A 381,048-nucleotide genomic window follows, 5' to 3' on the forward strand; every position below is an offset into this window, starting at 1 on the left:
GCTGGGCCGGAGCGCGGCTGCCGACCGAGGAGGAGTGGGAAAGCGGCGCGCTCAACGTCGCGCCTACCAGCGGCAATCAGCTGGACGGCCCGGCCTGCCCGCGGCCACAGGCGACTGACGGAGGTTCGGCGCTCACGCGCATGTTCGGCGACGTGTGGGAATGGACCGGCAGCAGCTATCGGCCCTATCCCGGCTTCCATGCCGCCGAAGGCGCGGTCGGCGAATATAATGGCAAGTTCATGTCCGGCCAGTTCGTGCTGAAGGGCGGCAGCTGCGCCACGCCGCGCGGACATGTCAGGGCAAGCTACCGCAACTTCTTCTACCCGCATCAACGCTGGCAGTTCACCGGGCTGCGGCTGGCCAAGGATCTTTGACAGATGCTGCTGACCCGAGAGACGCCGCTTCCCCCTTTTGCAGCCGATCCGGCCTTTTGCCGCGACATAGTGGACGGGCTGTCCCGCTTCCCCAAGGCGACGCCGCCACTCTGGTTCTATGACCAGCGAGGGTCGGAACTGTTCGACGCCATCTGCGATCTGCCTGAATATTATCCCACCCGCACGGAAACGGCGCTGCTTCAGACGCACGGCCCGGATTTCGCCGAAGCCATCGGCCCCGGCCGCGCCGTCATCGAATTTGGTGCGGGCAGCGCGCGCAAGACGCCGCACCTGCTGCGCGCCATTGATCCCGCTGCCTATGTGCCGATCGATATCAGCGGCGATTTCCTGCATGCGAGCAGCGCCGCGCTGGCATCCGCCTTTCCCGGTTTGCCGGTGCTGCCATTGGTGGGGGATTTTAACGCCGACCTCTCGCTCCCGACGACGATTGAGGGCCTGCCGCGCCTCGGCTTCTTCCCCGGATCGACCATCGGCAATCTGGAACCTGCCACCGCCGTCGATCTGTTGCGGGCCATGCGCCGCCTGCTGGGGGATGACGCGCGTCTGCTCATCGGCGTGGACCGGATCAAGGACCCGGCGCGGCTGGTTGCCGCCTATGATGACGCCGCTGGGGTGACGGCCGCCTTCAACCTCAACCTTCTCACCCGCATCAATCGCGAGTTGCAAGGCGACCTGCCGCTGGACGGCTTTGCGCACCGCGCGGTCTGGAACGACGACAAGGCGCGGATCGAAATGCATCTGGAGGCGCTTCGGCCGCTCCATTTCCATGTCGCGGGCTGCTGCTTCGACATGGAGACGGGGGAGACGATCCACACCGAAAGCAGCCACAAATATGGACCGCGCGACGAAAGGCTGCTGCTGCGTGCGGGCGGGTGGGAGCCGACGCGCCAATGGTCGGACGAGGAGGGGCTCTTCTCGCTGATACTTGCCTCAGCTGCTTAGCGAGCTTGCGCCATTAAGACCCGTTCGGACGATCCCTCACGCGATCCGTTCAATTCACGACCTTGGCCGACCAGGTGGTGATCCAATGCCATGCTCCTCGACATTCTCCCATGGCGCTCGCCTCCAACAGCCGGAAGCGCACGCCATCCCAGACATAGGATTCGCTGCTACCGCAATCGCCGATGCCCCTGCCCTTGGCGTAGCTCTCGAGCGAGGAGCTTTCCGGCGACCATGACGCGTTGACCAGCACCGGATGCCCGGCATCCTGGCTCCACCCGGGCTGATAGTCGAAGGTGGCGAAGCGGAAGCTGCGCCGTCCAGGAATACCGGTCGCGATCACCGGCACGGCGGAGAAATTATAGGCCCCAGCCCCGCACGGCACGAGCACCAGCGTCTCGCTTTTCGACAGGCGATGAAGTTCAGGCGGCGAAGCATCGCGCATCTCGTCGGTGCAGGCGGTGAACTTGCCTAGCGCCGCCAGTTCCTCACGCCACAGCGTAACCGGCGCAGCTCCCGCAGGAACAGGGGCGCGGCGGATCGACGGAAAGGCGGGCGCGGGGCGCACCGCGCTTGCGCCGAGCGGCCCCGTCGCGACCAGCGCCGCCATCGTCCCCGCACGCCCCTGCCGCGCATCCATATAGCGCATTGCGGCTGCTGCCCCGGCCAGCGACGGCCGCGCGATCACCGCGCCCGCGGAACGCACCTCCAGCTTGGTGCCCCGCGCCATCGCGACGGCGAGCGCACCCGCCTGCGGCCCCTGAAACGCCACCTCCCCATCCTGGCTTGCGGCGCTGGCGATCTTGCGGCCATCGACGAAGAAGGTCAGTTCCTCCGTCCCCTTGGCATCTCGGCTCAGCCATATTTCCGGTTCGGCAGCTCCGCCCGGGTCACGCTGGATACCCAGCATGACCGGCTTGTCCGGCCACTCCCCCTCCGGCAACAGCGACACGGCCTCGCACCGGGCGCGATTGTCGCAGCCGATGGTCCAGTCCTTGTAGGTTTCCAATGCGCCAGGCCGAGGCGCCTGAGCAAGCGCCGGAGCCAGACCGGTGACAGCCGACAGCAAGGCCGCCAGCGCGAATATATGTTTCTCCCCCATAGGGTTAAGTATAACTTAATTTATAAACCTATGGTAGAGTCTCAGTTGTGGAGAAACCGCCTATTCCACCATCAGGCTGAAGCGGTTTCAGCACCTACTTCTCCCCAGCCGCTACGGTGGACATCGGCCCCGGAGATGCTGAACCAAGTTCAGAATGACGCGTGAAAAGGTGGCCACGCTACCCAAAGAAAAAGGCCGGCGTCTCTCGACACCGGCCTCATGCATCAGGCAGCAGCCTTGGCGCGCGACATGCGCTTGCGCTCGTTCGGGTCCAGATAGCGCTTGCGCAGACGGATCGTCTTGGGCGTCACCTCGACCATTTCATCATCGTCGATGTAAGCGATCGCCTGTTCCAGCGTCATCTTCCACGGCGGGGTCAGGCGGATGCTGTCATCCTTGCCCGATGCACGGAAGTTGGTCAGCGCCTTCGACTTCATCGGGTTGACCTCAAGGTCTTCCGGCTTCGCGTTCTGGCCGATGATCATGCCTTCGTAGAGCGTCTCGCCGACGCCGACCATCAGGACGCCGCGCTCTTCCAGCGGGCCGAGGGCGTAGGCGACCGCCTCACCCGCGCCGTTGGAGATCAGCACGCCATTCTTGCGGCCTTCGATATTGCCCTTGTGGGGACCATATTTCTCGAACAGCCGGTTCATGATGCCCGTGCCGCGCGTGTCGGACAGGAATTCGCCGTGATAGCCGATCAGGCCGCGCGAAGGCGCCGAGAAGGTGATGCGGGTCTTGCCGCCACCCGACGGACGCATGTCGGTCAGTTCCGCCTTCCGCTGGTTCATCTTGTCGACGACCGTGCTAGAAAATTCATCGTCCACGTCGATGACGACCGTTTCATAAGGCTCGGTCTTGTTGCCATTCTCGTCTTCGCCGAACAGCACGCGCGGACGCGAGATACCAAGCTCGAAGCCTTCGCGGCGCATCGTCTCGATCAGCACGCCGAGCTGCAATTCGCCACGGCCGGCGACTTCAAAGCTGTCCTTGTCGGCCGATTCCGTCACCTTGATCGCGACGTTGCTCTCCGCTTCGCGCATCAGGCGGTCGCGGATCATGCGGCTCGTCACCTTGCTGCCTTCGCGACCCGCCATCGGCGAGTCATTGACGGCAAAGCGCATCGACAGCGTCGGCGGATCGATCGGCTGCGCCTTGATCGCGGTGGTGATCGACGGGTCGGCGATGGTATTGGCGACGGTTGCAACGGTCAGGCCAGCCAGCGAGATGATGTCGCCCGCCTTCGCCTCTTCCACCGGAACGCGGTCCAGGCCGCGGAAGGACAGGATCTTCGACGCGCGGCCGGTTTCCAGCACAGTGCCGTCGACATCGATGGCGTGGATCGCCTGGTTAACCTTCAGCGTGCCCGAATTGACGCGGCCGGTGAGGATGCGGCCAAGGAAATTGTCGCGATCGAGCAGCGTCACCAGGAAGCTGAACGGCGCGTCCACATCCAGCGCCGGCGGCGGCACATGATCGACGATCTTCTGGAACAGCGGCTCCAGCGTGCCCGAACGCAGCGACGGGTCTTCATTGGCATAGCCGTTGCGGCCCGATGCGTAGAGGACGGGGAAGTCGAGCTGCTCGTCGGTCGCATCGAGCGTCACGAACAGGTCGAACACTTCGTCCAGCACTTCCTGGATACGCTCGTCCGGGCGATCGATCTTGTTGACGACGACGATCGGACGCAGGCCCAGCGCCAGCGCCTTGCCCGTCACGAACTTAGTCTGCGGCATCGCGCCTTCCGACGAGTCCACCAGCAGGATCACGCCATCGACCATCGACAGGATGCGCTCCACTTCGCCACCGAAGTCGGCGTGGCCGGGCGTATCGACGATGTTGATGCGCGTGCCGTTCCATTCGACCGAAGTGGGCTTCGCCAGAATGGTGATGCCGCGCTCCTTTTCGAGGTCGTTCGAATCCATCGCGCGCTCTTCGACGCGCTGATTGTCGCGGAAGGTGCCGGATTGGCGGAACAGCTGATCGACCAGAGTCGTCTTGCCATGGTCAACGTGCGCGATGATCGCGATATTACGCAGGGACATGTTTTGCCTTTAGAATCGAGTTTCCCGGCTGGCGCCGCGCCTGACCAGAGTATCGCGCGCGCCCCTACAGGAAATGACGCGCTGCGGCAAGGCGGCACGGCGGCGGCGCATTTGCATCGAGGGGAACGCAGCGCCATATTCCCGATTGAAGCGCAACTGTTATAGTCACATATAACAGCTTGAAGGAGACGTTATGGCCAGCACCGCGCCCAGCACGACGACCACCGCCGATCCGCTCAACCTGACACCGCCCGATCCGGTGCCGCCCGTCGCGCCGGACAAGGCGGCTGGCCTGGTGCCGCTCGACGAGGAGAAGCGCTCCAAGCTGGACGAAAAGGTTGATGCCTTCATCGACGATCTGGTCGCGCAGGACGCCAATTCTCCCGAATTCGGTCAGCGCGTCGATCAGCTCACTAATATGGGCCGCAAGGAGATTGCCGAGGCGGCCGGGCACAGCAACCGCTTCCTCGACCGCCCGGTCCGTGCGATGGACAGCGACAATAAGGTCGGCGCCGACCTTGCCGAGTTGCGCCGCACGGTCGAGGATCTGGATCCCGGCAAGCGCGGCAGCCTGCTCGCGCCCAAGAAGCTGTTCGGCATAATCCCCTTCGGCAACCGGATGCGCGACTATTTCGACAGCTACAAGAGCGCGCAGGGTCACATCAATTCGATCCTCGGCTCCCTCGCCAGCGGCAAGGATGTCCTCATCAAGGACAATGCCGCCATCGACGTCGAACGGCAGAATATGTGGGCGGCGATGGGCCGCCTCGAACAGATGATCCACATTTCCAAGACGCTCGACGCCCGATTGGAGGCCAAGGCGCTGGAGCTGGATTCGACCGATCCCGCCAAGGCGAAGGCGATCCGGGAAAGCGCCCTCTTCTACATCCGCCAGCGTACGCAGGACCTGCTGACGCAGATGGCGGTGACGGTGCAGGGCTATCTCGCCCTCGACCTCGTCAAGAAGAATAATGTCGAGTTGGTGAAGGGCGTCGATCGGGCCAGCACCACGACCGTTTCCGCGCTGCGCACCGCCGTTACCGTGGCGCAGGCGCTCGTCGGGCAAAAGCTGGTGCTCGAACAGATCACCGCGCTCAACACGACCACTGCCAACATGATCGATTCCACTGGCGAGATGCTGAAGAACCAGACCGCGCAAATCCATGAGCAGGCCGCGTCCAGCACCATCCCAATCGAAACGCTCCAGCGCGCCTTCCAGAACATCTATGACACGATGGACAGCATCGACAGCTTCAAGGCGAAGGCGCTGGAGAATATGAAGACGACGGTGAACACGCTGACGAACGAGGTGGAAAAGTCGAAAGGCTATATCGCCCGCGCGGAAGGCCAGGCGCAGGCGGCCAGCCAGGCGCGGGCCGACAATCCGCTGCTGAGTGCGGTCGAGGGGTGAGGATGACGAACTCCCGTCCCCCATTCGTTTCGAGCGAAGTCAAAAAAAGGATGCGTGAGGCCAGATGACACGCTCCGACCGCGTCCTTGCTGATGCCGAAGCCGTCCTCCGCCGGCACAGCGATCGCGGACGGAGCCTGTCGGCCCGCGCCCGGCAAAGGCGCAACGCGGCGCTGATGCGGAAGCTCAAATATGCTTTCGGGGCCGTGCTGACGATCCTCATCGCCAGCGCCATCGCGGGTTTCGTGACGCCGCTCGGCACCACCGGCGTCATGATCGCGCTCGGCGTCATGATCGCAGCGCTGCTGCTGATCGCCGCCCTTCCTGCAGAGCCGCGCGTCAGGACGGCTGCGCTGGCCGACACGCCCCTGCCCGCCCTGCCGCTGCAGACCGAGATCTGGCTCGACAATCAGCGCAAGGCCCTGCCGCCGCCCGCGCTGACCCTCGCCGACAGCATCGGCGTCAAGCTGGAAATGCTCGGCCCGCAACTGGAGCGGCTCAGCGATCAGGAACCGGCGGCTCAGGAAATCCGCCAGCTGCTGTCCGATCATCTGCCCGAACTTGTCACTGGCTATGAATCCATTCCCGCCCCGCTCCGCCGCGAAGAGCGCAACGGCCGCGTCCCCGAACAGCAGTTGGTTGAGGGGCTGACGGTCATCGACACGGAACTCTCCCGGATCAGCGAAACTCTCGCCAGCGGCGATATCGACAAGCTGGCGGTGCAGAACCGTTTCCTGGAACTCAAATATCAGGAAGCGAAGGAACTGGGCCGATAGCCCAGCCGTCCTCCCCTCATGATCCATCTCACGCTGATCATTGTCGATTTCCTGACCGGACTGCTCGCGGCAGGGGCCTGGGCGCTTGCTTCGGCCGGTGGCGCGATTGCAGCGCTGGTCGGCGGCGGTATCGTCAGCGCATCGCTGTTCAGGAAATGGCGCCGCCGCGGCTGATCGTCACGCGCCGCGGATCAGCTTCTCTATCGCCTCATCCGTCAGCGGCTGGCTGAACTGGATGCCGAAGCGTTTGTCCCGCACCCACATCACCCGGCCGCTCGCCTCCAGCCCCAGCGCGGACACGGAGATATAGGTCCCCGCAGCAGGCGGCGTTTCGCAATGGGCCAGCGCTCCGGAGGAGGACAGGTCGAGGAAATGGCCCCGCGTCTCAGCCCGGCCGAAACGCAAAGTCACCGGCCCGAACATCTTGTGCCGGGCAGTATGCCGCCGCTGCTCCGCATTGGCCGCAGGGGTTCTGCTTTGGTCGATCATATCGAGCCTCTCCCACGGGGCCATTCAATCACGAAAAGGTCAAAGCGATCCACAGAATCATGGTTAACGGCCCATTAGCCGCCTTTTCCCCTAAGGAAACCTGCTAATTTACGTTAGTTTCCGTTTTTCAGCGTGCAGGGAACGATGCTCTCCGGCGTCGGCCGCGCGGTGATCCGGCGAAAGCGCGCGAAATATCCCCCCGCCGTCGGCTTGGGGATCAGCTCCTCCAGACGAAAGCCCACCGCCGCCAGTTCGCAGGCCAGCAGGCGCGGCGGGGTGCCATGCTTCGCGGTCGGGCGATTGGCATCCACGACGATCAATTCGCCATCAGCCTTCAGCGCCGGGCTCAAATGCCACAGGAACGCATAAGGCTCGGCGATCTCATGATACATATGGACCATCAGTATGCGGTCGAAGCTGTTTTCGGGCAGGCGCGGGTCCTCCGGCGCGCCCAGCCTCACGCTGACATTGCGCCAATCCTCGCGGGTGATGCGGCGGGACAGCGCCTCGATCACTTCGGGCATGATATCCTCGGCCAGCACCCGGCCTTTCGGCCCGACCCGGTTAGCGAGGCGAACGGTATAATAGCCCTCGCCCGCGCCGATATCCGCCACGGTCATGCCGGGCCGGATGCCCGCGCGGTCCATGATGTCGTCGGCTTCATTGACGCGGTCGCGCGCTTCCTCGCTAGACCATCGGGTAGATACGATGGGAGCCACCGGGCGGTCGGCGCGGGGAAAATCGCGCGCACCCGCTGGCCGGTCATCCTCCTTGGCCGGTGATAACAGGCTACAGCCCGCCAGCAGGAGCAATGATCCCGCCAGCGCCGCCCGCATCATCAATCGACATCCTCCACATCGACCTTCTCGCCCGTCACCTTCTGGCTGAGCGCGGCCGCCATGAAGGGGTCGAGCGCCCCGTCCAGCACATCGTCCGGGGCGGTGGAGGTAACGCCGGTGCGCAGGTCCTTCACCAACTGATAGGGCTGAAGAACGTAAGAGCGGATCTGGTGGCCCCAGCCAATCTCGGTCTTGGCCTGATATTCGCCCGACGCGGCCGCTTCCCGCTTCTGCAGTTCGGCTTCGTAGAGGCGCGCCTTCAGCATGTTCATGGCCGTCGCGCGGTTCTTGTGCTGCGACCGGTCATTCTGCGACGCGACGATGATGCCCGAGGGAATGTGGGTGATGCGGACCGCCGAGTCCGTCGTGTTGACGTGCTGCCCGCCTGCGCCCGAAGCGCGGTAGGTGTCGATCTTCAGATCGCCTTCGTTGACCTCGATCTCGATATTGTCGTCGATCACTGGATAGACCCACACCGACGAGAAGCTGGTGTGCCGCCGCGCGGAGCTGTCATAGGGGCTGATGCGCACCAGCCGGTGCACGCCGCTTTCGGTCTTGGCATAGCCATAGGCATTTTCGCCCTTGAACAGGAAGGTCGCGGACTTGATGCCAGCCTGATCCCCCGCCTGATAATCGACCAGTTCCACCTTGTAACCGCGCCGTTCGGCCCAGCGCCGGTACATGCGGCTCAGCATTTCCGCCCAGTCCTGGCTTTCCGTGCCGCCAGCGCCCGCATGGATTTCCAGATAGGTGTCGCTGGCGTCGGCCTCACCGGCCAGCAGCGCCTTGATCTTGTCCTCATCGGCCCGGTCCGCCAGCGCCTTGAGCGACGCGATGGCTTCATTGACCATATCCTCATCGCCCTCGGCCTCGGCCATCTCGATGAGTTCAGCGGTGTCGGTCTTTTCGCTGTCGATCGCGCGCGTCGCGCCGATGGCAGCTTCCAGCCGCGTGCGTTCGCGCATGACTTCCTGCGCCATCTTCTGATTGTCCCAGAGCGTGGGATCCTCGACGCGCGCGTTCAATTCATCTAGCCGCCGAAGCGCGCGATCCCAGTCGAGAAAACGGCGCAGCAGGTCCAGCGCGGCGTCTATACGGTCGATATATTGCTGCGCTTCGGCGCGCATGGGAACTCTCCAGAATGTCGGGGCGCGCCATAAACGCACTAAACGCCAGCCCCTATCCGAGGGACTCGATTTTGGGAAGGTTCAATCCTTCAGCGGCCCTCCTCAACCCTCGTTCGTCCTGAGCCTGTCGAAGGACGCTCAACTGCCTTTGCAGTTGCGCGCCAATATTCTGATCCTTTCCCAGTCACCATCAATCAACGCGAGCTTCTTGGCCCGGCTCCAGCCCTTGATCCTGCGTTCGGCGGCAAGAGCTTCGTCCCTCGTACCAAAGCATTCCGACCAGACCAGGGCGAGGGGCCGACGCGCCGCAGTATATCCGGGGATGACGCCCGCCTGATGGCTCGCGATCCGGCCCTCCAGATCGTCAGTATGACCCGCGTAAAAGGACCCGTCGCTGCAACGGAGAAGATATGCATAAAAAGCCATGACATGGCACTAAGTGAAGCGAGCGTCCTTCGACAAGCTCAGGACGAACGGACTCTGTATTGCGGGTCCAAGTTGACGGCCCTCCTCAAACCTCCGTTCGTCCTGAGCCTGTCGAAGGACGCGCGCCAACTCACCTCGCGATCAAACGCAATGCCTCAATAAATACCGCCCTGGTCCTGCAGGAAGTCGCTATCCGTACGCTGCCGCACCTGCGCCCGCGCCTCGCGCCGCTGCGCGGCCTGTTCCTGCGCCGCAACCTCTTCCTTGCGGATCGACCGGCGCGGTTCCGTCTCGGGCTTGAACGCTTCCCAGATCACGGCGGGCTTGGGTTCATCCGTCGGCCACACGCCATAGACGCGCTTGCCCGACCGGCGATCGATCGTGACCATGCGAATGCCCGCCGGAGCGACGAAGGGCGCCTTGGGCATCGCCTCAAGATAGGGTGACATCGCCGCTTTCCAGATCGGCGCGGCGACACGGCCGCCCTGCGCCCAACCACCCAGGCTGCGCGGCTGGTCATAGCCGATATACACACCGGCCACCACATCCGGCGATCCGCCGACGAACCAGACGTTGGTCGGCCCGTTCGTCGTGCCGGTCTTGCCGAACAACGGACGCTTCAGGTCTGAAAGGATGGTGGCCGTGCCGCGCTGGATCACGCCTTCGGCAATGTGCACCACCTGATAAGCGGTCATCGGGTTCATCACCTGCCGCCCTTCAAAACCAAAGCGCGGCATCGGCTTGCCGTCCCAATTGGCCATGTTGCACCCGTCGCAGGCGCGCCAACGCAGCGGCCAGATCACCTTGCCGCGGCGATCCTGCACATAGTCCATGACCTTGGGGGCCAGCTGATGCCCCTGATTGGCGAGCATCGCATAGGCGTTTACCATCCGCTCGACGGTGGTTTCGCCCGCGCCCAGCGCAAAGGACAGATAGGGCTGATAATCGCCGATCCCCATCGCCTTGATCGTGCGCACCACGCGGTCCATCCCGGTCTGGCTGGCCGCGCGCACGGTCATCAGGTTGCGCGACTGCTCAACGCCCCAGCGCATGGTCTGCGGCCCGGCGCTGCCGCCAGTAAAGTTGCGGAAGCATTTCTGTCCCAGCCCTGCGCCCTGATAAACGCACAGCGGGCCGTCGACGATGATCGACGCGGGGGTCATGCCATTGTCCAGTGCAGCGGCATAGACGAACGGCTTGATGGTGGACCCCGGCTGACGCATCGCCTGGGTCGCGCGGTTGTAGGATGACAAGCGGCTGTCGAACCCGCCCTGCATCGCCAGCACGCGGCCCGAGTGGGTCTGCTCCGCCATCATACCGCCAGAGACTTCGGGGACATTGCGCAGCGCCCAACTGGACCCGTTGCGCGCCACCACGATCAGGTCGCCGGGCTTCATGCTGTTGAACGCAGGCCCGCCCGCACGGCGGTAGGGCATTCGCGCCGCACTGGCGGGCAGCGTTGCGGTCGATCCATCCGCAAAGCCGATCTCGGCTCCCGCACTGTTGCGATCGATCACCGCCGCGACGCGCCAGCCCGCATAGTCGATGCCGACATAGCTCGCCGCCAGCTCGCGCTTCCATCCGCGCGCCATGTCGATCTTGCCGACCGGACCCGACCAGCCCTTGCCCGCGTCGAAACGAAGCAGCCCGTTGCGCAGGGCGGTGGCGACGCCTTCCTGCAGCTTGGGATCATAGGGGCTGCGCACCCACAGGCCGCCCGCATAGACGCTGTTAGGGCCGTCTTCCGCCTTTTCTCCGAACTGCTGGATCAGGCGGCGGCGCACCTCTTCCATATAATAGCCGCCCGCCCGCGCATCGAAGCCGGAGCCGTGCGGCGGCACGGTGCCGAGCGGCTGCGCCTGCGCCTCGTCTCGTTGCGCCTGGGTGATCCAGCCATTTTTGAACATTTCGCCAAGCGCCCAGTTGCGGCGCTCCAGCGCGCGCTCATGGCCGGTCGGGCTTTCGGGCCGGTAGTTGGCGGGGCCCTTGGGCAGAATGGCGAGATAGGCCATTTCGTGCAATTTCAGGTCCGCGACGTCCTTGTCGAAATAGGCGCGCGCGGCAGCCTGAACGCCATAGGCGTTACGGCCAAGGAATATCTGGTTTAGGTAGAGTTCCAGTATCTGCTGCTTCGTCAGCACGCCTTCCATGCGATAGGCGAGGATCATTTCCTTCACCTTGCGCGTGGGCGAATATTCGTCGCCGATCAGCAGATTCTTCGCCACCTGCTGCGTGATGGTGGAGCCGCCTTTGGCGCGCTGGCCGGAACCGATCTTGGTCACATAATCGAACACCGCGCCGAAGAAGCCGGGAATATCGACGCCATGATGTTCGAAGAAGGTCTTGTCCTCCGCCGCCAGATAGGCGCGGATCAGCAGCGGCGGATAATCGCTATATTGCAACTGAACGCGACGCTCGCGCGCATAGCTGTGCACCGGCTGGCCGTTGATGTCGCGCACGATGGTGGGCAGCGGCGGCTCATATTCCAGCAGCGTCCCGGCGTCGGGCAAGCCCCGCGCGAAGATCAGCCAGAACAGCAATATCGCAAGGAACAGGCCGCCAACCGCGATCGCCGCCCAGCGGAACCAGCGCCGGTCCCAGTGCGGCGCCAGCCGCTCCCGGAACGCGCCGCCATGGCCGCGCAGGCGGTCGGCTAGGGACGATCGGGCGGTATCGGGGCGGGCCTCTTCCATGACGACAGGAGGCTCTAAGGTCAAAATGCAGCCAGCGCCAGTGCGGATCGACGGAGCGGCTCCATCAGCCGCCGCTCAAGACCCGCCTGCGGGCGAAATAGACCTCGATCGCGCGCGCCGCGCCCTTGGCGATGCTGGCTTGCCCGGCGCGGGACACCAGGAAAGCGGCGTCCTCATCATTGCTGAGATAGCCCGTCTCGAACAGCACGGACGGCGTATCGGGCGCCTTCAAAACCATGAGTGAAGCATAGCGATGAAAGGCGTTGCGAAAGCCCATGAAGGGGGACGCCTCCCGCTTCAGCAATGCCGCGAAATTCGCCGATTCCTTCATGGTTTCGCGCTGAGTGAGATCAATGAGGATAGAAGAGACATCGTCCCTCTGCCCGCCCAGATTGACCCCGTTCAGCACGTCCGCCCTGTTCTCCCGCGCCGCCAGCCGCGCCGCTTCCCGGTCGGACGCCACTTCGGACAGGGTATAAACCGTCGCTCCGCGCGCCTCTTCATTATCCGCCGAATCGGCATGAACCGAAATGAACAGGTCCGCATTCAGCTTGCGCGCCACGCCATAACGTTCCTGCAGCACCAGAAAGCGATCATCGTCCCGCGTCAGCGCGACACGCACCCGCCCTGACTTCAGCAGTTCGTCCCGCATCGCCTCCGCGATGGCCAGCGTCAGATCCTTCTCCCGCTGACCCGTGCGCGCATTGATCGCGCCGGGATCATGCCCACCATGGCCCGCGTCGATGACCACCAGTGGCCGCGATGCGTCAGGGGGCCCTTCGACACGCGGCAATGACAGGCCGCGCGCGACCGGCGGGATCGGCACGGTGATGCTGTGCCACCGCTTGACCGGCCGAGGCGCCATGGCAGCGGGCGCATCAAAGGCGATGCGCGCCGTCGCTGCGGGGTTGGTAAAGAGAGCGCCTGCCAGGGCAAGAGCGTGGAGCATGGCCGCGCTTGTGCATCGGCCTGCCCCCGGCCGTCCAGCCCCATTCTCGCGCGCCACAACCGTAAGGGGCTTAACCTTTGCTTCACCATGTTCGGCGATTTATCTACCCCACGGCTGCATTCATCGTGGACGAAACAATTTTGTGCGGGCCGTTGCTAGGCTGGCCTTTGACTGCTACCCATTCACATTCCTGAAAGAAACGCCCATATCAGGCGCGGCTCTTTTCAGGAGCTTTCACGACAGCATCGGCGGGCGCAAGCCGCCCGGGTCCGATGCGACGAACAGGTTGACGCTGCATGAGGCATGAATTCCATTCCACGCTGAGCCCGGTACCGGGCGATGCGGCGTGGATGGAGCGGACCGGCGGTTTGCCCGGCCCTGCCGATGCAGCAGAAGCGCAGTTTTTCCTGTCAAACCGGACGATAGCACCACCCGCGCCGCTGGCGGCGCGACTGCATTCGTCCCTTCACTATCGCGTGACAGCCCGGCCGAGCGCCGCTGGCCGTCATCGCCGGAGACTCATAAATGACAATGCGTATGCTGATCGATGCGCGCCACCGGGAAGAGACCCGGGTCGCGGTCGTCAAGGGAAATCGGATCGAGGAATTTGATTTCGAGTCCGCCGAGCACAAGCAGCTCAAGGGCAATATCTATCTCGCCAAGGTTACCCGTGTAGAACCCTCGCTGCAGGCGGCCTTCGTCGATTATGGCGGCAACCGCCACGGCTTCCTCGCCTTCAGCGAAATCCACCCCGACTATTACCAGATCCCGCGCGAAGACCGCGAAGCGCTGCTGCGCGAAGAACGCGCGCATGCCGAAGAAGAAGCCGCTCTGCGCGCCGACTATGATGACGAGGATGATCATCATGGTGAGGACGGCGTCGAAGTCGTCGAAGCCACTCATCATGAGGATGAGGAAGGCGAAGCGGCCGAAAGCACCGAAGGCGGCGACAAGCCCGGCCGCCGCAAGCGCGGTGGCGATGACGCGGCCGACGAGCTGCGCCGCAAGCGCATGGCGCTGCGCCGCCGCTACAAGATCCAGGACGTCATCAAGCGCCGCCAGGTGCTGCTGGTGCAGGTCGTCAAGGAAGAGCGCGGCAACAAGGGCGCGGCGCTGACCACCTATCTTTCGCTCGCCGGCCGGTATTGCGTGCTGATGCCGAACACCAGCCATGGTGGCGGCATTTCGCGCAAGATTTCCAACGCCGCCGACCGCAAGCGGCTGAAGTCGATCATCGCGGAGATGGCGCTGCCCTCATCCATGGGCTGCATCGTGCGCACCGCCGGGCTGCAGCGCACCAAGCCGGAGATCAAGCGCGACTTCGACTATCTCGCCCGCCTGTGGGACGAGATCCGCGAAAAGACGCTGAAGTCGGCCGCCCCAGCGCTGATCCACAATGACAGCGACCTCATCAAGCGTGCGATCCGCGATATCTACAACAAGGATATCGACGAAGTCATTGTCGAGGGTGAGGAAGGCTATCGCGCCGCCAAGGACTTCATGAAGCTGTTGATGCCCAGCCATGCGCGGCGGGTGCAGCAATATGCCGACGCGGTCTCGCTGTTCCAGCGCGCAGGCGTCGAGGATCAGCTGGCGGCCATGTATAATCCGGTCGTGCAGCTCAAATCGGGTGGCTATCTGGTCATCAACCCGACCGAAGCGCTGGTGTCGATCGACATCAACTCCGGCCGTTCAACGCGCGAACATGGCATCGAGCAGACCGCCGTCGCCACCAACCTGGAAGCCGCGCGCGAAATCGCCCGCCAGCTGCGCCTGCGCGACATGGCGGGTTTGGTCGTCATCGACTTCATCGACATGGAGATGAACTCCAACATCCGTAAGGTCGAGAAGGCGATGAAGGAGGCGCTGAAGGACGATCGCGCCCGCATCCAGGTCGGCCGCATCTCGGGCTTCGGCCTCATGGAAATGAGCCGCCAGCGTCTGCGCACCGGCGTATTGGAAGCCTCGACGCGCCAGTGCCCGCACTGCGAAGGCACGGGCCTTGTCCGCACCGCTTCGTCGGCGGGTCTTTCCGCGCTGCGCATGCTGGAAGAGGAAGCGGCCCGCGGCCGCGGCAACCTGGTCACGCTGCGCGCCAGCCAGGAAGCGGCCTTCTACGTCCTCAACAACAAGCGCCGGGAACTGGACGAAATCGAGCAGCGCTACGGCGTCCGCATCGCGATCCTGCCCGATGGCGAGGTCGAAGGCGCACGCATGTCGGTCGAAGCCAGCGGCCCGCGCCCGGAACGGGTGGTGACCTATGCCCCGCTCGTCGAGGAAGAGGATGAACTCGACATCGTCGAGGAGCTGGAAGAAGAAGAGATCGAAGAGGTCGAGGCCGCCAGCCACGAAGAGCGTGGCGACCGGGGCGAAGACCGCGAAGGCGGCCGCCGCCGCCGCCGTCGTCGTCGTCGTCGCGGCGGGCAGCGTGACGAGCATCGCGCCGAGGGCGAGGCTGAAACCGCTGCCGAAGCCGAAGGCGAAGCTGATGAGGAAGCTGAAGCCATTGGAGAAGAAGCCGGACATGAGCCGGTCGAGGCGCATGGTGAAGGCGATGAGGGCAGCCGCCGTCGTGGTCGCCGTGGCCGCCGTGGCGGACGCCGCCGCCGTGAGGCGGGTGAGGGTGTGACCGAGGAAGCGTCTGCTGAGACCGCAGAAGCTGCAGCCGAAGTAGCCGAGCACGTCACAGCCGAAGTCGTCGTCGAGGCCCCGGTAGAGGCAGCGCCGGAAGCACCCGCAGAGGAGGAAGCGCCCAAGACTCGCCGCCGTCCGCGTGCACGCAAGGTCAAGGAAGCCGCCGAAGCTCCGGCAGAGGCGGTCGAAGTCGCCGCCGAAGTCCCTGCCGAGGAAGCGCCTGCAAAGCCCAAGCGCACTCGAAAGAAGAAGGCTGACGTCGCCGCCGAGGCTCCTGCCGAAGCGCCCGCGAGCGTTGAAGCCGAAGCCGAAGCACCCGCAAAGCCCAAGCGCACCCGCCGGAAAAAGGCCGACGCCATGGCTCAGGAAGCAGCAGAAGCGCCTTCGATCGCCGAACCTGTCGCCGCACAGGCGGCGACGGAAGCGGAAGCTGGCGCCGGACCAGTGGGCGCAAATGACAGCGGCGCCGAAACGCTTGATGGTGCGGACGCAGCTGCGACGCAGAGCGACGGGGAAAGCGCGCCCCGCCGTGGCTGGTGGCAGCGCACCTTCGGCCAGTAACGGGGCCATTTGGCCCGCATGAGCAACGCCGCCGTCCTGCCGGTTTCCACCGGATGGCGGCGGCGTTCTCGCTTCACTCTCCATTCAGGGCTGCGCTGCCATCGGCGTTGCGGCATGCCCGTTGCTACTCATATCCGCGCTGGCCGTCCGTGAAGCGCCGTTGGCTTCATAGCGTCGCGATCGCCGTCGCGAGCCTGGCGCTGCTGGCGAAACCTGCAGCCGCCCAGCAGATCCTGCGCGATGCCGAAACCGAAGCCTTCATGGCCGATATGTCCGCGCCGCTGGTGCATGCCGCAGGCATGGAGCCGCGCAACGTCCAAGTGTTCGTTCTCAACGATCCGGAGATCAATGCCTTCGTCGCGGGCGGCCAATATGTCTGGTTGCATAGCGGCCTGATCGCCACCGCCGACAATGTGAACCAGTTGCAGGGTGTCGTCGCGCACGAATTGGGACACATAGAGGGCGGCCATGTCATCCGCTCGGCCGACGGGATGAAGGAAGCGACCGGCATCACCCTGCTCAGTCTGGTACTCGGCGCGGCGGCGATCGCGGCAGGCGGCGCCGAAGCCGGCATGGGCATATTGGGTATGGGCCAGCAGGCGGCGATGGGCAAATATCTCGCCTTCTCCCGTGCGCAGGAAAGCTCGGCCGACCTTGCAGGCGCGCGCTATCTCAGCAAGGCGGGCCTGTCGGGCAAGGGCAGTCTGGATTTCTTCAAGAAGCTGCAGAACCAGGAATATCGCCTCGCCATCCCGCAGGACGACAGTTACGGCCGCACCCACCCGCTCTCGGGCGAGCGCATCAACGTGCTTCGCGAGGTCTATACGGTCGATCCATCCTGGAACAAGCCAGTGGACCCCAAGCTGGAGGCGCGGTTCGAGCGCATCAAGGCGAAGCTCGTCGGCTTCGTATCCGAACCCACGCAGACACTGATCAAATATCCCGAAAGTGACCAGTCCATCCCGGCGCATTATGCGCGCGCCTATGCCTGGCACAAAAGCGCTTATCCGGACAAGGCGATGAGCGAGGTGGATGCGTTGCTCAAGGCAGAGCCGCACGACCCCTATTTCCTCGAGTTGAAGGGCCAGGTTCTGCTGGAAAGCGGACGTCCCGCCGATGCGATTCCGCCGCTGCGGGAGGCAGTGCAGATCACCCGCCAGCCGCTGATCGCGACGATGCTCGGCCATGCGCTGATCGCGACAGAGGATGACAATAATTTCGCCGAGGCCGAGCAGGTGCTCCGCAACGCCGTGGCGCGCGACCGGGAAAATCCCTTCGCCTGGTATCAGCTTGGCGTCGTCTACGAACGGCGCGGCGACACGCCTCGCGCTGCGCTGGCGACCGCGGAACGCTATGCGCTGATGGGCGACGACCAGATGGCGTTGCGCAGCGCCGACGCCGCGATGCAGGGGTTGAAGCCGGGAACGGTTGACTATCTGCGGGCGCAGGATATCGCAATGGTTTCACGCGCGGCCGTCGAACAGAAGCGGAAGAAAAGATGACCGAACTCCCTCGGCCCGGCTTTCGCGCGGCCCTTTCCAACAGGACGATTCAGATGACCATTGGCGCGCTCGCCTTTATCGCCGCCACCGCGACCGGCGCTGCGCTTGGCATGCAAAGCACAAGCAGTGTCGCCGTCGGCGACAAGGCCGCGATAGAAAAGATCGTGCGCGACTATATATTGGAGCATCCCGAGATCATTCCTGAAGCGGTCGAACGGCTTCAGGCGAAACGGGTCGCCGACAGCATCGGCGAAAGCCGCAAGGCGATCGAAACACCCTATGCCGGTGCCTGGGAAGGAGCGGCCAAGGGCGATGTTACGCTGGTCGAATTTTTCGATTATGCCTGCGGCTATTGCCGCGCCTCCCTCCCCGACCTTGCCAAGCTCGTGGGCGAGGACAAGGGGTTGAAGGTCGTCTATCGCGAGTTGCCGATCCTGTCCGACGAGAGCGCCGACGCCGCCAAGGTTTCTCTGCTGGCGGCCGAGAAGGGCCAATATATGCCGTATCACCGCGCCCTCTACGCCAGCGGCAAGGTGACGCGCGAGACGATCCTGGCCGCCGCGGCCACGGTCGGAATCGATCGAAAGGCTGCGGAGGCGGCGATCGCCAGCAGCAAATATGACGCGGAAATTCAGTCCAACATTGCGCTAGCGCAAAAGCTGCGCGCCACCGGCACGCCGACCTTCGTGGTGGGCGATCAGGTGCTGAACGGCGCGGTGGGCTATGACGCGCTGAAGCAGGCGGTCGCGGCGGTGCGGGCGAAGTAAGGCGCCGGGTGGATTTCCACCCTCCGCCATTGACTCGTCCCCGCCTTTTGCCTATCGGACGCCCCCTGACATGCGGCCGCCCCACGGCGGCCCTTTTTTGTCACGCCCGATTTTGACGTTTTGCTTTGAGGAATGAACGATGAAGCGCACCTATCAGCCGAGCAATCTGGTTCGGAAGCGCCGTCACGGTTTCCGCGCCCGCATGGCGACCCCCGGCGGCCGCAACGTGCTGCGCGCCCGTCGCGCCCGCGGCCGCAAGAGCCTGAGCGCCTGAACGACGCGCCGCCGGTCAGCGCGCCTGCCATCATGAGCAAGCGCGCCGATTTCCTGGCGGCGAATCGCGGGCGGCGCGCGCCCATGCCGGGCTTTGTCCTGCTGGTGCGCGAACGGGCCGATGGCGATCCGGCGATGCGCTATGGCATCACGGTTACGAAGAAGATTGGCGGCGCTGTCATCCGCAACAGGATGAAGCGCCGTTTTCGCGTTCTGGCGCGAGAGCTGCTGCCGGTCCATGGCGTGCCTGGCGCGGACCATGTGCTGATCGGGCGATCCGACGGCATAGAACGGGACTTCACTCTGCTGCGCGCCGAACTGGAAAAGGCGCTGCGCAAGGTGATGAGCCGACCGGCCGGAGAAGGGCCCCGCCGGGCGAAGAAGCAGCCCACCAGGGCCAAGGACAAGATGCCCTCGCCTGCGCGGGACGATGGCGGTTCCAGCTCATGATCGCCCGCCTGCTCATCCTCATCGCGCGTTTCTGGCAGCTTGGCCCTTCGCGCATATTGCCGCCCTCTTGCCGCTACGCGCCCTCCTGCTCCCAATATGCCATAGAGGCTATCCGCAAATATGGTGCGGTGAAGGGTAGCTGGCTCGCCACGAAGCGGCTAATGCGATGCCACCCCTGGGGTGGGTCGGGCTACGACCCCGTCCCATGACACAAGATTTTCACTGAAGACGGCGGAGCCGACAAGCGTGGACGACAAGAAGAATATTGTTCTGGCGGTGCTGCTGACGGCGGCGATCCTGTTCGGCTGGCCCTATATCGCCAAGCATTTCTTCCCCGCAGCCAACCCGCCCGCGACGAAGATTGAGGGCGGCAAGACCACGCCCGTCTCGCAGGGTGCAAGCCCTGCCGCGGATAGTCCGGCAGCGATTCGCGACCGCGCGCTCGTGCTCAAGGAAAGCCCGCGCATTCCCATCCGCACGCCCAAGCTGACCGGGTCCATCAATCTGAAGGGCGCGCGCATCGACGATATCGTGCTGCCCACCTATGGCGAGACGATCGCCAAGGATTCCCCTGCCATTCGCCTCTATAGTCCATCGGGCACGGCGGACGCCTTCTTTGCCGGCTTCGGCTGGCAGGGCGAAGGGGTGAAGGCGCCCAACGCTGACACTGTCTGGACCGCAGAAGGCACGGAGCTGACGCCCACCCGCCCGGTGACGCTGCGCTGGAACAATGGCGCGGGTCAGACTTTCGAAATCCGCTTCTCGGTCGATCAAAATTATATGATCACCGCGCAGCAGAAGGTTTCGAACAGCGGCGCTGGAGCCATCGCCGTCAAAAGCTACGGCTATGTAAGCCGCGCCACTCCGTCGAAAGATCCTGACACCTGGACCATTCATGTGGGTCCGATGGGCGTCTTCAATGGCGCGGCCAATTATGACGTGAACTATAAGGACCTCGCCAAGGGTCCTTCGACCCAGAGCTTCCAATCCACCGGCGGCTGGCTCGGCTTCACGGACAAATATTGGTTGTCAGCCTTGGTGCCGGATCAGAAGGCCGCTTTTGAAGGCCAGTTCCGCAAGGGTGCGGGCACCCAATATCAGGCGGATTACAGCCTCGCGCCCACCATGCTGGCGCCCGGCAAAGCCGTGACGCAGACTGCGCGCCTGTTCGTCGGCGCGAAGGAAGTGAAGACGCTCGAAGCCTATCAGGATGCGGGCATTCCGTTGTTCGATCGGGCGATCGACTGGGGCTGGTTCTACTGGTTCGAAAAGCCGATCTTCGCTCTGCTTCACTGGCTGTTCGAACATATCGGTAATTTCGGCGTCGCCATCATCTGCCTGACCTTCGTGGTCCGCGCGCTAATGTTCCCCGTCGCCCAGCGCCAGTTCGCCAGCATGGCCGCGATGCGCGCGGTCCAGCCCAAGATGAAGGCGCTGCAGGAGAAGTATAAGGACGACAAGCCCAAGCTTCAGCAGGAGATGATGGAGCTTTACAAGCGCGAGAAGGTGAACCCTCTTGCCGGCTGTCTGCCCATCTTCATTCAGATTCCGATCTTCTTCGCCCTTTACAAGGTGCTGCAGCTGACGATCGAAATGCGCCACCAGCCCTTCGTCCTGTGGATCAAGGATCTGTCCGCACCCGATCCGCTGCACATCCTGAACCTGTTTGGCCTACTGCCCTTCACGCCACCCTCCTTCCTTGCGATCGGTGTGCTGGCGTTGCTGCTCGGCATCAGCATGTATTTCCAGTTCAAGCTGAACCCGGCGCAGATGGACCCGATGCAGCAGCAGGTGTTCTCGATCATGCCCTGGATGATGATGTTCATCATGGCGCCATTCGCGGCGGGCCTGCTGGTCTACTGGATCACCAACAACTGTCTGTCGATGCTCCAGCAATGGTGGCTCTATAAGCGCCATCCCGTTCTGAACGCGGCAGAGGCGAAATAATATCGCGCAACGCCCGTTCGGTTCGAGCTTGTCGAGAACGGCGCGCCATGGTTCTCGACAAGCTCGAACCGAACGGAGTTTGAGATGAGCGGCGACGAACAAGCCGACCTGATCGAGGAAGCGCGCAAGGTCTTTGCCGGGCCGATCACCTTCCTGAAATCAGCGCCCGACCTAAAATTCCTGCCCGACATGTCGGTCAATGAGGTGGCCTTTGCGGGCCGCTCCAACGTCGGCAAATCCTCGCTGCTCAACGCACTGACCGGTCGCAACGGCCTTGCACGCACGTCGAACACGCCGGGCCGCACGCAGGAATTGAACTTCTTCGACGTGGGCGATCCGCTGCGCTTCCGCCTGGTCGACATGCCGGGATATGGCTATGCCAAGGCGCCCAAGGACATGGTCCGCAAGTGGCGCTTTCTGGTGAACGACTATCTGCGCGGCCGCGCGAAGCTGAAGCGCACGCTGGTGCTGATCGACAGTCGCCACGGCATCAAGGACGTCGACAAGGATATATTCGACATGCTTGACGCAGCGGCCGTGAGCTACCGCGTCGTGCTGACCAAGGCGGACAAGGTGAAGGCCAGCCATCTGGCTGAAATCATCCAGGCCACGGGTGAGGCCATCCGAAAGCGACCCGCCGCTCACCCCGATATCATCCCCACCTCCAGTGAGAAGGGCATGGGCATCCCCGAACTACGCGCTGCGGTGCTGGAGAGCGTGACGCAAGGGTAGCCGAAGCGGTCAGATGCCCTGCCGTCGGCCTGAAGGCGGAAAGCGCACCGGCTGCTTTTCTCGACTGCGTTCGAAACGGACGGAGTCAGCTTGGCTCATCGGAAGGCATTTTCGCTAGAAAAGCGAATATTGCCCATCGCCCTTGAGCGGCCATGTGCCCAAAGTCTCATGCCGCGTGCGGCCGACATGGCTGCATATCAATGCGAACTGCTCCACCCGCCAGTTGAACCCTTCGATCCGCCGCTGCTCGGGCCGTCCCTCCCGATAAAATAGCGTCTGATGCGGACTGAAGCTCCAGCCGGGGCGCAGCGAAACCCCTGCCCCGCGCATCGCATCGATGATCGCCCGCTGCAACGCGTTGAGCAACGGCACGGACGAGGAAGGCCGTAATGCAGCTGACTTGTTGCTGAAGCTCAACCGATCAAGCGGCAGATCGAAAGGTTCCGCCATGACGGTGGTGCCGGCGCGCAGCAACGCCTTGATCACCGCATAGGGATAATCATCATAGTCGGCGGTAATCGCCAATGTGACATGCTGATGCTCCGGCAGAATCCGGCGTGCGCCCTCGGCTAAGCTTTCCGCCAGATGATCGGTCTGCCGCGCAACGACTGGCGAAGGCTGGAGCCCGAAAAATAGCCGGTACAAGCTCTTGGTGCGCATATCGTGGCGCATTTCTCATCCCTCCGATTCGATATGTTCACTATATGTTCTTACCGTCGGCGATGCGAGTCATTAGGGCACCGTTTGCCGCTTACGCGCGTTAGGAATGCAACTCGAAGGGAGTAGCCCTATGGTTCAGCGTACACTGGCTCAGCTTGCCGAGACGATGAAGGACATCGACTTCGCGATGCTCTCCACCCATGCCGGCGACGGCCGTATCGGGGCGCGCCCCATGAGCAACAATCGCGATGTCGAATATGATGGCGACAGCTATTATTTCACGACGGACGACACCGTCATGGTGCGGGACATCGAACGGGAGCCCCAGGTCGGCCTCTCCTTCCAAGGTAGCGCCGGATTGCTGAACCAGCGGCCGCTCTTCGTCGCCATTGAAGGCCGCGCCGAGCTAATTCGTGACAAGGCCGAGTTTGCGGCGCATTGGAACAGCGACATAGAGCGCTGGTTCGAACATGGCATAGACACGCCCGGTCTGGTGATGATCAAGGTTCGCGCCGAACGCGCCCATTATTGGGATGGCGAAGATGAAGGGGAAATCGGCCTCTGAACCAGCAGAAGCCAAAGGAGACCGGAAAAACCGTGTCCGCACAGCGGCGCTGTGGCTTCTTTCCATATTTTATCTGATCGCGGGCGTGGCGCATCTCACGCGGCCAGCTGGCTTCATAGCGATCACCCCACATTGGGTGCCCTGGCCCGCGCAGATCGTCGCCCTCACCGGGCTGGCGGAGCTTGCCGGGGCCATCGGACTGCACCTGCCGCGCGTCCGCCGGGCTGCGGGGATCGGCCTTGCCCTTTATGCCTTGTGCGTCTGGCCGGCCAATCTCAACCACGCCATCAACGATATCCCGCTGGGAGGGACGCATCTTGGCTGGTGGTATCACGGCCCGCGCCTCCTATTGCAGCCAGTCATTATCTGGTGGGCGCTTTGGGCGAGCGGAGTCACGCAATGGCCCTTCGGTCGAAAGGCACCCGCGCCCGACATGGGTGATTGTCTTTGAAGGACGCCGCCTTACTGTGACGCCCAATTGTTCAGAATCTCAGAGAGAGCGATGACCCGGCACATTCCATGGATTCTGATCGCCATCGCGGGCGCAGTTGCCTTGTCGGTGGTCGCCCTGTCGCGCGGCGAAGCGATCAATGCCCTTTGGATCGTCGTTGCTGCAGTCAGCAGCTTCCTGGTCGCCTACCGCTATTATGCGCTTTACATCGCTCGCACCGTGATGCGGCTTGATCCGCTCCGGCCGACGCCAGCGATCAGGCGGGCCGATGGGCTGGATTATGTCGCCACTGACCGGGTAGTGCTGTTCGGCCATCATTTCGCGGCCATCGCCGGGGCAGGTCCGCTTGTCGGCCCGGTTCTCGCGGCGCAGATGGGGTATTTGCCAGGCACGATCTGGATCATCGCAGGTGTCGTGCTGGCAGGCGCGGTGCAAGACTTCATGATCCTCTTCATTTCCATGCGCCGCGACGGCAAATCGCTGGGCGAACTGATCCGCATGGAGATGGGCCAGGTCGCAGGCACCATCGCTCTGTTCGGCGCTTTCATGATCATGGTCATCATCCTTGCCGTGCTGGCCCTGATCGTGGTGAAGGCGCTCGCCGAAAGCCCCTGGGGCATGTTCACGGTTGCCGCGACCGTGCCGCTTGCCATGCTGATGGGCGCCTATACCCGCTGGATCAGGCCGGGACGGATCGGGGAAGTATCCCTCTTGGGCCTCATTGGGCTGCTCGCCGCCATCGTCTATGGGCAGAGCGTCGCCCTCTCGCCTGTCTGGGGTCCCGCCTTTACCTTCACGCCAGTGCAGCTCTGCTGGATACTGATCGGCTATGGCGCGGTTGCTTCGGTGCTGCCGGTGTGGCTGCTGCTCGCCCCGCGCGATTATCTTTCGACCTTCCTCAAGATCGGCGCGATCGCGGCGCTGGCCATCGGCATCGTGATCATGGCGCCGCCGCTCAAGATGCACGCCGTCACCCAGTTCGTGAATGGCAATGGCCCGGTCTGGTCGGGTGGTCTTTTCCCCTTCCTCTTCATCACCATCGCTTGCGGCGCAGTCTCCGGTTTCCACGCGCTGATCGCCAGCGGCACGACGCCCAAGCTGATCGCCAGCGAAGCGCACGCGCCAGTCATCGGCTATGGCGCGATGCTGATGGAAGCGTTCGTGGCCATCATGGCGCTGGTGGGCGCTTCGATCCTGGATCCCGGCGTCTATTTCACGATGAACAGCCCTGCGGCGGTGATCGGCACTGACGCCTCCAGCGCGGCGGCGGCGGTCACTGCGATGGGCTTCCCCATCACGCCTGACCTGATCGCACAGACCGCCAAGGATGTCGGCGAACATACGATCATCTCCCGCGCAGGCGGCGCACCGACGCTGGCGGTCGCCATGGCGGAGATCTTTTCCCATGTGGTCGGCGGCCCGGCGATGAAGGCCTTCTGGTATCATTTCGCGATCCTGTTCGAGGCGCTCTTCATCCTAACCGCCGTGGACGCGGGGACGCGCGCGGGCCGCTTCATGCTGCAGGACCTGATCGCGCTCGCCGTGCCTGCGTTCAAGGAAACAAAGAGCATCGGCCCCAGCCTGGTTGCGACGGCGCTGACCGTCGCAGCCTGGGGCTTCTTCCTCTATCAGGGGGTCACTGATCCGCTGGGCGGCGTGAATACGCTGTGGCCGGTGTTCGGCATTTCCAACCAGATGCTGGCGGCGATCGCGCTGATGCTGGCGACGGCGGTGCTGTTCCGCATGAAGCACGACCGCTATGCTTGGGTGACGATGATCCCGACTGCATGGCTGCTGGTCTGTACGCTGTCTGCCGGCTTCCTAAAGCTCATGTCCAGCGATGTGAAGGTCGGCTTCCTTGCCCATGCCGAGAAGTTCAGCGCAGCCGCGGAGCAAGGCACCGTTCTCGCCCCGGCCAAGTCGATGGCGGAGATGCGGCAGATCATCTTCAATGACCGGGTGGATGCGGGGCTGGTCGCGATCTTCCTCGCAGTCGTCCTCTCGCTGCTCTTCTTCACCATTCGCACCTGCATCGCTGCGCGGCGCACGGACGGTCCCACCGCGCGCGAAATCCCTGTGCCACTGGTGCCTGCGGAATGAGCGGGCTGCTGGACAGAATCCGGCATACGGCCCGGATGATGGTGGGCGTGCCCGACTATGACGGCTACGTCCTGCACATGCGCACGCATCATCCTGGCCAACCGGTGATGACGCGCACCCAGTTTTTCCGCGACCGGCAGGAGGCGCGCTATGGCGGCAAAAACGGCGGCAAATGCTGCTGACGGCTTCGTTCAACCGCGCGCGTTGAACCCAGCGACCATTCCTGCCGCTATCGACAGCGCAATCTCCGCTGCCCCCACTGCGCCAATGTCGATACCAGCCGGACCATCGATCCGCGCAAGCGCCTCTGCCGAAAATCCCATTGCCGACAATCTTTCCAGCCGGGCGGCATGGCTCTTGCGCGACCCAAGCGCCGCAACATATCCCGTGGGCGCCCGCAGCGCCGCAGCCAGGGCGGGATCATCGATCTTGATGTCGTGGCTCAGCGTCACCACCGCTGTGGCTTCTCCCGGCCGACGCGCAGCAATCGCCTCGTCGGGCCAGCGATCGTCCAGTTCGACGCCGGGGAAACGCTCCTGCGTCAGGAAGCGCCCGCGCGGATCGATCACAACCGGCATCACGCCGATGGCCTGAGCCAATGCACCTAACGCCTGGGCGATCTGCACGGCTCCCACGATCAGCAGCCGGCGCGGCGGGTCATAGCGATTGAGGAACTGACCTTCGATCGCCCCCTCGCGCGTCAAGCCGGTGTCCAAATCAGTGGAAAGAGTCAGCGCGCGACCCTCATCCCGGACCTGCGCGATCCGATCGAACAGGGCAGGCGCAAACCCGCCCTCGCCCACTGGCTGCACCAGAACGCTGATCTCCCCGCCGCAAGGCAGGCCCACCGCCCATGCGTCGCCGTCAGCCACGCCATAGCGTTCGACATGCGCCGGGCGCCCCGCAATAACCTCTTCGGCGCGCTGCAGCACATCGGCCTCGACACAGCCGCCCGAGATGCTGCCCTCGAATCGGCCGTCCTGATGCACGATCATATGGCTGCCGCGCGGCCGGGGAGCAGACCCCCAGGTCGATACCACCGTCGCCAGCGCCATGGGCGCACCGCGCCACTCGATCGCCTTGCGGATCACCGCGTCATTGTCGTTCAACCAGAATCTCCTTGCCGGTCCGCAGATAGGAAGCCGCGCCGGCCTCGCCAAGCTAGACCAGCCGCCGTCCGGTCCACACAACCCGTCCCACGATCGCCACCAGCGCCGGGTCGATATCCACCCAGTCGGGGTAATGCGCATTGTCGCTGAGCACGCTGAACAGTCCACGCCGCGGCCCCATCGCGATCCGCTTCACCATCAGCACGCCATCCAGCCGTAAAACATAGACCCCGTCGCGCAGCCGCGTCGCGTCGTCATCATGATCGACCATGATTTCGTCGCCGTCATTCAGCGTCGGCGCCATCGATTCGCCATCAACCCGGATGATCGAAACTCCCTGCGGCCGCACGCCCAGATGCCGCAGCCAGCTGGCGTCGAACGCCAGCACACCCGCCGCGCGCTCATCCTCGTCGAGCGAACCCGGCCCTGCCGACGCGCCAAGCGAGAGGCGCGGCACTGGCACCACGGCGGGCAACGGCCGCGACCGGCGTGCAATCGGCGCCTCCTCACGCGGTCCGCCCAGCATATCCTCCGCCACGCCGAAATAGCGGGCCAGCACCCGCCTATCCTCTTCGTCCAGCTTGCGGGGCGACCCTCGCTTTATGAACTGCTGGATATAGGCGGGATTGCGCTTCAGCAGGCGGGACAGATCGGCATAATTCTCCCCCCGCTCGGCAATCAGCCGTTCCAGCACGATGCGCGGATCTAGCTCACTTACGCCCATGGCTCATCCATATCGATAAGATTTTTCCTAGACAAGTAGGAAATAGGAGAACAGATAGGAAACGACCTAGAGATTCGCAGCGGGCGAATCTGCTTGAACAGGGAGAATGACAAGCATGCTGCTTCGCGCCGTCGAAAAATTTCTGCGGGAAAACGGCATCCCCGCGACACGTTTCGGCCGGGACAGCGTACGCGACCCCCGTCTGGTCTTTGACCTGCGGGCGGGTCGCGAACCGGGGGAACGGATAAAGCGAAGAATAGAACATTTCATGAACACATATCGCAGGAGCGTGGGTCAATGACAAGCATCGATCATCACAACGCAACCCGCCATTCGGTGACGAACGAAGACGCGCCGGTGCGCGGCAGAGACCCTTTGCCCCGCCTTCTCGCGCAGCTGATCGAGCGAGCCGGAGACCCGGTCAGCGTCGAACGCGCGACCAGCCGCCCTTGGGCGAGCGCGTTGTTCCAGGGCAGGCGGCACGTGATCTGCTTGCGGCTGTGCGGGCCAGATGCGGCCGAACGGCGCGCCCGTTTCGCTCAAGGACTGGAGGAGGCGGAATGGCGCCTCACCCGCCATTTCGTCGCCGACATCACGATAGATGCAGTTCAATCCGCTCCACGCGAGGAACGGATCGACCTGTCAGCCCTCACGATCGAGGACTGGTGAGCGCACGACATTCAGCGCGTGCGTTCCGCCATAGCCCGAAGGGTGCCGAGCGCCGCGCGCAGTGCCTGGTCCACATCATCTTCCACTTCCTCACGGACAGGCACAGGCTGTTCGACCGGCATGTCGGCGATCACGTCGCTGGCAGTGGCAACCCTGCTGCGGACCCTGTCGGCAAGGCCGCGCTCAAATCGGGCGGTCAGCTCAGCCAGCGACGGCATCTGCGCTGCAGGCGCGGGCTGTTCGACCCGTCCGGCCCTGAGAGGCGCTGGAACTGCAATGCTGATGTCTTCAAATTCCGCCTCAATCGGTTGCGGGGCGGACAGCGCCTCTTCAACCACTGGCGTGAAGGACAGCGCAACCGGCTGCTGCTCAGGCTCCGGCACCTCTGCCTGCTCTATGCGGGCAGGTGCGATCCGGGGGAATATCTCCAGTCCGCCAAAGTCCCTGCTGGCGAAGATCGGCGCACGCGCAGGCGCATCGGGATGCGCATCGGCGCGGCGCGCCAGCGGACGCGACACCCGTGACCCCGTGGGGCGGCTACGGGACAGCCAGTTCAGCTTCGGCAATGCAAAACCCATTTTACTCACTCCCCGGACGCCGCTTTGGCGTCCATCTTCTTTCATCGGCGCGGGCACGGCGTTAAAGCACAGCCAGCCCATTCCCATCAGCGCGCCAAAACCGGCGAGCAGCAACCGCGCCTTCATGCCAAGCGGCGGCGCAGCGGCGGGCAGTGCTTCGCTCAGCCCGCTCGACGCCACGACCGTCTCGATCAGCCCCGCCGGCATGGCCAGCAGGATCACCGCCACGGCAAGACCACCCAGCACCGCCGGGGTTATCGTCCCATGTCGTCGAATCGCGTTCACGACTGGGCTCAGGCGGCGGCGCGCACGCGCGGCTGACGCTGCAACAGGCGCTCATAGACAGGCTCGTACCGCAGAATATTTGACGACCAGTTACGCTCCCGCTCGACAAAGGCCCGCGCGACCGCACGCCGGTCATCCCAGAAGCTGCGATCGGCGAACATGCTCGCCAGCGCCGCTGCAATCGCCGCCGGATCTCCCGGCGCGAACAACGCGCCAGTGACGCCATCCTCGATCAGCTCACGATGACCGCCAACGCTCGAAGCAGCGACAAGCCGCCCCTGCGCCATCGCCTCCAGGGGCTTGAGCGGCGTCACCAGCTCGGTGAGTCGCATCGCCTTGCGCGGATAAGCCAGGATATCGACCTGCGCATAATAATCCTCCACCTGATCGTGCGGCACGCGGCCAACAAACAGGATATGGTCGGCAAAGGGCGAAGCCGTCGCCTGATCACGCAACGCCTGTTCACAAGGGCCGCCGCCGACCAGCAGCAGCTTCACCTTCGGCCGCGCGCGCACCAGCCGCGGCATGGCGGCGATCAGATCATCGAGCCCTTCATAATCATAGAAGCTGCCGATGAAGCCGACGACATCGGCCCCTTCCAGCCCGAGTCTCGCCGTCAGCGCAGGATCGCGTGGGACGGGCGTCCCGAATTGCTCCATATCCACCCCATTGGGTGAAACGATGATCTTGTCCGGGCCGATGCCGCGCGACATGAGATCTTGCCGCAACCCTTCGCAGATCACCGCAACGGCGTCGGCCGCCCGAACCGCATGGGTCTCCAGTTGCCGCGTCAGCCAGTAACGCGGGCTCCCCTCCGTCCCGGTGCCGTTGCCGACCGCGGCATCCTCCCAAAAGGCGCGAATCTCGTAAACCATGGGAATGTCGTGCCGCTTCGCCGCGCGCTGGGCGGCCATCGCGTTCAATACCGGCGAATGGGCATGGATCACATCCGGCCGCCACTGCGCGATCAGCGCTTCGATCGCGTCCGCATGCGCCGAAATATCCCGCCACTCCCGCAGCAGCGGATTGCCCGTTGCCGCTGGGCCAAGCGTGCGGTGAAAATGAAGGCCATCCACAGTCTCTTCGGCAGGGCCCGCCGCGCCGTGGCGATGCCCTGTGATGCCCCGCACCTCCCAGCCCCGCGCCATCTGCGCCCGCAATATCGCGCGGGTGCGGAAAGTATAGCCGCTGTGCATCGGCAGGCTGTGATCGAGCACATGAAGTATCCGAGTCATGGCGATTCTTGTGCCGGAAAAGGTTTAACGGCCCGTCAACTCTGCCGCGCTAGGAAAAGGGCGTGACCAGCCACGACTCTCCCACGCGATGATTGACGCCCTCTCTCTCCTCATCAGCCATGGTGTGATCATGCTCGCGGCATGGCGACTGCTGTCGCGTGACGATCTGGACGACGAATCGGCCGCGGAGCGCGCACCCGATGCGTGACCTCTTCTTCGTCGCCTTCCTCGGCGCCTTCTTCCTGCTGGGCTTGCGGCGGCCTTTCCTGCTGATCGCGGTCTATGCCTATATCGACATCGTCTCACCCCAGCGGCTTTCCTATTTCCTGCTGAACAGCATCCCTATTTCCGCCGTCGCTTTCGCGATGGCCGTGGGCGCATGGCTGCTGGTGGACAAGAAAGCGGACTGCCGCTTTTCCATGCGCCAGCTGCTGCTGCTGATGCTGCTCGCCTGGTGCGGCTATACGACGGCGACGGCCGACTTCCCCATCAATGCGGCGACCAAATGGGCGTGGGTCTGGAAGGCGATGATCTTCGCGATCTTCCTGCCGCTAACCCTGCGAACCCGGTTGCGGCTGGAGGCGCTGGCTCTCTTCATGGTGCTGTGCGCCAGCACGATCATCATCAACGGCGGCATGAAGACGGCGCTGTCGGGTGGCGGCTATGGCGTGCTCAATCTGATGGTCGATAATAATAGCGGCCTTTATGAAGGCAGCATCATCAGCTGCGTCGCCATTTCGCTGATCCCGCTGATCCTCTGGCTGGCGAAACATGGCACCATCTTTCCGCCCGACTGGCGCGTGCGCACTTTCGCCTATGCGCTTTGCCTGGCCTGCCTGCTGATGCCGGTGGGCACCGAAGCGCGCACCGGCCTCGTCTGCATCGCCATTCTGGCAGGGCTGATGCTGATGCGGTCGAAGCGCCGCTTCGTCTATGGACCGCTGATGGCGCTCGCCGCGATCGCCGCCATTCCCTTCCTGCCCGCCAGCTTCACCCAACGCATGTCCACGATCGAAAATCACCAAGGCGACGAAAGCGCGTCCACGCGCCTCGCCGTGTGGAAATGGACGCTGGACTATGTGAAGGAGCATCCGGGCGGCGGTGGCTTCGACAATTATCTGCAGAACAGCTTCACCTATCACACACAGGAACGGGTGATCGACAGCGGCGGATCGCGGATCGAACGCCGCCTCGTGACCGACAAAGGCCGCGCCTATCACAGCGCCTATTTCGAAATGCTGGGCGAACAGGGCTATTTCGGCTTCGGCCTCTGGCTGCTGATCCACCTCATCTGCTTCATCCGCATCGAATCGATCCGCCGCCTCTACCGCAACCGCGACGGCCCCGGTGAAGCCTGGATCGCGCCTTTCGCGCTGGCGCTACAGCAGGGCCACATCATCTACATGGTGGGCTCGCTCTTCGTCGGGATCGCTTACCAGCCCTTCATCTTCATGATGCTATCTCTGCACATCGGCCTCGACACTTACCTCACGCGCAAGCGGCGGGACGTGGCTCGGCCACCACTTGTTCGATTGCAACCATTACGGCCCATCAGGGGGGGAATGTGATGAGCGGAGAACTCCGCATTTTGGGCGTCGCCCATGGCCTGCTGCTCGGCCTTGTCCTGGCATCGCCGATGATCGGCCCGGACCTGTTGCCCTGGGGCGTGGAGGCGCTGTTCATCATCGCCGCCTTTCAGCTGCGCCTCGCCGACCGCCGCTGGGAATCGCGCGCAGGACTGCATGGCTGGGTTAGCCATATCCGCATGGCGCCCGGCCGCCTTGTCCCCTGGGCGGCCACCGCCGTCGTCGCTGTGATCGCAGGGCCTGAGCAGGCGGCGCTGGCCGGGTCGATCCTGGCCGCCGTGCTGATGGGGGAATTGCTCATCTATCCAGTCGGCGCTTACCTGCTCGGCCGTCTGCCGCGCCGGGGCCTGGGCGCCCTTATCCTGCTGTTGCTGATTGGCTGCAGCCTCGCCGGGCAGGGCCAGCCCGCCCGTCTCGCCATGGCCTTTGCCCTCGGCATGAGCGGCTGTGTTTTCTGGATGCGCGGCCCTGACGGCGAAGCGCGATCCACCATGCTGTGCGCCAGCGCCGCCGGGGTTGCGCTGCTATGCGCCCTGCTTCTGCCCGCCACGACCGTCTTGGCGATGCCCTCGGGCATCTTGGCCGCGACGCTTACCCTTGCCCACCTGTCGGTCATTCGCCGCCATCCGGATCATTGGCGTCTGCGCCGTGGCGGCGGTTTCCGTTGGCGGCTCACCGGATCTTGACCACATGGGTCAAGCGCTGCGGAACGAAGCAAAGTAAGGCGGGTTAGAGGCTCTTGAGAAGGAGCCCATGCCGCAAGACACCCTCGTCCACGCCAATGACAGCCTGCCGGGAATCACGCGCCGCGCGCTGAAGCGGGGCTGGGCCTACTTCCTTCCGGACGGCACGCGCATCACCGATCGCGACGAGATCGACCGACTCAATTCCATCGGCATGCCGCCCGCCTATCGCGACTGCTGGTTTTGCCCCCTGCCCCAGGGCCATATCCAGGCGACCGGCTATGACGATCGCGGCCGCAAGCAATATCGCTATCACCCCGACTTTCGTGCGGCCCGCGAGGCGGAGAAATATGGCGGCTGCGCTCTGTTCGGCCAGGCCCTGCCCCGTCTTCGCGCCCGGATAGAGGTCGACTTGTCGACGCGCGGCCTCCGCAAGGAACGGACGATCGCCGCCGTCGTCCGCCTGCTCGACCTAGCCAAGGTGCGCGTCGGCAATGAACAATATGCCGCCGCCAACAAAAGCTTCGGCGCAACCACACTTCGCCGCCGCCATGTCGATCTTACCGGCCAGAAGCTGCGCCTGCGATATCGCGCCAAATCAGGCCGCGAGCATGACCTGACGATCAGCGACCGCCGCCTGCTGCGCTTCGTGCGCGCGATGCAGGACCTGCCTGGCCAGCATCTGTTTCAATATCTGGATGAAGACGGCGTCGCCCGCCCGATCAGCTCTGGTGACGTCAACGCCTATATCGCCGAGGCCATGCGCCACGACTTCACCGCAAAGCATTTCCGCACCTGGGGCGCTTCCACCATCGCATTCGAAACGCTGGCATCTGGGCCGGTCTCGCTGGCCCAGATGGTCGCGCCCGTTGCAGAGGCGCTGGGCAACACCCCCGCCATCAGCCGCAAGAGCTATATTCACCCCGCGCTGATCGAACTTTGCAAATCGGGGCAAGATGAATGGCGTGCGGGGCTTCGCTTGCCGCGCAGTACGCGCTATCTCACTCGTTACGAACGCGGACTGATCGCCTTTCTGGAAGAGCGTGGCGCCAGCCCTGCACTTCCGCTGGCGGCCTGACCGCCCTCAATTTCAGGATCCTCATGGCTGCGAAGAAAGACCCTGCCCTTCCCGAAATTACCGTTCGCCCGCCCAACCTGTCGGAAATGTGGCACTCCACGGTGAACTGGTTCTCCATCCACTCGCTGCAGATTCTGATCGCGGTAGGCGTTGGCATCGCCATCTATCTGGCGCTCGCAGCCCTTCGCCAGTTCGGCAGCAGGCTTAATGGCAGGCCCGGCGACACGCTCGGCCTTTCCCATGTCATCGGCCGCGCCATTGCCCGGACAACCCATTTCTTCATGGCGCTGGCCGCCGCGCGTCTGGTGGTAAGCTACGCCAACCCGCCCCAGATGGTGTTCAAGACAGTCATCTTCCTCTTCACCATCGCCGCCGTGTTCCAGGCGGCGATCTGGGCCCGCGAGGTCATTCTCGGCCTCATCGAGCGCAAGACCATCGGCGACGAAGGACATGGCGAAACCCTTGCCAACGCCATGGGCCTTATCCGCGTACTCGTGACCTTCGGCCTGTTCGCGATCGCCGCCGTCGTGGTGCTCGACAATCTGGGCGTGAACGTCACCGGCCTGGTTGCGGGCCTCGGCATCGGCGGCATCGCCATCGGCCTTGCGGCCCAAGGGATATTTTCCGACCTGTTCGCCGCCCTGTCGATCATCTTCGACAAGCCCTTCCGGCGCGGTGAGGTCATCACCTATGATCAGACCACCGCGCGCGTGGAAAAGATAGGGCTCAAAAGCACGCGCCTGCGCGCCATGACCGGCGAAAAGAAGGTCATTTCCAACGCCAACCTGCTGCAGAAGGAAATCACCAGCCTCCATACGCTGGAGCAACGCCGCGTTACCTTTGCCCTCGGCATCATCTACCAGACGCCGGACGAGAAAGCCGACGCGATCCCTGCCCTGCTGAAGGACATTGTTGAGGCCGAAGGGCATAAGTTCGTCAATGCCGGACTGGTGCGCTTCGGCGCAAGTTCGCTCGATTATGAGTTGAATTTCGACGTACCCGATCCCGACCATCACGACTATTTCCAGTCGCGGCACCGCGTCGGCCTCGCCATCTGGAAACGGTTCAAGGCGGAAGGCATCGAATTTGCCTATCCCACGCAAACCAGCTTCACCGCCGCGCCGGATGGGCGCACTATCATGCCCTATCCCAATCCGGTCCATATCGACGACGAACGGATAGAGCGCTTCACCTGATCGGGTTTTCGATTCGCTTCACCTTCCCCTCGCTTGCCTGACCCGCACGGGCCGGTCAGGCAGCGGCAAATCTCAGATTGGGGAAGACCATGATTATACGCCAGACGCTTGCCGCCGCATCCGTGCTCGGCATCCTTGCCCTCGCCCCTGGCGCACAGGCCGAAGGATTGGGCGCGGAGCTGAACTATGGGCGGGCAGACGGCCATTGGGGCACTGAAATCGGCGCCGGCTACGCCATGGACGTGGCGGGTTTCAGCCTGACCCCCGGCGCTGGCGTCTATCTGCGCGATGGCGATGCAAAACTCTATGGCAGGGTCGAGGCGACCTACTCGCTGCCTGCTTTCGCGACCATTGGCGCAGGCGTCCGCTTCAGCGGCGATAATAGCCGCCCCTATGCCACCATCGCGATGCCGATCATCCCGAAGCTGCGAGTGAAGGGCAATGTCGGTCCCAAATATTATGCCGTGGGCCTGACGCTGGGCTACTGACCCATGCCCCAAAGCGTGCCGGGATGGAGCAGCCCGTCCTTCAGCGGCAAACCACCGTCCCGGTCCTTGGCCAGCAACAAGGCACCGTCCAGATCGATCCAGTCCGCGCCCTGCGCCACCAGCGCCGCCGGAGCGATGCCGAGAGAGGTGCCAAGCATGCAGCCGACCATCACGCGGAAGCCCCGCCCGCGCGCCTCCCTCGCCAGTGCCAGCGCCTCCGTCAGGCCACCGGCCTTGTCGAGCTTGATATTGACCGCATCGAAATCGCCTAGCCGGTCAAGGTCCGCCCGCGTGTGACAGCTTTCATCGGCACAAAGCGGCACCACCGCCTTCACACCGGCCAGCCTTTCCTCCCGGCCGTGCAAGACCGGCTGCTCGACCATCTCCACGCCCAGCTTGGCCAGAGCGGCAGCCTCCGCCGCGATATCAAGGTCGTGCCAGCTTTCATTGGCGTCGACGATCAGGCGGGTGTCGGGCGCACCCTCCCGAACCGCCGCGATCCGTGTCCTGTCGCCCTCGCCCGTCAACTTGCACTTCAGCAAGGCGAAGCCCCTGGACGCCGCAACCCGTGCATCCGCCTCCATCTGCGCAGGATCATTGAGGCTGATGGTGAAGGCGGTGGCAAGCGGGGCGGGCGGCTGAAGCCCCGCCAATTGCCAAACGGGCACGCCTGTCCGCTTCGCCTCCAGATCCCACAGTGCGCAGTCGAGCGCGTTGCGCGCCGCGCCGCGTGGCATCGCCTGCAACAGCGCCTCACGTTCCAGCGGACCGTCATAGGCGCTAATGGCCGCTGCACAGGATTCGGCGCTTTCGCCTTCATAATATATCGGCGTTCCCTCGCCACGGCCGACATGCTCGCCATCGCCGACCGTACACAGCACGACATCGACCGATGTTTTCGCGCCCCGGCTGATGATGAAGGCCCCCGCCACGGGCCAGCGTTCGACAGTCGCGGAAATTATGCGGATCATCAGCGTTTCCTGAGCGGACGAAAGAGGGAACAACTTTGCGTCTATGCGAAAATCCCGAGCCGCCGCATAGTCCCGCATGCTCTGGAGCGCTACGATGTTGATTGACCCCCCTCCGTCCGTTCGTTTCGAGCGAAGTCGAGAAACGCCAACCTCGCGCTCTCCGCTCTCGACTTCATCCTCATCAAGGATGAAGTTTATCCTGAGCGGCTGCCGCAGGCAGGCAGTCGAGGGGCTCGAAGCGAACGGATCAACCCGACGTCATCTTGTTCTAATATGAGGATCGGAGCACCGTGACCTCCCGCGAACTGACTGGTTTCCTACCCTTGGCCGAACAGCAGGGCGATGAAGCGCGGCGCCGCTTCTCCGACCTGGCCTGGCGCCTTGGCTTCGGCGCGATCAGCTGGCCCTGGTTGCTGGCGAGCCTTTCCGGCGGGCGAAAGGCGGACAAGCGCGCCCTTCTCGATGAACTCGCACTGCCGCATGACGCCCTTCCCCATCTGGGAAGCTGGAAGGCGGATGTGGGCTTCCTGCGCCATATCGTTCGGGAAATCGCCCGTTTGCGGCCAGCGCAGGTTGTCGAACTTGGCGCTGGGGCATCCACATTGGTCGCGGCGCGCGCACTGGCGTTGCATGGAGGCGGCCAGCTCACCAGCTTTGATCAGCATGGGGGCTTTGTCGATGCGACGCGGACATGGTTGGAGGATCACGGCTTGAAGGCCGACCTGCGCCATGCCCCGCTCACTTCGGAAAGTGCCGACTGGCCTGGGCGCTGGTATGCGCTCGACGCGCTGCCCGAACGCATCGACCTGCTGATCATCGACGGGCCGCCCTGGTCGGTCCATCCGCTCGTCCGCGGCGCGGCAGACAGCCTTTTTGCACGACTGTCTCCCAATGCCGTGGTTCTGCTCGACGACGCGGCGCGTCCCGGCGAGCGCATCGTCGCTCATCGCTGGCGCCAGCGCTGGCCGCATATCGACTTTCGCCTGATGCATGACGGTACCAAGGGTACACTGATCGGTCGCAGGCGCGACATCTCCGTGCCGGTGGCGAACGACAATGAACGCGGCCGCGGCTGGCGTCACCTGCGGCGCGCTGCAGCCATGGCGGCTCTGCTCGCGACAGGCTGGATCGCGCGAGGTGCGCTCGGGGAATTTCCGCAAGCGGCGCAGGCAAGTCCGTTCCTGGACGAAGCAGCGGCATCCCACCGTGCGGGTCTTCTGCGGCAGAACATGGCGTCGCAGCTTGAAAGCGCGACACTCAACGCCGATGAAATTCGTCGTTCCACCGGGATCATCCTTCCCGCCCTGCCTCGCAGTTGGCGCGTAACCGATGTGCAACTTTTCCCAACGCCTGACAGCCCCGCCATCGCCGTTTCGATCATTACGCCGGCTGGCGAGCAGCTTTCCTTCTTCGCAGATCGAGCGGAAACGCCCGCCGAAGCGCGGCCCCTGCTCGCCCGCCGCGCAAACGATGTCATCGCCTATTGGGAGGCTGGCGACATGGCCTATGCCCTCACTGGCCGCACCGCGCCGCGCCGCATCATGACCCTCGCGGCGGAGATCACACCGGCCATCTAACGGCAGCTGCCTTCGATCCTCGTTGAGGCTTGCACAAGGGGCTGCTAAGCGGCCGCGCATGCAAGATGCGGAAAAGCCCGTCTCGCGCAGTAGCGCGCGTTCATCCCTCGGCAGCCTGGCGATGCTGTGGCGCTTCGCCACCCGCTATCCCGGCCGCATCGCCGCTGCTCTGGCAGCGCTCATCGTGTCCTCGGCGGCGACACTCGCCATTCCCAGCGGTTTCCGTCTGGTGATCGACCGGGGCTTCATGGGCGGCGGCGATATCAGCCGCTGGTTCCAATATCTGCTGTTGATCGTGCTGATCCTGGCCTTGGCGACAGCGGCCCGCTTTTATTTCGTTTCCTGGCTCGGCGAGCGTGTCGTGGCTGATATCCGATCGGCAACGCAGGCCAATCTTCTGCGGCTCGAACCGCGCTTCTTCGAGGAAAACCGGCCTTCCGAAATCGCCTCCCGAATGACGGCGGACACCGCCATCATCGACCAGATCGTCGGCTCCACCGTGTCGGTGGCGCTCCGCAATCTCGTCACCGGCTTCGGCGGCCTTATCTACCTGTTCGCGCTTGCGCCGAAACTAGCGGGGCTGCTGGTGCTGGGCATCCCCCTCATTCTGCTGGTGATGATCAGCTTGGGCCGGCGCGTCCGCAAGCTCTCGCGTGCCAGTCAGGATCGTCTAGCCGCTGTGGGCAGCGTGACGGCCGAAGTGCTCGGAGCGATGAAGATCGTTCAGGCTTTCGGGCAAGAGGGTCGGGAATGCGCGCGCTTCGACGCCACCGTCGAAGAAGGCTTCGCCACGGCGCGGCAACGCATCCGCCTCCGCGCGGCCATGACAGCGGTCGTCATCGCTCTGGTGTTCGGCTCGGTCGTCGCCGTGATGTGGCAAGGCGCGCTCGACGTGAAGGCGGGTAACCTGTCGGGCGGCAGCATCGCTGCCTTCGTCCTTACCGGCGGCTTGGTGGCCGGAGCCTTCGGCGCGCTTTCGGAAACCTGGGGCGACCTGCTCCGCGGCGCTGGCGCGGCGAGCCGATTGCATGAACTGATGAAGGCTCAGCCTGAGATTGTCGCGCCTACTGACGCCAAGCCTCTGCCCCAGCTTCCTCAAGGTGCGCATCTGCAATTTGATCAGGTGCATTTCAGCTACCCTACCCGCCCTGACGAAGCCGCGCTCCATGGCGTCACGATAGATATCCAGCCCGGTGAGACCATCGCGATCGTAGGCCCTTCCGGCGCTGGCAAATCCACGCTGATCCAGCTCGCTCTCCGATTTTACGATCCTGATTCGGGAATGGTTCGACTGAATGGCGTGCCGCTGCCTGAAGCGGACCCGAGCGCCGTGCGCGCCATGATGGCCATGGTCCCTCAGGACAGTGTGAACTTCGCCGCTTCAGCCCGCGACAATCTGCGTTTCGGGCGCTGGGACGCAAGTGACGAAGAGATCTGGGAAGCTGCGCGCGCCGCCAACGCAGAAGCCTTTCTACGCGCGCTCCCGCAGGGCCTCGACACCTATCTCGGCGAAGGCGGCGCCCGCCTCTCCGGCGGTCAACGCCAGCGCCTCTCGATTGCGCGCGCGCTGTTACGTAACGCCCCCATCCTCCTCCTGGACGAAGCCACGTCCGCCCTCGACGCGGAGTCGGAGCGGCTAGTACAGGATGCGCTCGCGCGGCTGATGAAAGGCCGCACCACGGTCGTGATCGCGCATCGCCTGGCAACGGTCCGTGCCGCCGATCGCATCATCGTGCTGGATAAGGGTCGGGTCGTTGAACAAGGCGATCACGCGTCGCTCATGGCCGAGAAGGGCCTTTACGCTCGGCTGGCCAACCTCCAGTTCCAAGAAACTCCCGCAGCTTGAAGTCGGTCGCGGGGGTATTGGCCTCGCCGTGAAAACGGCTGATTGCTGAACGGCAGAAGCGGTCCGACTGAGGGAGATGTCGCTTCGAATTCGCTTCGGACTTAGGCCTTCTAACTGATCCGGACAATATGATCCAAGATGGCAGGATGTAGAGGGCGTTCAAAATGACAACCCGCCTCATGCCCCCGAGTCCAGAGCACATGGGCGCGGCGGCCCTCAAAGCCGGGCAGCATGATCCAAAGGGTATCGCCTGCCGCCAGCTTCATGAAGCTTTGCAGGCGGAACCCGGTGATGGATAGATCCGCAACCTGACTCTTGAACCAGTTCTGGCTTGGTCTGCGAACCTTAACGGGCACTTGCACATGGCGGCGCTCAGCCAATCGGCTGCTATTCCTGCTCATGTCGATCTGTAGTTCAGCGCCCATGATTCACATGCGTCCCTCGCGATCCACTATCGCCAATCAACGTTAAGGAAGCATTGAAGGACTCAGGTCAAAAAAAGGGGCCGCCGTAGCGACCCCATCTTCAGTACCAAAAGCTGATTGCGTCACCCCTGCCCGCGCCCGGAAGCGGGAAGTCGAACATTCCCGGCCAGACTGCGGCGGCGTAGTCAGCCTTTAGAACTTACCATATTGCTCGTTGCCTACGAAGCCTAGCTTCGTGACGCCGGCACGCTTGATCTCCGCCAGAACCTCGTCAACGACCACATAGCGGGTCGCAGCATTAGGCTGGAACTGCAGTTCGGGTTCAACCGGCAGCCGCAGCGACTGCTGCAGATACTGACGCAGAGTCAGCAGGTCGATGGCCGAACCGTTCCAGGTGATGATGCCGCCGGCGTCGATTGCGACCTTGTTCTTGACAGGGTCGATGACGCTGTCGGTCGGCGGCGCGTTCTGCGGCAGATCGATCTTCACCGCGTGGGTTTGGATCGGGATGGTGATGATGAACATGATGAGGAGAACGAGCATGACGTCGATCAACGGCGTCGTGTTCATTTCCACCATCGGTTCGCCATCGTCTCTTCCGGCACTCATTGCCATGGCGATACTCCTAGAACTTTCTTACAGCCGCTGCGTATGCGAACCCGGCTCGGGTTCGGAAATGAAGCCGACCTTCGGGAAACCAGCGCGCTGCATCGTGTAGATGGTGCCGCCGATGCAACGGTACGGCGTATTGATATCGCCGCGGATATGCACTTCAGGCAGATCCTCAGGCGTCAGATTTTCAACACCGCCCGCCTTCTTGATGTCCGCCTCAAGCTTCGCGACCGCACGGTCGAGCAGCTCGTCGGAGGACACTCGCGTCAGATTCCAGTAAACCGCACAGCTGCCGTCGCCGGCCTGCGTGATCGACAGCGAGACATTTTCCGGTTTCGTGGTCGTCGGCTCGAACGCGACCTTGGGAAGCTGCAGCTGAACCGTCTGGACGACGACCGGGACCGCGATGAGGAAGATGATGAGCAACACCAGCATGACGTCGACGAGCGGCGTCGTGTTGATGTCGGACATCGGCTTGTCATCACCGCCGTCGGAGCCAACACTCATTGCCATTGATAATTTCCTAACATCCGTGTCGATGGCGCCCCGTCAGCGCGGGGCCCATGGCCGGTGGGGAACCCTGGCGGTCGCAGCCGCCCGCCGGTTCCCGCACCGGCTCCTTGACCCAATCAGGCCTTGGTCGGAGCTGCGGCCGGCTTGGCGGCAGCAGCAGCCGGGGCAGTGGCGAACGAAGGCTTCACAGCGCCGTTCGACACCAGGTGGGCCAGCAGATCGACGGTGAAGCCGTTCAGCTGCTCGGCGATCGACTTGTTGCGGCGCTGCAGGAAGTTGTAGGCAAGCACCGCAGGAACGGCCACGGCCAGACCCAGCGCGGTCATGATCAGAGCTTCACCGACCGGGCCGGCGACGGCGTCGATCGACGCCTGACCGGCGGCGCCGATCTTGATGAGCGCGCGGTAGATGCCGATAACCGTACCGAACAGACCGATGAACGGCGAAGTCGAACCGACGGTCGCGAGAAACGCCAGGCCACCGCCCAGCTTCGAGTTGATCGCGGCTTCCGAACGGGCGAGCGAGCCGTGCAGCCAGTCATGAGCTTCGACAGGATCGGTCAGCTTGGTGTGCTCGTCCTGCGCCTTGATGCCGTCATCGACCAGCTGCTTGTAGGCCGAGTTCTTTTCCAGCTTCGCCGAACCTTCCTTCAGCGAGGCCGAACGCCAGAAGGTCGCACGGACCTTCTTGCCCTGATTGATCACCTTCTGCTGTTCGATGAGCTTGGTGAACAGGATGTAGAAGGTGCCGACCGACATAGCGCAAAGGATGATGAACACGGTCCAGGCGATGGTACCGCCCTGCTGCAGGGCTTCCATCAGGCCGTACGGGTTCTCCGACTTGGGCGCGGCCGCGGCTGCGAGATACATCAACATTTTCAAGACTTCCCTCTCAAAAGGATCAATAAAAAGGGGAAGGCGGCGGCAGCGCCAGCCTTCCCGATAAGATTATTCAGGTAGTCGCCAGGTGATACGGCCGTTGTACGTGTCGGACATGGGCCCACCCCCTGCAGCCGTCGCCGGCTTGAACCTCGCGCGCTTCGGCAGGAGGCGGCAGGTTGCCTCATCGAGATCGGCATGACCGGTCGAAGAGGTGATGGTGCAGTTGGTGACACGGCCATCGGGACCGATTTCCAACCTGAATCCGGCAGTACCCGAACGTTCCTCACGCTGCGCGCGGCTCGGATAGTCCGCGTCGCTAAGCCAGCTTCCCGGCGAACTGCGCGGAGCTGCGCGCGAAGCTGGGACAGCAGGCGGCGGCGGCGGAGCCGGGGGCGGCGGCGCGGCAACCGGAACCGGATTGAAAACCGGCGGCGGCGTACGAACCGTCTGGATTGGCGGCGCCGGAGCCGGCGTCTGAACGATGGGCGGGGGCGCGACGACTGGCGGCGGCTCGACCGGCTGGTCTGGCGGCGGCGGCGGCGGCTCCTCGTCCGGCGGCGGCGGTTCCTCCTTCACGTCGATCACGTTCAGCTGTTCCGCCGCCTTTTTGACATATTTCATGCCAAGACCGGTGACGAAGGCATAACCCAGAACAGCGTGAATCAGGGCGACGATGATAATCGAGATCGTGCGACTCGATCCTTGCGAGTGGTCAGCATAGGCCATTCGGCAACGACACTCCTTAACTCAGCTTACCATTGTTATCCGGCAAATAAGCCAAAAACGGCCCCAGCTGGCCGGGTCCTCCCCGGTCACCTTTGGCCCCTATCCGTCCATTTGCTACCGTGCGAACTCCTATCGCGGCGCATCGTGGCACGCAAACGCTTTATCGATACGATCATTTGCAATTAACATTTTACACCGGAATGACTTGCCTGTGACATCAATGTCACGGATGACTCTGCGCAGGACGAACATGAAAAGCAAATCCTCCATGACATTAAAAAATATGGCCGCAGCATGCCTCATTTTAGCCGCATATCCGCAGGTTTCAGCGGCTCAGACGAACCAAGCGGCCGAAACCGCCACCCTGTCGTACGCCGACTTGGTCGACCTTGCAGACGCCGCGCCGTTGGTCGCTGCCGCACGCATCCGCAGCATTATTGCACTACCTGCCGAGCAGGCCCAAAACGTGCCTGTGGGTCAGAAAAGGCTCTATATTGAGGCTGAAGTTACAAACCTGATTCGCGGTGAGGGCGGAATCAGCCCCCGGGTTCGCTATATCTACGATGCGCCCCTCAACGCTCGCGGAAAGCTGCCCAAGCTAAAGAAGGCGCATGTGATTCTCTTTGCTCGACGGGCATCCCGCCCCGGAGAGATCCAACTCGTGGCGCGCGATGCACAAATTCCCGCAGCGCCGGCAACGGTAGAGAAGGTGAAAGCCATTCTCTCCGACTTGGTGGCTGAGCGCGCGCCGCCGCGCATCATTCAATTGGGCGACGCTTTCCACGTGGCCGGCACGGTGGCGGGAGAAAGCGAGACGCAGATATTCCTGCGCACGGCCAATGGAGAGCCGGTGTCGCTTTCCATCCTGCGCCGCCCGGGACAGGAACCCAGGTGGGCAGTCGCTCTAGGCGAAATTGTCGATGAAGCAGCACGGCCGCCCGCACCAGGTACCCTTTTGTGGTATCGCCTCGCCTGCAGCCTGCCGCCCGCGCTGCCAGAGCGGTCGGTCCGCGCGCTCCCCCCTGCTGATGCGGAGGCAGCCCGCGCGGATTATGCGCTGGTCACTCAATCACTCGGCAATTGTGGTCGCACACGAACCGCGCTCTGATCGGTCACACGCCGGGGCTTTGTCCTTTTCCTTGGACAGCGGCGCATTGGCGGCTATCAGCGCGGCTTTATGCCACCCGTGAGGACTGCAACGACCATGACCAATCTGCACCGCCACGCCCCGCTGCGCGTCGCGCTTGTCGGCCTCGGCACGGTGGGCGGCGGCGTGATCCGGCTGTTGCAGACCAATGCCGATCTAATTGCCCGCCGGGCTGGCTGCCCCATCCAGATCGTCGCCATCTCTGCGCGTGACCGGAACAAGGACCGCGGCGTTGACCTCTCACCTTATGAATGGGTCGATGACATGACGACCCTGCCGGGGCGGGAGGATATCGATGTGGTGGTGGAGCTGATCGGCGGCGCTGACGGCCCGGCTCTGACGCTAGCGCGCCAATGCCTGTCGGCGGGCAAGCCCTTTGTCACCGCCAATAAGGCGATGCTGGCTCATCACGGCCTCGACCTTGCGGCTTTGGCGGAAAAGGCAGGCATCGCGCTTAAATATGAAGCCGCCGTGGCGGGCGGCATCCCAGTCATTAAGGGCATGCGCGAAGGCGCCGCCGCGAACGAGATCAGCCGCGTTTACGGCATCCTGAACGGCACCTGCAATTACATCCTGACCACTATGGAGAAGGAAGGGCGCGGCTTTGACGATGTGCTGAAGGAAGCACAGGAACTGGGTTATGCCGAAGCAGATCCGAGCTTCGACATTGACGGCGTGGACGCAGCGCACAAGCTGACCATCCTTGCGAGCCTCGCCTTTGGAACGGAACTGGATTTTGACAATGTTGCGGTCACCGGTATCCGCCACGTCATCGCCGCCGACATAGCGGAAGCAGCGGCGCTCGGCTATCGCATCCGTCTCGTCGGCATGGCGGAAAATGGGCCCGGAGGACTGTTCCAGCGTGTCCACCCGATGCTCGTCCCCTTAGATCATCCGCTTGCGCATGTGGACGGCTCACTCAATGCCGTCGTGGCAGAGGGCAATTTCGTCGGCCGCCTCTTCTTCCAGGGCAGGGGCGCTGGCGACGGGCCCACGGCCTCTGCAGTGGTCGCCGATCTGATCGATGTCGCCCGCGATGAATATGGCGATGCGTTCGCGATGCCGGTGGCAGCGCTGGCGCAACAACCCGCAGCCGATGCCGGAGCGCGCGTCGGACGCGCCTATCTCCGCTTCAAGGTGCAAGACCGCCCGGGCGTGCTGGCGGAAATCGCCGCCGCCACTCGTGATGCTGGAGTATCAATCGAAAGCATGATCCAGCGGGGCGCTAGCCAGGACGACGGGGTACTGATGGCGATCGTCACGCATGCGGGCGAAGAACGCTGCGTCCTCAATACGCTGGAACGGCTCGCCGGATCGGACAGTCTGCTGCAGACGCCGATGGTGATGCACATTCTCGACTAGAAGAACTTGCAGCCTCAGTGAGAGGCGGCATGTCTTTTTCACCGCGGGACGAAGCTACGCATCAGCGTTTCACGCAACGGCTCGCCCAAGCGAAATAGCCGCAGCCGCGCCTGCTTTGGACAGCCCATATTGCCGATCACCCGGCAAGGCCGCGCGTCGAAGCGGTAAGCGCTCATCTTGTTGTCGGGGCCCTGAACGGCACCATCGATGAATATGCGGCCGCCACCCTGCCGGCTGCCCAGGCAAAGCGCGGGTACAGCTTGGCATGGCGCGGTGGAAGTGACGGGAATCTTGGCTGGCAAGGGCGCGGAATGGGCAAGGCTGGCAGCGAGCAGCGCGGCGATCATCATCACGACCTTTAAGTTTGTCAGCCCCTCGAACGCTACAGACGGCCTTCCGTTGCATCCGCGCCGTGAAAAGCATTGGAAGTCCGCTGGATGGCTCGACAATGCGGGAATGACCTCCTATCGCCCTGAGCACAAAGAGACAGCAGAGGGATTATCATGGTGCAGGCTAGCTCGATTCTCGATCGTGTCTTGGTACTCGAGATGGTGCGTGTCACCGAAGCGGCCGCCATCGCCGCCTCCAAGCTGATCGGGCGCGGTGATGAAAAGGCCGCAGACGCTGCCGCCGTCGAAGCGATGCGCCTTGCTTTCAACGACCTCTACATGGACGGGACTGTCGTGATCGGCGAGGGCGAGCGCGACGAAGCGCCGATGCTCTATATCGGTGAAAAGGTCGGTAACGCGATCGGCTCCGGCCCAAAGATCGACATCGCGCTGGACCCGCTTGAAGGTACAACGATCACCGCTAAGGCCGGCCCCAATGCGCTTGCAGTCCTTGCCATCTCCGAAGAAGGCGGCCTGCTCAACGCGCCGGATGTCTATATGGAAAAGCTGGCGGTCGGCCCCGGCTATCCCGAAGGCATTATCGATCTCAACAAGCCGGTTCGGGAGAATGTGGAAGCGGTCGCTAAGGCGAAGGGCGTCGATCCGCACGAAATCATCGTCTGCGTTCTTGACCGCCCGCGCCATGAAAAGCTGATCGCCGAACTGCGTGCGATCGGATGCGGCATCATGCTGATTCCGGATGGCGACGTCGCAGGTGTGATCGCGACCACCAACCCGGAAACCAACATCGACATGTATATGGGGTCGGGCGGTGCACCGGAGGGCGTTCTGGCCTGCGCCGCGCTGCGTTGTGTCGGCGGCCAGTTCAAGGGCAAGCTTCTGTTCCGCAACGATGATGAACGCGCGCGCGCCTTCAAATGGGGAATCACCGATCTCGACAAGGTCTATGACCTGAAGGAACTGGCGAAGGGTGACTGCATCTTTGCAGCGACTGGCGTCACCGACGGGTCATTGTTGGGCGGCGTAAAGCGTTTGCCTGGCAGCAAGCTCACCACGGACAGCGTCGTCATGCGCGCCAGCACCGGAACGGTTCGCTGGGTGAAGGGCGAACATCATCTGGACCGCAAGCATGTCTGACAGGTCCGCGGACTGATATGAAAAAGGGGGCTCCGGCCCCCTTTCTTATTTCTGCTTATCCGCCCCGCTCAACGTCCGGCGCGATGATTAAGGTCGTGGCCCAGCGCAAGGGTGGCCACGCCCAGCAATGTATAGGCGCTTTCCTGCCATCCATGGTCCAGCGTCATGGCGCCCGCCATGATCCCTAGTCCCAACGACCCGATCGCAGCTGGCATCATGAAGCCATGCTCAATCGCCCCATGACCAAGCGCCACCGCCCCGAGCAATATGGCGACTACAAGCCCCACTTCATGGAATAGCGGGTTTTCGAAGATGCCGCCCGCCGAAGCCAACACGCCCAACAGGACTGCCGTAGCCAGACAATGAGCCACGCACATGCCCGACAGCGCGATCGCGAGGCGATCAATGCGGCCATTCAAAAGGCTGGAGCGGATGCTGATCGGCATGGTGATCGCTACATAGGCCGAAGCAGATGAAGTTACAACATATCATCCGACATATTTTGCCGTGATTTGGCAGGGCATCCGTCGGCCCCTAGCCCCTTAAGCCGCCAGGCGCAGGCAATTCCGGCCGCTATGCTTCGCGCGGTAGAGCGCCTTGTCTGCAGCTTCCAGCAGTTCGGACCTGCCGGCCTTTCCGTCCAGCTCGACCAATCCGGCGCTGAACGTCACAGCGATGGTCTCAGCACCGTCCGCGCTGATGCGTTGCGCCGAAACCATGTTGCGCAACCGTTCGCAAACCATGCTGGCACGCTGGATATCGGTGCCCGTGAGCAGGATCGCGAACTCCTCCCCGCCCAATCGACCGATGCTGTCACCGCCGCGTAGGCCGGGGCGCAGCCGCTCGACAAAGCCGGACAGCACCTTGTCTCCAACCCCATGCCCGAAACGATCATTCACCGACTTGAAGTGGTCGATATCGATGAGCAGCAAGCAAGCCCGCGAGCCACGTGCGACCCGTTGAATTTCCTGTTCCAGCTTCTCCAGAAAGGCCCAACGGCTGTCGGCGCCGGTCAGAGTATCCACTGCCGCCACGCGTTGCAGCGCGCGCTGCCGCGCCTTGTGCCGCGACATGTCCCTGACGGTGCTGACGACGCCGATCGGCAACCCCTGCTCGTCAAGCATCGCACGCGTCACCATCTCGCACCAGTCGGCACCATCGGCCGAAAGAGATGGGCGGAACTCGACCGTCTGCACGTCGCCAGGTTGGGCCAGAGCACGACGGTGAGCACGGATCACCTCGGGACGGTCTTCCGGATCAACCAGGATCTCAGCCCTCCGGCCAACCAGCACGCCGGGTTCACAGCCAATATGCTCGGCAGCAGATGGCGAGGCATATTCTATGACCCCGTCGACACTGACGTTCAGCACCACATCGCCACTATGTTCAGCGATCGCTCGGTATCGCGCTTCGCTGGCTTGCAGCATCTGAAACAGCCTGCGCCTGCCATTAAGTTCGGCGGCGAGGGGCATGGAAAAGACGAAGCTGAATGCCAGAAACATCTGGAACAACTGTGTGCGCTCTCCGATGCTGCCCGAAACCATGTTGAGCGGCCCATGGCCGGTCACCGTCGCCGTTCCACCGATGATCGCGAGCAGCACGACTGACGCCGCCGCGCCCAGCGATCCCACTCGGAAGGAGATCACCACAAGCGGCAACAGCAAAAGGAATAGCATCGGATATCGCGCCAGGAAAAAGACTTGAATGCTGACGAGGGCGAAGAGCAGGAGCAGGCCGACCGCCTCCAGCTTCTTGCTCCTGCTGGTTTCTCCGATCCACCGGCTGACCTGCCCTTGGAGCAGCATGGTGAGGATGGGGGTGCAGGTGAGGCCACCCAGCACATGACCGCTATACCATTGCAGCCAGGACGCGCTGAATGTCACGGGCGTCAATGTGGAAGCAACCAGCGCGGCGCCGAGGCCTGTGATCATGTTCGCGGGCAGGCAAAGCGCGAGAATGAAAACGAGCAGCGAGCGCTTCGAACCGTCCGCAAGGTGCACCGGTATGAAACGGCGGCACAGAATGGCGACGATCAGCGATTCTGCTATGTTGACGATCGCCATGGGCAGTGCAGCCGCCGGCCCCATGCCGAACAGCGTCGTCGATACCATGCTGGCGATGCCGCAGGCCACAATCACCGGGGGCCAATGGCGGGTCTCCGATGTTTGCAACTCTGCCATCAGGAGCGCGTTGGCTGCCCAGATGAACGCCAATCCACCTTCAAAACGCGAACAAAGCAGCGCCAGCGACGCCATCAGGAAATAGGCGACGCCAGCGATTACTGGCGTGAAGGGGGAAGAGGGAGAGCGAAGCGCGACAGACATTACCCAGCTGGGCTAGCCGGTTATCGTTAATATATGATAACCTTACGCGCTACCGATCGGCCCGCCTTCGTAGCTTCAAGCTTTTTCCAGCGTGCATTGGAGCGGATGCTGGTTTTGCCGGGCGAAATCCATCACCTGGTTCACCTTAGTCTCCGCGACTTCATAGCTGAAGATGCCGCAGACGCCGACGCCGCGCTGATGCACATGCAGCATCACACGAGTCGCTTCTTCCATATCCATGCGGAAAAACTGCTGCAGGACATGCACGACGAATTCCATCGGCGTGTAATCGTCGTTCAGCATCAGCACCTTGTAAAGCGACGGCTTCTTCGTCCGGGCTCGGGTGCGCGTGGCGATTCCCACATTGGGGCCGCCGGGGCCCTCGCCCTGATCGTCCTGATCCCTGCCCGCCATCTGGAGGGGATATGCCGCTATACTGATGCTGCTCATGTCGGCTGAGAATATGGCGATTCCGGCCTGCATGGCAAGGGGCGCGGACTGCAAGTCATCGTACGCCGTACGGTAACCAACAATAACGGCTCCCGCCCTATGGCAGGAGCCGTCATGCTAGTTCTTAAACTGGTCAGCCAACCGATCAGACGGCGAGCGACTTCACCTTGTCGGTAACGACAGTCACGCGCGCGGTCAGCGGCTGCGCGACGTCGCCAGCGAGCTTGATCAGCGCTTCGCTGCTCTTGGCCGCTTCCTTGGTCAGCTCATCGAAGCTGCTGGAGAAGAGCTGGCTCTGCAGTTGGAAGAACTCGGTCGGCGTCTTGACCGACGAGAAGCTCTTGAGCGAGGCGGTCGCCTTCTCGAAGCTCTTGCGGCTGTAATCAACGGCTTCCTGGCCCAGGGTTTCAATGCCCTTGGCAGCGATCTTGCCGGATTCGACCAGCGCTTCGACATTGCCCTTGGCGATATCGCTCAGCTCTTCAATGGCCTTGGTGGACTTTTCAACGCTGGCCTTCGCCTTCTCGTTGAAATCGGCATAGGCCGTTTCCAGCTTGGCCTTGGTCTCTTCAGCGAATTTCTTTCCGGTTTCGATCACGTCGTTCATCATCTTGGTTCCTTCTGTGGCAGGCAGCAATTCGGGCTCTACCGGCCCGGCCTTGGATGACAGGCTCTTGACTTCCTTGTGTTCGACCTTGGCCTCTTCGACCAGCGGTGCCGGCGCAGAGGGTGTAGGCTCGATAGCGGGAGGTGCGGCCGGTTCGGGCGCTGCATCGACCGCCGTTGTCGCGGCGGCGATAGCGGCCGGACTGGCCTTGGCAGCAGCAGTCGGCTTGGGCGCAGCCTTCTTGACTTCGGCCGGCTTCCGGACTGGCGCCGCCTTGGCGCTGGTGCCAACCGCCGCTTCCGCGGCCTTCAGCGCCTCAGCCGCCGAAAGCGTGGATGACGGCTTCTTGGCCACTTGCTTGCGACGGCCCGGCTTTGGAGTCACTGCCATGGGAAACATCCTCCGTTGTTGCAGTGCACAATACACATCCCGCGAGGGCTATGCAAGCATTTTGTGCAGTGCAGCAAAATGAGGATGTGCCCGAAACAGCCAAGGCGTTTCGCCATTCGGAAAGGCGAAGAAAATCAGCCTCTCAGCGCTGCTTTACGTAGCGTCCTGGGGCATCTTCCAGAGCCTTGAGAGCGCCCTTGCCGGGCACACGCGCACCTTCGTTCGCGGGCACGGTCGAATCGCCCAAGGAGCGAATCCACTCGGCCCAGTCCGGCCACCAGCTGCCCTTGGTTTCCTTCGCACCTGCGACAAAGTCATCCAGGGTCTTGGGCAGATCGTCGCAGGTCCAATATTGATACTTGCCCGATGAAGGTGGATTGACCACCCCCGCGATGTGCCCGGACCCCGCAAGAAGGAATCGTATCGGACCGGCGAAATGCGAGGTCGCCTTCCACACGCTTTCAGGAGGGGCGATATGATCTTCCCGCCCAGCTTGGACATAAAGCGGTGTTTTCACCTTGCGCAGGTCAAGCGGCGTACCATCGACGCTGAGCGCATCTGGAACAATCAGTTGGTTATCCCGATAGAGCTGCGTCAGATAATTTTTATGCCACCGCGCGGGCAGGTTTGTCGTGTCGCCATTCCAATATAACAGATCAAAGGGCGGATAATCCTGCCCCAGCAGATAATTGTTGACGACATAGTTCCAGATGAGATCGCGTCCGCGCAGCAGGTTGAAGGTCGCGGCCATATAGCGCCCGTCCAGGAACCCACTGGTCGATAGCTGGTCGACCAGCTTCATCTGGTCATCATCAACGAACAGCCCAAGGTCGCCAGCCTCGCTGAAATCGACCTGCGCGGTGAAGAAGGTGGCGCTCGCCACCTTGTCTGCTTCTCCGCGGGCGGCGAGCAAAGCCAACGTGGCGGCCAGAGTCGTCCCGGCCACACAATAACCGATCGTGTGAACGCTTGGCACATTCAGCAGTTCGCGCACCGTGTCGATCGCGTCGATCTGACCACGCAGGATATAGTCATCCCACAGCAGGTCCTTCATTGATGCGTCGGCCGATTTCCAGGACACGAGGAAGACGCTGATCCCTTGGTCCAGCGCCCATTTGACGAAGCTTTTTTCCGGAGACAGATCGAGGATGTAGAAACGATTTATCCAAGCCGGAAAGATGACGAGCGGCGTCTCGAGCACCTTGTCAGTCGTGGGCGTATAGTGGATCAGCTGATAGAGCGGCGTTTCCTTGATGACCTTGCCCGGAGTGGTCGCGATGTTGCGGCCGATCTCGAACACGGCGCCATCTGTTTGCGTCAGTTGCCCCTTTTCCATGTCCGCCAGCATGTGCTGGAGCCCCTTAACGAGGTTCTCGCCCCCGCTCTGCAGCGTCTTTTCCATGACTTGTGGATTGGTCAGCGGGAAGTTGCTCGGGGCCACCGCGTCCAGCACCCCGCTAGTGGCGAAACGCAATTTCGCCTTTTGCTTGGGATCCACACCATCCACCGCATCGGTCAACTTGAGCAGATAGTCCGACAGCAGCAGATAGCTTTGGCGGATCAGATCGTAGAAGGGGTGGTTCGACCAGGCCGGATCAGCAAAACGACGGTCCTTGCGCGCGGCGGGGCTACCGGGCGGAGGCGGCTCGGGCTGGTCCCGCAACATACCGCCTGAATCCAGGAAGCGCTGCCACAGCGCCAGCCCTTCGTTGGCGAAGCTGGTCTGGATACGCGAAACCGCATCGGGATCGAAGGGGAGCGCTCGCCCCGTAGCACCGGCCGCCTGTTCCAGCAGCAATTGCTGCGCGCGGCCCATGACTTCGGTCCATTGCTGCATCTGTTCCAGCGTCGGCAGATGCGGTTCATTGAGGTCCTGCGCTTCCATGGCCACCTTCCTCCTCCTGGCATCCTTGTATCCGCCGCTTTCACTGGCGCGAGCCTGCTTGGCGGGCTATAGCCAAGGCGCGCCGCACGAAAGTGCACGCAGCACTATTCCTCATGGAGACCTTTCAGGAAAGCCCTATAATGTCCGAAGAATTCTACCGCATGAAGCGCCTGCCGCCCTATGTCATCGCCGAAGTCAATGCGATGCGGGCCGCCGCGCGAGCCGCGGGAGAGGACATTATCGATTTGGGCATGGGCAATCCCGACCTGCCGCCGCCTGATCATGTGATCGCCAAGCTGTGCGAAGTAGCGCAAAAGCCAAGCGCCCATGGCTATTCCCAGTCGATGGGGATTCCCGGTCTGCGCCGCGCCCAGGCCAATTATTACGGCCGCCGCTTCGGTGTGGACCTCGATCCGGAAACCGAAGTCGTCGTGACCATGGGGTCGAAGGAGGGGCTCGCCAGCCTCGCCACCGCTATCACGGCGCCGGGCGACGTCGTGCTGGCCCCCAACCCCAGCTACCCCATTCACATGTTCGGTTTCATCATCGCGGGCGCAACCATCCGCTCCGTTCCGACCACGCCGGACGAACATTATTGGAAGTCGCTCGAACGGGCGATGGCCTTTACCGTCCCGCGCCCGTCGATCCTCGTGGTCGGCTATCCCAGCAACCCGACCGCTGAAACGGTTGACCTTGCTTTCTATGAGCGGTTGGTCGCCTGGGCGAAGGAAAACAAGGTGTGGGTCCTCTCCGACCTCGCCTATTCCGAGCTTTATTATGACGGCAATCCGACGCCTTCGATCCTGCAGGTGCCGGGAGCAAAGGATGTGGCTGTCGAATTCACCTCACTCAGCAAGACCTATTCGATGGCCGGATGGCGCATCGGCTTCGCGGTGGGTAACCGCCAGCTGATCGCAGCGCTGAAGCGGGTGAAGTCCTATCTCGATTATGGCGCCTTCACGCCTATCCAGGCAGCTGCGTGCGCGGCGCTCAACGGGCCGCAGGATATCGTCCAGAAGAATCGCGAACTCTATCACAAGCGCCGTGACGTGATGGTCGAGGCGTTCGGCCGTGCCGGTTGGGAGATTCCCGCGCCAAAGGCGTCCATGTTCGCATGGGCCCCTCTGCCACCCGCGCTCAAGGACATGGGGAGTCTGGAATTTTCCAAGCAGTTGCTCACCCATGCCAAGGTCGCGGTGGCCGCAGGCGTCGGCTATGGCGAGGATGGCGAAGGCTATGTGCGCATCGCCATGGTCGAAAATGAGCAGCGGCTTCGGCAGGCAGCGCGCAACATCAAACAATATCTCAAGTCCATGGGCATCAACACGCCCGCCAAGGGCGCTGCCTGACGAAAGGATAGCTGGGCTGCAGGCGAGACCCTCTTCCCGATGATCCCCCTGCCCCAGGTGTCGCAAGTCGCGCAGACCATTCAGCTTGCGCTTGCGCCGGTGTTCCTGCTCGCAGGCATCGGCGCTTTCCTTAATGTCTGCGTCGGCCGCCTTGCCCGCATCATCGATCGGGCCAGGCGGCTGGAGGAAAGGATACTTGCCTCACGCGGCAAGGAGCATGACCGCATGGTGGGCGAAATCCGTGTGCTCGACCGGCGGATGAGCGTCGTCAATGCGGCGATCTTCCTTTCGGTGGCCTCGGCCTGCGCCGTCTGCCTCGTCGTTATCCTGCTGTTCGCGGGCAATCTGTTTGGTGCGCATCTCGGCACCCCGGTCGCCATCCTGTTCAGCCTTGCGATGCTGCTTCAGGCGGGCGCGTTCGGCACCTTCATCCAGGAAATCCGTCTCGCCTCCCGCACCATCCATATCCGCAACGAAGTCCTCTATCATCAGGCGGAAGGGGATGATGCGGCATGACCAAGTTCACGGTGAACGATCGGCCCGTCCAATATAGGATGGACCCTGACACTCCGCTGCTATGGGCGCTGCGTGATGCCTCGAACCTCACCGGGACCAAATATGGCTGCGGAACGGGCGATTGCGGCGCCTGCACAGTGGATATTGACGGCCAGGCCGTGCGGTCGTGCCAAGTCACGATCCGCGAGACCGAGGGCCGCTTCGTCACGACCATCGAGGGGCTTTCACCTGATCGAGGCCATCCGCTGCAGCAGGTGTTCGCCGCCGACAATGTGTCACAATGCGGCTATTGCATCCCCGGCATGATCATGGCCGCGTCGGTACTGCTCAAGCGCAACGCTGATCCCAGCGATGACGAGATTGATGCCGCCATCACCAATATCTGCCGCTGCGGCATCTACCCCCGGCTGCGGGGCGCCATAAAGCGTGCGGGGAAGGTCATGCGAGGCGAGGAGCAGGTCGAAGCGGCGCCGCCCCCTGGCGTAACGCCCGAAGATGCTGCCCGCGCCGTGCCTGCGCTTCGCCGCCCCTGAAGCCCTCAACCGAAGCGATAGGCCGATATAGGCCAGCCGCGTACGTGACTATGGTGATCCAAGGTTGCGGCATCGTTACCGCCAGCCCCCAGCGCCACCATCAGCGGCAGCAGATGCTCCTCCCGCGGATGTGCGAACCGCGCCTCGGGAAGCGATTCCCAAGCTGACACAAGGACGGCTCGGCGATCTGGATCGGCTTCGGTCACGGCCTCTGTCAACGCATCGTCCCATAGGAGGGAGGGAGTCCGCGCTTCCGAATCGCGCACGCGCATATTGTGGAAGCTCATGCCCGACCCGATGATCACCACCCCCTCATCACGCAGCGACTCTAGCGCCCGGCCCACCGCGACATGAGCGGCCGGGTCTAGGTCCTGGCGCAACGATAGCTGGACCACCGGGATATCCGCTTGTGGCCGTGCGACCTTCATCGGGATGAAGACGCCATGATCCCATCCCCGGTCGCTTTCCTCGGCGACCGGAAAGCCAGCTTGGCTCAGCAACTCGGCCACGCGGCCCGCGACGGCCGTCGATCCCGGCGCATCCCAGCGCAACTGGTACGTGTGGGGCGGGAAACCATAATAGTCGAACAGCAACGAAGGCTGGTCGCCCTTGTGAACGGTGAAGACCGGCTCTTCCCAATGGCCGGACACAATCAGCATCGCACGAGGCCGCTCGGGCAAGCGCTCCATCAACTGTGCAAGATAATCCTGCATCGGATGCCACATGGGATCGCTGCTGGGGCGGTCTGGGTCGGAGGGGTCCATGAAGAAGCAAGGACCGCCCCCGTGAGGGATATAGATGCTGGGCTGTTTCATGCACGGAACATCGGACGGCGATCCGCATGTTGCAAGCTTGCGGGATGAAACGATCGGTTTCCGGCCTATGCGCCTTCAAGCACAGGGCCGATCGCCTGGGCAAGCGTCACGCCCGAATAGGGCTTCTTGATCAGGGTGATGTCGCCAAATCGCTCCGGCAGATCTAGCCCGTCGCCATATCCCGTCGCGAACAGGAAGCCTATACCCTGCTCTGCCAGCAGGTCCGCCACCGGCAGGCTTGTTTCATTGCCCAGATTGAAATCGAGAACCGCAAAGTCGATCGACCCAAGGGCAATGGCTTCGCGCGCTCGGCTGACGCTGCCAGCAGTCACGACATCCGCACCCAAGTCACGCAGCGCATCCTCGCCGTCCATGGCGATGATCATATTGTCCTCGACCAGCAGGACATTAAGCCCCTTCAGCAGCTCCGGGGTCGGCATCGCCACCGGCTTGGCGCGCTCCGTACTGCTCACGTCAGGCAGAACCGACACGATATGGGCCGACGGAATACAGAAATGCGCCTCGAGGCCGGCCAGGCGGTAGGCAAGCTCGGCCTTTCCATCCAGGTCATAGGGGATCGACCGCTCGATCACGGTGGAACCGAAGCCCCGGCGCGTCGGCGCAACAACCGCCGGACCGCCGCTTTCCCGCCAATGCAGCAACAAGCTGCCATCCGGATCGACATGCCAGTCGATCGTGACCGTACCGCCATCCGACAGGGCGCCATATTTCGCGGCATTGGTCAGCAGTTCATGGATCACCAGCGCCAGAACCGTGAAGGCTGACGGCGTCAGCAGAACATTGGGACCGGTCTGCTTCACCCGATCGCGCCGCTCGCCCAGATAAGCGCCAGCCTCTACCTCGATCAGGTCCTGCAGCCGGGCGGGCGCCCAGCGATCGGCGGTAATCTGATCATGGGCGCGCGCAAGCGCTTGGACCCGGCTTTCCAGCGTCGCGATGAACTCGTCCACCGACCCCGCGCTGTCGCGGGTCTGGGACAACAGCCCCCGGATCAGCGACAATATGTTACGGACCCGATGGTTGAGTTCGGCGATCAGCAGTTCCTGCTTTTCATGCGCCTTCTGCCTCTCCTCATTGGCCGAATCGGACAGGCGCAGGACCACTTCCAGCAAGGCGGTGCGTAGCGCCTCGGCCACCCGCAGTTCCGCCGGGGTGAAAGCCACTGCGGTGCCCTTCACCAGTTCCGACCACTCTTCGAAACTCTTGCGCGGCGTCAGGCGCGGGCCGTTCGGGCCATATTCAATATGTTTTTCCTGATTTCCGGCCCAGCGCACTGACCGCATCTGCTCCGCCCGAAACAGTACCACATAGTCGCGCGGGCGGCGGGACAGCGGAATGGCCAGCAGGCCCGCAGCCCGATCCGCATAGATCGCCGCTTCCGGCATGATCCGGCTGAGACTGTCGGTCGTATAGACCTGGCTTGCCGCCGTCCGATTGAGCATGGAGACGATCGAGGCGAATGCCGTCTTGTCCGGCGTAAGCCCCGCGAGCGTCATGTCCCCGTCGATGTAAACGCCCACGCCATCGGCAGGGACAGTGTCGAAGATGACGTCGCTCAACCAGCGGGCGTTGGATAACAGGTCGTGGTCCTGCGCTACGGCCGACATCAGCCGATCAGCGACCTGCCGCGCCTTTCCTTCATAATCCGCCGTTTCCGCTCGTTCGCGGCTCTCCAGCATCATGGAGAAGATCTGGCCGAACAGTTCCGCCGCGCTGCGCTGAGCGAAGCTGGGCAGGCGCGGCCCATAATGGTGGCAAGCGAACAAGCCCCAAAGCCGCCCCTCGACAATGATCGAGATGGACAGCGATGCGCCCACGCCCATATTGCCCAGATATTCGATGTGGATCGGCGACACCGCGCGCAGCAGGCACAGCGACATGTCCAACGCCGTACCTGCGGGGTCGAGAACAGGGACGACCGGAACAGGCTTCGCCTGCACATCCGCGATCACCCGGAAGATGTTCCGCAGGTAGAGCGCGCGGGCTTGGGTGGGAATATCCGACGCCGGATAATGGAGGCCGAAAAAGCTGTCGATTCCAGGCCGCAAAGCTTCGGCCACGACTTCGCCGTCACCACCATCGGCAAAGCGATAGACCATCACCCGGTCGAAACCGGTCAGCGCTCGCACCTGCCGCGCACCGTCTCGCAGAAAAGCCGCCATGCTGTCCGTCTGTGCAAGCCGCCCGACCATGGAGCGCACCATGCTGGTCGCCTCCATCTCGTCGGCGCAGGCGGGCTCAGCCTCTATGACCACCAGCGATCCGGAGAAATGCACAGCGATATCGAACGGCGGAAAGCCGTCGATCAACACCAGCGAGAATATCCGTTCCACCGCATCGGGACCGCGCAGCAACGTGATGCGGTTGCGTAGCGAATGTATCGCTTCGCCCCTGAACAGGTCGCTGACCGGGCGCCCCAGCATTTCATCAGGCGTAAGGCCGATAAACTCGCCGCTGTTCGCCGACACACGCGACACCAGCCAGTCGGCGGTCAGCGCTACCAGGAAACCGAAGGGTTGGATCGTGCCAGGAACATGGATCGGTTCACGATCGCAATTGTTGATATCGACTGCGAAGACGGTCGCATCCGGTTCGCGACCGTCAGCCATGCAAGCTCACCTGCTCGGCGGCGGCACCGGCCGCGAACAGGGCGAAAGCTGCCTCCGCACCTTGGATCGCGCTATCGATCCAATCTTCCCCCTCGCCGTCAGCCGCTTCATCCAGCGCCTCCTGAAAGGCGACCCAGCCGCCCTTTCCATGCACCGATGACAGATATGCACGGGGAAGGCCCGGGGGCACACGGCGCTCTAGCATGGCGCCTCCAAGCCGCGATCCTTCCAGCGCGTAAAGCGCACCCCAGCGGAAAGCTTCGCCGCCCTGCCGCTCCACCGCCAGGGGCTCAGGCAAGGCTTCGCCCAGCGAGGCAAGATCTTCCATCAGGCGGGGCAAGCGGGGCGCATCCGGCCTCGCCAGTTGTTCCAAAGGGGCGAGCGCGCGTGCATGCGCCCTCAGGAAAGCCCCATATCCAGCAGGCGAGTCGAGGGAAAAATCAGAAAATAAATCGTCCACACGCTGATGGTTAACCATCGTTGCTTCGCGAAGGGCCTGTCGGACACGGCCGGCGTTGGACGTTCTTTTCACTCGTTGGTCCTAAAGGCAGTTACAGTAGCGCGCACTGATTTAGATCAGTTTTTTCAGTTAAGCGACACCGGCTGGTCGCTTTTCTGTGCGGCGGCCGGTCTAAACGCACAGCCTTCGATGACTTTCCACAATCTAGAAGATTCTTTCAGATCGCTGACAGGCAAGTTCAGCCTCACGACATGACCGCAGTAATAAAAGGGCAACATCCGGGGCATGGCGCCCCTTTGGAAAGCGAAGATCATGATGAAGAAAATGATGTTGGCGGGGCTGATGACTGCGACCGTTCTCAGCGGCATCGCTCCGGCCTACGCCCAAGGTAGAGAGGATGGCGGGCGCGACCGTGGCGGCGAACGCTCGGCTCGGCCGGATGGCGGCGGTCAGCGTGGTGATTGGGTGCGCGGGCAGCGCGGCGATGGCGGCATGCGCGATCAGACACAGGGCCAGCGCTGGCAGCAACGTCAGGCGGATCGCGGGCAGATTCAGACGGCGCAGCCGCAGACTGACCGGCAGTGGCGCGGAGCCGAAACCCGAGGCGATGCCGCACGGGAAGCCTGGCGCAACGAAACGCGTATCCGCCAGCAGGCCGAATCTCAACGCCCGCAATGGCGGGATGATCGCCGCGCCGGCGACCGTCCGGATTGGCGCGACAATCGCCCCACGCAGCGTCCTGAATGGCGTGACGATCGCCGCGATGGCCGTCTGAGCAGCGACAATCGCTGGCGTGGCAGCCTCGCTAACAGCCGCCGCTTCGACGAGCGTACACGCTGGAGTGGTCAGCGCCGTTGGGACAATGACTGGCGACAGGATCGCCGATATGACTGGTACAGCTACCGTTCGCGCTATGGCGATCGTTACCGGCTTGGCCGCTACTATGCGCCGCGCGGGTGGGATTATGGTTATACCCGCTTTTCGGTCGGCATCTTCCTGAACAGCTTGCTGTTCGCGAACAGCTACTGGATCGATGATCCATATTCCTATCGCCTGCCCCCGGCTTATGGGACGCTGCGCTGGGTCCGCTATTATGACGATGCCCTGCTGGTCGACATCCGCGACGGCTACGTCGTCGATGTCATCCACGACTTCTTCTGGTAAGGCAGAAGCATCGACCCTGCACGGTCGTCTGGGCCCGGAGCCAAGTGCTTCGGGCCCTTTTTATTTGCACAGCCGGAACCGCCAAGGCAGGAAGCCCGCATGACGGACGTGATCGATGATGGCGGCAGTGCCTCCGATATTCGGGCGAAGATTGGAGAGGCGGTGCGCGCGAAGCTTGACCGCAATCCCATGGTGAGCAGGATCGATGCACCGGGCCTGGAGATTTATGGCCGCCACAATTTCCTCGATGTGGACGAATGCGCCGCCCTGCGCGCGATGATCGATGCGGATGCGCAGCCTTCAACATTGTTTTCAGGCAGCGCCAATGCCGACTATCGCACCAGCCATAGCTGCAATCTCAGCCCTTGGGATACATTGGTCCGCCGCGTCAGTGACCGTATTTGCGCGTTGACAGGGCTGCCGCCGGAACATGGCGAAACGCTGCAGGGGCAACGCTACGCACTGGGTCAGGAATATAAGGCGCATTGCGACTATTTCCCCGTTACGGCCACCTATTGGCCTGCAATGATGAAGACCGGCGGTCAGCGCAGCTGGACCGCGATGATCTATCTCTCTCCTGTCGAAGCGGGCGGGGAAACGCATTTTCCCCATTGCGAATTCATGGTGCCGCCCGTCGAGGGCATGATCCTCATCTGGAACAACATGAAGCCGGATGGCGCGCCCAATCCCTTGAGCCTTCACGCCGCTCGGCCAGTGGAAAGCGGCACGAAATATGTCGTCACCAAATGGTTTCGAGAACGCCGGTGGATGGCGTGATGCCAGTCTCGCCTGTTCACACGGACGATACAATTCGCGACATAAATGACTGATTCCTGACAGGCCCGTTCCCGGCTGGTTCAGCGTCAAGGATGCATAAGCAATCCGTTGGCGGCGGAACCGGCCATAGGGACGAAAGTTTAACTCCCCCGCTGGTTCAGTCCGCCAAGCTGATGGGAGAAAATATATGCGTAAGTTGATCATCCTCGGCCTTATTGCCGCGACAGCGATGCCGGGCGCAGCCATGGCCCAGTCGCGCGGCGAGGTGCGCGACAGCGCGCGCGACCTGCGTCATGAACAGCGCGAGCTACGCGACGCGCAGCGTTATGGCAGCCGCCATGACGTGCGGGAGCAGCGGCGTGATGTACGCGACGCCCGGCAGGAGCTGCGGGAAGATTGGCGCGACTACCGCCGTTCGCACCGCGACGTCTATCGTGGTGGCAACTGGCGCGCGCCATTCCGCTACAATCGCTGGGACGTCGGTGCGCAGCTTCGCCCGACCTACTATAGCTCGCGCTACTATATCGCCGACCCTTATCGCTATCGCTTGCCCCGCCCGGGCAATCCGAATCTGCGCTGGGTGAGGCATTATAATGATGTGCTGCTGGTCAACGTTCGCAGTGGCCGGGTCATGGAAGTGCATCGCGGCTTCTTCTGGTAAGCCGGACGAGCTTTGAAAAATTGGAACGGCCCCCGGTTTGGGGGCCGTTTTCATTGCGCAACTTAGCCATTTGCGGCGAAAGGACGCGCGGCGAAGCCGAGCATGACGAGCGCTAAAGATTTTGGAAGAAACCCCTTGGCCGCGCCGCTCGTCTCCGAGCGGGCGCGGCCGATGACACGCGCAAGGCGCGCCATCAGTCCGAAAGGGGGTGGACCGGAACAAGAACGCACCGGCCTCCTGAATGTTCCTTTGGTCAGCCGAGCGCTTCAGCAATCAGGCGGCGGCTATTCTCAATACCGTAAAGTGCGATGAAGCTCCCCATGCGCGGGCCCTGATCCGCGCCCAGCAGCGTCTGGTACAAAGCCTTGAACCAGTCGCGCAGTTCGGCAAAACCATAGGCTTCGTCCTTGCCGAGCGCATAAACGATATTCTGGATATCTTCAGCGCTTGCGGTCGCAGGTAGTGCCGCCAGTTCCTCGTCAAGCCTGCGCAGCGCAGCAGCCTCGTTCGCTTCCGGCGCACGGCGCTTGAGCGTCGGTGCCACGAAATCACGATGATAGGCCAACGCATGGCCGATCAGCGCGTCCAGTTCCGGATAGCTTTCCGCGTTCGCCTCGGGGACGTAGTTCTGCAGATAGCCCCACACCTGCTCGCGGCTCGCATCACCCATCACGCCCACCAGGTTCAGCAACAGGCCGAAAGTGACGGGCAGCTTACCCTCCGGGATCTTGCCATCATGGATATGGTGAACAGGATTGCCGAGCTGCTGTTCGATCGCCTGGCTCGGATAATTGCCGCGGAACTGCCAATATTCGTCCACCGCACGGGGAATGACGCCCATGTGCAGCTGCTTGGCCTTTTTGGGTTCGCGATAGGCGTAGAAGGCGAGGCTTTCCTGGGGGCCATAAGTCAGCCACTGCTCCAGGCTCAGCCCATTGCCCTTGGATTTGGAGATTTTCTCGCCCTTCTCGTCGAGGAACATCTCATAGTTGAAGCCTTCAGGCGGCCGCGCTCCCAGCGCGCGGCAGATCTTCGACGACTGCGTCACCGAATCAATCAGGTCCTTGCCCGCCATCTCATAATCGACGCCCAGAGCGACCCATCGCATCGCCCAATCGACCTTCCACTGCAGCTTCGCGCCGCCAGACAGGATCGACTGCTCGATAAGCTCGCCCTCATCCTCGAACCGGACAAGGCCGGTATCGGGGTCCACAACCTCCACCGGAACCTGCAACACGATCCCGCTCTTCGGAGAGATCGGCAGCACGGGGGAATAGGTCGCCTGCCGCTCCTTGCGCAGGGTCGGCAGCATGATGTCCATGATATCCTGATAATGGCGCAGGACATTCTTCAGCGCATCGTCGAAAGCGCCGGACCGGTAGCGGTCAGTGGCGGACACGAACTCGTAATCGAAGCCAAAGCGGTCGAGAAAGTCCCGCAACATCGCATTATTGTGATGGGCGAAGCTTTCGAACTTCTCGAAGGGGTCGGGCACCTGCGTCAGCGGCTTGCCGAGATGTTCAGCGAGCATCGCTTGGTTGGGGACATTGTCCGGCACCTTGCGCAGTCCGTCCATATCGTCGCTGAACGCGATCAGACGGGTCGGAATATCCGACAGCGCATGATAGGCATTGCGAACCATGGTGGTCCGCAGCACTTCGTTGAACGTGCCGATATGCGGCAGGCCCGAAGGACCATAGCCGGTCTCGAACAGGATATGCCCCTTTTCGGGCGCGCCGCTCTGGTAGCGCTTGAGCAGCTTGCGAGCTTCTTCATAGGGCCAGGCCTTGGACGCCAGGGCGGCGGTGCGGAGGATTTCTGACGCAGTCATGATGCACAGCCCCCTAGCTCCGCATCGGCCGAAAGGGAACGCCTTTCCGCGTCGGCGATTTCATGCGCCGAAGCGAATCCTTTTCCAGTTTCTCTTTTGTTCCTGCTCGCCTAAGCCGGACCTGTGATTGATCCTGCTGCCCTGCCCGCCCTGCACGCCAGCCATGGCGGCATATGGCTGCGCGAAGGCGGCGTGACGCAAGCGGTGGCGAAGGGGACGGCAATCGCCAGGGCGGCCGAAACGCCCACCTTGCTCCTCAACGCTCCGCTCACAGGGCAGCGGCTAGGCTATCCTGAACTGAATGGTCTCGATCTGCTGGAGCTTTGGGCCTTCGTCCATCCCGCCCGCTTTCTGGTGCCAACCCCCAAGGGGCTTGCGGAAGCGCTGGGGCTGGAGCGGCCCGCGACTGAGGCGGACATCCCGCAACTACTGCAAAGCGCGACCGCCGCACTACTCGCTACGCTCCAATCGCCGAACTGGCCGGAGCGGGAGGGCGGATGGACCTCCGCACAATCGCTGCACCGCCTGCGCTGGCCTTGGGCGCCGCTCGTCGCGCCGCGCATAACCCGTCCTTCCGAGGCGGAACGATGGCTGTTTTCGCGCCTGCCGGAATGGGAGGAAACGCCACCCCGCCCCGCCCCCCGCACCGTTTCTTTGGACGAACAAGCCGTGCTGGACCGGCTCACGCATCTGACCGGCAGCGGCGCGGAAACGCGCCCCGGCCAACGCGCCTATGCAGCGGCCGCCGTCGAAAGCTTCCACCCCCGCAAACATCGCGACCAGCCCAACATGCTCCTGGCCGAGGCCGGAACCGGCATTGGGAAGACGCTGGGCTATCTCGCGCCCGCCTCGCTCTGGGCATCGCAGGCGCAGGGCACCGTCTGGATATCGACCTATACCAAGGCGCTGCAGCGGCAGCTCGACCGCGAATCCTTGCGACTATTTCCCGATCCCGTCACGGCGGCGCGGCGTGTCGTGGTGCGCAAAGGACGCGAAAATTACCTCTGCTTGCTGAACCTGGAAGACGCGCTGCAGGGGGGCTTTGCTGGGCGCGCGGCCATCCTGGCGCAGCTGATCGCGCGCTGGGCCGCCTTCAGCAAGGATGGAGACATGATCGGCGGCGACTTGCCCGGCTGGCTGCCGACACTCTTCCGCCGCAATGGATCGACCGCGCTCACCGACCGGCGCGGTGAGTGCATCTACGCAGGCTGTCCGCACTATCGAAAATGCTTCATCGAACGATCTGCCCGCGCTTCGGCTGACGCCGACATCGTCATCGCCAATCATGCGCTCGTCATGATCAACGCCGCGCGGGGCCGCGAGACGGGTCAGCGGCCGCAGCGCATCATCTTTGACGAGGGCCACCACCTCTTCGACGCGGCCGATTCAACCTTTTCGGTGGCGCTCTCCGGACAGGAAGCAATCGAACTGCGCCGATGGGTCATGGGTCCGGAAGGCAATTCCCGCGGCAGACGGCGCGGCCTTGCGGCGCGCCTTTCAGACCTTGCCAGCTATGACGAGGAAGGCGGCGAGGCGATCCGCTCCGCGGCCGATGCGGCACGCGCGCTGCCCGCCGACGAATGGCTGAAGCGCATTGTCGCGGGCGAGCCGTTCGGGCCGGTCGAACAACTGCTCGCGGCCGTCCGAGGCACGGTCTATGCCCGAGCCGCCGATGTAGGCGAGGCGGATGCGGGCTATGGGCTGGAAACGGAGCTGGCCGAACCCGATGGCCCGCTGGTCGAAGCAGCGCATGAGGCGGCGCTGGCGCTCGACGGGCTTTTGCGCCCGCTCACCCGCCTCGCCAAACGGCTGGAAGCGGTGATCGAGGATGCACCCGATTGGCTCGACGGCGCGGCCCGCGCCCGGATCGAAGGTGCGATCGCTTCGCTCGGATGGCGGCGCGACCTGATCGCCGCCTGGCTGGCGCTGCTCGCGCGTATTGGCGGCCCGGCCGATGCGGATTTCGTCGATTGGATGACCGTCGATCGCTTCGAAGGACGGGAATTCGATATCGGCATCCATCGCCATTGGCTGGACCCCACCCGGCCGCTGGCTGAGGCGGTGCTGAAACCGGCCCAAGGGGTGCTGGTCACTTCCGCCACGCTGAAAGGCGGAGGCGATTGGAACAATGCCGAAAGCCGCAGCGGCGCAAACCACCTGCCCCATGGCGCGCAGCAGTTCGAGGCGCAAAGCCCCTTCGACTATGCTGCGCGCGCCGAGGTGCTGATCGTCACCGACATCAAAAGAGGCGATATAGCGGCGCTGTCCGGCGCCTATGGCCGGTTGATCGAGGCGGCGGGCGGGGGCACGCTCGGCCTGTTCACCGCCATCCGCCGCCTGCGGGCCGTCCATGCGCGTATCGCCGACCGCCTCGCGCGCGCTGGCCTGCCGCTTTATGCGCAGCATGTCGATCCGATGGACACTGGCACGCTGATCGACATTTTCCGCGACGATCCACGCGCCTCTCTGCTTGGCACCGATGCCTTGCGCGACGGGGTCGATGTGCCAGGCCACTCGCTGCGGCTGGTGGTGATGGAAGGCGTGCCATGGTCCAAGCCCACGGTGCTGCACGCTGCCCGCCGCCTGGCCGGAGGAGGCGCCGCCTATGACGACCGGCTGATCCGCGCCCGGCTCGCCCAGGCATTTGGCCGCCTCATTCGCCGTGCCGAGGACCGGGGCAGCTTCGTCATCCTCTCCGCCGCCATGCCCAGCCGACTGCTCAGCGCGTTCCCGGCTGGCACCCCGATCCGCCGGGTGACACTGGACGAAGCGATCATCTCCGTCAGCGCCCATTCCCGCGCTGGTCATGGCGACAGCATGGCGTTAGGGCATCAGGGAATCGAATCCGGCACCCACGACCTGGAGCGAAAATGAAGCGGTTGACCCTGTTGCGCCACGCCAAGTCCGACTGGGATGACCCGGTGGAGCGGGACTTTGACCGGCCGCTTAACCGACGGGGGGAAAAGGCGGCGCTGCTGATTGGTCAGTTCGCCCGCAGCCGCAAGATGAAGTTCGACCTGCTGGTCGCTTCTCCGGCAATGCGCGTCGTGCAGACGCTCGATACTTTCCTGGAAGGCTACGGTGATCCGCTTGACCCACACTGGGACCGGCGCATCTATCTCGCGTCCGTAGCGACGCTCCTTGACGTCATTCGTGACCTGCCGGATTCCGCCGAGAGCGCGATCATGGCGGGCCATAATCCCGGCCTGGAAGAATTGATCCTGGACCTGGTGCCTGACGATGGCGCCAGCCCGCTTCGCGAAGATGTAGAGGTCAAATTCCCCACCGCCAGCCTCGCTGTTCTGGACCTTGCCATCGATCGATGGGCAGACGCAAAGCAGGATGTGGCGACGCTCGTCAGCTTCACTCGCCCGCGCGACCTTGATCCGGCATTAGGGCCTGAGAGCCGCTGAACGCTCCATATCAATTTCACGAAGTCGGCGAACCAGCCTTCACCGCCAGGGGCGCCCCCCTTCGGTGCCCTGATTGACGCAAGCACGCTCTGAAGATCATTCCCCGATCGCGCCAGCCAGCGCCGCCCTGATAGCCTGCAGGCGACCCAACAGATCAGCGGCTTCCTTCACCTCGCCAGAAGGCGCGCTAGGTGCCGGACTGGCAGGGGGCCTGGCATCCGTCACTCCATCAGCCAGCGCCTTTTGCGCGCCCCGCACGGTGAAGCCCTCAACATTCAATAGATGATTGATGCGCCGCACCAGTGCCACGTCAGCAGGCCGGTAATAGCGCCGATTGCCTGATCGCTGTAGCGGCCGCAATTGGGGAAAACGCGTTTCCCAATAGCGCAATATATGCTGCGGAAGCCCCAGTTCCCCTGAAAGCTCACTGATGGTCAGGAACGCGCCCTCTGCCTTCTCCATGGTCATGATGTTGCACTCATCAGAGCGCAAAGGTCAACCATGGGAAGGATAAGCGGAAATGCCGCGCGGGCGTTTCAGGACGCGGCGACGCGGTCCCGCATCGTCTGGCTCGCGCGGAAGGTTAGTACCCGACGCGGCTCGATCGGCACCTCGACACCGGTCTTGGGATTGCGTCCCATGCGCTGCGTCTTGTCGCGCAGCACGAAGGTGCCAAAGCTCGAAATCTTCACATTTTCGCCGCGTTCCAGCGCAGAGGTCATGTGCTCCAATATGGATTCGATAAGAGCGGCAGCCTCCGATCGTGACAGGCCGATGTGACGATTTACGCTTTCTGCGAGATCCGCACGCGTCAGGGTAGAATTGCCAGTCATCGAACGTCCCCACCTTCACCCGCCGGGTTGATGCGGATGAGAGTGGTAAATTCTGCGATAACCTGAGTGATTCGGCAAGATGACCTGCCGCAAAAATTCAAGGAATTCTGGCTATATCGAAGGGCTTAGAGCCGCAAAACGCATGCGCCCCAGGTAAAGCCTCCGCCCATCGCCTCCAGCACCAGCAGGTCGCCCTGCTTGATCCGGCCGTCGCGCACCGCAAGGTCAAGCGCCAATGGCACCGAAGCGGCGGAAGTATTGGCGTGCCGATCGACCGTCATGACCACCCGCTCGGGCGACAGCTTCAGCTTGCGCGCGGTCGCGTCTAGGATGCGGGCATTGGCCTGGTGCGGGATTAACCAGTCGATGTCAGACACGCTGAGCCCCGCCAACTCCATCACTTCGGTCAGGACAGAGGCCAGGTTCACCACCGCATGGCGGAAGACTTCCTGCCCCTTCATGCGCAACTTGCCGACCGTCTTGGTCGTGGAAGGTCCGCCATCGACGTAGAGCAGCTGGTTATGCCGCCCATCCGCATGCAGCTTGGCCGCCAGGATACCACGTTGCCCATCAGCGCTTTCTTCAGCGCCCAGCACGATCGCTCCCGCGCCGTCGCCGAACAGCACGCAGGTCGTTCGGTCTTCCCAGTCGAGGATACGGCTGAATGTTTCCGACCCGATCACCAGCGCCCGCTGCGCAGCGCCGGAACGGATCATGCTGTCCGCAACCGTAACCGCGTAGAGGAAGCCCGAGCAGACCGCCGCGACGTCGAACGCCACGCAGTCGTCGATGCCGAGCGCAGCCTGCACGATCGTGGCGCTTGCAGGGAAAGTCTGGTCCGGCGTCGCCGTCGCCAGGATGATGAGGTCGATGTCCTGCGCCGCCAAGCCCGCGGCGTCCAATGCTGCCTTGGCTGCATCCGTCGCAAGGGTCGCCGTCGTCTCCCCGTGGCCAGCGATGTGCCGGTTGCGGATGCCGGTGCGTTCGACGATCCATTCGTCGCTGGTATCCACGGTTTGGGCCAACTCAGCGTTGCTCACCGCGCGAACCGGAAGAGCCGACCCCGTGCCCAGAAGAATGGATCTGCGGATCACTTTGCGGCCAGCTCCTGTTTGGACGCCACGGCCGACAAGGCACTGACGCCCACCATGTCGGCGGCGATACGCCGGGTGATATCTTCTTCCAGCAGCCGTGCGGCGACATGAACCGCGTTCGCCACGCCCTTGTCATTGGCGCTGCCGTGACTCTTCACGACCACGCCGTTCAGGCCCAGGAATACAGCGCCATTATGATTATTGGGATCAAGATGATGCTTCAACAGATGCATCGCGGGCTTGGAAATGAGGAAGCCGATTTTCGACCGGATCGAGCTGGTAAAGGCCGTGCGCAGCAGATCGGTGACGAAGCGGGCTGTACCCTCCGCCGTTTTAAGCGCGACATTGCCGGAAAAACCGTCACTCACGATCACATCCGCCTCGCCCCGGCCGATCTTGTCGCCTTCTGTGAAGCCGTCAAAGGAAAGCGGGAGGGTTTTTGCCGCGCGCAATATGGCGGCGGCATCACGGATTTCCTCCGTGCCCTTCATATCCTCGGTGCCGATATTCATCAGCCGCACGCGCGGGCGCTCCAGATCGAAGGCGATACGGGCGTAAGCTGCGCCCATGACGGCGAACTGGACGAGGTTGCGGGCGTCGCATTCGGTATTCGCGCCCAAATCCAGCATGACGACGTCATTCTGGCCGAGCGTCGGCAACAGAGCGGCAAGCGCAGGGCGATCGATCCCCGGCATGGTGCGGAGCGCCAGCTTCGCCATCGCCATAAGCGCGCCGGTATTGCCGGAAGAGACGGCCGCGCCTGCCTCGCCCGCCTTCACCGCCGCGATAGCCATGCTCATGGAGCTGGCCTTTTTGCGGATGGCAACGCTGGGCTTGTCGCCAGCAGACACGACATCGCTGGCGTGCACCACTTCGGATGCGGCGCGCAGATTCGGGTGATGATCGAGCGCGGCCTTGATCCGCGTCTCGTCTCCAAAAAGGGTGAAGCGCAGCCCTTCATGACGGTGACGGGCGAGCGCTACGCCCGCCATCATCACGCGCACGCCTTCATCCCCGCCCATCGCGTCGATTGCGATTCGCGGTTGGCTGGACACTTCAGGACACCTTTGCAGGAGAGAGGGTGTCGTCAGGCCCCGACGGCAACGACTTCACGGCCGTTATAATGGCCGCAGGCGTCGCACAGATTGTGCGGGCGCTTCAGTTCACCGCAGTTCGAGCATTCCTGGAACGCTTCGACGCGCAGCGCATCGTGGCTGCGGCGCATGCCGCGACGGGACGGAGACGTTTTCCTCTTTGGGACAGCCATGTCGGCACCTTATTCCATAATTAAATCTGGTTGTGCGACTGGCCAGTATCCGATGGATGCCGACGCCACAGGCGCCGCAGACCCATGCGGCCCGGGTGATCGCGAAGCCCTGCGCCTATAGCCTTTTTTGAAGAAGGCGCAAGTCCTTCCTTGCCCCGATACATGGGCCGCTTATTGTGCCGCGAACGGGAAGACGGGGAGGAACGTCCGATGCTGTTGCCGATCACGCTCACCTTGGCCGCGAGTTGCGCGCTCCTGAACCTCTGGCTCGCCTTCCGCTGCGCCCGGATTCGCGTCGGCAGCAAGGCGCTGCATGGCGATGGCGGCAACCCGCTGCTGGCGCGGCGGATGCGGGCCCATGCCAATTTCACCGAATATACGCCGATCATCCTCATCCTCTTCGCCCTTGTCGAACTGGCGCTGGGTTCTCCGCTCTGGCTGTGGATCGGCGCTCTGGTCTATGTCGTGGCCCGCGCGGCGCACGGAATCGGCATGGACGCTGATCATCCGACAGTCTGGCGTGCTGGTGGCGCTCTGCTCACCTGGGCGGTCATGGCGGCGCTGGCGGTAACCGCGCTCTATGTCGCCTATCACGCGACCCGCGCCATCCCCGCCCCGCCAGCCATGGCCGCGCGCTGAAAGATCAGGCGAGCACCGCGTCCCCGACAAAGGGATTGGTGCGACGCTCATGGGCGAAATTGCTCATCGGCCCATGTCCCGGCACGAAAGCGGTGTCACCGCCCAACGGCCACAACTTGCCGGTGATCGCGTCGATCAGGTCCTGATGATTGCCCATGGGGAAATCGGTCCGGCCGATCGATCCCTGAAACAGCACGTCGCCCACGATCGCCAGCTTGCTGGGCGCATGGTGGAAGACGACATGGCCGGGCGTGTGGCCGGGGCAGTGATAGACGTCCAGTTCCAGTTCGCCGACGCGCACCTTGTCGCCGTCGGCCAGCCAGCGATCAGGCTCGAACAGCTGGCCCTGGATGCCGTAATTACGCCCATCCTCCTCCAACCTACTGATCCAGAAGCGATCCGCCTCATGCGGCCCTTCGATCGGTACGCCCAGTTCCTTCGCCAGTACGCCAGCTTCCCCGCAATGGTCGATATGACCGTGCGTCACCAATATCTTCTCGATCGTGACGCCATGCTGCTCCGCCGCTGCCTTCAAACGCGGCAGATCGCCGCCCGGATCGACGAACGCGCCCTTGTTGGTCGCGGTGCACCAGAACAGCGTGCAATTCTGCTGAAGCGGAGTGACGGGAATCAGCGCGGCTTTGAGCGGAGGCGTAGTCATGGCCCCCGATGTGGCGAAGCCCCGCGCCGGGCGCAAGGGCTAGCCCGCTTCCTCCATGGCGAAGGGTTCGGCCAGGCTGATGCTGTCGAGCACCTTCGCGGTCTCGTCCCGCACCCGCAGCATCACGCGATGAAGCCTGCATTCCGATTCGGGCAGGCAATTGGTGCAAGTCTCATGCGCGAATCGGCTGGCGCAGGGCGTCAGCGCCAGCGATCCCCGCGTCAGCCGGACGATATCGCCATAGCTCACATCCACCGGCGCCAGCGCCAGCCAATAACCACCGTCGCGCCCGCGCTGCGTCGCCACCAGCCCTTCGCGCGACAGTTCCGACAGGATGACCGTCAAGAATTTGGCGGGGATATTCTGCCGCGTCGCGATCTCGTTGAGGGGCACTGGCCCCTGGCGGTAACGGTCGGCGAGATGTTGAAGCGCGCGGATCGCGTAACGGGTCTTCTGCGAAAGCATGTTCCTGTTATTCGCCTACCCGCTTCATTTGACAAGCCGCCGTTGCGCCGCTGCGTCAGGCTTTCGCCTTCGCCAGCGCCTCTTCATAGGTCGTCGCCTTGAAGCCCACGATGGTCCGGCCGCCCACGTCCAGGATCGGCCGCTTGATCATCGACGGATTGGCGCTCATCAGCAGGATCGCCTTGTCCGCGTCGATGTGCGCCTTGTCCCCGGCGTCCAGCGCCTTGAAGGTGGTGCCGGAGCGGTTGAGGATGGTTTCCCACCCATGCTCCATCACCCATTCCTCCAGCTTCCCCTTGTCCACGCCCGACACCTTATAGTCGTGGAAGCTGTAGGAGACGCGCTCATTGTCCAGGAAATTGCGCGCCTTCTTGATCGTGTCGCAATTTTTGATGCCATACATGGTGATCATGGGATCAGCCCTTAAACGCGGTGACTTCGATCTCGATCTTCATCTCCGGCTTGATGAGGCCGGTGACGATGCAGCTTGCCGCTGGGCGGATCTCGCCAAAGACAGGCGCGGTCGCCTTGCCCAGCTCGTCCCAATAGGCAGGGTCGGTGATGTAATAGGTCACGCGCACCACGTCGGCGAAGGAAAAGCCCGCATCCTCCAGCGCCTTGCCAATGACCTTCAGCGCGTTGACGCCCTGATCGACGACGCTTTCCGGCATCGCCTTGGTTTCCGGATCGGTGCCGGTCGTGCCGGCGACGAAGCACCAGTCGCCCTGAACGACGGCGCGCGAATAGCCGACCTGCGCCTCGAAAGGCGAACCCGAGGAGATGAGTTTGCGGGACATGGATTTTCCTTGGAAGGGGGGAGCGGATGAACGGATTGCGTGGCTCTTGCCCCCTGCCGCCGCCTCTGTCCAGCGCCTTTTAGGGCCCATGGAACGCCCGCCCCCGTTGGTCGGTTGGGCAGGCAAGGAGACATGCCATGGACCAGAATGAGAAAGACCGCTTCCCTGACGCGATCGAGGAAAATGACGAACAGCGCGATGAAGAATCGCAGGCGCAGACCGTCACCGACGACGCCCGTGTCCGCTCCACGGACCTGTCGGAAGACAGCGAGCGCGGCGGCCGCACCAACCCGGCGCAGATCATCCCCGACGACACCCCCGACCTGGTCGAGCGGATGGAGGAAATGAACCGTTCCGGTCATATCGATTTCGACGCCTTTACCGGCGAGCCGAATATGGATGACGAGGAAAGCGCGCTCGGTCAGGTCGATACCGAGGATATGGACGATGATGACGATATGATGGGCGAAGGGATGGAGGAAGAGGACTGATATTCCCGCCGAAGCGGAGGGAATGCGGATCAGCTTGAGCGGGCCCAAATATGGGCGCTGCCTATGCTCGCGCGATGCTCCTCCGCCCCCTGCTGCTCGCCACCCTCGCTCCCCTCACCCTGCTTGTCGCCCCGCCCGCCTCTGCCAAGCCATTTGAACACTGCCAGCGCGGAAGCCCGGCGGATTGCGTCGTGGATGGCGACACACTCTGGCTCAGCGGACAGAAAATCCGCATCGCCGACATCGATACGCCCGAAACGCATCAGCCGCGCTGTGCCGCGGAACGGGAGCAGGGAGAGCGCGCCACCCGGCGGCTGCTGGCGCTGCTGAACGCCGGGGCCTTCTCTCTCCATCCGATAGACCGGGAGAAGGATCGCTATGGCCGGACGCTGCGCGTGGTCAGCCGGGACGGTCGGTCAATCGGCGCGACGCTGGTCGCGGAAGGGCTGGCGCGCCCCTGGACGGGATCACGCCAGCCCTGGTGCCGTAGTTAACGGCAGCTCAGACCGCCGCGGTCGATCTCGCGGCCGAGCAGAGCGCCCGCACCCGCGCCGATCAGCACGCCGGCCGTATTGGAATAGCCGCGATCCAGCTGGCCGCCGAGCAACCCGCCCAGCGCCGCGCCCACGATCAGGCCGGTGGTGCCGTCCGAACGGCGGCAATAATAGCGGTCGTCATAGCCGCGATAGATGCGAGTGCCGCGCGTCACACGGATCGGTTCATAGCCGCCGCGATAATAGCGGTCGGCGCGATAATAGCGCCCATAGCGTGGATCGGGCCGGTTCCAGTCATAATTGTAAACGACCCCGCCCGGACGGCGCCAGCCATTGTGGCGGCCATTGTCGTGACGGCCTTCGCGCTTCCAATCGCGGCGATCGTCGCGGTCGCGCCAGTCGCGGTCCCGGTCACGATCCCGGTCGCGCCACTCGCGATGGTCACCTCGGCCATAGCCCTGCGCCATCGCAACCGAGCCGGTCAGCGTCATCGCACCCAGCGACAGCGCGGCGAGCGTGGATTTGAGGGTGATTTTCATATTCTGCTCCTTGCCATATTTGGACAGGCTGTGGAGCTAAACACCTCAACGCGCATGGACGTTGCATGAACGGAACAAAACGGCGCGTTCAGCGGGGGGACAGGAAGACTATTTCTTTTCAAAAATGAACGCGAAAATAGCTTCTTCGGCGTAGCGTCTCTGAAACTTTATATAGGAGAAGAAGCAAAATACATAAAGTATTACAAGAGACAAGAACTCCATATATCCTGAAAACTGAAAGTTCTTTGACAACAAAGGCTTTACCAGCCAATCGCCATGAAGTTTCCAATGCAGTATGAAGTACAACATTGCCCAAGACGAAGCTAAAAAAATGAGGGAAACACTTCTAAAAAGTCCCGATATAACCAGATAATTATACATTCTCGGAACAGCATGTGGACATCTATTTATTACATAGTATTCCAAAGCCTTAAACCATGGCTCATGTATAGATATACGTGTACTCGCGGTTACGTCAGCAGCAAACTTCGTCTTCAGAATATCCCACATATCTTTAGATAGCCTAGTATCGTAGTAGCCGAAAATACCTATCCAAAATATAATTAAATACGCGGAAAAAGCAGGAAGATGCAGGACGGTACGAGTGATGGTAACAAATCGACCTCTTACACCCTTAATTCTTCTTAATCTGTCGTATATTACCGCTCTGAGAAGTTCATTTCTAGTATGGCTTGTTTTTGAATTAATGGATACTATTATAGCGCTACTGACTTTCCCTAAAAATATATCCGCTGTTTTCTCTATGACTTGACTGGCAACGTAAGCCATTATGTGACCGAGTACATAGATGGTGAACAATGAAGATAGGATAGCAACTGCTTCAGAAGCTAAATCAGTACCGAATTTAATTTCAAAGTTCGGAAAGCGGGAACCGGAGGGCTCAATCAGATAACGATTGACGAAAGGAAGAAAGAATAAACTTGCTCCTAAATAGACAACTATATCATAGTTGGCAAATGGGCGAGAAATACTCTCCGGTATCTTCAGTTCACTCATTTTACTCCGCAGCGATCCCCGCAGCCTTGAACATGTCCGGGTCGCTCACCTCGTCCACATTCGCCGCATCACCGGCCTTCAGCTTCTTCCTACGATCGAACGCGTCCCACACCTCGTTCCACTGGCCGCGCGTCGCGCCCTTCGAATATTCCGTCGCGCGGGTTTCGAAGAAGTTGGCGTGTTCGACGCCGTTCAGCAGCGGGGTCAGCCACGGCAGGGGGTGTTCGTCGATCATGTAGATGGGCTTCAAACCCAGCTGCCCCAGGCGCCAGTCGGCGATGTAGCGGACATATTTCTTGATGTCCTTGGGCGTCATGCCGGGGACGGGCCCCATTTCGAAGACGAGGTCGATGAACGCGTCCTCGATCCGCACCGTCTTCTGGCACATGTCCATGATGTCGTCCTTGACGGACGGGGTCAGGCAGTCGCGCTCCTTCACGAAGGCGTGGAACAGCTTGATGATGCCTTCGCAGTGCAGCGTCTCGTCGCGCACCGACCAGGTGACGATCTGGCCCATGCCCTTCATCTTGTTGAAGCGCGGGAAGTTCATCAGCATCGCGAAGCTGGCGAAGAGCTGGAGCCCTTCGGTAAAGCCGCCGAACATCGCCAGCGTCTTGGCGATATCCTCATCCGTATCGACGCCGAACTGGCTCAGATAGTCATGCTTATCCTTCATCTCCTTATACTGCATGAAGGCCGAATATTCGGTTTCGGGCATGCCGATCGTGTCGAGGAGGTGGCTGTAGGCCGCGATATGGACCGTTTCCATGTTGCTGAATGCGGTCAGCATCATCTTCACTTCGGTCGGCTTGAACACGCGGCCATATTTTTCGTGGTAGCAATCCTGCACTTCCACGTCCGCCTGAGTGAAGAAGCGGAAAATCTGCGTCAGCAGGTTGCGCTCATGGTCGCTGAGCTTCTGCGCCCAATCGCGGCAATCCTCGCCCAGGGGCACTTCCTCGGGCAGCCAGTGCAGCTGCTGCTGGCGCTTCCAATATTCATAGGCCCAAGGATATTCGAAGGGCTTGTAAACCTTGCTGGCTTGCAGAAGGGGCATCGGTCGGCTCCGCGATTAATGGATTAGCGCAACCTGCTGGGGATAGAGGCGTTCAATCGCCGTCATCCCCGACACAGGAGCAATATGATGGTTGATCTGTCTAGCATCAAGGAACATGCCGAGATCATCGGCGCTGATGGAGTCCATGTGGGCACCGTCGATCATGTCGAAGGCGACCGTATCAAGCTGGTCAAGGCGGACAGCGGCGAAGGCAGCCATCGGGGACATCATCATTATATCGCCCAGGGACTGATCGCCGGGGTTGATGACGACGGCACCGTAAGGCTGTCCGCGAGCGGCGCCAACGCTGTCCTTTTCGAAGAGGAAGAGGACGAAGGCTGACGCGTCGGCCGCCGACGCCGGAGAGGGCGCCAGAGAGGGTGAATGTGTGGGCGCGGTCGGGGTTACCGCCGCGCCCATCCCCCCCATTAGCTCATTGGCAAGCGAGGCATTCGTCATAGTCGGTGCTCCCGCCGGCCAGTTCGAATTTGGGTGCATCGATGGTGTTGTCGGCCTCCACCCCGCCCGCGAAGCCGGCGCGCTGCACCGACTTGGACCGCAGATAATAGAGCGACTTGATGCCTAGTTCCCACGCGCGATAGTGGAGCATCAGCAGGTCCCACTTTTCAACGTCCGCCGGGATGAACAGGTTCAGCGACTGCGCCTGATCGATGAAGGGCGTGCGGTCCGCGGCCAGTTCGAGCAGCCAGCGCTGGTCGATTTCGAAGCTGGTCTTGAACGTGTCCTTTTCTTCCTGGCTCAGGAAGTCGAGATGCTGGACCGAACCGCCACGTTCCAGGATGGAGTTCCAGACGTTGGTGCTGTCCTTCGACTTGTCGCGCAGGATCTTTTCCAGATAGGGGTTCTTGACCACGAAGCTGCCGGACAGCGTCTTGTGGGTATAGATATTGGCCGGGATCGGCTCGATGCAGGCCGAAGTGCCGCCGCAGATGATCGAGATCGACGCAGTGGGCGCGATCGCCATCTTGCAGCTGAACCGTTCCATGACACCCATGTCGGCAGCGTCCGGGCACGGCCCGCGCTCGACGGCAAGCTGCATCGAGGCTTCGTTCACCTTTTCATTGATATGCTTGAAGATGCGCAGGTTCCAGCTCTTGGCCATGGCCCCTTCGAAGGGAAGGCCCCGGGCCTGGAGGAAGGAGTGGAACCCCATCACCCCCAGGCCCACTGACCGTTCGCGCTCAGCACTATATTTGGCCCGCGCCATTTCGTCCGGCGCTCGGTCGATATAGTCCTGCAGCACATTGTCGAGGAAGCGCATGACATCCTCGACAAAGACGGGGTCCTTGTTCCATTCGTCCCAGGTTTCCAGATTCAGGGACGAAAGGCAGCAGACCGCCGTCCGGTCATTGCCGAGATGGTCGCGACCCGTCGGCAAAGTGATTTCTGAACAGAGATTGGATGTGGATACCTTGAGCCCCAGGTCACGGTGATGCTTGGGCATCGTGTTGTTCACGGTGTCGGAAAAGACGATATAAGGCTCGCCGGTCGCCAGGCGGGTTTCCACCAGCTTCTGGAACAGGCTGCGCGCATCCACCTTGCCCCGAACCGAGCCGTCCTTGGGCGAGCGCAGCTGGAATTCGGCGCCATTATGCACCGCTTCCATGAACTCGTCAGTCAGCAGCACGCCATGGTGCAGGTTCAGCGCCTTGCGGTTGAAGTCGCCGCTGGGCTTGCGAATTTCCAGGAACTCCTCGATCTCCGGATGCGAGATGTCGAGATAGCAGGCCGCCGAGCCGCGGCGCAGACTTCCCTGGCTGATCGCCAGCGTCAGGCTGTCCATCACGCGGACGAAGGGGATGATGCCGCTGGTCTTGCCATTGAGGCCAACCGGCTCGCCAATGCCGCGCACGCTGCCCCAATAGGTGCCGATGCCGCCGCCGCGCGAGGCGAGCCAGACATTCTCGTTCCAAGTGTTGACGATGCCCTCCAGGCTGTCGTCCACCGAGTTCAGGTAGCAGCTGATCGGCAGGCCGCGTCCAGTGCCGCCGTTCGACAGAACGGGCGTCGCGGGCATGAACCACAGGCGCGAGATATAGTCATAGACCCGCTGGGCATGATCCTGGTCATCGGCATAGGCCGCGGCCACACGGGCGAACAGGTCCTGATAGGATTCGCCGGGCAGCAGATAGCGGTCCTTCAGCGTATCCTTGCCAAATTCGGTCAGCAGAGCGTCACGGCTTTCATCCGTGACCACGTCGAAGCGGCGCGCCTGGATAGAGGAAGAGGACGGCGCCTTTGCGGGCGCGGCTTTCTTCTTCTCCGCCACTGTTTCCACCACTTCGTCGATTACCGTCGCCACGTCTTGTGCACCTGTCTGTTCGCTGTCACGAAAATCCATTCGAGCCCCCGAATGTTCATGTTTCGTTCGATTCGGTCAAGCTTCTTGTCGAAACCGCCCCGGATCGCAGCGGGGCACGCCAACAGCGGATCGCCTGAGACAAAACGCCTCTCGTCCGGAAAATGGTCCGGCCAGTGCAATCACAATCTGTTGGGTAACCCCCGTTAACCCGATACAAGGGATAGTGCCACAGCCTCAAATGCTTGCAAGAGGGTAAATGACGATATGGAGACTCCGCCATCGCGGCCCTGACTCGCTTCATCGACATTCCGCCACGCCGCAACGCAGCGACGCGTGGACTTCTCTGGCTTCCGTGAAAGGCAAGAGGGACAATATGCGAACGAAAATAAATTTCGCTTGCCACGCAAATGCGTGAGAACAGGTCAGAAGCCATGCCCTTCTTCTACTATGGATGGGGGCTGACGCTACGACTATCCACAAGCTGCTGTGGATCAAGCTGTGGGTAAAATCGCTGAAAAGGTGGGCTGGATCGCCAAAGGCATAAGGAGAGACCGTCGATGATTCTCTATTACCATCCGCTATCCTCCTATTGCTGGAAGGCGCTGATCGCCCTGTACGAAAAGGATGTGCCGTTCGAGCGTCGCATGATGGAGGACCCGGGCGTCGCCGAAGCCTGGCTTGCGCTCTGGCCGCTCGGTAAATTCCCGGTCCTGCGGGACGAAGCACGCGACAGGACGCTCGCCGAAACCAGCATCATCATCGAATATCTGGATCAGCATTGCCTCGGCCCCTTCCGCGCCATCCCCGACGACCCGGGCCAGGCGATCGAAGTGCGCCTGATGGACAGGCTGTTCGACAATTATGTGATGACGCCGATGCAGGCGATCGTTGCGGATCGGCTGCGGCCTGAAGAATCGCGCGATCCCTATGGCGTCGGTCAGGCGCGGCTGATGCTCGGCAAATCCTATGCGCTGCTGGAGGATCGGATCGCGGGGCGGCACTGGGCGGCGGGCGACGCCTTTACCCTGGCCGATTGCGCCGCCGCCCCCGCCCTCTTCTACGCCGACAAGGTGGAGCCGATGCGGGGCGGCTTTCCGGCGCTCGCCGCCTATCTGGACCGGCTGGAGGCGCGGCCGAGCTTCGCGCGCGTGCTGGAGGAGAAGGAGCCCTGGTGGCACATGTTCCCCTTCGCCAACGGATAGCTGGACTCGGGACAAAATCCCTATTAGCCGCGCGGGCGAGGACCCGCCGTGCAGGGCGGGGCGGAAGATAGGGACTTTGCCACGATGACCATCATCAAGACCGCCGACCTGATCGAGAGCGTCGCCGACGCGCTCCAGTTCATCAGCTATTATCATCCGATGGATTATATCCGCGCGCTGGGCAAAGCTTATGAAGCGGAAGCCAATCCGGCAGCGAAGGACGCCATCGCCCAGATCCTGACCAACAGCCGCATGTGCGCCGAAGGGCATCGCCCGATCTGTCAGGATACCGGCATCGTCAACGTCTTCATCAAATGGGGCATGGACTGCCGGCTCGACGACAACAGCCGCTCCATGCAGGAGGTCGTGGATGAAGGCGTGCGCCGCGCTTATCTGAACCCTGAAAACCGCCTGCGCGCCTCGATCCTGAAGGACCCGGCCTTTTCGCGCGTCAATACGAAGGACAACACGCCCTGCGTGCTGAACGTCGAAATGGTGCCGGGCAACAAGGTCATCGTCGATGTCGCGGCCAAGGGCGGCGGCTCTGAAAACAAGACCAAGTTCAAGATGATGAACCCCAGCGATTCGATCGTCGATTGGGTGCTGGAGATGATCCCACAGATGGGCGCAGGCTGGTGCCCGCCCGGCATGCTGGGCATCGGCATCGGCGGCACCGCGGAAAAGGCCGTGGCGCTGGCCAAGGAAACCCTGATGGATCCCATCGACATGGGCGAGCTGAAGGCGCGCGGACCGCAGAACAAGATCGAGGAACTGCGCATCGAGATTTTCGACAAGGTCAATGCCCTCGGTATCGGCGCACAGGGGCTCGGCGGGCTTTCGACCATTCTCGACGTCAAGATCTACGACTATCCCTGCCATGCGGCGGGCAAGCCGGTGGCGATGATCCCCAACTGCGCCGCGACCCGCCACGCGCACTTCACGCTGGACGGATCGGGCCCGGCCTATCTGGAAGCGCCCAAGCTGTCCGAATGGCCGCAGGTCGATTGGAAGCCCAGCAAGGAAGCGATCCGCGTCGATCTCGACAATCTGACGCCCGAAGTGGTGCAGAGCTGGAAGCATGGCGACCGGCTGCTGCTGAACGGCAAGATGCTGACCGGCCGCGACGCCGCGCACAAGCGCATCGCCGACATGCTGGCCGCAGGCGAACAGCTGCCGGTCGATTTCAAGGGCCGCGTCATTTACTATGTCGGCCCCGTCGATCCGGTGCGTGACGAGGTTGTCGGCCCGGCCGGCCCCACCACCGCGACCCGCATGGACAAGTTCATGGACATGATGCTCGAACAGGGCCTCGCTGCCTGCGTCGGCAAGGCGGAGCGCGGCCCGGCGGCCACGGACTCGATCGCCAAGCACAAGAGCGCCTATCTGATGGCGGTCGGCGGCGCGGCCTATCTGGTCGCCCGCGCGATCAAGGGCGCGAAGGTCGTCGGCTTCGAGGACCTTGGCATGGAAGCCATCTACGAGTTCGATGTGCAGGACATGCCCGTCACCGTCGCCGTGGACAGCGAAGGCCAGAATGTCCACCGCCTCGCTCCCCTGGTCTGGCAGGAGAAGATCAAGAAGGAAGGTCTTCTCGAAAAGGCGTGACCGCGCAAATCCTCCCCATCGCAAGATGGGGAGGGGGACCGCCGAAGGCGGTGGAGGGGAAGAGCGCGATGCCGCCCAGCCGGAAAACTGTTGATCGGGCGAGGGAGTTACGGCGCGACCTTTCTCCTCCTGAGGTCGGGCTATGGCAATGGCTGCGCGGGCGGCCGGAGGGCCTGAAGTTCCGGCGGCAGCATCCTGCCGGACCTTATGTGCTGGATTTTTACTGCGCCTCGGTGCGATTGGCCGTCGAGATTGACGGCGGCTTTCATAATTCCGTGGAACAGATGGCGAATGATCAGAGGCGGGATGCGTGGTTGCAGTCTCAAGGTGTTAGGGTCCTGAGGATCAAAGCTACGAACATTCTCAGGAATTTCGATGATGTGACGCGGTATATCCTGCACCATTGTTGCGCATTTTCCCCTCCACCAGCCTATGGCTGGTCCCCCTCCCCATCAAATGATGGGGAGGATGAATGAGCTTTCCCATCTGGCTCCCCGCCACCCTCTTGGCCGGCGCGACGCAAGCTTGGCGTACGGCCATCCAGCGGCGCGTCAGCCATAGCCTGTCCCTCAATGCCGCCGGGCTCGTCCGCTATCTTTATGGCCTGCCCTTCGCGCTGATCCTGCTGGGTGGCTACCGGCTGGCGTTTCCCGGCCCACTGCCCCACCCTGATCCCCTGTTCCTGCTCTTCTGCCTTGGCGGGGGCCTGGCGCAGATCATTGCGACCAACCTCCTCATCCTGGCCTTCGCTCACCGCAATTTCGTGGTCGGCACGGCTTATTCAAAAACAGAAGCGGTGCAGGGCGCGATCCTGTCTTTCCTGTTGATCGGGGAACGGCTGCATCCCCTCGCCTGGGCGGGTATCGGCTGCGGCGTCATGGGGGTGATGCTGTTGTCCACCGGCGGCAAACGCATGGGACCGGCCGACTTCATCAAGGCGCTGGGCCAGCCGGCCGCGCTCACCGGCATCGCGTCGGGCTTCTTCTTCGCGCTGACGGCGGTCGCCATCCGCCGCGCGACGCAGGAGGTGGGCAGCAGCGATCCAATCCTGGCGGCGCTGATCGTCCTCGTCGTCACGGTGACGCTCCAGACGTTGATGCAGGGCGGTTATCTCCTCGCGCGCGAACCGGCCGAGATGCGCAAACTGCTGACGAGTTGGCGCGTTTCAGGCCAGGTCGGCCTGCTCTCCGCGCTGGGTTCGGCCTGCTGGTTCACCGGCTTTGCAACCGCGCCCGTCGCACTGGTCCGGATCGTCGGCCAGATAGAGGTCGCCTTTACCCTGGGCTTTGGCCACTTCTATCTGGGTGAGAGGATGAGCCGCAGCGAGGTCGCCGGCCTTGTGCTGGTCGTTGGCGGGGTCGTACTGGCGCTCGCGGGTGCGCTATAGCCGCGCAGTTGGAAGGTGCCGCAGGCGAAGCACTGAGCAAGATGACTCTGGTTTGATCCGTTCGTTTCGAGCGACGTCGAGAACACTGGCACAGCGCCAGCAATGCGCACGGACCGCGACACCCCGCACCTACGCTGAAATCCAAACAAAAAGGGCGGCCCCAAAGGGACCGCCCTCCTGTGTTTCAGATCCGAGAGGGATTAGAAACGGAAACCGATGCCGACCACGCCAGCGTCGCGGCCGCCAAGACCAGCTTCATATTCAGTGCGCTGATATTCGGCCGAGATGTAGGTGTTACCGTTGATGGCATATTCCAGGCCGCCACCGAAACGAACGCCTTCAAACGCGCCGTTGCCAGCAGCGGTTTCGAAACGGGTGCTGGCATAGCCAACCTTGCCGAACGCCAGAACCTGCGGGTTCAGGATGTAGCCCAGACGAACCGAAGCAGCCAGATCGCGGCTGACATCAAGGCCGGTAGCGTCAACAGTGCTATCACCCAGCGTCACTTCGGGGCCGAAGGTGATCGAGGGGGTCAGGGCAACGTCGTAACCAGCGCTCACGCCGTAGCTCACGCCTTCTTCGTCGCCGAAGCTGTCATAGCCAACGGTCACGCCAGCGCGGGGGCCGGTGAACGGAGCAGCGTCCTGAGCGAAAGCGGGGGCCGCAACAGCGGCAGCAGCAACGGCTGCGAGAATCACAGTCTTCATAAAGTCCTCATGCGATAAGAAGTGCATCATCCAAGGATTGGAGATCACTCTTGGTATAGGACAGGAATGGTATCGAAGCTTACAGCTTCGAGCGCCGCTATGAAGTGGCCCCTTTTACTCCATCCCTGCTTGCCACGATCTTGCGTCATGGACGGTGGCGCATATGGTAGCCTTTGTTCCACGTTGCAACAGCGATATGAAGATTGTTGGTGAATGATGCACTTTCGCAACAGTCATAACCACTTGGCAGCCTGAAAGGCATCTTCCTCCGCGCCGCTGTCGGGAGGGAACAGAGCCAGCGCGCTTATCGCCAGCCAATATGGCCAGAAGATGAACGCTCTGATTTGTTTCGATTCCGTTCGGACCTAGCCCTGATTTTTGACCGGCCTGATGCAAAAGAGTAACAGGTCTTTATGGACCGCCCTTCCCCCACTGCCTTCCCGAAGGCCCCGCCGGTGCTGCGACACCGCTGGCCGGTGCGGCTGTGGCACTGGCTGAATGCCGCGCTCATCTACATCCTATTCACCAGTGGGCTGGGCATCTTCAACGCCCATCCGCGGCTCTACTGGGGACAGTTCGGCGCCAATTTCGATCACCCCTGGCTACAGCTTGAGCGCTTTGGCGGCTGGATCACCCTGCCGGGTCATTATAATCTCGCACTGTCCCGCCATTGGCACCTGACGGCCGCGCCGCTCTTCGCCTTTGCCCTGCTCCTCTACATGCTGTGGTCGCTGCTAGGCAGGCATATCGCCCGCGATCTCGCCTTCCGCCGCGACGAACTCGCCCCGCGGCACATCTGGCAGGACATCGCCGATCATGCCCGCCTACGCTTCCCGACCGGCGAAGCAGCGCTGCGCTACAATGTGCTGCAGAAGGCCAGCTATATCGCCGTGATCTTTATCGCTCTCCCTCTGCTGATCCTGACCGGCCTCACCATGTCGCCCGGTATGAACGCGGCCTGGCCCTGGCTGATCGACATATTCGGCGGCCGCCAGTCCGCCCGGTCGATCCATTTCATCATGGCTTTCGCGCTTGTCGCCTTCTTCCTCGTCCATCTTTTGATGGTGCTGCTGGCGGGGCCGGTCAACGAATTGCGCTCCATGATCACCGGCCGCTATCGCCTGCCGGAGGCGCGGCCATGAGCCTGATCCTCAACCGGCGCACCCTGCTGCTCGGCGCCACCGCCACGCTGGCGAGCTGCGACCGGCTGGCGCGGAATGAAAGCGTGCGCGACATACTCTTCTCCGCGGATAATTTCCATAAATGGGCGCAGCGCAGCCTGATGACGCGCGACGCCATGGCGCGAGAGTTCCGGCCGGACCAGATTTCGCCCTTCTTCCGCGCTAACGGCACCACCAATCCGAATACGCCCGAATATCGGGCGCTGTGGCGGTCGGGCTTTAGCGACTGGCGGTTGAAAGTGACCGGGCTGGTCGATCGCCCCCTCTCCCTCTCACTCGCCCAACTGCGCAGCCTGCCCCATCGCGAGCAGATCACCCGCCACGATTGCGTCGAAGGGTGGAGCGCCATCGGCAAATGGCGCGGCGTTCCGCTCGGCCTTGTCCTTGACGCTGCCCGCATGAGCAACCGCGCCCGTTACATCCTGTTTCACTGCGCGGATTTCATGGGCGACGGGCGGCCCTATTATGAAAGCATCGATATGATCGATGCTTTCCATCCGCAGACGATCCTCGCCTTCGCGCTCAACGACCAGCCGCTCAAGGTCGCCAATGGCGCGCCGCTGCGCCTCCGGGTGGAGCGTCAACTCGGCTATAAACAGGCCAAATATTTGATGGAGATCAAGGCTGTAGATAGTCTTGCGGACATCGGCGAGGGCAAGGGCGGTTATTGGGAAGACCGCGCGGGCTATGATTGGTACGCAGGCATTTGACGGGGGCGGAATGACCTGACAGGTTGCCGCCCATGAAATTATTCGATCGGGTCATCAAGCGGCTGGTCACGCGCGGGCAGCTGACCATCATCTACCATGACGGCAGGAAAGTGACGGTCGGAACGCCCGATCCCGCCTTCCCTTCGCTCGCGCTCAAATTCCACGACGCGCGCGTACCCTTCGACATCATCAGGGACCCACGCCTTGGCATGGCGGAAGCCTATCTTGACGGCCGCGTCGGGATAGAGGGCGGTGGCATCATGGAGCTGATCTCGCTCATCCGCGCCAACAACAGCTGGGAAAGCGGCAAGTCGATCAGCGACAAGGGCGCGCTCAAGCGCGGCTTCAAGTCGATCCGCCAAACGCTCTGGCGCGCCAATCACCGCGCCCGGTCAAAGGCGAATGTCGCCCATCACTATGATTTGTCAGGCGCGCTTTATGCGCTCTTCCTCGATCGCGACCGTCAATATAGCTGCGCCTATTGGCCCGACGCGGACAATGAAGCGGGCATCAGCCTGGAACAGGCGCAGGAGGACAAGAAGGCGCATATCGCCGCCAAGCTGCACCTGAAGCCGGGCATGAAGGTGCTCGACATCGGCTGCGGCTGGGGCGGCATGGCGCTGTACCTGCATCGCACCTGCGGCGTCGATGTGACCGGCATCACCCTGTCGGAGGAGCAGCTCAAGGTCGCTAGGCAGCGGGCGCAGGAAGCGGGGGTGTCCGACCATGTCCGGTTCGAACTGATCGACTATCGGGATATAGAGGGGCCGTTCGACCGCATAGTGTCGGTCGGCATGTTCGAACATGTCGGGACCGCTCATTACCGCACCTTCTTCGACAAGTGCCGCCAACTGCTGACGCGCGAGGGCGTGATGCTGGTCCACACGATCGGCCGTGTCGGGGGGCCCGGCATCACCGACGCCTTCACCCAGAAATATATCTTCCCCGGCGGCTACATTCCGGCCCTTTCCGAAATGATCCAGGGCAGCGAAGGCACGCAGTTGATGGTAAGCGATGTGGAGGTGCTTCGCCTTCATTACGGGCTCACCATCCGCGAATGGTATGCGCGGGCCATGGCCCACCGTGCCGACATAATCGCCCTGTATGACGAGCGCTTCTTCCGCCTTTGGACCTTCTATCTTGCCGGCGCAGCGACCGTGTTCGAACATGGCAGCATGGTGAATTATCAGGTCCAATATGTCCGCGATCGCCGCGCCTTGCCGATCACCCGAAATTATATGGTGGAAGCGGAAGAGGCGCTGCGCGGCAAATAAGCCCCGCCTCGCCGCTCCCCTTAACGCTAGCTGACAGCCCCGTTCCCGGACGGTTCAGTCGCACCTGTGCATCTTCTCTCCCGTGGCCCCGCTTTACGCCCATGCGTCGGGGTGCAAGTGAGGAGAGAGAATATGAACATCTTTGTGAAAGGCGCGACGGCCCTCGGCCTGGCGATTACCGCAATGGGTGCGGCCGCCGTTCCGGCGCAAGCGCAATATTATGGCGGCTATTATGGCTATGGCGACCGCGACTGGCGCAACAACCGTGACTGGGACCGGCGCTGGGACGATCGCCGCTGGCGCGATCACGACCGCCGCTACTGGCGTGACGGACGGCGCAACCACTATCGCTATCGCCAGCGCTGCTGGACCGAATGGCGTTATGACTATTATCGCGACCGTGACGTCCGCGTCCGCATCTGCCGCTAACCGTCTGGATTAGAGACAGAAACGAAACCGTAACCTGATCCCGGATTGAAGCCGGGGCCAGGTTGCGGCATCGTGGCGGCATGACCGATCCCATGCCTGTCATCCAGAGTCTGCTGTCGGGGCTCCCCATCTTCCTGCTGCACCTGGCCTGCGCGACGCTGGCCTGGCTTGCAGCGCTGGCGCTTTATATGTGGATTACGCCGCATGATGAATTCGCGCTGATCCGCGCCGGAAACGACGCGGCGGCGATTTCGCTCGGCGGCGCGGCGATCGGCCTCGCCATCCCCCTGGCGTTCTGCCTGGCCGGATCGGTCAACGTATGGGACATCATGATCTGGGGCAGCGTCACATTGGTGCTGCAACTCATCGCCTTCCGCTTCGTCGATTTCCTCCTGGGCTCGCTCTCCGCCCGGATCGAGGCGAATGAGCGATCGGCCGCCATTTTTCTCGCCATGATGAAGGCCGCAATCGCCTGCCTGACGGCGGCGGCCGTGGCGGGCTGAGCCGTGGCGCGGCGGGGCATAGGATGCCTGCCGCTGATGCTCGGCGGAATATTGGCGCTTGCCTGGATCGGGGAGGTGACACGCCCGCCGCCGTTGCAGGTCGAAAGTTTCGATCCCCGCTCTCCTCGCCGCCCGATGCCGCAATGGAGCGACGAGGCTTTCGTGATTGAGGACCGGCCCGGCGGCCCTGCCGACAGCATGGGCACCGCCTTCGCCGTGGACCGCGACGGCGCGTGGTTGACGGCCGAGCATGTCACGCACGACTGCGCACGCATCGGTATCGACGAAGGGGGCGTGGCTCGAGCGGTTTCCCGCGTGGTGGCCAGCCGGGAAGCCGACGCCGCGCTCGTCCGCGACGGATTGCGGAGCGATTATGCCCTGCCGCTTTCCGGCCGGATGCCCGCACCCGGATCGCTCGGCTTCCACATGGGTTTTCCCGCAGGCCGCCCCGCCCTCGTCGTCTCCGAACTGATCGGCGCAGCCAGCGCCCGGCGCGGCCGCACCGAAGAAACGCAGCCCGTCCTCGCCTGGGCGGAAACCGCCCGCCTGCCCGAAAGCGACGACACCCTTTCCGGCATCAGCGGCGGTCCCGTCTTCTCAGAGGATGGCCATGTCGTCGGCGTGAACAGCGCCGCAACTGACCGGCGCGGCCGCATCCTTACCACCGCGCCCGACGCGATGATCCGCCTGGTCCATGCGAGCCGCGCGGTGAACGATCAGCCGGTCGCCTATCCCTTTGCGGGCCTTGCCGATGCGGAAATGCGCTTCGCCTCCTGGCTGGAGCAGGGCGTGATCCGCCGCATCTTCTGCGATGTGGACGATGCGCCACGGTTGACGGCGGCGAGCCCGAAGCGCTAGGCCGCGCGGAAACGAAGGACCTTTGGAACAGCCATGAGCGACACGCCTCCCGACCGCCTCTCCACCAATCCGCGCAGCCCCTATTTCGACATGGACCTGTTGCAGCGCGGCGTCGGCATCCGGTTCAAGGACCGGGTCCGCACCGATGTGGAGGAATATTGCATTTCCGAAGGCTGGGTCCGCGTCGCCGCCGGCAAGACGCGCGACCGTAACGGCCAGCCGCTGACGATCAAGCTGTCCGGGCCGGTGGAAGCCTGGTTCGAGCGCTCGGAAGAGGGCGAGGAAAAGGCCACCGACGCGGAATAAGCTGCCCTCGGCTTTTTTACCTCCGTTCGCTTCGAGGGAAGTCGAGAAGCAGGTCATACCGTGTCTCGACTTCGCTCGACACGAACGGAGTTGGGCTAGGTTGAATCGTCAACGCAACCGCGCGTCCCGCTTCACGTCAGCGATAATATCCCGCAGCGACCGCCCCGAAGGCGTGGCGTCGGCAAGCTGGATCGCCCGCATATCGGTCTCCAGCCGCGGCTCATGCAGCGCCTTGCGCAGCGACCGGCCAAGACCCGCCAGCCGCGTGGAGCCTTCCTCGACCGGCTTGGCCGCAACCTTTTCCTCTTCCCCATCCGGCTGATCCACCTTGGCGAAGCGCACGCTGGTGCCCAGCGCCGGGTCAGGCTCGAACGGATGCAACTGCCCCTTGCCCGAATAAATGAAGCCGAAGGTGGGATTGGTCCGCGCGCCCATCTGCCCGGTCGGGCTGTGCCATACGCGCACCTCGCTCCAATCACCCGCTTCTGACACATCGATCGCCAGCACATCCTCTTCGATCGCGCCAGGCACCGACCAATTGGCATGGCGGATCAGCACGCGCCGGTCGTCCAGCACCTTGCTGACCACAGCGACATGGCCCAGCGTCATCGGTCCATAGGGACGAAAGGCCAACACCGCACCACGGCGCGGCACATGGCCACGCGCATAGCGGTCCTCCGCCTGATCCCACCAGGTCAACGCATCGCCCCGGATATTCACGCCGGACACGATCCGCGCATAGGGCACGCACTGCAAAGCGGTCGCGCCAAACACCGGCGTGGCGATCAAGCCCGCCAGCAGCCATGCGGCGCCGCGAATAAAACGAAACATTAATGCGACCTCAAAAATTTATGAGAATCGCCCCACCGCCGATCAGATTATGCGGCGGCCCTTAGAAAGTGGTTAAAGGGTCAGAAAGCACCGCGCGTGGCGGCAGCGCTGTCGGCCATGGCGATCCGCACGGGGGCGGCTTCGCTCGCCTGTGCCGGATAGATGAAGCCGTTCGCGGGATTGGAGCGCAGGCCCAGGCCGCCGATCGGGCCGTACCATACGCGCACATCGGTCCAGTCATTGTTCGGCGACACGTCGATGGCGCGCACGTTGCGCTCGATGCCGCCGCGATAGGACCAGTTGGCGTGGGTCAGCAGCACTTCACGATCGCTGACCACCTTGCTGACCATGGCGACATGGCCGACCGGCATGGAACGGCTGGCAGCGAAGGCCAGCACAGCGCCTTCGCGCGGCTGATGGCCACGCTCATAGCGGCCCTCTGCCTGGCCCCACCAGGTATTGGCGTTGCCATAAAGTTCGATGCCGGAAACCTGACGGGCATAGGGTGCGCACTGCAGAACGCCAGCAGCGGCAGGGGTCACGATCAGGGCGCCGAGCGCAAGCATGGCAGTCGCGATAAATGCGCGAAAAGCACCGATCATGAGTGAAACGACCCCCGACTTCTTCTGGTTTATCAACCCCGTGGCGCTCTTAGGGCAGAGCCAGGACGAGTTGAGAAGCGTCGAGCGACGAATGGTTGTACGGGCGCGTTAACCTGCGGAACGAAAGAGCTGGCCCGCCGTTACCGTGAACCGCGTCGCCTCACCTAAGTCATTGAAAAGACTTTCTTCCGTCCCCGTCATCCAGACCTGACCGCCTGTTGCACGCAGCCGGTCGAACAAGGCGGCTCGTCGCGACGGGTCGAGATGCGCCGCCACTTCGTCGAGCAGCAGAACGGGCGGCTGCCCCCTATTCGCGGCCACCAGTGCAGCATGGGCGAGCAGGATCGACAGCAGCAGGGCTTTCTGCTCCCCCGTCGAACAAAGCGCCGCCGCCTGTCCCTTGGCAGCATGGGTGACAGCCAGATCCTGCCGGTGCGGTCCCGACAACGTCCGCCCTGCCGCCGCGTCCCGTCGCCGCTCGCGGGCCAGTCGATCTGCGAGCGGACCTTCCCCATCCTCTTCGCCGTCGATCGCCAGCAGCGGCCGGGCGAAGGGTTCGTCCGGCTGATTGGCAAGCTCCGCGACCAGCCGCGCGACCAGATCGGCCCGCGCCACCGAAAGCGACGCGCCATGCTCCTCCATCTGCGCCTCAAGCGCGGCCAGCCACGCCGGGTCGGCGCTGGGAAGGTCGGCCAGCAGCCGGTTGCGCGCCCGCATCGCTGCCTCATAGCGCGCGGCATGCACCGCATGGGCTGGATGCAGCGCCAGCGTCAGCCGGTCCAGAAAGCGCCGCCGTCCTCCAGGACTGTCCATGAACAGCCGGTCCATCGCCGGGGTCAGCCACACGATCGCCAGATGATCGGCGAGCGCATTGGCCGAAGAGGCGACGCCGCCGATCCGCACCTGCCGCCGGTCGGGCGCCTGGGGGCTGGTGCCGGTACCCAGCACGACTCCGTCCACCTCCGCCGCGATGCCGAAGCTGCCGGGCCCGCCCTGGCGCGCCATGTCGCGCAGCGCCGCGACGCGCAGGCCCCGACCCGGGGCCAGCATCGACACGGCTTCCAAAATATTGGTCTTGCCCGCGCCATTTTCGCCGGTCAGCACGATGAAGGCATGGTCAGGAAGGATCAGCGCATCCGCATGGTTGCGGAAATCGCTCAAGGTCAGACGGCCGATCATTGCCTCGCTCTAGAGCATCGCGCGTGAAAGTGGGAACCGGTTTCGCGCAAAAAGCGATCCGCCAACAAAAGCAGGCGGGGGCTAGAACGGAAAGCGGTTCAGCAGCGTTTGCGCGTCACCGCTGCGCCATCATTGATGATCGTCAGTTCCCGCCCCTTGGCGGAAGGGCGCAGTTCCAGTTTCTTGGTCCAGCTGTCCCCTTCTCCAGTGAAGGCGGCATCGACCCGCAGCTTGCCACCCGTGCCCGTCGCCACGCCCTGCACCGTCCCTACGCTTTCATGAAAGATCAGGCTTCCGGGCGTCACCTTCAGCTCCAGCTCTGCCGAACGGTCCCCGCAGCGGTCATTCAGCCCGGTCCAATTTCCCTGAAGCGCCGCTGGAATGACGCCTGAAGGGGAGGGAGCGTCCCGCTTCGCCGCAACAGCGGGTGCGGAGGCATTGGCGGGCGTCCTCGCCTCTGCCGGCTGATCTGGCGCCAGCGTCTCGTCCTGCGCCGGCGTTTCGTTGCTTACATCATAGTTCGCCTGCTCATCGACAATGTCGGTGGACATGCCCGGTTTGCTCCCGCCCTTCTCTTCACAGGCAGCGAGCAGCAGCAGCGGCAGAGCGAGAAGCAAGCGCATCCGTAATGAACTGGCAAGAAAGCCAAGGGTTCCGCCAGCGGACTTGCCAGCGGTCGCTCTTGGGCCCATCACCTGCACAGCGGATGACGATGGAGACGACGATGATGAAGAGCGCAAAGATCGCCCTTGCCCTTGCCGCGGCTGCCCTGGGCTCGACCGGAGCCATGGCGGCGCTGGCCGTCGGCGCGAAGGCGCCCGATTTCACCACGCGCGGCGCGCAGGCGGGCAAGACCTTCACGCTCACCCTTTCGCACCAGTTGAAGCGCGGCCCTGTCGTCCTGTATTTCTTCCCCAAGGCGTTCACGCCGGGCTGCTCGGCCGAAGCACGCGAATTCGCCACACACATCGCGGATTTCAAGAAGGCCGGTGCGACCGTAATCGGCATGTCCGCCGATCCGGTGGATGATCTCGTCGCCTTTTCGACCAAGGAGTGCGCGGGCAAGTTTGCCGTCGCCTCGGCCGGACCGGCGATCATCTCGGGCTATGACGTGGCGCTCAAGATGCGGCCCGGCATGACCGACCGCACCTCCTATGTCATCGCGCCCAACGGCCGCATCGTCTTCGTCCATAGCGAGATGAACTATGCCGACCATGTGAAGAGCACGCTGGCGGCGGTGCAGTCGATGAAGGCGAAATAGAACCGACATCAACCTCCGTTCGCCCTGAGCCTGTCGAAGGGAGTTTCTTCTCTTCAAAAGGAAAGAACGGGCTTCGACAAGCTCAGCTCGAACGGAAGAAGAATCCCCAATAACGTCTATTTTCCGCCCTTCACATAGCGCCCGAACCACTCCAGCGTCGCCTTCCAGGCTGCGTTCGCGGCCGCCTCATTATAGCTCGGCCGGTAATCGGCCATGAAGCCGTGATCAGCCTCCGGATAGACAGTGATCTCATCGGGTGGCGACTTGCCCGCCTTTTTCAGTGCGACGCGCATCGCTTCGACATCGGCCAGCGGTATCCCCTTGTCCAACCCGCCATATTGCCCCAGCACCGGCGCCTTGAGCGCCCCCGCCTGCTCGATCACGCTCAGCGGCTGCAGCGCCGTCTTCTCGCTGACGAGCCGGCCGTAGAAAGCTACGCCCGCATCCAGTTGCGCGCTGTGCGCGGCATAGAGCCACACGACCCGTCCGCCCCAGCAAAATCCGGTGATACCCCGCCGCGCCGCATCGCCGCCATGGCTCCCCGCCCAGGCATAGGTGGTGTCGATATCCGCCAGTACCTGCGCGTCAGGCGCCTTGGACACGATGCTGCTCACCAGTTGCTTGATGTCGGCGATCTTCGTCGCATCGCCATGCCGGGCGAAGAGGTCGGGCGCGATGGCATAATAGCCTTCCCGCGCGAAGCGGCGGCACATGTCGCGGACCCACTCGTGCACGCCGAATATCTCATGCACGACGACGATGATCGGCCTCTTCTTCGTCCCTTCCGGCCGCGCGACATAGGCGGGCATGACAAAACCGTCGCTCGCCCGGATCGAGACCGTTTCCTGAGTGAGCCCCTCGCCCGACGTCTGCACCGCGCTGCTCGACACCGGGCGGCAGGCCGCCGCAAAGCCCGCTGCAAACGCCCCGCTCATCAGCAGCTTGCGGCGGTCGAGCCCCGTGCTGTCGATCCAGTTGCGATCTTCGGGCAGGCGTTCCGGCTGGGCTGATCCTTCACTCTGGTTGCTCATCGCGCTTCCTCTTCCGCATGCCCCCTGCCGCAGCCTATCGGTTCGCGGCCTGAGCGCAAGACGTTCAGCCCAGGAAGTCCCCGCCCGCGATTCGCTCCAGCCCGGCCACATAGCGCGCATAGACATAGGTCCAGGCGTCGAGCATGCCGTCGGGCGTCTCCACCCGCACCCGCTCGCGCCGATATTCCCGCGGTTCGGGGAAATGCGCCGCGCACTCCTCATGCTCGTCCAGTACCGCCAGGATCGCCGCGGCGTCAGGCAAGCGGAACAGTTCTCCGACGACCGCCCCTTCCCCGCCGGAAACGAAGCCTGGATAATAGTCGATCCTGTAAAGCGTCCCACGCGCCACAGCGGTGCCCAGCGGCTGCGCCACCGATGACAGCCACAGCGCCATCTCACCGCCAAATCCGGGGCGAAGCGATCCATAGACAAAGAGAAGATCGGGGCTCATCACGCGATCTTCACTAGCAATAAAAAAGCCGCCCCGGCAAATGCCCTGGGCGGCCTTTTTGGACTTCCCCGAAGAAGAGGAAGAAAGAAGCGCGAATGATCGCTTAGGCGAAAAGCACCGAGTAGAAGGTCAGCATCTGAGCGCCGACCGCAACCATCAACGCAACGCCCTGAACAGTGTGCCGCATGTTTCGTGTCCTGCAAATTTTGTTATCTGTCGTGTTCGACGAGGGCGCATATGATCGCGTAACCCCTTTGTCACAATCGCAAAAGGCGCTTTCGCAGTTGCAGCAAATGCAACAGCAACTGTTACTTCAATGCAACCATCATCGCCTGGGCAGCGGCTGGCGCACGCACCTTCGCGCCGCTGATGAAAAAAGCATAGACGTCTCCCGCCTTCGCCTGCTCGCGCGCCTTCGCCGCCCAGCCCGCTATCTCCTCCGCTGAATAGCCGGTCGCCTCATCCTCGCGCGTGCGCATGAGGCGGGAATAGGAAAAGCCCACATCATGGCCCCGGATCGCCGGATATTCGTCATGATCGGCGAACACCACCGCCGCGCCGGCATCCCGCGCCAGCGCCAGGAAGCTGGGGTCATCAAAACTCTCATGCCGCACCTCCAGCGCGTGACGCAGCTTGATGCCGTCCACACTCGCGGGCAACAGCTTCAGGAAAGCACCGAAATCCTCCGCCTCGAATTTCTTCGTCGGCATGAACTGCCACAGGATCGGCCCCAGCCTGTCGCCCAGTTCGGCAATCCCCTGCCCCATGAATTTCGCGATCGATTCCCCTGCCTCGGCCAGCACGCGACGGTTGGTGCAATAGCGCGACGCCTTCACGGCAAACTGGAATCCGTCGGGCACGGCCTTCGCCCAATTGGCGAAGCTCGCCGGCTTCTGCGTGCCATAATAGGTGGCGTTGATTTCGGTCGCGGTCAGATGCTCGCCCACATAGGCCAGTTCATCCTTCTGCCGCAGCCCTTCAGGGTAGAATGTCCCGCGCCATGGCTCGAACGTCCAGCCGCCGATCCCTACCCTGATCCGTCCTGCCGCCATGCACGCCTCCTCTACCGACATCCTGAACGGCGACGCGCCCGCCTGCCAGGGAAAAGCGTCAGCGTGCAGCTTTGCGCCGCAATCCGATCAGCCATGGCTTCACTCCGCGCGTAGGCCGGGCCACCCCGTCCAGCCGCCGCGCACGCAGGATCGTCACCGGCTTGATGATCATCTGGCCACGCATGGGCCCGGACCCGCAGCAGGTCGGCATCGCCAATATGCGCCGCACCACATCCATTCCCGCGACCACATGGCCGAACGCCGCATAGCCTATATAATCGCCCCGCGCGTCCATGTTGGGCGTCGCCCCAGCCGTGATGAAGAAATTGCCCATCGCCGAATCCGGCCGGTTGGGCCGCGCCATCGACAGCGTGGCGTCGAGATGCCGGATACCCGTCTTGCTCGTCGGCTCATGCGGGATCGGCGGCAAAGACCGCCGCGCGTCGGTGTCGATCCCGCCCTGGATCAGCCCCAGCTTCGGATCACTCTTCCGCCGCGCCGCCCGGTAGAAGGTCACGCCGTCGAACCGCCCATCATCCACATAAGCCAGGAAATTAGCCGAAGTTCGTGGCGCCCGTTTATTATCCACAGCCACCGTGATCGTCCCCACCGACGTTTCGATGGCGACCCGCGTATAACCGGGCGCCGGCCGGTTAGCCGGCACCGCCCAGGCGAATGCAGGGCAGAACGCCAACAACAAGGCAAGAAAGCGAAGCAGGGCAGGACGGATCAACGGGTCAGCCACGAATCTTCAAAGATGGAGTGGCGGAGAGGGAGGGATTCGAACCCTCGGTACCGTTGCCGGCACGCCGCATTTCGAGTGCGGTGCATTCGACCACTCTGCCACCTCTCCGCAGAAGGCCCGGCATGCGCCGACCCGGTCGAGCGGCGGCCATTAGCGAATGATGGTCGGCTTGCCAAGCGGCCAGGACCGTATTTTTCTTGTAACAAGAGCCGAGCGTCCTAAATTGCCATTATGACCGATACGACTGCCATTTTCGGAGCCGACATCACTGCACCGCCCGTCGTCCATGCACGCTTCAGCATCGGCGATGTCGTCAAACATCGCCGCTTCAACTTTCGCGGTGTCGTATTCGACATCGATCCCGTCTTCGCCAATAGCGAGGAATGGTATCAGGCCATTCCCGAACAATCCCGACCCGACAAGCATCAGCCCTTCTATCATCTGCTCGCCGAAAATGGCGAAACCAGCTATGTCGCTTATGTGAGCCAGCAGAATCTGCTCGCCGACGATAGCGGGGAGCCTGTTGACCATCCGGCCATTGCGGGGATGTTCGGCACCTATGCCAACGGCAAATATCAATTGCGGCCGCTGCATCGGCATTAAGGTCCCTCGGTGGGGGCGGCAGTGGGCGCGGGCATTGCCAGCCTTCATCCTGCCTCTGCTGCTGGCGCCAGCATTGGCGACCGCACAGACGGTGGAGCCTGGATCGGCAGAAGCACCCCGCGTCAATGCAGACCCGGCTTTTCCCTTTTCCAACGAAATCGCCGCCTTCGCCAAGGCCAATGAGGCCGACGCCAGCGCGCCTGGAGCCGTCCTCTTCCTCGGCAGCTCCAGCATCCGTCTTTGGAATACCGGCGGCAGCTTTCCAGACAGGGGCACCGTCAATCGTGGGTTCGGCGGAGCCACCACCCGCGACGTCCTCCATTATTATGCCCGGCTGCTCCCACGCGGCGCGCCCCGATCGATACTCGTCTATGTGGGAGAAAATGACCTGGCGAGCGGCGCGACGCCAGCCGCGGTCGCGCATGATGTATTGGCGTTGCTGAAACGGCTCCGCGCCGACTATCCCAAGGCACGCATCGCCTATCTGTCTCTCAAGCCCAGTCCCATTCGCTGGACGCTCTGGCCCAAAATGGCGGCCGTCAACATGACCGTCGCGGCGCGCAGCCGGGTGGGCCGTTTCGATTATATCGACGTAGGCACTTCCCTGCTCGCGCAGGACGGGTTGCCCGACGCATCGCTCTTCGGCCCTGACGGGCTGCACATGAACCCGCGCGGCTATGCCCGCTGGAACAGCCTTGTCGATGGTTGGCTCGATCAAGGCGAAATGGCGGCCGTCCCGAATGAACGCTCGCGCACACCCGCCGCTGCCGTTCACGCGTCACTTTCCGATTGATCCACGGTCCAGCAACATTATTACCATACATCTGTAAAAGACACCCACAGGGGGAGACGCTGGTGACGACTGATTCGGCCAAGGCCACGCCCATGGCGGAACTGACGCTTCGCGGCGTCATATTGGGCGCGCTCATCACGCTGCTCTTCACCGCCGCCAACGTCTATCTGGGGCTCAAGATCGGCCTCACCTTCGCGACGTCCATCCCGGCCGCCGTCATCTCCATGGCGGTGCTGCGCCTGTTCGCAACCGGCACGATCCTGGAAAACAACATTGTCCAGACCATCGCCTCTGCGGCAGGCACATTGTCGGCGATCATCTTCGTGCTGCCGGGGCTCGTCATCATCGGCTGGTGGCACGGTTTCCCCTATTGGCTCTCCGCGTTCACCATCGCGCTCGGCGGCATACTGGGGGTCATGTATTCGGTCCCGCTGCGCCGCGCGCTGGTGACCGGGTCAGACCTGCCTTACCCTGAGGGTGTCGCCGCCGCCGAAGTGCTCAAGGTCGGCGCAGGCTCTCGCGAAGGTCTTGAAGAGAATAAGCGCGGTCTTGCCGCCATCATCGCCAGCTCGCTCGCTGCAGCCGCCTTTTCCATCGTCGCCAAGACGAAACTGATTGCCGAGGAGGCCGCAACCTTCTTCAAATTCGGCAGCGGGGCCACCTCCCTTTCGACCAGCTTTTCCATGGCGCTGATCGGCGTCGGTCATCTGGTGGGCCTGTCCGTGGGCGTCGCGATGTTCGTCGGTCTGCTGATCAGCTGGGTCGGCCTCGTCCCCTGGCTCACCTCTCCTCTTCCTGCCGGAGCCGATATCGCGGAAGTGGTCGGCACCACCTTCCGCATGAAGGCGCGCTTCATCGGCGCGGGCACGATCGGCGTTGCGGCGATCTGGACCCTGCTCAAGATATTGGGGCCGATCGTCAGCGGTATCCGCTCCGCCATGGCCGCAGCGCGGCGACGCAAGGCGGGCGAGGGCGCGCTCCTCGAACTTACTGAGCGAGACTTGCCCATCGGCATCGTCGGCGGCACCATTCTCGCCTCGCTCGCACCCATCGCCGTGCTGCTCTGGTATTTCGCGCAAGGGGGTCCGATCGCCCTCAACCCGGTGCCGATCCTTATTCTGACCCTCGCCTATATCCTGGTCGCGGGCATCGTGATCGCGTCGGTCTGCGGCTATATGGCGGGCCTGATCGGCGCGTCGAACAGCCCGATCTCAGGCGTCGGCATCCTCGCGGTGCTTGGCGCGTCGCTGATCCTCGCGGCCATCTACGGCTCAGGCGGCGACCCTAAACAGTCGCAGGCGCTTATCGCCTATGCGCTGTTCGTCACCGCCATCGTGTTCGGCATCGCCACCATTTCCAACGACAATCTCCAGGACCTCAAGACTGGCCAGCTCGTCGGCGCGACCCCATGGAAGCAGCAGGTCGCCCTCGTCCTCGGCGTCATCTTCGGCGCACTGGTGATCCCGCCGGTCCTCGACCTCCTCAACAGCGCCTTCGGCTTTGCCGGAGCCCCCAACGCCAAGGCCAGCGCCCTCCCCGCGCCCCAGGCCGCGCTCATCTCCGCCTTGGCCAAGGGCGTGCTGGGCGGCGATCTCGACTGGAACCTGATCGGGACCGGCGCGCTGATCGGCGCGGTGGTAGTCGCGATCGACGAACTGCTCGGCAAGGCGGGCAAGCTGCGCCTGCCCCCGCTGGCGGTCGGCATGGGCATCTACCTGCCCATGGCGCTCACCCTGCTGATCCCGGTCGGCGCGGTCATCGGCCATCTCTACAACCGCTGGGCGATGCGCCAGCCCAACCCGGATTTCGCCGAGCGCATGGGCGTGCTGATGGCGACCGGCTTCATCGTCGGCGAAAGCCTGTTCGGCGTCGCCTTCGCCGGGATCGTCGCCGCGACCGACAGCGACGCCCCGCTCGCGCTGGTGGCGGAAAACAGCTGGGCCGTCCCGCTCGCCCTGCTGATCTTCGCGGCCGTGATCGCCGCGCTCTACACCCGCCTCAAGCGGCAGGCGTCCCTCTCCATCTGAAAAGGGCGGCGGATTGCTCCGCCGCCCCTCCCGATCACTTTTTCCCGAACCAGGCCACCAGCGCGGGCTTCAGCCGCGCACGCGTCTCGATCCGCGTCTTGATGGCGGAGATCGACCGGTCGACCACCTTGCGCGATTCGGGCGTCAGATACTGGCTCGCATAGGCGTCCAGCTTCGTCGCCATCGCCGGGTCAGCCGATCCGCCGCCGAGCCGCGCGATCGCCTGAGAGCGCGCCGACACATCGATCAGCGCCTCATATTGCGCCCGGTGCGCCAGCACATAGTCCACCGCCAGCATCGGATGCTCCGCTCCCACGGCGGAGATGATCGCCGCGCTGGTCGTCTTCCCCGGCTCGTCGGTCATGGCAAGGTCCAGCGCCTTCTTCGCCAGCGCCTCATCCTTCGCTGCGCCCAGCAGAGCGAACAGCGTGCTCTTTTCGAGGTCGCTCTTCGCCCCATTGGCCATGGCGCGCAGCTTCTCCCAGGTCGCGCCGTCCGCATTCTGCGCGATGATCCGCAGCCACACATTGCGCAGCGGCCCGTCCAGCAGGGCAGGCTGCGCAAAGCGCCGCTTCGCCTCAGCCACCACCATCTTGTCGCCCATGCCGCCCAGCGTCGCCACCAGCGCCGACCGCAGCACCGGCACTTGAGCGCCCTCGCCGGCCTTGGCGTCGAAGCCCACATTCTTCAGCACCGGCCCCAGCTTGCGTGACGCATAAGCCGCGACCCGAGCCTGCGCTGTCTTGTCGCTCTCCAGCATCATATAGGCGCTGTCGAGATAATCGGGCACTTCCGCCAGCACCGCCGGGCTCGCGTTCGCCGGCACCGCATCCACCATGTCGAGCGCCAGCCCGATCGGCTGATAACCACCGAGCCCCAGCTGGAAATTGTCCGCCATCAACCCGATCTGGTCCATCGCCGACAGCCGGGTGAAGTCCTTCACCAGCGCCTGCACATTCGCCTGCGGATAGAGCGAGCGATAATAGCCCGTCTGCCCCGCATTGATCACATAGGCCCCGCATCCGGGCAGCGTGACCGACGCCGTCCCGTTCAGGATCAGCCGCTGCGGCGCACCGCCGATGGTCTGCGCCATCACAGGGACGTTCCATTTAAGCGGCGCCTTGTCCTTCCTGTCGCGGCTGAACTCACCTTGGCTCAGCGCCAGCACGGTGGACCCACCCTTGCACTGCGCGCTGTCCACCTTCACCAGCGGAATGCCCGGCTGGCTGGTAAAGTCATGTGCGATTGCAACCAGCCCCTTGGCCCCCGCACCCTCGACCGCCTTCCAAAGGTCGTCGGTCACGGTGTTCCCATAGGCGTGCGCCTTCATGTAGCTGCGGATACCCTCCCGCCACACATCCTCACCCGCATAGCCTTCCAGCATGGTGATGACCGCTTCACCCTTTTCATAGGTGATGTCGTCAAACGCCTGGTTCACCTCGTCGACGGTATGGATCTTCTGCACCACCGGATGGGTGGTCGCCAACGCATCGAGCGCCATCGCCCGCTCGCGACCGCCAACGCGGGTCAGCAGCATTTCCCATTCCGGCTGCAGCTTGTCGGTGACCTTGGTCGCCATCCAGCTGGCGAACCCCTCGTTCAGCCAAAGATCGTCCCACCAGGCCATGGTGACCAGGTCGCCGAACCATTGATGCGCCATTTCATGCGCGACGATCGAATAGATGGTCCGCCGCGTCCCCTCCGACGTAAAGCGCGGATCGACCAGCAGCGCCCGCTCGAAAGTGAAGATCGCGCCCCAATTCTCCATCGCGCTGAAGAACTGGCTCTGTCCCGGCCCCGCGACATTATCCAGCTTGGGCAGCGGGAAAGGCACGCCGAAATAGTCATTATACCAGGGCAGGATCGCCGCCGAAGCATCCAGCGCCAGCTGCGCCTTGCCCGTATTCCCCTTGCCGGTGATCACGCCGACTTCGGTCGCGCCAGCCATCTTCGTCGCTCGCTCCAGATCGCCCAGCCCGAAGAAGAGCAGATAGGAAGACATTTTGGGGCTGGTGCCGAAGGTCACCCGCGTCTTGCCGCCACCCAGATCGGCGGACGCCTTGACCGGCATGTTGCTCACCGCCAGCTGCCCCGTCGGCACGATGGCGGAAAGGTCGAAGGTCGCCTTGTAGCTCGGCTCGTCAAAGCTCGGCACGAAACGCCGCGCATCGGGCGCTTCGAACTGGGTGAACAGCGCCCGCTTCGCCTTGCCGGCATTGTCCGTGTAATCCAGCGCGAACATCCCGTTCGCCTGCGTGTTGATGACGCCGGCATAGACGATATCGAGCTTGTAGCTGCCCGGCGCGACGGGCTTGCCGAAGTCCAGGCTGACCGTCTGCGCCGCGGCGTCGATCTTGGCGGCGCCCTTCACCGCCTTGCCCTTTGCGGGGGTGAGCGTCACCGAACTCACCGTCAGGTCGGCGGCGTTCAGCACCAGCACCGGCATGGCCTGCGCTACGGTAAGGTCAATCGTCGCCTTGCCGCTGAACTTCAGGTTCGCCGCATCCGGCGTCACCTCGATCGCATAATGGCTGGGCGCGGCCCCGCGCGGCAATTGCGTCGTGATCCCCGGCGCAGGGCCAGCGGGCGCTTGCGCCAAGGCAGGCTGGACCAGCGCCAGCGGAGCAGCCGCCAGCATCAACAGGGACATTCTGGAAAAGGTCATCAAGGTTCGCAACTCCGACACGTTGAGAACGGCGCAGCCCCAACGGCCAAGCGCCACGATAGTTGCGGGATCGAACCTTTCTCGGCCCGGGTCAAGCCATCGGCGAACTTTGTTGTTCATTTGTTTAATAGCAATGGATTCCCCGCCCCCATTCCCGTCATCCCAGCGAAAGCTGGGATCTAAAGCGGCTGCAGACCGACCTCACCCCCGCCCGCGATACCCCGGAACATCCTGCGCGGGCAGCCAAAGCCCCACCGGCGGCTCCCCCGACTGCCAGAACACATCGATCGGGATACCCCCGCGCGGATACCAATATCCCCCGATCCGCAGCCACAGCGGCTGCATCTCCGCGAACAGCCGCTCGCCGATTCCCACCGTGCAATCCTCATGAAAGGCGGCATGGTTGCGGAAGGCGCCCAAAAACAGCTTCAGCGACTTCGATTCGACGATCGTCGCGCCGGGCGCATAATCGATCACCAGATGCGCAAAGTCGGGCTGTCCGGTGACAGGGCAGAGAGAGGTGAATTCCGGCGCGGTAAAGCGCACCAGATAGGGCTTTCCGGGCCGGGGATTGGGCACATAGTCGAGCACCGCTTCCGCAGGGGAAGCAGGCAGCGCGCTGCTCTGCCCCAGATGGATCGGTTTGACGGTTTCAGGCGTATCAGTCATGACCGGCCATCTACGCGATTGCACGCCTAATGTCACCGCAGCGCCGCCGCTCTTCCTCGTTCACCTCCCGTTCAGCGGCCGCATTGCCTTGGCTGCTGCCCATGGGGTTGCGTCCTGCCATCATCACCGCCGCCATGCCGCTGTTGCTGGCCACGCCTTCGTTCGCCCAGGAACAGAGCAGCGGCGATCCTGTCTTCAACCTGCCGCGCACGACTCAGCCGCCTGCCGATCCCAGTCGCCAGGGACCGGAACTCGACGTGTTTCGCGGCGCACCCGTCACGCCGCCGCCGGTAACGCCGCCCATCATCACGCCGCCGCCTGTCGTTGCGCCTCCCGCAGCGCAGCCGCAGACGCCCGCCCCGACCGGGCGAAACCCTGCAGCGGCAGCGCCGCGCCCAACGCCCGCTCAACCGGCAGCCCCGGCGGAACGCAGCAGCCCCGTTCCTGCTGCTGCCCCTGCCCCTGCCCCTGCCCCTGCCGCGCAACAGCCTGCACCCGAGCCCGAAGCAGCGTCACCCACGACGCCTGAAGCTGCCCCGCCCCCGGTCGCACCCGCGCCAGCAGCCGAACCGCCGCTCAGCGCCCCTGCCGAATCCTCTTCCTGGCCCTGGATCGCCGGCGGCCTCGCGCTGCTTGTCGCGCTCGCCGCCTGGTTCTTCTTGCGCCGCCGCCGCGACGAACCGCTAGAGCAGGAGCCGCTTTTCGAAGAGTCGCTTGCCGAACAGCCGGCCGCCGCGCCGCCCCCACCGCGTCCCGCGCCACAGCCTCAGCCCGCACGCCTGGCTCCAGTAGCAAAGCCGCAGCCCGAACCTGCAGCTCCGGCTCCCACGCCAGCAGCGCCTCCAGCACCCGTCGCCACGGTAACCGAGCGCCCCTGGCTCGACCTGTCCCTGGAGATCCGGAGCGCCCGCCTGTCTCTGATGGGCGCGACCATCGGCTACAACCTCACGCTCCACAATCGCGGTTCGCGTCCGGCCGAGGATATTTTGATCCGCACCCTCATCGCCAATGCCGACACCCGCCAGCAGGTGATGCTGCAGCAATTTTTCGCTGGAGCCGCTGGCATGCCCGCCCATTCGGCCGTGTCGATCGCGCCGGGCGAAAGCCAGAACCTGACCGGTGAGCTGCGCCTGCTGCCAGACCAGATCGCGCCGGTGCAAATGGGCGATCGCGCGCTGCTCATCCCGCTCATCGCGTTCGACGCGCAATATCGCTGGGCCAATGACGGGAATGTCAGCCCCACCGGCAATGGCCGCACGGGACGCGCCTTCATCGTCGGCCAGGAAAAATCGCCTCCAGCCGACCGGCTCGCGCCTTTCCGCATCGATCAGGGTCCGCGCCAGTTCCGTACCCCCGGCAGCCGCGCAACCGCGCTGGAACTGGCGAGCTAATCCTACTCCACCGTGCTCCTGCGAAGGCAGGAGTACGCATCGCTCAACCCCCGTCCATTTCGAGCGAAGCCGGTCCTGAGCCTGTCGAAGGACAGAAACAAAGGTCCGCCCCTTCCCACCACCCCCACCCGCCCCTAAAAAGCTGGAAACGGCACCAAATAGAGGCGGCATGGACATTCTCATCTCCACCGATTGGCTCGCGGCAGAGCTGGGCAAAAGCGAGCTCAGGCTTCTGGACGCCAGCCTCTTCCTGCCCGGCACGCCGCGCGACCCGCGCGCCGAATTTGAAGCGGCTCATATCCCCGGCGCAGCCTATCTCGACCTGCGCTCCCTCGCCGACGCGGACGATCCGCGCCCGGGCATGCTGCCCAGCGACAGCTTCATGACCGAACGCTGCCGCGCGCTCGGCATCGACGCGGACAGCCGCATCATCCTTTACGACAACAGCCCGACGCATAGCGCCGCGCGCGCCTGGTGGATGATGCGCCTCTATGGCGTTGGCGCATCCGCTGCGATCCTGGACGGCGGGCTTCCCAAATGGGTGGCGGAAGGGCGGCCCACTGAATCCGGCTGGCCCGTCATCCCGCGCGGCAACGCCGTCGCGCACCGCGCGGAAGGTCAGGTGCGGACCAAGGAGGACCTGCTCGCCAATCTCGACAGCCAGGCTGCTCAGGTCATCGACGCACGCGGCGCGGCCCGCTTCACCGGCGAAGAAAAGGAGCCCCGGCCCGGCATGGCGTCCGGCCACATACCCGGCTCGCGCAACATCCCCTCGGCCAGCCTCTTCAACGCCGACAACAGCATGAAGACGGGCGAGGAACTGCGCCGGCTCTTCCTCGACGCGGGCGTGGATTTCTCGCAGCCCGTCATCACCACTTGCGGCAGCGGCGTCACGGCCGCGATCCTGCTCGCAGGGCTTGAGTTGCTGGGGAAGGCCGACGTCACCCTCTATGACGGCAGCTGGTCCGAATGGGGCCTCGACCCTGCCACGCCCAAGGCGACGGGAGCGGCGGCGTGACCAAGGATCGCGACGACCGCAAGCCACTCACCCGTCTCGCGCAGGCGGGCCGCAAGCCTGAATGGACCGGCATGCCGGGCCAGCCGGGCGGCATCGTCAACCCGCCGGTCTGGCGCGCCTCCACCATCCTCTATGACGATGTCGCGCATCTGCGCCGCGCCGCGTCCAGCAGCACGCACGAACGGCTCTTCTACGGCCGCAAGGGCACGCCGACCGCCTGGAGCCTTGCCGACGCGCTGACCGAAATGGAACCCGGCGCGGAAGGCACGATGCTCTTTCCCTCAGGCGTGGCCGCCATCGCCTGCGCCTTGCTGTCGGTGCTGAAGCCGGGCGACCATCTCCTCATGGTCGACAGCGCCTATGACCCGACCCGCAACTTCTGCGAGCAGATGCTAAAAAGTTACGATATCGAAACGACTTACTATGACCCGCTCGCCAAAATCGATTCAATTCGCGGTTTAATTCATGAAAATACCCGCGCCATCTTCCTCGAAAGCCCCGGTAGCCTGACTTTCGAGGTCCAGGACATCCCCGCCATCACCGCGCTGGCCGGGGAAAAGGGGATCGTCACTCTTCTCGATAATACCTGGGCCACCCCCTATTTCTTCCCCGCCCTCTCCCACGGCATCGACATCTCCATCCTCGCCTGCACCAAATATATCGTCGGCCACAGCGACGTCATGCTCGGCTCCGTCACCGCAACGCCCGATCTCTTCCCGAAACTGCGGCAGACCGCCTATCTGCTCGGCCAAATGGTCAGCCCCGACGACGCCTGGCTCGCTTCACGCGGCCTTCGAACCCTCGGCGTACGCCTCAATCAGCACCAGGAAAGCGCCCTTGAAATCGCCCGATGGCTCGCCACTCAACCCGATGTCGCGCGCGTCCTCCACCCCGCGCTCCCGAGTTGCCCCGGACACGAAGTCTGGCAGCGTGACTTCTCCGGCTCCAGCGGCCTCTTCAGCTTCATCCTGAAAGGCGGAGACGAAAAATCCCGTGCCGCCCTTATCGATGGGCTCGCCCATTTCGGCATCGGCTACAGCTGGGGCGGATTTGAAAGCCTCGCGTTGCCTGTCGATCCCGCCCGCTACCGCACCGCCACAAGCTGGCAAGCGGAAGGCCCTGTCGTCCGGTTGCAGATCGGCCTGGAAGATCCCGCAGACCTCATCGCCGATCTTGAAGCTGGCCTCATCCGCTTCCGCAAAGCGCGCGGCTGATCCGATCCAGCAAGGGCTTTGTTGCAGTCCAGCAACATTTGAGCAGCAAAATATAAACGTAGAGCAATAAATCCTTGTGCAGCGCGGCGGCGGGCGGCATGCCCTGTGCTGTTCAGAAGACCCGGTCCGGCCCTTCAGCGGGAATAGAGATTTCGGGATCCTGACGCAGGTGGGACTCTCGCAGAAATCACCAAGGGGAATCCAAATGCGTAAGTCCATTCTCGGCCTCTCGGCCGTCGCTCTCGCGGCTATGTCGGTTCCGGCATTCGCCCAGGACGAGCCTACTCCGGCGCTCACCGTGACCGGCAACGCGGCCGTCGTCACCGACTATCGTTTCCGCGGCATCTCGCAGACTGACAAGCGCTTCGCGCTGCAGGGCGGCATCACCGTCACCCACGAGTCGGGCTTTTATGTCTCGACCTGGGGTTCGTCGATTGATGATTATGTCGCCGCTGGCAGCGACCAAGAACTCGACCTGATTGCGGGCTACTCCAAGACCATTGGTGCAGCCACCGTCGATGTCGGCGTCCTCTATTACTACTATCCGGGTTCGGGCGGCGGGAATACCGACTTCGTCGAGCCCTACGCATCGATCAAGGGAACCTTCGGCCCTGCCACGGCTAAGCTCAGCGCAGCCTATGCGCCCAAGGCAAAGGCGCTGTCGGTCGGTAGCGGCAAGGAAGACAATCTTTACATCGCTGGCGACCTATCAGCGAGCGTGCCCAACACCCCGCTGGGCGTGTCGGCGCATCTCGGCCACAGCTTTGGCCCGAGTTATCTGACGATCGGTAAGGAATACACCGACTGGAGCGTTGGCGCGACCTACACCTGGAGCCACCTGACCTTCGGCGTCAGCTATGTGGACACCAATAAGTCGCTCTACAGCCCGAGCGGCCGCAACATCAGCAAGGCCGGCGTGGTGGGTTCGATCACCGCTTCCTTCTGATCTTATCCGGATAATGGAGAGGAGGGCCGCGATCCGCTGGGTCGCGGCCTTTTTCATGTACACAGCATTACGGGTCGCGCGCATCCATCGAGGCCCCTATATAGAGCGCCATGTCCGTCCCCTCGCTGTTCCTGATCTTCGCTATTACAGTCGCTGCGATGGAGGGCTTCGCCTATGTCATGCATCGCTGGGTGATGCATGGTCCGGGGTGGTTCCTGCATGCGAGCCATCACCGCGCTCGCACCGGCTTGTGGGAAGCGAACGACCTCTACTTCGTCATCTTCGCCATACCGTCCATCCTGCTGCTGCTGGGCGGGGTTCAATGGGGCTGGGGCAACTGGGCCACCGCTTGCGGAGCGGGCATTGCGACCTACGGCCTCATCTATCTCGGCTTCCACGACATACTGGTCCATCGCCGCGTCGGCCATCGCCATGTACCCCGCTCGCGCTACATGAAACGCATCGTCCAGGCGCACCGGCTGCACCATGCGGTCGAGACGCGCGAAGGCTGCGCCAGCTTCGGCTTCCTGATCGCTCCGTCGCCCGAGGAACTGAAGCGCCAATTGGCGCGCAGCGGCCGCAGCGGGTTGCGGGCGGCCAAAGGGCTGGTGGAAACTGACTAGAAGCATGGCGCGCATCGGCCTTCTTGGCGGCTCCTTCAACCCGGCCCATCGCGGCCATCGCACCATCTCCCTTTTCGCGGCGAAGGCGCTGCGACTTGACGAGGTCTGGTGGCTTGTGTCCCCGGGAAACCCCCTCAAGCCGCGCAAGGGCATGGCTCCGCTCGCCGCAAGACTCCGCCACGCGCGAACCATGACTCGCCGCACGCCGATTCGCGCCACTGCGATCGAGCAGGCGCTGGGCACCCGCTATACGGTCGACACTGTCAGGGCGATCACCCGCCGCTTCCCGCGAAACAGCTTCATATGGCTGATGGGCGGGGACAATTTGGCGCAGTTCGGTCAGTGGAAGGATTGGCGCGGCATTGCGCGGCAGATGCCCATTGCCGTAATCGCCCGCCCCGGTTATGATGATGCCGCCCGTGGCTCTGGGGCCATGGCCTGGCTGCGGCGTTTCGTCCGGCCCGCGCGCCAGAGTGCAGACTGGACGGATTGGAGACCGCCGGCGCTTGTGCTTTTGCGCTTTCGCCCTGATCCAAGATCGGCGACCCTGCTGCGGCAGGCGAAACCCCTCTGGCATCGCGAATATGAACATGCACGCGTGCGCGATCCGCTCACGCGCCGGTTGATTGTCTAGAATGGAGCATCTTTGACCAGACCACATCCCGCCAACGACACGGCCCAAAATGCCGACACCGTTGCCGCCCTGCACGACCTTGTCCTCAAGTCGCTCGACGACGACCAGGCGCAGGAAACCATCTCCATCCCGCTCGAAGGCAAAAGCAGCATCGCTGACCATATGGTGATCGCCAGCGGGCGCTCATCGCGCCAGGTCGCGTCGATGGCGCAGAAGCTGGCGGAGCGCATCAAGCAAGCAACGGGCCGCTCTGCACGCGTCGAAGGGCTGCCGGTTGCCGACTGGGTGCTGATCGATGCCGGTGACGTGATCGTTCACCTGTTCCGGCCGGAAGTGCGCAGCTTCTACAATCTCGAACGCATGTGGGGCTTTGTCGATGCGCCGGTAGCTGGCACCGCCTGAAGCTGGCTTCGACAAGCGCGTGCTGACAGGCTAGGGGCACAGCCATGCTCCTCCACATCATCGCGCGCGGGAAGATTGGGCGATCGGCGGAAGCCGAACTGGTCGATCGCTATATGAAGCGGCTGACCATGCCGCACAGGATTACCGAACTGCCCGATCGCGGCGGCAAGCTGCCGATCGCGTCGTCGGGCACTGTCACCGTCATGCTCGATGAAAAGGGCAAGCAACTCGGCTCCATGGAGTTTGCCCGGCGGCTGGAAGGATGGCGGGACGCGGGGACGCGGGAATGCCGTTTCCTGATCGGCGCGGCCGACGGCTTCGATGATGCCGACAGGGAAAATGCCGATCTACTGATCGCCTTTGGGGCCATGACCTGGCCGCACATGATGGCGCGCGCGATGCTCGCCGAACAGCTCTGGCGCGCCTGTTCCATCCTGACAGGTCACCCCTATCACCGCGAAGGCTGATGCGCTCATCGCTCGACAGCGGCCGGATTTTGCGGATAATCCGCAAGCCGGCTTTGAACATGACCGGCGGGGGGCAAGAGTGAAGCGGTCGGTAATCGGCGCAGTGAGCATCGGCATGGTAGCGGCCATCGCAGCTGCTCGCCTGGTCGCCGCACCAGCGCCCGGCATCATCCTTGGCGGCACAGGCGAGACCAGCCTGCAACGGGAACAGTCGGCGCTCAAAGCCGCGCGGATCCAATCCGCACAGGCGCGTGATCGATCCGAACGGCTGGAGCAACAGGCCAGCGCCGCGCGCGATGAAGCGGACCAGGCACGCCGCCGCGCGGCTGCCATGGCCGCCCGCATCCAGCAGGCCGAAGCCGATATCCAGGCCGCCCAGGCCCGCATTGCGATCATTGCCCGCATGCAGCGTGCCCAAACCGCGCGGCTTGCAGCCAAGCAGGAACCCGTGGTGCGTTTGACCGCAGCCCTGCAGATGATGGCGCGCCGTCCACTAGCATTGGCTCTGGTCCAGCCGGGATCGGTCAGTGACGCGGTGCATATGCGCGCGGTTCTGGGGCAGATCCTGCCGGTGATCCAAGAGCGCACGGCGGGTTTGCGCGCCGAGCTGGAGCGCAGCCGGGCGCTGCGCGAGACCGCAGAACAAGCTGCGGGTTCATTGGCGCAGAGCCAGGCCGATCTGCGTAACCGGCAGGCGGCGCTGCGGGCACTCGAAACAGAAAAGCGACTGGCGGCGAAGGATTACCGCTCCAACGCGGGCCTGGAAAGCGATCGGGCTTTGGCCCTTGGGGAAAGGGCGCGCGACATCGTCGATCTTATGGACCGGCTTCAGGCGGCAGGCGATCTGCGTGATGAACTGGCGGCGCTGCCTGGCCCCATTCTTCGCCCCGCGCGCCCTGACCTGACGGCTGCGCCGGCGCCAGCAGCTCGGCGTCCATCAGATGGGCCGCCACCTTATCGGCTACCGGTCATGGGCCAACTCGTCACTGGGATGGGTGAGTTGTCGGAAAGTGGCGTGCGGTCGCGCGGCCTCACGATCGCGACCCAGGCTGGTGCGCTGGCTGTGGCGCCAACAGCAGGGCGGGTGGTCTTTTCCGGACCCTATCGTGGCTACGGGCAAATTTTGATCCTCGATCATGGCGGCGGATGGACAACACTGATCACCGGCTTGCTCCGCCTGTCTGCAGCGGTTGGCGACACTGTGCGTCAGGGCGATCCGCTCGGCAGCGCCGGACCTGGACGGCCGAGCATCACCATCGAACTGCGCCGCAACGGGCGGCCGGTCGATATCGTTCCGCTGGTAGGCTTGGGGTAGATCGATCGCGGCGGTTAGCGCCGCCACCGCGCCCATATCGCGGTGGGCAATGCCAAGCCCCGTGCTTCTTCCCGCACAGCCAGTTCGCCCGCCTCCACTTCGCCAGGCAGATCGGCGAAGACCTGTCTCAGCAACTCCCCGATCGCAAGTGCAGACATGCGCACCGCATAGACCGTGAGGAAAAGGAAGCGGCTATCTGCATCGAGCAACTGGCGGCAATTGGCGATAAGGCCCGGCAGATCTTCTTCGAGCCGCCAAACTTCGCCATCCGGCCCGCGGCCATATTTAGGGGGATCGAGCAATATGCCGTCATAACGCCGTCCGCGCCGGACTTCGCGTGCCACAAATTTGGCGGCGTCATCGACGATCCAGCGGACGGGCCGATCCTCCAGCCCGGAGGCAGCCGCATTGGCTCTTGCTTGAGCGACGGACTTCTTGGACGCATCGACATGCACCATTTGCGCACCGGCAGCCGCCATCGCCAGCGTGCCGACGCCGGTGTAGCCGAACAGGTTCATGATGTGAGGCTGCTCGACCCCTTCAGCCTGCTCCCGCATCCAGCTCCAGACAGGCGCCATGTCCGGGAAGAAGCCCAAGTGGCGAAAGGGCGTGCAACTCGCCTGGAAAGTCACCTCGTTCCAGGACAGCGGCCAGCCTTCTGAAGGCACCGGTCGGGCATGCACCCAGCGGCCGCCGCCTTCCTCATCCGACCCCGGCACGAACTCCCCGTCGGCTTGCCACTCAGCGCTTGCGGGCGCCCACATCGCCTGTGGCTCCGGCCGGATGAAACGGAAGCGGCCGTAGCGTTCGAGCTTACGTCCGTGGCCTGAGTCGATCAGGCCATAATCGGACCAAGGTTCGCCGATGAGAGTATGGAGCTTCATGCCCTTGGGGTGGCGCGCTCCGCGACATAGGCGGTTATGGCATCGAAGGTCGCAGGTAGTTTGGCATAAGCCTCTTCGCGGGCGAACAGGTCGCCCATCCGCGCGGGCAAGGGCGGGCGGATACCCGTCGCGCGCTCGACCGCTTCACGGAACTTGGCCGGATGGGCGGTCGCCAAGGTGACGATAGGAATGCTCGCGTCGATCTCCAACTCGCGAGCAGCGGCAAGACCGACCGCGGTGTGGGGATCGATCACCTGTCCGGCGCCATCGAAGGCCCAGCGGATCGCCATATTCATGGCATCGCCATCGACACGGGCGGACGTGAGGAGCTTTGCCGCTCCCGCACGCTGCGCATTGGTGAGGCGCATTGCGCGGCTTGCCTCAAACCCCTTCATCTGTTCCGCCAGCGCAGCGCCATCCCGCCCGCCTGCATCAAAAAGCAGCCGCTCGAAATTGGAACTGATCTGAATGTCCATGCTGGGCGTCGCCGTCTGAACCACCTGCCCCTGGCTATAATCCCCATCGGCCAGCGCGCGGTGCAGAATGTCGTTCACATTGGTCGCGACCATCAGCTTGGCGACCGGCAAGCCCATCTGCGCGGCGACATAGCCCGCAAATACGTCTCCGAAATTGCCTGTGGGCACCGAAAAGGCCACCGGCCGCTCCGGCGCGCCAAGGCGCACTGCCGCGTAGAAATAATAGACGACCTGCGCCATCAGCCGCGCCCAGTTGATGCTGTTCACGGCCGACAGGTTGAAGCGTTTGGAAAAGGCAGGGTCGTTGAACATCGCCTTCACCAACGACTGCGCGTCGTCAAAGCTACCTTCGATCGCGATATTGTGCACGTTGGGCGCGCGCACCGTCGTCATCTGCCGCCGTTGAACGTCAGACACGCGGCCTTCGGGATGCAGCATGAAGATATCGATCTTCTCCCGCCCCGCCACCGCGTCGATCGCTGCTGACCCGGTGTCCCCCGAAGTCGCCCCGACAATCGTCAGATGATCATCCCGCCGCGACAGAAAGCGCTCGAACAGCTGGCCGAGCAATTGCAGGGCCACATCCTTGAAGGCGAGCGTCGGACCGTGGAACAGCTCCAGCAGCCAATGCTGGTGGTCAAGCTGCACCAGCGGCGTTACCGCCTGATGGCTGAACCGGCCATAAGCCGCCGTGCAAAGCTCCCGCAGTTCATCCTCGCTGAGCGATCCAGCGACGTAGGGCGCCATGACCCGCACGGCCGTTTCGACATAGGACAGTCCGGCCAGCGCCTTGATCTCGCCCTCGGAAAAGCGAGGCCAGCTTTCAGGAATGTATAGCCCGCCATCGGACGCCAGCCCCGCCAGCGTCACATCTTCAAAACCCAGCTTCGGGGCGCTTCCTCTGGTACTCACATATTGCATGATGGGGAAGCGCGGTAGCGGTGCACAGCCCGGGGAGCAAGCTTTTACGACGATTCGTGCGTACGCGTGCGCCTGCGCAGGGCGAGCACATAGATGAAGGCCGCGACGGCAGCGAAGAAGAACCACTGAACGGCGTAGGCGAGATGATTGTTTGGGACATCCTCCACGCTCGGCGGGGCGACCGGCTTCAGGCCTTCAGGCGCTTGCTCCGCAATCAGCATGGGCCGTAGGGGAAGAGCATCGCCGCCAAGTCGGCCAAGGAGCGCTCTGTGGTCTGGCTCTTCCGAAATCCAGCCCCTCACCTGTCCACCTTTCCAACTTGGCCTTAGGTCCGGCTGCTTGGCGACGCCCAACGCCACGAGCGCGCCAGGACCTTCCGCGCCGGTCGAGCATTGCGCAATGTAGCGATAGCCGACCGATCCATCGGCCGCGCGACCCGCCTCGGTCCGCCATCCGACGACGTTGAGGCAATGCAGCGATGACCTACGAAACAGCATTTCGGCCGGCACCGGCGGCATGGATGGGAAACTAATCGGCGGTTTGGCGGGATTGGCCGCGGCTAGGGCGAGCATCGCTTCCTTCTCGCCACGCCTTTGCAATTGCCATACGCCAAGGCCGATCATCACAAGGATGGCAGCAGCGACCACAAAGGTCGGCAGAAGCGGTAAGCGTCCGTTCTTCATCTCTGCTGCTCCGCTGAAAGCAGGCCGACGGTCGGTGCTGGCCGGAACCTCCGGCCGACATCAGATAAGGCTGTGAAGGAAAAGCTGGCAGAGTTCGGGCGCAGCATGGGTTTGGGCAGCAGCATCCGCACAGCCTTAATTATCCTTGCCGCAAAAAGAAACGGCCGGGGTGCGCCCGGCCGTTCACTATCCACATTCAAGTCAGCGCTTAGCCGCCGTGCATCGGCGCGCCCCAGCCACCCCACACGTAGATCACGACGAAGAGGAACAGCCAGACGACGTCAACAAAGTGCCAGTACCAGGCTGCAGCTTCGAAACCGAAATGCTGCCGCGGAGTGAAGTGCCCCTTATAAACGCGGACCAGATTGACGATCAGGAAGATCGTACCGATCAGGACGTGAAAGCCGTGGAAGCCCGTCGCCATGTAGAAGGCCGAGCTGTAGGGGCTGCCGCCGAACGGGAACGGCGCATGTGCATATTCATAGGCCTGGATCGACGAGAAGAGCAGGCCGAGGATCACCGTCAGCCAGAGACCGGTCTTGAGGCTCTCCCGATCACCGTGGATCAGTGCATGGTGCGCCCAGGTAACGGTAGTGCCCGAGCAGAGCAGGATCAACGTGTTGAGCAACGGCAGCTCAAACGCATTCATCACCTCGATGCCCTTCGACGGGAACATCCCCTCGATCGGGGCAAGCTGGCTCGGGAACAAGGAGAAGTCGAAGAAGGACCAGAACCAGCCCACGAAGAACATGACTTCAGAGGCGATGAAAAGGATCATGCCATAGCGCAGGTGCAACTGAACAACGGGAGTATGATCGCCCGCATGCGCCTCAGCAATCACATTGGCCCACCAGCTGTACATCGTGAACAGAACGCCGGCCACGCCGATCAAGAAAACCCAGCCACCGCCGGCGGGCATGGCGTCGGGATGCAGCCACATGATCGCGCCAAAGGCCATAACCAGCGCCGACATGGACCCGAAAAGCGGCCAGATGCTGGGCGGTAGAATATGATAATCGTGCTGCTTGGCGCCTGCCATGACGTACTCTTCCCTGTTCGCGGTTCGCGTTATCGTGGATTGCCTTAGCTTGGCTTCTTGTCCTGCTCAACAGGATAGAAGGTGTAGCTTAGCGTAATTTGCTGGGTATCCCGGTTGTCGGAATCTGCAAGAATCTTTGGATCGACATAATAGATCACTGGCATCCGCACCTCTTGGCCCGGCTGCAAGGTCTGCTGGGTGAAGCAGAAGCATTGGATCTTGGTGAAATAGGCGCCCGCCTGTGTCGGCGTGACATTGAAGCTGGCCGTGCCCGTAATCGGCTTGTCCGACATGTTCTTGGCGATAAAGATCGCCATATCGCGGGCGCCGATGGTTACCGTATCAGTCCGGTGCTCCGGATAAAATTGCCACGGCATGCCGGGTTGAACATTCGAATCGAACCGGATCGACATGCTGTGCCCGACGGCAGGTTGCACGTTCAGATACCCGGACGCGCGCTGCGTCGTGCCGCCGAAACCCGTACGCTCGCAGAATATGCGGTAAAGCGGCACCGAAGCGAAACCCAGTCCGAGCATCGCCAAGCCGACGCCTGTCATCGCCACCAACGTCCGGCGATTCCGACGGTCACGATCGAAAGGGGACGGCGGCAAGCTGGCCATCAATGTCCTCCACTGATCTTGGCGATGGTGATGGCGTAAAAGAGGATGACCAGTGCGCCGAGCAGCAACCCCGTTACGAGTGCGCGCGACTTCTGCCTGCTACGCACCTGCTTTTCTTCCTCGGGCGTCATGCCAGCACCCACCGATCGACGACCACCGCCCCGAACAGAAGAAAGAGATAGAGGATCGAATATTTGAACAAGCGCCGCTCCGGCCCCATGCGGCTAGAGTCGGTCTCTCGCCGCCGGAAGACCTGGAAGGCAAAGACGACGAACAGCGCAGTGCCCAGCAGCGCGGCGATGCCATAGATCAGGCCCGTCAAGCGCAGCAGAACAGGAGCCATCGCGGCCGCAGCCATGATTGCGGTGTAAAACCAGATTTGCCGCCGGGTCGCGACCTCCCCAGCCACGACGGGTAGCATCGGGATGTTGGCAGCAGCGTAATCGGTCTTCACGAACAGTGCGAGCGCCCAGAAATGCGGTGGCGTCCAGAAAAAGGTCAGCATGAAAAGCGCAACGGGGAGAGCGCCAATATCTCCCGTAACGGCGGCCCAGCCGATCACCGGAGGGAATGCCCCTGCCGCACCACCGATCACGATATTCTGCGTCGTGCGCGGTTTCAGCCAGATCGTATAGACGAACACATAGAAGAGGATAGAAACAGCCAAAATAGCTGCAGCAAGCCAATTGGTCGCTACGCCCATCAACAACACGGAGAAGAAGGAAAGGCCTACGCCGAAGTGAAGCGCCGACTGCCGATCCATGCGGCCAGCGGGAAGCGGCCGGTTCGCCGTCCGCTTCATCTTCGCATCAATATCGGCCTCATACCATTGGTTGAGCGTCGCAGCAGCGCCTGCCCCGAGCGCGATGCAGAGAATCGCCGTGAAAGCCAGGACCGGATGAATATGACCAGGCGCCGCGAGCAGACCACACAATCCGGTGAAGACGACGAGTGTCATCACGCGCGGCTTGGTCAGTGCGACGAAATCCCGCCAATGCGCGGGAACCGTGGAAGCGGTGCTTCCGGCCATGAACGGCGAACTTGCCATATGCTCCTCATGCGGCAGCCCGGCGCCATCAAGGACGCCGGGGCTGCTTATATCGGGTTCGCAGCGAAAGCCGCTACCCCGCACTCCGCTATGCGGAGCGCTCCTGTTCTCGCCGGTCGTCAGTCGATGACCGGCAGGGTTTCGAACTGGTGGAACGGTGGCGGGCTAGGCAGCGTCCATTCCAGCGTCGTGGCGCCTTCACCCCACGGATTGCCTTCGGCTTTCTTGCCCGCGACGAGCGACCAGAAGACGTTCACGAAGAAGATCAGCACGCCCACCGCCATGATTTCATAGCCATGGCTGGCCACGCCATTCCAGTAAGCGAAAGCTTCGGGATAGTCGGGATAGCGGCGCGGCATACCCGACAGGCCCAGGAAGTGCATCGGGAAGAACAGCATGTTCACGCCGACGAAGAATACCCAGAAGTGCAGGTGGCCGAGGAACTCGTTATACATGCGCCCCGACATCTTCGGGAACCAGTAGTAGAAGCCCGCGAACAGGCCGAACACCGCCCCCAGCGACAGAACATAGTGGAAGTGCGCGACAACATAATAGGTGTCGTGCAGCACGTCATCGACGCCGCCATTCGCCAGGACAACGCCAGTCACGCCACCCACGGTGAAGAGGAAGATGAAGCCAAGCGCCCATACCATGGGGGTCTTGTAGCTGATCGAACCACCCCAGATCGTCGCGATCCACGAGAAGATCTTGATCCCAGTCGGGACGGCGATGACCATCGTCGCAGCCGTGAAATACATCTTCACGTTCACGGACATGCCGGTGGTGAACATGTGGTGAGCCCAGACGACAAATCCGACGACCCCGATCGCCACCATGGCGTAGGCCATACCCAGATAACCGAAGACAGGCTTGCGGCTGAAGGTGGAGACGATCTGGCTGATGATGCCGAAGCCCGGCAGAATCATGATGTACACTTCGGGGTGACCGAAGAACCAGAAGAGGTGCTGATACAGCTCCGGATCACCGCCGCCAGCAGCGTCATAGAAGGTTGTGCCGAAGTTGCGATCGGTCAGCAGCATGGTGATCGCCGCAGCCAGTACGGGCAGCGCGAGCAGCAACAGGAAGGCAGTGACCAGCACCGACCAGACGAACAACGGCATCTTGTGCAGGGTCATGCCCGGCGCGCGCATGTTGAGAATGGTGGTGATGAAGTTCACCGCACCCAAGATCGAGCTGGCGCCCGCGATGTGCAGCGACAGAATCGCCATATCGACCGCCGGACCCGCAGAACCGCTGGTCGAAAGCGGCGCATAGACCGTCCAGCCGGTGCCTGCGCCATTACCCGTACCGCCGGGAACGAAGGTCGAACCCAGGAGCAGCGCGAAAGCGGGGATGAGCAGCCAGAAGCTGATATTGTTCATCCGCGGGAAGGCCATGTCGGGCGCGCCGATCATGATCGGCACGAACCAGTTGCCGAAGCCGCCAATGATCGCGGGCATAACCATGAAGAAAACCATGATTAGACCGTGCGCGGTGATGAGGACGTTCCAAAGGTGATAGGCCTGGTCGAGCGTGGCCGAGGGACCGTCGCTCCACTGCGCCCAGGTATGGAGATACTGGATGCCCGGCTGAGCAAGCTCAGCACGCATCAGACCCGAAATCGCGCCGCCGATCACGCCGGCGAGGATCGCGAAGATCAGGTAGAGGGTGCCGATGTCCTTGTGGTTCGTCGACATGAACCAGCGCTGGAAGAAGGCTGGCTTGTGATCGGCGTCATGATGCTCATGAGCATGATCGCCGTGATGATCTGCGGTAATGGTTGTCATGGCGTCTTGCCCTTACATCAAAGCTTTTGCGCGGGGGCGGCGGCCGGCGCAGCGGGAGCCGCAGCAGCGGTTGCCGCTGGCTGAGCGCCCTGGAGCTTGCCGCCCTGCGAGAGAACCCACTGATCGAACTGGGCGGGAGGCAGCGCCTCGATGGCGATAGGCATGAAGCCATGACGCGCACCGCAAAGCTCCGAACACTGGCCGTAATAAACACCCGGCTTTTCGATAGTGAAGGTCTTCTCATTGAGGCGGCCCGGAACCGCATCCATCTTCACCCAGAGCGAGGGCACAGCAAAAGCGTGGATCACGTCGGCGCCAGTGATGATCAGCTTGATCGGACGGCCGACAGGGAGAACCATGCGATTGTCAGGCGCGAGCAAATAGGGCTCGCCATTGGCCTCTGCCTTGTCCTTGGGCAGCATGTTCGACACATATTCGGGAATCCCGTTGTCGGGATATTCATAGCCCCAATACCACTGATAGCCGGTGACCTTGACCGTCAGCGCATCCTTCGGTGCAGGCTTATACTGGTCGGCCAGAAGCCCGATCGAGGGCACAGCGATGACCAGCAGGATGACCACCGGCACGACCGTCCAGATCACTTCGATCAGCGTGTTGTGCGAGGTCTTCGACGGCACCGGATTGGCGCTGCGGCGGAAGCGGACCATCACATAGAGCATCAGGACCAGAACGAAGACCGAGATGATCGTGATGAGCGGCAGCAACAGCACGTCATGCAGCCACCGAGCCGTGTGGCCAGTGGGGCTGAACTGCTCCTGCAAGGTGATTTCGCCCGGACGCGGCATGCCGATGCCTTCGGTCGGCTTCATGCGGGGCGGCGCGGCGACCTTGGCCGCCGGAGCAGCTTCCGCAGCCGGAGCGGCCGCATTGGCGCTCGACTCGGCCGGTGCAGCTGCATTGTCAGCAGCAGCGCCTGCGACGGCAGCATTGTCCTGCGCCAACGCCTGACTGTTCAACGCCGCAGCCGGCGCGAAGGCCAGCAACCCGGCGAGAACGAGCGATTTCACCATTTTCATAAGCGTCTTCTTACCCCGTAACCCCTTGGCGCCGCTGCAACGAAGGCGCGCGCATACGCGTCCCCCTCCGCCCGGTCGGTCTGCCGCGGCTTATAGGCATGGTTTTTTGATGCCTCAAGCGGGCAGGAGCAGATTTTCTTCGCTGTTGCAACGCCCCTATCGTCCGCCTATCTCGCACCTCGCGCACAGGGGCGCGTCATGGGCGTAGCTCATGTTATAAGAATATATGTCGGACGGCCCTGAAATGAGGCCGGGACATGCGCGGATGGATCGAAAATCGGATGACCGACGAGGAAGTACTGGCGGAATTCAGGGCAGCAGGAGCGCTGCTGGAGGGGCATTTCATTCTGTCCTCCGGCCGCCGGAGCGCCAATTATCTGCAATGCGCACGCGTATTGATGAATGCCGAGCGTGCAGCCCGGCTTGCCCGTGCAGTGGTACAGAAGCTGCCGCGCGAGTTGCGGCATGACATCGACCTTGTCGTCTCGCCCGCCATGGGCGGCCTGATCATCGGCCATGAAGTCGGCCGGGCGCTGGACAAGGACGCTGTGTTCCTCGAACGGCCCGAAGGCACGTTCGAACTGCGCCGCGGTTTCGCGATCACTCCAGGACAAAAAGTGCTGATGGTAGAGGATGTGGTCACGACCGGCCTTTCCTCGCGTCAGGCGATCGAAGCGGTGGAAGCGGAAGGCGGCATCGTGATCGCCGAGGCGGCGCTGGTCGATCGGTCCGCAGGCGAAGTCGATCTGGGCGTGCCTTTCTATCCGCTCGTCAGCATCAATTTCCCGGTTTATGAAGCAGATGAAGTGCCGCCCGAGCTGGCGGCCATACCCGCGATCAAGCCTGGAAGCCGGAAGCAATAAATAGCATGCAGCATCCCCCCGCCTGTCTGCGCCTGGGCGTCAACATCGATCATGTTGCCACCATCCGGAACGCGCGAGGCGGGGAGCATCCCGATCCGGTCAAGGCCGCTTTGCTAGCGGTGAAGGCCGGGGCGGACGGCATCACCGCACATCTTCGCGAAGACCGGCGGCACATTCGTGACGAGGATATCGCGACGCTCATGGCGGCGCTGACCGTACCCCTAAATCTGGAAATGGCCGCGACTGAGGAGATGCTGGACATCGCGCTGAAGCACCGGCCCCATGCCGCCTGCATCGTGCCGGAAAAGCGCGAGGAGCGGACAACCGAAGGCGGGCTCGACGCAGCAGGTCAGATCGAGGTGCTGAAGCCGATCGTTCAAGCGCTGGGCAGCGCCGGGATTCGCGTCAGCCTGTTCATCGAGGCTGATCCGGCGCAGATCGAAGCAGCAATCCGCCTCGGCGCGCCCGTCGTGGAGTTCCACACCGGCCGCTATGCCCATGTGGCGGGCGCTGAACGGGCGGACGAGTTGCGGCGTATCGCCGACGCCGCAGCCCTTGCGGCCAAGAACGGAATCGAACCGCATGCGGGCCACGGCCTGACGTTCGACAATGTCGGCCCGATCGCCGCCATTCCTCAAGTTGCTGAGCTCAACATCGGCCATTTCCTGATCGGCGAGGCCATATTCGGCGGACTGGAAGGCAGCATCCGCGAAATGCGGCGGCAGATGGACCTGGTGCGGTGATCATCGGCCTGGGCTCCGACCTCTGCAATATCGAGCGGATCCAGAACTCGCTTCAAAGGTTCGGCGAGCGATTCGAGCTGCGTGTCTTCACCGAAATCGAGCGCGCGAAGGCGAATCGCCGCCCCTTCACCAAGGCCGGAACGCTGGCAAAGCGTTTCGCCGCGAAGGAAGCATTTTCCAAGGCGGTGGGCACGGGCTTCAACCGCGGCGTTTTCATGAAAGATATCGGGGTCGTGAACCAGCCCGGCGGCGCGCCAACACTGGAACTGACCGGCGGGGCGCTTATCCGGCTTCAATCCTTGGTTCCCGCGGCCCACACGCCGGTCATTCACGTCACGCTAACCGATGATCATCCATGGGCGCAGGCCTATGTCATCATCGAGGCCCTGCCCCTGTGACGACTGCGCCCCCAGCATCCGAGAAGCCCTGCATGACGGCAACCGATATGAGCGAGAATGATCCGCTTCCGACCGAAGAGCCTGCGCCGCCGGTGCAGGCGCGGACGGACAGGGGCGCAATCGATTGGTGGCATGAAGTGAAGAGCATCGCTCTTCTGATCCTGGCCGTACTCGCCTTTCACAGCTTTGTCGCCAAACCCTTCTACATTCCGAGCGAGTCCATGATGCCGGTGTTGCTCAAGGGCGACCGGTTGGTGGTCAGCAAATTCCCCTATGGCTGGTCCTATGTTTCGCCCAGCTTCCACCCCCTGCCCTTCCTCAAAGGACGGATTTTCGGCCATTTGCCGGAGCGGGGCGACATCGTCATCGTTTCACCGCACAACCGGCGGGAAGACTATATCAAGCGCGTGATTGGCCTGCCCGGCGACATTCTCGAGGTGCGCGGCGGCCAGGTGATTCTGAACGGTGTGGCGGTTCCGCAGAAGGCGATGAAGCCCGTCCTGATCCCCGTGGATGGCAATGCGCCTTGCTCCCCCACCCAGTTTCCCGGCGCAAGGATTACCGGAGCCGACGGCAAGGATTATTGCCAGTTACCAGTCCGGCAGGAGATTCTGCCCAACGGCAAAAGCTATCTCACCATCGACATGGGTCCGAGCGCGCTGGATTGGTATGGGCCGGTACGGGTGCCGCCGCACCACGTTTTCCTGATGGGCGACAATCGCGACAACAGTGCCGACAGCCGTGCGCCGCTGGAAGAAAATGGTTTGGGCGGCCCAGTTCCGTGGGAAGCGATCGGCGGCAGGGCGGAGTTCATCACTTTCTCGCTGGATGGCAATTCCACCTGGAACCCACTGAGCTGGATCCATGGTCTGCGCAGCGGCCGCGCCGGGAACAGCCTGCGACCCGGAAGCGTTCCACCCCCGAAATAACGAATCTCAAAGGGGCTGGTGATTGAGCGGCAAGCACGTCCATATCGAGGAACCCGGCCCCAGCGAACTTCGCAGCCCCCTCGTCCAGCATGAAATCAGACGGGCGAGCGTCTGGATCGGCATGGCGGTCGCCGTCGCGCTTCTGGTTCTGCTCGCGCAGCCGATCATGTTGATACTGGGGGCGCTGGTCCTGACCACGATGATGGATGGGGGGACACGGCTGCTGGGTCGTATCCTGCCGATCAGCCGCGGTTGGCGGCTCACGATCGTGCTGATCGCGGCGCTGCTCTTCCTCGCCTACACATTCTATCTGACCGGATCGAGCCTGGCGCTGCAGGCTCAGGCCATGCGATCGATCGTCGAAGCGCAGATCAACCGGATCGGCGAATGGATGCAGCAATTGGGCGTCACCACTACGCCCAATGATTTTAAGAGCCTGGCGAGCCAGGCCTTCAACTCTATCGGCCGCGTAACCGCTGCGGTGGGCACGATGATGGGTGCGATCACCAGCGCGGTCATGATGCTGGTGCTGGCGATCTTCATCGCGATGGAACCCAGGCTGTACGAACGCGGCGTTGCCTGGATGCTGCCGATGGGCAGTCGGCTGAGCTTCTATAATGTGGCCGATAAGATGGGCTGGACCTTACGCCGCCTGATGTTCGGGCGTTTGATCGGCATGGCGGTGGAAGGCGTCGGCACCTGGCTGCTGCTGCTGGCAGGTGACGTGCCTATGGCGGGCCTGCTGGGAATCCTGACGGGGCTGTTCGCCTTTTTGCCGAATATCGGATCGATCATTTCCGGCGTGCTGATTGTGCTGGTCGGGTTTTCGGCAGGGGTCGATACCGGTCTCTACGCCTTTTTCGTCTATCTGGTGGTCCAGATCATCGACGGTTATCTGATCGTGCCGATGGTGGCGAAGCGCGCGACTGACCTCGCTCCAGCGCTGGTGCTGGCCGCACAAATCCTGTTCGGGGCGCTGTTCGGAATATTGGGGCTGTTCCTGGCCGACCCAATCGTGGCGATGATCAAGGTTTATCTGGAGGAACGCTCCAAGGCACATGAGGACGAACCGGGCACGGGCGGCATCGTTGTCGTCGAATAGAAAAGGGCCCGTAAACCGGGCCCTTGTCCAATGCTGATGATCTGATCAGTTTGCGGGAAGCGGGGGCGGCGTGGCGCCCTGCTGCATCATCTGCTGCATCCGCATGATCTCTGCCTTCGACTTGAAGTCATGCAGCTGGACGTCAAACACCAGCACCGAATTGGCGGGGATCGGGCCAGCGGCTTGCTCACCATAGCCAAGCTGCGGCGGAATCCAGAGACGGTATTTGCCGCCCTTCTTCATCTTCTGCAGCCCTTCAGAAAAGCCGGGCACGACGCCATCCACAGGCATCGCCGTCTGGGGGTTCTCGTCAAAGACAGTGCCGTCGAGCAGCGTTCCCTTATACCCCACCAGCGCGACGTCTGCCGGCGTGGGGCTGGGACCAGTGCCCTCTTCCAGCACCTTATACTGCAGCCCCGATTCGGTCGTGACCACGCCGTCCTCACCCGCATTCTGCGCGAGATAGCTCGCGGGCGACGCCTCGACGCCGCGCTGTCCGGCCCAAGCAAGTCCGCCGGCGGCGATCGCGACAGCGGCAACGCCGATCCAGAGACGCGTCAGCGACCCCTTGGCGACGGGACGAAGGGGAACAGCGGTCGTGGACATGGACCTAAGCCTCGCAGGTGCGGGTAAACAAGCAGGAAGGGACGGCCAGGCAGCCGCCCCGAATAACGATCGCCTTAACGGACGCCGTCGCGCTCGGCGCGCTTGCGCTCCAGCTTGCGCGCGCGGCGAACCGCAGCCGCCTTTTCACGGGCGCGCTTTTCCGAAGGCTTCTCGTAGTGACGGCGCAGCTTCATCTCGCGATACACGCCCTCACGCTGCAGCTTCTTCTTGAGCGCGCGCAGGGCCTGGTCGACATTGTTGTCGCGAACGATGATTTGCATAAGCCAGTCAAACTCCAGTCGAAAGTGGGCGGTTCGCCAGGAAACAAAACCCCTCCCGACGGGCCTACCGAATGTAATAGCGATGAGTCGTCGCAGGCCAGCCTGCGCCGTGTGGGGCGCGCCGTACCAGCAGAGTCGGCCAAATTCAACCCTAAAGCCGTTTCCCTCGACAGCGGCGCCATGAGAGCGGATAGTCGCCCTAATAGATAAGAAGGAGGATCGCCATGGCCACCGCCATTTCCGTTCCCGATGCGCCCGCCGCCGAGTGGCAGGCCCGCCAGCAACTGGCGGCCTGCTATCGCATCTTCGACCATATGGGCTGGTCGGAACTGATCTACAACCATATTACTCTGCGCGTTCCGGGTGAAGATAACGCCTTTCTGATCAACCCCTTCGGGCTGCTCTATTCGGAGGTGACCGCGTCCAACCTGGTCAAGATCGACATAGATGGCCATGTCCTAGACGGCAGCCCCTATCCGGTAAACCGAGCGGGTTTTACCCAGCACAGCGTCTTTCACCGTCATCTGCCCGATGCCCATTGCGTGATCCACACGCACACCACCGCCGCCATGGCTGTGAGTTCAACGCGCGAAGGCTTGCGACCCACAAATTTCTACGCGGCCGCCTTCGCGGGGCGAATCGCCTATCATGATTTTGAAGGCATCACGCTCCGGCCCGAGGAGGGAGAAAGGCTGATCGCGAATCTGGGCAACAAGCGGCTGATGATGCTGCGCAACCATGGCACGTTGGTCATGGCCGACAGCCTGCCCAAGGCGTTCCTCATGCACTGGATGCTTCAGCGCGCGTGCGAAATCCAGGTCGTGACCAGCGCGGCGGGCACGCCTCTCGACATCCCCGACGATGTGATCGCGGTGCATCAGCGCGACATTGGCGGCGTGCAGTTGCCGACCGGGCCCGGCGTACCCGATTTTCAAGCGATGGTCCGGCTGATCGACCGAATCGACCCGAGTTGGAAGAGCTGAATCTTTGTAGAGGTGGCAGGGGAGCGAACAATCTAGATCATGGACAGGGTTGGGAAAAGAACATATCATGAACTCATGCCCGCCTTGTCCACCCGTCAGAAGCTCGAAATCCTAGCCGACGCAGCGAAATATGACGCGTCCTGCGCATCGTCTGGCACGAAGAAGCGCGATAGCCTGTCAGGCCGGAAGGGCGGGCTGGGGTCAACCGAGGGAATGGGGATATGTCACGCCTATGCGCCGGATGGCCGATGTATTTCACTGCTCAAGATATTGCTGACCAACAGCTGCATCTTCGACTGTCATTATTGCATCAATCGCCGGTCCAGCGATGTGCGGCGCGCGCGCTTCACGGTGCGGGAAGTGGTCGATCTGACGCTCAACTTCTATCGCCGCAATTATATCGAGGGGCTGTTTCTGTCCTCCGGAATCATCCGCTCTCCAGACTACACGATGGAGCAGCTGGTCGGAGTGGCGAAGTCGTTGCGGGAAGAGCATGATTTTCGCGGCTATATTCACCTCAAGACCATCCCCGATGCCGACCCTGAACTGACGCATCAGGCCGGGCTCTATGCCGACCGGCTGTCGATCAATGTCGAGCTACCGACCGAACAGGGGCTGAAACGGCTCGCCCCTGAAAAGGATGGAAAGCGGATCGAGGGCGCGATGAAGGGGTTGCGCACCTCCATCGAGGATATGGGAGATGCACGGAAACGTTACCGGCATGCCCCCCGCTTCGCACCCGCCGGCCAATCCACGCAGATGATCATCGGTGCGGATGGAGCGGACGACCGGGCGATCCTGCGGCGGGCGCGATCGCTTTACGACCGGCACGCGCTCCGCCGCGTTTATTATAGCGCCTTTTCGCCCATCCCCTCCCCCAGCAGCGTCCTGCCGCTCAAGCGCCCGCCTCTTCTTCGGGAGCATCGGCTGTATCAGTCCGATTGGATGATGCGCTTCTACGGCTATTCAGTAAGCGACATCGAGCAGGCGACCGATCCCGAGACCGGCCATCTGCCGCTCGACATCGATCCCAAACTCGCTTGGGCGCTGCGGCATCGGGATATCTTTCCCATGGACGTGAACCGCGCCCCCCGCGAAATGCTGCTGCGCGTGCCGGGGTTAGGCGTGAAGGCGGTTGATCGCATCGTCACCAGCCGCAGGCAGCGCCGCCTGAGGTTGGAAGATGTCGCGCGACTAACCAGTTCGATCGCCAAGCTGCGGCCTTTCCTCGTCGCAAGCGATTGGCGGCCGCTGCACCTCATCGACAAGGTGGACCTGCAAAGGCATATCACCCCTTCCCCTACGCAATTCGAGCTTTTTGCCTGAACCGCTGCTTTTTGCCGTTGATAAGCGCCCCGCTTCATGTTTTTCTTGGGAGAAGGAATGGAGGGGAATTGGTGGTGGCGACGCTGTTCAAAAATGCTTCTGCGCAATCTCATGGCGGCCGCTATGCCAAGCGCATGAGCAGCCATCTGGCCACCGCGCTCGTCGTCTTCTGCCTGCTCCAGATCGGCATCGTCGCCAGAATGGGCGGCTCGCTGGTGCTTCACCTTGCCCTCATAATTGCCATTGGCGGCTTTGCCATGGCTGCGCGCGGTCTTGAGCGCCGCTGGGAAATACTTGATGAAAGCGGCCTTTCGAGCGCGGGGCTGGACCTTCGTTTCCGCCGCGATGTCGCGCAGGTCTGGTTCGCGAGCATTGCCAGCAGCCTACTATGGATACCTGTCGCGATCATCTTTCGCTTCTTGTTCGGCTGACCTCGGGACCCAAAGCCTGACAGCTTTCGTTTTGCCCTCTGGATCAAGAGGAGCACCCCATGGCCAATGCCACGATTTTCGACCGCCTGAAGCAGGATCATGACTTACACCGCCGTCTGTTCGAGCAGATGGCTGACGCCAAGGATGATCAGGAGCGGCTGGAACAGCTGTTTGAGCAGTTCCGGGTAGAAGTCACCGCCCATGCTGCAGCGGAGGAAGAGACGCTCTACGCGACGATGCTGGCCAGGCCCGATCTGCGGGAAGACGCGCAGCACAGCGTCTCGGAGCACAAGGAAATCGACGATTATCTTGAAGAGTTGCAGGAGCTGGAGGTCGATAGCGATGCCTGGCGCGAGACTTTCGGCAAACTGAAAAAACGCTACCTCCATCATATTGAGGAGGAGGAAGAGGAGATGTTCCCAGACGCCGCCGCCGAACTGACGGACGAAGAGGAGCAGAAACTGGCCGCGACCTTCGCCAAGCGCAAGCCTGCCGAACTGCAGCGGGCAGAAGCCTCCGATTGAGGCATATATGTATCAGGCGCTGCTGAGCGGGCCGGACGATTTCGAAGGCTGGCGCACGGCCGCCCGACGTTTCGCCCTGGCCGAGGTTCCGGCGCAGGATATCGACTGGTGCGTCGAAGGACAGGCCGCCTCACTCCTGTCCTTCGACAAGCCGTCCTTTCCCGACTTCAGCGGCGCCTTTTCAGTGCCGCGCGGGTTCATTGACTTGGCCGAAAGCGCGATACTGCACCGGGACGAGCAACGCTTTGCCCTACTGTATGAGTTGCTGCTGCATGTGCGGCAACATCCCTGGCGCATGGAGGATCAGGCGGACCCATTGCTGCGCCGCGTGGAGAGCCTCGCCAAAGCGGTACGGCGCGACATGCACAAGATGCGCGCGTTCGTCCGCTTTCGTGAGGTCGAGGAGGGCGACGCAACGCGCTTCGTGGCCTGGTTCGAACCCGATCATCATATCGTTCGTGCAAATGCCGGCTTCTTTGTGAGGCGCTTCGCGTCGATGCGCTGGTCCATCCTGACGCCCGAGATCAGCATCCATTGGGATGGTGAAATATTGAGCGAAGGCCCCGGGGCGGCCCGCACGGACGCACCTGCAGGCGATCCGGTCGAAGAGGTCTGGAAAAGCTATTACGCTGCGACCTTCAATCCCGCACGGCTCAAGCAGCGCGCCATGCTGTCGGAGATGCCGAAGAAATATTGGCGCAATTTGCCTGAGGCAGCGCTCATCCCGGAGCTGGTCGCTGGTGCACAGGCAAGGGAAGCAAGCATGATCGCCACACCCCCAAAGATGCCAGCCCGGCCGAGCAACATAGCGGCCGCTTGGAACGCCCTGCGCGAGGAGGCATCGACCTGCACCCGCTGCCATCTATATAGGGACGCAACACAGACGGTCTTCGGCGAAGGTCCGCTCGACGCGCGGCTCGTCCTGGTTGGCGAACAACCGGGAGATCAGGAGGATGTTGCCGGACGCCCCTTCGTCGGGCCTGCAGGCCAATTGCTGGACCGGGCTCTGGAGGAGGCGCAGATTGATCGCGCGAGCGTCTATGTGACCAATGCGGTCAAGCATTTCAAATATGAGCGGCGCGGCAAACGGCGCATTCATCAGACGCCGGAAACCCCGGAGATTCAGGCATGCCGCTGGTGGCTGGACCAGGAAATCGACCTGATACGGCCGCGCATCCTGGTGGCTCTCGGCGCTACGGCCGCACGCGCGATACTGGGCAAGGCCGTGACGATCAGCCGCACCCGCGGTGCGCCCATCCCGCTCGACAACGGCATCGAGGGATGGGTGACGGTTCACCCAAGTTTCCTGCTGCGCATGCCGGACGAAGCGCGCAAGGCCGCCGAACGGGAGCGCTTTGTCGAAGAGCTGCGCGGTATAGGCGAGCGGGTGAAGGCGCTGGATTGACGATCGCCGCTTGACCCAGGGCATCGCCCCGGCAACATCGCGGGATCGTGTATCTTGGCACAGGGGACCCCGTTCGTTCATGTCGATTGCTTATCTCAACGGCCAGTTCCTGCCGCTTGCCGAAACCCGTGTTTCGGTAATGGATCGCGGCTTCCTGTTTGCAGAGGCCGTTTATGAGGTCACGGCAGTGATCGAAGGACGTCTGATCGACAGCGCCTCACACATGGCGCGGCTGGAACGGTCCGCAGCAGCGATCGGCGTTTTCCTCCCCTTATCGCCCGCTGAGATTGAGGCGGTGCAGAAGGATCTGGCGAGGCGCAACGGTCTGGATGAAGGTTTGATCTATCTGCAACTGACCGGCGGCGCTGACGCCGGTCGCGACTTCCTGGCCCCGGCCGATTTGCAACCCACGCTGCTGATGTTCACGCAGGCGAAACATTTTCTGGACAGTCCTGCCGCGCGCTCAGGAATCTCCGTCGTCACAACGCCGGACCTGCGCTGGGCGCGGCGTGACATCAAGAGCGTAGGCCTACTCGCCCAAGCCATGGCGAAGCGGATCGCAGCAGAAGCTGGGGCGCAGGAAGCGTGGATGGTGGAAGATGGCTTCATTACCGAAGGCGCTTCTTCGACCGCTTTTCTGGTCACCAGCGAAGGAATCGTCACCCGCTCCTATTCGCAGGCGGTGCTGGCCGGTTGCACCGGAGCAGCGCTTACGGCTTTGGCGCAGGAAAGCGGCATGACCGTCACATACCGACCGTTCACGGTCGAAGAAGCCCTGGCGGCTCGCGAGGCTTTCATCACCAGCGCTTCAACGCTTTGCCAGGCGGTAGTCCGCATCGATGGCGAGCAGATCGGCGATGGCAAACCCGGGCCAGTCGCAACCCGGCTGCGTCAGCTCTACATCGATTTCGCCACGAAAACGGCTGTTTAAGGCTGGTGCTGAGACGAAAAGAATCCATTTCGGAGAGAAGTCGATCCGCCCCGGCGCTCGCGCCATTTCGGCGAAAGGCCGCACCATTATGGCGGCAGCGTCAGGCAAGCCCTTGTATTTCGTGGCGGCAACCGGGCCTCGAGCAACGCCCCGGCCGCACCATCTCCAATATGGAGGAGAGAGCAAGCGCAGGGCCCCGATATTGCGATAAGCTAAGAACAAAGCAGGGACAGGAGTTTAACAGGTGGAAATGGATCGTTCCGCGGCCGGCTTTGGCGCCAGGATGGAGGAAAGCTACGGAGTGAAGGATCAGCGACCGGGACTGCTCATCCTGGCGGACGATATTTTCCTCGATGATGTTGAAGGCCTAGCGCGCGCCGCTCAGTTCCGGCTGCTGGATGTCGTCAAGCTTGCGGATGCTTCCTTGCGGCTCGACATGCAGGTCGGCTGTGACGTTATACTTCTCTTCTGCGCCCAGTCGTCGACAATGCTCGAGCGGCTGCTGGTGCAGGTCGAGACGCTGGCGGTGCAGAATGACGTGCCTGTCATTCTGGTCGCGGGCACGGACACGGTCGATCTGGCCTTCGCCTGTGTCCGGAGCGACCGGACGCAATTGCTCTGCGCACCCGACCATACAGACCTGGCCGCAGCACTGCTGACCGCCGGAAGCGCAACGCCGCAGCGTGCTCTGCATGAGGTCAATCAGGAGAGCGAGGGCGTCCGGTTGCAGCAGTTGAGCGAAGAGGTCAGCCGTCTCGCGCGAACGTTGGAAGCGCTGACGTCGCGCCCACGCCCTGCCACGCCCTCTTTCGCGCTCGGTCCACGCATATCGGACCGCGCCAGCGACTATATCGGCATGCCGGCGGTAGAACCGATGGGCAGCAACCAGCCAGTGGCCGATGACGCGGCGCTCAGCGGAGCGCAGGTGAGAGATTTGTTACGGGCGCGGCGTCTGCGTGAGGAGTTCCTGCCTGGCGACCTGTTTGCCGATCCAGCCTGGGACATGCTGCTCGACCTGCTCGCCGCACGGCTTGAGCAGGAACGGGTTTCCGTGTCCAGCCTGTGCATCGCCTCAGCGGTGCCGCCGACCACTGCCCTGCGCTGGATTCGCACTCTGACCGACAAGGGGATTGTCGAGCGCCAGGCCGATCCGCACGATGGCCGCCGTGTCTTCATTGCTCTGGCCGACGAGACCGTCCAGTCGCTGACGCGTTGGTTCACGGCGAGCCGCCGCTTCCTTTGCGCTTAAGGTCATCATCAACGCTTGACCCGCGCGATGATTGGCCTAGATAGGCGCGCTCCGGCTGCGTCGGCAAGGATGCGGTATCGGGCGATTAGCTCAGTTGGTAGAGCGTCTCGTTTACACCGAGAATGTCGGCGGTTCGAGCCCGTCATCGCCCACCACCGCCCTTCTTGCGATGCCATGCCGCCGCTGCTAATCGAGCGCATCATGATCCAGCCGCCTGAAATCCTTCGAGTCACCAAGCCGCGCGTCTCCTGCGACGGTTCGGGCGACATTCCCGCCGCTCTCGGTCACCCACGCGTGTTCTTGGAAATCGACGAGCATGGCTATGTCGATTGCGGTTATTGCGACCGGCGCTTCGTGCTGATCGGTGGGACGGCTGACACGCCAGAGGTTGCAGGGCTGCCGGACATCGCCTCGGGCGCGAGCCTCTGAGCAGGCGCTGCCCCTTCGATTTTGATTGGGCTTGGGAAATGCCGCCCCTATATCGGACGGCATGACCGATATTGCTTCCCAGTTCACCGATGCACGCGGCCTTCTGTACCGGCCGGGCCTGCTTGATCCCGATGGCGCACGCCGCCTGACCGCCGACGCGCTCAAAAACTGCGACGACGGCGAACTCTATCTGCAATATCGGGCCAGCGAGAGCTTCGGTTTCGACGACGGGCGGCTGAAGACCGCCGACTATTCAACCGATGCGGGTTTCGGCCTTCGCGGCGTGTCGGGCGAGATGACGGGCTTTGCTCATGCCAATGACATCAGCGAAGCCGCGATCCGCCGCGCAGCGGAGACGCTGGCGCTGCTCGATCCGGCGAAGGGTCAGCCTGCCCCGCCGCCGCAGCATACCAATCGCCACCTCTATACGGACGCCAATCCGCTGGAGATCGTTCCCTTCGCTGAGAAGGTAACGCTCTGCGCCGCCATCGACGCCGCGGCACGGGCGCGTGACCCGCGCGTGGCGCAGGTGTCGGTCAGCCTGGCGGGCAGCTGGTCGGTGGTGGAGATTGTGCGGGCCGATGGCTTTACCGCGACGGACATAAGGCCGTTGGTGAGGCTCAACGTCTCGGTTATCCTGGAAGAAAATGGCCGCCGCGAAACCGGCGTGTTCGGCATTGGTGGACGTTATCTTTATGACCAGGTGATGGACCCCGCCATCTGGAACCGGGCGATCGACGAGGCGCTCGCTCAGGCGCGCGTCAATCTGCGCTCGGTAGCGGCGCCTGCGGGTGAAATGACCGTTTTGCTGGGGCCTGGTTGGCCGGGCGTGCTGGTCCATGAGGCGATAGGGCACGGTTTGGAGGGCGATTTCAACCGCAAGGGCACCAGCGCCTTTTCCGGGCGCATCGGCGAGCGGGTTGCCGCGCAAGGCGTTACGGTGGTGGATGACGGGTCGATCCTGAACCGGCGGGGATCGCTGTCCATCGATGATGAAGGCACGCCGACCAAGGAGAATGTGCTGATCGAGGACGGCATCCTCAAAGGCTATATGCAGGATCGCCTGAACGCCCGGCTTATGGGTGTGGAGCCGACCGGCAACGGCCGCCGGGAAAGCTATGCGCACGCACCCATGCCACGCATGACCAATACGTTCATCAAGGGGGGGCAGGACGATCCCGAAGAGCTGCTGTCCCGGATGAAGTCCGGCATCTTCGCCAAGAGCTTTGGCGGCGGTCAGGTCGATATCGTCTCGGGCAAGTTCGTCTTTTCCTGCACCGAAGCCTATAAGGTCGAGAATGGAAAGCTGGGCGAGCCGATCAAAGGCGCAACGCTGATCGGCGATGGCCCCACGGCGCTTACCAAAGTTGTCGGCATCGGCAATGACTGGGCCTTGGACGAGGGCATCGGCATGTGCGGCAAGGGTGGGCAGAGCGTGCCTGCAGGCGTGGGACAACCCACATTGCTCATCGAGGGCCTGACGGTCGGAGGAACGGCGACCTGAGGCGCGGCCGCCACGGGCCGAGGAACCAGAGTTCCGCAGCATCTTTATTTCTACATGAACATGCTGACGGACAGCCATGATGCCGTGACCGCCAATTGGGCTGCGGCTCTTCTGGACTTTTGGTTCAACAAGGTTGGCGAGCAGCGCTGGTGGGCACATGATCCCGAGCTCGACCAACAATGCGCCGTCCGCTTCAAAAGCCTATGGCAAGATAAGCAGGAGTTGCCTGCAGAAGCCTTTCTGGATCGTGCCGATGACGCTCTCGCGGCCGTGCTGCTGTTCGACCAACTGCCGCGCAACATGTTTCGCGGCACGGCCAACGCTTTCGCGACGGATGAACTCGCCAGGGCCGTGGCGCGCGGTGCAATCGCCCACGGTTACGATATTCAGATTGGTGGAGCCGGCCGCCGCTTTTTTTACATGCCATTCCAACACAGCGAGGATCTGAACGATCAGAAGCTGTCGCTGAATCTGTTCGAAGCGGCGGGCGATAGCCGCTCGCTCCAGTTCGCTCGCGAACATCATGCCGTGATCGAGCGGTTCGGCCGTTTCCCGCACCGGAATGCCGTGCTGGGTCGAAAGACCTTGCCTGAGGAAGAAGAGGCCGCTCGGCAGGCTGAGAGTTGGTAGGTAAGCTGCCCATTTTTTGGGCATGAGCGTCGCGCTGCCCAATTTTTTAGCGGGAAGCGCCACACCCTTTTCAGAAAAGCCCGAAATTAAGCCTTTCTGACAAATTGGCACGGCTCTTGCTGGATTGTCGCCGCACACCATTAACAGGGGGCGACATGAAACTTGTCATGGCTATCATCAAGCCGTTCAAGCTTGACGATGTCCGCGAGGCACTCTCCTCGCTCGGCATCGCTGGCATGACGGTGTCCGAGGTGAAGGGCTTCGGCCGCCAGAAGGGGCAAACCGAAATCTATCGGGGCGCTGAATATTCGACGAACATGGTTCCGAAAATCAAGATCGAGGTCGTGTGCGATGACGACCTCGCGCCGCGAGTGGTGGAAGCCACGCAGCAGGCTGCCAACTCCGGCGCAATCGGCGACGGCAAGATCTTCGTCCTCGATGTCGGTCAGGCCGTGCGCATCCGCACCGGCGAAACCGGCGAAACCGCGCTGTAAGAAGGGGGGAATAATGACCTTTTCCAAGAAGCTTTGCGGTGCGATGGGGGCGGCTGCGCTGACCCTGCTCGCAGCCGCGCCGGCGCTCGCCGCGCCGATCAAGGCGCCCGACGCCGCTGCGATGGCGGGCATGATGAACAAGGGCGACGTGGCGTGGATGCTGATCTCCGCCGCGCTGGTCCTTATGATGTCGATCCCGGGCCTCGCCCTCTTCTACGGCGGTCTGGTCCGCACGAAGAACATGCTGAGCATCCTCATGCAGGTGTTCACGATCGTTTCGGTGGCTGGTCTCGTCTGGACCTGCTGGGGCTATTCCATCGCCTTCACCTCAGGTGGCGACAACCATATTTTCGGTGGCCTTTCCAAGGCGTTCCTGATGGGCGTCGATGGCACGACATGGGCGGCGACGTTCAGCAACAACGTCTATCTGCCCGAATTCGTCTTCGTCGTCTTCCAGATGACCTTCGCCATGATCACTCCGGCGCTGATCGTCGGCGCCTTTGCGGAGCGCGTGAAGTTCTCGTCGCTGATCGTGTTCGTTGTGCTGTGGCTGACCTTCATCTACTTCCCGATGGCCCACATGGTCTGGTACTGGGCTGGCCCGGACTTCCTGGTCGATGCTCCGACCGATTACGGCCTGCTCTGGGGCTGGGGCGCACTCGACTTCGCGGGCGGCACCGTTGTCCACATCAACGCTGGTATCGCTGGCCTCGTCGGCGCCATCATGATCGGCAAGCGCGTCGGCTTCCCCAAGGAACCCATGCCTCCGCACTCGCTGACCATGACCATGATCGGCGCAAGCCTTCTGTGGGTCGGCTGGTTCGGTTTCAACGCCGGTTCCAACCTTGAAGCCAATGCCGTCACCGGCGTCGCCTTCATCAACACCATGGTCGCCACCTGCGCGGCGGCGGTGAGCTGGTCGCTGGTCGAACAGGTCCACCATGGCAAGGCTTCGCTGCTGGGTGCGGTCACCGGCGCAGTCGCTGGTCTGGTCGCCATCACTCCGGCTGCGGGCTTCGCAGCTCCGATGACCTCGATCGTCCTCGGCTTCCTCGTCTCGCCGATCTGCTACATCTTTGTGGCCTTCGTGAAGGGCAAGGTCGGCTATGACGACAGCCTGGACGTATTCGGCGTGCACTGCATCGGCGGCATCGTCGGCGCTATCGGCACCGGCATCGTCGCGGCCCCGTCGCTGGGCGGTCAGGGCGTGTTCGACTACACCGTCTTCCCGGCGGCCTTCCATCCGGAAGCTTACAGCATCCCGGGTCAGGTCTGGATCCAGTTCAAGGCGGTTGTCTTCACCCTGCTCTTCTCGGGCATCGGCAGCGCGATCCTCTACTTCATCATCGACAAGACCATGGGCCTGCGCCCGAGCGTCGACGCCGAGATGGAAGGTCTGGATCTCTCGAGCCACGGCGAACGCGCCTACAACTACTGAATTCGGCAGGGCGGGCCGCAAGGAACGGCCCGCCCGCCTCACCTTGTTCCTCCTGCGAACACGCCTGGGACCGGTACGAAAGTATCGGTCCTTTTTTTGTCAGCGTGCCGGACGAGTCCAAAGCTGCGGAGAGCGCGGTGCTGCAGCTGGCCAGCGCCAGGCGCGGCCGGGGACTTGCAAGCCTGCACGAACGACCCAGCCCAGCTTTTCCAGCTTGGGCGTGATGACACGGCGGTCCCAGGCATGTTCGCCCCGGCGAGCGACTTCGCGGGCTATGCCGCCATAGATGCCTGCCGCCGCCAACACTGCCCAGGCCGCACGCGGCGGCAGCGCGCCCGTGCCGTGGCGGGCGCTGTCCTCATAAGCGGCAGCCATGTCAGCGAGACGGCGGGCCAGGGTAGCGAGCCGTGGCCGCACCCAGGGCTTCATGTGCTCTCCAGGCGGGATATCCATTTCGACGAGCCATTCCTCTGGCAGATAACAGCGGTCGGCGGCTTCATCCTCACTGATGTCGCGCGCGATGTTGGCGAGTTGGAAGGCGAGGCCAAGGTCGCATGCGCGGTCGAGGGTCGCTTCGTCGTCCGGATCAACGCCCATCAGGACGGCCATCATGCAGCCGACCGCTCCGGCCACATGGTAGCAATAGCGCAGCATGTCCGCTTCGCTGCGGGGGCGCCAGTCGCGAGCGTCGAGGGCGAAACCTTCGAGCAGATCATGGGCGTAGCGGTCCGGAATGCGGCATTCGCGCATGACGAGGCCGAAGCCGTCGAAAGCCAGGTCGCCGGTCGGCTCACCCTGCAGCGCCGCATCCGTCAACAGGCGCATCGCCGAAAGCCGCGCCTGCCCATCGGCGACGCCCTGCATCGTGCCGCCATGATCCTGGCCATCGGCGATGTCGTCGCATTTGCGGCACCAGGCGTAGAGCAGCCAGGCGCTTTCCCGCGTTTGACGGTCGAACAGCTTGGAAGCCATGGCAAAGGATTTGGAACCCCGGGCGATGCTGTCGCGGGAGTGGGCTACCAATGTTGAACGGTCAGGATGAGTCACGCCTGGGACATGCCCTCCCCCGTCCTTTGCCGCAAGCGGCGCGGCGATCAGAGGCGATCCGCCTTCATGGCGAAGATCGGCTCATGCGGCTGATATGCTGCCATCTGGTCGAGCAAAGGCTCGATCGCATCTGCGTGTATGAGGATGTTGGCATGCTGTGGGCGTATGAAGCCAGCACCGATCATATGCTGGTTGAAGGCGATGAGCTGGTCGTAAAAGCCCGCGACGTTGAGCAGACCGACAGGCTTCGAATGATAGCCGAGTTGCGCCCAGCTGATCGCCTCCCACAACTCGTCCATCGTCCCGACACCGCCGGGCAGCGTCACGAAGCCGTCGGACAGGTCGGTGAATAGCGCCTTGCGCTGGTGCATGGTCTGGACGACGCGAAGTTCGGTGCAGCCGCGATGCGCTACTTCGGCGCTGACCAGCGCCTCCGGGATGACGCCGACCACTTCGCCCCCTGCCTCCAGCGCCGCATCGGCGACCGCGCCCATCAGGCCGAGCCGCCCGCCGCCATAGACGATGCCGATGCCCCGCTGCGCGAGGCTACGGCCAACATGCCGCGCCGCTTCGACATATACGGGGTCCGCGGGCAAGGCGGAGCCGCAATAGACGGCAAGGCGCTTCACAGGAGGTCTTCCAGCATCAGCGCGGCCGTGGCCTTCGCGCTGCCGACGACGCCCGGGATGCCCGCGCCCGGATGCGTACCCGCTCCTACGAGATAGAGGTTGGGGATCACATCGTCGCGATTATGGGCGCGGAACCACGCGCTTTGCGTCAACAACGGTTCGAGGCTGAAGGCGCTGCCGAGATGGGCGGAAAGGTCATGTTGAAAATCAGGCGGCGCATAATGGAACTGCGTCACGATACGCGAACGGATGTCAGGGATCAGCCGGTGCTGAATCTCGTCGAGGATGCGTTCGGCAAAGACGGGGCCGAACTGCTTCCAGTCGATCGGCAGCTTGCCCATATGGGGCACCGGCGCAAGGGCGTAGAAAGTGGAATGACCGTCTGGCGCCATAGACGGGTCGGTGACCGTCGGGTGGTGCAGATATAACGAGAAGTCCTGCGGCAGCACGCCATGATCATAGATGTCGGTCAGCAAGCCGCCATAGCGGGGGCCGAACAGGATCATGTGATGCGGTATGCCGGGCCAACTGCCCTTGATGCCGAAATGCAGCACGAAGAGGCTGGGCGACCAGCGCTTGCGGGCGAGTTTATCGGCCTGCTTCTGCCCACGCGGATGATGGCCGATGAGGTCGCGATAGCTGTGCATGAGATCGGCATTGGTCGCGATCGCATCCGCCTCCCCTCGCCAGCCCGAGGCGGTCGATACGGCAACGGCGCGATCGCCATGGGTTTCGATCCGTACCACCGGATCGGCAAGGCGCAAAGTGCCGCCGAGCCGCTCGAAATGGGTCGCCATGCCCTGCACGAGACGGTTGGTGCCGCCCTTGGCGAACCAGACGCCGCCATCCTTTTCCAGCTTGTGGATGAGGGCATAAATGGCGCTGGTCTGCATCGGGTTGCCGCCGACCAGCAGGGTGTGAAAGGACAAAGCCTGCCGGAGCCGCTCATCCTTCACATAGGAAGAGACGACCGAATAGACCGAACGCCATGCCTGATGCTTGGCGAGGGCAGGGGCGGCGCGGACCATCGACGCGAAATCAAGGAAGGCCACGGAGCCGAGCTTGCGATAACCCTCTTCATAAACGCCTTCCGAATAATCGAGGAAGCGCTGATAGCCCGCAACATCCTGCGGATTGAGCTTGGCGATCTGGGCGCGAAGGGCGTTTTCATCGTTCGAATAATCGAAATTGGTGCCGTCGCGCCAGTTCAGCCGATAGAAGGGAGTGACCGGCACCAGGCTGACATCCTCCGCCATGTCATGACCGGACAAGCGCCACAGTTCAGCAAGGCAGTCCGGGTCCGTGACGACGGTTGGACCGGCATCGAAGACGAAGCCGTCCTTTTCCCACATATAAGCTCGGCCGCCGGGGCGGTCGCGCGCTTCGACCAGGGTTGTCTCAACGCCCGCGGATTGAAGGCGGATGGCGAGGGCGAGGCCGCCGAAGCCCGCCCCTATGACGATCGCTTTACGGTTCATCAGGCGGAGGGGCTCAACAGTGCGCGCATGGCGCTCCTTATGGGCACGGGGGGACGACCGCACAAGATGCGGATGCGGTCCGCCCATGTTGACCGGCCTGCGTAGAAGCGGCCGATGAGGTTCGGGCTGAGGCGGTAGAAGCGGTCGAAGATGCGCCAGCGCTGGTCCGGCTGGGCCGCTCGGAAGAGCATTTTGCCGAGCAAGCGATAATAGCCGCCAGCGCGCCAATGCGCCGCTGCGCGGTCGCGGGTGGCGGCGGCGAGGCCGTCGAGCGGCTGATCCACCAGCCAGAGGGCGGTGGCGACAGCGTCGGGCAGCGAATAGCCGGTCATGGGGTGGAACAATGCGGCGCGGACGCCTGCGCGGGCAACCCGGTCTTCCACCGGCCAGAAGCGGTTGAAGTCACCGCCATGGACGACGGGCAGGACGCCGCTTTCCTGATGAACGACCTCTTCAACCCGCCACTCCTGCCCGGCCGCATAGGCTGCGATGCGATCGGCGAGGGCTGGGACGTCGAGGGCTGCGTTGTTGCTGTAATAGGTATCCTCGACGAACACGGTGCGGTCATCGAAAGGGAGAAGATAGACGAAGCGGTAGCCGTCGACCTGATCGACATTGGCATCCATGATGACGGGGCGTTCCAAACCGTGAGGATGCGCCAGGCGAAGGGCTTGCCCCACAAACTTCTGCCAGCCACATTCGAGCGCTGAAAGATCGCCGCCGCCGCGGGCGTCAATGACCGCGTGGACGCGGATTTCCCTCGCGCCGGACAGGGTGACCTGATTGGGGCTGGCCCCGGTGATTTCAGCGTTGAGGAGGAGGCGATCGCCAAGGGTCGCGCGGGCATGGGCGTCAAGCTGAGCCGAAGCGATGCTGTTGTAGGCCGCGTTCAGGGTGCGGCGATAAGTGGGGAAGCGGACTTCGTGACCTTGGGGCCAGCGGTGAGTGACGAGGGGGTCGATCAGCCAGCGGTCGGCGGGGTTGATGTCGCTGTCGAAGAATGACCAGAGATGATTGCCGCCAAGAACCCCGCCCTGCTCGATCAGCAGCAGGTTGATGTCGGGGCGGAGGCGGGTAAAGGCGAGCGCGATCAGACTGCCAGCCAGGCCGCCGCCGAGGATCGCGAGGTCGCAGTGGAAGCTCTGAGCCATCCCTTCTGTTAGGCAGGTGGAGGGACGGCGGGAAGGGATTTAATGAATGAAGTGGCGAGTTAAACGGATTTGACGGAAACAAGCACATAGCATAGGGGGGTATCCTATGCATGTGGTCGAAAATCGGGACAAGCTGCTGGCGCGGGTGCGGCGGATTGCGGGGCAGGTCGGCGCGATCGAGCGGCAATTGGCCGGCGAGGCAGGCTGTTCGGAAACGTTGCAGCTGGTGGCGTCCGTGCGTGGCGCGGTCGGCAGCCTGATGGAAGAGCTGATCGAACAGCATATGCGCGATCATGTGGCCCGCCCCGGCCTGACAGACAGGGAGCGGGAGGCAGCGGCGGAAGAAATGCTGGCGCTGATCCGGCGGTACGGAAAATGAGCATGCACGACCATCATCATCCTCATGCGTTGGCCCAGATCGATCCCGACGCAGACGAAGAGCAGCATTATTTCGACCATATTTACCTCAGCGCAGGGCATGACCAGAATGCCAAGCGGACGCTGTGGGTCGTGTGGTTGACCGCTGCGACTATGGTGGTGGAAATCGCGTTCGGATGGATCACCGGATCGATGGCGCTGCTGGCGGACGGGTTCCACATGGCGACCCATGCAGGCGCGCTGGCGGTGGCGGCCGCCGCCTATGGCTATGCCAAGCGTCACGCGCGCAACCCGCGTTTCACCTTTGGAACGGGCAAGGTTGGCGACTTGTCGGGCTTTGCCTCCGCCCTGCTGCTCGGCGTGACCGCGCTGTTCATCCTGGTCGAATCCGTGCTGCGCTTTTTCGAGCCGGTGTCGGTGAAGTTCGGCGAGGCGACGCTGGTCGCGATCATCGGCCTTGCCATCAACCTGATCAGCGCGATGCTGCTGGGGCATGATCATAGCCATGACCATCATGGGCATGGGCATGGGCATGGGCACGACCATCATCATGAGCATGATCACGCGCATGAACACGGCCCCAAACATGGCCATGCCGACAATAATCTGCGCGCCGCCTATGTGCATGTGCTGACCGACGCATTGACGTCCGTGCTGGCGATCGCGGCGCTGCTCGCGGGGCGCTATATGGGCTGGTGGTGGCTCGACCCGGCAGTCGGGATTTTGGGATCGGTAGTGATCGCACGCTGGGCCTGGGGGCTGATGAAGGATACGGCGTCCATCCTGCTCGACACGGCCGAACCGGCACTGATGAAGCGGATCAAAGGGCTGGTGGAGGCGGAGGGCGGCACGATCCGCGATCTGCATGTCTGGCGGATCGGCCCGCATGCGCATGCGGCGATCATCAGCCTTGCTCCGGGCGACGATGTTGCAAGGGTGCGCCAGCGAGTCCGCGCGCTGCCCCGGATGGAGCATGTGACGGTGGAGTGCGGCTGACCGCCTCAAAAGGCTGATGAAATGGCGCTTTCCTGAACGCGAGCCAATAAGAACGTTCAGGAAGCGCTCATCGCGCGCGGCTCATATCGATCCCCATAAGGATCAGTGGAGGCACGCCATGTTGAGCAAATTCATCATCTCCCTTTCAGTCGCCAGCGCCGCGCTGGCGGGCGTCACCGCCGCGCCCGCCTCTGCGCAGAGCAACTATCGCTACACGGAGCGCTATGAGGGCGACGACGGCAGCTATTATCGCAGCGAAAGCTATGAGCGCGAGGATCGCGACTATGATCGCGGCTACCGTTATCGCGATTATGACCGGCGGCCGGTGGAGTATCGCGAATATCGCGAGGAACATTATCGCGATGCCCCCCGCCCCTATCGTGCGCGCGCCTATAGCGACCGCTGCACTTCGGGCACGACCGGCGCTGTCGTTGGCGGCGTGCTGGGCGGCCTGCTGGGCCGCGAGATCGGGCGCGGCGGACGCTGGAACCGGCCGAGCACGACCGGCCTGATTCTGGGCGCGGGCGCGGGTGCGCTGGCGGGCCGTGAGATTGAGCGTGGGGATTGCCGGTAAGGTCTTCGCAGTTTCGAGTGATGTGGAGCGGCGCTTGGCGGAAGCTGGGCGCCGTTCTTTTCGTAAATGCAGAACCGGATGCGGCGGGAATGGGTGGAAAAGCGGCCGCAAATTAGGGGAGAGCGTAACTGACCGTTGACTGAGCGATAAGCCGTTCTTCGCTGCCTTGCCAAAGCCTGACATCGACGGATGCGAGCCGTCGACCCAGCTTTAAAAGCCGCGCATCGGCGAAAATGGGTTTGAAGTCGCAACCGCGCAGAAAGGTAATGGAAAGCGAGTTGGTAACCGCCATCGCCTCTGGTCCGTGGTGAGCAGCGATGACAGCATATGCGGCTACATCCACCAACCCCATTAAAGTAGGACCCGAAACGATGTTGCCGGGCCTCATCATCGAGGCATCAGGATCGAGCCGCATCCGCAGATGGTTTAGCTCCAAACTCACCACTGTCCCCAGTTGGGCGCGCGCGGAAGCGGGGAAAGCCTCATCGAGAAAATTCGAAACCTGATCCTGCGAGAGGCGCAGTTGTGGCACAGATGTTAATCGATCCATGCGCTGGCTCTTACTGTATGCCGGTCAGGTCCGCTATTGGCCGTTTGCAGGCCGCTCGCGCTCCGACTTTATCCGGGGATATGGCTGCTGAAGTTTTCAGCGCAGTCGAGAAGAACAGCGGAATCCCGGATCAAGTCCGGGATGACGGAGTGAAAAGATCCGGCTGGGGTTTTTCGAGAAGGTCACAGCGCCTGCCCTGCCGCCGCGCCGCTGGCCCAGGCCCATTGGAAATTATAGCCGCCCAGCCAACCCGTCACATCGACCGCTTCGCCGATCGCGTAGAGGCCGGGAACGCGGCGGGCTTCCATTGTTTGGGAGGAGAGTTCGGCGGTGGAGATGCCGCCGATGGTGACTTCGGCCTTGGCGAAGCCTTCCGTGCCGTTGGGCGTGAAGGACCAGGCGGCGAGGCGGCGTTCCGCTTCCTCCAGCTTGCGGTCGGGGATATTGCCGAGGTCGCCGGGGAGCGCGAGGCGTTCGGCAAGGGCGTCGGCGAGGCGATCGGGGAGATGGGCGCGGAGGATGGCCGCTACCGATGCGCGGGGCTTGGTACGCTTGGCTTGCGTCAGCCAATTGCTCGCGGCGTCGGGAAGGAAGTCGAGGCTGATGCTGCCGCCATGACGCCAATAGGAGGAGATTTGCAGGATCGCGGGGCCGGAGAAGCCGCGATGGGTGAGGAGCGCGGCTTCACGGAAGGCCGTCTTGCCGTGGCGGGCTATGACGGGGGTGGAGACGCCGGACAGGGAGCGGAAGAGCAGATCTTCGCCGCCCAGCGTCAGCGGGACCAGCGCCGGGCGGGGCTCGACGATCTTGAGGCCGAACTGGCGGGCGAGGTCATAGGCAAAGCCCGTGGCGCCGATCTTCGGGATGGCGGGGCCCCCGGTGGCGATCACCAGCGCCGGGGCGCTCGCTGTCCGGTCGCCATGCGTGACGGTGAAGCGGCCATCGGCATGGGTGACGGCGGTGATGCTATGGCTGAGGCGGATGGTGACGCCGCCCGCTTCGCACTCGGCGAGCAGCATGGCGACGATCTGGCGCGCGGACTGATCGCAGAAGAGCTGGCCCAGCGTCTTTTCATGCCAGGCGATGCCGTGACGCTCGACAAGGGCGAGGAAATCCTGCGGCGTGTAGCGGCCCAGCGCCGATTTGGCGAAATGGGGATTGGCCGAGAGATAACGGTCGGGCGCGGTATGGATGTTGGTGAAGTTGCAGCGGCCGCCGCCGGAGATCAGGATCTTCTTTCCCGCCTCTTCGGCATGGTCGATGACCAGGATGCGCTTGCCGCGCTGGCCAGCGGTCGCCCCGCACATGAGGCCAGCGCCGCCAGCGCCCAGGACGATGGCGTCATAAGGATCAGATGGTGCGGGCATCAGCCTGCGGAGAGCGCGTCCATGATCTGGCGGACGGGGGTGAGGTCATAGCCAGCCGCTTCCGCCTTTTCGGTGAGCATGGCGGGATGGTCGCCCGCTCGGGCGCGGGTGAGGGCCCAGAGGAGCGTGCTGCGCGTGCCGGAGCGGCAATAGGCGAGGACCTTGCCCTCCCCCGCTTGGCCGAGCGCAGCGGCCATGCCATCGAGCTGCCAGGGAGCAAAGCCGCCATGGGCGACGGGGACGGCGGCATAGGCGAGACCGGCAGCCTTGGCGGCGGCTTCGATCTGCGCGCCGTTGGTCTGGCCGGGTTCCTCATCATCGGGACGGTTGTTGATGATGACTGTCACGCCCAGCGCCTTGGCTTCCTCAACCTGATCGACGCTGATCTGGGGGGAGACATAGAGATTGGGGGTGAGTTGGCGGAACATGGGCGGGAACTCCTTCTTGGAGGATGCCATGCGCTTGTGGGGGGCGGGATTCAAGGGGGTTGGGGTTTTTGGCGCGCAGAGGGGCGGAGGCGCCTTAGGGGTGGGGCTGATTGTCGAATGGAGGGAGGGCGTAGCGCGAATATTCAGTTTGCCTTCGGTAGGCTGTAAAGCGGCCTGGGCATCCTATCCTTTCCGCTCTGCGCCTCCGCGTGACCCTCTGCGATCTCTGCGCGTACAAAATCTCCCGTCAGAGAAAGGGCCGGATGGCAGCCAGGAAGGCGTCACCATAGGCGTCGAGCTTGCGCTGGCCGATGCCGCTGATGTGGCCGAGTTCCGCGAGGCTGGTGGGACGCTGTTCGGCCATTTCGCGCAGGGTGGAATCATGGAAGATCACATAGGGCGGCACGCCCTGCTCCTGCGCCAGTTCGCGACGGCAGGCGCGCAGGGCGTCGAACAGCGGATCGCCGACGGGATTTTCGGCGCTGCCGTTCCGGGCACTGCGGCGGCGGCGCTCCCTGCGTGGGGGGAGGACTAGGCTGACTTCTTCCTCGCCCCGGAGGATCGGACGTGCGTTGGGGCCGAGTTCCAGGCCGCCATGTTCGTTAGTTTGCAAAGCATCTTTTACGAGAAGAGCGCGGGAAACGGGGCGCAGCAGCGTGGTCTCCTCACCAGCGACGATGCCATAGACGGAGATCTTGTCATGGCCGCGCTCGCGGATGCGGTCGGTGACGGCGCCCGTCAGCACCTGTTCGATATGGCCGGTGCCGAAGCTCTGCCCGGTGCGATAGACGGCGGACAGATATTTGCGGGCAGTTTCCGTGGCGTCGATGCTGGCGGGCGGGTTGAGGCAATTGTCGCAATTGCCGCAGGTCGCTGGCGGATTCTCTCCGAAGTGGCGGAGCAGGATGGCGCGGCGGCAGGTGCCGGTTTCCACAAGGCCGCCGAGCGCGGTGATGCGGGTGCGCTCGCCCTGCTGGCGCGTGGGATCGAGTTCGGCGATGCGCTGGCGCGCGCGGGCGAAATCATCGGCGCCCCAGAAGAGATGGGCCTCGGCCGGTTCGCCGTCGCGGCCCGCGCGGCCGGATTCCTGATAATAGCCCTCGATCGATTTGGGCAGCGCAGCGTGGGCGACGAAGCGGACATCGGGCTTGTCGATACCCATGCCGAAGGCGATGGTGGCGACCATCACCATATCCTCGCTGGCGATGAAGGCGGCCTGATTGGCGGCGCGAACGGCGGGGTCGAGCCCGGCATGATAGGCGCGGGTCGGGCGGCCAGTGCGGGTGAGGGTTTCGGCCAGCTTCTCGGTCGCGGCGCGAGTGGGCGCATAGACGATGCCGGGGCCCTCACGCGCGGCGATCAGGTCGGATAGCTGACGCGGCAGGCCGTCGCGGGGGTGGACGGCGTAGCGGATGTTTGGCCGGTCGAAGCCGGCGATGATCATGCCGTCATGCGGGATGCCGAGCTGAACGAGGATATCCTCGCGTGTGTGGTGATCGGCGGTGGCGGTGAGGGCGAGGCGCGGGACGTCCGGAAATTCGTCCAGCAAGGGGCGGAGCAGGCGGTAGTCGGGGCGGAAATCATGGCCCCATTCGGAAACGCAATGGGCTTCGTCTATGGCGAAGAGGGCGATCTTCGTGCTGCGCAGGAGGTTGCGGAACCCTTCGCCGCTGGCACGCTCCGGCGCGACATAGAGGAGGTCCAGGTCGCCGTTGCGCAAGCGCTCCTGTGTCTCGCGCCAATCCGCGTCCACGCTGGTGAGGCTGGCGGCGCGGATGCCCACCGCCTGCGCCGCGCGGAGTTGGTCGTGCATGAGCGCAATGAGCGGCGAGATGACGACGCAGCAGCCTTCAAGCGCAACAGCGGGGAGCTGGTAGCAGAGCGACTTGCCAGCACCGGTGGGCATGATGGCAAGCGTCGGCTGGCCCGCCATGATGCGGCCGACGACCTGTTCCTGCACGCCACGGAAGGCCGGGAAGCCGAAGATGTCGTGGAGGAGAGTGGGGATGTCGGGGCGCATCTCAGTCCAGCGGATCGAGCAGGCAGCCCCAGCCCTTGCGATAACGGGCGGTGCGGGAGGCGAGGAGCGGGACGCTGGCTTCGACGCTGCGCGATTCGGGGTCGTCCGAGAGGGTGACCAGCGCCATGCCGGGTTCCTTGTCGCTCTTGCAACTGTCCATTGAACGCCCCTCCACATAGCGGCAGGAGCAGGTCACGCGCGCGCCGAACCCCGCGCCGACGGCCGCGCGGGCGCGCAGCGCCGTCCAGTTCCAGGCGAGCAGCAGGACCAGCAGGGCCGCCACGGCTGCGAGCGCATAAATCCATTTCGGGCGGCCTGACATGCTCCCCTTTCCAATGAGCCGTGCTAAGGCCGCGGCTTATGAAGCTCGAGCGGAAAAGCGTAAAGCAGATTGGCGCGGCGGTCGCCATTTTGTCACTGATGGGAGCCGGGGCGCTCGCCGTGCGGGCGGCCGATCCGGAGCCGCGCTATCATGTGGCAGCGGATGCGGGGGTCGATGACGCGGATTTACGCGCGGCGATCGATCCGCTGTTCGATGGCGACGAGGATGTGGGCGATACAAGGGCGCTGATCGTCATGCGGCGGGGCGAGATCGTCGCGGAACGCTACGCGCCGGGATTCGGGCCGGAAACGAAGCTGCTGGGCTGGTCGATCGGCAAAAGCGTGACGGCGGTGCTGGTAGGGCTGATGGTCGCGGACGGACGACTGGCGCTCGATTCGCCGGTGCCGGTCGCCGCCTGGAGCCAGCCGGGCGATCCGCGCGGTAGGATCACGCTGCGGCAATTGCTCGCCATGACGTCAGGGCTGGACCATGTCGAGGATGAGGAGCCGTTGGCGCAGGCCGATACGGTGCGCATGCTGTTCACCGATGGCGCGCAGGACATGAGCGCCTTTGCCGAGGCCAAGCCGCTGGCCCATGCGCCGGGATCGCATTTCTCCTATTCTACGGGCAGCACATTGATCCTCTCGGATCTGATGGCGCGGATGCTGACGAACAGCGCCGATCCCGATGCGCGGCGGCGGGCGATGCAGACTTTCATCGACGGGCGGCTGAAAATCCCGGCGGGCTTGAAGAGCCTGACGGCGGAATATGACGCGGCGGGCACGATGATCGGCGGCGGGTTCCTGCATATGACGGCGCGGGACTATGCGCGCTTCGGCGAGTTGCTGCGCAACCATGGGCGCGGGCCGAACGGGCATCAGATCGTGCCGGAAAAGTGGATCGACTTCATGCGCACGCCTTCGCGGCGGAACCCCGCCTATGGCGCGCATCTGTGGCTGAACCGGGATAGCGAGGACAATCCCCTGATGCCCGGCGATGCGCCACAGAGCCTGTTCGGCTGCGTCGGGCATGACGGACAATATATTCTGGTGTCGCCCGGACAGGGGCTGACCGTGGTGCGGATCGGCATGTCGCCGGACAAAGAGCAGCGCGCGGCGTTGAAGCGGGGACTTGCGAAGCTGATGCGGTTGTTCCCGGCTTAGATCGCGGCATGGTTCACGCGAGGCGCGCAATGCGCTGAATGAATGTGCGACTTCTCAGCGTGTCGGCGTGAATTGGTGATGCGCGCAGAGGGCGCAGAGTTCAGGATAGGTGCGATAAATCTCCGTTGGCTCTGCGAACTCTGCGCGCGGATCGAGATATTCGCTGCGCGGGCTGCCCAGTCCTTACAGCAAAAACTGTCCTTCGATCACGGTGCGGCATGCCCCGGTGAGGATCACGCGGTCGCCTTCCAGATGGCAGCCGAGGCGGCCGCCGCGCGTGGACGCCTGGACGGCGCTGAGCTTCGTCTTGCCGAGACGCTGCGCCCAGAAGGGAGTGAGCAGGCAATGGGCCGAGCCGGTGACGGGGTCTTCATCCACGCCGCCGCCGGGCACGAAGACGCGGCTGATGATGTCGCTGTCCTCGCCCGGGGCGGTGGCGATCAGCATCACGTCGCCGAGCGCCTTGAGCGCGGCAAAGTCAGGCTTCAGCGCGCGGACCGCGGCGGCATCGGAGAAGAGGAAGAGGCTGTATCCGCCATCGCGCCAATGGGATCCGACAGGTGCGCCACCCAGCCCTGCGGCAAGGTTCGGCAACGGGCGCGGCTCCATGTCCCAGGCAGGGAGCGAAAGAGCGTAGCCGTCGCGATCGCGGGTAACGGTGAGAACACCAGCCTGACGGGTGCGGAAGCGCACGGCGGTCCGGCCGCCCATCAGCACATGACCGCTCGCCAGGGTAGCATGGCCGCAGAGCTTCACCTCCACGGCCGGGGTGAACCAGCGCAGGGCATAGTCCGCCTCGGGATCATCAGGCGTCGGCACGGTGAAGGCGGTTTCGGAGAGGTTGTTTTCCTCTGCGATCGCCTGAAGCGTGGCATCGTCGAGCCAGCGCCCTAGCGGCATCACGGCGGCGGGATTGCCGGTGAAAGGGGCGTCGGCAAAGGCGTCAACTTGGGTGAAGGGGAGGCTGGTCATGAGGCTTTCCTTAGGGAGTGGCGTCATGATGGCGTTTCATTGTGCAACTGGATAGGGCCGGTGGGATGGGATTGGTCTGATTATGCCGCCTCATCAACTCGCGAGGCTCCGTCATTCCAGCGAAAGCTGGAATCTCCTTGAGACGGCTGTGCTTGGATTGAGATCCCAGCTTTCGCTGGGATGACGATGTCCGAGGCGTTCGGCTTCATCGGGACAAACGAAAATGGGCCAGCCACATTATATGGCTGGCCCGTGTTCGCGGCTTAAGGGGACGTTTTGACCGTCAATTCATGCTCAGCATGATGACGCTCCCCAGGCTTACGCACTGCCGCTCGCCCTCCCGCGGGCGATCGATGGGAAGGATATTAACGTAGATTGCGCGAGTCGTCTCGCCTGAATTACGCGTTTACCGGCAAATCGGCTCGTTTCAGCCTGTTAGTCGCCGCCGCATTGGGCGCGATGGAGCAATTTCTGATCGGCGAGGACCAGAGCCATCATCGCTTCGACAACGGGCACCCCACGGATACCGACGCAGGGATCGTGACGACCCTTGGTGATGATGTCGGAGGCATCGCCTTCGCGCGTGACCGTCTCTACCGGGATCAGGATCGAACTAGTCGGTTTGAAGGCGACGCGCAGCTTGACGGGCTGGCCGGTGGAAATGCCACCAGCGATGCCGCCAGCATGGTTGGCGAGGAAGACGGGATTGCCGTCATTGCCGGGCCGCATGGGATCGGCATTATCCTCGCCGCGCAGGCGGGCTGCGGCAAAACCGTCGCCGATCTCCACGCCCTTGACCGCATTGATGCTCATCATCGCGGCGGCGAGTTCGCTGTCGAGCTTGGCGTAGAGCGGCGCGCCCCAGCCGGCAGGCACGCCACTTGCCACGCATTCCACGACCGCGCCGAGCGAGGAGCCGTCCTTGCGCGCGCTGTCGACCAGTTCTTCCCAGCGCTTCGCGGCTTCCGGATCGGGGCAGAAGAAGGGGTTGTTTTCGATCTCGCTCGCGTCGAAACGGGCATAGTCGATCGCGTCGCCGCCGATCTCGCTGACATAGGCGAAGATATCGACTTCAGGGATCACGAGACGCGCGACGGCCCCAGCAGCAACGCGGCTGGCGGTTTCGCGTGCGGAGGAACGACCGCCGCCGCGATAGTCGCGAAAACCATATTTGGCGTCGTAGGCATAGTCGGCATGGCCGGGCCGGTAGGCCTTGGCGACGTCCGAATAATCCTTCGACCGCTGGTCTGTATTTTCGATCATCAGGCTGATCGGGGTCCCGGTGGTGCGGCCTTCGAACACGCCGGAAAGGATGCGCACCTCGTCCGGTTCGCGACGTTGCGTCGTGAATTTGGATGTGCCGGGCTTACGCTTGTCGAGGAAGGGCTGGATGTCGGCTTCGCTGATCGGCAGGCCGGGAGGGCAACCGTCGACAACAGCGCCGATCGCCGGGCCATGGCTTTCGCCCCAGGTGGAGAAGCGGAATACGCGGCCGAATGTGTTGAAGCTCATGCTCCCCTCTCTCCTTGGGAGAGGGAGGGGCACAAGCCAAAGGCTTGGGAGGGTGAGGGGCGGTTGCGCACCACGGCCATGATCTCTTCCAACACTCCGTCGATATTCGTCATCACATCGGCATTGGCGAAGCGGATGACGTGAAAGCCTTTGCTGGCCAGATATGCCGTGCGCCGCTCATCTGCAATGCTGCTCTGGGCATGGGTATCGCCGTCGATCTCGATCACCAGGCGGAGTTCGAGGGCGACCAAGTCGGCGATGAAGGGACCGAGCCAGACCTGTCGGCGGAATTTGATGCCGCGATGCTGACGGTTGCGGAGTTCGGCCCAGAGACGCTTTTCGGGTTCGGTCTGGTTCCGGCGGAGGGCGCGGGCTCGGCTAAGGCGTGTTTCCGCGCTGGGCGTTCTCATTTCCCCTCACCCTCCCGTCGTTTTGCGACGGGCCCCTCCCTCTCCCCGGGGGGGAGAGGGGTTGGTTTGCTCAGCCTTTGTCCAGCGCGATATCGGGGGCGTCTTCGGCCTTCATGCCGATGACATTGTAGCCCGCATCGACATGATGGATTTCGCCGGTCACGCCGGAAGCCAGGTCGGAAAGGAGGTAGAGGCCCGCGCCGCCCACATCCTCGATCGTCACGTTGCGGCGCAGCGGGCTGTTCAGTTCGTTCCACTTCATGATGTAGCGGAAGTCGCCGATGCCGCTGGCAGCCAGCGTCTTGATGGGTCCCGCCGAGATCGCGTTGACGCGGATATTTTCGGGACCCAGGTCCATCGCCAGATATTTGACGCTGGTTTCCAGCGCGGCCTTGGCGACGCCCATGACGTTATAATGCGGGATGACCTTTTCCGCGCCATAGTAGGACAGCGTCAGCAGGCTGCCTCCTTCGGCCATCAGTTCGCGCGCGCGCTTGGCGACGGCGACGAAGCTGTAGGCCGAGATGTTCATCGTCATCAGGAAGTTTTCGAGGCTGGTGTCGACATATTTGCCGCGCAGTTCATTCTTGTCCGAAAAGCCGATGGCGTGGACGACGAAGTCGAGCTTGCCCCAGCGCGCCTTCACCTCGTCAAAGGCCGCGTCCAGCTTCGCCATGTCCGACACGTCGCAATCGAGCAGGAAGTCCGAGCCCAGTTCTTCGGCCAGGGGACGGACGCGCTTTGCCAGTGCGTCGCCCTGGTAGGAAAAGGCCAGCTCCGCCCCCTGCGCGCGCAACGCCTTGGAAATCCCCCATGCCAGCGACTTGTCATTAGCCAGGCCCATGATGAGCCCCCGCTTCCCCGCCATCAGACCCGTCATTCTACCGTCCCATTCCCTTTGCTGTTCGCCGCGGCCTGCTCCAGTTCCTCTTCGGGAAATTCAGCAAGCGCCGCATTGAGTTCCGCGCCAATTACCACGCCGAGGCCGACGAGGAAGAAAAAAATGAGCGTGATCATCACGCCGGCCAGGCTGCCATAGGTGCGGTCATAGCCCCCGAGCAGCGACAGGGTGGGCGGCAGCAACATCGTGACGCCATACCACCAGAGCGAAGTCGCCACCGCGCCGGGCCATTTGGGGAAACGTTTGTCCTTATAGGCGCGGGGGGTGAGCGAGAAATAAAGATAGTAGAGGGCGAAGCAGAGGATCACCATCGGCACTGCCCGGGTGAGCGCGACGACCTGGATCGCTTCATCGGCAAAGGGCAGGATCTGATGCAGAAACTGGTCAATGCCGGTGATGGCGACCTGCAGCGAGAAGGCGAACATCACCGCAAAGACGCTGACCAGCGTGATCCCGATAGCGGTCAGGCGGTAATGCCAGAAAGACCTTGTGCTCTTGGTCCCATAGGCGCGGCGCAGGATGTCGCGGATCGTTTCGATAAGGCTCCCGACGGTCCACAGTCCGACAAGGCCGCCTAGCCAGAGCAGCGGGCCGGTCCGGGCGGTCAGAACATCGATGATCGGCTGCTTCACCACCGAGGCGACGCCAGGCGGGACGGTTTCCAGAAAGGCGCCGACCGCCGCCAGTCCATCCTGCGAACGGCCGAAAATGCTCGCCACCGCCGCCGCGACGATGAAGAAGGGGAAGAGCGTCATCAGCGAGAGATAGGCAAGATTGCCCGCATGGATGAAGCCGTCATTATAGGTGCCGACAGCCACGCGCTTCATGATTTCAAAGGCGTGGCTGCCGGGGCGAACCTTGGCGATGTGACGATTGATGTGGGCTCTGGCGTCTTGCGCTATCCGCTTGCGGCGGGATTCAGGCGAATAGGGCGAAGGGGTCGGCATGCAGTCTCCTCGATCGCCCTAACGCGCTAGACGCCCAGATGGGCGCGGACGGCGCGGCTGTCATGCCAGCTTTCGACCAGCGACTTGATCGCCGGATCATCGGCAGGGACGTCGATCATCAGGCGCACCATCTGGTCGCCGCGCTCGCCCCCCTTGTGCGTGAAGCCCTTGCCGCGCAGCCGCAGCATCTTGCCCGAAGTCGCCCCTGCCGGAATGCCGAGCATGACCGGGCCGTCGACGGTAGGCACCTTCACCTTGCCGCCCTTCACGGCTTCGTCGAGGGTGATAGGCAAGTCGAGCAGCACATTGTCGCCGTCGCGGGTGAAGAAAGGGTGCGGCTTTACCTCGATCGTGACGATGGCGTCCCCTGCCCCGGCGGGTCCGGCCTGACCCTTGCCCGACAGGCGCATCTGCGTGCCGGTTTCGACCCCCGCGGGGAGTTTCAGGTCGATCGTCTTGCCGTCCTGCAGCGTGATGCGCTGCGGGGCCAAGGTAGCGGCATCGACGAAGCTGACGGCGAGGCGGTAGGAGACGTTCGCGCCCTTTTGTGGCGGGGCGCCGCGTCCGAAGCCGCCGAAACCGCCGCCCCCACGCCGCGCACCGCCCCCGCCGAACAATCCTTCGAAAATATCGCCGAAATCCGCGCCCTCATTAAACTCGAAGCCGCCGCCTGCGCCGGGACGACCGCGAAAGCCGCCGCCATTGCCGCCAAAGCCGAAGGGCGCGGTAGGATTGCCGTCGCCGTCGATCTCACCCCGGTCGAAGCGGGCGCGCTTGTCCTTGTCTGACAGCAGATCATAAGCGCTCGAAACGGCGGAAAAACGCTCCGCCGCATTGGGATTGTCCTGGTTCCGGTCAGGATGCAGCTCCTTGGCGAGCTTGCGGTAGGCCGACTTGATCTCTGCCTCGCTCGCGCCGCGCGCGACACCCAGGGTGGAGTAGGGATCCGCCATTGCCGAATATATATCCTTGTTCGTGAGAAACCTGTTTGCGCCATATGTGGCGAAAGCGTCACGATCCTTCAAGCGGCCTAGCCATCGACATGATCCCGTTCCACTCCTAAACCAGCGGCATGACCGATCCCTTCACCCTGTTCGACCAATGGTATGACGAAGCGCGCGCGAGCGAGATCAACGACAGCAACGCCATGGCGCTCGCCACCGCGGACGCGCGCGGACGACCTTCGGTGCGGATGGTGCTGCTGAAGGGGCATGGGCCGGACGGCTTCATCTTCTACACCAATTTTGAAGGACGGAAGGCCGACGAATTGCTGGCCAATCCGCATGCGGCGCTGCTGTTTCACTGGAAGTCGCTGCGGCGGCAGATCCGGATCGAAGGCCCGGTCGAGACGGTGGATGAAGCGACGGCCGACGCCTATTTCGCGACCCGCAGCCGGGACAGCCAGCTCGGCGCCTGGGCTTCGGACCAGTCGCGGCCCCTGCCCTCCCGCGCAGTATTCATGACGCGCTATGCCGATGCGGTGAGCCGGTTCGAGGGCGGCCCGGTGCCGCGTCCGCCGCATTGGTCGGGCTTTCGCGTGGTGCCGAGCCGAATCGAATTCTGGCAGGACCGCGAGCATCGATTGCATGAGCGGCGACTGTTCGTGCGCGAGGGGGAAGGGTGGAACGAAGGGCTGCTTTTTCCCTGACCGTTATTCAGTCCCACTCCTCCGTTCGGGCTGAGCCTGTCGAAGTCCCTGTACTAAAGCCCTTCGACAAGCTCAGGGAGAACGAAAGATGGATCAGGTTTTTTCAGACGCGGAAAGGCTGTAGTCGTTCGTTCAATGGGATAGGCGGCCGAGTGGACGCCTGTTAGATGTGCGGGCCAGCACGGCTTAGAGGGGTTGCATGCGGAATCGACTGACGGCCTACATCCTGACGGGCATGGTGCTGGGGGTGATCACGGGTTTCGCGGCCAATCTGTGGGTAGGCGGCGACAAGGTCCTGGCCAAGGATGTGGCGGGTTATTTCCACCTGCTGGCCGACATCTTCCTCCACCTCATCAAGATGATCATCGCGCCGCTGGTCTTTTCCACGCTGGTCGCGGGCATTGCGCATATGGGCGACAGCGCGGCGCTGGGGAGGATCGGCAGCCGGGCGCTTGCCTGGTTCATCATCGCCAGCCTGATTTCGCTGACACTCGGCCTCATTTTCGTCAATTTCTTCGCGCCGGGCGAAGGGTTGAACCTGGTGCGGAGCGGCGCGGAATCGGGGGTGAATACCGAAGCGCTCAACTTCAAGGATTTCATCCTGCACGTCTTCCCGACCTCCATGGTCGGGGCGATGGCGGAAAATTCGATCCTGCAGATCGTTGTCTTCTCCCTGTTCGTCGGCGTGGCGCTGACCGCGATTGGGGAAAAGGGCAAGCCCATCGTGACGGTGGTCGAGGCGATGGTCGAGCTGATGCTGCAGGTCACCGGCTATGTCATGCGGGTCGCCCCCTTCGCTGTGTTCGGCGCGCTGGCATCGGCGATCACGACCGAGGGGTTGGGCGTGCTCAAGACCTTCGGCGAGTTGGTGGGTGAATTCTACCTGTCGCTCTTTGCCCTGTGGATCCTTCTGTGCTGCGCAGGCGCGCTGTTCCTGGGGCGGCGGATGGGCAAGCTGCTCAAATATGTTCGCGAGCCGCTGCTGATCGCCTTTTCCACCGCATCATCGGAAGCGGCCTATCCCAAGATGCTGGAGCAGCTGGACCGCTTTGGCGTGCCGCGCCGCATCTACAGCTTCGTGCTGCCGCTCGGCTATTCGTTCAATCTCGACGGGTCGATGATGTATTCGACCTTCGCCACGATCTTCATCGCCCAGGCCTATGGCATCGACCTGCCGATCGCGACGCAGATCACGATCCTGCTGGTCCTGATGGTGACGAGCAAGGGCATCGCCGCCGTGCCCCGCGCGTCACTGGTCGTGGTGGCGGCGACGCTGGGGCAGTTTGACCTGCCGGTGGAAGGCGTCGCCTTCATCCTGGCGGTCGATCATTTCATGGACATGGGCCGCACCGCGACCAACGTGCTGGGCAACGCCATCGCCACATCCGTCATCACCAAATGGGAAGGGATGCTGGAGGTCGAGGAGCCCGACTATGTGGCGCATCCCAAGGCCCCTGCACACACGCCAGCGCATGGGCGTCGCGGGCTGGAACTCGCGAACGACATGGTCGACGAGGATCGCAAGGGTTGAAGCAACCCTTTACAAGAGACTCCTGACGCTCAGCGGGCGGCCTTCGCCGCTTCCGCCCACCAAATGAGCATCTTGGCGAAGCCTGCAAATCCCCGTTCGAGCGCAGCGCCGCCGTCGCCCTGCCCCTGCCCCTGCTCGTCGAGCGTCTGGCCGATCTGGCCGACGCTAAGGCGCTCGGGAATGACGGTCATGCCCATGGCGTTGAGCGTCACCGTCCAATTTGCGTGGCTGTTGACCCCGGCATAGCGGCCCGCCGAATAGCTGGCGATCCCGGCCGGGCGACGATCGAACTCCTTGAGATAATGATCGACGAGGTTCTTGAGGCCCGGCTGGACGCCGCGATTATATTCGCCCGCGACGAAGACAAAGGCATCGGCGGCAGTGAGGCGCGCGGCGAGGGTTGCCATGGATGCTGGCGCTTCGCCGGGGGCATAGTCGCTGTAGCGCTGGTCGAGCATGGGGAGGTTGATCGCCATGGCATCGATCAGTTCGGCGCTGTGGCCGAGTTGCTGAAAGCCGTTGATGAGGTAATCGGCGAGGCGGATGCCCATGCGGCCGCTGCGATAGGAGCCGTAGAGGACGAGGATGTTGAGCGACATGGGGACGGTGTCGCACTGTGGGAGGGTGACGTCCAGTGCTGACATACAAGTGACTGAAGCAGACTCTCTATCGTCGCACCCTTCCAAGCGAGGGGACGGGGTGGGTCGCCGCGTCAGCGGCGCCTTGCCCTCAGCCCGGACGCTCGCTCCGCTCGTACCCACCCCAACCCCTCCCTTGAAAGGGAGGGGTTATGGCTGGAAGGCCCTTGGCGGCCAACTCACTCGCCGGCCGATGCTACCGCAGCTTGGCGATGGAAAGGCCGTCCTGCTTGGCGCGGGCTTTCACCGATTCCTCGCTGCGGGTCAGGGCCTTGGCGATCGCCTTGAGCGCCATGCCCTTCTTCGCCAACGTGTGGAGCTTTTGCAGCTCGTCCGCCGTCCAGGGCTGCTTGTGGCGCTCGAAGCGTTCGCCGCCCATGTCGATCAATCCGCGAAAGGATCGCGCACGAGGATGGTGTCCTCGCGCTCAGGGCTGGTGGACACGAGCGTGACCGGGCAGCCGATCAGTTCCTCGATCCGGCGGATATATTTGATCGCCTGGGCAGGCAGGTCGGCCCAGCTGCGGGCGCCCGCCGTGGTGTCCTGCCAGCCTTCGATATCCTCATAGATCGGCTCCGCCTTCGCCTGATCCTGCGCATGGGCGGGGAGATAGTCGTAGGTCTGATCGCCGATCTTGTAACCGACGCAGATCTTCAGCGTATCGAAGCCGTCGAGGACGTCGAGCTTGGTGAGTGCGATGCCGGTGACGCCCGACACGGCGACCGACTGGCGCACCAGCACGGCGTCGAACCAGCCGCAGCGGCGCTTGCGGCCGGTGACGGTGCCGAATTCATGGCCGCGCTCACCAAGACGCTGGCCAACGTCATTTTCCTGCTCGGTCGGGAAGGGACCGGAGCCGACGCGGGTGGTGTAGGCCTTCACGATGCCGAGGACGAAACCCGCACCATTGGGGCCGAGGCCGGTGCCGCTCGCCGCCGTGCCCGCGACCGTGTTGGACGAGGTGACGAAGGGATAGGTGCCGTGGTCGATGTCGAGCAGGGTGCCCTGCGCGCCTTCGAACAGGATGCGCTGGCCTGCCGCCTTCGCCTTGTTGAGGGTGAGCCAGACGGGCTTCACGAAAGGCAGGATGAAGCTGGCGATATCGCGCAGCTGCGCCATCAGCGCATCGCGGTCGATCGGGGCTTCGTTGAACCCGGCGCGGAGCGCGTCATGGTGCGCGGTCAGGCGATCCAGCTGCGGACCGAGGTCGTCGAGATGGGCAAGGTCGCAGACGCGGATGGCGCGACGGCCCACCTTGTCTTCATAGGCCGGACCGATACCGCGACGGGTGGTGCCGATCTTGCCCGCGCCGCTCGCGTCTTCGCGCAGGCCGTCAAGGTCGCGGTGGAAGGGCAGGATCAGCGGGCAGGTTTCGGCGATCTGGAGGTTTTCGGGGGTGATCTCGACGCCCTGCCCCTTCAGCTTCGCGACTTCGTCACGGAAGTGCCAGGGATCAAGGACGACGCCATTGCCGATGACGCTGAGCGTACCCCGGACGATGCCCGAGGGGAGAAGCGAGAGCTTATAGACCTTTTCGCCGACGACCAGCGTGTGACCGGCATTGTGGCCACCCTGGAAGCGCGCGACGACATCGGCGCGCTCCGACAGCCAATCGACGATCTTGCCCTTGCCCTCGTCGCCCCACTGGGCGCCGATTACCGTAACATTTGCCATGGATACAGACCTCCGCCCGCCGCGCGGACCGGCCATGCCCTTCGACGGGACTCGGCATGCCGGTAGGATCGAGTGGGCGCTTATTCGCCCTGTGCGGGGCGCGCGTTAGCCGCGCTGCCCCCCACGCGTCAAGTCAGTAGGCGCGCGGTTCGTCGCCATCCAGCCAATGGGTGCAGCGCAGCGCCTCGCCATTTTCCTGACCCGTGAGCGCGGCGACCGTGTGCCAGCCTTCCCCGCGAAGTTGCGCCGCGCGACTTTGATCGTGATGGAGAGGCAGAAACAGACGCCTGGGACTTTCCGCTCCGAAACCCGCATCGATCAGCGGGTCGGGATAGAGGGAAAAGCCCATGGCAGGTTCTTCCGAACCATCGGCGCGGGTGATCGCATAGCTGCCGCCCCGGCCGATTTCGCCGGTAAAACCCTCGGCGAAAATCGAGAAGCCGAACCAGTTCTGATATTCGAAGCCGTGACGTTCGGTGGGATCGAGGGTCAGCGTGATATCCCAGCCGATCGGCTTTGCGATGGCGCGCAGGCCCGCGATGCGGCTGTCGATCGCGCCGCCGAGCCGGGCGTTGAGGGCTTCGAGCTTTTCCATGGCGGGGTGGAAGGGACCCGTCGCCTCGATGAGCGGGAGATAGGCGGCGGCAGCCGGGCTGATCGCGGCGAGCGCGCCTGCATCCTTGGCGTCCAGTTCGGCGCGGACGGCTTCGATCTCTTCGCGCGCCAGCGGGAGCGGTCCTGCGGCGAGGCTGTCGATCAGGTCCGGCAGGGTGAAGTCGATGGTGATGCCAGTGACGCCTGCGGCCTGCAGCGCCTCGATCGCGACATTGACGATCTCGACCGCGGCGGCGCTGCTGTCGCTGCCGATAAGTTCGGCGCCGACCTGCAGCCGTTCGCGTTCGGGGCGGAGCTGATTCGCCTTCAGACGGATGACCGGGCCGCCATAGGACAGTCGCAGCGGGCGCGGGACGCTGGCGAGGCGAGTTGCGGCAATGCGGCCGACCTGCGCCGTCATGTCGGGGCGGAGGGCGAGACTGCGCTGGGACACAGGGTCCACAGCGCGGACAAGATCCTGGGCGCGCATGGATTTGAGGCGGCCGACCAGCGTGTCCTCAAATTCGGCGAGCGGGGGCATGACGCGCTCATAGCCGTGGGTGGCGACCGTATCGAGCACGCGGCGCGCGAGACGCGCGGAGGCTTCGGCCTGCGGCGGCAGGCGGTCGGATAGCCCTTCGGGAAGGAGGCCGGGGGGGATGCTGGTCATGGGCTGGCCCTTTAGCGGATTTCAGAGGCTAGGCCATCCCCCTCTGCGGTTCGGGCCCAGGAACGTCGAAGCCCTCACCCCAATGGAGTGAGGGCTTCGACTTCGCTCAGCCATGCCCTTCGACAAGCTCAGGGCGAACGGATGTTTTCAAACTTACGCGAAGCGCAGCAGCTTCACCGTCTTCACGCCTGCGAGGTTGCAGATGTTCTTCAGCACGTCTTCGGTCACCGCGCCATCGACCGAGAGCAGCAGGACGGCTTCGCCACCCTGGTTGCGGCGGCCGAGGTGGAAGGTGCCGATGTTGACATTCGCTTCGCCCAGGGTCGAGCCGAGGCGGCCGATGAAGCCGGGCGCGTCCTGGTTGACGATGTAGAGCATGTGCCCGGCCAGATCGGCTTCGACCTTGATGCCGAACAGTTCGACGAGGCGCGCCTGTGCGTTGCCGAACAGCGTGCCTGCAACGGATTTGTCGCCGCCTTCGGTCTTCACCGTGACGCGGACGAGGGTCTGGTAGTCGCCCTCGCGGTCATGGCGCACTTCGCGGACGTCGAGGCCGCGTTCCTTCGCCAGGAAGGGCGCGTTGACCATGTTCACCGTGTCCGAATAAACGCGCATCAGGCCGGCGAGAACCGCAGCGGTGATCGGCTTCTGGTTGAGTTCGGCGGCATGGCCTTCCACTTCGACCGAGACGCCCTGCACATGGTCGCCCTCGAGCTGGCCGACCAAGCTGCCCAGTTCTTCCGCCAGCGCCATATAGGGCTTGAGCTTCGGGGCTTCCTCGGCCGACAGGCTCGGCACGTTCAGCGCGTTGGTGATGCCGCCGTCGAGCAGATAGTCGCTGAGCTGTTCGGCGACCTGAAGCGCGACGTTCACCTGCGCTTCGTCGGTCGATGCGCCAAGGTGCGGGGTGCAGATGAAGTTGGGCGTGCCGAACAAGGGCGATTCCTTCGCCGGTTCCTGCACGAACACGTCAAGTGCTGCGCCAGCGACATGACCAGAGTCGAGCGCTTCCTTGAGCGCGGCTTCATCGACCAGACCGCCACGGGCGCAGTTGATGATGCGCACGCCCTTCTTGGTCTTGGCGAGATTTTCCTTGCTCAGGATGTTGCGGGTCTGGTCGGTCAGCGGCGTGTGCAGCGTGATAAAGTCCGCCTTGGCCAGCAGCGTGTCGAGGTCGGCCTTTTCCACGCCCATTTCGACGGCGCGTTCCGGGGTAAGGAAGGGATCGAAGGCCACGACCTTCATCTTGAGGCCCAGCGCGCGGCTGGCGACGATCGAGCCGATATTGCCCGCGCCGATCAAGCCCAGCGTCTTGCCGGTGACTTCCACGCCCATGAAACCGTTTTTCGGCCACAGGCCCTGCTGGGTCTGGGCATTGGCTTCGGGAAGCTGGCGGGCGAGCGCGAACATGAGGGCAATGGCGTGTTCGGCGGTGGTGATCGAGTTGCCGAACGGGGTGTTCATGACGACCACGCCCTTGGCCGAAGCGGCGGGGATGTCGACATTGTCCACGCCGATGCCGGCGCGGCCGATGACCTTAAGGTTGGTCGCGGCGTCGAGAATGTCCTTGGTGACCTTGGTCGCGCTGCGGATGGCGAGGCCGTCATACTGGCCGATGATCGCCTTCAACTCTTCGGGGGTCTTGCCAGTGATTTCGTCGACTTCGACGCCGCGTTCGCGGAAGATCGCGGCGGCGCGGGGGTCCATCTTGTCGGAAATAAGTACCTTGGGCATGTAGAATTCCTATGTTTCCTCGTCACCCCGGACTTGATCCGGGGTCCCGCTTATCTGCGGGCGGACATGAAGAAGAAGCGGGACCCCGGCTCAAGGCCGGGGTGACGCGGTTAAGCTAAATCAGCCAGCCTTAGCGGTCGCGTAGGCCCAGTCGAGCCAGGGACCGAGCGCCTCGATATCGGCGGTTTCGACGGTCGCGCCGCACCAGATGCGCAGGCCGGCCGGGGCGTCGCGATAACCCGCGACGTCATAGGCCGCGCCTTCCTTTTCGAGCAGGCCAGCCATGCTCTTGATGAAGGCTTCGTCCGCACCCTCGACGGTCAGGCAGACGCTGGTGGTAGAGCGGGTCGCCGGATCGGCTGCGAGATGGCCGAGCCAGGAGCGTTCCTCGACCAGCTTGTTCAGCGCCGCCGCATTGGCGTTGCTGCGTGCGATGAGGCCATTGAGGCCGCCCAGCGACTTGCCCCATTCCAGCGCGAAGATCGCGTCCTCGACCGCCAGCATGGAGGGCGTGTTGATCGTTTCGCCCTTGAAGATGCCTTCTGCGAGCTTGCCTTTCGCCATCAGGCGGAAGACCTTGGGCAGAGGCCAGGCGGGGGTGTGGGTTTCCAGACGGTCGACCGCGCGGGGGCCGAGGATCAGAACGCCATGGCCGCCCTCGCCGCCCAGCACCTTCTGCCAGGAGAAGGTGGCGACGTCGATCTTGGTCCAGTCGATCTCATATGCGAAGACCGCGCTCGTGGCGTCGGCGAAGGTCAGCCCCTCACGATCGGCCGGAATCCAGTCGGCGTTCGGCACGCGGACGCCCGAAGTGGTGCCGTTCCAGGTGAAAAGAACGTCGCTCGAGAAATCGACCTGCGCGAGATCAGGCAACTGGCCATAATCGGCACGGATGATTGTGGGATCGAGCTTCAGCTGCTTGGCAGCGTCCGTCACCCAGCCTTCACCGAAGCTTTCCCAGGCGAGCGTCGTCACCGGGCGGGCGCCCAGCATCGTCCACATCGCCATTTCGAAAGCGCCGGTGTCGGAACCGGGCACGATGCCGATGCGATGCGTGTCGGGCAGGTTCAGCAGCTCGCGCATCAGGTCGATGCAATAGGCGAGGCGGGTCTTGCCGATCTTGGCGCGGTGCGAGCGGCCGAGGGATTCAGCGCTCAGCTTGTCGGCGCTCCAGCCCGGAGGCTTGGCGCAGGGACCGGAAGAGAAATAGGGACGAGCCGGCTTGGTGGCGGGCTTGGCCGCGGCGGGCGCAAGAGTGGCGTCGGCGGCAGTAATATCAGTCATGTAATGCTTCTCCTTGCAGAGAGCACGCGCGGCGTTGGGACCGCGTGGCCCGGCGGCCGCTCTAAAGATCGGCGGCAAAGAGTCAAGACGAATGTCCGGATGCGACGAACCGTTAGGCTCGTTAACCCACGGGCCGGTTTGTCATGGTAAATGACCGATCATGAAAGAGCGGGCTTGGGGGACAATGGCTGTGCGCCGCATGGGTCAAGCGGCCTTGCTGGCGTTGAGTTTCGCGCTGGTATCGTGCGGCGGCGACCTGGTGCCGCGCGGCCGGGTGGAACGGCCGTCCAAACCCGTGAAAAGCGCCCGCCCCTCTGCGCCGCCGTCGATGGAATTGCGGCAATGCCTGGTGAAGCTGCAATCGCAATCGGTGCTGTTCACGCCCCTGCCCGATCAGAATTTCGGCGGCGGATGCACTGCGACGGGCAGCGTCAAGCTGATCGACATCGGTGTTCCAGCGACGAATTTGGGGGCGATGACCTGCAATCTGGCGGCCAATTTCGCGGCCTGGGCGCGCTATGGCGTCCAGCCTGCCGCGCGGCTGATCCTGGGCGCGGAGATCGAGAAGATCGAGACGTTCGGCACCTATAATTGCCGGCCGATCGCGGGGAGCGGCAGGCTTTCCGAACATGCGCACAGCAATGCGGTCGATGTGTCCGCCTTTGTCCTGTCGGACGGACGGCGGATCACGATCGAGCAGGGATGGAATGGCGACCGGCAGACGCGGCAGTTTCTCGAGATCGTTCGCGCCAGCGCCTGCAAGCGGTTCCGCACCGTGCTGAGCCCGGATTATAATGTCGCGCATCGCGATCATTTTCATTTCGACATGGGTGGGCGCGGCGGCTTTTGCCGCTGAGCGCGAAGAGGCGGGGTGGTTTTTGCCGCTGACCGCTCCTAAGTTGGGTTGAATGACAAGAAAAGAAATCGAAGAACGCAAATTCCGTCCCGCCCGGCAGGAAGCCGCCGACGCCCGCAAGACCGTAGGGACCCCGCAGACCAGCAGCGCCGCCTATCGCCTGGCCTTTCAGGACACCGAATTTCTGCTCCGCGAAGATCTGCGGCCGGTACGGTTCCAACTGGAATTGCTGAAGCCTCAGCTGCTGATGGACGAAGCGGGGATCGAATCCACCTTCGTCTTCTACGGATCGGCACGCATTCCGGAGCCGGAACAGGTGCAGGCGCGGATCGACGCCGCGACGACGCCCGACCAGCGGCGGGTTGCGGAAAATCTCGGCAAGAAGGCGCGCTATTATGAAGAGGCGCGCAAGCTGGCGCGGATCGCGGCGCAATATCCGGTGACAGAAGCTGGCTGCCGGCATTTCGTGGTCTGTTCGGGCGGCGGGCCATCGATCATGGAGGCGGCCAATCGCGGCGCGGCCGATGTGGGCGCGCAGACGATCGGCATGAACATCGTACTGCCGCATGAGCAGGCGCCCAATCGCTTCGTGACGCCGGAGTTGAGCTTCCAGTTCCACTATTTCGCCTTAAGAAAGATGCACTTCCTGCTGCGCGCGCGGGCATTGGCCGTGTTTCCCGGCGGGTTCGGCACGTTCGACGAGATGTTCGAACTGCTGACGCTGATCCAGACGGGGAAAATGAAGCCTATCCCGATATTGCTGTTCGGGCGGGAGTTCTGGACTCGGGTGGTGGATTTCGATGCGCTGGCGGACGAGGGGGTGATTTCCCCTTCCGACCTGAATTTGCTGACCTGGGTCGAAACGGCCGAGGAAGCATGGACGGCAGTGCAGACTTTCTATGAGGATAGCGACGCGCCTGCGTGTGGGTGAACCTGGCGGCGCAGCCTCTTGAAAAATCTCTTCGCTCTCTGCGCGAACAATTTTTTTGCGCGCAGAGGCGCAGAGAGCACGGAGAAAAAGATTTGAAGCCGCTTTGCGGCGGGGGTCTTGGCTGGCATGCCCTTGCCTCGCTCGGCTCACAGGACTAGGGCGCGGCCATGCGTGCGGACGTCGCTCATATAGATTGCTGGATCTTCGATCTGGACAATACGCTGTACCCGGCGAAGGCGGACCTGTTCGCGCTGATCGACGTGAAGATGGGCGAGTTCATCCAGGGACTGCTCGGATGCGATCCGGACGTCGCCAAGGCCACGCAGAAGCGTTATTTCATGGAGCATGGCACGACGCTGTCGGGGCTGATGCACCATCATGGCATAGAGCCGCGCGCATTTCTCGACTATGTCCATGATATCTCGATGGACCGGCTGGAGGTGGATGAGGCGCTGAACGCCCATATCGCCGCGCTGCCGGGACGGCGACTGATCTTCACCAATGGCGATGGCGCCTATGCGACGCGCGTACTGGACAAGCTGGGCCTTGCGGACGCGTTCGAGCTGATCCACGACATCCATGCCTGCCAATATGTGCCCAAGCCCGATCCGTCAGGCTATGCGGAGCTGTGCCAGGTGCATGGCGTCGATCCGACGCGCGCTGCGTTTTTCGAGGATATGGCGCGCAACCTGAAGCCCGCGAAGGCGATCGGGATGACCACCATCTGGGTGAATAACGGCTCCGAAGCCGGCAATCACGAGCATCATCCGGACTTCATCGATTTCGAAACCGACCATCTGACGCCATTCCTGGCCGACATCATTGGGGAAAAGCCATGAGCCAAGATCTGATCGCGACCATCGACGCCGCCTGGGAAGACCGGGCCAATGTGAGCCTGTCCACGCAGGGCGAAGTGCGCCAGGCGGTCGACAAGGCGCTGGCGCTTCTGGACAAGGGTGAACTGCGCGTCGCTGAGCCGACAGCGGATGGCTGGAAGGTCAATCAGTGGGCGAAGAAGGCGGTGCTACTGTCGTTCCGCCTCAACGACAATGTGATGATCGACAATGGCCCTGGCGCGGGTCACTGGTGGGACAAGGTGCCGAGCAAGTTCGCAGGCTGGGACGAGGCGGCTTTCCGCGCCGCCGGTTTCCGTGCGGTGCCGGGCAGCTTCGCGCGCGCGGGTTCGCACATCGCGAAGAACGTCATCCTGATGCCGAGCTTCGTCAATATCGGCGCGTTCGTCGATGAAGGCACCATGGTCGATACCTGGGTGACGGTGGGCAGCTGCGCGCAGATCGGCAAGAATGTCCATCTGTCGGGCGGCGTGGGTATCGGCGGCGTGCTGGAACCGCTGCAGGCCGATCCGGTGATCATCGAGGACGACTGCTTCATCGGCGCGCGGTCCGAAGTCGTGGAAGGCGTGCGTATCGGCAAGGGTTCGGTGCTGTCGATGGGCGTGTTCATCGGCCAGTCCACAAAGATCGTCGATCGCACCACCGGAGAGGTCTTCATGGGCGAGGTGCCGCCCTATTCGGTGGTGGTGCCCGGTTCGCTGCCCGGCAAGCCGCTGCCTGATGGCACGCCGGGGCCGAGCCTCTATTGCGCGGTGATCGTGAAGCGCGTGGACGCGCAGACGCGATCGAAGACCGGGATCAACGAACTGCTGCGGGATTGAACCCATTATCGCCCCTCCCCTTCAGGGGAGGGGACAGGGGTGGGGGTCGAGCGGAGCGAGCACTGCGGCTTTAATGGATGCAGGCGATTGCTGCGCAATCGCACCCACCCTTGAACAGAGTCACGCGCCTCTGTTCAACCCTCCCTTGAAAGGGAGGGGCTTATAAGATTGGTGGCGTTTGCCTACATAGCCCGCATGCCGCCATCCACGCCTGACAATAGCCCCCTCCCGCCCGTCTGGGCGACGCTGCGGCGGTTTCTGCCTTATCTCTGGCCAGCAGATGCTCCGGCGTTGCGGCGGCGGGTTACTATCGCGATGCTGCTGGTGGTGCTGGCGAAGATCGTCAGCCTCGCCATGCCCTTTGCCTATAAGGGCGCCGTGGACCGCATGGCGCCGGGCATGGAGCCTGCGGCAGCGCTCGCGATCGCGCTGGTGATCGCTTATGCGGGCGCGCGCTTTGGCAGCGTGCTGTTCGACAATCTGCGCAACGCCGTGTTCGAGCGTGTCGGGCAGGAAGCCGGGCGGCGCTTGTCGGACGACGTGTTCGTTCATCTGCACCGGCTTTCGCTGCGCTTCCATCTCGACCGGCGCACCGGGGCCGTCACCAAAATCGTCGAACGCGGAACGAAGAGTATCGACACGATGCTCTACTTCCTGCTGTTCAACATCGCCCCCACGATTTTGGAACTGGCGGCGGTTTGCGTCATCTTCTTTGTGAAGTTCGGGCCTGGGCTGGTCGCCGCGACGCTGGCGATGGTGGGGCTCTATATCTGGTTCACTCGGACGATCACCGAATGGCGCAACCAGTTGCGGCGCGACATGGTGGACATGGACACCAATGCCGTCGCCCATGCGGTCGACAGCCTGCTGAATTTCGAAACCGTCAAATATTTCGGCGCGGAAGAGCGTGAGGCGGCGCGGTACGGCACGGCCATGCGGCGCTACGCCGAGGCGGCGGTGAAGTCGGAAAACAGCCTCGCTTGGCTCAACATCGGCCAGTCGCTGATCACCAATCTGATGATGGCGGGGGCGATGGGCTATACCGTCTGGGGGTGGAGCCGGGGCAGCTTCACGACCGGCGATGTGGTGCTGGTGAATACATTGCTTAGCCAGCTATTCAGGCCGCTCGACCTTCTTGGCATGGTCTATCGCACCATCCGGCAGGGCGTCATCGACATGGAGGCGATGTACAAGCTGATCGATACGCAGGCCGAGATCAGTGATGCGCCGGACGCGCCCATGCTGCAAACGCATGGCGGGGAGGTGCGGTTCGAGCATGTGCGCTTTGGCTATGACGCCGACCGCGAGATATTGCAGGACGTAAGCTTCACCGTGCCGGCTGGCCGGACGCTGGCGATTGTGGGGCCTTCGGGCGCTGGCAAGTCCACGATCGCAAGAACGCTGTTCCGTTTTTACGACATTCAGGCGGGACGCATCCTGATCGACGGGCAGGATATTTCGCGCGTCACGCAGGCGTCGCTCCGCGCGGCGATCGGCATCGTGCCGCAGGACATGGTGCTGTTCAACGACACGGTGGGCTATAATATCGGCTATGGCCGCGCCAATGCCACGCAGGCGGAGATTGAGAAGGCGGCCAAGGCTGCGTCCATCCACGATTTCATTATGCGCCTGCCACAGGGCTATGACACGCGGGTCGGCGAACGCGGCCTCAAACTGTCGGGCGGCGAGAAGCAGCGCGTGGCGATCGCGCGGACGCTGCTGAAGGACCCGCCCGTGCTGGTGCTGGACGAGGCCACAAGTGCACTCGACAGCCGCACCGAAACCGAAATCCAGGCGGTGCTGCGCGACATTTCACGCAAGAGGACGACGCTCGTCGTCGCGCACCGGCTTTCGACCGTGGTGGATGCGGACGAGATCATCGTGCTGGATCAAGGCCGGGTGGTCGAGCGGGGACGGCATGCGGATCTGGTGCGGGCCGACGGGCTCTATGCCGCCATGTGGACGCGACAGGCGTCGGAGCGGAGCGAGAGCGATGCGGAGCCGGTTTCGGATTTCGCCACGGCATCGGCGCAGTGAAAGGCGGATGATGGACAGCAGGGTCATATCGCACTGGCGGGTAACGCTATGGGTGTTGATCGCCGTCGTCCTGTTGGCGCCGCTGGTGGCGATGCAGTTCACCCAGGAGGTGCGCTGGACCGGCTCCGACTTTGCGGTCGCGGCAGCGCTGCTGATCGGCGCAGCCGTCAGCTATGAACTCGCGGCCCGGATCGTTCGGGATCGGCGCGGGCGCGTGCTGCTCGGCGGTGGCCTGCTGCTGATCGTCGCGCTTATGTGGGCGCACGGAGCGGTAGGGATCTTCTGATCTTGTGGATAAGGGCGGCCTCCAAATGAGGGGCCGCCCTGTTTGTGTCAGCGATTGGTGACGGTGGTGGTCGTCTTTTCCACCACGGTGGCGCGTGCGGGCGCTCTGGTGGTCTTGCGCACCACCTTGCGCTTGGCGGGAGCAGCCTTGCGGACGGTCGTCACGGGCGCAGTCTTGACGGTTTCGGTGGTTACCGTGGTGCTGGCGGGGACGGGAGCCGTCGCAGCGGCGGCGCGGGCGGCCTGCGCATCGGCGGCGGCGGAAGCGGCGGCACGTTCAGCGGCCTCCGCGCGGGCATTGGCTGCGGCCGCATCCTGCTGCGCGGCGGCGGCGGTCGATGCCTGAACCTGCGCGTCGGTCTGCGCGCTGGCCTGGCTCTGGCCGATGGCGGTATCCGCAAAGCCCTGAGCTTCGATTGCAGCCTTGATGGCGTCCTGCTCCTTGCCGCTCTTCAGCCGTTCTTGGGCAAGGCGCAGCGATGCCTGGGCCCTGGCGAGGACAGCGGGGTCATATTGGCCCGTCTTCAGCTTGCCGGCGGCGTCGATCTTGCCCTGCGCCTGCGCAATGGCCTTGAGCGCCTGTTCCTCGTCGCCCGCCAGTGCGGGACCGGCGGCGAGGAAAAGCGCCGAGGCGGCGGCAAAGGCGCGGAGGGAATAACCGATCTTACGCATAGTCTCTCCTGTCACTGTTGGTGGGGCGACAAACGGCCCATCACCGAACAGAGTTCCGGGAGAAAGCGGCAAGCGTAACGGTCAGGCGTCGAGGAATGGCGCTGCAACCTCGGCGGGAACGCGGAGGATACGGCCGCTTTCCCTGTCGATGATCGCCCAAGTGGATTTGGCCGCGACCTTCACCCTTCCGTCCGGACCGATGAATTCCATGTGCCGGTCGAAGCGCGCGCCGCGCGGCCCCTGCGGAATCCACGTGCGGGCGGTGACCGTCTCGCCTTCCTTCACATTGCCGCGATAGTCGATCTCATGCCGGGTCACGACCCAGACATAGGCGTCCAGATGCTCCGGCGCGGCGTCGCGCGTCCAATGTTCGGTCGCGACCTGCTCCATCCACTGCACCCAGACCGCATTGTTCACATGCCCGAGCATGTCGATATGCTCGGGCCCTGCCGTGATCTGGGTGGTGTAAGCGGCGGACATTAGTCCCCTCCGTCCGGGCTGAACCTGCCGAGGGCGAACGGGGGAGAGTGGGACATGCTCATTCTTCCACGCCCAGCTGCCACAGGATGAAGGCGAATTCCTCCGCCGTTTCCTGCAGGCTTTCAAAGCGGCCGGATTTGCCGCCATGGCCTGCGCCCATATTGGTCTTGAGCAACAGGATATTGCTGTCCGTCTTTGTGGCGCGCAGCTTCGCCACCCATTTCGCCGGTTCCCAATAGGTGACGCGCGGGTCGTTGAGACCAGCCGTCACCATCAGCGGCGGATAGGATTGCGCCTTCACATTATTGTAGGGGTCATAGGCAAGGATGGTCTTAAACGCTTCCTTGTCCTCTATCGGATTGCCCCATTCCGGCCACTCGCCCGGCGTCAGCGGCAGGCTTTCGTCGAGCATGGTGTTGAGCACATCGACAAAGGGCACATGCGCCACCACCGCGCCCCAAAGGTCCGGATCGCTGTTGACGACCGCGCCCATCAGTTCGCCGCCCGCAGAGCCGCCGGAGATGCTGATACGCCCCTTGGCGCTATAACCGCGTTCGATCAGCCCCTTCGCCACATCGACGAAATCGTTGAACGTGTTGGTCCGCTTTTCGAGCTTCCCGTCCAGATACCATTGCTGGCCGAGGTCATCGCCGCCGCGGATGTGAGCCAGCGCAAAGACGAAGCCCCGGTCCAGCAAGGACAGGCGGCTGGTGGAAAAGCCCGGCTCCATGGCGATGCCATAGGCGCCATAGCCATAGAGGTGCAGCGGGGCGCTGCCGTCGCGGGGCAGGTCCTTGGGATAGACGATCGACACCGGGATCGGCGTGCCGTCGCGGGCAGGGATCGTCACCCTTTCGGTCGCATAGCGGCTGGCGTCATAGCCGGACGGGATTTCCTGGACCTTCAGTACCTCCAGCTCGCCTGAGGCAAGATGATAGTCGTAGATGGTGTCGGGCGTGACCATCGATTCATAACCGATGCGCAGCTTCGTGACGTCATATTCGGGATTGTCGTCGAGGCTGGCCGAATAGCTGGCTTCCGGAAAGGAGATACGCTTGGCCGAATGGGTCGCGTAATCGCGCAGTTCGATCTGGTCGAGCCCGTCCTGCCGCCCTTCCGTGACATAGAAGCCTTTGAACAGGGTGAAGTCGGTAAGGTAGAAATGCGGGTCGGCCGCGATGACCTCTTGCCATTCGCCAGGCGCTTCGAGCGACGCCTTCACCAAGCGGAAGTTGGGGTGGGTGTCGTTGGTGCGGATGTAGAGCGTGCCTTCATGCTCATCGACATCATATTCGCGGCCGGGCTTGCGCGGCGAGACGAGCAGCGGCTCGGCCAGCGGATTGTCCGCGGGGAGCAGCCAGCTTTCGGTGGTGACATGGTCGCCGGTTGCGATCACGATCCATTTTTCCGATGAGGTCAGGCCGACTGAAACGCGGAAACCCTCATCATCCTCATGGAACAGCTCCACGTCGCTCTCCACCGGCTGACCCAGCCAGTGGAGCCGCGCATTGTCGGTGCGCCACTGGTCATTGGCGATGCCGTAGAGCAGGCCCTTGCTGTCGCTGGTCCAGACGAGCGACGACAGCGTGTCGGGGATGACCTCCGGCAGGATTTCTCCGGTGAACAGGTCCTTGATCCGGGCCTCGAACCGCTCCGACCCATTATTGTCGATGGCATAGGCGAGGTATCGACCGTCCGGGCTGACCGAGAGCGCGCCGAGGCGGAAATATTCATGCCCGTCGGCGAGGGCGGGCTCGTCCAGGATCAACTGATCCTCGCCGCCAGCAACCGGGCGGCGATACCATTTGCGATATTGCGCGCCGATTTCGAAGGCGCGCCAATAGACATAATCTCCGTCCTTCTGCGGGACGGAGCTGTCATCTTCCTTGACGCGCCCTTTCATCTCGGCGAACAGGCGGTCGGTCAGCGCCTTGTGCGGCTGCATCGCGCTTTCGAAGAAGGCATTCTCCTCCTCCAGATAAGCGAGGACATCCTTGTCCTTGACGTCCGGATAGCCCGGATCACGCAACCAGGCCCATGGATCTTCCACCGTGATGCCGTGACGGGTGAAACTGTGCGGGCGGCGGGCGGCGGAAGGAGGTGTGCTATCGGTCATTCACGGTCCTGGTTCTTGGTCGGGCGGCGCGCTGGCATAAGCGCATGCGCCTGCTTATGTTGGCGGCGAAGTGCCCTGCGCAAGGGTTGTGGATCAAGGGAAATGCAATGTCGACCTATGAAGACCGGCTGAAGGCCCTGCGTGCGCAACTGGCGCGTGAACATCTCGATGGCTTCGTTGTGCCCCTGACCGATGAGCATATGAGCGAATATGTCGGCGCCTATGCCCAGCGGCTTGCCTGGCTGACGGGCTTTCAGGGGTCTGCGGGGAGCGCGGTGGTGCTGCCCGAGGAAGCGGCGATCTTCGTCGATGGACGCTATACGCTGCAGGTGCGCGAGCAGGTCGATGCCGCCCATTGGCATTATGAAAGCGTGCCGCAAACTTCGGTTGCAGCCTGGCTCGGCACCCATGCGCCGGACGGCGGCCGGATCGGCTATGATCCCTGGCTGCATACCCGCGCCTGGGTGAAGACGGCTACCGAAGCGCTGGCGGCACGCGGAGCGGAACTGGTGGCGGTCGACAGCAATCCGGTCGATGCCGTCTGGCCCGATCGTCCCGCGCCCAGTGACGCAAGGCTGGTCGTGCATGACGATCGCTATGCCGGGCAGAGCGCCGCGGAGAAGCGGCAGGCGATGGCGGACTGGCTGACGGCGCGAAAGGCCGATGCCGCGGTCCTGTCGGCGCTGGATTCGATCGCCTGGACCTTCAATATCCGGGGCAAGGACGTCGCACGCACGCCGGTCGCGCTGGCCTATGCCATCGTCCATGCCGACGCGACGGCTGATCTCTATGTCGCGCCGGAGAAGATGGAAGAGGCGGTGGCGCAACATCTGGGCAATGCGGTGCGCGTGCATCCGCGCACCGATTTCGCGGACGCACTGAAATCGTTCAAGGGGAAGACGGTGGCGGCGGACCCGGAGCGGGCCGTTGCGGCGATCTTCGAGGCGCTGGAAGCGGGCGGTGCGACCGTGCTGCCGCTACGCGATCCTGCCGTCCTGCCCAAGGCGATCAAGAACAGCGTGGAGATCGCGGGGCACAAGGCGGCGCAGGCGCGCGACGGCGCGGCCCTTTCCCGCTTCCTGCACTGGATAGCCACGGAGGCTCCAAACGGCGCGATCGACGAGTTGACCGCCGCCGCCCGGCTGGAAGCGTTCCGCAGGGATAGCGGGTTGCTGGAGGACCTGTCCTTCGACACGATCAGCGGCGCAGGCCCCAATGGCGCGGTCGTGCATTACCGGGTCGAGGAAAAGACCAACCGGCGGATCGAAACGGGCAGCTTCTACCTGGTCGATTCGGGCGGCCAATATCGGGACGGCACGACGGACGTCACCCGGACCATCGCCATCGGCACCCCCAGCGCGGAAATGAAGCACCGCTTCACCCTGGTCCTGAAAGGGCATATCGCCCTTGGCCGGGCGCAGTTTCCGGCAGGCACGCGGGGGGGCCAACTCGACATTCTGGCGCGCCAGTTCCTTTGGGCCGAGGGGCTCGACTATGCGCATGGGACCGGCCATGGCGTCGGCAGTTTCCTGTCGGTGCATGAAGGGCCGCAGCGGATCGCGACCTTTGGCGGCGGCGACGAACCGCTACAGGCTGGCATGATCCTGTCCAACGAGCCCGGCTATTACAAGACCGGCGACTATGGCATCCGCATCGAAAATCTGGTGCTGGTGGAACGGCGTGATGTGCCCGGCGCTGAGCGTGAGATGCTGGGCTTCGAAACGCTGACCTTCGCACCGATCGACCGCAACGCCATCGCCGTGGACCTGCTCACGGCCGAAGAACGGCAGTGGATCGACGCCTATCATGCGAAAGTGGTGGAGATTGTCGGGCCGCAGCTGGAGGGCGATGCGCTGGCTTGGCTGAAGTCGGCCTGCGCGCCCTTATAGGTCAAGTGCCGCCCGCCCTAGCGCAGGCGGCCAAGCCATCAGTCCTGACGTTGCTGGTTCTTCTTGTCGCTTGCATCAGATTCGCTTGCGCCCTCACGCGCCTGCGCCTTGCGGCGGCGCAGATTGTCGCGCAGCGCCTGCGCCAGCCGTGCCTTGCGATCGTCCTGCCCGCTTGTCATGGCGCGCCATAAGCAAATTGCGCCGCCCGCCGCAACCCGCCTTGACAAGCCGGACGCGCGCGGCCATAGGCCCGGCTCCGCACGCCGAAAGGCTGTGCGGGATGGTGAAAGTGCTGCCGTAGCTCAGTGGTAGAGCGCATCCTTGGTAAGGCTGAGGTCGCGAGTTCAATCCTCGCCGGCAGCACCATTTCCCCCTCCTCCTCATGAATTCCGGAAGAAAAGCGGGCAGGACTCAGTCCAGCGGCTTTGGTAGCCAGCTGAGATCCCGCGCGAGCGTCCTTATCGGGACGCCGCTCAGTCTGCGCAGGGCCGCTATGTCGATCAGCTCGACGCCATGGCCGTCACGCAAGATCAGTTTCTTGTCCTGCAAGATACGGAAGACCCGGTTCACATGGACGGCGGTGAGGCCAATGATGTCGCCAATCTGCTCCTGCGTCAGCGGATGGTCGAAACGCGGCTCCATATCCGGCTGGATAAGTTTCAAACGGTCATAAAGATGCACGAGCAGCGCGGCGAGGCGGCATTCGGCCGATGTGCGGCCGATCGAGCATAGCCGGTCCATCAGGATCACGCGCTCCTGCTGGGCGCTGAGGAACAGCAGGGCCGCCATATGCGGGGCGCGCGTGAACAGGCTGCCCAGCGCCGAAAGACTGATCGACCTCAGCTTGACAAGGGTGAGCGCGGTCAGCGTCTCCGCCGCCCGGTCCAGCGCGACACTGGGCGATCCGAGCATATCGCCGGGCAGATGGACCTTCAGTATCTGTCGGCTGCCGTCGGCCAGCGTCATGCTGCTCAAGACCCAGCCTTCGACCAGAATATAGACGGATTGGGGCCGGTCCCCCTCTCGGCGGATGGTACGATGGCGCGCCACGGTCTGCACCGGGCTCGCCAGGCTGGCAAAGATTTCAAGCTCCGCCGGGCTGGGCGAACGAAACTCGGTCAATCGTGCTTGGGGAAAAGAAACCCCGGAGGGGCCATCAGAAAATGCGCGCACACAGCCTCAAGTCGGATAGGTCCGGCGGCTGTAGCAAAGGGTAACCAGAGCCTCACTAAAGTGGAGCAAGAAGCACGTCGATCAGCGGGATAGCGTCAATCCCACCCACAAAATGCGCGGCGTGCCAAGGTCGATCGAGCCCCCCGCATTGCGCGTGATCACTTCTTCATCGAAGACATTCTCGCCGCGCGCGACCAGCGTCAGGCTTCGGCCAAGCGGCATGCGCGCAACGGCATCGACCGTCAGCGCACTGGGCAGGATATCGGTCTGCAGATCATCTTCAAATTGCCGGGACACATAGCGCACAGTTGTGGACAGCAGCGGACCCTTTGCGGGTTGCCAGGCCAGTGTCGCGCTGGCCGCATGCCGGGGGCTCTGCGCGGGGGTGAGGCCGTCGAAATCCTTGCCGGGTGCACGGACGCTGCTGCGGCTATAGGCGTAGGATGCGGTCAGCTGAAAATCGCCCGTCCGGGCAGAAGCGGTCAGTTCGACTCCTTTAGCCACGATGCGGTCGATATTCTGCCGTTCCCGCACGATGATCGCCCGTCCATTGACGACGGAGGAACTGAGCGTGACATTGCCGATCGCATTATCCAGGCGATTGTAAAAGGCGGTGGCGGCGAGCGTCACGCCTGCAATGGGCGTGAGATCGACCCCCGCCTCCACCCCCTTCAGCTTTTCGTTCGACAAAGCGGGATTGGCCTGCGTCGTCACCATCGATACGGCGGACGCAATCACGAACGGGCGGTATAGCTCATTCAGCGTCGGCAGGCGGAAGCCGGTATAGGCCGCTGCGCGCAGGTTTATGCCCGGATTGATGCCATATAACAGACCCGCGCGCCCCGAATATTCCCAGCCGCTTCGGTTCGGGAACTCCGTGCTGATCGGAGCCGCCGCGTTAGCGCGGAAAAAGCCGTCGCTGATCGACCAGTGGTCCGCCCGGGCGCCAGCGGTCAGCACCAGCGGGCCGATCGTCCAGTCATCCTCGGCGAAGAAACCGGCGGTCAACTGCTTGCCACCGGCGTGGCGGCGCGCGGTGACAGGATTGCTCGGCAAGGCCGCATTATAGGCATTTTCGAACATGTCCCCGGTCGCGAACCGGCTATCCGCGCCGATCCGCAGGACATGAGCGCTCCCTACCGGCGGGCGCAGTTCGATCTTTCCACCGATGCCGGTCGAGGGCGTGGCGCGCTGATCCAGCGATTTGCGGAAGGGCGGCGAGGCGGAGATGACGATATTGGTGAAGTTGCGCGCCTGCAGATAGGCGAGCGTATCAACCTGCCAGCGCCCGCGAGAGACATAGCGGATGCTCGCATCCTGCCCTTCGCTCAGGCTATCCGCGCCGCGAAATCGCAACGTGCGCTGGTCACGGAACACAGTCGTACGGAACTGCAGTTCCGACGTGGCCGATAGCGGCGCGACGGCCCGCAAATTGGCCGACCAGCCGTCATAGGCGGCGGGGACGGTGGCGGCGACGCGCTGATCGGCAGGGGTCGTCTGAAAGCCGTCACCCCGGTCCCAGCGACCGGAAAGCGACACATAGCCGCTCCCCAAATCCGGCGAGAAGCTGGCGGACAGCTCACTGGCGTCGCGGCTGCCATAAAGTGCGCTGCCGGTGAAGAGCGGGAGTTGATCGCGAGTGGCGCTCGCCAGCTCGATCGTTCCGGCAACAGCGCCCGCGCCGAACGCCCCTACCCCGCCGCCGCGCGTCACCCGCACGGCCGACAGGCGGTCAGGCACCAATGCGCTGAATGGAATGTATCCGAAGAAGGGATCCGCCATCGGCACGCCGTCTAGCAGCAGCAAGGTGCGGCTTGACGCATTGCCGCCCAGCGCCCGCAACGTCGCCCCTTGCGCCGAAGGATTGGCGGAACGGCTGTCGGAACGGCGGAACTGCTGAAAGCCTGCGACGTCACCCAGGACGTTTTCGAGGCGGTCCGAGGCGCTGTTGATAAGCCGGTCCCGCGCGATCACCACAGATCCATAAGCAGGCGTGCCGGGCGGCAACGGCAAACCAGCGCCGGTGATCACGATGCGCGCTTCGGGCCTGTCGTTCGTCCCCGGCTGCGCCGCCGCCAGCGAAGGCAACATGGCGCAAATTATATACGAAGGCGCATATTTCATGCCGAAGCCTTATCCATGCCCATTTCTCTGTGGCAATGGACAGGCTCCAGCGAAAAGCAAGCGGGCAATCAGACGAGCGCCGACCCCTCTGCCCCGGCAAGCAGCTTGTCGATGGTGAGCGGATAGTCCCTCAGCCGAATGCCGGTCGCATTATAGATGGCGTTGGCGACCGCCGCCCCCGCTCCGCAGATGCCGAGCTCACCGACGCCCTTGGCCTTCATCGGCGAGCTTTTATCGTCCACTTCATCCACGAAAAACACATCCTGCTCCGGAATGTCGGCATGCACCGGCACCAGATATTCGGCCATGTCATGATTGACGAAAAAGCCGAAGCGGGTGTCCACCGTCAGCTCCTCCATCAACGCCGCGCCGACACCCATGGTCATCGCGCCGATCACCTGGCTGCGCGCCGATTTGGGATTGAGGATGCGCCCGGCGGCGAAGGCACCGCCCATGCGCCGGACGCGCACTTCCGCCGTATCAACATCAACGCCAACCTCGCAGAAATGCGCGCCGAACGTCGCCTGCGCATAGCGTTTGGTGAGGTCCCCAAACTCTATGCGGTCTTCTGCCCACAATCCGTCACGTCCCGCCAGCGTGCCCAGTTTTTGCGACTTGTTGCCGAGCCGGACCAGGCCATCCTCAAACAGCGCCTGATCGGCGGGAAAGCCTGCCGCCTCAGCCAGCTTGGTGCGCAAGGCTACGCAGGCGGCATAGACGCCAGCGGTCGAGCTGTTGGCGCCGAACTGCCCACCCGAGCCCGACGAGACGGGATAACGGCTGTCACCCAGCCGCACCGTCACAGCGTCGAGCGGCACACCGAGCATCTCCGCAGCGGTCTGGCCCAGGATCGTATAACTGCCGGTGCCGATGTCGGTCATGTCCGTTTCCACCGTCACATGACCACGCGCATCCACGCCCACCCGCGCCCCGGAGGGTACTACCAGATTGCCGCGGAAGGCGGCGGCCATGCCCATGCCTACCAGCCAACGGCCGTCGCGCAACTGGCCAGGCTTGGCGCTGCGCCGATCCCATCCGAAACGTTGCGCACCTTCACGCAGGCACTCGATAAACTTGCGGCTTGAAAAAGGCCGCTGCGGACCCGCCTCCGGATCATATTGCACATCGTTGCGGATGCGCAATTCGACAGGATCGATGCCGCAAGCTTCCGCCAGTTCATCCATCGCGACTTCCAGCGCCAGCATGCCAACAGCCTCGCCCGGAGCACGCATGGCGTTGCCTTCGGGCAGATCAAGCGTCGCCAGGCGATGAGCCGTCAGACGGTTTGCGCCGCGATATAGCTGCCGCGTCTGCTGCGCCGCCAGTTCTGGGCTACCGCCGGGCAGGTCGCCAGACCAGACCTCATGCGCGATCGCGTCGATGACGCCGTCCCGGTTCGCTCCAAGGCGGATGCGCTGGATGGTCGCGGGGCGATGGGTCGTGTTATTGGGTATCTGCGGCCGGGCGAGCGCGACCTTCACCGGCCGTCCCACCGTCTTGGCGCCGAGCGCGGCAAGCAAGGCGTCGGCGCGCAGGAATAGCTTCCCGCCGAAGCCGCCGCCGATATAGGGCGCGACCACCCTGACATTGTCCTTGGGGATCTTCAGCGTCCGCGCGATTTCGCCGACCGCCCAGCCAACCATCTGGTTCGCGGTCCACAAAGTAAGCTTATCGCCGTTCCAGGCCGCTATGGTCGCGTGCGGCTCCATCATGGCATGGCTTTGATCGGGCGTCGTATAATGTTGATCGATCTTCACTGCCGCCTTCGCAAAAGCGCCGTCAAAGTCTCCAACCTTGCTGTCGGGATCGCCGCCGAAGCCCGGTTGCGGAACGCTCGCCTTGCTGCGTTCGGCTGCAAGGTCGTAGCGGCCCTGTTCCGGCGCATAATCGATACGCAGCAGCTTGGCCGCGTCGCGCGCATTTTCGAATGTGTCGGCGACCACCAGCGCGACCGCCTGATCATAATGTTCGATCTGCGGCCCGCCCAGCAAATGGGCGGTGTTCATATTGCCCTTCCCGAGCGGCCCCGCATTCTGATGCGTGATGATGCCGAGGACACCGGGCGCAGCTTCCGCCGCGCGCAGATCGATGGACCTGATCTGCCCCTTGGCGATGGCCGATCCGACAATCCAGCCATAGGCGGCGTTGGGCGCGACGTCATGACGCTCATAGGCATAGGGCGCAGTGCCGGTGACCTTTGCCGGACCTTCGATCCGATCGTGAGGAAGGCCAACGACACGGCCGCGATCGATCGGGTTGTTTGTGGCAGGCGTGTCAAACTTCACGAGCGAGCCTCCTTCTGCCGGAAGATGGATGCAAGCGTGCGGGCGGTCAGCCCCTGCTTGAAGGCGTTCTGCGCGGTCGGCCTTGCTCCGGCCAGCGCGGCGTCCGCCACGACAGCGGCTCCTCGCGACGCCGCAGCATCGGCCGCTTCGACCCTCCATGGCTTGGGCGCGAGGCCGCCAAAGGCGAAACGCGCGCTGCCATCGCGGCCGAAGACCGCCGCCACCGAAACCAGCGCGAAGGCGTAGGAGCTGCGGTCCCGGACCTTGCGATAGACATGGGTGCCGCCTATCGGGCGGGGCAGCGTGACCGACGTGATAAGTTCGCCCGGTTTCAACACATGTTCGATATGCGGCGTATCTCCGGGCAACAGATGGAAATCGGCGAGCGGGATGGACCGGCGCGCGCCATCGGAGGCCAGCGTATCGACATGGGCGTCGAGCAGCCGCATCGCCACCGCCATATCAGACGGGTGCTGGGCGATACAGGCGTCGCTGGTGCCGATAATCGCCAGGCTGCGGCTGATCCCCTGCAAGGCACCGCAGCCACTGCCGGGCTTGCGCTTGTTGCAGGGCATGCGCGTGTCGTAAAAATAGGGACAACGGGTGCGCTGAAGCAGATTGCCTGCGGTCGTGGCCTTGTTACGCAGTTGGCCCGATGCTCCGGCGAGCAGCGCGCGGCTCAACACCGCATAATCACGGCGTACGGTCTGATCGGCGGCGAGATCGGTATTGCGCACGAGAGCGCCTATTCTAAGCCCCCCCTCTGCGGTCTTTTCGATCCGGTCCAGACCCAGGCGATTCACATCGACCAGATGCGCGGGCGTTTCGATCTGCAATTTCATGAGGTCGAGCAGATTAGTGCCGCCCGCGATGAAGCGCGCGCCCGGCGTGCCGGCGGCCGCCTTCACGGCCTTTTCGGGGCTGGATGCGCGGCTGTAGCTGAAGGGTCTCACGCCTTGTCCTCCCCTGCGGCATCGCGAATGGCGGCGATGATGTTGGGATAGGCTGCGCAGCGGCAGATGTTGCCGCTCATCCGTTCGCGCAGTTCCGCGTCGGTAAAGGCGACCTTGTCCAGATCCGCCGTCGCATGACTGGGGACCCCAGTCTTGATTTCCTCAAGCACCGCAACAGCCGAACAGATCTGGCCGGGCGTGCAATAGCCGCATTGATAGCCGTCATGGGCGATGAAGGCGCGCTGCATGGGATGCAGCTTGTCGGGCGATCCGAGCCCTTCGATCGTCGTGACGCTTTCGCCTTCGTGCATGACGGCGAGGGTCAGGCAGCTGTTGATTCGCCGCCCTTCCACAATGACCGTGCAGGCGCCGCACTGGCCATGATCGCAGCCTTTCTTTGTTCCGGTGAGTTGAAGATGCTCACGCAGCGCGTCGAGCAGCGTAGTGCGCGGGTCGAGTTGCAGATGCACCTCCCGGCCGTTGACGGTCAGTTCGACGGGAACCATGGGCTCTCCCTTGCTTGAATGCGGTTGGCTTCTCGATGCAGCCTGTGCCGGGCCGAGCGCGGGAAGCGCCGCTGCGGCAACCGCTCCTCCCTGCAGCAGGCCGCGGCGCGTGAGATGATCGGACGTCACAAGCCTCTCCTCCCGTTGCTGGCCCGATCCCATGACGAAGCACAGCCGAAGATGATCCCGGATCTGCCGGAAAAGATGAAGGGCGCAGAGTAACAGCGAGCCACGCCACGCCAAGCCGAAAAGAGACAGGATGCGGCCGCTGACGCTGATGCGAAGAAATTTGCGCCGCCCGCCATTTCTCCCTTGCCCAGTCGGATAAGCGCTGCTAGTTGCCCGCCTCACCCGCCGAGAGGGACTTCTCCTCCGGCCGCCAGAGCGGGCGTAGCTCAGGGGTAGAGCACAACCTTGCCAAGGTTGGGGTCGAGGGTTCGAATCCCTTCGCCCGCTCCAGTTTTCCCAGAAACTTTCATCCCCTCATCGATGTTTCTGGGCAAGCCTACTCCCGATCGACATGGATAAGCCGCCGCAGCCCGGCAGCTGTATTGCCCGGCGCGCCGTGCGGTTCGCCGCTTGGGAGGCTGGTGAGCAGGCGTAATGCCTGCCCACCCGCTCCGTCAGTCGCGCTCGCGGTCGCCCGCGCCCATATAGAGTTCGCTGCCGGTTGCGCGGAACACCTCGCTCATCTTCGCCATGCCTTCTTCGGCATCCTCGGCCGCGATGAAACTGTCTGCCGGTTGGTTCTGCTTGGCGGCAAAGTCCCTGACTTCCTGCGTGATCTTCATGGAGCAGAATTTGGGGCCGCACATGGAACAGAAATGCGCGGTCTTCGCGCCCTCGGCGGGCAGCGTCTGGTCGTGATATTTTTCCGCCGTGTCGGGATCGAGCGACAGGTTGAACTGGTCCCGCCAGCGGAACTCGAAGCGGGCGCGGCTCAGCGCATCGTCGCGGACTTTTGCGGCGGGGTGGCCCTTGGCGAGGTCGGCAGCGTGGGCGGCGAGCTTGTAGGTCACCACGCCGACCTTCACGTCGTCGCGGTCGGGCAGGCCCAGATGCTCCTTGGGCGTGACGTAGCAAAGCATCGCCGTGCCGTACCAGCCGATCATCGCCGCGCCGATGCCGCTGGTGATATGGTCATAGCCCGGCGCGATGTCGGTGGTGAGCGGCCCAAGCGTGTAGAAGGGCGCTTCTCCACATGCCTCCAACTGCTTGTCCATATTCTGCTTGATCTTGTGCATCGGCACATGGCCCGGCCCTTCGATCATCACCTGCACATCCTGTTCCCAGGCGCGCTTGGTGAGTTCGCCCAGCGTGTAGAGTTCGGCGAACTGCGCCTCGTCATTGGCGTCGGCGATGGAGCCGGGGCGCAGACCATCGCCCAGCGAATAGGCGATGTCATAGGCCTTCATGATCTCGGTGATCTCGTCGAAATGCTCGTAGAGGAAGCTTTCCTTGTGATGGGCAAGGCACCATTTCGCCATGATCGACCCGCCACGGCTGACGATGCCGGTGACGCGCTTGGCGGTCATCGGGATATAGGGCAGGCGCACGCCCGCATGGATGGTGAAATAGTCCACGCCCTGCTCGGCTTGCTCGATGAGCGTGTCGCGGAAGATGTCCCAGGTCAGCTCTTCGGCGATGCCGCCGACCTTTTCCAGCGCCTGATAGATGGGCACGGTGCCGATCGGAACCGGCGAGTTGCGCATGATCCATTCGCGCGTGTCATGGATGTTGCGGCCGGTCGACAGGTCCATCACCGTGTCCGCGCCCCAGCGGATCGACCAGACCAGCTTGTCGACTTCGCTCGCCACGTCGGACGCGACGGCGCTGTTGCCGATATTGGCGTTGATCTTCACCAGGAAATTACGGCCGATCGCCATCGGCTCCGATTCCGGGTGGTTGATGTTGGACGGGATGATGGCGCGACCGCGCGCGACTTCCTCGCGGACGAACTCGGGCGTCACATAGTCGGGGATCGACGCGCCCCAATCCTGCCCGTCGCGGACATATTCGGCGAGACGGGCACGGCCGAGATTTTCACGCTCGGCGACATATTCCATCTCCGGCGTGATGATGCCGCGGCGGGCATAGTGCATCTGGGAGACGTTCATGCCGGACTTCGCGCGCAGGGGCCGTCTGATCGTGTTGGGGAAGGATTGGACGCCGCCGGAACGATCCGGTCCTTTCAGGCCGTTATCTTCCGGCTGGATCGTGCGGGCGTCATATTCCTCCACATCGCCCCGGCCAATGATCCAGTCGCGGCGCAAGGCTGGCAGGCCCGCCATGATGTCGATCCGCGCATCAGGATCGGTGTAGGGGCCGGACGTATCATAGACGCGCACCGGCGGCTCGCCGCTGCCCGGCTCCAGGTCGATCTCGCGCATGGCGACCTTGAGCGGGCCGACATGGATTTTGCGCGAGCCACGGATGGGCCCGGTTGTAACGCGCATTTCGGTGCGGGCGGGGAGGTCGGCCATGAGTTTTCCTTTCAGGCGATAACGGTTGCGCGGCCGGTGAGGCCAGCGAGGAAGAGAAGGATGCCCAGCACGATACTGACGATCGCCCAGGCGCGAGTGAATTGGACCGACCAGCGGCCGATCCTGATGAGCGGCCCCGGCACGGCGAGCAGCAGCGCGCCTTCGACCAGCGCGACATAGCCGATCAGCGACACGATGACGGCGAGGGGATCGGTCCAGATGCTGTGGATGAGGATCAGCGCTGCGCCCACCGCGAATACAGGAAAGCCGAGGGCCATGACGAGACCGGGCGAACGCTCCAAATCCTCCATCATAGCGCGCCAGCGCTGCGGCGCAGTGAGGCCGCCGATTCCCACGACGATCATGTAGAGGCCGATCGCTTCGGAGAGGCGCAGGGTCAGGACGGAAATCGTGTCCATCGGCAGTCCGTCCTCCTCTTCGTCGCGCATGGCGGAGGATGGGCGGATTGCCTTTGACAAGCCGTCCCTCCCTACGCCGGTTTTAACCGGATCAGGTTCAGCGGGTCGCAGCCACATCAGCCGCCTCTCAACCGCCTGTGAGCGGTCCCCCGGGGATGACATGCGATAGCCCAAATGTGAGCGTCACGCCACCCCGTTCGACGCTGGACAGGCGCGGCGCTTTTCCGCTTTATGGCGGCGATGAAGCATCATGATCTGTCCACCAAGGAAGGGCGCAAGGCGCACCGGCACGAGATGCGGATGATCGCAGTGCGGCCGCGCCGCTGGGGGCTGTGGCTGCTGACGGCCGGATTCCTGCTGGTGCTGACGCCATCGGCGCTCGATGTGCATAGCCTGTTCGGGCTATGGCCGCCGATGCTGGGCGCGATCTGCTTCCTTGCGGGCGCACCTTTGCTGGTCGCGAGCGTAGTGCTGAAGCGGCGTTATGTACGGGAGCGGGCTGCGGGGGAGGCGATGGTGGGCCGGATCAAGAGGTGAATCGCTGATGGGCGGATTGGTTCGGCCATTTTCAGACATCAAGAACCGTTCGGGCTGAGCTTGTCGAAGCCCCTCTCTCTTCTCTTTTTTGCGCGCCATTTCTGAGAAGTAGTAAAACCCATCGACAGGCTCAGGGCGAACGGAGTTTGGTGGCTGCAATCCAGCCTGATCTGCCGCTCGGCGTTATACCGCCTCGAACATCAGCCTCATGCCCGTCCTCGGCCGGATCGTCAGGCGGCTGATCGGTTCCGGCTTGAACCCCTGGGGCACCGACAGGCGATAACGGCGCACGACGCTGGCGATCACCGTCATCACCTCCTGCTGAGCGAAACCGGCGCCGACGCAAACGCGCGGACCCCGGCCGAAGGGGAACCAGGCTTGCTTCACCATATCCGCATTGGCCGGGTCTTCGAAGCGGGCGGGATCGAAGCTGTGGGGGCAGGACCAGTTGTCCTTGTTCCGCTGCGTCAGCCAGGGCGCGACGACCAGCATCGCGCCTTCCTCAAGGTTCTTGTCGCGCATCGGCATGGGACAGGGGACTTCGCGCGGGAAGAAGGCGACCGGCGGGTAGAGGCGCAGCGTTTCGCGGAAGATGTTGCGGATAGCATCCATGTCCTTGAGCATGGCTGCGGTGAGCGGCGCGTCCCCGGCGATCCCTGCCACCTCCGCTCGAGCCGCCGTCTGGATATGGGTGCATTCCGCCAGCATGTAGAGCGCCCAGGTCATGGTGCTGGCCGAAGTTTCATGCCCTGCAAGAAAGACCGTCGAAACCTGATCCATCACCTGTTGCAGGGTGAAATGTTCGGCCGTGTCCGGATGCCTCGCTTCGATCAGCGATTGTAGAATGTCCTTGTGAGGAGCCTCCCCGCGCTGATGGAAGCCTTCATAGCGCGCCTCCACGATCGGACGGAAGACGTCATGGATCGCTCGAGCGGGCTTCAGCGATCGCCGCTCAAACCATCGCGCCGGGAAGCCGTAAAGGCGCAGCATCGACGCGCTGTGGGCCAGGCGCTGGAACTTGCCGAAGGCGCTATGGATGATGTTGGAGCGGCGTTCGTCCAGCGCCTCGGAAAAGAGCGTGCGGAAGATGATGTCGGCCGCAACATGGGTCATCATCGGATCGATATCGACCGGCTCGCTCTTGTCCGCCATATCAAGGCGCGCGAGCAGGTCGTCCGCCGCCGCGACCATCAGCGGCATGGAGCGGTTGAGCGCCGTATGGGCAAAGGCCGGGTTCACCATGGCGCGCTGGCTTTCCCAATCCTCGCCATTGGCCGAAAAGACGCTGTTGCCGATCAGCGGCGAAAGGTTGCGGACCAGCTCGCGATGCTTGGGGTAGGCCGTGCCGCCACGCAGGATCTGGTCCACGAGCGGCAGCTCATTGGCGATATACATGGTCTGGCCGGGCATGCGGATTTCGCCCAGCTTCATCGTGTAGCTCTTTTCAAAGAGCACATGGATCCAGCTGTGCCAGCCGCGCAGGAAACGCTTCATCAGGCCGCGCTTGGTGCGGGGCGGCTCGGGATAAGGCGGGGTGAAGGCTTTGGTCACTGGATGGCCCTGAACTGCGCTATCGCATCGTCGATCGTGCGGCGGCCCGCGGTAAGGCTGACATAGTCCACCGGCGATATGCGATCGCCCACCCGAAGATAATCGAAATGCGCCTCATATTTGTTCGACCAGCCGCTGTGATAATTTTCCGGCTCGTAAAAGAGGTGAAAGCGCGGAGACAGCAGGTCCACACGGGCAGCGCAACGGTCCGACACAAGGCGGATCGGATGCACGTCATAATAGGCCGCGCCATCCGGAGGCGCTGAAAAATCGACTAGCCGGAAATGCTTGTCGTCCAGCGCCCTCAGGTCGGCATGATACCAGGCCGCATCCTTGCGCAGCGCAACGACGGGCACCACCTGGCCCAGCGTCAGCACGGTGAAATTGGCGGGTAACGGCTTATCGCCCCGCAGTTCGAGGATGCGGCGCAGCACGCTCATGGCGTAGATGGTGCCATTGCTGTGCGAGGCAAAGATCACCTCGTCATAAGGCCCATCCATCTCCTCGACGATGCGGGCGGCGAACTGGTCGAGCCGGGCGTTCATCTCCTCGCCCGGGCCGTCGGCGGCGACGCTGTGATTGTAATACATGAAGCGCAGCAGCCAAGGCACGATCAGCTTGTTGAGCAGGCGGCCCGACAAGGCGACGCTGACCGCAATGCCGATCAATGCCGCCACCCAGAAAGGGACCAGCAGCGACAGCAACAATGCCGGAATAAGCGCCAGCGCAAGCGGGATCAGCACCGCCAGCAATGGGGGATAGAGGATGGTGATGACCGGCCCCGGCCGCAGCTTTCGCATACGCAGGAACTGCATGTGCCGGGCATGGGCGCTGTAGGTGGCGATGGAACGCCATGCCAGCAGCAGCGGGTTGCGTATCCACACCTTGCCGACCAGATCCTCCCAGCGGAGAAACTCATAATCGGTTTCAACTCCGGCGCTGTGGTTGGTGACGGTCCAGATGGCCGACGACACAGGCCCGGACCGGCGCGGGCTCACCTCCACCTGTTCCCCGGACAGGCGCGAATAGGTCTCCGCCTGCTCGCGATACATCTGGTGGTAGAAACGCACGCCGCGCGGGTCGAAACCGCCAAGGTAGAAGACTTTACGCTTGAACTTTTCCATGGCCCCTGTTCCACATCGGGCCATGACGACACCCGAACGCGATTACTGCTATTTCATAGACCACCGCAAATACAACCGAAACATCGGCTGCCGCCGCCATGACAATGCCTACGGCATCAATGGCGGGGGCAGCGAGCGAGACCGCTGGCGGGCGGACTTTGCCTTTTACCGGCATATGCGGGACAATGGCGATCCCATGGCGCTGCCGTCGCTGCTCGCCTGCCTGGTCTTTGGCTGGTTCTGCTGGAATTATCATCCCGGCAAAGGGCTTTGGCGCGGGCAACTCTTGCGCCGCTTCGTGAAAGCGCCGAAGTGAGCCGCATGACAGCCAAGCATGTTTCCATCGGGCCGGTGATGATCGGCAACGACCTGCCCTTCGTCCTGATTTCCGGACCCTGCCAGATCGAAAGCCGCGATCATGCGATGAGGATGGCCGAAAATCTGTCTGGCGCGGCTGCCAGGGCGGGCGTGCCTTTCATTTTCAAATCCTCCTTCGACAAGGCCAACCGGACTTCCGTGTCCGGGCAGCGTGGCGTGGGCATTGATGCGGGGCTGGCGATCCTGGCCGAGGTGAAGGCACGTTTCGGCTGCCCGGTTCTGACCGATGTGCATGAGGCCGGGCAGGTCGGTCTGGCGGCACAGGCCGTCGATATCCTTCAGATCCCGGCCTTTCTGTGCCGCCAGACCGACCTGCTTCTCGCAGCCGGGCGGACAGGCGCGGTCATCAACGTGAAGAAGGGCCAGTTTCTCGCGCCCTGGGACATGGCAGCGGTCGCGCAGAAGGTCGCCTCTACCGGCAACGATCGCATTTTGCTGACGGAGCGGGGGGCGAGTTTCGGCTACAATACGCTGGTCAGCGACATGCGGTCGCTGCCGGTGATGGCGCAGACGGGCTATCCGGTGGTGTTCGACGCGACCCATTCGGTGCAGCAGCCGGGCGGGCTCGGATCAGCTTCGGGCGGGCAGCGGGAATTTGCGCCGATACTGGCGCGCAGCGCGGTTGCGGCAGGCGTGGCGGCGATCTTCGCCGAGGCGCATGACGATCCGGACAATGCGCCTTCGGACGGCCCCGTGATGCTGCCGCTGGAATGGGTCGGGCCGCTGCTGGAGAAGCTGAAGGCTATTGATACGGCGGTGAAGGGGTAGAGCCTCCTCCTCCGCTCTGAGCCCTCCTCCGTTCGTCCTGAGCTTGTCGAAAAGCTTCACCTCTCTTCGTAAAGGAGAAGGGCTTCGACAGGCTTAGCCCGAACGGGGGAACGGGGGAAGCTGGTTTACGGCCTCGTCTGGCCCGTTCCGCGCACCAGCCACTTATAAGTCGTCAGCCCCTCAAGAGCCACCGGTCCTCGCGCATGCAACCGCCCGGTCGAAATGCCGATTTCGGCGCCCAGGCCAAACTCGCCCCCATCCGCGAACTGGGTCGAGGCGTTCCACATGACGATCGCACTGTCGACCGCATTCAGGAACCGCTCCGCTTTTGCTGCGTCCTCGGTGATGATCGCGTCGGTATGATGGCTTGCGTGGGCAGCGATATGGGCGAGCGCTTCGTCCAGTCCATCCACGATCTGGATCGACACGATCGCGTCGAGATATTCGGTATCCCAATCCTCGTCGGACGCAGCAGTGACGCGGCTGTCCATCACCTTCACGGCTTCGTCGCCGCGCACTTCGCATTTGGCGTCGAGCAGCGCCTTCACGATCTGAGGCGCTCCAGCGAACGCCTTGTCGATCAGCACCGTTTCGGTCGCGCCGCAAATGCCGGTGCGGCGCATCTTTGCGTTCACCACCAGCTTGACCGCCATGTCGGGATCGGCTGCGCCATCGACATAGCTGTGGTTGATGCCGTCAAGATGCGCCAGCACAGGCACGCGCGCCTCTTCCTGAACACGCGCGACCAGGCTTTTGCCACCGCGCGGCACGATCAAGTCGATGAACTCGGCCGCCTTGAGTAGCGCGCCCACCGCCGCACGATCGGTCGTGGGAACGAGCTGCACGGCGTCGGCGGGCAGTCCGGCGGCGGCGATGCCTTCGGCCATGGCGGCATGGATCGCGCGGTTGCTCTCCTTCGCCTCGCTGCCCCCGCGCAGGATCACGGCATTGCCCGCGCGCAGGCAGAGCGCGGCCGCATCGGCGGTTACATTGGGACGGCTTTCATAGATGATGCCGATCACGCCCAGCGGCACGCGGACGCGGCTCAGCTCCATGCCATTGGGCCGGACCTGCTTGTCGATCACGCTGCCGAGCGGATTGACGAGCGTCGCCACCTGATCGACCCCCGCCGCGGTCGCGAGCACCCGATCCTCGTCCAGCCGCAGCCGGTCCAGCATGGCCGGCGAAAGACCGTTGGCCGCCGCATTTTCCATGTCCCGCGCATTGGCGGCGATGATCTGCGGCGCCTGATCACGCAGCGCCTGAGCAGCGCGGCGCAACGCGTCGATCTTCTGCGCGTCGCTCGCACTGGCCAGCACTGCGGCGGCCGCGCGGGCGCGCGCGCCCATCGTCGCGATCAGCATTTCGGGGGTCTGGGTGAGGTCGTTCATGTCGGTCATGCCTTTCGCCCGCGCCCTTAGCATGAAAGCATTGCGAAGCGAACCCATATGGGTCGGCCGACGTCAGTTCACGGCCTCATTTGTTACGCCGCCTGGGCAAGGCTTTCCGTCTTGAGCGCCCGATACATGCGGCAAGGAGGGATGTTACGCCACTCCGTCCGCTCGGCGATCTCGTTGAATTGCCCCTGCAGCAGTCCGCGGACGAAGGCCGAATATTGATAGACCAGAAATTCGCCACCCGGCCGGATCGCCCGCTGCGTTTCCGCGCAAATCGACTCGCCGACGCCATCCGGCAGGGTCGAGAAGGGAATGCCCGAAAGAATATAGTCCGCCTGCCGGTGTCCTGCCTCTGCGATGAAACGGCGAACGTCGGCCGCCGATCCATGCACGACGCGCAGGCGCGGATCGTCGATCTGCGCCTCCAGCCAGGCGACGAAATCCAGGTTGAGGTCGATCGCCAGCAACGTGGCGTCAGGGTGCATCCGCTCCAGGATCGGCCGGGTGAAGGTGCCGACGCCGGGACCATATTCCACGAACAACCGGGTCCGCTGCCAATCGACCCGTTCCAGCATGCTGTTCACCAGGGCAGGCGAAGAGGGAATGACCGAACCGATCATCCCCGGATGCTTCACGAACTGCCGGAAGAACATGCTCCACTGGCCCAGGAACGACGCCGGATCTGCTTTTTTCTTCAAGGGAATGGAGGCCATTAATACTCGCCTGTTTGCCTTCACGTCAGGGCGTTGCAAATATCGGCATGTCTTGCAAGCCGCTTTGCACGCTGGCGGACTCACGCCCGGCCTGGGTTAGCGAACGCGCGGATTGCGGATGGGTTCAATCCGCAATCCGCTAGCCCTTGTTAAGATTGACGTTCACGCGAACGCAACATGCCCGGAGCCACGAAACCGATGGGATCGATCCGCATCGCGCTTTGCTTGAGCTGACTCTGGATCTGCTCATATTCGCGCTCCATCTCCGGCGTGACCGAAGCGCGCGTTTCTTCAAGCGCTGCTTCGAAATGCGCCTGGCCGACCTTATCGACCGACAAGGACTGGCGTAGCGCGACAAGGCCAGCGCGGCGCACCAGATCCTCCAGGTCCGCGCCAGTGAACCGCTCTGTGCGTTCCGCCAGATCATCCAGGTCGACATCGTCGCTCAGCGGCATCTTGCCCGTGTGGATCGCCAGAATGCGCCTGCGCCCAGCCTTGTCGGGGACAGGCACGTAGATCAGCTCATCGAAGCGGCCCGGCCGCAGCAGGGCAGGATCGATCAGCGTCGGCCGGTTGGTAGCCCCAATGACGACGACGGACTGCAGCTCTTCAAGCCCGTCCATTTCGGCGAGGATGGTGTTCACCACTCGCTCCGTCACAGCCGGTTCGCCCAGCCCGCCGCCGCGCGCCGGGACCAGGCTGTCCAGTTCATCGATGAAGATGACCGTCGGCGCCACCTGCCGCGCGCGAGCGAACAGGCGGGCGATCTGCTGCTCGCTTTCGCCATACCATTTGGACAGCAGGTCGCTCGACTTGGTCGCGATGAAGTTGGCCTGCGCCTCTCGTGCGACCGCTTTCGCCAGCAGGGTCTTGCCGGTGCCGGGCGGGCCGTAGAGCAGGAAGCCCTTGGCAGGGCGGATGCCGATGCGGCGGAACGCGTCGGGGTCCTTCAGCGGCAGCTCCACGCCTTCCTTGAGCCGCATCTGCGCATCGTCCAGACCGCCAATATCGGCCCAGCCGATATTGGGCGCCTGCACCATGACTTCACGCATGGCGGAAGGCTGAACCCGTTTGATCGCCGCCATGAAGTCGTCCCGCGTGACGGAGAGTTCCTCAAGCACGTCGGGCGGAATCGTCCCTTCCTCCAAATTGAGGCGCGGCATGAAACGACGCACCGCCTCGATCGCCGCCTCGCGGGTCAGCGCGGCGAGGTCAGCGCCCACGAAACCATAGGTCATCCGGGCCAGTTCGCCCAAGTCAACGCCTTCGGCCAGCGGCATGCCCCGCGTGTGAATACCCATGATCTCGCGCCGGCCACGTTCATCGGGGACACCAACGATGATCTCACGATCGAAACGTCCCGGACGCCGCAGCGCCTCGTCGATCGCCTCGGGGCGGTTGGTGGCTGCGATGACGACGAGATTAGTGCGCGGTTCAAGGCCGTCCATCAGCGTCAGCAATTGCGCGACCAGGCGCTTTTCCGTCTCGCCGGTCACATTGCCGCGCTTGGGCGCGATCGAATCGATCTCGTCGATGAAAAGGATCGAAGGCGAGGACTTCGCCGCCGCCTCGAATATCTCGCGCAACTGCTTTTCGGACTCGCCATAGGCAGAGCCCATGATTTCCGGGCCGTTGATCAGGAAGAACTCGGCCTCCGATTCATTCGCGACCGCCCGCGCCAGCCGCGTCTTGCCGGTTCCCGGCGGGCCGTGCAGCAGCACGCCCTTGGGCGGATCGACGCCCAACCGTTCAAACAATTCGGGATAGCGCAGCGGCAATTCGACCATCTCGCGCAGTTGGTCGATCGCCTCAGCCATGCCGCCTACATCGTCATAGGTGACGTCGGCCCGGCGCAGTTCGCGCGGTTCCTCATATTCGGCGCGCAGTTCGATCTCCGTATCCGCGTCGATCTGCACGACGCCCTTGGGCGTGGTGGACACGACGACAAGACGGATTTCCTGCAGGGCATAGGCAGGCGCTGCCAGCATCTGGCGCAGCTGCGGCGGCATGTCGCCGGGCGGCACCTGCTGCTGTCCGGCCGTTGCGACGATATCGCCCGACGCCAACGGCCGCTGAAAAAACACCCTCTTCAGCGCTTCGGGATTTCCCTGCAGTCGCAGATTATTTTGTGCAGGCGCGAACACCACGCGCTGGGCCGCGCGTGGCTCGACCTTGCTGATATGAACGAAATCGCCCGATCCGACCCCGGCATTGGCGCGCTGCAGGCCGTCCAGGCGCAACACATCCAAGCCCTCATCTTCCTTGTAAGGGCGTACCACGCGTGCGGGCGTGGACCGCTTGCCTGCAATTTCGATTACATCGCCTTCGGCGAGATGAAGTTCCGCCATCACCGCCAGCGGTATGCGCGCAAGCCCGCGTCCAGCGTCCTCAGGCCGTGCATTCGCGACCTGAATCCTGCGTTCCGGGCTGTCCTGTTCGGCCATTGCCATCCCCATTCTTGTCACTGCGTAACGAGATAGGAAACGTCAGAGGCCAAGGAAAGGGCCCGGCGATGATACTAACCTGGGACAAAAAAAGGGCCGACCCGAAGGTCAGCCCGGAAAGTTTTAGGAGAGGATGCCTGAAAGGCCTTTCCGATGTGCGCTGCGGCATGTAATTTCGCAAGTGCGAAAAGAATCAGGGAGTTGCAAAATTTGCATCTTGCCAGTTGACGCATTTTCCTGCTGGGTGGAAAGAAGATGGTTCAGACTGAACCATGCGCCGCTCACTCCGCAACGATGACGCGTCGCAGCAGGCCCAATGCTAAGCTATTGAATAATTTATGCGCAGATTGCCGCCCCTTACCGCCCTCGAGGCCTTTGTTCAGGTCGCCCGCCTCGGCTCGGTGAAGGCTGCGGCAGAGGAACTAGCCCTCTCGACGCCTGCGCTCAGCCGCCGCGTTCAGGCGCTCGAGCGTTTTATCGGCCGGCCTCTGTTCGACCGCAAGCATCAGGCGCTGGAAATCAACGCGGACGGGCAGAAGCTGCTCGACGACATTGCCCCCGCCCTCGACTCTCTCAGCCAGGCGCTGGAAAATATTCAGAGCGGCGGCAACCAGTTGCGCCTGCGCCTCGCGGTCATGCCCCTTTTCGCCACCCAACGCCTCTTTCCGCATCTGGGCGCGTTGCGGCAGAAGCATCCGCAACTCCATATCGACATCGAAACGACGCCGCATGCAGTGGCGCGGCTTGGCGAAGGGCTGGACGCCGCGATCGTCCTCGCCAAGGATATCGACCCGGCGCTCTACGCGCACGAACTCGATCATGACGAGGTCTATCTGATCGGGCGCCAGGCGCTGCTGGAGGCACCCAACAAGCTGGCGTCTCCGGCAGATCTGGCGCAACACACCATCCTTCTCCACCGCGACATGGTAATGTCGTTCGACGCGTGGAAGGAAGCGGTCAAGCTGCCGGACCTGCAGCCCCTGGCGATCGACAATTATGATTCCGGGCAGTTGATGCTGGAGGCTGCGGCGCAGGGGCTTGGCATCGCCGTGATGCACGCCAGCCACTATAATGAGGCGCAGGACCCGCGGCTGGTGCGGCTGTTTCCGGAAACCCGTGTGGAAAGCCCCTATCGCTATTATTTCGTCTGCCGCCCGCGCGCGCTGCAGACCCGCGCCGTGCGCATATTCCGGGACTGGCTGATCGGCGCCGACATCTGACGCGAAAGAATATCGCCTGCTGATCAGCGGCTTGTAATTTTTAGGCTTCTGCGCCCTTAACTTGGTTCACTCCACGCCGTTATACGGGGGCATGACTGGGGCATCATCATCCGCAAATCCGCAGCACGGCTTGGCTGACCGCCTGACTCGATGGGCGCGTGGCCTGTCGGGCAAAGGCGACGCTGAAGAAGAAGCGGAGGATACCGAACCGCAACGCGCCCGCGCGGGCAGTAGCGCCCATCGCGAGATTAATCGCCGCCGCAAGCTGTATGACGAGATCGGCAATTTCCTCTTTGCCCATGATCTTGACCTCACGCCGCTGAATTTTGGGGTGGCGCATGACTATCTGACCGGCGCGCAGATCGGCGTGGAAAAAGCCATCCGGGCCGTGCTTGCAGAGCGCGGCAAGATCAGCAACGGCTGGGTGGAGGAACTGGTCGCCGAACAGCGTTCCGACGAGGTGACGCCCGAAGCGCTTTCCACGATGCTGGCCAAGGTCGAGGAAAATCTGTCCGAATTCACCGGTCTCATGACCGAGTCGCGCAATTCCGCGAAGGATTATGGCGCCGCGCTGCAGGAAGAGGTGAAGGGCCTCGCCGCCGGTGGCGATAACGAGCCGGTGCTGGGCCGGCTTGTCGCGCTGACCCGGTCCATGGTGGAAAAGACCCGCCAGGTCGAAGGTCAGCTACGCCAGAATGAGAAGCAGAACCACGCCCTGCGCTCAAGCCTCGCCAACGCCCGCCGCGCCGCCGAGCATGACCATCTGACCGGCCTGCCCAACCGCCGCGCCTTTGAAGGCACGCTGCGCGAGGAAGTCGCCACGGCCCAGAAGGAAGGCCAGCCGCTGGCCGTCGCCTTCTGCGACATCGATCATTTCAAGGTGATCAACGACACCCATGGCCACGATACGGGCGACCGGGTGCTGAAGTTCGTCGCGGGCCTTCTCGCCAAGATCAGCAATGACCAATGCCACGTCGCCCGTCATGGTGGCGAGGAATTCGTGATGCTGTTCCGGGGCAAGACCGCCGCCGAAGCCTGTGAGGCGGTGGACAGCGTGCGCCAGGACCTTGCAACCCGCAGTCTCGTCAACCGCACCAATGGCGAACGGATGGAGCGTGTAAGCTTCTCAGCAGGCGTCTCCAACGTCCTCGCCTATGACGATCCGCGCGCTGCGCTCAAGGCTGCCGACCGGGCGCTGTACCTTGCCAAGGAACATGGCCGAAATCGGGTCTATTTGGCCGCCGAAATCGACTGACAGCTGCTGGCGTTCAGAAGTCCGGCTTTTCATAATGAGGCGGCGGCGTGATCACCTCCATCCGCTCTGACAGGAGCGGGCGGAAGGAGGGGCGTGACTTGAAGCCCGCGTACCAGCGCTTCACCGTCTCATGGCCGGCCCAATCGATGCCGCCCAGATAGTCAGCGACGGAAAGATGCGCCGCGGCGGTAATGTCCGCCAGGCTCATGGTTCCACCTGCCATCCAACTGCGATGGTCGAGCAGATAGTCCATATAATCCATATGGACATTGGCGCGCTTCATCGCCTCGCGCAGCACCCGGGCATCGGGTGGCGCACGCTCGATCAGGCGCTTTTTCATCCGCTCGTGCAGCAGCGGTCCGACGACGTCGCCGTAAAAATTCTGATCGAAAAAGGCGACCAGTCGCCGCACTTCCGCCCGGCCCGCCGCGGTGCCCGAAATCAGAGGGAATTTTTCGACCGTTTCCTCGAAATATTCACAGATCGCCTGGCTATCGATCAGCGTGATGCCCTTTTCCTCGTCCACCATGACCGGCGTGGTCCCGGCGGGATTGAGGTCGAGAAACTCGTCGCGCGCCTCCCACGGGGATTCGCGCACCAGATCATAGCCGACCCCCTTTTCGCCGAGCAGCAGGCGAATCTTGCGGGAGAAGGGACAAAGCGGGAATTGGAAAAGCTGCCACATAGCCTTCCTGTTAGGCGGACCCAGCCTTCGCGAAAAGCGGCAAAATCGCTCGCTCCTGCTTAAATGCGGCGCGATAATGGTGGAAACTTTGGCCCCAAGGTCGCGATCCGGGCTTCCGATGATCGGATACAGCCTCTAGAGGGTCTGGAACCGTTAAGGAAAGGATGCCTGATGTCTGACGATTTTTTCCCGGTGCCTTCGGAATGGGCCGCCTCGGCGCTGCTCGACCGGGATGGACGTGCGGCAGATTATCAGCGATCGATTCAGGAGCCGGACGCCTATTGGCTGGAAAGGGCCAAGCGGCTCGACTGGCAGTCCTTCCCGACCAAGACCAATGAAAGCAGCTTCAACGAGGCTGATTTCGGCGTCAAATGGTTCGCCGACGGCGTGCTCAACGTCAGCGCCAACTGCATCGACCGGCACCTTGCCGAACGGGGCCATCAGACCGCGATCATCTGGGAACCGGACTCGCCCGACGCGGAGCCGCGCCGCTACACCTACGCCCAGGTCCATGAGCAAGTCTGCCGCTTCGCCAATGTGCTGAAAAGCGCTGGCGCGAAGAAGGGCGATCGTGTCACCGTCTATCTGCCGATGATCCCGGAGGCGGCCTTCGCCCTGCTCGCCTGCGCGCGGATCGGCGCGATCCATTCGGTGGTCTTCGGCGGTTTTTCGCCCGAAGCGCTCGCCGGCCGCATCATCGATTGCGATTCCACCCTCGTCATCACCGCAGACGAGGGCTGCCGCGCGGGCAAGAAGGTGCCGCTGAAGGCCAATGTCGATGCTGCACTCAAGGAGTGCACGAGCGTCCGCAAGGTGCTCGTCGTCCAGGCGACAGGCGGCGCCGTCACTATGCAGGATGGCCGCGACCTCTGGCTGCATGAGGAAGCCGCCAAGGTTTCCGCCGATTGCGCGCCCGAACCGATGAATGCGGAAGACCCGCTATTCATCCTCTACACCTCTGGTTCGACCGGCAAGCCCAAGGGCGTGCTGCATACGACCGGCGGCTATCTGCTCTGGGCCAGCCTGACGCACGAACTCTGCTTCGACTACCGCCCCGGTGACATCTACTGGTGCGCGGCCGATATCGGCTGGGTCACGGGCCACAGCTATATCGTCTATGGCCCGCTTGCGAACGGCGCGACCACGCTGATGTACGAAGGCGTGCCCAACCATCCGACCCCCAGCCGTATCTGGGAAGTGGTGGATCGCCATCAGGTGCAGACGATCTTCACCGCGCCCACCGCCCTGCGCGCGCTGATGAAGGAGGGGGACGAGTTCGTCACCAAGACCAGCCGCAAGTCGCTGCGCCTGCTCGGGACCGTGGGCGAGCCGATCAATCCGGAAGCTTGGCGCTGGTATCATCATGTCGTGGGCGAGGATCGCTGCCCGATCATCGATACTTGGTGGCAGACCGAAACCGGCGCGGCGATGATTGCTCCCATGCCCGGCGCTACCGACCTGAAGCCCGGCTCCGCGACCCTGCCGATGCCCGGCGTCGTGCCGCAGATCGTCGATGGCGAAGGCAAAGTGCTGGAAGGCGCGGCGGAGGGTAACCTTGTCATCGCGCAAAGCTGGCCCGGCCAGATGCGCACCGTCTGGGGCGATCATGACCGCTTCTTCCAGACCTATTTCACCACCTTCCCCGGCAAATATACGACCGGCGATGGCGCCCGCCGTGACGCCGACGGCTATTACTGGATCACCGGCCGCGTTGATGACGTCATCAACGTGTCGGGCCACCGCATGGGCACGGCAGAGGTCGAAAGCGCGCTCGTCCTGCATGAAGCCGTGGCAGAGGCGGCAGTGGTCGGCTTCCCGCACGACATCAAGGGCCAGGGCATCTACGCCTATGTGACGCTCAACGCTCATGAGGAACCTACCGAAGAACTGCGCAAGGCGCTGGTCGCGTGGGTCCGCAGCGAAATCGGCCCGATCGCGACGCCTGACGTCATCCAGTTCGCCCCCGGGCTGCCCAAGACCCGCTCCGGCAAGATCATGCGCCGCATTCTGCGCAAGATCGCGGAGGGCGAGGTTTCGGCACAGGCGCTGGGCGATACCAGCACGCTCGCCGATCCTTCGGTGGTCGATAATCTGGTGGCCAACCGTCAGGGATAAGAAGCATGGGTCAGGACATGTCAGTGCAGCGCTACAGCCTCGTCGCGCGCACGCTGCACTGGATCATGGCGATCCTGATCCTCTTCAACCTGTGGCTGGGCATCGCGCATGACTCCCTGCCACGGGATTGGCAGGTCATGCCAGTGCACAAGTCGGTCGGCCTGACCGTGCTGGCGCTCGCCATTTTGCGCCTCATCTGGCGGCTGACCCACCGCCCAACGCCTTTGCCTGGACTGCTGCCCGCCTGGGAAATACTGGCCGCCAAGGTCACGCACTACAGCTTCTACGCCTTCATGCTGCTGGTGCCGCTCACGGGCTGGATCATGACCTCCGCAGGCACTCGGCCGCTGAACTGGTTCTTCCTCTTCGACGTCCCCAAATTCGCCGTATCAAAGGCCGACCCCATCGTCGGCCTTTCGGCAGAGGCGCATGAGATAATCGGCTATCTCTGGGTCGCCCTCATCCTGCTGCATGTTGCCGCGGCGCTGCGCCACCACTTCATCCTGAAGGACGATGTGCTTCGGCGGATGCTGGGGTAGCTGCCGTCACCCAGCGAAGGCTGGGGTTTCAGGCCAAATCACGCATTCCACGAAATCCATTTTTCGCTGGAATGACGCAGATGAGTCTAAATCAGCTCACCGATCAGCAACTTAGGCAGCGCTCCAGACTCGCCGCGCGCCTCCGCCATGAAGCGGTTCTTGAGCATCGAAGTGCGCTGAACCGCAGCCAGCCCAGCGCGGCGGACCAGCGAAGGAATCCGCCCCGGCACGTCGAACAGTCGGACCAGCCCATCCATCGCGACGCTGACTGACATCGCATCCAATCCGCGCCACCGCTGATAGCGCGCAAGCAGCTGCGCATCGCCGGGGTCCAGGCCCAGCCGCATCCCATCCACCAGCACCTCGACCAGCGCGGCCACATCGCGGAAGCCGAGGTTCAGTCCCTGCCCCGCAATGGGGTGAATCGCATGGGCGCTGTCGCCCACCAATGCCAGCCTCGTATCGGTGATCCGCGCCGCATGGTGGAAACCCAGCGGGTAGCTGGAGCGCGGCCCGGCGAGCTTGATCTCGCCAAGGAACCCGCCCATGCGCTTCTGCGCCTCCGCCAGCCAGGCGCGCTCGGAAAGCTTCAGCATCACCGGCGCCTGCTCGGTAGGCACCGTCCAGACGATGGCCGAGCGCGTCCCGGGCAGCATCGGCAGCAGCGCGAAGGGGCCGCCGGGGTAGAAAATCTCATAGGCCGTGTTGGCGTGCGGCACCTCATGGTCGATCGCCGTCACCATGGCCGTATGCTTATATTGCCAGCGCGTCGTGCGAATCCCCGCGGCCTCGCGGGTCGGGCTGTTGCGTCCCTCGGCCGCCACCAGCAGCGCGCCGTGCAGGATCTGACCGCTTGCCAGCGTCAGCGTCACGCCGTCAGCGTTCCGCTCCACATGCGTGGCGCGATCGGGCTGGAAGCGGGTGAGATGCTCCGCCTTGTCCGCCGCTTGGGCAAGGGCGACGCGCAGGTCGCGATTGGGGAACATGATCCCCATTACGCCATCATCCGGCTCCGGCGCGAAGTCCAGCGCGCCTGGCTCCAGCCCATCGCTCACCCAGATGCGGTCGATCGGACAGCCCTTGCCCTCCAGCAATTCCGCGACGCCAATGGCGGACAGCATCGCATGGCTTGTGGAGGAGATTGCCGACACCCGGCCATCAAAGCCGACCGCGCTCGTTTCCACCGGATCGGCCGGATCGATTACGGCGCAGCGCACGCCGTGACCCGATAGAGCGATACCAAGGGTCAGCCCAACCAGGCCCCCGCCCAAGATGACGACGTCAAACCGTTGCATGCGGTTCTTCTAGGCCGTTGGGCGACGATTGGGAAGCAGGGGCTGAGATCGAACATCGTTCGGGCTGAGCCTGTCGAAGCCCTTTCCTTGTCGAAGGAAAGAAGAGCCCTTCGATAAGCTCAGCGTGAACGAAGGTCGGGAGAAGGATTTATTACAGCCTGCGCACCCAGCCCGCCGGATCGGCCACCGTCCCGCGCTGAATGCCTGTCAGTTCGGTCCGCAAGGCTTCGGTGACTATCCCGCCGTCGCCATTGCCGATGGTGAAGTCGCCCTCAACGCTCTTCACCGTACCAATCGCCGTGACGACAGCCGCCGTACCACAGGCGAACGCCTCCCGCAGCTTGCCGCTGGCTGCATCCGCACGCCATTGCGCAAAGCTGTAGGGTTCCTCGCGCACCTCATGCCCTTTCGCGCGAGCTAGGGTGATGATGCTGTTGCGGGTGATGCCCGGAAGGATCGTGCCCGACAGCGGCGGGGTCACGATCGATCCGTCCTCCATCACGAAGAAGACGTTCATGCCGCCCAGCTCTTCGACCCACTTATGTTCGGCGGCGTCGAGGAAGACGACCTGGTCGCATCCATGACGGGTCGCTTCCGACTGCGCCACCAGGCTGGCGGCATAGTTGCCGCCGCACTTGGCCGCACCCGTGCCGCCCTTGGCCGCGCGGGTATAATGTTCGGACACCCATAGTGTGACCGCCTTCTTCCCGCCCTTGAAATAAGCGCCAGCGGGCGAAGCGATGACGCAGAAAATATATTCCGCCGCCGGGCGCACGCCCAGGAAGCTCTCGCTCGCGAACATGAAGGGGCGCAGGTACAGGCTGCCCTCGCCGCCCGGAATCCAGTCGGCGTCGATCTTCACCAGCTCTTCGACCGCTTCCAGGAAGATATCCTCCGGCAGCACCGGCATGGCCATACGTTCGGCCGATTCGGCGAAGCGGCGGGCATTTTCCTCCGGCCGGAACATGGCGATGCTGCCGTCCTCCAGCCGATAGGCCTTCATGCCTTCGAAGATTTCCTGCGCATAATGCAGCACGGCGCAGGCAGGATCGAGCTGGAAGGGCTCACGCGGGCCTACGGCATGGCTGTGCCATCCCTGCCCCTCGGTATAGCGAATCGTCACCATATGATCGGTGAAGAGCCGCCCGAAGCCTGGGTCCTCCAGCAATACCGCGCGCTGGTCAGCCGATACAGCCTTGCTGCTCGGAGTGACGGTAAAGCGCGACTTCTGCTGGACGTCCATGATCGATGCTCCTTTTGAGGACGGGCCGCCTATGTCACAAACGGCCTGATGAAACAATGGGTCATTATTACTGACCAATTTGTTGCTCTTCCGAAAGGGCCGCTCGGATCAGGCTGGCATCTTGGCGCAGAGGCGCGCGGCCACTATCCCGCCTCCATGCATTTCTTCTCCGACAACGCGACCCCGGTCTGTCCGCAGATGATGGCAGCCATCGCTGCTGCAGATCAGGCGGATCATGGCTATGATGGCGACGCCTGGAGCGCCCGGCTCGACAGCGCCTTTTCGGAGCTGTTCGCCGCGCCCGTTCGCGCCCTGTGGGTCGCGACCGGCACGGCGGCGAACAGCATCGGCCTCGCCTGCCTGTGTCCGCCATATGGCGGGGTCATCTGTCACGAAGAATCGCATATCGTCGTCGATGAATGCGGCGCGCCGGGCTTTTACACCCATGGGGCGAGCCTGATGCCCCTGTCCGGCGAAGGCGCGAAACTCACTCCCGCAACCATTCTCGACCGGCTGAAGATGATCCGCCCCGACGTGCATCAGATCCCGGCGCGCGCGATCAGCATCACCCAGGCGACTGAATATGGTCTTGTATATACCCCGGACGAGCTCGCGGAGATCGGTCGGCTAGCCCAGGACCACGCCATCGGCCTGCACATGGACGGAGCGCGCTTCGCCAATGCCGTCGCGCAGCTTGGCTGTCATCCCGCCGACATCACTTGGCGCGCGGGCGTCGATATCCTGACCTTCGGCTGCGTCAAAAATGGCGGCATGATGGGCGAGGCGCTCCTCTTCTTCGGGGCCCAAGCGGACGCGCGCGCGGCCGAAGCAGCCCGCTGGCGCAAGCGCGGGGGCCATCTGCTTTCCAAGGGCCGCTATCTCGCCGCGCAGATTCTGGCGATGCTGGAGGATGATCTCTGGCTGCAGAACGCCCGCAGCGCCAATGCCGCCGCCGCAGCGTTGGCGCAGGCGGCTCCGGCCCGGCTGCTCCATCCGGTTCAGGCGAACGAGCTGTTCATCCGCCTCACCGCTCCCGAAGCGGCGAGCCTGCGGGCGCAGGGCTTCGATTTCTACGATTGGGGCGAAGGCGCCGCGCGACTCGTCACCAACTGGTCGCAAGACGCCGCCAGCATCAAACCCCTCGCCGAAGCGCTGAGCAGGCTGCCATGACGAGCGAGAGCAACAAAAGCGGCGTCATCATCCCCTTCCTGCTGGTGACGCTGATCTGGAGTTCGACCTGGATCGTCATCCGCGATCAGCTCGCCGCCGTACCGCCCAGCTGGTCGGTCTGCTACCGCTTCCTGTTGGGGGCCGCGGGCATGGCCCTGTTCGCGCTCGCCCGCCGCGTGCCGCTGCGCCTGCCGCCCGCGGGCATCGCCTTCGCGGCCGTGCTCGGCGTGGCGCAGTTCGTCCTCAATTTCAACTTCGTCTATCGCGCTGAGCATTATCTGACCTCCGGCGTGGTCGCGACCATCTATGCCCTGCTGCTGATCCCCAACAGCATCCTGGCCTGGATCGCCTTCCGCCAGCGGGTCAGCCGCGCCTTCATCCTTGGGTCCCTGGTCGCGATCACGGGAATCGCACTGTTGCTGCTCCGCGAATATCGCGCCGCGCCGGTATCCGCCGACACGGTGCTGCTGGGCATCGCGCTCACCTGCTGCGGCCTGCTCAGCGCATCGACCGCCAATGTCATGCAGGGCATGCAGATCGCCCGGCGTCTGCCGATGGCGGCCGTCCTCACCTGGGCGATGCTGATCGGCAGCATGATCGATGCGCTCTATGCGTGGACGACCGTCGGGCCTCCGGTGATCGAATGGCGCGCAGGCTATCTGCTCGGCATAGCCTGGCTGGGCATTGCGGGGTCAGTCATCACCTTTCCGCTCTATTTCCAGCTCATCCAGCGATTAGGACCCGGCCGCGCAGCCTATAGCAGCGTGCTGATCCCGGTCATCGCCATGCTGATCTCCACGGTGGCGGAGGATTATCACTGGACCACATTAAGCGCGGCAGGCGCGTTGCTCGCGGTCGCGGGCATGGCCATCGCGCTACGGGCGAAGGACGCTTAGCGGCGCAATCCCGGCTCATAATGGCGCTTCGCCGCATTCACCCGGTCGATCAGGCTGGCGAGGGACTGCGGCGCGGCGGCCGCACGTTCGGGCGCGGCCAAGCGGCTCATCCGCAGGCTGAGCGCGGCGAAATTACGGTCGATCGGATCCATGTCTCAAGTCCCTGCGAAGCTGCCGGGACCATCCATCGCCGCCTTTGGTTAACGCCGCGTAAGCGACAAGCCGAACCGATTAACCTGCCTCCGCAAGACAGGCCGCCAGCCCCTCGCGAAAGGTAGGGTAACGCGGTGTCCAGCCCAGCAGCCGCTTTGCCCGCCCATTCGCGACCCGCCGGTTTTCGGCGTAGAAAGACCGCGCCATGGGCGGAAGCTGCGCGTCTTCCAGCGTCAGCAGCGGCGGGAGGGACTGCCCCAGCATCGCGCAGGCCGCCTCGATCAACCGGTTCTGCGCGCAGGGCAGATCGTCGGCCAGATTATAGACGCCCGGAGACCCGTCAAAGGACGCCACTATTCCCGCGACGATGTCATCGACATGCGCACGGCTGAAAATCTGATCCGGCAAGTCAATGCGGTGCGCCCGCCCTTCCCGCACGCGGTCCAGCGCCGACCGGCCCGGCCCATAGATGCCGGGCAAGCGGAAGCGGCGCATGTCGGGCCGAAGCGCGCCCCAGTCCGCATCCGCCTGCACCCGTGCCCCGCGACGTCCAGAGCCCACAGGACTGCTCTCATCCACCCAGGCGCCCGCCGCATCGCCATAGACGCCGGTCGAGGAGAGATAGCCGGTCCACAGCGCCGGGGCGGCGGCGATCGCAGCGCCATAGCGGGTCAGGACGGGATCGGCTTCGCCTTCGGGCGGAACGGAAGACAGGATGTGGGTCGCTTGGGCGATGGCGGCTCGAACTGCGCTATCGTCATCAAAGGCAAGCGCTCCGGCGTCAGCGGTGCGGCGCACGCCCGTGACATGCCAGCCTTCAGCCTGCAGGCGGGTGGCCAAGCGGGAGCCCGTATAGCCCATGCCGAAGATCAGCATATGGGGCATTTCACCCACCTCCGGGCAGTGTTAAACGGTAAAGCTCTCGCCGCAGCCGCAGCTGCCCTTGGCATTGGGGTTGTTAAAGACGAACCCGGCGGTGAAATCGTCCTCCACCCAATCCATCGTCGATCCCACCAGATAGAGTACCGACCCGCCATCGATGTAGAAGGTGCCGCCCGGCGTTTCGATCTTCTCGTCGAACTTGGCTTCCTCAGTCACATAATCGACCGAATAGGCAAGGCCAGAACAGCCCCGGCGCGGAGTCGACAGCTTGACGCCGATCGCCCCCTCCGGCGCTTGGCGCATCAGGTCCGCAATGCGCTGCTCCGCATTCGGCGTCAGGATGACGGCGGCGGGGCGCGCGCGGGTCTTGGTGTCAGTGGTCATCAGAGCATTCCCAATTCGAGCTTCGCCTCGTCCGACATTTTCTGCGGGTCCCACGGCGGGTCCCAGACAAGGTTCACCTCCACATCGCCCACGCCGGGAACAGCCCCGACGCGCAACTCGACTTCGCCCGGCATGGATTCAGCCACCGGACAATGGGGCGTCGTCAGCGTCATGGTGACCACCGCATGGCCACCATCCGTCACATCGACCCCATAAACGAGCCCGAGGTCATAGATGTTCACCGGAATCTCAGGGTCGTAAATCTCCTTGAGCGCGTCGATGATCGCATCATAGAGATTGCCGCCCGGCTCACCCGCAGGCACCGCCGTCGGCTTCTGCGCCAGGAACCCCTCCAGATAGTCGCGCTGGCGCGGAGCCTCATCGACGCGCGCCTTGGGCGGCGTGTCCACCGCCTCCACCTCTTCGACCAATATCTTGCGCTCTTCGTTCATCCGAAGATCTTCCTCACTCGTTCGATGCCCTTGACCAGCGCATCCACATCGCTCTCGTCGCTGTAGATGCCGAAGCTGGCCCGCGCGGTCGCTTCAACGCCCAGATGCCGCATCAGCGGCTGCGCGCAATGATGCCCGGCGCGGATGGCGACGCCCGTTTCGTCCAATATGGTGCCCACGTCATGCGGATGCACCCCCTCGACCTCGAAGGAAAGGATGCCCGCACTGTCTTCAGGCCCGAAGACGCGCACGCTGTTCAGGCTTTCCAGCGCAGCCCGCGCCTTGCTCACCAGCATGCACTCATGGGCGTGGATCGCGTCCAGCCCGATGCCTAGAACATAATCGATCGCCGCCGAAAGGCCGACGACCCCGGTGATATGCGGCGTCCCCGCCTCGAACCGCGTCGGCGCGGGCGCATAGGTCGTCTTTTCGAAGGTCACCTTGTCGATCATCGACCCGCCCCCCTGATAGGGCGGCATCGCATCCAGCAATTCCTTGCGTCCCCACAGCGCGCCGATCCCGGTCGGGCCGTAGAGCTTGTGCGCGGAAAAGACGTAGAAGTCGCAATCCAGCGCCTGCACATTGACGGCAAGGCGCGGCACCGCCTGGCATCCGTCGATCAATATCTTCGCGCCCACCCCATGGGCGATGTCAGTAGCGCGGCGGACATTGAGGACGCTGCCCAGCACGTTGGAGACATGGGCCAGCGCGACCATCTTGTGCGCAGGCGTGATCATCGCCTGCATGGCATCAAGGTCGATCTTGCCATCGGCCGTCAGCGGCACGACGTCGATCTGCGCGCCCACGCGCTCCGCCACGATCTGCCAAGGAACGATATTGCTGTGATGCTCCAGCATCGACAGCAGGATGCGGTCGCCCGCCTTCAGCTGCGTGCCTGCCCAGCTATGCGCGACCAGGTTGATCCCCTCGGTCGCGCCGCGGACATAGACGATCTCGCTGTCCGAAGCTGCGCCGATGAAGTCAGCGACCTTCCGCCGGGCAGCCTCATAGGCGAGCGTCATATTGGCCGAGCGCTCATAAACGCCACGATGGACCGTCGCATAGTCCGGGCCATAGGCGCGGGCGATGGCGTCGATAACGGCATTGGGCTTCTGCGCGGTGGCCGCGCTGTCGAGATAGTGCCAGCTGCCGACGCCGGGGAAGTCGTCCCTTAGCCTTGATAATCCGTTCGGGCTGAGCTTGTCGAAGCCCGGCGCGCGTCCTTCGACAGGCTCAGGACGAACGGACGTGGGTTCAGCCGTCATACCAGCGCCTCCAACTTGGCCAGCGCCGCCGCCTCCAGCTGGTCCTTCACCGCTTCATCCGCCACATCATCGAACACGCCGGCGACGAACGCCTTCAGCAGCAGCGTCTTGGCGGTCGCCGGGTCCATGCCGCGCGAGGCCATGTAGAATAGCGCCTGCTTGTCCAACTCGCCCACCGTGGCGCCATGGGCGCATTTCACGTCGTCGGCATAGATTTCCAGTTCCGGCTTCGCATTGGCGGTCGCCGTGCGGTCGAGCAGCATCGCCTTCACGGACTGGAATGCGTCGGTGCGCTGCGCGTCGCGGGCTACATTGATCGACCCCAGATAGCTTCCGGTCGCCCGCTGGCCCAGGATCGAGCGGATCGTCTGCCCGCTGGTCGCGTCCGGCTCCGCATGGGTGACGGAGGTAATGATCTCCAGCACCTGGTCGCCGCCGCCAATGATCGCGCCGTTCAGTTCGAAATGCGAACCCTTGCCCAGCCTCACGGCCAAGGTCACGCGGCCGAACTTGCCGCCAATGTTGAGGACATGGAAGTCGAGCCGCGCACCGTCCGCGATGGTGATGACATAATCATGCACCGCCGCCGCGCCTTCGGCTGCCTCCTGCAACAGGTGATGATGCGCCGTGTTCCCCGCCGCAACGTCGATGGGCGTCGGCACAGGCGTCGGCCAAATGGAGGCGACCGCCTCCAGATCGCTATAGCGCCATTCCTCCTGCTTGCGCGTGGGCAAAGCGAGCGCGGTCATAGCCGAGACTCCTCCGCGTCTCCGCGTGAACGAAATTTTCTCGGCGCTCATGCGGCGACCACCTCGGCATAGCCTTCGCGTTCCAGCTCCAGCGCCAGTTCCGGCCCGCCCGACTTCACGATCCGTCCGCCGGCAAGCACATGGACGAAGTCCGGCTTCACATAGTCGAGCAGCCGCTGATAGTGGGTGATGAGCAGCACCGCCTTTTCAGGCTTGCGCATGATGGCGTTGATGCCTGAGCCCACGATCTTGAGCGCGTCGATGTCGAGCCCGGAATCCGTCTCGTCCAATATCGCCAGCTTGGGATCGAGGATACCCATCTGCACCATTTCGGCGCGCTTCTTCTCGCCACCCGAAAAGCCGACATTCACCGGCCGCTTCAGCATCTCCATGTCGAGGCCGAGCAGGCGCGCCTTTTCCTTGGCCAGCTTGATGAACTCGCCGCCCGAAAGCGGCTCTTCCCCGCGCGCCTTGCGCTGCGAGTTCAGGCTCTCACGCAGGAACTGGAGGTTCGAGACGCCAGGGATTTCGACGGGGTACTGGAAACCCAGGAACAGGCCAGCGGCAGCGCGCTCGTGCGGCTCCAAGCTGAACAAGTTCACACCGTTAAAAGAGGCATCGCCGCCGGTAACATCATACCCGGGTCGCCCGCCCAGCGTATAAGCCAAGGTGGACTTGCCCGCACCGTTCGGCCCCATGATCGCATGGATCTCACCCGCCTTGATGGAGAGCGACAGACCCTTCAGGATCGCCTTGCCGTCGATTTCATTCGTGAGATTGTCGATCGTCAGCATCATTCAACCCTTATGCGCGCGCTGGAGCGTCCGCGCGGTCCAAAAAGCCATGTCCCGCACATCGCCCGGCGCGGGGAAGAGCGTGTCTATATGGCGCTTGATCGGCATATAGGGCCACCAGTCGGCGCCAGGTTCAGGCGCGCCCTTTTCCAGCACGCCGGTCACGAATTCGGTCACCGGACCCATGCGCGCGAGATTGGGGGCCTTCGCCTTGTGGAAAGCCTTGTCGGTCTTCAGGCGCTCGGTAAACGCGAGGTCGCCCTTTTCCAGCGCGGCGCGGCATTGCGCCTGATAGGCGTCGAGGTCGCCGAAATCCTTGCGGGCGCGCGCTTCCAGTTCGCCTTCTTCCAGATCATAATCCTCGGTCAGGATTCGGATCGCGGCGGTCCATGCCTGACCATTGCCGACATCCTCCGCGAAATCGGCGAGGGCGTCCTGGATATCGTCTTCGTCGCTCAAATCTCAGTCCTCTGAACTTATAAATTCGTCGTCACCCCGGACCTGATCCGGGGTCCCGCTGCCTTGTCGTCCCGCGCACACCGAAGCGGGATGCCGGATCAAGTCCGGCATGACGTAGGAGAAGGATTCAAGGGTCAACCGACCGACCCCTCCAGCGAAATGCCCAGCAGCTTCTGCGCCTCGACAGCAAACTCCATCGGCAGCTGCTGCAGCACTTCCTTGGCGAAGCCGTTCACGATCAGCGACACCGCGCTTTCCTGATCCAGCCCGCGCTGCATCGCGTAGAAGAGCTGATCGTCGCTGATCTTGCTCGTCGTCGCCTCATGCTCGACCTGCGCCGAAGGGTTGCGCACCTCGATATAGGGCACGGTATGCGCGCCGCACTGGTCGCCCAGCAGCAGGCTGTCGCACTGGGTGAAGTTGCGCACGCCCTCCGCTCCCGGCGCCACGCGCACCAGACCGCGATAGGTGTTGTTGCTGCGGCCAGCCGAGATTCCCTTCGACACGATGGTCGATCGCGACCCCTTGCCATTGTGGATCATCTTGGTGCCGGTGTCAGCCTGCTGTAGATTGTTGGTCAGCGCCACCGAATAAAATTCACCGACGCTGTTTTCGCCATTCAGCACGCAGCTCGGATATTTCCAGGTGATCGCAGAGCCGGTTTCCACCTGCGTCCAGCTGACCTTGCTGTTCTTGCCCTGGCACAGCGCCCGCTTGGTCACGAAATTATAGATGCCGCCCTTGCCGTTCTCGTCGCCGGGGTACCAGTTCTGGACGGTCGAATATTTGATCTCCGCATCGTCCAGCGCGACCAGCTCGACCACGGCGGCGTGCAGCTGATTCTCATCCCGCATCGGAGCGGTGCAGCCTTCGAGATAGGAGACATAGCTCCCCTCATCCGCCACGATCAGCGTGCGTTCGAACTGTCCCGTATTCTCCGCATTGATACGGAAATAGGTGGAAAGCTCCATCGGGCAGCGCACGCCCTTGGGGATGTAAACGAACGTGCCGTCGGAAAAGACCGCGCAGTTCAATGTCGCGAAATAATTGTCGTGCATCGGCACGACCTTCCCCAGCCACTTTTTCACAAGGTCCGGATATTCGCGCACCGCCTCGCTGATCGATCGGAAGATGACGCCAGCCTCCTCCAGCTCCTTGCGGAAGGTGGTGGCGACCGACACACTGTCGAACACGGCGTCAACGGCGACCTTGCGGCTGCCCTTCACCCCGGCCAGCACTTCCTGCTCGGCGATCGGAATGCCCAGCTTCTGATAGGTCGCCAAAATCTCCGGATCGACCTCGTCCAGCGAATTCAGTTCCGCCTTCTTTTTCGGCTCGGCGTAATAATAGGCGTCCTGATAATCGATCGGCGGGATGTTGAGCTTGGCCCAGCCCGGCGATTCCATCGTTTGCCACAGGCGGAACGCCTTCAGCCGCCATTCCAGCAGCCATTCCGGCTCCTTCTTCTTGGCCGAGATGAAGCGGACGGTGTCCTCGTTCAGCCCCTTGGGCGCGAAATCCTGTTCGATGGCGGAGGACCAGCCATGTTCATAGGTGGAGGCGCGCTCGGCCGCCTCATGCGCTTCCAGGTTACGGATGGTGGTGGTCTCTTCGGTCATAGCGCGGCTTGTTTCTCGACTTCATCGGCCGGAAGCGACGCCTCAAGGGACGCCGAAGGGCTCGAAACGAACGGAGGTTGAAGAATGTCTCGGGTCAGGCTGGCGATGGTGACGCCCGCCAGTGCCGATCGGATCGCATCATTCGCCACGTTCATATGAGGGCGGATGCGGCAGTCCTGCTCCAACGAGCAGTCATGCGCGCCATGTTCGGCGCAGGCGGTCATCGCGATCGGCCCTTCCACCGCCTCGACGACATCCGCGAGCGTAATGGCGGCGGGCGGGCGGCTGAGGCGTACGCCCCCGCCGGTGCCCCGACTCGATTCGAGCAAGCCAGCCGCCGACAAACGGCTCACCAACTTTTGCGCGGTGGGCAGCGGGATGCCGGTTTCAGCCGACAGCGTGGTCGCGTTCATCTTCGCCGCGCCGCAATGGCGCGCAGCGGCTGACATCAGCACCACGGCATAATCTGCGAAACTCGAAAGCCTCATTGTCCGGCCAATCGCCCCGGTTGCGAACCATTCTCAAATCGGATCGAATCAATCCGATTGCGCATGTGGTCGCGCGGCAGCCCGGAATCAAGCCATTTCTGCTTGCAGCGGCCGATCAGCTGAAGCGGTTCAGCACCGCCACGTCGCCCCCCAGCGACCGGCGCAGCAGCGTCAGCTGCGCCACCGCGGTCGGCTCCGTCTGCAACTGGTGCGGGGTCAGGCCGATGAAATGCTTGATCTCACGAATGAAATGCGACTGGTCATAGAAGCGCCCGTCTTCGCACAGTTCCTGCCAGCTATGCTGGTCCAGCGCGATCCGGGCGCTACAGCGTAGCGCGCGATATTTGCGGGCGAGCAGCTTGGGCGGGCAGCCATAATAGCGGTTGGTGAGCCGTGCGAGCTGCCGCGGCGACAGGCCGGTCCGTTCCACCAGCGCCTCGATCCGGGGCGAGCCTTCATCCATCAGCCACCCATCCACCGCTTCCAGCAGCCGCCAGGTGGAATCCGACAGCGGCTCCAGCCATTGCGCAAGCTTCTCCCAGCAGTGGGCGGCCACCGCCTCCGGATCGTCCAGGTGCCGCAGCTGCGTCAGCAGGGCGGAAAGCGCGCCCTTCTTCTCTCCCGCCAAGTCACGCAAACGGTCCGCCAGCAGGCTGGCGTCACCCCCGTCCAGGCTGACCCATCCGGCAGGCAGCAGCGAAATTCCGACGACATGTGACGGGCCGTCCAATTCGAAACGGGTCGCGCCCAGAGTTGGGCCGAGCAGGCACACATCGGGGGTCGCCTTCACCATTCCATCCTGGAAATGATAATTGCCGGTGCCCTGCACCATGAAGCGCAACTGCGGCACGTCCGCGCGCGTCACGTCCGAATAATGGCCAGCCGTTTCGGTAAAAATGTAGAGGGAACCGAAATAGGCCCGCAACTGTTCGGGCGGGGCGAAATAACGCAGCCGGACCGGCCCATGCGCGGCTTCCACCATATAGGAAAGCGACGGTTCTCCGTCCCGTTCCCGACTGTGCTGCATCCCCCCGGACGCCCCGTTCCTATGTGGCCCCATATTCACCCCACGGGCCTAGTATGAAGCTTCTTTGCGCGCGCGCAAGAGCGATACTGCAGTCGCGAGAGCTTTTCCGAACCCTTTTCGAAAAAATGGCCCGGCAGAGTTAACCACCGGGCCAGTAAAAGGTCTCGTCAGCCATATGGCCTAGAGCCTTCGGGTCGCAACATCGTCATAAGTCCGAATCGGATCCGGTTGATTGGATGGATCGGACATATGCAGAACTGAATCGGGACGATTCTGAATGAATCGCGGGCGGAAATTATCCTTTGGTATCAACTGTTGCGCTCTTGCCACAGCGACTCGACGGCAGGCGTTCGGGCTGGCATAGCGCGCCCCATGTCCTACAGCCTGATCCGCCCCTTGTTCTTCGCGCTGGATGCCGAACGCGCGCATCATCTTTCGATCGCCCTGCTGCGCCTGATGCCAGCTCCGGCTCCGATTCGCCCCGACCCGGCGCTTGCGCAATGCGTCGCTGGGATAAACTTCCCCAACCCCGTTGGCCTGGCGGCAGGCTATGACAAGGAAGGTCTGGTCGCGCACAAGATGCACGGGCTGGGCTTCGGTTTTACCGAGCTTGGCACGCTGACCCCGATGCCACAGCCGGGCAATCCCCAGCCGCGCCTGTTCCGTCTGGTGGAAGACCGGGCGGTCATCAACCGCATGGGCTTCAACAATGGCGGCCTTGCCGCTGCGGCGGAACGAGTCGCCAAGCGCCGCCGGGAACCGGGTCAAGGCGGCCCGATCGTCGGCATCAATATCGGCGCTAACAAGGACGCGGCCGACCGGATCGCCGACTATGTGACCGGCGTGACCTGCATGGCCCCGCTCGCCGATTATCTGACGGTCAACATCTCCTCCCCTAACACGCCGGGCCTGCGCGCGCTGCAGGACCGGGCGGCGCTGGACCAGTTGCTGGGGGCCGTCATGGCGGCGCGCGGCACCGGCAAGACGCCCATTTTCCTCAAGGTCGCGCCTGACCTGGAGCCCGCCGATGTGGAAGATATCGCGGCCGCCTGCCTCGACCACAGGGTCGATGCGCTGATCGTTTCCAACACCACCATTTCGCGCCCGCCGCTGCGTTCCCCCCATGCCGGGGAGAGCGGCGGCCTTTCGGGCGCGCCGCTTACCGACCTGTCGCTGCAGCGGCTGCGCGATTTCCGCCGCATCCTGGGCAACCGTCTGCCATTGATCGGCGTCGGCGGCATTGCGACGGCCGAACAAGCCTATGCCCGGCTGCGCGCCGGGGCGAGCCTCATCCAGCTCTACAGTGCGCTCGTCTATGAAGGCCCCCATCTCCCCAAGCGCATCAATGCTGGGCTGAAGCGGCTGATGGCGCGCGACGGCTTCACCCATATCGGCCAGGTCATCGGCATCGACGCCTGATCTGAAGGACTTGCGGCGCGGGGGCGGGGCTATAGGGTAGCGCGCATGACGCTCCGCCTTCCCGGCCTGCTGGCCTTCCTCGCCTTCGCCGCCCTTGCCCCCGCGCCGCTTGCCGCGCGGGAGCCCCTTGCGCTCAACGCCACCGTATCCGCCGCGGACCCGCGCGCGGCGGAAGCCGGGCAGGAGATGCTCCGCCAAGGGGGCAGCGCGACCGACGCCGCGATCGCCATGATGCTCGCCCTCAATGTCGTCGAACCGCATAATAGCGGCATCGGCGGCGGCGGCTTCCTGATGCACCATGATGGCGAGACGGGTCTGCTCGAATCGATCGATGGGCGGGAAACCGCTCCGGCAGCGGCGCGGCCCGACCGTTTCATGGGGGCGGACGGTCAGCCGCTCGCCTTCCGCTCCGCCTGGCCGGGCGGCTATTCGGTCGGGGTGCCCGGCAACCTCCGCCTGGCGTGGGAAGCGCATCGCAAATGGGGCAAGCTTCCCTGGGCCAAACTGTTCGAACCGGCGATCCGTCTGGCCGAAAATGGCTTTGAAGTACGCCAACGGCTAGCCACGGCGATGAAGGCGGTGGCGCCGATCTGGGTCGACTTCCCGGAGATCCAGAAATATTTCTGGGTCGATGGCGCGCCCGCACCCATCGGCGCCACGCTTAAAAATCCGCCGCTTGCCGCCCTTTTCCGCCGCGTGGCGGCTGAAGGACCGGACGCCTTTTATACGGGCGAGACGGCAAAGACGATCGCGGCCACCGTCACCAACGCGCCCAAAAATCCCGTGCCGATGACGGAAGCGGACCTTGCCGCCTATCAGGTGAAGGCGCGCAAGCCCGTCTGCGGTCCCTATCGCGCCTACACCATCTGCGGCATGGGGCCGGCCTCGGCAGGCGGGATCACCGTCCTCCAGATATTGGGCATGGTGGAACGCTTTCCGCTGGCACAGTGGGGGAAGGACGATCCGCGATCCTGGCATGTGATCGGCGAAGCCATGCGCCTTGCCTATGCCGATCGTGACACCTGGCTCGGCGATCCCGAGTTCGTCTCGGTGCCGATCGCAGGGCTCATCGACCCCGCTTATCTCAAGAAACGCTCCGCGCTCATCGCGCTTGGCCGCAGCCTCAACGACTATCGCCCCGGCACCCCGCCCGGCGCACAGGCGCGCACCGCCGCCCTGCCCCAGCCCGAAAGCGGCACCAGCCATTTCGTCGCGGTGGACCGTAATGGCGACATTGCCGCCTGGACCTCCACCATCGAAAGCTTCTTCGGCAGCCAGTTGATCGCCAATGGCGTGATCCTGAACAATGAACTCACCGATTTCAGCTTCACGCCCGAAAAGAACGGCGCGCCGGTCGCCAACCGTGTGGAACCCGGCAAGCGTCCGCTGTCGTCCATGTCGCCGACCATCGTCTATGATGCAAAAGGGACGCCGATCTTCACCATCGGCGCGGCGGGCGGCCGCACCATCATCATGCAGGTGGCCAAGGCGCTGATCGCCCATTTCGACTGGGGCCTGTCGGCGCAGGACTCCATTGCGCTGGGGCTTGAATTTTTCGACGCCAACGGCCTCGTCCTTGAAAAGGACACGGCGCTGGAAAAGATGAAGGCTCCGCTCGAAACCCTAGGCCATAAGGTGACGATCGCGCCCATGGGGCTCAAGGCGAATGCGGCCGAACGCACCCCGGACGGACACTGGCTAGGCGCCGCCGACCCGAGGAGTCCAGGCGTTTCATTGCAAGAGTAAGGCCCGTCACCCCAGCGCAAGCTGGGTCTCCGGCCCTCTAACGCGACCGCTCTGGAAGGTTCCAGCTTTCGCTGGGGTGATGTTGCGCTGAGAACGCCGTCACTTCTTCATATCCAAGCCCGCCACCTTGAACTCGAATGGGAAGGTCTTGTCCTTCGGACCCACGACCAGATTGACCTTCACCGTCTTGCTCCGCTCCACCGCCTGATAGGCTTTCGCGGCCGGCAGCACTTCGATCCCGTCCTTGTTCTCGGTCATCCGTCCGCGCCACTCATGGCGCTTTCCATCATCGGTGACCGCCGTGACGCGGCAGTCGGACAGGTCGCAGCTGAAGGGCGCGCCGACCAGCTTCACCGTCACTTCGCCGCCGCCTTCCGGCATCGGCTGCACCAGCAGCACCGAAAATGTGTCCTCGGCCGTCATGGTCTGGACGCTGTTGGCGCTGCCGATATAGGCAAGCTTGGGCTTGCCACCTTCGCCCGCTTCATATTTCCACTGCTGGCCGATCTGCTCGCGCTGGGTCGGCCCCTTGTCCTCGCCTGAACAGGCCGCGATCAGCCCGACCGCCGCCAGCGCCAAAATCCCGCGCATCGCGCTTCTCCTTTTCCGTTTCGCCTGCGTAAAGGAGAACGCGCGCAACCCGAGAGGTTTCCCCTTCAGCTATAGCGCGCGGCGGTCTGCCGGATCAGCGCGATCATGTTGGGGATGCCCTGTGTGCGATTGGAGCTGAGCTGATTGCGCAGGTCGAAGGGCTCAAGCGCCCCCTCGATATCGGCAGCACTGATCGCGGCGGGCGTCTGGTCCTGCACCGTCAGCAGCACCAATGCGATGATCCCCTTGGTGATCGCCGCATTGCTGTCCGCCAGAAAGTGCAACCGTCCGTCATCCAGCACGGTGGGATAGACCCACACTGCCGCCGAACAGCCGCGCACCAGCGTCGCATCGGTTTTCAGCGCATCGGGCATCGGCTCCAGCGCGCGGCCCAGATCGATCAGCAGCCGGTAACGGTCGTCGGCGTCCAGAAATTCATATTCTTCCTGAAGATCGGCAAGGGCGGGCACATCGGTCATATGGCGCATATAGGAGGAAATGCTGCCCGCGAAAGCCGCTTTTCCATTGAAGCCGGTGACTTCTCTTCCGTTCGTTTCGAGCCCTTCGACTGCCTGCCAGGCAGGTGCTCAGGACAGGCCAAGCCCGAGAAGCAGGTAGGCAATGCTCGCCTTCACCTTCTGAACTCGGCTCTGCCTTGTTTCTCGAACTCAGAGGTCCACGCCCGCCGCAATCGCCTCCAGCTTGCGGATGCGTTCCTTAAGGTCAGCGACCTCGATCCGCGCGCTGGCCGAGGGCGGCGCTTCTCCACCCGCACACGCCAGTTCCGCCCGCTTTAGCTCCAGCCATCCGCTCCACCCGCGCAAGGCGGCCACCGCGACGATCGTGAGGCCCAGCAGAGCGCTCAGCGACAGAATGAGCATTGAAAGAGGCTCGTCCATATCGTCACTCCTCAGTCGCGCTCGCGCAGCAGGTCGAACTCGCGCTCCAGCGCACTGCTGCTGTCCGTCGCCAGCCGTTCCAGAACGGCGACGCGGTCCTTCAGCGCCTTGAGTTCCGCCCGCAGCCGCTCCGCTTCGGGATCGGGTCCACGCTGCACGAACTCCTCGCCCCGATGGCGGCGCACGATCCCATATTTTGCGCGCACGATGCTCGCCACGGCGGCGATGGCGACGATGGCCACGACCATTTCAAACGGGTTCATATCTTTGCCTCCCTGTTTCGCGCCTCAGCGCAGGCTTTCGATCTCGTCCGCCAGCCTGCTATTGCGGCTCGTATAAAAGGATTCGATGTCGGCCAGCCGCCGGTCGATGTCGCGGAACTTGGACCGCACGTCCCGGGTCGAGCGCGCCGGATTGGACCGCACGCCTTGCCAGAATTTTTCGTCATCCCGGTCGGCATAGAGGCCCGCCGGCTTGTTCTCGGCGAAATAGGCGACCAGGAAATAAGCGATCAGCGACCAGGGAAATGCGCCCATCAGCGTCACCAGCACAGCGCCGACGCGGACCCAGGTCATATCGACCCCGGTATAGTCGGCGATGCCTGCGCACACGCCCATCCATTTGCCATTCTGCTTGTCGAGGTAGAATTTGGTGCGGCGCGCGGCCATGTCAGTTCCTCCGGTCGAGATTTGGGCGGTCGAGATTTGGGCGGTCGAAATCATAAGCGTCGTCGTGCAGCGGGCGGGACGGGCGGAAGTCGGGATTGTCGGCGGCGACGATCCGCTCCACCGTCTGCAACCTGTCCTCCAGCCGCCGCGCGAGCAGATGCAGTTCATCCAGCAGCCGCTCATCTTCCTCGGTGATCTTGGGCGCCTGCTTCCATTTGGTGGTGTAATGCAGGATCAGCCAGGGCATGCCGATGAACAGCATGCCGCAGATCATGATGGGCAGGAACACATCCTCCATGGATCACATCTCCCCTGTTCAGGCGGGCCTGTTCATGCTGGCTTTCAGCGCCGCGAGTTCGGCATCGACCTTGTCGGCGGACTGAAGGTCGGCAATCTCCTCCTCAAGGCTCTTCTTGCCTTGCCCCATGGCCAGCGCGTCGGCGCGCCCTTCGGCCATGTCGACGCGCCGTTCCAGCATGTCGAAGCGGGCGAAAGCCTCATTCACCTTTTCGCCCGCATAGGCTTCGCGCATCCGCAGCCGATTGTGGGCGCTTTCCATCCGGCTGACCAGGCTGTTCTGCCGCGTGCGCGCCTCGCGCAGCTTGGCCTGCAGCTTGGCGATATCCTCTTCCGAAGCCTTGAGCGCCTCGTCCAGCACCTCAATCTCGTGGGAAAGCTGTTCGGCCATGTCGGCGGCCTTCTGCTTTTCGACCAGAGCGGCCTTGGCCAGGTCCTCGCGATCCTTGCTGAGCGCCAGCTGCGCCTTTTCGGTCCAGCTGTCCTGCAGCCCCTGCAGCTTGCCGATATGGCGGCGCATTTCCTTCTGATCAGCGATGGTCCGCGCCGCCGAAGCGCGCACCTCGACCAGCGTTTCCTCCATTTCCAGGATGATCATCCGGATCATCTTCGCCGGGTCCTCCGCCCGGTCGAGCAGATCGGTGACATTGGCGGCGATGATGTCGCGCGTGCGTGAAAAGATACCCATGGTAACTGCAATCCTTCCGTTCAAACGGCCTTGCGCGGCGACATTGCAGAAGCCGTGCCAATTGCAGGAAAAGCCGAATTGCGGGGATTTCTCGCCGGGTGAAGACGATCACGCTTGCCAAGATGTGGTGATTTTCACCATATATTGGCAATGGAGCGCAACACGCAGTTCATCGGCCAATCCCTCGCCTTCCTCGACGCGGTCGAGCAGGCCGGGCGTGCTGCTGAGCTGAACCGCCCGATCCTCGTCATTGGCGAGCGGGGCACCGGCAAGGAACTGATCGCCGAGCGGCTCCACCGGCTTTCGCCGCGCTGGGGCGAGCCGCTCATCATCATGAATTGCGCCGCGCTACCCGAAACGCTGATCGAGGCGGAGCTGTTCGGCCATGAGCAGGGCGCCTTCACGGGCGCCACGCGCGCCCGCGCCGGGCGCTTCGAGGAAGCCGATGGCGGCACGCTCTTCCTCGATGAACTGGCGACGCTCTCCATGGCTGCGCAGGAACGGCTGCTGCGCGTCATCGAATATGGCGAAGTCACCCGCATCGGCGCGTCCCGCCCGATGACGGTCGATGTCCGCATCGTCGCGGCGACCAATGAGGACCTGCCCGCCCTTGCCGAGGCCGGCCGCTTCCGCGCCGACCTGCTCGACCGGCTGAGTTTTGAAGTCATCACCCTGCCGCCCCTGCGCGCCCGCGACGGCGATGTGGCGGTGCTGGCGGATCATTTCGGCAGGCGGATGGCGGCCGAGCTGGGCTGGCCGGAATGGCCAGGGTTCGCGCCTGCCTGCCTCGCCGATCTCGATGCCCATTCCTGGCCGGGCAATGTGCGCGAACTGCGCAATGTGGTGGAGCGCGCCGTCTATCGTTGGAACGAGCCCGCCCGGCCCATCGCGCAGATCGTCTTCGATCCCTTCGCCTCACCGTGGAAGCCGCAAGCGCCCCCGCTGCGTACCATGGAAGAGGAGGCCACGCCCCCACCCACGACTAGCCCCGCCCAAATCACGGATCTGCGCGCCGCCGTCGATGCGCATGAGGCCGCCATCGTGAAGGCCGCGCTGGAACGCCACCGCTATAACCAGCGGGCAACGGCAAAGGCGCTTGGTCTCACTTACGACCAGTTGCGCCATTGCCTGCGCAAGCACGGGCTCAGCGCCGAACGCGCCCTGTAACCACCTCCGTTCGTATCGAGCGAACGGAGCTATGCTGTTTTCACCGCGTCGGAACCGGCTCCGCGCCGGAATAATCGTAAAAGCCCTTGCCGGTCTTCTGCCCGAGCCAGCCCGCTTCCACATATTTCACCAGCAGCGGCGCGGGGCGATATTTTGAATCGCCCGTGGTCGAACGCAGTACGTTCAGGATTTCCAGGCAGGTATCCAGACCGACAAAGTCCGCCAGCTGCAGCGGCCCCATCGGATGCTTCAGCCCGAGCCGTACGCCCATGTCGATGTCCCGGATGTTCGCGACACCTTCGCCCAGAGCGAAGGCCGCTTCGTTGATCATCGGCAACAGGATGCGATTGACGACGAAGCCGGGGGAGTCGAAGGCTTGCACGACATGCTTGCCCAGGCGTTCCGCATAGGCTTCCACCACGCTCACCGTCTCGTCCGAGGTGGCAAGACCGCGGATCACTTCGATCAAAGCCATGACGGGCGCGGGATTGAAGAAGTGAACGCCGATGAACAGCGCCGGATCGGGCACGATCTGCGCCAGCCGCGTGATCGGGATGGATGACGTATTGGTCGCCAGGATGGTGCCGGGTGCGATCACGGCGGCCACATTGGCGAAGATGCTGCGCTTGATCTCCTCCCGCTCCGTCGCGGCCTCGATCACCAGCTGCGCCTCGACCAGCGGCGTCAGGTCGCCGCTCGGACGGATGCGGCCGAATATGGCCTCGCTATCCTCAGGGCTCAGCTTGCCCTTCTCCACCGCGCGGGCCAGCTGTTTCGAAATGCCCTGCAAGCCCTTCTGCGCGCGTTCCAGATCGACATCGCACAGGATCACATCGTAGCCGGCCTGCGCCGTGACCTGGGCGATGCCCGCGCCCATCTGACCGGCGCCGATGACGCCTACGGTCCGAATGTCGGTCATCCTATTGTCTCCGCGTAAATCAATTTTGCCGCCCAGTAGCGCCATGACAGGCAGTCGGCCAGCGGTTTCGCAACTCAATCACAACAGAGGCTGTGTTAATCGGGGCTGAGCGGGCGCGATGGGATGGGATGGACAGACCCGTTCACCCGGCAAGACGGTTTCGAATCGGGCATTTCCGGCTTTGCGCGGCGCGCGCATGATGGTTAAAAGGCCGCGCATGTCCGTTACCATGTCCATGCCCGTGCCGGCGGCCGGAAGGTTCATCGCCGCCGTGCATCATTTCCCCGTGCGCATCTATTTTGAGGACACGGATCTTTCGGGCCTGGTCTATCACGCCAATTATCTGCGTTATATGGAGCGCGCCCGGTCCGACATGCTGCGGGTGGCGGGCATCGACCAGCGCGCCGCGCAGGAAGACGGCACCGGCGTTTATGCCGTGACGAACCTGCAAATCGCCTATAAGCGTCCGGCGCGATTGGACGACGACCTGATGGTCGAAAGCCGCGTCACCGCGATCCGCCCTGTCGCCTGCACCATTCATCAGAGAGTCAGGCGGGGCGAGGAAATACTGACGGACGGCGAAGTCTCTGTCGCCTTCCTGACCAACCAGGGCCGCCCCACGCGGCAGCCAAAGCCCTGGATCGACATTTTCAGCCGTTTGATGAGAGGGGAAGACATCAACCCATGAGCCTTTCGATGCCCGACGTGGGCGCCGCAGTCGGCGCCGCCACCGAAGCTGCGACCATTTCGCCGCTCGCCCTGTTCCTGCAGGCGGACATCGTCGTGAAGGTGGTGATGCTGGGCCTCGTGCTCGCCAGCATCTGGACCTGGGCGATGATCATCGGCTTCAGCTTCACCCTGCGCAAGGCCAGCCGCCAGAGCAGTGCCTTTGAGGATGATTTCTGGAAGGCGGAAGATATCGACCGCTTCTACGAAGCGCGCGGCAAGGCGGATTTCCCGGCCGCCAAGGTGATGGCCGCTGGCGTCACCGAATGGCGTCGGTCCACCGCGCAGAAAGTGATCGACCGTGACGGCACGCGCGACCGCCTCGCGACCTCCATGTCCAGCATGATCGCGGCGGAGGTCGATCGCCTGTCCGACCGGCTCAATATCCTCGCCACCATCGGCTCGGTCGCACCCTTTGTCGGCTTGTTCGGCACCGTCTGGGGCATCATGCGCGCCTTCACCGCCATCGCGAAGGAACAGAACAGCTCGCTCGCCGTGGTCGCGCCGGGCATTGCCGAGGCCCTGTTCGCCACCGCCATCGGCCTGTTCGCGGCGATCCCGGCGGTCATCGCCTACAACCGCTTCAGCCATGGCATCAACCGCATGGAATCCAAGCTGACGCGCTTTGCGGACGGCTTCTATTCGACGCTGAGCCGCGAACTGGAGGCGCAGCGGTGATGGCTCCCTTGAGCCCCGTCATCCCAGCGAACGCTGGGATGTCATGCCTCCTGGGCTGCCCTCTCTTTCTTGAGATGCCAGCTTCTGCTGGCATGACAGGAATCCTGTAATGGCCATGTCCAGCCCTCCTTCCCACCGCCGGGGCCGCGGCCGCGCGCCGATGGCCGACATCAACGTAACCCCGTTAGTGGACGTGATGCTGGTGCTGCTCATCATCTTCATGGTGACGGCGCCCCTGCTCGTCACCGGCGTGCCTGTGAACCTGCCCGAAACCCGCGCCAAGGGGCTGGAGGAAGATCAGAAGCCGACGGTCGTCTCGATCGACCGGGACGGCGGCCTCTATATCGACGAAACCGAAATCAGCGACGCCGACCTCCCCGGCCGCCTCGCGGAAATCGTCTCCGCCAACGCAGGCAAGGCCGAACCGCCGCAGATTTTCCTGCGCGCCGACAAGGGGCTCGACTATGGCCGGGTCATGCGTGTGATGGGCGAACTCAACCGCGCGGGGCTTAACAAGGTGGCACTCGTCAGCACCGGCGGCGAGGCTGCCGCCGTCACGTCCGGTTCAGAATAGGGGCCATAGGACTCGAGGATGGAGCGCGCGGAGAAGATCGGCCTTGGCGTAGCGACGGCGGGACATGTCCTGCTGTTCGGCTTGCTGTCGGTGGGCTTTCTCGCCACCCCCAATCCGCTGAAGCTGAACTCCCCGCCGATGGACGTCAGCCTGGTGGACGAAGCCGCGCTCAAATCGGTCGCGCCGCAGATCTCGACCCAGCCCCCTCCACCGAGCGTCGCACCGGAGGAAGGACCGACCGAGGACGCGGCCCCCGCGCCCGTGCCCGAACCAGCACCCATTCCGGAGCCCGAGCCGGTGCCCGCGCCACCCCCGCCCAAGCCTGCTCCGCCGAAAGCTGTGGCCAAGCCCGCACCGCCAAAGCCAGCGCCTGCACCGCCCAAGAAGGACGTGCCCAAGCCCGCGCCGAAGCCCAAGCCCGCGCCTGAAAAACCCGCTCAAAAGCCTGCGCCGCAGAAGCCCAGGCCTGCAGCCGCCGCACCTGCGCCCGCCAAGGCGTCGCAAAAGCCCGCTCCCAAGGCGAAAGCGAATGCGCCCGCCCGCGCGTCCGGTCAGGGTAAGGCGGACAAGCCCAAGGGCTCTCTCCTTGGCAAGGATTTCCTGAAAGGCATCGACACCGAGTCCGACGCCCCGCGCAAGCCCGCGCCGCCGCCGGCCGCCGCCATGGGTCCGGCGCAGAAGGCCGCGCTCGATCGTCTCATCAGCGACCAGATCTACAAGCATCTGAAGCTGCCCTCCGGCGCGGATGTGGAATTGCTGGTCGCCTTCCTCGAAGTGAAGCTCGATCGCAACGGCCGCGTCATCGGCAGGCCCGAGGTGCTCGACGTCCAGGGCAAGACCCCGAGCAACAGCCCGCAAGTCTCCATCTACAAGGAACGCGCTGTCCAGGCAGTGCTCCAGGCGTCACCTTTCCAGGGGCTGCCGGCCGAATATTATGACCAGTGGAACTGGCTCAAACCCCTTAGAGTCTATGCAAGGAAAGCGCGATGAAACGCTTCGGAATAACCGCATTGCTTGCCCTTTGCGCAGCCTTTGCACCGCCCGCCCTCGCCCAGCTTTCGGTCGATGTGACGGGTGAGATCGACAGTAATCTCAAGATCGTCGTTCCCGCCCTCCCCGCACAGGCGGAAGTCTCGACGCCTGCTGGCTCGTCCAGCGATCTTGGCCGCAAGATCGCCGAAGTGATTGCCACGGACCTCAAGGGGTCGGGCCTGTTCGACCCGTCCGGTCCCGGCGGCATTCCCGCCATCTCCTTCCCCGAAGTCACCAACCCTGCATACGACAAATGGGGCGCCTACCAGGCGCTGGTGCAGGGCTTCATCCGCACCACCGGGGGCGAAGCGGACATCACCGTGGGCTGCTATCTCTATGACGTCGCGCTCAAGCAGGAACTCACGCGCCAGGGCTATGTGGTCGCCCCGCGCGATTGGCGGCGCGCCGCGCATAAATGCGCCGACGCCATCTATGCGCGTCTGTCGGGCGAAAGCCCCTTCTTCGACAGCCGCATCGCCTACATCGCGGAAAGCGGCCCCAAGGGGAACCGGACCAAGCGCCTCGCCATCATGGATTCGGACGGCGCCAACCACCGCTTCATCACCAACGGCCAGTCGATCGCACTCACCCCGCGCTTTTCGCCCGACTACAAGTCGATCGTCTATGTAAGCTATCTGGGCAGCCGGGTACGCATCTATGTCTATGACATCGGCAGCGGTCGTCAGCGGCTCGTCACCGAAAGCAACAACGCCACCTTCGCCCCGCGCTGGTCGCCTGATGGCCGCAACATTCTCTTTTCCATGGCGGTGGCGGGCAATACCGACATCTACCGCGTGTCGGCGCAGGGCGGCCAGCCGGTGCGCCTGACCACAGCGCCGGGCATCGACGTCGGCGGCAGCTACTCGCCCGACGGCACGAAGATCGTGTTCGAAAGCGATCGGTCCGGCAGCCAGCAAATCTATGTCATGAACGCCGACGGCTCCGGCCAGCGCCGCATCAGCCATGGCGGCGGCCGCTATGCCACGCCCGAATGGAGCCCGCGCGGCGACCTCGTTGCCTTTACCAAGATCAGCGGCGACTTCAAGATCGCCGTCATGACGCCGGACGGCGGCAATGAGCGCATCCTGACCAATGGCTGGCAGGATGAGCAGCCCACCTGGTCACCCAATGGCCGCGTCCTCCAATTCTTCCGCACCACAGCGGGTCGCGAAGGCACCAGCCAAGTCTGGCAGGTCGATCTTACCGGCGTCAACGAACGCCGCATCCCCACGCCCTTGAGCGGCTCCGACCCCGCCTGGGGTCCGCTGCTCCCCTGACACCATCCCCCTTTCGAGGAGACCGCTCATGAAACTCACCCGCCCCCTATTGATCGCCGGATGTGTCCTGGCCCTTGCCGCCTGCGGCAAGAAAGCGCCCAAGGACCTGCCGCCCCCGCCCGCCGACACCAGCGCGCAGACCGGGACCGGCACGGGCACCGGCACAGGCGCCCCGGTCAAGGGCAGCCAGGAGGATTTCGTCGCCTCCGTCTCGTCCGATCGCATCTTCTTCGACACCGACCAATATGATGTCGATGCGCAGGACCAGCAGACGCTGCAGAGCCAGGCCGCATGGCTGCAGCAGAACCCCAATGTCCGCGTCACGATCGAAGGCCATGCCGACGAACGTGGCACCCGCGACTATAATATCGCGCTGGGCGAGCGCCGCGCCAATGCCGCGAAAAACTACCTTGCCTCGCTCGGCATCGATCCCAGCCGCATCAATACGGTGAGCTACGGCAAGGAACGCCCGGCCGCCCTGGGTTCGGACGAAGCGTCATGGGCCCAGAACCGCCGCGCGGTGACGGTGACGGTTCAATATTGAAGCCTTAGGGTCGCACTCAACGCTTCAAGAAGCCCGCTGGTCAGACGATCGGCGGGCTTTTTTCTTACGCGCGCGTCAAGACCATCCGCCACCCAGCGCCAGGAACACCGCCACCTGATCCTGCACCAGTTGCACTCGCGCCGCGGCAGCAGCCGCTTCCGCACTCGCCAGGCTCCGCTGCGCATCCAGCAAGGACAGGAAATCTCCCCGGCCAAAGCGGAACAGCTTTCCGGCCTGCCCCGCGGACACCGCCGCGCTGGCCCGCGCCCGCTCCAGCGCCGCCGCCCGCTCGGCATCGCGCCGATAGCTTTCCAGCGCCGTCTCGGTCTGTCGCAGCGCCTCCAGCACGGATGCGTCGAACCGCGCGAGATCGCCCTGCACCCGCGCATCGGCCTGCGCAATCCGCGCCTTGACCACCGGCCGGTTGGGAAAGCTCCAGCTGAGCAGTGGCCCCAAGCTGAAACCCAGGGCCGTTCCCGATCCCAGATCCTTGAGCGGCCCCGCCAGCCCCAGCGATCCGCCGATGCTGACTTGCGGATAGAGCTCCGCCATCGCCACCCCCAGCCGCGCCGTATCGGCGGCGATCGCCCGCTCCGCCTGCCGTACGTCAGGCCGCCGCCGGATCAGCGCCGCGCCGTCGCCAACCGGGAGTGGCCGCCCCAGCACAGGCAGCGCCGCACAGCCTTCCACCGCACGCGGATAGTCGGCGGGCGGCCGCCCCAGCAAGGCCGAGAGCAGATAAAGCCCGGCCTGCCGCTGCGCCTCGAACGCAGGCAGCGCCGCCGCGCTTGCATCCACCGCCGCTCGCGCCCGGCTGACGTCAAAGGCGGTGCCCCGACCGCCCCGGAACAGCCGCTGCGTGGCGTTCAGCGTCTCGCCCTGCAAAGCCACGACCCGGCGATTGACGGCGAGCGAATAGTTGGCGGCGCACACCTGCGCATAGGCGCGCGCGGTGGCCGCCGCGACGCTGACCCGCAGATAATCGCGCGCCGCCTCCACGGCCTCCAGATCGGCCCCGCTGGCTTCGATCGCGCGCCTGATCCGGCCGTTCAGATCCAGGGGATAGGACGCACTCAACCCCAGATCATAGCCGACCACGCCCGGTAAGCTCTCTCCGGTCCCCGAAGGCCGCGCCAGCGTAGCGCCGCCGCTTACCGCAGTGCTGACCGTGCGCCCCGCCTCCGCTTCCTGCAGCACCGCCTGCGCCGCACTCACATTCGCCTGCGCCACCCGCAGATCGGCGTTGGCAGCCAACGCCTGCTCCACCAGCGCGTCCAGCTGTGGATCATTGTAGAGCCGCCACCAATGATCCGGCAGCTCGGCATTGCTGAACCCCGCCCCTTGCGCGGAATGAAAAGCACCCTGCGCCCCTGGAGCGGTGGCGGCGGAATGTTCGGGCGGCCGGTAGTCTGGCCCTGCGGTCGAGCAGGCGGCGAGAATCAGCGCCAGACCGGGGAGCGTGCGCCTCACTAGACACCGGGCTGCGGACTTACCCATGGCGGCAGCTCCCCGCGCGGCCTTTCTCCACCGGCTCCACCGTCACCGTCGCCGTCCGCCCGGCGATCAGCCGCATGCCAGCCGGCACCTTGTTCAGCTTCACCCGTACCGGAATCCGCTGCGCCAGCCGCACCCAGGAAAAGGTCGGTTGCACCGTGGGCAGCAAATTGCCCGAGTCACTGCGGGTGGTGTCGTTGATGCCATAGGCGATGCTTTCCACCCGCCCATGCAGGTCCGCCGCCTCGCCCATCAGCCGCACCGTCACCGGCGCGCCGATGCAGACCAGCGGCAATTTCGTCTCCTCAAAATAGCCTTCGACGCGCAGGCTGTCGCGATCGACCAGCGCCATCGCCTGCTTGCCCGCCGCGAGGTAATCGCCGGGATGCAGGTCCAGATTGGTGACGACGCCATTGACTGAGGCCGCCACCCGCGTGCGCTTGAGGTTCAGCGCGGCAGCGTCTCGGCTACTCATCGCCTGTGCCAGCGCTGCCTGCGCCGTCGCCACCAGCGCCACATTCTGCTCATGCGCCTCCGCCGCGACCAGATCGCCCAAGGCAAGGTCGCGCGCCGCTTCCCGCCGCGCCTGGCCCAACGTCGCGCGAGCGCTCGCCACCTGCGCCTCCGCCTGCTCCAGCGCCAGCGCATAGCGGGGCCGGTCGATCACGAACAGCAGATCGCCCGCCTTCACCTCCTGATTGTCACGCACCGCGACCGACGTCACCAGCCCGCCGATATCCGGCGTCACCCGCACCACATCGGCCCGCACTCGCCCGTCGCGCGTCCAAGGGCTGCGCTCATAATGGTTCCACATGGCGATGGCGGCGACCACGGCGATCACGACGATGACAATGGTGGCGGCGCTGCGGACCAGCCCGCTCGGCAGACGGTTCATGGACGGACTCCAACTATGGGGAGGAGAAGGGCGAGCCCGCCCAGCACAAGCACGAAGATGCTAAGGTCGACGATCGCCCGATAGGCGAAGAAGCGGTAGAGCCCGAACGCCCCGATCAGCCGCGTGACGCCCCAGCTCAGCAGCAGCGCCAGAACCCCAAGCAGCAGCAGCGTCGGCATGAACACTCCGCCCAATGCGACTTCTCCCGTCATGCCGCCATCCTCCGATAGGCCGGGGCGGCCGGGAACAGATTTCGCCGCAGACTGACCAGCGCCAGCATCCCCTGCCGCCGCACGCTTTCATTGTCATTATGCGACAGCGCGCCGACGGCATCGTCAATATCCGTCAGCAACGCCGGTTCCGCAGGCTGGGGGGAGTCAGGATTCAAGCGGCGATAATGGTGCGCGACACCGGCCAGCACATGGGCGAGCGGTTCGCCCTCCTGTGAAGGCAGATCGAGCCGCAATTGCCGCAGTTCGCCGATGGCGACGCCCGTGCGCAGGTCGCGCAGTGCATGGAACAGCAGGTCGCTATCTTCGCGCCGGGCGGTGGCGAGCCGGGGCGCCAGCAGCGCGATGCGGTCCAGCATCCGGTTGATCCAGCCGCGCACATCGGGGGTCGTCATCATCGTGCTGCGCGTCGCCAGATCGTTCCAGGTCGCCCGGATCGTCCGCCGGATCGCGCCTTCCACTCCGGCCGACTGCAGCAGCCCGGCCATGATGATTGCGAACCACACGCCCACCAGCTGCGCGATCGTGCCATTCAGGAAGGCCGCGAATTCCCCCACATAGCGGTCCGCTATCAGCGCGGGGCTTCCCAGCCCCAGCAGCACCGGCAGCGCAATGCCACCCATGCGGGGCGACGCCAGCATCGCTCCCAAAGCCAGCAGCATCGGTGCGAAGGCGGCAGCGAACATCGGAAAGCCGTCCAGCCGGGGCAGGATGGCATAGCCATAGAGCGCGGCCAGCGCCGACGCAATCAGCGTGCCGATCATGAATCCTTTGATTGGGGCAGCGGGATTGTCGGACGCCGCGAACAGCGCCAGGAAGACGCCGGCCAGCATGACCGCCGTGCTGCCATCCTGCCATCCGCTGCCGATCCACAGCGCGCAGCCGGTCAGGATTGTGACGAAAGCGCCGAAAGCGCCACGCGCGGCCGCCGCATAGTCGCGGTGCAATTCCCGGCTCCGGCGTCCCTCCAGCAGTTCGGCGACACGCGCACTGACCGGCTGGCGGCTATGCACCACCATCTGGTCATAGAGGTCGCGGCAGTCGCGATGCGCGGCGATCAAGGTGGCGAGACGCGCGAACAGGCTCATCCGCATCATCGCGGCCCAATCCATGTCAGCTTGGGCGGGCGGCTCCAACGCGGCGCAGCGGTCGATCAGCGTCTGCGCCGCGGCGCTGCGGGCCTCCCGATCCTCTCCTGGCGCGGCGAGCCATGCCCTGACGTCCGCGATCAGCGCCTGCGTGGCAGGTGGCACCGCGCCGCCGCTCGCCGCCTTCAGCGCGGCCAACCGGTCCTCGACAGCCGCGCCCAGAGGAAGCAACTGCGCCAGTTCGTCCTGCAACGCCCGCACCGTGCGGATGCGCGGAGCGAGGCGTGAGGTGTCGAAGGGCAGATGGATCGACAGCTGGTGCAGTTCGCTGACATCCTGCGCCAGCCGCCGCCGTTCGGACTCCAGCCCCTCGACCGGCTCTATCGCGATGGCGTCATGGGACCAGCGTTCGGCATCAGCCAGCATCGCCCGCACCCGCGCCAGCAGGAAGTCGCTGACCGATCCGGGAAAGACGACGCTGTGCACCAGGCTGGCGCTGGCGATGCCGATCATGATCTCCTGCACGCGCAGGCTCGCCACGGTGAAGATGGTGTCGGGCGCATCGACGCTGGGAAAGACGATCAGGCAGGCGGTGTAGCCCGCCAGCACGAACATATAAGCGCGCGGCGTGCGGTCGAGCAGCGAGACGAAGACACAGAGCGCGAGCCATGACGCCATCGCCAGCGACAGCAATTCCGGCGCGTTCACCAGCGGCGGCACCACCGCCACGGAAAAGGCTCCGCCAACGATCGTGCCCAGCACGCGGAACAGCCCCTTGGACAGGACCGCTCCGGCCATGGGCTGCGCGACGATATAGGATGTCAGGAACGCCCAATAGGGCCGCTCCAACCCGATGCTCAGCGCGATGAACAGCGCCAGCATTCCAGCCGCGAAACATTTAAGCGAAAAAAGCGCCGCGGGCCAGCCGAAGCGCGCGCTCATGGCTGCTGGCGGCGCTCGGCTATCCGGCGGCCGAGCAGCTCCATCAGGTTTACCGTGATCTCGATTGCGGCGTCGGGCACGCCTTCGAGCAATTGCTGCCGCAAGCTGTCGAGGCGCTCCTCGATTCGTCCGGCCAGATCCTTGCCCGTAGGCGTAAAGGCGATGCGGTTCGATCTTTTGTCATCGGGATTGGGCACCCGCTCCACCAGCCCCATCGCTTCCAGCTGATCCAGCGTCCGTACAAGCGATGGCTGGGTAATCCCCAGCAGTTCCGCCAGGTCCGCCTGCCGTGCATCCGGTCCCATGCGATCAAGATGCACCAGGCACCAACCCGCACTGTTCGAAACGCGAAATTCCGCCAGCGCCTCATCCGCAAGGGCGCGCCAGCTGCGCGCCACCAGCGGCATCCTCTGGGCCAGCGCCCGCTTCATTTCCGACCGCGACATGATATTTAGATAGCTAACTAAATTGATATTGTCAAGAAATCGCGTTCTACTCGCCATTTCCTTCATGCGTTTAAAATTCCGGGAGCATCAAAACTCCCGGAAATTGCGGCTTTCAGCTCCGTCTCGTTCCCGAAAAGCCAGCCGCTCCGAAAGCGCCCAACTGCATCGTCCCGCTGATGCTGTCGCCGTCGACCTCAGCCTCGCAATCCATCGTCATGGGCATCGGCACCGACATGTTCATCTTCCAACTCAGCTTGTTTCCATCGACCTTGCCGTCCGCCACGTCGAGCGATCCCATCATGCCCGCGAAGGTCCCATGGAAGCTGTCACCCGAGCTGATGACCGTCAGCACGCCCTTCTGCTCGCCCAGCGGCGTTTTCGCCACGCAATCATAGGCCCCATCGACACCAGCCATCGTCTTTCTCCCTATATGCCGCCGTCAGTCGGCCAATGTGCCCATCTCGACCGGCAGGCCCACCGCGTCAAGCTGCGGCCGCACCAGTTTCGCATCGCCCACCACGACCCAGATCAGCCGGGACGGATCGATCGCCTCCCGCGCTGCCTTGTCGAGGTCAGCCGGAGTCATCGCCCGGTAAATGGCGGGCAGCTTTTCATAATAATCATCCGGACGCCCCAGCAGTCGATTGCGCATCATCGCCCCCAGCAGGTCGGACGAAGTTTCGAAGCTGCCGGGCAGCGACAGGATCTGGCTGTTGATCGTCTGGTTCCGCTCTGCCTGGGTGGTCCCCTTGCTCGTCAGGAAGTCGGCAATGTCCTTGCGGGCCGCAATGATCGACTCGCCCGTCTTGTCGGTCTGCACCGGCGCATAGACCAGCAGCGGAATGGTTTCCTTGACGCCGGGAAGCGCCGTGCCTGCATAATAGGCCCAGCCCTTCGTCTCGCGCAAATCCATGATCAGGCGGGATGTCGAACTGCCGCCCAGCACCTCATTGGCGGTGATCAGCGTCACCGGATTGTCGGTGCCCTGCTTGCCAGTCAGCAGCCCGGCGAGGATCATCGACTGCGGGCTTTGCGGCTTGTCCACCAGAACAATGCGTGACGGCCGCATCATCCGATCCATGCGGAAAAGCTTAGCGCCCTTGGCGGCCTTCGGTGCCTTCCAATTGCCGAAGCGCTTCTCCAGCAGCGGCATCACTTCGCTGAGCATGGCGTCACCCGTCACGAAGATGGTCGCATTGTCGGGCCGCAACCACTTGTCGTGGAACGCAACCAAATCCGCCCGCGTCACCGCCTTGACTCCGCTTTCCGTGCCGGAGCCGGTGAAGGGGATGCCATACGGGTGCGACTGACCATAAAGTAGCGGCGGCAGCAGTCGCTGCGCGATCGGCATCGGTTCGGTCTTTTCCGCCTTGATCCGGGTCAGCATCTGACCGCGCAGGCGCTCCACCTCGGCCGGCGCGAAGGCGGGGTTGCGGATGACATCCGCCAGCAGCCCCAGCGAGGCGTCGAGATTCGGCTTCAACGCATAGAGGCCGACATTGGTGTTATCCATGCCATTGCCCGCGCTGATGGATGCGCCCAGCCGCTCTTGCTCTTCCGCGATCTGGATCGAGCTTCGTGTCTTCGTGCCCTCATCGAGCAGTGCGGTGGTCAGCCCTGCCGTGCCGAGCTTCGCCTTGTCATCCGCGGCATTACCCGCGTCGAAAGATATGGACACCCGCACCACGGGCACCGTCGCGCGGCGCGCGAATACGACCGGGATCCCGTTCTTCAGCGTCGCATGCTCGACGGCCGGAAATTCCAGATCCTTGACCGGCTGGATCGCGGGCTCGGTAACCTTGGCAGGCGGTGGCGGGGCAGCGGCAACGGGCGCGGCTTTCTTTGGGTCGCGGAAATAGGCGGGATGATGGATGGCATTTCCTGCGAGCGCATTATCCTCCGCCGAACGCTCGCCCGGCGCAACGGTCAGGCGGAACACCGGCCTCCCCAGCCACTTGCGCGCCGCATCGCTCACCGATCGCGGCGTGGCGGCGGCGTAGAGCGCGAGATCCTTCTTATATTTCTCGGGATCGTTGGAATAGACGGCCCCCTCTGCCAGCGTCACCGCCTTGCCATTGAAGCCACCGACCTTCTCCAGGCCCCCGATGGTGCCCGACAGTTGCTGCGTCGCCGCGCGCTGCACCTCGTCGGCCGTGGGACCTTTGGCGAGATAGTCGGCGAGCAGTTGGTCGAGCCGCTTGCTTACAGCCACCGGGTCCTGCCCCGGCTTCACGTCCACCGTGATTTCAGCGATGGATAGCTTCTCGAAGGGCTGGATGCTGGCCTTGACACCAACCGCCACCTTTTCGCCCCGCACCAGGATATTGTCGAGCCGCGATGATCCGAGGCCCCCGAACACGGCCATCGCCAGATCAAGCTGCGGCAGATCAGCCGAATTGACCCCGGGCACGATCCAATTGCGATAGAGCCGCGTCGCAGCGACATTATCGTGCATCACCTTCTCGACATCCTTGTCGAGCGTCGGCACGGTCGCATCCACATCCTTGGGCGCGGGCCCGGCGGGGATGTTGCCGAACCACTTTTCCACCTTTGCCTTCGCGGTGGGGAGATCGATATCGCCAGCCAGCACCAGCACGGCGTTGTTCGGACCGTAATGCGTCTTGAACCAGTTCTGCACATCGGCAAGGCTGGCGGCATTCAGGTCCGCCATCGAACCGATGGTCGAATGGCGATAGGGGTGCCCTTCGGGCAGCATGGCGGCGAGCTGGGCATATTCCACGAGCCCGTAAGGCTCATTCTCGCCCATGCGCTTTTCATTCTGCACGACACCGCGCTGGGTATCGAGCTTGGTCTGGGTGACCGCGCCCAGCAGATGGCCCATGCGGTCGGACTCAAGGAACAGCGCCCGGTCGAGCGCCCCGGTCGGCACCGTTTCGAAATAATTGGTGCGGTCGAACCAGGTCGTGCCGTTCCAATCGGTTGCGCCGATATCCTCCAGCCGCCCGAAGAAAGGGCCGTCCGCATTTTCCGACCCGTAGAACATCAGATGCTCGAACAGATGAGCAAAGCCCGTCTTGCCCTTCGGCTCGAAACGCGACCCCACATGATACCAAACGGAAACAGCCACCACCGGCGCCTTGCGATCGGTATGGACGATGACGCGCAGGCCGTTGTCCAGCGTGAACTGCTGATAGGGGATGTCGACCGCGGAGACGAGGCTGGAGAGCGGCGCAGGCGCGGCGGCATCGACCGCCGCGATCGCGGGGATCATCGGCGTCAATGCAAGGGCGGACAGGCCAAGCGCCAAGGCCAGTCGACGCGACAGGGGAGAAGGAAGCATCAGCGCCTCATGAAATCAGTGGCATGCGGCTGCACACCTGAAGTCCGGCAGCATAGCGAGGCGTTTTAACCACGCAATACGCATTAGGCTGGACAGAGCGGCGGAGGGCGATAGGCTCATGGTCCAAGAATATGGGAGGGGTCCGAACTTGATGCGCCAGGGCTGTTATTTTCTTGCCTTCACCCTTTCGATCATAACCAGCAGCGCCGCCCTCGCCAAAGATGATCGGGCGCCCATCCCAACCAGCCAGGACATTCGTGCCGACATCGGCTTCCTTGCCGACGACCTGCTGGAGGGGCGGGACGCAGGGACGCGCGGCTATGACATCGCGGCCCGCTATGTCGCCGCCCGCTTCGAGGCGCTCGGCCTGCAACAGGCAGTAGGTGGCAGCTGGTATCAGCCTGTGACGCTGGCGGTCGCTCAGCTCGACAAGAGTGTCACGCCGTCGCTCACGATCAATGGCCGACGGTTTGCGAGTGGAGGCGACGTTGCTATCGGCCCATTCGGCCGCGAACCGAGGCAGAGCGTTGAGGCAGGCGCCGTGTTCGTCGGCTACGGCCTCAAGTCCGAGCGTGAGAAGATCGACGATTATGCCGGGCTCGACGTCAGGGGTAAGTTCGCCGTGGTCCTTTCGGGTTTTCCCGCCGATCTGCCCAGCGAGGTGGGCGCGCATCTCGCTGCGGAAAGGACGGCGGCAGCGCAGGAGGCGGGCGCGATCGGCCTTATCACCCTGCCGAGCGAGGGTCTGTTGACGCGGGTTCCCTGGAACCAGCTGCGCGAGCGGTCCAAGGGGCCGGCGGTCAGTTGGGTGCAACATAATGGCGAGCCGTTCAGCCGCACCCCGGCAATAGTCGCCACCGCCTACGCCAATGGTCCGGCGACTGAGGCGCTGCTTGCCGGGACCGACCAGTCGCTGGAGATGATCCGCAAACAGGCGGCGAGAAAGGGCGCGAAGGTCACGCGCTTTCCGCTGAAGGCGCGGGTTCGCCTGGACCGCAGCAGCATCGTCACGACCGCTGCCAGCCGCAACGTGCTGGCGGTGCTGCCGGGCGCCGATCCCAAGCTGGCGAAGGAATATGTGCTGCTGACGGCGCATCTCGATCATCTCGGCATGCGAGAAGATGGGGAGGGGAAGGACAACATCTATAATGGCGCCATGGACAATGCCGCAGGGGTCGCGACCATGCTCGCAGTGGCGAAGGCTTTTGCGGACAGCGGCAGATCGCCGAGACGGTCGATCCTGTTCGCGGCAGTGACGGCGGAAGAGGAGGGACTGCTGGGTTCGCAGTTTCTTGCCAAGCATCCGGTGTTGCCCGAGGGCGGGAAGCTGGTCGCTGAGGTCAACCTGGACATGCCGGTCCTGACCTATGACTTTCAGGATATCGTGGCGTTCGGCGCCGAACATTCGACACTGGGCCCTGTGGTCGCGAGAGCGGCGAAGGACGCGGGCGTAGCGCTGTCGCCCGACCCATTGCCGGACGAAAGCCTGTTCACCCGGTCAGACCATTATCGTTTCGTGCAGGAGGGTATTCCGGCGATATTCCTGATGACCGGCTTTGCCGGGCCTGGGAAGGAGGCGTTCCGCCATTTTCTGAAGACGGACTATCATCAGCCTTCCGATCAGATGAGCCTGCCCTTTCACTGGGAGGCGGCAGCGAAATTTGCGCGGGTCAATTATGCAATCGCGCGGGAAATCGCTGACGATGAGGAAGCGCCGCGATGGTATCTGGGGGATTTTTTCGGGGACGTTTTTGCACCGGGGGCGGAGAAGGCGGCGAAACAATGAAGAAAGTCGCGAACTGAAAGGATTCTGAAGAGTTAGGATAATTGCGTAGTGACCCCTTGTGTTGCTTTTTGGCAACACTACATGGCTGGCATCACTTACCGCGTGAGGATTGTATGAACCTCGAGAAATTCACTGACCGCGCCAAGGGCTTCCTGCAATCGGCGCAGACCGTCGCGATCCGAATGAGCCATCAGCGGATCAGCCCCGAACATCTGTTGAAGGCTCTGCTGGAGGATGATCAGGGCATGGCGTCCGGCCTGATCAAGGCGGCGGGCGGCGATCCGACCGTGGCGGTGCGCGAGACGGATGCGGCGCTGGCCAAGGTGCCTGCCGTTTCCGGAAGCGGCGCGCAGCAGACGCCGGGGCTGGACAATGACGCGGTGCGGGTGCTGGACAGCGCCGAACAGATCGCGGCCAAGGCGGGAGACAGCTTTGTCACGGTCGAGCGGCTGCTGCTCGCCCTTACCCTTGCCACCGGCACGGCGGCGGGCAGGGCTTTGGCAGCGGCGGGTGTGAAGCCGGAGGCGCTGAACGCCGCGATCAATGATCTGCGTGGTGGCCGCACCGCCGATACGGCGGGCGCGGAGGATCGCTATGATGCGCTCAAGAAATTCGCACGGGACCTTACGGAAGCGGCGCGAGAGGGCAAGCTGGACCCGGTGATCGGCCGGGACGAGGAAATCCGGCGGACGATTCAAATTCTCGCGCGACGGACCAAGAACAATCCCGTCCTGATCGGCGATCCCGGCGTCGGCAAGACCGCGATCGCGGAAGGGCTGGCGCTGCGCATCGCCAATGGCGACGTGCCCGACACGCTGAAGGATCGCACGCTGATGGCGCTCGACATGGGCAGCCTGATCGCGGGCGCGAAATATCGCGGCGAGTTCGAGGAGCGGCTGAAGGGCGTGCTGGACGAGGTGAAGGGCGCGGAAGGACAGATCGTCCTCTTCATCGACGAGATGCACACGCTGATCGGCGCGGGCAAATCGGAAGGCGCGATGGATGCGGGCAATCTGCTGAAGCCGGCGCTAGCGCGCGGCGAACTGCACTGCATCGGCGCAACGACGCTCGATGAATATCGCAAATATGTCGAGAAGGACCCGGCGTTGCAGCGGCGGTTCCAGCCGGTGTTCGTGGGCGAGCCGACGGTGGAGGACACCATCTCCATCCTGCGCGGCCTGAAGGAGAAATATGAGCTGCATCATGGCGTGCGGATCACCGACGGCGCGCTCGTCAGCGCGGCGACGCTGTCCAATCGCTACATCACGGACCGTTTCCTGCCGGACAAGGCCATCGACCTGATGGACGAGGCCGCCAGCCGCCTGCGCATGGAGGTGGAGAGCAAGCCCGAGGAGATCGAAACGCTCGACCGGCGGATCATCCAGCTGAAGATCGAGCGCGAGGCGCTGAAGAAGGAGACCGACAAGGCGTCGAAGGACCGGCTCGACGCGCTGGAGGAGGACCTTGCCAATCTGGAAGAACAGTCGGCCGCGCTGACCCAGCGCTGGCAGGCGGAGAAGGACAAGATTGCGAGCGAGAGCAAGCTGAAGGAGCAACTGGAGGCCGCTCGGGTCGAACTGGAGCAGGCGCAGCGGGCAGGCGACCTCGCGAAGGCGGGCGAGCTGGCCTATGGGCGCATTCCGGAACTGGAACGCAAGATCGCCGAAGCGGAGGGCGCCGCCGAGGGTGCGATGCTGCGCGAGGAGGTAACGAGCGAGGATATCGCCGCCGTCGTGTCGCGCTGGACCGGCATTCCAGTCGACAAGATGTTGGAGGGTGAGCGCGAGAAGCTGCTCGCCATGGAGGAAGTGCTTGGCAAGCGCGTCATCGGGCAGGCGGATGCGGTGAAGGCCGTGGCCACTGCCGTGCGCCGGTCGCGCGCCGGATTGCAGGACCCGAACCGACCGCTGGGATCATTCCTGTTCCTGGGGCCGACGGGCGTCGGCAAGACGGAGCTGACCAAGGCGCTGGCAGGCTTTCTGTTCGACGACGACAACGCGATGGTGCGCATCGACATGAGCGAGTTCATGGAGAAGCACTCGGTCGCGCGGCTGATCGGCGCACCTCCGGGCTATGTCGGCTATGAGGAAGGCGGCGTGCTGACCGAGGCGGTGCGGCGGCGGCCCTATCAGGTCGTGCTGTTCGATGAGGTCGAGAAGGCGCATAGCGATGTATTCAACGTGCTGCTGCAGGTGCTGGACGATGGCCGCCTGACCGATGGTCAGGGGCGGACGGTCGACTTCACCAACACGATCATCGTGCTGACGTCGAACCTGGGCAGCCAGTTCATCGCTTCGCTGGGTGATGACGAGCCGGTCGAAAAGGTCGAGGATCAGGTGATGGACATCGTCCGAGCGCATTTCCGGCCGGAGTTCCTCAACCGGCTGGACGAGATCATCCTGTTTCACCGACTGGGTGCGAGCCACATGGCGCCGATCGTGGACATTCAGGTGGCGCGCATCGGCAACCTGCTGAAGGACCGGAAAATCACGCTCGACCTGACCGATGGCGCGCGGGCCTGGCTGGGGCGGGTCGGTTACGATCCGGTCTATGGCGCGCGGCCGTTGAAGCGCGCGGTGCAGCGCTATCTGCAAGACCCGCTGGCGGACCTGATCCTGCGCGGCGAGGTGCCGGATGGGTCACGGGTGCGCGTGGATGAGGGGGATGGGGCGTTGGAGTTGAGTGTTGTCGGTTAAAATCCTCCCGCTCGCAAAGATAGGGAGGAATGAGAGAAAGGGCGCCGGAATGACCGGCGCCCTTTCCTTTTCAGCCTGATCGCGTGGATCAGAAGTTGGCCTTCACACCCAGACGGTAGGCGCGGCCGTAGATGCCGGTGCCGCCCTGAACCGGGTTATAGTTGTTCGCGCCATAGGTGACCGGATCGATCGGCGGCAGATCGTCAAAGACATTCAGCACGTTCAGATAGAGCGTGAAATTGTCGTTGAGCTTGTAGCTGGTGGTGAGATCGACAGTGATATAGTCGTCCACGTTGCACTTGACGAACTGCGGCGAGAGCAGGCCGCAACCGCCCGACGCTCCGGGGCCTTCGACATCTTCTGCAGACAAATTATAGCCGCCGAAAAATTCCGCGGTGGCAGAAACCGTCCACTTGTTCCATTCTAGCGTGTTGGTCCAGCTACCGTGCCATTCGGGCGTACCGGAACCAGCCGTCAGGCTGTAATTGCCGAGCGTACCTTCATAGCTTTCGCGGCTGCCGTCGGCGAAGGTCGTGTCCAGATTGATGATGTAGGTCGCCTCCACCGAGCTGGTGAAGCGAACATCGCCAAAGTTGAACCGGCCGGTCGCCGCGAAATCCAGCCCTTCAGACCGGATCGTGTTTGCGTTGATAAGCGGCGCCTGAACATAGGCGACGCGCGGCAAAGCGCCAGGATGTTGCGGATCAGGCGAATCCTGGATGATGTTGTAGCCTGCCGGGATTGCCTGGCCCGAATAATAGGCAGCGAGCGCGGGTGCGAAGGGAGCGGGGATGATCGCGCCCTTCTTCTTAATATTGTAGTAATCGACGCTGAGGCGGATGTTACGGGTCGGTTCAAAGATGACCCCAGCGGTCCAGCTGGTCGATTTTTCCGGCTTCAAGTCTGGGCTCGCCAACTGGGTCTGGCCGTAGCTGCTGGAGCTTAGATAGGGCGGACAGCTGGTGAAGGTATCCTGCGAACAGCCAAACTGAGCAAGGTAGGAGTCCGGAAAAGTGGACTTTGTATTGTTGACGAAGCCAGTCGTGGGCAAGGCATTGGATTCCGCGAAGCTTGGGATGCGGAACCCGCGCGACCAGGTGCCGCGTAGCGTCAGGGCATCGATCGGCTTGTAGCGGAAGCCCACTTTTGGCGAGAAGGCGTCCTGACCGCTGTTGTAATTGTCATAGCGGCCCGATGCGTTAACTTCGAAGCCCTCGAACGCAGGGACATTCACTTCCACGAAGCCCGAACGGACAACGCGCTCACCCTTGGTACCGAAGGCGTTCAGGATGAAATAGCGTTGTGTGGGACCTGCGAAGTCATCATTGGCGCTAGGGGCGTTAATAGATTCCAGACGAATCTGGCCACCAAAACCAAGCTGGACGGGCCCAGCAGGCAGTTCGAACAGCGTGCCGTTGAAGCTGACCTGAGCGGCATAGAGTTCCGATTTCGACTTGGTGATATTGTCCGGGGACAGATAGTCGAGTACCGACTGGCTGTTCGACAGCGGATTGACGAAATTATAGCTGCCGTCGGCGACCACGTTCAGCAGGTTCTGAATATAGACATAGCCCTTCGACGTGCGGGTCAGGTCGGTCACCATGCCGACGATGTCCGCCGCGAAGTTCCAGTTGTCCGTGATCGGTCCCGAGATGGAGAATGCGCCGCGATAGGTGCGGCTGAGCGTTTCATTATATTCGTTGAGGTTGGGGATGCGACCCATGATGCGAGCCTGTAAGCCCTGCGCCGCGAACGGATTGTTGGGATTGAGCGTGCCGTTTGTAACATCGCAATTCGGCTGCGGCAGTCCGTTGACCAGCGGGCAGACATAAACCGGCAGCGCCAGAGCGAAGGAGCCGGGCGCATTCGGCAGACCGCTATTATAAGTGCTGAAACGCGGGAAGTTGATGCCAGCCGGGCCGTTGGCGCGGATGGTTGCCGGTTCTCCGCTATAGCTGACCTTGCTCTGCAGGTAGTTAGCGGTGAAGGACGCTTCGATATCGTCGGTGACGGCGACAGTCGCCTTCAGCGCACCGCCGAAGCGCTCGATACGAGGCGAGATGACGCCATATTGGCGCACGAGATCGCCCTGGCAGACGGTCGTGGGCGCGAAGGCGTTCTGATCCGTGTCAGCCAGTTCGGCGGCCGTCAGCGTGTAGGGTGTCTCTCCGGCGATACAGCCTGCAGCCGGATTGAGGATTTGATACCGGCCGAGCGGATCGTCGAGCGCGCTGTTGGAGTTTGTGGGCGCGACGAAGAAGGTCGTGGCGAATGAACGGCGGTCGCTTGACGACGTCGCATCGGCCCAGCCGACGTAACCGGTGCTGGACGGGTTGATCGAGCCGCCATTGGGACCGACTTGCGGGCCGCAGACGCCATCGCGGCAGATGCCGGACAGGTCCTGAGAGTTGTACGGATAAGGCCGGTCGCGGTTGTATAGGGCATTCTGACGATACCAGAAGCCGCTGGCGTAGATATTATAACCGTCGCGGCCGAGGTCGCCGGTGCCTGCGGTCAGGCTGATGCGGTAATTTTCGCCATCGCCGCGCTCGGTGATGCCAGCTTCGACACGGCCGCCAATGCCCTTGAACTGCTTTTTCGTGATGACGTTAATGACGCCCGCGATGGCGTCCGCGCCATAGGTGGACGATGCGCCGTCGCGCAGCACTTCGACGCGATCGACAATGTCGTCGGGGATGGTGTTCAGATCGACGAAGTTGCGCGTCGCGTCATCCGCCAGCGGATAATAAGCGGCGCGCTGGCCGTCGAACAGGACCAGGGTCGAACTGGTGGTGAGACCGCGCAGCGACACGGCGGAGGCGCCTGCTGCGAATGCGCCATTGGCGGAAAAGCTGTTGGTGAGCGCCGCGCCATTGTTTGACGAGATCCGCTGAAGCGCTTCCTGGGTGGTTTGAATGCCGCGCTGTTCGAGCGATTCGGAGGTCAGAACGGAGACCGGCGAGGGCGTGTTGTTCACGTCCTGGCGCAGGATCGACCCGGTGACGACGATGGTGGCCTCGGGCTCTTCGGCCGTCGTGCCTGCGGGGGTGTCCTGCGCGAAGGCAGGGGCGGCCAGAGCCGCGAAACCGGCGCCTGCACATGCAAGCGCCTGCAGCGCCGCGCTACCGCGCAGCCACGCATTGTTGGAAATAGTCTTCACAATCCAGTCCCTTGCTCTGGAGTGACGCAAGCGAGCCTGCGCCCTTTGCTTTTGACGTATGAAGAGGGGCCTTGGGAGCCCGACAGCAAACCCCTCTTCATCCGTGCTGCGCGGCAGTCTGCGCAGTCGTTTTAAGAGTGTAAAGCAATGTTGCTGGCCGATGATTACTTTGCTGTTGAACTGTCGTAAATTTGCCACATCGCACAGAAAACGGACTTTTACGGACGTTTAACAACTTTGTTACAGCCCTGCGAAAGGCCGCGGAACTTTGCTTCACGCCTGCTGCGGGCAGATGCGCCTAAGTTGCGCGGAAACAGCAAAGGTTAGCGTGGAGGCATCTGTCCGGCGACGAGAAGCGGGTCGATACGCGCCTCATTCCAGCGCAGCCCCCAATGGAGATGAGGACCGGTGGCCCGTCCGGTAGCGCCGATCGCGCCGATTTGCTGACCTTGGCGGACCGTCTGCCCCAGCTTCACGTCGATGCGGGAGAGGTGGAGGAACGCACTGCTGAGGCCGTGGCCATGATCGACCATCAGCAGGTTGCCTTCGAGGGTGAAAGGATGATCGGCGGCGAGGATGACCACGCCGTCGGCAGGCGCGACGATCGGGTCGCCGGTCGTTCCGGCGACGTCGATGCCGCCATGATAGGCGCCGGGGACGCCCTGATAGATGCGCTGCGACCCGAACAGGCCGGAGATGCGGCCGATGCGGGGCCACAGGAAACGCTGACGCCAGCCTTGTGCGCCAGTGACGCGGGCGCGGGCGGCGGCGATCTGCTCCAGTTCCGGGCGGCGGATGGCGAGGAAGGCCTCGTTGTCGCGTACGGGGCGAAGCGGCGCGTTTACGCGCTCGATCCGCCAGGCGCGCGGGGCGACCGTGAGCGGCTGATCGAGGGCGCCGCCATCCGCAAGGCGGGCGGTGAGGCGCGCCTGCGGCGGGGCGTCTCGGTCGAAGGCGATGAGGAAGCGGCCATCGGAATCGACAGGGATGATCTGGCCGTCAAGGCGGAGTTCGACAGTGGCTGGAGGCGCTGTGCCGGTGAGCGCTGCGCCTTGTTGCGGCGTGCCGGTGAGTTGGATGGCGGCGAGCGCCAAGGCAAGGAGCGGTATCATCGCGCCTGCGGAATGCTCAGCTTGTGGGAGATGGATGCTGAAACAGGTTCAGCAAGGCGGCTGTTCGCGGCCAAGCTAGAGACCGCGGGCCTTGAGTTCGGCTTCAGCCGAGGCTTCGGCGCTGGCATAGGGCTCCTGCCGCGCGATGCTCCAGTAGCGCAGGTCGTCGAGCGGGATCTTCTGGCCGGTGACGGCGCAGATGACATGGTCGCCCGCCTGCAGGACGCGGAAGCTGTAGGCCATATAGTGAAGCCGGGCCGGGCGATCGCGGTTGGACATCAGCATGGGATCAGGCGGCCTTTCTGCTTTTGGGCAGCATCAGGAAAAAAGGTCCTGCTGCCGGGTTTCCCCGCCCTCCTGCGCTTTGCGCGCGGGGCGGGATGAAGGGGATATAGCTTGGCCCGGCGGCTTCTCAAGGGGTGGCGGGGGTGCGCCGCCCTCTATCGCTGCGGCTACCGCGCCATCGGCGAAATGGAGCGAGACTGCGCCGGCCGCCCGCGCGTCTGCGACGGTCTTGACGAGGCGATCGCCGGCCATGACGCGTGCGAAACCGCGCTGCAGGGGGAGGTCGGGATTGACCGAGACGAACAGGCGCGAAAGGCGGTCGAAGGCGGTCGCGCGGTCATGGAACACGCGGCTGAGATAGTCCGGGCGCAGGCGGAGACGGTCGAGGCGTTCCTTCCCCCGGTTGAGATATTGCTGGAGGAGCGCGGGGCGGAGCGCGCCGCCCGCCTGCCCGAGATGGGCGCGGGCGTCCGCGACGCGATGGCGCAGGCAGTTGCCGAGATTGTCGGACAGTTGGTCGAGCCGCTGGCGCTGCGGGGCGAGAAGCGTGTCGGGCGTGGGCATGAGCCGGGCCTGCATGTCCAGCCGCTCGCGCGCTTGGGCCGCGCCGCGCCGGACTGCACGATTCATGCGCAGGCCCTGTTCGGTCAGCATGGCGATGAGATCGGCGCGGACCGGAACAGCCATTTCGGCCGCAGCGGTGGGCGTGGGCGCGCGCATGTCGGCGGCATAGTCGCAAAGCGTGGTGTCGGTTTCGTGGCCGACCGCCGAGATAACGGGAATCGAACATTCGGCCACGGCGCGGACGACAATTTCCTCGTTGAAGCTCCACAAATCCTCGATCGAACCACCGCCGCGCGCGACGATGACGAGGTCGGGCCGGGGCAGCGGCCCGCCGGGCTTCATATCCGAGAAGCCGCGAACCGCGCGGGCAACCTGCTCCGCTGCCCCCTGCCCCTGCACCAGAACGGGCCAGAGCAGGACATTGGTGGGGCAGCGGTCTTCAAGGCGATGCAATATGTCGCGGATGACGGCGCCGGTGGGCGAGGTCACGACTCCGATGGTGCGCGGCATGAAGGGCAGACGGCGCTTGCGATCGCGGTCGAACAACCCCTCGCCAGCGAGCTTGGCCTTGAGCTTTTCCAGCAGCGCCATCAGCGCGCCCTCGCCCGCCAGTTCCATGCGGTCGATCACGATCTGATATTTGGAGCGGCCGGGATAGGTGGTGAGCTTGCCGGTGGCGATCACCTCCACCCCGTCCTGCGGCGCGAAAGGCAGGCGCTGCGCCCCACCCTTCCACATCACGCCGTCGATGACGGCATTGTCGTCCTTGAGGCAAAGATAGAGGTGGCCCGAAGCGGCGCGCTTGAAGCCGGAAATCTCCCCGCGCAGGCGGACATGGCCGAAGCGGTCCTCCACCGTGCGCTTCAGCACGGCCGACAATTCGCTCACCGAAAGCGGCGGCGCGTTGTCCCCCGCCCTTTCCTCCGCTAACAGGCGGCCCGACGTATCGAAACCAGCTTCATATTCCGGGGACATGGGCGAAATGAACATCCTTCTGTTGGGCAGCGGCGGCCGCGAACATGCTCTGGCCTGGAAGCTGGCGCAATCGCCCAGCCTCAAGACGCTTTATGCAGCACCGGGCAACCCCGGCATAGCCCAGCATGCGATATTGGTCGATCTGGATGTCACGGATCATCGCGCGGTGGTGGATTTCTGCCTGCGCCATGCGATCGGGCTGGTGGTGATCGGGCCGGAAGCACCGCTGGTCGATGGCCTGGCCGACAATCTGCGGGTGAAGGGCTATCCGGTGTTCGGGCCGGGCAAGAAGGCGGCGCAGCTGGAAGGCTCCAAGGGCTTTACCAAGGATCTGTGCAAGCGGGCGAACATCCCGACCGCAGGCTATGAGCGGGTGCACAGCAAGGATGGCGCGATCGCGGCGCTTGGCGATTTCGGCCTGCCGGTGGTGATTAAGGCCGACGGCCTGGCCGCGGGCAAGGGCGTCATCATCGCGGAGACGCGGGAAGAGGCGCTGGAAGCGCTCGACACGATGTTCTCCGGCGCGTTCGGCGCGGCAGGCGAAGAAGTGGTGCTGGAAGAGTTCATGCGCGGCGAGGAAGCGAGCTTCTTTGCACTGACCGACGGCAGCGCAATCCTGCCCTTTGGTTCGGCGCAGGATCATAAGCGGGTGGGCGACGGCGACACTGGCCCCAACACGGGCGGCATGGGCGCATACAGCCCGGCGCGGGTGTTGACACCGGAACTGGAAGCCGGAGTGATCGAGAAGATCATCCGACCGACCGTTGACACGCTGGCGGCGGAGGGAACGCCCTATTCAGGCGTTCTCTATGCCGGGCTGATGCTGACGGAAGAAGGCCCGAAGCTGATCGAATATAATGCGCGCTTCGGCGACCCCGAGTGCCAGGTGCTGATGATGCGCTTTGACGGCGATCTGGTCGAGCTGCTGCTGGCGGTGGCCGAAGGGCGGCTGGCGGAACAGGGGCCGGTGCAATTGGCTGACCGGACGGCGTTGACGGTGGTGATGGCGGCGAAGGGCTATCCGGGAACGCCGGAAAAGGGTGGCGCGATCGGCGGCATCGAAGCGGCGGAAGCGGGCGGCGCACGCGTGTTCCATGCGGGGACGGTGGAGAAGGACGGCAAGCTGGTCGCCAATGGCGGGCGGGTGCTGAACGTCACGGCCAGCGGCGGCAGCGTGAGGGAAGCGCAGGCTGCGGCCTACAAGGCGGTGGACGCGATCGATTTTCCAACCGGCTTCTGCCGCAGGGACATTGGCTGGCGCGAGGTTGAACGCGAAAGCCGCTGAGACTCTTGCCGGAGAGGGCGGCTCTCCCTTAGATACCCCGACGAAAGAGGGAGGACCGATTGATGCAGCAGTTTTTCATTGATTATGGCCTGTGGCTGCTGATCGCGCTGCTGATCCTGATCGGTGTCATATTCCTGCTGACGGGGCGCAAGAAGAGCGTGGATGTGGCTCCGGCCGAGCCTCCGGTGGAGGTCGACCAGCGCGGCGTCACGCCTCCCGCAGCCGTCGCCGCAGCGGTGGCGGCAGAGCCGGTTGTTGTTGCCCCGGTTGCAGAGCCTGTACCTGTCGTCGCTCCTGCTGCTCCCGAACCGGCCGTGGCCTCCCCTGCCGTGGCTTCGGGCGCAGGCGATGATCTGCTGAAGCTGAAAGGCGTGGGGCCGAAGCTCAACGCGTTGCTGATCGAGCTTGGTGTCACGCGTTATGCGCAGATCGCAAGCTGGAGCGATGCCGATATCGCGGCGATCGACGCGAAGCTCGGCAACTTCAAGGGCCGTCCGGTGCGGGACCAATGGGTTGATCAGGCGAAATATCTGGCCGCCGGTGATCAGGCTGGCTTTGAGGCGAAATACGGGAAGCTTTGAGGCGCTGCCTGATTGTCAGACGCCGTGCGGCGAGGCGGCGAGGGATGGACCTGGCTTGCGCGGCATGGCGGGCGGCTTCAAGGGCGCAGCGCCGAGCAGAAGGGCAGCAAGCGATCGCTGGGCGGCGAGGCGGCTGGCGATGGTGAGCAGCAGGACCGCGAGCGCCAGCGTCGCCAGTGGGCCGATGCCGGTCAGGATCAGCGATCCCATCACCAGCGGATGCCACAGGTAGAAAAACAGGCTGTCGCGCCCAATCGCGTTGACGGGCGGCGCGCGCAGGGGAAGCGCCGAAAGCGCGGGCAGCAGGCCGATCAGGCCCAGACACATGAGCAAGCGGGCCGGGACATAGGCAAGCTCCTTCCCGCTGGCATAAAGACCCGCCCACCAGGTTAGCCCAAGGCCGCACAGCAGCAGCACGGGCCACAGCGCGCCCCGCGGCAGCGATCGTTCGGCGAGCAGCATGCCGAAAAAGAAATAGACCGGATATCGCAGGAAGCGGCTGTCCGGCGCGAGGAGCCCGTCATAGATCGGCGCATGGCCAAGGCCGAAACCATACATGATGGCCAGGCTGAACGGCGCGCCGACCGCGAGCAGGATCAGCGGCGGAAAAGGAAGCAGCCGCGTCGTCAGGATGAGGAAGAATAGGACGGGTACATACCAGAGATGGAAGGGGGGCCGCAGCAACAGGTCGAGCGGCGTGGTCCAGGCCATCGGCCAACGCGCGGCGATGACATAGACGATCGTCGCGACAGCCCAGGGCAGCAGCATGCGCCTTCCATAGCGGGACAGAAGGTCCATGGCGGGAGTGTTGCGGGTGCGGGTGACGTTGAGCAGATAACCGGAAATACCGATCATCAAAGGCATGCGGAAACCGGAACCGACCCAGAGGATCAGATGATGCGCGTCGGCCAATTCCATGGCGTGACCGGCCATGACGAGCAATATCAGCACGCCCTTCAGCAGGTCGATGGATGGATTCTTCGCCACAAAAATCTGTTCCCGCGCGCCCCGATTGGAACGATGCCGTTACAAGCGTTGCATTCCGGTTAACTCAGCTGGTTTTTCGGTTCCTCATTGGACGGATTTACTTTAGCTATAACCAACGATGGGGATGGGGGCTTTTGAGCGTCTGGAACAGTCGCCGGCTGCGAAGTCGGTGTTGGCGCTTGCCATCTTCTGCCTGATCGTGGGGGGCTGGATAGGTTTTCAGCGCCACCGCGACGCCAGCGCCACTTTGCCTGGCGCGCCGCAGCGGGCGGAGCGATGCGCCCTCTGGTTCGTCGGGAGCTCTTCCATCCACCGTTGGACCAGCCTTGAGCGGGATATGGCGCCTTGGTCGGCTTACCGGCGCGGCATCGACGATGCGGGCTATGCCGAGATCTTACCGCGCTTCGCCAATGCCGCGGATGATCCCAAGCCAGCCGCCATCATCCTATATGTCGGGGAGAATGACATAGCGAAGGGTGTGGCGGTGCGCTCGGTCGTGCGGGATCTGGCGGCGTTCCTCGACCTGCGCAGCCGCATGATAGGCGATGTGCCGGTGCTGGTGCTGTCAATGAAGCCAAGTCCGGGCCGCTGGGCGCATTTCGAAGCGCAGCAATTGTTCAATGCGGCGGCCAAGCGACTGCTGCCCCGTATGCGGCACGCCTATTATGTGGATATCACCAGCCCGCTGCTGGTGGATGGACGGCCGGGCGACAATTACCGGGCGGATGGGGTGCATATGAACCCGGCGGGCTATCGCATCTGGGCTGAGGTCGTGCGGCGGCGGTTGCATGAGGTACTGCCGGCGGACGTGCTGAAGCGGTGCGATGCGTGAAGCTGGACTGAGGCTCGTCCAGGCAAGCGGTGCGCTAACTGCGTCCGAGGAGTTCACGGGCTCTGGGGGCCAGGCGTTCGGTGGCGGCTGCGTGGATGCCGGGCGCGGTGCAGAGCAAGCCGAAGGCGGTGGGTTCCGGGCGGTTGAAGGATAGCGGATCGCCGAGCGCGTCTGTCACGGTGGCGCCTGCCTCCTGCGCGATCAGGGCGGCGGCGGCGACGTCCCATTCATTGCCCCAGCGGACGGTGGCGACGATGTCAGCCTCGTCGGCGGCGACCATTGCCATGCGGAGCGCGATGCTGTTGGGCTTGTGCACGGCGATGAGGTCGCGGTCGTGGCGGGGCAACTGGTCGGCGGGGACGCGCGCGCCGGGCAGGATCGCGCGGGAGCCCGCTTGCAGGAGGCGGCCGTTGCGCGTGGCGCCCTGCCCCGCCTGCGCCAGCCAGAGTTCGTTGCGTGCGGGGGCGGCGAGGATGCCGATGCGCACCGCACCATGTTCGACCAGAGCGACCGAGACCGCCCAGCCCGGACGGCCGCGCAGATAATCGCGGGTGCCGTCGATCGGATCGACCACCCACACGCGGGCGAGGTCGAGGCGATGGACAGTGTCCGCGGTTTCTTCCGACAGCCAGCCGGCTGTGGGATCGACGAGGCTGAGGCTCTGGCGCAGCATGTCATCGATTTCGAGATCGGCCTCGCAGACGGGGTGGCCGGGGACTTTTTCCCACTGGCGCACCTGGGTCTGGCCGCCCGCCCAGAGGGTGAGCGCGCGGTCGGCGGCGTCGGATACCGCGCCTACCAGCGCGCGCAGGTCGATATCAGCCCCCGGCAACGGTCATCCCGTCGATGCGGATGGTGGGCACGTTCATGCCATAGCGGAAGACAAGGTCGTTCGCGGGCACCAGGGCGCGGAACATGTCCTTCAAATTGCTGGCGATGGTGATTTCGGAAACAGGACGGGTGATCGCGCCGTCCTCAATCATGAAACCGGCTGCGCCCCGGCTATAGTCGCCCGTGACGCCGTTAACGCCCATTCCGATGAGTTCGGTTACGTAGATGCCGCGCTTGATGTCGGCCATGAGCTCCCTTGGAGAGGCGCTGCCCGGCTCCATATGAACGTTGGTGACGCCTGCGCCGGGCGCGCCGCTGCCGCCGCGGCTCGCGTGGCCGGTGGGTTCCAGGCCCAGCTGGCGGGCGGAGGCGCTGTCCATCAGCCAGCCGGTCAGCACGCCCTTGTCGATGAGGGCGCGGCGGGCGACGGGGAGGCCTTCGCCATCGAAGGGGCGCGAGCGCATGCCGCGCGGGCGGAGCGGATCGTCGATGATGGTGATGGCGCTGTCGAACAGCGCTTCGCCCAGCGAATCCAGCAGGAAGCTGGAGCGGCGGGCGATCGCCGGACCGACCATGCCGCCGATCAGATGGCCCATCAGGCTGGAGCCGATGCGAGGGTCGAAGAGGATGGGCAGGACGCCGCTTTCAACCTTGGCAGGGTTGAGGCGGGCGACGGCGCGTTCACCGGCGCGGGCGCCGATGGCGACGGGGTCCTCGAGATCGTCGAGATGGCGGACGCTGTGACTGGCATGGTCACGCTGCATGTCCGCGCCGCTGCCTGCAAGGACGCTGGCCCAGGTGGAATGGCTGGTGCCTGCATAAGCGCCCGCAAAACCGTGACTGGTGGCGAGCGCGACCTGGCTGCGGCCGTTGGATGCGCCGCCGCCTTCGCTGTTGGTGACACCGGGAACAGCGCGGGCGGCTTCCTCGACCGCCAAAGCGCGTGCGCGCAGCAGGGCGGGTTCAGGATCGCTGGGGTCGGCGAGGTCTAGCGCGGGGAGTGCGCCGCGCAGCAGGCGGTCTTCCGGTGCAAGACCGGCATAGGGGTCCTCCGGCGCTTCGCGCGCCATGGCGATGCAGCGATCGACGAGCGTGCCAAGAGTCGCGGGGTTCATGTCCGACGCGGCGATGCTGGCGGAGCGCTGTCCGATGAAGACACGCAGGCCGATCTCTTCGCCCTCGGAGCGCTCGACATCCTCGAGCGCACCGAGGCGCACGGCCACGGTGGTCGATGCGTTGCAGGCGTAGATGGCGTCAGCAGCGTCGGCCCCTGCCCTGCGTGCCGCCGTCACCATATCCTGCGCGCGGGACTGGGCTTCTTCGAGGCTGAGCATGGGCGCGGGGCATTCCTGCTAAAGGTGGGGCTTGGGCCTTACGCGCTTGCTTCTGCGGGGGCAACCTGCGCGTCGGCCCAATGTTTGAGCAGATGATAGGCAACGGCCATGGGCGGCGGGCAGTTGAAGCGCGCGCCGGGCTGAGACGCCAGAGCCGCGCGGACATCATCGGCGTCGCACCAGATCGCCTCCGCAATCTCCGTCTCATCAAGCGTCAGCTTGTCGTCGTCGGCCTGGGCGGTGCAGGCGATCATCAGCGAGGAGGGGAAAGGCCAGGGCTGGCTGATCACATAGCGGATGGAGTGGACGGTCAGCCCCGCCTCCTCCTTGATCTCGCGCGCGACCGCTTCCTCGATCGTCTCGCCTGGCTCTATGAAACCGGCGAGGGCGGAATAGAAGCCTTCGGGCCAGCTATGCTGGCGGCCGAGCAGCACGCGCCCCTGATGTTCGGCGAGCATGATGACGACCGGATCGACACGGGGGAAATGTTCGGCATCGCAGGAACCGCAGCGCCGCGCCCAGCCGGCCTTTTCAGGCCGTGTCGCCGAGCCGCAGACCGAGCAGAAGGGATGACGGCCGTGCCAATGGACGAGGCTGCGCGCTGCGCCGTACAGCGCAACCTCGTCAGCCGGAACTTCGGTGACGATGGTGCGGCTGCGCGCGCTTGGCGTAAAGTTGGTGTCCGACGCTCCAGCCAGCCGGGCGAAGATCGGGCGCTGTGCTTCGTCGAGGCCGAGTAGGAGATAATCTTCGATGCGTGCTTGCGGGCTGATCGGTTCCATCAGCAGATGGCCGTCCTGCGTCACCGGATCGAGACCATCGAGGACGACGCAGCGGGCACCGGGCGAAGCAAGCGCCTCAGCCACCAGTTCGGGCTTCATGCGGATATGGTCGGCCCGGTCGAGGCGGCCGCCTGCAAAGCCAAGCTGTTCAGTGGGCATCGGACTTTCTCTCCTTCATCGCTGCTTCTGCCGCCCGGCGGAACAGGGTGGGAAGGCCCGCCTCGCCGATCCGGGCGAGCGGCCACCATTCACCCTCTCCCGGCGGCATGCTGTCCCTTTCCACATGCGCGACATGGACGGTCAAGGCCAGTGAGAAATGGGTGAAGACATGGGCGACCGGCTCAGCGAGCGGCGTCCAGCGCGCGGCGAGCGGCGGGGTGGCCTCAGGCGCGGCGCTCCAATCGGAGGACGGTAGGGCGCGCATGCCGCCGAGCAGGCCCTTCGCCGGCCGGCGCACGAGCCAGACATGATCATCGGGCCGCTCAATCCACCAACCATGGCCGATGCGGTGAGGCTTTGCCTTCTTCGCGGCCTTCACCGGAAAGGCGGCAGGGTCGGCCGTGAGGAAGGCGGCGCAATGCTCACGCAGCGGGCAAATGCCGCAGGCCGGATTGCGGGAGGTGCAGATGGTTGCGCCCAGGTCCATCATCGCTTGCGCGAAGTCGCCCGCGCGGGCGTCCGGTGTGATGCCGTTGGCAGCGGCGCGGATGGCGGGACGAGCAGCGGGTAGCGGCGTGTCGATGGCGAAGAGCCGGGCGACGACCCGCTCGACATTGGCGTCGACCACGACCGCGCGGCGGCCGAAGGCGATGGCGGCGACGGCGGCGGCGGTATAGGCGCCGACGCCGGGCAGGCTGCGCAGCCCCTCCTCGGTATGGGGGAAAACGCCGCCATGCCCGGTCGCCACGGCGCGGGCGCAGGCGAGAAGATTGCGGGCGCGGGCATAGTAGCCAAGCCCCGCCCAAGCGGCCATGACGTCAGCGTCGTCGGCAGCGGCAAGCGCTTCGACAGTGGGCCAGCGCGTGGTGAACTTCGCGAAATAGGGGCCGACGGCAGCGACGGTCGTCTGCTGCAGCATGACTTCGGACAGCCAGACGCGATAAGGATCGGCGGCGTTGGCCCCTGGCGGCGCACGCCAGGGCAGGCGGCGGGCGTGGACATCATAATGGGCCAGCAGATCTGCTGCGATTTTCATGAGGTTCCGCTCGACGTCCATGGCTGCGCTATGCCATTAAGCAGGCGATGACGGAACGCCCCGCGATACCCAAATTGAAAAGTCGTGCTGCCGAGGCGGCGGAGCGACCGCGCGTGGGCGGCGCGCGGCAGATCGCCGACCTGATGCCGCAGATCGGCGCGGCGGCCTTTCGCAAGTTCGGCTTTGTGCAATCGAGCATCGTCACCCGCTGGGCAGAGATTGTGGGGGCGCATTATGCGGAGATTTCCGCGCCCGAATCGATCCGCTTTCCGGTGGGCAAGAAGGCAGGCGGCACGCTGCAACTGACGGTGATGAGCGGCCATGCGCCGATGATCCAGCATGTGCTGCCCGACATCATCGAGCGGGTGAACCGCTTTTTCGGCTATGCGGCGGTGGCCAAGGTGGCGATGAAGCAGGGCGAGGTGCGCGGAAGCGCGCCCGAGCGCAGGCCGCCGCCGCGCAACCTGAAGCCGGTGCCGGTGGAATTGGGCGATTCGTTGCGGGATATCGGCGACCCGGAGTTGCGCCAGGTGCTGGAGTCGCTGGCACAGGGGCTGGTGAATTCCAGCGGGTTGCCGAAGATTGGGTGAGGGCCGAACCGCCCTGTCCCACTACCGTCATCCTGAACTCCTTTCAGGATGACGAGTTCGAGAGCTGCGGGTAAGTCTCACCAAGATTCAAACGGCCGTACAGGGGCGGCGCTTCATTGGGTTATCGCATGACGAAAATTCGATTGGCTATCCTTGCTCTCATCGCCCTGCCGGGCGCCTTGATCGCCGCGCCTGCGGCCAACCGGACCGCGCGAGTGGCGCTGTCGCCGATTGGCGGGCATGTGCTGGGCAATCCGGCCGCACCGACCAAGCTGGTCGAATATGTGAGCTATACCTGTTCCCACTGCGCCCATTTCGTGGGCGAGGCGAGTGCGCCGCTGAAGGCCGATTATGTGAGGGGCGGCAAGGTGAGCGTCGAGGTGCGCAATGCGGTGCGCGACAAATATGACCTGACCGCCGCCCTCTTGGCGCGTTGCGGCGGACCCAAGCGCTTCTTCGGCAATCATGAGGCGCTGTTCGCCAATCAGGACGCGTGGATGGAGCAGTTGCAGGCCTATGACCGGGGCGCGGCCAAGCCGTCGGAGCAGATCGCCGCGCTGCGCGATATCGGGCGCGATACCGGGCTTTACGCACTGATGGGCAAGCGCGGCTTCACGCCCGCGCAGCTGGACGCCTGCATCGCCAATCCGGCGGCGATGAAGCAGATATTGGCGATGACCGACGAAGCCTGGAACAAGGTGAAGATCGGCGGCACGCCCGGTTTCACCATCAATGGCGCGCTGGCGGGCGGATCAAGCTGGGCGACGTTGCGCGACGCATTGCCCAAGGCCGCGCGCTGAACTAAACCCTTGATCCTGACGCCCGACCAACGGAGCCTTGCCGACGTGAAAGCCTTTTCCGGACTTGCCCTGATCGCCCTGTCGCTGACCCTTTCCGCCTGCGGGAAGAAGGACGCGGAAAATCTCGTCGCGGGTGAACCCGTCGCCGCCGTGGCCGCACCTGCGGGAACCACCTGGTCCACCACGGTGACCCAGACCCCGGAGGGCAACTTCGTCATGGGCAATCCGCAGGCGAAGGTGAAGCTGGTCGAATATGCGTCCTACACCTGCAGCCATTGCCGCGATTTCGCGGCCGAGGCTTCGGAGGAAATCCGCAAGATCGTCGATAGCGGCAAGATGAGCTATGAGCTGCGCAACTTCGTGCGCGACCCGATCGACATTGCCACCTCGCTGCTCGCCCGCTGCGGCGGCAAGGATGTTTTCTACCCGATCAGCGACCAGTTTTTCGCCAACCAGAATGCGATGTTTGAAAAGGCGCAGGCGCTGGGCGATGCCAAATATCAGCAGCTGATGAGCGCGCCGCCGGCGCAGCGTTTCGGCAATCTGGCGCAGGCCGTCGGGCTGGTCGATTTCGCCAAGCAGCGTGGCATCGCCGAGGATCAGGCCAAGCAGTGCCTGGCCGACACGGCAGCCGCCGAAAAATTGGCCAAGGGTGTCGAGACGGCGAGCAACCAGTATAAGATCGACGGCACGCCGACCTTCATCCTGAACGATGTGAAGGTCGATAACGTCGCGAACTGGGCATCGTTGCAGCCCAAGCTCAAGGAAGCGGGTATCTGATTGGCCAAGGGGGGGCTGACATTTTCGGTACAGCTTCCCGCTGAAGGCGGGGCGGCAGAGCGCTGCCCCGGCTATTCCCCATGCAGATAAAGCGGCTCAAGCTTTCCGGCTTCAAAAGCTTCGTCGATCAGACGGAGCTGCGGATCGAGCCCGGACTGACCGGCATTGTCGGGCCCAATGGGTGCGGCAAGTCCAACCTGCTGGAAGCGATCCGGTGGGTGATGGGCGAATCCAGCGCCAAGTCGATGCGCGGCGGCGGCATGGACGACGTGATCTTTGCCGGCACATCGACCCGGCCGCAGCGCGACTTTGCCGAAGTGTCTCTGCTGACGGTGCAGGAACAGGGCGAGCTGTTCAACGCGGTCGAGGTCGGCGCGGACGGCGAGTTGGAAGTGACGCGCCGGATAGAGCGTGGGGCGGGCAGCGCCTATCGCGCCAATGGCCGCGACGTGCGGGCGAAGGACGTCGCGCTGATCTTCGCCGACGCCGCCACCGGGCCGCACAGCCCGGCGCTGGTGAGCCAGGGGCGGATCGCCGCCGTCATCGCCGCGCGGCCGCAGGAACGGCGCGCCATGCTGGAAGAAGCGGCGGGCATTTCGGGCCTGCATGTGCGCCGCAAGGATGCCGAGCAGAAGCTGCGCGCGGCCGAGGCCAATCTGGTGCGGCTGGACGAGATACTGAACGACATGGAGGCGCGGGCGAGCAGCCTGCGGCGGCAGGCCAAGGCGGCCGAACGCTATATCAAGCTGTCCGAACAGATCCGGGTGGCCGAGGGGCGCGTGATCTTCGCCCGCTGGCGCGAGGCGGCCGCGAGCGCGGACGCGGCGCGCAAGGAAGCGGCGGAGGCGGAGAGCGCCGTCAGCGCCGCGCAGGACGCACAGGCCGCAGCGGCGGTGCACGCCAATGCGGCGGTCGATGCGCTGGCGGCACGCCGAGTGGCGGCGCAGGCGGCGCGGGACGAGGCGAATGAGGCGGGGCACCGGCTCGCCGCGCTGCGGACAGAGCGCGATGGCGTGGTGCGGCGGCTGCATGATCTGGCGCAGCAGGCCGAGCGGCTGGAAGAGGACCGGGCCCGCGAAGGAACTTTGGCCAACGATGCGGCCGAGGCGATTGCGCGGCTGAGTGACGAGATGGCGGCGCTTAAAGGACGGATCGCCGAGACCGAAGCGATGCGGCCCGACTTTGCCGGGCGGATCGCGCGGGCCGAGGATGCGGCGCGCGATGCCGAACTGGAACTGGCCAAGGCGATGGCTCGGCAGGCGGGCGAGCAGGCGGAACTGCGCGTGGCGGAAGCGGCGCTGGTGGCGGCACGGACGCGGCTGGAGCGGGCAGAGCGGGAGGTGGCGCGGCTGCAGGGCGAAGCTGGGGCTTTGCCGGATGCCGGCCCACTGGAGGCGAAGCGGACCGAGGCCCTGGCGGCGCAGGAGCAGGCTGGAGCCGACCGGGATTCGGCGGAGGCGGCCATTCGTGACGCAGAAGCGGCGCGGCAGGCGGCGGCTGAGGAGCGGGCAGCGGCCGAAGCGGCGCTGGCGTCGGCGCGGGCCGGGCTGGCGGCGCTGGACAGCGAGGCGGCGGCGCTCAAGCGGGCGGTTGAAGGTGGAACCGGGCATGAGCGGGCGCTGGACCGGCTGAAGGCTGCGCCGGGTTTCGAGCGGGCGCTGGCGGCAGCGCTTGGCGATGATCTGGAAGCGCCGGTCGGGGCGCAGGGCACGCGGCGCTGGGCTGGGGCGGCTGCGCTCGAGGGCGATCCGGGCTTGCCCCCGGGATGCGCGGCGCTCGCAGACCATGTGACCGCGCCAGCGGAACTGGCGCGGCGGCTGGCGCAGGTTGCGGTGGTCGAGGCCGATGAGGGACAGGCGCTCGCCGTGGGGCAGCGGCTGGTGACGAAGGATGGGCAGCTGCGGCGCTGGGACGGCTATGTCGCGGCGGAAGGCGGCGCCGCGGCGGCGGAGCGGCTGATCCGGCTCAACCGGCTGGAGGCGATTGCGGCGGCACGGCCGGCGGCGGAGGCTGAGGTCGAGGCGGCGCGGGCGGCGCAGGATGGCGCTGCGGGGCGCGAGCGGGCTGCGGCGGAAGCGCTTGCCGGAGCGCGGACGGCGCTTGGCGGGGCGGATCAGCGGTTGCGGGCTGCGTTACGCGCGGCCGATGAGGCGGCGACGGCGCTGGAGCGGCTGTTCGGGCGGCGCGAGGCCATTGATGAAAGGCTGGCGGAGGCCGGTGCGGATCTGGCTGCGGCGCGTGGCGAGCATGACAAGGCACAGGCAGGCCGGGCTGCGGTGCCGGATGGGGCAGAGACGCGGGCGCTGGTGGCTTCGCTGAGCCAGGCAAGCGAAAAGGCGCGAGCGGCGGTCAGCCAGTTGCAGGCGGATCAGGCGCTGGCAGACCGGGCGTTGGCAAGCGACCGCGAGCGGATGGCGGCGGCTGACGCCGAGGCGAAGGGCTGGCGCGCGCGCGCTGGCGAGGCGGCGAAGCGGATCGCGGCGATGGTGGAGCGCGGCGAGGCGATTGCGGCGGAGCGGGCCGAACTGGCGGAGCAGCCGGATAGGCTGGCGGCGGCGATTGCGAAACTGTCCGAGCAGGGCGCTGTGCTGGCCGAAGCAGCCGAGGCGGCGCGGCGGGCGGAAAGTGAGGCTGAGGCCGCGCTACGTGTTGCGGAAGGCCGAGCGAGCGAAGCGGGTGAGGCTTTAGCGCAAGCGCGCGAGCGGCGGGCGACGGCAGCGGCGCGGGCTGAGGCGGCCGACGAGAAGCGGATCGAGACCAACAAGCTGTCGGGCGAGCGGTTCGAGTGCCCACCGCCGGTGCTGCCGGAGAAGCTGGGTTTTGCGAGCGCAGAGATCCGGATCGCACAGAGCGAGCAGGCCGAGCATGACCGGCTGACCGCCGAGCGCGAGCGGATCGGGCCGGTCAATCTGGTGGCGGCGCAGGAGCTGGAAGAACTGGAGGCGACGCAGGCCACCAGCCGGGCGGAGAGCGAGGAACTGACGCAGGCGATCAACCGGCTGCGCGGATCGATCGGCAGCCTCAATCGCGAAGGGCGGCAGCGGCTATTGGCGGCGTTCGAGGCGGTGGACGGCCATTTCCGGAGATTGTTCACGACGCTGTTCAACGGCGGGCAGGCACATCTGGAACTGATCGACAGCGACGATCCGCTGGAGGCAGGACTGGAGATCATGGCGCAGCCCCCGGGCAAGAAGCTCGCCGCGCTGACGCTGCTGTCCGGGGGCGAGCAGGCGCTAACGGCGGTGGCGCTGATCTTCGGGCTGTTCCTGACCAATCCCGCGCCGATCTGCGTCCTGGACGAGGTGGACGCACCGCTGGACGACGCCAATGTCGAGCGATTCTGCGACCTGCTGGACGTGATGGTGGGGCAGACCGACACGCGCTACCTGATCGTCAGCCATAACGCGGTGACGATGGCGCGGATGCACCGCCTGTTCGGCGTGACGATGGTGGAGCGGGGGGTCAGCCGGTTGGTTTCGGTGAATCTGGGCGGAGCGGAGGCTTTGCTGGCGGCGGAGTGAAATAGCTTCCGTTCGCTTCGAGCGTGTTGCGAACCGCTTCTCGACTTCGCTCGAAGTGAACGGGGTAAGAAGTGAGGGTTAGCGGCCCGCCTTCATTCGGCGGAACAGGCCCTTGCCTGTCATCGGTTCCAGCATTTCCCCGGGCCCTTCCGGGTCCAGCACCTCATTGTCGGCGAGCCATGCCTGCACGTCGTTGAGGTTGGGCGTCACATAAGGGCGCAGGGTGCGGCCCGGTTTGTCCCGCAGTTCCTCTATGCCGCCGATGAGGCCGCGTTCGGCGATGACGGCCGCAACCCGTTCGAGCGGCAGGTCGAGATGTTCGGCGATGAGGTCGTCGCGGATTTTCCGGATTTCGTCTTCATGGCCAGCATTGGCGGGAAGAGCGGTGTCGATGGTCACATCGCATTCGGTGTCGAGCCGCATCGAGCGGTTGTTCATGTTGGAGGAGCCCACACGGATCGCGCGGTCATCGACGATCATGATCTTGGCATGGACGTAGATGGGTTCGCCACGAACGGTGAAGGGGTGATAGACGCGCAGCTTGCCATAGGTGTCGCGTTCGCGGAGCGCTTCGACCAGGCGGGCGCGGGCGATGTCCATCGCCTGCTGTTCGAGCCACCCATCGGCCTGCTGCGGGTTGACGATCACAATCTCCGGACCATCGGGATCGCCCAGGCGCGCAGCGATGGCTTCCGCGATGCGGCGCGAGGCGAAATATTGGCTTTCGGCGTAGATGCTGCGCTTCGCCGAAGCGATCTGGTTGATGTAGAGCCGCTCGATCTCGATGAGCGGCTGCTGATCGTCCATCTCGGGCGCAGAGCGGGAGATGGCGACATCGACCTGCTCGAACTGCACCGGCAGCGCGTCGGGCCAGCAATCATGTTCGCCGAGGACCGGCTCCAGATCATCGCCGCCAGCCCCCTTCCAGCGGGCGCGGGCATGATGGCCGAGCGCCATCGCAACATCGCCCTGCAGGGCAGTAGTCGCGTCATGCCAGGGGCCATAGGGTGAGCCGTCCGGATGGCGCCGGGCGGGATCGCTGTCGCGATGATGGCGCGTGTCCCAGCGATCGGCGGTCATGTCGATGCCGCCGCAGAAGGCGAAGCAATCATCGATCACCACGATCTTCTGATGGTGGGAGGCAGCAGGCGGATGATGGCTGTCCAGCTTCACATGAATGCGCTTGTGCGCCATCCATTTGACGGTGGTGAAGAGGTTGGAGGGCTGAACCATCGACTTCAATGCGCCCATGTCCCAGCGGAGCAGGAAGATTTCGAGGTCGGGCTTCTGTTCGACCAGCCAGCTGATGAAGTCGCCGATGATGACAGGCGCGCCGTCCTTCGCCTCATCCTCGCGGATAAGGCTGATGGCGGCGTCAAAGTCCCACCCGATCAGCATGATGCGCCGCTTGGCCTTCAGCATCGCCGCGCGCGCATGGCGGAAATAGCAGTCGGCATCGATGATGACGCTGGCCCTGGCGGCGCGGGCGATGCGCCAGCAATCCTCGCCCTCTTGCGGCCCGCTCATGCGCTGCCCACCACGAGACAGCCGAGGAACATCAGCATCCCCGCGAAACGGTTGGAGCGGAACTTCGTGAGCGGATCGATGCCATCCTCCTTGAGCGTTGCGACCTGCCAGAGAAGATGGGCGGCCATGGGCACGAGCGCGGCGAGCGCCAGCAGTTGCGGCCGGACTTGCCAGATCGCGGCGGCCCAAAGGGACAAAGCGATCAGATAACAGAGCGTCACGCCAACGCGGACATGGCGGCCCATCGACAAGGCGCTCGACCCGATGCCGATCAACGCATCATCCTCCCGGTCCTGCAACGCATAGATGGTATCATAACCCACGACCCAGAAGATGGTGCCGCCATAAAGGAGCAGACCCGCCAGGGTTAGCGCGCCCATGATCTCGCTCCACCCAACCAGCGCCGCCCAGGAGAAGACGAGGCCGAGCCAGAGCTGCGGCCAGCCGGTGATCCGCTTCATGAAGGGATAGGCGGCGACCAGCGCGAGGCTGCCTAGCGAGACGATCTGCGCATAGAGGCGCAGCTGGAGCAGGACGACCAGACCGATGAGGCAGAGCAGGAGGAGCCAGACCCACGCGGTCTTTACCGACATGGCTCCACTGGCGAGCGGACGGGCAGCGGTGCGGGCGACTTTGCGGTCCAGGTCGCGATCGACAATGTCGTTGAAGACGCAACCCGCGCCGCGCATGGCGATGCTGCCGAGGAGGAGCCAGAGGATGAGCGGCCAGCGCTCCCCCGCCCCATCGGCCAGGACCACCGCCCAAGCACCGGGCCAGAAGAGCAGCCACCAGCCGATCGGACGGTCGAAGCGGGCGAGCAGCGCAAGCGCGCGCGGCGTTTCCGGCAGGCGGGCGAGCAGGCCGCGGGCCTGGGTGTCGGGGACTATGGTATCGCTCAAGATAAAAATCTCCGTTCGCCCTGAGCTTGTCGAAGAGCTTCCTTGCTCTTTAGAGAAGAAAGGGGCTTCGACAGGCTCAGCCCGAACGGATGGATGGATTTTTCGATGACCGCAACCCCTGCCTGGCCGCCGCAAAGTGCGCCGCGCCTGCATGTCGAGACGCAGCTGGGCGAAGGCGTGGCCGTGCCGGTGGACAGCAATCCTGCCCATTATCTGATCAGCGTGATGCGGGTGAAACCCGACGACATCGTGCTGCTGTTCGACGGGCGTTCCGGCGAATGGGCGGCCCGGGTGCGGGATATCCGCAAGCGCGACCTGGTGCTGGAATGTGTGAGCCAGACCAAGGCGCTGGAGGATGTGCCGGATTTCTGGCTGTGCTGCGCCCCGATCAAGAAAGGGCGCATCGACCTGATCGCGGAAAAGGCGTGCGAGCTGGGGGTGGCGAAATTGCAGCCGGTGCTGACGCGGCGCGCGGTGGTGGACAAGCTCAATCTCGACCGGCTGCATGCTCATATGGTCGAGGCGGCGGAGCAATGCGGGCGCACCGCGCTGCCGGAACTTGCCGAGATGGTGAAGCTGCACGCACTGCTGCGGGGCTGGCCGGAGGAACGATGGCTGTTCTTTGCGGATGAGACGGGCGGAGAGCCGCTGGTCGAGACGCTGCGCGCGCATCCAGGGCCTGCGGCGTTCCTGATCGGACCCGAGGGCGGCTTTGATCCGGCGGAACGGGACGCGATCCGCGCCGTGGCAAAGGCGGTGCCGGTGTCGCTTGGCCCCCGCATCTTGCGGGCTGAGACAGCGGCGATCGCGGCGACATCCGCCTGGATGACGTTGAACGGGGATTGGCGCTGACAGCGATCGCAGGACGCAGGAGATCGCCGTTTTCGCTGGGACGACGGGGTAACGCGCCTCCAGTTGCAATCCGAAATGGGATTGCAGCAACCCAAAGCGCAACTTATCTGTGCGGCGCGCGCTTTGATTGACGCGCCGGGGGGACAAGTTAAGGCGGGGCATGAGCACCAGAACCGACTCAGGGGGAATTGATCCCGTTATCGAGAGCCGCGAACAGTTGATCGCGGCTTTCTCCAAGGGTGAAAAGCCCAAGGAGCGCTGGCGCATCGGCACCGAGCATGAGAAGTTCGTCTATGCGAAGGCGGATCATCATGCGCCCTCTTATGACGAGCAGGGTGGCATTCACACGCTGCTGATCGGCCTGACCCGCTATGGCTGGAACCCGGTGTTCGAGGGCGAGAATATCATCGCCCTGTCCGGGAAGGATGGAACCGTCAGCCTGGAACCCGCAGGACAGCTGGAACTGTCAGGCGCGCCGCTCGAAAATCTCCATCAGACCTGCATGGAAACCGAACGGCATCTGGAGCAGGTGAAATATGTCGGCGACATGCTGGGCCTAGGTTTTCTGGGTCTGGGCATGTGGCCGGACAAGCGGCGTGACGAATTACCGATCATGCCCAAGGGCCGCTACGACATCATGCTGCGCCATATGCCGCGCGTGGGATCGATGGGGCTGGACATGATGCTGCGCACCTGCACCATTCAGACCAACCTCGACTATGGCAGCGAGGCGGACATGGTGCAGAAGTTCCGCGTGTCGCTCGCGCTACAGCCGCTGGCCACGGCGCTGTTCGCCAATTCGCCCTTCACCGAAGGCCAACCCAATGGCATGCTGTCCTATCGCAGCCATATCTGGTCGGATACAGACCCGCATCGCACGGGCATGCTGCCTTTCGTGTTCGAAGAGGGATTCGGCTATGAGCGTTATGCGGACTATGCGCTCGATGTGCCCATGTATTTCGTGTATCGGAACGGCCGCTATATCGACGCTGCGGGCTTGAGCTTCCGGGACTTTCTGGACGGCAAGCTTTCCGTCCTGCCCGGCGAGAAGCCGACCGAGAAGGATTGGGAGGACCATCTGTCCACCGCCTTCCCGGAAGTGCGGCTGAAGAGCTTCCTGGAGATGCGCGGGGCCGATGGCGGCCGGGCTGACCGGATCACTGCCCTGCCCGCCTTCTGGGTCGGGCTGCTCTATGACCAAGGGGCGCTGGATGCAGCGTGGGACCTGGTGAAGGACTGGAGCATGGAGGAGCGGCAGGCGCTGCGGGATGCTGCGCCCAAACTGGCGCTGGATGCGCCGGTGCCGGGCGGGCGGAAGCTGCGCGACATCGCGGAGGAAGTGCTCGACATCAGCCGCAGCGGCCTGAAGGCGCGAGCGCGGCTGAATGGCGTGGGCGACGATGAGAGCGGCTATCTTGCGCCGCTGGATGAGATCGTTGCGGCGGGGCGCACCCATGCAGAGCTTCTGCTGGAACGCTATCATGGCGAATGGCAGGGCGACTTGAGCCGGGTGTACGCCGAGGAAAGCTATTAAACCCTATTCTGCGGGCTGTAGCTCGGCAGGCTTTCGCCCGCTGATCCAGGCGAAGAAGCGGGGCACCGGGCCGTTGCGGTCCATCCATTCGCTGTAGGCGCGATAAGCCGGATCGGTGGACAGGTGCGCCTCCTCCGTTTTCGCGCGCCAAAAATAGACGGCGTTTGTCGCGGCCAGCATCGCGCAGTTGCGCACCATGTCGGCAAGGCTGCCCGAGACCGTGAGGAAAGGCAGCGCAGAGAACCACCAGAAGAGATTCTTCGACAGATAAGCCGGGTGCCGGGTCCAGCGATAGGGGCCGTGTGTGAGGATGCCGCGATGGGTGAGGTTGGAAAAGCGGATGCCGAACACCACCGTCGCCCAGGCATAAAGGGCAGTCAGCAGCACCAGCAAGCCGCCCAGCAGCCATTGCAGCGCCGTGTGGCCTTGCGTCCAGACGTCCCATTCCGCGCCGCCCGCATGATAATCGAGCGGGCCGCCTCCCCCCATCAGGACGAAGGGCGGGTAGCAGATTAGCGCGGCAAGCCAGCCGGCCAATGCCGGATTGGCTGAGCGGATGTGCGAATCCAGCGGCTTGCATGTCAGCAGATAGCCGACGGTCGCCATGCAGACGTCGATCATGAACATGACGGCGATCAGAAAGGCGGCGAGGTTCACCGGGTTGGCGAGCGCATGCTCCAGACGCCAATCCACGACGCTGGCGAAATTGCCCGGCACGATCGAGAGCATGAAGGCGAGGAAGAAGCCTTTCACAGCCCAGGCGCGGGCGTGATTGGCGACCTGGCTCATGTCAGGCCGTCCTGCCGCACCGCCGATCACCCATTGACCAAAGGCGTAGGTCGCGTCCTTCGGCTCGATCAGCCTTCGGTCGAGCCAGGCGACATAGGGAAAGGAAAAGGCCAGCAGCCAGGGCGCTGCGTCCATGAACAGGTCCATGGAATAGCGGTAATTGCCGCTCCAATACCAGCGGGCGAGGCAGTAGAAAATGGCGATCGCGAGCCAGGTCGCCCAAAGACCGGCGATCTTCACCAGGCTGATGTCGAGAATGGCGCGCCAGGGTCGCGGCGGGGCCTGCCAATCGACGCCGGTGGAGGGGTTGCGGTGCACCTTGTCGACCAGCAGCGACCACAGCACCATCGGCAGGCCGCAGGCGATCACCGCCGCGAAACCGGCATTGGGGCCGTTCATGCCGTAATGACGCGCGACGAGCGCCCACAGCCCAAGCCCCGCCAGACCGGCGATGCCGACGCCATGGCTGACGGCGGAGCGGGGACAGGGATCGGCCGGGATGGACATGTCGCGCTTATGCCGCGAAATGGTAAGCAAGCAGTGAACCCTGCTCACGCACCGCCTAGCACATTTATGGTGAAAGCAAGGATGCCGAGGTTGAACAGGAAAGCGGCAAGGCACTGGGCGGTGACCACCCGCCGCATCGGCGTAGCCGTGACCGACACGTCGGACGTCTGGAAGGTCATGCCGAGGGTGAAGGCGAAATAGAGGAAGTCGCTATAATCCGGTTCCTGTGTGCCCGGAAATTCCAGGCCTCGGCGGTCGTCCCCGCTCTCGCCGCTAAGATAGAAGATATGGGCATAATGCATGGCATAGACGAGGTTCGAGAATAGCCAGGCAAGCGCCAGCGTCGCCAGCAGCAGAGCAATCACGACTGCATTGGGCCCGCCATGCTGGCTGACGGCCGCGCCCACCGCCGCGAGGACCACGAGCGAGACGATGCCGGTCAGAAGCAACATCAGGCGGCGATTGGCGTCATTCACCTGCGCATTGCGGCGCATGTCGTCGGGATCGGCATGGATGAGCGGCAGAGCGGCAATCAGGAAGGCTAATGCCGCGAAGTCGAACCCGGCCATTACGGCTTCGTGCCAGGGCATCAGCCAGGCGAGGGGCAGGGCGGAAAGGAGCAGCGCCAGAAACATGCCATATCGCCAAGGGAAGACCGGCGATCGGGAAGAGGGGCGCTGCATGTCCGCAACAAGCCGCAAAAGCGGCCGCATGGCAAGCCGCGTCAGAGTATGGCGGCAACCAGCCCGAGCGAGGCCGCCTCATTCGCCTCCAGATACCAGTTTTCCGGGGCGCGCTTCAGCACCTCCTCCAGTGAGACGGTGGAGCCCAGGATCAGGTTGGAAAAACCTTCATTTTGGATCGCGATCGACGCCTCAATCTCGTTGAGTGCAGCCTTGAGCGGCGCAATGCAGGTGGAGAGCGGGCCCTGCAAATGAATGTCGCGGGTAATGATGCGTTCATGGATCATGACGCGCGTGCCACGGGTAAGATAGCGGTTCTCCTGCGCGAAAAAGCCCATGAAGGTCGCCCCCGCCGAATAGACGGCGGTCTTGCCCAGGAACACCAACCGCTGGGCAGGCCGGATTTCCGAATGGAAGCGAACATCCTCCCCCATCATCCGCGCGATTTCAGGATCGCCGCCCAGCGTCGAAATCTCGATGACGACCAACCCCTCGCCCGGCGCATTCGCCAGACCATCCTTGAACTGAAGATACATGGATTGATCGACCGTGCCCGAGAGGCGGATGGCCGGGCAGGCGAAGTCCTGGGGGGAAAGCAGGGGCGCTGGCATGGGAGAGCTAAGTCCTTTGTCTTGAACGGATCGCGCTGCACTACGCCCGGCGCGGCAAATGGTGCCGCAAGGACGAACGCTTTTGACTGGCGCGCGGCCCAAGAGGATGTAAAGAACAGATCATGACCAAAAGGTGCGGGGCATGATCGCTAAGCTCAAGGGGCGGCTGGACAGCACGGGGCTGGACCACGCCATCATCGATGTGGGGGGCGTGGGCTATCTGGTCGGCGCGTCATCGAGGACACTGGCCGCGCTGGGGCCGGTCGGTGAAGCGGTGACCGTGCATACCGAAATGCTGGTGTCGGACGATTCGATCCGGCTGGTCGGCTTTGCGCGGGGCGAAGAGCGGGATTGGTTCCGGCTACTGACCGGCGTGCAGGGCGTGGGATCTCGCGTGGCGCTGGCGATCTTGTCCGCGCTGGAGCCGGCGGAACTGCATCGGGCGGTGGCGACCGGCGACAAGACGATGGTGGCGCGCGCCAACGGCGTCGGGCCGAAGCTGGCGCTGCGGATCGTCAATGAACTGAAGGACAAGATCGGCGCGGCTCCAGGGGCCGGCGGCATATTGGGCACAGGTGTCACTCCGGTCGCGGCAGGCGGGCTTGGGGCGGATGCGATCTCGGCGCTGCAGAATCTGGGGTTCAAGCCAGCCGAGGCGAGCAGCGCAGTCGCGGCGGCAGAAGAGGAACTGGGCGAAGGCGCGACGCTGGATGCACTGGTGCGACTGGCGCTCAGAAAGGCGGCGAAGTGACGATGACGCTTATCGGGGAGCGCGCCGCGCATGAGTGAGGATCGGCTGGTCGCCTCGACGCGCCGGGTCGAGGATGTGGACGCGGCGTTGCGGCCCAAGTCGCTGACGGAGTTTATCGGCCAGCAGGCGGCGCGCGAGAATTTGCGCGTTTTTATCGAGGCAGCGAAGCAGCGTGGGGATGCGCTGGACCATGTGCTGTTCTTTGGCCCGCCCGGCCTTGGCAAGACGACGCTTGCGCAGATTGTCGCCAAGGAAATGGGCGTGGGTTTCCGCGCCACATCAGGACCGGTCATTGCCAAGTCGGGCGATCTTGCGGCGCTGCTCACCAATCTGGACGAGGGCGATGTGCTGTTCGTGGACGAGATCCACAGGCTCAATCCCGCGGTCGAGGAAGTGCTTTATCCGGCGATGGAAGACCGGGCGCTGGATCTGATGATCGGGGAAGGTCCGTCCGCCCGATCGGTGCGGATCGACCTGCCCCGCTTTACGCTGGTGGGCGCAACGACGCGGCAGGGGTTGCTGACGACGCCGCTGCGTGACCGTTTCGGCATTCCGGTGCGGCTGCAATTCTATACGGTCGAGGAACTGGAACTGGTGGTGCGGCGCGCGGCGCGGCTGCTGGACCTGGGGATCACATCGGACGGCGCGATCGAAATTGCGCGCCGGTCGCGGGGCACGCCGCGTATTGCGGGACGGCTGCTGCGGCGGGTTCGCGATTTCGCCAATGTCGCGGGTGTGGAGGCGGTGGACGCCAAGGCGGCCGACGCAGCGCTGAGCCGGTTGGAAGTCGATCAACTGGGCCTGGACCTTATGGACCGCCGCTATCTGATGATGATCGCGGATATTTATCGCGGGGGTCCGGTCGGGGTGGAGACGCTGGCGGCGGGCCTGTCCGAGCCGCGCGACACGATCGAAGAAGTAATCGAACCCTATTTGATCCAGCTGGGCCTGATCGCCCGCACAGCACGCGGACGCTGCCTGAACGGGCCGGGCTGGAAGCATCTGGGGCTCAATCCGCCGACCGGGCTGCAGGATGGGCTATTCGATTGAAAATGCGTGACCGCTACGGCACGGCGCGGCTATAGCGGCGGCGGAGCGGATGCGCGCGGGTGACGCGCTCAAATTCAGGAGTTGCGCGGTTTGCGGGCGATCGAACGATATCCCAATCTGGTCACCATGTTCTTTGCTCGCGCCAAGGAAATGGGCGACCTGCCGTTCCTGTGGCGCAAGGCGGCCGGCAACTGGCGGTCGCTCAGCTGGACCGAGGTGGCGCAACAGGTCGCGAGCCTGTCCGCCGCACTCAAGGCGCAGGGCCTGAAGCCCGGCGATCCGGTGATGCTGGTGAGCGAGAACCGGCCGGAATTTTGCATTGCGGACCTTGCCATCATGGCGGCGGGATGCGTCACAGTCCCAACCTACACCACCAACACCACGCGCGATCACCAGCATATCCTGACCGACAGCGGCGCGCGGGCGGTGATCGTATCGACCGCCAAGCTGGCCCAGGCGCTGATGCCCGCGGTGCTGCGGTCGCAGGCGAGCTTCGTCGTCGGGATGGAGCCTCTGCGGGGTACGCAAGGCCATGTGGCCTGCCATTTGTGGACGGACCTGATCGCCTCGCACATCGCCGATCCCGACGCCTGCGCAGCCGAACAGACGGCGGGGCGCGATGATCTGGCCTGCATCATCTACACCAGCGGCACGGGCGGCGCGCCGCGCGGGGTGATGCAACATCATGGGTCGATCCTGTGCAATATCGAGGGCGCGGGACGGCTGGTGGCGGAGGATTTCGGCTGGGACGATGAGGTTTTCCTGTCCTTCCTGCCGCTTAGCCACGCCTATGAACATAGCGGCGGACAGTTTCTGCCGATCATGCTTGCCGCACAAATCTACTATGCTGAGGGGCTGGAAAAACTTGCCAGCAATATCGAGGAAGCGCGGCCGACGATCATGGTCGTCGTGCCCCGCCTGTTCGAAGTGCTGCGCGCCCGCATCATCAAATCGATCGAGAAGCAGGGGAAATTCCCCGCCTACCTGCTAGGTCAGGCGCTCAGGATCGCGGCCAAGGAGCAGAAAGGCGGCCGATCGATCATCGATCTGCCGATGAAGCTGCTGCTTGGCCGGACACTGAAGCCAAAGATCGCGCAACGCTTCGGCGGACGGATGAAGGCGCTGGTGTCAGGCGGCGCTCCGCTCAATCCCGATGTGGGGCTGTTTTTCGACGCAATGGGGCTGACGCTGCTGCAAGGCTATGGCCAGACCGAAGCGGGGCCGGTGGTCAGCTGCAACAGGCCGAAGGCAGGCATTGCGATGGATACGGTGGGCCCGCCGCTGGACGGCGTGCAAGTGCGGATCGCCGAGGATGGCGAGATATTGGTGCGCGGCGAGTTGGTGATGCACGGCTATTGGCGCAATGCGGCCGAAACCGAAAAGGCGCTGAAGGAAGGCTGGCTGCATACCGGGGATATTGGCGAGATCGACGCCAAGGGGCGCATCCGTATCACGGATCGCAAGAAAGACCTGATCGTCAATGACAAGGGCGACAATGTCTCCCCTCAAAAGGTCGAAGGAATGCTGACGTTGCAGCCGGAAATCGGCCAGGCCATGGTCTATGGCGACCGCCGGCCGCATCTGGTCGGGCTGCTGGTGCCGGACGCCGAATGGACGCGCGAATGGGCGGCTGCGCGCGGCTGTCCGCCAGAGGAAGTCGCGGCCGACGCAGCCTATCAGGCGGCTCTGCGCGCAGCGGTTGATCGCGTGAATGAAGATCTGTCCGTCATCGAGCGGGTGCGGCGCATCATCCTGGCGGACGAGCCTTTCACCATCGACAATGGCGAGATGACGCCGTCGATGAAAATCCGGCGCCACGTCATCCGCGCACGGTATCAAGAACGGCTGGACGCGCTCTACAAGGCTTAACAGTCAGCGGCCAGGCGTACGATAGGGCGTGAAGGAGCCGAGCGCGCAACCGCCGGTGATCGATCCTGTAACAAGGTCCGCGCTTCGCGCCATGTCGCCGCGGCAATATTGCGTACCGTAGGTCCTGACGACGAGGGTGTCGCCGCGCGAAAGGCCCGAGCAGGAGCCGATCAGGTCGTTGCGGTAAACCAGCCGCCCGCTGACGCGATAGAGCAGCACGCTGTCGCTAATCGCGGTGAGGCTGGCGGCGGGATAGCGATTAACGCAACTCACCGGCTCACCCGCTACCTTTCCCTGAAGCGCCGCTTCGAGACGGGCAGCCTGTTTTTCGGTCAGGCGGGAAGGTTCATTGCCGCCAGCGCAGGCCGCCAATAGCAGCGGCACCAGATATACCCATTTCCGCATGGCACTTCTCCAGCTTGTCTCCTCAAAGGAGACGATGGAGTAACGCTGGAACCGTCAGGCGGTATCCTTGGCCGTGCGGCGACGGGCGAGTTCCGCGACATCGCCAGCCCGCATGAAGATGTTGGTCGCACGCTCCTGCCCGATGCTGGTCGGAACGGTGGCCTCCCCCCGTGCGCGGGCGGCATCGACTTCCCTCATGCGCGCGATCAGCGCCTGATTGCCAGGCTCAATCGTCAGGGCAAAGCGGCCGTTACCCTGCGTATATTCATGGGCGCAATAAACGGCCGTATCGTCCGGGAGCGCCGCGAAGCGCGCCATATTGGCGAACATCTGGTCCGCCGTTCCTTCGAACAGCCGCCCGCAGCCCATCGCGAACAGCGTATCGCCCACGAAGATGATGCCGTCGTCCGCCAGATGATAGGCGATGTGCCCAGCGGTATGCGCAGGCACTTCCATGGCGGTGGCGACATGATCGCCGATGCGGACCTCATCCCCCTCACCCACCTGCCGGTCGAGCGTGCCGATCTTGGCCGCTTCGGCGGCAGGGCCGGTGATGCGGCAACCGGTCGCGGCTTTGATCGCGGCATTGCCGCCGACATGATCGCCGTGCCAATGGGTGTTCCAGATCTGGCTGATCGTCCAGCCATGCTCTGCCGCCGCCTTGAGCACCGGGTCGGCGACGGCGGGATCGACAACGACGGTCTCACCGCTGACATCGTCATGCAGCAGCCAGACATAATTGTCGGAGAGCACGGGGACGCGGACGACCTGCAGCATGGCGCTCACCAATGGCCGCTGTTGGGCATGGACAGCCAGGGCTCGGCTGGCTCCAGATGGCCGTCCTGCAGCAACTCGATGGAAATATTGTCGGGTGTGCGGACGAACGCCATGTGGCCGTCGCGGGGCGGACGGTTGATGGTGACGCCCGCGTCCATAAGCCGCTGGCAGACGTCGTAGATATTATCGACGCGGTAGGCGAGGTGCCCGAAATTGCGGCCCTCGCCATAGGATTCGCCTGCGCTGCCATCTTCGGGGGGCCAGTTGTAGGTGAGTTCAACCTGCGCCTCCTCATCCCCCGGCGCAGCGAGGAAGACAAGCGTGTAGCGGCCCTGTTCATTGTCGAAGCGTTTCTGCTCCTGAAGGCCGAGCAGGTTGAAGAATGCGATCGTGCGGTCGACGTCAGTCACCCGGATCATCGTGTGGAGATATTTAGTCAAGGAGCGCTCCATTCGTCGCCGTAAAGCAACGGTTCATCTCTGATAAGGCAGGTATGATCGCAAGATAGGGCGGCGTGGGTCTGGATGAAAGAGGAGAGGCAGATGGGGCTGGAGTATCGCGACAAGGTGCTGCTGGGCTGTGCCGGATTGCTGGCGCTGGGGCTGGTGAGCGGCGGCTATCTGCTGGGCGACGGATTGAAGCGCGCGAAGGCCGCCGACCGGTCCGTCACGGTGCGGGGCCTGGCCGAGCGCAATGTGACGGCCGACCTTGCCACCTGGTCGATCAGCTATGCGGCGACCGGCTTCGACCTGCCCGCCGTCAGGGCGGAGATCGACAATAATACCAAGGAACTGAAAGCCTATTTCGCGAGCCTCGGCTTCAAGCCCGAGGCGCTGGCCCCCACTGGCGCGGGGGTCAATCAATATATCAACAATGGCGTGAACACGATCACCATCACGCAGCGTGTGCTTTTGCGCACGACCGACATAGCCCGCGCTCAGCGGGCGGTGGCGCAGCAGTTCGACCTGGTCCGGCGCGGCGTGACGCTGCAGGAAGGATCCGGCATGCGCTACAGCTTCACCAAGCTGAACGACATCAAGCCCCCGATGGTGGCTGCCGCGACCAAGGACGCCCGCGCTGCAGCCGAGCAATTTGCGCGCGACAGCGGAGCGAGCGTCGGCGGGATCAAGAGCGCGACGCAGGGCTATTTCTCCATCGACCCGCGCGATGGCGAGGGTGATGGATCAAGCGACACGCCTTACAAGAAGGTGCGCGTGGTCACGACGGTCGATTTCTACCTGAATTGACGCCGTCAGCGCGGCGGGGCGGCGGCTGGCAGGCGGGTGAGATTGTCTGCGGCCGCCTTGCCCGCCGGGGATTCAGGAGCGAGCTTCACCGCACGCTGCCAGGCGGAACGAGCAATGTCGGCATGATCGGTGAGGACCGCGATATTGCCCTCCTCCAGCGTGACGGAGGCATCGTCCGGCGACAGTTGCACCGCGCGGGCGATATGCGCCTGGGCGAGCTTCAATTCTCCCGACCGGCGCGCGAGCGTGGCGGACAGCAGCCAGGCGAGAGGATCCTGCGGCACCTGCGTCAACGCGACGTCAAGGGAATCCCGCGCGGCCTTGATGTCGCCCAAGGCTACCAGAGCGCGGGCGCGGTCGAGATGGGTTTCACCCTTTTCGATGCCGTCGGGCAGACCGCGGGCCAGCGCTGCGTCGAAGCTGGTGCGCGCCTTGGCCGGATCGCCAGACGCGAGGGCCGCGTTGCCCTCCTGTGCCCATAGGCGCGCGCTCTGGGCCATCTCCCCGCTCCGTTCGGCCTCGTCCGCAGCCTGTTCGAAAGCGACAATGGCGGGCGCCCACCGTTCGGCGCGGGCATAGGCGAAGCCCATGCAATGACGGGCATAGAAGCTGCCGCCTTCCAGCCGCCACTTTTGCGCGAAAGCAACGCCCTGGTCTGGCGATTCCAGCGCTTGGTCCAGGCAGGCCTGGAAAGGCTTTGCGAATTTCTCTGGAACAGGAATGCGGCCGTCCCCGGCTGCTTTCGCAGACGCCGGGGCGGATGGCGCGGCTGGCGCTGGCCGCTCCTTTTTCGGGCGGTTCAGCACCGCCTCGGTTTCCGGATCATAGGCTTGCGGCGTCAGGAGCAGCAGGGGAAGGAAGAAAGGCATCAGAGCGTGTCCAAAAGGCTGCCGATCATATGGATCAGCAACGCAATGTCCCCGTCGCGAGACAGGCGATGGTCGCCGTCCTTAATCAGTAGCGTCTGCACATCATATGAACGCAGCCGCTGGGCCAACCGCACTGCCGTTTGCCAGGGGACATCCCGGTCCTCCTGCCCCTGGAGCAGGCGCACGGGACAATCGATCGCAATCTCCGCGCCCAGCAGGCGCAGCGACTGGCCCGACTGCCAGAAGGCAAGCGTGGTAACGAGGGGATCGTCGCCATAGGGCGTGGGCTCCAGAAGCCGTCCCTCCGTCATGAGCAGCGCCTTGTCCGCATCGCTGAAGCCCCATTCGGTGAAGTCCGGCGCTGCCGCGATGCCAACGAGCCCCGCCACGCGGTCGGGCCGGGCGAGCGCGATCAGCAAGGCGAGCCAACCGCCCATCGACGATCCGACGAGCAGCAGCGGCCCCTGCGTCAGCGCATCGATCAGCAACAGCGCGTCGTCGCGCCAACTGGCGAGCGTACCATCTTCGAACCGGCCCTCGCTGGCGCCATTGCCTGCATAATCCAACCGCAGCATCGCCCGGCCCGTCTCAGCTGCCCAGGTGTCGATGGCCACCGCTTTGCTACCTTCCATGTCGGACATGTAGCCGGGCAGAAAGACGATCGTGGGCTCCGCGCCAGCACGATGGCGATAGGCCAGCCGGACGCCATCGGGACGGGCGAACAGCGTCGGCGGCGCGGCTTGGGCAGGGCTCATGAGCAGTCTCCGGTTGATGCAGGAAGCATCCTGCTTCGCGCCAATAGAAGCTGATGCGCAGAAAACCAGAAAGGAAGCAAAATAATGGCATGGGCGCGATTGACAGGGTGAAGGCCAAAGGCTAATCGCGCCCACCTACCCCGTGCCCAGATGGCGGAATTGGTAGACGCACCAGCTTCAGGTGCTGGCGATCGCAAGGTCGTGGAGGTTCGAGTCCTCTTCTGGGCACCATTTGTTCTCCCGGAGAAATCCACAGAGATAGAAAACCGCTGAATTCAGCGGTTTTTTTATATCTCGCGTCCGCTGGTTTCCGCTTGTGGATTTAGGAAATCGGGATACCTGAGGGCGTCTTCGCGGGTATCAGCCGGCATGGCCAGATGAGTGACCCGCCGGTGACGCCGGTACCGTTCCTCCGCGCACCTCACCGTCACGAGTTTAAGCATCAGCAACTCCGGCCCTCGGACAATCAGTTCTATTGACGGAGGGCGACGTCGCATTTAGCGGCGCAGGCGCAGACCACTTGAAGAGTAGGTCTGCAACGCAATCTGAACGTGAAGGCCCGGCCGCGTGTGGCGATTGGCCGTTGCAAAAGGACGGGACTATGCTGCTACCGGGCCTGGCCGCAGGAATGTTGATGATGGGTGCGCAGGCGGCGACACAGGATGCACCGGCGCCCCAACCGTCGCCGCTGGTGGACGTGGCAAGCGCCAGAGTCGCTCTGGGTATAGCCGTAGCTCCTCCCTCGGCGAACGGCGCGGACGACCAGATCCATGACATCGTCGTGACCGGCGCAGAACGGGCTCCGCCTGGAGACCCGTTTGAAAATCTCAATGCCAAAAGCTTCGAGGCGGTTCAGTCCGTGGACAGAGCAGTGGTCGAGCCAGTGGCGAAAGCCTATAATAAGGGCCTGCCCAAGCCAGTCCGCAAAGGCTTTCGCAACTTCTTCGCCAACTTGCAGGAACCGGTGGTCTTCGCGGCTTATATGCTGCAGCTGAAGCCCGGCAAGGCAATGGAAACAGCCGGGCGCTTCACCATCAACTCGACGCTGGGCGTCGCTGGGCTGTTCGACATGGCAAAGCGCAAGCCCTTTTTCCTGCCCTATCGTCCCAACGGTCTGGCCAATGTGCTGGGCTATTATGGCGTTGGACCAGGTCCCTATATGTATCTGCCGATCGTTGGACCAACGACTTTGCGGGATATCATCGGCGACACCGTGGACAAGATGGCAGTGCCTTTCCTGATCGGAAAGCCATTCACCAAACCCGCCTATGTCATTCCGGCGACGATCCTCAACCAGCTTGGCGAGCGTGCCGCTTTTGACGACACCGTCCAGCATATCCGCAAGGAAGATGATCCCTATGCTGCCTATCGCGACTTGTATCTGAAGCAGCGCAAGGCGGAGATCGAGGCGCTTCACGGCCGCACCAGCGGCGATGTGGTGCCGATTTACGGGCGACGGATGGGAGAAGGTGACGCAGCCCGGCAATAGCCGTCAAAGACTTCATTCTCGAGGCTGATCGAACTTCGGTGCCGAGGTGCAGGTAGTCAGTTCGTACACTGCTCAGGACCGGATGAAACGCCAATGCACAGCGTCGCTCTCAGCCGGGTCGAACCGATATCCGTCACTGTCGAAGCCGCGCATGGCCTCAACGTCGGTTATATGATGTTCGCACATCCACCGCGCCATCATGCCCCGCGCCTTCTTCGCATTGAAGCTCACGAAACGAGGCCCGTTGGGACCGGGCTCGCGAAAATCAACGTGGATCACGCGCAGGCCTTGGAGCCTGCCCTCGACAGCCGCGAAATATTCTTGGCTGGCCAGATTGAGCACGACACCCGATCCCTCTTCCGCGACCTGCGCACGTAGCAGCGCGGCAATTCGATCGCCCCACCAGTCGGTCAGCTTCCTGTGGCGGGGCGCCCATCGGGTTCCCATTTCCAGGCGATAGGGCCTAACAGCGTCAAGAGGTCGGAGTAAACCATACAGCCCCGAAAGCATCCGCACATGATCCTGTGCAAAAGCGACGCCGGCTTCGTCGAGCGTGTCAACCTCGAAGCCGGTATATACGTCACCGGCAAAAGCATAGAGCGCCTGCCTTTGAGGTAAGTCGGCGAAGTCACGAAAGCGGTCTGCATTGAGTTTCGCGAGGCGCGGCGAAATATGCATCAGCTCTGCAAGCTGCTTCTGCGACAGATTTGCCGCTGAACGGGCGAGGCTGCGCGCCTCCTCCGCAAAATGCGGGACAGTAACCGTCAGGGGCGGCAACGCACGCTCGAAGTCGAGCGTCTTCGCTGGAGATAGCAGAACGATCATAGCTTCCGCGGTAGCTGCGGCTCCACCGGGGGTCAAACCATCGATCTTGTTTCCCGACCCCAAACATATACCGGTGTCGAGCAAATGAAGGAAACGGGCATATTAGCCACGTTTGGCTTGAACATACTGCCCCCTCTGTCTCCACCGCTGTGAAGGCAGCAACATGCCCCGGACGGCTCGGCGACAGCGACCGGCCTGTTTTTTGTGATTCAGCCTAGTGGCGGCAAGAGCTGGATCTGCCGGGTACAGAAGAATGGCAACCGGCATGACTTTGGTCTGAGCAGTGCATCCAAGGTCTCGCTAGAGACAGCCCGGGAGCGATCGCGAGAAATCCGCGCCTGGGTCGAACTCGGGCTCGACCCGATATTCGAGCGGAGCAAGGCGCCGGCAGGCGGCAGCCGGGGTGATCGCCGCCCACAGCAAGAAATGGCGAATGAGAAGCACGAGAAGCAATGGTCGCAAACGCTCGAGACCTACATGTTCCCCCAGATCGACCATGTGCAGGTTCATGAAATCACCTGGCCCATGATCCGGAATGCGCTGTCGGATAGCCGCGAGTTCGACAAAAGCGCGGCGTGCTGATGAAGTCCTTCCCGCGCATCGTGCTCGACGAGATTGTCGGGCATGAAGGACGCCGTGATTTGGCCGTCCGCTTCTTCGGTGGCCATGTTCGCAATGATGACGATTTCGACCAAGGCGAAGATCAGCTGGGTGAGAGACCAAGGGCTAAGCTTCGGGCCAGTTCAGGCGTGAAACCACCTCTATCAGATGACCTTCCGGATCGGCCACGAAGCCGACGCGTACGCCGTGGTCAGGGATGTCGCAGATGGGGCGCGCCAAGGTGCCGCCCGCGAGACGCGCGCGCTCGACCAGCGCATCGATATCGTCCGTGTGGAACCCCAATATGGTTTCGCCGAGCGGCGGAGAGTTGCGGTCTAGGAATTTGATCAGCGTCAGCGAGGGCCCTCCCTTGGCCGTGCAGCAAAAGGTGATCTCATCAATCGGCCCGCCAGAGCTTGCCGATTTGTCACGCGTGACGCGCGCGCCATCCACCAGGCCGAAGACAGCCCGGTAGAAGGCTGCGGATCGTTCAAGATCCTGGACGGCGAGCTTGCAGAAACCGAAATGCGACAATGTGGCGCCCGATGGCTCCCTGATATCTGGCAAGGTGTGATCCTCCTGAAAGCGGATGAAGATGATGCGGACGTCAGCGGTCGAGCAGGATCAGCGCGTCGGCAGCGACCGCGCGGCCGTTAGCCACGCGTATTGGGTTGGCGTCCACTTCCGCGACTTCCGGAAGTTCCATAGCCAGCTGGCCGAGCCCAAGCAGCGTCGCGACAATCGCATCGATTTCCGCTTCCTCCAGCCCGCGCCGTGCGTTTACGATCCGGCCCCCGCAAAGCCGCTGCACCGCCTTACGCGCGCTGGCCCGGTCGAAGGGCGGACGGAGCATGACCATGTCGGCAAGCATTTCGACCAGAACGCCGCCCATGCCGACCATGACGACGGGCCCGAACACCTGATCCCGCTTGATCCCCGCGGTAAGTTCGATCCGGGCAGGCACCATTTCTTGAACCAATATGCCCTCTATCCTGGCGGACGGGGCGTGGCGGCGTACATCCGCGAGCATCGCTTCCGCCTCATCCCCCGCGCGGTCAGGTGTGACGGCAATGCGCACGCCACCGGCATCGGACTTGTGCGGCAGGTCTATGCTCATCGCCTTCAGCACCAGAACGCCGCCGATTTCCTGCGCCGCCAAGGCGGCATCGGCCGGCGTGGCGACGAGGCGCTCCCGAGTAACGGGGATGCCATATTCGGCAAACAGCCGCTTACCCTGATGCTCCATCAGAAGAGCGCTGCCGGTCTGGCTCAAGAGCCTTCGCGCCTGGACGATACGGCTCGGATCGGCTGCTTCCGCACGGCAGGGTGTCGGCCGGTCGAGCGATTGACGGGCGAGCGCGCCCAAGGTGCGTACCGCCCGGCGAGGGTCCAGATAGAGCGGCGTGCCGGCATCGCTGACGAACGGAACGATGCCCGTACAGAGGAGCGAAACGGGTTTGGCGCTCCGCTGATCCAGGCTGACCATCGCCTGCAACTGCCCCGTCGCCTGTTCCCAAGCGACCGTGGCCACCATGTCCACGCTGGCGCTGTTTTCCAGTATCGTGAGCAGATTGGGGATGGCGTCGGGCTTGGCCATGACTTGGGCGGTGGTGTCGACCGGGTTGGAAACATTGCCGAAGAAGGGCTGAGGCATTTGCGCCAGCAGCGCTTGCTGATCCTCCTGCGGCAATAACGGCACGGTCAGCCCTGCGCGGGATGCCTCGTCCGCCAGCAGGACACCAGCGCCGCCCGAAGTAGTGACGATCGCGAGCCGTCGCCCAGCCGTGCGCTTGCCGGTCTGGAACATGAGGCCAAGGTCCAGCATATCCTGCATGGTCTCAGCGACATGGACGCCATATTGATCGCAGACCGCGTCCAGCACCTCGGCGGACCCGGCAATCGCGCCGGTATGACTGACGGCGGCTCGGGCAGCGTCCTCGCTCCGCCCGGCCTTGAGCAGAATGATGGGCTTGTCGAGCAGCAACGCCCTTTCGGCGGTTTCGATGAACAGGTCGGGATGGCGCAATGTTTCCACGGAGGCGAGCAGGACCTTCACCTCCGGCTGTTCGACGAGGTAGCGCAGGATCATCGCGACGCTGCTGTCGGCTTCATTTCCTGTGCTGACGAACCAGCCAAGCCCAAGCCCGGCCTTGATCGCCATCGCGGCGATATAGGAGCCGAAGCCGCCGCTCTGCGACACCAGCGCCACGCCGCCTGCACGGGGCAAAGGGGCGCTGGGATCAAGCGAGAAATTCGCCATGACCCCGCCATGGACGTTCATGAAGCCGATGCAGTTGGGGCCGATCAGACGCAGGCCCGTGCGGCGCGCGATGGTCGCGACGCGGTCCTGCAGCAACACCCCCTCGCCGCCGACCTCTGCGAAACCCGACGTCACGATCACCGCCCCGCCGACATGTGCGGCCGCTGCTTCCTCGATCACGTCCGGCACTGCCTGGCCCGGTATGGCGATTACCGCCAGATCGACCGGCCGCCCGATTGCGGTGAGCGATGGGAAGGCGGCCACCCCCATGATGTCAGGTTCGGAAGGATGCACGGGATAAAGCTGGCCCCCGAATGCGCGTTTGAGGTTGGCGAACATGACACCGCCGATCCGCCCCAACTGGTTCGACGCCCCGACCATCGCGATCGAGCGGGGCGACAGCAGGCGGCGCATGGCGTCATGTGCCACACTGCCTTCGTCCCTTTGCAGGATCTGGGTGTCGGACATCGGCTCTCCTCAACGGCAATTCTTTCGTCCGGGAAGGATTAGGAGCGAGATCCCCGAGCCGCATAGTCCCGAGGGACTACCGGCGCCGAAAACGGCCGGGGCGGACGAACGCTGTGCGCTTTGCAACCAAGGTAGTCCCGCCGGACGATGCGCCGAGAGACTTTGCAATCGACTGCTGCGCCCCTCGTAAAGCGAGGAGGACAAGATGGCACAATCAGAAGGGCGCGATGCTGCCCAGGTCTTCGGCGCGGGGTTGGCTGTCATCACGGGTGCAGGTGCCGGCATCGGCGCGGGCCTGGCGACAAAACTGGCGAGCCTGGGCATGACCGTGGTGGTTGCTGATATTTCAGCTGATCGTGCCGCTGCGACCGCGTCCAGCATCACCGAAGCCGGAGGCAAAGCCCACCCCATCGTGGCCGATGTGGCGGACCCTGACGAGATGGATCGCTTCGCCCAGACGGTGCAAAATCGCTTTGGGCAGGTCCGGATACTCATCAACAATGCCGGGATCGAGACGGTCGGCTTCACCTGGGAAATTCCCGCGGACCGCTGGGACGCGACGCTTAACATCAATATCCACGGAGTCGTCCATGGATGTCGCGCCTTCCTGCCGGGAATGATCGCCAGTGGGCAGGAATGCTGGGTGGCCAACCTTGCATCGGTCGGCGGCTTTGGGCAGATGCCGATCCAGACATCCTACATCATGAGCAAGCATGCGGTGCAATCCTTCACCGAATGCCTGGCGCTGGAAATCGGTCTGACCGGCGCGCCCGTTCATGTGTCCTCGATCATCCCGGGCATGGTGCGCACGCGGATTTTCGACGCCACGGCCGCGGACCAAGGGCCCATCGCAGTCGCGCACCGCACTATCATGCGCGAAACGATGGCGGCCCATGGCATGGATCTGGACAAAGCCTGCGAGCGGATCGTCGATCAGCTTGCGGCAGGTGCATTTTGGATATCGACCCAGCCGCGCATGACGCAGATGTTTCTGGACAAGCGGATCGCCTTCCTGCGGGATCAGCAACAACCGCAGATCAGCGATGAACTGGCGCCTTTGTTCGCGGAGCTGAAGGCAGATGGCTGACAGAAGCACAAACAGCTGCGGCTCAGACGCCGCAGCTGCCTTTGCTGATCCCTCTTAGAAATTATATCGCAAGCGCATGCCGTACATGCGTGGCTCATTGTGGAATGCGGACACCACGCCGAAGGAGTAATAATAAGGCGTCCGCTGCTGGACATAGGTTTTGTTCAGGACATTGGTCATGAAGAAATCAATGTCGAGGGGCGTGTCAGCCACCCCTGCGAGCGTCGCACTGGCGTTCATCAGGCCATAGCCGCCGAAATAATTGCCGGGCTGGGCAGGATCGTTGAACCGGACACGCCCGGACCAACTATAGCCCGCTCGAACGGTCAGATCGCCCGCGCCCGTCTCCGCCGTGTAAGAAGCGTTGATGCCCCATTTCCACTTGGGCGAATAGGGGAGTTCCTGGCTCGAAACATCGATATTACCCGGCAGGATGAACTTCTTATAATGGGCGTCGAGATAGGACAGGTTGCCGTCCAGCGTCAGGCCGCCGATGCTGATCAGCTGTTGCAGTTCGATACCCGAAATCTTGGCGGAAGCGGCGTTCGTCACAAGGTTTGTCACTGTGGGCGGCGTGCCGGGAACGACGATCGTCTGGGTGCGCTGGATGCCCTTGTAATTGGCGGTGAAGCCCGCGAGCGTCGTGTTGAACCGGACCGCGCCCGCGCGGAACGCGCCTTTCAGACCCACTTCATAATCGGTGATGGTTTCCGGATCGAAGGCGATATAGTCGGCGAAGGGGCCTGCCGGGTCCGCATTGACGTTGAACCCGCCGCTCTTGTAGCCGCGCCGCGTCGTACCGTAGATCATCACATCGGGCGTGATCTTGTAGTCGAGGCTGAACGTATAGGTGCCCTGCGACCAGTCACCCGAATAATCGACGCGGCAGTTGGGGAAAAAGCCGGTCGAGCGGCTGATGCAGGCTCCGGTCGCCTTGCGATATTGATCGACGAAAGCCGATTTTTTGTCCCAAGTGTAGCGATAGCCGGCGGTGAAGCGGAGATTTTGTAAAGCGTCGCTGAAGACACCGAAATCGAGCGTGCCCTGCGCATAAAGAGCCTTGCTGGAGCCGGATTCGCCCTGCGCCTGAATGCGCCGCACGCCGAAGAGGGTGTAATCCCGGTCACTATAGCCGTGGGGCTTGTAGTCCAGGTAGAAGCCGCCAGCCTGCAAGGTCAGCAGTCGGTCGAGAAACTCACCGGAAAGCTGCAGCTCTTCCGTCAGATAACGTTCGTTGGAAAGTCCGTTGGCGGAAGTGTTCCCTGCGGTGGGGCTGTCATATTCGTCATAGATTCCCAGCACTGCCGACCCGTCGATGTCGAAGCCATTTTTCGACCGACTGAGGAAATAGCTGAAGATGTTCTTCAGCCGCAGATTATCGGTGACGTCCAGCGTCGTCGTGTTGATGACTGCGGTGGTCCGCTGCAGGAAGAAGGTGGGGTTATTCTCCACCTCGCGGGGGCCAAGTTGCTGCTGGCGTGCGAGTGCCGCCAGGAGCGCTGCCTTGAAAGCCGGAGGATTGGGGTTCACCTGCTCCAGGAAAAAGCCTGTTCCATTCGTCTTCGATTGGCTGCGCTGGATGATCGTGGAGTTTTCAAGGCCCTCGACCGGTCGGATCAGCAAGGTGGCGCGCAGCCCATAATAGTTGAGGTCGTCCAACCGAGACTGCGGCGCTCCCGCGAGCACGTTGCGGGTGAAGCCGTCCCGCTGCCGCCAGGTTCCGGCCACGCGCAACATGATCTTGTCTGGAACGAGGGCTACGTTGAACGCGCCGCTTACCTCGCGATTGTCATAATTGCCGTAGCCGATCTCCAGATAGCCGCCATTTTCATCACGCGGCGCGCGAGGGGTGAACAGCACGGCGCCGCCCGTCGTGTTGCGGCCGAACAGCGTGCCCTGCGGACCGTTCAGAACCTGAACATTCTCAAGGTCGAAAATCATGCCCGCCGCGCCTGCGGCAAGATAGGGCACGGGGGCTTCGGCCAGATATGTCACCACAGCCTCACCAGCCGCAAGCGTTGCGCCCTGCCCGCGCAGGGTGAAGCGATTGCCTTCTCGCGTATTGCCAGTGTTCACGTTGAGCGAAGGAACGAACTGCGACAATTCCTTGGGCGTGGCGACCTGCGCCGCCTTGAGCGTATCATTGTTCAGCGCGGTGACTGCGACCGGCACATCGTTCAATCGTTCCTCACGCCGCCGGGCGGTGACGATGATGTCGTCGCTGGTTGGACCGTCCGCCGGGATCGCCTGTTCTTCAGGGGCGACCGCATCAGCGGCCCGAGCGGTATTTGCATGTGCTATGATCGCGATCACGCTGGCCGCGATCAGGCAATGTGCTTTCATTATCCGATCTCCCATCCCTCGCCTGACGGCGAGGCCCTGTCTGTTCTCGTCCGGTACGGCTTTTGCCGATCCGGCCTTGGCGGAGTAGGTGATGGCAGTGCCGGTGTCATAGTCCCGCGAGACTAGGCTTCCGTACAGGCGGAAAAGCACAACGACCGAAGGATTTCCGCTGGTTATTAAAGGATGAGCAAAAGGCCCGCGATCAGCAACAGCAGCGCGGTGGTCCAGAGGTGCAGCCGCCAGCGCGGAGGCGCGGCCTTCTGAATGGCAGCCAGGATGGTGAGCGGGGCGATCCACGCAAGGTTCATGACGCCGCCTGCGAACAGCAGCAGCATCAAGGCCCAACAGCAGCCCACGCAATAAAGCCCGTGCCGCACGCCAAGGATGAAAGCGCTCGCAGCGCCAGCCTTCCAGTAGCGATAGATGAAGATGAGCGGCGATTGGCAACTTTCGAGGCAACGACGCTTGGCAGGCGTCAATTCGTAGGCGGCTGCGAGTAGCAGCAAAGCGGAGGCGTAAGCTCTTGGTCCGAGCGCAAGCGTCGCGGCGGACAAAAGGCCGCTGTCCAACAGCCACGCCTGAGAGGCGGCCGCGACGGCCGAAAAACCGGTCCAGACCATGATATAGGCAGCGACGAACAGGAGGCTGTGCACCAGCCGCAGGCTTTCGCTGCCGGACCGATCGATGCGGGCGTGCAGCAGGACCATCGGTGCGGCGGAGGGAAGCATCATCGCGACCATCATGACCGACCACATGGCAAAGGCCGCAGCCAGATAGGTGGAGGACCATGGATCGGCGCCCATGGTCATACCGGCCATGTCCATGCCGGACATGCCGGACATCGGGACATGCGGCTGTGACAGGAGCCATGCCCAAGCCATCAGCACGAGCGCCAACAAAGCGCCGCCGACAATCAGGCTGTTGCGGGAAAGCAGATGGTGAAGCGCCAGCGCCGCTTGGCCGGACGGAGACGCCTCCCTAATGGACAACGCCGCTCTCGGTCAGGTGCAGTTTTGCAAATTGTGCGTGGGAATCGCTGAGTTGCACATCGACTGGCCCCTGCGTCCGCGCCCAACCGCGGCCAACTTCGCAAACGTCATATTCGAAGCCCTGGGGCAGGTTGATGCGGGCGCGATGCTCCTCCCCTGTCACAGGATTGACGATCGGCTCCCCACGCGCGTCGATCCAGCCAGGGATGTCGAGCCGCGCCGACCGGCGATCGATATCGACCCGCAGGTCAATAGGCGCGAAGACAGGCTCGTGTACCTTGGTGAAGGTGGTTGAAAAGACCTGGAAGAAGGTAGCGCCCGGCACGGTATCAAGACCGCTCATGATCCGCAGCAATGCCTCGCGCTGCCGCAGATCAGCCCGTTCATCGACAATCGGCACGGCTTGGCCATTGCCTTCATGGATCGGACCCGGCCAAGCGACGATCAGCCCGAGGCGCAGCCCCGACAGATCAGTTTCGTCATGATGACCCTGTTCTATGTCGATCGCAGCGACGGCCTGGCAATGCCCCTGTGTCGGCAGTGCATTGAACTGACAGGGACAACCGTAGGAACAGTTGCAGTGAACGAATTCCTTGCCCTTGATGGTCCAGCGCGTCGCCATGGGACCTCTCCCTTGCCGTGAGTCTCGGACAGGCGGAAGCATAGCAGTTTTGAGCGCGCATCAACAGGCCGCAGCCTTAGGCCCTCCGCGTATTGGAGCTTTCGCCGGTTATGCGATTGCGGAGCGGCCGTGCCATTGTGTGGCGTCGGGCCAGCTCCGCAACCCTGCGCCAATCGGCGCAGAAAATGCCGGTCGTCCCGCGACGGGGCGGCCGATCTGAAATTACTGTTCAAAATATAGCGGGATGCCGCGGCCCGTATTGGGCCGCGGCCAACATCAAGCGTGGCTGAGCGGAACCGCAACTCTTTCGAGCGGCGGAAGCTGCGCCGGATGGGGGATCGTCACATCCACCGGGATCGCCGGTTCGACTTCCGACACACGGCCGCGCATGCCGTGGTTTGCCGCCCAGATTGCCGCCTGGGTCCGGTTCTTGACGCGCAGCTTGCGCAGCACCGCCTTCACATGAACCTTCACCGTCGCCTCGCTGATGTCCATACGCTTGGAAATGACCTTGTTCGGGCATCCCATGATGAGCCAGCGCAGGATTTCCAGTTCGCGGTCGGACAGGCTGGCCGCATCGACCGGCCGTTCTACCTCCAGCGCGTCCGTAAGGGTCGGCCGTGATTGCAATTCGTCGGCGAGCTGCGGGGGGAGCACCCGTTCACCCATAGCGACCAGTTGCAACGTCGCTACCAGGCGATCGCAGCTGATTTCCTTGATGATATAACCCATCGCGCCCAGCCGGAACGCCTTGAGCATGGTCTGGAAGTCGAAGCGGTCGGACAGGACGACCAGATAGGAGCAGGGAAAACGCCGCTGAAGGACGGCAACGCTGTCAGAGTCCAGTTCCTCGGTGCCATTATCTATTAGGAGCAAGGATGGCCCCGTATCTTCTTCCGGCACCTCCACCTTTTGAAGCGCAGTGGCAATATTGGGATATTGGCTGACCCGGAAATCCCTATCCATAAGGATCCGGCTCAAACCTTCCCGAACAATTGCATTACCGCACAACAGACGCACATTGACTGGGTAAGCCATTGGGTAGTCCCCTCATGATCCCTTTCACCTTCGTTAGCAGGCCCCAAACGAAGCGTGAAAGACCAGTGACCAAATGCCTGCAGTGCGACCCTTTCTTTTCGTTTCAACAACTTATGACTAGCATATTTGTGCCGTCAGAGTCCTGAACCGCGCGCGGAAATTTGGGGTTAGTGCCAACATCCGCTAACAGTATGTTAAGGCTTAGGAATTTTATCCTAGCCTTTCAGGCTATGTCGTTAATGCAGTGCCAGTAATACTACTTTTGGCTTACTGCAGAGGACATGGGTAAAGCATATGCCTGAGCCGTCGGCGTTGCGAGTCTCTATTTATTAACCGCTAAGATTAATTAGCTTTTCAAACCATAACAAAGACTTGTTGGGGACCAAATAGAGGGGTTCAACCCAATTACGCTCGATGGGGCTGACGAGACTCGGAGCATGGTGGATTTTCCGCAACAGTCACAGTTATGCTCTATGTCGTTTCGAATTTACAATGAATAATCACGTCGATGTTTGTCCGCTTCTGTTTTCTTGACGGAGATCAAGCCGCTCGCCCCAAGCCGCGCCAGCCCTTGCACGCCTCGCCGTGCCGTCTTAGGGGGTCAGCATGCCGCAGACACTCAGCATAGCCTCCTGGAACATCAACAGCGTCCGTGCCCGGCTCGACATTGTAGAGCGGTTTCTGACTGAAGAAGCGCCGGACATTTTGTGCCTTCAGGAAACGAAGGTGGTGAACGAGACATTTCCCACCGACATGTTCAAGCGGCTGGGCTATGTGCATCAGGTGTTGAACGGCCAGCGCATGCACCATGGCGTCGCGATCATGAGCAAGGTGCCGATTCATGAAGATGACCGGCTCGACTGGCAGGCCAATGGCGAAGCCCGCCATGTCGGTGTCCGGCTGGACAATGGGGTGCGCATCGAGAATGTCTATGTGCCGGCGGGTGGAGATGTGCCGGACCGTGCGGTCAACCCGAAGTTCGGCCAGAAGCTCGATTTTCTTGAGCGTATGATCCAATGGTCCTCGCAATTGGAGGACAAGCCGACGATCCTGACCGGCGATTTCAACATAGCCCCGATGGAATGTGACGTTTGGAGCCACAAGCAGCTTTTGAACGTCGTCAGCCATACCGTGATCGAATGCGAACTGCTGGGACGCTTGCAGGACTCCAACAATTGGGTGGATATTGGCCGCAAATTCTTCCCTGCGCCGCAGCGGCTCTACACCTGGTGGAGCTACCGCGCGCGCGATTGGGCGGAATCGGATCGTGGGCGGCGGTTGGATCATATGTGGATGACCCAGGATGTAGCGGACAAGGCGACCGGTCATCGCGTCGTCGAACCCGCGCGCAGCTGGACCAAACCGTCCGATCACGTACCGATCATCACGGAGTTCGCTTTTTGATGGGCCGCCGCGCGTGAAAGGGCGTGCCGCCGCCCGCGCCATTGATGCGCTGCGCCGGGGCTGGGCGGTGACCGTCCATGCCGCCGATGGCGCCCTGCGCATCATGGCCGTGGAAGGAGCGGATGCGGTCACGCTGGCGGACTTCGATCCATTAGGCAAAGCCGATATATTGGTGGCGGCCGCGCGCGGCGAAACGCTGAAGCTCGCCAACCAGTTGGCGGCGGCCGATCCGGACATGCCGGTGCTGATCGCGCGCGCGCCATGGATCGACGGCGACGTCGCCATGGCCATCGCCGATCCGGTGCTTGACCTTGCCTCCCCACTGAAGGGGCCCTTCGCCGCCAAAGCGATCCCGGCCCCTTTGGCCGCCAAGGCCGCTTTGAAGCTCGCCCGGCTCGCTGGCATCCTGCCCGCCTTCTTCATGACGCTGGATGGCGACAGTGAGGCGAAGGTCAGCGCGGATGAGGTGGACGCCTATGACGATGCCGCCCATCTCGCCATTGCGACGCGCGCGCGGCTTCCTGTCTCCGCCAGCGAAACGGCCGAGATCGTCGCCTTCCGCAGCCCGGACGAACCGCGCGAACATGTCGCGTTGATCATCGGCAAGCGGGATTCTTCGCCGCCCGTCGTCAGGCTGCACAGCGAATGCCTGACCGGCGATGTGCTGGGCAGCCTCAAATGCGATTGCGGCCCACAATTGCACCAGGCCTTGCATCAGATTGCGGATTCGACCTGGGGCGTCCTCCTCTATTTGCGGCAGGAGGGGCGCGGCATCGGCCTTATCAACAAGCTGCGTGCCTACGCCCTTCAGGACCAGGGTTTCGACACCGTCGACGCCAATGTCCGCTTGGGCTTCGCCATCGATGCCCGCGATTTTTCAGTCGCTGCGCGGATGCTCGACCTGCTCGGCATTGGCGGGGTGCGCCTGCTGACCAACAATCCGAACAAGGTAGCGGGGCTGGAGAAGGCGGGGATCAGGGTAACCGAGCGACTGCCGATCATCCTGCCCTCTAATCCGCACAATGAACAATATCTCGCGACCAAGCGCGACCGTACGGGCCACCAGCTATGACCGTCATCCGCGTCGATAGCGCTGCCGGGCGGCTGCGCTTCGGCGCGATCGACATGGCCTGCACCCTTGGCCGGAGCGGCACATGCCCGGCGGGGAGCAAGCATGAGGGTGACGGCTGCTCGCCACTGGGAATATGGCCGCTGCGCGGCGTATTATTGCGCCCTGGGCGAGTGGACGCGAGCGGCATTCGCCTGCCCTGGCGTTGGGTGAGACAAGGGGATGGTTGGTCAGATGACCCCGCCGATCCGGCCTATAATCGCCCGGTGCATTTGCCTCGGCCCTATTCCGCCGAAACACTGCTGCGCGACGATGACGCCTATGATGTGGTCGTCGTGCTTGGCCATAATGATGCGCCGCCGGTGCCGGGGAAAGGGAGCGCCATCTTCTTCCACCTGTCCGAAGGCCGCCCGACGGCCGGATGCATTGCGGTTGACCGCGACGACATGCTGAAGCTGCTGCCGCTGCTGTCGCCCAGCGATGTCATGGAAATCGCCTAGCCGTCGGCGCTTACGCCTGCTCCAGCGCGTCCCCTACTTCGCCGCCCGCTGCCTCGCGCAGCCGCCGCTCCAGCGTCTGAATCCGCGCCTTGCTCTCGATCTTCCCGGCGAGAAGGTCCGTCACATAGAAGGTATCAACCGCGCGCTCGCCATAGGTCGCGACATGCGCGCTGTGCACCGTGACCTTGGACTGGAACAGCGCGTTAGCTAGGCTAAACAGCAGGGCGGGGCGGTCGCGAGCGTTGACCTCGATAACCGTGAAGCGATTTGACGCCTTGTTATCGATCAGCACATTGGGCTCGATCCGGAAAGCTTCGGCGCGGGTGCGGGGCAGGGGCCGCGCCTCCAATTTGGTGATCATCCGATGCCGGTTGGCGAGCGAATCCTCGATCGCGTTGCGGATGCGGGTCAACTGCTCGGGGCTGTGGAAAGCGCCGCCCAGCGGATCCTGCACTAGGAAGTTGTCGATCGCCACGCCATCGCGCGTCGTGTGGATGCGCGCGTCGATGATGTTGCCGCCCGCCAGGTGGATGGCTCCCGCGATACGGTAAAAAAGACCCGGATGGTCAGCGGCATAGACGGTGACTAGCGTCGCGCCGCGCTGGGGATAATATTGCGCCGCGATCGACAGCGGGGAATCGCCGGATTCCAGAATGTGCTGGGCATTGTGGATCAAAATATCTTCCGGCTCGGCAATCCAGTAGGATTCGGGCAGGCGCTTGCTCAGCTTCTGGAAATCAGCGGCGGACATGCCCAGCGCCTGGCGCAGCGATTCCTGCTTGGCCGTTACCCGCTCGCTTCGGCCCTTCTGCTTGTGGCCGAGCCGCAGCACCTCCTCCGCCGCCTCGTAAAGATCGCCCAGCAACTGGCGCTTCCAGCTGTTCCAGACTCCCGGTCCGACCGCACGAATATCGACGACCGTCAGGCAAAGCAGCAGCCGGAGCCGCTCCGGGCTCTGCACCACTTCGACAAAATCCAGGATCGTCTTGTAATCGGCAAGGTCGCGCTTGAAGGCGGTGGCGGACATCAGCAGATGGTGCCGAACGAGCCAGGCTACCGTCTCCGTCTCAGCGGCGCTGAGGCCCAGCCGTGGGCAAAGATGCTCCGCCACCTCCGCGCCCAGCACGCTGTGGTCGCCACCGCGCCCCTTGGCGATGTCGTGCAAAAGCACGGCGACATAAAGGACGCGACGGGATAGCAGACGCCCCATGATCTCGGTCGAAAGTGGATGATCCTCCACCAGTTCGCCCTTTTCGACTCGCGCCAGCAGTCCGACGGCGCGGATGGTATGCTCATCGACCGTATAATGATGATACATGTCGAACTGCATCTGCGCGACGACGCGACGGAAGTCGGGAATGAAGCGGCCGAACACCGAGGATTCGTTCATCCAGCGCAGTACCGTCTCCGGATCGCGCGGCGATGTCAGCACATCCAGGAAGGCCGTATTGGCGCGGGGATCGCGGCGGATCTTGGCGGTGATGAGGCCAGCGTCGCGGCTTGCCGCGCGCATAGCGCTGGGATGAATCGCCAGTTCATGGCGATCGGCCACCGCGAAGATTTCCAGCAAGCGCACAGGGTCCTGCTGAAAGAAATCGTCGCTCGGTAGCGCGAGGCGGCCACGGTCCAGCACGAAACCGTCCAGCTTCTTGGGCCGACGGAAGATTGAGGGGATATAGCGCCGCCCCTTCGGACCCATCTGGTCGTCCAAATGCGCCAGGAACACGGCGGTAAGATCGCCGACCGTCTTCGCGTTCAGGAAATAATAGCGCATGAAGCGCTCGACCCCTGACCGCCCCTGCCGCCCTATAAAGTGCATGCGCGTCGCGGTTTCCAGCTGCAGGTCGAAAGTCAGGCGGTCTTCCGCGCGGCCTGTGATCATGTGCAGATGGCAGCGCACGGCCCAGAGGAAATCCTCCGCTTTCTGGAACTGACGCAGCTCCAGCTCGGTGAGCAGGCCGACATCCACCAGCTCGGCGACCGATTTCACCCGGTTCACATATTTGCCGATCCAGAACAGGGTGTGCAGGTCGCGCAGGCCGCCCTTGCCCTCCTTCACATTGGGTTCGACGACATAGCGGCTGTCGCCCATGCGCTTGTGCCGTTCGTCGCGCTCCTCCAGCTTTTCGGTGACGAAGGCGCGGGCGGTGCCCTGCATCACCTCCGCGTCAAAGCGCTTGGCGGTTTCTTCGTAGAGCGCCCGATCGCCCCAGATATAGCGGGCCTCCAGCAACGCGGTGCGGACCGTCAGGTCAGCCTTCGCCATGCGCATGGTTTCGTCGATCGAACGGCTCGAATGTCCGACCTTCAGCCCCAGGTCCCAGAGGGAATAGAGCATGGATTCGATTACCTGCTCGGTCCAGCCGGTCGGCTTCCAAGGGGTGATGAAGGCGATGTCGACGTCGCTGTGCGGCGCCATTTCGCCGCGCCCATAGCCGCCCACGGCCATCAGGGCGATACGCTCACCTGTGCTGCGGTTGCTGGCAGGATAGAGGTGGTGCGTCGTCGCGTCATATAGCAGACGCAATATCTGATCGACCAGGAAGGCGAAGGCGGTGACCGCCTCCCTCCCCCGTGTCGGCTTCGCGTCCAGGCGGCGCGCGACATCTAGGCGCCCCGCGTCGAGAGCCGTCTTCAACTCCCGTACGATCAGCCCCCGCAGCTTCGCCGGATCGCTGCGATATTCCTGCGCCAGGGCGTTGATGCTATCGGAAATCGCGCGCCGGTCAATGATCGAGCGGCGCGATCCCAGGGAGGGGAACTGCATGACCATGGGTCTAATCTAGTCTTCGCTGCTGGCGGCGGCCAGTTGTTTCAAATGATAAAGCTGCTCCAGCGCCTCGCGGGGCGACAAGGCGTCGGCATCAATCGCGTCGAGGGCGGCGCGTAGAGGATCGACCTTTTCTTCCTCCTGCACCGCCGCCGCGGCGAACAGCGGCAGGTCGTCGAGCCCGGCGGCAATGCCCCCGGTCTTTGCCTTGCCCGCCTCCAGACGAGATAGCACATCCTTGGCGCGCTTGAGTACCGCGGGGGGCAAGCCCGCCAGCCGCGCGACGGCAAGGCCATAGCTGCGATCGGCAGGCCCCTGCGCCAGTTCATGCAGCAGGACGAGGTCGCCCTTCCACTCGCGTGCTCGCACATGATGAAGCGAAAGCGCCGGAAGCGTCTCCGCGAGCCGCGTCAGCTCGTGATAATGGGTTGCGAACAGGCAACGGCAGCGGTTGACCTCATGGACCGCCTCGACCACCGCCCAGGCCAGCGCCAGCCCGTCATAGGTCGATGTGCCGCGCCCCACTTCATCCAGAATGACGAAGCTACGTTCGCTCGCCTGCGCGAGGATGGCGGCGGTCTCCACCATTTCGACCATGAAGGTCGAACGACCGCGCGCCAGGTTGTCCGACGCGCCGACGCGACTGAACAGCCGATCGACCAGGGTCAGCGTGGCCGATTGCGCGGGCACATAGGCGCCCGCCTGGGCCAAAATGACGATCAGCGCATTCTGGCGGAGGAAGGTGGATTTACCGCCCATGTTGGGGCCGGTAACCAGCCACAGCCGATCGCGCGCACCCAGCCGGCAGTCATTGGCGACGAAAGGCTGCCCTTCGCGCCGCAGCGCATCTTCCACCACCGGATGGCGGCCGCCGATGATTTCGAGGCAGGGGCCTTCGCCATCTTGAGGCAGGAAATGCGGCCGCTGCCAGCCGCCCTCGGCCGCTCGCTCGGCCAGGGCCGCTGCAACATCCAGCCGCGCCAATGCGTCGGCGGCGAGCGCGATTTCGGATTTCCGCCCCAGGGTGGATTCGATCAGATCTTCCAGATGAGCCGCTTCGGCCACCAGCGCATGGGCGCCCGCTTGCGACACCCGGCCTGCCTGTTCATGCAGATCGATCGAATTGAACCGCACCACCCCGGCCAGCGTCTGACGATGCGTGAAGCCGCTGTCCGGCTGCATCAGCGGGTCGGCCGCGCGCGCGGGCACCTCCACATGGTAGCCAAGCACGCCATTATGCCGGATCTTGAGCGACCCGATCCCGGTCTGCTCCCGATATTTGGCCTCCAGCGCGGCGATCGCGCGGCGGCCGTCGCCCGCCATGCGCCGCAATTCGTCCAGCGCTGGGTCATAGCTGTCGGCAATATAGCCGCCATTGGCCGTTTCCGTCGGCGGACTCGGCACCAACGCACGCGAAAGGCTGTCCACCAGTGCGCCGTGGCCATCAAGCGCTGGGAGCAGTTGTTGCAGCAGCGGCGGCTGATCTGGCAGCCGCCCGAGCCGTTCCCGCAGCATCCGGGCTTCGTTCAATCCATCCCGCAATTGCCCCAGGTCGCGCGGACTGCCCCGCCCCACCGCAATCCGCCCCAGGGCGCGGCCGATATCGGGCAGCGCCCGCAGCGCAGCGCGGAGCTGGTCGCGGAGCAGCGGGTCGTCATGAAACAGCTGGACGAGCCCCAGCCGCGCTTCGATCAACCCTTGATCCATCAGCGGCGCAGACAGGTCCTGCCCCAGCAGCCGTGCACCTGCGCCTGTGACAGTGCGGTCCACCGCGCCCAGCAGGCTTCCCGCCCGCACGCCACTCATGGTGGCGGTAATTTCCAGGCTTTCTCGCGTTGCAGCGTCGATCGCAACATGCGCGCCGCTCGTCTTGCGCACCGGCGGAGCGAGAAAAGGCAGGGTGCCTTTGCCTGCATGATCAAGATAGCCGATCAGCCCGCCCATGGCAGCCAGTTCAGCGCGTCCGAACTGGCCGAAGCCATCCAGCGTCGCCACTCCGAACAACCGCTTCAGCGCCGCCTCGGCCCTGTTGCTCGAGAAGGCCGTGCGATCGAAAGGATGCGACTCCGCCAAGTCGAGCGCCAACCCATCTGGAACCACAATCTCGCTGGGACGAAGCCGCGCCAGTTCGGCGGGCAAGTCAGCGGTGCGCAACGTCAACGTCTCGAACCGGCCGGTGGAGATGTCGGCCGCCGCAATCCCGATCTCGGCCGCGCCATCGCCGCCCGTCTGCGCGAGCGCTACAAGCATGTTGTCGCGCCGGGAATCGAGCAGCGTCTCCTCGGTCAGGGTTCCGGCCGTCACATAGCGGACGATCGCCCGGGCAACGAGCGCCTTGCTGCCGCGCGCCTTGGCCTCGGCGGGGGTTTCCGTCTGTTCGGCGATGGCGACCCGGTGTCCCGCCTTTATCAGCCGGGCGAGATAGCTTTCGGCGCTATGCACCGGAACGCCGCACATGGGGATGGGCGCACCGCCATGTTCGCCCCGGCTGGTGAGCGCAATGTCCAGCGTCGCCGCCGCAGCCTTGGCATCGTCGAAGAACAGTTCGAAAAAGTCGCCCATGCGATAGAAGAGTAGGCAATCCTGCGCCTCAGCCTTCAGCGCCAGATATTGCGCCATCATTGGCGTCGGCTGATTTGCAGCGATGTCCTTGGGGCTGTGCATGACCGTCAGGCGATAGCGCCAAGCGGCAGATCAGGAAAGAGCGCGAAAAAACGTGTCTCTCGCGCTTGCCGACAGGTCACGCTTGCCGCTAGGGCCTTTGCAGGAAAAAGTGGGGACGGATGCGTCATGGCCGATAAGTCGAATGTGGAATTTTCTGAGCGCGAGGCGCTGTTCTTCCATTCGACAGGCAGGCCCGGCAAGATCGAGATCATTGCGTCAAAGCCCATGGCGACGCAGCGCGACCTGTCGCTCGCCTACTCGCCCGGCGTGGCTGTCCCGGTACGTGCCATCGCCGAAGATCCTGCGACCGCTTACGACTATACCGCCAAGGGCAATCTGGTCGCGGTCATCTCCAATGGCACGGCGATACTGGGCCTCGGCAATCTGGGCGCGCTGGCGTCCAAGCCGGTGATGGAGGGCAAGGCGGTCCTGTTCAAGCGCTTCGCCGACGTCGATTCCATCGACATCGAGCTGAAGACCGAGGACGTCGACAAGTTCATCGACGCGGTCGAGCTGATGGAGCCGACCTTCGGCGGCATCAACCTTGAGGATATCAAGGCGCCAGAATGCTTCATCATCGAACAGACGCTCAAAGAGCGGATGAACATTCCCGTCTTTCATGACGACCAGCATGGCACCGCCATCATCGCCGCGGCCGGCGTCATCAACGCGGCGATGCTGACCGGCCGTGATCTGAAAGACATGAAGGTCGTCGTGAACGGCGCGGGCGCAGCCTCGATCTCCTGCACGGAACTGATCAAGGCGATCGGCGTGCAGAACGACAATGTCATCATGTGCGATTCCAAGGGCGTCATCTATCAGGGCCGCACCGAGGGCATGAACCAGTGGAAATCGGCGCATGCGGTGAAGACCGATGCACGCACGTTGGGCGAAGCGATCAAGGGTGCGGACGTTTTCCTCGGCCTGTCGGTGGCAGGCGCGGTGTCGAAGGACATGGTGAAGTCGATGGCGGACAAGCCGATCATCTTCGCCATGGCCAACCCTGACCCCGAAATCACGCCGCCCGATGTGCTGGAGGTGCGCCCGGACGCCATCGTCGCTACCGGCCGTTCGGATTATCCGAACCAGGTCAACAATGTGCTTGGTTTCCCCTTCATCTTCCGCGGTGCGCTTGACGTCCGCGCGACGGGCATCAACGAACCGATGAAGGTGGCCGCGGCTCAGGCGATTGCCGAGCTGGCGCGCGAGCAGGTGCCCGAAGAAGTCGCGAAAGCCTATGGCCGCTCCCACAGCTTCGGCCCGGATTACATCATCCCGGCCCCCTTCGATCCGCGTCTGATGGAAGTCGTCCCCGCTGCGGTCGCTCAGGCTGCGATGGAAACGGGCGTCGCGCAAAAGCCGATCGCCGACATGGCCGCCTACCGGCAGTCGCTCAAAGGGCGGCTCAACCCCACGACTTCGGTGCTGACCACCGCCTATGAGGTAACCAAGGCCAATCCCAAGCGCGTTGTCTTTGCCGAGGCGGAAGAGGAAGTGGTGTTGCGCGCCGCGATCCAGTTCCGCGACCTTGGCTATGGCATCCCTGTCCTGGTCGGCCGCCACGAGGTTTATGACAAACTGCAGGCGCTGGGCGTGCGCGATCCGGAAAGCTTCGAGCTGCACAACAGCGTCAATTCGCCGCTGGTGCCGGAAATGGTCGATCGCCTTTATGAAAGGCTGCAGCGGCGCGGCCATCTGCGCCGCGATTGCGAGCGCATGGTCAATCGCGATCGCAATATTTTCGGCGCGCTGCTTGTCAGCATGGGTCATGCCGATGCGATGATCACTGGTGTGACGCGGCCCTTCGCCCAAACCCTGCGCGAGGTGAAGCGCGTAATGGACCCGGCGGCTGACCGCACGCCCTTCGGCATCCATATCATGGTGTCGAAAGACAAGACGGTGTTCCTCGCTGACACCACCGTCAACGAACGGCCCTCGGCCCACGAACTGGCCGACATTGCCGAAGGCACCGTCGCTGTCGCCCGCCGTATGGGCCATGACCCGCGCGTCGCTTTCCTTTCCTATTCCAATTTCGGCAATCCGCCCGGCGGCCATCTGGAAAATGTCCGCGACGCGCTGAAGGTGCTCGACGGCCGCGATGTCGATTTCGAATATGAAGGCGAAATGACCGCCGACGCGGCGCTCAACCCGACGGTCATGAAGAACTATCCCTTCAGCCGCCTGTCGGGGCCTGCCAACGTGTTAGTCATGCCAGGGCTCCAATCCGCCAACATCTCAGCGAAGCTGCTGCGCGAACTAGGCGGCACGACCATGATCGGGCCGATGCTGGTCGGCATGGAAAAGTCGGTGCAGATCGCCACCATGTCGTCCAACGCATCGGAACTGCTGACGCTTGCGGTGCTAGCTTCGGCAGGTGTGGCTATCTAGGCGCGGAGGGCAGGCGTTCAGCCCTGCCGCCAGAGCGCGACCTCGTCGGGCCGGTCGATATCCAGACCCAGGCCCGGCCTGTCGATGGTGAGAAAAGGCAGGCCAAGCCGAATGGCTTCGTCCCGGTGCGCGGCAAAGCTGCCATCACCGTAGCGGAAGCGGAATTGCGCCGCTGCGGGTAACGGCAGAGATATCGCATTGGTGCCCACGCCCGCTCGGTCCGGCCCACCAGCGATCGCGTCTGGAGGTATATCGATCAGCGCCGCCACATCATCAGGCTCGATCGCCGGCAGATCGGCCGACAGGAGGAGCAATCGTCCGATCCCCTCCCCCATGGCAACGTCCCGCGCGCTCGACATCGCTGCATTGAGCCCCCGTCCTGGATCGGCAAGTAGTCCTATGTCCGTGTCCAGCCCGTGGCGCGACGGCCCCAGCAGCAGCACCTGTTCCCGCCCGGCCACCGCTTGCGCGGCAACAACCGTTCGACGCAGCATCGCCGCCACCAGAACCTGCCTCTCGGCGTCGCCCAAGGCCGGGGAGAGCCGCGTCTTGCACGCCTCAGGCGCCTTGATCGGGATGACGACCCAGCAGCGCACGGCTCAACCGGCGATCCGGTCCGCCAGCGCCAGTGCGGCGCGCGCGACCCTCTCCCGATCCTCCATCGTCTTCATCAAGGTGTCGGTGACGTCATGGGCAATGGAAAGGTCCGCCGCATCGTCCCGTTCATCGACCAGCAGCCCGTCGATTACCCCCGCATAATGGGCGGCAATGCTTTGGTTGGTGATGGCCAGCCCCAGTTCGGCCATCAGCTTCGCGGTCGGCCCCTTTACCGCTTGCCCGCCAACAATGGGGGAGACGGCCACGACTGGCGCCTTGGCGGCCGCCAGCGCCTCTCTGATTCCAGGCACAGCGAGAACCGGATCGACGCTCAGCCAGGGATTGGACGGCGCGATCAAGATGACGCGGGTCGCCGGATCGCTGATTGCCTTGATCACGCCCGGCGCGGGCAGCGCGCGCTCCGCACCTTCAAAACGGATCGCCTGCACGGCCGGTTCGCAGCGGCGTTGGACGAAATAGCGCTGGAAGGGCAAGTCGCCTTCATCGGTCATCAAGTGAGTGGCGACCGGGTCATCGCTCATCGGCAGGATGGTTAGGCCGAGCCCCCAGGCCGCTGCGAAGCGCGCGGTAACGGCGCTCAATGTTTCCCCATTCGCCAGCAGGTGCGAGCGCAGCACATGGAGCGCCAGATCGCCATCGCCCAGTAGGAACCAATCCTCGCCGCCGAGCGACTTCAGCACATCCATGAAGCTCCAGCTTTCGCCTTCACGGCCCCATCCCTGCGCGGAGTTGGACTTGCCGGAGAGCGTGTAGAGAAGCGTGTCGATATCTGGCGAAACCGCCAGCCCCAGATGGCGGAAATCGTCGCCCGTATTGACGATGGCCGTGATATTCTGCGGTGGGCACACCCGCATGAGCCCCAGCACCAATTTGGCTCCGCCTACGCCTCCGGTCAGGACGACGATGCGACTCATCGGAACAGGTCCTCTTCCAGCGGACGCACCAGCGCAATGGCGGGCGCGTCGCCATCAGGCAGCGGCAAGCCGCGGATCAGCACTGCGGGTATGCCTTCTGCTCCCTCGCCAGTGGCTAGCGCCGCCGCCGTGGCAATCTGGTCGGCCAGCGCGATCTGGGTCACCTCCAGCCGGCGACCGTCCCGGTCCTCCTCACCCCGGCGATCTACCAACGCAGGCAAGCCGGCTGAGCCGATCGCCACGCCAACCACACCATATCGCCAAGGGCGTCCGAAGCTGTCGGATATGACGACCGCTGGCGCGATCCCATCATCCCCTGCAAGCGCCTCGCTCAGCCCTGCCGCTGACCCATCAGGATCGACCGGCAGCAGCAGCGCGCGCTCCGATCCCCCCGGCCCGATATTTGACCGGTCAATGCCGCTGTTCGCCATCACATGCCCCAGCCGATGGCGAGTGATCAGCACATGGGGCACGGCGCGGACGACCGCGCTGCTCTCCTGCAGCACTAACTCCACCAGCCGCGCATCCTTGCGCGTCGTCTTTGCCAGCTCCAGCGCGCCCGGGCTGGGCTGCACCGCGTCCAGATCGATCATGCGGCCTTCGGCCTTGGACAGAATCTTCTGGGTGACGACCAGCACGTCACCCTGGTGCACGGGCCAAAGCCCCGCAGCCTCCAGCGCCTGCCGCAGCAGCTTCGCCAGATCGTCACCGGCCGATATCTCCGGCATGCCAGCCAGCGGATGAATCGCAATCATAGCGCGCTGTAACGCGCGCGGGCTCTGGTGGGTAGCCGCTGTATCGGCGGAATCGACAGCGGCTAATGGCCGACAGCACGGTTTTCCTTGCCAGCCGGAAAGCAAGGCGCGAACAGTCAATATGAACGTTCATTCCAGTCCCGACTCTCGGAAAGACCAGCCATGACAGACGCCGTAGAATTTGACAGCGCCACCTTCCGGCGCGTGCTGGGCCATTATCCGACGGGTGTGTGCGTCGTGACCGCCGTTGATCAGGACGGTCCTACCGGCATGGTGGTGGGCTCCTTCACCTCTGTTTCCCTCGATCCGCCGCTGGTGGCCTTCTTTCCCGCCAAGTCGTCCAGCAGCTGGCCCCGGATCGAGCAGGCGGGCCGCTTCTGCGTGAACGTGTTGGCGAGCGACCAGCAACTGCTGTGCCGCCAATTCTCAGCCAAGGGCGCGGACAAGTTCGCGGGCGTGGCGCACCGCGTGTCCTTCCTTGGCTCGCCAATTCTGGACGGCGTCGTCGCCTGGATAGATTGCACGCTGGAAGCGGTGCATGAGGCAGGCGACCATTATATCGTCCTTGGGCGGGTCAAGGCGTTGGAAGTCGACCGGCCGGATAAGCCCTTGCTCTTCTTCCAGGGCGCCTATGGCGAGTTCGCCCATCTCGCATGACATGGACGGCCCCGTTACCGCTCCTTAACACGGGTTGGTTAAGGCAGTCCGGTCATGACGGCCTTGCTCATCACCATAGACACGGAAATATCCGCGCTCTTCCATGAGCGCGGCGTTGCGCTGGACGACAATATCCGCTCTTCGATATGGGGGCACGCGCAGGGCCGCGCCTATGGCATCGGCTGGCAAATGGATGAGTTGGAACGCCATGGCCTAAGGGGCGTGTTCTTCGTCGATCCGATGCCCGCCCTGGTCCATGGGATCGACTTTCTGAAGCCTATCGTGGCCGAGATCGCCCGACGCGGTCATGAGGTGCAGCTGCATATCCACAGCGAATGGCTGCGCTGGGCGTCCAGCTCTCCTGTTGGGGGGCGGCAAGGCCGCAACATCGGCGACTTCCATTTGGATGATCAAATGGCCCTGCTGCGCTTGGGGCAGGATTTGCTGGAGGAGGCAGGCGCGCCTGCCATTACCGCCTTCAGGGCGGGCAATTTTGGCGCCAATGATGACACTCTGCGGGCGCTCGCGACGCTGGGCATCGCATGGGACAGCAGCGTCAATCCCGCCTATCATCGCTATGGCTGCCACATCAGCGGCGCGCGTGACCAGGTCGGCCCTTCGCACCGGTTCGGCGTGTCCGAGCTGCCGGTGTCCGGCATCGTCGATCGCCCCGGCGGCTTCCGTCCCGCTCAGATCTGCGCCATGTCAGCCGGGGAAATGCGCATGGGGCTGAGCCATGCCGTACGGGAGCAACATTTGGCCTTTGTCGTCGTCACCCACAGTTTCGAGATGCTATCCCGCGACCGGCAACGGCCCAATCACGCCGTGATGCGCCGCTTTACCGCCCTTTGTCGGCAAGCATCCGAAATACCCGATGTGCGCGTCTGCGGCTTTCGCAACCTGCCGCCCACGCTCGCCACCGATCCGATCCCGCTGCCCACCCGAGTTCCACCCAACCGCATGCGGACCGCCGGCCGCATGGCGCAACAGCTATGGGCAAGCTGGCGATACGAAAGACGGCTGATTCCCGCCTAACACCGGTCGGCAGCAGCCGAAGCTGGATCGATGATAATGAGAAGGGTGGCGGAGACGGAGGGATTCGAACCCTCGGTACCGGATTTACCAGTACGACGGTTTAGCAAACCGTTGGTTTCAGCCACTCACCCACGTCTCCAAACATGGCCTGAACGCCCGCTTGGGGCGGGACAGCGGCTAGGCGAGAAGCGCTATAACGGCGGCTTTCGCGCAAGGCAACGGGTCTATGCCACGAAATTCTCTCAATTCTGCCCATCGGATTCGTTCCAGCCCGGAATCGACTCGGGTCGCCGTTCGTTCATTGTCGTTTCAGCTTGCCATCCGATAATCTGACAGATGGTTGAAGAGCGGGAATTCGGGGAGTTGCAGGCATGATCGGGATGGTAAAGCGGATGACGGTCCGCCTGACGCGGAGCGGCACATGGGCGTTCGTGGCAGCTGCCGTGGCGCTGACGCCGGTCGCTGGGCAGGCGCAGGTGCGCACGGTCGATCCCAACACGGCGATCGATGCTGATCTTGCCCCTGTCCCGCCGTCGAACAGCACCCCAACCGATCCCGGCGTCGATAGCAGTGTGCCACCCTCAAGCACCACTGCACAGGACGCGCCTCTTCCCGCCACGCAAGACGGCACTGCCACCGGCGCTCCGGTCACCGCCAGTTCGCCGCCCGCTGCGCTCTCTCCAGCCGAATCCTATCAGGAAGATGACCTGATCGGCGCGGCCGAGGGCGTTTTCGGCAAGGGCGCCGAAGGACTTGCCGGCATGATCGAGAAGATTCTGAAGGATCAGGGCCGTCCCAACGCCTATATTGCCGGGCGCGAAGCCTCGGGCGCGTTCGTGGTCGGCCTGCGCTACGGATCGGGCACGCTCAACCATAAGGTCGAAGGCCGCCGCCAGGTCTATTGGACCGGTCCTTCGATCGGTTTCGATGTGGGCGGCAATGCCGCCAATACCTTCGTCCTCGTCTATAATCTCTACGACACGCAGGACCTGTATCACCGCTTCCCTGCCGCCGAGGGCACGGCCTATCTGGTGGGCGGATTCACCGCCAGCTATCTGCGCTGGGGCAGCGTCGTGCTGATCCCCATCCGCCTGGGCGTAGGTTACCGTCTGGGCGTCAATGCCGGTTATATGAAGTTCACCGAAAAACGGAACTGGCTGCCTTTCTGAGCCCCGGTCAGAGCGGGAAGCTGAGCTGCTGTCCCGCTTCTGCATCTTCCTCCGCATCGAGGTTGTGGACGCCCAGCCCAAGCAGCCGCGCGCCCATGCGTAGCGGCAGCTGGGCGATCAGCAGCGCGCGCCCCGTTTCCGCCAGCAGTTCAGGCGACCGCACCGGGGTAGGAAGGCTCCTGGACCGGGTGATGATCCGGAAATCCGCGAACTTGATCTTCAACACCACGGTCCTGCCATAGGCGCCGCTTTTCTCTATCCTGCTCCACAAGCTTTGTGCGATCCGGTCGATCTCCGCGACCAACGCATCCTGAGTGATGAGATCGTCGAAGAAGGTATCTTCGACGCTCACCGACTTGCGCTCCTGCCGCTCATGCACCGGCCTGTCATCCTCGCCGCGCGCTGCACGATAATAGAAGGGGGCGGCGCTGCCGAAATGCTGCTGCAGGAAAGGGAGGTCACGCGCCCGGAGGTCCGCGCCGGTTTCTATTCCCAAAGCGTGCATCCGCTGCGCAGTGACGGGCCCCACGCCATGGATGCGCCGGACCGGCATCTTCGCCATGAAGTCTGCGCCTTCGCCGGGTCGGACCACACAAATGCCGTCAGGCTTGTTCTGGTCCGATGCGAGCTTGGCGATGAGTTTGTTGTAAGACACGCCCGCAGAAGCGGTAAGGCCGGTCTCTTCCCGGATCATCCGCCTGATTTCCTCGGCGATCCTGGTCGCAGAGGATATGCCGATCTTGTCGACGGTAACATCCAGATAAGCTTCGTCGAGCGAGAGCGGCTGAATAATGTCGGTGAAGCGGGCGAAAATCTCACGCACCTGCGCCGAGACGGCCCGGTAAGCATCGAAGCGCGGTTTCACGAACAGCAGCTGTGGGCAAAGCCGCCGTGCGCGCGCGCCGGGCATCGCCGACTTCACGCCAAAGACGCGCGCTTCATAGCTGGCGGTCGCCACCACGCCACGTGGGCCTCCACCACCGACCGCGATCGGCTTGCCCCGCAATTCAGGATCATCTCGCTGTTCGACCGACGCATAAAAGGCATCCATGTCGATATGGATGATCTTGCGCGGCGGGGTCTCCATGGCGCGGCTTTATGCCATAGCAGGAACGAAAGAGAAACGCGGAGCCGGGGGATCAGGCCTTCTTGTCCTTGAGCGATAATAAGGCGGCAAAGGGGCTCGCCTGTTCCTCACTCAACACGCCCGCTTCTTGAAGAAAGCTGTCGGCGTCGGGCGAGCGGGGATAAGGCGTCATCGCCAGCGCCATCGTTTCGGCGACGGCTTCGCCCATGTCGATCATCTGCCCATCATAGCCGATCACGTCGCAATCCTCCGAATCGATCTCCAATTCATCGCCTTCCGCCGCTTCGTCGCTCTCCTCGACGAAACGCAGCATGAAATCAGTGTCGATCTTCTCCGGCACGGCAGCGCCGGTGGCGACGCAGGGCTGAGCCAGTTCGGCGCGAACCCGGCCACGCGCCACGACCGCGCCATTTTCCTCGCTGAGGGCGTAGTCTGCCTCCAGCCGGTCGAGTGCGAGCAGGTTGAAGCGCCGCGCCAGAGCTTCACGCTCGCCGGCATCGGCGGTGATGGTGACGCCCTGCGCATAGCGGGCGATCTGATCGGCGCGGATCGGCCGCGAAAATTCAGGCGCCGGACTGCTCATCCAAGATCTCCTGTCAGCAGCGCGTCCTGCGACAGCGCGCCAAGCCGAACCCAGCGTGTCCGCAGGCGGGACTCCACATGGGTAATGGCGTCCTCCGTCGGCGCCGCCCCGCGATAAAGGTTGCGCACCAGCGCTTCCCGCAGTTCTGCTTCCCCTGAAAGCGCCGCGCGGTAAGCCGACAACCGGCCGCCCAGAGCGCTCACCATCCGGCCAATATGCTTGCCGACCACCACATCGCCAATGCCTTCCTGCCGAAGCTGGCCATCCATGTCATCGACGAACAATTCAGTCAGCCATACGCTTTCCTGTGCCGCGCCCAATTCCTCCAGCCGCATCAGCACCTGCGCCAATATGGCGACGATCATGTCGAACCTGCCGTCGATCGTGTCGGAAACCTGGCCTTCCAGATACCAGTGTGGCTGACGGCCTTCATGAACGATGGCCTGATAGAGCGGCTGCATCGCGTCCTTGGGATCGGTGCGCGCGAACAGACGCTGAAAGAGGTTGGGCATGACGAAGCGGTTTCCTGGCTGAACGGAGCGGAGGCCCCCTTGCCGGGGCTCGCGCATTTCCATATTGATCGCCGGGCCGCGCGATGCAATGGCGGCTTTGGTTTTCGCGTTTTCCGGGGCCCGTCCCGGCAGGAGAAGTTCATGCGTCTGTTCAGCCGACATCTGTTGCTAGCCGTCGGCCTTGGCGCGCTTGTCCTGAGCGCATCGGGCTGCACGCGTATCCGCACCCATCAGGGATATCAGGTGGACAAGCTGCTGGTCGATTCGATCCAGCCCGGCATCGACAATCGGGCATCGGTCGAAGGCACGCTGGGCCGTCCCAGCTTCACGGCGCAGTTCGGCGACCAGGACTGGTATTATGTGTCGCGCGACATGCGCGCGCTGGCCTTCTCCAACCCCAAGCCTTCCGCGCAGACCATTCTGCATGTCCGCTTCGATGCTGCAGGCAATGTCGTTGCAGTCGACCGCATGGGTCTCGAGCAGGTCGCGAAAATCTCACCCTCTGGCGACAAGACGCCCACGCTGGGCCGCCATCGTAGCCTGTTCGACGAAATCTTCGGTAATATCGGCGCGGTCGGCGCTGGCGGCATGGGTGGCGCTGGCGGTGGCAGCAATACCGGCGGCGGGCCCAACGGCAGCTGACGCCTGGGCCGGTAGAGGCTTTCCTCACCGCGCGCTGGTCATAGCCAACTGCTCAAAAGGTAAGACCCCCGCTCCGGGGGCATGGAACGGGGGTCTCGATCGCGCCCTTTAAGCGCTTTGCGGCGAGAGCGGGGTTCCGGGTAACAGGGGGGAAATCCCGGTCTTCGTCTCGCGCCGTGGAGTCCTTATTAGGGCTTCGGATATGAGCCCAAGATGAACAAGATTAACCGCAAATCCGTCCATCTCACGCCAGACTCAATTCATCCCCCGGCGGCGCGCCCCTTGGGCCGCGGATCGTTCCAGCGGAAAGCCGAATCCGCAACCGCGACGCCGTAGCGCTGGTTCGACAGCCTCACGGTGGTGCGGTTATTCTGCGAATCCAGCGCCACCCAGCCGTAAAGCTGCAGACCAGCCGGGCCAGACGGATCGCGCTGAAAGATCATGGTGATGGTGCCGAATTCAGGCCGTTTCGGATCGCGGGCCTGCACGCTCAGTACCTTGGGGTCGCCGGTCTGGATCAACTTGCCATAGCGCGACAAATCCTTCTTCGGATCGAGCAGAGCGCCAAGCGGCGAGCTGCCAATCGGCCAGCGCTGCACTTGGCGCACTTCATAGTCGATCATGGTCAGCGCCCTGCCGTCGCCAACGATCAGCAGCGGTACGCCCTTTTGATATTGGAAGCGGACCTTGCCCGGCTGCTTGATCGTAAGCTTGCCCGTAAGGGCCTGGCCGTTGCGGTCAGTCTGAGTGAAGTCCGCCGTCATGGTCGTGACGCCGCGGATATAAGCGTTCACCTGCTCAAGACCGGACTGGCTTTGCTGCGCCTGTAGAGGAGCAGCGAGGTTCGCCAGTGGCGCGGCGGCAAGAGCCAGGACAAGGGGCGCAACCAGGCGCTTCATGCATTCTTCTCCGCTTTGTTGGGGTTCAAGAATAGGGATGAACCATTGAACCCATTGTGAACTGATGCGTTCCTGGACCGGCAAGCTACTGCGACAGCCAAGCGCGGCCACTCGCCGGGTGTAAGAACGTGCGAGACCAAAAAAAAGGCCGGTCCGAAGACCAGCCTGGAAAGTTTTTAGGAGAGGATGCCTGAAAGGCACGCCCTTATTGAACGGTGCCGATCCTTTTGACAAATGCGTAGAACACGAAGGCGATTGCATTGGATGCAATCGTGATCAAAGCGGGTTGCCATTCTCGTCGCGCAATACCTCGCGGCGACCGACATGGTTGGGCGGCCCTACCAGTCCTTCCTCTTCCATCCGTTCGATAAGACGGGCAGCGCTGTTGTAGCCAACGCGAAGCTGGCGCTGAAGCCAGCTGGTTGAAGCCTTTTGATTTTCGAAGACGAGCTGGCACGCCTTGCGGAATAGCTGCGCGTCGGGGCTGTCGTCGCCCAGGTCCACTCCGTCGAGTGCGAAGCTGCCTTCTTCCGGTTCCTCGGTCACTGCGGCGATATAGTCGGGCTGGCCCTGCGCGCGCCAATGGTCGGCGACAACCCGCACTTCATCGTCCGACACGAACGGTCCGTGCACGCGCATCAAGCCCTTGCCGCCGTGCATGTAGAGCATGTCCCCCTTCCCCAGCAATTGCTCGGCGCCCTGCTCGCCCAGAATGGTGCGGCTGTCGATCTTGCTGGTCACGAAGAAGCTGATGCGAGTCGGCAGGTTCGCCTTGATGACGCCGGTGATGACATCGACCGACGGGCGCTGGGTCGCGAGGATCAGGTGGATGCCGGCGGCGCGGGCCTTTTGCGCAAGGCGCTGAATCAGGAATTCGACTTCCTTGCCCGCCGTCATCATCAGGTCAGCCAACTCGTCCACCACCACCACGATCTGCGGCAGCGGCTGGAAATCGAGCTGTTCCTCTTCATAGATGGGCTTGCCGGTTTCCGGATCATAGCCGGTCTGGACCCGACGGCCCAAGGGCTTGCCCTTGGCCTTCGCGGCGCGAACCTTTTCATTGTAGTTGGCAAGGTTGCGAACGGAGATGGACGCCATCATGCGATAGCGATCCTCCATCTGCTCCACCGCCCATTTAAGGGCGCGAATAGCCTTGCTGGGCTCGGTAACGACCGGCGAGAGGAGATGCGGGATATCGTCGTAAGTTGACAGCTCCAGCATCTTGGGATCGATCATGATCAGGCGCAGCTGGTCCGGCGTCATGCGGTAGAGCAACGACAGGATCATGGCGTTGAGGCCAACCGACTTACCCGACCCGGTGGTGCCCGCAATCAGCAAGTGCGGCATGGGCGCAAGGTCCGCGATAATCGGTTCGCCCGAGATATTCTTGCCCAGGATGATCGGCAACGCGGCGTTCTGCGCGAACTGTTCGGAGGTGATCAGCTCGCGGAAGGACACGCCTTCGCGGTTGGCGTTGGGCAGCTCGATGCCGATGACGGTGCGGCCCGGAATGGTTGCGACGCGGGCCGAGAGGGCGGACATGTTGCGGGCGATGTCATCGGCCAGCGCAATGACGCGGCTCGCCTTGATGCCGGGCGCGGGCTCCAACTCGTACATGGTGACGACCGGGCCGGGGCGGACTTCGACAATATTGCCCTTGACGTGGAAATCGTCGAGCACGCTTTCAAGCAGCCGGGCGTTACGCTCAAGCGCGGCCTTGTCGATCTTCTGCGCCTGACTCGCGGGAATGGGATTGAGGAGGTCTGGCGAGGGCAGGGAGTTGTTGCCGAACAGGTCGTCCTGGCTGACGGGAGCCATGGAGCGTTGGGTGGGCGCGGGCTTGGGCGTCTGAATGGTAATCGGCGGCTTGGGTTCGTTGCTGACCGTCCGGCGCGGGGCGACGACGCGGTCCTCGACGTCTTCCTCATCCTCAATGTCGGTCGCGGCCCCAGCGCCCGCCAATGCGAAACTCGGCCGCGGCAGGGCGAGCTTGGGCATGGACGGTCTGCGGAGAGCGATGATCGGCTTTTCGAGGGCGAGGCTGCGGTACCAGAGCGCGAGGCCGCCGATGAGAGCAAGCACGACGAGGACGCCGGTGATCCAGCCCTGTGCGGCGCCCGCCTGAGCGGTGAGGCTGCGCACGCCGTTGGCGGTTGCGAGGCCGAGCAGGCCGCCCCATCCCGACGGAAGGTCTATGAGGGAGTCGGGCTGGAACATGGCAAGGGCGATGCCGACCAGCGCGATGCCGCCGAAACATTTGCCGAACTGAGACTTCCAACCGGTCATGTCCTGATCGCCCCAAAGGCGGCGAGCGGTGATCGCGAGCAGAGGCAGGACCAGCGCGACAGGGACGCCGAGCAGGGTGAAGAGGAAAGCGGAGACCCAGGCGCCGGGCCAGCCCATGATGTTCTGGACCTGATTGTCGGCGACAGTCATCATTGACGGGTCGCTGAGCCGGAAGCTCAGGAGCGCGAGGGCGAGAAACAGCGTCGCCAGCATCAGCGCGATCGCGCTGATCAGCGCGCCGCTGCGGATCAGGCTGCGTTTCAGCATTTCGCGCCATTCCGGCGTGCGTTTGGCTCCGCGGCTGACAGCCATGGTCTTAAGATGTCCCCCAAATGTTCCGTTCCGGCACAATGCGCCGAGCGGGGAGTCTCCGTCAAGAGTCCGGCTTTTCGGCTCGTCTTGTCGAAACCACGAAGGAAATGGCGAATTGGAGCGAATTTTGAGAAAGGGAGCGCGACGGGGCTATGCAATTCCTTCATGCATTTCGACCGGCCGCCGGGTGCGCGCGGCGATCAGGCAACCTGCGACGATCAATGCCGCACCGGCTATGGTCGAAAGGGTCAGCCGTTCGCCAAAGGCCAGCCAGCCGATGACCGCGGCCCAGATGAACGCGGTATATTCCACGGGAATCAGATATTGAGCCTCCGCCCGCGCATAGGCCCAGGCGAAGGCCGCGAGAGAGGTGAAGGCAAGCGCGGCGGCCATGGCGATCAGCAGCCAGGAGCGAAGTTCAGGCACATCGAGGCGCAGCGCCATCAGCCCCGGCATGAGTGACGCGGCAAGGGCGCAGACACCGAACAGCGCGAACATGACGATATGCTGGAAGAAGGCGACTTCCACCGGAGAGGCCAGCTGCGCCTGTTGCCGCTGAAGGATGAGGTTCCAGGCGAAAAGGACGGCGGAGAGCAGCACAGCAGCCGCGCCGAGCAGCGCGTTCCAGTCATAGTCTCCCTGCATCCGGCCGGAGAGGATGACGCCAACCCCGAGCAAACCCAGCAGCGACGCCATTATGGCGGCGCGCTCTATCCGTTCCCCCAGCAGAAGTGCGGCAAGATAAAGCGCGATCAGCGGGGCGATGAAGGACAGAGCGATGGCTTCTGCAAGGGGAAGGCGCATGAGCGCCCAGAAGAAGAGGCTGGCCATCAGCGCGACGACGCTGCCGCGCAGGAGATGGAGGCGGAGTACGGCGGGTGCAGGCCAGCGCTGGCGCGTGAGCAGCATCAGCGCAATCCCCAGCAGACTGCCGGTCAGCGCGCGCCAGAAAAGGGCGTTGAAGAGGCCGATGGAGAGACTGAGCCCCTTCATCGTCGCGTCCATGATAGCAAAGATCGCCACGGCCGCGCAGCAAATGGTGAAGGGAACCGCCAGGCTTCGGGAGTGCGCCATTTTTCCTGATTACCCCGAGCTGACTGAAGCGCGGCGTGCTCCTGCGAAGGCAGGAGCCTAAACCCACGGATTGAACCAGGCTCGTGCATTCGCAGGAGCACGAGACATGCAGGCCCTATTCCGCTGCTTCAGCCCTGCCCGCGTCGGTGCTTTCCGCTTCCAGCTTGGCGGCTTCGATCTCGGCTGCCTTGGCTTCGACCAGGTTGACGATATGGTCGATCATGCCTTCGTCCTGGATGGTATGATCGGTAAGGCCGGAGAGATAGACCATGTGCTTGCCCGCGCCGCCGCCGGTGAGGCCGATGTCGGTTTCGCGCGCTTCGCCGGGCCCGTTGACGACGCAGCCGAGGACGGAGAGCGACAGAGGCGTGTGGATATGCTGGAGCCGTTCCTCCAGCGCCTGCACGGTGCGGATGACGTCGAAACCCTGCCGTGCGCAGCTGGGGCAGGAGATGACCTTGACCCCACGCGTGCGGATGCCAAGCGACTTCAATATCTCATAGCCGACACGCACTTCCTCTTCCGGTTCGGCCGAAAGGGAGACGCGGATCGTGTCGCCGATTCCGGCCCAGAGAAGATTACCGATGCCGATCGCGCTTTTCACCGTGCCGCCGATCAGGCCGCCCGCTTCGGTGATGCCCAGATGCAGCGGACAATCGACCGCTTCGGCCAGCTGCATATAGGCAGCGACGGCGAGGAAGACGTCGCTGGCCTTCACCGCGACCTTATATTCATGAAAATCCTGGTCCTGCAGCAGCTTGATATGATCGAGCGCGCTTTCGACCAGAGCCTCGGGACAGGGTTCGCCATATTTTTCAAGCAGGTCCTTTTCGAGACTGCCCGCATTGACGCCGATCCGGATGGAGCAGCCATTGGCCTTGGCGGCATCCACCACTTCCTTGACGCGCGCTTCCGAACCGATGTTGCCGGGGTTTATGCGTAGGCAGGCCGCGCCCGCATCTGCCGCTTCCAGCGCACGCTTATAGTGGAAATGAATGTCCGCGACGATCGGCACGCGAGCGGCGCGGACGATCTGCTTCAGCGCGGCGGTCGATTCCTCGTCAGGACAGGAGACGCGGATGATATCCACGCCCACTTCCTCGCAACGACGGATCTGATCGATTGTCGCCTTGACGTCGTGGGTCGGCGTATTGGTCATGGTCTGGACCGTGACCGGCGCGCCACCGCCCACAGGCACATTGCCGACCATGATCTGGCGGGATTGCCGCCGGGCTATATCGCGCCAGGGACGCAGGCCGGGATTATGATCGGACATGAAAAAGGGGCTCCGTGCTGATGGAGCCCCTATAGTGATTCATCGGCGAAGTTAAAACCGCGCGGTTACCGATGCGGCGATCTGATCGACATTGCCGCTGGTCCGCGAGCGCGTGGTCGCAGTGACGCTGGCGGGTCCCGAATAATAATGGTCGGGGCGCAAAATGGTCGCCTGTTCGATGAAATTATGCGCGTAGCTGAGGTTGAGCGCCAAGGCGGGCGACATGTTCCAGGTCGCGCCGCCCGACAGCCAGGCGCGGTCGCCATCGGGCACGCGGGTCGTCAGAAATTGCGGATTGGTGGGTGTGCGGTCGAACATGGCGCCCGCGCGCAGGGTGAGCGCGGGATTCACATCATATTCGCCCCCGGCGCTGACGCTGTAGCTGTCGCGATAATGGAGTTCCTTCACCGATGTGCCGGTGCCCGATGCGATGGCGATGTCGCGGAAGACCGACCAGTTATACCAGCGCGCCGTCAGCATGGCGCGCGCGCGGGGCGTCAGCCGGTGCATCATGCTGACCGTGACGATGTCAGGCAGGTGTAGCGGCGCGGAGGCAGGCGTGGTTCCATTCGCGGTCGAAAGCGGGCCGAGTAGCCCGGAAATGGTCGAACTGCCCTCTATCCGATGATCCATGCCGGAGCGGTAGTGGACGCCGATATTGGTCTGGCCGTTGGTGTAGAAGAGCCCCGCATTCCAGCCGACCGACAGATCATCCCCCTTGATCCGCGCCAATCCATCGGCAGCAAGCGGCGACAGATTGGGCAAGGCGTTGGTGAGCGTGACCTTTGCATATTGCACGTCCACGCCGCCGCCGATCGAAAGGCTATCCGTCAGCTTATAGGCGGCCGATGGCTGAATATTATAGGTTTTAAGGTCGGTATGGAGCGAGTCATAGCGGCCGAAAAAATCGCTGGCATATTCGAGCTTCAGCCCGAAAGGCGCGGTTACGCCAAGACCGAGCCACAGCCTGTCCGTCAGTTGGCCCGTCGCATAGAAGCTGGGGACAGGAATCAGGCTGTCAAACGGATCGCCGCCAGAGCTGCCGGAAACCGCGACCGTACCCGGCAAGCCGGGAACGGTGCGGGTCGTGCCGAGATTTTTCTGCCCCGCCGTGGCGAGCAGCAGAACGCCGCCAGAGGATGTCTGGATGCCGGGCAACTGGGTCATGGCGGCAGGATTGAAATAGACGGTCGAAGGATCGTCCGCCGCCGCAGCGCCGCCCGACAGCGCCCTGCCCGTTTCCTTGGGCGATTGTTCCTGGAGGTAGAAGCCCCCAGCGAACGCTGGCAAAGGGACCGCGGAAAGAAGCGCTGCGGATAACAGATTCGCGGCAACGCGGCGGTTAACAGGCATCGAAGTCCCCCTTCTTTAACTTGTCTTGGCGGCCCCCCCGGGCCGCGCAAATGCTATAGCGCCGATAGCTGCTAGCAGCGATATGGTTAATTTCCGGTTGGGCGAAGAGGCGCGGGATCCGGCAAAAAAAAAAGCCGCCCCGGAGGACGGCTGTGAAAGTTTTTAGGAGAGGATGCCTGAAAGGCCCGTCCCTTTTGCGGGTGACTCGCATCTGTTGCAAATGCGAAAAAAGCGGCCTTGATTGCGTTTCGCGCAATCGTCCCTAAATCGCTTGCTTTACGTAGGGGAATTACAGCCGGTTAGACGACGGAAAAATTTGAGCAGCCATTTTAGGACTGCTGATAGCTGGCCAATCAGGCGTGCGGCACGCCTGATTCTCGCAACTGCGAATAAAGCTGGTCGAGCAGGCGGCCGAGCCCGGACTGGTCATAGCCTTCTGCTCGGGCGACCAGTTCCGCCTGCGTGTTCGACGCGCGCAGCAGCCACCAGCCCTCCTCCGTCGTCACCCGCGCGCCATCGGTCTCATCGACACGGGCTCCGGCGGCGCGCAAGCGAGCGACAATCTCGTCCACCAGTGCGAATTTGCGGGATTCCTGCACCGGGAAACGCAATTCCGGAGTCGCCGGCAGGTCGGGCATGACGTCGCGCGAGGCGGTGACGCTTCGCTTGAGGCTGGTCACGGCGCGGATCAGGCGCACGGCGGCATAGAGGCCATCGTCATAGCCGGGATAATCGTCGGCAAAGACGATATGCCCGGTCATTTCGCCCCCCAATGGGCTGCCGACCTCCTTCATTTTGGCCTTGATCAGGCTATGGCCGGTTTTCCACATGAGCGGGCGGCCACCAAGAGCGGCGATCCGGTCGAACAGCGCCTGGCTGGCCTTCACATCCGCGACGATCGTTGCGCCTGGCTGATTTTGGAGCACCACTTCGGCGAAGAGAGCGATGAGCTGGTCGCCCCAGATGATCCGTCCCTTGCCATCGATCACGCCAATGCGGTCGCCGTCGCCGTCGAAAGCTAGTCCGAAATCGAGCTTTTTTGAGAGGACAAGCGCCCGCAGATCCTCCAGATTCCGCTCAACGGTGGGGTCAGGATGATGATTGGGAAAATTGCCGTCTATCTGGGTGAAGAGCGTGAGATGCTCTCCAGGCAGCAGCTTGACGAGCTTTTCGACAATCGGGCCAGCTGCGCCGTTGCCCGCATCCCAGCCGATGCGCCAGGCCGCGCCGTCAAATCCCTGAACCAGGCGGGCGGCATAGCGGTCGAGCATGGCTATATTTTCGATTTTGCCAGTGCCCTCCGTCCAGTCGCCAGCCGCCGCCAGCGCGCCCATGCGGAGAATGTCGGCCCCAAAAAAGGGCTCATGGGCAAGCACCAGCTTGAAGCCGTTATGATCGCGGGGATTATGGCTGCCAGTTACCTGGATGCCGCCGTCCACATCCAGCACGCTTTCGGCATAGTAGAGCATGGGCGTCGGCCCCATGCCGATGCGCACGGCGTCCACGCCGCTGTCGATCAGGCCGCGAACCAGCCCGGACTCCAGCGGCGGAGAACTCAGCCGGCCATCATAGCCGACAGCCACCCGTGATCCGCCCTTGCGGGTGACGATCGTGCCAAAGCTGCGGCCGACGGCATAGCCATCCTCCTCCCCCAGCGTCCGGCCGAAGACGCCGCGCATGTCATATTCGCGCATAAGCGAGGGGTGGAAATGATGGGCCATGACGGCGCTTCTCCTTTCCGGGGGCCTATTTGCCGGGCGATGCGCCGCTTTCCGCCTGCTGCGCCAGAAGCAGGTCGCGCGCGGCGTTGATCTGGGCGGCGAGCGCCTCCGTCCCACCGCGGTCAGGATGGACCGAAGCGATCAGGCGGCGATGGGCGGCGCGAATTTCCCGGCTATCGGCATCGGGACCGACGCCCAGCAGCGCGCGCGCCTTTGCGATGTCGTCGGACCGGGGAATGGCCTGCGCCTTGGGCTTGCCGGGTTTTGCCTTCTGCCCCTGCGCGAAGAAGAAGAGCGTTGCGCCGACCAGCAGCGGCGCGCCGACGAGCGGTTTCCCCTTGGCGGCTATGACGGCGCCGACGAGCGCCGCGCCCAGAGCCATGCCATCCTTTGCACTCATGCGTTGCAACCGTCCCGTCCAGATGAGCCAGCCTGCAAGGCCGATGAGAAGCAGGGCGAAGAGGCCCATCAGGCCGCGCCGAGCAGATCTACCGGCACGGTTTCCTCCCGAGCGGGCAGCGCCAGGCCCGAGACCATTTCCCGCAACTCCTGCCGCGCGGCGATGTGGCTGACGCCAAGGTCGCCCAGATGCCCCTTGTCGAGCAAAGTGAGGCCCGAGGGGAACAGCTCGCGAAAGATGACGCGTTCGGAAAGGCCCGGAATCACCCGAAAGCCGACGCGGCGGGACAGTTCCATCAGTGCGTCGCCCACGCGCTTCTTGTTGCGGGCGTCATGATGCTGGACGCGGTTGCGCAGCACCACCCAGTCGATCGATACGCCATCGGCCTTGGCGCGGGTCTTGCGCGCTTCGAAGATGAGTTCGGAATAGAAGGACAGGCGGCGGACCTTGAAGGTTTCAGCGTCCACCTGGCCGATCAGGTCGAAATCGACGAAACTGTCGTTCATCGGCGTCACCAGCGTATTGGCGCGGGCGGCCATGTGGCGGGCGAAGGCGTCGTCACGGCCGGGCGTATCGACGATCAGGAAGTCCTTGCCTTCGGCGACGGCGGCGGCCTCTTCCTCCAGCGCTTCGACCGTATCGCCCTTCAGCACGGCGAAATCGGGCATGGGCAGGTCGATGCTGCGGCGGCGCGCGGTCTCGCCCCGATTCTCCATATAGCGGGTGACGGTGCGCTGACGCGGGTCGAGGTCGATCATGCCGACCTTGTGCCCCAGCGCCGTCAGCGCGATGGCGGTGTGCACGGCCGTGGTCGATTTGCCGGTCCCGCCCTTTTCATTGGCGAAGACGATATGATGCGTTTGGGTGTTCGGACCCATTGATAACCCCGTTTATTGCCGCAACGATTCTTGACCCTATTGTCGGGTCGTGCCTTAGCAGGATATTCCCCGTCCTCGCTGCCATATCGGAGCCCCTCGTCCCGTGCAAACCCTGCGTGACCTACCAGCCCTGCGATCCGCCATCGAAGCGTTGAAAAGCGACGGACGCCCGCTCGCGCTGGTGCCGACCATGGGGGCGCTGCATGAAGGGCATATGGCGCTTGTGGAAGAAGCACGGCGGCATGCCGGGCATGTGGTGGTGTCGATCTTCGTCAATCCCAAGCAGTTCGGAGCGAATGAGGATCTCGACAGCTATCCGCGCCGGGAAGCGAAGGACGCACAGATGCTGCAGGCGGCGGGTGTGGACATTCTCTGGGCGCCGACCGCCGAGGTCATGTATCCGGCCGGCTATGCGACCAACATCTCCGTTTCGGGCGTGACCGAGGGGCTGGATGGCGCGGCCCGGCCGGGGCATTTCGATGGCGTGGCGACAGTCGTCACCAAGCTGTTCAACCAGGTGCAGCCCCATGTCGCGCTGTTCGGCGAGAAGGATTATCAACAGCTCGCCACGATCCGGCAGATGGTGCGGGACCTGGATTTGCCGGTGGAGATCATCGGCGTGCCGACACAGCGGGCGGAGGATGGGCTCGCCCTCTCCTCCCGCAACGCCTATCTGACCGGGGATGAGCGCAAGGATGCACTCGCCCTGCCCCGCGCGCTGGGCGAAGCGGCGCGGCAGATGGAGAAGGGTGAGCCGGTCGAGGCCGCGCTCGCCAAGGCGATCGCAATACTGGCGGCGCATGGGTTCGATCCGATAGACTATGTGACGCTGTGCGACGCGGTGACGCTGGAGCCGATGAGCGTATTGGACCGCCGGGGGCGACTGCTGGGTGCGGCGAAGCTGGGGCGGACCCGGCTTATCGATAATATCGCGGTTGAGCCGGTTACCTGACGTTTGTCATTCCAGCGGAAGCTGGAATCTCAGGTGTTCCAGCCCGCCTGACGAGATCCCAGCTTCCGCCGGGATGACGCGAGTCAGAATGGCTTTACGATCACCGCGACAACGATGACGGCGGCCGCGATGCCGGGGATTTCGTTGACCAAACGAAGCTTCTTCTCGCTCATCGGGCGCTGACCGGCGGCGAGCTTCTTCGCATAGCCTGCGATCCAGCCATGATAGGCGGACAAGCCCAGGACGAAGAGCAGCTTCAGGTGGAACCAACCGTAATTCCAGGCGCCGATTTCCACCATCAGCAGGAGGCCGAAGACCCAGACCAGCACGAGCGAAGGGTTGAGGATGATCTTGAGCAGCCGCCCTTCCCGATCGATCCATTTCCTGTCCTCGTCCGATCCGACAGGGCACTGGTGATGATAGACGAAGAAGCGCGGCATCATGAAAAGGCCCGCCATCAGGAAGATGACGAAGATCAGATGGGCGGCCTTCACCCACAGATAGGCAGCGCCGAGATAGGGCATCAGCTCTCCTTTCCTTGCCTTACATAAGCAATCAACGCCTCGACATGCGCGATCGGCGTGTCGGGCAGGATGCCATGGCCGAGATTGAGGATATGCGGACGGCCCGCAAAGGCCGCGCGGATGTTGTCGACGGACTCTTCGACCGCCCTGCCCCCGGCAATGAGCGCCAGCGGATCAAGATTGCCCTGGACCGGCAAGCCCTGGGGCAGGACGCGGTTGGCCCAATACGGATCGATGGTTTCATCAACGCCGATCGCATCAACGCCCGTGCCCGCGGCATAATCGGCGAGCTTGGCGCCCGCGCCCTTGGGGAAGCCGATGATGGGAACGCCGGGATGAAGCGCCTTGAGCTTCTCCACGATCCGCCGGTTGGGTTCGATCACCCAGCGTTCGAACTGGAGCGGGGCAAGGCTGCCTGCCCAACTGTCGAACAGCTGCACCGCCTCCACGCCCGCCTGAATCTGGCCGGAGAGATAGAGGACGGTGGATTCGATGATCGCGTCGATGATCGCGCCGAAGCGGTCCGGGTCCTGATAGGCAAGCCGCCGGGCCGCGCCCTGATCCTTGCTGCCCTGCCCTGCGACCATATAGGTGGAAATGGTCCAGGGACTGCCCGCAAAGCCAAGGAGAGTGACGGACGGGTCCATGGCTGCCTTCACCTGCCTTACCGTCTCATAGATCGCCTCATAGCGGCTGAGGTCGGGCTTGAGCGCCGACAGGTCGGTTTCGCTGAGGATCGGGGCGAGACGCGGCCCCTCCCCCGTTTCGAACCAGAGGTCCTGGCCCATGGCATAGGGCACGATCAAAATGTCGGAAAAGAGGATCGCGCCGTCAAAGCCGAAGCGGCGGAGCGGCTGGATCGTGACTTCGGCAGCGGCCGGGCTGTCATAGACCAGTTCGAGGAAGCCGCCCTTCTGCGCCCGCAATGCGCGATATTCAGGCAAATAACGGCCAGCCTGGCGCATCAGCCACATGGGCGGGACGGCGAGGCAATCACCCTTGAGGACGGAAAGCAGCGGTTTGAAAGTCCCGGCGGAAAGGCCGGCATCTGGTCCCGTCATAAACTCTCTTATTTAGATTCTTAAAAGGATGATGGAGATAGTAGGGCGCTTGGCAGCGGGGTTTATGCGCTGTGCCCCGATTTGCCAACAGCTTGACTCTTCGGGTCCACGGATTCCGAACCGATTCAGTCCAGTCATCCACGCTATCCACAGGCTGTGGATGAAAATGACGGCCTGTTGGGGGTATGTGGATAAGATTCCGGCTAATGTGAGCTACCCAAAAGGGGTAGTTTTGCCGACAAGCTATCCCTTGCTTTATCCACAGCCTCCCCACAGAGATATGCCTCATGTCGCGCATTCACCTGCATCTGCTGTCTGACTCCACCGGCGAAACGCTGGAAAATATCGCCAAGGCGGCGATCGGCGCTTTCGAAAATGTCGAGGCGGTGCGCCATTTCTGGCCGATGGTGCGGTCCGATGTCCATCTCGACCGGATCATGGAGGAGATCGCCGCCAATCCGGGCCTCGTCCTCTTCACGCTGTCCAATCATCAGCTGCGGCGGCGGCTGGAGACGCGCTGCCGTGCGCTCGGCCTGCCGCATGTCGCGGCGCTCGATAGCGTGACCGACGCGCTGTCCAACATATTAGGTCAGGAAACGCGCAATCGTCCGGGACGCAAACATATTCTCGACGAAGCCTATTTCGCGCGGATCGAGGCGATCCAGTTCACCATCGCCCATGATGACGGAGTGGGGCATGAAAATTGGGAGGAGGCCGATATCGTCCTGGCGGGCGTGTCGCGCGCGTCCAAGACGCCGACCTCCATCTATCTCGCCAATCGCGGGTACAAGACGGCCAATATCCCGCTGGTGGTGCAGTCTCCACCGCCCCGCAGCCTGTTTGCCTTGAAGCATCCGATGGTCGTTGGCCTGACCGTCAGTCCCGAGCGGTTGGTGCAGATCCGCCGCAACCGGCTGCTGTCATTGAACCAGGCGCCCGAGACAAGCTATGTCGATCTGGAAAAGGTGCAGGAAGAGCTGGCCTTTGCCCGGCGCATGTTCGCCGACAATGGCTGGCCGGTGATCGACATGACTCGCCGGTCGATCGAGGAAGCGGCGGCCGCCATCATCAACCTGTTCAATGACCGCGTGCTGGCGGAAGGAGCGTAAATCATGATCGTGCTGGCATCGCAAAGCGCGAGCCGCCGGGCGCTGCTGAGTGCGGCGGGGGTGCCGTTCGAAGCCATGTCCCCCGGCGTGGACGAGGAAGCAGCGAAGGAAGCCCTGCGCGCCGATGGGCTGGATGCGCGGGCGTTGGCCGATGCGCTGGCGGAACTGAAGGCGCTGCGCGTGTCGCGGCGCGTGCCGGGCGGGCTGATATTGGGCTGTGACCAGACGTTGAGCCTGGAAGACGGCACGATGATCGACAAGGCGGTGGATCGCGACGATGCGGCGCGCATCCTGCGCCTGCTGTCGGGACGCGTGCATCATCTGCACAGCGCGGCGGTGATCGCGCTCAATGGCGAGCCGATCTGGCGGCATATCGAGCGGGTGCGGATGACCGTGCGGCCTTTGTCGGACACCTTCATCGCCGATTATCTCGACAAGGAATGGGAAGAATGTCGCTGGTGCGTCGGCAATTACCGGATCGAAGGCCTGGGCGCGCAACTGTTCGCCAAGGTGGAGGGCAGCCAGTTTGCGATCCAAGGGCTTCCCCTGCTGCCGCTGCTTGACTTTCTGCGCATCCGGGGCGTTCTGCCAGCATGACCGACAAGCTCCCTTATGCTGAAGTGATCGGCGATCCGATCGCGCACAGCAAATCGCCGCTGATCCATAATTTCTGGCTCGATTGCCTGGGAATCGAGGCCGAATATCGCAAGACGCATGTGACGAGCGAAGGCCTGTCCGCCTATTTTCTGGAACGGCGGGCTGATCCGGACTGGCTGGGCTGCAACGTCACCATTCCGCACAAGATAGCCGTGATGGACTATACCGACGATCCCGGCGGTGTGCGCGAGCGGATCGGGGCGATGAACACCATCGCCAGCGAGACGGGTGGGCCGCTGATCGGCACCAATACCGACGCAGGCGGGTTTCTGCAGCCGCTGCTGCGCGACAAGTGGAAGGGCGAGAGTGCCGTGCTTGTGGGTGCGGGCGGTGCGGCGCGGGCGATATTGTTTGCGCTGACTAGCCTGGGGGTGCCCGATATCACGGTGATGGTGCGTGATCCGGCCAAGGGTCAGGCGCTGCTCGACCGGGCGAAAGTGAAGGGGCGGGTGATCGGCATGGGGGACGTGCTTCCGCTCGCCGATCTGCTGGTGAACACCAGTTCGCTGGGCATGGTGGGTCAGCCGGTGCTGGATCTGGACCTGAAACCCCTGGCGGACGATGCGACCGTCTATGACATTGTCTATGCGCCGCTGGAGACGGAATTGCTCAGGGCGGCGCGGGCGCGGGGTCTGAAGGCGCTGGATGGGCTGGAGATGCTGATCGGCCAGGCGGCGCTCGCCTTCGATATTTTCTTCGACGCGCAAGCGCCGCGCGAGCGGGACGAGGAATTGCGCGCGCTGCTGCTGGCGGCTTGACGCATCCATGAAGATTTACGGCCTGACCGGGTCCATCGGCATGGGCAAGTCCGCCGTCGCGGCGATGTTGCGGCGGGAGGGCGTGCCGTTGTTCGATGCGGATGCGGAAGTGCATCGGCTGCAAGGACCCGGTGGGAGGCTATTGCCGGCCATCGAAGCGCGTTTTCCGGGCACGACCGGGCCCAAGGGCGTCGACCGGCCCAAGCTGGGGGCGGCGGTATTCGGTCACCCGCAGGAACTGAAGGCGCTGGAAGCCATTGTCCATCCCGCTGTTCGGGAAGAGCGTATGGCCTTTCTGCGCCGCCATCGCTCGCGTCCCTTCGTCGTGCTCGACATTCCCTTGCTTTACGAGAGTCATGGCCATCGCAAATTGGCGGGAGTCATCGTCGTCACCGCGCCGGCATGGAAACAGCGCAAACGGGTGCTGGCTCGTCCCGGCATGACGGTGGCGAAATTCCGCAAAATCCTGCACTTGCAGACGCCGGATGCTGAAAAGCGGCGGCGGGCGGACTATATCATTCATACCGGGACGACTTTTGCCGAAACCCGGGGCCAGGTGCGGCGCTTGGTCGCTTGCCTTGGATCAAAGACAGGCCGATAAGGACAAGTCCGGCAGAGTCGGTATAGAGGGCAATGCGCGAGATAATTTTCGACACCGAAACCACTGGATTCGACCCCGCGTCGGGCGACCGGCTGGTGGAGATTGGCTGTATTGAACTTTTCAATCGCGTGCCGACCGGGCGTACCTTCCACGCTTATTATAATCCGATGCGGGCGATGCCTGCGGCGGCGGAGGCCATCCACGGCCTTTCCGACATTTTCCTGAAGGACAAGCCGCTCTTTTCGGCTGGAGTCCAGGAGCTGCTGGACTTTCTGGAGGACAGCCATCTGGTCGCGCATAATGCGCGGTTCGACTTCGGCTTCCTCAACCATGAGCTGAAGCTTTGCGGCCTGCCCGAGGTCGCGATGGAGCGGATGATTGATACCGTCGCCATTGCGCGGCAGCTGCATCCGGGCGCCAAGCACAGCCTGGACGCGCTTTGCACCCGCTATGGCATCGACCGCAGCCACCGAATCAAGCATGGCGCGCTGCTCGATGCCGAACTGCTCGCCCAGCTTTACATAGAATTGACCGGCGGCCGTCAGATCGGCCTTGGTCTAGCACGAGAGGAGGACAAAGACGCCATTCGGGTGGAACTTGCGGGCATTGCCGCGGTTCGCCCTGTTCGACCCGCGCGAATCTTCACGGTCAGCGCGGCAGAGCTGGAACGGCATGCAGCGTTTGTCGCGACGCTGGAAAAGCCGCTTTGGCTGGAGGAAGCTTGAAGGCTGGTTAGACATCCTGCCCTTCATGCTTCGCGCCAACCGGACTGCTTCCCGCAGCCCGGCAAGAACAAGGAGAAGGCATATGGATATTCGTGTTTCCGGGCATCAGGTCGATACGGGCGACGCGCTCAAGGAGCATGTCTGGACCCGTTTGGAGGCGATGGCCGAGAAATATTTCTCCCGCACGATTTCCGCCCAGGTCACCTTCCGGCCTGCGCCCCACGGGGCATTCCATTGTGATATCGTCTGCCATGTGATGACCGGCCTGATCCTAAAAGGGGCAGGCGAGGCGCAGGAAGCACATCCCGCCTTTGACCAGGCGGCCGAAAAGATCGAACGGCAGCTGAGGCGTTACATGCGCCGCCTGAAAGATCGTCATGCCCAGGCCGCGGCCGCCGAGGCGCAGCGGACCAACGGTTATGACCTGAACGGCGTCGATGGCGCGGGCTATACCATCTTCGCGTCCTCGCCCGACGAGGAGGAACCGGCCGAGGCGCCGCTGATCGTGGCTGAAACCCGGGTCGACATTCCCGAAGCCAGCGTGTCCGACGCGGTCATGATGCTGGACCTGCGCAACACCAATGCGCTGCTGTTCCTGAACGCGGGAACATCGGCCTATAACATGGTCTATCGCCGGCATGACGGCACCATCGGCTGGGTGGAACCACGCGGCTGACAAGGGCTCCGGCCCCAGGGCGCCAGTTGACCTAGAGCGACAGGCGGCCTATGGGGCCGGGCTTTATATCCCCGGGCACGCGCGATTTTGGGGCATGGCGCGCCTCGGCTGTTCCAGGTTGGTCATGGTTCATTTCAACGATATCGTCGCGCCGCATGCGCTCGCTACGGGCCTGTCGGTGAACGGCAAGAAGCCTCTTTTCCAGAAAATCGCGCAACTGGCCGCATCGGCCTATGGACTCGTCCCCGACATGGTGGCCGAGGCGCTTTTCGAACGGGAAAAGCTTGGCTCTACCGGCTTTGGCGGCGGCATCGCGATTCCCCATGCCAAGATTCCCGGCCTTCAGAAGATGAGCGCGGTCGTTGTCCTGCTGGAGCCCGCACTGGCTTTTGACGCGGTGGATGATGCGCCGGTCGATGTCGTCTTCGCCCTGCTGTCGCCGGTCGACAGCGGGGCGGAGCATTTGAAGACGCTGGCTCGCGTCTCGCGCTACCTGCGGGAAGATGCGCATGTCGCCCGGTTGAGGGGCGCGAAATCGGCCGAGGCGTTGCATGCGCTGCTGGCCGGCGGCGAAGCGCGTGATGCAGCCTGACGGCGCGCCGAGCGGAGAAGCGGCGCATTTCCGGGCCCTGGAGGGGCTGTACCGGTCTGCGCCGATCAACCGCATGTTTCGGTCGGAACTGACGATCCCGGAGGCGGGCCGGTCGATCATCGAGTTCGACGTGGACGAAGAACAGTTCCATGCCGCGGGCGCGGTACATGGAACCGTCTATTTCAAGATGATGGACGATGCCGCTTTCTATGCGGCGAACAGTTTGGTGAGCGACCGTTTCCTGCTGACCACCGCGTTTAACCTGCTGTTCACGCGGCCGATCGGGCCGGGGCGGATTCGGGCTGAGGGACGCTGGATCAGCGGCAAGCGGCGCGTGTTCGTCGCCGAAGCGAGCCTGATCGACATGGACGGTGAAGAGGTGGGCCGGGGAACCGGCACCTTCATGCGGTCGCAATTCCCGCTGTCGTCGCTGCCGGGCTATGCAGGCTGACCGGCTGACCAGCGCCATGCTGGTCAGCGTACTGGTGAGACGTGCGGCGGCAGCCGGCGGATTCGCCACGGTGCTGGTCAAAGGCGACGAAATCAGCGGCGTCATACTGATCGAAGCGGCCGAACGGGGCGAGGGCAGGGGCCTGTATGAACGGGTGCCGGACCTTGCCGGAAACTATCATTTGGAGCGTTGTGGACCCCCGCCGGAAGAGGGTACGGAGTCGCTATCTCAATATATAGCACGCAGGCGCAGGGCCGACCCCGACCTGTGGATTATCGAACTCGACATCGCGGATGCGGAACGGTTCGCCGCTGAAACGATCTGCTGATCGTTGACTCTCTCGGCCGGGGAAGGCATCGGCCCCTGCAACGCTTAACGCGCAGGTTGCCAAATTCGCCCGTGGGGGGCGGGGGAGGTAAACACGCAGACGGGGGGCGGCCAGACGTCGATTGTAGTTTTGGGGTTTGTCCCGACGTCCCCGGCCAATAACCGCACGTTTTTGAGTAGTAATGAGTCTTCGTCTGAAGGCCGCGATCGCCGCGGCATTTACCCTGTCCGCCACTGCGGCGGTCACAGCGGCCGATATGTCGAGCGCCAGCGAAGCTGCTCCATCGGTCGTCTCCCTTCCGGGAAATCAAGAGCTGAACTCAGCTCCGGCGGCCGCAAAGCCCGCTGTCGTTTTCGCCGCGCCGCGCGAAGTCGCGCAGCCGCTGGCCCCCCTTTCCGGCAGCGCCGATGTGCGCGCGGATAATCTTTCCGCCCTCGTTGACGCCCAGGGTGCTGCTGAAACGCTCGATGGCGACATGAAGTGCCTTGCGGGTGCAGTTTATTTTGAATCCAAAGGTGAGAGCCTGGAAGGTCAGCTCGCCGTCGCCCGCGTGATCATCAATCGTGCCAAGTCGGGCCGGTTCGCCAGCAGCCTGTGCGGCGTCGTCTATCAGCCCGGCCAGTTCAGCTTCGTTCGTGGCCGTGGCATGCCGACCATCCCGATGGCGACCGAAAGCTGGCGCGAGGCCGTCGCGATCGCGCAGATCGCCATGCAGGACAGCTGGAATAGCAAGGCCGAGGGCGCACTGTTCTTCCACGCCCGCCGCGTTTCGCCGGGTTGGGGCAAGCGCCAGCTGGCCGCCATCGACAATCACATCTTCTATCGCTGATCCTCGGGTCGCACTTAGGAGACAGCGGGCCGGTTCAGTTAATCGCTGAACCGGCCTTTTCTTTTGTTCCCTTCCTGTTCTATCAAAGAGGGATGACCGCCAGTTCGTCCTCGCCCGCCGCCCAAGGCTGCTCGCCCCTCACTGATGGCACGGCGCTGGCCGTTGCGCGCGGCACGCTGCGCCTTTTCTTCCGACATGACATGAGCGGTATATTGGAGGTGCCGCTGCCCAATGGACGCCGGGCCGACATCATGGCGCTGGACAGCGCCGGGCGCATCACCATCGTCGAGATCAAGTGCAGCCGCGCGGACCTGCTCGGCGACATGAAATGGCCCGATTATCTGGATTATTGCGACCGCTTCTTCTGGGCGGTGCCATCCGGATTCGACCTGTCGCTGTTCGACAGCGAAGCATTGTGGCCGGCCCGGACGGGATTGATCGTCGCGGATCAATATGATGCGGAATTGCTGCGTCCTGCGCCGGTGGAACCGCTTCCCGCCGCACGGCGGAAGGCGGAAACGCTACGCTTCGCGCGGCGTGCGGCGCGGCGGCTCACCGCGCTTGCCGATCCGGACCATGCGGCGGAACTGGGCTGGTAGTGGGTCAGCCCGGCCACACGGGATCAATAGGGCCGCTTGCCCCAATATTCGTCGGCGAGAAACTGGTTGAGCGAGGTGGAGCCCTGCCGCGCTGCGGTTCGCGCCAGATGGCGGCGGATCTCATAGCTGCTTGAGCTTAGTCCTGCGCCGAAGCTGTCCATCGCCTTTTTCGGCTCATGCGGCGTGCCGGTATAAGGTTGGAAGATGTTGCCGAGCGCTTGTTCCCAGGCTTTCTCGATATCGATCTGCTTGCGGTTCATAGTCTGCCTCTTCGCAAGGAGGGCCCATATGAAGATGGGTAGGATCGATGTTTAACGCAAGATAGTTGTCGCGAATGTGAACGGACGGGGTTTCGCCGTATCAGCTGATTTATAGGGGTTTGAGCAGAGGCGCAGAGAGCGTGCTCTGCGATTTCTCACGCTGAAGCGCAGAATATTGGTTGAAGCGCTGGACACGCGCCCAGTCGCTCCGCGCCTCCGCGTGGGAAGTTAGAAAACCGGGCCTTGGACGGGTCCTGAGGGCGCGGATTTGGGCTTTGCCGCTGTCACGGCTTCCACCAGGCCGGGGGTGCGGGATTCCCGTTCGGCATAGTCGCGCGCGGACATGCCGGCGATCGTGTCGCGCTTATCCGCGTTGGCGCCCTGCGCGACCAGCAGTCGGACCAAACCGACGTCACGCAGTTGCACCGCGCGGATCAAGGGTGTTTCGCCGCTGCCGTTCGCCTTGTCGATCTGCGCGCCACCAGCGAGAAGGGTACGTACGCCGTCCTCGAAGCGGGCCTGAACCGCGTTCATCAGGGGCGTGTTGCCGCGATTGTCGGTCAGGTTGGGATTGGCGCCCTTGGCGAGGAGGAAGGACAGCCAAGTATTGTCTCGGCGGGCGATGACGAGGTGCAGGGCGGTTTCGCCGCTGGTGACGTCGCGGCTGTTGATGACTGTCGATCCGGGCTTTTGGATAAGGTCGGTCACCTTCTGCCCGTCGGCGTCTTTCACCGCCTTCAGGAAATTATAGCTGTCCGAAAACTGCGCCTGCGCCGCCACCGGCGACAGCAGCGCGAGCGCCAGAGCAGCGGCGCGGCCAGCGCCCATCCAAGCCCGAAAAGCCTTAGTCATCGTCGTTAAGCCCCGTTGGCATTTGCAAAAGCGCCCATAGCAGGGCATGGCTGGCGGCGCCATGAACAAAGCGCTTTGCTCCATCCTGCTGCCGATCACCGCCCTGCTGGCTGCCTGTAATATGGGCGCAGGGGGCAATGCATCAAGCGAGGGTGCTAGCGTGCCCGGCGACCTGGCCGGAGCGAAAATCGGTGCGCCTTTCACCCTGACCAACCAGGATGGGAAGAAGGTGCAGTGGCAGGATTTCCAGGGGAAATACCGGCTGGTCTATTTCGGCTACAGCTATTGCCCCGATGTTTGCCCGCTCGACCTGCAGCGCATCATGCAGGCGTTCACGCAGTTCGAGAAGGCCGATGGCGCACGCGCGGCCAAGGTGCAGCCGATCTTCATCAGCCTGGACCCGGAGCGTGATACGCCAGCGGTGCTGAAAACCTACGTCGCGGCATTCCATCCGCGCCTCATCGGCCTCACCGGCGCGCCTGACGAGATTGCGAAGGTGGCGAAGGATTTCGTCGTCATCTACAACAAGGAAAAGCCGCAGGGGGAAAGCGGCTATCTGGTAAGCCACAGCCGGACGCCCTATCTGTTCGGGCCGGACGGCCAGCCTGTTGCGCTGGTGCCGGTGGACGATCCGGGAACGCCGGATCAGGACGAAGGGGCGCCGGACAAGGTGCTCGCCTTCTTCGAAAAATGGGTCAAGTGACGGTTTGAACTTCTGGGAAAAGCCCCTCGACAAGCTGGACCGCGCGGAGTGGGAAGCGCTGTGCGATGGTTGCGGCAAATGCTGCCTGCACAAGGCGGAGGATGAGGATACGGGGCATATCTACCCGACCAACGTCGCCTGCCGCCTGCTGGACCGGCATAGCGGCCAATGCACCAACTATAAGGAACGGCGGCGCTTCGTCCCCGATTGCGTGCGCCTGACGCCGCAGAAGGTGAAGACGATCAGCTGGCTACCGCGCAGTTGCGCCTACCGGCTGCGGGCAGAGGGAAAGCCGCTGCCGTCCTGGCATTATCTGATCAGCGGCGACCGGGAAGCGGTGCATCGGGCGCAGGAATCGGTGCGCGGCTGGACGATCGCCGAAGCGGATGCGGGCGACTGGGAAAATCATCTTGTCGACCGGGAACTCTGACAGCGCGATCTTGATCGACGGGGTGGCGGTGCCGGTGCGCGTGCGTCGGTCGCCGCGCGCGAAAGCCTATCGCCTGTCGCTGGACCATGCGCGGGGTGAGTTGAGGCTGTCGCTGCCGACCAAGGCGAACCTGCATCGGGCGCTCGGCTGGGCGCAGGGGCATGAGGGATGGGTGCGCACGCAAATGGCGGCGCAGCCTGCGCTGGTGATGCTGGGCGACGGCGCGATTTTCCCGCTGGAGGGGCGCGAGGTGCGAATCTGCTGGGAGGAGGGCGCATCCCGTTCCGTCCGGCTGGAAGGCGAGCGGCTGATCCTTGGGGGCGTGCCGGAGTCGGTGGGACCACGCGTGCTTCGCTGGCTCAAGGCGCGGGCAAAGGCGGTGATGGAGATGGAAAGCCATGCGATGGCGCGCGATCATGGGTTGATCGTGGCGTCGGTGGGCATTGGCGATCCCCGTAGCCGCTGGGCAAGCTGCGCGTCGAGCGGCGCTATTCGCTACAGTTGGCGGCTCATCCTGTGCCCGCCGCATGTTCGCCGGGCGACGGTGGCGCATGAACTGGCCCATCTGCTGCACATGGACCACAGCCCTGCCTTTCATGCGGCGCATGCGCGGATATTGGGCGAGGACCCCAAGCCTGCGCGGGCGTGGCTGCGCAAATATGGCGCGGCGCTGCACCGCTATGCGGTTTAGGATCTAGCGCCTCTTAACGGTATTCAACCCGTGCAGTCGTGCGGTTCATCCTGGCGGTGGGCGCGGCCGCAGCTGCGGCAGATAATGTGGTTTCCGGGCCTAAGGCCGTGGCCCACCGCAACCCGTTCGTCGAAGACATAGCAGTCGCCCCGCCAGCGGCTTTGATCTTCGGGCATTTCCTCAAGATAGCGCAGGATGCCGCCGCGCAGGTGATAGACTTCCTCAAAACCGCGCGATCGCACCAGCGCGGTAGATTTTTCACAGCGTATGCCCCCGGTGCAGAACATGGCGATGCGAGGCTGGCGGCCCTTTTCGCGCAGCTTTGCGGCGAAATCGTCGAACCAGGCGGGAAAGTCGCGGAAAGATCGGGTGCCCGGATCGATCGCGCCGTCGAAGCTGCCGACCGCGACTTCATAAGCGTTGCGGGTGTCGATCAGGATCGTGTCGGGATCGGCGATAAGATCATTCCACTCCGCCAGATCGAGATGGCGGCCGGCCTGCGCTGCGGGATCAAGCTCGCCCGCCCCCAGGGTCACGATCTCTGGCTTTACCTTCACCTTCATGCGGGCGAAGGGAGCCTCCGGGGCGGTCGCATATTTGACGTCCAGGTCGGCGCAGCCCAGCAAGGCGCGGATATGATCGATCAGCGTGGCGATGGCCTCATCGCTCCCCGCCACCGTGCCGTTGATGCCTTCCTTCGCCAGGATCAGCGTGCCGCAGGTGCCAAGCTGGGCACAGAGCGTCCGCAGTTCGGCGGCGAGGCGTTCCGGTTCGGGGAAGGAAGCGAAGCGGTAGAGCGCGGCGATGGTGAAAGGCGGGGCCATGCCGCGCCCATAGCGGCTTCACCGCCCTCTTGAAAGGCCGGGCGCGAGCGCGCATAGGCGGGGCATGGTTCCCTTTTCGTTCGCGGGTCACGACTTTCTGGCATTGCCCGAGGCGGCGCTGTTCTGGCCCGCCCGATCGGCCTTGCTGGTGGCGGACTTACATTTCGAAAAGGCGAGCTGGTACAGTCGCTTCGGACAGTTCCTGCCCCCGCATGACAGCCAGGCGACGCTCGACATGATCGAAATGCTGGTGGAGCGGACGGGCGCCCGCGCTGTCTGGTCGCTGGGCGACAGTTTCCATGACGCGGATGGGGCGACGCGTTTGTCCCCGCAGGTGCGTGAACGGTTGACGGCGCTGACTGCGCGGCTCGATTGGCTTTGGATTACCGGCAATCATGATGCAGGCATGGCGGAAACCCCCGGCGGCCGGCGCATGGTGGAAGCTGAGGTTGATGGCGTCTGGTTGCGGCATGAAGCCGATCCGGTCGATCCGAGGCCCGAGATTTCCGGGCATTTCCATCCCAAATTTCGCTTGTCGCTACGTGGACGGCATGTGTCGCGGCGCTGCTTCGTGGGGTCTTCGTCGAAGCTGATTCTGCCTGCACTGGGGGCGCTGACCGGCGGGCTGGACGCGGGGCATGGAGAAATTCGCCGGGCCGTGGGGCCGGGTGCAATGGCGCTGGTGCCGGTCGCTGACCGGATGCTCCGCTTTCCGCTGGGCTAGAAACGCTACGGCAACGCCGCGTTAAGCTGTTGCTGGTAGAACACATGCGGCTAGATTAAGAGCAACAACCGGAAGCAAAGGGTTGTAAGGGCTTGGTTCGCTTGCCTTTGACTCGCTGTGTCCGCATAATCGCACTCCTAGGGTGATGTGGGAAAACCATGCGCCGCAGGAGAGGAAAGGGTCCCCCATGAATAAAAAGAATCTTTGGCTGCTGTCCGCCGGCATGGTCGCGCTGGCTGGATCGGCTGCGCATGCAAATGCGCAGGAAACCGCCGCGCAGCAGGCGGCGGAAGACGATAATGGCGTTATCATCGTCACCGCGACGCGGCGCGCCAGCCCGCTGTCGGATGTGCCGATCGCCGTTTCCGCCGTCACCGCCCAGGCGATGCAGAATAGCGGGGCGAGCGACATCCGCACGCTGAACCAGCTTGCGCCTTCGCTGCTCGTGTCATCGACCGGATCGGAAGCCAATGCGTCGGCGCGCGTGCGCGGCATCGGCACGGTGGGCGACAATCCGGGGCTGGAAAGCTCGGTCGCTGTCTTCATAGATGGGGTCTATCGTTCGCGTACGGGCGCGGGGCTGAACGAGCTTGGCGAGATTGAGCGGGTCGAAGTGCTGCGCGGGCCTCAGGGTACGCTGTTTGGCCGCAACGCGTCGGCGGGCCTGATCAACGTGATCAGCAAGGCTCCCGAGTTCAAACTGGCCGGCAAGGCCGAAGTCACCTACGGCAATTATGATTATTGGCGGCTGGCCGGGCGCATCACCGGACCTGTGAGCGACCAGCTGGCGCTGAGCCTGGACGGCGTATGGTCCAAGCGCGACGGCTTTTTCGACCTGGTCGACACAAGCGGCAACAAGGTAGGCGAGACCAACGACCGCGACCGCTATTTCCTGCGTGGGCAGGCACTGTTCGAACCGAACGACGCGCTGTCCGTCCGCTTGATCGGCGATTACACCAACCGCGACGAAAGCTGCTGCGGCGCGGCCTATATCGAAACGCGCGAACGGCGGCCAGTCGCGGGCGGCGGCTACAGCACTGCGCCGTTCAACCGCATTGCCGCGATTCTCAGCGGGCAGGGCAGCGTGTTCCCGACCGATCCCTACGACCGGAACCTGACCATTACGCCGGGTCGCAATTATGTGAGCAAGGTCAAGGATTGGGGCGTTTCGGGCGAGGTCAATTATGACCTGGGCGACGCGAAATTGACCAGCATTACCGCCTATCGCGATTATAAGAGCCAGGATTATGGCGATTATGACTATAGCGGCGCGGACCTGCTCTACCGCGACCCCAACACCTATCGCCAGTTCCGTACGTTCACGCAGGAGTTGCGGGCGCAGGGTTCAGCCTTTGGCGAGGTGCTCGACTGGCTGATCGGCGGCTATTATGCGCATGAGAAGCTGACGCTGGAGGATAATATCGTCTTCGGGCGAGATTATGGCCGCTTCGCCGCCTGTCGTTTGATGGCGGGTGCGGGCGTCAACAGCAACCTGACGGCGCAGCAACTCGCCGCGTGCGGCAGCGGGCTGGCGACCCAGGCGTTGATCACCGGGACGCAGGCGCAGCTCAATGCGGCCCTGACCCCCGCCTTAGGAGCTGGCGCTGCAGGGGCGCTTTCAACCGGTCTCGGCAACGGGCTGCGCGCGCTGGCCGCGATCCCGGGCGGCACCGGCGATGTTGCCTCGGTCTATCATCAGAAAAGCGAGAACTGGGCGCTCTTCACGCACAACATCATCCACATCACCAAGCAGCTCGATCTGACCCTTGGTCTGCGCTACACTCATGAGACCAAGCGCTTCTCGGCGGATTTCAGCAATAACAACGGCACCTGCGCCGCATTGCAGACGCGCAATCCGGGAGCGCTGAACGATCTTTATGAAATTGCCACGACCCCAGCGCTGGGCAGTGCGGCGGCGTTGGCACAAGGCATCCTGACACTGGGATGTCTTGGCAACAGCTCGACCGGGCTCAACGCCCTCGACCTCAACGACAAGATCAGCAATGGCGAGTTTTCTGGAACTGCCGTGCTGTCGTGGAAGCCGATTGACGAGTTGCTGACCTATGCCAGCTATTCGAAGGGCTATAAGGCTGGCGGGTATAATCTCGATCGCTTCCAGCTTGGATCGACTGGGCTCAACCCTGTGCCAGCGGTCTTTTCGCCGCGCAGCAATGCAGATGTCACCAGCCTGCGCTTCGCGGCGGAGAAGGTGGATGCGTTCGAGATCGGCCTGAAATACACGCAGCCCAAATGGAGCGCGAATATCGCGGCGTTCCGGCAGGAGTTCAAGAATTTCCAGCTGAACACCTTCAACGGCACCAGCTTCGTCGTCCAGAATATCAATGGGTGCGATGGTGCGCTGTCGGCGAGCCACACTTGCGCCAGTGACGATGTCGGTCCCGGCCTGATCAGCCAGGGCGTGGAGCTGGAACTGGCGGCGACGCCGGTGCGCAATGTCCGCGTTGCGGGCGGGCTGACCTATGTTCGCGCCAAGTTCGCCAACCGGCTGGTCGGCAGCAGCAATGGCGCGGTGCCGCTTGACCCCGCACTGTTCCTGCTGCCCGGATCGATCAATTCGCAGGCGCCCGAGGTGGTGACGACGGTCAGCGCGTCCTGGACGCCGGAGCTGGGCTCCAGTGGCCTGTCAGCGCTCTTCTATATCGATGGGCGCATGACGAGCGACTTCAATACGGGGTCGGACCTGTTCCCCGAAAAGCGGCAGGATGGCTATGCCGTGTTCAACGCGCGTGTGGGCCTTCGCGGACCGCAGCAGCGCTGGGCGGTGGAGTTCTGGGGCCAGAATATCTTCAACCAGGATTATACGCAGGTCGCCTTCAGCAGCCCGCTGCAGTCGAGCAGCCCAAGCACATCGACCACTGGTCAATTTGCGCGGGGCGCGCCGATGGCGAACCAGCTGATCTCGGCCTATCTGGCTGAACCCCGCACTTATGGCATCACGTTGCGCGGGAGTTTCTGATCATGCCCCGCCCGCTCGCCGGAAGGGAGCGGGCGGGCGCAGGGCGTTCCCCGAATAGGGCCGTGCCGACGCGAATATCCGTCGCACCGAGCATGATCGCCGTTTCAAAATCACCTGACATGCCCATGGAGAGGCGATCGACTCCTTCCTCGCGCGCCATTTTCGCCAGCAGCGCGAAATAGGGCGCTGGCTCCACATCGGCGGGGGGCACGCACATGAGGCCCGCCACCGGAATGTCAGCGTCTCGGGCGGCGTGCAGCAGGGCGGGGGTGTCCGCAATGGCGCAGCCGCCCTTCTGTTCTTCCCCGCCGATATTCACCTGGATGAAGCAGGGGATGCGCTTGCCCGACGCGTCCATCGCCTTGGCAAGCGCGGTGAGCAGGGAGGGGCGGTCGAGCGAGTGGATGACATCGAACAGGGCGACCGCGTCCGCCGCCTTGTTGGATTGAAGCTGGCCCACGAGATGCAGCACAATGTCGGGCGTTTCGGCGCGTAGTTCGGGCCATTTGCTTTGCGCTTCCTGCACCCGATTTTCACCGAACACGCGCTGCCCTGCCGCGATCAGCGGGCGGATGGCCGGCGCGTCCTGCGTCTTGGAGACGGCGATGAGGGTGATATCGTCGGCGGTACGCCCGGTCAGGCGTGCGGCGCGGTCCATGGTCTCGCGCACGGCGTTCAGGCGGTCTGCGGCTTCGATGCTGTCGGTCGTCATGGCGGCTGCTATAGGCGAGGGGGATGAGAGCCCGCTACGCCAAAAATTTGCCCGCGATCTGGCTGATGACCGATGAACGGGTCGCGGCGGACGCGTTGCTGAAGGCGGCCGCTCGGTTGCCACGGGGGAGGGGAGGTCTGGTTTTCCGCCATTACCGGACGGGAAAAGCGGAGCGGCGAGCCTTGTTCGAACGGCTGGCGGCGATCGCCCGGCGGCGGCGGCTCGTGGTGCTACTTGCTGGTCCAGCGTGGCAGGCGGCGGCTTGGCGCGCGGATGGGTGGCATGGGGCGGGTCTTGGCGCTGGGACGCGGCCCTTGCTGCACAGCATGGCGGTGCATGATGCGCGCGAGTTGCAGGCAGCGGAGCGGAGGGGGGTGGATTTGATCTTTGTGTCGCCCTTGTTCCCGACCCGATCGCATCCGGGGGGAAAGGCGCTGGGGAGAAGGCGGTTCGCGGGGTTGGCGCATAGGGCGACTATGCCGGTGATGGCGTTGGGTGGGGTACAGGAGAGCCACCGGCGTCTTTTGCGTGGGATCGGCGCCAGGGGATGGGCGGCGATTGATGGGCTGGCCGGGCAGCGTGATACGGCGGGCTGAAGCGGTCAGTGCAGAAAGTGAAGGTCTCCACCGCGTCGCAGTGCGCTTGCCGACAACTGTCTTACAGATCAGGGCTCAAGCGTGCCTGTTGACGGCGGTTTGCGCCGACCATAGCGTCCAAGAAGCTTGTGCCGCATTCGGAGACATATTCCCGTGGAAATCGCGAAGGAGCGTCCTGCCGGATATCGATATTCGCGGCGAGGCTTTTTGGCGCTGATCCGCGAACTGTCCGTCATCGACAATCGCCGCAACGCGCTCCTGCTTGTCATGCAATGGGCAATCGCGATCGCGGCTGGCGCGATTGCGATCCGCGTCGACCGAGTCCCGGTATATGTGGCGGCAGGCTTTGTTATCGGGTCCCGCATTCAATGCCTGGCAGTGATGATGCACGATGCATGTCATGGGATGCTGTTCAGCAATCGCCGCCTCAACGATCTGATCGGCGATATTTTTGTGGCTTATCCTCTGGGCTTCAGCGTTCATCTGTACCGCGCCAACCACATGTATCACCATCGATACACGAACACGTTGCGGGATCGCGACTATCGCGTCCAACGGAGAGATCCCGACCAGCATTTTCCGAAGAGCGCAACCGGCATGGCCTGGTTGTTGATCCGCAGCGTGACCGGCCTCAATCTGTATCGGATGGCGCGCGACAGCCGGATCTGGGCGCCCTTTGCCAATTTCCATAACCCCGGACGCTTCGGCTTCGACTACGGCCTGGCGTTGCGCCTGCGATATGTGATTTGGGCTGTGCTATTTTATGGGCTGATCCTGGTGTCACCCTGGCGCTGGCAGATATTAGCCATGCTGTTGATCCCGCAATTCATCTGGGCGAATGTCTTCAATCGAATCCGGGCGATAGCGGAGCATAATGGCGTCGCCGACACGCGGGAATTGAACGGCACGCGCACCGTCCTTCCGACCGTTCTCGACCGTTTCCTGATCGCGCCGTTGAATGTGAGCTATCACCTGGAACATCATCTGTTCCCATCGGTGCCCTGGACAAATCTGCGCCGGTTACACGCGCATCTGATGACCGATCCAGCCTATGCGGCAGATGCTCACATCACGCGGAGCTATTGGGGTGTGATCAAGGAGTTGATGGTTCCGTTCGCATCAACGCACGCGAAGGAACTCGTCAAGCATGCCGACGTCAAATCGTAGCGTAAAAGCCGGGCTAGTTCTGAAAGGTGCGAACACCCCTCCGGTACGTCAGAATTTGAAGACCGTGCCCAGATAGACGGCCTGATTATCCTGACGCTCATCCGTCATCGGGGTCAGGCGGCCGATGACGCTGTTGTTGTAGCGCAGACCGGCGGTGACGTTCAGGTTACGCGTCAGCGAATAGGAGCTGGCCAGATCCAGCGAATAATCCTTGTCCGCATTGGCCGCGCGGACGCCAACAGCAGGATCGCGGCGGCTTTCGATCATCACCTTGGTGCTGAAGCGATTCTTGCCCTGATCCAGCGAGAAATTCTTCGCGCCGGCCATCTGGTCGATCGAGACGGGATCGAGTTCCTTGCGGCCGACCGATTCGGGCAGCGCGAACTTGCGCCAGTTGTGCGCGCTGTTCAGGCTGAAGGCGACAGGGGCGATGCTGACCGGGGCAGACGTGCGCTCATTGAGATCAGCCGCGCGGACCATCACCGTAACCGAGCGCTGTCCGCTGAGCGAACCGCTGGTCGGCGTGAATCGAAAATTCTGGCGCCCGGCCGATGCGGCAATGCGCGCATAGGCGGCAGCGAGGCGCGGGTCCTTGGTGGTCGGCGTGAAGGAGGAGATGCTGCCGAGCGCGCCCAGCGAAACGGGCACATCAGCGCGCATGCGGACGAGATCGGTTGCAGCGCCCAGCGCGGGAGACAGCATGAAGCCGGCCACGGCGACTGCCGAGCCTGCCAATGCCAAATGTCCCCTCTTCATACGCATGACGCGAATCTCTTCCCCACCGACTAGTTTTGCAATCTTGTACACTTGAACGCCTGCAATGGGTAGTGCGTCATGACCTTTTTGTCCGCGCTGTTGCACGGAACACACAGAGTCCAAACGCACGGCGCGGCGAAGCGTTTCTTAGGCGTCCGCCCTCCCCCTTGCCCATTGCCACGGCTTCTCTATAGAAGCGGGGCGTTTTTCCTCAATATGGGACATGCCTGATGGTCCGCCGCCTACCCGCCCCTGTTTCCGCCGGTCTGCTGCTGGCCGTGCTTCTGCCGCTTGCCGCCTGCGGTGGCGGGTCCAAGGAGCGCCCCAAGGCCGATCTGGCCGCGTCCAAGGTGACGACGATCGGCGTCAACAGCTATCTGTGGCGGGCGACGTTGGACACGCTGTCTTTCATGCCGATGGTGCAGACGGATTCGAACGGCGGCGTCATCGTAACCGACTGGTATGCCAACCCGAATTCGCCCAATGAGCGGATGAAGCTGACCGTGTCGATCCTGGATCAGGACCTGCGCGCCGACGCACTGCGCGTCGCCGCCAGCCGCCAGGTCAATCAGGGCGGCCAGTGGATCGACGCGCCAGTCCAGGCCGCGACCGTGCAGAAGCTGGAAGAGATTATCCTGACCAAGGCGCGCGACCTGCGCCGCATGGCCATTGCGGGATAAGCCATTCCCTTCAAAGGATTTCCTGAATAACTGGGGCTGGGCTTCTCGAAAGCTCAGCCCGCCTGCATTTTGAGGACTTGGAATAGATGCAAAGGCGCTTCAACCCGCTGGAGGCGGACGCCCGCTGGCAGGCCGTTTGGGACGAGAAGCAGACGTTCAAGGCGTCGGACAGCAGCGACAAACCGCGCTCCTACGTGCTGGAGATGTTTCCATACCCCTCCGGCCGCATCCATATCGGCCATGTGCGCAACTATTCGATGGGCGATGTGCTGGCCCGATTCCGCCGGATGACGGGGCATGAAGTGCTGCATCCGATGGGCTGGGACGCCTTCGGCATGCCGGCCGAGAACGCCGCGATGGAAAAGAAGGTGCATCCCGGCAGCTGGACGCGTGAGAATATCGCGACCATGCGGGCGCAGCTCAAGAAGCTGGGCTTTGCGCTGGACTGGAGCCGCGAGTTGGCGACCTGCGAGCCCGATTATTACGGGCAGGAGCAGGCGCTGTTCCTCGACATGATGGAAGCAGGGCTGGTTTACCGGAAGGAATCGGCGGTCAACTGGGACCCGGTCGATATGACCGTGCTGGCGAACGAGCAGGTGATCGACGGCAAGGGCTGGCGGTCGGGCGCACCGGTCGAGAAGCGCAAGCTCAGCCAGTGGTTCCTGAAGATCACGCAGTTTGCCGATGACCTTCTGAACGGCCTGAAGACGTTGGATCAGTGGCCCGAGAAGGTGCGACTGATGCAGGAAAACTGGATCGGCAAGTCGGTCGGCCTGCAATTCCGCTTCAAGCTCGACGAGGCGGTAGGCGGCATCAGCGAACTGGAGGTGTTCTCCACCCGTCCGGATACGATCTTCGGCGCGAGCTTTGCGGCGATCGCCGCGGACCATCCGCTGGCGTTGTTGCTGGAGGCGAAGGATGCGGATCTGGCCGCATTTGCGGAGGAATGCCGCCATACCGGCACTGCGGCGGCGGAGATCGAGACGCAGGAGAAGAAGGGCTATGACACCGGCCTGTCGGTGATCCATCCCTTTACCGGGCGGAAGCTGCCGCTGTTCGTCGCCAATTTCGTGCTGATGGATTATGGCACGGGCGCGGTGATGGCGGTGCCTGGTCATGACCAGCGCGACCTGGACTTTGCGCGCAAATATATGCTGCCCGTCGAGCGCGTGGTCGCTGCCGAGGGCGACGAGGACAAGGGCATCGGTGACGAGGCCTATACGGGCCCCGGACGCATGGTGAATTCCGATTTCCTCAACGGCATGACGGTTGAGGACGCCAAGGCCGAAGTTATCCGCCGCGCCGAGAGTGAAGGCTGGGGCACTGGCACCACCGTGTTTCGCCTGCGCGACTGGGGTGTGTCGCGCCAGCGCTATTGGGGTACGCCGATCCCGGTGATCCATTGCGAGGATTGCGGGCCGGTGGGCGTGCCCAAGGACCAGCTGCCCGTCCTGCTGCCCGAGGATGTCAGCTTCGACGTTCCCGGCAACCCGCTCGACCGGCATCCGACCTGGAAGCATGTCGACTGCCCGAAATGCGGCAAGGCAGCGCGGCGCGAGACGGATACGCTGGATACCTTTGCGGATTCCAGCTGGTATTTCATCCGCTTCGCGAGCCAGCCCAAGGACAAGCCGTTCGACCGGGAAACGGTCGAAAAGTGGCTGCCGGTGGGTCAGTATATCGGCGGCGTGGAACATGCGATCCTGCATCTGCTCTATGCCCGTTTCTGGACCCGCGCGCTCCAGCATATGGGGCAGATTGGTTTCGCCGAGCCGTTCACCGGCCTGTTCACCCAGGGCATGGTGACGCACGAGACCTACAAGTCGCCGGAAGGCGCCTGGCTCGCCCCGCAGGATGTGGAGCGGCAGGGCGACAAGGTGGTGATGCTCGCCAGCGGCGCGCCGGTCACGGTTGGCCGCGTCGAGAAAATGTCCAAGTCCAAGAAAAATGTCGTCGATCCCGATGACATCATTGCCCAATATGGCGCGGACGCGGTGCGCTGGTTCATGCTGTCCGACAGCCCACCGGAGCGCGATCTGCCGTGGACGGAAGCGGGCATTGAAGGGTCGTGGCGTTTCGTCAATCGGCTGTGGAGGCTGTTCGGGGAAGCTGACAAGTCGGCCGAGGGGCAGGACAAGGCCCTCGACCGCAAGCTGCACCAGACCATCGACGGCGTCGCCAAGGATATCGAAGCGCTGTCCTTCAACAAGGCGGTGGCAAAAATCTATGAACTCACCAATGCGGTGGAGAAGGCCAAACCTTCGGCGAGCCGCAGTGAAGCGATCCGGGCGCTGGCGCTGCTGGTCGCGCCTATGACGCCGCATCTGGCCGAAGAGGCTTGGGCGGACATGGGCGAAGAGGGCCTGATCGCTGACGCATCCTGGCCGCAGGTGGATCCGGCGCTGCTGGTCGAGGATGAAGTGACGATCGCCTGCCAGGTGATGGGCAAGCTGCGCGACACGATCACCGTGCCCAAGGGTACGCCCAAGGAGGAGCTGGAACGCCTGGCCCTCGCAGCGCCCAATGTGGCGCGCACGCTGGATGGCGCGACGCCCAAGAAGGTGATTGTGGTGCCGGATCGTCTGGTGAATCTGGTCGTCTGATAGGAACACCGTTCGCCTGAGTCCTTTTGACCGGCTCAGGGCAGGCTTGTCGAAGGGCCATAGTTCTTTCAAAAAGGGAAGAAGGGGCTTCGACAGGCTCAGCCCGAACGGATAGAGGTTGGTTGATGAAATACGCCGTTCCCCTGTTGCTCCTCGTCTCCCTCTCCGCCTGCGGGCTCCACCCCGTCTATAGCGGGGGCAGCCATGGTGCGGTGGCGCAGCGGCTGGGCAATGTCGAGGTCGCGCCGATCGAGGGCAAGGGCGGCTGGTTGGTGCGCAATGCGCTGAACGACCGGCTGGCGGCGATGAGCGGTAACGGGCCGACCTACAAGCTGGTGGTGAAGCTGGACGACCAGATCACCGGCTTTGGTCTTCGTGCTGACGCCGCCGTCACGCGTGAGCGGCGGACTTTGCGTGCCCGCTATCAACTGATCGATACCGCCAGCGGCACGCAGGTCATCGATGACACGGCCGGATCGGATGCCGGTATCGACGTCACATCCAGCGAATATGCGACCATCGCGGCCGAAGACACGGCGCTGGAACGGCTGTCGCAGACGATTGCTGACCAGATCGTGTCGCGGCTCGCACTGTTCGCCGCGCGGGAACAGCAGCGTTGAAGGCCAATCGCGGCCAGATTGAAAAGGCGCTCGACGCACCGCCGCCCGACATCCGCATCTTCCTTCTCTACGGTCCCGACGAGGCGGGCAGCGCCGCGCTCGGCAAGCGGCTGGAACGGGCCATGGGCCCTGACGCGGAGCGGGTCGATCTGGACGGACCGACGCTGCGCGATGATCCTGCCCGACTGGCGGATGAGGCCGCATCCTTTTCCATGTTCGGCGACAAGCGGTGGGTGCGGATCAACGGCATGGGCGAGGAGTCGCTGCCTGCCGTGACCGCGCTGCTGGAGGCGGAAGCAGCAGGCAATCCGGTGATCGCGACGGCGGGTGCGCTCAAGGGCACGTCGAAGCTGCTGAAACTTCTCCTCGACAGCCCCAAGGCGATGGCCTTTGCGTCCTATCAGCCCGACGCGCGGGAGGCGGAGCAGATCGCGGTGGCGATTGCGCGGGAAGGGGGACTGCGATTGCCGGCCGATCTGGCGAAGCGGATCGTCGATCTCGCCAATGGCGACCGCGCGCTGATGGGCGGCGAGATAGAGAAGCTGATCCTCTATCTGGACGCCGCCCCCGACCGGCCATGCGATGCGACCGGCGAGGCGCTGGACGCGCTGTCGGCCGATAATCCCGATACGGACTCCGCCCCGCTGGTCAACGCCGTACTGGGCGGGGACCTGCGCGCCATGCATCGGGAGCTTGGGCGGCTGTCGGACACGGGGACGGCGATGGCGGCGGTGCTTCGGCCGCTGCTCACCCGTGCGGTTCTTCTCGCGAACATCCGGGCTTCGTTCGACGATAGCGGACGGCTGGACGCGGCGGTGGAAGGGGCCGGCAAGCAGGTCTTCTGGAAAGAGAAGGGTGTCGTTACCCGACAGGTGCGGCTGTGGGACGCACATGGCATTGCGCGGGTCATCCAGCGGCTGGCGCAGGCTGAGCGGGCAAGCCGGTCGGGCAGAGGCCTGGGCGATTTGATGGTGCGGCATGAATTGCTGGCGATCGCGCGGCAGGCGGCGCGGGAGCGGTAGGAAGTTTTGGATGCCGTGCTCCTGAGCAGGCAGGAGCCTGGATCGCGGGGCGGGAATGGACACCTGCCTGCGCAGGAGCACGGGCTTCATGCACATCCTAAGCGCTTGATCGCAGGTGCCGCCGACGCCATATTGCCGCGCATGGACAAGCTCAACCTGACCGAAGGCGAATGGCGTGAGCGCCTTTCCCCCGAACAATATCATGTGCTTCGCGAAGCCGGGACGGAGCGGGCGTTCACCGGCAAATATAACAGCAACAAGGCCGACGGCGTCTATTATTGCGCGGGTTGCGGCGCGGCGCTGTTCGACGCGGAAGAGAAATATGACAGCGGATCGGGCTGGCCGAGCTTCACGGCGCCCGTCGATATCGATGCGGTCGAGGAAATTCGCGACAACAGCCATGGCATGATCCGCACCGAAGTACGCTGCGCCAAGTGCGAGGGGCATCTGGGCCATGTCTTCCCCGATGGTCCTGGCGTCAACGGCCTGCGCTATTGCATGAACAGCGCGTCGCTGGATTTCAAGCCACGCGACGAGGCTGAATGATCATTCATTGCCGGTAAAGCGTCGCTTCTCTTGAGAACCGAGCTTCAAGGGTCGCTTGCGCCTGATTTTCGCTGGCCGCCCGTTCACTTAGCGCGTATGCGGGCGGCATAGATGGCACGATCAGGCAAGAGCAAGGGAACGCCGGGCAGGGCGAGGTTATGGCTGGTGCGGGCCCTGAAGTTCGGGGTGATCGCGACGCTGGGCGCCTTGTTCGCGATAGTGGTGGCGGTGGTCATCGCTTATCAGTCGCTGCCCAGCTATGAATCGCTGAAATCCTCCCCCAACGGCCAGATGATCCGCGTCCATGCGGCGGACGGTAGCGTCATCGTTTCCTTGGGGCCGAGCTTTGGTCGCTGGCTGGCCTATGATCAGATCCCGACGGTCATGGTCGATGCCATGATCTCGACCGAGGACAAGCGTTTCTACCTGCATCCTGGCGTCGATCCGATCGGCATGGCGCGCGCGACCTGGGTGGCGCTGGAGAACCGGGGCAAGGGCCGCCGCTGGCAGGGCGCATCGACCATAACGCAGCAGGTGACGCGCAACATCTTCCTCAACAACAGCTATAGCTGGGGCCGCAAGGTGCGGGAGATGATCCTGGCGCTGGCGCTGGAGCGGAAATTCTCCAAGCGGCAGATTCTGGAGCTGTACCTCAACAAGGTCTATTTCGGCGGTGGCGCTTATGGCATCGATGCCGCCAGTCGGAAATTCTTCGGCCATCCGGCGACGACGCTCCGTCTGCCTGAAGCGGCGATCATCGCGGGCCTGGTCAAGGCCCCGTCCAGTTACTCGCCCACTGCGGACGCAGACGCGGCAATCGGCCGTGCAGGTGTCGTGCTGCAGCTGATGCAGGAAAATGGGGCGATCAGCGCGGCGGAGCGCGCCAGCGCCGATCTGGACGACGTCAAGATGGCGCCCGAGCCGCCGCAGAACAGCGTCCGTTATTTCACCGATTGGGCATTGCCTCAGTTGGACGTGCTGATCGATGAGCCCAACGAGCCGTTGGAAGTCTATACGACCATCGACCTTGGCATGCAGAAGGCCGCGACGGCAGCGATTCAGGGCAATGTGCCCGCTGGCGCGCAGGGTGCGCTCGTCTCGCTCGACCGGGACGGCGCGGTGCGAGCGATGGTGGGTGGACTGGATTATGTGACGTCCAATTATAATCGCGCCACCACCGCCACTCGACAGCCTGGTTCGGCCTGGAAGATCTTCGTCTATATGGCGGCGCTGGAGGCTGGCTATACGCCCGATACCGGCGTGACGGACAAGCCGGTAACGATCAACGGCTGGAGCCCGCGCAACAGCTCCGGCCGTTTTTCCGGCGACATCGATATCCGCACCGCCTTTGCCTATTCGATCAACACGGTCGCGGCGCAACTGGGCGTCGAAGTGGGCTTCCCTACCGTAGCCGACATGGCGCGCCGTTTCGGCATTTCGACGCCGATCAACACGCATCCCTCGATGGTGCTTGGCACCTCGGATGTGCGTCTGATCGACATGACGCGCGCCTTCGCCTCCATCGCCCGCAAGGGGGTGGCGGTGACGCCCTATGGCATCACCAAGGTGACGACCGCTGACGGTCGCCTGCTCTACCAGCATCAGGATGATACCAGCCGCGTGCTGGTCGCGCCCTGGGTGGCGGCGGGGATGACCGACCTCATGCAGACGGCGGTCAGCACCGGCACCGGCAAGGCGGCGCAGATCGGCCGTCCCGTGGCGGGCAAGACCGGCACCACCAGCAGCAACAAGGATGGATGGTTCCTGGGCTTTTCCAGCGGCATCACCACCGGCGTGTGGATGGGCCGCGATGATGCTCGCGCGGTTGGCGTGCTGCAGGGCGGGCGCGCGCCTGCCCATGCCTTCGCGGACTATATGAAGGTTGCGGTGTCCCATCGCCCGGTCGAGCAGTTTGAAACGCAGGTGACGCTGCCCGAATGGCAGCTCGAGCCGGACGAGGAAGCCTATTATGGCGAGCCCGACAACGGAACGGGCGGGGGCATGATGGTCGATGAAAATGGCCTGCCGGTGAGGCAGGATCAGCAGCAGGACCAGGAAGACCAAGGCCAGGACGAGGAGCCGGTCGATCAGGCGCCCGCGACGCGCACGGCCCCGCCGCGCCTGGACCAGCAGTGGATCGATCAGGTGCTGGGTCGCGATCGGCAGCGGCAGGCGCCGCACTGACCGCTAACCGGCTTGGCGTGGGGTAGCGGCGAAGCGCTGCCTATCCAGTGCGCTGCCGTCGGGCATCAGGAAATCGACCTTGCCGCGGCCGAAATCGATCGCGACTCGGTCGAACATCTTGAGCGCCTGGATGCCGAGCAACAGGGCGGGTTTGTCCTGCAGTCCCAGCTCGCGGAAAGGCTGCGCATCAGCGAACATGACGGGCAGATCGGTCAGGGCGATAGGGCCCATGCGAATCCGGCCGATCCGCCCCAGCTGCCCGGTCAACGTCTCACCGGTCACGCTCAGCAGGCTGACCTGGCTCATGGCGGGAGCGCGTTTCTTGGCGATGAGCTTGTCGCGGAGCGCGAGATTGCCGACGCTGAGATGCGTGCCGGTGTCGAGGATGATGTTGACCTTGAGCCCGTTGGCGTCGGAGTGGAGCAGGATGAGCTGCCCCCTGCGGCGGCGCGCTTCGACGATGATGGCGTTGGGATCGCGCCATTTCGGGCGGCTGGAGCCGATCTCCATGCGGCCGGTGCGAAAATTCAGCAGCAGGCGCTTGGCGTGCAGGCTGTCGAGGCCAAGCAGACCCGCGGCGCCCAGATTGTCTGCCTCCAGCACCGGAGCTTCGATGTCATCGATGGTCGCGTCTCCATAGCCAAGCTGCGGAACCGCGACGGTGCGCGTATCGCTGCGGCCAGCCATGCCCACGATGGTCACGGAGCGCCGCGCCGGAAGGGCGAGGCGTTCGGCAAGGTCGCGGGAGATGACGGTGCGTTGCGAGCCGGTATCGACAATGAAGTTCCATGGTCCCTTGCCGCCGATGTGAATCGGAATTGAAACGCGGTCATCGCTGCCCGGGACCGTGCGCACGACGGCCGGGGGATCGCTCGCAGAGGGTGTCTGCGCAACCGTAGAGACGCTGAATGTCAGGGCGGCAATTGCGGGGACGAGAGGAAAATGTCTCATGCCCTCACCTCTCCGGCTGTTATGGCCCTTCATAGCATGAAGGCGTCGTCTCGGTCCATCGCCGCAACTGTCGCACCTTCTGCCGAACGTCGGCTGCTCTAGCGCTCATTTCCCTTGCGAGAGGCGATTGTGCGCCTTGACTTGGGGGCTGGCTGATCGCTAAACGCGGACGGTCTATCCCGGCCGTCCAGCGCCGGAGTCTCCCGTGTTCTTCATACCGGGCAGCTCTCCCTAGATTTTCGAATCCCTTCCTCATCTCTCTCCATCGGACTCAAGTCGAATGCACCTAAAGGACCTCAAGAAGAAATCGCCCGCCGACCTTGTCACCATGGCAGAGGAATTGGGTGTCGAAGGCGCGTCGACCCTGCGCAAGCAGGACCTGATGTTCGCGATCCTGAAGGCTGAGGCCGAGAATGGCGAGCAGATCATGGGTGAGGGCACGATCGAGGTGCTGCCGGACGGCTTCGGCTTTCTGCGCAGCCCGGAGGCGAATTTTCTCGCCGGCCCCGACGATATCTATGTTTCGCCCAACCAGGTCCGTAAGTTCGGCCTGCGCACCGGCGACACGGTGGAAGGCGAGATTCGCGCGCCCAAGGATGGCGAGCGCTACTTCGCTCTCACCAAGCTCATGTCGGTCAATTTCGATGATCCCGAAGTCGTCCGCCACCGCGTCAATTTCGACAATCTGACGCCTCTTTATCCTACCCAGAAGCTGGTGCTCGACACGCTCGACCCCACCGTGAAGGACAAGTCGGCCCGCGTTATCGACATCGTCTCGCCGCAGGGCAAGGGACAGCGCGCGCTGATCGTCGCGCCGCCGCGCACGGGTAAGACGGTGCTGCTGCAGAATATCGCCAAGGCGATCACCGACAATCATCCCGAAGTCTTCCTGATCGTGCTGCTGATCGACGAGCGACCGGAAGAAGTGACCGACATGCAGCGCAGCGTGAAAGGTGAGGTTGTATCCTCGACCTTCGACGAACCCGCGTCGCGCCATGTGCAGGTCGCCGAAATGGTGATCGAAAAGGCCAAGCGCCTTGTGGAACACAAGAAGGATGTGGTGATCCTGCTCGATTCGATCACCCGTCTGGGCCGCGCCTACAACACCGTCGTTCCCAGCTCCGGTAAGGTGCTGACCGGCGGTGTGGACGCCAACGCCCTGCAGCGTCCCAAGCGGTTCTTCGGCGCTGCCCGTAACATCGAGGAGGGTGGTTCGCTCTCGATCATCGCGACCGCGCTGATCGATACCGGCAGCCGCATGGACGAAGTCATCTTCGAAGAGTTCAAGGGCACCGGCAACTCGGAAATCGTGCTGGACCGCAAGGTGGCGGACAAGCGCATCTTCCCGGCGTTGGACGTCGGCAAGTCCGGCACCCGCAAGGAAGAGCTGCTGGTCGACAAGGCCAAGCTTTCCAAGATGTGGGTGCTGCGCCGCATCCTGATGCAGATGGGCACCGTGGATGCGATGGAATTCCTGCTCGACAAGATGAAGGATTCCAAGACCAACGAAGACTTCTTCGATTCGATGAACCAGTAAGCGGGAGCTTCGTTAGGCCGCCATGCTCGACCTTATCACGACTGCCGCTGCCGCCGCGCAGGGGCTGGGATCGCCCGCCGACATATGGGCGCATATCGTCAACGATTTCAGCAATATCGGTTCTCCAGCCGCGCTGGCTGCCTTTGGCCAGGTGCTGATGATCGACGTCCTCCTGGCGGGCGATAATGCTATAGTCGTCGGCGCTCTGGCCGCCGGTCTGCCGGTGCAGCAGCGACAGCGCGTGATCATGATCGGTATCATCGCCGCGCTGGTCCTGCGGATCGGATTCGCGCTCGTCGTGACGCAGCTGATGCAGATTGTCGGCCTGATCCTCGCGGGCGGCTTGCTGCTGCTGTGGGTCAGCTGGAAGATGTGGCGCGAGCTGCATCCCAAGCGGGGCGGCGATACCCCAGACGATACCAGCGACGATGATATTTCCGGCCTGCGGCCCGCCAAGAGCTTTGCAGCGGCAGCCTGGGCCGTGGCCGTCGCCGACGTGTCGATGAGCCTGGACAATGTCCTGGCGGTCGCGGGGGCCGCGCGGGATCACCCGGGCATCCTGATCATCGGCCTGATTCTGTCCGTGGCCCTGATGGGCGTCGCAGCGAACATCATCGCCAAATATATCGAGCGCTTCCGCTGGATCGCCTATATCGGCCTTGCCGTGATCATCTATGTCGCGGTCAAGATGATCTACGAGGGCATTGTGGATCATCAGGTCGGCATTTTGACGCTGTTCGTCTGAAGCCTGCGGCGGACGGCTGTTCAGTCGTCCGCCGCCCGCTTCAAGCCCACCGCACGCCAGGGTTGGTTGACCAGCCCGCTGGCCATATCGGCTAATCGCCAGCGCCAGCTAATCCGCCGTTCAGCGATGCCCGGCAGGCTCCCCACATCCAGGCCGCGCAACGGCCGAAAGGGATTGTGGCGGCTATACGCCCATATTTCCACCCGCGGCTCTCGCGTATTGGCGGGCGAGCGGGCATGAAAACCGAATGTGTCTGCGACGATCAGCGTGTTCGCCGGCACGGCGAAGATCGTCGGTTGCGGCAGGCCAAGGCCTTCCAGTTCCTCTTCCCCGATGCGCAGCGAGCCGCGGCCTGACAGCCGACAGCTGCCATCGCGCGCCGTAAGGCTGCGGCTTCTTTCCCATGCCAGCCTTTCAGGGGTCAGCCGGTGTGACCCTCGCACATAGGCGAAGGGGCCTTGTTCGAGGGGGACGTCATTCAGGAAGAACCAAGCCTTCATCGCCGGGTGAAATGTGTCGGCGTGGAACTGCAGTTGCGGGTCCGGCGGCGCCTCATGACGGTGGGGCAGAATCGACTGCAGGTACAGCAGAGGTTCCATGTTGAAGCTGGCCACGTAGCGGGCAAGTGCCCGCCAGCGTGGATGCCGGACGAAATGACGGACCGCCGGTGCAGCCTTTTGCATTTCGATGTCGACCGCTATTCGGCGGGTGATCGTGTCGCCTTGCACCGTTTCCCGCGCCGCGCCGCGAAAGCCGAGCAGTTCCTGCCTGAGTTGCTCGAACAGCTCAGGGGCAGGAAATCGCGGATTTCGACGACGCCGTCCCGATCGAAGCGCTCGCGGTCTTCCGGCGCTATATGCGACGCTAACCCGCCCCGCCGCCAGCGAGCCAAGGCACTGGCGGCACGGACGCGCGCGGCATGCAGTCCCAGGGCATTCAGACGCGGCGAACCCAACAGAGGATTATCAATGAAAGATTTGGCGCCGGTGAAGAGCTGCGCCGCCCAAAAAGGCGCGAGGAGTGCATGGATCGAATGGTGCATGGGTCAGGCGAGCCCGGTGGAGCGATCCGGCGGCGTCATGGCACCAGCAAAGTGCTGCCCACGGTTTGTCTCGCCTCCAGCTGGCGGTGCGCCTCAGCAGCGTCCTCCAGCGCGAAGCGCTGGCCGATGAGAGGCCGGACGATGCCGCGCCGCACGCGATCGAACAGACGGGCGGTGACATGATCCAGTTCTTCGCGCGTGGCGACATAGTCGTACACGGTAGGACGGGTGACGTAGAGTGATCCGGCGCGGCTCAGCTCCAGCAATGTGATAGGGGGCACGGGGCCTGACGCATTGCCGTAGCTTACTATCATACCGCGCCGCTTGAGTGATGCCAGCGATGCGCCCCAACTGTCCTTGCCCACGCCATCATAGACGACATCTGCGCCCCGGCCGCCCGTCAGTGCTCGCACCTGCTCCGCCAGTTCCGCGAAGGGTCCATGCAGGCTGTGGTCGGCTGGTACCGTCACGGCCTTCTCCGCCGAGCCGCTGTGGCCGATGACGACGACGCCCTTGTCCCGCAACCAGGGCACCAGCACCGATCCGACACCACCTGCAGCAGCATGGACGAGCGCTACCTGACCAGGCTGCAGAGGCAGAACGTCTTCAGCGAGAACACAGGCGGTCATGCCTTTGAGCATCAAGGCGGCCGCTTCATCCGTGCCGATGTCGTCGGGAATCTTGATGACGCGATCGGCCGCAACGATGCGGTGCGTGGCATAGGCGCCCAGACCGCCCGCAGCGCCAGCCTTGTCCCCGACATGGATACCCGCGACGCCCGGACCCACGGCCGCGACATAGCCCGCGCCTTCGACGCCGAGCGTTAGAGGCAGGGGCGCCGCGTATAATCCTGAACGATAATAGGTATCGATGAAGTTCAGGCCGACAGCGTCCTGCGCGATCAGCACTTCACCTGCAGCTGGGCTGGGGGGGGCAAACGCTTCCCGCTGGATAACTTCGGGGCCGCCCGTCGAGCGGGCCACCATGCGCCAGGCCTGGGTCATCGCTGGACCTTTCGATTAGAGGTGGGCGGCAAAGAAGTTCGCAGTGCGCTCGTCCGCAAGCTGCGCCGCCTCTTCGTTACGGCGGGCACCCATTTCGGCAGCGAAACCATGGTCAAGCCCTTCATAGTCGTGAAGAGTGACATGGCGATTGTCCTTCAAGCCTTCATGCATCGTCTTTTGCACCTCCGGCGGGACAAAGCCGTCTGCAGTCGGAATGTGCAGCATTGTAGGCTTGCCGATCGCGTGCTGTTCGCCGAGCAGATTATCGATGCCCACGCCATAATAGGCCACGAAAGCGTCGCCATCGGTCCGGCAGGCGGCCATGAAGGTCAGGCGCCCGCCCAGACAATAGCCGACCACGCCGACTTTGCCGCTGCCACCCATTTCGGCGCGTGCCGCTTTGATGGTCGCTTCAATGTCGTAGATGGCGCCGTCCTGATCGAGCTTCTGCATATGGCTGATCGCATCCTGGAATTGCTCAGGCACGTCCGCGTCCAGTTCAACACGGGGCGTGTCTCGCCAGAAGAGATCCGGTGCCAGCGCAAGATATCCCTGCTGCGCCCAATGATCGCATTTCCGCCGAATGCCTTCATTCACCCCGAAGATTTCCTGAATGACGATAATTGCAGCACGCGGCGTCGCCGACGGGCGCGCCACATACACGTCAAACTGGCCGTCGCCTTCCAGTGTGGAGATGGAGGTAAATGCTCCCATGGCGGAAATCCTTTCCATTATGTCTTGGGTCTTGTGCAGGCATAATGGTCTTTTCCGGGGCGGCCAACAGCCCAAAAGGCCAAATTATTTGCCTTTATGGCCCATGTTGCGGCATGACGATGCAATGGCCGCAGCAAGAGGGTGCCGACGATGAAAGTGACAGTGGACGTAGATTGCACCCCTGCCGAAGCGCGGACTTTTTTGGGCCTGCCCGACGTTACGCCCATCCACGATAAATATGTGAAAACAGTCTTGGACAGCTTCGATGGCATCGCCAATGTCGAGCAGATGGAAACGATGTTCAAAAGCTTCTCTCCGCTGGGTGACGCGGGCATGCGTTTGTTCCGGCAGATGATGGATATCGGAATGGCGAGCGTTGCCGGGAAGAATGGCGACAAAGCCTAAGCTGCATGTGACTGACACTATATTTGCGCTGTCGAGCGGCGCTCCGCCTGCGGGCATCGGCGTCATCAGGATCAGCGGAGCTTCGGCGCACCAAGCCCTTGAATTGCTGACGGGCAAGGTCCCTCCGCCCCGTCGCGCTCGGCTGATGTTGCTGACCGACTTTCGTGACGACACTCCATTAGATCGTGCACTTATATTGTGGCTGCCGGGTCCTGGCACCGCTACGGGCGAAGATCTGGCGGAACTTCATTGCCACGGCGGGCGTGCCGTTATCGCGGGCGTGGAAGACGCCTTAGGGGCGATGCCGGGTCTGCGCCGCGCTGAGCCTGGGGAATTTACGCGCCGGGCGTTCGAGAATGGACGGATGGACCTGAACGAGGTTGAGGGCCTGTCCGATTTGCTGGCAGCGGAAACGCAGCAGCAGCGCCGCGCCGCGCTGCTTATGACCGAGGGACATTTTTCGCGCAGGATCGAAGGGTGGCAGGCGGCACTGCTCAATCTGTCAGCCATGGCCGAGGCCGCGCTGGACTTTTCCGACGAAGACGACGTGCCGGAGGATGGGGTTGAAGCGCGCATCGTCACTGGCTTGGCAGAATTGGCGGACGAGTTGCGGGAAGCGCTGAATGCGCCATCGGCGGAGCGGCTGCGGGACGGGATAAAGGTAGTGCTTGCTGGGCCTCCGAACGCAGGCAAGTCAACATTACTGAACGCGCTCGTTGGGCGCGAGGCCGCCATCGTGTCGGACATAGCGGGCACTACCCGCGACCGCATTGAAGTACCAGCGGCTCTGGGCGGCACGGCATTTTTGTTTACTGACACAGCCGGGCTTCGGGACCACACCACAGATGTCATCGAGTCCATCGGTATGGATCGCGCACGGGCGGCTCTTGATGCGGCCGATATCATCCTCTGGCTGGGGGACGCCGAACAGCTGCCACGGGCGGATGCCATCCATGTTGCTGCACAGAGTGACCGGCGCAAAGCGAATGCCGGTATGCCGATCTCTGCCGTAACAGGAGAAGGGATGGATCAGCTTGTGGCGCTGTTGGTTGAGCGAGCATCAAAGTTGCTGCCGTCCACAGGCGACTATGCGTTGCATGAAAGGCAGCGCGCCGGGGTCCGCTTGCTGTGCGATCATATACAGGCAGCGGTGGGCAGCGCAGACCTTCTGATAATCGCCGAAGAATTGCGGCAAGCGAGATCGGCGGTCGACCGCCTGACGGGCCGGGCGAGCACTGAAGATATGCTGGACCATCTTTTTTCCGGGTTCTGTATCGGCAAATAAACTGTTCCACGTGGAACAGTTTTGACCAGCGTCCCCCAACTCTGATATGGGCGCGCCATGCAGACAGCGTTTGACGTGATCGTGGTAGGCGGCGGCCATGCCGGCTGTGAGGCGGCGGCTGCCGCAGCGCGCAAGGGCGCGCGGGTGGCCCTGCTGACGTTTGAGAAATCGACCGTCGGGGCCATGTCGTGCAATCCCGCGATTGGAGGTCTGGGCAAAGGGCATCTGGTGCGGGAGGTTGATGCGCTGGACGGGTTGATAGCCCGGGCGGCCGACGCGGCGGCGATTCATTATCGCATGCTCAACAGCAGCAAAGGCGCGGCCGTCCAGGGGCCGCGTATTCAGGCTGACCGATCCCATTACCGTGCCGCCATACACCGCATGATCGGCACTCAGGCTGGGTTGGAGGTTGTCGAGGGCGAAGCGTCTGCCTTGCTGCTGACGAACGGGGAAGTCAGCGGGTTGGAGTTGGCGGGCGGGCGCCGCTTGGCTGCCCAATCCGTCGTTCTTGCGACCGGCACATTCTTGGGTGGCAAGCTCTTTCGCGGCGAGGATATTAGTACGGGCGGGCGAACCGGAGAGCGAGCTGCAACGGCACTGGGTCTTCAGTTGCGGGAGTTGGGACTACCCATTGGCCGCTTGAAGACCGGGACGCCGCCCCGGCTGGATGGTCGGACAATCGACTGGGCGATATTGGAAGAGCAGCCCTCTGACGGCGGCAGCTGGACCATGTCGGCGCTCTCGCAGGGGCGATGCTTGCCGCAGCTAAGCTGCGCGATAACCCGCACGAACAATGCCACACATGAGATCATCCGCGCAGGGCTCGGCCGCTCACCGTTGTTCAGCGGGGCGATCGAAGGGCGGGGGCCGCGCTACTGTCCTTCGATCGAGGACAAGGTCATGCGGTTTGGCGATCGTGATGGTCATCAGATCTTCCTCGAACCAGAAGGGCTGGGAGATCATCTCGTTTATCCAAACGGCATCAGCACCTCTTTGCCCGCCGATGTCCAACTGGCGATGGTGCGATCAATGACTGGCCTGGAGCGAGCCGAGATCGTGGTGCCGGGCTATGCGGTGGAATATGACCATATCGATCCGCGCGCGCTTGATGCCAGTTTGGAAATGCGGGAAGTGCCAGGGCTGTTCTGCGCGGGCCAGATTAATGGGACCACGGGTTATGAAGAGGCAGCCGCGCAAGGGCTGATTGCTGGTGTCAATGCTGCCGCTCGCGCGCGTGGAGAGGAGCCGCTAATCCTCGATCGCGCGAGCAGCTATATCGGCGTGATGATTGACGATCTGGTGCTGCAGGGGGTTACTGAGCCGTACCGCATGCTGACCGCTCGTGCCGAATATCGTCTGCGGCTGCGAGCTGACAATGCGGGAACCCGCTTAGGAGACATCGGACGTACTCATGGCATTATCGGCCCGGAGCGTTGCGCTTACTATGAGATCCGTGCGCGGCAGCGGCAGATGGTGGAAGCAGAATTGGATCGCCCAATGACCGCGACTGAAATGGCAAAGGCCGGAGCAGCGGTGCGCCAGGATGGGGCGCGCCGCACCCTGTTTGATTGGGCTCGATTCCCTGAAGTGTCTCCAGAGTTGCTATCCTCTTTTGCGCCGTCGCTGCAGGCGGTTGATGAAGATCTGCGTGACGAAATTCTGGAGGACGCTCATTACGCGCCCTATCTCGAACGGCAGGCTGCGGAGATCGCGGATCTGCGACGAAATGAGCGTGTGCAGATTCCTGTCGACTTCGACTTTATCTCTATCGGGGGGCTGTCGAGCGAAATGGTCGAACGGTTAGAGCGGGCGCGGCCTGACACGCTTGCCGCCGCCGGGCGGATCAGGGGTATTACGCCAGCCGCCCTTGCCGCACTTCTGGTACATGTAAGGCGCCGCGCCGCATGACCGAAGAAGAGGCCAAGGCTTGGTTGAAAAGCGAGCTTCATGTTTCACGTGAAACAATGGGACTGCTCGATCGCTATGTGGCTCTGCTGCTCGAGGAGATGGCGGTTCAGAACCTGATCGCGGAATCCACAAGGGATCATATCTGGGCACGGCATATCGTCGACTCTGCGCAACTACTGCCGCTTGCCAATGATGTGGTAGATGGACCTTGGATTGACCTTGGGTCCGGCGCGGGGCTGCCTGCCATAGTCGTTGCGGTTCTCTCGCCGCGTCCTGTGTTGATGATTGAATCACGGCGGAAGAGGATCGAGTTCCTGTCACGCGTCGTGGGGGAACTGGGTCTGGCGCATGCCACGATCTTCGGAGGTCGAGTGGAGAGCGCTAATGTGACTCCAGCTGGCGTGATAAGTGCGCGGGCTTATGCTCCACTGCCACGACTGCTGTCGTCTGCGCATCATTTGTCCAGCGACCGGACGATTTGGGTGCTGCCAAAGGGACGAAATGCTGAAAATGAACTGGAGGCGGCGCGACCAACATGGCAAGGTGTGTTTCACGTGGAACGAAGCGTCACCGATCCAGATAGCGCCATCATCGTAGCGCGCTCGGTAATGCCTATGAGCAAGAAAGGTCGAGGATGATCCGCATTGCCATCGCCAACCAAAAAGGCGGGGTTGGAAAGACCACTACCGCCATCAATCTGGCGACTGGCCTCGCCGCGACGGGATTGCGGGTATTGCTGATCGACCTTGATCCCCAAGGCAACGCATCGACTGGGCTGGGCGTCAACCAGTCGGATCGGTCGCGCTCAAGTTATGATTTGCTCGTTGGCAATTGCGGCGTTGAAGATGCCGTCCTGGCGACGCGCGTTCCCAAGCTCGACATTGTGCCCGCAACGCAAGATTTGTCCGGTGCCGAGATTGAACTGATTGAATATGAGGAACGCACGCATCGCCTAGAACGGGTGCTGAATGAGGCGCAATCGGGCCGGTGGGATATTTGTCTGATCGACTGCCCACCTTCTTTGGGTTTGCTGACTATCAACGCCATGGTGGCGGCTCAGTCGCTGCTTGTGCCGCTGCAATGTGAATTTTTCGCGCTGGAGGGCCTGTCTCAGTTGCTGCAGACAGTGGAGCGTATCCGTGGCCGGTTTAATCCCGGCTTATCAATCCTTGGGGTGGCCCTGACCATGTATGATCGGCGAAACCGTCTCACTGAACAGGTGGCGGACGATGTTCGTGCCTGTTTGGGAGACTTGGTGTTTTCCACCGTTATTCCACGCAATGTCCGGTTGTCAGAGGCTCCCAGTCATGGCGTTCCAGCCCTTATCTATGATTTCCGCTGCTCAGGATCAGAAGCCTATATGCGTTTAGCTCGTGAATTGATTTCGCGCCTTCCCCGGCAGGAGGCTGCGGCGTGAGCGGCGACAATGACGAAAGGCTGAAGGTGGTGAAGCGGCCGCAAGGACTGGGCCGGGGCTTGTCTGCGTTGCTCGGCGACGTCGCGCGGGAGGAACCAGTGGCTTCAGCGACGCCTTCCGCATCGACCAAAGCCATTCAGAGCATCGAAGTCGCGCTGATCCAGCCCCATCCTGAACAGCCGCGTCGTCACTTTGACGATGGAGCGTTGGCAGAGCTGGCCGACAGCATCGGTAAGCGCGGCGTCATCCAACCCATCATTGTCCGGCCGCATGGTGGCGGGTTCCAGATCGTCGCGGGAGAGCGGCGCTGGCGTGCCGCGCAGCGGGCGCAGCTGCATAGAATTCCTGCGATCGTTCGCGACTTCGATGAAGCGGAAACGCTGGAAATTGCGCTGGTCGAGAATATCCAGCGGGAAGACCTGAACCCGATTGAAGAGGCGGAGGCGTATCGCAAGCTGATCGCCGACTTTAACCACAGCCAGGAAGCGCTTGGGCGCCTTGTCGGCAAATCGCGGAGCCATATCGCCAATCTCATCCGCCTGCTCGATCTGCCCGGCCCGGTGCAGCAGCAGGTGGTTGAACAGAAGCTATCGATGGGCCATGCCCGCGCCTTGATCGGCGCACCGGACTGCGAAGTGCTTGCCCGCACGGTCGAGTCCAAGGGTCTGTCGGTCCGCGAAACGGAGGACCTCGTCCGCCGCACCAAAAAGGGCGAAGGTGCGGCTCCGCGCGCTCGTAGCGCTGCGCCTTCGAATGGCAAGGATGCCGATATTGAAGCGCTGGAGCAGCATCTGGCCGACATCTTGGGTGTCAAGGTGGACATCGGTCATGGTGAGGGCGGAGGCGGCACGCTGTCGCTGCGCTATTCAACGCTCGACCAGTTGGACATGCTATGCCAACGCCTTTCGGGGGAGCGGATTTGATCCGTCTGCGAGGAACGACCTAATTAGATCGATGCCCCTACTGGCCTTTTGATTGGCGGCTTCTTAGGTTGCTGTCATGGCCGACATGCAATCCACCTCCGCCGCCGCTCCCACCATCATCCGCCGCCAGGACTATCGTCCGCCGGATTGGCTGGTGCCCGAAATCAGCCTGGATTTTGCCCTCGACCCCGCGCGTACGCTGGTCCGCGCCGTGCTGAGCGTTACGCGCAATGGCGACCATGACCGCGCCCTGAAGCTCGACGGCGATGGGCTTACCCCTCTGGAGGTGAAGGTGGATGGCCGTCCCCTGGAGAGGGGGCAATGGTCGTTGGAGCAGGGCGCATTGGTCATCCCCCTGACGGGAGACGCGCATCAGATCGAAACGCTTGTCGAACTCGCGCCCGTAAATAACAGCAAGCTGATGGGGCTTTACGCCAGTGGCGGGCTGCTTTGCACCCAATGCGAAGCAGAGGGTTTCCGCCGCATCACCTTCTTCCCCGATCGGCCCGACATATTGTCTCGCTATTCGGTTCGCATGGAGGCTGATCAGGCCCGTTTTCCGGTGTTGCTGGCCAATGGCGATCCGGTCGAGCAGGGCACTGTGGCCGATGGAAGGCACTGGGCGCGCTGGAACGATCCATTCCCAAAGCCATGCTATCTCTTCGCGCTCGTCGCCGGAGATCTCGCCTGCAATGCAGACGTCTTTGTGACGATGAGCGGGCGCGAGGTGAAGCTGGGCATCTGGGTCAAGGAAGCGGATCTGTCTCGCACGCATCATGCGATGGAAGCGCTGAAGAACAGCATGGCTTGGGACGAGCGCGTCTATGGCCGCGAATATGACCTGGACGTATTCAACATCGTCGCCGTCGCCGATTTCAACTTTGGCGCGATGGAGAATAAGGGCCTTAACATATTCAATTCGCGCTACATTCTGGCTGATCCGGAGACGGCCACCGACATCGACTATGACGGCGTCGAAGGCGTGGTTGCGCATGAATATTTCCACAATTGGTCAGGCAACCGCGTTACCTGCCGTGATTGGTTCCAGCTTTCCCTGAAGGAAGGCTTCACCGTCTTTCGGGACCAGAATTTCTCGGCGGACATGGGTAGCCATGCAGTCAAACGGATCGAGGATGTTCGTGTTCTGCGGGCGGCGCAGTTCCAGGAGGACGCCGGGCCATTGGCTCACCCTGTCCGTCCCGAATCCTATATAGAAATCAGCAATTTCTACACTGCGACCATCTACAACAAGGGCGCGGAGCTGATCCGTATGATGGCGTTGATGCTCGGCCCGGAGCGGTTCCGGGCGGGCACCGATCTCTATTTTGAGCGGCACGACGGGCAAGCTGCGACCTGTGAGGATTTCGTCCGCGCGATGGAGGAGGGCGGCGGGATCGACCTTCGCCAGTTCCGCCGCTGGTATGAACAGGCAGGCACGCCTAATGTTCGCGCTACCCTGCGACACGACGCTGTGACGCAGACCGTCGAACTGCTGTTGGAGCAGAGCATCGCGCCGACGCCTGGCCAGCCGGACAAGCAGCCGATGGCGATACCGCTCCGCACGGCCCTGTTTGATCGGGTTGCGGGTACGAATAAGGGCGAAACGCTGCTGATGCTCACCGAGGCGCAGCAGAGCTTCAGCTTTGAAGGTTTCGCAGAGTCGCCGATTCTATCCATCAACCGCGGCTTTTCCGCGCCCGTGATCGTCACAACCGACCGCAGCCAAGCTGATCTGGCTTTCCTGTCGGCACATGATGATGATCCCTTCGCCCGCTATGAAGCGATGCAGCAGCTGATGGTCAATGTGCTTGTCGGCCGAATCGGCGGGCAAAATGTGGACGAGGCGGCAGTGGTTGCTGCCATCCGCGATACGATTGTCGATCCCCATCTCGACCCGGCCTTTATCGCGGAGGGCATCCGGTTGCCGAGCGAAGCCTATTTGGGCGATCAGATGGCGCAAGTCGATCCGGATGCCATCCACCTTGCGCGCGAGGCGCTGCAGCGGCGCGTGGGGGAAGAGTTGGAGCCGCTATGGCGTGATATCCATGCCAAGACGAAGGCCAACGGCTTTTCGCTCTCTCCCGCCGCGAAGGGCGCGCGCAAGCTGCGGAACACGGCCCTTATCTACCTGGTGGCGTCTGGCGCTACCGATGGGGCGGCAGTGGCCTTTTCGCAATTCGACGAGGCCGACAATATGACCGAGCGGCAGTCAGCGCTGGCGACGCTGGCCAATGGAACGAGCGACGAACGGGAGGCTGCGCTCGATATTTTCTACCATCGCTATCGCGACGATGCGCTGACGCTGGACAAATGGTTCCAGACCCAGGCCTTCGCTTTCCACCCCGAGACCATCGAGCTGGTCGAGGAGCTGGGGCGGCATCCTGATTTCACCCTGTCCAACCCCAATCGCGTCCGGTCGCTCTATGGCGCCTTTGCGGGGAATCAGTGGGCGTTCCACCATAAGTCGGGCAAGGGATACCAGCTGGTCGCCGACTGCATCATCGCTCTCGATAAGCTCAACCCGCAGACTGCGGCCCGGCTCGTGCCGCCGCTGGGCCGCTGGCGGCGTTTCGATGAAGAGCGTGCTGCGCTGATGCGGGGAGAGTTGGAGCGCATCCTGGCTGAACCAGGTCTGTCGAAGGACGTGACCGAGCAGGTGAGCAAAAGTCTGGGGTAAAGCTGTGGTCATCCCGGCCGCGGCCGGGATGACAAACGGTCAGCGGCCGGTCGTCGCGAGCCAGGCGGCGACGTCGCTTGCGACCTTGTTCGCGGCCTGGTTCAGCGGGGCACCGATGTTGCCCGCATCGATCTTCCCCCCCACCGGTGCGCTGGCGGTGAAGCGTTGGCGCGCAAGGGCGGTACCGCCCGGGCCTGCAAGAATGGCGTCATAGGTAACAACGGCATTGTTGCTGGCTTCGTCCAGCCCGAATTCGACCAGTTCGCCCATCAGCCTTTGTCCAGCATCGGCCGAATATTGGCCGGGATCGAGGACGACGCGGTTGCTGGTGGCGGCGATGGTTTCCGACAACAGCTTTTGGAACAGGTGACGGGGCGTGTCCGCCCACTGCACCTTGGTCACATAGGCGATCGAGGTTGGTGACGTGCGGACCGGCACCCGCACCGTATCCAACAGCTTGGGCGCTTCGGGATCGGCGACCGTGATCGTGGTGCCTGCCGCGACAGTGCGCAGAGTGCCGGGCGCAACCTTCTGCGCTGCGTCCAACGACAGTAGCCGCTCGGGCGGCTTGCCGCCGAACGAGACGCAGCCCGAAAGCGCGGCAGCGAGGGCCAGGGCGAGCGGAACGGCGGCAGGTTTCTTGTGGAACATCATCGCGCTCCCTCTCATGGCTTGTAATCGGGTAATTTGGGCGATCCGACGATCGAGCCTGCACCCTGCTGGTCGAGCTTTTCCGCGACGCCGCGAAAGGCACGCGACATTTCGCGCAGGTCGCGCACCAACTGGTTCACTTCAGGAATCGTCTGGTTACTGAACGCGCGAACGCCCGGCTGGGCTTCGGCGATCGTCTTGTCGAGCGTGTCGATGCTGCGGGTGGCGGACTGCACGCTCTTGCGCAGATCGGCCATCAGCGGCTTACCCTCATCCGTCAGCATGGAGTCGGTGGTCGCAGCCAGCTTGCCGATCTGCTCTGCAGCGATGCCGGTGCGCTGCACCGCGACCCGCGCCTCGGCAAGCGTGGCGGCGATTTCGGGGCTGCGGTCGGCAAGCGCGCCCGAGACACGCTCGACATTGGCGAGGATGCCCGCGATCGATTGCTGATTCTTGTCGTTCAGCAACTCCGTCAGACGCTCGGTCAATGTGGAGAGTCGCTCAAGCAATTGCGGCGCATTGTTGAGCAGTTCGCCGAGCGCACCAGGCTTGGTCGGAATGACCGGCACGCCGTCGGGGCAAGCGGTGAGGGGATTTTGTTCCGGGCAGGTGATCGGCGGAGCGCCCTTGACGGCGCCGTCCAGCACGATCTCGCTAACGCCGGTGAAGCCGACGCCCGAAATGGTCGCGGTGGTTCCTTGCAGGACCGGCGTGCCTTCCTTCACCGAGATACGGACCTTCACGAAGCTGGGATCGCGCTTCCACAACTCGATCTTCTCGACCTGGCCGGAAGGGACGCCCGAATAGTTGACGCTCGACCCCTTGGCGAGGCCGTTCACCGACTGCTTGAAGAAGATGTCATATTCCATGTTGTCGCCCTCTGAGAGGCGCGAGAACCAGAAGGCGGCGATCATGATGGCCGCCAGCAGCAGCAGCGTGACCGTGCCCACCAGAACATGGTTGGAGCGGGTTTCCATATCCTATCGCCTTCCGTCCGACGGCTGTGCGGCCGTCTTCTCTCGTTCGCGGTTGACTGCCGCCGTTGCGGCGCGGCCGCGAGGACCGTTGAAATATTCCTGAATCCAGGGGTGATCGGTCGCCAGCAACTCGTCGATGGTGCCGACCGCGATCACCTTCTTATCCGCCAGCACAGCCACCCGGTCGCAGATCGAATAGAGCGTGTCGAGATCATGCGTGATGAGGAAGACCGTGAGGCCCAGCGTCTGCTGCAATTTGCGGGTCTGATCGTCGAATGCCGCCGCGCCGATCGGGTCGAGGCCCGCCGTGGGTTCGTCGAGGAAGAGCAGGTCGGGGTCGAGCGCCAGGGCGCGGGCCAGCCCTGCGCGCTTCTTCATCCCGCCGGACAGCTCAGCAGGGTATTTGGGTCCCGCCTCGGCGGGGAGGCCGGTCAGGCGGATCTTGTAGGCGGCAATTTCGTCGCGAAGCTGTGCGCCGATATTGGGATAATATTCCCGGATCGGCACTTCGACATTTTCGGCGACCGTCAGCGTGGAGAACAATGCGCCGCCCTGGAACAGTACGCCCCAACGCTTACGGATGGCGAGTGCCTCATCATCCAGGCGGCCGATCATCGATTCGCCGAACACATGGATTTCGCCTTCATCGGGTGTCTGCAGGCCGATGATCGATCGCATGAGCACCGACTTGCCCGTGCCCGACCCGCCGACCACGCCGATGATCTCACCCTTCCGGACGTCGAGGTCCAGCCCCTCATGCACAACCTGGTCGCCGAAGCTGTTCTTGAGGTTGCGCACGGAAATGGCGATGTCGCTTTTCTCGACCGCCTTTTCGACCCGCGCTTCCTCGGCGGCGATTTCCTCTTCGGGCGCCATCAGTTCCATCCCAGCCAGGTGAAGAAGACGGCGAAAAAGGCGTCGATGACGATGACGAGGAAGATAGCCTGCACCACCGCCGACGTCGTGCGCAGTCCGACTTCTTCGGCATTGGCTTTCACCTGCATGCCCTGGAAACAGCCGGCTAGTGCGATGATGATGCCGAACACGGGCGCCTTGAGCAGGCCAACCCAAAGGTCGGTGATGGGCACGACCTCGCGCAGCCGCTGGATGAAGGTGATGGGTGGAATGTCGAGGGAGACGGCGCACAGGAAACCGCCGCCGATCACCGCCACGATCGAGGAATAGAAACCGAGCAGCGGCATCATGATGACAACCGCGAGCGTTCGCGGCAGCACCAGCGCCTCCATCGGCGACACGCCGATCGTCCGCATGGCATCGATCTCTTCGGTCAGCTTCATGGTGCCGAGCTGGGCCGCGAAGGCTGAACCGGAACGGCCCGCCACCATGATTGCCGTCATCAGCACGCCCAGTTCACGGAAGGTGAGGCGGCCTACGAGGTTGATCGTCAGCATCTCCATGCCGAACTGGCGCAGCTGCACCGATCCCTGCTGCGCGATGACGATGCCGATCAGGAAGCTCATCAGACCGATGATGCCGAGCGCCGAAACGCCGACCACTTCGAACCGCTGCACCACTGCGTTGACGCGAAAGCGGCTGGGATGGCGGATGACGTTCCAGGTGGCCACCAGCGTGCTGCCGAAAAAGCCGACCAGGCCGACCAGGGTCGAACCCGCATTGACGACAGCTTCGCCGATCTGGCCGACGACGCGCCGCATCGGCGGGACATAATCGGGTCGGATGTTGACCGGCTCGTCCAAATTGCCGACTGCCTCGACCAGCCGCTGCGCATCTTCGTCGCCGCCGCTGACGCCGCAGTTCAGCCGCTTGGCAGTGCGATGCACGGTCCAGGCGCCGATCGTGTCCATATGCTCCACGCCCGACAGATCGATCGTTTCGACAGGACCGGATATGGCGTCCAGCCGCGCAGGCAGATCGCGCAGGCAAGCGATGGAGAGATGCCCCAGAAGCCGAATGACAGTACCGCCATCGCGCGTTTCTTCGACAAGATCGGCGGCTTTGTTCATCAAGGCGGTTTAGTGGTCCATTATCGGTTGCACGGCAAGCCGAAACGGCCCATCCGCACGATAGAACGATAGCAGGGCTCAAAAGTTTCGGAAACGGCATGACGCACCGTCTCGCAATCTACGATATGGACCGTACGGTCACCTTTTCCGGCACCTATACCGGCTTTCTTATCCACGTCGCGAAGGCGATGGCTCCATGGCGGCTGATATTGTTTCCGTGCGTCATCCTGCTGATGCTGGCCTATGTGGTGAAGCTCATCAGCCGGCAGCGCCTCAAGGAACTGAACCAGGCGCTGATGATCGGCTATAATGTCGAGCGGGCGAAGTTGATGCCCCATGTCGAGAGCTACGCGGCAAAGGTGGTGACGACCAATGTTCGGGCCGGGGCGCTTGATCAGATCGCCCGCGACAAAGCGGATGGCTACCGGCTGGTGCTCGCTACCGCATCCTACCGCCTTTATGTCGAACCCATCGCGCGGCGTTTGGGCTTTGACGCGGTGATCGCAACCGATCATCTGAGCCAGGACCTGCGCTATGTCCGCGCCAAGATCGCGGGCGAGAATTGCTATGACACGGGCAAGCTGCGGATGATCAAGGCATGGATGGCGGCCGAAGCGATCGATCGCGGGCAGGCGCAGATTCGCGCTTATTCGGACCATGTGTCCGATGCGCCGATGCTGGAATTTGCCGACATGCCCTTCGCGTCCAACCCGCACAAGCCGCTGGCGAAGCTGGCGACGCAGCGCGGCTGGACGCGCGTGGATTGGCGGTAGATCGGTCGCCACCGAGCGCGCCATCCCAGCGAAAGCTGGGATCTCTTGAGCTGTATCGCGTCGTTTGAGATTCCGGCTACCGCTGGGATGACGGAGCTTCTGGAGCATCAACTGACCGCCGACAGCAGCGGCTTCCCGGCAAAATAAGCTTCCAGATTAGCGAGCAGCATATGCGCCATGCGCCCGACCGCTTCATCGGTCGCGCCGCCGATATGCGGCGTCAGCACGCAGTTCGGCACATCGGCCCATAGGGCGGCGGGGGTCGGTTCCTGTTCGAACACATCCAGCGCCGCTCCGCCTAACCGGCCTTCGCGCAGAGCGTCCCTCAATGCCGCTTCATCCACCAACTGCCCGCGCGCCACGTTGACAAGCAGCCCTTCCGGGCCGAGCGCATCCATGACGTCAGCGTTGATCATGCCGCGATTGTCTGCATCGGCGCGCGCGGTGACGAGCAGGATGTCGCTTGCCCGCGCCAAAACCTCCAGGCTGGCGGTGCGAGGCCAGGGAAGGTCAGGCTTGTGGCGCGGCCCCCACCAATGGACGCGCATCCGCATCACCTCGGCCCGGCGGGCGGCAGCCTGGCCGATATGCCCCATGCCCACGATCCCCAGCCGTGCGCCGCCCATGGAGCGGATGCGCGTCTTCGATTCCGGTGTCCAAAGGCCCGCGCGCAAGTCTCGGTCGCCTTCGACGATCCAGCGGCGATGCGCCAGTATCAGGCCAATGGCATGGTCGGCGACATCCTCGGCATTGGCGTCGCCGCCATGCGTCACGGCAATGCCCCGCTCGCGCGCCAGCTGGAGATCGACCCCGTCATAGCCGACGGTAAAGCAAGCTATGAGGCCAAGCTGCGGCATGGAGTCGAGGAGGGCAGGGGATAGGGCGAATTCTCCTGCCCAGATGATGGCTCGCGCCTCGCTCCGCCGGTTCGTGCCTTCGTCCTGCCACAGGGGCAGGACATCATAATGCGGCTCCAGCAGCGGCACCAATGGCGAGAGCAGCGGTTGGCCGATCAGAATGACGGGACGGGCCGCGCTCATCCCACCGCCTGCAACGCCTGGGCGAAGTCGGCGATCAGGTCGTCGGCATCCTCGCAGCCGATGGAGATGCGCACCATATTGTCACTGATCGCCAGCGCCTTCTTGCGTTCGGCAGGGACGGACAAATGTGTCATAGCCGCCGGGTGGCTGGCGAGCGTTTCCGTGCCGCCGAGGCTGACGGCGAGCTTGGCGATCTTGAGCGCGTCGAGAAAGGCGAAGGCTTCGGCCTCGCCGCCCTTCAGGTAGAGCGAGAAGGTTGATCCCGCGCCGGTGCAATGCCGGCGGTAGATGTCGGCTTGCCGTTCCGTCTCGGGGAATCCGAGATAGACGACCTTTTCCACCTGCGGCTGATCCTTCAGCCAGCCGCAGACCTTGGCGGCATTCTCACCTGCGCGGTTCATCCGTAATTCCAGTGTCTCCAGGCTACGCAGCAGCATCCAGGCGCTGTGCGGGTCCAGGATCGTCCCGATCGTATTGCGCATCAGCCGGATGGTGTTGATGAGGGCGTTGGGCCCCAGCACGCCGCCCGCGACCAGATCGCTATGACCGCCCGCATATTTGGTGAGGCTGTAGATCACCAGGTCCGCGCCATGGGCGAGCGGATGGTGCCACAGCGGACCAAGGAAGGTATTGTCGATCGCGACCGGCGGGATGTGCGCTTCCCCAGCGAAGAGGTGATCGCGCCGCGCCACCACCGCTTCCACATCGACCAGGACATTGGTCGGATTGGCCGGACTCTCCAGATAGATGAGCGCCACGCGGCCCAGCCCCTTAGCCTGTTCGATGACCGCGCCAATCTCTTCTTCGGTCGCGCCAGCTGGGAAATCGAGCCATTGCACGCCGAATTTGCCGAGGATGCGTCCGATCAGCGCTTCGGTTGCGGCATAGAGGGGCGCTGAATGCACGATGACGTCGCCGGGCTGGACCAGGGCGAGCAGGGTCGTGGCGATAGCAGACATGCCGCTGGAAAAAAGCAGGGCGTCCTCTGCCTCCTCCCACACCGACAGCCGGTCTTCGGCAATTTCCTGATTCGGTCCGTTGAAGCGGGAATAGACGAGCCCCTCGGAGCCGCCGGGGCGGATGCCCGTCACGCCTTCGAAGTGGCGTTTGCCAGCCGCTGCGCTTTCAAAAGCGAAGGTGGAGGTGAGGAAAATGGGCGGCTTCAACGATCCTTCGGACAGAGTGGGATCATAGCCATGGCCCATCATCAGCGTCGCGGGCTTCAGCTTGCGGCCGTTGATCTCCATGATCGCGGCTTTGGGGCGGCGGCGGTTGCCGGCGGGTTCTGCACCGGTGAGATCGGCCTCGGTTTCGCCGGTCATCGCACTACTCCTGCTTGGGCGGCTGCTGCTGCGCCGCGTCCTCTATGGGAGTGTAACGCGCTGGCGCGGCAAAGAGCCACAGCTGCTTAACTGGCCTGCCCCGTGACAGCGCATGTCGGCCACCCTACATCCCCTTCATGAGCCGAGCCCTACCTGAACCGCTGGAGCAATGGTTCACTTCTCGCGATTGGACGCCGCGTCGCCACCAATTGGATATGCTATCCGCCGCCCGGGCGGGTGAGCATGCCTTGCTGGTCGCGCCGACGGGGGCGGGCAAGACGCTGGCGGGCTTTCTGCCTACGCTGGTCGATCTGATCAATAACCCGGTTGAGGGGCTTCATACCCTCTATGTCTCGCCGCTGAAGGCGCTCGCGGTGGATGTGCGCCGCAATCTGTTGACGCCGATCGAGGAAATGGAGCTGCCGATCCGCGTTGAAACCCGGACAGGCGACACGCCCTCCGACCGCAAGGCGCGCCAGCGTGCGCGGCCGCCGCAGATCCTGCTGACCACGCCCGAATCGCTATCGCTGCTGTTGAGCTATTCGGACAGCTTCCTGATATTCGCGCAACTCAAGACGGTGATCATCGACGAGGTCCATGCCTTCGCCACGCAAAAGCGCGGCGACCTGCTCAGCCTGTCGCTCGCGCGGCTGCAAAGGATCAACCCGGACCTGCGCCGCGTGGCGCTTTCGGCCACGGTCGCCGATGTGGACGCCTACCGTGCATGGCTCGCGCCGGATGGCGATATCAACAGCGTGACGCCCGTGATCGGGGAGCAGGGCGCCGATCCGAACGTCGCGATCTTCATTCCCGAAGGACGGATCCCCTGGTCGGGGCATTCGGGCAAATATGCCGCGAAGCAGGTGATGGCCGAGATCGAGCGACGGCAAACAACGCTGGTCTTCTGCAACACGCGCGGGCTTGCCGAACTCATCTTTCAGGAACTGTGGACGGTGAATGAGGCGAACCTGCCGATCGCCATCCATCATGGCAGCCTGTCGGTCGAGGCGCGGCGGAAGGTGGAGACAGCGATGGCGGCGGGCAGGCTGCGGGCGCTTGTCGCTACGGCCAGCCTCGATCTGGGCGTCGACTGGGGCAATGTCGATTGCGTGATCCAAATGGGCGCGCCCAAGGGTTCGTCGCGCCTGCTCCAGCGCATCGGCCGCGCCAACCACCGGCTGGACTGCCCGAGCGAAGCCATCCTCATCCCCGGCAACCGCTTCGAATATCTGGAAGCTCGCGCGGCGCTTGATGCCGTGGAGGAGGGAGAGCGCGACGCCGACGACTTCCGCCCCGGTAGCCTGGATGTGCTGGCCCAGCATGTGATGGCGCTGGCCTGCGCCGCGCCCTTTCGAGAAGAGGAATTGCTGTCGGAGATCCGCTCCGCGACGCCCTACAGCGCGCTGACCGATGAAGGGTTCGCCAATGTCCTCCACTTTATCGAGGGCGGGGGTTATGCGCTGCGGGCCTATGATCGTTTCAAGCGGCTGACGCATGAGGCGGACGGCATCTGGCGCGTGTCGCACCCGCGCTTCATTCAGCAGCATCGGTTGAACGCTGGCATCATCGTCGATCAGCCGGTGCTCGACGTGCGCTTCGCCAACGGCCGCAAGCTTGGCACGGTGGAGGAGGGGTTCGCCGCCACGCTCCGGCCCGGCGACAGCTTCTTTTTCTCCGGCACCGCGCTGGAGGTGGTGCGGATGGACCTGACCGACCTTGTCGTGCGCGCGACGTCCAAACAGGCGCGCATACCGACCTGGGGCGGCACGCGCATGGCCATGTCCACGCGGCTTGCCGATCGGGTCCGCCATTTCCTGGCGGAGCCCGAGGAGTGGCATCGTTTCCCGGACGATGTGCGCGATTGGCTGGAAGTGCAGAAATACCGGTCGGCCTTGCCTGAGCCTGGGCAGCTGCTGATCGAGACCTTCCCCCATGAAGGCCGCCATTATCTGGTCTGCTACAGTTTTGAAGGTTGGAATGCGCACCAGTCGCTGGGCATGCTGCTGACTCGCCGCATGGATGCGCAGGGGCTGATGCCGCTTGGCTTTGTGTCGAACGACTATGCGCTGGCTGTCTACGGGTTGAAGCCAGTGACCGATCCGCAAAGCCTCTTTTCCGCCGACATACTCGACCATGAATTTGTCGAATGGGTGGAGCAGTCGAGCCTGCTGAAGCGGGCGTTTCGCGATGTGGCGGTGATCGCAGGGCTGATCGAGCGCCAGCATCCGGGCAAGCGCAAGACGGGGCGGCAGGTCACCTTCTCGACCGACCTCATTTACGAAGTGCTGCGCAAATATCAGCCCGATCACCTGCTGATAAAGGCTGCCTGGGCCGATGCGCGGGCGCGGATGACGGATGTGGGACGGCTGGGCGATCTGATTGACCGCGCATCGGCTACGATGCTGCATGTCGATCTTGATCGAGTGAGCCCGCTTGCCGTGCCGGTGCTGATCCTGATCGGCCGCGAGCAGGTGGCGCAGACGGCGGCGGAAGACGCGCTGCTGATCGAGGCGGAAGCGCTGGTCGCCGAAGCTATGCGGACCGACTAGAAGTCCTCGCGGACGCCGCCGCAGCCCTTCAACGTTCCCTCGCCGAACGACACGGCCACTCGGTCGGCCCAATGCGCGTCGCTCATGCCGTCGCTGCAGGGGCCGTCAGTCACGACCATGGAAAATCCGTCGCCCAGATAGCGCACGGTCCGGCCGTCATCCGCACGGGTGATGGCGTAATGGGCAGGCGTCTTGTCCGGCCGTTCCAGCGTGGCCGTCGATCCCTTGACCGTCACCGCCCAGAAAGGCTCCGTCCCCAACGCGCGATAGCGTGTCTCGCTGCTGAGCGGAGTCGTATCGACATGAGAGGGGGATGATTGATCTGCGTCCCGTGAGACCGGGGTAACGGAAATTTGAGGCACCGCGGGCCGATCGACGATGGCGGTAGCGACGGCAGGCGCATCATTGGGGGATAAGTCCCCCATTGTTTCTTTACGGCCGCACCCGGTCAAAAGGAGCATGCCCGCCAGAAACAGCCAAGCTTTCATAGCTTCACCTCCCTTTTAACACTTCATAAATATACCCTTGGGTATATGTGGGTCTCGGCAGCTGCTGTTAACGCTAAGTTAACCATGCTATTTAAGCGAATGATCAGCATGCGCGAGTAGAAAATCTCCTGTGCGTAGGGGATTTTCCATGCTGTCCGCTATTTTAGGCCGATTGCTGATTAGCGAAACCAAGGGCGTCGCCCTGGTGGAGACGGCCCTTGTCGCGCCATTTCTTGCCCTCACCATCATGGGGACGGTGGACATCGCCCGCTACGGTGCTGCTAAAATGAAGATTCAGCAGGCGGTCAATCGCGGTCTGGAAATGTCATGGATGGGCGGTCCGACTACGACCGCGAGTGACATACAGGCACAGGCAGCGGCCCAGGCGGATGTCGCTACCAGTGCGGTGACGGTAACCCAGACGCTGGAATGCGGAGGAACGGCGACCAGCTGGAATACAAGTTCCAGTCCCTGCGCGTCGGGCGAAGTCGCGCGCTATACGCAGATTCAGATTTCGACGAACTTCACGCCGTCCTTTGCCCTGAGCCCGCTGACGCGCATGTTTGGAAATGCAAACGGCGTCATCCCGATCTCCGTCACTGGCGTTCTGAGAATCCAATGAGATTCTTCCGTCTGCTCCATCAGATTGTACGGGACTGCCGTGGGGTCGGCCTGCTCGAATTCGCTCTTGTCGCGCCGGTGTTGCTGGGCATGCTGATTGCCATTCCGACACTGGGCATCCTTTTTTACGCCCAGGCAGGGCTCCGTAGCACCGTCGAAGATGCGGCGCGATATGCGACAACTTGGCCCAAGCCGAGCGAGGCGGACATTCAGGCAAGAATAGCCGCCAAGCGATTCGGGATGGACCCGGCGAACATCGTTGCGCCAACGGTCACGTTCACCAGCGGAACGCCGAGCTATGTGACGATCACCATGGGTTACAATATGTCGATAAATTACGTGATCGGCAGCAAGACCATCGCGCTCTCGGAAACCCGCAGAGCCTATGTCACCAGCTGAAGCCGAGGATCTGTCCATGCCATTCCTCAATCGCTGTTCCCGCCTTCGCAAGCTCTGGTCCGACGCACGGGGCAATGCGCTCATGCTGACCGCATTGGCGCTTCCCGTCGTGATTGGCGCTGCGGGCCTTGGCGTGCACACGATGCAGCTGGCGCATGTGAAGCGGGAATTGCAGCGCGAGGCGGATTCGGCGGCCATGGCCGGCGCCTATTCGCTCTATCAGGACCAGACGAACAGCACCGCTACCGCTCAAGCGAACAAGGCGCTGACGCAGAACGCTCTTGTGCCAGGCGCGACTGCGACCATCACACCGGGAGCCTACACCAGCGGTGGCACGACCTATACATCGGCCATGTATGTGCGCCTGGTAAGCACTCAGCCTACGCTTTTGATGGCCTTGTTTGGCCGGTCTTCCTCCGACGTATCCGCTGAAGCGCGGGCAGCTGTCGTTTCCGATGGAAAGGTCTGCTTCTTCGCCAAGGAAAGCGGCAACAACACCGGCATCACTTTCGCGGGCAATTCGAGCCTGGACCTAGGGTGTGGCGCAGGAACCAATTCCATCGCCACCAACGCGGTCAATGTGAACGGCCAGCCTACGGTGAAAGTCTCGCCGATCGTCGCGATGGGGGGAATTCCGTCATCCACGGCCTACGCCAGCGGCACCATGCTGATGCCTAATCACGCCGCGCTGACCGATCCTCTTGCCGGCAACAATTATGATCCAAGCACTAGCGATGTCTCTAATGGGAAGTGCAAGAATGGCAGTAACTGGAAAGTCATCGATATCGCATCGGGCGCGAATGTTGATGACAGCAGCGGAGCTTCTTATCCACCCGGCTGCTATGGAACCATCAATGTCCAAGGCACGCTCAAACTATCGTCTGGCACCTACTATCTAGCCAACGGCGCGAACAATGCGGGCCTGCAGGTTGGCGCTCAGGGGCATCTCACCTGTTTGGGTTGTACGTTCGTGCTCACCAGCACCACGCCGAACAACGCGAACAGCTTTGCGACTATGGACATCAACGGCGGCGCGGAGGTTGATCTTACGCAATCGACCACTGGCACCTATACCGGCATCACCATCTATCGTGACAGCCGGGCGGCGGCGAGCAATCAATGCTGTAAGGTCAATGGCAATTCCAATTCGACGCTGAGCGGAGCCTTTTATTTCCCGAACGATACACTGACATTCAACGGCACTTCAGGCATGTCGCTGAATTGCTTCCAAATGGTCGGCCTGCGTCTTTCCTTCAGCGGCAACGCCACCATCACCAATACGTGCGATCTGCCGGGCGGGAACAACAAATGGTCGCTGACCGCCGTCCGGCTGATAACGTGAACCGGCCGAAATGGCCGCTTCACCTCTGATCAGATCAAACGTCCAGATTGGCGACGTTCAGCGCATTATCCTGAATAAACTCCCGCCGCGGTTCGACCACGTCCCCCATGAGGCGGGTGAAAATCTCGTCGGCGACGTCCGCCTGTTCGACCTCTACCCGCAGCATGGAGCGGTTGTCCGGGTCCAGCGTGGTTTCCCATAGCTGTTCCGCGTTCATTTCGCCCAAGCCTTTGTAGCGCTGGATCGCGAGGCCCTTGCGCCCGGCGGTTAGCACCGCTTCCAGCAATTCGCTCGGCCGCGTGACGGACACGGCGCCCTTCGACACGACCGGCAGATCATCATCGCCCGCTTCCTCGGCGGCTGCGGCGGCCTTCGCGGTCACCAGGCGGCTGGTGGTGCGATAGCTATCTGCTTCTTCGGTGGCGATGGCGTGCAGCTTGCGCGCCTCCGCCGACCCGATGAAGCCATGTTCGATCATGTGATGGTCGGTAACGCCGCGCCACAGCCGTTCGAAGTGGAAGCCGCCCTCTTCGGCGATCCGGCCGCTCCAGCTGCCTTCATTGTCCTGTGCGTCCATCCACTTGACCGTGTTGGTCAGACGTTCGGCCTGTCCGTCATGGCTGAGTTCGGGATCGAGCGCACCGTTGATCGCCAGCGCCTCAATGATCGCGGGATTGTAGCGGCGCGGCACATAGCGCATCACCGCGCGCATCCGCCGGCCATGTTCGATCAGGTGGCGCAGATCCTCGCCCGAACGCATGCCGCCGGTCGTTTCCAGCGCCATCGATTCGACGCCATTGTCGACCAGATATTGTTCCAGCGCCGCCTCGTTCTTGAGATAGACCTCCGACCGGCCCCGCGTCGCCTTGTAGAGCGGCGGCTGGGCGATATAGAGATGCCCCGCCTCGATGATCTGAGGCATCTGGCGGTAGAAGAAGGTCAGCAGCAGCGTGCGGATATGCGCGCCGTCGACGTCGGCGTCGGTCATGATGACGATCTTGTGGTAGCGCAGCTTTTCCAGATTGAAATCGTCGCGGATGCCGGTGCCCATCGCCTGAATGAGCGTGCCGACTTCCTTGGACGACAGCATCCGGTCGAAGCGGGCGCGCTCGACGTTCAGGATCTTGCCCTTCAGCGGCAGGATCGCCTGATTATGCCGGTTGCGTCCCTGTTTGGCCGAACCGCCTGCCGAGTCACCCTCGACCAGGAAGAGTTCGGACTTGGCCGGGTCGCGTTCCTGACAGTCGGCGAGCTTGCCGGGCAGCGAGGCGATGTCCATCACGCCCTTGCGCCGGGTCAGTTCGCGCGCCTTCTTCGCGGCCTCGCGCGCGGCGGCGGCGTCGATCACCTTCTGGACGATCATCTTGCCGTGCTGGGGGTTTTCCTCCAGCCATTCCGCCATCTTGTCGGCCATCAGGCTTTCGAGCGGCTGGCGCACCTCGGAGCTGACCAGCTTGTCCTTGGTCTGCGACGAGAATTTGGGATCGGGCAGCTTCACCGACACGATGGCGGTCAGGCCTTCGCGCATATCCTCGCCGGTCAGCGACACCTTTTCCTTCTTCAGCATGCCCGACTTGTCGGCATAATTGTTGATCGTGCGGGTCAGCGCGGCGCGGAAGGCGGCCAGATGCGTGCCGCCGTCGCGCTGCGGGATGTTGTTCGTGAAACAGAGGACGTTTTCGTAATAGCTGTCGTTCCACTCCAGCGCGACGTCGATGGTGACGTCGTCGCGGCTGCCCGCAATGGCGATGGGGTCGGGCATCAGCGGCTGCTTGTTGCGGTCCAGCCACTTCACGAAGGCCGCAATGCCGCCCTCATAGAATAGCTCGACTTCCTTCTTCTCCTCATGCCGGGCGTCGATCAGGAACAGCCGCACGCCGGAGTTCAGAAAAGCCAGTTCGCGATAGCGATGCTCCAGCTTGTCGAAGTCGAACTCGGTATGGTTCTTGAAGGTGCCCCCATCGCCGGGGACCTTCTCGGTCGACGGGAGGAAGGTGACGCGGGTCCCCTTCTTGCCTTCGGGCGCATCGCCGACGACCTTGAGCGGTGCGACGGCGTCGCCATAGGCAAAGCGCATATAATGCTCCTTGCCATCCCGCCAGATATTGAGGTCCAGATATTCGCTGAGTGCGTTCACCACGGAAACGCCCACGCCATGCAGGCCGCCGGAAACCTTATAGGCGTTATCGTCCGAGGTATTCTCAAACTTGCCGCCCGCGTGCAGCTGGGTCATGATGACCTCGGCGGCGGACACGCCCTCTTCCTTATGGATGCCGGTGGGGATGCCGCGGCCATTATCCTCGACGCTCACCGAGCCATCGGGATTGAGAGTGATCAGGATGCGATCGCAATGACCGGCCAGAGCCTCGTCAATCGCGTTATCGCTGACCTCGAACACCATATGATGCAGGCCACTGCCGTCATCGGTGTCGCCGATATACATGCCGGGCCGCTTGCGCACGGCGTCCAGCCCTTTCAGGACCTTGATGCTGTCGGCGCCGTAGGCGTTGCTGTTGGGGCTGCTTAGACTTTCCTCGCTCATGGCCAGCATATAGGGAAGGCGGCCACGAAACTAAAGCGAAACATGGCATCTATCGCTTGGGCGCGGCGGGGTTTATCAGGCGGCGATGCGCGCCATTCTTCTTCTGCTTCTGATGCTTGGCGCCTGCTCGGACAGCAGCGACGTTCTGCAGGATCTGCCCAACAGTTCAATCGCGGGCGCGCCGCGCGATGATATGCCCGAAACCCGGCTGGAAGCGAAGATTACGCGCCCCGTCACCATCGGCGAAGACGGTCCCCGGCTCGACGCCTGCGGGGCAATGGGGCAGGCGGTGCGCGTGGGGGCGCGGGGCCTGGCGATCCGCGCTGCTCCTTTTGCCGAAGCGCAGGAGGTCGGCCGTCTGGCGGAGGGCGAGCGTGCCTATATTTGCACGCGCAGCCTGGACCAGAAATGGCTGGGCGTGGTCGTTCTGCCGCCTGCTCCCGCCGATTGCGGCCTGTCCGAACCGGTCGAGCGCAGGCAGCCCTATGACGGTCCTTGCGTCAGCGGCTGGGCATCCAGCGCATCGATCCGCTTCATCGCCAATTGACGCGAAAAGGACCGGCCAGCGGGCTCCTGCTGGCCGGTCAGGGGGCAAGGGTCGTTTGAACAATGTGCCGTTGAATGGCCTTTTACAAAACAGCCATTCATGGGTAAGTGGACTTTCCTTGCACCGTCCAAGAGAGTTTTGGCCATGTCCACTTCTGCCCTCCGTCCTCCCTCTCTGCTCAGGTTGCTGGGCGCCTGGCGAGTGGAGGAGAGCGCCGAACCCGCCTACCGCCAGCTGGCGCAAGCGCTGCGCATGCTGGTGCTCGACGGCCGGGTCGGGTTGAATGTCCGCTTGCCGGGCGAACGGGAACTGGCCGCTTCTCTGGGCCTCAGCCGCACGACCATAGCTGCGGCTTTCGACCGGCTGCGCGACGAAGGCTATCTGGAAAGCCGTCAGGGATCGGGCAGCGTCACGCGGCTGCCGCCCGGCCGGATCGAACTGGAGACGCCCGAGATCGACATGGTTTCGCATGGCAACATCCTCAATTGGACCCATGCCGCTTTGCCGGCCGCTCCGGGCGTCGGCCGCGCCTGTCAAGCGGCGGTCGAGGCGCTCCCTGCGTTTCTGGGTGAGCTGGGCTACGACCCGTTGGGGCTGCCGCCGCTGCGGCGCGCCATCGCGGCCCAGTTCGAACGGCGCGGCTGTCCGACCAGCCCGGACCAGATCATCGTCACCAATGGGGCGCAGCAGGGCTTCGCGCTATTGCTGCAATGGCTGACCGGCCCCGGAGACCGGGCGGTGATCGATCATCCGACCTATCATAATGTCATTCAGGCGTTGCAGCGCGCCCATGTCGTGCCGGTGCCCGTCGGACTGCCCGCGCAGGGCTGGGACATTGACGCCATGGACGCGGCCTTCAGGCAGACGAGCCCGCGCTTCGCCTATGTCATCGCCGATTTCCACAACCCGACCGGCCGCAGCATGGATCCGGCGACCCGGCGCGCCCTGGTCGCGGCCGCTACCCGCAGCCACACGCCGCTGATCATCGACGAGACGATGGTCGCGATGGGGCTCGACTTTCCTGCACCGCCGCCGGTCGCGATCCATGATCCGTCGGGCCGTCAGGTCATCACCATGGGTTCGGCCAGCAAGATATTCTGGGGCGGCTTGCGCGTCGGCTGGATTCGGGCGGACCCGCAGACGATCGCCGCGCTGGGGCGGTTGCGCACGACGATGGACATGGCGAGCCCCGTGGTCGAGCAATTGGCGGTCGCACAGCTCATCGATGCGGAGGAAGGGCTGGGACCGCGCGCCGACTTGCTGCGCGCCCGGCGCGATCATCTGATCGGGCAGATCGAAAAGCATCTTCCTCAGTGGCGCGTCGAAGCGCCTGCGGGCGGTCTGTCGCTTTGGGCCGAATTGCCGCGCGCCGAAGCCACGGCTTTGGCCGCGATCGCCGAAAGCCATGGCGTGCGGGTCGCGCCGGGACCCCGCTTCGGTGTGAGCGGCGCGTTCGAACGCTTCCTGCGCCTGCCTTTCACCTTGCCGGAGGAGCAGCTGACCACAGGTGTCGAGCGCTTGGCGGAAGCCGACGCCCGGCTGCATGCACGCTTGCCGCGCGGCCGTGATTCGCTGGCGGCGGCGCTGGAGGCGGATCGGCTTATCTGACCGACTGTCGCCTGATAGGAATGGGAAATGCAAAAGGGCCGCGCGGGATATTTCCTGCGCGGCCCTTTTTAGTTCGGCGAAGTGGCTGTTACGCCGCCTTCTTCTCATCCTTGTAGCGTTCGATCGCTTCCAGCGTGATGCGGCGGGCGTCTTCCGCACCGCCCCAAGTGCCGACGCGCACCCACTTCTGCTTTTCCAGATCCTTATAGTGGGTGAAGAAATGCTCGATCTGCTCCATCACGATGCCGGGCAGATCGTCCTTCTCATCAACCTTCGAATAATAGGGGAAGGTCTTGTCGTCTGGCACGCAGACCAGCTTCTCGTCGCCGCCCGCTTCATCTTCCAGGTTCAGAACCGCGATCGGGCGCGCGCGCACGACACTGCCCGGGATAAAGGGTGAGCGCGAGATCACCAGAGCGTCGAGCGGATCGCCATCGGGCGAAAGGGTGTGCGGCACAAAGCCGTAATTGGCCGGGTAGCGCATCGGCGTATGCAGGATGCGGTCCACGAACAGAGCGCCCGATGCCTTGTCGAACTCATATTTGACAGGTTCGCCGCCGGTCGGAACTTCGATGATGACGTTCAGGCTGTTGGGCGGATCGTCGCCGACCGGGATCAGTTCGATATTCATGACTTACGCCTTCTAAAAATCGCGTTGGCACTGCGGGTGATTCATGTTTTCGGTTTGAGCAGCCGGTCCAGGCTGCCTTCACCCTCTCCTGTCTTTTCGAGGCGCGGATAGCGCAGCCCGCCTGAATATGCGAGCGTCAAAGTGCGATAGTATTTATCCTGTTTGACGATCAGCTGCATCGGTTTTGCGGCCTTCAGTGCCGCCTTGAAGACGTCCGCGGAATATTCGTCACCATTGATCGCGACGATCTTGGCGCCGGTGACCAGTCCCGCCTTGAAGGCTGCGCTGTCCCAGACGACGTTCGAAACCTCGCCATCCCCCTTCACGACCAGCCCCACGCCGAAGCTCTGGTCGAAATTCTTGCCTTCGGCCGCTTTGGTGAAGGCATTGGGCGTGTCGCCATAGATGAGCTTGTAGCCGCCCAAGGCAAAGCCGCCCTTGGGCGTTTCCCGCGTCGTGCTGTCCACATATTTGGCGAAGAAGCCCGTCCAGTCATAGGGCGCGACGGCGTTCAGCGTCTTGATCACATCACCGCGATTATAGACGACCTGCCCCCAGTCACCCGGATTGATGCCGAAAAAGGCTTTGGCGAAATCGTCGAGGCCCTTTGCACCCTTTGTCTGCTGGCGAATGATCGCGTCGGCCTCCAGCCAGATCATCAGGCCTTCATTATAATAGTCCTCCGACCGCTGCCAGCTGGACCAGCCCTTGGGGCGGCGGGCAGAGATGATGGGATCGTGGGTCGTGTCCTCCATCGGCCGCCATTCGCGGCCGCGCGTGGTATCCAGCTTGGCCGCGATATGGGCATAGGCGTCCAGCGTATCCTGCTTGGTGAACAGGCCCGAGCGCGCGCCCAGCACATAGCCCCAGAATTGCGTCTGCCCTTCATAGACCCACAGCAGATTGTCCTGCATCGGCACGTTGAAATCGGGCGTCCACAGCAGGTCCGGACGGCGGAACTTGCCGTCCCAGCTATGGGTGAATTCATGCGGCAGGAGGTTGCGGTCCAGCAGCGCTTCGCCCTCGCCCCATTTCTTGAAATAGCCGGGCTCTACCTGATTTTCCGACGATCGATGATGCTCCAGGCCAATGCCGCCCATCTCGTCCGTGATGGCGAAGAGGAAATCATAATGGTCGAAATGATAGGTACCGAACAGCGCGCCTGCCTCATCGACCAGCTTCTTGTGCTTGGCGATCTGATCGGGCTTTGCGTCCAGCTCGTCCGCATCATCGGCGATCATGTTGAGCGTGACATTATGGCCGAGATCGACCGGCTTGAAATAACGTCCGGCGAACACCGGCGAATCCTGCAAGGCTTCATAGTCGATCGTCTCATAGGCGACAGTCGACCCCGTCTTCTTCCCGCGCAGCGCCGTCGCTGCTTGCCAGCCATCAGGATAGGTGACGGTCGCCTGCACCGGAATCTGACGCGTGAAATAGCCGGCTGGATAGAGCGACACCGACTCCCACTGGATGTTCAGCATCTTGGGCGTCACGACCACGCGGCCCTGGTTGGATTGGGTGGCCGACAGGAACTGGAACTGCGCCACCACCTCTTTCGTGCCCTGCGGCACGTCGATGACGAAGCCATAGACGTTGAGCGGGTCGCGCTTCCATGCCAGCGGCTTGCCGCCCGCGGTGAAGGTCAAGCCGCTAAGCTTTTCAATCTGCCCGCGCGGGGCATGATTGCCGGGCAGCCATTGCGGCATCAGCAGTGTGATCGGCCCCGCAGTCGCTACGGGAATGGTTTCCCTGACGCGAAATATGCGCTGCAGCGTGTCGCTGGCGTCGACCTCCAGGCGGATGATGCCGCCCGGATACGGAACATCGCGAGGCGCGGGGATGGCATAGTTGACGGGCAGGGCGGTTGGCTTTGACCTTACGGCATCCTGACCAAGCAGGGGGCTGGCAATCGCGGTGGAAAGCAGAAGAGCGGCAGCAAGGCTGCGGACCATGGCAATCTCCGAAAAAGGATGAGGCTGGAATGCCTTATGCAGCCAGCATGGCGAGCGCGGATGGCCCCGTCCACCCCCAAGACACACTGCGACATAATGTGACAAAAAAGCGCGTTTCCATGGGCCTTCTTTGCCGCTAAAGGCGCATCCCCATGGCGAAAATTGAAACCCCGCGTCCGGTGCGCGGTACGCAGGACATGCTGGGTGGTACGAGCGAGGCGTTCCAGGAGCGCTTCGCCCATGTCGTCGCGACCTTCGACCGGGTGCGCAGGCTCTATGGTTTCCAGCGCGTGGAAGTGCCGGTGTTCGAATCCACCGCCGTCTTTGCCCGCTCGCTGGGCGAAAGCACGGACGTCGTTTCCAAGGAAATGTACACTTTCGAGGATCGCGGCGGAGACAGCATCACCCTGCGCCCCGAATTCACTGCCGGGATCGCGCGCGCTTATGTCACCGAAGGCTGGCAGCAATATGCGCCGCTGAAGGTCGCGACCCATGGCCCGCTTTTCCGTTATGAGCGTCCGCAAAAGGGCCGCTTCCGTCAATTCCACCAGCTCGACGCCGAGATCATCGGCGCAGGCGAGCCGGGAGCGGACGTGGAATTGCTGGTCTTCGCCGATCAGCTGTTGCGCGAACTCGGCGTGTCGGAAGGCGTGACGCTCAACCTCAACACGCTGGGCGATGCGCAGAGCCGCGAAGCCTGGCGTGCTGCTCTGGTCGCCCATTTCGAAGCGCACCGCGATCTACTTTCCGAAGAGAGCCTCGATCGTCTGCACCGCAATCCGCTGCGCATCCTCGACAGCAAGGATCCGCGCGACCGCCCGGTGGCGGACAGCGCGCCGGATATCGACGTCTATCTGACCGATGAAGCGCGCAGCTTCTTCGAAAAGGTTACGGCAGGTCTCGATGCCGCAGGTGTCGCCTGGGAACGCAATGCCCGGCTGGTGCGTGGGCTTGACTATTACCGCCACACGGCGTTCGAGTTCATCACCGATCGGCTGGGCGCGCAGGGTACGGTCCTCGGTGGGGGGCGCTATGATGGGCTGATCGAAAATCTCGGCGGGCCTTCCACCCCCGCAGTCGGCTGGGCAGCGGGTATCGAGCGGCTGGCGATGCTGATCGACCCGCCTGAACTCGACAAGCCCCGCGTAGCAGTCATCCCGATGGGCGAAGCGGCCGAAGCCAAAGCGACCAGCATCATCGCTGATCTGCGCCGTGCGGGCGTGGCCTGCGACATGGGCTATCGCGGTAACATGAAAAAGCGGATGCAGCGGGCCAATGCCTCCGGTGCTGTCTGGGCGATCATCCTTGGCGATGATGAGCTGGCGCGTGGTGAAGCAGCGCTGCGTGACCTGCGTTCTGGGGAGCAACAGGCGGTGCCGCTTACAGATCTGGTCGAAAAGCTGACGGCCATCTGATGCATATTTCCGCCGAACGCATCGCGCAGATCGAAGCGCGCCGGGATGAGGTGCAGGCGTCGATGACGCGTGCCGACCTCGCGCCTGAGGAGTTCGTTCGGCTGTCCAAGGAATATGCCGAGATCGAGCCGGTGGCCAAGGCCGCGCATGAGGTGCGTCGGTTGCGGCAGGAGCTTCAGGCGCTCGAATATATGGCGGGTGGCGAGAATGCCGACGCCGACGCCGCCATGCGCGAAATGGCGCAGGAGGAGATGCAGCTGATTAAAAGTCAGCTGCCCGATGCCGAACGCGCTCTGGCACTTCAGTTGCTGCCCAAGGATGCGGCGGACGCGCGACCGGCGATGCTGGAAATCCGCGCCGGCACGGGCGGCGATGAAGCTGCGCTCTTTGCTGGCGACCTGTTCCGCATGTATCAGCGCTATGCCGACGCGCAGGGCTGGAGGATGGAGATGATCTCCGCCAATGCAGCCGAAGTAGGCGGCTTCAAGGAAGTCGCCGCCAGCGTCACCGGCACGGGCGTTTTCGCCAAGCTCAAGTTCGAAAGCGGCGTTCATCGCGTCCAGCGTGTCCCTGTCACCGAAAGCGGCGGGCGCATCCACACCTCTGCCGCGACGGTCGCCGTGCTGCCGGAGCCGGAAGAGGTGGACGTCCAGATCGCGGACAGCGACCTCAAGATCGACATTTACCGCGCGTCGGGCGCAGGCGGCCAGCATGTCAACACGACCGATAGCGCCGTGCGCATCACCCATCTCCCCTCCGGTATCGTGGTGACGCAGCAGGACGAACGATCGCAGCACAAGAACAAGGCGAAGGCGATGCAGGTGCTGCGCGCCCGCCTTTATGAGGCTGAGCGCGAACGCACGCAGAGCGAGCAGGCTGGCGCGCGCAAGGCGATGGTGGGATCGGGCGACCGTTCAGAGCGCATCCGCACTTATAATTTCCCGCAAGGGCGGGTGACGGACCACCGCATCAACCTGACCCTGCACCGCCTGCCGGAAATTCTTGAAGGGCCGGGCCTTTCGGAAATCATCGACGCGCTGATCGCTGAGGATGAAGCGGCCCGCCTCGCCCAGCTGGACGGCATCGGGTGAGTATCGCGCAGGCGCTGCGCGATGCGGCTGCCCGTCTTGAGCAAAGCAGCGATACGCCCCGCCTGGATGCCGAGTTGCTGCTCGCCTACGCGCTTGGCATGGATCGCAACGACCTTCTGCTCCGCCAGCGCGAACTGGCCGTGCCAACTGGCTATGATGCTTTGATCGCGCGTCGGCTGGCTGGAGAGCCCATCGCCTATATCACCGGCACGCGTGATTTCTGGACCGTCAGCCTCCATGTGACGCCCGATGTTCTCATTCCTCGGCCCGACACGGAAACGTTGATCGAAGCGGCGATTGACCATTTCGGCAGCCGTGCTCCCGCCCGCATCCTCGATCTTGGGACTGGATCGGGCGCGCTGTTGCTCGCGGCGCTCGATCAATGGCCGCAGGCAAGGGGACTGGGCATCGACATCTCTCCCGCCGCGCTGGCTGTGGCGAAAGGCAATGCGGAGCGGCTCGGGTTGAGCACTCGCGCGTCCTTTCGCCTGGGTGATTGGGGGGAGGGGGTGACCGGGCCGTTCGACCTTATCCTCATAAATCCGCCCTATATCGCACAGGACGCAGCCTTGGCAGGAGATGTGCTGCATGAGCCGGAAGGCGCCTTATATGCAGGCGCGCAGGGTTTGGACGATTATCGACGGATCGCGCCGATGCTGCCCGCCCTGCTTGCCAGCGGGGGCATGGCCGCAATCGAGATAGGCTATGATCAGCGGGAAAGCGTATCGGCTTTGCTTGTCCGTCAAGCACTTAGCGTATCCTGCCGCTCGGATCTGGCGGGGCATGACCGCTGCCTTGTAGCGACGCTAGCGCAGCCCTTCTGAACCAACGGCGCATTTGCATGCATCCAAGTGAAATTTGCTTGGTTTATGGCTTTAAAGACACTACATGAGGGGCAGGGACGGCACTATCCTGAGGATCTGCCCTGTGGGGCTTAGCCAAGAAAAGGCCGTTTTCCCGCTCCTTCAAAGTCACGACGGCGCTGCTGCGCAGGCGCCTCTGGCAGCGTAAGGGCAAGGGCTGTCGCGCAGCCCCTGTCCGGCGGAGCCCTACCCGGCCTGATGAGCGGGCCGTGCTTTAGGATAGCGACTGAACGATGATTTCAGTGAATGTTGGCAAAGTGAACGCAAGGACCAGGTCTTGATCAACAACAGGCAGGCCGGTCGCCGTAATCGCGGCCGGAACAACAACGGTCGCCCCAATGGTGGTAATCGGGGCGGTGGCGACAGCGGTAACCGGATTGACAACCGTGCACGCGGCAATGCGGCCCAGCTTCTTGAAAAATACAAGAATATGGCCCGCGACTCCCAGATGGCCGGCGACCGGGTGAATGCGGAATATTATCTGCAGTTCGCCGATCATTATTTCCGCGTCCTTGCTGACAATCGTGCCCGGCAGGAAGAACAGCAGCAGCGCTTCCGCCGTCCGGACGACAATCTCGATTATGAAGGCGATGATTTCGATACGTCCGATTATGCGGGCGACGACAATCGCGCAGAACAGCAGCCGCAGCAGCCGCAGCAGCAGTTCGAGCGTGGCTATGAAGGCGAACGCCGCCGGGATCAGCCGCGCGACTATCAGGACAATCGCGACGGCCGAAATCGCCGCGACCGGCCACGCCGCGAGCGCCCTGCTTTTGCCGAGGCGTCCGAGCAGCCGGAAGCTGCCGAGGCTCCCGCCCCTGCGCCGATAGCCGAGCGCGCGCCGGAACCGCAGGCGCAAGCGGAAGCCGAAGCGCCGCGTCCCCGCCGGGGCCGTCCGCGCAAGGCTGAAGCTGCGAAGTCGGAGGGCAGCGAAGGGCTGGATCTGGCCGTGCTGCCGCCCTCGATCGCCCGCGCCGACAATGACAGCGAGCCCGCTGCCGAGGAAGCACCGCGCAAGCGCACCCGGCGCGCTCGTCCTGCTGCTGAAGCGGCTGAGTGAGTTGAAACAGGTTCCGCTCGAAAAGAGCGGCCGTTAGAAACAGAAAAAGGGAATGGCGCACGCGTCATTCCCTTTTTCATTGGGCGTCAATCCTCGGGCAGCACCCTTGGCCGATGTTGCTCATCCAGCGCAACGAAGGTGAACAGGCCGCTGGTCAGATCGACCTGCTGCTGATCTGTGCCGCGGGTGGCGACTACATCGACGCGAATACCAATCGAGGTGCGGCCCCGCCGTTCCTCCCGCGCATAGACCGCTAACATCGCCCACCAGCATGGGGGATATGAACTTCATGCCATCGATCGCCACAGTGGCGACCGCGCCGCGCGCGAGCCGACCGGCGACGATGCCCCCGGCGATATCCATCTGGCTCAGAATCCATCCGCCGAAGATATGGCCGTTGCTGTTGATCTCCGTCAGGCGCGGCACCACGCGCAAGACCAGTTCGCCCCTGTTCTCAGTCGTCAATGGATACCTCGTCCTTCAGAGGGTCGATCACCTGATCGTCATGGCCTGTTCCGCTCGACAGGAACACAAGCGCCATCAAAGCTGTCCCGAGCATGAAGGTCAACCAGACCCCGATGACGGTCGCCAGGATCATGTGAATCGGCATGGGTCCCGCGTAGATCCGCAAGCAGACCAGAGCTATGCCGACGCACAGCGCGCCGCCCGCCGCCATCCACAGCATGATGCGGCGGAACCGTCTCCACGCCGTTGCGGCGATCTGCGGATCATCCAGGCCTTGCGGCTGCGTCATGCCTTTTCTTTGGGGTGTGAAAGTGGGATCATCAAGGGACTGGACCATAAAGTCATAACGGCAAGGAGACGGGGCATGACGATCACCGCGATTCTGCAGGGCAAGGGGCGCGAAGTCACTCAGGTCAGGTCGGACGACAGCGTCCTTTCGGCCGTTCAGCTCTTGTCGGAGGGGCGGATCGGTTGCGTTCCGGTCGTCGATGACGGCCAGGTGCTCGGCATCTTTTCGGAACGTGATCTCGTCCACCATATCGCGAGGGACGGCGCTGCGGTGCTGGAGCGACGGGTGGCCGACGTGATGACCGCCCCGGCGATCACCACGGATGACAAGACGCCCGTCATTCACTGCCTCTCGCTGATGACCAAGAAGCGCGTGCGTCATCTGCCGGTGGTGGTCGATGGAGCGCTGGTCGGGCTGGTGTCGATCGGCGACCTCGTCAAGTTCCGCATCGACACGATCGAATCGGAAGCCGCGGCGCTGCGCGACTATATCCAGTCCGCCTGAGCCGTCAGGTGGAGGCGGGCTCTGGCGGCGCGCGCCGAATCACCAGGGCTGCCAATTCCAAGAGCGTGCCGCGCGCGCACAGCATCAGCGCGGCAAGAAAGGCAAGACCGCCCGCAGGCACCAGCACGCTCAGGCGCAGCAGCGCGGGCAGGGGAGGCAGAAGCGAATCGAGCAGCATCACCGCTCCCGCCATCAGGACCGAACAGCCAAGGCCGGGGGCCGCCGCACGAATCAGGTCCCCGAATCGCAGTCCCATCGGCGCTCCGGCCAAATGCGCCGTCGCCGCCGTCAGGATCGGAAAAGCGCAGAGCCATGCCCAGGCCAGCCCGATGGCGCCGAACTGGATGCCGGCAAGGAAAGCCGCTGGCATCAGCACCGCACCCACCGCGGCGATTTGCGCCGTAGTACCCGGTCGCCCCAAAGCGTTGCTGACCGGGGCGAACATCACCTGCAAGGTCATGAACGGCATGGCCAGCGCCAGCACCGATACGAACGGCGCCATCTCCAGCCATTTTTCCCCGAACAGCGTTTCCACAAGCGGCTCTGCCGTCACCGCCATCCCCAGGTAGACCGGGCAGGAAATCAGCAGCAGCAGGCGCACCGCCTTGCAGAAGGACCAGGCGATTCGCCCGGGATCGTTCTGCATCCGCGCATAGGCCGGGAAGGCTACGTCATTGAGCGGCGGGATGAACTTCGACACGAAAATCTGCGTCAGGAACAACGCTTCGGCATAAAGGCCAAGCTGATGGGGATCGAGCGCGCGCCCGCCGATGAAAATGTCCGCCTGGCTCTGAACGATCCAGAAGAGCTGACCACCCAGCAGCGACGCGCCATAGGCCACCATCGCGCCCGTGCCCCGGAAATCGAAGCTGGGAATCGGCCGGAAGCCGGTCGCCAGCACATAGCCAGCGGCCTTGACCCAAAAGCCCGCCATCGGCGCGAACACCAGCGTCCATACGCCCCAGCCCGACAGGGCGCCGGTTAGCGCAACCGCCGCTGAAGCCGCCGCCGCGATCAGGTTGACCAGCGCAGGCCGCCGGAAATCCAGCGCCCGGCCCATCAGCGCTTCAGGAATCGAGATGAAGGGCGTCGATAGGTAGAGCAGCGCCTGCACCCGCAGCAGGTCGGCCACCATCGGCTGATCATA

Annotated in this window: 380 protein-coding genes, 6 tRNA genes, 3 pseudogenes and 1 riboswitch (2 of these 390 running past the window's edge); of the genes and pseudogenes, 190 read left to right on the top strand and 199 right to left on the bottom strand. The window is 63.4% G+C overall.

Going from position 1 to position 381,048, the window contains the following annotated elements; translation table 11 throughout:
• On the top strand, nt 1–374 hold the final stretch of the coding sequence (gene egtB / locus ACZ5Y5_RS10150) for an ergothioneine biosynthesis protein EgtB (protein WP_464808515.1). It extends 895 nt beyond the left edge of the window; the window shows 374 of its 1,269 coding nt (coding positions 896–1,269); its start codon lies beyond the left edge, outside the window; the stop codon is at nt 372–374.
• A gap of 3 nt (nt 375–377) precedes the next feature.
• Nucleotides 378–1,337: an L-histidine N(alpha)-methyltransferase gene (egtD, locus tag ACZ5Y5_RS10155; RefSeq protein ID WP_464808516.1), complete on the top strand. Its 960-nt coding sequence runs from the start codon at nt 378–380 to the stop codon at nt 1,335–1,337.
• Nucleotides 1,338–1,386: 49 nt separating this feature from the next.
• Here the strand turns inward: egtD and ACZ5Y5_RS10160 are convergent, their stop codons facing one another.
• Together ACZ5Y5_RS10160 and typA are read right to left on the bottom strand one after the other, a co-directional pair.
• Nucleotides 1,387–2,436, bottom strand: a complete 1,050-nt coding sequence (locus ACZ5Y5_RS10160) for a DUF1176 domain-containing protein (RefSeq protein ID WP_464808517.1) — start codon at nt 2,434–2,436, stop codon at nt 1,387–1,389.
• Between the two features lie 224 nt (nt 2,437–2,660).
• Nucleotides 2,661–4,481, bottom strand: coding sequence for a translational GTPase TypA (gene typA, locus ACZ5Y5_RS10165; RefSeq protein ID WP_464808518.1), 1,821 nt, complete (start codon nt 4,479–4,481; stop codon nt 2,661–2,663).
• Between the two features lie 193 nt (nt 4,482–4,674).
• Here typA and ACZ5Y5_RS10170 point away from each other — a divergent pair, with 193 nt between their 5' ends.
• The 3 genes from ACZ5Y5_RS10170 to ACZ5Y5_RS10180 all read left to right on the top strand — a co-directional run bounded on the left by ACZ5Y5_RS10170 (nt 4,675) and on the right by ACZ5Y5_RS10180 (nt 6,841).
• The gene (locus tag ACZ5Y5_RS10170) at nt 4,675–5,892 is read left to right on the top strand and encodes a toxic anion resistance protein (RefSeq protein ID WP_464808519.1); all 1,218 of its coding nucleotides are present in this window, start codon (nt 4,675–4,677) and stop codon (nt 5,890–5,892) included.
• Between the two features lie 64 nt (nt 5,893–5,956).
• Nucleotides 5,957–6,667: a hypothetical protein gene (locus ACZ5Y5_RS10175; protein ID WP_464808520.1), complete on the top strand. Its 711-nt coding sequence runs from the start codon at nt 5,957–5,959 to the stop codon at nt 6,665–6,667.
• Between the two features lie 18 nt (nt 6,668–6,685).
• On the top strand, nt 6,686–6,841 hold the full coding sequence (locus ACZ5Y5_RS10180) for a hypothetical protein (protein WP_464808521.1): 156 nt from the start codon (nt 6,686–6,688) through the stop codon (nt 6,839–6,841).
• A 3-nt stretch (nt 6,842–6,844) separates the two neighbouring features.
• Here the strand turns inward: ACZ5Y5_RS10180 and ACZ5Y5_RS10185 are convergent, their stop codons facing one another.
• From ACZ5Y5_RS10185 to ACZ5Y5_RS10210, 6 genes and pseudogenes are all read right to left on the bottom strand, one after another.
• A complete protein-coding gene (locus tag ACZ5Y5_RS10185) occupies nt 6,845–7,156 on the bottom strand; it encodes a PilZ domain-containing protein (RefSeq protein ID WP_464808522.1) in 312 nt (103 codons plus the stop codon).
• Between the two features lie 113 nt (nt 7,157–7,269).
• On the bottom strand, nt 7,270–7,995 hold the full coding sequence (locus ACZ5Y5_RS10190; RefSeq protein ID WP_464808523.1) for a class I SAM-dependent methyltransferase: 726 nt from the start codon (nt 7,993–7,995) through the stop codon (nt 7,270–7,272).
• Nucleotides 7,995–9,122 carry a peptide chain release factor 2 gene (gene prfB / locus ACZ5Y5_RS10195; RefSeq protein ID WP_464808524.1) on the bottom strand — a complete coding sequence of 376 codons (1,128 nt, stop codon included), beginning with the start codon at nt 9,120–9,122 and terminating at the stop codon, nt 7,995–7,997. Before prfB ends, ACZ5Y5_RS10190 begins: the two co-directional genes overlap by 1 nt.
• Nucleotides 9,123–9,260: 138 nt before the next feature.
• Nucleotides 9,261–9,548 carry a GIY-YIG nuclease family protein gene (locus ACZ5Y5_RS10200; RefSeq protein WP_464808525.1) on the bottom strand — a complete coding sequence of 96 codons (288 nt, stop codon included), beginning with the start codon at nt 9,546–9,548 and terminating at the stop codon, nt 9,261–9,263.
• A 155-nt stretch (nt 9,549–9,703) separates the two neighbouring features.
• The gene (locus ACZ5Y5_RS10205; protein ID WP_464808526.1) at nt 9,704–12,241 is read right to left on the bottom strand and encodes a penicillin-binding protein 1A; all 2,538 of its coding nucleotides are present in this window, start codon (nt 12,239–12,241) and stop codon (nt 9,704–9,706) included.
• A 64-nt stretch (nt 12,242–12,305) separates the two neighbouring features.
• Nucleotides 12,306–13,133: pseudogene (locus ACZ5Y5_RS10210) on the bottom strand (N-acetylmuramoyl-L-alanine amidase family protein); the annotation flags it as partial.
• A 582-nt stretch (nt 13,134–13,715) separates the two neighbouring features.
• Between ACZ5Y5_RS10210 and ACZ5Y5_RS10215 the strand changes: the two are divergent.
• From ACZ5Y5_RS10215 to yihA, 8 genes are all read left to right on the top strand, one after another.
• On the top strand, nt 13,716–16,385 hold the full coding sequence (locus ACZ5Y5_RS10215) for an Rne/Rng family ribonuclease (RefSeq protein WP_464808527.1): 2,670 nt from the start codon (nt 13,716–13,718) through the stop codon (nt 16,383–16,385).
• Between the two features lie 149 nt (nt 16,386–16,534).
• Nucleotides 16,535–17,887: a M48 family metalloprotease gene (locus ACZ5Y5_RS10220; protein WP_464808528.1), complete on the top strand. Its 1,353-nt coding sequence runs from the start codon at nt 16,535–16,537 to the stop codon at nt 17,885–17,887.
• Nucleotides 17,884–18,654 (top strand): DsbA family protein, encoded by a 771-nt coding sequence (locus tag ACZ5Y5_RS10225; protein WP_464808529.1) that lies wholly within the window; start codon nt 17,884–17,886, stop codon nt 18,652–18,654. The genes ACZ5Y5_RS10220 and ACZ5Y5_RS10225 overlap by 4 nt, the downstream gene beginning before the upstream one ends.
• Before the next feature lie 139 nt (nt 18,655–18,793).
• The gene (gene rpmH / locus ACZ5Y5_RS10230; RefSeq protein ID WP_007683189.1) at nt 18,794–18,928 is read left to right on the top strand and encodes a 50S ribosomal protein L34; all 135 of its coding nucleotides are present in this window, start codon (nt 18,794–18,796) and stop codon (nt 18,926–18,928) included.
• Between the two features lie 32 nt (nt 18,929–18,960).
• A complete protein-coding gene (rnpA, locus tag ACZ5Y5_RS10235) occupies nt 18,961–19,377 on the top strand; it encodes a ribonuclease P protein component (RefSeq protein ID WP_464808530.1) in 417 nt (138 codons plus the stop codon).
• Nucleotides 19,374–19,586: a membrane protein insertion efficiency factor YidD gene (gene yidD, locus ACZ5Y5_RS10240; protein WP_066526720.1), complete on the top strand. Its 213-nt coding sequence runs from the start codon at nt 19,374–19,376 to the stop codon at nt 19,584–19,586. The genes rnpA and yidD overlap by 4 nt, the downstream gene beginning before the upstream one ends.
• 37 nt (nt 19,587–19,623) lie before the next feature.
• Nucleotides 19,624–21,324, top strand: coding sequence for a membrane protein insertase YidC (gene yidC / locus ACZ5Y5_RS10245; RefSeq protein WP_464808531.1), 1,701 nt, complete (start codon nt 19,624–19,626; stop codon nt 21,322–21,324).
• 84 nt (nt 21,325–21,408) lie between these two features.
• Nucleotides 21,409–22,056, top strand: coding sequence for a ribosome biogenesis GTP-binding protein YihA/YsxC (yihA, locus tag ACZ5Y5_RS10250; RefSeq protein WP_464808532.1), 648 nt, complete (start codon nt 21,409–21,411; stop codon nt 22,054–22,056).
• 114 nt (nt 22,057–22,170) lie between these two features.
• Here the strand turns inward: yihA and ACZ5Y5_RS10255 are convergent, their stop codons facing one another.
• Nucleotides 22,171–22,728 (bottom strand): 2'-5' RNA ligase family protein, encoded by a 558-nt coding sequence (locus ACZ5Y5_RS10255; protein WP_464808533.1) that lies wholly within the window; start codon nt 22,726–22,728, stop codon nt 22,171–22,173.
• A gap of 118 nt (nt 22,729–22,846) precedes the next feature.
• Between ACZ5Y5_RS10255 and ACZ5Y5_RS10260 the strand changes: the two genes are divergently transcribed.
• Genes ACZ5Y5_RS10260 through ACZ5Y5_RS10275 form a run of 4 tightly spaced genes read left to right on the top strand, consistent with a single transcriptional unit; the run spans nt 22,847 to nt 26,014 of the window.
• On the top strand, nt 22,847–23,281 hold the full coding sequence (locus ACZ5Y5_RS10260; protein ID WP_464808534.1) for a pyridoxamine 5'-phosphate oxidase family protein: 435 nt from the start codon (nt 22,847–22,849) through the stop codon (nt 23,279–23,281).
• Complete coding sequence (locus ACZ5Y5_RS10265; protein ID WP_464808535.1) at nt 23,259–23,732, top strand: DoxX family protein; 474 nt, start codon at nt 23,259–23,261, stop codon at nt 23,730–23,732. The genes ACZ5Y5_RS10260 and ACZ5Y5_RS10265 overlap by 23 nt, the downstream gene beginning before the upstream one ends.
• Before the next feature lie 51 nt (nt 23,733–23,783).
• Nucleotides 23,784–25,832 carry a carbon starvation CstA family protein gene (locus tag ACZ5Y5_RS10270; RefSeq protein ID WP_464808536.1) on the top strand — a complete coding sequence of 683 codons (2,049 nt, stop codon included), beginning with the start codon at nt 23,784–23,786 and terminating at the stop codon, nt 25,830–25,832.
• A complete protein-coding gene (locus ACZ5Y5_RS10275; protein ID WP_464808537.1) occupies nt 25,829–26,014 on the top strand; it encodes a YbdD/YjiX family protein in 186 nt (61 codons plus the stop codon). The genes ACZ5Y5_RS10270 and ACZ5Y5_RS10275 overlap by 4 nt, the downstream gene beginning before the upstream one ends.
• 9 nt (nt 26,015–26,023) lie before the next feature.
• On the opposite strand, the gene ACZ5Y5_RS10280 is transcribed toward ACZ5Y5_RS10275, so the two are convergent.
• Both ACZ5Y5_RS10280 and ACZ5Y5_RS10285 read right to left on the bottom strand, forming a co-directional pair.
• On the bottom strand, nt 26,024–26,941 hold the full coding sequence (locus ACZ5Y5_RS10280) for an XdhC family protein (RefSeq protein ID WP_464808538.1): 918 nt from the start codon (nt 26,939–26,941) through the stop codon (nt 26,024–26,026).
• A gap of 52 nt (nt 26,942–26,993) precedes the next feature.
• Complete coding sequence (locus ACZ5Y5_RS10285; RefSeq protein ID WP_464808539.1) at nt 26,994–27,665, bottom strand: S24 family peptidase; 672 nt, start codon at nt 27,663–27,665, stop codon at nt 26,994–26,996.
• A gap of 115 nt (nt 27,666–27,780) precedes the next feature.
• Here ACZ5Y5_RS10285 and ACZ5Y5_RS10290 point away from each other — a divergent pair, with 115 nt between their 5' ends.
• Entirely contained in the window at nt 27,781–27,966 is a 186-nt protein-coding gene (locus tag ACZ5Y5_RS10290) for a hypothetical protein (RefSeq protein ID WP_464808540.1), read from the top strand.
• Nucleotides 27,963–28,334: a hypothetical protein gene (locus ACZ5Y5_RS10295; RefSeq protein WP_464808541.1), complete on the top strand. Its 372-nt coding sequence runs from the start codon at nt 27,963–27,965 to the stop codon at nt 28,332–28,334. The genes ACZ5Y5_RS10290 and ACZ5Y5_RS10295 overlap by 4 nt, the downstream gene beginning before the upstream one ends.
• Before the next feature lie 11 nt (nt 28,335–28,345).
• Here the strand turns inward: ACZ5Y5_RS10295 and ACZ5Y5_RS10300 are convergent, their stop codons facing one another.
• Together ACZ5Y5_RS10300 and ACZ5Y5_RS10305 are read right to left on the bottom strand one after the other, a co-directional pair.
• Nucleotides 28,346–29,197 (bottom strand): hypothetical protein, encoded by an 852-nt coding sequence (locus tag ACZ5Y5_RS10300; RefSeq protein WP_464808542.1) that lies wholly within the window; start codon nt 29,195–29,197, stop codon nt 28,346–28,348.
• A gap of 8 nt (nt 29,198–29,205) precedes the next feature.
• The gene (locus ACZ5Y5_RS10305; protein WP_464808543.1) at nt 29,206–30,432 is read right to left on the bottom strand and encodes a TIGR04063 family PEP-CTERM/XrtA system glycosyltransferase; all 1,227 of its coding nucleotides are present in this window, start codon (nt 30,430–30,432) and stop codon (nt 29,206–29,208) included.
• A gap of 200 nt (nt 30,433–30,632) precedes the next feature.
• Between ACZ5Y5_RS10305 and ACZ5Y5_RS10310 the strand changes: the two genes are divergently transcribed.
• The 5 genes from ACZ5Y5_RS10310 to ACZ5Y5_RS10330 all read left to right on the top strand — a co-directional run bounded on the left by ACZ5Y5_RS10310 (nt 30,633) and on the right by ACZ5Y5_RS10330 (nt 35,463).
• Nucleotides 30,633–32,000, top strand: a complete 1,368-nt coding sequence (locus tag ACZ5Y5_RS10310; protein ID WP_464808544.1) for a putative O-glycosylation ligase, exosortase A system-associated — start codon at nt 30,633–30,635, stop codon at nt 31,998–32,000.
• Entirely contained in the window at nt 32,000–32,704 is a 705-nt protein-coding gene (locus ACZ5Y5_RS10315) for a hypothetical protein (RefSeq protein WP_464808545.1), read from the top strand. The genes ACZ5Y5_RS10310 and ACZ5Y5_RS10315 overlap by 1 nt, the downstream gene beginning before the upstream one ends.
• 67 nt (nt 32,705–32,771) lie before the next feature.
• A complete protein-coding gene (locus ACZ5Y5_RS10320; protein WP_464808546.1) occupies nt 32,772–33,779 on the top strand; it encodes a DNA topoisomerase IB in 1,008 nt (335 codons plus the stop codon).
• Between the two features lie 23 nt (nt 33,780–33,802).
• Nucleotides 33,803–34,975 carry a mechanosensitive ion channel family protein gene (locus ACZ5Y5_RS10325; protein ID WP_464808547.1) on the top strand — a complete coding sequence of 391 codons (1,173 nt, stop codon included), beginning with the start codon at nt 33,803–33,805 and terminating at the stop codon, nt 34,973–34,975.
• 89 nt (nt 34,976–35,064) lie between these two features.
• The gene (locus tag ACZ5Y5_RS10330; protein ID WP_464808548.1) at nt 35,065–35,463 is read left to right on the top strand and encodes a hypothetical protein; all 399 of its coding nucleotides are present in this window, start codon (nt 35,065–35,067) and stop codon (nt 35,461–35,463) included.
• Here ACZ5Y5_RS10330 and dgcA read toward each other — a convergent pair.
• Nucleotides 35,457–36,434, bottom strand: coding sequence for an N-acetyl-D-Glu racemase DgcA (gene dgcA / locus ACZ5Y5_RS10335; protein ID WP_464808549.1), 978 nt, complete (start codon nt 36,432–36,434; stop codon nt 35,457–35,459). The genes ACZ5Y5_RS10330 and dgcA overlap by 7 nt on opposite strands.
• Before the next feature lie 290 nt (nt 36,435–36,724).
• Here dgcA and ACZ5Y5_RS10340 point away from each other — a divergent pair, with 290 nt between their 5' ends.
• Nucleotides 36,725–38,011 (top strand): class I SAM-dependent methyltransferase, encoded by a 1,287-nt coding sequence (locus ACZ5Y5_RS10340; RefSeq protein WP_464808550.1) that lies wholly within the window; start codon nt 36,725–36,727, stop codon nt 38,009–38,011.
• Nucleotides 38,012–38,069: 58 nt separating this feature from the next.
• A complete protein-coding gene (locus ACZ5Y5_RS10345; protein ID WP_464808551.1) occupies nt 38,070–39,857 on the top strand; it encodes an ABC transporter transmembrane domain-containing protein in 1,788 nt (595 codons plus the stop codon).
• Nucleotides 39,858–39,967: 110 nt separating this feature from the next.
• On the opposite strand, the gene ACZ5Y5_RS10350 is transcribed toward ACZ5Y5_RS10345, so the two are convergent.
• The 5 genes from ACZ5Y5_RS10350 to ACZ5Y5_RS10370 all read right to left on the bottom strand — a co-directional run bounded on the left by ACZ5Y5_RS10350 (nt 39,968) and on the right by ACZ5Y5_RS10370 (nt 43,014).
• A complete protein-coding gene (locus ACZ5Y5_RS10350) occupies nt 39,968–40,282 on the bottom strand; it encodes a PilZ domain-containing protein (protein WP_464808552.1) in 315 nt (104 codons plus the stop codon).
• A 192-nt stretch (nt 40,283–40,474) separates the two neighbouring features.
• On the bottom strand, nt 40,475–40,897 hold the full coding sequence (locus tag ACZ5Y5_RS10355) for an ExbD/TolR family protein (RefSeq protein WP_464808553.1): 423 nt from the start codon (nt 40,895–40,897) through the stop codon (nt 40,475–40,477).
• Nucleotides 40,898–40,918: 21 nt separating this feature from the next.
• On the bottom strand, nt 40,919–41,407 hold the full coding sequence (locus tag ACZ5Y5_RS10360; RefSeq protein WP_464808554.1) for an ExbD/TolR family protein: 489 nt from the start codon (nt 41,405–41,407) through the stop codon (nt 40,919–40,921).
• A gap of 116 nt (nt 41,408–41,523) precedes the next feature.
• Nucleotides 41,524–42,282, bottom strand: a complete 759-nt coding sequence (locus ACZ5Y5_RS10365; RefSeq protein WP_464808555.1) for a MotA/TolQ/ExbB proton channel family protein — start codon at nt 42,280–42,282, stop codon at nt 41,524–41,526.
• Between the two features lie 72 nt (nt 42,283–42,354).
• Nucleotides 42,355–43,014, bottom strand: coding sequence for an energy transducer TonB (locus tag ACZ5Y5_RS10370; protein WP_464808556.1), 660 nt, complete (start codon nt 43,012–43,014; stop codon nt 42,355–42,357).
• 250 nt (nt 43,015–43,264) lie between these two features.
• Between ACZ5Y5_RS10370 and ACZ5Y5_RS10375 the strand changes: the two genes are divergently transcribed.
• Both ACZ5Y5_RS10375 and ACZ5Y5_RS10380 read left to right on the top strand, forming a co-directional pair.
• Nucleotides 43,265–44,122 (top strand): hypothetical protein, encoded by an 858-nt coding sequence (locus ACZ5Y5_RS10375; protein WP_464808557.1) that lies wholly within the window; start codon nt 43,265–43,267, stop codon nt 44,120–44,122.
• Between the two features lie 96 nt (nt 44,123–44,218).
• The gene (locus tag ACZ5Y5_RS10380) at nt 44,219–45,523 is read left to right on the top strand and encodes a homoserine dehydrogenase (RefSeq protein ID WP_464808558.1); all 1,305 of its coding nucleotides are present in this window, start codon (nt 44,219–44,221) and stop codon (nt 45,521–45,523) included.
• A 38-nt stretch (nt 45,524–45,561) separates the two neighbouring features.
• Here the strand turns inward: ACZ5Y5_RS10380 and ACZ5Y5_RS10385 are convergent, their stop codons facing one another.
• On the bottom strand, nt 45,562–45,873 hold the full coding sequence (locus ACZ5Y5_RS10385) for a hypothetical protein (RefSeq protein ID WP_464808559.1): 312 nt from the start codon (nt 45,871–45,873) through the stop codon (nt 45,562–45,564).
• Nucleotides 45,874–46,026: 153 nt separating this feature from the next.
• On the opposite strand from ACZ5Y5_RS10385, the gene glpX reads away from it, so the two are divergent.
• Nucleotides 46,027–47,010, top strand: coding sequence for a class II fructose-bisphosphatase (gene glpX, locus ACZ5Y5_RS10390; protein WP_464808560.1), 984 nt, complete (start codon nt 46,027–46,029; stop codon nt 47,008–47,010).
• A gap of 68 nt (nt 47,011–47,078) precedes the next feature.
• On the opposite strand, the gene ACZ5Y5_RS10395 is transcribed toward glpX, so the two are convergent.
• The 5 genes from ACZ5Y5_RS10395 to ACZ5Y5_RS10415 form a co-directional block, all read right to left on the bottom strand.
• Nucleotides 47,079–47,456: a MerC domain-containing protein gene (locus ACZ5Y5_RS10395; protein WP_464808561.1), complete on the bottom strand. Its 378-nt coding sequence runs from the start codon at nt 47,454–47,456 to the stop codon at nt 47,079–47,081.
• 96 nt (nt 47,457–47,552) lie between these two features.
• Nucleotides 47,553–49,334, bottom strand: a complete 1,782-nt coding sequence (locus ACZ5Y5_RS10400; protein ID WP_464808562.1) for a sensor domain-containing diguanylate cyclase — start codon at nt 49,332–49,334, stop codon at nt 47,553–47,555.
• Between the two features lie 75 nt (nt 49,335–49,409).
• Nucleotides 49,410–49,817 carry an ATP-dependent Clp protease adapter ClpS gene (gene clpS, locus ACZ5Y5_RS10405; RefSeq protein ID WP_464810519.1) on the bottom strand — a complete coding sequence of 136 codons (408 nt, stop codon included), beginning with the start codon at nt 49,815–49,817 and terminating at the stop codon, nt 49,410–49,412.
• Between the two features lie 112 nt (nt 49,818–49,929).
• A complete protein-coding gene (locus ACZ5Y5_RS10410) occupies nt 49,930–50,781 on the bottom strand; it encodes a phasin family protein (protein ID WP_464808563.1) in 852 nt (283 codons plus the stop codon).
• Nucleotides 50,782–50,923: 142 nt separating this feature from the next.
• Nucleotides 50,924–52,666, bottom strand: coding sequence for a PHA/PHB synthase family protein (locus tag ACZ5Y5_RS10415; RefSeq protein ID WP_464810520.1), 1,743 nt, complete (start codon nt 52,664–52,666; stop codon nt 50,924–50,926).
• Between the two features lie 140 nt (nt 52,667–52,806).
• On the opposite strand from ACZ5Y5_RS10415, the gene ACZ5Y5_RS10420 reads away from it, so the two are divergent.
• From ACZ5Y5_RS10420 to ACZ5Y5_RS10430, 3 genes are read left to right on the top strand one after another with little or no spacing between them, the layout of a single operon-like run.
• The gene (locus ACZ5Y5_RS10420; RefSeq protein WP_464808564.1) at nt 52,807–54,015 is read left to right on the top strand and encodes an LL-diaminopimelate aminotransferase; all 1,209 of its coding nucleotides are present in this window, start codon (nt 52,807–52,809) and stop codon (nt 54,013–54,015) included.
• A gap of 39 nt (nt 54,016–54,054) precedes the next feature.
• Nucleotides 54,055–54,531 (top strand): DUF2721 domain-containing protein, encoded by a 477-nt coding sequence (locus tag ACZ5Y5_RS10425; protein WP_464808565.1) that lies wholly within the window; start codon nt 54,055–54,057, stop codon nt 54,529–54,531.
• A complete protein-coding gene (locus ACZ5Y5_RS10430) occupies nt 54,528–55,064 on the top strand; it encodes a (2Fe-2S)-binding protein (protein WP_464808566.1) in 537 nt (178 codons plus the stop codon). The genes ACZ5Y5_RS10425 and ACZ5Y5_RS10430 overlap by 4 nt, the downstream gene beginning before the upstream one ends.
• A gap of 5 nt (nt 55,065–55,069) precedes the next feature.
• Here ACZ5Y5_RS10430 and ACZ5Y5_RS10435 read toward each other — a convergent pair whose 3' ends face one another.
• From ACZ5Y5_RS10435 to ACZ5Y5_RS10445, 3 genes are all read right to left on the bottom strand, one after another.
• Entirely contained in the window at nt 55,070–55,879 is an 810-nt protein-coding gene (locus ACZ5Y5_RS10435; protein WP_464808567.1) for a DODA-type extradiol aromatic ring-opening family dioxygenase, read from the bottom strand.
• Between the two features lie 65 nt (nt 55,880–55,944).
• On the bottom strand, nt 55,945–58,509 hold the full coding sequence (locus ACZ5Y5_RS10440; protein ID WP_464808568.1) for an HWE histidine kinase domain-containing protein: 2,565 nt from the start codon (nt 58,507–58,509) through the stop codon (nt 55,945–55,947).
• A complete protein-coding gene (locus tag ACZ5Y5_RS10445; protein WP_464808569.1) occupies nt 58,502–58,837 on the bottom strand; it encodes a heme oxygenase-like domain-containing protein in 336 nt (111 codons plus the stop codon). The genes ACZ5Y5_RS10440 and ACZ5Y5_RS10445 overlap by 8 nt, the downstream gene beginning before the upstream one ends.
• A gap of 444 nt (nt 58,838–59,281) precedes the next feature.
• On the opposite strand from ACZ5Y5_RS10445, the gene ACZ5Y5_RS10450 reads away from it, so the two are divergent.
• The 3 genes from ACZ5Y5_RS10450 to ACZ5Y5_RS10460 all read left to right on the top strand — a co-directional run bounded on the left by ACZ5Y5_RS10450 (nt 59,282) and on the right by ACZ5Y5_RS10460 (nt 61,571).
• Nucleotides 59,282–60,133, top strand: coding sequence for an RcnB family protein (locus tag ACZ5Y5_RS10450; RefSeq protein ID WP_464808570.1), 852 nt, complete (start codon nt 59,282–59,284; stop codon nt 60,131–60,133).
• Nucleotides 60,134–60,232: 99 nt separating this feature from the next.
• Nucleotides 60,233–60,910 carry a prolyl hydroxylase family protein gene (locus ACZ5Y5_RS10455; protein WP_464808571.1) on the top strand — a complete coding sequence of 226 codons (678 nt, stop codon included), beginning with the start codon at nt 60,233–60,235 and terminating at the stop codon, nt 60,908–60,910.
• A 187-nt stretch (nt 60,911–61,097) separates the two neighbouring features.
• Nucleotides 61,098–61,571, top strand: coding sequence for an RcnB family protein (locus ACZ5Y5_RS10460; RefSeq protein ID WP_464808572.1), 474 nt, complete (start codon nt 61,098–61,100; stop codon nt 61,569–61,571).
• A gap of 253 nt (nt 61,572–61,824) precedes the next feature.
• Here ACZ5Y5_RS10460 and ACZ5Y5_RS10465 read toward each other — a convergent pair whose 3' ends face one another.
• A complete protein-coding gene (locus ACZ5Y5_RS10465; protein ID WP_464808573.1) occupies nt 61,825–63,402 on the bottom strand; it encodes a lysine--tRNA ligase in 1,578 nt (525 codons plus the stop codon).
• A gap of 123 nt (nt 63,403–63,525) precedes the next feature.
• Between ACZ5Y5_RS10465 and ACZ5Y5_RS10470 the strand changes: the two genes are divergently transcribed.
• Entirely contained in the window at nt 63,526–66,276 is a 2,751-nt protein-coding gene (locus tag ACZ5Y5_RS10470) for an ATP-dependent DNA helicase (RefSeq protein WP_464808574.1), read from the top strand.
• On the top strand, nt 66,273–66,815 hold the full coding sequence (locus tag ACZ5Y5_RS10475) for a SixA phosphatase family protein (RefSeq protein WP_464808575.1): 543 nt from the start codon (nt 66,273–66,275) through the stop codon (nt 66,813–66,815). The genes ACZ5Y5_RS10470 and ACZ5Y5_RS10475 overlap by 4 nt, the downstream gene beginning before the upstream one ends.
• A gap of 96 nt (nt 66,816–66,911) precedes the next feature.
• Here the strand turns inward: ACZ5Y5_RS10475 and ACZ5Y5_RS10480 are convergent, their stop codons facing one another.
• The 5 genes from ACZ5Y5_RS10480 to rpmF form a co-directional block, all read right to left on the bottom strand.
• Entirely contained in the window at nt 66,912–67,277 is a 366-nt protein-coding gene (locus tag ACZ5Y5_RS10480; RefSeq protein ID WP_464810521.1) for a MerR family transcriptional regulator, read from the bottom strand.
• Between the two features lie 74 nt (nt 67,278–67,351).
• Nucleotides 67,352–67,648: an integration host factor subunit alpha gene (gene ihfA / locus ACZ5Y5_RS10485; RefSeq protein ID WP_464808576.1), complete on the bottom strand. Its 297-nt coding sequence runs from the start codon at nt 67,646–67,648 to the stop codon at nt 67,352–67,354.
• 125 nt (nt 67,649–67,773) lie between these two features.
• Nucleotides 67,774–68,742, bottom strand: a complete 969-nt coding sequence (locus tag ACZ5Y5_RS10490; protein WP_464808577.1) for a beta-ketoacyl-ACP synthase III — start codon at nt 68,740–68,742, stop codon at nt 67,774–67,776.
• The gene (gene plsX / locus ACZ5Y5_RS10495; protein ID WP_464810522.1) at nt 68,739–69,764 is read right to left on the bottom strand and encodes a phosphate acyltransferase PlsX; all 1,026 of its coding nucleotides are present in this window, start codon (nt 69,762–69,764) and stop codon (nt 68,739–68,741) included. Before plsX ends, ACZ5Y5_RS10490 begins: the two co-directional genes overlap by 4 nt.
• 65 nt (nt 69,765–69,829) lie before the next feature.
• The gene (gene rpmF, locus ACZ5Y5_RS10500) at nt 69,830–70,009 is read right to left on the bottom strand and encodes a 50S ribosomal protein L32 (RefSeq protein ID WP_081570365.1); all 180 of its coding nucleotides are present in this window, start codon (nt 70,007–70,009) and stop codon (nt 69,830–69,832) included.
• Between the two features lie 210 nt (nt 70,010–70,219).
• On the opposite strand from rpmF, the gene ACZ5Y5_RS10505 reads away from it, so the two are divergent.
• A complete protein-coding gene (locus tag ACZ5Y5_RS10505) occupies nt 70,220–70,648 on the top strand; it encodes an MAPEG family protein (protein ID WP_464810523.1) in 429 nt (142 codons plus the stop codon).
• Between the two features lie 4 nt (nt 70,649–70,652).
• On the opposite strand, the gene ACZ5Y5_RS10510 is transcribed toward ACZ5Y5_RS10505, so the two are convergent.
• From ACZ5Y5_RS10510 to ACZ5Y5_RS10525, 4 genes are read right to left on the bottom strand one after another with little or no spacing between them, the layout of a single operon-like run.
• A complete protein-coding gene (locus tag ACZ5Y5_RS10510; protein WP_464808578.1) occupies nt 70,653–71,309 on the bottom strand; it encodes an MBL fold metallo-hydrolase in 657 nt (218 codons plus the stop codon).
• A gap of 39 nt (nt 71,310–71,348) precedes the next feature.
• A complete protein-coding gene (locus ACZ5Y5_RS10515) occupies nt 71,349–71,774 on the bottom strand; it encodes an RrF2 family transcriptional regulator (protein WP_464808579.1) in 426 nt (141 codons plus the stop codon).
• A gap of 55 nt (nt 71,775–71,829) precedes the next feature.
• Nucleotides 71,830–72,186 (bottom strand): ArsC family reductase, encoded by a 357-nt coding sequence (locus ACZ5Y5_RS10520; protein ID WP_464808580.1) that lies wholly within the window; start codon nt 72,184–72,186, stop codon nt 71,830–71,832.
• Between the two features lie 4 nt (nt 72,187–72,190).
• Entirely contained in the window at nt 72,191–72,571 is a 381-nt protein-coding gene (locus ACZ5Y5_RS10525; RefSeq protein WP_464808581.1) for a RidA family protein, read from the bottom strand.
• A 137-nt stretch (nt 72,572–72,708) separates the two neighbouring features.
• Between ACZ5Y5_RS10525 and ACZ5Y5_RS10530 the strand changes: the two genes are divergently transcribed.
• A complete protein-coding gene (locus ACZ5Y5_RS10530) occupies nt 72,709–73,062 on the top strand; it encodes a hypothetical protein (RefSeq protein WP_464808582.1) in 354 nt (117 codons plus the stop codon).
• A 74-nt stretch (nt 73,063–73,136) separates the two neighbouring features.
• The gene (locus tag ACZ5Y5_RS10535; RefSeq protein WP_464808583.1) at nt 73,137–73,556 is read left to right on the top strand and encodes a thermonuclease family protein; all 420 of its coding nucleotides are present in this window, start codon (nt 73,137–73,139) and stop codon (nt 73,554–73,556) included.
• Here ACZ5Y5_RS10535 and ACZ5Y5_RS10540 read toward each other — a convergent pair.
• The 3 genes from ACZ5Y5_RS10540 to ACZ5Y5_RS10550 all read right to left on the bottom strand — a co-directional run bounded on the left by ACZ5Y5_RS10540 (nt 73,553) and on the right by ACZ5Y5_RS10550 (nt 76,169).
• Entirely contained in the window at nt 73,553–74,095 is a 543-nt protein-coding gene (locus ACZ5Y5_RS10540; RefSeq protein WP_464808584.1) for a glycine zipper 2TM domain-containing protein, read from the bottom strand. The genes ACZ5Y5_RS10535 and ACZ5Y5_RS10540 overlap by 4 nt on opposite strands.
• Before the next feature lie 108 nt (nt 74,096–74,203).
• Nucleotides 74,204–75,112, bottom strand: a complete 909-nt coding sequence (locus tag ACZ5Y5_RS10545; protein WP_464808585.1) for a hypothetical protein — start codon at nt 75,110–75,112, stop codon at nt 74,204–74,206.
• A 1-nt stretch (nt 75,113) separates the two neighbouring features.
• Nucleotides 75,114–76,169, bottom strand: coding sequence for a ribonucleotide-diphosphate reductase subunit beta (locus ACZ5Y5_RS10550; protein ID WP_464808586.1), 1,056 nt, complete (start codon nt 76,167–76,169; stop codon nt 75,114–75,116).
• A gap of 87 nt (nt 76,170–76,256) precedes the next feature.
• On the opposite strand from ACZ5Y5_RS10550, the gene ACZ5Y5_RS10555 reads away from it, so the two are divergent.
• Nucleotides 76,257–76,511, top strand: coding sequence for a DUF2171 domain-containing protein (locus ACZ5Y5_RS10555; protein ID WP_464808587.1), 255 nt, complete (start codon nt 76,257–76,259; stop codon nt 76,509–76,511).
• 91 nt (nt 76,512–76,602) lie between these two features.
• On the opposite strand, the gene ACZ5Y5_RS10560 is transcribed toward ACZ5Y5_RS10555, so the two are convergent.
• Nucleotides 76,603–78,531, bottom strand: coding sequence for a ribonucleoside-diphosphate reductase subunit alpha (locus tag ACZ5Y5_RS10560; protein WP_464808588.1), 1,929 nt, complete (start codon nt 78,529–78,531; stop codon nt 76,603–76,605).
• Nucleotides 78,532–79,049: 518 nt separating this feature from the next.
• Here ACZ5Y5_RS10560 and ACZ5Y5_RS10565 point away from each other — a divergent pair.
• The 4 genes from ACZ5Y5_RS10565 to ACZ5Y5_RS10580 all read left to right on the top strand — a co-directional run bounded on the left by ACZ5Y5_RS10565 (nt 79,050) and on the right by ACZ5Y5_RS10580 (nt 82,686).
• Nucleotides 79,050–79,694: a glutathione S-transferase family protein gene (locus tag ACZ5Y5_RS10565; protein ID WP_464808589.1), complete on the top strand. Its 645-nt coding sequence runs from the start codon at nt 79,050–79,052 to the stop codon at nt 79,692–79,694.
• Nucleotides 79,695–79,778: 84 nt separating this feature from the next.
• Nucleotides 79,779–81,299, top strand: a complete 1,521-nt coding sequence (locus ACZ5Y5_RS10570; RefSeq protein WP_464808590.1) for a fumarate hydratase — start codon at nt 79,779–79,781, stop codon at nt 81,297–81,299.
• 68 nt (nt 81,300–81,367) lie between these two features.
• Nucleotides 81,368–81,775 carry an endonuclease domain-containing protein gene (locus ACZ5Y5_RS10575; RefSeq protein WP_464808591.1) on the top strand — a complete coding sequence of 136 codons (408 nt, stop codon included), beginning with the start codon at nt 81,368–81,370 and terminating at the stop codon, nt 81,773–81,775.
• The gene (locus ACZ5Y5_RS10580) at nt 81,772–82,686 is read left to right on the top strand and encodes an EamA family transporter (protein ID WP_464808592.1); all 915 of its coding nucleotides are present in this window, start codon (nt 81,772–81,774) and stop codon (nt 82,684–82,686) included. Before ACZ5Y5_RS10575 ends, ACZ5Y5_RS10580 begins: the two co-directional genes overlap by 4 nt.
• 200 nt (nt 82,687–82,886) lie before the next feature.
• Here ACZ5Y5_RS10580 and ACZ5Y5_RS10585 read toward each other — a convergent pair whose 3' ends face one another.
• Nucleotides 82,887–83,393, bottom strand: coding sequence for an outer membrane protein (locus ACZ5Y5_RS10585; protein WP_464808593.1), 507 nt, complete (start codon nt 83,391–83,393; stop codon nt 82,887–82,889).
• A 413-nt stretch (nt 83,394–83,806) separates the two neighbouring features.
• Between ACZ5Y5_RS10585 and ACZ5Y5_RS10590 the strand changes: the two genes are divergently transcribed.
• The 7 genes from ACZ5Y5_RS10590 to ACZ5Y5_RS10620 all read left to right on the top strand — a co-directional run bounded on the left by ACZ5Y5_RS10590 (nt 83,807) and on the right by ACZ5Y5_RS10620 (nt 88,654).
• Nucleotides 83,807–84,535 carry a cytochrome b/b6 domain-containing protein gene (locus tag ACZ5Y5_RS10590; protein WP_464808594.1) on the top strand — a complete coding sequence of 243 codons (729 nt, stop codon included), beginning with the start codon at nt 83,807–83,809 and terminating at the stop codon, nt 84,533–84,535.
• A complete protein-coding gene (locus ACZ5Y5_RS10595) occupies nt 84,532–85,284 on the top strand; it encodes a molybdopterin-binding protein (RefSeq protein ID WP_464808595.1) in 753 nt (250 codons plus the stop codon). Before ACZ5Y5_RS10590 ends, ACZ5Y5_RS10595 begins: the two co-directional genes overlap by 4 nt.
• 32 nt (nt 85,285–85,316) lie before the next feature.
• A complete protein-coding gene (locus ACZ5Y5_RS10600; protein WP_464808596.1) occupies nt 85,317–86,558 on the top strand; it encodes a class I SAM-dependent methyltransferase in 1,242 nt (413 codons plus the stop codon).
• 132 nt (nt 86,559–86,690) lie between these two features.
• Nucleotides 86,691–86,987, top strand: coding sequence for a hypothetical protein (locus tag ACZ5Y5_RS10605; protein ID WP_464808597.1), 297 nt, complete (start codon nt 86,691–86,693; stop codon nt 86,985–86,987).
• 80 nt (nt 86,988–87,067) lie between these two features.
• The gene (locus ACZ5Y5_RS10610) at nt 87,068–87,490 is read left to right on the top strand and encodes a DUF350 domain-containing protein (protein WP_464808598.1); all 423 of its coding nucleotides are present in this window, start codon (nt 87,068–87,070) and stop codon (nt 87,488–87,490) included.
• 3 nt (nt 87,491–87,493) lie between these two features.
• Nucleotides 87,494–88,348 carry a S1 family peptidase gene (locus ACZ5Y5_RS10615; protein WP_464808599.1) on the top strand — a complete coding sequence of 285 codons (855 nt, stop codon included), beginning with the start codon at nt 87,494–87,496 and terminating at the stop codon, nt 88,346–88,348.
• A gap of 33 nt (nt 88,349–88,381) precedes the next feature.
• Nucleotides 88,382–88,654, top strand: a complete 273-nt coding sequence (locus ACZ5Y5_RS10620) for a DUF3297 family protein (RefSeq protein ID WP_464808600.1) — start codon at nt 88,382–88,384, stop codon at nt 88,652–88,654.
• A gap of 108 nt (nt 88,655–88,762) precedes the next feature.
• Here ACZ5Y5_RS10620 and ACZ5Y5_RS10625 read toward each other — a convergent pair whose 3' ends face one another.
• The 4 genes from ACZ5Y5_RS10625 to ACZ5Y5_RS10640 all read right to left on the bottom strand — a co-directional run bounded on the left by ACZ5Y5_RS10625 (nt 88,763) and on the right by ACZ5Y5_RS10640 (nt 91,889).
• A complete protein-coding gene (locus ACZ5Y5_RS10625; protein WP_464808601.1) occupies nt 88,763–89,485 on the bottom strand; it encodes a CHAP domain-containing protein in 723 nt (240 codons plus the stop codon).
• Between the two features lie 80 nt (nt 89,486–89,565).
• Complete coding sequence (locus ACZ5Y5_RS10630; RefSeq protein ID WP_464808602.1) at nt 89,566–90,087, bottom strand: CHAP domain-containing protein; 522 nt, start codon at nt 90,085–90,087, stop codon at nt 89,566–89,568.
• A gap of 108 nt (nt 90,088–90,195) precedes the next feature.
• A complete protein-coding gene (gene recF / locus ACZ5Y5_RS10635; protein ID WP_464808603.1) occupies nt 90,196–91,266 on the bottom strand; it encodes a DNA replication/repair protein RecF in 1,071 nt (356 codons plus the stop codon).
• A gap of 98 nt (nt 91,267–91,364) precedes the next feature.
• Nucleotides 91,365–91,889 (bottom strand): hypothetical protein, encoded by a 525-nt coding sequence (locus ACZ5Y5_RS10640; protein ID WP_464808604.1) that lies wholly within the window; start codon nt 91,887–91,889, stop codon nt 91,365–91,367.
• Between the two features lie 101 nt (nt 91,890–91,990).
• Between ACZ5Y5_RS10640 and ACZ5Y5_RS10645 the strand changes: the two genes are divergently transcribed.
• Nucleotides 91,991–92,527: a peroxiredoxin gene (locus ACZ5Y5_RS10645; protein WP_464808605.1), complete on the top strand. Its 537-nt coding sequence runs from the start codon at nt 91,991–91,993 to the stop codon at nt 92,525–92,527.
• 116 nt (nt 92,528–92,643) lie between these two features.
• Here the strand turns inward: ACZ5Y5_RS10645 and ACZ5Y5_RS10650 are convergent, their stop codons facing one another.
• The 5 genes from ACZ5Y5_RS10650 to ACZ5Y5_RS10670 form a co-directional block, all read right to left on the bottom strand.
• Complete coding sequence (locus ACZ5Y5_RS10650) at nt 92,644–93,558, bottom strand: dienelactone hydrolase family protein (protein WP_464808606.1); 915 nt, start codon at nt 93,556–93,558, stop codon at nt 92,644–92,646.
• A 64-nt stretch (nt 93,559–93,622) separates the two neighbouring features.
• Nucleotides 93,623–94,009 carry a gamma-glutamylcyclotransferase family protein gene (locus tag ACZ5Y5_RS10655; protein WP_464808607.1) on the bottom strand — a complete coding sequence of 129 codons (387 nt, stop codon included), beginning with the start codon at nt 94,007–94,009 and terminating at the stop codon, nt 93,623–93,625.
• Nucleotides 94,010–94,317: 308 nt separating this feature from the next.
• Nucleotides 94,318–95,061 carry a DUF72 domain-containing protein gene (locus tag ACZ5Y5_RS10660; RefSeq protein WP_464808608.1) on the bottom strand — a complete coding sequence of 248 codons (744 nt, stop codon included), beginning with the start codon at nt 95,059–95,061 and terminating at the stop codon, nt 94,318–94,320.
• A 58-nt stretch (nt 95,062–95,119) separates the two neighbouring features.
• Complete coding sequence (locus ACZ5Y5_RS10665) at nt 95,120–95,791, bottom strand: peptidylprolyl isomerase (protein ID WP_464810524.1); 672 nt, start codon at nt 95,789–95,791, stop codon at nt 95,120–95,122.
• A 33-nt stretch (nt 95,792–95,824) separates the two neighbouring features.
• A tRNA-Ser gene (locus ACZ5Y5_RS10670) sits at nt 95,825–95,914 on the bottom strand.
• Between the two features lie 123 nt (nt 95,915–96,037).
• Here ACZ5Y5_RS10670 and hspQ point away from each other — a divergent pair.
• From hspQ to ACZ5Y5_RS10685, 3 genes are all read left to right on the top strand, one after another.
• A complete protein-coding gene (hspQ, locus tag ACZ5Y5_RS10675) occupies nt 96,038–96,409 on the top strand; it encodes a heat shock protein HspQ (RefSeq protein ID WP_464808609.1) in 372 nt (123 codons plus the stop codon).
• Nucleotides 96,366–97,202, top strand: coding sequence for a GDSL-type esterase/lipase family protein (locus ACZ5Y5_RS10680; RefSeq protein WP_464808610.1), 837 nt, complete (start codon nt 96,366–96,368; stop codon nt 97,200–97,202). The genes hspQ and ACZ5Y5_RS10680 overlap by 44 nt, the downstream gene beginning before the upstream one ends.
• A gap of 92 nt (nt 97,203–97,294) precedes the next feature.
• Entirely contained in the window at nt 97,295–99,229 is a 1,935-nt protein-coding gene (locus ACZ5Y5_RS10685; RefSeq protein ID WP_464810525.1) for an OPT family oligopeptide transporter, read from the top strand.
• 34 nt (nt 99,230–99,263) lie between these two features.
• On the opposite strand, the gene ACZ5Y5_RS10690 is transcribed toward ACZ5Y5_RS10685, so the two are convergent.
• Nucleotides 99,264–101,894, bottom strand: a complete 2,631-nt coding sequence (locus tag ACZ5Y5_RS10690) for a M1 family metallopeptidase (protein ID WP_464808611.1) — start codon at nt 101,892–101,894, stop codon at nt 99,264–99,266.
• Between the two features lie 201 nt (nt 101,895–102,095).
• On the bottom strand, nt 102,096–102,563 hold the full coding sequence (gene queF, locus ACZ5Y5_RS10695; RefSeq protein ID WP_464808612.1) for a preQ(1) synthase: 468 nt from the start codon (nt 102,561–102,563) through the stop codon (nt 102,096–102,098).
• Between the two features lie 101 nt (nt 102,564–102,664).
• On the opposite strand from queF, the gene ACZ5Y5_RS10700 reads away from it, so the two are divergent.
• The 9 genes from ACZ5Y5_RS10700 (at nt 102,665) to ACZ5Y5_RS10740 (ending at nt 110,573) form a co-directional block, all read left to right on the top strand.
• The gene (locus tag ACZ5Y5_RS10700) at nt 102,665–103,954 is read left to right on the top strand and encodes an LPXTG cell wall anchor domain-containing protein (RefSeq protein WP_464808613.1); all 1,290 of its coding nucleotides are present in this window, start codon (nt 102,665–102,667) and stop codon (nt 103,952–103,954) included.
• Between the two features lie 169 nt (nt 103,955–104,123).
• Entirely contained in the window at nt 104,124–104,972 is an 849-nt protein-coding gene (gene sseA / locus ACZ5Y5_RS10705) for a 3-mercaptopyruvate sulfurtransferase (RefSeq protein ID WP_464808614.1), read from the top strand.
• Entirely contained in the window at nt 104,924–106,186 is a 1,263-nt protein-coding gene (gene metC / locus ACZ5Y5_RS10710; protein ID WP_464808615.1) for a cystathionine beta-lyase, read from the top strand. Before sseA ends, metC begins: the two co-directional genes overlap by 49 nt.
• A 205-nt stretch (nt 106,187–106,391) precedes the next feature.
• On the top strand, nt 106,392–107,132 hold the full coding sequence (locus tag ACZ5Y5_RS10715; RefSeq protein ID WP_464808616.1) for a TorF family putative porin: 741 nt from the start codon (nt 106,392–106,394) through the stop codon (nt 107,130–107,132).
• Between the two features lie 110 nt (nt 107,133–107,242).
• Nucleotides 107,243–107,755, top strand: a complete 513-nt coding sequence (locus ACZ5Y5_RS10720; RefSeq protein WP_464808617.1) for a sterol desaturase family protein — start codon at nt 107,243–107,245, stop codon at nt 107,753–107,755.
• Nucleotides 107,756–107,759: 4 nt separating this feature from the next.
• Nucleotides 107,760–108,389, top strand: coding sequence for a nicotinate-nucleotide adenylyltransferase (locus ACZ5Y5_RS10725; RefSeq protein WP_464808618.1), 630 nt, complete (start codon nt 107,760–107,762; stop codon nt 108,387–108,389).
• 12 nt (nt 108,390–108,401) lie between these two features.
• Entirely contained in the window at nt 108,402–108,791 is a 390-nt protein-coding gene (rsfS, locus tag ACZ5Y5_RS10730; protein WP_464808619.1) for a ribosome silencing factor, read from the top strand.
• Nucleotides 108,792–108,835: 44 nt separating this feature from the next.
• Nucleotides 108,836–109,258, top strand: a complete 423-nt coding sequence (locus ACZ5Y5_RS10735; protein WP_464808620.1) for a 23S rRNA (pseudouridine(1915)-N(3))-methyltransferase RlmH — start codon at nt 108,836–108,838, stop codon at nt 109,256–109,258.
• Nucleotides 109,259–109,337: 79 nt separating this feature from the next.
• Complete coding sequence (locus tag ACZ5Y5_RS10740; protein ID WP_464808621.1) at nt 109,338–110,573, top strand: murein hydrolase activator EnvC family protein; 1,236 nt, start codon at nt 109,338–109,340, stop codon at nt 110,571–110,573.
• A 14-nt stretch (nt 110,574–110,587) separates the two neighbouring features.
• Here the strand turns inward: ACZ5Y5_RS10740 and ACZ5Y5_RS10745 are convergent, their stop codons facing one another.
• From ACZ5Y5_RS10745 to coxB, 9 genes are all read right to left on the bottom strand, one after another.
• A complete protein-coding gene (locus tag ACZ5Y5_RS10745; RefSeq protein WP_464808622.1) occupies nt 110,588–111,457 on the bottom strand; it encodes a class I SAM-dependent methyltransferase in 870 nt (289 codons plus the stop codon).
• Complete coding sequence (gene thrC, locus ACZ5Y5_RS10750) at nt 111,454–112,854, bottom strand: threonine synthase (protein WP_464808623.1); 1,401 nt, start codon at nt 112,852–112,854, stop codon at nt 111,454–111,456. Before thrC ends, ACZ5Y5_RS10745 begins: the two co-directional genes overlap by 4 nt.
• Before the next feature lie 44 nt (nt 112,855–112,898).
• A complete protein-coding gene (locus ACZ5Y5_RS10755) occupies nt 112,899–113,537 on the bottom strand; it encodes an SURF1 family protein (RefSeq protein ID WP_464808624.1) in 639 nt (212 codons plus the stop codon).
• 208 nt (nt 113,538–113,745) lie between these two features.
• Nucleotides 113,746–114,576: a cytochrome c oxidase subunit 3 gene (locus tag ACZ5Y5_RS10760; RefSeq protein WP_464808625.1), complete on the bottom strand. Its 831-nt coding sequence runs from the start codon at nt 114,574–114,576 to the stop codon at nt 113,746–113,748.
• 44 nt (nt 114,577–114,620) lie between these two features.
• On the bottom strand, nt 114,621–115,196 hold the full coding sequence (locus ACZ5Y5_RS10765; protein ID WP_464808626.1) for a cytochrome c oxidase assembly protein: 576 nt from the start codon (nt 115,194–115,196) through the stop codon (nt 114,621–114,623).
• Nucleotides 115,196–115,327, bottom strand: coding sequence for a hypothetical protein (locus tag ACZ5Y5_RS10770; RefSeq protein WP_464808627.1), 132 nt, complete (start codon nt 115,325–115,327; stop codon nt 115,196–115,198). The genes ACZ5Y5_RS10765 and ACZ5Y5_RS10770 overlap by 1 nt, the downstream gene beginning before the upstream one ends.
• The gene (locus tag ACZ5Y5_RS10775; protein ID WP_464808628.1) at nt 115,324–116,244 is read right to left on the bottom strand and encodes a heme o synthase; all 921 of its coding nucleotides are present in this window, start codon (nt 116,242–116,244) and stop codon (nt 115,324–115,326) included. The genes ACZ5Y5_RS10770 and ACZ5Y5_RS10775 overlap by 4 nt, the downstream gene beginning before the upstream one ends.
• 119 nt (nt 116,245–116,363) lie before the next feature.
• On the bottom strand, nt 116,364–118,031 hold the full coding sequence (gene ctaD, locus ACZ5Y5_RS10780) for a cytochrome c oxidase subunit I (protein WP_464808629.1): 1,668 nt from the start codon (nt 118,029–118,031) through the stop codon (nt 116,364–116,366).
• A gap of 17 nt (nt 118,032–118,048) precedes the next feature.
• Nucleotides 118,049–119,068 carry a cytochrome c oxidase subunit II gene (gene coxB, locus ACZ5Y5_RS10785; protein ID WP_464808630.1) on the bottom strand — a complete coding sequence of 340 codons (1,020 nt, stop codon included), beginning with the start codon at nt 119,066–119,068 and terminating at the stop codon, nt 118,049–118,051.
• A gap of 281 nt (nt 119,069–119,349) precedes the next feature.
• On the opposite strand from coxB, the gene pyrE reads away from it, so the two are divergent.
• Genes pyrE through ACZ5Y5_RS10810 form a run of 5 tightly spaced genes read left to right on the top strand, consistent with a single transcriptional unit; the run spans nt 119,350 to nt 123,103 of the window.
• A complete protein-coding gene (pyrE, locus tag ACZ5Y5_RS10790; RefSeq protein WP_464810526.1) occupies nt 119,350–119,931 on the top strand; it encodes an orotate phosphoribosyltransferase in 582 nt (193 codons plus the stop codon).
• 5 nt (nt 119,932–119,936) lie between these two features.
• Nucleotides 119,937–120,674 (top strand): pyridoxine 5'-phosphate synthase, encoded by a 738-nt coding sequence (locus ACZ5Y5_RS10795; RefSeq protein ID WP_464808631.1) that lies wholly within the window; start codon nt 119,937–119,939, stop codon nt 120,672–120,674.
• Nucleotides 120,671–121,072: a holo-ACP synthase gene (gene acpS / locus ACZ5Y5_RS10800; protein ID WP_464808632.1), complete on the top strand. Its 402-nt coding sequence runs from the start codon at nt 120,671–120,673 to the stop codon at nt 121,070–121,072. Before ACZ5Y5_RS10795 ends, acpS begins: the two co-directional genes overlap by 4 nt.
• Nucleotides 121,073–121,104: 32 nt before the next feature.
• Entirely contained in the window at nt 121,105–122,001 is an 897-nt protein-coding gene (gene lepB / locus ACZ5Y5_RS10805) for a signal peptidase I (protein ID WP_464808633.1), read from the top strand.
• A 22-nt stretch (nt 122,002–122,023) separates the two neighbouring features.
• The gene (locus ACZ5Y5_RS10810; protein WP_464808634.1) at nt 122,024–123,103 is read left to right on the top strand and encodes an AI-2E family transporter; all 1,080 of its coding nucleotides are present in this window, start codon (nt 122,024–122,026) and stop codon (nt 123,101–123,103) included.
• A 45-nt stretch (nt 123,104–123,148) separates the two neighbouring features.
• On the opposite strand, the gene ACZ5Y5_RS10815 is transcribed toward ACZ5Y5_RS10810, so the two are convergent.
• A complete protein-coding gene (locus tag ACZ5Y5_RS10815) occupies nt 123,149–123,709 on the bottom strand; it encodes an FKBP-type peptidyl-prolyl cis-trans isomerase (RefSeq protein WP_464808635.1) in 561 nt (186 codons plus the stop codon).
• Between the two features lie 74 nt (nt 123,710–123,783).
• Nucleotides 123,784–123,990, bottom strand: a complete 207-nt coding sequence (gene rpsU / locus ACZ5Y5_RS10820) for a 30S ribosomal protein S21 (protein WP_004208618.1) — start codon at nt 123,988–123,990, stop codon at nt 123,784–123,786.
• A 224-nt stretch (nt 123,991–124,214) separates the two neighbouring features.
• On the opposite strand from rpsU, the gene ACZ5Y5_RS10825 reads away from it, so the two are divergent.
• The 13 genes from ACZ5Y5_RS10825 (at nt 124,215) to ACZ5Y5_RS10885 (ending at nt 135,334) form a co-directional block, all read left to right on the top strand.
• Entirely contained in the window at nt 124,215–124,973 is a 759-nt protein-coding gene (locus tag ACZ5Y5_RS10825; protein ID WP_464808636.1) for a class II aldolase/adducin family protein, read from the top strand.
• A 75-nt stretch (nt 124,974–125,048) separates the two neighbouring features.
• Entirely contained in the window at nt 125,049–126,299 is a 1,251-nt protein-coding gene (locus ACZ5Y5_RS10830; RefSeq protein ID WP_464808637.1) for a putative DNA modification/repair radical SAM protein, read from the top strand.
• A 134-nt stretch (nt 126,300–126,433) separates the two neighbouring features.
• On the top strand, nt 126,434–126,730 hold the full coding sequence (locus ACZ5Y5_RS10835; protein WP_464808638.1) for a hypothetical protein: 297 nt from the start codon (nt 126,434–126,436) through the stop codon (nt 126,728–126,730).
• Between the two features lie 59 nt (nt 126,731–126,789).
• The gene (locus tag ACZ5Y5_RS10840) at nt 126,790–127,254 is read left to right on the top strand and encodes a hemerythrin domain-containing protein (RefSeq protein ID WP_464808639.1); all 465 of its coding nucleotides are present in this window, start codon (nt 126,790–126,792) and stop codon (nt 127,252–127,254) included.
• A 7-nt stretch (nt 127,255–127,261) separates the two neighbouring features.
• Nucleotides 127,262–128,659 (top strand): UdgX family uracil-DNA binding protein, encoded by a 1,398-nt coding sequence (locus ACZ5Y5_RS10845; protein WP_464808640.1) that lies wholly within the window; start codon nt 127,262–127,264, stop codon nt 128,657–128,659.
• A gap of 79 nt (nt 128,660–128,738) precedes the next feature.
• Complete coding sequence (locus ACZ5Y5_RS10850) at nt 128,739–129,590, top strand: D-amino-acid transaminase (RefSeq protein WP_464808641.1); 852 nt, start codon at nt 128,739–128,741, stop codon at nt 129,588–129,590.
• 250 nt (nt 129,591–129,840) lie between these two features.
• Complete coding sequence (locus tag ACZ5Y5_RS10855) at nt 129,841–130,839, top strand: winged helix DNA-binding protein (RefSeq protein WP_464808642.1); 999 nt, start codon at nt 129,841–129,843, stop codon at nt 130,837–130,839.
• A 79-nt stretch (nt 130,840–130,918) separates the two neighbouring features.
• Nucleotides 130,919–130,994: transfer RNA gene (locus tag ACZ5Y5_RS10860), tRNA-Val, on the top strand.
• Nucleotides 130,995–131,013: 19 nt separating this feature from the next.
• Nucleotides 131,014–131,268 carry a zinc-finger domain-containing protein gene (locus tag ACZ5Y5_RS10865; RefSeq protein WP_464808643.1) on the top strand — a complete coding sequence of 85 codons (255 nt, stop codon included), beginning with the start codon at nt 131,014–131,016 and terminating at the stop codon, nt 131,266–131,268.
• A gap of 61 nt (nt 131,269–131,329) precedes the next feature.
• Nucleotides 131,330–132,772 (top strand): metalloprotease TldD, encoded by a 1,443-nt coding sequence (gene tldD, locus ACZ5Y5_RS10870; protein WP_464808644.1) that lies wholly within the window; start codon nt 131,330–131,332, stop codon nt 132,770–132,772.
• Nucleotides 132,773–132,826: 54 nt separating this feature from the next.
• Nucleotides 132,827–133,402 carry a DUF924 family protein gene (locus tag ACZ5Y5_RS10875; RefSeq protein ID WP_464808645.1) on the top strand — a complete coding sequence of 192 codons (576 nt, stop codon included), beginning with the start codon at nt 132,827–132,829 and terminating at the stop codon, nt 133,400–133,402.
• 155 nt (nt 133,403–133,557) lie between these two features.
• On the top strand, nt 133,558–133,896 hold the full coding sequence (locus tag ACZ5Y5_RS10880; protein WP_037462870.1) for a P-II family nitrogen regulator: 339 nt from the start codon (nt 133,558–133,560) through the stop codon (nt 133,894–133,896).
• 13 nt (nt 133,897–133,909) lie between these two features.
• A complete protein-coding gene (locus tag ACZ5Y5_RS10885; protein ID WP_464808646.1) occupies nt 133,910–135,334 on the top strand; it encodes an ammonium transporter in 1,425 nt (474 codons plus the stop codon).
• Nucleotides 135,335–135,433: 99 nt separating this feature from the next.
• Here the strand turns inward: ACZ5Y5_RS10885 and ACZ5Y5_RS10890 are convergent, their stop codons facing one another.
• The 4 genes from ACZ5Y5_RS10890 to crtY all read right to left on the bottom strand — a co-directional run bounded on the left by ACZ5Y5_RS10890 (nt 135,434) and on the right by crtY (nt 139,639).
• Nucleotides 135,434–136,357, bottom strand: a complete 924-nt coding sequence (locus ACZ5Y5_RS10890) for a phytoene/squalene synthase family protein (RefSeq protein ID WP_464810527.1) — start codon at nt 136,355–136,357, stop codon at nt 135,434–135,436.
• 71 nt (nt 136,358–136,428) lie between these two features.
• On the bottom strand, nt 136,429–137,010 hold the full coding sequence (locus tag ACZ5Y5_RS10895) for an LOG family protein (protein ID WP_464808647.1): 582 nt from the start codon (nt 137,008–137,010) through the stop codon (nt 136,429–136,431).
• Entirely contained in the window at nt 137,007–138,488 is a 1,482-nt protein-coding gene (locus ACZ5Y5_RS10900; RefSeq protein WP_464808648.1) for a phytoene desaturase, read from the bottom strand. Before ACZ5Y5_RS10900 ends, ACZ5Y5_RS10895 begins: the two co-directional genes overlap by 4 nt.
• The gene (gene crtY, locus ACZ5Y5_RS10905; RefSeq protein WP_464808649.1) at nt 138,488–139,639 is read right to left on the bottom strand and encodes a lycopene beta-cyclase CrtY; all 1,152 of its coding nucleotides are present in this window, start codon (nt 139,637–139,639) and stop codon (nt 138,488–138,490) included. The genes ACZ5Y5_RS10900 and crtY overlap by 1 nt, the downstream gene beginning before the upstream one ends.
• Nucleotides 139,640–139,745: 106 nt before the next feature.
• On the opposite strand from crtY, the gene ACZ5Y5_RS10910 reads away from it, so the two are divergent.
• The 3 genes from ACZ5Y5_RS10910 to ACZ5Y5_RS10920 all read left to right on the top strand — a co-directional run bounded on the left by ACZ5Y5_RS10910 (nt 139,746) and on the right by ACZ5Y5_RS10920 (nt 141,587).
• A complete protein-coding gene (locus ACZ5Y5_RS10910; RefSeq protein WP_464808650.1) occupies nt 139,746–140,018 on the top strand; it encodes a metal/formaldehyde-sensitive transcriptional repressor in 273 nt (90 codons plus the stop codon).
• A complete protein-coding gene (gene dmeF, locus ACZ5Y5_RS10915) occupies nt 140,015–141,013 on the top strand; it encodes a CDF family Co(II)/Ni(II) efflux transporter DmeF (RefSeq protein WP_464808651.1) in 999 nt (332 codons plus the stop codon). Before ACZ5Y5_RS10910 ends, dmeF begins: the two co-directional genes overlap by 4 nt.
• Before the next feature lie 118 nt (nt 141,014–141,131).
• Nucleotides 141,132–141,587, top strand: a complete 456-nt coding sequence (locus tag ACZ5Y5_RS10920; RefSeq protein ID WP_464808652.1) for a glycine zipper 2TM domain-containing protein — start codon at nt 141,132–141,134, stop codon at nt 141,585–141,587.
• A 112-nt stretch (nt 141,588–141,699) separates the two neighbouring features.
• Here the strand turns inward: ACZ5Y5_RS10920 and ACZ5Y5_RS10925 are convergent, their stop codons facing one another.
• The 5 genes from ACZ5Y5_RS10925 to ACZ5Y5_RS10945 all read right to left on the bottom strand — a co-directional run bounded on the left by ACZ5Y5_RS10925 (nt 141,700) and on the right by ACZ5Y5_RS10945 (nt 146,274).
• Nucleotides 141,700–142,137 carry a PaaI family thioesterase gene (locus tag ACZ5Y5_RS10925; RefSeq protein ID WP_464808653.1) on the bottom strand — a complete coding sequence of 146 codons (438 nt, stop codon included), beginning with the start codon at nt 142,135–142,137 and terminating at the stop codon, nt 141,700–141,702.
• A gap of 182 nt (nt 142,138–142,319) precedes the next feature.
• A complete protein-coding gene (locus ACZ5Y5_RS10930; protein ID WP_464808654.1) occupies nt 142,320–143,504 on the bottom strand; it encodes a BaiN/RdsA family NAD(P)/FAD-dependent oxidoreductase in 1,185 nt (394 codons plus the stop codon).
• Nucleotides 143,504–143,932 carry a TIGR01244 family sulfur transferase gene (locus ACZ5Y5_RS10935; protein WP_464808655.1) on the bottom strand — a complete coding sequence of 143 codons (429 nt, stop codon included), beginning with the start codon at nt 143,930–143,932 and terminating at the stop codon, nt 143,504–143,506. The genes ACZ5Y5_RS10930 and ACZ5Y5_RS10935 overlap by 1 nt, the downstream gene beginning before the upstream one ends.
• 247 nt (nt 143,933–144,179) lie before the next feature.
• Entirely contained in the window at nt 144,180–145,952 is a 1,773-nt protein-coding gene (recQ, locus tag ACZ5Y5_RS10940; protein WP_464808656.1) for a DNA helicase RecQ, read from the bottom strand.
• 1 nt (nt 145,953) lies between these two features.
• Complete coding sequence (locus ACZ5Y5_RS10945) at nt 145,954–146,274, bottom strand: hypothetical protein (RefSeq protein ID WP_464808657.1); 321 nt, start codon at nt 146,272–146,274, stop codon at nt 145,954–145,956.
• Nucleotides 146,275–146,312: 38 nt separating this feature from the next.
• Here ACZ5Y5_RS10945 and ACZ5Y5_RS10950 point away from each other — a divergent pair, with 38 nt between their 5' ends.
• Nucleotides 146,313–147,437 (top strand): serine hydrolase domain-containing protein, encoded by a 1,125-nt coding sequence (locus ACZ5Y5_RS10950; RefSeq protein WP_464808658.1) that lies wholly within the window; start codon nt 146,313–146,315, stop codon nt 147,435–147,437.
• 183 nt (nt 147,438–147,620) lie between these two features.
• Here ACZ5Y5_RS10950 and ACZ5Y5_RS10955 read toward each other — a convergent pair whose 3' ends face one another.
• From ACZ5Y5_RS10955 to ACZ5Y5_RS10980, 6 genes are all read right to left on the bottom strand, one after another.
• The gene (locus tag ACZ5Y5_RS10955) at nt 147,621–148,409 is read right to left on the bottom strand and encodes a PhzF family phenazine biosynthesis protein (protein WP_464808659.1); all 789 of its coding nucleotides are present in this window, start codon (nt 148,407–148,409) and stop codon (nt 147,621–147,623) included.
• 435 nt (nt 148,410–148,844) lie between these two features.
• Entirely contained in the window at nt 148,845–149,921 is a 1,077-nt protein-coding gene (aroC, locus tag ACZ5Y5_RS10960; RefSeq protein WP_464808660.1) for a chorismate synthase, read from the bottom strand.
• Entirely contained in the window at nt 149,918–150,331 is a 414-nt protein-coding gene (locus tag ACZ5Y5_RS10965) for an endonuclease domain-containing protein (RefSeq protein WP_464808661.1), read from the bottom strand. Before ACZ5Y5_RS10965 ends, aroC begins: the two co-directional genes overlap by 4 nt.
• A gap of 70 nt (nt 150,332–150,401) precedes the next feature.
• Nucleotides 150,402–151,211 (bottom strand): enoyl-ACP reductase FabI, encoded by an 810-nt coding sequence (gene fabI / locus ACZ5Y5_RS10970; protein ID WP_464808662.1) that lies wholly within the window; start codon nt 151,209–151,211, stop codon nt 150,402–150,404.
• Nucleotides 151,208–152,179 (bottom strand): YihY/virulence factor BrkB family protein, encoded by a 972-nt coding sequence (locus ACZ5Y5_RS10975; protein WP_464808663.1) that lies wholly within the window; start codon nt 152,177–152,179, stop codon nt 151,208–151,210. The genes fabI and ACZ5Y5_RS10975 overlap by 4 nt, the downstream gene beginning before the upstream one ends.
• A gap of 26 nt (nt 152,180–152,205) precedes the next feature.
• Complete coding sequence (locus ACZ5Y5_RS10980; RefSeq protein WP_464808664.1) at nt 152,206–153,132, bottom strand: DnaJ C-terminal domain-containing protein; 927 nt, start codon at nt 153,130–153,132, stop codon at nt 152,206–152,208.
• Nucleotides 153,133–153,251: 119 nt separating this feature from the next.
• Here ACZ5Y5_RS10980 and pdxH point away from each other — a divergent pair, with 119 nt between their 5' ends.
• Together pdxH and ACZ5Y5_RS10990 are read left to right on the top strand one after the other, a co-directional pair.
• The gene (gene pdxH / locus ACZ5Y5_RS10985) at nt 153,252–153,827 is read left to right on the top strand and encodes a pyridoxamine 5'-phosphate oxidase (protein ID WP_464808665.1); all 576 of its coding nucleotides are present in this window, start codon (nt 153,252–153,254) and stop codon (nt 153,825–153,827) included.
• A 199-nt stretch (nt 153,828–154,026) separates the two neighbouring features.
• Nucleotides 154,027–155,358: a dicarboxylate/amino acid:cation symporter gene (locus tag ACZ5Y5_RS10990; RefSeq protein WP_464808666.1), complete on the top strand. Its 1,332-nt coding sequence runs from the start codon at nt 154,027–154,029 to the stop codon at nt 155,356–155,358.
• Between the two features lie 29 nt (nt 155,359–155,387).
• On the opposite strand, the gene ACZ5Y5_RS10995 is transcribed toward ACZ5Y5_RS10990, so the two are convergent.
• The 6 genes from ACZ5Y5_RS10995 to ACZ5Y5_RS11020 form a co-directional block, all read right to left on the bottom strand.
• Nucleotides 155,388–155,957, bottom strand: coding sequence for an NADPH-dependent FMN reductase (locus ACZ5Y5_RS10995; protein ID WP_464810528.1), 570 nt, complete (start codon nt 155,955–155,957; stop codon nt 155,388–155,390).
• Between the two features lie 235 nt (nt 155,958–156,192).
• Nucleotides 156,193–156,375, bottom strand: a complete 183-nt coding sequence (locus ACZ5Y5_RS11000; protein WP_464808667.1) for a hypothetical protein — start codon at nt 156,373–156,375, stop codon at nt 156,193–156,195.
• Between the two features lie 5 nt (nt 156,376–156,380).
• On the bottom strand, nt 156,381–157,670 hold the full coding sequence (locus ACZ5Y5_RS11005; protein ID WP_464808668.1) for an adenylosuccinate synthase: 1,290 nt from the start codon (nt 157,668–157,670) through the stop codon (nt 156,381–156,383).
• 133 nt (nt 157,671–157,803) lie between these two features.
• Nucleotides 157,804–158,934, bottom strand: coding sequence for an ATP phosphoribosyltransferase regulatory subunit (locus ACZ5Y5_RS11010; protein WP_464808669.1), 1,131 nt, complete (start codon nt 158,932–158,934; stop codon nt 157,804–157,806).
• Between the two features lie 153 nt (nt 158,935–159,087).
• A complete protein-coding gene (gene serA / locus ACZ5Y5_RS11015; protein WP_464808670.1) occupies nt 159,088–160,668 on the bottom strand; it encodes a phosphoglycerate dehydrogenase in 1,581 nt (526 codons plus the stop codon).
• A 120-nt stretch (nt 160,669–160,788) separates the two neighbouring features.
• Nucleotides 160,789–161,952 (bottom strand): phosphoserine transaminase, encoded by a 1,164-nt coding sequence (locus ACZ5Y5_RS11020; RefSeq protein ID WP_464808671.1) that lies wholly within the window; start codon nt 161,950–161,952, stop codon nt 160,789–160,791.
• Between the two features lie 184 nt (nt 161,953–162,136).
• Between ACZ5Y5_RS11020 and ACZ5Y5_RS11025 the strand changes: the two genes are divergently transcribed.
• The 6 genes from ACZ5Y5_RS11025 (at nt 162,137) to ACZ5Y5_RS11050 (ending at nt 167,737) form a co-directional block, all read left to right on the top strand.
• Complete coding sequence (locus tag ACZ5Y5_RS11025) at nt 162,137–162,808, top strand: extensin family protein (protein ID WP_464808672.1); 672 nt, start codon at nt 162,137–162,139, stop codon at nt 162,806–162,808.
• 52 nt (nt 162,809–162,860) lie between these two features.
• A complete protein-coding gene (locus tag ACZ5Y5_RS11030) occupies nt 162,861–163,739 on the top strand; it encodes an LOG family protein (protein ID WP_464808673.1) in 879 nt (292 codons plus the stop codon).
• A gap of 167 nt (nt 163,740–163,906) precedes the next feature.
• Nucleotides 163,907–164,578, top strand: coding sequence for a pyrimidine 5'-nucleotidase (locus ACZ5Y5_RS11035; protein WP_464808674.1), 672 nt, complete (start codon nt 163,907–163,909; stop codon nt 164,576–164,578).
• The gene (dapD, locus tag ACZ5Y5_RS11040) at nt 164,575–165,414 is read left to right on the top strand and encodes a 2,3,4,5-tetrahydropyridine-2,6-dicarboxylate N-succinyltransferase (protein WP_464808675.1); all 840 of its coding nucleotides are present in this window, start codon (nt 164,575–164,577) and stop codon (nt 165,412–165,414) included. The genes ACZ5Y5_RS11035 and dapD overlap by 4 nt, the downstream gene beginning before the upstream one ends.
• 195 nt (nt 165,415–165,609) lie before the next feature.
• On the top strand, nt 165,610–167,451 hold the full coding sequence (locus ACZ5Y5_RS11045; protein WP_464810529.1) for an ABCB family ABC transporter ATP-binding protein/permease: 1,842 nt from the start codon (nt 165,610–165,612) through the stop codon (nt 167,449–167,451).
• Nucleotides 167,452–167,461: 10 nt separating this feature from the next.
• Nucleotides 167,462–167,737, top strand: coding sequence for a hypothetical protein (locus ACZ5Y5_RS11050; protein ID WP_464808676.1), 276 nt, complete (start codon nt 167,462–167,464; stop codon nt 167,735–167,737).
• Nucleotides 167,738–167,784: 47 nt separating this feature from the next.
• Here the strand turns inward: ACZ5Y5_RS11050 and ACZ5Y5_RS11055 are convergent, their stop codons facing one another.
• The 3 genes from ACZ5Y5_RS11055 to ACZ5Y5_RS11065 all read right to left on the bottom strand — a co-directional run bounded on the left by ACZ5Y5_RS11055 (nt 167,785) and on the right by ACZ5Y5_RS11065 (nt 171,004).
• Nucleotides 167,785–168,408: a hypothetical protein gene (locus tag ACZ5Y5_RS11055; RefSeq protein ID WP_464808677.1), complete on the bottom strand. Its 624-nt coding sequence runs from the start codon at nt 168,406–168,408 to the stop codon at nt 167,785–167,787.
• Nucleotides 168,409–168,489: 81 nt separating this feature from the next.
• Nucleotides 168,490–168,888: an acyl-CoA thioesterase gene (locus tag ACZ5Y5_RS11060; protein ID WP_464808678.1), complete on the bottom strand. Its 399-nt coding sequence runs from the start codon at nt 168,886–168,888 to the stop codon at nt 168,490–168,492.
• 58 nt (nt 168,889–168,946) lie between these two features.
• Nucleotides 168,947–171,004, bottom strand: coding sequence for a S9 family peptidase (locus tag ACZ5Y5_RS11065; protein WP_464808679.1), 2,058 nt, complete (start codon nt 171,002–171,004; stop codon nt 168,947–168,949).
• 107 nt (nt 171,005–171,111) lie between these two features.
• On the opposite strand from ACZ5Y5_RS11065, the gene ACZ5Y5_RS11070 reads away from it, so the two are divergent.
• Nucleotides 171,112–172,893, top strand: coding sequence for an aminopeptidase P family protein (locus tag ACZ5Y5_RS11070; protein ID WP_464808680.1), 1,782 nt, complete (start codon nt 171,112–171,114; stop codon nt 172,891–172,893).
• Nucleotides 172,894–172,931: 38 nt separating this feature from the next.
• Here the strand turns inward: ACZ5Y5_RS11070 and ACZ5Y5_RS11075 are convergent, their stop codons facing one another.
• Nucleotides 172,932–173,072 carry a hypothetical protein gene (locus ACZ5Y5_RS11075; protein ID WP_464808681.1) on the bottom strand — a complete coding sequence of 47 codons (141 nt, stop codon included), beginning with the start codon at nt 173,070–173,072 and terminating at the stop codon, nt 172,932–172,934.
• A 112-nt stretch (nt 173,073–173,184) separates the two neighbouring features.
• On the opposite strand from ACZ5Y5_RS11075, the gene ACZ5Y5_RS11080 reads away from it, so the two are divergent.
• Nucleotides 173,185–173,259: transfer RNA gene (locus ACZ5Y5_RS11080), tRNA-Thr, on the top strand.
• A gap of 45 nt (nt 173,260–173,304) precedes the next feature.
• Here ACZ5Y5_RS11080 and ACZ5Y5_RS11085 read toward each other — a convergent pair.
• The 5 genes from ACZ5Y5_RS11085 to paoA all read right to left on the bottom strand — a co-directional run bounded on the left by ACZ5Y5_RS11085 (nt 173,305) and on the right by paoA (nt 180,033).
• On the bottom strand, nt 173,305–174,015 hold the full coding sequence (locus ACZ5Y5_RS11085; RefSeq protein ID WP_464808682.1) for a Crp/Fnr family transcriptional regulator: 711 nt from the start codon (nt 174,013–174,015) through the stop codon (nt 173,305–173,307).
• Between the two features lie 132 nt (nt 174,016–174,147).
• Entirely contained in the window at nt 174,148–176,157 is a 2,010-nt protein-coding gene (locus ACZ5Y5_RS11090) for a TonB-dependent receptor plug domain-containing protein (protein ID WP_464808683.1), read from the bottom strand.
• A gap of 101 nt (nt 176,158–176,258) precedes the next feature.
• Nucleotides 176,259–178,475, bottom strand: coding sequence for an aldehyde oxidoreductase molybdenum-binding subunit PaoC (gene paoC / locus ACZ5Y5_RS11095; protein ID WP_464808684.1), 2,217 nt, complete (start codon nt 178,473–178,475; stop codon nt 176,259–176,261).
• Nucleotides 178,472–179,428, bottom strand: a complete 957-nt coding sequence (locus ACZ5Y5_RS11100) for an FAD binding domain-containing protein (protein WP_464808685.1) — start codon at nt 179,426–179,428, stop codon at nt 178,472–178,474. The genes paoC and ACZ5Y5_RS11100 overlap by 4 nt, the downstream gene beginning before the upstream one ends.
• Complete coding sequence (gene paoA, locus ACZ5Y5_RS11105; RefSeq protein ID WP_464810530.1) at nt 179,425–180,033, bottom strand: aldehyde dehydrogenase iron-sulfur subunit PaoA; 609 nt, start codon at nt 180,031–180,033, stop codon at nt 179,425–179,427. The genes ACZ5Y5_RS11100 and paoA overlap by 4 nt, the downstream gene beginning before the upstream one ends.
• On the opposite strand from paoA, the gene ACZ5Y5_RS11110 reads away from it, so the two are divergent.
• Together ACZ5Y5_RS11110 and ACZ5Y5_RS11115 are read left to right on the top strand one after the other, a co-directional pair.
• Nucleotides 179,953–180,156 carry a hypothetical protein gene (locus ACZ5Y5_RS11110; RefSeq protein ID WP_464810557.1) on the top strand — a complete coding sequence of 68 codons (204 nt, stop codon included), beginning with the start codon at nt 179,953–179,955 and terminating at the stop codon, nt 180,154–180,156. The two genes, paoA and ACZ5Y5_RS11110, sit on opposite strands and share 81 nt — an antisense overlap.
• A 162-nt stretch (nt 180,157–180,318) precedes the next feature.
• Nucleotides 180,319–180,393: transfer RNA gene (locus ACZ5Y5_RS11115), tRNA-Gly, on the top strand.
• 164 nt (nt 180,394–180,557) lie between these two features.
• On the opposite strand, the gene thiC is transcribed toward ACZ5Y5_RS11115, so the two are convergent.
• Entirely contained in the window at nt 180,558–182,417 is a 1,860-nt protein-coding gene (gene thiC, locus ACZ5Y5_RS11120) for a phosphomethylpyrimidine synthase ThiC (protein ID WP_464808686.1), read from the bottom strand.
• Between the two features lie 11 nt (nt 182,418–182,428).
• Complete coding sequence (locus ACZ5Y5_RS11125) at nt 182,429–182,896, bottom strand: DUF2065 domain-containing protein (protein ID WP_464808687.1); 468 nt, start codon at nt 182,894–182,896, stop codon at nt 182,429–182,431.
• Nucleotides 182,888–182,998: riboswitch (TPP riboswitch) on the bottom strand. It overlaps the preceding gene by 9 nt.
• A gap of 78 nt (nt 182,999–183,076) precedes the next feature.
• Here ACZ5Y5_RS11125 and ACZ5Y5_RS11130 point away from each other — a divergent pair.
• The gene (locus tag ACZ5Y5_RS11130) at nt 183,077–183,373 is read left to right on the top strand and encodes a hypothetical protein (RefSeq protein ID WP_464808688.1); all 297 of its coding nucleotides are present in this window, start codon (nt 183,077–183,079) and stop codon (nt 183,371–183,373) included.
• A 183-nt stretch (nt 183,374–183,556) separates the two neighbouring features.
• Here the strand turns inward: ACZ5Y5_RS11130 and ACZ5Y5_RS11135 are convergent, their stop codons facing one another.
• A complete protein-coding gene (locus tag ACZ5Y5_RS11135) occupies nt 183,557–184,924 on the bottom strand; it encodes a cytochrome P450 (protein ID WP_464808689.1) in 1,368 nt (455 codons plus the stop codon).
• Nucleotides 184,921–186,048 carry a hypothetical protein gene (locus ACZ5Y5_RS11140; RefSeq protein ID WP_464808690.1) on the bottom strand — a complete coding sequence of 376 codons (1,128 nt, stop codon included), beginning with the start codon at nt 186,046–186,048 and terminating at the stop codon, nt 184,921–184,923. The genes ACZ5Y5_RS11135 and ACZ5Y5_RS11140 overlap by 4 nt, the downstream gene beginning before the upstream one ends.
• A 22-nt stretch (nt 186,049–186,070) precedes the next feature.
• Between ACZ5Y5_RS11140 and ACZ5Y5_RS11145 the strand changes: the two genes are divergently transcribed.
• Both ACZ5Y5_RS11145 and kdsA read left to right on the top strand, forming a co-directional pair.
• Nucleotides 186,071–186,364 carry a hypothetical protein gene (locus tag ACZ5Y5_RS11145; protein WP_464808691.1) on the top strand — a complete coding sequence of 98 codons (294 nt, stop codon included), beginning with the start codon at nt 186,071–186,073 and terminating at the stop codon, nt 186,362–186,364.
• 5 nt (nt 186,365–186,369) lie between these two features.
• Nucleotides 186,370–187,194 (top strand): 3-deoxy-8-phosphooctulonate synthase, encoded by an 825-nt coding sequence (kdsA, locus tag ACZ5Y5_RS11150; protein WP_464808692.1) that lies wholly within the window; start codon nt 186,370–186,372, stop codon nt 187,192–187,194.
• 125 nt (nt 187,195–187,319) lie between these two features.
• Here kdsA and ACZ5Y5_RS11155 read toward each other — a convergent pair whose 3' ends face one another.
• From ACZ5Y5_RS11155 to ACZ5Y5_RS11165, 3 genes are all read right to left on the bottom strand, one after another.
• Nucleotides 187,320–188,585: a glutamate-5-semialdehyde dehydrogenase gene (locus ACZ5Y5_RS11155; RefSeq protein WP_464810531.1), complete on the bottom strand. Its 1,266-nt coding sequence runs from the start codon at nt 188,583–188,585 to the stop codon at nt 187,320–187,322.
• 92 nt (nt 188,586–188,677) lie between these two features.
• Entirely contained in the window at nt 188,678–189,304 is a 627-nt protein-coding gene (locus ACZ5Y5_RS11160) for a class I SAM-dependent methyltransferase (RefSeq protein WP_464808693.1), read from the bottom strand.
• Nucleotides 189,305–189,453: 149 nt separating this feature from the next.
• Nucleotides 189,454–191,748 carry a CDC48 family AAA ATPase gene (locus tag ACZ5Y5_RS11165; RefSeq protein ID WP_464808694.1) on the bottom strand — a complete coding sequence of 765 codons (2,295 nt, stop codon included), beginning with the start codon at nt 191,746–191,748 and terminating at the stop codon, nt 189,454–189,456.
• 338 nt (nt 191,749–192,086) lie between these two features.
• Here ACZ5Y5_RS11165 and ACZ5Y5_RS11170 point away from each other — a divergent pair, with 338 nt between their 5' ends.
• Complete coding sequence (locus ACZ5Y5_RS11170) at nt 192,087–192,968, top strand: LysR substrate-binding domain-containing protein (RefSeq protein WP_464808695.1); 882 nt, start codon at nt 192,087–192,089, stop codon at nt 192,966–192,968.
• A gap of 91 nt (nt 192,969–193,059) precedes the next feature.
• Nucleotides 193,060–194,223, top strand: a complete 1,164-nt coding sequence (locus ACZ5Y5_RS11175) for a GGDEF domain-containing protein (protein ID WP_464808696.1) — start codon at nt 193,060–193,062, stop codon at nt 194,221–194,223.
• Nucleotides 194,224–194,236: 13 nt separating this feature from the next.
• Here ACZ5Y5_RS11175 and ACZ5Y5_RS11180 read toward each other — a convergent pair whose 3' ends face one another.
• Complete coding sequence (locus tag ACZ5Y5_RS11180) at nt 194,237–194,908, bottom strand: glutathione S-transferase family protein (protein ID WP_464808697.1); 672 nt, start codon at nt 194,906–194,908, stop codon at nt 194,237–194,239.
• A 171-nt stretch (nt 194,909–195,079) separates the two neighbouring features.
• On the opposite strand from ACZ5Y5_RS11180, the gene acs reads away from it, so the two are divergent.
• Nucleotides 195,080–197,023 (top strand): acetate--CoA ligase, encoded by a 1,944-nt coding sequence (gene acs / locus ACZ5Y5_RS11185; protein WP_464808698.1) that lies wholly within the window; start codon nt 195,080–195,082, stop codon nt 197,021–197,023.
• Nucleotides 197,024–197,046: 23 nt separating this feature from the next.
• On the top strand, nt 197,047–197,562 hold the full coding sequence (locus ACZ5Y5_RS11190) for a cytochrome b (RefSeq protein ID WP_464810532.1): 516 nt from the start codon (nt 197,047–197,049) through the stop codon (nt 197,560–197,562).
• Between the two features lie 86 nt (nt 197,563–197,648).
• On the opposite strand, the gene ACZ5Y5_RS11195 is transcribed toward ACZ5Y5_RS11190, so the two are convergent.
• Together ACZ5Y5_RS11195 and ACZ5Y5_RS11200 are read right to left on the bottom strand one after the other, a co-directional pair.
• Nucleotides 197,649–198,857, bottom strand: coding sequence for an FAD-dependent monooxygenase (locus tag ACZ5Y5_RS11195; RefSeq protein WP_464808699.1), 1,209 nt, complete (start codon nt 198,855–198,857; stop codon nt 197,649–197,651).
• Nucleotides 198,858–199,008: 151 nt separating this feature from the next.
• The gene (locus tag ACZ5Y5_RS11200; RefSeq protein ID WP_464808700.1) at nt 199,009–200,100 is read right to left on the bottom strand and encodes a branched-chain amino acid aminotransferase; all 1,092 of its coding nucleotides are present in this window, start codon (nt 200,098–200,100) and stop codon (nt 199,009–199,011) included.
• Between the two features lie 156 nt (nt 200,101–200,256).
• Here ACZ5Y5_RS11200 and ACZ5Y5_RS11205 point away from each other — a divergent pair, with 156 nt between their 5' ends.
• Both ACZ5Y5_RS11205 and ACZ5Y5_RS11210 read left to right on the top strand, forming a co-directional pair.
• Nucleotides 200,257–201,270, top strand: a complete 1,014-nt coding sequence (locus ACZ5Y5_RS11205; protein ID WP_464810533.1) for a threonine aldolase family protein — start codon at nt 200,257–200,259, stop codon at nt 201,268–201,270.
• Nucleotides 201,267–202,166 (top strand): DMT family transporter, encoded by a 900-nt coding sequence (locus tag ACZ5Y5_RS11210; protein WP_464808701.1) that lies wholly within the window; start codon nt 201,267–201,269, stop codon nt 202,164–202,166. The genes ACZ5Y5_RS11205 and ACZ5Y5_RS11210 overlap by 4 nt, the downstream gene beginning before the upstream one ends.
• Here ACZ5Y5_RS11210 and ACZ5Y5_RS11215 read toward each other — a convergent pair.
• The 11 genes from ACZ5Y5_RS11215 to ACZ5Y5_RS11265 form a co-directional block, all read right to left on the bottom strand.
• Nucleotides 202,163–202,318: a hypothetical protein gene (locus ACZ5Y5_RS11215; RefSeq protein ID WP_464808702.1), complete on the bottom strand. Its 156-nt coding sequence runs from the start codon at nt 202,316–202,318 to the stop codon at nt 202,163–202,165. The two genes, ACZ5Y5_RS11210 and ACZ5Y5_RS11215, sit on opposite strands and share 4 nt — an antisense overlap.
• A 79-nt stretch (nt 202,319–202,397) precedes the next feature.
• Nucleotides 202,398–203,204, bottom strand: a complete 807-nt coding sequence (locus tag ACZ5Y5_RS11220) for a Rossmann-fold NAD(P)-binding domain-containing protein (RefSeq protein WP_464808703.1) — start codon at nt 203,202–203,204, stop codon at nt 202,398–202,400.
• 21 nt (nt 203,205–203,225) lie between these two features.
• Complete coding sequence (locus ACZ5Y5_RS11225) at nt 203,226–203,585, bottom strand: HesB/IscA family protein (RefSeq protein ID WP_464808704.1); 360 nt, start codon at nt 203,583–203,585, stop codon at nt 203,226–203,228.
• On the bottom strand, nt 203,585–204,037 hold the full coding sequence (locus tag ACZ5Y5_RS11230) for an SUF system Fe-S cluster assembly protein (protein WP_464808705.1): 453 nt from the start codon (nt 204,035–204,037) through the stop codon (nt 203,585–203,587). The genes ACZ5Y5_RS11225 and ACZ5Y5_RS11230 overlap by 1 nt, the downstream gene beginning before the upstream one ends.
• The gene (locus ACZ5Y5_RS11235) at nt 204,034–205,302 is read right to left on the bottom strand and encodes an aminotransferase class V-fold PLP-dependent enzyme (protein WP_464808706.1); all 1,269 of its coding nucleotides are present in this window, start codon (nt 205,300–205,302) and stop codon (nt 204,034–204,036) included. The genes ACZ5Y5_RS11230 and ACZ5Y5_RS11235 overlap by 4 nt, the downstream gene beginning before the upstream one ends.
• Complete coding sequence (locus tag ACZ5Y5_RS11240; protein ID WP_464808707.1) at nt 205,299–206,051, bottom strand: SufD family Fe-S cluster assembly protein; 753 nt, start codon at nt 206,049–206,051, stop codon at nt 205,299–205,301. Before ACZ5Y5_RS11240 ends, ACZ5Y5_RS11235 begins: the two co-directional genes overlap by 4 nt.
• 47 nt (nt 206,052–206,098) lie before the next feature.
• On the bottom strand, nt 206,099–206,845 hold the full coding sequence (sufC, locus tag ACZ5Y5_RS11245) for a Fe-S cluster assembly ATPase SufC (RefSeq protein ID WP_464808708.1): 747 nt from the start codon (nt 206,843–206,845) through the stop codon (nt 206,099–206,101).
• Nucleotides 206,846–206,848: 3 nt separating this feature from the next.
• Nucleotides 206,849–207,304, bottom strand: a complete 456-nt coding sequence (locus tag ACZ5Y5_RS11250; RefSeq protein WP_464808709.1) for a hypothetical protein — start codon at nt 207,302–207,304, stop codon at nt 206,849–206,851.
• 134 nt (nt 207,305–207,438) lie between these two features.
• On the bottom strand, nt 207,439–208,923 hold the full coding sequence (sufB, locus tag ACZ5Y5_RS11255) for a Fe-S cluster assembly protein SufB (RefSeq protein WP_464808710.1): 1,485 nt from the start codon (nt 208,921–208,923) through the stop codon (nt 207,439–207,441).
• Nucleotides 208,920–209,411: an RrF2 family transcriptional regulator gene (locus ACZ5Y5_RS11260; RefSeq protein ID WP_464808711.1), complete on the bottom strand. Its 492-nt coding sequence runs from the start codon at nt 209,409–209,411 to the stop codon at nt 208,920–208,922. Before ACZ5Y5_RS11260 ends, sufB begins: the two co-directional genes overlap by 4 nt.
• Nucleotides 209,412–209,526: 115 nt before the next feature.
• Nucleotides 209,527–210,438 carry a helix-turn-helix domain-containing protein gene (locus ACZ5Y5_RS11265; RefSeq protein WP_464808712.1) on the bottom strand — a complete coding sequence of 304 codons (912 nt, stop codon included), beginning with the start codon at nt 210,436–210,438 and terminating at the stop codon, nt 209,527–209,529.
• Between the two features lie 372 nt (nt 210,439–210,810).
• On the opposite strand from ACZ5Y5_RS11265, the gene ACZ5Y5_RS11270 reads away from it, so the two are divergent.
• Both ACZ5Y5_RS11270 and ggt read left to right on the top strand, forming a co-directional pair.
• Nucleotides 210,811–211,857 carry a quinone-dependent dihydroorotate dehydrogenase gene (locus ACZ5Y5_RS11270; RefSeq protein WP_464808713.1) on the top strand — a complete coding sequence of 349 codons (1,047 nt, stop codon included), beginning with the start codon at nt 210,811–210,813 and terminating at the stop codon, nt 211,855–211,857.
• Nucleotides 211,858–211,902: 45 nt separating this feature from the next.
• Nucleotides 211,903–213,603, top strand: a complete 1,701-nt coding sequence (gene ggt / locus ACZ5Y5_RS11275; protein WP_464808714.1) for a gamma-glutamyltransferase — start codon at nt 211,903–211,905, stop codon at nt 213,601–213,603.
• Nucleotides 213,604–213,702: 99 nt separating this feature from the next.
• On the opposite strand, the gene ACZ5Y5_RS11280 is transcribed toward ggt, so the two are convergent.
• From ACZ5Y5_RS11280 to pspA, 7 genes are all read right to left on the bottom strand, one after another.
• Nucleotides 213,703–214,194, bottom strand: coding sequence for a hypothetical protein (locus ACZ5Y5_RS11280; protein WP_464808715.1), 492 nt, complete (start codon nt 214,192–214,194; stop codon nt 213,703–213,705).
• A 65-nt stretch (nt 214,195–214,259) separates the two neighbouring features.
• On the bottom strand, nt 214,260–214,682 hold the full coding sequence (locus tag ACZ5Y5_RS11285) for a SufE family protein (protein WP_464808716.1): 423 nt from the start codon (nt 214,680–214,682) through the stop codon (nt 214,260–214,262).
• A gap of 180 nt (nt 214,683–214,862) precedes the next feature.
• Nucleotides 214,863–215,093 (bottom strand): hypothetical protein, encoded by a 231-nt coding sequence (locus ACZ5Y5_RS11290; RefSeq protein ID WP_464808717.1) that lies wholly within the window; start codon nt 215,091–215,093, stop codon nt 214,863–214,865.
• Between the two features lie 11 nt (nt 215,094–215,104).
• The gene (locus ACZ5Y5_RS11295) at nt 215,105–215,356 is read right to left on the bottom strand and encodes a hypothetical protein (protein ID WP_464808718.1); all 252 of its coding nucleotides are present in this window, start codon (nt 215,354–215,356) and stop codon (nt 215,105–215,107) included.
• A 24-nt stretch (nt 215,357–215,380) separates the two neighbouring features.
• Nucleotides 215,381–215,761 carry an envelope stress response membrane protein PspC gene (gene pspC, locus ACZ5Y5_RS11300; protein ID WP_464808719.1) on the bottom strand — a complete coding sequence of 127 codons (381 nt, stop codon included), beginning with the start codon at nt 215,759–215,761 and terminating at the stop codon, nt 215,381–215,383.
• Between the two features lies 1 nt (nt 215,762).
• Nucleotides 215,763–216,059, bottom strand: a complete 297-nt coding sequence (pspB, locus tag ACZ5Y5_RS11305) for an envelope stress response membrane protein PspB (protein ID WP_464808720.1) — start codon at nt 216,057–216,059, stop codon at nt 215,763–215,765.
• Between the two features lie 18 nt (nt 216,060–216,077).
• Nucleotides 216,078–216,746, bottom strand: a complete 669-nt coding sequence (gene pspA, locus ACZ5Y5_RS11310; protein ID WP_464808721.1) for a phage shock protein PspA — start codon at nt 216,744–216,746, stop codon at nt 216,078–216,080.
• 150 nt (nt 216,747–216,896) lie between these two features.
• Between pspA and pspF the strand changes: the two genes are divergently transcribed.
• Entirely contained in the window at nt 216,897–217,913 is a 1,017-nt protein-coding gene (gene pspF, locus ACZ5Y5_RS11315; protein ID WP_464808722.1) for a phage shock protein operon transcriptional activator, read from the top strand.
• Nucleotides 217,914–217,953: 40 nt separating this feature from the next.
• On the opposite strand, the gene ACZ5Y5_RS11320 is transcribed toward pspF, so the two are convergent.
• A complete protein-coding gene (locus tag ACZ5Y5_RS11320; protein WP_464808723.1) occupies nt 217,954–218,832 on the bottom strand; it encodes a 3-hydroxyacyl-CoA dehydrogenase NAD-binding domain-containing protein in 879 nt (292 codons plus the stop codon).
• A 217-nt stretch (nt 218,833–219,049) separates the two neighbouring features.
• Between ACZ5Y5_RS11320 and ybgC the strand changes: the two genes are divergently transcribed.
• From ybgC to pal, 6 genes are all read left to right on the top strand, one after another.
• Nucleotides 219,050–219,520, top strand: a complete 471-nt coding sequence (gene ybgC / locus ACZ5Y5_RS11325; protein WP_464808724.1) for a tol-pal system-associated acyl-CoA thioesterase — start codon at nt 219,050–219,052, stop codon at nt 219,518–219,520.
• Nucleotides 219,517–220,236, top strand: coding sequence for a protein TolQ (gene tolQ, locus ACZ5Y5_RS11330; protein WP_464808725.1), 720 nt, complete (start codon nt 219,517–219,519; stop codon nt 220,234–220,236). The genes ybgC and tolQ overlap by 4 nt, the downstream gene beginning before the upstream one ends.
• Before the next feature lie 109 nt (nt 220,237–220,345).
• On the top strand, nt 220,346–220,810 hold the full coding sequence (tolR, locus tag ACZ5Y5_RS11335; protein WP_464808726.1) for a protein TolR: 465 nt from the start codon (nt 220,346–220,348) through the stop codon (nt 220,808–220,810).
• 18 nt (nt 220,811–220,828) lie between these two features.
• On the top strand, nt 220,829–221,800 hold the full coding sequence (locus ACZ5Y5_RS11340) for a cell envelope biogenesis protein TolA (protein WP_464808727.1): 972 nt from the start codon (nt 220,829–220,831) through the stop codon (nt 221,798–221,800).
• On the top strand, nt 221,797–223,119 hold the full coding sequence (tolB, locus tag ACZ5Y5_RS11345; RefSeq protein WP_464808728.1) for a Tol-Pal system beta propeller repeat protein TolB: 1,323 nt from the start codon (nt 221,797–221,799) through the stop codon (nt 223,117–223,119). The genes ACZ5Y5_RS11340 and tolB overlap by 4 nt, the downstream gene beginning before the upstream one ends.
• Nucleotides 223,120–223,147: 28 nt before the next feature.
• Nucleotides 223,148–223,663: a peptidoglycan-associated lipoprotein Pal gene (pal, locus tag ACZ5Y5_RS11350; protein WP_464808729.1), complete on the top strand. Its 516-nt coding sequence runs from the start codon at nt 223,148–223,150 to the stop codon at nt 223,661–223,663.
• A gap of 75 nt (nt 223,664–223,738) precedes the next feature.
• Here pal and ACZ5Y5_RS11355 read toward each other — a convergent pair whose 3' ends face one another.
• The 7 genes from ACZ5Y5_RS11355 to ACZ5Y5_RS11385 all read right to left on the bottom strand — a co-directional run bounded on the left by ACZ5Y5_RS11355 (nt 223,739) and on the right by ACZ5Y5_RS11385 (nt 232,059).
• The gene (locus ACZ5Y5_RS11355) at nt 223,739–225,160 is read right to left on the bottom strand and encodes an efflux transporter outer membrane subunit (RefSeq protein ID WP_464808730.1); all 1,422 of its coding nucleotides are present in this window, start codon (nt 225,158–225,160) and stop codon (nt 223,739–223,741) included.
• Nucleotides 225,153–226,052 carry an efflux RND transporter periplasmic adaptor subunit gene (locus ACZ5Y5_RS11360; RefSeq protein WP_464808731.1) on the bottom strand — a complete coding sequence of 300 codons (900 nt, stop codon included), beginning with the start codon at nt 226,050–226,052 and terminating at the stop codon, nt 225,153–225,155. The genes ACZ5Y5_RS11355 and ACZ5Y5_RS11360 overlap by 8 nt, the downstream gene beginning before the upstream one ends.
• On the bottom strand, nt 226,049–226,264 hold the full coding sequence (locus ACZ5Y5_RS11365; RefSeq protein WP_464808732.1) for a DUF1656 domain-containing protein: 216 nt from the start codon (nt 226,262–226,264) through the stop codon (nt 226,049–226,051). The genes ACZ5Y5_RS11360 and ACZ5Y5_RS11365 overlap by 4 nt, the downstream gene beginning before the upstream one ends.
• Nucleotides 226,261–228,312 (bottom strand): FUSC family protein, encoded by a 2,052-nt coding sequence (locus ACZ5Y5_RS11370; RefSeq protein ID WP_464808733.1) that lies wholly within the window; start codon nt 228,310–228,312, stop codon nt 226,261–226,263. Before ACZ5Y5_RS11370 ends, ACZ5Y5_RS11365 begins: the two co-directional genes overlap by 4 nt.
• Nucleotides 228,309–228,758, bottom strand: coding sequence for a MarR family transcriptional regulator (locus ACZ5Y5_RS11375; protein WP_464808734.1), 450 nt, complete (start codon nt 228,756–228,758; stop codon nt 228,309–228,311). Before ACZ5Y5_RS11375 ends, ACZ5Y5_RS11370 begins: the two co-directional genes overlap by 4 nt.
• 112 nt (nt 228,759–228,870) lie before the next feature.
• Nucleotides 228,871–229,173 (bottom strand): hypothetical protein, encoded by a 303-nt coding sequence (locus tag ACZ5Y5_RS11380; protein ID WP_464808735.1) that lies wholly within the window; start codon nt 229,171–229,173, stop codon nt 228,871–228,873.
• Nucleotides 229,174–229,197: 24 nt separating this feature from the next.
• A complete protein-coding gene (locus ACZ5Y5_RS11385; protein ID WP_464808736.1) occupies nt 229,198–232,059 on the bottom strand; it encodes a M16 family metallopeptidase in 2,862 nt (953 codons plus the stop codon).
• Between the two features lie 151 nt (nt 232,060–232,210).
• Between ACZ5Y5_RS11385 and ACZ5Y5_RS11390 the strand changes: the two genes are divergently transcribed.
• Together ACZ5Y5_RS11390 and clpB are read left to right on the top strand one after the other, a co-directional pair.
• Entirely contained in the window at nt 232,211–233,845 is a 1,635-nt protein-coding gene (locus ACZ5Y5_RS11390) for a M28 family metallopeptidase (RefSeq protein ID WP_464808737.1), read from the top strand.
• A 113-nt stretch (nt 233,846–233,958) separates the two neighbouring features.
• Complete coding sequence (gene clpB / locus ACZ5Y5_RS11395; RefSeq protein WP_464808738.1) at nt 233,959–236,541, top strand: ATP-dependent chaperone ClpB; 2,583 nt, start codon at nt 233,959–233,961, stop codon at nt 236,539–236,541.
• A gap of 88 nt (nt 236,542–236,629) precedes the next feature.
• On the opposite strand, the gene ACZ5Y5_RS11400 is transcribed toward clpB, so the two are convergent.
• The 4 genes from ACZ5Y5_RS11400 to xseA all read right to left on the bottom strand — a co-directional run bounded on the left by ACZ5Y5_RS11400 (nt 236,630) and on the right by xseA (nt 242,637).
• Nucleotides 236,630–239,701 carry a TonB-dependent receptor plug domain-containing protein gene (locus ACZ5Y5_RS11400; protein WP_464808739.1) on the bottom strand — a complete coding sequence of 1,024 codons (3,072 nt, stop codon included), beginning with the start codon at nt 239,699–239,701 and terminating at the stop codon, nt 236,630–236,632.
• A gap of 323 nt (nt 239,702–240,024) precedes the next feature.
• On the bottom strand, nt 240,025–240,813 hold the full coding sequence (locus ACZ5Y5_RS11405; RefSeq protein WP_464808740.1) for a M23 family metallopeptidase: 789 nt from the start codon (nt 240,811–240,813) through the stop codon (nt 240,025–240,027).
• A gap of 75 nt (nt 240,814–240,888) precedes the next feature.
• On the bottom strand, nt 240,889–241,098 hold the full coding sequence (locus ACZ5Y5_RS11410) for a DUF2093 domain-containing protein (protein WP_464808741.1): 210 nt from the start codon (nt 241,096–241,098) through the stop codon (nt 240,889–240,891).
• Between the two features lie 33 nt (nt 241,099–241,131).
• A complete protein-coding gene (xseA, locus tag ACZ5Y5_RS11415; RefSeq protein WP_464808742.1) occupies nt 241,132–242,637 on the bottom strand; it encodes an exodeoxyribonuclease VII large subunit in 1,506 nt (501 codons plus the stop codon).
• Nucleotides 242,638–242,644: 7 nt separating this feature from the next.
• On the opposite strand from xseA, the gene purD reads away from it, so the two are divergent.
• The gene (purD, locus tag ACZ5Y5_RS11420; RefSeq protein WP_464808743.1) at nt 242,645–243,922 is read left to right on the top strand and encodes a phosphoribosylamine--glycine ligase; all 1,278 of its coding nucleotides are present in this window, start codon (nt 242,645–242,647) and stop codon (nt 243,920–243,922) included.
• Nucleotides 243,923–243,984: 62 nt separating this feature from the next.
• Nucleotides 243,985–244,503 (top strand): hypothetical protein, encoded by a 519-nt coding sequence (locus ACZ5Y5_RS11425; protein ID WP_464808744.1) that lies wholly within the window; start codon nt 243,985–243,987, stop codon nt 244,501–244,503.
• A gap of 15 nt (nt 244,504–244,518) precedes the next feature.
• Here the strand turns inward: ACZ5Y5_RS11425 and ACZ5Y5_RS11430 are convergent, their stop codons facing one another.
• A complete protein-coding gene (locus ACZ5Y5_RS11430; RefSeq protein WP_464808745.1) occupies nt 244,519–245,490 on the bottom strand; it encodes an acyltransferase family protein in 972 nt (323 codons plus the stop codon).
• A 124-nt stretch (nt 245,491–245,614) separates the two neighbouring features.
• Between ACZ5Y5_RS11430 and ACZ5Y5_RS11435 the strand changes: the two genes are divergently transcribed.
• On the top strand, nt 245,615–246,322 hold the full coding sequence (locus ACZ5Y5_RS11435; protein ID WP_464808746.1) for a GDSL-type esterase/lipase family protein: 708 nt from the start codon (nt 245,615–245,617) through the stop codon (nt 246,320–246,322).
• Nucleotides 246,323–246,356: 34 nt separating this feature from the next.
• Here ACZ5Y5_RS11435 and ACZ5Y5_RS11440 read toward each other — a convergent pair whose 3' ends face one another.
• From ACZ5Y5_RS11440 to ACZ5Y5_RS11455, 4 genes are read right to left on the bottom strand one after another with little or no spacing between them, the layout of a single operon-like run.
• A complete protein-coding gene (locus ACZ5Y5_RS11440; protein ID WP_464808747.1) occupies nt 246,357–247,154 on the bottom strand; it encodes an inositol monophosphatase family protein in 798 nt (265 codons plus the stop codon).
• Nucleotides 247,141–248,487 carry a TldD/PmbA family protein gene (locus tag ACZ5Y5_RS11445; RefSeq protein WP_464808748.1) on the bottom strand — a complete coding sequence of 449 codons (1,347 nt, stop codon included), beginning with the start codon at nt 248,485–248,487 and terminating at the stop codon, nt 247,141–247,143. The genes ACZ5Y5_RS11440 and ACZ5Y5_RS11445 overlap by 14 nt, the downstream gene beginning before the upstream one ends.
• Before the next feature lie 38 nt (nt 248,488–248,525).
• Nucleotides 248,526–249,428 carry an NAD(+) diphosphatase gene (gene nudC / locus ACZ5Y5_RS11450; protein WP_464808749.1) on the bottom strand — a complete coding sequence of 301 codons (903 nt, stop codon included), beginning with the start codon at nt 249,426–249,428 and terminating at the stop codon, nt 248,526–248,528.
• A complete protein-coding gene (locus ACZ5Y5_RS11455; protein WP_464808750.1) occupies nt 249,418–250,485 on the bottom strand; it encodes an A/G-specific adenine glycosylase in 1,068 nt (355 codons plus the stop codon). Before ACZ5Y5_RS11455 ends, nudC begins: the two co-directional genes overlap by 11 nt.
• A 26-nt stretch (nt 250,486–250,511) precedes the next feature.
• Between ACZ5Y5_RS11455 and ACZ5Y5_RS11460 the strand changes: the two genes are divergently transcribed.
• The 4 genes from ACZ5Y5_RS11460 (at nt 250,512) to smc (ending at nt 256,155) form a co-directional block, all read left to right on the top strand.
• Nucleotides 250,512–251,054: a DUF721 domain-containing protein gene (locus ACZ5Y5_RS11460; RefSeq protein ID WP_464808751.1), complete on the top strand. Its 543-nt coding sequence runs from the start codon at nt 250,512–250,514 to the stop codon at nt 251,052–251,054.
• 128 nt (nt 251,055–251,182) lie between these two features.
• Nucleotides 251,183–251,854 carry a thioredoxin domain-containing protein gene (locus tag ACZ5Y5_RS11465; protein ID WP_464808752.1) on the top strand — a complete coding sequence of 224 codons (672 nt, stop codon included), beginning with the start codon at nt 251,183–251,185 and terminating at the stop codon, nt 251,852–251,854.
• 45 nt (nt 251,855–251,899) lie between these two features.
• A complete protein-coding gene (locus ACZ5Y5_RS11470) occupies nt 251,900–252,634 on the top strand; it encodes a thioredoxin domain-containing protein (protein ID WP_464810534.1) in 735 nt (244 codons plus the stop codon).
• Between the two features lie 80 nt (nt 252,635–252,714).
• Entirely contained in the window at nt 252,715–256,155 is a 3,441-nt protein-coding gene (smc, locus tag ACZ5Y5_RS11475; protein WP_464808753.1) for a chromosome segregation protein SMC, read from the top strand.
• Between the two features lie 78 nt (nt 256,156–256,233).
• Here smc and ACZ5Y5_RS11480 read toward each other — a convergent pair whose 3' ends face one another.
• Together ACZ5Y5_RS11480 and ubiA are read right to left on the bottom strand one after the other, a co-directional pair.
• Nucleotides 256,234–257,682 carry a phospholipase D-like domain-containing protein gene (locus ACZ5Y5_RS11480; protein ID WP_464808754.1) on the bottom strand — a complete coding sequence of 483 codons (1,449 nt, stop codon included), beginning with the start codon at nt 257,680–257,682 and terminating at the stop codon, nt 256,234–256,236.
• Nucleotides 257,679–258,581 (bottom strand): 4-hydroxybenzoate octaprenyltransferase, encoded by a 903-nt coding sequence (gene ubiA / locus ACZ5Y5_RS11485; RefSeq protein ID WP_464808755.1) that lies wholly within the window; start codon nt 258,579–258,581, stop codon nt 257,679–257,681. Before ubiA ends, ACZ5Y5_RS11480 begins: the two co-directional genes overlap by 4 nt.
• A gap of 105 nt (nt 258,582–258,686) precedes the next feature.
• Between ubiA and ACZ5Y5_RS11490 the strand changes: the two genes are divergently transcribed.
• Both ACZ5Y5_RS11490 and ACZ5Y5_RS11495 read left to right on the top strand, forming a co-directional pair.
• A complete protein-coding gene (locus ACZ5Y5_RS11490) occupies nt 258,687–259,433 on the top strand; it encodes a 16S rRNA (uracil(1498)-N(3))-methyltransferase (protein ID WP_464808756.1) in 747 nt (248 codons plus the stop codon).
• A gap of 160 nt (nt 259,434–259,593) precedes the next feature.
• Nucleotides 259,594–260,967 carry a glutamate--cysteine ligase gene (locus ACZ5Y5_RS11495; protein ID WP_464808757.1) on the top strand — a complete coding sequence of 458 codons (1,374 nt, stop codon included), beginning with the start codon at nt 259,594–259,596 and terminating at the stop codon, nt 260,965–260,967.
• Between the two features lie 3 nt (nt 260,968–260,970).
• Here ACZ5Y5_RS11495 and ACZ5Y5_RS11500 read toward each other — a convergent pair whose 3' ends face one another.
• From ACZ5Y5_RS11500 to ACZ5Y5_RS11510, 3 genes are read right to left on the bottom strand one after another with little or no spacing between them, the layout of a single operon-like run.
• A complete protein-coding gene (locus ACZ5Y5_RS11500) occupies nt 260,971–262,263 on the bottom strand; it encodes a methyltransferase family protein (RefSeq protein ID WP_464810535.1) in 1,293 nt (430 codons plus the stop codon).
• Nucleotides 262,264–262,307: 44 nt separating this feature from the next.
• On the bottom strand, nt 262,308–262,946 hold the full coding sequence (locus tag ACZ5Y5_RS11505) for a DUF1345 domain-containing protein (RefSeq protein WP_464808758.1): 639 nt from the start codon (nt 262,944–262,946) through the stop codon (nt 262,308–262,310).
• Nucleotides 262,947–262,987: 41 nt separating this feature from the next.
• Nucleotides 262,988–263,557: a peptidase S14 gene (locus ACZ5Y5_RS11510; protein WP_464808759.1), complete on the bottom strand. Its 570-nt coding sequence runs from the start codon at nt 263,555–263,557 to the stop codon at nt 262,988–262,990.
• Nucleotides 263,558–263,699: 142 nt separating this feature from the next.
• Here ACZ5Y5_RS11510 and ruvA point away from each other — a divergent pair, with 142 nt between their 5' ends.
• From ruvA to ACZ5Y5_RS11525, 3 genes are all read left to right on the top strand, one after another.
• Nucleotides 263,700–264,308 (top strand): Holliday junction branch migration protein RuvA, encoded by a 609-nt coding sequence (gene ruvA, locus ACZ5Y5_RS11515; RefSeq protein WP_464808760.1) that lies wholly within the window; start codon nt 263,700–263,702, stop codon nt 264,306–264,308.
• A 30-nt stretch (nt 264,309–264,338) separates the two neighbouring features.
• Nucleotides 264,339–265,358 carry a Holliday junction branch migration DNA helicase RuvB gene (gene ruvB / locus ACZ5Y5_RS11520; RefSeq protein WP_464808761.1) on the top strand — a complete coding sequence of 340 codons (1,020 nt, stop codon included), beginning with the start codon at nt 264,339–264,341 and terminating at the stop codon, nt 265,356–265,358.
• 126 nt (nt 265,359–265,484) lie between these two features.
• On the top strand, nt 265,485–267,227 hold the full coding sequence (locus tag ACZ5Y5_RS11525) for an AMP-dependent synthetase/ligase (protein ID WP_464810536.1): 1,743 nt from the start codon (nt 265,485–265,487) through the stop codon (nt 267,225–267,227).
• Nucleotides 267,228–267,230: 3 nt separating this feature from the next.
• Here the strand turns inward: ACZ5Y5_RS11525 and ACZ5Y5_RS11530 are convergent, their stop codons facing one another.
• Genes ACZ5Y5_RS11530 through ACZ5Y5_RS11540 form a run of 3 tightly spaced genes read right to left on the bottom strand, consistent with a single transcriptional unit; the run spans nt 267,231 to nt 268,849 of the window.
• Complete coding sequence (locus ACZ5Y5_RS11530; protein ID WP_464808762.1) at nt 267,231–267,632, bottom strand: hypothetical protein; 402 nt, start codon at nt 267,630–267,632, stop codon at nt 267,231–267,233.
• 54 nt (nt 267,633–267,686) lie between these two features.
• The gene (gene gloB, locus ACZ5Y5_RS11535; protein WP_464810537.1) at nt 267,687–268,409 is read right to left on the bottom strand and encodes a hydroxyacylglutathione hydrolase; all 723 of its coding nucleotides are present in this window, start codon (nt 268,407–268,409) and stop codon (nt 267,687–267,689) included.
• Nucleotides 268,410–268,414: 5 nt separating this feature from the next.
• Nucleotides 268,415–268,849: a VOC family protein gene (locus ACZ5Y5_RS11540; protein WP_464808763.1), complete on the bottom strand. Its 435-nt coding sequence runs from the start codon at nt 268,847–268,849 to the stop codon at nt 268,415–268,417.
• A gap of 102 nt (nt 268,850–268,951) precedes the next feature.
• Between ACZ5Y5_RS11540 and ACZ5Y5_RS11545 the strand changes: the two genes are divergently transcribed.
• A complete protein-coding gene (locus tag ACZ5Y5_RS11545; protein WP_464808764.1) occupies nt 268,952–269,656 on the top strand; it encodes an SIMPL domain-containing protein in 705 nt (234 codons plus the stop codon).
• A 5-nt stretch (nt 269,657–269,661) separates the two neighbouring features.
• Here the strand turns inward: ACZ5Y5_RS11545 and ACZ5Y5_RS11550 are convergent, their stop codons facing one another.
• Both ACZ5Y5_RS11550 and ACZ5Y5_RS11555 read right to left on the bottom strand, forming a co-directional pair.
• A complete protein-coding gene (locus ACZ5Y5_RS11550) occupies nt 269,662–270,525 on the bottom strand; it encodes a tetratricopeptide repeat protein (protein WP_464808765.1) in 864 nt (287 codons plus the stop codon).
• Nucleotides 270,525–271,280: an alpha/beta fold hydrolase gene (locus ACZ5Y5_RS11555; protein ID WP_464808766.1), complete on the bottom strand. Its 756-nt coding sequence runs from the start codon at nt 271,278–271,280 to the stop codon at nt 270,525–270,527. Before ACZ5Y5_RS11555 ends, ACZ5Y5_RS11550 begins: the two co-directional genes overlap by 1 nt.
• Nucleotides 271,281–271,424: 144 nt before the next feature.
• On the opposite strand from ACZ5Y5_RS11555, the gene ACZ5Y5_RS11560 reads away from it, so the two are divergent.
• Both ACZ5Y5_RS11560 and ACZ5Y5_RS11565 read left to right on the top strand, forming a co-directional pair.
• Nucleotides 271,425–271,511: transfer RNA gene (locus ACZ5Y5_RS11560), tRNA-Leu, on the top strand.
• 370 nt (nt 271,512–271,881) lie between these two features.
• Nucleotides 271,882–272,769 carry an MlaA family lipoprotein gene (locus ACZ5Y5_RS11565; protein WP_464808767.1) on the top strand — a complete coding sequence of 296 codons (888 nt, stop codon included), beginning with the start codon at nt 271,882–271,884 and terminating at the stop codon, nt 272,767–272,769.
• Between the two features lie 72 nt (nt 272,770–272,841).
• Here the strand turns inward: ACZ5Y5_RS11565 and yaaA are convergent, their stop codons facing one another.
• On the bottom strand, nt 272,842–273,594 hold the full coding sequence (gene yaaA, locus ACZ5Y5_RS11570; RefSeq protein ID WP_464808768.1) for a peroxide stress protein YaaA: 753 nt from the start codon (nt 273,592–273,594) through the stop codon (nt 272,842–272,844).
• 204 nt (nt 273,595–273,798) lie between these two features.
• Between yaaA and ACZ5Y5_RS11575 the strand changes: the two genes are divergently transcribed.
• Nucleotides 273,799–274,176: an Arm DNA-binding domain-containing protein gene (locus ACZ5Y5_RS11575; protein ID WP_464808769.1), complete on the top strand. Its 378-nt coding sequence runs from the start codon at nt 273,799–273,801 to the stop codon at nt 274,174–274,176.
• On the opposite strand, the gene ACZ5Y5_RS11580 is transcribed toward ACZ5Y5_RS11575, so the two are convergent.
• The 3 genes from ACZ5Y5_RS11580 to ACZ5Y5_RS11590 are packed head-to-tail and all read right to left on the bottom strand — an operon-like array spanning nt 274,101 to nt 276,922.
• Nucleotides 274,101–274,289, bottom strand: coding sequence for a hypothetical protein (locus ACZ5Y5_RS11580; RefSeq protein WP_464810558.1), 189 nt, complete (start codon nt 274,287–274,289; stop codon nt 274,101–274,103). The genes ACZ5Y5_RS11575 and ACZ5Y5_RS11580 overlap by 76 nt on opposite strands.
• A 31-nt stretch (nt 274,290–274,320) precedes the next feature.
• Entirely contained in the window at nt 274,321–274,761 is a 441-nt protein-coding gene (locus ACZ5Y5_RS11585; protein ID WP_464808770.1) for a VOC family protein, read from the bottom strand.
• Nucleotides 274,762–274,801: 40 nt separating this feature from the next.
• On the bottom strand, nt 274,802–276,922 hold the full coding sequence (locus ACZ5Y5_RS11590) for an acetate--CoA ligase family protein (RefSeq protein ID WP_464808771.1): 2,121 nt from the start codon (nt 276,920–276,922) through the stop codon (nt 274,802–274,804).
• Nucleotides 276,923–277,127: 205 nt separating this feature from the next.
• On the opposite strand from ACZ5Y5_RS11590, the gene ACZ5Y5_RS11595 reads away from it, so the two are divergent.
• Entirely contained in the window at nt 277,128–278,009 is an 882-nt protein-coding gene (locus ACZ5Y5_RS11595) for an SDR family NAD(P)-dependent oxidoreductase (RefSeq protein WP_464808772.1), read from the top strand.
• Nucleotides 278,010–278,063: 54 nt separating this feature from the next.
• Here the strand turns inward: ACZ5Y5_RS11595 and ACZ5Y5_RS11600 are convergent, their stop codons facing one another.
• From ACZ5Y5_RS11600 to ACZ5Y5_RS11615, 4 genes are all read right to left on the bottom strand, one after another.
• Nucleotides 278,064–280,352 carry a TonB-dependent receptor gene (locus tag ACZ5Y5_RS11600; protein ID WP_464808773.1) on the bottom strand — a complete coding sequence of 763 codons (2,289 nt, stop codon included), beginning with the start codon at nt 280,350–280,352 and terminating at the stop codon, nt 278,064–278,066.
• 176 nt (nt 280,353–280,528) lie between these two features.
• Nucleotides 280,529–281,341, bottom strand: a complete 813-nt coding sequence (locus tag ACZ5Y5_RS11605) for a DUF2182 domain-containing protein (protein ID WP_464808774.1) — start codon at nt 281,339–281,341, stop codon at nt 280,529–280,531.
• Entirely contained in the window at nt 281,331–281,963 is a 633-nt protein-coding gene (locus ACZ5Y5_RS11610) for a DUF1326 domain-containing protein (RefSeq protein ID WP_464808775.1), read from the bottom strand. Before ACZ5Y5_RS11610 ends, ACZ5Y5_RS11605 begins: the two co-directional genes overlap by 11 nt.
• Before the next feature lie 276 nt (nt 281,964–282,239).
• A complete protein-coding gene (locus ACZ5Y5_RS11615) occupies nt 282,240–282,929 on the bottom strand; it encodes a LuxR C-terminal-related transcriptional regulator (RefSeq protein WP_464808776.1) in 690 nt (229 codons plus the stop codon).
• A gap of 678 nt (nt 282,930–283,607) precedes the next feature.
• Between ACZ5Y5_RS11615 and xth the strand changes: the two genes are divergently transcribed.
• From xth to ACZ5Y5_RS11630, 3 genes are read left to right on the top strand one after another with little or no spacing between them, the layout of a single operon-like run.
• A complete protein-coding gene (xth, locus tag ACZ5Y5_RS11620) occupies nt 283,608–284,405 on the top strand; it encodes an exodeoxyribonuclease III (protein WP_464808777.1) in 798 nt (265 codons plus the stop codon).
• 13 nt (nt 284,406–284,418) lie between these two features.
• Nucleotides 284,419–285,477: a GTP cyclohydrolase II gene (gene ribA / locus ACZ5Y5_RS11625; RefSeq protein WP_464808778.1), complete on the top strand. Its 1,059-nt coding sequence runs from the start codon at nt 284,419–284,421 to the stop codon at nt 285,475–285,477.
• On the top strand, nt 285,474–285,974 hold the full coding sequence (locus tag ACZ5Y5_RS11630) for a L,D-transpeptidase family protein (protein WP_464808779.1): 501 nt from the start codon (nt 285,474–285,476) through the stop codon (nt 285,972–285,974). The genes ribA and ACZ5Y5_RS11630 overlap by 4 nt, the downstream gene beginning before the upstream one ends.
• Before the next feature lie 10 nt (nt 285,975–285,984).
• Here ACZ5Y5_RS11630 and ACZ5Y5_RS11635 read toward each other — a convergent pair whose 3' ends face one another.
• Nucleotides 285,985–288,747 (bottom strand): [protein-PII] uridylyltransferase, encoded by a 2,763-nt coding sequence (locus ACZ5Y5_RS11635; RefSeq protein WP_464808780.1) that lies wholly within the window; start codon nt 288,745–288,747, stop codon nt 285,985–285,987.
• A 9-nt stretch (nt 288,748–288,756) separates the two neighbouring features.
• A complete protein-coding gene (mutS, locus tag ACZ5Y5_RS11640; RefSeq protein ID WP_464808781.1) occupies nt 288,757–291,408 on the bottom strand; it encodes a DNA mismatch repair protein MutS in 2,652 nt (883 codons plus the stop codon).
• 126 nt (nt 291,409–291,534) lie between these two features.
• On the opposite strand from mutS, the gene ACZ5Y5_RS11645 reads away from it, so the two are divergent.
• Entirely contained in the window at nt 291,535–293,796 is a 2,262-nt protein-coding gene (locus ACZ5Y5_RS11645; RefSeq protein ID WP_464808782.1) for an NADP-dependent malic enzyme, read from the top strand.
• 17 nt (nt 293,797–293,813) lie between these two features.
• Here the strand turns inward: ACZ5Y5_RS11645 and cofC are convergent, their stop codons facing one another.
• Genes cofC through cofE form a run of 3 tightly spaced genes read right to left on the bottom strand, consistent with a single transcriptional unit; the run spans nt 293,814 to nt 296,083 of the window.
• Nucleotides 293,814–294,392 (bottom strand): 2-phospho-L-lactate guanylyltransferase, encoded by a 579-nt coding sequence (gene cofC / locus ACZ5Y5_RS11650; protein ID WP_464808783.1) that lies wholly within the window; start codon nt 294,390–294,392, stop codon nt 293,814–293,816.
• Nucleotides 294,393–294,395: 3 nt separating this feature from the next.
• Nucleotides 294,396–295,328, bottom strand: coding sequence for a 2-phospho-L-lactate transferase (gene cofD, locus ACZ5Y5_RS11655; RefSeq protein WP_464808784.1), 933 nt, complete (start codon nt 295,326–295,328; stop codon nt 294,396–294,398).
• Nucleotides 295,325–296,083, bottom strand: coding sequence for a coenzyme F420-0:L-glutamate ligase (gene cofE, locus ACZ5Y5_RS11660; RefSeq protein ID WP_464808785.1), 759 nt, complete (start codon nt 296,081–296,083; stop codon nt 295,325–295,327). The genes cofD and cofE overlap by 4 nt, the downstream gene beginning before the upstream one ends.
• Before the next feature lie 162 nt (nt 296,084–296,245).
• On the opposite strand from cofE, the gene ACZ5Y5_RS11665 reads away from it, so the two are divergent.
• Nucleotides 296,246–296,740, top strand: a complete 495-nt coding sequence (locus ACZ5Y5_RS11665) for a flavin reductase family protein (protein WP_464808786.1) — start codon at nt 296,246–296,248, stop codon at nt 296,738–296,740.
• Nucleotides 296,741–296,794: 54 nt separating this feature from the next.
• Nucleotides 296,795–297,775 carry a polysaccharide deacetylase family protein gene (locus tag ACZ5Y5_RS11670; protein ID WP_464808787.1) on the top strand — a complete coding sequence of 327 codons (981 nt, stop codon included), beginning with the start codon at nt 296,795–296,797 and terminating at the stop codon, nt 297,773–297,775.
• Nucleotides 297,776–297,821: 46 nt separating this feature from the next.
• Here ACZ5Y5_RS11670 and ACZ5Y5_RS11675 read toward each other — a convergent pair.
• Nucleotides 297,822–297,914, bottom strand: a tRNA-Ser gene (locus ACZ5Y5_RS11675).
• Between the two features lie 232 nt (nt 297,915–298,146).
• Here ACZ5Y5_RS11675 and ACZ5Y5_RS11680 point away from each other — a divergent pair.
• Nucleotides 298,147–298,944, top strand: coding sequence for a DUF1134 domain-containing protein (locus tag ACZ5Y5_RS11680; protein ID WP_464808788.1), 798 nt, complete (start codon nt 298,147–298,149; stop codon nt 298,942–298,944).
• A gap of 7 nt (nt 298,945–298,951) precedes the next feature.
• Here ACZ5Y5_RS11680 and dinB read toward each other — a convergent pair whose 3' ends face one another.
• Genes dinB through ACZ5Y5_RS11695 form a run of 3 tightly spaced genes read right to left on the bottom strand, consistent with a single transcriptional unit; the run spans nt 298,952 to nt 301,126 of the window.
• Nucleotides 298,952–300,031, bottom strand: a complete 1,080-nt coding sequence (gene dinB, locus ACZ5Y5_RS11685) for a DNA polymerase IV (RefSeq protein WP_464808789.1) — start codon at nt 300,029–300,031, stop codon at nt 298,952–298,954.
• Nucleotides 300,032–300,083: 52 nt separating this feature from the next.
• Entirely contained in the window at nt 300,084–300,614 is a 531-nt protein-coding gene (locus ACZ5Y5_RS11690; RefSeq protein ID WP_464808790.1) for a YceD family protein, read from the bottom strand.
• Entirely contained in the window at nt 300,611–301,126 is a 516-nt protein-coding gene (locus ACZ5Y5_RS11695) for a ubiquinol-cytochrome C chaperone family protein (protein ID WP_464808791.1), read from the bottom strand. Before ACZ5Y5_RS11695 ends, ACZ5Y5_RS11690 begins: the two co-directional genes overlap by 4 nt.
• Nucleotides 301,127–301,267: 141 nt before the next feature.
• On the opposite strand from ACZ5Y5_RS11695, the gene ACZ5Y5_RS11700 reads away from it, so the two are divergent.
• Nucleotides 301,268–301,768 (top strand): outer membrane protein assembly factor BamE, encoded by a 501-nt coding sequence (locus ACZ5Y5_RS11700; RefSeq protein WP_464808792.1) that lies wholly within the window; start codon nt 301,268–301,270, stop codon nt 301,766–301,768.
• A gap of 260 nt (nt 301,769–302,028) precedes the next feature.
• On the opposite strand, the gene ACZ5Y5_RS11705 is transcribed toward ACZ5Y5_RS11700, so the two are convergent.
• The 8 genes from ACZ5Y5_RS11705 to ACZ5Y5_RS11740 form a co-directional block, all read right to left on the bottom strand.
• Nucleotides 302,029–302,667, bottom strand: coding sequence for a LolA family protein (locus ACZ5Y5_RS11705; RefSeq protein ID WP_464808793.1), 639 nt, complete (start codon nt 302,665–302,667; stop codon nt 302,029–302,031).
• Nucleotides 302,668–302,943: 276 nt separating this feature from the next.
• Nucleotides 302,944–305,265, bottom strand: coding sequence for an FtsK/SpoIIIE family DNA translocase (locus ACZ5Y5_RS11710; protein ID WP_464808794.1), 2,322 nt, complete (start codon nt 305,263–305,265; stop codon nt 302,944–302,946).
• A 150-nt stretch (nt 305,266–305,415) separates the two neighbouring features.
• The gene (locus ACZ5Y5_RS11715; RefSeq protein WP_464808795.1) at nt 305,416–306,339 is read right to left on the bottom strand and encodes a DMT family transporter; all 924 of its coding nucleotides are present in this window, start codon (nt 306,337–306,339) and stop codon (nt 305,416–305,418) included.
• Nucleotides 306,340–306,454: 115 nt separating this feature from the next.
• Nucleotides 306,455–307,615, bottom strand: a complete 1,161-nt coding sequence (ispG, locus tag ACZ5Y5_RS11720; protein WP_464808796.1) for a flavodoxin-dependent (E)-4-hydroxy-3-methylbut-2-enyl-diphosphate synthase — start codon at nt 307,613–307,615, stop codon at nt 306,455–306,457.
• Between the two features lie 51 nt (nt 307,616–307,666).
• Nucleotides 307,667–308,968 (bottom strand): OmpP1/FadL family transporter, encoded by a 1,302-nt coding sequence (locus tag ACZ5Y5_RS11725; protein ID WP_464808797.1) that lies wholly within the window; start codon nt 308,966–308,968, stop codon nt 307,667–307,669.
• Between the two features lie 353 nt (nt 308,969–309,321).
• The gene (gene pgmG, locus ACZ5Y5_RS11730) at nt 309,322–310,689 is read right to left on the bottom strand and encodes a phosphoglucomutase/phosphomannomutase PgmG (protein WP_464808798.1); all 1,368 of its coding nucleotides are present in this window, start codon (nt 310,687–310,689) and stop codon (nt 309,322–309,324) included.
• A gap of 25 nt (nt 310,690–310,714) precedes the next feature.
• On the bottom strand, nt 310,715–311,158 hold the full coding sequence (locus ACZ5Y5_RS11735) for a J domain-containing protein (protein WP_464808799.1): 444 nt from the start codon (nt 311,156–311,158) through the stop codon (nt 310,715–310,717).
• Entirely contained in the window at nt 311,158–311,967 is an 810-nt protein-coding gene (locus tag ACZ5Y5_RS11740) for a division plane positioning ATPase MipZ (protein ID WP_464808800.1), read from the bottom strand. Before ACZ5Y5_RS11740 ends, ACZ5Y5_RS11735 begins: the two co-directional genes overlap by 1 nt.
• Nucleotides 311,968–312,070: 103 nt before the next feature.
• Between ACZ5Y5_RS11740 and panC the strand changes: the two genes are divergently transcribed.
• Entirely contained in the window at nt 312,071–312,919 is an 849-nt protein-coding gene (gene panC, locus ACZ5Y5_RS11745) for a pantoate--beta-alanine ligase (protein WP_464808801.1), read from the top strand.
• An 83-nt stretch (nt 312,920–313,002) separates the two neighbouring features.
• Here panC and ACZ5Y5_RS11750 read toward each other — a convergent pair whose 3' ends face one another.
• Both ACZ5Y5_RS11750 and hemE read right to left on the bottom strand, forming a co-directional pair.
• Nucleotides 313,003–313,443 (bottom strand): CopD family protein, encoded by a 441-nt coding sequence (locus ACZ5Y5_RS11750; protein WP_464808802.1) that lies wholly within the window; start codon nt 313,441–313,443, stop codon nt 313,003–313,005.
• Nucleotides 313,443–314,504, bottom strand: a complete 1,062-nt coding sequence (hemE, locus tag ACZ5Y5_RS11755; RefSeq protein WP_464808803.1) for a uroporphyrinogen decarboxylase — start codon at nt 314,502–314,504, stop codon at nt 313,443–313,445. The genes ACZ5Y5_RS11750 and hemE overlap by 1 nt, the downstream gene beginning before the upstream one ends.
• Before the next feature lie 287 nt (nt 314,505–314,791).
• Between hemE and ACZ5Y5_RS11760 the strand changes: the two genes are divergently transcribed.
• From ACZ5Y5_RS11760 to ACZ5Y5_RS11810, 11 genes are all read left to right on the top strand, one after another.
• Nucleotides 314,792–315,613, top strand: coding sequence for a pyruvate, water dikinase regulatory protein (locus ACZ5Y5_RS11760; RefSeq protein WP_464808804.1), 822 nt, complete (start codon nt 314,792–314,794; stop codon nt 315,611–315,613).
• A 3-nt stretch (nt 315,614–315,616) separates the two neighbouring features.
• Nucleotides 315,617–316,210: a Maf family protein gene (locus ACZ5Y5_RS11765; RefSeq protein ID WP_464808805.1), complete on the top strand. Its 594-nt coding sequence runs from the start codon at nt 315,617–315,619 to the stop codon at nt 316,208–316,210.
• Nucleotides 316,207–317,028 (top strand): shikimate dehydrogenase family protein, encoded by an 822-nt coding sequence (locus ACZ5Y5_RS11770; protein WP_464808806.1) that lies wholly within the window; start codon nt 316,207–316,209, stop codon nt 317,026–317,028. The genes ACZ5Y5_RS11765 and ACZ5Y5_RS11770 overlap by 4 nt, the downstream gene beginning before the upstream one ends.
• A 7-nt stretch (nt 317,029–317,035) precedes the next feature.
• Nucleotides 317,036–317,629 (top strand): dephospho-CoA kinase, encoded by a 594-nt coding sequence (coaE, locus tag ACZ5Y5_RS11775; protein ID WP_464808807.1) that lies wholly within the window; start codon nt 317,036–317,038, stop codon nt 317,627–317,629.
• 32 nt (nt 317,630–317,661) lie between these two features.
• Nucleotides 317,662–318,354, top strand: a complete 693-nt coding sequence (gene dnaQ / locus ACZ5Y5_RS11780) for a DNA polymerase III subunit epsilon (protein WP_464808808.1) — start codon at nt 317,662–317,664, stop codon at nt 318,352–318,354.
• An 82-nt stretch (nt 318,355–318,436) separates the two neighbouring features.
• Nucleotides 318,437–319,030 (top strand): ribosome hibernation-promoting factor, HPF/YfiA family, encoded by a 594-nt coding sequence (gene hpf, locus ACZ5Y5_RS11785; RefSeq protein ID WP_464808809.1) that lies wholly within the window; start codon nt 318,437–318,439, stop codon nt 319,028–319,030.
• Nucleotides 319,031–319,154: 124 nt separating this feature from the next.
• Nucleotides 319,155–319,622, top strand: coding sequence for a PTS sugar transporter subunit IIA (locus tag ACZ5Y5_RS11790; RefSeq protein ID WP_464808810.1), 468 nt, complete (start codon nt 319,155–319,157; stop codon nt 319,620–319,622).
• Nucleotides 319,582–320,073 carry a PaaI family thioesterase gene (locus ACZ5Y5_RS11795; protein ID WP_464808811.1) on the top strand — a complete coding sequence of 164 codons (492 nt, stop codon included), beginning with the start codon at nt 319,582–319,584 and terminating at the stop codon, nt 320,071–320,073. Before ACZ5Y5_RS11790 ends, ACZ5Y5_RS11795 begins: the two co-directional genes overlap by 41 nt.
• Nucleotides 320,063–320,401 carry a DUF1491 family protein gene (locus tag ACZ5Y5_RS11800; protein WP_464808812.1) on the top strand — a complete coding sequence of 113 codons (339 nt, stop codon included), beginning with the start codon at nt 320,063–320,065 and terminating at the stop codon, nt 320,399–320,401. Before ACZ5Y5_RS11795 ends, ACZ5Y5_RS11800 begins: the two co-directional genes overlap by 11 nt.
• 181 nt (nt 320,402–320,582) lie before the next feature.
• Nucleotides 320,583–321,230: a cell wall hydrolase gene (locus tag ACZ5Y5_RS11805; RefSeq protein WP_464808813.1), complete on the top strand. Its 648-nt coding sequence runs from the start codon at nt 320,583–320,585 to the stop codon at nt 321,228–321,230.
• A 92-nt stretch (nt 321,231–321,322) separates the two neighbouring features.
• Entirely contained in the window at nt 321,323–321,829 is a 507-nt protein-coding gene (locus ACZ5Y5_RS11810; protein ID WP_464808814.1) for an MmcB family DNA repair protein, read from the top strand.
• A 23-nt stretch (nt 321,830–321,852) separates the two neighbouring features.
• Here the strand turns inward: ACZ5Y5_RS11810 and ACZ5Y5_RS11815 are convergent, their stop codons facing one another.
• Nucleotides 321,853–322,089, bottom strand: coding sequence for a hypothetical protein (locus ACZ5Y5_RS11815; RefSeq protein WP_464808815.1), 237 nt, complete (start codon nt 322,087–322,089; stop codon nt 321,853–321,855).
• A 228-nt stretch (nt 322,090–322,317) separates the two neighbouring features.
• Nucleotides 322,318–322,941 carry an ankyrin repeat domain-containing protein gene (locus ACZ5Y5_RS11820; RefSeq protein ID WP_464808816.1) on the bottom strand — a complete coding sequence of 208 codons (624 nt, stop codon included), beginning with the start codon at nt 322,939–322,941 and terminating at the stop codon, nt 322,318–322,320.
• A 46-nt stretch (nt 322,942–322,987) separates the two neighbouring features.
• On the opposite strand from ACZ5Y5_RS11820, the gene ACZ5Y5_RS11825 reads away from it, so the two are divergent.
• From ACZ5Y5_RS11825 to ACZ5Y5_RS11835, 3 genes are read left to right on the top strand one after another with little or no spacing between them, the layout of a single operon-like run.
• Entirely contained in the window at nt 322,988–323,644 is a 657-nt protein-coding gene (locus ACZ5Y5_RS11825) for an SCO family protein (protein WP_464808817.1), read from the top strand.
• 4 nt (nt 323,645–323,648) lie between these two features.
• Nucleotides 323,649–324,074 (top strand): YcgN family cysteine cluster protein, encoded by a 426-nt coding sequence (locus tag ACZ5Y5_RS11830; RefSeq protein ID WP_464808818.1) that lies wholly within the window; start codon nt 323,649–323,651, stop codon nt 324,072–324,074.
• Nucleotides 324,031–324,765 (top strand): M48 family metallopeptidase, encoded by a 735-nt coding sequence (locus tag ACZ5Y5_RS11835; RefSeq protein ID WP_464808819.1) that lies wholly within the window; start codon nt 324,031–324,033, stop codon nt 324,763–324,765. The genes ACZ5Y5_RS11830 and ACZ5Y5_RS11835 overlap by 44 nt, the downstream gene beginning before the upstream one ends.
• A gap of 23 nt (nt 324,766–324,788) precedes the next feature.
• On the opposite strand, the gene trhO is transcribed toward ACZ5Y5_RS11835, so the two are convergent.
• Complete coding sequence (trhO, locus tag ACZ5Y5_RS11840) at nt 324,789–325,589, bottom strand: oxygen-dependent tRNA uridine(34) hydroxylase TrhO (RefSeq protein ID WP_464808820.1); 801 nt, start codon at nt 325,587–325,589, stop codon at nt 324,789–324,791.
• A gap of 64 nt (nt 325,590–325,653) precedes the next feature.
• Here trhO and pdeM point away from each other — a divergent pair, with 64 nt between their 5' ends.
• Both pdeM and ACZ5Y5_RS11850 read left to right on the top strand, forming a co-directional pair.
• Entirely contained in the window at nt 325,654–326,313 is a 660-nt protein-coding gene (pdeM, locus tag ACZ5Y5_RS11845) for a ligase-associated DNA damage response endonuclease PdeM (protein WP_464808821.1), read from the top strand.
• Nucleotides 326,314–326,500: 187 nt separating this feature from the next.
• Nucleotides 326,501–329,290 (top strand): TonB-dependent receptor, encoded by a 2,790-nt coding sequence (locus tag ACZ5Y5_RS11850; RefSeq protein WP_464808822.1) that lies wholly within the window; start codon nt 326,501–326,503, stop codon nt 329,288–329,290.
• Here ACZ5Y5_RS11850 and ACZ5Y5_RS11855 read toward each other — a convergent pair.
• The gene (locus tag ACZ5Y5_RS11855; RefSeq protein WP_464808823.1) at nt 329,268–330,002 is read right to left on the bottom strand and encodes a YggS family pyridoxal phosphate-dependent enzyme; all 735 of its coding nucleotides are present in this window, start codon (nt 330,000–330,002) and stop codon (nt 329,268–329,270) included. The genes ACZ5Y5_RS11850 and ACZ5Y5_RS11855 overlap by 23 nt on opposite strands.
• A gap of 23 nt (nt 330,003–330,025) precedes the next feature.
• Here ACZ5Y5_RS11855 and ACZ5Y5_RS11860 point away from each other — a divergent pair, with 23 nt between their 5' ends.
• Nucleotides 330,026–330,598 carry a thiamine phosphate synthase gene (locus ACZ5Y5_RS11860; protein ID WP_464808824.1) on the top strand — a complete coding sequence of 191 codons (573 nt, stop codon included), beginning with the start codon at nt 330,026–330,028 and terminating at the stop codon, nt 330,596–330,598.
• Nucleotides 330,599–330,751: 153 nt separating this feature from the next.
• The gene (locus ACZ5Y5_RS11865) at nt 330,752–331,765 is read left to right on the top strand and encodes a fatty acid desaturase family protein (RefSeq protein WP_464808825.1); all 1,014 of its coding nucleotides are present in this window, start codon (nt 330,752–330,754) and stop codon (nt 331,763–331,765) included.
• A gap of 48 nt (nt 331,766–331,813) precedes the next feature.
• On the opposite strand, the gene ACZ5Y5_RS11870 is transcribed toward ACZ5Y5_RS11865, so the two are convergent.
• Nucleotides 331,814–332,527, bottom strand: a complete 714-nt coding sequence (locus ACZ5Y5_RS11870; protein ID WP_464808826.1) for a hypothetical protein — start codon at nt 332,525–332,527, stop codon at nt 331,814–331,816.
• Nucleotides 332,528–332,751: 224 nt separating this feature from the next.
• Here ACZ5Y5_RS11870 and ACZ5Y5_RS11875 point away from each other — a divergent pair, with 224 nt between their 5' ends.
• The 6 genes from ACZ5Y5_RS11875 to ACZ5Y5_RS11900 all read left to right on the top strand — a co-directional run bounded on the left by ACZ5Y5_RS11875 (nt 332,752) and on the right by ACZ5Y5_RS11900 (nt 340,176).
• Nucleotides 332,752–333,201: a DUF3576 domain-containing protein gene (locus tag ACZ5Y5_RS11875; protein ID WP_464808827.1), complete on the top strand. Its 450-nt coding sequence runs from the start codon at nt 332,752–332,754 to the stop codon at nt 333,199–333,201.
• 86 nt (nt 333,202–333,287) lie between these two features.
• Complete coding sequence (leuS, locus tag ACZ5Y5_RS11880; protein ID WP_464808828.1) at nt 333,288–335,804, top strand: leucine--tRNA ligase; 2,517 nt, start codon at nt 333,288–333,290, stop codon at nt 335,802–335,804.
• A 125-nt stretch (nt 335,805–335,929) separates the two neighbouring features.
• Nucleotides 335,930–336,424 (top strand): LPS assembly lipoprotein LptE, encoded by a 495-nt coding sequence (gene lptE, locus ACZ5Y5_RS11885; protein ID WP_464808829.1) that lies wholly within the window; start codon nt 335,930–335,932, stop codon nt 336,422–336,424.
• Nucleotides 336,421–337,446: a DNA polymerase III subunit delta gene (gene holA / locus ACZ5Y5_RS11890; protein WP_464808830.1), complete on the top strand. Its 1,026-nt coding sequence runs from the start codon at nt 336,421–336,423 to the stop codon at nt 337,444–337,446. Before lptE ends, holA begins: the two co-directional genes overlap by 4 nt.
• Nucleotides 337,447–337,587: 141 nt before the next feature.
• Complete coding sequence (gene msrB, locus ACZ5Y5_RS11895) at nt 337,588–337,992, top strand: peptide-methionine (R)-S-oxide reductase MsrB (protein WP_464810538.1); 405 nt, start codon at nt 337,588–337,590, stop codon at nt 337,990–337,992.
• Between the two features lie 111 nt (nt 337,993–338,103).
• A complete protein-coding gene (locus ACZ5Y5_RS11900) occupies nt 338,104–340,176 on the top strand; it encodes a transglycosylase domain-containing protein (protein WP_464808831.1) in 2,073 nt (690 codons plus the stop codon).
• Between the two features lie 3 nt (nt 340,177–340,179).
• Here the strand turns inward: ACZ5Y5_RS11900 and ACZ5Y5_RS11905 are convergent, their stop codons facing one another.
• Nucleotides 340,180–341,127, bottom strand: a complete 948-nt coding sequence (locus ACZ5Y5_RS11905) for a retroviral-like aspartic protease family protein (RefSeq protein WP_464808832.1) — start codon at nt 341,125–341,127, stop codon at nt 340,180–340,182.
• A gap of 280 nt (nt 341,128–341,407) precedes the next feature.
• On the opposite strand from ACZ5Y5_RS11905, the gene rho reads away from it, so the two are divergent.
• Entirely contained in the window at nt 341,408–342,664 is a 1,257-nt protein-coding gene (gene rho, locus ACZ5Y5_RS11910; protein WP_464808833.1) for a transcription termination factor Rho, read from the top strand.
• Nucleotides 342,665–342,686: 22 nt separating this feature from the next.
• A complete protein-coding gene (locus ACZ5Y5_RS11915) occupies nt 342,687–343,409 on the top strand; it encodes a YjbE family putative metal transport protein (RefSeq protein WP_464808834.1) in 723 nt (240 codons plus the stop codon).
• A 20-nt stretch (nt 343,410–343,429) separates the two neighbouring features.
• On the opposite strand, the pseudogene ACZ5Y5_RS11920 reads toward ACZ5Y5_RS11915, so the two are convergent.
• From ACZ5Y5_RS11920 to ACZ5Y5_RS11930, 3 genes and pseudogenes are all read right to left on the bottom strand, one after another.
• Nucleotides 343,430–344,451 (bottom strand): annotated as a pseudogene (locus ACZ5Y5_RS11920) (phytanoyl-CoA dioxygenase family protein).
• A gap of 35 nt (nt 344,452–344,486) precedes the next feature.
• A complete protein-coding gene (locus ACZ5Y5_RS11925) occupies nt 344,487–345,455 on the bottom strand; it encodes a quinone oxidoreductase family protein (RefSeq protein ID WP_464808835.1) in 969 nt (322 codons plus the stop codon).
• Nucleotides 345,456–345,470: 15 nt separating this feature from the next.
• The gene (locus ACZ5Y5_RS11930) at nt 345,471–346,169 is read right to left on the bottom strand and encodes a dienelactone hydrolase family protein (protein WP_464810539.1); all 699 of its coding nucleotides are present in this window, start codon (nt 346,167–346,169) and stop codon (nt 345,471–345,473) included.
• A gap of 150 nt (nt 346,170–346,319) precedes the next feature.
• Here ACZ5Y5_RS11930 and ACZ5Y5_RS11935 point away from each other — a divergent pair, with 150 nt between their 5' ends.
• The 7 genes from ACZ5Y5_RS11935 to pepN all read left to right on the top strand — a co-directional run bounded on the left by ACZ5Y5_RS11935 (nt 346,320) and on the right by pepN (nt 354,784).
• Entirely contained in the window at nt 346,320–346,574 is a 255-nt protein-coding gene (locus ACZ5Y5_RS11935) for a DUF6489 family protein (RefSeq protein ID WP_464808836.1), read from the top strand.
• Nucleotides 346,575–346,581: 7 nt separating this feature from the next.
• Entirely contained in the window at nt 346,582–347,859 is a 1,278-nt protein-coding gene (mnmE, locus tag ACZ5Y5_RS11940; RefSeq protein WP_464808837.1) for a tRNA uridine-5-carboxymethylaminomethyl(34) synthesis GTPase MnmE, read from the top strand.
• A 57-nt stretch (nt 347,860–347,916) separates the two neighbouring features.
• The gene (mnmG, locus tag ACZ5Y5_RS11945; protein ID WP_464808838.1) at nt 347,917–349,767 is read left to right on the top strand and encodes a tRNA uridine-5-carboxymethylaminomethyl(34) synthesis enzyme MnmG; all 1,851 of its coding nucleotides are present in this window, start codon (nt 347,917–347,919) and stop codon (nt 349,765–349,767) included.
• Nucleotides 349,764–350,405 carry a 16S rRNA (guanine(527)-N(7))-methyltransferase RsmG gene (rsmG, locus tag ACZ5Y5_RS11950; RefSeq protein ID WP_464808839.1) on the top strand — a complete coding sequence of 214 codons (642 nt, stop codon included), beginning with the start codon at nt 349,764–349,766 and terminating at the stop codon, nt 350,403–350,405. Before mnmG ends, rsmG begins: the two co-directional genes overlap by 4 nt.
• Nucleotides 350,402–351,184 carry a ParA family protein gene (locus ACZ5Y5_RS11955; protein WP_464808840.1) on the top strand — a complete coding sequence of 261 codons (783 nt, stop codon included), beginning with the start codon at nt 350,402–350,404 and terminating at the stop codon, nt 351,182–351,184. The genes rsmG and ACZ5Y5_RS11955 overlap by 4 nt, the downstream gene beginning before the upstream one ends.
• Complete coding sequence (locus ACZ5Y5_RS11960; protein ID WP_464808841.1) at nt 351,181–352,107, top strand: ParB/RepB/Spo0J family partition protein; 927 nt, start codon at nt 351,181–351,183, stop codon at nt 352,105–352,107. The genes ACZ5Y5_RS11955 and ACZ5Y5_RS11960 overlap by 4 nt, the downstream gene beginning before the upstream one ends.
• Nucleotides 352,108–352,183: 76 nt before the next feature.
• The gene (gene pepN / locus ACZ5Y5_RS11965) at nt 352,184–354,784 is read left to right on the top strand and encodes an aminopeptidase N (RefSeq protein WP_464808842.1); all 2,601 of its coding nucleotides are present in this window, start codon (nt 352,184–352,186) and stop codon (nt 354,782–354,784) included.
• 39 nt (nt 354,785–354,823) lie between these two features.
• Here pepN and ACZ5Y5_RS11970 read toward each other — a convergent pair whose 3' ends face one another.
• The 4 genes from ACZ5Y5_RS11970 to ACZ5Y5_RS11985 are packed head-to-tail and all read right to left on the bottom strand — an operon-like array spanning nt 354,824 to nt 358,397.
• Nucleotides 354,824–355,438, bottom strand: coding sequence for an ABC-type transport auxiliary lipoprotein family protein (locus ACZ5Y5_RS11970; RefSeq protein WP_464808843.1), 615 nt, complete (start codon nt 355,436–355,438; stop codon nt 354,824–354,826).
• An 11-nt stretch (nt 355,439–355,449) separates the two neighbouring features.
• Nucleotides 355,450–356,412: an MlaD family protein gene (locus ACZ5Y5_RS11975; protein WP_464808844.1), complete on the bottom strand. Its 963-nt coding sequence runs from the start codon at nt 356,410–356,412 to the stop codon at nt 355,450–355,452.
• Between the two features lie 3 nt (nt 356,413–356,415).
• Nucleotides 356,416–357,288, bottom strand: coding sequence for an ABC transporter ATP-binding protein (locus ACZ5Y5_RS11980; RefSeq protein WP_464808845.1), 873 nt, complete (start codon nt 357,286–357,288; stop codon nt 356,416–356,418).
• Nucleotides 357,288–358,397: an ABC transporter permease gene (locus tag ACZ5Y5_RS11985; RefSeq protein ID WP_464808846.1), complete on the bottom strand. Its 1,110-nt coding sequence runs from the start codon at nt 358,395–358,397 to the stop codon at nt 357,288–357,290. Before ACZ5Y5_RS11985 ends, ACZ5Y5_RS11980 begins: the two co-directional genes overlap by 1 nt.
• A gap of 98 nt (nt 358,398–358,495) precedes the next feature.
• Here ACZ5Y5_RS11985 and ACZ5Y5_RS11990 point away from each other — a divergent pair, with 98 nt between their 5' ends.
• Nucleotides 358,496–359,170, top strand: a complete 675-nt coding sequence (locus ACZ5Y5_RS11990; protein ID WP_464808847.1) for an HAD family hydrolase — start codon at nt 358,496–358,498, stop codon at nt 359,168–359,170.
• A gap of 107 nt (nt 359,171–359,277) precedes the next feature.
• Here the strand turns inward: ACZ5Y5_RS11990 and ACZ5Y5_RS11995 are convergent, their stop codons facing one another.
• Both ACZ5Y5_RS11995 and ACZ5Y5_RS12000 read right to left on the bottom strand, forming a co-directional pair.
• Nucleotides 359,278–360,210 carry a 2-hydroxyacid dehydrogenase gene (locus ACZ5Y5_RS11995; RefSeq protein WP_464808848.1) on the bottom strand — a complete coding sequence of 311 codons (933 nt, stop codon included), beginning with the start codon at nt 360,208–360,210 and terminating at the stop codon, nt 359,278–359,280.
• Nucleotides 360,207–361,532 carry a cystathionine gamma-synthase family protein gene (locus tag ACZ5Y5_RS12000; RefSeq protein ID WP_464808849.1) on the bottom strand — a complete coding sequence of 442 codons (1,326 nt, stop codon included), beginning with the start codon at nt 361,530–361,532 and terminating at the stop codon, nt 360,207–360,209. Before ACZ5Y5_RS12000 ends, ACZ5Y5_RS11995 begins: the two co-directional genes overlap by 4 nt.
• A gap of 137 nt (nt 361,533–361,669) precedes the next feature.
• On the opposite strand from ACZ5Y5_RS12000, the gene ACZ5Y5_RS12005 reads away from it, so the two are divergent.
• The gene (locus ACZ5Y5_RS12005; RefSeq protein ID WP_464808850.1) at nt 361,670–364,081 is read left to right on the top strand and encodes a ligase-associated DNA damage response DEXH box helicase; all 2,412 of its coding nucleotides are present in this window, start codon (nt 361,670–361,672) and stop codon (nt 364,079–364,081) included.
• Here ACZ5Y5_RS12005 and ACZ5Y5_RS12010 read toward each other — a convergent pair.
• Nucleotides 364,078–364,506 carry a membrane-like protein gene (locus ACZ5Y5_RS12010; RefSeq protein WP_464808851.1) on the bottom strand — a complete coding sequence of 143 codons (429 nt, stop codon included), beginning with the start codon at nt 364,504–364,506 and terminating at the stop codon, nt 364,078–364,080. The genes ACZ5Y5_RS12005 and ACZ5Y5_RS12010 overlap by 4 nt on opposite strands.
• A 211-nt stretch (nt 364,507–364,717) precedes the next feature.
• Between ACZ5Y5_RS12010 and ACZ5Y5_RS12015 the strand changes: the two genes are divergently transcribed.
• From ACZ5Y5_RS12015 to ACZ5Y5_RS12025, 3 genes are read left to right on the top strand one after another with little or no spacing between them, the layout of a single operon-like run.
• The gene (locus ACZ5Y5_RS12015) at nt 364,718–365,191 is read left to right on the top strand and encodes a TadE/TadG family type IV pilus assembly protein (RefSeq protein WP_464808852.1); all 474 of its coding nucleotides are present in this window, start codon (nt 364,718–364,720) and stop codon (nt 365,189–365,191) included.
• Nucleotides 365,188–365,589: a TadE/TadG family type IV pilus assembly protein gene (locus tag ACZ5Y5_RS12020; protein ID WP_464808853.1), complete on the top strand. Its 402-nt coding sequence runs from the start codon at nt 365,188–365,190 to the stop codon at nt 365,587–365,589. Before ACZ5Y5_RS12015 ends, ACZ5Y5_RS12020 begins: the two co-directional genes overlap by 4 nt.
• Nucleotides 365,590–365,605: 16 nt before the next feature.
• Complete coding sequence (locus ACZ5Y5_RS12025; RefSeq protein WP_464808854.1) at nt 365,606–366,931, top strand: pilus assembly protein TadG-related protein; 1,326 nt, start codon at nt 365,606–365,608, stop codon at nt 366,929–366,931.
• 34 nt (nt 366,932–366,965) lie between these two features.
• Here ACZ5Y5_RS12025 and gyrB read toward each other — a convergent pair whose 3' ends face one another.
• Nucleotides 366,966–369,473: a DNA topoisomerase (ATP-hydrolyzing) subunit B gene (gene gyrB, locus ACZ5Y5_RS12030; RefSeq protein ID WP_464808855.1), complete on the bottom strand. Its 2,508-nt coding sequence runs from the start codon at nt 369,471–369,473 to the stop codon at nt 366,966–366,968.
• A gap of 85 nt (nt 369,474–369,558) precedes the next feature.
• Here gyrB and ACZ5Y5_RS12035 point away from each other — a divergent pair, with 85 nt between their 5' ends.
• The gene (locus ACZ5Y5_RS12035) at nt 369,559–370,020 is read left to right on the top strand and encodes a hypothetical protein (protein WP_464808856.1); all 462 of its coding nucleotides are present in this window, start codon (nt 369,559–369,561) and stop codon (nt 370,018–370,020) included.
• A gap of 144 nt (nt 370,021–370,164) precedes the next feature.
• Entirely contained in the window at nt 370,165–371,628 is a 1,464-nt protein-coding gene (gene yczR, locus ACZ5Y5_RS12040) for a MocR-like transcription factor YczR (RefSeq protein ID WP_464808857.1), read from the top strand.
• Nucleotides 371,629–371,716: 88 nt separating this feature from the next.
• Here yczR and ppa read toward each other — a convergent pair whose 3' ends face one another.
• Nucleotides 371,717–372,259: an inorganic diphosphatase gene (gene ppa / locus ACZ5Y5_RS12045; protein WP_464808858.1), complete on the bottom strand. Its 543-nt coding sequence runs from the start codon at nt 372,257–372,259 to the stop codon at nt 371,717–371,719.
• A 41-nt stretch (nt 372,260–372,300) separates the two neighbouring features.
• Nucleotides 372,301–374,214 carry a M61 family metallopeptidase gene (locus tag ACZ5Y5_RS12050; RefSeq protein ID WP_464808859.1) on the bottom strand — a complete coding sequence of 638 codons (1,914 nt, stop codon included), beginning with the start codon at nt 374,212–374,214 and terminating at the stop codon, nt 372,301–372,303.
• A 152-nt stretch (nt 374,215–374,366) separates the two neighbouring features.
• Here ACZ5Y5_RS12050 and hisS point away from each other — a divergent pair, with 152 nt between their 5' ends.
• The 4 genes from hisS (at nt 374,367) to ACZ5Y5_RS12070 (ending at nt 378,643) form a co-directional block, all read left to right on the top strand.
• Nucleotides 374,367–375,629: a histidine--tRNA ligase gene (gene hisS / locus ACZ5Y5_RS12055; protein ID WP_464808860.1), complete on the top strand. Its 1,263-nt coding sequence runs from the start codon at nt 374,367–374,369 to the stop codon at nt 375,627–375,629.
• Complete coding sequence (gene prfA / locus ACZ5Y5_RS12060) at nt 375,629–376,720, top strand: peptide chain release factor 1 (protein ID WP_464808861.1); 1,092 nt, start codon at nt 375,629–375,631, stop codon at nt 376,718–376,720. Before hisS ends, prfA begins: the two co-directional genes overlap by 1 nt.
• The gene (gene prmC, locus ACZ5Y5_RS12065) at nt 376,717–377,544 is read left to right on the top strand and encodes a peptide chain release factor N(5)-glutamine methyltransferase (RefSeq protein ID WP_464808862.1); all 828 of its coding nucleotides are present in this window, start codon (nt 376,717–376,719) and stop codon (nt 377,542–377,544) included. Before prfA ends, prmC begins: the two co-directional genes overlap by 4 nt.
• 316 nt (nt 377,545–377,860) lie before the next feature.
• Nucleotides 377,861–378,643 (top strand): DUF4167 domain-containing protein, encoded by a 783-nt coding sequence (locus ACZ5Y5_RS12070; protein ID WP_464808863.1) that lies wholly within the window; start codon nt 377,861–377,863, stop codon nt 378,641–378,643.
• Between the two features lie 86 nt (nt 378,644–378,729).
• Here the strand turns inward: ACZ5Y5_RS12070 and ACZ5Y5_RS12075 are convergent.
• Both ACZ5Y5_RS12075 and ACZ5Y5_RS12080 read right to left on the bottom strand, forming a co-directional pair.
• Nucleotides 378,730–379,108: pseudogene (locus tag ACZ5Y5_RS12075) on the bottom strand (acyl-CoA thioesterase).
• A complete protein-coding gene (locus tag ACZ5Y5_RS12080; RefSeq protein ID WP_464808864.1) occupies nt 379,098–379,397 on the bottom strand; it encodes a hypothetical protein in 300 nt (99 codons plus the stop codon). The pseudogene ACZ5Y5_RS12075 and the gene ACZ5Y5_RS12080 overlap by 11 nt, the downstream one beginning before the upstream one ends.
• 75 nt (nt 379,398–379,472) lie before the next feature.
• On the opposite strand from ACZ5Y5_RS12080, the gene ACZ5Y5_RS12085 reads away from it, so the two are divergent.
• Nucleotides 379,473–379,901 carry a CBS domain-containing protein gene (locus tag ACZ5Y5_RS12085; protein WP_464808865.1) on the top strand — a complete coding sequence of 143 codons (429 nt, stop codon included), beginning with the start codon at nt 379,473–379,475 and terminating at the stop codon, nt 379,899–379,901.
• Between the two features lie 4 nt (nt 379,902–379,905).
• On the opposite strand, the gene ACZ5Y5_RS12090 is transcribed toward ACZ5Y5_RS12085, so the two are convergent.
• Nucleotides 379,906–381,048 carry the 3' portion of a lipopolysaccharide biosynthesis protein gene (locus ACZ5Y5_RS12090; RefSeq protein WP_464808866.1) on the bottom strand. It continues 345 nt past the right edge of the window, so the window shows 1,143 of its 1,488 coding nt (coding positions 346–1,488); its start codon lies beyond the right edge, outside the window; the stop codon is at nt 379,906–379,908.

The sequence above is a fragment of the Sphingobium sp. TomTYG65 genome, assembly GCF_055395525.1.

Coding starts and splice junctions, on each gene's coding strand:
- egtD (WP_464808516.1), top strand. CDS start 378: ATGCTGCTGACCCGAGAGACGCCGCTTCCCCCTTTTGCAGCCGATCCG.
- ACZ5Y5_RS10160 (WP_464808517.1), bottom strand. CDS start 2,436: ATGGGGGAGAAACATATATTCGCGCTGGCGGCCTTGCTGTCGGCTGTC.
- typA (WP_464808518.1), bottom strand. CDS start 4,481: ATGTCCCTGCGTAATATCGCGATCATCGCGCACGTTGACCATGGCAAG.
- ACZ5Y5_RS10170 (WP_464808519.1), top strand. CDS start 4,675: ATGGCCAGCACCGCGCCCAGCACGACGACCACCGCCGATCCGCTCAAC.
- ACZ5Y5_RS10175 (WP_464808520.1), top strand. CDS start 5,957: ATGACACGCTCCGACCGCGTCCTTGCTGATGCCGAAGCCGTCCTCCGC.
- ACZ5Y5_RS10180 (WP_464808521.1), top strand. CDS start 6,686: ATGATCCATCTCACGCTGATCATTGTCGATTTCCTGACCGGACTGCTC.
- ACZ5Y5_RS10185 (WP_464808522.1), bottom strand. CDS start 7,156: ATGATCGACCAAAGCAGAACCCCTGCGGCCAATGCGGAGCAGCGGCGG.
- ACZ5Y5_RS10190 (WP_464808523.1), bottom strand. CDS start 7,995: ATGATGCGGGCGGCGCTGGCGGGATCATTGCTCCTGCTGGCGGGCTGT.
- prfB (WP_464808524.1), bottom strand. CDS start 9,122: ATGCGCGCCGAAGCGCAGCAATATATCGACCGTATAGACGCCGCGCTG.
- ACZ5Y5_RS10200 (WP_464808525.1), bottom strand. CDS start 9,548: ATGGCTTTTTATGCATATCTTCTCCGTTGCAGCGACGGGTCCTTTTAC.
- ACZ5Y5_RS10205 (WP_464808526.1), bottom strand. CDS start 12,241: ATGGAAGAGGCCCGCCCCGATACCGCCCGATCGTCCCTAGCCGACCGC.
- ACZ5Y5_RS10215 (WP_464808527.1), top strand. CDS start 13,716: ATGACAATGCGTATGCTGATCGATGCGCGCCACCGGGAAGAGACCCGG.
- ACZ5Y5_RS10225 (WP_464808529.1), top strand. CDS start 17,884: ATGACCGAACTCCCTCGGCCCGGCTTTCGCGCGGCCCTTTCCAACAGG.
- rpmH (WP_007683189.1), top strand. CDS start 18,794: ATGAAGCGCACCTATCAGCCGAGCAATCTGGTTCGGAAGCGCCGTCAC.
- rnpA (WP_464808530.1), top strand. CDS start 18,961: ATGAGCAAGCGCGCCGATTTCCTGGCGGCGAATCGCGGGCGGCGCGCG.
- yidD (WP_066526720.1), top strand. CDS start 19,374: ATGATCGCCCGCCTGCTCATCCTCATCGCGCGTTTCTGGCAGCTTGGC.
- yihA (WP_464808532.1), top strand. CDS start 21,409: ATGAGCGGCGACGAACAAGCCGACCTGATCGAGGAAGCGCGCAAGGTC.
- ACZ5Y5_RS10255 (WP_464808533.1), bottom strand. CDS start 22,728: ATGCGCCACGATATGCGCACCAAGAGCTTGTACCGGCTATTTTTCGGG.
- ACZ5Y5_RS10260 (WP_464808534.1), top strand. CDS start 22,847: ATGGTTCAGCGTACACTGGCTCAGCTTGCCGAGACGATGAAGGACATC.
- ACZ5Y5_RS10265 (WP_464808535.1), top strand. CDS start 23,259: ATGAAGGGGAAATCGGCCTCTGAACCAGCAGAAGCCAAAGGAGACCGG.
- ACZ5Y5_RS10270 (WP_464808536.1), top strand. CDS start 23,784: ATGACCCGGCACATTCCATGGATTCTGATCGCCATCGCGGGCGCAGTT.
- ACZ5Y5_RS10275 (WP_464808537.1), top strand. CDS start 25,829: ATGAGCGGGCTGCTGGACAGAATCCGGCATACGGCCCGGATGATGGTG.
- ACZ5Y5_RS10285 (WP_464808539.1), bottom strand. CDS start 27,665: ATGGGCGTAAGTGAGCTAGATCCGCGCATCGTGCTGGAACGGCTGATT.
- ACZ5Y5_RS10290 (WP_464808540.1), top strand. CDS start 27,781: ATGCTGCTTCGCGCCGTCGAAAAATTTCTGCGGGAAAACGGCATCCCC.
- ACZ5Y5_RS10295 (WP_464808541.1), top strand. CDS start 27,963: ATGACAAGCATCGATCATCACAACGCAACCCGCCATTCGGTGACGAAC.
- ACZ5Y5_RS10305 (WP_464808543.1), bottom strand. CDS start 30,432: ATGACTCGGATACTTCATGTGCTCGATCACAGCCTGCCGATGCACAGC.
- ACZ5Y5_RS10310 (WP_464808544.1), top strand. CDS start 30,633: ATGCGTGACCTCTTCTTCGTCGCCTTCCTCGGCGCCTTCTTCCTGCTG.
- ACZ5Y5_RS10315 (WP_464808545.1), top strand. CDS start 32,000: ATGAGCGGAGAACTCCGCATTTTGGGCGTCGCCCATGGCCTGCTGCTC.
- ACZ5Y5_RS10320 (WP_464808546.1), top strand. CDS start 32,772: ATGCCGCAAGACACCCTCGTCCACGCCAATGACAGCCTGCCGGGAATC.
- ACZ5Y5_RS10325 (WP_464808547.1), top strand. CDS start 33,803: ATGGCTGCGAAGAAAGACCCTGCCCTTCCCGAAATTACCGTTCGCCCG.
- ACZ5Y5_RS10330 (WP_464808548.1), top strand. CDS start 35,065: ATGATTATACGCCAGACGCTTGCCGCCGCATCCGTGCTCGGCATCCTT.
- dgcA (WP_464808549.1), bottom strand. CDS start 36,434: ATGATCCGCATAATTTCCGCGACTGTCGAACGCTGGCCCGTGGCGGGG.
- ACZ5Y5_RS10345 (WP_464808551.1), top strand. CDS start 38,070: ATGCAAGATGCGGAAAAGCCCGTCTCGCGCAGTAGCGCGCGTTCATCC.
- ACZ5Y5_RS10350 (WP_464808552.1), bottom strand. CDS start 40,282: ATGGGCGCTGAACTACAGATCGACATGAGCAGGAATAGCAGCCGATTG.
- ACZ5Y5_RS10355 (WP_464808553.1), bottom strand. CDS start 40,897: ATGGCAATGAGTGCCGGAAGAGACGATGGCGAACCGATGGTGGAAATG.
- ACZ5Y5_RS10360 (WP_464808554.1), bottom strand. CDS start 41,407: ATGGCAATGAGTGTTGGCTCCGACGGCGGTGATGACAAGCCGATGTCC.
- ACZ5Y5_RS10365 (WP_464808555.1), bottom strand. CDS start 42,282: ATGTTGATGTATCTCGCAGCCGCGGCCGCGCCCAAGTCGGAGAACCCG.
- ACZ5Y5_RS10370 (WP_464808556.1), bottom strand. CDS start 43,014: ATGGCCTATGCTGACCACTCGCAAGGATCGAGTCGCACGATCTCGATT.
- ACZ5Y5_RS10375 (WP_464808557.1), top strand. CDS start 43,265: ATGAAAAGCAAATCCTCCATGACATTAAAAAATATGGCCGCAGCATGC.
- ACZ5Y5_RS10380 (WP_464808558.1), top strand. CDS start 44,219: ATGACCAATCTGCACCGCCACGCCCCGCTGCGCGTCGCGCTTGTCGGC.
- ACZ5Y5_RS10385 (WP_464808559.1), bottom strand. CDS start 45,873: ATGATGATCGCCGCGCTGCTCGCTGCCAGCCTTGCCCATTCCGCGCCC.
- glpX (WP_464808560.1), top strand. CDS start 46,027: ATGGTGCAGGCTAGCTCGATTCTCGATCGTGTCTTGGTACTCGAGATG.
- ACZ5Y5_RS10395 (WP_464808561.1), bottom strand. CDS start 47,456: ATGCCGATCAGCATCCGCTCCAGCCTTTTGAATGGCCGCATTGATCGC.
- ACZ5Y5_RS10400 (WP_464808562.1), bottom strand. CDS start 49,334: ATGTCTGTCGCGCTTCGCTCTCCCTCTTCCCCCTTCACGCCAGTAATC.
- clpS (WP_464810519.1), bottom strand. CDS start 49,817: ATGCAGGCCGGAATCGCCATATTCTCAGCCGACATGAGCAGCATCAGT.
- ACZ5Y5_RS10410 (WP_464808563.1), bottom strand. CDS start 50,781: ATGGCAGTGACTCCAAAGCCGGGCCGTCGCAAGCAAGTGGCCAAGAAG.
- ACZ5Y5_RS10415 (WP_464810520.1), bottom strand. CDS start 52,666: ATGGAAGCGCAGGACCTCAATGAACCGCATCTGCCGACGCTGGAACAG.
- ACZ5Y5_RS10420 (WP_464808564.1), top strand. CDS start 52,807: ATGTCCGAAGAATTCTACCGCATGAAGCGCCTGCCGCCCTATGTCATC.
- ACZ5Y5_RS10425 (WP_464808565.1), top strand. CDS start 54,055: ATGATCCCCCTGCCCCAGGTGTCGCAAGTCGCGCAGACCATTCAGCTT.
- ACZ5Y5_RS10430 (WP_464808566.1), top strand. CDS start 54,528: ATGACCAAGTTCACGGTGAACGATCGGCCCGTCCAATATAGGATGGAC.
- ACZ5Y5_RS10435 (WP_464808567.1), bottom strand. CDS start 55,879: ATGAAACAGCCCAGCATCTATATCCCTCACGGGGGCGGTCCTTGCTTC.
- ACZ5Y5_RS10440 (WP_464808568.1), bottom strand. CDS start 58,509: ATGGCTGACGGTCGCGAACCGGATGCGACCGTCTTCGCAGTCGATATC.
- ACZ5Y5_RS10445 (WP_464808569.1), bottom strand. CDS start 58,837: ATGGAAGATCTTGCCTCGCTGGGCGAAGCCTTGCCTGAGCCCCTGGCG.
- ACZ5Y5_RS10450 (WP_464808570.1), top strand. CDS start 59,282: ATGATGAAGAAAATGATGTTGGCGGGGCTGATGACTGCGACCGTTCTC.
- ACZ5Y5_RS10455 (WP_464808571.1), top strand. CDS start 60,233: ATGACGGACGTGATCGATGATGGCGGCAGTGCCTCCGATATTCGGGCG.
- ACZ5Y5_RS10460 (WP_464808572.1), top strand. CDS start 61,098: ATGCGTAAGTTGATCATCCTCGGCCTTATTGCCGCGACAGCGATGCCG.
- ACZ5Y5_RS10465 (WP_464808573.1), bottom strand. CDS start 63,402: ATGACTGCGTCAGAAATCCTCCGCACCGCCGCCCTGGCGTCCAAGGCC.
- ACZ5Y5_RS10475 (WP_464808575.1), top strand. CDS start 66,273: ATGAAGCGGTTGACCCTGTTGCGCCACGCCAAGTCCGACTGGGATGAC.
- ACZ5Y5_RS10480 (WP_464810521.1), bottom strand. CDS start 67,277: ATGGAGAAGGCAGAGGGCGCGTTCCTGACCATCAGTGAGCTTTCAGGG.
- ihfA (WP_464808576.1), bottom strand. CDS start 67,648: ATGACTGGCAATTCTACCCTGACGCGTGCGGATCTCGCAGAAAGCGTA.
- plsX (WP_464810522.1), bottom strand. CDS start 69,764: ATGGGCGGGGATGAAGGCGTGCGCGTGATGATGGCGGGCGTAGCGCTC.
- rpmF (WP_081570365.1), bottom strand. CDS start 70,009: ATGGCTGTCCCAAAGAGGAAAACGTCTCCGTCCCGTCGCGGCATGCGC.
- ACZ5Y5_RS10505 (WP_464810523.1), top strand. CDS start 70,220: ATGCTGTTGCCGATCACGCTCACCTTGGCCGCGAGTTGCGCGCTCCTG.
- ACZ5Y5_RS10510 (WP_464808578.1), bottom strand. CDS start 71,309: ATGACTACGCCTCCGCTCAAAGCCGCGCTGATTCCCGTCACTCCGCTT.
- ACZ5Y5_RS10515 (WP_464808579.1), bottom strand. CDS start 71,774: ATGCTTTCGCAGAAGACCCGTTACGCGATCCGCGCGCTTCAACATCTC.
- ACZ5Y5_RS10520 (WP_464808580.1), bottom strand. CDS start 72,186: ATGATCACCATGTATGGCATCAAAAATTGCGACACGATCAAGAAGGCG.
- ACZ5Y5_RS10525 (WP_464808581.1), bottom strand. CDS start 72,571: ATGTCCCGCAAACTCATCTCCTCGGGTTCGCCTTTCGAGGCGCAGGTC.
- ACZ5Y5_RS10530 (WP_464808582.1), top strand. CDS start 72,709: ATGGACCAGAATGAGAAAGACCGCTTCCCTGACGCGATCGAGGAAAAT.
- ACZ5Y5_RS10535 (WP_464808583.1), top strand. CDS start 73,137: ATGCTCCTCCGCCCCCTGCTGCTCGCCACCCTCGCTCCCCTCACCCTG.
- ACZ5Y5_RS10540 (WP_464808584.1), bottom strand. CDS start 74,095: ATGAAAATCACCCTCAAATCCACGCTCGCCGCGCTGTCGCTGGGTGCG.
- ACZ5Y5_RS10545 (WP_464808585.1), bottom strand. CDS start 75,112: ATGAGTGAACTGAAGATACCGGAGAGTATTTCTCGCCCATTTGCCAAC.
- ACZ5Y5_RS10550 (WP_464808586.1), bottom strand. CDS start 76,169: ATGCCCCTTCTGCAAGCCAGCAAGGTTTACAAGCCCTTCGAATATCCT.
- ACZ5Y5_RS10555 (WP_464808587.1), top strand. CDS start 76,257: ATGGTTGATCTGTCTAGCATCAAGGAACATGCCGAGATCATCGGCGCT.
- ACZ5Y5_RS10560 (WP_464808588.1), bottom strand. CDS start 78,531: ATGGATTTTCGTGACAGCGAACAGACAGGTGCACAAGACGTGGCGACG.
- ACZ5Y5_RS10565 (WP_464808589.1), top strand. CDS start 79,050: ATGATTCTCTATTACCATCCGCTATCCTCCTATTGCTGGAAGGCGCTG.
- ACZ5Y5_RS10570 (WP_464808590.1), top strand. CDS start 79,779: ATGACCATCATCAAGACCGCCGACCTGATCGAGAGCGTCGCCGACGCG.
- ACZ5Y5_RS10575 (WP_464808591.1), top strand. CDS start 81,368: ATGCCGCCCAGCCGGAAAACTGTTGATCGGGCGAGGGAGTTACGGCGC.
- ACZ5Y5_RS10580 (WP_464808592.1), top strand. CDS start 81,772: ATGAGCTTTCCCATCTGGCTCCCCGCCACCCTCTTGGCCGGCGCGACG.
- ACZ5Y5_RS10585 (WP_464808593.1), bottom strand. CDS start 83,393: ATGAAGACTGTGATTCTCGCAGCCGTTGCTGCTGCCGCTGTTGCGGCC.
- ACZ5Y5_RS10590 (WP_464808594.1), top strand. CDS start 83,807: ATGGACCGCCCTTCCCCCACTGCCTTCCCGAAGGCCCCGCCGGTGCTG.
- ACZ5Y5_RS10595 (WP_464808595.1), top strand. CDS start 84,532: ATGAGCCTGATCCTCAACCGGCGCACCCTGCTGCTCGGCGCCACCGCC.
- ACZ5Y5_RS10600 (WP_464808596.1), top strand. CDS start 85,317: ATGAAATTATTCGATCGGGTCATCAAGCGGCTGGTCACGCGCGGGCAG.
- ACZ5Y5_RS10605 (WP_464808597.1), top strand. CDS start 86,691: ATGAACATCTTTGTGAAAGGCGCGACGGCCCTCGGCCTGGCGATTACC.
- ACZ5Y5_RS10610 (WP_464808598.1), top strand. CDS start 87,068: ATGACCGATCCCATGCCTGTCATCCAGAGTCTGCTGTCGGGGCTCCCC.
- ACZ5Y5_RS10620 (WP_464808600.1), top strand. CDS start 88,382: ATGAGCGACACGCCTCCCGACCGCCTCTCCACCAATCCGCGCAGCCCC.
- ACZ5Y5_RS10625 (WP_464808601.1), bottom strand. CDS start 89,485: ATGTTTCGTTTTATTCGCGGCGCCGCATGGCTGCTGGCGGGCTTGATC.
- ACZ5Y5_RS10630 (WP_464808602.1), bottom strand. CDS start 90,087: ATGATCGGTGCTTTTCGCGCATTTATCGCGACTGCCATGCTTGCGCTC.
- recF (WP_464808603.1), bottom strand. CDS start 91,266: ATGATCGGCCGTCTGACCTTGAGCGATTTCCGCAACCATGCGGATGCG.
- ACZ5Y5_RS10640 (WP_464808604.1), bottom strand. CDS start 91,889: ATGCGCTTGCTTCTCGCTCTGCCGCTGCTGCTGCTCGCTGCCTGTGAA.
- ACZ5Y5_RS10645 (WP_464808605.1), top strand. CDS start 91,991: ATGATGAAGAGCGCAAAGATCGCCCTTGCCCTTGCCGCGGCTGCCCTG.
- ACZ5Y5_RS10650 (WP_464808606.1), bottom strand. CDS start 93,558: ATGAGCAACCAGAGTGAAGGATCAGCCCAGCCGGAACGCCTGCCCGAA.
- ACZ5Y5_RS10655 (WP_464808607.1), bottom strand. CDS start 94,009: ATGAGCCCCGATCTTCTCTTTGTCTATGGATCGCTTCGCCCCGGATTT.
- ACZ5Y5_RS10660 (WP_464808608.1), bottom strand. CDS start 95,061: ATGGCGGCAGGACGGATCAGGGTAGGGATCGGCGGCTGGACGTTCGAG.
- hspQ (WP_464808609.1), top strand. CDS start 96,038: ATGACCGATACGACTGCCATTTTCGGAGCCGACATCACTGCACCGCCC.
- ACZ5Y5_RS10680 (WP_464808610.1), top strand. CDS start 96,366: ATGCCAACGGCAAATATCAATTGCGGCCGCTGCATCGGCATTAAGGTC.
- ACZ5Y5_RS10685 (WP_464810525.1), top strand. CDS start 97,295: ATGGCGGAACTGACGCTTCGCGGCGTCATATTGGGCGCGCTCATCACG.
- ACZ5Y5_RS10690 (WP_464808611.1), bottom strand. CDS start 101,894: ATGACCTTTTCCAGAATGTCCCTGTTGATGCTGGCGGCTGCTCCGCTG.
- queF (WP_464808612.1), bottom strand. CDS start 102,563: ATGACTGATACGCCTGAAACCGTCAAACCGATCCATCTGGGGCAGAGC.
- ACZ5Y5_RS10700 (WP_464808613.1), top strand. CDS start 102,665: ATGGGGTTGCGTCCTGCCATCATCACCGCCGCCATGCCGCTGTTGCTG.
- sseA (WP_464808614.1), top strand. CDS start 104,124: ATGGACATTCTCATCTCCACCGATTGGCTCGCGGCAGAGCTGGGCAAA.
- metC (WP_464808615.1), top strand. CDS start 104,924: ATGGGGCCTCGACCCTGCCACGCCCAAGGCGACGGGAGCGGCGGCGTG.
- ACZ5Y5_RS10715 (WP_464808616.1), top strand. CDS start 106,392: ATGCGTAAGTCCATTCTCGGCCTCTCGGCCGTCGCTCTCGCGGCTATG.
- ACZ5Y5_RS10720 (WP_464808617.1), top strand. CDS start 107,243: ATGTCCGTCCCCTCGCTGTTCCTGATCTTCGCTATTACAGTCGCTGCG.
- ACZ5Y5_RS10725 (WP_464808618.1), top strand. CDS start 107,760: ATGGCGCGCATCGGCCTTCTTGGCGGCTCCTTCAACCCGGCCCATCGC.
- ACZ5Y5_RS10735 (WP_464808620.1), top strand. CDS start 108,836: ATGCTCCTCCACATCATCGCGCGCGGGAAGATTGGGCGATCGGCGGAA.
- ACZ5Y5_RS10745 (WP_464808622.1), bottom strand. CDS start 111,457: ATGAAGCTCCATACTCTCATCGGCGAACCTTGGTCCGATTATGGCCTG.
- thrC (WP_464808623.1), bottom strand. CDS start 112,854: ATGCAATATGTGAGTACCAGAGGAAGCGCCCCGAAGCTGGGTTTTGAA.
- ACZ5Y5_RS10755 (WP_464808624.1), bottom strand. CDS start 113,537: ATGAAGAACGGACGCTTACCGCTTCTGCCGACCTTTGTGGTCGCTGCT.
- ACZ5Y5_RS10760 (WP_464808625.1), bottom strand. CDS start 114,576: ATGGCAGGCGCCAAGCAGCACGATTATCATATTCTACCGCCCAGCATC.
- ACZ5Y5_RS10765 (WP_464808626.1), bottom strand. CDS start 115,196: ATGGCCAGCTTGCCGCCGTCCCCTTTCGATCGTGACCGTCGGAATCGC.
- ACZ5Y5_RS10770 (WP_464808627.1), bottom strand. CDS start 115,327: ATGACGCCCGAGGAAGAAAAGCAGGTGCGTAGCAGGCAGAAGTCGCGC.
- ACZ5Y5_RS10775 (WP_464808628.1), bottom strand. CDS start 116,244: ATGGCAAGTTCGCCGTTCATGGCCGGAAGCACCGCTTCCACGGTTCCC.
- ctaD (WP_464808629.1), bottom strand. CDS start 118,031: ATGACAACCATTACCGCAGATCATCACGGCGATCATGCTCATGAGCAT.
- coxB (WP_464808630.1), bottom strand. CDS start 119,068: ATGAAAATGGTGAAATCGCTCGTTCTCGCCGGGTTGCTGGCCTTCGCG.
- pyrE (WP_464810526.1), top strand. CDS start 119,350: ATGACCGACGAGGAAGTACTGGCGGAATTCAGGGCAGCAGGAGCGCTG.
- ACZ5Y5_RS10795 (WP_464808631.1), top strand. CDS start 119,937: ATGCAGCATCCCCCCGCCTGTCTGCGCCTGGGCGTCAACATCGATCAT.
- lepB (WP_464808633.1), top strand. CDS start 121,105: ATGACGGCAACCGATATGAGCGAGAATGATCCGCTTCCGACCGAAGAG.
- ACZ5Y5_RS10815 (WP_464808635.1), bottom strand. CDS start 123,709: ATGTCCACGACCGCTGTTCCCCTTCGTCCCGTCGCCAAGGGGTCGCTG.
- rpsU (WP_004208618.1), bottom strand. CDS start 123,990: ATGCAAATCATCGTTCGCGACAACAATGTCGACCAGGCCCTGCGCGCG.
- ACZ5Y5_RS10825 (WP_464808636.1), top strand. CDS start 124,215: ATGGCCACCGCCATTTCCGTTCCCGATGCGCCCGCCGCCGAGTGGCAG.
- ACZ5Y5_RS10830 (WP_464808637.1), top strand. CDS start 125,049: ATGCCCGCCTTGTCCACCCGTCAGAAGCTCGAAATCCTAGCCGACGCA.
- ACZ5Y5_RS10835 (WP_464808638.1), top strand. CDS start 126,434: ATGAGCAGCCATCTGGCCACCGCGCTCGTCGTCTTCTGCCTGCTCCAG.
- ACZ5Y5_RS10840 (WP_464808639.1), top strand. CDS start 126,790: ATGGCCAATGCCACGATTTTCGACCGCCTGAAGCAGGATCATGACTTA.
- ACZ5Y5_RS10845 (WP_464808640.1), top strand. CDS start 127,262: ATGTATCAGGCGCTGCTGAGCGGGCCGGACGATTTCGAAGGCTGGCGC.
- ACZ5Y5_RS10850 (WP_464808641.1), top strand. CDS start 128,739: ATGTCGATTGCTTATCTCAACGGCCAGTTCCTGCCGCTTGCCGAAACC.
- ACZ5Y5_RS10855 (WP_464808642.1), top strand. CDS start 129,841: ATGGATCGTTCCGCGGCCGGCTTTGGCGCCAGGATGGAGGAAAGCTAC.
- ACZ5Y5_RS10865 (WP_464808643.1), top strand. CDS start 131,014: ATGCCGCCGCTGCTAATCGAGCGCATCATGATCCAGCCGCCTGAAATC.
- tldD (WP_464808644.1), top strand. CDS start 131,330: ATGACCGATATTGCTTCCCAGTTCACCGATGCACGCGGCCTTCTGTAC.
- ACZ5Y5_RS10875 (WP_464808645.1), top strand. CDS start 132,827: ATGAACATGCTGACGGACAGCCATGATGCCGTGACCGCCAATTGGGCT.
- ACZ5Y5_RS10880 (WP_037462870.1), top strand. CDS start 133,558: ATGAAACTTGTCATGGCTATCATCAAGCCGTTCAAGCTTGACGATGTC.
- ACZ5Y5_RS10885 (WP_464808646.1), top strand. CDS start 133,910: ATGACCTTTTCCAAGAAGCTTTGCGGTGCGATGGGGGCGGCTGCGCTG.
- ACZ5Y5_RS10900 (WP_464808648.1), bottom strand. CDS start 138,488: ATGAACCGTAAAGCGATCGTCATAGGGGCGGGCTTCGGCGGCCTCGCC.
- crtY (WP_464808649.1), bottom strand. CDS start 139,639: ATGGCTCAGAGCTTCCACTGCGACCTCGCGATCCTCGGCGGCGGCCTG.
- ACZ5Y5_RS10910 (WP_464808650.1), top strand. CDS start 139,746: ATGCATGTGGTCGAAAATCGGGACAAGCTGCTGGCGCGGGTGCGGCGG.
- dmeF (WP_464808651.1), top strand. CDS start 140,015: ATGAGCATGCACGACCATCATCATCCTCATGCGTTGGCCCAGATCGAT.
- ACZ5Y5_RS10920 (WP_464808652.1), top strand. CDS start 141,132: ATGTTGAGCAAATTCATCATCTCCCTTTCAGTCGCCAGCGCCGCGCTG.
- ACZ5Y5_RS10925 (WP_464808653.1), bottom strand. CDS start 142,137: ATGGATCGATTAACATCTGTGCCACAACTGCGCCTCTCGCAGGATCAG.
- ACZ5Y5_RS10930 (WP_464808654.1), bottom strand. CDS start 143,504: ATGCCCGCACCATCTGATCCTTATGACGCCATCGTCCTGGGCGCTGGC.
- ACZ5Y5_RS10935 (WP_464808655.1), bottom strand. CDS start 143,932: ATGTTCCGCCAACTCACCCCCAATCTCTATGTCTCCCCCCAGATCAGC.
- recQ (WP_464808656.1), bottom strand. CDS start 145,952: ATGCGCCCCGACATCCCCACTCTCCTCCACGACATCTTCGGCTTCCCG.
- ACZ5Y5_RS10945 (WP_464808657.1), bottom strand. CDS start 146,274: ATGTCAGGCCGCCCGAAATGGATTTATGCGCTCGCAGCCGTGGCGGCC.
- ACZ5Y5_RS10950 (WP_464808658.1), top strand. CDS start 146,313: ATGAAGCTCGAGCGGAAAAGCGTAAAGCAGATTGGCGCGGCGGTCGCC.
- ACZ5Y5_RS10955 (WP_464808659.1), bottom strand. CDS start 148,409: ATGACCAGCCTCCCCTTCACCCAAGTTGACGCCTTTGCCGACGCCCCT.
- aroC (WP_464808660.1), bottom strand. CDS start 149,921: ATGAGCTTCAACACATTCGGCCGCGTATTCCGCTTCTCCACCTGGGGC.
- ACZ5Y5_RS10965 (WP_464808661.1), bottom strand. CDS start 150,331: ATGAGAACGCCCAGCGCGGAAACACGCCTTAGCCGAGCCCGCGCCCTC.
- fabI (WP_464808662.1), bottom strand. CDS start 151,211: ATGACGGGTCTGATGGCGGGGAAGCGGGGGCTCATCATGGGCCTGGCT.
- ACZ5Y5_RS10975 (WP_464808663.1), bottom strand. CDS start 152,179: ATGCCGACCCCTTCGCCCTATTCGCCTGAATCCCGCCGCAAGCGGATA.
- ACZ5Y5_RS10980 (WP_464808664.1), bottom strand. CDS start 153,132: ATGGCGGATCCCTACTCCACCCTGGGTGTCGCGCGCGGCGCGAGCGAG.
- pdxH (WP_464808665.1), top strand. CDS start 153,252: ATGACCGATCCCTTCACCCTGTTCGACCAATGGTATGACGAAGCGCGC.
- ACZ5Y5_RS10990 (WP_464808666.1), top strand. CDS start 154,027: ATGCGGAATCGACTGACGGCCTACATCCTGACGGGCATGGTGCTGGGG.
- ACZ5Y5_RS10995 (WP_464810528.1), bottom strand. CDS start 155,957: ATGTCGCTCAACATCCTCGTCCTCTACGGCTCCTATCGCAGCGGCCGC.
- ACZ5Y5_RS11000 (WP_464808667.1), bottom strand. CDS start 156,375: ATGGGCGGCGAACGCTTCGAGCGCCACAAGCAGCCCTGGACGGCGGAC.
- ACZ5Y5_RS11005 (WP_464808668.1), bottom strand. CDS start 157,670: ATGGCAAATGTTACGGTAATCGGCGCCCAGTGGGGCGACGAGGGCAAG.
- ACZ5Y5_RS11010 (WP_464808669.1), bottom strand. CDS start 158,934: ATGACCAGCATCCCCCCCGGCCTCCTTCCCGAAGGGCTATCCGACCGC.
- serA (WP_464808670.1), bottom strand. CDS start 160,668: ATGCCCAAGGTACTTATTTCCGACAAGATGGACCCCCGCGCCGCCGCG.
- ACZ5Y5_RS11020 (WP_464808671.1), bottom strand. CDS start 161,952: ATGACTGATATTACTGCCGCCGACGCCACTCTTGCGCCCGCCGCGGCC.
- ACZ5Y5_RS11025 (WP_464808672.1), top strand. CDS start 162,137: ATGGCTGTGCGCCGCATGGGTCAAGCGGCCTTGCTGGCGTTGAGTTTC.
- ACZ5Y5_RS11030 (WP_464808673.1), top strand. CDS start 162,861: ATGACAAGAAAAGAAATCGAAGAACGCAAATTCCGTCCCGCCCGGCAG.
- ACZ5Y5_RS11035 (WP_464808674.1), top strand. CDS start 163,907: ATGCGTGCGGACGTCGCTCATATAGATTGCTGGATCTTCGATCTGGAC.
- dapD (WP_464808675.1), top strand. CDS start 164,575: ATGAGCCAAGATCTGATCGCGACCATCGACGCCGCCTGGGAAGACCGG.
- ACZ5Y5_RS11045 (WP_464810529.1), top strand. CDS start 165,610: ATGCCGCCATCCACGCCTGACAATAGCCCCCTCCCGCCCGTCTGGGCG.
- ACZ5Y5_RS11050 (WP_464808676.1), top strand. CDS start 167,462: ATGGACAGCAGGGTCATATCGCACTGGCGGGTAACGCTATGGGTGTTG.
- ACZ5Y5_RS11055 (WP_464808677.1), bottom strand. CDS start 168,408: ATGCGTAAGATCGGTTATTCCCTCCGCGCCTTTGCCGCCGCCTCGGCG.
- ACZ5Y5_RS11060 (WP_464808678.1), bottom strand. CDS start 168,888: ATGTCCGCCGCTTACACCACCCAGATCACGGCAGGGCCCGAGCATATC.
- ACZ5Y5_RS11065 (WP_464808679.1), bottom strand. CDS start 171,004: ATGACCGATAGCACACCTCCTTCCGCCGCCCGCCGCCCGCACAGTTTC.
- ACZ5Y5_RS11070 (WP_464808680.1), top strand. CDS start 171,112: ATGTCGACCTATGAAGACCGGCTGAAGGCCCTGCGTGCGCAACTGGCG.
- ACZ5Y5_RS11075 (WP_464808681.1), bottom strand. CDS start 173,072: ATGACAAGCGGGCAGGACGATCGCAAGGCACGGCTGGCGCAGGCGCTG.
- ACZ5Y5_RS11090 (WP_464808683.1), bottom strand. CDS start 176,157: ATGTTGCCTTCGCTGGCGGCGGCGCAGCCGGGGACGAACGACAGGCCC.
- ACZ5Y5_RS11110 (WP_464810557.1), top strand. CDS start 179,953: ATGCGGTTGGCTTCTCGATGCAGCCTGTGCCGGGCCGAGCGCGGGAAG.
- thiC (WP_464808686.1), bottom strand. CDS start 182,417: ATGGCCGACCTCCCCGCCCGCACCGAAATGCGCGTTACAACCGGGCCC.
- ACZ5Y5_RS11130 (WP_464808688.1), top strand. CDS start 183,077: ATGAAGCATCATGATCTGTCCACCAAGGAAGGGCGCAAGGCGCACCGG.
- ACZ5Y5_RS11140 (WP_464808690.1), bottom strand. CDS start 186,048: ATGGAAAAGTTCAAGCGTAAAGTCTTCTACCTTGGCGGTTTCGACCCG.
- ACZ5Y5_RS11145 (WP_464808691.1), top strand. CDS start 186,071: ATGACGACACCCGAACGCGATTACTGCTATTTCATAGACCACCGCAAA.
- kdsA (WP_464808692.1), top strand. CDS start 186,370: ATGACAGCCAAGCATGTTTCCATCGGGCCGGTGATGATCGGCAACGAC.
- ACZ5Y5_RS11155 (WP_464810531.1), bottom strand. CDS start 188,585: ATGAACGACCTCACCCAGACCCCCGAAATGCTGATCGCGACGATGGGC.
- ACZ5Y5_RS11160 (WP_464808693.1), bottom strand. CDS start 189,304: ATGGCCTCCATTCCCTTGAAGAAAAAAGCAGATCCGGCGTCGTTCCTG.
- ACZ5Y5_RS11165 (WP_464808694.1), bottom strand. CDS start 191,748: ATGGCCGAACAGGACAGCCCGGAACGCAGGATTCAGGTCGCGAATGCA.
- ACZ5Y5_RS11170 (WP_464808695.1), top strand. CDS start 192,087: ATGCGCAGATTGCCGCCCCTTACCGCCCTCGAGGCCTTTGTTCAGGTC.
- ACZ5Y5_RS11175 (WP_464808696.1), top strand. CDS start 193,060: ATGACTGGGGCATCATCATCCGCAAATCCGCAGCACGGCTTGGCTGAC.
- ACZ5Y5_RS11180 (WP_464808697.1), bottom strand. CDS start 194,908: ATGTGGCAGCTTTTCCAATTCCCGCTTTGTCCCTTCTCCCGCAAGATT.
- acs (WP_464808698.1), top strand. CDS start 195,080: ATGTCTGACGATTTTTTCCCGGTGCCTTCGGAATGGGCCGCCTCGGCG.
- ACZ5Y5_RS11195 (WP_464808699.1), bottom strand. CDS start 198,857: ATGCAACGGTTTGACGTCGTCATCTTGGGCGGGGGCCTGGTTGGGCTG.
- ACZ5Y5_RS11200 (WP_464808700.1), bottom strand. CDS start 200,100: ATGGACGTCCAGCAGAAGTCGCGCTTTACCGTCACTCCGAGCAGCAAG.
- ACZ5Y5_RS11205 (WP_464810533.1), top strand. CDS start 200,257: ATGCATTTCTTCTCCGACAACGCGACCCCGGTCTGTCCGCAGATGATG.
- ACZ5Y5_RS11210 (WP_464808701.1), top strand. CDS start 201,267: ATGACGAGCGAGAGCAACAAAAGCGGCGTCATCATCCCCTTCCTGCTG.
- ACZ5Y5_RS11215 (WP_464808702.1), bottom strand. CDS start 202,318: ATGGATCCGATCGACCGTAATTTCGCCGCGCTCAGCCTGCGGATGAGC.
- ACZ5Y5_RS11220 (WP_464808703.1), bottom strand. CDS start 203,204: ATGCCCCATATGCTGATCTTCGGCATGGGCTATACGGGCTCCCGCTTG.
- ACZ5Y5_RS11225 (WP_464808704.1), bottom strand. CDS start 203,585: ATGACCACTGACACCAAGACCCGCGCGCGCCCCGCCGCCGTCATCCTG.
- ACZ5Y5_RS11230 (WP_464808705.1), bottom strand. CDS start 204,037: ATGAACGAAGAGCGCAAGATATTGGTCGAAGAGGTGGAGGCGGTGGAC.
- ACZ5Y5_RS11235 (WP_464808706.1), bottom strand. CDS start 205,302: ATGACGGCTGAACCCACGTCCGTTCGTCCTGAGCCTGTCGAAGGACGC.
- ACZ5Y5_RS11240 (WP_464808707.1), bottom strand. CDS start 206,051: ATGACCGCGCTCGCTTTGCCCACGCGCAAGCAGGAGGAATGGCGCTAT.
- sufC (WP_464808708.1), bottom strand. CDS start 206,845: ATGCTGACGATCGACAATCTCACGAATGAAATCGACGGCAAGGCGATC.
- sufB (WP_464808710.1), bottom strand. CDS start 208,923: ATGACCGAAGAGACCACCACCATCCGTAACCTGGAAGCGCATGAGGCG.
- ACZ5Y5_RS11260 (WP_464808711.1), bottom strand. CDS start 209,411: ATGAGGCTTTCGAGTTTCGCAGATTATGCCGTGGTGCTGATGTCAGCC.
- ACZ5Y5_RS11265 (WP_464808712.1), bottom strand. CDS start 210,438: ATGCAGCACAGTCGGGAACGGGACGGAGAACCGTCGCTTTCCTATATG.
- ACZ5Y5_RS11270 (WP_464808713.1), top strand. CDS start 210,811: ATGTCCTACAGCCTGATCCGCCCCTTGTTCTTCGCGCTGGATGCCGAA.
- ggt (WP_464808714.1), top strand. CDS start 211,903: ATGACGCTCCGCCTTCCCGGCCTGCTGGCCTTCCTCGCCTTCGCCGCC.
- ACZ5Y5_RS11280 (WP_464808715.1), bottom strand. CDS start 214,194: ATGCGCGGGATTTTGGCGCTGGCGGCGGTCGGGCTGATCGCGGCCTGT.
- ACZ5Y5_RS11285 (WP_464808716.1), bottom strand. CDS start 214,682: ATGCGCCATATGACCGATGTGCCCGCCCTTGCCGATCTTCAGGAAGAA.
- ACZ5Y5_RS11290 (WP_464808717.1), bottom strand. CDS start 215,093: ATGGACGAGCCTCTTTCAATGCTCATTCTGTCGCTGAGCGCTCTGCTG.
- ACZ5Y5_RS11295 (WP_464808718.1), bottom strand. CDS start 215,356: ATGAACCCGTTTGAAATGGTCGTGGCCATCGTCGCCATCGCCGCCGTG.
- pspC (WP_464808719.1), bottom strand. CDS start 215,761: ATGGCCGCGCGCCGCACCAAATTCTACCTCGACAAGCAGAATGGCAAA.
- pspB (WP_464808720.1), bottom strand. CDS start 216,059: ATGGAGGATGTGTTCCTGCCCATCATGATCTGCGGCATGCTGTTCATC.
- pspA (WP_464808721.1), bottom strand. CDS start 216,746: ATGGGTATCTTTTCACGCACGCGCGACATCATCGCCGCCAATGTCACC.
- pspF (WP_464808722.1), top strand. CDS start 216,897: ATGGAGCGCAACACGCAGTTCATCGGCCAATCCCTCGCCTTCCTCGAC.
- ACZ5Y5_RS11320 (WP_464808723.1), bottom strand. CDS start 218,832: ATGACCGACATTCGGACCGTAGGCGTCATCGGCGCCGGTCAGATGGGC.
- ybgC (WP_464808724.1), top strand. CDS start 219,050: ATGTCCGTTACCATGTCCATGCCCGTGCCGGCGGCCGGAAGGTTCATC.
- tolQ (WP_464808725.1), top strand. CDS start 219,517: ATGAGCCTTTCGATGCCCGACGTGGGCGCCGCAGTCGGCGCCGCCACC.
- tolR (WP_464808726.1), top strand. CDS start 220,346: ATGGCCATGTCCAGCCCTCCTTCCCACCGCCGGGGCCGCGGCCGCGCG.
- ACZ5Y5_RS11340 (WP_464808727.1), top strand. CDS start 220,829: ATGGAGCGCGCGGAGAAGATCGGCCTTGGCGTAGCGACGGCGGGACAT.
- tolB (WP_464808728.1), top strand. CDS start 221,797: ATGAAACGCTTCGGAATAACCGCATTGCTTGCCCTTTGCGCAGCCTTT.
- pal (WP_464808729.1), top strand. CDS start 223,148: ATGAAACTCACCCGCCCCCTATTGATCGCCGGATGTGTCCTGGCCCTT.
- ACZ5Y5_RS11355 (WP_464808730.1), bottom strand. CDS start 225,160: ATGGGTAAGTCCGCAGCCCGGTGTCTAGTGAGGCGCACGCTCCCCGGT.
- ACZ5Y5_RS11360 (WP_464808731.1), bottom strand. CDS start 226,052: ATGAACCGTCTGCCGAGCGGGCTGGTCCGCAGCGCCGCCACCATTGTC.
- ACZ5Y5_RS11365 (WP_464808732.1), bottom strand. CDS start 226,264: ATGACGGGAGAAGTCGCATTGGGCGGAGTGTTCATGCCGACGCTGCTG.
- ACZ5Y5_RS11370 (WP_464808733.1), bottom strand. CDS start 228,312: ATGAGCGCGCGCTTCGGCTGGCCCGCGGCGCTTTTTTCGCTTAAATGT.
- ACZ5Y5_RS11375 (WP_464808734.1), bottom strand. CDS start 228,758: ATGTCGCGGTCGGAAATGAAGCGGGCGCTGGCCCAGAGGATGCCGCTG.
- ACZ5Y5_RS11380 (WP_464808735.1), bottom strand. CDS start 229,173: ATGGCTGGTGTCGATGGGGCCTATGATTGCGTGGCGAAAACGCCGCTG.
- ACZ5Y5_RS11385 (WP_464808736.1), bottom strand. CDS start 232,059: ATGCTTCCTTCTCCCCTGTCGCGTCGACTGGCCTTGGCGCTTGGCCTG.
- ACZ5Y5_RS11390 (WP_464808737.1), top strand. CDS start 232,211: ATGCGCCAGGGCTGTTATTTTCTTGCCTTCACCCTTTCGATCATAACC.
- clpB (WP_464808738.1), top strand. CDS start 233,959: ATGAACCTCGAGAAATTCACTGACCGCGCCAAGGGCTTCCTGCAATCG.
- ACZ5Y5_RS11405 (WP_464808740.1), bottom strand. CDS start 240,813: ATGATACCGCTCCTTGCCTTGGCGCTCGCCGCCATCCAACTCACCGGC.
- ACZ5Y5_RS11410 (WP_464808741.1), bottom strand. CDS start 241,098: ATGCTGATGTCCAACCGCGATCGCCCGGCCCGGCTTCACTATATGGCC.
- xseA (WP_464808742.1), bottom strand. CDS start 242,637: ATGTCCCCGGAATATGAAGCTGGTTTCGATACGTCGGGCCGCCTGTTA.
- purD (WP_464808743.1), top strand. CDS start 242,645: ATGAACATCCTTCTGTTGGGCAGCGGCGGCCGCGAACATGCTCTGGCC.
- ACZ5Y5_RS11425 (WP_464808744.1), top strand. CDS start 243,985: ATGCAGCAGTTTTTCATTGATTATGGCCTGTGGCTGCTGATCGCGCTG.
- ACZ5Y5_RS11435 (WP_464808746.1), top strand. CDS start 245,615: ATGGGGGCTTTTGAGCGTCTGGAACAGTCGCCGGCTGCGAAGTCGGTG.
- ACZ5Y5_RS11445 (WP_464808748.1), bottom strand. CDS start 248,487: ATGCTCAGCCTCGAAGAAGCCCAGTCCCGCGCGCAGGATATGGTGACG.
- nudC (WP_464808749.1), bottom strand. CDS start 249,428: ATGCCCACTGAACAGCTTGGCTTTGCAGGCGGCCGCCTCGACCGGGCC.
- ACZ5Y5_RS11455 (WP_464808750.1), bottom strand. CDS start 250,485: ATGGACGTCGAGCGGAACCTCATGAAAATCGCAGCAGATCTGCTGGCC.
- ACZ5Y5_RS11460 (WP_464808751.1), top strand. CDS start 250,512: ATGACGGAACGCCCCGCGATACCCAAATTGAAAAGTCGTGCTGCCGAG.
- ACZ5Y5_RS11465 (WP_464808752.1), top strand. CDS start 251,183: ATGACGAAAATTCGATTGGCTATCCTTGCTCTCATCGCCCTGCCGGGC.
- smc (WP_464808753.1), top strand. CDS start 252,715: ATGCAGATAAAGCGGCTCAAGCTTTCCGGCTTCAAAAGCTTCGTCGAT.
- ACZ5Y5_RS11480 (WP_464808754.1), bottom strand. CDS start 257,682: ATGAGCGGGCCGCAAGAGGGCGAGGATTGCTGGCGCATCGCCCGCGCC.
- ACZ5Y5_RS11490 (WP_464808756.1), top strand. CDS start 258,687: ATGACCGCAACCCCTGCCTGGCCGCCGCAAAGTGCGCCGCGCCTGCAT.
- ACZ5Y5_RS11495 (WP_464808757.1), top strand. CDS start 259,594: ATGAGCACCAGAACCGACTCAGGGGGAATTGATCCCGTTATCGAGAGC.
- ACZ5Y5_RS11500 (WP_464810535.1), bottom strand. CDS start 262,263: ATGTCCATCCCGGCCGATCCCTGTCCCCGCTCCGCCGTCAGCCATGGC.
- ACZ5Y5_RS11505 (WP_464808758.1), bottom strand. CDS start 262,946: ATGCAGCGCCCCTCTTCCCGATCGCCGGTCTTCCCTTGGCGATATGGC.
- ACZ5Y5_RS11510 (WP_464808759.1), bottom strand. CDS start 263,557: ATGCCAGCGCCCCTGCTTTCCCCCCAGGACTTCGCCTGCCCGGCCATC.
- ruvA (WP_464808760.1), top strand. CDS start 263,700: ATGATCGCTAAGCTCAAGGGGCGGCTGGACAGCACGGGGCTGGACCAC.
- ruvB (WP_464808761.1), top strand. CDS start 264,339: ATGAGTGAGGATCGGCTGGTCGCCTCGACGCGCCGGGTCGAGGATGTG.
- ACZ5Y5_RS11525 (WP_464810536.1), top strand. CDS start 265,485: ATGTTCTTTGCTCGCGCCAAGGAAATGGGCGACCTGCCGTTCCTGTGG.
- ACZ5Y5_RS11530 (WP_464808762.1), bottom strand. CDS start 267,632: ATGCGGAAATGGGTATATCTGGTGCCGCTGCTATTGGCGGCCTGCGCT.
- gloB (WP_464810537.1), bottom strand. CDS start 268,409: ATGCTGCAGGTCGTCCGCGTCCCCGTGCTCTCCGACAATTATGTCTGG.
- ACZ5Y5_RS11545 (WP_464808764.1), top strand. CDS start 268,952: ATGGGGCTGGAGTATCGCGACAAGGTGCTGCTGGGCTGTGCCGGATTG.
- ACZ5Y5_RS11550 (WP_464808765.1), bottom strand. CDS start 270,525: ATGCCTTTCTTCCTTCCCCTGCTGCTCCTGACGCCGCAAGCCTATGAT.
- ACZ5Y5_RS11555 (WP_464808766.1), bottom strand. CDS start 271,280: ATGAGCCCTGCCCAAGCCGCGCCGCCGACGCTGTTCGCCCGTCCCGAT.
- ACZ5Y5_RS11565 (WP_464808767.1), top strand. CDS start 271,882: ATGCTGCTACCGGGCCTGGCCGCAGGAATGTTGATGATGGGTGCGCAG.
- yaaA (WP_464808768.1), bottom strand. CDS start 273,594: ATGATCGTTCTGCTATCTCCAGCGAAGACGCTCGACTTCGAGCGTGCG.
- ACZ5Y5_RS11590 (WP_464808771.1), bottom strand. CDS start 276,922: ATGTCCGACACCCAGATCCTGCAAAGGGACGAAGGCAGTGTGGCACAT.
- ACZ5Y5_RS11595 (WP_464808772.1), top strand. CDS start 277,128: ATGGCACAATCAGAAGGGCGCGATGCTGCCCAGGTCTTCGGCGCGGGG.
- ACZ5Y5_RS11600 (WP_464808773.1), bottom strand. CDS start 280,352: ATGAAAGCACATTGCCTGATCGCGGCCAGCGTGATCGCGATCATAGCA.
- ACZ5Y5_RS11610 (WP_464808775.1), bottom strand. CDS start 281,963: ATGGCGACGCGCTGGACCATCAAGGGCAAGGAATTCGTTCACTGCAAC.
- ACZ5Y5_RS11615 (WP_464808776.1), bottom strand. CDS start 282,929: ATGGATAGGGATTTCCGGGTCAGCCAATATCCCAATATTGCCACTGCG.
- xth (WP_464808777.1), top strand. CDS start 283,608: ATGCCGCAGACACTCAGCATAGCCTCCTGGAACATCAACAGCGTCCGT.
- ACZ5Y5_RS11630 (WP_464808779.1), top strand. CDS start 285,474: ATGACCGTCATCCGCGTCGATAGCGCTGCCGGGCGGCTGCGCTTCGGC.
- ACZ5Y5_RS11635 (WP_464808780.1), bottom strand. CDS start 288,747: ATGGTCATGCAGTTCCCCTCCCTGGGATCGCGCCGCTCGATCATTGAC.
- mutS (WP_464808781.1), bottom strand. CDS start 291,408: ATGCACAGCCCCAAGGACATCGCTGCAAATCAGCCGACGCCAATGATG.
- ACZ5Y5_RS11645 (WP_464808782.1), top strand. CDS start 291,535: ATGGCCGATAAGTCGAATGTGGAATTTTCTGAGCGCGAGGCGCTGTTC.
- cofD (WP_464808784.1), bottom strand. CDS start 295,328: ATGAGTCGCATCGTCGTCCTGACCGGAGGCGTAGGCGGAGCCAAATTG.
- cofE (WP_464808785.1), bottom strand. CDS start 296,083: ATGATTGCGATTCATCCGCTGGCTGGCATGCCGGAGATATCGGCCGGT.
- ACZ5Y5_RS11665 (WP_464808786.1), top strand. CDS start 296,246: ATGACAGACGCCGTAGAATTTGACAGCGCCACCTTCCGGCGCGTGCTG.
- ACZ5Y5_RS11670 (WP_464808787.1), top strand. CDS start 296,795: ATGACGGCCTTGCTCATCACCATAGACACGGAAATATCCGCGCTCTTC.
- ACZ5Y5_RS11680 (WP_464808788.1), top strand. CDS start 298,147: ATGATCGGGATGGTAAAGCGGATGACGGTCCGCCTGACGCGGAGCGGC.
- dinB (WP_464808789.1), bottom strand. CDS start 300,031: ATGGAGACCCCGCCGCGCAAGATCATCCATATCGACATGGATGCCTTT.
- ACZ5Y5_RS11690 (WP_464808790.1), bottom strand. CDS start 300,614: ATGAGCAGTCCGGCGCCTGAATTTTCGCGGCCGATCCGCGCCGATCAG.
- ACZ5Y5_RS11695 (WP_464808791.1), bottom strand. CDS start 301,126: ATGCCCAACCTCTTTCAGCGTCTGTTCGCGCGCACCGATCCCAAGGAC.
- ACZ5Y5_RS11700 (WP_464808792.1), top strand. CDS start 301,268: ATGCGTCTGTTCAGCCGACATCTGTTGCTAGCCGTCGGCCTTGGCGCG.
- ACZ5Y5_RS11705 (WP_464808793.1), bottom strand. CDS start 302,667: ATGAAGCGCCTGGTTGCGCCCCTTGTCCTGGCTCTTGCCGCCGCGCCA.
- ACZ5Y5_RS11710 (WP_464808794.1), bottom strand. CDS start 305,265: ATGGCTGTCAGCCGCGGAGCCAAACGCACGCCGGAATGGCGCGAAATG.
- ACZ5Y5_RS11715 (WP_464808795.1), bottom strand. CDS start 306,339: ATGGCGCACTCCCGAAGCCTGGCGGTTCCCTTCACCATTTGCTGCGCG.
- ispG (WP_464808796.1), bottom strand. CDS start 307,615: ATGTCCGATCATAATCCCGGCCTGCGTCCCTGGCGCGATATAGCCCGG.
- ACZ5Y5_RS11725 (WP_464808797.1), bottom strand. CDS start 308,968: ATGCCTGTTAACCGCCGCGTTGCCGCGAATCTGTTATCCGCAGCGCTT.
- pgmG (WP_464808798.1), bottom strand. CDS start 310,689: ATGGCCCATCATTTCCACCCCTCGCTTATGCGCGAATATGACATGCGC.
- ACZ5Y5_RS11735 (WP_464808799.1), bottom strand. CDS start 311,158: ATGGGCCTCTTCGCCCTGCTTCTCATCGGCCTTGCAGGCTGGCTCATC.
- ACZ5Y5_RS11740 (WP_464808800.1), bottom strand. CDS start 311,967: ATGGGTCCGAACACCCAAACGCATCATATCGTCTTCGCCAATGAAAAG.
- ACZ5Y5_RS11750 (WP_464808802.1), bottom strand. CDS start 313,443: ATGCCCTATCTCGGCGCTGCCTATCTGTGGGTGAAGGCCGCCCATCTG.
- hemE (WP_464808803.1), bottom strand. CDS start 314,504: ATGACGGGACCAGATGCCGGCCTTTCCGCCGGGACTTTCAAACCGCTG.
- ACZ5Y5_RS11760 (WP_464808804.1), top strand. CDS start 314,792: ATGTCGCGCATTCACCTGCATCTGCTGTCTGACTCCACCGGCGAAACG.
- ACZ5Y5_RS11765 (WP_464808805.1), top strand. CDS start 315,617: ATGATCGTGCTGGCATCGCAAAGCGCGAGCCGCCGGGCGCTGCTGAGT.
- ACZ5Y5_RS11770 (WP_464808806.1), top strand. CDS start 316,207: ATGACCGACAAGCTCCCTTATGCTGAAGTGATCGGCGATCCGATCGCG.
- coaE (WP_464808807.1), top strand. CDS start 317,036: ATGAAGATTTACGGCCTGACCGGGTCCATCGGCATGGGCAAGTCCGCC.
- dnaQ (WP_464808808.1), top strand. CDS start 317,662: ATGCGCGAGATAATTTTCGACACCGAAACCACTGGATTCGACCCCGCG.
- hpf (WP_464808809.1), top strand. CDS start 318,437: ATGGATATTCGTGTTTCCGGGCATCAGGTCGATACGGGCGACGCGCTC.
- ACZ5Y5_RS11790 (WP_464808810.1), top strand. CDS start 319,155: ATGGTTCATTTCAACGATATCGTCGCGCCGCATGCGCTCGCTACGGGC.
- ACZ5Y5_RS11795 (WP_464808811.1), top strand. CDS start 319,582: ATGCGCTGCTGGCCGGCGGCGAAGCGCGTGATGCAGCCTGACGGCGCG.
- ACZ5Y5_RS11800 (WP_464808812.1), top strand. CDS start 320,063: ATGCAGGCTGACCGGCTGACCAGCGCCATGCTGGTCAGCGTACTGGTG.
- ACZ5Y5_RS11805 (WP_464808813.1), top strand. CDS start 320,583: ATGAGTCTTCGTCTGAAGGCCGCGATCGCCGCGGCATTTACCCTGTCC.
- ACZ5Y5_RS11810 (WP_464808814.1), top strand. CDS start 321,323: ATGACCGCCAGTTCGTCCTCGCCCGCCGCCCAAGGCTGCTCGCCCCTC.
- ACZ5Y5_RS11815 (WP_464808815.1), bottom strand. CDS start 322,089: ATGAACCGCAAGCAGATCGATATCGAGAAAGCCTGGGAACAAGCGCTC.
- ACZ5Y5_RS11820 (WP_464808816.1), bottom strand. CDS start 322,941: ATGACTAAGGCTTTTCGGGCTTGGATGGGCGCTGGCCGCGCCGCTGCT.
- ACZ5Y5_RS11825 (WP_464808817.1), top strand. CDS start 322,988: ATGGCTGGCGGCGCCATGAACAAAGCGCTTTGCTCCATCCTGCTGCCG.
- ACZ5Y5_RS11835 (WP_464808819.1), top strand. CDS start 324,031: ATGCGGGCGACTGGGAAAATCATCTTGTCGACCGGGAACTCTGACAGC.
- trhO (WP_464808820.1), bottom strand. CDS start 325,589: ATGGCCCCGCCTTTCACCATCGCCGCGCTCTACCGCTTCGCTTCCTTC.
- pdeM (WP_464808821.1), top strand. CDS start 325,654: ATGGTTCCCTTTTCGTTCGCGGGTCACGACTTTCTGGCATTGCCCGAG.
- ACZ5Y5_RS11850 (WP_464808822.1), top strand. CDS start 326,501: ATGAATAAAAAGAATCTTTGGCTGCTGTCCGCCGGCATGGTCGCGCTG.
- ACZ5Y5_RS11855 (WP_464808823.1), bottom strand. CDS start 330,002: ATGACGACCGACAGCATCGAAGCCGCAGACCGCCTGAACGCCGTGCGC.
- ACZ5Y5_RS11860 (WP_464808824.1), top strand. CDS start 330,026: ATGAGAGCCCGCTACGCCAAAAATTTGCCCGCGATCTGGCTGATGACC.
- ACZ5Y5_RS11870 (WP_464808826.1), bottom strand. CDS start 332,527: ATGCGTATGAAGAGGGGACATTTGGCATTGGCAGGCTCGGCAGTCGCC.
- ACZ5Y5_RS11875 (WP_464808827.1), top strand. CDS start 332,752: ATGGTCCGCCGCCTACCCGCCCCTGTTTCCGCCGGTCTGCTGCTGGCC.
- leuS (WP_464808828.1), top strand. CDS start 333,288: ATGCAAAGGCGCTTCAACCCGCTGGAGGCGGACGCCCGCTGGCAGGCC.
- lptE (WP_464808829.1), top strand. CDS start 335,930: ATGAAATACGCCGTTCCCCTGTTGCTCCTCGTCTCCCTCTCCGCCTGC.
- msrB (WP_464810538.1), top strand. CDS start 337,588: ATGGACAAGCTCAACCTGACCGAAGGCGAATGGCGTGAGCGCCTTTCC.
- ACZ5Y5_RS11900 (WP_464808831.1), top strand. CDS start 338,104: ATGGCACGATCAGGCAAGAGCAAGGGAACGCCGGGCAGGGCGAGGTTA.
- ACZ5Y5_RS11905 (WP_464808832.1), bottom strand. CDS start 341,127: ATGAGACATTTTCCTCTCGTCCCCGCAATTGCCGCCCTGACATTCAGC.
- rho (WP_464808833.1), top strand. CDS start 341,408: ATGCACCTAAAGGACCTCAAGAAGAAATCGCCCGCCGACCTTGTCACC.
- ACZ5Y5_RS11915 (WP_464808834.1), top strand. CDS start 342,687: ATGCTCGACCTTATCACGACTGCCGCTGCCGCCGCGCAGGGGCTGGGA.
- ACZ5Y5_RS11925 (WP_464808835.1), bottom strand. CDS start 345,455: ATGACCCAGGCCTGGCGCATGGTGGCCCGCTCGACGGGCGGCCCCGAA.
- ACZ5Y5_RS11930 (WP_464810539.1), bottom strand. CDS start 346,169: ATGGGAGCATTTACCTCCATCTCCACACTGGAAGGCGACGGCCAGTTT.
- ACZ5Y5_RS11935 (WP_464808836.1), top strand. CDS start 346,320: ATGAAAGTGACAGTGGACGTAGATTGCACCCCTGCCGAAGCGCGGACT.
- mnmG (WP_464808838.1), top strand. CDS start 347,917: ATGCAGACAGCGTTTGACGTGATCGTGGTAGGCGGCGGCCATGCCGGC.
- rsmG (WP_464808839.1), top strand. CDS start 349,764: ATGACCGAAGAAGAGGCCAAGGCTTGGTTGAAAAGCGAGCTTCATGTT.
- ACZ5Y5_RS11955 (WP_464808840.1), top strand. CDS start 350,402: ATGATCCGCATTGCCATCGCCAACCAAAAAGGCGGGGTTGGAAAGACC.
- pepN (WP_464808842.1), top strand. CDS start 352,184: ATGGCCGACATGCAATCCACCTCCGCCGCCGCTCCCACCATCATCCGC.
- ACZ5Y5_RS11970 (WP_464808843.1), bottom strand. CDS start 355,438: ATGATGTTCCACAAGAAACCTGCCGCCGTTCCGCTCGCCCTGGCCCTC.
- ACZ5Y5_RS11975 (WP_464808844.1), bottom strand. CDS start 356,412: ATGGAAACCCGCTCCAACCATGTTCTGGTGGGCACGGTCACGCTGCTG.
- ACZ5Y5_RS11980 (WP_464808845.1), bottom strand. CDS start 357,288: ATGGCGCCCGAAGAGGAAATCGCCGCCGAGGAAGCGCGGGTCGAAAAG.
- ACZ5Y5_RS11985 (WP_464808846.1), bottom strand. CDS start 358,397: ATGAACAAAGCCGCCGATCTTGTCGAAGAAACGCGCGATGGCGGTACT.
- ACZ5Y5_RS11990 (WP_464808847.1), top strand. CDS start 358,496: ATGACGCACCGTCTCGCAATCTACGATATGGACCGTACGGTCACCTTT.
- ACZ5Y5_RS11995 (WP_464808848.1), bottom strand. CDS start 360,210: ATGAGCGCGGCCCGTCCCGTCATTCTGATCGGCCAACCGCTGCTCTCG.
- ACZ5Y5_RS12000 (WP_464808849.1), bottom strand. CDS start 361,532: ATGACCGGCGAAACCGAGGCCGATCTCACCGGTGCAGAACCCGCCGGC.
- ACZ5Y5_RS12005 (WP_464808850.1), top strand. CDS start 361,670: ATGAGCCGAGCCCTACCTGAACCGCTGGAGCAATGGTTCACTTCTCGC.
- ACZ5Y5_RS12010 (WP_464808851.1), bottom strand. CDS start 364,506: ATGGGGGACTTATCCCCCAATGATGCGCCTGCCGTCGCTACCGCCATC.
- ACZ5Y5_RS12015 (WP_464808852.1), top strand. CDS start 364,718: ATGCTGTCCGCTATTTTAGGCCGATTGCTGATTAGCGAAACCAAGGGC.
- ACZ5Y5_RS12020 (WP_464808853.1), top strand. CDS start 365,188: ATGAGATTCTTCCGTCTGCTCCATCAGATTGTACGGGACTGCCGTGGG.
- ACZ5Y5_RS12025 (WP_464808854.1), top strand. CDS start 365,606: ATGCCATTCCTCAATCGCTGTTCCCGCCTTCGCAAGCTCTGGTCCGAC.
- gyrB (WP_464808855.1), bottom strand. CDS start 369,473: ATGAGCGAGGAAAGTCTAAGCAGCCCCAACAGCAACGCCTACGGCGCC.
- ACZ5Y5_RS12035 (WP_464808856.1), top strand. CDS start 369,559: ATGCGCGCCATTCTTCTTCTGCTTCTGATGCTTGGCGCCTGCTCGGAC.
- yczR (WP_464808857.1), top strand. CDS start 370,165: ATGTCCACTTCTGCCCTCCGTCCTCCCTCTCTGCTCAGGTTGCTGGGC.
- ppa (WP_464808858.1), bottom strand. CDS start 372,259: ATGAATATCGAACTGATCCCGGTCGGCGACGATCCGCCCAACAGCCTG.
- ACZ5Y5_RS12050 (WP_464808859.1), bottom strand. CDS start 374,214: ATGGTCCGCAGCCTTGCTGCCGCTCTTCTGCTTTCCACCGCGATTGCC.
- hisS (WP_464808860.1), top strand. CDS start 374,367: ATGGCGAAAATTGAAACCCCGCGTCCGGTGCGCGGTACGCAGGACATG.
- prfA (WP_464808861.1), top strand. CDS start 375,629: ATGCATATTTCCGCCGAACGCATCGCGCAGATCGAAGCGCGCCGGGAT.
- ACZ5Y5_RS12080 (WP_464808864.1), bottom strand. CDS start 379,397: ATGACGCAGCCGCAAGGCCTGGATGATCCGCAGATCGCCGCAACGGCG.
- ACZ5Y5_RS12085 (WP_464808865.1), top strand. CDS start 379,473: ATGACGATCACCGCGATTCTGCAGGGCAAGGGGCGCGAAGTCACTCAG.